General features: G+C 55.0%; 346 protein-coding genes, 1 tRNA gene, 1 other RNA gene and 1 pseudogene (2 of these 349 running past the window's edge). 196 read left to right on the forward strand and 153 right to left on the reverse strand.

Annotated elements, in window-relative coordinates:
• A protein-coding gene (locus CA54_RS25070) for a nuclear transport factor 2 family protein (protein WP_146373739.1) crosses the window boundary here: on the reverse strand, positions 1-327 show its 5' portion. Its footprint begins 75 nt before the window's first position; the window shows 327 of its 402 coding nt (coding positions 1-327); the start codon lies at positions 325-327; its stop codon lies beyond the left edge, outside the window.
• A gap of 410 nt (positions 328-737) precedes the next feature.
• On the reverse strand, positions 738-1967 hold the full coding sequence (locus CA54_RS25075) for a Gfo/Idh/MocA family protein (protein WP_146373740.1): 1230 nt from the start codon (positions 1965-1967) through the stop codon (positions 738-740).
• A gap of 364 nt (positions 1968-2331) precedes the next feature.
• On the opposite strand from CA54_RS25075, the gene CA54_RS25080 reads away from it, so the two are divergent.
• Positions 2332-2760, forward strand: coding sequence for an NUDIX hydrolase (locus CA54_RS25080; protein ID WP_146373741.1), 429 nt, complete (start codon positions 2332-2334; stop codon positions 2758-2760).
• 52 nt (positions 2761-2812) lie between these two features.
• On the opposite strand, the gene CA54_RS25085 is transcribed toward CA54_RS25080, so the two are convergent.
• The 3 genes from CA54_RS25085 to CA54_RS25095 all read right to left on the reverse strand — a co-directional run bounded on the left by CA54_RS25085 (position 2813) and on the right by CA54_RS25095 (position 7264).
• On the reverse strand, positions 2813-4840 hold the full coding sequence (locus tag CA54_RS25085) for a prolyl oligopeptidase family serine peptidase (RefSeq protein WP_146373742.1): 2028 nt from the start codon (positions 4838-4840) through the stop codon (positions 2813-2815).
• 164 nt (positions 4841-5004) lie between these two features.
• Positions 5005-5880, reverse strand: coding sequence for an alpha/beta hydrolase (locus CA54_RS25090; protein ID WP_146373743.1), 876 nt, complete (start codon positions 5878-5880; stop codon positions 5005-5007).
• A 67-nt stretch (positions 5881-5947) separates the two neighbouring features.
• Positions 5948-7264, reverse strand: a complete 1317-nt coding sequence (locus tag CA54_RS25095; protein ID WP_146373744.1) for a sulfatase-like hydrolase/transferase — start codon at positions 7262-7264, stop codon at positions 5948-5950.
• A gap of 95 nt (positions 7265-7359) precedes the next feature.
• On the opposite strand from CA54_RS25095, the gene CA54_RS25100 reads away from it, so the two are divergent.
• Together CA54_RS25100 and CA54_RS25105 are read left to right on the forward strand one after the other, a co-directional pair.
• On the forward strand, positions 7360-7695 hold the full coding sequence (locus CA54_RS25100; RefSeq protein WP_146373745.1) for a hypothetical protein: 336 nt from the start codon (positions 7360-7362) through the stop codon (positions 7693-7695).
• Between the two features lie 118 nt (positions 7696-7813).
• Entirely contained in the window at positions 7814-9574 is a 1761-nt protein-coding gene (locus tag CA54_RS25105) for a GGDEF domain-containing protein (RefSeq protein ID WP_146373746.1), read from the forward strand.
• On the opposite strand, the gene CA54_RS25110 is transcribed toward CA54_RS25105, so the two are convergent.
• Positions 9543-10910 carry a hypothetical protein gene (locus CA54_RS25110; RefSeq protein WP_146373747.1) on the reverse strand — a complete coding sequence of 456 codons (1368 nt, stop codon included), beginning with the start codon at positions 10908-10910 and terminating at the stop codon, positions 9543-9545. The two genes, CA54_RS25105 and CA54_RS25110, sit on opposite strands and share 32 nt — an antisense overlap.
• Before the next feature lie 99 nt (positions 10911-11009).
• Positions 11010-11804, reverse strand: a complete 795-nt coding sequence (locus CA54_RS25115) for an MIP family channel protein (RefSeq protein ID WP_146373748.1) — start codon at positions 11802-11804, stop codon at positions 11010-11012.
• 400 nt (positions 11805-12204) lie between these two features.
• Between CA54_RS25115 and CA54_RS25120 the strand changes: the two genes are divergently transcribed.
• From CA54_RS25120 to CA54_RS25160, 9 genes are all read left to right on the forward strand, one after another.
• Positions 12205-13047: a bestrophin gene (locus tag CA54_RS25120; RefSeq protein ID WP_146373749.1), complete on the forward strand. Its 843-nt coding sequence runs from the start codon at positions 12205-12207 to the stop codon at positions 13045-13047.
• Positions 13048-13280: 233 nt separating this feature from the next.
• The gene (locus CA54_RS25125) at positions 13281-15740 is read left to right on the forward strand and encodes a transporter substrate-binding protein (protein ID WP_146373750.1); all 2460 of its coding nucleotides are present in this window, start codon (positions 13281-13283) and stop codon (positions 15738-15740) included.
• A 219-nt stretch (positions 15741-15959) separates the two neighbouring features.
• Complete coding sequence (locus CA54_RS25130) at positions 15960-18410, forward strand: DUF1553 domain-containing protein (RefSeq protein ID WP_146373751.1); 2451 nt, start codon at positions 15960-15962, stop codon at positions 18408-18410.
• 66 nt (positions 18411-18476) lie between these two features.
• Entirely contained in the window at positions 18477-19817 is a 1341-nt protein-coding gene (locus CA54_RS25135; RefSeq protein ID WP_146373752.1) for a DUF1501 domain-containing protein, read from the forward strand.
• 100 nt (positions 19818-19917) lie between these two features.
• Complete coding sequence (locus tag CA54_RS25140; protein WP_197532818.1) at positions 19918-20253, forward strand: four helix bundle protein; 336 nt, start codon at positions 19918-19920, stop codon at positions 20251-20253.
• Positions 20250-22661, forward strand: coding sequence for a hypothetical protein (locus CA54_RS25145; RefSeq protein ID WP_146373754.1), 2412 nt, complete (start codon positions 20250-20252; stop codon positions 22659-22661). The genes CA54_RS25140 and CA54_RS25145 overlap by 4 nt, the downstream gene beginning before the upstream one ends.
• A gap of 97 nt (positions 22662-22758) precedes the next feature.
• A complete protein-coding gene (locus CA54_RS25150; protein WP_197532819.1) occupies positions 22759-25818 on the forward strand; it encodes a DUF1553 domain-containing protein in 3060 nt (1019 codons plus the stop codon).
• A complete protein-coding gene (locus tag CA54_RS25155) occupies positions 25808-27247 on the forward strand; it encodes a DUF1501 domain-containing protein (RefSeq protein ID WP_146373755.1) in 1440 nt (479 codons plus the stop codon). The genes CA54_RS25150 and CA54_RS25155 overlap by 11 nt, the downstream gene beginning before the upstream one ends.
• A gap of 70 nt (positions 27248-27317) precedes the next feature.
• Complete coding sequence (locus tag CA54_RS25160) at positions 27318-28301, forward strand: hypothetical protein (protein ID WP_146373756.1); 984 nt, start codon at positions 27318-27320, stop codon at positions 28299-28301.
• A gap of 333 nt (positions 28302-28634) precedes the next feature.
• On the opposite strand, the gene CA54_RS25165 is transcribed toward CA54_RS25160, so the two are convergent.
• The gene (locus CA54_RS25165; protein ID WP_146373757.1) at positions 28635-29024 is read right to left on the reverse strand and encodes a hypothetical protein; all 390 of its coding nucleotides are present in this window, start codon (positions 29022-29024) and stop codon (positions 28635-28637) included.
• A 212-nt stretch (positions 29025-29236) separates the two neighbouring features.
• Here CA54_RS25165 and CA54_RS25170 point away from each other — a divergent pair, with 212 nt between their 5' ends.
• From CA54_RS25170 to CA54_RS25180, 3 genes are all read left to right on the forward strand, one after another.
• Positions 29237-30373 (forward strand): ZIP family metal transporter, encoded by a 1137-nt coding sequence (locus CA54_RS25170; protein WP_197532820.1) that lies wholly within the window; start codon positions 29237-29239, stop codon positions 30371-30373.
• 409 nt (positions 30374-30782) lie between these two features.
• Positions 30783-31919, forward strand: coding sequence for a prenyltransferase/squalene oxidase repeat-containing protein (locus CA54_RS25175; RefSeq protein ID WP_231963192.1), 1137 nt, complete (start codon positions 30783-30785; stop codon positions 31917-31919).
• A gap of 24 nt (positions 31920-31943) precedes the next feature.
• Positions 31944-33188, forward strand: coding sequence for an NPCBM/NEW2 domain-containing protein (locus CA54_RS25180; RefSeq protein ID WP_146373758.1), 1245 nt, complete (start codon positions 31944-31946; stop codon positions 33186-33188).
• A gap of 22 nt (positions 33189-33210) precedes the next feature.
• On the opposite strand, the gene CA54_RS25185 is transcribed toward CA54_RS25180, so the two are convergent.
• A complete protein-coding gene (locus tag CA54_RS25185; protein WP_261343757.1) occupies positions 33211-33795 on the reverse strand; it encodes a sirohydrochlorin chelatase in 585 nt (194 codons plus the stop codon).
• Here CA54_RS25185 and CA54_RS25190 point away from each other — a divergent pair.
• The 3 genes from CA54_RS25190 to CA54_RS25200 all read left to right on the forward strand — a co-directional run bounded on the left by CA54_RS25190 (position 33786) and on the right by CA54_RS25200 (position 36456).
• Positions 33786-35429 (forward strand): serine/threonine-protein kinase, encoded by a 1644-nt coding sequence (locus CA54_RS25190; RefSeq protein ID WP_146373759.1) that lies wholly within the window; start codon positions 33786-33788, stop codon positions 35427-35429. The genes CA54_RS25185 and CA54_RS25190 overlap by 10 nt on opposite strands.
• Before the next feature lie 48 nt (positions 35430-35477).
• Positions 35478-36014 carry an adenine phosphoribosyltransferase gene (locus tag CA54_RS25195; protein ID WP_146373760.1) on the forward strand — a complete coding sequence of 179 codons (537 nt, stop codon included), beginning with the start codon at positions 35478-35480 and terminating at the stop codon, positions 36012-36014.
• A 94-nt stretch (positions 36015-36108) separates the two neighbouring features.
• The gene (locus CA54_RS25200) at positions 36109-36456 is read left to right on the forward strand and encodes an amidohydrolase (RefSeq protein WP_146373761.1); all 348 of its coding nucleotides are present in this window, start codon (positions 36109-36111) and stop codon (positions 36454-36456) included.
• A gap of 7 nt (positions 36457-36463) precedes the next feature.
• On the opposite strand, the gene CA54_RS25205 is transcribed toward CA54_RS25200, so the two are convergent.
• Positions 36464-39448 carry a PVC-type heme-binding CxxCH protein gene (locus CA54_RS25205; protein WP_146373762.1) on the reverse strand — a complete coding sequence of 995 codons (2985 nt, stop codon included), beginning with the start codon at positions 39446-39448 and terminating at the stop codon, positions 36464-36466.
• Between the two features lie 102 nt (positions 39449-39550).
• Positions 39551-40747 carry a THUMP domain-containing class I SAM-dependent RNA methyltransferase gene (locus CA54_RS25210; protein ID WP_146373763.1) on the reverse strand — a complete coding sequence of 399 codons (1197 nt, stop codon included), beginning with the start codon at positions 40745-40747 and terminating at the stop codon, positions 39551-39553.
• 176 nt (positions 40748-40923) lie between these two features.
• On the opposite strand from CA54_RS25210, the gene CA54_RS25215 reads away from it, so the two are divergent.
• The 3 genes from CA54_RS25215 (at position 40924) to CA54_RS25225 (ending at position 44001) form a co-directional block, all read left to right on the forward strand.
• Complete coding sequence (locus CA54_RS25215; RefSeq protein ID WP_146373764.1) at positions 40924-41295, forward strand: response regulator; 372 nt, start codon at positions 40924-40926, stop codon at positions 41293-41295.
• 111 nt (positions 41296-41406) lie between these two features.
• Positions 41407-41808 carry a BlaI/MecI/CopY family transcriptional regulator gene (locus tag CA54_RS25220; protein WP_146373765.1) on the forward strand — a complete coding sequence of 134 codons (402 nt, stop codon included), beginning with the start codon at positions 41407-41409 and terminating at the stop codon, positions 41806-41808.
• Between the two features lie 57 nt (positions 41809-41865).
• Entirely contained in the window at positions 41866-44001 is a 2136-nt protein-coding gene (locus CA54_RS25225; protein WP_146373766.1) for a M56 family metallopeptidase, read from the forward strand.
• 55 nt (positions 44002-44056) lie between these two features.
• On the opposite strand, the gene CA54_RS25230 is transcribed toward CA54_RS25225, so the two are convergent.
• Complete coding sequence (locus tag CA54_RS25230) at positions 44057-44593, reverse strand: hypothetical protein (protein WP_146373767.1); 537 nt, start codon at positions 44591-44593, stop codon at positions 44057-44059.
• A 39-nt stretch (positions 44594-44632) separates the two neighbouring features.
• Positions 44633-45049, reverse strand: coding sequence for a hypothetical protein (locus CA54_RS25235; protein ID WP_146373768.1), 417 nt, complete (start codon positions 45047-45049; stop codon positions 44633-44635).
• 263 nt (positions 45050-45312) lie between these two features.
• Here CA54_RS25235 and CA54_RS25240 point away from each other — a divergent pair, with 263 nt between their 5' ends.
• From CA54_RS25240 to CA54_RS25250, 3 genes are all read left to right on the forward strand, one after another.
• The gene (locus CA54_RS25240; RefSeq protein ID WP_146374195.1) at positions 45313-46140 is read left to right on the forward strand and encodes a transketolase; all 828 of its coding nucleotides are present in this window, start codon (positions 45313-45315) and stop codon (positions 46138-46140) included.
• A 65-nt stretch (positions 46141-46205) separates the two neighbouring features.
• Positions 46206-47159, forward strand: coding sequence for a transketolase family protein (locus tag CA54_RS25245; protein ID WP_146373769.1), 954 nt, complete (start codon positions 46206-46208; stop codon positions 47157-47159).
• A 176-nt stretch (positions 47160-47335) separates the two neighbouring features.
• Positions 47336-48304, forward strand: a complete 969-nt coding sequence (locus CA54_RS25250; protein ID WP_261343769.1) for a GNAT family N-acetyltransferase — start codon at positions 47336-47338, stop codon at positions 48302-48304.
• 23 nt (positions 48305-48327) lie between these two features.
• On the opposite strand, the gene CA54_RS25255 is transcribed toward CA54_RS25250, so the two are convergent.
• Complete coding sequence (locus CA54_RS25255; protein WP_146373771.1) at positions 48328-48819, reverse strand: SixA phosphatase family protein; 492 nt, start codon at positions 48817-48819, stop codon at positions 48328-48330.
• Positions 48820-49085: 266 nt separating this feature from the next.
• On the opposite strand from CA54_RS25255, the gene CA54_RS25260 reads away from it, so the two are divergent.
• Complete coding sequence (locus CA54_RS25260) at positions 49086-50240, forward strand: PQQ-binding-like beta-propeller repeat protein (RefSeq protein ID WP_231963195.1); 1155 nt, start codon at positions 49086-49088, stop codon at positions 50238-50240.
• 97 nt (positions 50241-50337) lie between these two features.
• Here CA54_RS25260 and CA54_RS25265 read toward each other — a convergent pair whose 3' ends face one another.
• The 3 genes from CA54_RS25265 to thrS all read right to left on the reverse strand — a co-directional run bounded on the left by CA54_RS25265 (position 50338) and on the right by thrS (position 55719).
• Positions 50338-50688, reverse strand: coding sequence for a hypothetical protein (locus CA54_RS25265; RefSeq protein ID WP_146373773.1), 351 nt, complete (start codon positions 50686-50688; stop codon positions 50338-50340).
• Positions 50689-51197: 509 nt separating this feature from the next.
• Positions 51198-53201 (reverse strand): sigma 54-interacting transcriptional regulator, encoded by a 2004-nt coding sequence (locus CA54_RS25270; protein ID WP_146373774.1) that lies wholly within the window; start codon positions 53199-53201, stop codon positions 51198-51200.
• A gap of 343 nt (positions 53202-53544) precedes the next feature.
• Positions 53545-55719 carry a threonine--tRNA ligase gene (gene thrS / locus CA54_RS25275; RefSeq protein ID WP_146374196.1) on the reverse strand — a complete coding sequence of 725 codons (2175 nt, stop codon included), beginning with the start codon at positions 55717-55719 and terminating at the stop codon, positions 53545-53547.
• 328 nt (positions 55720-56047) lie between these two features.
• On the opposite strand from thrS, the gene CA54_RS25280 reads away from it, so the two are divergent.
• Positions 56048-56121, forward strand: a tRNA-Val gene (locus tag CA54_RS25280).
• Between the two features lie 402 nt (positions 56122-56523).
• On the opposite strand, the gene CA54_RS25285 is transcribed toward CA54_RS25280, so the two are convergent.
• The 7 genes and pseudogenes from CA54_RS25285 to CA54_RS25315 form a co-directional block, all read right to left on the reverse strand.
• Positions 56524-57138, reverse strand: a complete 615-nt coding sequence (locus tag CA54_RS25285) for a phage integrase SAM-like domain-containing protein (protein ID WP_146373775.1) — start codon at positions 57136-57138, stop codon at positions 56524-56526.
• A 306-nt stretch (positions 57139-57444) separates the two neighbouring features.
• Positions 57445-57750: a TubC N-terminal docking domain-related protein gene (locus CA54_RS25290; protein WP_146373776.1), complete on the reverse strand. Its 306-nt coding sequence runs from the start codon at positions 57748-57750 to the stop codon at positions 57445-57447.
• Positions 57747-60158, reverse strand: coding sequence for a toprim domain-containing protein (locus CA54_RS25295; protein WP_231963197.1), 2412 nt, complete (start codon positions 60156-60158; stop codon positions 57747-57749). The genes CA54_RS25290 and CA54_RS25295 overlap by 4 nt, the downstream gene beginning before the upstream one ends.
• A 78-nt stretch (positions 60159-60236) precedes the next feature.
• Positions 60237-60476 (reverse strand): annotated as a pseudogene (locus CA54_RS30270) (hypothetical protein); the annotation flags it as partial.
• A complete protein-coding gene (locus CA54_RS25300) occupies positions 60442-60654 on the reverse strand; it encodes a helix-turn-helix domain-containing protein (protein WP_146373778.1) in 213 nt (70 codons plus the stop codon). The pseudogene CA54_RS30270 and the gene CA54_RS25300, both read right to left, overlap by 35 nt.
• Positions 60655-60828: 174 nt before the next feature.
• Positions 60829-61563 (reverse strand): hypothetical protein, encoded by a 735-nt coding sequence (locus CA54_RS25305; protein WP_146373779.1) that lies wholly within the window; start codon positions 61561-61563, stop codon positions 60829-60831.
• Between the two features lie 601 nt (positions 61564-62164).
• Entirely contained in the window at positions 62165-62557 is a 393-nt protein-coding gene (locus CA54_RS25315) for a hypothetical protein (RefSeq protein ID WP_146373781.1), read from the reverse strand.
• 268 nt (positions 62558-62825) lie between these two features.
• Here CA54_RS25315 and CA54_RS25320 point away from each other — a divergent pair.
• A protein-coding gene (locus CA54_RS25320; RefSeq protein ID WP_146373782.1) for an IS3 family transposase occupies positions 62826-64015 on the forward strand; the annotation gives its coding sequence in 2 pieces (ribosomal slippage) (positions 62826-63069 and positions 63069-64015; 1191 coding nt in all).
• Positions 64016-64249: 234 nt separating this feature from the next.
• Here the strand turns inward: CA54_RS25320 and CA54_RS25325 are convergent.
• The 3 genes from CA54_RS25325 to CA54_RS25335 form a co-directional block, all read right to left on the reverse strand.
• Positions 64250-65416, reverse strand: a complete 1167-nt coding sequence (locus tag CA54_RS25325; protein ID WP_146373783.1) for a glycosyltransferase family 4 protein — start codon at positions 65414-65416, stop codon at positions 64250-64252.
• Positions 65417-65430: 14 nt separating this feature from the next.
• Positions 65431-66435 carry a hypothetical protein gene (locus tag CA54_RS25330; protein ID WP_146373784.1) on the reverse strand — a complete coding sequence of 335 codons (1005 nt, stop codon included), beginning with the start codon at positions 66433-66435 and terminating at the stop codon, positions 65431-65433.
• A 137-nt stretch (positions 66436-66572) separates the two neighbouring features.
• Positions 66573-67289, reverse strand: coding sequence for a response regulator transcription factor (locus CA54_RS25335; protein WP_146373785.1), 717 nt, complete (start codon positions 67287-67289; stop codon positions 66573-66575).
• A 1610-nt stretch (positions 67290-68899) separates the two neighbouring features.
• On the opposite strand from CA54_RS25335, the gene CA54_RS25340 reads away from it, so the two are divergent.
• From CA54_RS25340 to CA54_RS25500, 33 genes are all read left to right on the forward strand, one after another.
• Positions 68900-69457 (forward strand): transcription termination/antitermination NusG family protein, encoded by a 558-nt coding sequence (locus CA54_RS25340; RefSeq protein WP_146373786.1) that lies wholly within the window; start codon positions 68900-68902, stop codon positions 69455-69457.
• Positions 69458-69638: 181 nt separating this feature from the next.
• Entirely contained in the window at positions 69639-70607 is a 969-nt protein-coding gene (locus tag CA54_RS25345) for an exosortase/archaeosortase family protein (protein ID WP_146373787.1), read from the forward strand.
• 131 nt (positions 70608-70738) lie between these two features.
• Positions 70739-73012, forward strand: a complete 2274-nt coding sequence (locus CA54_RS25350) for an exopolysaccharide transport family protein (protein ID WP_146373788.1) — start codon at positions 70739-70741, stop codon at positions 73010-73012.
• Positions 73013-73107: 95 nt separating this feature from the next.
• The gene (locus tag CA54_RS25355; protein WP_146373789.1) at positions 73108-74646 is read left to right on the forward strand and encodes an MraY family glycosyltransferase; all 1539 of its coding nucleotides are present in this window, start codon (positions 73108-73110) and stop codon (positions 74644-74646) included.
• A gap of 7 nt (positions 74647-74653) precedes the next feature.
• Positions 74654-75283: an exosortase-associated EpsI family protein gene (locus CA54_RS25360; protein ID WP_146373790.1), complete on the forward strand. Its 630-nt coding sequence runs from the start codon at positions 74654-74656 to the stop codon at positions 75281-75283.
• The gene (locus CA54_RS25365; RefSeq protein ID WP_197532822.1) at positions 75262-76263 is read left to right on the forward strand and encodes an ABC transporter permease; all 1002 of its coding nucleotides are present in this window, start codon (positions 75262-75264) and stop codon (positions 76261-76263) included. The genes CA54_RS25360 and CA54_RS25365 overlap by 22 nt, the downstream gene beginning before the upstream one ends.
• 47 nt (positions 76264-76310) lie before the next feature.
• Positions 76311-77582, forward strand: coding sequence for an ABC transporter ATP-binding protein (locus tag CA54_RS25370; protein ID WP_146373791.1), 1272 nt, complete (start codon positions 76311-76313; stop codon positions 77580-77582).
• A 150-nt stretch (positions 77583-77732) separates the two neighbouring features.
• Positions 77733-79016, forward strand: a complete 1284-nt coding sequence (locus CA54_RS25375; RefSeq protein WP_231963198.1) for a polysaccharide pyruvyl transferase family protein — start codon at positions 77733-77735, stop codon at positions 79014-79016.
• A 157-nt stretch (positions 79017-79173) separates the two neighbouring features.
• Positions 79174-80100, forward strand: coding sequence for a glycosyltransferase (locus CA54_RS25380; RefSeq protein WP_197532823.1), 927 nt, complete (start codon positions 79174-79176; stop codon positions 80098-80100).
• A gap of 275 nt (positions 80101-80375) precedes the next feature.
• Positions 80376-82235: a methyltransferase domain-containing protein gene (locus CA54_RS25385; RefSeq protein ID WP_197532824.1), complete on the forward strand. Its 1860-nt coding sequence runs from the start codon at positions 80376-80378 to the stop codon at positions 82233-82235.
• Between the two features lie 24 nt (positions 82236-82259).
• The gene (locus CA54_RS25390; RefSeq protein WP_197532825.1) at positions 82260-83261 is read left to right on the forward strand and encodes a glycosyltransferase family 2 protein; all 1002 of its coding nucleotides are present in this window, start codon (positions 82260-82262) and stop codon (positions 83259-83261) included.
• Positions 83258-84505 carry a glycosyltransferase family 4 protein gene (locus CA54_RS25395; RefSeq protein ID WP_146373796.1) on the forward strand — a complete coding sequence of 416 codons (1248 nt, stop codon included), beginning with the start codon at positions 83258-83260 and terminating at the stop codon, positions 84503-84505. The genes CA54_RS25390 and CA54_RS25395 overlap by 4 nt, the downstream gene beginning before the upstream one ends.
• An 85-nt stretch (positions 84506-84590) precedes the next feature.
• Positions 84591-85793: a glycosyltransferase gene (locus CA54_RS25400; RefSeq protein WP_197532826.1), complete on the forward strand. Its 1203-nt coding sequence runs from the start codon at positions 84591-84593 to the stop codon at positions 85791-85793.
• A 164-nt stretch (positions 85794-85957) separates the two neighbouring features.
• Positions 85958-86965, forward strand: coding sequence for a glycosyltransferase (locus CA54_RS25405; protein WP_390817447.1), 1008 nt, complete (start codon positions 85958-85960; stop codon positions 86963-86965).
• 50 nt (positions 86966-87015) lie between these two features.
• On the forward strand, positions 87016-88254 hold the full coding sequence (locus tag CA54_RS25410) for an O-antigen ligase family protein (RefSeq protein WP_146373799.1): 1239 nt from the start codon (positions 87016-87018) through the stop codon (positions 88252-88254).
• On the forward strand, positions 88251-89489 hold the full coding sequence (locus tag CA54_RS25415; RefSeq protein WP_146373800.1) for a glycosyltransferase: 1239 nt from the start codon (positions 88251-88253) through the stop codon (positions 89487-89489). The genes CA54_RS25410 and CA54_RS25415 overlap by 4 nt, the downstream gene beginning before the upstream one ends.
• Before the next feature lie 267 nt (positions 89490-89756).
• Complete coding sequence (locus CA54_RS25420; RefSeq protein ID WP_146373801.1) at positions 89757-91898, forward strand: bi-domain-containing oxidoreductase; 2142 nt, start codon at positions 89757-89759, stop codon at positions 91896-91898.
• Positions 91899-91963: 65 nt separating this feature from the next.
• Positions 91964-93271, forward strand: coding sequence for a glycosyltransferase family 4 protein (locus CA54_RS25425; protein WP_146373802.1), 1308 nt, complete (start codon positions 91964-91966; stop codon positions 93269-93271).
• A 24-nt stretch (positions 93272-93295) separates the two neighbouring features.
• Positions 93296-95314, forward strand: a complete 2019-nt coding sequence (locus tag CA54_RS25430; RefSeq protein WP_146373803.1) for a heparinase II/III family protein — start codon at positions 93296-93298, stop codon at positions 95312-95314.
• 106 nt (positions 95315-95420) lie between these two features.
• Entirely contained in the window at positions 95421-99848 is a 4428-nt protein-coding gene (locus tag CA54_RS25435) for a tetratricopeptide repeat protein (RefSeq protein WP_146373804.1), read from the forward strand.
• An 86-nt stretch (positions 99849-99934) separates the two neighbouring features.
• On the forward strand, positions 99935-100240 hold the full coding sequence (locus tag CA54_RS25440) for a transposase (RefSeq protein WP_146373805.1): 306 nt from the start codon (positions 99935-99937) through the stop codon (positions 100238-100240).
• A 305-nt stretch (positions 100241-100545) separates the two neighbouring features.
• Positions 100546-102321: an FHA domain-containing protein gene (locus tag CA54_RS25445; RefSeq protein ID WP_146373806.1), complete on the forward strand. Its 1776-nt coding sequence runs from the start codon at positions 100546-100548 to the stop codon at positions 102319-102321.
• A 267-nt stretch (positions 102322-102588) separates the two neighbouring features.
• Positions 102589-104118 (forward strand): LTA synthase family protein, encoded by a 1530-nt coding sequence (locus CA54_RS25450; RefSeq protein ID WP_197532828.1) that lies wholly within the window; start codon positions 102589-102591, stop codon positions 104116-104118.
• Between the two features lie 247 nt (positions 104119-104365).
• The gene (locus CA54_RS25455; RefSeq protein WP_197532829.1) at positions 104366-105271 is read left to right on the forward strand and encodes a phosphodiester glycosidase family protein; all 906 of its coding nucleotides are present in this window, start codon (positions 104366-104368) and stop codon (positions 105269-105271) included.
• Positions 105272-105440: 169 nt separating this feature from the next.
• A complete protein-coding gene (locus CA54_RS25460; protein ID WP_146373809.1) occupies positions 105441-106229 on the forward strand; it encodes a PEP-CTERM sorting domain-containing protein in 789 nt (262 codons plus the stop codon).
• A gap of 464 nt (positions 106230-106693) precedes the next feature.
• On the forward strand, positions 106694-107569 hold the full coding sequence (locus CA54_RS25465; RefSeq protein ID WP_146373810.1) for a PEP-CTERM sorting domain-containing protein: 876 nt from the start codon (positions 106694-106696) through the stop codon (positions 107567-107569).
• 245 nt (positions 107570-107814) lie between these two features.
• Positions 107815-108057: a hypothetical protein gene (locus CA54_RS25470; RefSeq protein ID WP_146373811.1), complete on the forward strand. Its 243-nt coding sequence runs from the start codon at positions 107815-107817 to the stop codon at positions 108055-108057.
• Positions 108058-108532: 475 nt separating this feature from the next.
• Positions 108533-108835 (forward strand): hypothetical protein, encoded by a 303-nt coding sequence (locus tag CA54_RS25475; RefSeq protein WP_146373812.1) that lies wholly within the window; start codon positions 108533-108535, stop codon positions 108833-108835.
• Between the two features lie 326 nt (positions 108836-109161).
• Entirely contained in the window at positions 109162-109695 is a 534-nt protein-coding gene (locus CA54_RS25480; RefSeq protein ID WP_197532830.1) for a PEP-CTERM sorting domain-containing protein, read from the forward strand.
• A gap of 299 nt (positions 109696-109994) precedes the next feature.
• A complete protein-coding gene (locus CA54_RS25485; protein WP_146373814.1) occupies positions 109995-110669 on the forward strand; it encodes a PEP-CTERM sorting domain-containing protein in 675 nt (224 codons plus the stop codon).
• Positions 110670-111064: 395 nt separating this feature from the next.
• Positions 111065-112207 carry a PEP-CTERM sorting domain-containing protein gene (locus CA54_RS25490; RefSeq protein WP_146373815.1) on the forward strand — a complete coding sequence of 381 codons (1143 nt, stop codon included), beginning with the start codon at positions 111065-111067 and terminating at the stop codon, positions 112205-112207.
• Positions 112208-112294: 87 nt separating this feature from the next.
• Positions 112295-113023 (forward strand): PEP-CTERM sorting domain-containing protein, encoded by a 729-nt coding sequence (locus CA54_RS25495; RefSeq protein ID WP_146373816.1) that lies wholly within the window; start codon positions 112295-112297, stop codon positions 113021-113023.
• Between the two features lie 353 nt (positions 113024-113376).
• Positions 113377-114189 (forward strand): PEP-CTERM sorting domain-containing protein, encoded by an 813-nt coding sequence (locus CA54_RS25500; RefSeq protein WP_146373817.1) that lies wholly within the window; start codon positions 113377-113379, stop codon positions 114187-114189.
• 460 nt (positions 114190-114649) lie between these two features.
• Here the strand turns inward: CA54_RS25500 and CA54_RS25505 are convergent, their stop codons facing one another.
• The gene (locus CA54_RS25505; RefSeq protein WP_146373818.1) at positions 114650-115072 is read right to left on the reverse strand and encodes a flotillin-like FloA family protein; all 423 of its coding nucleotides are present in this window, start codon (positions 115070-115072) and stop codon (positions 114650-114652) included.
• Between the two features lie 52 nt (positions 115073-115124).
• Complete coding sequence (locus CA54_RS25510) at positions 115125-116375, reverse strand: PQQ-like beta-propeller repeat protein (protein WP_146373819.1); 1251 nt, start codon at positions 116373-116375, stop codon at positions 115125-115127.
• A gap of 323 nt (positions 116376-116698) precedes the next feature.
• Between CA54_RS25510 and CA54_RS25515 the strand changes: the two genes are divergently transcribed.
• Complete coding sequence (locus tag CA54_RS25515; protein WP_146373820.1) at positions 116699-118354, forward strand: hypothetical protein; 1656 nt, start codon at positions 116699-116701, stop codon at positions 118352-118354.
• A 57-nt stretch (positions 118355-118411) separates the two neighbouring features.
• On the opposite strand, the gene CA54_RS25520 is transcribed toward CA54_RS25515, so the two are convergent.
• The 5 genes from CA54_RS25520 to CA54_RS25540 form a co-directional block, all read right to left on the reverse strand.
• A complete protein-coding gene (locus CA54_RS25520; RefSeq protein ID WP_146373821.1) occupies positions 118412-119404 on the reverse strand; it encodes an alpha/beta hydrolase in 993 nt (330 codons plus the stop codon).
• A gap of 75 nt (positions 119405-119479) precedes the next feature.
• Positions 119480-120385, reverse strand: coding sequence for an alpha/beta hydrolase (locus CA54_RS25525; RefSeq protein WP_197532831.1), 906 nt, complete (start codon positions 120383-120385; stop codon positions 119480-119482).
• Between the two features lie 93 nt (positions 120386-120478).
• Positions 120479-122608 (reverse strand): HEAT repeat domain-containing protein, encoded by a 2130-nt coding sequence (locus CA54_RS25530; protein ID WP_197532832.1) that lies wholly within the window; start codon positions 122606-122608, stop codon positions 120479-120481.
• A gap of 114 nt (positions 122609-122722) precedes the next feature.
• A complete protein-coding gene (locus CA54_RS25535; protein ID WP_146373824.1) occupies positions 122723-124009 on the reverse strand; it encodes a Gfo/Idh/MocA family protein in 1287 nt (428 codons plus the stop codon).
• 75 nt (positions 124010-124084) lie between these two features.
• Complete coding sequence (locus CA54_RS25540) at positions 124085-125089, reverse strand: 6-bladed beta-propeller (RefSeq protein ID WP_146373825.1); 1005 nt, start codon at positions 125087-125089, stop codon at positions 124085-124087.
• A 400-nt stretch (positions 125090-125489) separates the two neighbouring features.
• Here CA54_RS25540 and CA54_RS25545 point away from each other — a divergent pair, with 400 nt between their 5' ends.
• Complete coding sequence (locus CA54_RS25545; protein ID WP_146373826.1) at positions 125490-126485, forward strand: ROK family protein; 996 nt, start codon at positions 125490-125492, stop codon at positions 126483-126485.
• An 85-nt stretch (positions 126486-126570) separates the two neighbouring features.
• On the opposite strand, the gene CA54_RS25550 is transcribed toward CA54_RS25545, so the two are convergent.
• Positions 126571-129249 carry an efflux RND transporter permease subunit gene (locus CA54_RS25550; RefSeq protein WP_146373827.1) on the reverse strand — a complete coding sequence of 893 codons (2679 nt, stop codon included), beginning with the start codon at positions 129247-129249 and terminating at the stop codon, positions 126571-126573.
• A gap of 367 nt (positions 129250-129616) precedes the next feature.
• Between CA54_RS25550 and CA54_RS25555 the strand changes: the two genes are divergently transcribed.
• On the forward strand, positions 129617-131455 hold the full coding sequence (locus tag CA54_RS25555) for a beta-propeller fold lactonase family protein (RefSeq protein WP_146373828.1): 1839 nt from the start codon (positions 129617-129619) through the stop codon (positions 131453-131455).
• A gap of 74 nt (positions 131456-131529) precedes the next feature.
• On the opposite strand, the gene CA54_RS25560 is transcribed toward CA54_RS25555, so the two are convergent.
• Both CA54_RS25560 and CA54_RS25565 read right to left on the reverse strand, forming a co-directional pair.
• Complete coding sequence (locus tag CA54_RS25560) at positions 131530-132399, reverse strand: hypothetical protein (protein ID WP_146373829.1); 870 nt, start codon at positions 132397-132399, stop codon at positions 131530-131532.
• Between the two features lie 382 nt (positions 132400-132781).
• Entirely contained in the window at positions 132782-134248 is a 1467-nt protein-coding gene (locus CA54_RS25565) for a Gfo/Idh/MocA family protein (protein ID WP_146373830.1), read from the reverse strand.
• 551 nt (positions 134249-134799) lie between these two features.
• On the opposite strand from CA54_RS25565, the gene CA54_RS25570 reads away from it, so the two are divergent.
• The gene (locus CA54_RS25570) at positions 134800-135459 is read left to right on the forward strand and encodes a response regulator transcription factor (protein WP_197532833.1); all 660 of its coding nucleotides are present in this window, start codon (positions 134800-134802) and stop codon (positions 135457-135459) included.
• A gap of 123 nt (positions 135460-135582) precedes the next feature.
• Here the strand turns inward: CA54_RS25570 and CA54_RS25575 are convergent, their stop codons facing one another.
• Positions 135583-136479, reverse strand: a complete 897-nt coding sequence (locus tag CA54_RS25575; protein ID WP_146373831.1) for an extracellular catalytic domain type 1 short-chain-length polyhydroxyalkanoate depolymerase — start codon at positions 136477-136479, stop codon at positions 135583-135585.
• 181 nt (positions 136480-136660) lie between these two features.
• Here CA54_RS25575 and CA54_RS25580 point away from each other — a divergent pair, with 181 nt between their 5' ends.
• Together CA54_RS25580 and CA54_RS25585 are read left to right on the forward strand one after the other, a co-directional pair.
• Positions 136661-136930 (forward strand): hypothetical protein, encoded by a 270-nt coding sequence (locus CA54_RS25580; RefSeq protein ID WP_146373832.1) that lies wholly within the window; start codon positions 136661-136663, stop codon positions 136928-136930.
• 150 nt (positions 136931-137080) lie between these two features.
• Positions 137081-137677 (forward strand): DJ-1/PfpI family protein, encoded by a 597-nt coding sequence (locus CA54_RS25585; RefSeq protein ID WP_146373833.1) that lies wholly within the window; start codon positions 137081-137083, stop codon positions 137675-137677.
• An 11-nt stretch (positions 137678-137688) separates the two neighbouring features.
• Here CA54_RS25585 and CA54_RS25590 read toward each other — a convergent pair whose 3' ends face one another.
• The 6 genes from CA54_RS25590 to CA54_RS25615 form a co-directional block, all read right to left on the reverse strand.
• Positions 137689-138711: a hypothetical protein gene (locus tag CA54_RS25590; protein ID WP_146373834.1), complete on the reverse strand. Its 1023-nt coding sequence runs from the start codon at positions 138709-138711 to the stop codon at positions 137689-137691.
• A 254-nt stretch (positions 138712-138965) separates the two neighbouring features.
• Positions 138966-139697: a hypothetical protein gene (locus CA54_RS25595; protein ID WP_146373835.1), complete on the reverse strand. Its 732-nt coding sequence runs from the start codon at positions 139695-139697 to the stop codon at positions 138966-138968.
• 617 nt (positions 139698-140314) lie between these two features.
• On the reverse strand, positions 140315-141646 hold the full coding sequence (locus CA54_RS25600; protein WP_146373836.1) for a hypothetical protein: 1332 nt from the start codon (positions 141644-141646) through the stop codon (positions 140315-140317).
• Between the two features lie 77 nt (positions 141647-141723).
• Positions 141724-143046 (reverse strand): replication-associated recombination protein A, encoded by a 1323-nt coding sequence (locus tag CA54_RS25605; protein ID WP_146373837.1) that lies wholly within the window; start codon positions 143044-143046, stop codon positions 141724-141726.
• Positions 143047-143051: 5 nt separating this feature from the next.
• A non-coding RNA gene (gene ssrS, locus CA54_RS25610) (6S RNA) lies at positions 143052-143250 on the reverse strand.
• 137 nt (positions 143251-143387) lie between these two features.
• Positions 143388-144551, reverse strand: a complete 1164-nt coding sequence (locus CA54_RS25615) for a DUF4912 domain-containing protein (RefSeq protein ID WP_146373838.1) — start codon at positions 144549-144551, stop codon at positions 143388-143390.
• 1158 nt (positions 144552-145709) lie between these two features.
• Between CA54_RS25615 and CA54_RS25620 the strand changes: the two genes are divergently transcribed.
• From CA54_RS25620 to CA54_RS25665, 10 genes are all read left to right on the forward strand, one after another.
• Positions 145710-145958, forward strand: coding sequence for an AtpZ/AtpI family protein (locus tag CA54_RS25620; RefSeq protein ID WP_146373839.1), 249 nt, complete (start codon positions 145710-145712; stop codon positions 145956-145958).
• 462 nt (positions 145959-146420) lie between these two features.
• Positions 146421-147350, forward strand: coding sequence for a F0F1 ATP synthase subunit A (gene atpB / locus CA54_RS25625; RefSeq protein WP_146373840.1), 930 nt, complete (start codon positions 146421-146423; stop codon positions 147348-147350).
• A 79-nt stretch (positions 147351-147429) separates the two neighbouring features.
• Positions 147430-147726: an ATP synthase F0 subunit C gene (gene atpE, locus CA54_RS25630; protein WP_197532834.1), complete on the forward strand. Its 297-nt coding sequence runs from the start codon at positions 147430-147432 to the stop codon at positions 147724-147726.
• Between the two features lie 58 nt (positions 147727-147784).
• Entirely contained in the window at positions 147785-148471 is a 687-nt protein-coding gene (atpF, locus tag CA54_RS25635; RefSeq protein WP_146373841.1) for a F0F1 ATP synthase subunit B, read from the forward strand.
• Positions 148472-148614: 143 nt separating this feature from the next.
• Positions 148615-149256 carry an ATP synthase F1 subunit delta gene (gene atpH, locus CA54_RS25640; protein ID WP_146373842.1) on the forward strand — a complete coding sequence of 214 codons (642 nt, stop codon included), beginning with the start codon at positions 148615-148617 and terminating at the stop codon, positions 149254-149256.
• Entirely contained in the window at positions 149207-150748 is a 1542-nt protein-coding gene (gene atpA / locus CA54_RS25645; RefSeq protein WP_146373843.1) for a F0F1 ATP synthase subunit alpha, read from the forward strand. Before atpH ends, atpA begins: the two co-directional genes overlap by 50 nt.
• Positions 150749-150828: 80 nt before the next feature.
• Positions 150829-151719 (forward strand): ATP synthase F1 subunit gamma, encoded by an 891-nt coding sequence (atpG, locus tag CA54_RS25650; RefSeq protein ID WP_146373844.1) that lies wholly within the window; start codon positions 150829-150831, stop codon positions 151717-151719.
• A gap of 108 nt (positions 151720-151827) precedes the next feature.
• Positions 151828-153297: a F0F1 ATP synthase subunit beta gene (gene atpD / locus CA54_RS25655; RefSeq protein ID WP_146373845.1), complete on the forward strand. Its 1470-nt coding sequence runs from the start codon at positions 151828-151830 to the stop codon at positions 153295-153297.
• A gap of 167 nt (positions 153298-153464) precedes the next feature.
• Positions 153465-153872, forward strand: coding sequence for a F0F1 ATP synthase subunit epsilon (locus CA54_RS25660; RefSeq protein WP_146373846.1), 408 nt, complete (start codon positions 153465-153467; stop codon positions 153870-153872).
• Positions 153873-154374: 502 nt separating this feature from the next.
• The gene (locus CA54_RS25665; RefSeq protein WP_146373847.1) at positions 154375-155265 is read left to right on the forward strand and encodes an FHA domain-containing protein; all 891 of its coding nucleotides are present in this window, start codon (positions 154375-154377) and stop codon (positions 155263-155265) included.
• Between the two features lie 74 nt (positions 155266-155339).
• Here CA54_RS25665 and CA54_RS25670 read toward each other — a convergent pair whose 3' ends face one another.
• The gene (locus CA54_RS25670; RefSeq protein WP_146373848.1) at positions 155340-156293 is read right to left on the reverse strand and encodes a serine O-acetyltransferase; all 954 of its coding nucleotides are present in this window, start codon (positions 156291-156293) and stop codon (positions 155340-155342) included.
• A 489-nt stretch (positions 156294-156782) separates the two neighbouring features.
• Here CA54_RS25670 and CA54_RS25675 point away from each other — a divergent pair, with 489 nt between their 5' ends.
• From CA54_RS25675 to CA54_RS25685, 3 genes are all read left to right on the forward strand, one after another.
• Positions 156783-158066: an HD-GYP domain-containing protein gene (locus tag CA54_RS25675; RefSeq protein ID WP_146373849.1), complete on the forward strand. Its 1284-nt coding sequence runs from the start codon at positions 156783-156785 to the stop codon at positions 158064-158066.
• Between the two features lie 20 nt (positions 158067-158086).
• Positions 158087-158878, forward strand: coding sequence for a CPBP family intramembrane glutamic endopeptidase (locus tag CA54_RS25680; RefSeq protein ID WP_146373850.1), 792 nt, complete (start codon positions 158087-158089; stop codon positions 158876-158878).
• Between the two features lie 104 nt (positions 158879-158982).
• Positions 158983-159192: a hypothetical protein gene (locus tag CA54_RS25685; protein WP_145426537.1), complete on the forward strand. Its 210-nt coding sequence runs from the start codon at positions 158983-158985 to the stop codon at positions 159190-159192.
• 31 nt (positions 159193-159223) lie between these two features.
• Here CA54_RS25685 and CA54_RS25690 read toward each other — a convergent pair whose 3' ends face one another.
• Together CA54_RS25690 and CA54_RS25695 are read right to left on the reverse strand one after the other, a co-directional pair.
• Positions 159224-159988 (reverse strand): sugar phosphate isomerase/epimerase family protein, encoded by a 765-nt coding sequence (locus CA54_RS25690; RefSeq protein ID WP_197532835.1) that lies wholly within the window; start codon positions 159986-159988, stop codon positions 159224-159226.
• Between the two features lie 194 nt (positions 159989-160182).
• Positions 160183-161235: a beta-ketoacyl-ACP synthase III gene (locus CA54_RS25695; RefSeq protein WP_146373851.1), complete on the reverse strand. Its 1053-nt coding sequence runs from the start codon at positions 161233-161235 to the stop codon at positions 160183-160185.
• A 493-nt stretch (positions 161236-161728) separates the two neighbouring features.
• Here CA54_RS25695 and CA54_RS25700 point away from each other — a divergent pair, with 493 nt between their 5' ends.
• The 6 genes from CA54_RS25700 to lptB all read left to right on the forward strand — a co-directional run bounded on the left by CA54_RS25700 (position 161729) and on the right by lptB (position 170582).
• Complete coding sequence (locus CA54_RS25700; RefSeq protein ID WP_146373852.1) at positions 161729-162466, forward strand: NRDE family protein; 738 nt, start codon at positions 161729-161731, stop codon at positions 162464-162466.
• A gap of 216 nt (positions 162467-162682) precedes the next feature.
• Positions 162683-163684, forward strand: a complete 1002-nt coding sequence (locus tag CA54_RS25705) for an ROK family protein (RefSeq protein ID WP_146373853.1) — start codon at positions 162683-162685, stop codon at positions 163682-163684.
• Positions 163685-163853: 169 nt separating this feature from the next.
• Positions 163854-165656: a translation elongation factor 4 gene (gene lepA, locus CA54_RS25710; RefSeq protein WP_146373854.1), complete on the forward strand. Its 1803-nt coding sequence runs from the start codon at positions 163854-163856 to the stop codon at positions 165654-165656.
• Between the two features lie 83 nt (positions 165657-165739).
• Positions 165740-167374: a signal peptidase I gene (gene lepB / locus CA54_RS25715; RefSeq protein WP_146373855.1), complete on the forward strand. Its 1635-nt coding sequence runs from the start codon at positions 165740-165742 to the stop codon at positions 167372-167374.
• A gap of 245 nt (positions 167375-167619) precedes the next feature.
• Positions 167620-169638: a signal peptidase I gene (lepB, locus tag CA54_RS25720; protein ID WP_197532836.1), complete on the forward strand. Its 2019-nt coding sequence runs from the start codon at positions 167620-167622 to the stop codon at positions 169636-169638.
• A gap of 53 nt (positions 169639-169691) precedes the next feature.
• Positions 169692-170582 carry an LPS export ABC transporter ATP-binding protein gene (gene lptB / locus CA54_RS25725; protein WP_146373856.1) on the forward strand — a complete coding sequence of 297 codons (891 nt, stop codon included), beginning with the start codon at positions 169692-169694 and terminating at the stop codon, positions 170580-170582.
• A gap of 23 nt (positions 170583-170605) precedes the next feature.
• On the opposite strand, the gene CA54_RS25730 is transcribed toward lptB, so the two are convergent.
• Positions 170606-171781, reverse strand: coding sequence for a M20 family metallopeptidase (locus CA54_RS25730; protein ID WP_146373857.1), 1176 nt, complete (start codon positions 171779-171781; stop codon positions 170606-170608).
• Between the two features lie 247 nt (positions 171782-172028).
• Between CA54_RS25730 and CA54_RS25735 the strand changes: the two genes are divergently transcribed.
• A complete protein-coding gene (locus CA54_RS25735; RefSeq protein ID WP_146373858.1) occupies positions 172029-172913 on the forward strand; it encodes an SDR family oxidoreductase in 885 nt (294 codons plus the stop codon).
• A gap of 32 nt (positions 172914-172945) precedes the next feature.
• Positions 172946-175327, forward strand: a complete 2382-nt coding sequence (locus tag CA54_RS25740; RefSeq protein ID WP_197532837.1) for a penicillin acylase family protein — start codon at positions 172946-172948, stop codon at positions 175325-175327.
• Between the two features lie 99 nt (positions 175328-175426).
• Here the strand turns inward: CA54_RS25740 and CA54_RS25745 are convergent, their stop codons facing one another.
• The 5 genes from CA54_RS25745 to typA all read right to left on the reverse strand — a co-directional run bounded on the left by CA54_RS25745 (position 175427) and on the right by typA (position 180241).
• Positions 175427-175987, reverse strand: coding sequence for a DUF309 domain-containing protein (locus CA54_RS25745; protein WP_145377732.1), 561 nt, complete (start codon positions 175985-175987; stop codon positions 175427-175429).
• Between the two features lie 260 nt (positions 175988-176247).
• Positions 176248-176748, reverse strand: a complete 501-nt coding sequence (locus CA54_RS25750; RefSeq protein WP_146373860.1) for a SufE family protein — start codon at positions 176746-176748, stop codon at positions 176248-176250.
• Positions 176745-177221, reverse strand: a complete 477-nt coding sequence (locus tag CA54_RS25755) for a DUF1569 domain-containing protein (protein ID WP_146373861.1) — start codon at positions 177219-177221, stop codon at positions 176745-176747. The genes CA54_RS25750 and CA54_RS25755 overlap by 4 nt, the downstream gene beginning before the upstream one ends.
• 557 nt (positions 177222-177778) lie before the next feature.
• On the reverse strand, positions 177779-178396 hold the full coding sequence (gene rdgB, locus CA54_RS25760) for an RdgB/HAM1 family non-canonical purine NTP pyrophosphatase (protein WP_146373862.1): 618 nt from the start codon (positions 178394-178396) through the stop codon (positions 177779-177781).
• Between the two features lie 24 nt (positions 178397-178420).
• Positions 178421-180241 carry a translational GTPase TypA gene (typA, locus tag CA54_RS25765; RefSeq protein WP_146373863.1) on the reverse strand — a complete coding sequence of 607 codons (1821 nt, stop codon included), beginning with the start codon at positions 180239-180241 and terminating at the stop codon, positions 178421-178423.
• A 532-nt stretch (positions 180242-180773) separates the two neighbouring features.
• On the opposite strand from typA, the gene CA54_RS25770 reads away from it, so the two are divergent.
• Positions 180774-181502 carry a (5-formylfuran-3-yl)methyl phosphate synthase gene (locus tag CA54_RS25770; protein ID WP_146373864.1) on the forward strand — a complete coding sequence of 243 codons (729 nt, stop codon included), beginning with the start codon at positions 180774-180776 and terminating at the stop codon, positions 181500-181502.
• Here the strand turns inward: CA54_RS25770 and CA54_RS25775 are convergent.
• On the reverse strand, positions 181499-183472 hold the full coding sequence (locus tag CA54_RS25775) for a sigma-54 interaction domain-containing protein (RefSeq protein ID WP_146373865.1): 1974 nt from the start codon (positions 183470-183472) through the stop codon (positions 181499-181501). The two genes, CA54_RS25770 and CA54_RS25775, sit on opposite strands and share 4 nt — an antisense overlap.
• 10 nt (positions 183473-183482) lie before the next feature.
• Here CA54_RS25775 and CA54_RS25780 point away from each other — a divergent pair, with 10 nt between their 5' ends.
• From CA54_RS25780 to CA54_RS25795, 4 genes are all read left to right on the forward strand, one after another.
• Positions 183483-183665 (forward strand): hypothetical protein, encoded by a 183-nt coding sequence (locus CA54_RS25780; protein ID WP_146373866.1) that lies wholly within the window; start codon positions 183483-183485, stop codon positions 183663-183665.
• Between the two features lie 132 nt (positions 183666-183797).
• Positions 183798-184400, forward strand: a complete 603-nt coding sequence (locus tag CA54_RS25785; protein ID WP_197532838.1) for a class I SAM-dependent methyltransferase — start codon at positions 183798-183800, stop codon at positions 184398-184400.
• A gap of 81 nt (positions 184401-184481) precedes the next feature.
• Positions 184482-185156, forward strand: coding sequence for an HAD family hydrolase (locus tag CA54_RS25790; RefSeq protein WP_146373868.1), 675 nt, complete (start codon positions 184482-184484; stop codon positions 185154-185156).
• Between the two features lie 33 nt (positions 185157-185189).
• On the forward strand, positions 185190-185963 hold the full coding sequence (locus tag CA54_RS25795) for a glucose 1-dehydrogenase (protein ID WP_146373869.1): 774 nt from the start codon (positions 185190-185192) through the stop codon (positions 185961-185963).
• 27 nt (positions 185964-185990) lie between these two features.
• Here CA54_RS25795 and CA54_RS25800 read toward each other — a convergent pair whose 3' ends face one another.
• The 3 genes from CA54_RS25800 to CA54_RS25810 form a co-directional block, all read right to left on the reverse strand.
• Positions 185991-186818 carry a thiazole synthase gene (locus CA54_RS25800; RefSeq protein ID WP_146373870.1) on the reverse strand — a complete coding sequence of 276 codons (828 nt, stop codon included), beginning with the start codon at positions 186816-186818 and terminating at the stop codon, positions 185991-185993.
• Positions 186819-186940: 122 nt separating this feature from the next.
• On the reverse strand, positions 186941-187141 hold the full coding sequence (gene thiS, locus CA54_RS25805) for a sulfur carrier protein ThiS (protein ID WP_146373871.1): 201 nt from the start codon (positions 187139-187141) through the stop codon (positions 186941-186943).
• Between the two features lie 456 nt (positions 187142-187597).
• Positions 187598-188803 carry a TlpA family protein disulfide reductase gene (locus CA54_RS25810; protein ID WP_146373872.1) on the reverse strand — a complete coding sequence of 402 codons (1206 nt, stop codon included), beginning with the start codon at positions 188801-188803 and terminating at the stop codon, positions 187598-187600.
• 343 nt (positions 188804-189146) lie between these two features.
• On the opposite strand from CA54_RS25810, the gene CA54_RS25815 reads away from it, so the two are divergent.
• From CA54_RS25815 to CA54_RS25825, 3 genes are all read left to right on the forward strand, one after another.
• The gene (locus tag CA54_RS25815) at positions 189147-189746 is read left to right on the forward strand and encodes a phosphoesterase (protein WP_146373873.1); all 600 of its coding nucleotides are present in this window, start codon (positions 189147-189149) and stop codon (positions 189744-189746) included.
• 155 nt (positions 189747-189901) lie between these two features.
• Complete coding sequence (locus tag CA54_RS25820) at positions 189902-190375, forward strand: hypothetical protein (RefSeq protein WP_146373874.1); 474 nt, start codon at positions 189902-189904, stop codon at positions 190373-190375.
• Between the two features lie 129 nt (positions 190376-190504).
• Entirely contained in the window at positions 190505-191281 is a 777-nt protein-coding gene (locus CA54_RS25825) for a hypothetical protein (RefSeq protein ID WP_146373875.1), read from the forward strand.
• Positions 191282-191431: 150 nt separating this feature from the next.
• On the opposite strand, the gene CA54_RS25830 is transcribed toward CA54_RS25825, so the two are convergent.
• The 3 genes from CA54_RS25830 to CA54_RS25840 all read right to left on the reverse strand — a co-directional run bounded on the left by CA54_RS25830 (position 191432) and on the right by CA54_RS25840 (position 195026).
• The gene (locus tag CA54_RS25830) at positions 191432-191914 is read right to left on the reverse strand and encodes a thioredoxin family protein (RefSeq protein ID WP_197532839.1); all 483 of its coding nucleotides are present in this window, start codon (positions 191912-191914) and stop codon (positions 191432-191434) included.
• 362 nt (positions 191915-192276) lie between these two features.
• A complete protein-coding gene (locus CA54_RS25835) occupies positions 192277-193629 on the reverse strand; it encodes a sigma-54-dependent transcriptional regulator (RefSeq protein WP_146373877.1) in 1353 nt (450 codons plus the stop codon).
• A complete protein-coding gene (locus CA54_RS25840) occupies positions 193626-195026 on the reverse strand; it encodes a sensor histidine kinase (RefSeq protein ID WP_231963199.1) in 1401 nt (466 codons plus the stop codon). The genes CA54_RS25835 and CA54_RS25840 overlap by 4 nt, the downstream gene beginning before the upstream one ends.
• A gap of 190 nt (positions 195027-195216) precedes the next feature.
• Here CA54_RS25840 and glgA point away from each other — a divergent pair, with 190 nt between their 5' ends.
• From glgA to CA54_RS25865, 5 genes are all read left to right on the forward strand, one after another.
• Entirely contained in the window at positions 195217-196722 is a 1506-nt protein-coding gene (gene glgA / locus CA54_RS25845; RefSeq protein WP_146373878.1) for a glycogen synthase GlgA, read from the forward strand.
• Between the two features lie 97 nt (positions 196723-196819).
• A complete protein-coding gene (locus tag CA54_RS25850; RefSeq protein WP_146374202.1) occupies positions 196820-198118 on the forward strand; it encodes a Gfo/Idh/MocA family protein in 1299 nt (432 codons plus the stop codon).
• 55 nt (positions 198119-198173) lie between these two features.
• Positions 198174-199103 carry a ThuA domain-containing protein gene (locus CA54_RS25855; protein ID WP_197532840.1) on the forward strand — a complete coding sequence of 310 codons (930 nt, stop codon included), beginning with the start codon at positions 198174-198176 and terminating at the stop codon, positions 199101-199103.
• A gap of 87 nt (positions 199104-199190) precedes the next feature.
• The gene (locus CA54_RS25860; protein ID WP_146373880.1) at positions 199191-200393 is read left to right on the forward strand and encodes an aminotransferase class V-fold PLP-dependent enzyme; all 1203 of its coding nucleotides are present in this window, start codon (positions 199191-199193) and stop codon (positions 200391-200393) included.
• Positions 200394-200426: 33 nt separating this feature from the next.
• A complete protein-coding gene (locus tag CA54_RS25865; protein ID WP_146373881.1) occupies positions 200427-201107 on the forward strand; it encodes a hypothetical protein in 681 nt (226 codons plus the stop codon).
• Between the two features lie 124 nt (positions 201108-201231).
• On the opposite strand, the gene CA54_RS25870 is transcribed toward CA54_RS25865, so the two are convergent.
• Complete coding sequence (locus tag CA54_RS25870; RefSeq protein ID WP_146373882.1) at positions 201232-205065, reverse strand: hypothetical protein; 3834 nt, start codon at positions 205063-205065, stop codon at positions 201232-201234.
• Positions 205066-205280: 215 nt separating this feature from the next.
• Positions 205281-207410, reverse strand: a complete 2130-nt coding sequence (locus CA54_RS25875; protein WP_146373883.1) for a hypothetical protein — start codon at positions 207408-207410, stop codon at positions 205281-205283.
• 363 nt (positions 207411-207773) lie between these two features.
• Here CA54_RS25875 and asnB point away from each other — a divergent pair, with 363 nt between their 5' ends.
• Positions 207774-209687: an asparagine synthase (glutamine-hydrolyzing) gene (gene asnB, locus CA54_RS25880; protein ID WP_197532841.1), complete on the forward strand. Its 1914-nt coding sequence runs from the start codon at positions 207774-207776 to the stop codon at positions 209685-209687.
• A gap of 436 nt (positions 209688-210123) precedes the next feature.
• Positions 210124-211152 carry a ferrochelatase gene (locus CA54_RS25885; protein ID WP_146373885.1) on the forward strand — a complete coding sequence of 343 codons (1029 nt, stop codon included), beginning with the start codon at positions 210124-210126 and terminating at the stop codon, positions 211150-211152.
• On the opposite strand, the gene CA54_RS25890 is transcribed toward CA54_RS25885, so the two are convergent.
• From CA54_RS25890 to CA54_RS25900, 3 genes are all read right to left on the reverse strand, one after another.
• Positions 211149-211418, reverse strand: a complete 270-nt coding sequence (locus CA54_RS25890; RefSeq protein WP_146373886.1) for a DUF4190 domain-containing protein — start codon at positions 211416-211418, stop codon at positions 211149-211151. The two genes, CA54_RS25885 and CA54_RS25890, sit on opposite strands and share 4 nt — an antisense overlap.
• A gap of 184 nt (positions 211419-211602) precedes the next feature.
• The gene (locus CA54_RS25895) at positions 211603-212274 is read right to left on the reverse strand and encodes a hypothetical protein (RefSeq protein WP_146373887.1); all 672 of its coding nucleotides are present in this window, start codon (positions 212272-212274) and stop codon (positions 211603-211605) included.
• Between the two features lie 44 nt (positions 212275-212318).
• Entirely contained in the window at positions 212319-213662 is a 1344-nt protein-coding gene (locus tag CA54_RS25900) for a DUF1501 domain-containing protein (RefSeq protein WP_146373888.1), read from the reverse strand.
• Between the two features lie 125 nt (positions 213663-213787).
• Between CA54_RS25900 and CA54_RS25905 the strand changes: the two genes are divergently transcribed.
• Complete coding sequence (locus CA54_RS25905; protein WP_146373889.1) at positions 213788-214666, forward strand: sulfite exporter TauE/SafE family protein; 879 nt, start codon at positions 213788-213790, stop codon at positions 214664-214666.
• 208 nt (positions 214667-214874) lie between these two features.
• On the opposite strand, the gene CA54_RS25910 is transcribed toward CA54_RS25905, so the two are convergent.
• A complete protein-coding gene (locus tag CA54_RS25910; RefSeq protein WP_146373890.1) occupies positions 214875-215057 on the reverse strand; it encodes a hypothetical protein in 183 nt (60 codons plus the stop codon).
• A 186-nt stretch (positions 215058-215243) separates the two neighbouring features.
• Here CA54_RS25910 and CA54_RS25915 point away from each other — a divergent pair, with 186 nt between their 5' ends.
• From CA54_RS25915 to aroC, 15 genes are all read left to right on the forward strand, one after another.
• Positions 215244-216071 (forward strand): sugar phosphate isomerase/epimerase family protein, encoded by an 828-nt coding sequence (locus CA54_RS25915; protein WP_146373891.1) that lies wholly within the window; start codon positions 215244-215246, stop codon positions 216069-216071.
• 3 nt (positions 216072-216074) lie between these two features.
• The gene (locus CA54_RS25920; protein ID WP_146373892.1) at positions 216075-217070 is read left to right on the forward strand and encodes a sulfatase/phosphatase domain-containing protein; all 996 of its coding nucleotides are present in this window, start codon (positions 216075-216077) and stop codon (positions 217068-217070) included.
• A gap of 352 nt (positions 217071-217422) precedes the next feature.
• The gene (locus CA54_RS25925) at positions 217423-218478 is read left to right on the forward strand and encodes an AAA family ATPase (RefSeq protein ID WP_146373893.1); all 1056 of its coding nucleotides are present in this window, start codon (positions 217423-217425) and stop codon (positions 218476-218478) included.
• The gene (locus tag CA54_RS25930) at positions 218444-219355 is read left to right on the forward strand and encodes a DUF58 domain-containing protein (protein WP_197532842.1); all 912 of its coding nucleotides are present in this window, start codon (positions 218444-218446) and stop codon (positions 219353-219355) included. Before CA54_RS25925 ends, CA54_RS25930 begins: the two co-directional genes overlap by 35 nt.
• A gap of 104 nt (positions 219356-219459) precedes the next feature.
• Complete coding sequence (locus CA54_RS25935; RefSeq protein ID WP_146373894.1) at positions 219460-221781, forward strand: BatA domain-containing protein; 2322 nt, start codon at positions 219460-219462, stop codon at positions 221779-221781.
• Positions 221778-224228, forward strand: a complete 2451-nt coding sequence (locus CA54_RS25940) for a hypothetical protein (protein WP_146373895.1) — start codon at positions 221778-221780, stop codon at positions 224226-224228. Before CA54_RS25935 ends, CA54_RS25940 begins: the two co-directional genes overlap by 4 nt.
• A gap of 47 nt (positions 224229-224275) precedes the next feature.
• A complete protein-coding gene (locus CA54_RS25945; RefSeq protein ID WP_146373896.1) occupies positions 224276-226696 on the forward strand; it encodes a hypothetical protein in 2421 nt (806 codons plus the stop codon).
• A 121-nt stretch (positions 226697-226817) separates the two neighbouring features.
• Positions 226818-228596, forward strand: a complete 1779-nt coding sequence (locus CA54_RS29625) for a hypothetical protein (protein ID WP_197532843.1) — start codon at positions 226818-226820, stop codon at positions 228594-228596.
• A 25-nt stretch (positions 228597-228621) separates the two neighbouring features.
• Positions 228622-229677, forward strand: a complete 1056-nt coding sequence (locus CA54_RS25960; protein WP_146373898.1) for a hypothetical protein — start codon at positions 228622-228624, stop codon at positions 229675-229677.
• 86 nt (positions 229678-229763) lie between these two features.
• Positions 229764-230927: an NPCBM/NEW2 domain-containing protein gene (locus tag CA54_RS25965; protein WP_146373899.1), complete on the forward strand. Its 1164-nt coding sequence runs from the start codon at positions 229764-229766 to the stop codon at positions 230925-230927.
• A 65-nt stretch (positions 230928-230992) separates the two neighbouring features.
• On the forward strand, positions 230993-232747 hold the full coding sequence (locus CA54_RS25970) for a S1C family serine protease (RefSeq protein ID WP_146373900.1): 1755 nt from the start codon (positions 230993-230995) through the stop codon (positions 232745-232747).
• Positions 232744-233766, forward strand: a complete 1023-nt coding sequence (locus tag CA54_RS25975; RefSeq protein ID WP_146373901.1) for a S1C family serine protease — start codon at positions 232744-232746, stop codon at positions 233764-233766. Before CA54_RS25970 ends, CA54_RS25975 begins: the two co-directional genes overlap by 4 nt.
• A 101-nt stretch (positions 233767-233867) precedes the next feature.
• Positions 233868-235859: a PDZ domain-containing protein gene (locus tag CA54_RS25980; RefSeq protein ID WP_197532844.1), complete on the forward strand. Its 1992-nt coding sequence runs from the start codon at positions 233868-233870 to the stop codon at positions 235857-235859.
• A 162-nt stretch (positions 235860-236021) separates the two neighbouring features.
• On the forward strand, positions 236022-236912 hold the full coding sequence (locus CA54_RS25985) for a phosphoribosylaminoimidazolesuccinocarboxamide synthase (protein ID WP_146373903.1): 891 nt from the start codon (positions 236022-236024) through the stop codon (positions 236910-236912).
• Between the two features lie 325 nt (positions 236913-237237).
• Entirely contained in the window at positions 237238-238362 is a 1125-nt protein-coding gene (gene aroC, locus CA54_RS25990) for a chorismate synthase (protein ID WP_146373904.1), read from the forward strand.
• Between the two features lie 106 nt (positions 238363-238468).
• On the opposite strand, the gene CA54_RS25995 is transcribed toward aroC, so the two are convergent.
• The 8 genes from CA54_RS25995 to CA54_RS26030 form a co-directional block, all read right to left on the reverse strand.
• Complete coding sequence (locus CA54_RS25995; protein WP_146373905.1) at positions 238469-241648, reverse strand: DUF11 domain-containing protein; 3180 nt, start codon at positions 241646-241648, stop codon at positions 238469-238471.
• Positions 241649-241751: 103 nt separating this feature from the next.
• Positions 241752-243851: an FAD-dependent oxidoreductase gene (locus tag CA54_RS26000; RefSeq protein WP_146373906.1), complete on the reverse strand. Its 2100-nt coding sequence runs from the start codon at positions 243849-243851 to the stop codon at positions 241752-241754.
• Positions 243852-243893: 42 nt separating this feature from the next.
• Entirely contained in the window at positions 243894-245591 is a 1698-nt protein-coding gene (locus CA54_RS26005) for an FAD-dependent oxidoreductase (protein WP_146373907.1), read from the reverse strand.
• 315 nt (positions 245592-245906) lie between these two features.
• Positions 245907-247382, reverse strand: a complete 1476-nt coding sequence (locus tag CA54_RS26010; protein ID WP_146373908.1) for a trypsin-like peptidase domain-containing protein — start codon at positions 247380-247382, stop codon at positions 245907-245909.
• Between the two features lie 613 nt (positions 247383-247995).
• The gene (locus tag CA54_RS26015; RefSeq protein WP_197532845.1) at positions 247996-248442 is read right to left on the reverse strand and encodes a TraR/DksA family transcriptional regulator; all 447 of its coding nucleotides are present in this window, start codon (positions 248440-248442) and stop codon (positions 247996-247998) included.
• A 370-nt stretch (positions 248443-248812) separates the two neighbouring features.
• Positions 248813-250174, reverse strand: coding sequence for a neutral/alkaline non-lysosomal ceramidase N-terminal domain-containing protein (locus CA54_RS26020; RefSeq protein ID WP_146373910.1), 1362 nt, complete (start codon positions 250172-250174; stop codon positions 248813-248815).
• An 84-nt stretch (positions 250175-250258) separates the two neighbouring features.
• Complete coding sequence (locus tag CA54_RS26025) at positions 250259-251539, reverse strand: hypothetical protein (RefSeq protein ID WP_231963200.1); 1281 nt, start codon at positions 251537-251539, stop codon at positions 250259-250261.
• 240 nt (positions 251540-251779) lie between these two features.
• The gene (locus CA54_RS26030; RefSeq protein ID WP_146373911.1) at positions 251780-252337 is read right to left on the reverse strand and encodes a hypothetical protein; all 558 of its coding nucleotides are present in this window, start codon (positions 252335-252337) and stop codon (positions 251780-251782) included.
• Between the two features lie 346 nt (positions 252338-252683).
• Between CA54_RS26030 and CA54_RS26035 the strand changes: the two genes are divergently transcribed.
• The 15 genes from CA54_RS26035 to CA54_RS26105 all read left to right on the forward strand — a co-directional run bounded on the left by CA54_RS26035 (position 252684) and on the right by CA54_RS26105 (position 276472).
• Positions 252684-253781, forward strand: a complete 1098-nt coding sequence (locus CA54_RS26035; protein ID WP_146373912.1) for an EF-hand domain-containing protein — start codon at positions 252684-252686, stop codon at positions 253779-253781.
• 366 nt (positions 253782-254147) lie between these two features.
• Positions 254148-257843: a secretin N-terminal domain-containing protein gene (locus CA54_RS26040; protein WP_146373913.1), complete on the forward strand. Its 3696-nt coding sequence runs from the start codon at positions 254148-254150 to the stop codon at positions 257841-257843.
• 308 nt (positions 257844-258151) lie between these two features.
• The gene (locus CA54_RS26045) at positions 258152-259834 is read left to right on the forward strand and encodes a GspE/PulE family protein (protein WP_146373914.1); all 1683 of its coding nucleotides are present in this window, start codon (positions 258152-258154) and stop codon (positions 259832-259834) included.
• Between the two features lie 88 nt (positions 259835-259922).
• Complete coding sequence (locus CA54_RS26050; protein WP_146373915.1) at positions 259923-261134, forward strand: type II secretion system F family protein; 1212 nt, start codon at positions 259923-259925, stop codon at positions 261132-261134.
• A gap of 127 nt (positions 261135-261261) precedes the next feature.
• A complete protein-coding gene (gene gspG / locus CA54_RS26055) occupies positions 261262-261726 on the forward strand; it encodes a type II secretion system major pseudopilin GspG (RefSeq protein ID WP_146373916.1) in 465 nt (154 codons plus the stop codon).
• A 13-nt stretch (positions 261727-261739) separates the two neighbouring features.
• Positions 261740-262369: a prepilin-type N-terminal cleavage/methylation domain-containing protein gene (locus CA54_RS26060; RefSeq protein ID WP_146373917.1), complete on the forward strand. Its 630-nt coding sequence runs from the start codon at positions 261740-261742 to the stop codon at positions 262367-262369.
• Positions 262370-262372: 3 nt separating this feature from the next.
• Positions 262373-262837, forward strand: a complete 465-nt coding sequence (locus CA54_RS26065; RefSeq protein ID WP_197532846.1) for a prepilin-type N-terminal cleavage/methylation domain-containing protein — start codon at positions 262373-262375, stop codon at positions 262835-262837.
• Positions 262834-263739 (forward strand): type II secretion system protein GspJ, encoded by a 906-nt coding sequence (locus CA54_RS26070; RefSeq protein ID WP_146374204.1) that lies wholly within the window; start codon positions 262834-262836, stop codon positions 263737-263739. Before CA54_RS26065 ends, CA54_RS26070 begins: the two co-directional genes overlap by 4 nt.
• Positions 263729-265528, forward strand: coding sequence for a type II secretion system minor pseudopilin (locus tag CA54_RS26075; protein WP_197532847.1), 1800 nt, complete (start codon positions 263729-263731; stop codon positions 265526-265528). The genes CA54_RS26070 and CA54_RS26075 overlap by 11 nt, the downstream gene beginning before the upstream one ends.
• Before the next feature lie 230 nt (positions 265529-265758).
• Positions 265759-267348 (forward strand): type IV pilus biogenesis protein PilM, encoded by a 1590-nt coding sequence (pilM, locus tag CA54_RS26080; protein ID WP_146373920.1) that lies wholly within the window; start codon positions 265759-265761, stop codon positions 267346-267348.
• Positions 267345-268349, forward strand: coding sequence for a hypothetical protein (locus CA54_RS26085; protein ID WP_146373921.1), 1005 nt, complete (start codon positions 267345-267347; stop codon positions 268347-268349). Before pilM ends, CA54_RS26085 begins: the two co-directional genes overlap by 4 nt.
• Before the next feature lie 343 nt (positions 268350-268692).
• Entirely contained in the window at positions 268693-272487 is a 3795-nt protein-coding gene (locus CA54_RS26090; RefSeq protein ID WP_146373922.1) for a secretin N-terminal domain-containing protein, read from the forward strand.
• Positions 272488-272562: 75 nt separating this feature from the next.
• A complete protein-coding gene (locus CA54_RS26095) occupies positions 272563-273831 on the forward strand; it encodes a hypothetical protein (protein WP_146373923.1) in 1269 nt (422 codons plus the stop codon).
• A 130-nt stretch (positions 273832-273961) separates the two neighbouring features.
• Positions 273962-274693: a BON domain-containing protein gene (locus tag CA54_RS26100; RefSeq protein WP_146373924.1), complete on the forward strand. Its 732-nt coding sequence runs from the start codon at positions 273962-273964 to the stop codon at positions 274691-274693.
• A 105-nt stretch (positions 274694-274798) separates the two neighbouring features.
• Positions 274799-276472, forward strand: a complete 1674-nt coding sequence (locus tag CA54_RS26105) for a hypothetical protein (protein ID WP_146373925.1) — start codon at positions 274799-274801, stop codon at positions 276470-276472.
• Positions 276473-276615: 143 nt separating this feature from the next.
• Here CA54_RS26105 and CA54_RS26110 read toward each other — a convergent pair whose 3' ends face one another.
• A complete protein-coding gene (locus CA54_RS26110; RefSeq protein ID WP_146373926.1) occupies positions 276616-277428 on the reverse strand; it encodes a hypothetical protein in 813 nt (270 codons plus the stop codon).
• 122 nt (positions 277429-277550) lie between these two features.
• Complete coding sequence (locus tag CA54_RS26115) at positions 277551-278861, reverse strand: Gfo/Idh/MocA family oxidoreductase (RefSeq protein ID WP_146373927.1); 1311 nt, start codon at positions 278859-278861, stop codon at positions 277551-277553.
• A 297-nt stretch (positions 278862-279158) separates the two neighbouring features.
• On the opposite strand from CA54_RS26115, the gene CA54_RS26120 reads away from it, so the two are divergent.
• Positions 279159-279644, forward strand: a complete 486-nt coding sequence (locus CA54_RS26120; protein ID WP_146373928.1) for a DinB family protein — start codon at positions 279159-279161, stop codon at positions 279642-279644.
• 36 nt (positions 279645-279680) lie between these two features.
• Here CA54_RS26120 and CA54_RS26125 read toward each other — a convergent pair whose 3' ends face one another.
• The gene (locus CA54_RS26125) at positions 279681-280859 is read right to left on the reverse strand and encodes a sialidase family protein (RefSeq protein WP_146373929.1); all 1179 of its coding nucleotides are present in this window, start codon (positions 280857-280859) and stop codon (positions 279681-279683) included.
• A gap of 225 nt (positions 280860-281084) precedes the next feature.
• On the opposite strand from CA54_RS26125, the gene proC reads away from it, so the two are divergent.
• Together proC and CA54_RS26135 are read left to right on the forward strand one after the other, a co-directional pair.
• A complete protein-coding gene (proC, locus tag CA54_RS26130) occupies positions 281085-281900 on the forward strand; it encodes a pyrroline-5-carboxylate reductase (protein WP_146374205.1) in 816 nt (271 codons plus the stop codon).
• A gap of 21 nt (positions 281901-281921) precedes the next feature.
• Positions 281922-282770, forward strand: a complete 849-nt coding sequence (locus tag CA54_RS26135) for a 3-hydroxyacyl-CoA dehydrogenase family protein (protein ID WP_146373930.1) — start codon at positions 281922-281924, stop codon at positions 282768-282770.
• A gap of 615 nt (positions 282771-283385) precedes the next feature.
• On the opposite strand, the gene CA54_RS26140 is transcribed toward CA54_RS26135, so the two are convergent.
• Positions 283386-284675: a reverse transcriptase family protein gene (locus tag CA54_RS26140; protein WP_146373931.1), complete on the reverse strand. Its 1290-nt coding sequence runs from the start codon at positions 284673-284675 to the stop codon at positions 283386-283388.
• A 622-nt stretch (positions 284676-285297) separates the two neighbouring features.
• Here CA54_RS26140 and CA54_RS26145 point away from each other — a divergent pair.
• On the forward strand, positions 285298-285990 hold the full coding sequence (locus tag CA54_RS26145) for a site-2 protease family protein (RefSeq protein ID WP_197532848.1): 693 nt from the start codon (positions 285298-285300) through the stop codon (positions 285988-285990).
• A 3-nt stretch (positions 285991-285993) separates the two neighbouring features.
• Here the strand turns inward: CA54_RS26145 and CA54_RS26150 are convergent, their stop codons facing one another.
• Positions 285994-287346, reverse strand: a complete 1353-nt coding sequence (locus CA54_RS26150) for a glycerate kinase type-2 family protein (protein ID WP_146373933.1) — start codon at positions 287344-287346, stop codon at positions 285994-285996.
• A 21-nt stretch (positions 287347-287367) separates the two neighbouring features.
• Positions 287368-288447 (reverse strand): lipopolysaccharide heptosyltransferase II, encoded by a 1080-nt coding sequence (waaF, locus tag CA54_RS26155; protein ID WP_146373934.1) that lies wholly within the window; start codon positions 288445-288447, stop codon positions 287368-287370.
• Between the two features lie 181 nt (positions 288448-288628).
• Here waaF and CA54_RS26160 point away from each other — a divergent pair, with 181 nt between their 5' ends.
• A complete protein-coding gene (locus tag CA54_RS26160; RefSeq protein ID WP_146373935.1) occupies positions 288629-291511 on the forward strand; it encodes a tetratricopeptide repeat protein in 2883 nt (960 codons plus the stop codon).
• Positions 291512-291672: 161 nt separating this feature from the next.
• Positions 291673-293343 carry a TIGR03790 family protein gene (locus CA54_RS26165; protein WP_146373936.1) on the forward strand — a complete coding sequence of 557 codons (1671 nt, stop codon included), beginning with the start codon at positions 291673-291675 and terminating at the stop codon, positions 293341-293343.
• A gap of 1 nt (position 293344) precedes the next feature.
• Here CA54_RS26165 and CA54_RS26170 read toward each other — a convergent pair whose 3' ends face one another.
• The 7 genes from CA54_RS26170 to CA54_RS26200 all read right to left on the reverse strand — a co-directional run bounded on the left by CA54_RS26170 (position 293345) and on the right by CA54_RS26200 (position 300207).
• On the reverse strand, positions 293345-294376 hold the full coding sequence (locus CA54_RS26170; protein WP_146373937.1) for a bifunctional heptose 7-phosphate kinase/heptose 1-phosphate adenyltransferase: 1032 nt from the start codon (positions 294374-294376) through the stop codon (positions 293345-293347).
• Positions 294377-294441: 65 nt separating this feature from the next.
• Positions 294442-294753: a non-heme iron oxygenase ferredoxin subunit gene (locus tag CA54_RS26175; protein WP_146373938.1), complete on the reverse strand. Its 312-nt coding sequence runs from the start codon at positions 294751-294753 to the stop codon at positions 294442-294444.
• Between the two features lie 109 nt (positions 294754-294862).
• Positions 294863-296203: a Fe-S cluster assembly protein SufD gene (sufD, locus tag CA54_RS26180; RefSeq protein WP_146373939.1), complete on the reverse strand. Its 1341-nt coding sequence runs from the start codon at positions 296201-296203 to the stop codon at positions 294863-294865.
• A gap of 180 nt (positions 296204-296383) precedes the next feature.
• Positions 296384-297805 carry a Fe-S cluster assembly protein SufB gene (gene sufB / locus CA54_RS26185; RefSeq protein WP_146373940.1) on the reverse strand — a complete coding sequence of 474 codons (1422 nt, stop codon included), beginning with the start codon at positions 297803-297805 and terminating at the stop codon, positions 296384-296386.
• 135 nt (positions 297806-297940) lie between these two features.
• Positions 297941-298750, reverse strand: a complete 810-nt coding sequence (gene sufC, locus CA54_RS26190; RefSeq protein WP_146373941.1) for a Fe-S cluster assembly ATPase SufC — start codon at positions 298748-298750, stop codon at positions 297941-297943.
• Between the two features lie 96 nt (positions 298751-298846).
• Positions 298847-299398, reverse strand: coding sequence for an NADH-quinone oxidoreductase subunit B (locus tag CA54_RS26195; RefSeq protein ID WP_146373942.1), 552 nt, complete (start codon positions 299396-299398; stop codon positions 298847-298849).
• Positions 299399-299547: 149 nt separating this feature from the next.
• Positions 299548-300207, reverse strand: a complete 660-nt coding sequence (locus tag CA54_RS26200) for a helix-turn-helix transcriptional regulator (RefSeq protein ID WP_146373943.1) — start codon at positions 300205-300207, stop codon at positions 299548-299550.
• Positions 300208-300660: 453 nt separating this feature from the next.
• Between CA54_RS26200 and CA54_RS26205 the strand changes: the two genes are divergently transcribed.
• From CA54_RS26205 to CA54_RS26215, 3 genes are all read left to right on the forward strand, one after another.
• Positions 300661-302349: an alanine/glycine:cation symporter family protein gene (locus tag CA54_RS26205; protein WP_146373944.1), complete on the forward strand. Its 1689-nt coding sequence runs from the start codon at positions 300661-300663 to the stop codon at positions 302347-302349.
• A 124-nt stretch (positions 302350-302473) separates the two neighbouring features.
• Complete coding sequence (locus CA54_RS26210; protein ID WP_146373945.1) at positions 302474-302914, forward strand: universal stress protein; 441 nt, start codon at positions 302474-302476, stop codon at positions 302912-302914.
• A gap of 32 nt (positions 302915-302946) precedes the next feature.
• Complete coding sequence (locus tag CA54_RS26215; protein WP_146373946.1) at positions 302947-303273, forward strand: DUF971 domain-containing protein; 327 nt, start codon at positions 302947-302949, stop codon at positions 303271-303273.
• A 33-nt stretch (positions 303274-303306) separates the two neighbouring features.
• On the opposite strand, the gene CA54_RS26220 is transcribed toward CA54_RS26215, so the two are convergent.
• From CA54_RS26220 to coaD, 3 genes are all read right to left on the reverse strand, one after another.
• Positions 303307-304122, reverse strand: a complete 816-nt coding sequence (locus CA54_RS26220) for a 3-keto-disaccharide hydrolase (protein WP_146373947.1) — start codon at positions 304120-304122, stop codon at positions 303307-303309.
• 178 nt (positions 304123-304300) lie between these two features.
• A complete protein-coding gene (locus tag CA54_RS26225) occupies positions 304301-304879 on the reverse strand; it encodes a thioredoxin family protein (RefSeq protein ID WP_146373948.1) in 579 nt (192 codons plus the stop codon).
• 200 nt (positions 304880-305079) lie between these two features.
• Positions 305080-305607, reverse strand: a complete 528-nt coding sequence (gene coaD / locus CA54_RS26230; RefSeq protein WP_146373949.1) for a pantetheine-phosphate adenylyltransferase — start codon at positions 305605-305607, stop codon at positions 305080-305082.
• 477 nt (positions 305608-306084) lie between these two features.
• On the opposite strand from coaD, the gene CA54_RS26235 reads away from it, so the two are divergent.
• From CA54_RS26235 to CA54_RS26250, 4 genes are all read left to right on the forward strand, one after another.
• Complete coding sequence (locus CA54_RS26235) at positions 306085-306525, forward strand: Hsp20/alpha crystallin family protein (protein ID WP_146373950.1); 441 nt, start codon at positions 306085-306087, stop codon at positions 306523-306525.
• Positions 306526-306600: 75 nt separating this feature from the next.
• Positions 306601-307011, forward strand: a complete 411-nt coding sequence (locus CA54_RS26240; RefSeq protein ID WP_146373951.1) for an Hsp20/alpha crystallin family protein — start codon at positions 306601-306603, stop codon at positions 307009-307011.
• A 53-nt stretch (positions 307012-307064) separates the two neighbouring features.
• On the forward strand, positions 307065-307577 hold the full coding sequence (locus CA54_RS26245; protein ID WP_146373952.1) for an Hsp20/alpha crystallin family protein: 513 nt from the start codon (positions 307065-307067) through the stop codon (positions 307575-307577).
• Positions 307578-308133: 556 nt separating this feature from the next.
• Complete coding sequence (locus CA54_RS26250; RefSeq protein ID WP_197532849.1) at positions 308134-309366, forward strand: WD40 repeat domain-containing protein; 1233 nt, start codon at positions 308134-308136, stop codon at positions 309364-309366.
• A 129-nt stretch (positions 309367-309495) separates the two neighbouring features.
• Here CA54_RS26250 and CA54_RS26255 read toward each other — a convergent pair whose 3' ends face one another.
• From CA54_RS26255 to CA54_RS26265, 3 genes are all read right to left on the reverse strand, one after another.
• Positions 309496-311031 carry a hypothetical protein gene (locus CA54_RS26255; RefSeq protein WP_146373954.1) on the reverse strand — a complete coding sequence of 512 codons (1536 nt, stop codon included), beginning with the start codon at positions 311029-311031 and terminating at the stop codon, positions 309496-309498.
• A 63-nt stretch (positions 311032-311094) separates the two neighbouring features.
• The gene (locus tag CA54_RS26260; RefSeq protein ID WP_197532850.1) at positions 311095-312045 is read right to left on the reverse strand and encodes a universal stress protein; all 951 of its coding nucleotides are present in this window, start codon (positions 312043-312045) and stop codon (positions 311095-311097) included.
• A 246-nt stretch (positions 312046-312291) separates the two neighbouring features.
• Positions 312292-313809 (reverse strand): hypothetical protein, encoded by a 1518-nt coding sequence (locus tag CA54_RS26265; protein WP_146373956.1) that lies wholly within the window; start codon positions 313807-313809, stop codon positions 312292-312294.
• Between the two features lie 554 nt (positions 313810-314363).
• Here CA54_RS26265 and rph point away from each other — a divergent pair.
• Positions 314364-315095: a ribonuclease PH gene (gene rph, locus CA54_RS26270; RefSeq protein ID WP_146373957.1), complete on the forward strand. Its 732-nt coding sequence runs from the start codon at positions 314364-314366 to the stop codon at positions 315093-315095.
• A 364-nt stretch (positions 315096-315459) separates the two neighbouring features.
• Here the strand turns inward: rph and CA54_RS26275 are convergent, their stop codons facing one another.
• Both CA54_RS26275 and CA54_RS26280 read right to left on the reverse strand, forming a co-directional pair.
• Positions 315460-315651, reverse strand: coding sequence for a hypothetical protein (locus CA54_RS26275; RefSeq protein ID WP_146373958.1), 192 nt, complete (start codon positions 315649-315651; stop codon positions 315460-315462).
• Between the two features lie 471 nt (positions 315652-316122).
• Positions 316123-317103 carry a hypothetical protein gene (locus CA54_RS26280; protein ID WP_146373959.1) on the reverse strand — a complete coding sequence of 327 codons (981 nt, stop codon included), beginning with the start codon at positions 317101-317103 and terminating at the stop codon, positions 316123-316125.
• Here CA54_RS26280 and CA54_RS29630 point away from each other — a divergent pair.
• Complete coding sequence (locus CA54_RS29630) at positions 317102-317245, forward strand: hypothetical protein (RefSeq protein WP_197532851.1); 144 nt, start codon at positions 317102-317104, stop codon at positions 317243-317245. The two genes, CA54_RS26280 and CA54_RS29630, sit on opposite strands and share 2 nt — an antisense overlap.
• Before the next feature lie 309 nt (positions 317246-317554).
• The gene (locus CA54_RS26285) at positions 317555-318946 is read left to right on the forward strand and encodes a hypothetical protein (RefSeq protein WP_146373960.1); all 1392 of its coding nucleotides are present in this window, start codon (positions 317555-317557) and stop codon (positions 318944-318946) included.
• 42 nt (positions 318947-318988) lie between these two features.
• Here the strand turns inward: CA54_RS26285 and CA54_RS26290 are convergent, their stop codons facing one another.
• From CA54_RS26290 to CA54_RS26310, 5 genes are all read right to left on the reverse strand, one after another.
• Positions 318989-319351, reverse strand: coding sequence for a hypothetical protein (locus CA54_RS26290; protein WP_146373961.1), 363 nt, complete (start codon positions 319349-319351; stop codon positions 318989-318991).
• 112 nt (positions 319352-319463) lie between these two features.
• Positions 319464-320342, reverse strand: coding sequence for an HvfC/BufC N-terminal domain-containing protein (locus tag CA54_RS26295; protein WP_146373962.1), 879 nt, complete (start codon positions 320340-320342; stop codon positions 319464-319466).
• A gap of 180 nt (positions 320343-320522) precedes the next feature.
• Positions 320523-322034, reverse strand: a complete 1512-nt coding sequence (locus CA54_RS26300; RefSeq protein ID WP_146373963.1) for a glycosyltransferase — start codon at positions 322032-322034, stop codon at positions 320523-320525.
• A gap of 2 nt (positions 322035-322036) precedes the next feature.
• The gene (locus tag CA54_RS26305) at positions 322037-323776 is read right to left on the reverse strand and encodes a glycosyltransferase (protein WP_146373964.1); all 1740 of its coding nucleotides are present in this window, start codon (positions 323774-323776) and stop codon (positions 322037-322039) included.
• A 123-nt stretch (positions 323777-323899) separates the two neighbouring features.
• Positions 323900-324550 (reverse strand): DedA family protein, encoded by a 651-nt coding sequence (locus CA54_RS26310; RefSeq protein WP_197532852.1) that lies wholly within the window; start codon positions 324548-324550, stop codon positions 323900-323902.
• A gap of 163 nt (positions 324551-324713) precedes the next feature.
• On the opposite strand from CA54_RS26310, the gene CA54_RS26315 reads away from it, so the two are divergent.
• From CA54_RS26315 to CA54_RS26330, 4 genes are all read left to right on the forward strand, one after another.
• Positions 324714-325529, forward strand: coding sequence for a hypothetical protein (locus tag CA54_RS26315; protein WP_146373965.1), 816 nt, complete (start codon positions 324714-324716; stop codon positions 325527-325529).
• A 161-nt stretch (positions 325530-325690) separates the two neighbouring features.
• Positions 325691-326431, forward strand: a complete 741-nt coding sequence (gene ispD / locus CA54_RS26320) for a 2-C-methyl-D-erythritol 4-phosphate cytidylyltransferase (RefSeq protein ID WP_146373966.1) — start codon at positions 325691-325693, stop codon at positions 326429-326431.
• A gap of 384 nt (positions 326432-326815) precedes the next feature.
• Positions 326816-329437: a methyl-accepting chemotaxis protein gene (locus CA54_RS30110; RefSeq protein WP_146373967.1), complete on the forward strand. Its 2622-nt coding sequence runs from the start codon at positions 326816-326818 to the stop codon at positions 329435-329437.
• 189 nt (positions 329438-329626) lie between these two features.
• A complete protein-coding gene (locus tag CA54_RS26330; protein WP_146373968.1) occupies positions 329627-330724 on the forward strand; it encodes an ABC transporter ATP-binding protein in 1098 nt (365 codons plus the stop codon).
• Positions 330725-330745: 21 nt separating this feature from the next.
• On the opposite strand, the gene CA54_RS26335 is transcribed toward CA54_RS26330, so the two are convergent.
• Both CA54_RS26335 and CA54_RS26340 read right to left on the reverse strand, forming a co-directional pair.
• Entirely contained in the window at positions 330746-331672 is a 927-nt protein-coding gene (locus CA54_RS26335) for an aminotransferase class IV (protein WP_146373969.1), read from the reverse strand.
• Between the two features lie 197 nt (positions 331673-331869).
• Positions 331870-335544, reverse strand: coding sequence for a CRTAC1 family protein (locus CA54_RS26340; RefSeq protein WP_197532853.1), 3675 nt, complete (start codon positions 335542-335544; stop codon positions 331870-331872).
• A 415-nt stretch (positions 335545-335959) separates the two neighbouring features.
• On the opposite strand from CA54_RS26340, the gene CA54_RS26345 reads away from it, so the two are divergent.
• From CA54_RS26345 to CA54_RS26355, 3 genes are all read left to right on the forward strand, one after another.
• A complete protein-coding gene (locus CA54_RS26345) occupies positions 335960-336865 on the forward strand; it encodes a hypothetical protein (protein ID WP_146373971.1) in 906 nt (301 codons plus the stop codon).
• Positions 336866-337240: 375 nt separating this feature from the next.
• Positions 337241-337726: a transcription elongation factor GreA gene (gene greA, locus CA54_RS26350; RefSeq protein WP_146373972.1), complete on the forward strand. Its 486-nt coding sequence runs from the start codon at positions 337241-337243 to the stop codon at positions 337724-337726.
• A gap of 94 nt (positions 337727-337820) precedes the next feature.
• Positions 337821-338777 (forward strand): dihydrodipicolinate synthase family protein, encoded by a 957-nt coding sequence (locus CA54_RS26355; protein WP_146373973.1) that lies wholly within the window; start codon positions 337821-337823, stop codon positions 338775-338777.
• Between the two features lie 77 nt (positions 338778-338854).
• Here CA54_RS26355 and CA54_RS26360 read toward each other — a convergent pair whose 3' ends face one another.
• Positions 338855-340441, reverse strand: coding sequence for an aspartate:alanine exchanger family transporter (locus CA54_RS26360; protein WP_197532854.1), 1587 nt, complete (start codon positions 340439-340441; stop codon positions 338855-338857).
• A 428-nt stretch (positions 340442-340869) separates the two neighbouring features.
• Between CA54_RS26360 and CA54_RS26365 the strand changes: the two genes are divergently transcribed.
• Entirely contained in the window at positions 340870-343224 is a 2355-nt protein-coding gene (locus CA54_RS26365; protein WP_146373975.1) for a VIT domain-containing protein, read from the forward strand.
• 11 nt (positions 343225-343235) lie between these two features.
• On the opposite strand, the gene CA54_RS26370 is transcribed toward CA54_RS26365, so the two are convergent.
• The 4 genes from CA54_RS26370 to CA54_RS26385 form a co-directional block, all read right to left on the reverse strand.
• Complete coding sequence (locus tag CA54_RS26370) at positions 343236-343685, reverse strand: RrF2 family transcriptional regulator (protein ID WP_146373976.1); 450 nt, start codon at positions 343683-343685, stop codon at positions 343236-343238.
• 501 nt (positions 343686-344186) lie between these two features.
• Entirely contained in the window at positions 344187-345230 is a 1044-nt protein-coding gene (locus CA54_RS26375) for a substrate-binding domain-containing protein (RefSeq protein WP_146373977.1), read from the reverse strand.
• A 343-nt stretch (positions 345231-345573) separates the two neighbouring features.
• Positions 345574-347223, reverse strand: a complete 1650-nt coding sequence (locus tag CA54_RS26380; RefSeq protein WP_146373978.1) for a PPC domain-containing protein — start codon at positions 347221-347223, stop codon at positions 345574-345576.
• A gap of 151 nt (positions 347224-347374) precedes the next feature.
• The gene (locus tag CA54_RS26385) at positions 347375-349828 is read right to left on the reverse strand and encodes a DUF1549 domain-containing protein (RefSeq protein WP_146373979.1); all 2454 of its coding nucleotides are present in this window, start codon (positions 349826-349828) and stop codon (positions 347375-347377) included.
• Between the two features lie 382 nt (positions 349829-350210).
• On the opposite strand from CA54_RS26385, the gene CA54_RS26390 reads away from it, so the two are divergent.
• The 8 genes from CA54_RS26390 (at position 350211) to tsaD (ending at position 360132) form a co-directional block, all read left to right on the forward strand.
• A complete protein-coding gene (locus tag CA54_RS26390) occupies positions 350211-350531 on the forward strand; it encodes a MafI family immunity protein (protein ID WP_146373980.1) in 321 nt (106 codons plus the stop codon).
• Between the two features lie 240 nt (positions 350532-350771).
• Positions 350772-351746, forward strand: a complete 975-nt coding sequence (gene hemB, locus CA54_RS26395; protein ID WP_146374207.1) for a porphobilinogen synthase — start codon at positions 350772-350774, stop codon at positions 351744-351746.
• Positions 351747-352032: 286 nt separating this feature from the next.
• Positions 352033-352476 carry a hypothetical protein gene (locus CA54_RS26400; protein ID WP_146373981.1) on the forward strand — a complete coding sequence of 148 codons (444 nt, stop codon included), beginning with the start codon at positions 352033-352035 and terminating at the stop codon, positions 352474-352476.
• A 211-nt stretch (positions 352477-352687) separates the two neighbouring features.
• Positions 352688-353878, forward strand: a complete 1191-nt coding sequence (locus CA54_RS26405) for a M20/M25/M40 family metallo-hydrolase (RefSeq protein WP_146373982.1) — start codon at positions 352688-352690, stop codon at positions 353876-353878.
• A 357-nt stretch (positions 353879-354235) separates the two neighbouring features.
• The gene (locus tag CA54_RS26410; protein ID WP_146373983.1) at positions 354236-355132 is read left to right on the forward strand and encodes a polyprenyl synthetase family protein; all 897 of its coding nucleotides are present in this window, start codon (positions 354236-354238) and stop codon (positions 355130-355132) included.
• 111 nt (positions 355133-355243) lie between these two features.
• On the forward strand, positions 355244-357169 hold the full coding sequence (gene dxs, locus CA54_RS26415) for a 1-deoxy-D-xylulose-5-phosphate synthase (RefSeq protein WP_146373984.1): 1926 nt from the start codon (positions 355244-355246) through the stop codon (positions 357167-357169).
• A gap of 316 nt (positions 357170-357485) precedes the next feature.
• The gene (locus tag CA54_RS26420) at positions 357486-358952 is read left to right on the forward strand and encodes a S41 family peptidase (RefSeq protein ID WP_231963202.1); all 1467 of its coding nucleotides are present in this window, start codon (positions 357486-357488) and stop codon (positions 358950-358952) included.
• Positions 358953-359064: 112 nt separating this feature from the next.
• Positions 359065-360132 carry a tRNA (adenosine(37)-N6)-threonylcarbamoyltransferase complex transferase subunit TsaD gene (gene tsaD, locus CA54_RS26425; protein ID WP_231963203.1) on the forward strand — a complete coding sequence of 356 codons (1068 nt, stop codon included), beginning with the start codon at positions 359065-359067 and terminating at the stop codon, positions 360130-360132.
• A 38-nt stretch (positions 360133-360170) separates the two neighbouring features.
• Here tsaD and CA54_RS26430 read toward each other — a convergent pair whose 3' ends face one another.
• From CA54_RS26430 to CA54_RS26440, 3 genes are all read right to left on the reverse strand, one after another.
• Complete coding sequence (locus CA54_RS26430) at positions 360171-361571, reverse strand: tetratricopeptide repeat protein (RefSeq protein WP_146373985.1); 1401 nt, start codon at positions 361569-361571, stop codon at positions 360171-360173.
• A 74-nt stretch (positions 361572-361645) separates the two neighbouring features.
• Entirely contained in the window at positions 361646-364168 is a 2523-nt protein-coding gene (locus CA54_RS26435; protein ID WP_146373986.1) for a hypothetical protein, read from the reverse strand.
• 766 nt (positions 364169-364934) lie between these two features.
• Positions 364935-366275: an MFS transporter gene (locus CA54_RS26440; RefSeq protein ID WP_146373987.1), complete on the reverse strand. Its 1341-nt coding sequence runs from the start codon at positions 366273-366275 to the stop codon at positions 364935-364937.
• Between the two features lie 156 nt (positions 366276-366431).
• Here CA54_RS26440 and CA54_RS26445 point away from each other — a divergent pair, with 156 nt between their 5' ends.
• The 3 genes from CA54_RS26445 to CA54_RS26455 all read left to right on the forward strand — a co-directional run bounded on the left by CA54_RS26445 (position 366432) and on the right by CA54_RS26455 (position 369467).
• On the forward strand, positions 366432-366863 hold the full coding sequence (locus CA54_RS26445; RefSeq protein WP_197532855.1) for a dual specificity protein phosphatase family protein: 432 nt from the start codon (positions 366432-366434) through the stop codon (positions 366861-366863).
• A gap of 93 nt (positions 366864-366956) precedes the next feature.
• Entirely contained in the window at positions 366957-367442 is a 486-nt protein-coding gene (locus tag CA54_RS26450) for a DUF420 domain-containing protein (protein ID WP_146373989.1), read from the forward strand.
• Between the two features lie 168 nt (positions 367443-367610).
• On the forward strand, positions 367611-369467 hold the full coding sequence (locus CA54_RS26455; protein WP_146373990.1) for a sodium:solute symporter family protein: 1857 nt from the start codon (positions 367611-367613) through the stop codon (positions 369465-369467).
• A 321-nt stretch (positions 369468-369788) separates the two neighbouring features.
• Here CA54_RS26455 and CA54_RS26460 read toward each other — a convergent pair whose 3' ends face one another.
• Positions 369789-370115 (reverse strand): hypothetical protein, encoded by a 327-nt coding sequence (locus tag CA54_RS26460; RefSeq protein ID WP_146373991.1) that lies wholly within the window; start codon positions 370113-370115, stop codon positions 369789-369791.
• Positions 370116-370271: 156 nt separating this feature from the next.
• Between CA54_RS26460 and CA54_RS26465 the strand changes: the two genes are divergently transcribed.
• The 7 genes from CA54_RS26465 (at position 370272) to CA54_RS26495 (ending at position 379730) form a co-directional block, all read left to right on the forward strand.
• The gene (locus CA54_RS26465; RefSeq protein WP_197532856.1) at positions 370272-371390 is read left to right on the forward strand and encodes a zinc-binding dehydrogenase; all 1119 of its coding nucleotides are present in this window, start codon (positions 370272-370274) and stop codon (positions 371388-371390) included.
• Positions 371391-371544: 154 nt separating this feature from the next.
• Entirely contained in the window at positions 371545-371865 is a 321-nt protein-coding gene (locus CA54_RS26470) for a MazG nucleotide pyrophosphohydrolase domain-containing protein (protein ID WP_231963204.1), read from the forward strand.
• A gap of 301 nt (positions 371866-372166) precedes the next feature.
• Complete coding sequence (locus CA54_RS26475; RefSeq protein WP_146373993.1) at positions 372167-374464, forward strand: hypothetical protein; 2298 nt, start codon at positions 372167-372169, stop codon at positions 374462-374464.
• A gap of 67 nt (positions 374465-374531) precedes the next feature.
• Positions 374532-375458: an ABC transporter ATP-binding protein gene (locus CA54_RS26480; protein ID WP_146373994.1), complete on the forward strand. Its 927-nt coding sequence runs from the start codon at positions 374532-374534 to the stop codon at positions 375456-375458.
• 64 nt (positions 375459-375522) lie between these two features.
• Positions 375523-376521 carry a galactose-1-phosphate uridylyltransferase gene (gene galT / locus CA54_RS26485; RefSeq protein WP_146373995.1) on the forward strand — a complete coding sequence of 333 codons (999 nt, stop codon included), beginning with the start codon at positions 375523-375525 and terminating at the stop codon, positions 376519-376521.
• A gap of 427 nt (positions 376522-376948) precedes the next feature.
• Positions 376949-379129 carry an alpha-amylase/4-alpha-glucanotransferase domain-containing protein gene (locus tag CA54_RS26490; protein ID WP_146373996.1) on the forward strand — a complete coding sequence of 727 codons (2181 nt, stop codon included), beginning with the start codon at positions 376949-376951 and terminating at the stop codon, positions 379127-379129.
• Positions 379130-379169: 40 nt separating this feature from the next.
• Entirely contained in the window at positions 379170-379730 is a 561-nt protein-coding gene (locus CA54_RS26495) for a hypothetical protein (RefSeq protein ID WP_146373997.1), read from the forward strand.
• Between the two features lie 5 nt (positions 379731-379735).
• On the opposite strand, the gene bioD is transcribed toward CA54_RS26495, so the two are convergent.
• The gene (gene bioD / locus CA54_RS26500) at positions 379736-380428 is read right to left on the reverse strand and encodes a dethiobiotin synthase (RefSeq protein ID WP_146373998.1); all 693 of its coding nucleotides are present in this window, start codon (positions 380426-380428) and stop codon (positions 379736-379738) included.
• Between the two features lie 311 nt (positions 380429-380739).
• On the opposite strand from bioD, the gene CA54_RS26505 reads away from it, so the two are divergent.
• Complete coding sequence (locus tag CA54_RS26505; RefSeq protein ID WP_146373999.1) at positions 380740-381075, forward strand: hypothetical protein; 336 nt, start codon at positions 380740-380742, stop codon at positions 381073-381075.
• Between the two features lie 20 nt (positions 381076-381095).
• Here CA54_RS26505 and CA54_RS26510 read toward each other — a convergent pair whose 3' ends face one another.
• From CA54_RS26510 to hemQ, 9 genes are all read right to left on the reverse strand, one after another.
• Positions 381096-381701 carry a leucine-rich repeat domain-containing protein gene (locus CA54_RS26510; protein WP_197532857.1) on the reverse strand — a complete coding sequence of 202 codons (606 nt, stop codon included), beginning with the start codon at positions 381699-381701 and terminating at the stop codon, positions 381096-381098.
• 263 nt (positions 381702-381964) lie between these two features.
• Complete coding sequence (locus CA54_RS26515) at positions 381965-382462, reverse strand: Rid family hydrolase (RefSeq protein ID WP_197532858.1); 498 nt, start codon at positions 382460-382462, stop codon at positions 381965-381967.
• A gap of 37 nt (positions 382463-382499) precedes the next feature.
• Positions 382500-383633, reverse strand: coding sequence for an isochorismatase family protein (locus CA54_RS26520; protein ID WP_146374002.1), 1134 nt, complete (start codon positions 383631-383633; stop codon positions 382500-382502).
• On the reverse strand, positions 383633-385342 hold the full coding sequence (locus tag CA54_RS26525) for a DUF4962 domain-containing protein (protein WP_197532859.1): 1710 nt from the start codon (positions 385340-385342) through the stop codon (positions 383633-383635). Before CA54_RS26525 ends, CA54_RS26520 begins: the two co-directional genes overlap by 1 nt.
• A gap of 203 nt (positions 385343-385545) precedes the next feature.
• Positions 385546-387078 (reverse strand): N,N-dimethylformamidase beta subunit family domain-containing protein, encoded by a 1533-nt coding sequence (locus CA54_RS26530; protein WP_231963205.1) that lies wholly within the window; start codon positions 387076-387078, stop codon positions 385546-385548.
• A 75-nt stretch (positions 387079-387153) separates the two neighbouring features.
• Entirely contained in the window at positions 387154-390198 is a 3045-nt protein-coding gene (locus CA54_RS26535) for a PVC-type heme-binding CxxCH protein (protein ID WP_146374004.1), read from the reverse strand.
• Between the two features lie 68 nt (positions 390199-390266).
• Positions 390267-391052, reverse strand: coding sequence for an amidohydrolase family protein (locus CA54_RS26540; protein WP_146374005.1), 786 nt, complete (start codon positions 391050-391052; stop codon positions 390267-390269).
• Positions 391049-391969, reverse strand: coding sequence for an amidohydrolase family protein (locus tag CA54_RS26545; protein ID WP_231963206.1), 921 nt, complete (start codon positions 391967-391969; stop codon positions 391049-391051). The genes CA54_RS26540 and CA54_RS26545 overlap by 4 nt, the downstream gene beginning before the upstream one ends.
• A 96-nt stretch (positions 391970-392065) precedes the next feature.
• Positions 392066-392911, reverse strand: a complete 846-nt coding sequence (hemQ, locus tag CA54_RS26550; protein ID WP_197532860.1) for a hydrogen peroxide-dependent heme synthase — start codon at positions 392909-392911, stop codon at positions 392066-392068.
• 260 nt (positions 392912-393171) lie between these two features.
• Between hemQ and CA54_RS26555 the strand changes: the two genes are divergently transcribed.
• Entirely contained in the window at positions 393172-394827 is a 1656-nt protein-coding gene (locus CA54_RS26555) for a CocE/NonD family hydrolase (RefSeq protein WP_146374006.1), read from the forward strand.
• A gap of 76 nt (positions 394828-394903) precedes the next feature.
• Positions 394904-396388 carry a sugar ABC transporter ATP-binding protein gene (locus CA54_RS26560; RefSeq protein ID WP_146374007.1) on the forward strand — a complete coding sequence of 495 codons (1485 nt, stop codon included), beginning with the start codon at positions 394904-394906 and terminating at the stop codon, positions 396386-396388.
• 7 nt (positions 396389-396395) lie between these two features.
• On the opposite strand, the gene CA54_RS26565 is transcribed toward CA54_RS26560, so the two are convergent.
• From CA54_RS26565 to CA54_RS26605, 9 genes are all read right to left on the reverse strand, one after another.
• Positions 396396-397076 carry an HAD family hydrolase gene (locus CA54_RS26565; RefSeq protein WP_146374008.1) on the reverse strand — a complete coding sequence of 227 codons (681 nt, stop codon included), beginning with the start codon at positions 397074-397076 and terminating at the stop codon, positions 396396-396398.
• 66 nt (positions 397077-397142) lie between these two features.
• The gene (locus tag CA54_RS26570) at positions 397143-398660 is read right to left on the reverse strand and encodes a DUF1501 domain-containing protein (RefSeq protein ID WP_146374009.1); all 1518 of its coding nucleotides are present in this window, start codon (positions 398658-398660) and stop codon (positions 397143-397145) included.
• Between the two features lie 133 nt (positions 398661-398793).
• Positions 398794-399186, reverse strand: coding sequence for a hypothetical protein (locus CA54_RS26575; RefSeq protein WP_146374010.1), 393 nt, complete (start codon positions 399184-399186; stop codon positions 398794-398796).
• Between the two features lie 202 nt (positions 399187-399388).
• Positions 399389-400453, reverse strand: coding sequence for a DUF1559 domain-containing protein (locus CA54_RS26580; RefSeq protein ID WP_197532892.1), 1065 nt, complete (start codon positions 400451-400453; stop codon positions 399389-399391).
• Positions 400454-400902: 449 nt separating this feature from the next.
• Complete coding sequence (locus CA54_RS26585; protein ID WP_146374012.1) at positions 400903-402012, reverse strand: DUF1559 domain-containing protein; 1110 nt, start codon at positions 402010-402012, stop codon at positions 400903-400905.
• 107 nt (positions 402013-402119) lie between these two features.
• Positions 402120-402683 carry a hypothetical protein gene (locus CA54_RS26590; protein ID WP_146374013.1) on the reverse strand — a complete coding sequence of 188 codons (564 nt, stop codon included), beginning with the start codon at positions 402681-402683 and terminating at the stop codon, positions 402120-402122.
• 498 nt (positions 402684-403181) lie between these two features.
• The gene (locus CA54_RS26595; RefSeq protein ID WP_146374014.1) at positions 403182-403865 is read right to left on the reverse strand and encodes a response regulator transcription factor; all 684 of its coding nucleotides are present in this window, start codon (positions 403863-403865) and stop codon (positions 403182-403184) included.
• An 8-nt stretch (positions 403866-403873) separates the two neighbouring features.
• The gene (locus CA54_RS26600) at positions 403874-405484 is read right to left on the reverse strand and encodes a sensor histidine kinase (protein ID WP_146374015.1); all 1611 of its coding nucleotides are present in this window, start codon (positions 405482-405484) and stop codon (positions 403874-403876) included.
• 281 nt (positions 405485-405765) lie between these two features.
• Positions 405766-407088, reverse strand: coding sequence for a vWA domain-containing protein (locus CA54_RS26605; protein WP_146374016.1), 1323 nt, complete (start codon positions 407086-407088; stop codon positions 405766-405768).
• A gap of 329 nt (positions 407089-407417) precedes the next feature.
• Between CA54_RS26605 and CA54_RS26610 the strand changes: the two genes are divergently transcribed.
• From CA54_RS26610 to CA54_RS26625, 4 genes are all read left to right on the forward strand, one after another.
• Complete coding sequence (locus CA54_RS26610) at positions 407418-407807, forward strand: HesB/IscA family protein (RefSeq protein ID WP_146374017.1); 390 nt, start codon at positions 407418-407420, stop codon at positions 407805-407807.
• Positions 407804-408709 (forward strand): dihydrodipicolinate synthase family protein, encoded by a 906-nt coding sequence (locus tag CA54_RS26615; protein ID WP_146374018.1) that lies wholly within the window; start codon positions 407804-407806, stop codon positions 408707-408709. The genes CA54_RS26610 and CA54_RS26615 overlap by 4 nt, the downstream gene beginning before the upstream one ends.
• Before the next feature lie 17 nt (positions 408710-408726).
• On the forward strand, positions 408727-409377 hold the full coding sequence (locus tag CA54_RS26620) for a class I SAM-dependent methyltransferase (RefSeq protein ID WP_197532861.1): 651 nt from the start codon (positions 408727-408729) through the stop codon (positions 409375-409377).
• 124 nt (positions 409378-409501) lie between these two features.
• Positions 409502-410245, forward strand: coding sequence for a class I SAM-dependent methyltransferase (locus CA54_RS26625; RefSeq protein WP_146374020.1), 744 nt, complete (start codon positions 409502-409504; stop codon positions 410243-410245).
• 154 nt (positions 410246-410399) lie between these two features.
• Here CA54_RS26625 and CA54_RS26630 read toward each other — a convergent pair whose 3' ends face one another.
• Positions 410400-410891, reverse strand: a complete 492-nt coding sequence (locus CA54_RS26630; RefSeq protein ID WP_146374021.1) for a hypothetical protein — start codon at positions 410889-410891, stop codon at positions 410400-410402.
• A 152-nt stretch (positions 410892-411043) separates the two neighbouring features.
• Between CA54_RS26630 and CA54_RS26635 the strand changes: the two genes are divergently transcribed.
• From CA54_RS26635 to CA54_RS26645, 3 genes are all read left to right on the forward strand, one after another.
• Positions 411044-411889 carry a sugar phosphate isomerase/epimerase family protein gene (locus tag CA54_RS26635; protein WP_146374022.1) on the forward strand — a complete coding sequence of 282 codons (846 nt, stop codon included), beginning with the start codon at positions 411044-411046 and terminating at the stop codon, positions 411887-411889.
• Between the two features lie 169 nt (positions 411890-412058).
• Positions 412059-412955: a DUF1559 family PulG-like putative transporter gene (locus CA54_RS26640; protein ID WP_146374023.1), complete on the forward strand. Its 897-nt coding sequence runs from the start codon at positions 412059-412061 to the stop codon at positions 412953-412955.
• Between the two features lie 236 nt (positions 412956-413191).
• Positions 413192-415009: an ExeA family protein gene (locus tag CA54_RS26645; protein ID WP_197532862.1), complete on the forward strand. Its 1818-nt coding sequence runs from the start codon at positions 413192-413194 to the stop codon at positions 415007-415009.
• A 36-nt stretch (positions 415010-415045) separates the two neighbouring features.
• On the opposite strand, the gene CA54_RS26650 is transcribed toward CA54_RS26645, so the two are convergent.
• Positions 415046-416011: a hypothetical protein gene (locus CA54_RS26650; protein ID WP_146374025.1), complete on the reverse strand. Its 966-nt coding sequence runs from the start codon at positions 416009-416011 to the stop codon at positions 415046-415048.
• A gap of 607 nt (positions 416012-416618) precedes the next feature.
• On the opposite strand from CA54_RS26650, the gene glgB reads away from it, so the two are divergent.
• Positions 416619-418598 (forward strand): 1,4-alpha-glucan branching protein GlgB, encoded by a 1980-nt coding sequence (gene glgB, locus CA54_RS26655; RefSeq protein WP_231963208.1) that lies wholly within the window; start codon positions 416619-416621, stop codon positions 418596-418598.
• A gap of 52 nt (positions 418599-418650) precedes the next feature.
• Here the strand turns inward: glgB and tilS are convergent, their stop codons facing one another.
• On the reverse strand, positions 418651-419682 hold the full coding sequence (gene tilS / locus CA54_RS26660) for a tRNA lysidine(34) synthetase TilS (protein ID WP_146374026.1): 1032 nt from the start codon (positions 419680-419682) through the stop codon (positions 418651-418653).
• 338 nt (positions 419683-420020) lie between these two features.
• Between tilS and CA54_RS26665 the strand changes: the two genes are divergently transcribed.
• The 7 genes from CA54_RS26665 to CA54_RS26695 all read left to right on the forward strand — a co-directional run bounded on the left by CA54_RS26665 (position 420021) and on the right by CA54_RS26695 (position 429724).
• Complete coding sequence (locus tag CA54_RS26665; RefSeq protein WP_146374027.1) at positions 420021-420305, forward strand: hypothetical protein; 285 nt, start codon at positions 420021-420023, stop codon at positions 420303-420305.
• Positions 420306-420555: 250 nt separating this feature from the next.
• Positions 420556-422136, forward strand: a complete 1581-nt coding sequence (gene rny, locus CA54_RS26670) for a ribonuclease Y (protein ID WP_146374028.1) — start codon at positions 420556-420558, stop codon at positions 422134-422136.
• Between the two features lie 76 nt (positions 422137-422212).
• On the forward strand, positions 422213-423160 hold the full coding sequence (locus CA54_RS26675; protein ID WP_146374029.1) for an SMP-30/gluconolactonase/LRE family protein: 948 nt from the start codon (positions 422213-422215) through the stop codon (positions 423158-423160).
• A 51-nt stretch (positions 423161-423211) separates the two neighbouring features.
• Positions 423212-424102, forward strand: a complete 891-nt coding sequence (locus tag CA54_RS26680; RefSeq protein WP_146374030.1) for an alpha/beta hydrolase — start codon at positions 423212-423214, stop codon at positions 424100-424102.
• A gap of 140 nt (positions 424103-424242) precedes the next feature.
• Entirely contained in the window at positions 424243-425931 is a 1689-nt protein-coding gene (locus CA54_RS26685; protein WP_146374031.1) for a hypothetical protein, read from the forward strand.
• A gap of 312 nt (positions 425932-426243) precedes the next feature.
• Positions 426244-428850 (forward strand): PVC-type heme-binding CxxCH protein, encoded by a 2607-nt coding sequence (locus CA54_RS26690; protein ID WP_231963209.1) that lies wholly within the window; start codon positions 426244-426246, stop codon positions 428848-428850.
• 133 nt (positions 428851-428983) lie between these two features.
• Positions 428984-429724 carry a DUF2071 domain-containing protein gene (locus tag CA54_RS26695; RefSeq protein ID WP_146374032.1) on the forward strand — a complete coding sequence of 247 codons (741 nt, stop codon included), beginning with the start codon at positions 428984-428986 and terminating at the stop codon, positions 429722-429724.
• Here CA54_RS26695 and CA54_RS26700 read toward each other — a convergent pair.
• The 5 genes from CA54_RS26700 to CA54_RS26720 form a co-directional block, all read right to left on the reverse strand.
• Positions 429721-431367: a DUF4153 domain-containing protein gene (locus CA54_RS26700; RefSeq protein ID WP_146374033.1), complete on the reverse strand. Its 1647-nt coding sequence runs from the start codon at positions 431365-431367 to the stop codon at positions 429721-429723. The two genes, CA54_RS26695 and CA54_RS26700, sit on opposite strands and share 4 nt — an antisense overlap.
• 119 nt (positions 431368-431486) lie before the next feature.
• Positions 431487-432140: a 3-keto-disaccharide hydrolase gene (locus tag CA54_RS26705; protein ID WP_146374034.1), complete on the reverse strand. Its 654-nt coding sequence runs from the start codon at positions 432138-432140 to the stop codon at positions 431487-431489.
• 101 nt (positions 432141-432241) lie between these two features.
• A complete protein-coding gene (locus tag CA54_RS26710; RefSeq protein WP_146374035.1) occupies positions 432242-433702 on the reverse strand; it encodes a DUF1501 domain-containing protein in 1461 nt (486 codons plus the stop codon).
• Positions 433703-433726: 24 nt separating this feature from the next.
• On the reverse strand, positions 433727-437086 hold the full coding sequence (locus tag CA54_RS26715) for a DUF1553 domain-containing protein (RefSeq protein ID WP_146374036.1): 3360 nt from the start codon (positions 437084-437086) through the stop codon (positions 433727-433729).
• A gap of 233 nt (positions 437087-437319) precedes the next feature.
• Positions 437320-438633 (reverse strand): Gfo/Idh/MocA family protein, encoded by a 1314-nt coding sequence (locus CA54_RS26720; RefSeq protein WP_146374037.1) that lies wholly within the window; start codon positions 438631-438633, stop codon positions 437320-437322.
• 328 nt (positions 438634-438961) lie between these two features.
• On the opposite strand from CA54_RS26720, the gene CA54_RS26725 reads away from it, so the two are divergent.
• Complete coding sequence (locus CA54_RS26725; RefSeq protein ID WP_146374038.1) at positions 438962-440035, forward strand: DUF1559 domain-containing protein; 1074 nt, start codon at positions 438962-438964, stop codon at positions 440033-440035.
• A gap of 2 nt (positions 440036-440037) precedes the next feature.
• Complete coding sequence (locus CA54_RS26730) at positions 440038-440358, forward strand: hypothetical protein (RefSeq protein ID WP_231963210.1); 321 nt, start codon at positions 440038-440040, stop codon at positions 440356-440358.
• Positions 440359-440532: 174 nt separating this feature from the next.
• Here the strand turns inward: CA54_RS26730 and CA54_RS26735 are convergent, their stop codons facing one another.
• The 12 genes from CA54_RS26735 to trxA form a co-directional block, all read right to left on the reverse strand.
• Positions 440533-440955: a cupin domain-containing protein gene (locus CA54_RS26735; protein WP_197532863.1), complete on the reverse strand. Its 423-nt coding sequence runs from the start codon at positions 440953-440955 to the stop codon at positions 440533-440535.
• Positions 440956-441031: 76 nt separating this feature from the next.
• Complete coding sequence (locus CA54_RS26740; protein ID WP_146374040.1) at positions 441032-441814, reverse strand: SDR family NAD(P)-dependent oxidoreductase; 783 nt, start codon at positions 441812-441814, stop codon at positions 441032-441034.
• Positions 441815-441990: 176 nt separating this feature from the next.
• On the reverse strand, positions 441991-442545 hold the full coding sequence (locus CA54_RS26745; RefSeq protein ID WP_146374041.1) for a sulfotransferase: 555 nt from the start codon (positions 442543-442545) through the stop codon (positions 441991-441993).
• Between the two features lie 28 nt (positions 442546-442573).
• Complete coding sequence (locus CA54_RS26750) at positions 442574-443398, reverse strand: hypothetical protein (RefSeq protein ID WP_146374042.1); 825 nt, start codon at positions 443396-443398, stop codon at positions 442574-442576.
• Positions 443399-443403: 5 nt separating this feature from the next.
• Positions 443404-443595, reverse strand: coding sequence for a hypothetical protein (locus tag CA54_RS26755; RefSeq protein ID WP_145378046.1), 192 nt, complete (start codon positions 443593-443595; stop codon positions 443404-443406).
• Positions 443596-443627: 32 nt separating this feature from the next.
• Positions 443628-445646, reverse strand: coding sequence for an alkaline phosphatase family protein (locus CA54_RS26760; protein WP_146374043.1), 2019 nt, complete (start codon positions 445644-445646; stop codon positions 443628-443630).
• A complete protein-coding gene (locus CA54_RS26765; protein WP_146374044.1) occupies positions 445643-447781 on the reverse strand; it encodes an alkaline phosphatase family protein in 2139 nt (712 codons plus the stop codon). Before CA54_RS26765 ends, CA54_RS26760 begins: the two co-directional genes overlap by 4 nt.
• Before the next feature lie 285 nt (positions 447782-448066).
• Positions 448067-450211: a sulfatase-like hydrolase/transferase gene (locus CA54_RS26770; RefSeq protein ID WP_146374045.1), complete on the reverse strand. Its 2145-nt coding sequence runs from the start codon at positions 450209-450211 to the stop codon at positions 448067-448069.
• A 468-nt stretch (positions 450212-450679) separates the two neighbouring features.
• Entirely contained in the window at positions 450680-451465 is a 786-nt protein-coding gene (locus CA54_RS26775) for a creatininase family protein (protein WP_146374046.1), read from the reverse strand.
• Positions 451466-451603: 138 nt separating this feature from the next.
• Positions 451604-452170, reverse strand: coding sequence for a pyridoxamine 5'-phosphate oxidase family protein (locus tag CA54_RS26780; protein ID WP_146374047.1), 567 nt, complete (start codon positions 452168-452170; stop codon positions 451604-451606).
• 79 nt (positions 452171-452249) lie between these two features.
• A complete protein-coding gene (locus CA54_RS26785; protein WP_146374048.1) occupies positions 452250-452816 on the reverse strand; it encodes a carboxymuconolactone decarboxylase family protein in 567 nt (188 codons plus the stop codon).
• 122 nt (positions 452817-452938) lie between these two features.
• Entirely contained in the window at positions 452939-453274 is a 336-nt protein-coding gene (trxA, locus tag CA54_RS26790) for a thioredoxin (RefSeq protein WP_146374049.1), read from the reverse strand.
• 192 nt (positions 453275-453466) lie between these two features.
• Between trxA and CA54_RS26795 the strand changes: the two genes are divergently transcribed.
• Positions 453467-455101, forward strand: coding sequence for a sigma-54-dependent Fis family transcriptional regulator (locus tag CA54_RS26795; RefSeq protein ID WP_231963211.1), 1635 nt, complete (start codon positions 453467-453469; stop codon positions 455099-455101).
• 183 nt (positions 455102-455284) lie between these two features.
• Here the strand turns inward: CA54_RS26795 and CA54_RS26800 are convergent, their stop codons facing one another.
• The 3 genes from CA54_RS26800 to argJ form a co-directional block, all read right to left on the reverse strand.
• Entirely contained in the window at positions 455285-457273 is a 1989-nt protein-coding gene (locus CA54_RS26800) for a S9 family peptidase (RefSeq protein ID WP_146374050.1), read from the reverse strand.
• 52 nt (positions 457274-457325) lie between these two features.
• Positions 457326-460940 carry an efflux RND transporter permease subunit gene (locus CA54_RS26805; protein WP_146374051.1) on the reverse strand — a complete coding sequence of 1205 codons (3615 nt, stop codon included), beginning with the start codon at positions 460938-460940 and terminating at the stop codon, positions 457326-457328.
• A gap of 165 nt (positions 460941-461105) precedes the next feature.
• A protein-coding gene (gene argJ, locus CA54_RS26810; RefSeq protein WP_231963212.1) for a bifunctional glutamate N-acetyltransferase/amino-acid acetyltransferase ArgJ crosses the window boundary here: on the reverse strand, positions 461106-461373 show its 3' end. 929 nt of this gene lie beyond the right edge of the window; the window shows 268 of its 1197 coding nt (coding positions 930-1197); the start codon falls outside the window, past its right edge; it ends in the stop codon at positions 461106-461108.

Raw genomic sequence — 461373 nt, forward strand, 5'->3', positions numbered from 1 at the left:
GCGGATCATTACCTTGAATTCACAGATTTTTCCTTCCGCATTCCATGAAATGATGTCAACTCCGTTCACGAAGATGTTGTCAATCTCGGTTGTGAATTCTAAAAACGCAGCGGACTCCGAGACGGACTGCTTGACGTAAGTAAAAGTCTCATTGAAAAACACTTTGCTCGCGGCAGTCAGGTAAAGTAATGTCGCCGCCTTTCCACTCTGAGCGGTGTGCACGATCGGAGAGTAAAACACGACATCGTCGGCGAGAAGATCGGCGAGATCTTCGGTGTTTTTGCTATGTGAAATCATTATCCAAGATTCCAGGGCAGGTGGAAGCATGTCGGTGTGTTCCTCATAAAGAATTCCTGGGAATTCCCCTACCCTACCCCCTTCACATCACGCTGCCCACTCACTTTTGCATCACCAGCGGAGTTGTTGTGATTCATTCCGCCCCGCTATGGCCAATTCGCAGTATTCCATTTCGACTAGGTGTTACCCAAAAGTCGGTGGGCATCTTGGGCATGTTGATCTCCTTGAATTGCGCCCATAGCCCGTATTCCTCCACGTCCAACAAAAAGTAAAGTCAAGAAGACCAAGATGCCCAAGTATTTTTTGAGCCTGACTCTGAGCTTATTCATCCCTGCTAAAACAACGACTCCGGTCAGTCGGCCTAATCACACAGCGGGTTGCGCGTCGGGAAGTGGGCAAACCGCTCAATGATCATTCATTGAAATCAGATCCTTTAGAATCTACGTCTCCGCCCAATGTTGCACCTTGCCGCCCCGCAGCGCCAGGTTGGCCATGTGTGCTGCGCTTGCTGCGGAGACGCCTGCTTCGGCGGGGGCGTTGGGGGTCTTGCGGCTGCGGATGCATTCCAGCCAGTTGGTCAAATGCAGCAACCGGCCGTTGGGGGTTTCGTAAAAGTCCTTGCCGCGCGATCCGCTGCCGAGCACCAGTTCACGATATTTAATCTTGCGATTGTGCTCGGGGTGGATTTCATAACGGCCGCGGTCACAATACAGCGTCGCATCGGTCCCCATGTACTCCATCATGGCGGCATTGCGGGCGTTGACGAAAGTCCCTTCGAAATAGACCTGCAAGTCTTGCTGGGGATAACGCATTAACGTCTGCACTGTATCGGGTGTCTGCCAGACGTCTTTCGCCATGAAATGATCGCCAATGCTGGTTGCCATCTGCGGATGGTCCAAATCCAAGAACCAGTGCGCGACATCGACGTAGTGCACCATCAGATCGGTAAAGATCCCGCCGCCGAAATCCCAGAACCAACGCCAATGCCGAAAACGGTATTCATCGTACGGTTGCTCCGGCGCATTTCCCAAGAATCGTTTCCAGTCGACTGATTTGGGATCGATGCCATAGTTCTTCTTTTGCGCTCGCGGCGAATTGCGATTCCAGGTCAGGTGCACTTTGCGGATTTCTCCCAGTTCGCCGGAGCGGATGATCTTATTGGCTTCAATCAGGTGCGGCATGCTCCGTTGTTGCATGCCGACTTGCACGATGCGTTTGTGTTCATTTTGCGCCGCAATCACCGGCGGGCCTTCGGAGAGATCGTGTGTGAGCGGTTTTTCGACATAGACGTCTTTGCCTGCTCGACAGGCATCAATGGTAATCGGCACGTGCCAATGGTCGGGGGTGCCGATAACGACTGCATCGATGTCTTTACGAGCCAGCAGTTCGTGGTAATCCTTGGTCGTCGCCGCTTTGGGGTCGGCCATTGCGCGGCCTTTTTGTAGGTTGTCATCCCAAATGTCGCAGACGGCGACGATCTTCACACCGGGAATCTCGCCCAGCGTTCCCAGCAATTGTCGGCAGCGGCCGCCGGTGCCGATGGCTCCCACGTAAATGGTTTCGTTGGCAGCGTAGCCGCGCGCGGTCGCAGTATAACCGGCCGCCATCAAACCGGCCGAAGCGGCACCCACGTTCTGCATGAACTGTCGTCGCGGCTGCTGGTCGGCCATGGCTGTTCCTTTGTTGTGTTGATCAAAATGTTAGCGCGGATAAAAGCGAATCACGTTTCCAAGATCGCCCTGACGTGAAAGGCATCAGCAACAATTGCAAATTCCAAACTATCCTGGCCGACGACCAAATGCAATCGGCGCACGGCGATGAACAAGCGATTCGTATTTCATCAATCGATCCGATTGCAGGCCACCTTCATGCTGAGCGACAACGAAGTCGCGATCACAAAAACATCAGATTCGGTTTGCACAAAGTGTGCTATGAAACTTACAATTCAAACCGACGGAGCGAATACTCATCGGATGGCCAAGGTTTGCGATTGCGAATCAGGATGGCCGACTGAACACGCAAGGAGCACAATCGATGGCGTCACAATCTCAACAGGTGATCGAACAAGCCGGTGCCATTCCTTTTCGTAAGCGAAAAGGCAAGCTTGAGTTTTGCTTAATCACATCGGCCCGCAAACAAAAATGGGGTTTCCCCAAAGGGATGATCGACCCCGGCGAGACCTATCTAGAGACAGCGCTCAAAGAATCCCATGAAGAAGCGGGCCTACACGGCGAGATCATCGGCGACCCGGTCGGCAGCTATGAGTACAGCAAATGGGGCCTGGAGTTAAACGTGACCGTCGTGCTCATGCAAGTCAGCAGCGTGGATGACGAGTGGGACGAACAACACATCCGCCGCCGCCGCTGGGTCAGCGAAAGCAAAGCCCGCAACCTAATCGACCGCGCCGAGCTGTGCGCATTGTTGGGTGATGCCATCGAACGCATCTCGTCGCTCGAAGATTGACCCCAAATGCTGGGTGCATCGCGACACATCCGGCTGCGTTTCCATGACGGCCCTATTCTGCCGGCTTCAACCGCCACGACTCATCAAAGAAATCCGCCTGGACTACTTTCCCCGGGTATTGGCTATTGGGTGGGGTGCGGAGGTCGATAATGGCCCAGTCGGGGAGTTTGGGGACTTGCCGGGCGTTGTTGAGGTAATCGTATTCGCGGTACGTGAAGCCGCTGTTGAGCACGATGTACTTCTCGGGATTGAGCGGACTGGGGAAAATCAGCACCGGTACGTGCGATCCCGCTGGATAGGTGTGCTCTCCGACGGCCACTGATTTTTCATCCCAGCTGATCGGCAGCTTGTCGGCGATTTTCGCGAGCACAGCATTGCTACTCGGATCACCCCACAGGACTAGATTTGCGCTGGCGATGTCCTCGTCGCTGATCGCCGTATCTTTTTTCACACGGGCATGTCCACGGAATTGCAGTCGCCAATGTTTGACCGCGTGGTCGAATTCCTGTTGGACCCACTTATTGACATCCGGGTGGCTGCCCTGGCCGGTGGGAGTTACAAAAATGAATGAATCCAAAAAGGCATCGTCGATCGGCCCTTGCAGGTCATGTTTTTTGTGCAGGCCTTCCGTGACGCGTGTGCCGAGCTTCCAGGTCCCGTCCTCTTGTCGATAGAGCGAACAGTCCCAGGAACGGTCTGAACGAGGAGATGGGGCATCGATCAGTTGGTCGTCGATTTCGATTTCAACCGGCCGACGGATATCGAACGGGCACCAACCTGACGGCATGTGGAAACTGATGTCGTTGACATTTTTTGTTTTGACCTGCAGCGACTTATCGCCCAAGATCTTCGCATCGACACGGGCCTGTTGCCAATGCTCTCCCAATCCGTCGATCGTCACCCAATTCGTTTTGTTGTATTTGAGTGTGTAGGTGACAAAATGGATTTCGCGCGGTATCCACTCACGACCACGGGCAGCGAGTGCGGCGAGGCGGGTTTCGATTTCTCGCAAGGAATCGGGATGAATGCGGTGTTTCGTCTGCGGGCCGATGATGTGCACCAGATCGATATGCTCGGCTTTCAGGGCAGTCTGCATAATATCGGCGGCTTGTTTTTGGATATCCAATTCCCCGCTGTAAGCGATTGTCGGACATTGATACAGATTCACGGCATTGTCCGTGCAGTCGTAATAGTGCCACAACAGGCGTTCGTAGTCAGTCGGATTGAGAGTTTCTTTTTGAAAGAACTTCAAAAACTCCGGCGTTTCCGAAAATCCTGCTCCGGGATTGGCGGCGAACCACCGGTCGGGGTAGTGCACCGCAAATTGCCATGCAGCGGCGCCCCCCATCGAGAAACCTCGAGCGGCGATACGATCGTCGTCGACCCGATAATGCTTGCAGGCGTGGTCCAGTGCTTCCAGGACATCGATTTCGCCGGCGAATTTGAACGCATTGCTATACCGGCCGTAGGGATGCAGAACAATCGTATCGGCGGGTGAGATATTGCCGACGCGTTTCGAGCGTTGATTGATGAAATTGACTTCACTGAGCGTTTCGCCGCGACCATGAAACCACAAGTCCAGCCTCCGCGACTCACCATCGGGAAATCCGTAATTCTCAGGAATCACCAATCCATACGGCTGAGCGCTATGGTCGATCCGCGACCGATATCCACGGACGACCAGTCCGGTTTGCGTCGTCCAGGGGGCGTTGCCTTTGAGCAATTGCATCGCCCGTTCAGTTCCGGTGACCAACAATTCTTTGGCGGCCGCGATGTCGCCGGGGGCGAAGAATTCGTTGTAGGTCAGCGCATCGCTCACGGCACGGTGATAGATCTCGACATCGGGCAACAATTCGAGGGCGAGCGGATCTTTTTTCCCCTTGAGTTGTTCGATTAGCGAATTCAGTTCAGTGAGCCCCGCCTTCAAGTGCTGCCGGTCGTCGTCGGAGACCTCAATGCCGGGTCGCGGCACGGGGCGCACGGTCGTCGGGTCGTTGTCGCGCACGCCGTCGGCAAGAGCAGTACGCCCCAGGAGTACGGCCAAACAGAACAGGACTGACAAACGGAATAAGTGGTGCATCAGGGTGTCCATCTCTAGAATCAGGCGGGCAAAGCGTTGGGTTTGTTGCGCAAGGGATTCGTCTGTTGAAAAAGAGCGCGAGTGCTAACGGTGCGGCCGATAGACACACTGCTGGACAAGCCAGCTGTGGCGACCAACACCTCACGTAAGCCGATGAACCTTGATTATTTCACCGGATAATCCCGCCACAACCAGCGCAACGATTCCGGCAGGATGGCGCCACCGTGAATCCCGTTGTGGGCGCCGGTACCGTAGACGAATTTGTAGTCGTACTCTTTGAAGGCCAATGACTTGGCCAGCTGTTGGTTAGCGAGAGGCCAATTTCCGTGAATGTTGTCGAGATCTTTTTCGCCGTCCTGCATGAAGATGCGAATCGGTTTAGGATCGGTTTTGCGGATCTGGGCTTGGTAGTCGTGGCCACCACGGATATTGGTGAAGCTGCCGACATGGCTGAGCACTTTGCGGAATGCGTCGGGCCGCTCCCAAGCGACCGTCCAGGCACAAATGCCGCCGGAACTGATACCACCGATCGCTCGGCCGTTGGGATCATCCGTCAAATTGTAATCTTTGCCAACAGCGGGGAGGATTTCTTCCAGCAAGAATCGTGCGTATTGATCACTGAGCGTGTCGTATTCGAAGCTGCGGTTCGACTTAGGTTTTCCCTCCGGTTTCGCGGCCGGGAAGGTGCCGGGATTGAGAAAGATGCCGATCGTGACGGGCATTTCGCCTTTGTGAATCAAATTGTCGAATACGGTCGGGACGCGAAATTGCTGTTCGGTATTCACGTACCACTTGCCGTCCTGAAAGACCATTACACAGGCCGGCTTTTGCGGGTCGTATTGTTTTGGGACATAGATCCAATAGTCGCGGACGGTCCCGGGGAACACCTTATCGCTGGTCCAGGTCCCTTTGGTGACGGTTCCTTGCGGCACGCCCTCTTGGACCATTGAATCGGGTCCGAGTTTGTACTCCTCTTCAGCGGCGGCAGCCATGGAGGCTGTGATGAGACAAACGGCAGCAAGGGGGAGAAGTATTTTCATGATTGTGCGAGTTCCAATTGATGAATGTAACGACAGGTTGTTTTGGAGGTCGACTGATTTTAAGAGATTAAGGACGCTGCCACGGTACGCGACCGCCGCGTTGGATTTGTCGCCGTTGAGCGGCTGACAGACGTTGTCTGATCTTAGGACGCTGCTCGATCAGATTGTGTTGTTCCAGTGGATCGTCTTTGAGGTTGTAGAGTTCCAGCGGTTCATAGGGACTGTTTTGTAACAACTTCCAGTCGCCGCTGCGCACGGCATCGATTGTTTTCCCACCGTAAGTCCGGCCCCCTTCGCGGCGGGTAAAGAAGAGGTCGCGTTCAAATTGCGGCACGGACTCGCCCCGCAGGACCGGCAGAATGCTCAGTCCGTCGATTTCATGATCGATCTTCGCACCGGCGGCAGCGGCGACGGTAGGGAACAGATCCATGGTCAATGCAATATGATCCGAGCGGCTTCCCGGTGCAATTTCGCCCGGCCAGACGGCGCACATGGGGACGCGGAGGCCCCCTTCGTACATTTCCTGTTTGCTGCCCCGCAAAGCGCCGTTGCTGGCGCCGACCTTTAAATAGCCGCCGTTGTCGCTGGTGAAAATGAGCAGCGTATTCTCCAACGCACCGGTTTCCTTGAGTGCGGCAACGACTTGGCCAATGCCGTCGTCCAAATGTTCGATCAATGCCACGAGTGCCGCCCGTTGCTTATTGATTCCCGGTTCGCGGGCGAGCACTTTTTTTAACCAATCTTCGGGCGGCTGGACTGGCGTGTGCGGCGCATTGTAGGCGAGATAGAGAAAAAACGGTGCGTCACGTTGCTTACGGTCGCGAATGTAATCGACCGCCCAGGCAGTGAACAAATCGGTGGCGTGTCCACTGGGGTCGATCGTTTCGGTATTTCGTCGCATGTAGTTCTGATCGTGACGGCGGTGATGGTAATAGTCGTCCATCATGTCGCCCAGAAAACCGTGAAAGAAATCAAAGCCGCGCGCATTCGGATGGTTTTCCGGTTCCAGTCCCAAATGCCATTTGCCAATGATTGCCGAATGATATCCAGCCGGTTTGAGGATTTGCGGAAGCAAGACGGCGTCGGGGGCCAGATATCCCCAGCTATTTTCCGGATGCGTGCGAATCACACCGGGCACACCGACCAGTTCTTGATACCGCCCCGACAACAACGCCGCGCGTGTCGGCGAACAGACGGGGCAATTTGCGTAAAAATAATCCATCCGCATGCCGGCCCGCATCAGCTGATCGACATGGGGCGTTTGCATGTCAGTTGCACCGTAACTTGACAGGTCGCCGTAACCAAGATCATCAACCAGGATCACGACGATATTCGGGCGATTCGCCGCCTGTAGTGGCACATCGCACAAACAAAGACAACTCATCGCGAGGGTCGCTAAGAGTACAAGTCTCGACAAAATTGTCTTTTTTTTGCGCACCCCAGATTCTCCTTGCCTTGGTTTTTCATGCGGCCAATTCGATGTCTTACCTTAACACAGCCGCGGATCGTGTTGTAGTAACGCAACGCAATCTTGCTGGGGGGCGGATGAACATCGCTTTCCTCGGCAAAATGTTGCGAATCCGCAACACTGCCGTAGGGATATACCCACCGTGGTTGTGGTACTTCGTCATCAAATTACGTTCCCAGACACCCGCGTTTGTTGATGTAATCGGAATTGCCCCAAGGACAGATGAAACTCGCCCTCATCGAACCGATTCTTATGCTAAGTTTTTACTAGAGGCGGGTGCGGCGACGAATGCCGGACCAGAGCCTGAAAATCAAAATTTGAAACGGATTTTCATCCGCAATTATTAGCGGATGCCATAGAACACAGACGCGCAGCTCTCGCGCCTTTGGGCTACGAAGCTGCAAACCTTGTTCACAGGGACGTATCAAGTTTGACTCACTTTACAATCGGCCTGAGGGACACGTCGTGCCGTTAATCTCGTTTGTTAACTGGGATGCAATTCCCGGCGTTGCGCATGCTGCGTTTGGTGGCTGGGGCGTAACGGCGCTGGGGGTGATTTGCATCCTGCAATACGTCGTCTATCTGCAGCGGACACGTGCCAACCAGGATGAAACGGCATCCGCGTTCCACGAAATCCGTTCGGAACTGGATAACATCCAAAAAGATCACCGAATCACCCGCTTGGAAAACCGGCTGCTGCGGGAATTTGTGAGTGAGACCGATGTTGATCGCGCCATTCGGGTGCTGCTGAACAATCTGATCCCGAACACGGATCGTGGGTTCGCCGTATCGTTGGAGATCTCGGACAAGAATATTTCCGTCGGTCAAAGCCGCGGGTTGTCGCGTGAAGCGCGCAAAGCGTTAATCGTCGATCCTGAAATCCTGGCTCGCGCTGCGGGGGGTGAACCATTCATTCTTGAAGGGCAAGAATTTCGAACCAGCTGTCTGGCGGGAAGCTTGACGGTCGCGGATCGCCGCCATATCCACCGGCTATTCATCATCGGTATCGAATCAGAGGATGCATTATCCGGCCTAGTTATCGCCACACATATGTTTCACGCCGAAACGGCCGATCAACGGCATTTCGCGCTGTTGAAACAATTGGTCCAACGTATCAGCGAACTGCGTCGCGCCGCACTCGCACTCGAATCGCAACGGCACGAACTGACCCGCACGAACGATATTCTAGAACTCCGCGCAATCACTGACACCCGTTTTGAATCCCCCGTCGATATGATCCAGGAATTCATGACGGCTTTGAGGGGAAAAACGGCGGCCAACCGAGCGGTGTTGTATATTTCCACAACGGCCGAAGGAGTCTCTCGAAATTCATTCGTGCGTTGCGGCACTGTGCCCAATCCCAATGTCGAACGGCAATTGTGCCAAGCCGAGGATGCCATCGCTGCTCAGGCGCATTCCACGTTGACGACGCAGGTTTTCAACCGCACCGACCTCTTGCGACATGGCATCCGCAGCTTCTTGACGCACGCCCTGGCCGTTCCGCTGGTTCGTAAAGGCGCTACCGTGGGCGCGATCTGCTTGTCACGCGACTCGTCTGACAAATTTCACGACGCTGACCTCGAACTCGCCATGTGGGCGGCCGACTACTTAGCCGGCACGATTCTCAATGCACTACAGCATGCCCAGGTGGAACAAAGGGCGCGGACCGACGGTTTGACCGGCATGGCTAATCGCGCCAGCTTCGACGAAGCCATCAAAAACGAAGTTCGCTCAGCAAATGAGACGGATGGTTATTGTTCACTGCTACTGCTCGACATCGACCGGTTTAAGGTAATCAACGACAAATTTGGCCACCTGGTTGGTGACCACGTTTTGCGTTCGGCGGCACAAACAGTCCTCGCTTCGCTAGAGCGTCTGCGCACCCAGGACCGTGTTCTGGCTGCGCGGTATGGAGGTGAGGAATTCGCCGTACTGTTGCCGGGAGTCAATGAAACTGGCGCAGCGCGGATGGCTGAAGTGATCCGCACAGCGATCAGCGATCATACGTTCGTTTTCGCCGGTGCCACGATTCCCACCACGGTGAGTATCGGCGTCGCCACACTGCCCAAACACGCAGAGGACGTTAATCAATTGATCGCAGCCGCTGACGGCGCGCTGTACTACGCCAAGGAATCGGGCAGAGACCGCGTTGCCATCGCTCGCTCTACGGATCCGCGCCGCGACGATACACCTGTTACTCTGCCTGGGGCTTCGCAGTCTCTTTGACCAGTGCCTGTACGGTGTCGACAATCCGCGTTTCCAATCCCGATTTCCAGGAACTGGGTTGCTGGTAGGGAATCATGGAACTTGCCCCTTCATAGCCACCTTCCTCGAGCACGCGTTCCGAGGGGATGTAACACATCACATCGTTGGCGTAACCGGTAACCCACGTCTTGCCTTGGCCCAGCTCGTTTTTCAATCGCAGGGAATAATCAACCACAACTTCGCCGCCAAGCGCCACCCACGTCAATTCGGTCCCCAATTTCCACACTTGCACGGGATAGGGGTACGTTGCTGACAGCGACCCTTCTTGCTTCAGACGATCTAACAACCGCTGCGCACGGCGAACGGTATAGGCGCTTGTGCTTTTCAAATCCGCCTGAAGTTCTTCACTGGAAGGAATCTGTTGGAATTCCAGATCAACGCGACGGAACGCTGTCGAAAGTTCCGGTCCTACGGGCATCATTTTCCCATCGAACACTTCCTCTACGCCGGTGGCCAGCATGCGGCCGTATTTGACTCCCAGTTCTAATTTGCGTCGCGGCAACGGATTTTGGTCGGCGCCGCAACCCGCAAAAAACAGTGCCGTCGCACCGGGATGTCGCTCTTCTAAAAACTGGCTGGCTTCACCAGCGTAATCGCCCCACCACTGATAGAAACTCATCACTGTGCAATGGCAGGCATAACCAAACACGATACCGCGGATCTGCTTTCCATCGGGCGACGTGATGCGCAGCACCGGGACTTCGTGGTCGATGGGACCAACACCAATCGGCGGACGGCGGTTTACAGCAAATTCCGCTTTACCAATGTCGGTCTCCAAAACCGAGGGTTGCAAATCGACGATTGCTGCGGAAATCACGCGAATTAATTTTTCATTCAACACCAATTGGTATTTGCGAATTTTGTCCCACTCCGCATCCGGGATGTTCATCATGTAGCTCAGTTCGTCATCCAGCGCCGGCCCACAATGTGTGTGCGAACATGTCAGCATGATGTCCGCCCGAGTCAAACCGTGCTGCTCTTGCACAGCGTCGCAAACGATTTGGGCCATTTTTGCGGGGATCCCGATCAAATCGGTCGAAACCATCACCGCTGTCTTTCCCCCCGGAGACCGCAGTGCGATTGCGCGAGCGAACAGGTCGCTGACCTTGCCTTCAACCGGTTTGTTCCGTCCGCCATAACCGGAAAGAAACTGGGGTTCCTCGGGTGTAATCACCACCTTTGCGAATCCGGCGGACCACTGAGCAGGCGCATCCTTCTCAGCAGCCTGTAATTCTGACGTGAAAAAGAGCGCAATAAAAAACAGAACCAATGGAAAAATCAGACGGAAACATTTCATATAGAGCTTCGCTTTCTGCAAGACGAATGAGCAAGATCGTGATGCGGCGGGGAGTCATGATTTTTGTTTGTAATGAGAAGAACCACGAACAGGAACGCGTCAGACGACCGGCTCAGTGGGTGCGTGGTGTTTGGTAATGAAGGCATCGTAGACCCATCCGCCAATCACGCCTCCTACTAGTGGTCCGACGATCGGAACCCAGAAGAAGTAATCGTGCGCGGAGAAGACTCCGCTGCCCCAACCAGCTACAGCGGTAAACAACCGCGGGCCGAAATCGCGTGCTGGATTGATTGCGTACCCGCAATTGATTCCAAAGGTCATACCGATTAAAAACACGGCCATCCCGACAACGACCGGCGCGAAATTCATTTTTGGGGCGACGTTTTTCTCATCCGAGATGGCAAAGATCAATAACAATAAAAGCGCCGTCCCCACGACCTGATCGACAAAGCCGCCGGGGAAGTTGCTCAAGTATTCTTGTGGGTAGGTGGCCCAAATCCCAGCCGTGGCATGCTCGGCAGTCGGTCCCGGAATTTGTCGTACGCCGCCGTCAAAATGATCGATCGCTTCATGGTATGTGGCGAATATCAATGCCGAAGCGACAAAAGCGCCGGCGACCTGCGCCACCATATACGGCAGAACTTTATTCCAGGCAAAGCCCCGATGGCATGCCAAAGCCAGCGTCACCGCTGGGTTGAGATGCGCTCCAGAAACCCCGCCCGCCACATAGACCCCCATCGTGACTGCGAGTCCCCAACCGACGTTGATGGAAAAAAAGTCGCCGAATTGCGATCCGCCCAACGTCACCTGCGCGTTCACGCCCACGCCAAAGACGATCAAAATGAACGTCCCGATAAATTCTGCCGACAACTCACGCGTCAGGCCTTGTTGCATGTCCGTCTCCACTTCATGCGTTGAGAGATATTTTAATGAGCAACTGTGCTGTACCTAGTCGTTGTTCGAATTGACGATGCACTTTGAGCAGCTACTGACAACTGAGAGTCTCGCCTCGACATCAAGAATTTGGAACACCTGCGTTTTAACAACGAACGACAACCCATCTTTATCGTTCGCGCGGTTTTCATCAAGACACTTGCGACAACCCATGGCTTATTTGAGAGGACCGGTGAGGCGAGCGGTTCCATGAAACCCATGCCAACCGCACTGCATGCGCTTGTGATGTGGTTGAAATACGGAGCGGAGTTTCTATGCTGTGTAGGCAGAATTCGACATTCGTTTGCGAATTGCGTGCCTCACCATTGCCTACTGTTCCATTCAGTCTCCGAGGACGGTCATGTTACGTATGCTAGCGGGCTTGCCGGTGCTGAGCCAGGTCTGGCTCTACGCATTGTTGGTGGGGGCCTATAGCGGGTTGGCGGTGTGGAAGGAGCATTCACCGCTCAAAGACCAATGGGACCAACCGGCGCAAATCCATGAGGTATTCGGACTTGTCTTGGGATTGTTTTTGGTCTTTTGGACCAATCGTGCTTACGAACGTTGGTGGGAAGCCCGCACCTTGTGGGGACAGTTGGTCAATACCAGTCGCAATCATGCGGTCAAAATCAAGAACCTCCTCAAACTGCCGGCGAGCGACTTACGACTCTGCGAATCAATTATCATCGGCTTCCCTTATTCTCTGAAAGAACATCTGCGTGATGGTTGCGTTCTAAAACAGGTTCCCGGCTTTGCCTCCTCAGCTGACAATCCGGACCACGTCCCCACTTATTTAGTGTCGTTGTTGTATGACCGTTTTCGCAAATGGTATCAATTGGAGTTGATCACCGGCGATGAACTACGGATCTTGGACCTGGAAGCCAGCCAACTCTTGGAAATCTGCGGCGCTTGTGAACGGATCCGCAATACACTTATCGCCAACTCCTATCGCCGATTCATCCGGCAACTGGTGATTCTACATCTGATAGCGCTTCCCTGGGGTTTGGCGCAGGAGTTCGGCGATGCGACGGTGGTCATTGTAACGATCGCGGCTTATTTCATGATTGGCGTTACGGTCATCGCACATGCAATCGAAGAACCTTTCGGCCACGACGAAGACGACCTAGATTTGAATCTGTTATGCAATAAAATCGAGGGCGGGGTGCGAGAGATTTTTGCCAGGCAAATGCCGCTGAATTCGTAGAATTCCTAGTGCCAAGTCGAATTCAGCGTGGTCATTTCCGGATTATAACGGCTATACGGGTAAAAAATGGGAATGCCCGCCTACCCGATTGAGTGTTGCGGTGTATAGTCTTAGGTAAGCGAACGTCCCGCAAACACGTTTTTCTGGGAATTTCGTCCGACTTCACTGGGGACGCTTCAGGTAGCGGATCCCCGACGCCAACAAGCCGAGACCCCATCAGGGCGGACTTGAGGATGGATACGACCGGAAAAGAGAATCCTCCAGAAAACGACGCGGATGGTGATTCCCAAAGCGCTGAGGCTCCCAGCCCGGACGCTGGAGATACCAAACCAGGCACGAATCGTGATATGTATCAGTCGACAATCTCTTCGGGGATAGTCGGTGATGACGACGGCTCGATGCAAATCAATGCCACGCCCAACGACAAGGCGGCGATCGATCCGCAAGCCCGCGTGGGCACCTTTGTGGGCAAATACCGTATTACGAAAATCATCGGCAGCGGCGGCATGGGCGTTGTCTACGCTGCACATGACTCGATCATCAGTCGCGAAGTCGCCATCAAATTTCTCTCGGGCAAAGCAGCGGGTGACGACACCGCGCTGAAACGTTTCGTGCAAGAGGCACGGGCAGTGGGACAACTACAACATCCCAACGTGGTGGGGCTATTCGAAGTCGACCAAACGGACGGCATTTGGTATCTGGTGATGGAACTGGTGGACCGGGGGACCGCCTCGGACTTGCTCGATTCGGAAAAGACAATCTCGTGGCAACGGGCCACACGAATCATTGCCGATGCTTGTCGAGGCTTGGTCGCCGCCCACGAAAAAGGGTTGATTCACCGCGATATCAAACCGGATAACATTATGCTCACCGCCGACGGAACGGCGAAGATATCGGATTTTGGATTAGCGAAAATCGAAGACAGCGCCGCGCCGACGTTGACACAAATCAACCAAGTGCTGGGTACGCCGCATTATATGAGTCCCGAACAATGTCGCAGTTCCACCGTGGATGCGCGGAGCGACATTTATTCGTTGGGGGCGACCTATTATGACTTGCTGACCGGCGCGCCCCCCTATGCACATTCCACGGACGTGATGCAAATCATGTTCGCGCAGTGCAACGAACCGACTCCCGACCCGGGAGATCTTGCCAATAATTTGCCACCGCTGTGCCGCGGGATCATCGAACAGGCAATGGCTAAGGATCCCGCCGACCGTTATCAGTCCGCCCAGGAAATGCTAACGGACCTGCAAATTTTACTCGAGAGTTCGACTGATAGCCGCGAATCACTGGCTGTCGCGGAACGACTGTCCCAGCTCAGCGGCAGCCGATCCGCCCTCAGGTCTGGACTCCATGACCCGCCCGCTGGTGCCGGACGCCGCAAGTTTCTGATTGCCAGTATTATCAGCCTGCTCACGGTGGCTGTGTTATGTATTCCGTTTATTCTACTGCGGGGCAAACATACCGAGATTGATTCCAACGCAGCGCCGGGCGTTGTCCCGCCGGTGGTTCCCGAGGGACCGCCGATCAAAATCGGGATTCTGCACTCTCTGTCCGGAACAATGGCGCTCAGTGAAAGCGGTGTCGTCGACGCCATGTTGCTGGCTGTGGAGGAATTGAATAACAATGGTGGTGTACTAGGCCGCCCCGTAGAAGCGGTGGTCGCCGACGGAGAGTCGAACGATGCGGCTTTTAAAAAAGCGGCCGAACAGCTGATCAATAAAGATGAAGTCGTAACGATTTTTGGCTGTTGGACCTCCTCCAGTCGCAAACAGGTCAAATCAGTAGTTGAAGAACACAGCCACTTATTGATCTATCCCTTGCAATATGAAGGGTTGGAGCAATCGCCGAACATCATCTACACCGGCGCCGCCCCGAACCAGCAAATTCTCCCGGCGGTGCAATGGGCCTATGCGTTTCAGAAACGGCGGCGGTTCTTTATCGTGGGGTCTGATTATGTCTTCCCCCGCGCCGCCGGCGCAATCGTGACCGATGAGTTGCAGGAGATGGGACTCGAACCGGTCGGCGAAGCCTACGTTCCGCTGGGGCATTCGGAGTTTAGCGAGATCGCTTCGCAAATTGCCGAATCCAAGGCCGATGTTATTTTGAATATGATCAACGGTGAAAGCAACGTCCACTTCTTCCATGCATTGCGTATTGCGGGCATCCACTCGGAGGACGTGCCGACCATTTCGTTTAGCATCGCTGAACCGGAACTCCGCGCCCTCAACACCAGCGAGATGGAGGGGGACTTCGCCGCTTGGAACTATTTCCACTCGCTGGACACACCGGCGAATGAGGAATTCGTCGCCAAGTTCCAAAAGAAATACAACGCGACACGACTGATTTCCGATCCGATGGAGACCGGTTATTTCAGCATCTTCCTCTGGGCAAAAGCCGTGGAACAAGCAGGAACCACCGATGTCGCTGTAATCCGCGCTGCTATGCTCGAGCAAAGTCTGGCTGCTCCCGAAGGGGAAGTTCGCATCGACCCCGAAACCGGGCATACATGGCAGCCGTTTCTAATCGGCCAAGTCAATGACAAAGGCCGGTTCGAAATAGTCTGGAACTCCCCCAAAGCCATTGCTCCGGAACCCTTTCCGGACACCCGTACGCGGAAAGAATGGGAGCAATTCTTAGACGAACTGAAGACCGGGTGGAACGGCCAATGGTCGGCGCCGGCGGACTGATTTCATAAGATTTCGTCCAGTAGCCCTAAAAAACTTCCCCGCAGGGATACCGGTCCGCCTCGGCTGTCGAATGATTTCCCTTGGCGCAAGGCAGCAAAGCACTTACGTTACATACTAATAAACATTGATGTGTTCCTGCCTCTCAGCGGCAAATAGTTGGCGCTCGGTGCGTTTGACTAGCCCGTAGAGCATCTGCTTTGCCAAAGGGAAACGAACATCGTGCGCGGGATTGTCTTTTTGCTCAGTGTGATTGCCCTGGCCGCTGTGCCCGGCATTTTACACGCGGACCATTCGCCCGAGACTCTAGGGACGTTGTCCCATCTGGCAGTCGCCCCCCAACAGATCGTGCTTGAAGGGCCGCGTGCGCGCACGGTCCTGATTGTCGATGGAACCACAGCCAACGGCCAAAAAATCGACGTCACCCGCGATGCGCATTTTGCCGTGCTCGACGCTTCGGTTGCCAATGTCGCCCCCAACGGCGTGGTCCGCGGCATGGCGGATGGGCAAACGGAAGTCGTTGTAACCGTCGCCGAGAAAACGTTCCACGTCCCGGTCACGATACATGCCTCTCAAGTGCCGCAGCTGTTCCATTTCGAAAACGACATCGTCCCGCTGCTCACTCGCTACGGTTGCAATACGTCTGGTTGTCACGGCAAAGCAGAAGGGCAAAACGGCTTCAAACTTTCGGTGTTTGGATTTCAGCCCGAAGAAGACTTTGCAGCGCTGACGAAAGAAAACCGAGGTCGCCGCGTGAGCACGACCATGCCTGAGACCAGTTTGATGCTCACCAAAGCCAGCGGTGGCGTGCCGCACGGCGGCGGAATTCGTCTCCGCAAAGGCTCGGGCGATTATCGCACGCTCCGCAATTGGATCGACGCCGGCACGCCCTTTGGCAACGACGATGCGGCAACCGTTGCCAAAATCACCGTTTCTCCCATTGAGCGTCAATTGACCATGCAGGCGCAACAACAACTGCGTGTTGTAGCAACTTATACCGATGGCCACGAAGTCGACGTGACCGCTCACGCACAGTTTCAATCGAACAACGACGCGCTGGGCAAGGTCGACGAGTTTGGACTGGTGACCGCTGGTGACTCCCCCGGCGACGTAACCGTCATGGCCAGTTACATGGGCGCTGTTGATGTCTTCCGTTCGTTGATTCCTCGTAGCGAAACCATCACCGATTACCCCGCTGTCACTGAATCGAACTTCATCGATCCACTCATTAACGACAAGCTGCGGAAACTGAATATTGTACCGGCCGGTCCGGCGGATGATGCTACATATCTGCGGCGGGTCTATCTGGACGTCATCGGCACCTTGCCGACACCAGCTGAATCCCGCGAGTTTCTGTCCGATTCGCGTCCCAATCGCCGCGCACTTCTGGTGGACGCATTACTCGCGCGTCCCGAATACGCCGATTACCAGGCGCTGAAATGGTCGGACTTATTACGTGTTAATCGTTTGGCTTTGGGGCATAAGGGGGCTTATGCCTATTACCGTTGGATTCGCGATACCTTCCGCGACAACAAACCGATGGATGCCTTTGCCGCTGAATTAGTGACAGCCGCCGGTCCCATGACCGAAGCGCCGGCAGCGCACTTCTATAAGGTCGCCGGAGATGCGCACAAGCGGGCGGCGACATTTTCGCAAGTCTTTTTAGGTGTCCGTATTGAATGTGCACAGTGCCACCACCATCCGCAAGACCGCTGGAGTCAGACAGACTATTACGGCATGCACGCGTTCTTCACGCAGCCAACGTTTCAAGCTTCCAATCTGGGAGAACTGCTGACCAGCAGTGGGCAAGAAAAATCGGTGCATCCCCGCACCAACCAAGAAATCTTCGCCTATCCACTCGCCACGCCCTACCCCAAACAATCCACCACCGGAGACCGCCGCGAACGACTCGCTGATTGGCTGACCGACGCTGAGAACCCGTGGTTCGCCCGTAATATTGCGAATCGTGCCTGGGCGCATTTCCTGGGGCGAGGGTTGGTGGAACCGATCGATGATTTCCGTCTGACGAATCCTCCGTCAAATCCGCAATTGCTCGATGCTCTCGCACGCGAGTTTGTTGAGAACGGTTACGACTATCAGCACCTGATCCGCACCATCACCGCCTCAGCCGCCTATCAACGCGCATCGACGGTCAATAAAACCAACTGGCGGGATGAACAAAACTATTCACGATTCTTGTTCAAACGCATCGATGCCGAAGTCTTGTTGGATGCCGTGGTACAGGTCACCGGCGTGCCTGAAAAGTTTGCCGGAGTCGCTGCCGGTTATCGCGCGATTCAATTGTGGGACAGCCAAGTTCCGCACTATTTCCTCAAAACATTCGGTCGACCAGTGCGTGCAACCGCCTGCAGTTGCGAACGGACCGCGGCGCCGACCGTGGGGCAAGTGCTACACGTTTTGAACTCACCCGAGATCCAGGAAAAACTCTCCCACCAAGGGGGCCGTATCGCTGGTATGCTACGGAGCGGTACGGATGACGAGACGTTTATCAACGAATTGTCACTGGCCTGTTTCAGCCGCCCCCCGACTGAGGCGGAACAAGCCAAGTTGATGGAGCACTTGCAGGGCAAACAAGGCCCCGCGCGGCAACAGGCAGCTGAGGATATTGCTTGGAGCATGTTGAATTCGATGGAGTTTTTGTTCAACCATTGACTAATCAGTGGTGAATGGCCGGTGGCCAGAAATAATACAATACAGCGTTTGCTGGAGGCGTTTGGGATGGGTCGATCACGATTTTGCGATGGGGTTCGTCGGCGGGATATGTTGACGATCGGCGCCGCCGGGATGTTTGGCGCTGGCTTGTCGATGCCGCAGATGTTGCAGCTCCAAGCGGCCGCCGCAGAACAGGGAAAATCGACCGATGACATTTCGTTGATCATTCTGTTCCTGCAAGGTGGAATTAGCACAATCGACACCTGGGACATGAAGCCCAATGCGCCCGCCGAATTTCGCGGCGAATTCGATCCCATCGCGACCAGCGTGCCGGGCATTCAGCTCTGCGAACATCTGCCTCATCTCGCCCAGCAGATGGACAAATTTTCCCTCGTCCGCAGTTTCGCGCATCGCAACTCCAGCCATGGACATGCCGACCATTTCATTCTCACCGGCTACCACCCGACACCGGCGTTTGATTCCAAACTCAAGCCAAACAATGAAAAGCCCTCGCACGGCTCGGTGATTGCCAAGAAGCTCGGTCCCCGCGGCTCGGTTCCCGCTTATGTCGCTTTGCCCAAAATGCACAACAGTGGCGGCGGCGCGTTTTTGGGTTCCGATGCCGACCCGTTCACCGTAGCGGCCGATCCCAACACGCCGAACTTTGCCGTCCGCGATTTGGCGCCCCCGCTCACCGTCCCCGCCTCGCGATTAGGACACCGCCGCGATCTGCTGGCAACGGTGGATCGTTATCAATCCTCGGCCGAAGTTGCCGCCAATCAGTCCGCCCGCGCTTTAAGCACATTCCAACAACGAGCATTTGATTTGATGACCTCGCCGGAAACCAAACGTGCCTTCGACATCGGCGATGAATCTAAAAAACTCCGTGACGAATACGGTCGGCACACGCTGGGCCAATCTTGTCTGATGGCCAGACGGCTGGTTGAAGCGGGGGTGCGTTGCGTGCTGGTGCATCACAGCGATTGGGATACGCACAACGACAATTTCCATATGCTAAAAAACCGGTTGTTGCCCAAGCTCGATACGGGAATGTCGACGCTGTTTAGGGATCTGTCGGATCGTGGGATGTTAGAAAATACATTCGTGCTCGTCACAGGCGAATTCGGCCGCACGCCGCGGATTAATAAAGATGCCGGCCGCGACCACTGGGGCCCCAGCACCTCCCTGGCCATGGGTGGCGGAGGCATGACCAACGGCATCGTCGTCGGCGATTCCGGCCCCCGCGCCGAACGCCCCGTCACCAACCCCTACGGCCCCAAAGACCTCGCAGCCACAATCTATCACAGCCTGGGCATCTCCCCAGAGACGATCTTCCACACCCCCGAAGGCCGCCCCATGCCGATTGTTCCACACGGGGGGAAGGTGATTGGGGAGTTGTTTTCGTAGAGCTCGCTAGTGGCCGGTGGCGAGTGGCTAGTGGCCGGAAAGAAGGTGACGCATCACTGCTGTTCGGCATTATCGTGAATTGGTGGCTTGGCAGAAAGCTATGGACGTCGTAGAGGCTGTCTATCGCGCGACTTCGACTTTCCCGGCAGATGAACGATTTGGTCTCACACAACAATTGCGGCGAGCCGTAGTCTCGGTACCATCTAATATCGCTGAAGGACAAGGGAGAAAATCGACAAATGAGTTCATTCATTTTCTCTCGATTGCCAAGGGCTCACTCTGCGAAGTCGAAACACAACTGATCATTACTCAACGACTGGGATATCTACAAAACGAACTGCTGGATCAGCTACTCACCCAATCAGATGAAGTCGGCCGGATCATGAATGGCCTAACAAGATCCTTGGCAAAAAAAACGAAACCACAGATCCTATGACTTTTTTATTCCTCCTCCCCAATGCTCTAAAGCGGACCTTAAAAGTCTGGCCACTGACCACCGGCCACTGGCCACTAACCCTTCTTCTCACTGTCTACTGCCTACTGCCTACTCTTTTACAGGCCAATCCCCCCTCCGTCTCCTACATCTTCCCCGCGGGGGGACAACGCGGGACGTCGGTGGCGTTTCATGTGGGGGGGCATTATTTGCATGAAGTTTGTCCGTTTGAAATGTTGGGCCTGGGCGTGAAAGCGACGCCGCTTTTGCATCGTGCGCCGCATACGGCATGGTTTGAAGGGCCGCTGGTTCCCAAACCGTATTCTTCGAATAGTGAGGACTATCCAAAAGACCAAGCCGGGGCGGTCAGCATTGCCCCTGATGCGCCGTTGGGAGTTCGTCGCTATCGTGTTTGGACGTCGCAAGGGGTGATTCCCACGATGAAATATGTCATCGGCGATTTTCCAGAAATTGTCGAACAGGAAATCGACGGCCAACCACTGCCGACGCCTGTCGAACTTCCCGTCACCATCAACGGACGTATCTTTCCCCGCGAGGATGTCGATACCTGGACCTTTGCTGGAAAAGCAGGGCATGGTTATACCTGCGAAGTCATGGCAGCACGAATCGGCTCGCCGCTCGATTCCCGTTTAGAAATCATTGGCCTCGCAGGACGCCCTATCGCTGAAAATGTCGACGGCAAGGGGACCGACTCCTTTGTGCAATTCATTGCCCCCAGTGACGGCGAGTATCAAGTCAAAATCCACGACATCAATTTCGCCGGACTGCAACACTTCGTCTATCGTTTGACAATCAACGACGGCCCGGTGATCAACGACGTTTTTCCTTTGGGCGGGCGACGCGGCGAGTCATTATCAGTGGAACTCAACGGCATGAACATTGCCGCCCCCATGGCGACGTTGCAAATGCCCACCACAACCGATTCGACTTACACACATCAATTTGCGAGTGACGGCAAAACCACCAACCCGATCACTTTCGAATTGAGCGACCTCCCTGAATTCTTCGAACAGCCCAACGAATCTGCTACTGAACCGCCGGCGTTGCCCGCAGTCTTCAATGGTCGGATTCAAACTGCCGGCGAAATGGATCGTTGGACGTTTCGTGCTGGGCCAGGGCAGGAATTCCTCTTCGATGTGCGGGCCTCGCGATTGGGATCACGGCTCGATTCGGTGCTGACACTCGAAGCCAGCAACGGAACGGTGTTGGCGGAAAACGACAATCTCGCCACCGACCAGACCGACTCACAATTGCGCCATACGTTTCCCGCCGAGGGCATCTACACGGCGGTGATTCGCGAACGGACTCCGCGCCGCGGCGGGGCGGGGTTCGCCTATCGGTTACATGTCGCCCAACCGATGGAAACAGCGCCCGACTTCCAATTGCAACTCGCGGCCGATGCGCTGACCTTAAAGCGGGGCAGCGAATTGAAATTCAAAGTGTCCACAACCCGCAGCGGGGGTTGTGACGGGCCGATTGAATTATCGTTCGCTGATTTACCAGCGGGGGTGACGGTCTCCGAAACGACGATAGCCGCCAACAAGTCGGAAACGCAGGTCAAATACAAAGCGGACGACACGGCGAAAATTGATGCCTACCGCTTAACGGTCACCGGCACCTGCAAGGTTGGCCAGCAGACGATTCAACGACAAGCGGCGACGACCGAAGCCCCGGTGTTGGATCACCTGTTGCTCGCCGTGGCCATGCCGACACCCTTTAAAGTCATCGGCGCATTTGAAACCAATTACGTCTCACGCGGAGCGACTTATTTTCGGCACTACACACTCGACCGCGGCGGCTTCGAGGGACCGCTGACGATCAGCCTAGCGGACCGTCAGGTGCGGCATCTACAAGGGGTCACGGGACCGGAGATCATAGTGCCCGCCGGTGAAACGGAGTTCGACTACAACATCAAACTCGCCCCCTGGATGCAACCGGCGCGGACCGCTCGCATCGTCGTGATGGCTGTCGGCGTCGTCACCGACAGCGACGGGACCCAGCACAAGGTCTGCTATACCTCAAACATCGCCAATGATCAGATCATCATGATGGTCGCCACCGGTGAGTTGAGCGTCGATATCTCACCCAAGTCCGTACTTGCGGCGCGGGGACGGACAGCTCCGTTGACGGTCAAAATCGGCCGCGGCCAATCGATATCGGGTCCGATCACATTGCAATTGATTATCCCCGCTCATGTGCGCGGCATCACCGCCGATGATGTCACCGTACCGGCAGACACCGACGAGATTTCCCTGCCGATCCAATTTGGGGATAATGAGTTGGGGCCGTTCAATATACCACTACGGGTCCGCGCAACCGCATTGGTAGACGGCCAACCGTATACCGCTGAAGATCAGTTCGAGATACTAACCGATCGTACGCAGCAATAATCGATCCCGGTTGTGCTTGGCGATTTTCTAGAATATCCTGGTATTTAGCGTGTTCGAAACGGGTCGCGATCTCATTCACTTGTCATTCAGGCAGCCGATGAACAGTTTACACAGCCACGATGGCCGTATGATCCGCTCGCAAGACCTTGGTAAAATCGCAGTCGCAATGTGCCTGCTGATCCTGATGTTCGCCATCGTTCCGAACATTGCTCAAGCCGATGATGCGGCTCCGGCGGTTGACTTTGATCGGCAGATCGCCCCGCTACTCGCGAGCCGTTGTCTCGATTGCCATAACGGGACCGAATCAAAATCGGGCTTGAATCTGGCGCAATCCAAAACAGCAATGGCCGGTGGTGATTCCGGCGAGGTCATCGTTCCCGGCAGTCTGGAAGACAGTTTGCTGTGGGATTATATCTCGACCGATGAGATGCCGCCCAAAAAGCCGCTGACGGACAAGGAAAAAACGCTGATCAAAGCGTGGATTGAAGGGGGCGCGAAATGGGGCCGTGATCCGATCGATCCTTTTCGCTATACCACCACATCCCGCGCGGGTTACGACTGGTGGTGCCTGCAACCGATTAACAAACCCAAATTGGCCGACGCTGACGGCAGTCACCCGATCGATCAGTTCATCCACAATAAATTGGCGGAGAAAAACCTCGCTCCCGCGCCGCCGGCTGATCGTCGCACGTTGATTCGCCGGTTGTCCTTTGATCTGTTGGGACTGCCCCCATCGCCGGAAGAAGTCGACGCTTTCGTCGCTGATGACTCGCCGGACGCCTACGCGAAACTAGTCGAGCGGTTATTGAATTCCCCGCATTACGGCGAACGTTGGGCGCGGCATTGGTTGGACGTGGTGCGCTACGGTGAAAGCGCGGGGTTTGAACGGGACGCACTGCGCGACAATTTTTGGCCGTATCGCGATTGGGTCGTTCAAGCCCTCAATGCGGACATGCCCTACGATGAATTCACGCGTTTACAGTTGGCCGGCGATGTGCTGCGGCCCGACGATCCCACCGCCCTGGCCGCCACCGGATTTCTGGTCGCGGGTGCCTATGACGAGGTGGGACAAAAGCAACAAAGCGCCGCCATGCGGGCCGTTGTCCGGCAGGATGAATTGGAAGACATGGTCAGCGTCGTCAGCCAAACGTTTTTGGGACTGACCGTCAATTGCGCCCGCTGCCACGATCACAAGTTCGATCCGATCTCGCAAGCTGAATATTATCAAATGACCTCGGCACTAGCAGGGGTGCACCACGGCAAACGTGATTTCCAGCCTGAGGCCTTGTTCAACGATTACGCCGAGCGTTTGCAACAACTCGACACGCGACTGGCAGGAATCGATTTAGGGCGTGAACAACTCATGGCGCCACTTCGTCAAAAGATATTACAGCGTCGGCGAGAAGAATCGAATACCGTCGCCCCTCCGGAGCCGTTTGCGGAATGGAAATTCGATGGTAACTTGCGGGACAGCCGCGGTGGATTGCACGGGACAGCGCATGGCACTGCTGTCGTCACCGACGGCCGGTTAGTGCTTGACGGTGAGACCGCGTATGTAGAGACCGTCCCCTTGGCGACCCATCTTTCCGGAAAGACCTTGGAAGCATGGGTCTCTCTGGCTGATCTCGATCAACGCGGCGGCGGCATTCTGAGTGTGCAAACCCTCAACGGCAATTCATTCGATGCCATTGTTTACGGCGAGCGTCAATCGCGGCACTGGATGGCCGGAAGCAATAATTTCTCGCGTACCGTTAACTTCGCTGGAAAACAAGAAACCGCCGATCCTGAAAAACTGGTGCATGTAGCGATCGTATACCGGGAAGATGGAACGATTGTCGGTTACCGCAACGGCCGGCCCTATGGCAAGGCGTATCAAAAACCAGGTCCGGTACAATTTCTCCCTGAAGCCACGCAGGTCTTACTGGGATTGCGACACGGTGCACCCGGTGGAAACCGGATGTTCAAAGGTTCCATTGAATGCGCTCGATTGTACGACCGCGCACTGAATCACGCCGAAGTGGCTGCATCGGCCGGTGTTGAATACCTGGATGTCGAGGACGCTGAAATCCTAGCCGCCGCCACCCCGCAACTTCGCGTGGAGCTGGAGCAACTCAATTTTGAAGCAGCGAACCTCCGTAGTCAGTCCAAACGATATCGCAACAATAAAATCTATTCCAACGTCCCCAGAAAAGCGGATACGGTCCATGTGCTTCGTCGCGGCAATCCCGCAAAACCTGCTGAACTGGTCTCCGCCTCAGGGATCGCCTCGACCGGGACCGAATCGGCGGACTTTCAGCTCAAACCCGATGCGCCCGATGCAGACCGCCGCCGCAAGTTGGCCGAGTGGATCACCGATCCGCAGAACCCGCTCTTTGCCAGAGTGATCGTCAACCGGGTCTGGCATTACCATTTCGGCGCCGGGCTGGTGGAAACGCCCAACGATTTTGGCTTCAACGGCGCGCGGCCATCGCATCCCGAATTGATCGATTGGTTGGCGGCCGATTTGATCGAACATGGCTGGAGTTTGAAACATCTACACCGTCAGATTCTCATGTCCGAGACCTACCGGCAATCCTCACAACGCAACCCCACCGCCGCTGCGATCGATGGCAACAATCGCCTGCTGTGGCGAAAATCGCCGACGCGGCTGGAAGCTGAAGATGTCCGCGATGCAGTACTATCCATCGCCGGACAGCTCAATCCCCAAATCGGTGGCCCCGGTTACCATGACTTCACCACCTACGTCCACAACGCGCAATTCTACGATATGCGCGACCCCGTCGGCGCCAGTTTCAACCGACGTAGCTTATATCGCACCTGGGTTCGCTCGGGACGCAACCATTTTCTTGACGCATTTGATTGCCCCGACCCCTCCACCAAAACCCCTACCCGCGCCGTCACCACCACGCCGCTGCAAGCGCTGGCGATGATGAACAATTCGTTCGTGCTACGCATGTCGGACCAATTGGCGGCGCGATTGACCCATGAGTTTGGTGAGGCCCCAGCGGATCAAATTCGCGGAGCCACCCGTTTGGCTTTCGGTCGTTTGCCGGCGGATGAGGAAATCACCGTCGGTGCCGCTTTCATCCAAGAGCACGGCCTGCCTGCCTATTGCCGCGTTCTGTTTAATAGCAACGAGTTTCTCTATGTCGATTAATAACGCACAGCCCTCGCGACGCGATTTCTTTTCCTGGTCCGCTGCTGGCATTGGCGCCGTGGCGCTGACCGATCTGTTGGCCCGTGACGGCGCATTGGCCGATGAGTCAGGCAAACCGCCCGGACCGATTCAACATCATCCTGCGGCGGCGCGGCGGGTGATTCATATTGTGCTCAACGGCGGACTCAGCCAGGTCGATTCGTTCGACCACAAACCGGCCCTGGAACAATGGAACGGCAAACCGCTCGACAGCGAAGAACGCCCCGACGTCTTCTTCGGCAAGGTCGGCAACTTGCGAAAGAGCGATTGGCAATTCGCGCCGCGTGGTGAAAGCGGACTGTTGATCTCCAATCTGTTTCCGCATCTCGCCGAGATGGCGGACGAATTGACGGTCATCCGCTCGATGACAGCGGAAACCTCGAACCACACGCCCGCCACGTTTCAAGAACACACCGGCTTTCGCCTCAACGGCTTTCCGGTCATGGGAGCCTGGTTGTCGTATGGACTGGGCAGCGAATCGGACGACCTGCCCGGCTTTGTGGTGATCCCCGATACCCGCGGCGTTCCCGCCGGCGGCAGTATCAATTGGACCAACGGCTTTTTGCCAGTCCGTCATCAAGGAACCACGCTGCGCAGCACCGGCACCGCCATCGACGATCTGTTTCCCGCGCGGCCGGTCAGCGCCACGACCGAACAAGCCAGCCGCAAATTGTTAGAGACCTTAAACCGTCGGCATTTAGAGTCCCGCGATGGCAACGACGAACTGACTGCCCGCATGCGGAGTTACCAATTGGCGGCCAAGATGCAATTGGCCGTGCCGGAAGTCTCCGCCCTGGAATCGGAAAGTCAGCACACCCAAGAGATGTACGGCCTGGGGGGCAAAGAGACCAACGATTTTGGCCGTAGCTGTCTGCTCACGCGACGATTGCTGGAGCGGGGTGTGCGGTTTGTGCAACTCTTTTCCGGCGGCGCGTTCGGCAGTCCACGGATCAATTGGGACGGCCACGAAGACATGGTCCGCAACCACACCCGCGAAGCAACCCGCATCGACCAACCGGTCGCCGCCCTGCTCCGCGACCTCAGACAGCGGGGCCTGTTGGACGACACGCTCGTGCTCTTCACCAGCGAATTCGGCCGCACCCCCTTTACCCAATCCGACGCCGGCGTGCTCGGTAAAGGCCGCGACCACAACCAATACGGCTTCTCCGTCTGGATGGCCGGCGGCGGCCTCAAACACGGCATCGCCCACGGCGCCACCGACGAATTCGGCCTCCGCTCAGTAGAAAACATCGCCACCTGGCACGACTTCCACGCCACCGTGCTGCATCTGCTGGGCATCAATCACGAGCGCCTGACGTACTACAACAACGGCATCGACCGGCGGCTGACGGACGTGTCGGGGGAAGTGATTCGGGATGTTTTGGGTTAACAGATGCCGACGTAGCTAGTGGCATCCCGGGGTGAAGAGATTGGGCCCCGAACCTCGGAAAGCAAATGAGATGGACAGAACTCGGGAACTGATTTTGCAGCTCCGAAACGACTACGAGTATTATGTCACAAAGTCGACAGACGGGACTTATAGCTTCGAAACATGGGATGCGTGGAACTCGAAAGCTGGCGAGCTTCTACTTCAGATACCTAACTTTGCCGCGCTCCTTCGACTAGTGCGCTTGGTGCGACCTGAGACTGGAATAGACGATTTCAACATTTTGAGACAGTGCACCTCGGTTTGTGAATTGGGACTTGTGATTCATGCAGACACAGCATTGTCATTATTGGAGGAATGGAGTGAACTAGAGCATTTAAAGGTTTGGTCCTCCTCGGATTGCGAGAATCGACCGGTGGTGAGGATTCAGGATTTTTGTAAGTGCCACCGGATTGAGACGATTCAACTGAGCGGTGTCGACGTTGATGAGCTTGGGTTCAAGTGGATCTCAAATCAAACAGGTTTGAAGAGCATTAGCTTCACGAAGTCAGCGTATGGTGGGCTGCAATGGATCCCAACGGAAAACATGATTGAGAAGATTTCCTTTCAGGAGTTGGCGATTGGACCGGAGATTTCTGCACTTACCCGATGTAAAAACCTGAAAATTCTCTCCGTTTCTTCGTGTACTTTATCCGCAGCACCGGAAGATTTTGAGTTTTTAAGGGATTCCGGAATTAGTGAACTGGAGATGTCGTTTTCGAACGTACACGATTCACATTTGCCAGCCCTATCAGGAGCACCACACCTATCTTTGCTGTCAATTGAAAAGAGCAATGTGACAGCTTCTGGTCTAAGGCAGCTACCAGCATTTCCGGTATTGGAAAAGTTGTACATCGACATATCGATGTTGACAGAAGAAAGTGTGGGTTACATGTCGGAGTGTCCAAAACTGCAGGACATCAAGGTATTCGCATGGGATCGACCAGTTGAAAAACGCTTGATACAGTTGCTCCGCCGGAAGTGTAAGCAATGTGAAGTAATGGTTTATTGCAGCTAGAGATTGCTGTAAGCATGCGAACAATCTCTCTGCCGCCGAACATTTAGCGTATGCAATATTTCTACCAGAATTTCCACCACGCTTTGCGACGTCGATCACTAGATTTGAGCTTGGCGACATATTGCGAAATCTGTGCGTTTGCCTTTGCTAGGCCCGCTTGAGTTGGTGAATCAAGGAAGACGATGTTCGGAGTGGTCTCCAGGTTTTCAAATTGGGAGTGCCGTAGGGCCGGTTGTACCGGCCGCTTTTTGCCGGTGGCCAAGGCGTGCTTGGAGAATCTTTCAATCAGTTCCCGCGATCTTTTCGTCCGGCACAGCCGGACCGCTACTGTTTCTACGACGTGATTCCTTGACCTAGGGGAAAACCAATTTCTGCCAATGCTCGCCAAATGGTCACGGCGACGTCCCGGTCCGTCGTAATTGCGATCCGACGGAGAGTTGCTTTCGTTCCGGAATCGTTGTTGGGCTTCATCTCAGCTTGCAGCTCGAATTGTCCATCACGCTCGACCATTGTCATGTAATCAATTGAATTGAGCCGCGTTAGGCCTTTCCCTTGCGTTGTGATTAGCTTGTATCCCGCGTGATAGAAGGTCAGTTCTCCACGCACCGTTCCGAACAATAATCGACGCGGTCCGACAACTTGAAAAATGAGGTAGTGCCGCCCATCAAGTTCAGTGGTACGGCAATCTGTAATTTCAAGCGGTTGTTTGACGGAAAGTTTCATCGCTGAGTGTCTTGCTGCCGGGTACTACAGCCATCTTGTCAAGCAGTGTTCTTTACGGTCGCATGTTTTACCCAGACAGGCAAGGCATCCGGTACCGCCTTTCGCCCGCCCACCGCAACAATCACCCCACCATTGTTTTCGCAAATGCGTTGCAATAAACTGCTTACCACTCTTGACCAACAGTTTCGACCACATCTTCCACAGCTTTTACGATGTTTGCCCGTTCTCCGCTATTTTTATGCCTGCTCCTGATTGCCATCGGCGGCTTTGCGCATCCATGGGCGGCATCAGCGAGTGAGCAAACGGTTGCAACCAATACGGCTGAGCCGCCCGTCAACGCGGCTGATGGCACTCCGAGTCCGTTGAAAGCCGCTGCTTGGCATTACATTTTGCTGGTCATGTATTGCGGGATGATCGTTTGTGCCTCGTTATTCGGCGGTTGGTTGCCGTCGATGATTCATCTCTCGCATACCCGTATGCAATTGATTATCAGCTTTGTCGGTGGACTAATGTTGGGGATCGGGTTGTTGCACCTGTTGCCCCATTCGGCCCATGAATTGGGCTCTGTCAACCGCGCCGCCTTGTGGATGTTGGCCGGTGTGATGACCATGTTCATTTTGATTCGCACCTTTCACGTGCATCACCACGGTCCCGTCGAAATGCCGCCGGAATTGCAAAACCATCCCGCAACCGTCGCGCAGGCAGAGCATGCACATGATCATGATCACGACCACGATCACGACAATCATGGGCAAGAGGGCAAGACGAGCTATTATCAAAGCTGCGAACATACGCACCAACTCAGTTGGCTGGGCATTACGCTCGGCTTGGCTCTGCATACGCTGATCGACGGCATCGCGTTGGCCGCCAGCGTGCAGGCGGATTCGGAACGGATCAAGACGTTTTCGCTTTTGGGGGTCGGCACCTTCCTCGCAATACTGTTGCACAAACCGCTCGATGCTGTGTCGATCACCTCGCTGATGGCGGTCGGCGGTTGGTCGCCGCGTTGGCGAAACATCATCAACGGCGGCTTTGCCATGATGTGTCCATTGGGGGCGGTGCTGTTTTTGTTTGGCGTGCGTCAATTTGGCGATTCGCAACAACAGATCGTGGGGAGCGTGTTGGCATTTTCGGCCGGCGTGTTTGTCTGCATCGCCTTGAGCGACCTGTTGCCGGAGATGGAATTTCACTCCCACAACCGGGCACAACTTTCGCTCACATTGGCTGCCGGCATCGGCTTGGCCTGGGGACTGACGTTTTTGTCACCGGTACATTTGCACGCACCAACCGCCGCACCGGTTGCAGCCCCAACGGTCATGATCGGCGAGCCACAGCTATCGCAGCCATGATGCGCACCGCGCATGGCTGCCGGCCTGTCGTATTAAGATGGCAAGGATTCCCCGCGGAATTAGAAAACAAGGCCGCCACCGGTCGGCAAGCGATCGACCGATGCGACCTTGAAGATCGCCCGCGCAAAACGCGGACAATCATCGGGCGAGGCCCCGATATCTGTTCACAATCCCTTCCGAGCCGAATTATCATAGGGGAAAAGACGTGTTTGAGATTGTCTTACCCACCTTGATATAAGCAATGACGAGTTTCGCTCAAAAATATCACCGCGAATCTTAAAAAAATCACAAATTCTTCAATTTCCGTCATTTTGAGCCACAAACTTTGCGCGGCAATCGAATCGCATCTCGAAAGTCGGCAGACAATTGGCTTGTTTCGGGTCTAGAATTCCGGAATAAAACACTTAGAATGCAACTGTGTAAATCCGATGTGATCCTCATTCGCAAAAGCTGCTGCGCCATGACAAACAATCGACTTTTGTGGCTGACAGTGCTGGTCTGGCTCATGGCCACAGCAACAGCGCAGGCACAGTTGCCTGAACCGGCGCTGGCGAATCCCAAGTATCCGTCGGTCCCCACCCAGGTGGAAACGAGCGGACTGGAATACATTACACCGACCACGCAACGGGCCATTGACCGGGGGTTGCGGTTTTTGTCGAAAAAGCAATCCGCAGATGGATCCTATGGCAGCGGACCGCGTTATCGTCACAACGTGGCTGTCACGGCGCTATCCAGCATGGCGTTTCTCTCCGCCGGACACATGCCGCGCCGCGGGCCGTATGGAGAGCAAGTTGACAAGACGGTTGAGTTTCTCCTTCGCCACACCAAACCATCCGGATTTATTTTTGTCGAGGAGGGAGCGTCGCACGGTCCGATGTACGGCCATGGTTTTGCGACCCTCTACCTAGCCGAAGTGTACGGTACAACGCCTCGTAAGGAGATCCGTGAAAAGTTATCGCTGGCTGTGAATCTGATTGTGAATTCGCAAAACGACCAAGGGGGGTGGCGGTATGAGCCCAACAGCAAAGATGCCGACGTCTCGGTAACGGTCTGCCAGATTATGGCCCTCCGTGCGGCGCGTAATGCCGGCATTTTTGTCCCCAAGGACACGGTCGACCGTTGCATCAAATACGTCAAGGCCTGCCAAAACAACGACGGTGGGTTTCGGTATCAGTTGAATCACAACCGAGACAGCCTGTTTCCCCGTTCCGCCGCGGGCGTGGTCGCACTCTATAGTGCGGGGGAGTATGAAGGCGCCGAGATCAATCGTGGTATTCAATATCTGCACCGACATCTACCCCGTCCCGGGCGGGCACGCGGCGTCGAATATTATTTTTACGGCAATTATTACGGCGTCCAAGCCATGTGGCATGCCGGTGGCGACAATTGGAAACGATGGTATCCCGCTGTACGTGACGACTTGCTCATCAGTCAATCCGCTGACGGCAGTTGGGACAATAACTTGCAAAACCCCGAATACGGGACAGCAATGGCCCTATTGATCCTGCAGATGCCCAACAACTATTTACCAATTTTCCAACGTTGATCCTCTTCCAGTCCTTCCCCGCCCATGATGCGCCAACCTGGTTCGATCTATGCTGTTCACACCCTCTGCGGGTGGATCTTGCTTGCGACCGCGGTCATTCCGCTGCGCAGCGGTTTCGCAGAGGAGGCAGTCTCCGTTGAATCGGTCAGCGGTACAACCTACACCGGTTCGCTGAGCGAGGTGACGGCTGAGCACGTTATCGTCGCCGGAAAACCCGCTGAGACTATTCCGATTGCCGACGTCATTCGTATCGATTGGCCGGAGCGGCGTGTGGCGAGTTTGAGTGGCCAAGATCTCGTACTGCTGGCCAACGGCGACCGACTGGTCATGGACCCGGTGCAAACGGACAACGAAATCCTGCGTGCTAAGTGGCGCAAGTTTCCGGGATTGCCACTCTGTTCCATTCCACTGGAAATGGTCCAAGGCATCGCTTGGAAACTGCCGCAAGATCGTGTTTCACGCTCAGGAGTGATCACGCGTTTGCTGAACTATTCCACCAAGACGGACTTGCTCACCTTGCGAAACGGAAATTCCGTCGCCGGTGAATTCCTGGGGTTCAACGTGGACTCCTTAAAATTGGAAACCGCCGCCGGACCGCTCGACATCGAATTGGCATCACTGAATTCTCTTTCCTTCAACCCTGAGTTGATCGCCTTTCCCAAGTCGCAAGGAGTGCGGATGATCGTCACGCTGATCGACGGCAGCCGATTCACAGCGACGCAATTCCAATTCCTAGCCGACGCCGGTATGCAATTCACAATGGCCTTCGGCGGCCAAGCGACATTTGCCCTCGACCGCATCGCCTCGATGCAAGTCGTCGGAGGCCGTGCGGTCTACCTTTCGGATCTCAAACCGCGCGATTATACCTTTACCCCCTACCTGTCGCTTCGCTGGCCACTGCAGTCCGATCGCAACGCGACCGGTGAATCGCTGCGCGTGGGGGGCCGTGAATACGCCAAGGGCTTGGGAACGCACAGCCAAGCGGAAATCACCTATGCCCTGGATGGGAACTACAGTCAGTTCCAAGCCGTTGTGGGAATCGACGATCTTGCCGGGCGAGGAGGAAACGCGATTGCGGAGGTACTGGTCGATGAGAAATTGGTCTGGACCAGTGAACCACTCACATCCGGTGGCCCACCGCAACGGATTGAATCCCTTGATCTCTCCGGCGCTTTGGCACTGACACTACGCGTGCAATTCGGCCAACGCGGCGACGTGCAAGATCACGTCGATTGGTGTGACGCACTGTTGGTCAAACAACCCAAGTAGCGGTCATTGCACTTCCCGCCATCTATTCGACGGCGGCTTGCTGTCCCTCCTCCAAGCGTGCCAGTACGATTTCGGCCATCAGCGGATGCAGTCCCAGCGGAGGGCAGAGTTGAAACTGGGTGTTGGGGAATTCCTCTGTGAGTTGGCGGCGATGTTTCTGTAAATCCTCGACGACATGCACGCCCGCGGAGAGGAAATAAGGCATCATCAAGACTTCCGTCGCCCCGGCCGCGACACAGCTGCGGCCTCCTTGATCGATCGTCGGTTCGGTGAGCTCCAGATAGCTGACTTCAATGATCGCATAGCGACCAATGCGGCGAATTTCGTCCGCCAACAGGACAAGATCATGATTTGCGGCGTTCCGCCGGCTACCATGTGCGATCAACAGTACGGCTACGGACATTGGTGACTCCATCTCGATCTGCTTGACGTGGCGACAGAACGTTTGGAGAATCAACCTCGCCCTGTTATGAAAGATCCCCCGATCTATCGCAGTATGTTTTATGATTATCGAGGGGACGGGGTCTTTTCTCAAGTTCACATATCGACAAAACTTTCCATAGCCCTCGACATTCGTCGGCGAAGGAGCAATTCCGCGTGTCGTCACATCCCAGCCAAATCGGCCCGTACCTCATTACTCAAAAAATCGGCGCGGGTGGTATGGGGACTGTGTACCTCGGACATCATACCGATTCGCACAAGGTGGCGGCGGTCAAAGTCCTTCCCTCATCCATGGCGCGCGAAGCTGGATTCGTGGCACGATTCGAACGCGAAATCGAATCGCTCAGGCGGCTTTCGAATCCGCACATTATCGAGCTGTATGAAAGCGGGACTGATGACGACACTTATTATTATGCGATGGAATACGTCGACGGCGAAACGCTTGCCGATTTGATACGTCGCGAAAAACGCCTCCCTTGGCGGCAGGTGGTCGACATCGGCATCCAAACCTGCTCAGCTCTCAAATCTGCGCATGACGCGGGCATCATCCATCGAGACTTGAAGCCGTCCAATTTAATGCTCAACGACGACGGCGTTGTTAAATTGACCGATTTCGGTATCGCCCAGGTTTTCGCTACCAGTAAATTGACCGCCACCGGCGGGATTGTCGGCACTGCGGAATTCATGTCGCCCGAACAGGCCGATGGACGCCGCGCTAGCAAGCAAAGCGACCTGTACTCGTTAGGAGCAGTGCTCTACGCGCTGATCACCGGCCGTCCGCCGTTTTCCGGTTCCACGTCATCGGAAGTGATCCACAAACACAAATACGGACAGTTCGAACGTCCCTCGCTATTGGTGCCGGAAATCCCTAGTTGGTTGGAAGTCATCATCTGTCAGTTGTTGGAGAAGGAACCGGAGAAACGATTCCCCGACGCCTACGTTCTCGCGCGGCAATTGGAACAAGTCCGCAAGCGTGTTGAACTTTCGATGCGGGACACGATCACCAGTATGCCCTCGCAAGGCGATGTGGGTCCAACCATAGCCATTAGCCCCGAACCTGATTTCGGCGGCGCGACAATGATGAAGGACCTCGTAGGCCAAGAATTGGAACGTCTACATGGTGAGCACCCGATTTCCGCATTTTTCAATCGCACGCCGGTGCTCATACTGTCCTTAATCCTACTGATCGCTGGTGGGTTTTTTTGGTTTCGCGACACCCAACTCCCTGCCGCCGAGCGTTTCGAAGCAGCCCGTGAAATTTTGGATGGCGATGAAAGTGAACAGTGGCTGTCGGCCGGAAAGGAGATGCAAGCCTTAATCGCTGAAGACCCCGATACCTGGCAGGACGAAGTCGCCCCGTATCTGGACAAGGTGGAATTGTACCGTCTAAAAAACACACTGGGACGAAAGGCCCGGAAAACCCTGCGCAAAGGTCCTAATTCCGAGCCGGAACGGTTACTGTTATTGGCGCAGAACCATCGCGAACAAGGTGATTTGGCTGCTGCAGCGAAAGTCTTAACCGCACTGACAACACTCCTCAATGAAAACCCCGAATATGCCGATCTGAATCAAGTCGGCGAGCAACTCTTAGCTGAGATCTCCGCCGAACGGGAATCGATGGATAACACCCAGGCGATGTTGATCAGTGCCCTCGATCGCGCCGATCGTTTGCAGGAAGATGGAAATCTGGAGGGTGCCCGCCAAATATGGTCGAGCGTCCTTGAACTGTATGAAAACGAAGCTGCATTAAAGCCCCATACCGCTCGCGCCAGCGCCGGCCTCCAGGCCGAATCCCCCTAAAATCACTCCCTCCGTGCCACTTGCCTCACCTTGGAGATACCTCACACGATGGCCAAGAACTTGGACCTGAAATCTTATATTCGTAATATCCCCGATTTTCCCAAACCGGGAATCATGTTTCGCGACATTACCCCGCTGTTGGCCAACGCCGAGGCCTTTGGCGAATCGATCCGCCAATTCGCCGATCATTTTCGCGACGAAAAACCAACAGCGATCTTGGCGGCAGAAGCGCGGGGCTTTATTTTTGCCGCTCCCTTGGCGCTGGAATTGGGCGTGAGTTTCGTTCCCATTCGCAAACCGGGCAAACTCCCATTTGACACGCATGCGTTTCACTATGAATTAGAATACGGCAGCGACTCGCTGGAATTGCATACCGATGCCGTTGGCGCGGGTGACCGTGTGTTATTGGTCGATGACCTCTTGGCCACCGGCGGGACCATGCAGGCCTGTGCTGCCCTGACGAAACAGTGCGGCGCAGAGATTGCCGGCTTCGCCTTTTTGATCGAACTCGATTTTTTGAACGGTCGCGAAAACCTGTTACCACACAACGTGATGAGCCTGATTCACTACAACGGCGAAGATTAACGGCGCATTCTCAGTTCGGGAGTGGGTGCAAACTACGCGACCTGAACCACTCACACAAACAATTTTTATTTCGGCAAATCACAAGAGACGCGTTATGCCCGCATCCGTTGAAGCAGTTGAAAAATGCCAGGTCATCATGGCGCATGCTTGGATGGTCCGGACCTTCATCAAGCACAGTGAAGAAGTCGAGGATTTCCCCGAACTGATGGACATCGTCCGTGCGGTGTTCGACACCGCGCGTGCGCTGGAAACCCGCACCGATGATCCCACCGGTTATTTGAAGATGTTGCAAAAGAAAATCGGGAAACTGCGAACAGCCGCCGCCGAGTTCACTACCAACGCGCCGATCGCCTCGGGACACACGAACTTCAAACAAGCCGTGATCTCGATGAACGCCTGCATAACCGGGCTGGAACAGGTACTGGCCGATTCCGTTGGTTAGACTTCGATTATTCTCCAGACGTTTCTTGCTTTGCCGGTTGAGGCGGGTCGCTTTGCAAGTACGCCACGATGTCCCGCACCTGTTGGGCCGTAAAAGTGTCCAACAATTTCTCAGGCATCAATGATACTTCTTGTTGCACCATTTCGTCGATCTCGTCGCGTGCAATCACCGTACGTTGATCCTTGGCATCGACAATCGTAATCGTGGTCGGGGTCGAATCGGCGATCAATCCCGAAACACTTCGCCCGTCGATCGTGATGACGGTATACATGAAATACTCTTTGCGAATCATCGCACTGGGATCCACAATGTTCATCAGCATGAACCGGGTATTCTTGCGATCAAAGTCGGTCAGTTTGGGGCCAATGGCTTTCCCCTCGCCGTGCAACGTATGGCAGACCAAACAGGTCTTCACCACCAACTCCTTCCCCTTGAGCGGATCGCCCGCCTTGAGTTTGACCGAGACGGCTATCCCATGCACCTTGGCCGCTTTATCGCCGGGACTTTCCCCACCCACCACGCGGCCCCAATGTTTTTCGATCAATTGGTTGAGCGTCTCGTCTTTATGAAACGCGATTTTTTGTAGCTGATCGTTGGGAACCTCTTTGGCGGGAATCTTGCCCGTGTCGACCGCTTGCAATAATTCCCCAGCCCATGCCACACGGCTGCACAACAAACCCCGCGCTTGGCTTTTCAATGCGGCCGACATCGCTGGATACCGCTGAAGGACTGTGCGAGAAATCTCAGGAGATTGAAAACGTTGCAGGGCTTGCAGCACCCCTCCGCGGACTGCTGCCGGGGTCTGATCATTCAGCAGCGCCAACAGTTGAGCTGCATCCTCCTCGCGACCAACTTGTCCCAAAACCTGTAGCAACAACAGACGTGTTTTGACGTCGGTCGTGTTGTCGACAACTTGCCGCATCGCTTCGTCGCGGGCTTTTTTGCTTCCCAGTCGAATGGCAAACCGAATCAAAGTCGGATCAGGGGTCCCCTGCTCCCACAATTTGGCCAACGGCTGTTGCAGTGCTTTCGGAACCGTATCACGACGACTCCCTTGCAGGCCTTTTTCCATGCCGCGAATCAACATCGCGGTTTCTTCTTCACCCGGTGCCATCGCCAACAACCGCGCGCAGCATTCAAAGTCAGCTTCCTCTCCGGCGGCAGCATAGCGCTGCGCCAATCGTTCCACGATCATCTTCCGAACCAACGGTTGTTTCCACGCCTCCGGTTCGGCCAGTAGTTCGAGCACCAAATCTCGGTCCACTGCCGCTTTATCCTCCACCGCCCACCACAACAATAGCGGAATGTGCGGGTCGTCCAGATCGGCATTCTGCTTGAGCATCTCCCGCACGATCGGCAACGCCTGTTCGCCCGGCAACCGTTTGGCCGTGCAAGCCAATTGGCTCCGCACGGTCGGACTGGCATCGGTCGATGCCAGACTTAACAGACGAGAATGCAGCACCGGGGAAACCTGCTTGGTGTCTCCCAGCAGTCGAATTACCCAGGTGCGAATATCTTCGCTACGATGCTCCAGAAGTTTTTCCGCCAATGCGTCATTGAATCCCCCCGAAACATACAACATCCAAAACGCCCGCAGCGCCAAATTGTCATCCTCTGATTCCAGCACGAGCTTCTTCAGCGGTGCAATCACAGCCGGATCGCGCCGTGCTGCGAGAATGCGCCGTGCTTCGCGGCCGTACCAATCGTTTTTGTGGTGTAGCAATTCCACCAGTTCGAGGCTGGTTAATTTCGCCAGATCAAACGGCTGGACCGGTTGGGTACCATCGGCGACGAGTTGATAAATCCGTCCGTTCGTTTTATCCCAGTCGTCCCGCGGATCAACATGGTTCGCCCGTTCGTCATACCAGTCGGCAATAAACACAGAACCATCCGGCGCCACGGCGCAATCGATCGGCCGAAACCATGTGTCGTTGGCCAATAACAGATCACCGCCGAAATCATTTTTCAAAGTCGAACGATCGCGCTCAATCGTGTGCCAATAGATCGCGTTGGAAAGAACGTTGGCGGCAATGTATTGATTTTGAAACCGCTCGGGAAACGAATCCGCCTGATACACCACACCACCGATCGTGACATGCCCCCCCTTAAAGTTGCTGTGCGGGACATGATTGAAGAATCCGTAGGCGTGCGGGTTTTGTAACGGGCCATGTTTGCCGAAGGACTTAACGTAGTACCCCCCCTGCACCTGATGCAGCATGGCATGGTTGCCGTAATTCGTCCCGGCCAGCATGTTGCCGTGTTGATCAAAATCGGCCCCCCAGGTATTGCCCCCCCCTTCGGCGAACAATTCGAATTCCTTGGTCAGCGGATGGTACCGCCAGATTCCCTGTTGAAAGGTGATGCCGCGAATATTGGCCGTCACCGTGCTCCCCTGCGCGCCGTAAAGCCACCCATCCGGTCCCCAGGTGAGCGAATTGGCAAACGCGTGCGAGTCTTCCATACCAAAACCGGTTAGGCAAACTTCTGGATCACCATCGGGAACGTCGTCACCATCGCGATCGGGGTAGAACAGCAGATACGGACTTTGCAGCACGAACACCCCGCCATACCCCAAGGCCAAGCCGGTGGTCAGATTCAGGTCGTTGACAAAATCCTTAAACTTATCCGCCCGCCCGTCACCATCTGTGTCTTCGAGAATTGTAATCCGGTCCACCCCGCGCGGCCCGTTGGGGGGCGGCTCGGGAAGTTTGTCATAGACCGTCCGCAAATAGCGGTCGACCTTCAGCGCCTTCAAACCGGCGGGATGCGGATACTGCAGGTATTGAATGACCCACAACCGTCCTCGTTCGTCAAACGTCATCGACACCGGCTGGCGGACGTCTGGTTCGGAGGCGAATAACTTCACGGAAAAACCATCCGCGACCGTCATCCGTTTGACCGCCTCTTCCGGCGTAAACCCTTGCGCAAATGCAGCGGCGCAGACAGCATGACACAGTACTGTGGAAACGAGGGCGCGAAACACAACGTTCATATCGGAAAGCTTCTCTCTGAGGGCAATGGAACATCAATGGTTGTTGATCTATCCATTCTCCCCACGTCCCCACCCTTTTGCAACCGCTGACGAACCTCCGCCTTACTCGGAAGCGCCACTTGCCGAATCATCAGTTTTCTCGGCGGGCTTGTCGATCGTCTTCGCACGTGGCGGGCGGGGGCCGGGGTATTGGAAATACGTACAGGCAATCCGCCCGTTGTACAATTTCCGTCGGCGCCCCGCTTTCTTTTCGACCAATTCCTCAAAATTCGGGTGCGACGTCAGCACATAGATCGACCAAGTGTCGAGCGTAGCAAACACGGTCGCCATCTGCCGATACAACGCCTCCGCCTCTTCTTGCTCTCCCATCCGTTCGCCGTAAGGCGGATTTGTGATCAGGCAAGCATACTTGCGGGGACTGCTCGTATCGGCAAACGCTTTTTGCTGGAAATGGATGTCGTTCTCCATCCCCACCTGCCGCGCGTGATACCGCGCCTGGCTGAGTGCCTCTTTATCAATGTCGGTGCCGATGATCTGCAGTTCCTGATCGCGCCGCGCCAGATCGTTCGCTTCTTCCCGCGCTTGTTTCCAAAGTGCAGGATCAATGATCGGCCAACTGTCCGCTGCGAATTCCCGCTCTAGTCCCGGTGCGATGTTTTTTCCAATCAGCGCCGCTTCGATCGGAATCGTGCCCGTCCCGCAAAAGGGATCCAGCAGATGCCGGTCGGCATTCCAATAACTCAATTGAATCAATGCGGCGGATAACGTCTCGCGCAGTGGAGCGTGTCCGGTCAGTTTGCGATATCCCCGTTTGTGCAGCCCCACGCCGGACGTGTCGAGCGAAATCGTGGCCCGGTCGCGCAATAGCGCCACCTCGACGGCGAACTCCGGTCCCGTTTCCTCAAACCAAGCGCTGCCGTGTGACAACTTCAGTTTTTCGACAATCGCCTTTTTGACCAAACGTTGGCAATCGGGCACACTGTGCAGCTGCGATTTGATCGATTTTCCCCGCACAGGAAACGCGCCGTCAGCCGGAATCCAATCGGCCCAAGGAATGTCTTTGGTCCGATCGAACAACTCGCCAAAGTCGGTGGTTTCAAATTCGGCCAACTTAACCAGCACCCGCTCGGCACTTCGCAACCAAAGATTGCACCGGCAAATCGCCGCCGCATCTCCCTGAAAGCTGATGCGACCATCTTCGACCGTCTGGTCCGCATAGCCCAGCGATTTCAATTCGCGCGAAACAACAGCTTCCAAGCCAAAAGCTGCAGTGGCGATCAATTCCAACTGTTGAGTCATCAAATACCGTCACATCTAAAGCTAAAAAAAGGAACGTCCGCTGAAGTCCGAAAAAACTCATTTGAACCGGGTAATCTCATTTGAACCCAGAGTGGCCGCTTGTCTTGGGCGGGGACGATCCCCTATGATTCTTTGCCTGCCAACCACTTTAACATTCGACGAGGAAAACCGCGAAGATGCCCAAACGTGTTCTCGATGTCGGCCAATGCGTCCCAGACCACTCCTCCATTCGCCACTTGGTGGAAAGCAATTTCGACGCCCAAGTTGTGCAAGCCCACAACCACGAAGAAGCTCTCAGCGAACTCCGCGAGGGCGAGTTCGATTTGGTGCTCATCAACCGCAAATTGGACCGCGACTATAGCGACGGCATCGAGATTCTGAAAGCAATCAAGGCCGATGCGGCCCTCGCCGACGTGCCGGTGATGCTGATCACCAACTATGCCGACCACCAAGAACTGGCCCAAGCCGCCGGCGGAGAACCCAGTTTCGGCAAAGACGCGCTCTCCACGCCGATGGCCCGCGAAATGCTCGCCTCCTACCTGGACTGAGCAGCAGCTGAGCAGTATTTCCGCGGAACCGGGTTGACACTCTTCGACACATTGTAGTAGATTGCTCCTCTACAAGTTGTCGAAGAATCACCCATTCCGGATATTTGCCCGATGCCCCCCAATTCGCAACAACTCAGCGACGCCGAAAGCGAAGTCCTCAAGACGCTCTGGCGGCTCGGCCCCAGCACGGCACGGCAGATCAATGAGGATCTGCAACAGCAAGGACAGACCTGGGCGCACACGACCGTGCTCACGCTGCTGCAACGCCTGGAAGCGAAACAGTGCGTGCATATCGACAAGTCCTCCTTCGCGCACATCTTTCGTCCAGCAGTCACCCGGGACAAACTGTTGCGCGGCCGCGTTACGGATTTAATCGACAATTTCTGCGACGGCGCCGCCAGTCCCATGCTCCAGGCTCTCGTCAAAGGACATCGCTTCTCCGACGACGAAATTGCCCAATTTCGCGACTTGTTGGACAAATTAGAGCAACGCGGAAAACGCACCCAGGACTGAAGCTCCGCGTGCGTCTTCCAAAACCAGTTCATTCATCTCACGGCAAGGCGGTCTGACATGATGTGGTGGCTCACACAACATTTGATTATCGCGGCGTTACTAACGGTCGTCGTCTTCGCCATCACGCGTTGGCGACGGATTCGCCCCACCATTGCGCATGCGCTCTGGTTGTTGGTGCTCATAAAACTCCTCGTGCCGCCGCTGGTCGCGTGGCCCTGGACGCCGTTGCCGGCAGCGGTGGTCGAAACGCCCATTTATGAATTGCCAACCACGATAGCTGCAGTCGAAATCACCTCCACGCAAATGCCGGATGATTTCTTTGAGTCACACCCGTTACCAGTTGCTGCAACGGTCCCCACAATTTCCCTGACAACAATGGCGCTTGCCGTATGGTTAGCCGGAGCGTTCCTCGTTGTTTTCTGGCGATCACTGCAAGCGATACGACTCTACCGGATGGTCCGCCGCGGCAGCGCTGCTCCTGTCGCACTGCAGCAAGCATTGGCCGACGCCGCGGCGCAGTTGGGAATTGCACCACCGCCAATACAACTCGTACCCGGTTTAGCAGCGCCGGGGGTTTGGTGCACACTGCGGCCGATTTTGCTTTGGCCGAGCGACTTAGCACCGACGCTTTCGGCGCAAGCTATCCGTGGTGTGCTGCTGCACGAACTGGCGCATATTCGCCGCCGGGATCACCTGACCGCTTGGCTGGTGCTGCTGGGGGATATCATCTGGTGGTGGAATCCCTGTTTCTGGATCACTCGCCAACAACTCAACGAAAACGCCGAACTCGCCTGCGACGCATGGGTCACGACGACACTGCCCGAATCGCGGCGCGATTACGCCAACGCACTTATCGCCTACGCCACGCCCCCTTCAAGAACCTTATCCCCGCAGCCCGCACTCGGTCTGCATTCGACACTCAAGAAAACCTTTACCAGGAGATTGACGATGATCATGGAAGAAACCCGTCACCCCCGCCACATGTCGCGTTGGGGCATTTTCGCCATTGCTCTATTCGGCTTAGCGGTCTTGCCGGCGTGGTCGCGTGGGGAGGATGAGGAGGCCAAGCCGGTGGTGGAAAACACCAATGTCACACAGGCCTCGCATTCTGATTCGACAACTAAACCAATCGTGATTTACATCGACCGGCAAGGCAAAGTTGAAATGGACAGCGACGCCTTGGCTTATATGCTCGCATTAAAAGAACCCAATGCCCCGAAACCAACCCGGGAGCTTCATATTTCGGCGGATCTCTATGCAGAAAACAACGATGTGGTGAAGATCGTCCGGGATTTCCACAAATTGGGTTTCACGCGCGACCAAACGACGGTCCGCCGTAAAGGAGACATCATGAGATTTGGTAGAAATGGTGGACGACCAGTTGCTGCCGATGCGGGAATCAGCGTGCGGAGCTATCCCGTTGCGGACATTGTCGTCGGCTACAATACCCTGAATTTGACGCGTTATAACGGCGCTTCGTCACCTCCTTCGCGCAATCCGTTTCGCGGGCGCGGTAAAGTCGAGGTCGACTTCGAGCCGTTGATTGACGCGATTTATTGGAGGGATGGCGGTCAATGGGCAAAAGTCGACGATCAATGGGAAGAGCTTGGCGGCCCTGGTCGTATAACTATAGATGAAAAGACACAGTCATTGATTATTCGCGCAACGAATGAGCACCACGTCGTGATCGCGAACGTGTTGGCCGAGATACGACGACATCGCCTGGAGTCGATCGAGAATTATATCGAATTTCTTAGAGAGCCTGAAGCCCCAAAAATGCTTGTCAAGAACGAAAAGAAACCGCTCTTTTACTTGGTGAATTATGCCACTGTCGGGCTGCTCGTCCGTTCATCCTTGGAAGAATTTGACAATTTGCCTGAAAGGGACTGCCACCAAAAACCTGAGGGAACGCAGGGAGGCAGTCCGGATACGCTAACGGACGTTCATACCCTCATGAACTTGATTACGGAAGTATCAGGCATCGAGAATTGGGAAGTGGGAGGCGGTCAAGGTACGATCAAAGCATACCCAGCAAACCTGAGCGTAATTATCCGCCAGACGGAAGAGGTTCACGGGCAGGTCCAAGACTTGATGTCAGCAATGCGCAAGGCCAATCTAGGCCGCGCCATTGCCGATGGCGACAAACAAGCCATCCGCGAATTTACCGAAAACTATCAGGCAAAAAATAAATAGGCGCCAATCCCAAACCCCGTCGCGGTCACCACACCGCATCACGTGCCGCGGCGGGTTATTCGTCTTGGAAGACCTTGGTGTTCGGCAGTGCTTCGCGCAGCAGCTTGCGGCCTTCATAGGTGACCGCGGTGCCGCCGAGATAGACTTTTTGCAGGCCGGTCATTTTGGCCAGATGCTGCATCCCGGCGTCGGTCACTTGGGTGTGGGAGAGGTCCAGCTCCTCTAACGTGGTCAGGCCGCTGAGGGACTCCAACCCCTTGTCGCCAATCTGCGTCCCTCTCAGCGTCATTTGCCGGATGCGAGGCAACTCAGACAGGTTCTTCATACCGGCGTCGGTGACCGATGTTCCGGCCAGAATCAGCATTCGCAGATGCTTGACGTGTTTGATCGGTTCCAGACCGGCATCGTCGACACCCATGTGCGTGAAGTCGACTTTGGCAGCTCCCCCCTTCTGCACCGAAATGAGAGCTCCGGTCTCTTGCTGGATCACTGTTAAGGCGGTCTTTTCTTGCTCGGTCGGCCCGTTTTCACATCCGGTCAAACCGACTACGCAGCAGAGCACGAGCAACGCCGCCAGCACACGATGACTCATTTCCCACCTCGCGAACGTCGTCCTCAGTTTGACGCGGACTCAATCTCCGCGCAGAGATTTGACGTGGCCGGCGGAGGTTTGGAAGAACTTGCGGCGTCGCTGCTCGACTTCGGGCGTCTGATTTCTGGATTCTTCCAAATCCCGCAGATTCGCCGCGCAATAACGACAACCGACCGTTCGCAAATGAAAATCGATATAATCCTGTTCTTCCTGGTCCAAAGCTTCCAGCAAGAAACTCCCCAATTGCCGCCGCGAGGGACAACTGAGGCGATGTCGCCGCCAAATGTCGCCGACGGAGTGAAATCCGTCATCCCGCCGTCGCAAGAGCATTGCCGCCCGTTGTCGCAGCGATTCCGAACTCCGCAGCGCCGACTCGACGATCGACATCCGCTCGACGGGCAGGGATTCCTCGAGATACCCGAGAAGATCTTCATCGGCCAAGTCAATGGAGGGCATGGATTTACGTAACTCCATTTCTGAGAAATCTTGATAAATAAAGCATCGTCGTTCCTTCAGGATAATCACTCACCGGCGTGCTTGCCAGTGCGTTCCAGGCTAGTTAGGATATGAAGCCGCACGGCAGGTGTCGCAGGGGCGGCGGACTGAGTGCGCCCGGCTGCGTTCGCCAATAGCCGTGTCTATTCAGACGAATCAAACCGCGCAAAATAGTATTCACTTTCAGTTTTGAGGAATAAGGTGTGTCTGCTGAATCAAAAAGTATGTCGGTCGACGAATTAAAGGTCCAAGGCCGGACAATCCGCGAACTCATTATACGGATGACCACTGCCGCCGGTAGCGGACATCCATCGAGTAGCCTCTCTGCCGTGGAGGTGGTAACGGCACTTTTCTTCGGAGGGATCATGAAATATGACCCCAAAAAACCACATTGGGCAGGTCGCGACCGCTTTATCCTCAGTAAAGGACACGCCGTTCCCGTGCTCTACGCGGCAATGGCCGAAGCGGGCTATTTTACGCCCGAAGAAACCATGACGCTCCGCAAACTGGGCAGTAAGTTTGAAGGGCACCCCAACATGAAGCGGATGGACGGCATCGAAGCCAGTACCGGTTCGCTCGGACAGGGGCTTTCCATCGGCATCGGACACGCATTGGCCGGAAAAATGGACTCCGCTGACTACAATGTATTTGTCATGCTGGGCGATGGCGAATTGGGCGAAGGCCAAGTTTGGGAAGCGGCCGCCACAGCTCACAAATACAAACTGGGCAATCTGACCGCCATCGTCGATCAAAACGGCTATCAACAAACCGGTGCCACGAAGGATGTACTCAACATGTCCTCAGTCGCCGACAAATTCGCCGCATTTGGCTGGCATACACAGGAAATCGAGGGGAACGACCAAGAAGCGGCCCTCAAGGCACTCCAGGCCGCCCAAGCCGTGACCGACCAGCCAACCATGATTGTTTCCCAGACCCAAAAAGGATTCGGCATTTTGCCGTTGTTGGAGGCAGAAGGAGACGTCAATTACCACGGCAAGCCGTTGTCCCCGGAATTGGCCGAAAAAGCGATCGCGTTGCTAGAACAATCGTAGCGGCAACTGACGGATTTCCGATTCACACAACAAATATCCCATAGATTTTTCAAAAGAGCAGTTACATGTATTTTGGCGAGGCCAGCGGATACAAGTTGGGGCAAGCACCCCGTGACGCCTTCGGTGACGCACTCGTGGCGTTGGGCGCTGAGAATAAAGAAGTGGTCACGGTCGACGGTGATGTGGGAAACTCCACGCGGACCGAACCCTTTGCTTTGGCCCATCCGGACCGAGCATTTAATGTCGGGATTGCCGAAAGCAATATGGTCAGCGTGGCGGGAGGCTTAGCCGCCTGCGGAAAAATTCCGGTCGTGGCCAGTTTTGCCTGTTTTCTGCTGAGCAACGCCCACGATCAAATGCGGATGTCGGTTGCGTTTCCCGGTCTGAACGTCAAGTTCGTCGGCACGCACGCCGGGATTTCCATCGGTGAAGATGGCCCGTCCCAAATGGGCATTGAGGACGTCGCCCTAGCCTGTACGTTGGCGGGAGTCAAAGTGCTTGTGCCGGCTGACGGCCCTTCCAGCAAAGCTGCCACCGCCGCCACTTTGGCCGACAACGGTCCGACCTATCTGCGATTGGGACGCGGAAAAGTTGCGGAAGTTTATCCCGATGGCTGCGATTTCACGATCGGCAAAGCCAATCAGCTCCGGGACGGCAAAGACGTAACGATCATCGCCAATGGCCTGATGGTTGGTGCGGCTTTGGATGCGGCCCAGGAATTGGACGCTGCTGGTATCTCCGCCCGCGTGCTGGATATGCACACGGTGAAGCCGATCGACGAAGAAGCGGTTGCCAAAGCTGGCCGCGAAACGGGACGGATTGTGGTCGCTGAAGAACATCTGTCACACGGAGGACTGGGATCAGCCGTGGCAATGGCCGCCTCGACGCTGCACCCGGTGCCGATCTCCTACGTCAACGTGGGTGACCGTTACGCAGAGAGCGGCGACCCCATGGGACTGTTGCAGAAATACGGTCTGACTCCGCAAGCCATTGTCGAAGCAGCCAAATCTTTAAAATAAGTGCACCCGGCATTGTCCCTAGCAAAGACCGCTGAGAGACCACTAGGCCGGATGCAAACGATAAAAATGGGTTGTGAGGAGATGCGGTGACCACTAAAGTCACCGCAAACTGTTGTATCACCGATTGGATTCCGCCCGTTTCTGGCGTACGGAAACACGTGTGGGTCCGGCGCCCGATGGTTGGGAAAATCGCATTGATCGAATACCGGCCTTTTCGGAATTCCGATCCGCCTCGGCTCGTCAATCTGTGGAATGCGTGCGAGATGGGTCGCGGAGCAGTACACGGCATCACCTGCGACATATTGGACGCCCTGGTCTTCGCTGAGCCGTACTGGGATCGCCACGGGCTTATCGTGGCGATTGACGAGGGCGAGCTCATGGGATTCGTTCATGCCGGGTTTGGTCCCAATGAATCCGAATCCGCACTCGACTTCACCACCGGCGTCATCAGCATGGTGATGGTCCATCCCAGATATTACCGGCAAGGCATCGGCCGGGAACTGATGCGCCGGGCGGAAGAGTATCTGCGGACCAAAGGAGCGGTCCGCTTTCAGGCCGGCGAATCCCCGGAACGAAATCCGTTTTACCTCGGATTGTACGGCGGCAGCAATTCTCCTGGTTTTCTCGAGTCCGACCCCGCCGCTGCTCCCTTTCTGACAAAGCTAGGATACGAGCCGAAACGTCGGATTTTGGTGTATCATAAAGATATTCGCGAGAAAAACGATCCGTTCGATGTCCGCATGGTCGCCATTCGCCGGGCGATGGAATTGATCGTGACCAACCAGCCGGCCCACGCGACCTGGTGGTGGATGACCCGGCAAGGACGCTTCGATTCCATCCGCTTCATCTTGCGACCCAAACAAGGGGGTGACCCCGTTGCGGAACTCTCCTGTTGGGGACTTGACCTGATCGCAATGACTTGGCAGGAACGGGCCGTCGGTTTCACGCATTTGATCGTGTCCGACAATGAACGCAAAAAAGGATACGGCAAAACCGTCGTCGTCGAAGCCATTCGCCGCTTGCGGGAAGAAATGGTGACCAAAGTTGAATTGCAGGTTGAAGACGACAACGAAGTCATCATCTCGCTGGTGGAATCGAGCAAATTCCAACAAGCCGATGTCGGAATCATCTACGAAAAGCTCTAGACGGCCTCCTCTTGCCGCTGTCGTTACGGCAATTCTCTGGGCCGCTGAAGGGTCACCAACTGCCCTCCCGCTGCGATGCGGAAGTCAGTCCACCTCTCCACCGGCGATTCCACATGGGCGATTGCCGCAGTTGGCAGCCGCTCATACTGCCCGATCAATTGCTCAAGAAAATCCTCCGAGCCGGGATTGTGCCCCACCAACATGACACACGCGGCTCCCGGTTCAGTCTCCTGCAATAACTCGATCCAATTCTCCGGTTCTCCAAAATAGAGATCGCGATTCAATTCGAGCCGTTCGGTGATATCACAGCGCTTTGCAATTTCCTTAGCCGTTTTGCGAGCGCGTTTGGCCGTGGAACTGATAATCCGACCAGGAATCATCCCATACTCGAACAACCACTGCGCCATTCGCGGAGCGTCTCGCTTTCCTCGACGACTCAAGGGACGATCGTGGTCCGATAATTCCGGCGCATCCCAACTCGACTTAGCGTGCCGCACAATGAGTAACTGCTTCATCGCATTCCTCGATCCACTGTGGTACGCCTGTTATCGTCGTTCAATTTGGATACAATCGCCAAGGTATCCTGCCTTGCTTTGACATGCCCTGCCCAAGGCCGTGCCACCTGCCTACCGTATCTTACCGCGAGGTTCTTCGTCATATGAAGCGTAACAACACGTTTTTTATCAGCTGCGGGGTTTGGGTCTTTCTCGCGGTGACAACGCTCCATGCCGAAAATTGGCCGCAATTTCGTGGGCCCACGCGGCAAGGAATATCGACCGAAGTGGGACTCCCCGTCGAATGGAATGCGGAGACGGGCGAAAACGTCGCCTGGAAACAAATGGTTCCCGGCAAGGGGTGGTCGTCGCCGGTTGTTGTCAACGGGCGGATTTACCTCACCACGGCGGTGGCCGACAGCGACGGGGACAATCCGGACCATTCGCTACGTGTTCTTTGTCTCGATGCGAAAACCGGCGAAGAGATTTGGAATGTCGAGGCTTTTCAGCGACGCGCTGCGGACTCCGAACGGATCCACCCCAAAAACAGCCATGCGAGTCCCACACCGATTGTGGATGCAGGACAGGTTTTCGTACACTTCGGCACACACGGGACCGCTTGTCTGAATTTAGACGGCACGTTTGTTTGGAAAAACACCGATTTGGTCTACGAACCACAGCATGGTAGCGGCGGGTCACCGGCGCTTGTCGACGATGTGCTGGTCATCAGTTGCGATGGTCGAGACAAGCAGTACATCGCTTGTCTCGACCGCAAAGATGGTGAAATTCGCTGGAAGGTGAATCGCGAAACCTTTGATGCGGACAAGAAATTCGCATTCCATACACCCTTGGCCATCGACGTGAACGGTCGCAAGCAGGTTGTTTCCACGGGAGCAAATACCGTGAGCGGCTTCGACCTGCAGACGGGTGAGGCGATATGGACCGTGCGACACGACGGCTATTCGGTTGTGCCGCGGCCGGTCTTTGCGCACGGCTTGGTGTTTATTTGTACGAGCTTTCAGCGTTCATCGCTATTGGCGATTCGCCCCGATGGACAGAGCGACGTGACCAAGACGCATGTGGCTTGGAAATCGCGTGATACGGTTTCCCATAGCCCTTCCCCGATTATTGTGGGCGAGAACCTCTATATGGTCTCCGACCGGGGCGTGGCCTCCTGTCGCGACGCTCGTAGCGGTGATCTGCATTGGAAAAAGCGGGTCAATGGGAGCTATTCTGCATCACCGATCTTCGCCGACGGCCACCTGTACTTTCAAAGCGAACAAGGGGACGGTGTGGTCATCAAACCGGGGGAGACATTTGAGGTCGTAGCTCGCAATTCCATCGGTGAGCCGACGTTAGCCTCGTATGCGGTGAGCGAGGGAGCGCTGTTTATTCGTTCGGAAAACCGGCTTTTCCGCATTCAGCGCGACGATCTGAAATAAACCGTCACCGTGAAATGATCTTGGGCAAGATGCAAAAAAGACCTCAATGCGGGCTAGATGCCGCGTTGAGGTCTTTTTAATGCGTATCGGAGAAGCGTTATTCTTCTTCGTTCAAGCTTTCTTCTTTATCTTCGAAATCAAATTCGGAGAAGTCCAAATTCAGCGGCTCTTCTTCCTGCAAAGCACTCCCTTTGAGTTCCGGCTCGCGCGGTCCGTGCTCGTCGCAGTCTTCATCGTGCCACAGCGGCAAACCCAGATCGTAACGTGCGGATAACATCAGAACTTTTTCTTCAGAGCCGGGTTTGGCCGGTGTTGAAGTGATGGGGTCGAGGCCAATCTCCTCTAAATCATCAAATTCGACTGAATCTTCCGACGCAATTGTTTGCTCACTGACGTCACTGCCGAACGAAAATCCGGGTTCGAGATCAACTACGAACATCTGTTCCATTACTGACACTCCAACAAATCTGGCAATTGGATAAAAAATTAGGGGCAACCGCTTTGTGCTGCTTTTTGAATTTGCAGCACTTGAGCAACGTCAAAACCTAACTGTCGCCGACGCAAGGTGGCGACGTCAAAGTCAAAGGCACCTGCCTGAACCCTGCTACGCATTCCGTAGTCTCATCCCGGAAGAAGTCGTGGGCATCCAACACGTTCAACATCTAAGTGGCGTCGGATTGACTCCCGAGGGATGTACTGTTCTCTCGGAGTAAGCAAAGGGGGGATCTCAAGGTAGGGGGGCCGTCTCAGATCACTTGTGCCATTCTTCGGCCTTTTGGCCCAATTGTCAACGACATTTTTGGTTTTTTAACGATTCACATAAAAAAAACACGTTCTTCACACTAGCGCGACCTGCCGCGACAGTCAACAGCAACCATCATCCCGATTAGGTAAGCCAGCCCCCCATCGACTTTCCGAAATATGGCAATGTCATTCCCAGTTCTAAGAACCAATCAATCACACATCATTCGGTCGCGACACCGCATAACGTTTCAATTTGCGATCCAACGTGGATCGTTCAATCCCCAGAATTTGGGCGGCTTTCGACTTGTTCCACTTGGTCTCTTCCAACGTGGCAAGAATATGCTCCTGCTCCAATTTTTCGATAGAAATTTCCCGGTAATTCGCTGCCAATTCCGTTTCTGGAGGCGACTCTTCGTCAATTCCCAATCCGGAGAGGTGAATGTCATGATCGGCGATAAATTCGCCCGTCGAGAAGATAACGGCTCGTTCCACCGTATTTTGCAATTCCCGCACGTTTCCCGGCCAATCATAACCCGCTAGTTTTGCCAAGGCCTGTGGCGTAAACCCCCGCGCCGGCCGCCCGGTGCTTTTGACAAACCGTTCTAAAAAGTGATTGGCAAGTTCAGGGATGTCCGAGGGATGGTCCCGCAATGGCTCGACAATAATCTCAACCACGTGCAAACGAAAATATAGGTCGCGGCGGAAGCTCCCGTCCTTGACCGCCAACTCGAGATCACGGTTCGTGGCCGCCACGATCCGCACATCGACATTCACCGGCGTCCCGCCCCCCACACGCTCAAAGGGATGGCCTTCTAACACCCGCAAAAATTTTGCCTGAATTGCCTGACTCATCTCGCCCACTTCATCAAGCATTAACGTGCCTTTGTCCGCCTGCTCGAATTTGCCGACCTTTCGCCCCGTCGCTCCGGTAAACGACCCCCGCTCGTGACCGAATAGCTCGCTTTCCAACAAACTTTCGCTCAAAGCAGCGCAGTTCATGCAGACAAACGGCCCATTGCGGCGTTCGCTGCTGAAATGGATTGCGCGAGCCACCAATTCTTTCCCCACCCCGCTTTCGCCGCGAATCAAAGCCGTGGTGTCGGTCGGCGCAATCCGGGCAATCTTCAGGCTCAGGCGATGCATGGCCGGACTTTGTCCCACCAATTCGCTTTGAATCGCTAATTGCTCCCGCAAATGCTTGTTCTCGTCGCGAACCTTCTCCAGTCCCTCAGCAAGTGACTCTTGTCTGCGCAGGTTTTCCATGGCGACAGCGAATTGATCCGCGACCGCCAAGGTAAATTCCAAATCTTCGGGATCGAGCGGATCTTTGGCATTCGTCGTATAAAGATGGACCAAGCCGTACACTACCTGTCCGAGGCAAATTGGTGCGCAGATAACGCTTTGAGCATGGATTTGCCCCAAGCTGTCACGATTGATCAACCGGCTATCGTCGGCCACGTCACGTGCCAAAATCGCCTCGCGTTCGCGTAACACGATTCCTGACAGATAATCGGAAATGGTCTGGTAGGGCCGGTCATTTTGCGTTTGATAGGCGACGACGTTCAAAGCTCCTGGAGAATTCGCCGGATCAGTCCCTTCAGGGAGCAACAGGATGGCGCCGACGTCAGCCCGGGAACTTTCGAAAAGCCCGCTGAGCACCACTTCCGCCAAACGCCGGTAGTCTTTTGCCGACCCCATTTCCAACGCCAACCGATACAACTGCGCCAAGACCTGACTGGTGCGGTCGACGGCGATCGGGTCACGATCCGTAGTGATTCGGAATCGTGTTCGACGGCGACGGTGGATGATCGCCGGCTCCGTCATGGGCGGGGGGTGATCCAAAACATCCTCGAATGCCGTTCCGGTATCGTCCTCGACGCCGGAACTACTCTCTTCGTCCAATATCGGAAACGCGCGGGATAGGTCGTCTGTAAATGCTAATTTGCAGGCACCGATCTCGATCAGCTGCCCCGGTTCCAACGGACAATCCCCAGTGACGGCAGTCCCTTCAACGTAGGTGCCGTTTCGGCTTCCCAAGTCGCGCAGAACCCACGCACCTTCGCTGTGGTAAAGTTCACAATGGTTGCGGCTGCAGACCTCGTCCTGCAATGCGATCCGATTTGTGGCAGCCCGCCCCACAGTGATGACCTGACCGGGCATCAAGCGGTAGATGTCGCGCCACTTGTTGTCTTCGCGGACAACCAAGTAAGCTATCATAGTCACATTTTCACAATACGAGGTGACGCTGCGCAATTGGTAATTTGCGAAGCGATACTAAAGCGGCCCGCAGCCCTCGCTGGGTCGGTACTTTCCCGCGTTGAAATGGTAGTTCTCAGTCGGCGCGGTCTCAGTGGTTTTCGTTCAAATCGCTCACCGCTGAGAAAACAGCATACGCGATTGGTGTGATCACACCCTTTAGGATACTCAACACGATTCATTACCCGCAAGTGCCATGGAGGTCAAATCAGTCGACACACTGTTTACCCGTTCACCCCAAGTCAGCGTTACCTGGGTGTATCGGGCAAACAAATTCTTCACAACTCCTTGCGTTCAACGGCTACTAATACTCGTTCGCCGCTTCATCTTCGCCATCAAAAGCATCGAAAGTTGATTCTGCGACTTGGCGAATCCGCCGTTCGGCGACCTCTTCTCCCAGACGTGCGGCGGCTTCCTCGGGGGTCATGGAGCCTAAATCTCCGTCGATGCGGCAACGCAGCGCGACAGTATTGTTCTCCGCTTCTTTTTCACCGACAACCAACATATAGGGAATCAGGTCCAATTGAGCGTCGCGAATCTTGTGGCCGATTTTTTCGCTGCGGGTGTCGGTTTTGATGCGGAACCCGGCCGCGGTGAATTTTTTCTCGACTTCTCGCGCGTAGTCTAGAAAACGGTCGCTGATCGGCAATACGCGGATCTGTTCCGGTGCCAACCAAAGTGGAAATGCGCCGGCGAAATGCTCGATCAACATTCCCACGAAGCGCTCCATCGAACCAAACGGAGCACGGTGAATCATCACCGGACGATGCGGGCGATTGTCGGCACCGATGTATTCCAACTCGAACCGTTCCGGCAGATTGTAATCGAGTTGCACGGTGCCCAATTGCCATTCGCGGCCAATGCAATCGCGGACCATAAAGTCCGCCTTCGGCCCGTAAAACGCCGCTTCCCCCTCCTGTTCCGAAAAGGGCAGCCCCGCTTCTTGCAACACTTTGCGGAGACTTGCCTCAGCGCGTTGCCAGTTCTCTTCACTACCGACGTACTTATCGCTGTTGGGATCGCGAAGCGAAAGTTGCACGCGATAATTCTCCAGCCCAACGCTCCCCAAGACGTACTTCACCAGATCCAAAGTATTGCGAAATTCTTCTTCGACCTGTTCGGGAGTACAGAATTGATGCGCATCGTCCTGGGTCAAACCCCGCACGCGCAACATGCCGTTGAGCTCGCCCGATTGTTCATGACGGTACACAGTCCCAAATTCCGCTAACCGCACCGGCAGATCACGATAGCTCCGCGGCTGCGCCTTATAGATTTGTACGTGATGCGGGCAGTTCATCGGTTTGAGCAAATACCGCTCTTGTTGATGCTGCCAGTCTTGTAGAGTCCCCAGGCGATCATCAACCGGATACTTGGGATCGTAATCATCAAGATCACACCCCAATCGCCGGGCGGTTTCGATAAATTGGGCTTCGTCTTCGGCGGTGAGCGATTCGTTTTTGAGTCGTTCAGTCCAGACGTCGACCAGTTGTCCGGCATCATGCCCAAACATCGGCGGAAACTGTGATTCGCGATAATACGGAAAGTGCCCGCTGGTTTCGTACATCTCCACGCGACCGATGTGTGGGGAATAAACCGGTTCGTATCCCAATTTGACCAGTTCCGCTTTGATGAAATCTTCCAACAGCGCGCGAATGGTCGCTCCTTTAGGCATCCACAAGCAAAGCCCCTGGCCGACGGCATTGGAGATGGTGAACAGCCCCAACTTCTTGCCCAACACGCGGTGATCGCGGCGTTTGGCCTCTTCCATTTGCGCCAGATACGCCTTGAGTTCCTTTTTGTTGAACCAAGCAGTGCCATACAATCGCTGCAACTGTTTGTTCCCGGCGTCCCCTTTCCAGTAACTCCCAGCGACGGACATCAGTTTGAAGGCTTTGATTTTTCCCGCATGCGGAATGTGCGGACCGCGGCACAGGTCGACAAATTCCCCTTGCCGATAGAAACCTAGTTCCGGATGTTCAGCCAATCCGGTCTGGATGTGTTCCACCTTGAGCGCTTGCTGCAATCCGTCACAAAATTCGACCGCCTCGTCACGGGGGAGTGAAAACTGCTCAAACGGCTCGGCTTCCTTGATAATGGCCTTCATTTCTTCTTCGATACGCGGGAAATCATCCTCACTGATTTTGTGTTCCAGATCGAAGTCGTAATAAAAACCGTTCGACAAGGTCGGACCGAAGGCCAACGAGACGCCTGGATACAACCGCATCACCGCCCGCGCCATGACATGGGCCGCCGAATGCCGCATCACGGCCAGAGCTTCGGCGTCGCGATCGGTCAATAGCCGCAAATTGACGGTTCCCTCTTCGGGAAGTGCCCGGTTCAGGTCGACGATTGTGCCGTTGACCTCGGCAGCGATACAGGCTCCAGCCAAACGATCACCGATACTAGCGGCGACATCGTAGGCGGAACTCCCGGCGGGATACTCTTTTTTCGATCCATCAGGAAGTTGGACTTCGATCATGACTTTTTTTGATTTCTTCAACGGATTTCGCCCGCGGCTCCACCGAAACAAAGGGTGAATGCGACCGCATCAGGGCGTCGGAACACGCCTAATATAAGCGAATCCCCCAAGCGGTCAACTCGCCGAACGGGGTGCGAATCCCCTGAGAATCCTGGGAGGTGAGAAGGATTCGGCGCAGTTTTTTCCCTTCCCCCCTGCCCTGCAGCCCCTGTCCCGCATTAGATGCGCAATCGCGCCGCTTGGTCCGCCAAGAAAAAACTTGGCCCGGATTGACGGGTTTATGCTTGATATTTTCCGCCGCAGGACGTAAGTTCCCCTATCGGAATTGGGACGATTAGCTCAGTTGGCTAGAGCGCCACGTTGACATCGTGGAGGTCACTGGTTCAAGTCCAGTATCGTCCATCGGTGGAGTGCGCGCCGAGTCGCACTCACCCGCAAACCCCTGCAATTGCAGGGGTTTTTTATGCGCGAGCAATTTCGCTTGCGAGTCGTTACGACCCCAAACGGCACCCTGCTGCTGCGCATTTCGCAGCGCTTTTTCGAAGTGCTCTTCCGTGATTTGCAAGTAGTGCTTTTTAGCGACCGGTTGAGAGTTTCCGATCCATGCGCAGACCACATGCGAGGGGAATTGATCTTCCAATTCCGTCTGCCGACTGCTGCGCATATTGTGGAAGATCTTCGGCCAGGGTGTGAGTCCCGCGCGACGGACGATGCGGGCTAAGGGAATTCCGAAATTCTCGCTCGGGTCGCGATAGCCGGTGATGACAAACTCAACCCCGGGCGAAGCGAGTTCAAATGCTTCTTCTAAAAATGGTCGCAACTCCGGAAAGATCGGAATGATCCGGGATTCTCCCCCGGGTGGTGCTCTGTCTTCGGACAGGCGTCGATCACCTGTTCGATTTCTGCTTGGGTCACAAAGTACGCGCGGCTAGGATTGGCCAACATCGCTGACTTCAGATCAGCAAACGGATTCTCGGAAATTAATTTACGCCGAACCGCGGACGAGAAAATCTGTTTGGCAATTCCGCAGCGCTTTCGCACTGTCGTATCGGCTGCCAGCCCCTGCTCCAGCAAGTTCAGCCGCCAGTCATCCGCATCACCCGGTGTGATGCTACTGATTGCTTTATCCTCACCAAAGAACTCGAGTAGGTTTCTCCGTGTGTGCCCCCACACTGTAAGTGTTGCCGATTTGACGTCCGTACGTTTCGCGAAGTATTTATCAATCAGCGATTTCAGTGTCGTGCCTTCACCGGCGGCCACCAATCCGGCCGTCGCCAATTTGCTCCGCAGCACCGGTTCCAACGACGCCAGCCACTTCGCCGTTTCATTGTCGACAGCGTGTCCGGATATTTTGGCGGACAGAAGTTTTTCTACCCGCAGCCGAATCGCATCGGCATCGCGCTTGGTTAGTTTGCCCAAGCGAATACTACAGCGTTTGCCCCCGCATCGACAAATTGCAGCATGCGCCGGCCATTGGTCTTATCGGTGGAAATGCTTGCCATGTTCGTTACCTTCCGCTTTTGCTTGTTATCGAAAATCAAAGTCCGCTTCGGTGATACATCCTCACCAATTCCTAGACCCCGGAATTGTGTGACGACGTTTGCCAGAGAGTGAAAACATTGACAGATTTGCGTATTGGTTTACTGCTTGAATGGAATGCTTCGCACTGAGTTGCATGATATCGCATACCGTCGCAACTGCCTAGTTTCAGTGCTGTTTATGACACTAAGAATCGCTGATCCAATTAGCCAGACCTTTCCTTAACGATTCCAAAATGTCGGCCGAAAAATGCGGATCGCCTTCCAGTCGATCAAGTGTCGCTTGCCACACAGCAGTTGGGTCTGACAAGTCGATCGCTGGTGCATGGGCTTCATTCTGTACGATCGCTAGCAGCTCTTCCTTATGGGCCGACATACGCTCCAAAAGGCCCGGCGTTATTGCCGAACGGGGCGAGTAGCGGAGCAAGTCCCCATGGACGTCTAATCGGATACCGCGCTGGGCTAGGTCGTTTCTCAATTCGGAAGCGCTCATAGCTCCCCCCAGTCGTTAGCAGGTTGCGATTCGGGTTGGTTAGAGGGGTTAACCCTTTGCGGCACGGACTTTGCCTCTAAGTCGTCACGGTCCAGGCCTGACAATTCGCCCTGTTCACACTTTGTCTTTGTATCGGAACTGGATAAACCAGTCCCACTAAACCCATCAAACCCACTTTCAACATTCCGAACCCGCCAGCGCTTGACACCACCGCCCGCAGGTTTCGATTCAATGAATTGCCCTTGCCAAACGCGACCTGAGAGTCCGCGAACCCGGCGACCAAACGTGCGCCCGTTAAAGCGATCCCCACAAATCTCCGCTACTGCTTCAAACAACGCGTCATGGCTGGGGCTGTCGACGTCACGGCCGAACGTCATTCGCTCGATTTCTTTCGTGGTCAGCCCTTCACCCGAAGAGTCTGCTTGCTCGATACCCACGATCAGCTTGCCAAGCAATCCGGTCGTATCATCACAGGCAAGAGCCGTTTCCCGAGTAGCTAGCGGATTTTGACCCCCAGCCCAAATGATCGCTCCACGAATCACAGCAGAGAAATTCTCAAACGACCCCCAATCCCCGCCGGACTGTATCGGGCAGCCAGCGACGAAATAGGCACGCAGGATTGTCAATGCGGCGACCGCCAATCGGGGCCGTTCCGATTCGATCCATCCAAGCAAATCAGGATGCCGGAATCCCGAACGATCCTCCGGGTGTTCGAGAGATGATTGCAACCGGATCGGCAGACCCCGCCGGCCGATGTCCGATCCGAATGCCAAGTTGTTGCCCGTTGCGGACCAAACCGTCCGCATCGGTAAATCGCCAGTCATCTGAGATTGCCCAAGCACCCTGCCGGACCATACCAATGAAGTAATCGCGGCATCTAACGCGGCCCCACCTAATTGAACGTCGAGGTTGTCAAACAAGACGCTGGGAGTTGCCGCCAACGCTACTGCCGTGATGACTTTCCGCATTTCATTATCATCGCGGGTAAACGCATGGCGGCCCGCCCGATGACCGTAGGCGATCAGCGTTGCTGAATCAACCAACAATGACTTTCCCGCTCCACGTATGTTTGCCGTTATGGCAAACAGCGGGACACAACCGTCTATGCACGATCGGCCAATCATCGAAAGGACCATCGCAACCCAAGCCGATCGGTCTGCACCATCAAGCATCGGGAATTCCGCCAACACTTCGTGCAAATCCGACAATGCTTTCGCGGCATCAATCTGAGTCGGCAAGTGTGGCACCACAGGAAACTCTACAGTCGGCCGATAAATAAGACCGGTTCGCAAATCGTACCCCGGTGCCTGTAAAATCGAACCGTCAACACGAATCGTCGGCGACTCAATGATGCCGGATAGAGGACGTATTGCGCCACCATAATGCCCGCGTCGAAGAACGGCTTCGATCAACCAGCCCGACGGCCGTACGGGTTTGACTTCGATGTCGTCCTCGACTTCCTTCTCGATAAGCAAGCGACACGATTGTGTGATGCGTTCACGAACTAAACACGACGGCAAAGCACGAATAGCTAATCGTCCGTCTGAACCGAGGTCATCACTTTCTATTGCGTGAACCAACAGACCACCCCGCACAAATACCCGAACGCCATCTCGGTATCTTTGTTTGATCCATGGAGAATCCCAGCCGAGTTTACCGAGATGCAGGACGACTTGGGCGGCGACAGCTGCTTCGTCCATCGTGACAATGACCTCCGGCTGTGCTTCAACCCGGTCGTCGTCACCACATGGTTCCCACTTGGTCGCCGCATCAACCGCTTCGCGGACCAGATCCTCACCGTTTGACAACCGCAACACGTCGCGAACATCGTCGCCCTGCTTTTCTTTGACTTGACCTGGCAACCGCGCGACTGCGACAGATGTTGCAATGCCCGACAAATTGCTTGCTGTATAATTGGCACCGCGAACGCCCGACAAGTCCAAGTCAGGTACGATGATGATGTCCACACCCGAAAACAGGCGAGCGTACTTGTTCGCCAGCTTGTTTGTCGGCATCCCAGCAGCATGGAAACCAAGTCCAACCAACGCCGCAGCGTCTTTCACTCCTTCGACCAACAGCCAGGTTTGCCCGGCGACGGGTAACTGACCGGGAAAGAACATTCCGGCGTTGCCCTTGCCACATTTAAATTTTCCTTTGCTACCGGGCCACAGATCGAAGTACGAATGAACGATGCCAACCTCGCTATAGACGTTCACCCGAGCAACTCGGAACTTTTCTCGTCCCCGTTTCGCATCCTTCACGCCAAACCGCGTGAACGACTCAACCGGCATTCGCTTATCCCGACAAACTGTCGTGATAATGTCCACTTCCTTAGTCAGCTTTGTCTTGTCTTCATGTTGTCGATTCAAGCCGAGCCGTTCGGCAAGCCAACGAATTGCATCTGGCATAGTTGTGTCCATCAGCCAAGCTACCGTCGCGATGCCGTCACCCGGTTTGATCCGGGCCGACTTGTCACCAAAACACTGTCGACAGAATACTGCCCCAGTTTCGTTCACCTCCTTCGCCGCGTTGTAGCGATCATCACCGCCACACTTCGGACAGGAACGCCCACGTTCGGACAAGCAATCGACCGGCAGTCCTGCATCCTGCAAAAGGTCATTCCAATGCCCGCGGGCTGCAGCTTTAATTTCGGGAATCGAAATGCGACTATTTCTTGATGGGGCCTTAGTTCTACTCATCATTGTCGCCCCCTTTCCGCTGCACATCGATCCATCGGCGTAAGTCGTTGGGCGAGTAGCGTACGAGCCGTCCACAACGGACGTATGGCAGGCTAGGAGTTTCTTCAAACGTCATCGCCCACAACTTTCGAGGCGAGACGGCCAGCATTGTTGCGGCTTCTCTTGCGTTCACCAGCAGCACGTTACTTCTTGCTTGATTCTGCATAGGGCTTCCCTTTTTATTGATTGCTTGCCGCGAAGTGCGGCTTGCATGATCAAAAATCTAAGGGCAGTTCCGACATTTTCATTTTGTCGGAACGATTCGCTGTGAAAAGCGTCGTTTTGCCGCAGAAAGCAGCTAGAAGTTTTTCTCTCGGACAAATTCGAACCACTGTCGGAGCTAATTGTCAGAACGAGATTTCCTCTTTGCTACGCGGTCAAGAAGCGTATCAAACGACTTCTGCGTCATTCCTGCTTCTTTGGCGAAGTCACTTTTGTATGTGCCAGCGTCCCTTGCACTTACCCAATCGGCGGCCAGCTTGGCTTCCTGCTTTACGGTCTCGCCATTGGCTTTCTTTCGGCCGCGCCGTTTCGGTCTCGATCTCGTCTCGTCGCTGCCTAGTTGTCCGCCAGGAGTGCACGCATTCCCTTCGGCCGCTGATGGATCGCTTGAGGTTTGAATCTCGCCCTTCACCCATTCCAAGAACCGTTCGAATTGTTTCAAGCGCTGCTCGACTATGTTTTTTTCCGCTTTAGGATCGATGAGATCCAGGTTGAGGAACGTCCGCCAGATACCCAATGCCGGTTTTGGCAAGTCTCCGCCGTAAAATGGTTGCAAATCAACAATCGTTGCATGCAAATGACGCTTGTCCAGATTGCCTTTGTCTATACTGCCTGTTTCGCTGGGAGAATTGAAACGTTTCCAATTTTCCAATTCTCTTCGAACTGCATCCAACGCCGCAAGCCGCTCGTTTGCGGGAAGTTTGTCTGGGGGAATAACACCGTTTTCGAGGAGCCATCGTAGGTAGGTCAACGGCAACTGCAGATAGTTATTCGGCTCGAATCCCCCTTCCGCTCGGAGCCAGTCTGTGCATCGTTCCCACAACTCATTTTCGGAACGGTCCTCGCCGAACATCTTTCGCAGTAAGTGCCGAATAGCCGGCCAATCTCTTATGCGTTTGGGATCGCCTCCGGAAGCGCAAATTGCAATGTCGAGATCGGCGACTTTTCCCTTGGGGGACCGGCAATTGGAACACGTATCACGGTCGACATCGTACTTGGCTAGAGGCACGCCGCAATGCGCGCACGCCGGTGTTGCGGGTGAATCCGCCATTAATTCGCCTCCCGTTGAGAGGGCCGGTTTGCAACCCAGCGGCGCCGTCCCGATACAATTGAATTAGTTCCTCAAAAAATTCGGCGGCGTGCAACTCACATCGCAACAGCCGGTTTCCTATTAACTGTCATCTCCGTCATAAAATGGACGCGGATCCGACAGTTCCGGCCAAGGGGATACATTGCCTGCCAACTCTTCGATCTCGTATTTCAGCCGCGCACGCGCCTCAACCAGCATCGTGGACAGTCTCGCGTGCGAATGGGAGTCTGGTGGTACTTGTTCGAGGTAGTTGCAGATGCGGATGACAAATCGCGCCATCACAACCGCGCGGGGTACACCGCTGGCTCGAATCGGTTTGTATGCATCTTGAAGACGCTGTTCTGATCGAGAGCGGCCTAGGCGCTCAAGCGATTTTATACGGCTTTTCAGATTCATTCGCCAACATTTCCTCCAACTCGCCGACGCGTGCTACAAGTTCACATGACTCACGCAGTTTAGTTGACTGCTCCAATATTGTTCGGGCGGCGGAGAGACGCACCGAGTCTGATCCGGTGTCGAGTAATTCTACCAACGTCGTTGTTGCTTGAACGGTTGCTGCTGACAGCCGGCCAACCGTTTGGTCGAAAATCCGATTTCGCATTTCGGAGACGCGATTTCGAAAACTCACTTCTTGCAAACGACGATACACCGTACGGGCACTTAGTTGCGAAATACCGGCCGCTTCCTCGACGCTCGCCCCACGGGCCAACGCTGCTACAAGCAAGTCATCACGGTTTTCACTGACTTTCATTGCCATTTCCCGCCATTCCACAGTCAAAACAGATGTAATTCGACGCTCAATGATTCCGATTCAGATCGCTTTGTCAATATCTGATTCTTGATGGCCTGTTTTTAACTGAAACCTTGGCGAATTGCAGTTCTCTGCGTCGAGACCATACGGATGTCATATTAACAGTGTTCGAAGTCATCGCCTCATTGCTAACAGAAATTACCACGTATTGGACTTCCCCACGAATAGTGGGCGCTCAACTAAGAGCGTATACTGCTTGTGAGGAGGATGAAAGATGTCTAAGCGGAAACGGCGAAGTTACACGGAGGAGTTTAAGGCTGAGGCGGTGAAGCTGGTGACCGAACAAGGTTATTCGCTGGCTGCTGCAGCTCAGAATTTGGGGGTGTCTGCAAACTCGTTGTGGGCTTGGAAACGGAAGATCACAGCTACCGAGGAGGGAGAATCGATGACGGAGGACGAACGGTTGGAACTGGGGAGCTTGCGAGAGGAGGTCCGTCGCCTGCGGATGGAGCGTGACATCTTAAAAAAAGCGACGGCCTTCTTTGCGAACGAAAAGAACTAAGGTTTGAGTTCATCGAGGCACACTGCGAAGCATGGCCGATCACGTTGATGTGCGAAGTGTTGGCGGTTTTTCGTAACGGTTTTTATGCGTGGTGCAAGCGTGGCGCGAGTTCGAGACGCCAGCGGCATCGGGAATTGCTCAGCGAGATGAAAGCGATTCACGCCGACAAAGATACAAAGTGTTACGGTAGTCCGCGGATGCACCGGGAACTGGTCGCGCTGCGCCATTCGGTCAGTGAAAATACGGTGGCGAAGTTGATGTCCGACCACAGTCTGCGTGCTGCTTTGGCGCCGAAGTTCAAGGCGACGACGGACTCATATCATCCGCATCCGGTGGCGGAAAACACATTAAATAGAGCATTTGAGCAGGAATCTGCGGACCGCGTGTGGGTGGCGGACATCACGTATATTCGGACGGGTGAGGGCTGGTTGTACTTGGCGTGCGTGTTGGACACGTACTTGCGTAAGGTTGTGGGCTGGTCGATGAGCGCTCGGATCACGCAGGAGTTGGTGGTCGACGCGCTACGGATGGAGCTGGGCCGTCGTCGGCCGGACGGGGATGCGGCGTTGTTGCACCATTCGGATCGCGGCAGCCAGTACGCGAGCGGCGCGTATCAGGAATTGTTGAGAGAAGAGAACATCAGTTGCAGCATGAGCCGCAAGGGGAATTGTTGGGACAACGCGATGATGGAAAGTTTCTTTGCGAAGCTGAAGAAGCAGCGGGTTCGCCGAGAGGCTTACGCGACCAGGCCGCAGGTGCGTGCGAGCGTGTTTGATTACATCGAACGTTTTTACAATCGGCTGCGTCGTCATTCGGCGCTGGGTTATGTGAGCCCTGAGCAATTCGAGGCGGCGGCGTGGCGCTCCCTCGAACCTCACCATCAAAGGCATGGTCCGGAGTAGCCCTCATCTCCGCCGGTCGTCGTTCGCCGTTTGGGCGAGCGACCGACAACTGGCTCCGACGAAGGCAACTCCTCGCGGAACAAACTTTGAAACAGTTAACCTGTATTATCTAACCCGAAAGGCGCGCCAACTAATGTTGGGGAAGTTCAAACACCATTGGGGGAAGGTCACAGCCGCAAAGGCGATACGTTACCAAAACTGTTAACGATCTCGCAGGCAATTGGGTATCGTCATCTACGTTCTTGACTCATTAATAGTTAGTTCAACGTACTTGCTCAGTACCTTCGCGTATGCATCTTCCGAGAATTTCTCGACGGCATCCTTACGCCCGGCTCGAGTGAACCGGCCACATAATTGACGATCTTTCGACAGTCGTTCAAGTGATGTTGAAAGGGCATGAATATCGCCGGATGCGACCGATAGGCCGTTCTGTTCGTGTCGAACAATTTCCTTCAGCCCACCGACTGCCGTGGCAACCAGCGGAGTCTCGGTTGCCAAGGCCTCCACTGCTGTCCGCCCGAATGTCTCCGATTCGGACGGAATACAACACAGGTCACAGGTGTGATAGAAGCTAACCATGTCCTCAACGCTGCCCAGAAAAAAGACGCGGCCGCCCGCAGGACCGCTTTGAACTTCCTGTATCAACTCCCGAGCGAATTTTGATTCCGTGGGTCCAGTGACAGCAATGTGTACCATCGGATTGTCGTCCAGAAGACGCTCAACCGAACGAAATAGAAAACGATGCCCTTTCACCGGACGGATGGTCCCTGGTACCCCAATGATGAATCCCGCCTCTGGCAGTCCAAACATCCGCCGGCATTCTACTGAAGGCCTGCGAGTGACCAGGAATTGCCGTCCGACAGCGTTAGGAAGGATGATCGTGTTGCCGGCATCAGCTCCAAGAACTGTGTCGCGGCATATACAAGAATTTACGATCACACGTGCGGCAGAGCGTTGAATTATGGATCTGACAACGCTTTTCATCCAACCCGCCGGCCAACGTAACTCTCCATTCTCTTCTGCAAACATTTCCCGGATATGCCAGATGACTGGAATACCGGCCTGACGTGCCGCTCTGGCGGCAGCAAAGCTGACCAGAGTGTTGACATAAACGAGATCAGGACGTTTGTCTCGATAGTACGATAAGAACGCCCGAGACGCCTGGGTTTCGCTGTAAATATTATGAAGAAATCGCAGTACGCCACTGGTTCGCAACCAATTTCGATGGGGAACGACATGCACCGGAAAATTGGCGTCAGCCAATTGACGAACGAATGGTCCGTCAAACGCAAACGTGACATCAACATCCCAACCATTGGCGACAAACGCGTTCGCAATCATCTGGCAGCCGACACCAGAGCCACTGAGATTGGAACTGTATTGAGCAATCGAAATCTTCAATTAACCACAGCGATCTAAACGGGGCTCAAAACCGGGTCGAAGTTACGATACTTCGACAGCTTGCATTCGATTTCCCTAAAGTTCCTGACGGATTCTTCGATTGGCCTATTGCTTTGTTTAACAAGCCCTGTTGAAACGCGGGCACTTTCAATGTCAAGAAATGGGAATAATTCACTGTCGAATAATCTCTGTGGATCCGCAACCATGTCTTCATAGGCGAATGGCAAGCACCGCTGGTTGATTCCAGTTGTATCAAGTGCTGATCGATATTCGGTGGCGTTTAACTGATACAGATCCTCAAGTTCGTCCATATCCACTTCGACATCAGTTGTCCGGAGCTTCTCAGACGCATTAGCGAGGTACTGCTTTGTTTGGTGGGCAATCTTCAACGAAACGAACTGCCTAAAAACGTCACGACGATAGAGCAAGAGATACCGAGGTTCAGGTAGCGCCGCGTCGAATTCGGCCAGCGAAATATCATGAAGCGGAAATTGGCCAATAAGAATTTTACACCCACAATGCTCTCCGGGCAAACAATTGATAGACCTCCGCACATGAAGCAGCAGCGATTCTTTCGAGTTTTTTCTGGGGCGGAATCCGTAGTAGAAAACCGGATTAAGGAATTCATGAGCCATCGAAACATTCGGGATCGAACGCAGATAGTCCAAGACCATGTTTCCACCGGTCCGTTGTCTGGCCAGCAAGAATAGCGGTTGTTTTCCCTCGTCCCGATGAACAACGTAATTCCATCGCAAGCTCGCCTGATGACGTAGTCTAGCGGTCCGCTTCGACGCTTTGCGAAGCGATTTTTTTACTGTCTTCCAAAGGCCAACGGATGTCTGAGAATCTACTGGCATCACATTTTCACTTTTTTTATCATAAGACTGCTGCCGTTTGCAAAGCTCATGAGCTTCCGGACTACCGGTCGCAACACGATCAACTTGGATGAGGCGATGGGTGACGGGACGTTTGTACCGGTAAAAGAAGCTATGTCGCACGTCCGCGGGGAGTGTAAGCACCTCGTTGTGTTCATCTTCTACAGTGACGCCAACGACTCAAACAGAAAACGATGCGACGAGAACGTGAGGAAAACTTATTGATCGCGTAATCCAACCCCCGACTTTGCCGGTAAAAAAATTTCAGCAACGGCAACCCGTCAGTTGTCCAACTCGCTCTGAAGACGTACACCGTTGTTATAATTGGTGTCTCTAGCGGACAGTGATAAGTGGTTAGGCACAAGCCCTCCCACGAAGCTATCGCTGTGGCCATTCGTATCCCGCAACGTGAAGCGAATCAGATCGGTGATGGTTTTCGCATTGAGTTTGACCATCATACTCGACCGGCGGATCTCCACAGTCCGCACGCTGACCCCTAACGCGGCGGCGATCGACTTATTCGGTTCACCATCGCCAATCATTTGCAGCACTTCGAGTTCTTGTTCGGTGAGACTCTCCATGCGTTGGCGAATTTCTTCGGCATGCAGCCTGTTGTTGTTCCAGCGGTCGGCAACGGCGACAGCTTCCAGGACGGCGTCCCAAAACTCCTGTTCATTGACAGGTTTTTCGAGGAAATGGACGGCACCTGATCGCAACGTTTTGGCAGCTAAGGGAATACTGCCGTAGTGTGTTAGGAAGATGATTGGCACTTGGCAACCGCGATCCTTCAGGATGCGTTGAATCTGCAACCCGCTAACATCTGCAGTTCGGAGTTCCGAAACGATGACGCTAGGAATCTCGCAGTCGTAGTTTTCCAAGAATTCTAAACCCGAATGATAACATTGGCATCGAAATCCCATCCTCGCAACAAGTTTTGACAACGACTCAGTTGTTGTTTCGTCGTTGTCGACCAGAATCACAGTTGTCCTATCCCTCACGGTGCTGGCTCCTCAATGACGTTTTTCGCTGCAGCTGTTCGTAAAAAGCACCTTCCATTGTTGTACTTTCTTCTCAAAAACAGCTGCATGTTGCATAAGACTGTCGCACCCCTGCAGACTGAACTCGTTGAGAACAATCGCCTAAAGACGCTCAATTCGTGTCACACTGAATCACTTCATGTCTTGTCCAGGCAACTGTATCGTCACTGGCGGATGGCTTTGTCGCTTGACAGACAATGCCATCACAATGACTTGCGGAACCTCGCCGTACTCCTGCTTTCGATTGAAATGAAATTCCAATCAATTTCCATCATTAGGGGGCCCGCCGCATAGAAGAACGCTTTTCACCATGGTGGTCTTGTCGAGGGAGTGAATGCAATCATTTTTGGGCACAAAAACGGCAAAACCCGTACTATCCCCACTGAACTGCTGCTCATTTTGTCCTCAGCTAAGGAATCTCCACGGAGGCAAAGACTTGTCCTAAATTTCTTGAAACGCGCCACCTGAAGTTTCATTCGATCTTTCCGCCGTTGATAACGCAAAGCTTCCGCACAACCGGGGTTCATCACGAACATAGTACAATTCCCCTGCAACATTCCGGCTGATGACTTGCGGTGGTTCGCGATGATCTTTTCCTTTCACGAATCGTGTTTTTATAGGTGAGGATACGAATCAATGTTGATTCTACCGGCAGAGTCGAAACCAGAACGACTGTTAAACATTTACACATGTGCCTAGAAATGCTGACGTCGATACTTTGCTCTCCCTCTCAATACTCAATGCGAAATCGGCAGCCGTTTTCCGTCACGATAAATGAAGATGTGAACAATTTTCCCCAGAAATCATCGCCCAGGATTTTGATGTGCATTCGAAACCTACGAATCGAATTTGAGGCGAGACCGGATCGATTGCAACAACACTGCGTACGACTTGGGAGTGATTTCTCGCTGTTTTTCGCACAATTTAGCGATTTTAGGCGGTGCGGCCTGCGAAACGGAGATCACATCATCCTTTAACTCATCCTTGTATTTCGTACGTGTTGAAGCGTCCCATCAGATGGAAGTGCTCTGAGAGACTGGTAATCGCCCTACCTTCAGGTGCCACGCAACAATAGTTGATCATGGTAAGTGTAATGAGACTAAGTATTGCGTACTAAGAGGCGCGCGCGCCTCATGAAACGCCCGAGTCTTTGCGTAACCACGAAGCCATACTGCGGTTTCCTGCACATTCCCTGCGCAATTGCGAAGCCATCTTGCGCAAATCAATCTCTTTGAGCGAAGCCGTATTGCGCTCTTCCGCAAAACTTGATTTTGGTGTTAATTTTTGCTGGACGCTCGCTGAAACCGTGAATAGGCTCGCCTTCTAAGTTTGCATTAGCGGCGTTGGAAACTCCGCATATTTGAATGTGAACTTTGTTTTGGTCAGCGGAGTGGGTATGGCGAGTCGGGCCCTGGCGATGCACCACGCCACCTTGAGACTAGATTGAGACACAAACGAGATTCTCATGGCAGTCTCACGGAATACTTGAACGTTCCGTAATTCGCGTGAGAATGGATTCTGTTTGCGATGTGTCAGGAACATCATGACGAGACAACGCAAAAGGATGCCAAATGCCCATTCTGGCAGCAGAGACAAGTCTATTTCCTGACGACCTGCTCGAAAACACCTCGCAACCTGCAGCTGACCACAATTGGTGGGTGATCTATACACGCTCGAGACAAGAGAAGGCGCTGGCGAGACATCTCGTGGCTAATGAGATTTCGTTCTACTTGCCGCTCGTCTCCAAGAAGTCGTTGATCCGAAGCGGCCATGTCGATGTGCACGCGCCGTTGTTCGCGAATTACATATTCATGTACGGCTCGCGCGACGATCACTATAGCAGCCTCAAATCGAACCGCATTTCGCGAATTCTGCCTGTCCACGAGCCGGAACGGCTATGTGCCGATCTGCTCCGACTGAGGCGTCTAATCGAAACCGAGGCTCCCGTAACGCTTGAGAGCCGCCTGTCCGCGGGGCGCGCCGTCCGGGTTCGTTCCGGCGCTTTCGCCGGCACAGAAGGGACCGTGATTTCTCGTCGCGGTAAGACGCGCCTCGTTGTGGAAGTCAATTTTTTGCAACAAGGCGCCTCAATTGAAATCGATGATTTTCTTTTAGAGCCGCTCGACTAGTTGTCAATGAAACTGCTGTTAGTCGAGATGTAACAAGTGTCATTCAAGGATGAGATTCTCCATGGATTGGAGGAGCGAAACGTGAATCGGGCGCATCCGAGGAGAACGGAGTGCGCGCCGAGAACGCCCGCAATGACCGTCTCGCAGTCAAGCGTTTTCACAACATCGCGAAACTATCCGCATGACAAAACCTCAAAACAACACTCGGCCCCAACCTGCCGAACAAACTGTGTCTCATAAGAATAACGACTCGATCTCAGCACTGATGCTAGCGATGCCATCACGCGGCATTCTGATTGGCTCAGTGGCGCTGGCGGTTGTGTTTTTGTGGTCCTATTTTTCTTCGATTGCCCATTTGGCGCATCGGTGGAATAACGAAGCGGACTACACACACGGATTCTTGGTTCCATTCGTCTCGCTGTTTCTGCTCTGGCATCGTCGGTCGATGATGCCCGTGACTCCCTTTAGCGGTAGCTGGTGGGGTGTGCTGTTTTTACTCATGAGCGCATGCATGAGATTCGCCTCCATTTGGGGCGGCTATGCACTGCTTGACCCATTGTCACTATTGCCCTGTTTAGCTGGCGTTGTGTTGGTCTTGGGAGGCGGTAAGGCATTTCGCTGGGCATGGCCATCGATCGCATTTCTATTTTTCATGATTCCATTACCGGGAGCGGTCGCGGGTATGTTGAAAAACCCGCTCCAGCGGGTGGCAACAGACGTGAGTACGTTCCTCCTGCAGTCGTTCGGCATTCCCGCCATTTCCAGGGGTAATGTCATTTGGCTAAGCCATGGGAAGATTGGTGTGGTCGAAGCGTGTAGCGGACTTCGAATGCTGACGCTGTTTTTCGCCTTTACAATCGCAGCCGCATTGGTCGTGCGACGGCCGCTGTGGGAGAAGATATTCGTTGCGATGAGCGCCATTGTCATCGCGATTATCGCCAACGTGATTCGCATTACTGCGACCGCGATAATTCACGAGTACTTTGACGCTGAAATCGCCGACGTCGTGTTTCACGATCTGGCCGGTTGGCTCATGATGCCGTTGGCCATGGTGCTGTTAATCCTTGAACTGATCTGCCTTTCTAAAGCCTTTGTGCCGCGGGCAAAGGGCCCACTATCACCACTGCAGTCGAGACTAAAAGGGGCCTGAGGATAGTAACTTCACGTCTCAAACTGTCTCGTCGACGTCTCGATAGCTATGAACTTTAACACCGAGAATGGCCGTCGCCGTTCAATCCGTCAGTTGAACATTATTCGCGTTCACGTGTTGCCCCCCCACAAATGAGCACTGACCCCCTACCCAACGGCCAATCGCAGATGATTGTCCTCCCCCACGATCTTGACTGGGGAGATGATCAAGACGCTGGGAACCGCGATTCATCCGGCGGGGGGCTGACATCAGTGTTGCATGCCTTTCGACGGCGTTGGCTATTGGCAACGGCTTTGGGGATTTGCGGTGGGCTAATGGCTTCGTTCACGGCATGGCGACTCACCGCTCCGACGTATAGCACAGCATCACTGTTGCGGGTTGCGTCACAAGATGCGCCACTCGTATTCAAAACGGTCGACCAAGCGAGCGTCAGTAGCTTCGACATCTACAAGAGAACTCAGCGTGAATTGCTAAAAAGTGATTTTGTGTTAGCAGCTGCGCTTCGCAAAAAAGATGTTATGGAATCACGGGTCATCCAAAGTCAAATTGACCCGGCTGAATGGCTAAAAGCCAATCTTGGCGTGGGATTTCCCGGCGAAGCGGAAATCATGCAGGTGAGCCTGGCTTCACAAGAACCGAAAGGCCTCAACACGGTCGTCAATGCGGTGGTCAACGCATACCTAGAAGAGATCGTTCAAAAAGAGCGGGACTTGAAACGAGAGCGACTCAATAAGCTGGAATCAATTTACGAAGATGCCAATGAACAGGTACGACAAAAACGGAACGAGTTGAAACGCCTCGTTGAGATTCACGGAAGTGGCAGTTCCGACGCACTCAGTCTGAAACAACAAAACACGCTGCAACAATACGCAATTGTTCGCAATGAGTTGACCAAATTGCACTTCGAATCGATGCGGGCGAGAGGAGAGCTGGAAACGCTTAAGAAGCAGGTCATTGGGCCAGCCCTGCCCGATGCAGTGCCCAATGCTGAAATTGACGCATATATTGCAGCTGACGCTTCGGTGATGGTACTAGAAAACAAAGTCGCCAACTTGAATGCGATGATTGCCAAGATTAATGAAGAAATTAAAAGTGGCAGCAAAGAGTATCACATTGAAAGATTACAGGCCCAATTAAACACAGCTGAAGAATCTCTAAAATCACATCGCGCAGAATTGCGAAGCGAATTACTTGAGCATTGGAATGCCCGGCCTGAGTCAGTCAGCAACGATGGCAGCGACGAACTCCGCGCAAAAATCGCCATTCTCGCAGCACAGGAAAAGCAACTACAACAAGAAGTCAATGAACTGGAAAATGAGGCCAAGCAGTTTGGCAAGTCGTCCATCGACGTGGAAATGATGCGTTCGGAAATGTCCGCACTCGAGCAAGTGTTGAGCTCGATCGGAGAAGAAATTGAGCGGAGTAAAGTAGAACTTCGTGACCAGATCGATTCGACAGGCGGTTCCCGCGTGACGTTATTCAGCTCCGCCTATGCTCCACGCCGTGGAAAATCAATGACGCGGTATTCGATGGCCGGGTTGGCTGGAGTGGTAGGGATGGCCTTTCCGCTATTCGGCATCATATTTTGGGACACAAGGAAAAAGTGTATCAACTCGCCCGAGGAGATCTCGGGGCAAATGAGCCTGGAAGTCATCGGATCGCTCCCGCTGATTTCGCAACGAAAAATGCGGCGAGTCAATCACCAAAACCAACGAACGCATTGGATGGGGCGTCTGACGGAAGCAGTCGACTCAGTGGCCGCTGTGTTTATTCGCAAGGCGCGCCTCGAACAACACTCGGTGATTATGATTACCAGCGCCTTGGCGGGCGAAGGAAAAACAACGTTGGCAAGTCAATTGGCGGTTAGCTTAGCCGCATCGGGGCAACGCACTGTACTGGTCGATTGCGACCTGCGGCGGTCCGTGTTGCATCAATTGTTCGAGGCGAACCTACAGCCCGGTTTGAGCGAATGGCTATCCGGCCGCGCCGATGTCATTTCCGTGATACAGCCGACCGGAATTGAAAACCTTTCGCTTGTCGCCGCAGGACGAAGAAACGAATCAACACTCGGCCAGCTGGCAGGCGACGAGATCGAAAATGTTTTTCAAACGCTGCGAGCCGGATTCGATTTTATCGTCGTCGATGGCAGCCCGGTGCTACCCGTCGTCGACGCTCGATTGATTGGGCAGCATGTCGATTCGGTGGTGTTGTCCGTTTTGCGCGATGTGAGTTGCGCACCGAGGATTTCAGCAGCGTGTGAAATCCTCAGGTCATTCAAAATCCCGCTAATGGGCGCCGTCGTCCTGGGCTCCAGGGCGGAAGCCTATTATTCCGATACAAATCCGTTGGACACCGACGACCACTTTGCCGACGAAACGTCCGCGACCATTCCGGAATCCACTTAAAGGACAGACAGTTGTCCGTGCACGGAAATATGGATTCTGTTTTTTTCTAAGAAACCAGTTCTACGACCGGAGAATTCAGAACGTCTAATCACCTCATGGATGTCTTGCTCATCGCCCTTGCAGCTGGCTTAGTTAGTCTCGTGTTCACGCGAGCCATACGAAGCCTAGCCACCGTTGTCGGTCTCGTCGACCACCCGGATGGACACCGGAAATTGCAGTCGCAACCAATCGCCTTAGGGGGAGGCCTAGCGGTCTTTGCCTCATCTGTCTTGGTTCTCGCACTAGCAGCGTGGTGGCGACAAGATATTTTCGAAGCTTTCGTGAAACATGGAAACGAGCTTTGGGGGCTTCTATTCGCCGGAGCAACAATTGTTGTCTTAGGGTTGTTCGACGACCGTGTTGGCCTCCGCGGCCGCCAAAAATTGATTGGCCAGTTATTAGCCGCTTCGATCCTAGTCGCGTTTGGAATCACCTTCGAAAGAGTCAGTGTATTTGGTTGGACCGTTGAGTTTGGACTCTTGAGCGTTCCCTTCACAATCTTTTGGCTCTTAGGAGCAATCAATTCGGTCAATCTTTTAGACGGCGTCGATGGTCTCGCAACCATGGTCGGGATCATCATCACGACGTCGATCGCTCTCATGGCAGGCTTGGCCGGTCAGACTGCGGTCGTCTTGGTCGCAGCTGCTTTTGCGAGTGCTTTGCTAGGTTTCTTGCGATTCAATTTCCCACCGGCGACCGTCTATCTCGGCGATGCCGGTAGCATGTTAATCGGATTAGTGATTGGCACCTTGGCGTTTTCCGCCTCTTTAAAAGGCCCCGGAACAGTCTTTATCATCGCACCGCTTTCGCTTTGTGCCATTCCGATCTTCGACTCGGCGACGGCGATTTTACGTCGGAAATTGACCGGCCGCAGCATCTATGCCACGGATCGCGGACATCTGCACCACCGTCTGATGCAACAAATGCCTACCGGACGGGTCCTAGCATTGATCGGTCTTGCGTGCCTCGCGACATCCGTCGCTGCCTTGGCAAGTATCTTTTTCCGCAACGACGCCATCGCCATGGTCAGCTCATTGGCCCTAGTGGCAATTTTTGTTGTAACCCGCACGTTCGGTCATGCGGAGTTGTCCTTGCTGGCCAACCGACTCAGAAGTGTCGGCCGATCCCTGGTCGCCGTGAAACGCCCGCTGAAACGAAGCTGGGAATCGACCGTTCATATTCAAGGCAATCGCCCCTGGGATCTACTTTGGACAACGCTCACCGAGTCGGCCGAAAAACTCAATCTGTGTCAGATAAAATTAGAACTCCACCTGCCCGCTTTGGAAGAAGGCTACAGCGCCGCCTGGAGCTGTGATCGCAAAGCGGATAGCCCCGCCTGGCGGTTGGACCTCCCCCTGATGTTGGAAGGCCGGCCTGTTGGGGCACTATTACTCGGCGGCGAGTGCGACGACGGTGCGACAATTCGCAATATTGAACCGTTGATCGATCTACTCGCACCATTCGAAGAGCGACTTCGGATGATGATTAGTAACGATGAGGTGCCGGAGCCATTGTCATCAGTACCGGAGCGAGACTTCGAAGCCTCCATTCCAGTTGACCCCACTTCTAAACCAGTCCTGGAAACCAACACCTAAATAAACCATGAGCACAATCATTCGCATCTGGATCATCATTGGCATTCTCGCCAGCGTTCAAGGCGGTGTTACCTGGGTGAATCGAGGTTTCAAACCGGAAGTGGTTGAGGTCATTCCGGGCACGCTAGAGAAACTCCCGAAGACGATTGGCTCCTGGGTTGGGAAAAAAACCGAACTCGATCCGCTCATCTTCAAAAAACTCGGTGCCGCGGATGTCGTCAATCGAACCTACCAAAATGACGCTGCTGAAACTATCGCCGTTCAAGTGGCGGCGTGGAATGATATTGATGAATGGACACCACATCATCCCACGGTCTGCATCCCAGCGCAGGGTTGGAACATTTCCAACGCTCGTGATTTGAAATCCGAAGATCAGGATGGTCGCGCGGGGCAGGTACTCCAAGCGGACCGCGACACAGCACACATGACTGCGTTGTACTGGTACCAACTCGGTCCGAATATCTATTGCACACGCGACGACGCCCGCCAAGCCCGACGCCAATTGTGGGGCCAGAAATCATGGCCGCCGATTCTCAAGGTCCTCATGCAATCCTCGGAGCCGGACCCAGACCAAGCCTCTGCTCAACTCGAAGAACTCGCAAAACAAATTCAGGCATGGACCGTACAACTTCATTAGATATGACCGAACAAATTATCGACCCTCTGCTTGAAACTCAAAACGTGCGCGATAACGCCGAATTGGCTGATGATGCAATGGCGTCACCTGCGCCGATCGCGAACGCTGAGCATCAGGAGAGTCCACCCAATGCACCGATACCGATGCTCCGCATTCGGCCGACCAGCGGCTGGCGGGCTGTTGATCTTCGGGAGCTTTGGCGGTACCGCGAATTGCTGTTCTTCTTTACTTGGCGGGACATCAAGGTTCGCTACAAACAGACGATCCTCGGTGCTACCTGGGCGGTAATCCAGCCACTAATGACGACCGGAATCTTCAGTGTGCTATTCGCCTTGCTCATGGGAAAGGGGAACGAACCGACCGTTCCGGGAGTGCCTTATCCGCTCTCCACGTTTTGCGCGATGCTGCCTTGGCAACTTTTCGCGTTTTCCCTCACACAATCAGGAAATAGCTTAATTACCAGCCAAAACCTAATCACCAAAGTCTACTTCCCCCGACTGGTGATTCCGCTCTCCGCCGTCTTGTCCGGGCTCGTCGACTTTGCTGTTGCATTCGCCGTCCTCATTGCGGGGCTGTTGTGGTACCAAGTCCAAGTCGACTTCTCACTTCTGATGCTTCCCGTATTTGTGCTCATGGCACTGGGGGCGTCGGTAGCCGTGGGGCTTTGGTTGGCGGCCTTAACAGCCATCTATCGCGATTTTCGTTACATCATCCCATTTATCGTGCAGTTTGGAATGTTTGCCAGTCCGGTCGTTTATTCGACCGACAGCGTCAAATCGAAATTACCTGATTGGGCCTTCCAACTTTATTCGCTCAACCCAATGGTGGGCGTCATCGAAGGATTTCGCTGGTCCCTTCTGGGCACCGGTGATCCGCCAGGCCTGACCGTCGCCTTTTCCGCTTTGATGACCACGTTGCTATTTGTGAGCGGACTGTTGTATTTCCGCCGCATGGAACGCACCTTCGCCGACGTTGTTTAGAAGATTCCTACAAACAAACTCCCAACAGACCCGTTCAAAACACACACATGACAGCTGACGTCGCCATCGAGATTGAAAACCTGGGTAAGCAGTACCGCATCGGCGAACTGCAAACCTATCGCACGTTTCGCGAAAGCCTACAAGGTTGGGCGACCGCACCGTTTCGCCGTTTGGCCAACGGGCATAACAAAACGGTTAACGGGAACGGCAAAGCCAATCACGATGATACGATCTGGGCACTGAAAGACGTCTCTTTCTCGGTCAAGCAAGGCGAAGTACTCGGCATCATCGGCCACAACGGGGCGGGCAAATCGACGCTGCTCAAGATCCTCAGCCGCATCACCGAACCGACCACCGGCGAGGTCCGCATCCACGGCCGCGTCAACAGCCTGTTGGAAGTCGGTACCGGATTCCACCCAGAATTGACCGGCCGCGAAAACATTTTCTTAAACGGTTCCATCCTGGGTATGTCCCGCGCGGAAATCAAACGCAAGTTCGACGAGATCGTCGAATTCTCCGGCGTCGAGAAGTTCCTCGACACCCCAGTCAAACGCTACTCCAGCGGCATGCGCGTCCGCCTCGCCTTCGCCGTCGCAGCCCACCTTGAACCGGAGATTCTGATTATCGATGAGGTCTTGGCGGTGGGGGATGCTGCGTTTCAGAAGAAGTGCCTGGGAAAGATGAAAGACGTTTCTAACACCGGCCGCACGGTGTTGTTTGTTAGCCATCATATGGCGGCCGTTCGCCAATTATGTGATCGTGGCATAATTATCGATTCCGGAACCGTAACCGCAGATGAAACAATCAATTCCGTTGTCGATACATATTTACGCACCGTGAAGAGACGACACCTCGCTGACACCCAATCAAAGGTGCGAACTCGCACTGCGACTTCCACATCCAGCCTCAAGCAAATTGAGTGCATTGGTCAGGGTAGAGGTACCACGCTCACAACCGGCGCGCCTGCATCTCTGATATTTACACTCACCGCTCTAACGCCTTCGGTTAACCTCACCGCAACCATTTACGACTCATTTGGAACGCCGATAATCTCGATCACCACAAAACACAACGCAGAAGGCGACCGTAGCAATTCGGCGTTAACAAATTGTTTTGTCTGTGACATCGATGAACTGCCGTTAAGACCTGGCACATATCGTATCAACGTTGCGATCCATAATGGTGTTGAACTGACCGAACACATAGAAGGTGCTACCGTAATTGAAGTATACGAAGGATTAATGCGTGGACGCCGTATAGACCCATGCAGTGGCTATGGTTCTTTAGCTTTGCCCCATACTTGGCAACGCCCCTATTAGCCTCATACGCGCTCGACGGATACCTTTAAGACGCACCATACGTACCGTTGCGACAGGCCGCCCACCACAACTTAACATCTATCTTCACCCGCCTTTAGAACGCTAACGCCGCCGTTCCTCAGTCACCATCGCGATAATATTGACGCTTCATTGCAAAAACGACAACACTTCCAACAAATGAATATCCTCGTAGACAACGGTACTTACAATCTACATAACATGGGCGACATTGCTATGCTTAAAGTGGCAGTCAACCGCCTTAAAGAACTTTGGCCAGAAAGCATCGTCCGTGTTATCTCAAATGAACCAACCCGATTGAAGAATTACGTCGCTGCTGACACTGTTAGTCCACAATTTAGTCAATCATGGGCGAACGCACGTTTAATACCCATGAAACGGCGATGGACATCCATTTCTTTGCAACAGCGTGTTCATACGATCGAAGATGGATTTCGTCAGCATTTACCCAGAACGACAATTGCGCTTCTGAATGCAGCAAGGCCCTTGAACCACACTAAGTCACGAATGGCTTCGGAATTTGCGAAAATCGTCAAAGCGTCGGATCTTGTAATTGCCAGCGGTGGAGGATACCTAAACGACGCCTTCCAACAACATACTAGACAGATGTCACTTCTTTTTGATTTGGCGCAACACCTTGGAATTAGAACAGCTATGGTGGGTCAAGGGCTAGGACCACTCGAAAACCATGAACTTCGGGAGTTGGCCGAACGTATTTGGCCGAAAATGGACCTCATCGGATTAAGGGAACGACGTTTCGCCCCTGAACTTCTTAAACGCATTGGAGCAACTCATACAAATTCCCATTGGACAGGAGACGATGCGGTTGAGTTGGCATATGGCCAAAGGCGAAAACATGCGGGAGATTCAATTGGCATTAGCTTACGAATGGCTAAGTATTCGCAAATAAACACCAATGAAATAAAGGAACTTGGGCAAGTGATTCGTCGCAAACAAAACAAATGGAAAGTCGACATTCGCCCATTGCCAATTAGCTTCAGTCGCACGGAGGCCGATCTAAACCGCATTGAGGAGTTCCTAACAAAATTCTCACTTCGGTCCTCTAGAGTAAATATAGAACAAACCCCTGAGAACATTTGTAACCTTGCTGCTTCATGCAGGCTTGTCGTAACCGCGACCTATCATGCAGGAGTGTTCGCCTTATCTCAAGGCATTCCAATCGTAGGACTCGTTAAGTCGCAATATTATTCCAACAAGTTTGAAGGATTGGCAGATTGTTTTCCCGGTGGGTGCGCAATTGTTCGAATGGACGGCGATCGACTAGCGTCCAGGCTTGATCAGGTGATAGAAGAGCAGTGGAATGCTGCGGACGATTTACGCCCCGGTTTGCTCATTGCGGCGCAAAAACAAATCAACGCGGGTCAAGCTGCTTTTCGTCTGCTTAAATACAAATAGATCGCGTATGTACTTCTTGGACACTACGTTATCGATGTGCGCGTTCCGCCAGTTAATTCTTGGCATAAACTACGTATTGATGTTCTTTGGGTATTCCTAGTGTCTATTTGTAATTATGAGTAATTTCGTAACTCACATACCCCTGGTGTCAGTATTGATGCCTGTGTACAACCGCCAGGAATACGTTCGCAAAGCCGTCGAGAGCATTTTGACGCAGTCGTTTACCGATTTCGAATTCATTATCGTAAATGATGGTTCGACGGACTCTGCCACCGAAATCCTACACGAATTCGCGACACGCGATACGCGCATCGTGTTGATTGAACAAAGTAACAGCGGTTATGTGCGGGCATTGAATCGAGGCTTGGATGTGGCGCGAGGTCAGTTTGTCGCAAGGATGGACTCAGATGACATCTCACTGCCGGACCGACTCGCTAACCAGGTGCGCTATCTGCAGCGACATTCTGAAGTCGTTGCGGTAGGCGGTCAAGCGATTAAAATCGACCAACGAGGTGATTGTTTCGGGTCGTCAAATTGTCCCTTGTTGCACGACGAAATCGATACGCAACTACTTCAACACGTTGCCTTGGGCCACAAGATAACGCGAGGTACGTTGTTTCACCCTACTATCATGTTACGAAGCGTGGCAATTCAACAAGTCGGGAAGTATCGACCGGACTTTGAGCCGGCCGAGGATCGAGACTTGTGGTTGCGACTTAGCGAAATCGGGAAACTTGCGAACCTACCGCAATTCCTTTTGAAGTACCGCGTACATTCAGACATGGTTTCTCATGCACGCCGTTCAGAACAGAACGACAACGCATTACTTGCCATCGCAGACGCATACCGCCGTCGCGGACAAATGATGCCGTCGATACCAAAAGCCATGCCAACCCAGCAATCGAAGCCATCATATTTGTCCGATGAAGCCAGAGCGATGTCAGCGGCACGCAGCGGATTCTTTAGGACAGCTAACAAGTATGCACTTTGGGTTCTTTGGCGACGCCCTTGGCGGTTGAGGGCCTGGCAAGCCCTCGTGATGTCGTGTACGGGAAGAACTTCAGTCGATCGCTGGGGTGATTGAAAAGGAAGTCATTTTGCTACGCGAGATGGCTGTGTCGAGGACTCCTTGAGATTAACAACATGTCGCATACTGTTCTGAAACACCAGCTCTTTAGAAATGAACCGGAGGCAAGAACCTCGCAGTTGTTGTGTTGCCCGAAATGCCTTATTCGCCTTAACGCCTATGAGGCACATTACGCATGTTCCCATTGCAAAGGGCAGTACCCCATTCTAGACGGTATTGTTGATTTGAGAGAAAGCGACGCTGCGTACTTTTGTGAATTTGAACGAGGTGCAATGCACCATTTGTTAGAGGAATCACCAGATGCCTTGGAAAAGGCGATCGACGGTTTACTAAGACAAACAGAAGCCAATTCTCGGCTAGGTGAGTACATTGTTGGTGAAGGGCGAGCAGGGTGGAAATTTCTGCTACCAATTCGAGAAGCAGCCACGGTACTTGATCTTGGATGCGGATGGGGCGGGATCGCCCATAGTCTGGCAAAATCATGCGGTGACGTCATTGCGATGGATAGTACGATGGAGCGGATGCGATTTCTCAAACAGCGGGCAAATCGCGATGGTCTCAATAACCTAAACTGCGTTTGCAGCGGTGACGGCAATCAGCTCCCTTTCGCTAATGAAACATTTGACATCATCATTATCAATGGTGTACTTGAATGGGTTCCCAGCGGACGGAAAGGAGATCCGGGCGCAATCCAGAAGGCATTTCTCGGAGAAGTTCGTCGGGTTTTGCGTGACAACGGAACACTTTTTCTTGGTATCGAAAATCGCTACTCGTGGAAGACATGGTTTCGCCAGCCAGATGGACACACCGGACTCCGATATGTTCCATGGCTTCCTCGGCGACTGGCCGATTTGTATTCGCAATTTCACGGACGTGGTAGCTATCGGAACTATTTGTACGGTCGCGCTCAGTATCAAACACTTCTTGAAGAGGTGGGATTTCAAGAGTCAAGTTTCTATGTGCCCCTTCCCGGCTATGATCATCCAAGTAAAATGGTGCCACTGTCCGATAATGACCGACTAAGGCAAAGTGTCATTCGCCCCGAGAAGTCGTCTCTTAAACGCTTTCGTCAGTCCGTAAAGGCGTCTTTGACTGCACGGTTTCCCGATGCCTATGGAATCGTTACTAACAATCCAGGGGCACCGCCGTCGTTTCTCGATAGTTTTTGCGAATTTCTTGCGGAAAAGATTCCGAGGCACTTTTCAAATCGTCCGGAAGTCACTGACTACCGAATTAATGGCGAAATGGGAATGGTGACTGTGATTCTTGCAGACGGTGGGAATGGTGACCATGCTCGCTCGGTCCTAAAACTTCCATTGCATAGTCGTAGTGATCAAGACGTCAAGCGTGAGGCAGACAATCTGACTCTCATTCAGGAGCAACGCCATCCTTACGGGAAATTGCGATCTTCGATACCAAGCGCAGTCGGCTGCGATGACTATGAAGGTCAGACGTACGCCCTATTCAGTTACATTCGCGGACACGACGGTGATATTTATTCCCGGAAACGCGGACGCCGCGAATTGGCGATCGACGAAGCTTCTAAATTCGCAATGAAAATGCATGTTGAATCCAAGCACGCATTCGCTGAATCCACAAGCACTCCCTGTGAATTGGTCCACAATTGTGCCAAACAAGTACTCACCATTGCCGCAACTTCGGGACAGGCAAAGTCACTTGAACTATTGGTAGACAAACTCAGCGCACAGTTGTCGAATCGTCCGACAGACCTTGTATTGGGGCATGGAGATTTTAAGCTAGCCAACTGTATTTTCGATCCTGCGACAGGTTACCTCAACGGTGTTATTGATTGGGGGGCGGGGCTAAGGCCAGAACTTCCGTTATTTGACCTCTCCTTCCTAATCGTTGATGCGTGTTCGCAAATGGCCGGTAAATCTCTGCCAAATGAGCTTGAATCGTGGATTTCGGGAGAATGGTTGTACCCAGAGATGCACCGAATTCTTGCCAAATACGCAAAAACGCTCAATCTAACTTTTGACGATGAGGACATCCAAATTCTTGGAGCATACCAGTGGTTAAAGCGGATGACACCTCTTGCCGACGGATATGAATCGCGGCGGTTTGATTATCGCTATGTTGACTCGATGTTCCAAGCAATCTTGCCGGAGTGAATGGATGGATTTGTTTTGGTTACCATGAAACACTCCCCAACCATCACCGTTGTCATCGTCGCATACCACGGAAAGCGATGGCTCGCCGAGTGCGTGAGGACTCTTCTTGACGGCTGCCAGATGCCGATTTACCTCGTGCTCGTCGACAACGACGGAGAAAACGGGATTGATGCGTTGCCACTTGAAGACTTTCAGCACACAGTCTTAGAAACACCGTGTCCGATGGGGTTTGCTGAAGCGAATAATTTTGCATTGAACGAAATTGGCCTCGACTCTGAGTATGTCTGTTTTCTCAATCAGGATACACGAAGTGAGGCAGGATGGATTACTGCTTGCCTGGAATGCTTTGAACGGCATTCCAAGCTGGGAGCGGTGACGCCTCTGCTGATGACTTACGATGGGGAACAATCGGAGCCGAATGCTTTGGCTTGTGGTCGGCAATCGGTGGAGTTTTGTGAAGCGGAAGCGGCGAATGACTTCGGCGGACGATTTTTTGAAGTTCCTGAGATTCCTGCAACTGCGATGATCGTCCGGTCAGATGTACTCCGGCAAGTGGGGCCGTTTGATCCTATTTTTGGAAGCTATTACGAAGACTATGATCTCTGCCATCGAATTCGCGAAGCGGGTTATTCTGTCGGCATCTGCACGGCGGGACTTGTGGCACATTATTGCGGATCGGCGACGACAACAGAAAATTCAAACCGGCGGCGCATGCGGCAAATTATCCGGAACCGGGCGATCTACCGTTGTCGTACCACTGGTAACCATCGACTGGGTACAGTCGGTGGTCAATTCTTTCGGACTTTGCCGCATCACCTTTGCCGAGGACTTTTTCGTACTCCCTCGTCACAGCCCGTGTCGACTACGCTGGCAGCCCATTGGGACATGCTTTGTATCCTGCGACGATTGATGTCGGCCAAGAATGACCGAGCCGCTTGGAACGCATATTTGGATGAAATTGGTTGGCATAAAGATCGCATGCAGCAAACGAGTCCGCCAGAGTTTGAGAACACCCTCGCCCAGTGAAAATCCTCCACATCAACGCACACCTCAACTTCCAAGGTGGAATTGAGACGTACCTGCTGTCGCTCATGCCGCGGCTTGAAGAACTGGGGCACTCCCAAGTCGTTGCATTTTCCGAAGGCCATGCTGAACTGGCACCACACGCCCATCAGATTCAAGGTCTTAGTGATTTCGGTGCGAAGGCGGAGAAGGCTGGATATGCGAGGTTTAGTCGACTATTGGAGGCGGAGAGGCCAGATGTCGTTCATCTGCATAATATCCATAACATTGGGCCCATTCGAGCTTGCCTGGACACCGTCCCGACGGTTGTGACGGCTCACGACTATCGGTACATCTGCCCTGCTTCGAATTTCTATTTTCGGCGGACTGCTGAAGTTTGCCCGTCGAACTGCGGACCGCATTGTTTTTCCAATGCAGTTGTCAAACGTTGCCTCACTCCGCGGCCCGGAATTGCTTGGAACTATTATCGACGCGTGAAATGGATCGCAGCGAATTCGCATCGTTTTGCAAACGTGATTGCGCCCAGCGGGTATGCCGCTAGCCGGTATGTCCAGTCCGGTTTCTCGACCGATCAGGTCGACGTGTTACCCTATTTTTGTCCAATGCTTCCTGAAGCAACGCCGCGGTCATTGCCGGATCAACAGAACATCGTTTTTCTTGGCCGACTCAGCGAAAACAAGGGCGTTCGTTATTTCATCGAGGCTCTCGGGTTGCTACCGGAATCTGTACGCGGTCTGGTTGTCGGAAACTTGAATTCTGCTCGGACGGATGAACTTCAAAACTTGGCGACTCAATCCAATTGTCGTGGTCGCCTAGAAATGCGGGCCTGGGCGGGCCGTGACGAAATTCGCTCTATTATTAAGAATGCCAGCCTATTAGTGTTTCCCTCGATCTGGGCTGAGACTCTTGGAATCGTTGGGTTGGAGGCATTGGCGTGTGGTGTCCCTGCGGTGGCGAGCGATATTGGCGGAGTACGGGAGTGGCTGCACCACGGCGAAAACGGCTTGCTTGTTCCTCCCAAAGACAAGCATGCTTTTGCAGAGGCAATTCGGGAAATCCTTGATAATCCCCAGCGGGCTCAACAGATGGGCGAACGCGGTATCGCACTCGTGAAATCTAAGTTCAGTGTCGAACGGCACCTCGATGGACTCGTCGACATTTATACGGAAGCGTGCGGTAAAGAAAAGGACGAAGTCGCGAAATCAATGACCTCTGAACTCGAACACAGGGTTTCGGATGCAGTCTAGTCATTCAGTTAACCCCGTGCTCACACCGTCGTCCGCCGAACCTACAACGTGCGTGGTTGAAGGAAAGGAGCAATCGCGAGCAGAGATGCGTGTATTGTTTTACCTTCTCTTCCCAGGAAGTGGGATTGGCAGATATACGCATGAACTATTGACTCATCTTTCGACGCAAGATGACGTTGATGCTGAACTCGCCTGCCTCCCAACTTTTCATTGGCTGGCCGAAGCGGAATACAAGACTTGGACTGGGCTTCGAGAAATTGGGCACTCGATCGCATGGCGACGTCGACTGCGGTTTCTCACGGCTCAGTTTGCGAACCCACAACTACTTTGCCGGCGAATTGACGAACAGCGTGCTGACATTGTTCATTTTTCTAACATCAATCACTTTAGCTTCCCATTCTGGAGACGGGCGCTCGATGCTACGGGCGTGAAAGTCGTCGCGACCGTCCACGACGTGCGGCGACAGGCAGCTATGGTCAATCGCCGTTACGAAACCCACCAGCTGAAGAACTTCTATCGCAGAGCCGATGCCCTATTTGTTCACAGCCAAGCACAAGCCGACGATCTTGCCGAGTTTGCAGGCATCAACCTGGAAAAGTTACATGTCGTTCCACACGGTCCCTACGACTACGGACTCCCATCTGCGGCCCGCGACACATTGCGCAATAAATACGGCTTGCCTTTGGATAAACAGATCGCTCTCTTTTTCGGCAATATTCGTGACGAAAAGAATTTGACCGGTCTGCTAAAAGTACTTCCGGTTTTCCGTGAGAATCTTCATCTCGTCGTTGCCGGCCGTGCCGGAGCCAAAGGGCACTGCACGATTGCCAATTATCAAGCGCTCTCGCGATCACTCGAAATCTCGGATTCGGTGACCTTCATTGACGGCTACATCCCTGATTGCGACATACCGGACCTGTTCCAACTCTGCGACTGGGTCGCATTGCCCTACCGAGAGCATTTCACATCCCAAAGCGGCGTTCTCAATGTTGCGGCACAGTACAAACGTCCGGTACTCGTCTCCTCTGCCCCTACGTTTATAGAAACGCTCAATCAGTGCGATATTGGTGTCGTCACCGATGCGGATGATGCAGCACGATTGAAAATGGGTGTGGAAGAAATCATGAACCGCATCCAAAGTCGTTACGAACACGCGTTTGAAGAATACATCACCCAATTTGGATGGGAAGAAAACGCCGCTCGCACGATAGAAGTGTATTCAGCGCTGTGCGGCACTACTTCAGTAGGAACTTTCCCATCCACAAATCCGGAGTCGCAGCCCAACTGATGCGCATCGCCGTTGTCACACCAATCCCGACGCCCTATCGCGATCCATTTTGGAATGAAGTGGCCCGTCTTCCAGACGTTGATCTTGCCGTGTTCTATTGTTCTGCAGGAAAGTCGGATCGACCGTGGGATAACGAATGGGAGTGCAATTTCGAGTCGCACATTATGCCCGGGGTCAACCTGAGTCGCTGGCGAGGCAGTTCAAAATCAACGTTTTGGAATTCAGGTATTGTAAAACGACTACGTGCCGGCCGTTATGATGCAATCATTATTGGCGGATACAACCATGTCACAATGTGGGCCGCGATGCGTTTCGCGGCGAGACAAGGGATCCCATTTTTCCTCATGTGCGAGTCGCATTTGAAAAAAGAACGGCAATCCTGGAAACGTTGGATCAAACGCCCCGTCGTGCAATGGGTCGTTAAACACGCCGCCGGCGGGTTTCCAACGGGCACTCTCGCTGGCCGATACCTAGAGAGTTACGGAGCAAAACCGTCCACGCTGGCCCATGTGCCCAACGCGCCGGATGTTGAAATGATTGCGTCGAGGACGAGCGATCTTCGCTCGCGACGTGAACAGTTGCGACGTGAATACGGACTGGACGGTGGGCCTGTTGCCCTATTCGTTGGCCGGCTGATACCGATGAAACGTGTTGATTTGCTGATACGTGCTTTTCACGCCGCGCCCATTTCGCAATCCGCTAGTTTGGTCATCGTTGGCGACGGCCCGATGCGAAGTGAACTAGAAACGATGGTCGCAGACTTAGGGCTCACGTCGCGCGTCCGTTTCGTGGGATTTTTACAACCTCCAAACGTAGTGGAGTGGTATTCTCTGGCTGACTTGTTCGTCCTCCCATCCTCAGAACCTTGGGGGGTTGTTGTCTTAGAGGCTCTTGCATCAGGACTACCAGTCATTGTGACCGATGAAGTTGGCTGCCATCCCGACGTAGTGAACTCACCACTCGTAGGCGACATCGTACCGGCCGGCCAGCTCGAAGAGTTGACTTCGGCATTGCAACGCCGCCTATCACAGGCCAATGCGTATTCAACCGTGCAAAAAGAGTGGGGCCCTGTATTGCAATCACTTTGCTACAACCGTATCGCTCACAGCTTCGTCAAGAACATACGGACCGGCAATGATTGTCGGACGACTAGTGTGACGGTAGCACACTGACCGGTATGCGTGCACTTCCTAACATCCTGTTTGTAATCGCCGGCACGTTCTTGTTGCTTGCTCCACTTTCATCCGCGACTGCGTTGGAAGGCGGAACCGCGTTAAAAATATCGCGACTGGCGACGACACTGCTCATCGTCACGATCGGCGTTGTGTTTTATCGGTGCTTTTATCTTCGCCAGGCATTCGGCAGCTTTGTCGCGTTTGTGTTCCTATTTGTACTGGCTGCCTGTTGGAGCACATCGCCGACTTGGGGGCTGTTTCACAAAGGGTTGTTTGCGTTAACCGTGCTTTCCGGGGGATGCCTGGGATACTCGGTGCGTGATTTTGAAGACCTGAGAAAAGGTATGCGCTGGTTATCCATGGTTTCCGCGTTGGCCGCTTTTGCCGTCGCGTTTTTCTATTTAAGGGATCCGGCACAGGCAGTGCAAGGAGAACGATTGTCGCTGTGGGGTATGAATGCCAATACAATTGGGCAAACGGCGGCGCCGCTGTGGATGTTCTGCCTCTACCTTGGCTTGTACGAGCGATCACGATGGTGGAAAGCTGTCGGATTCGGTGTCTCACTTCTTTTGACGTTGATCATTTTGGGAACCGGAAGTCGAGCTGCCTGCGTAATGGCCGCCACGGGAGGATTCTTCTTGGCATTGTCGTTCATAAAACGACCAGCCGTATTCGCGTTGCTTACGGTTACGGCTTTCGTCGGGGTGGTCGTTTTCCAATCCTTCCGCCCAGAAGAAATTACCGGTGTCGGTCGCATGTCGGAGGATCTTTTCAAAGACACACGTTCCGGAGTCTGGTCATACGCAATCAAACAATTTTCTGAAAGCCCCGTGATCGGTCAAGGCTGGCTACATTGGGGAACTCACTCGGCAAATGTCATGAACATTTATCTGCACACAATTGCAGAGACCGGCGTTTTTGGTGGCGCAATTCTTTTTGCATCCTTGGCCATGGTCGCATTTCGCATGCTGAGAATGTTTACAATTGCTGCCCGATCCAATCTGGACAAAAGTACGCCTTTCCTCGCCTTAGCTTTTACAGCAGCACCGCTTGTCCACGGACTCGCGGAATCGGCTACGTTTCTCGGCACCAGCATCAATGCACTTATGCTGGGCTTCGGGATCGCACTAATTGACCGGATTCCGGAAATGGCTCAAAGTAAGCGCCCTTCTTTCCGTCAGATTGGTCGCCGACACAAGTCATCAACGAGATCCGGCCGCGGTGTTGTGGTCGTGCGACGTCGAGAATGCTCCAATCACCTTCTGCAGGCACAACTGAGTAAATGAAAATCCTTCACGTGATCCATAGCGTAGATCCGCGATCCGGCGGACCGAGCCATGCAATTCGCAGCTTGTTGAGTGCACAAATTGCGGCTGGGAAAGACGTATCGTTGCTTGCCACGACCACGCAATCGGCGGAGCCTTGGGAACCGCGTGAACGATATGTCGAAATAATGCTGGCGGATCCGAGTTTCTTCGGCGCAGAGGTCCACCTGGGGCGCGCCTACGGCCGCCGGCATCCGCTCAATCGGTTCGCATTTTCTCCGGATTGCAACCGATGGCTACACCGAACGTTGTCTGAGGCCAATACACGACCCGATTTGGTCCATATCCATGGCACATTCAGTCATCTGACGAATTCCGCTGCGAGGGCAGCTCGCAAATTTCGGGTTCCGTACATCGTTAGGCCAGCCGGCAACCTTGATCCGCAATGTTTCCGTATGGGTAGTCATTGGTTGAAACAGATCTTTACACAGTTCACGCTACGCACAGATCTCTGCCACGCCGCGTTTGTTCACGCCATGTCGGAGGACGAGGAGCAGGCAATTTTGTCCTGGCTACCTGAAAATCGTATCCACGTGATTCCCCATGGAATTGCAATTCCCGAAATCAATGACGATAACTCCCGCCAGGAACTGTACGCCCGTTTCCCAGAACTTAGGGGCAAACGCGTTTTACTTTTTCTCGGCCGCATTGCGGCAATCAAAAGACCGGAGGTTGCTGTAAGAGCGATGGCACAACTGCGATTGGACTTCCCAGATTCCGTATTGTTGATCGCGGGACATGACGCTGGTCACCTTTCAGAAACCCGCGACGCAGTCGAGAGTTGCGGCTTGACTGACGACATCGTCTTCTCTGGATTTCTATCCGGGAGACTGAAGCAGGCAGCCCTTACAGTCGCGGATGTATTCGTACTGCCTTCGATCCACGAGAATTTTGGAGTCGCAGTCGTTGAGGCAATGGCACATGGAACACCCGTTGTGGTGACCCCCGAGGTGGCGACGCATGTTTTCGTCGACAATTCAGGGGCGGGTCTCACAGTGCCAGGTAACGCAGACGCATTTGCCGAAGCTATAGCTCGCATTCTTTCTGCCAATCCAATGGAAATGGGACTTCGGGGCAGGCAATATGTTGAAAAGCACTTAACTTGGCCGGTCGTTGAAACGGAACTTACTAGCTTTTACAAAATGGCCATTAGACAAACTCGACGCCACATTTCCCCTGAGTTAAATCATGATTGATTTGCTCCACATGAGTACCCGCCTTGCGACCTACTATCAACGTATCGTTAGCGAGTGGCCAGCAAACAGCACGGGCATTCGGCGGCGCGCTCTCGAACGAGAAAGGCTGTGACCAGCCCCCATAGATGACACCAGTCACATGAATTAGTGTTCAACTGTTATCAAGGACTGTTCTGTTCGAATGCTTCCGCTACGCTCCCGGCAAATTAGATCGCGCTTCGGAAAGTTCACCAGTTCAATCGCAAGACTTAACAAATCTCACTGCAGATGCAACAACTCCTACAAAACATTAACAAAGGCCAACTAACCGTCACCGAAGTCCCCGCCCCCGTGGCGCGGCGGGGAGAGGTGTTGATCGCCAATGCTTGTTCGCTTGTTTCCGCAGGCACTGAACGGGCGGCAATTGGGTTGGGGAAGAAGTCTTTGCTGGGTAAGGCGCGGGCGCGGCCGGATCATGTGCGGCGGGTTTTGGAGAAGGTTTGTAATGAGGGCTTTAGCAGCACGGTTCGCCAGGTGCGGGCGAAGTTGGATGAGCCGATGAGTATGGGGTATAGCTCTGCTGGTGTGGTGATTGCTTGCGGCGAGGGTGTGCAGGCGTTTCGGCCGGGGGATCGTGTGGCTTCTAATGGTCCGCATGCGGAGATTGTGAGCGTTCCTGAGAATCTGTGTGCTCGGATTGTGGGGGAAACTGGCTTTGACCATGCGTCGTTTGCGGTGCTGGGGGCGATTGCTTTGCAAGGCGTGCGGCTTTCACGGCTTGTATTGGGCGAAACGGCGTTTGTCGTGGGACTGGGGTTGGTGGGACAGCTCACCGTTGCTTTACTGCGGGCAGCGGGTTGTCGCGTGATTGGGACCGACCCCGAGGCATCGAAATGCGAGCTGGCTAAACAGATGGGTTGTGAAATTGCCTTACCGAACGTCAGCGGCGAAGACGTTGAGGCGGCGACTGGTGGCCTTGGCGCGGATGCGGTATTGATCACGGCGTCCACGGCTTCGAACGGCCCGGTGAACCTAGCGGCGGCCGCTGTGCGGCAAAAAGGCCGGGTTGTGGCCGTTGGCGCAGTCGGTTTGGAATTGGATCGTCGGCCGTTTTATTTCAAGGAAGCTGAATTCGTCGTGTCGTGTTCGTATGGCCCGGGCCGTTATGACCCGGATTATGAGGATCGCAACCGCGATTATCCGGCTGCTTATGTGCGCTGGACCGAACAGCGGAATATGCAAGCAGTATTGGATCTGATGGGCAATGGTCGACTGGATGTCTCTTCGTTGATTTCCCATCGCTTTCCGATCGAACGCGCGGGCGACGCGTATGATCTCATCGAAAGTGGTGCGGAACCGTACGTCGGTATCCTTCTCGAATATCCTCAACACAAAAACAGTGAACCTCGGCGGCGGGTTGAATTGCGGTCGCCGTCGCGCAATGGCAAATTACCGATTGGCGTGCTGGGAGCGGGGAACTTTGCCCGCACGGTGCTGCTGCCGGCATTGCAGAAATGCAAACAATTGGAACCGGCTGTGCTTTGCTCCGCCGGTGGGGTTTCTGCTCAAAGTGCGGGCAAACGGTTTTGTTTTGCGACGGCGACGACAGATGCGGAAGCGATATTCGAAGACGAACGTCTGAAAGCGGTTCTGTGTATTACGCCGCACGACCAACACGCCGAGCAAGTCATCCGAGCAATCCGCTCAAATAAACATGTTTTCGTCGAAAAACCATTGTGTCTTACGGAGCAAGACCTACTCGACATCGAAGAGACTCTGGCGGATACCGTCGATGCTCCGCCAATCGTAGCAGTTGGATTCAACCGCCGTTTTGCCCCGGCTGTGACCCAAATCAAAGAGTTTTTCACCCATGTTGACGCGCCGCTAACCGTCAGTGTCCGGTTTAATGCCGGGCCGTTACCGGCTGATCATTGGAGTCAAGATGAAGAGACTGCCGGGGGACGAATCATCGGCGAAGCGTGCCACGCGATCGACTTGGCCACATTTTTAACCGGTTCACCTCCGGTACGTGTCTTCGCCGAAGCGATCGGTGGTCCGACGGCCCCACAGGTTCGCGATGATCAATGCTTTATCACACTGCGCCACGCCAATGGTTCGATTTCCAACGTGGCTTATTTGTCAGGCGGCGACCGGAGCTTTCCGAAGGAGCGGGTTGAGGTATTTGGCAGTGGCCAGATTGCCGTACTGGATGATTTCCGCTCAGTGACGACATGCAAGGGCGGACGCACACGCCGCCAAAAGTTCAGTGGCCAAGACAAAGGTCACGTCGCACAAATCCAAGCCTTCGCAGCTGCCATCTCGGGGACGGCCACTCCACCGATTCCGTGGGAAGACATTCGCGCGGTGTCGCTAGCGTCGATCCTGGCGGTGCAGAGTTTGCGTGAAGGGGTTCCGTTTGATGTTATTTGAAAAGGTTTAGCACTGTCTCTGCGAGAACAATTTGGATGCGTCTACAGGTGGAGGACTGAAGCGGAATGAAGATTCTGTTTTTCACCCATTATTTTCCGCCTGAGGTCAATGCGCCGGCGACGCGGACGTTTGAGCATTGTCGGTTATGGGCGGCGGCGGGGCATGATGTGACTGTTGTGACGTGCGCTCCGAATTGCCCCGACGGCGTCGTTTACGAAGGGTATCGCAACGCGCTTTGGCCACAATACGAAGAGGTCGACGGTATCCGGGTGGTGCGGGTTTGGACGTTGTTGGCGGCCAATGCGGGAACCTTGCGGCGGATTTTGAATTTCTTGTCCTACTTGTGCAGCGCGGTGTTTGTTTCCTTCCGACTTTCACGGCCAGACGTCGTCATTGCGACTTCGCCTCAGTTTTTCTGCGGGTGGGCGGGTGTGTTCGTCTCGTGGATCAAACGCCGACCGTTTGTCCTGGAAATTCGCGACATTTGGCCGGAATCCATCGCAGCCGTTGGAGCCCTAAAGAGCCGGCCGTTGTTACGTTTTCTTGAGTTTTTGGAACGACGTTTGTATCTCGCCGCCGACCATATTGTCGCTGTCGGGGACGGTTATCGCAAAAAGATTCTGGAGAAAGCGGCAGTCGGCGATCGTGTGTCTGTGATCACAAATGGCGTCGATCCTCGCCGTTTTGTTCCTGGCCCACCTGACGCACGGTTCTTGCATATCTGGGATTTAGAGGAGAAATTTGTCTGTTCGTACATTGGTACGATAGGTATGGCCCATGGCCTGGAGGTCGTGATCGATGCGGCAGACATGCTTCGACAAAATGGGCGGAGTGACGTCTGTTTTCTCCTGGTCGGTGACGGAGCGCGACGTGCAGAGCTTGAACAAGAGGTGCAACAGCGCGGCTTGCAACGCCAAGTGATTTTCGCGGGACGCCAGCCGCGTGAAGAGGTCCCGCGGATATTGGCAAGTTCAAATGCCTGTCTCATTCACCTGAAGGAATGCGACCTGTTTGAAACGGTGATCCCTTCAAAGATTTTTGAAACGATGGCGATGGGTCGCCCGATCATCATGGGGGTCAAAGGGCAAGCGCGAGAGATTGTTCTCGAGGCCGACGCTGGGCTGGCGATGCAGCCCGGGTCCGCGCAAGCACTGGTCAAATGCGTCGAGCAGATTTCAGGCGATCCAGAGCTGGCACAACAATTGGGCCATGCTGCGCGGGCCTTTGTCACCGAGCATTATTCACGCCCACAACTGGCGTCGCGGTTCCTGCGGCAATTACACGCTGTCACCGGTATTGAAGAAAAGGTGTCCGTCGAAGAGATTCCCACAGCAGCGCCAACGCCTGTCCAAACATCAGCGACACACGTCTGATTGTTGGTGACGCACATATAAAGTATGCCTCAAACTAGCTACCCACCACTAAGCTCAGAAATCATCGACTACCAGCGCATTGCTCCTATCGCCATGCGTGAAGGCCTGGAGGGACCGCCGGTCCTAGAGTTCATGCACGGAAGCCATCACCTGATCCGCAGTGCGGTACGTTGGTGCTATTTGTTACGCTACCATCGACCTCAGCAGTTCGGCAATCGGCTGCTCATGAAAGGCCGGCGATCGATGGCGCGCCTCAGGCAAAGTGGGGTCTCCGTCCATGAGGGAGAACAAACTCCCGCAATTCGGGATGACCTCGCCGGTTTGCAAAGCATGAGCCGGCATAAACAAAGTGGCCGACAAACAAGCGATTCCGCACAAAACGCCAACCGCGTTGCAGGGGACCGTTATCGTTTCCTCAACCTGGAAGCTGTGCTCCCCGATCCAATCGACTGGCGCCTGGAAAAGCATCCGCACCTATGCCATCTCTGGCGTTTTCATCTGCACTATCATGAGTTTTTGCTCGACTTGGCAACGCATTCACCAAATATGCCGTCCGATTGTGGAATGTTTCGCTGCTGGGAAATTGCCAAGCGTTGGATTGGAACCAATCAGCTGAGCGATGTGCGTGTTGTGGATGATGCGTGGCATCCCTTCTGCATTTCTCGCAGACTGCCGGTTTGGATCACGCTGTTTTGTACCAGTCCGCCACCACCAGAGGATCGGGATCTGATCCTGCGCAGCATGGCTGCCCAAGCACTGTACCTGGAACAGCATCTAGAGCGGGATCTGGGTGGTAATCACTTGCTGGAGAACGCTAAAGCATTGGCACTCTGCGGTGCCTTTTTTGAAGGTGAGGAAGCCGAACAGTGGCTCAGCAAGGCCGATGTCATCCTGCGGTACGAATTAGATTGTCAAATCTTGCCGCATGGAGAACATTTCGAGCGATCACCCATGTATCATGCGCAAATGCTCGAAGCGGTGCTCGACGTAAGAGAGGCAGTCAAAAGAGTTCGGCCCGCGTTGGCGCAGCGTTGCTCGAACGCGGCTGAAAAGATGGCTGATTTTTTGAGCGTAATCGTGCATCCCGACGGCGACATTCCGCTGTTGGCGGATTCATGCCTGGGCGAAACAGCCGCTTGTGAAAGTTTGATTGCACACGCAAATGAAAGCCATCAGACATCGCCGCTGAAGCAACAACACAAGACTGGCGCACGGAAGATCGGCGATTACTGGACGTGGCGTGACGAAGCCGACTACCTGTTATTTGATAGAGGTCCGGTCGGAGCCAACGACCTGCCGGCGCATGCACATGGCGACCTATTAAATCTCGAAGCGTCACTGAACGGTCATCGGGTTATCGTTGATAGCGGCGTGTTCAGTTATGGCGACGATGCCATGCGAAGGTATAGTCGCTCGACAGCAGCGCATAACGTCCTGCAGATCGACGATTGCGATCAATGCGACATGTGGTCAAAGTTTCGTATGGGCTATCGCGGCTGGCCGGGACATCTCACGTCGGGGACGCGCGATGGTATTGACTGGGCGCACGCCTCGCACAACGCGTATCGCAGATTGGGCGTCCCACGAATTGACCGCTGGGTCATTTGTCGGCAGGCCGGTGGATGGTTCGTGGTCGATCAAGCACACGGCACGAAGCGGCACACCTTAACCAACCGCTTGCACCTCCATGCCGACGTGATTGCCGTACAAGAATCCGAAAGCACGGTGCGACTGATTGTGAACTCCGACGAGTACATCCTGGCTTCACTCACACCGGGCAACTTGCGGATAACAGAAGGATGGTTTTGCCCGGAGTTTGGTAAACGTATCCCGGCCCCTGTGGTGGAGTGGTCGACGAACGCCGCGTTACCGGCGGTATCTGGATGGTCTTTGACGAAGTTTGGCTCAGAGATTCAAGCAGAGATGGAATCGACCGACAACGGCACAATTTTACTCAATGGAATCGACGCCGTCGCCAACGAAACTTGGTGCCTTGAGCTTCTGGACAGCACGGTCAACTGTCGGCAACTTGTTGATTCATGATGAACTGCCGTGGAATTCTCGCATCGATATATTTTTTTAATGTCCAACCTGCTCGTTCACAGGAACCTGAGATATATCTGACAATCCGCTCTCGAATGAAAATCGCATGACTACTGCAACCACTGAACAATCCGTAATCGCGGAACCGCGCGCGGTCAATACACGTTGGATTTTGATCGCTTTGGGACTGACCATCGTTTCGATCGGGGGACTATTTGGCCTGCATGCTTACCAAATGGGACGGCATGCCCATGCGTTTCTTCGCGAAGCAGAGCGATCGGAATCCGAAGATAAGTACGGTGAGGCGATCGGATTTCTGCAGCGCTATTTGGCAGTAGTCCCCAACGATGCGGCGGCGTTGACACGACTCGGCAACGCGATGAACGAGACGCGACAACTTAAGTCCGCTTTACTGACGTATGAGCGCGTGCTGCGTCTCGATCCAGCGAACGATGAAGTTCGGCGAAAATTGATCACAATCGCCGTGAACCCGCGCGTGGGCCGCTACCAAGATGCACGAGAGCATCTCGATGTGCTGGATCCAAACCGCAGCAGCGAGAAAGCGGAGGACCAAAAACCAGCGGAGGTCGATGGCGAACTGCGAGAGCTCAGGGCGATTTGCCAAGTGGGACTCGGAGACTATTCGGTGGCGGTCCGTTCGTTTAAAGAAGCAACCGCTGCTTCGCCCGAGCGATTAGCCGCGCATCAATATTTGGCGGAAGTATACGTCACTCACCTGAAGCGTCCAGGTGATGGCTTGGCTCAACTGGATGTGATGGTGGAAAAGAATCCAGAGAACTATGAGGCTTACGTTGCCCGTGGCCAATTTCTCATTCGTAATAAACAAGAACCCGCGATCCATACGCGACTACGCGATACGCGTTTCAAACTACCTGAAGACGCCCCACCGGCTGACGATGCCGACACAGAGGCAAAACCAACGGGAGCGGAATTGGTTCTTCAGGCGGCGATGCAGGACGCAGAACGAGCGGTTTCACTGGCTGCCGATAACGTTGATGTCATCCTGTTTGCAGCGAATGCCGCAGTTCTTTCCGGCCGCACCGACCAAGCCGGAATATTTGCTCAGGAAGCGTTAAAACTCGATGAAGCGAACGCACTCCCCTACTTAACATTGGCCCAAATCGAATCGCAACAACAAAATAGAGAAGGTGCCATCACTTGGCTAAAACGGGGGCAGAAATTGGCGAGGCATCCGGAAGACCTGCAATGGAATCTTGCTAGTTTTCTCATTGACATGGGCAAACTGGAAGAAGCCGCACAGACGATTGCCGAACTCCGAGATTCAACCTATCCCAAGCCACGCATCGACTATCTCGAAGCGCGTATTCTATTCGAGCAAAAAAAATGGCTGAAGGCCCAACAGCTATACAGCAATCTGCGCAACAGCCTCGCTGACTGGCCGGAGATGATCAAGGATGTCGATCTCAGGCTGGGGGATTGCTATGAACAACTCAGAAATTCAGACCAGCAATTGGCTGCTTATCGCCGCGCGCTCGATGCCGATCCCACTTGGGTTCCCGCGCGAGCCGGCCTCGCACGAGCCCTATTGCAAGTTGGACGTGTCGAAGAAAGTCTTGAGCAATACCGGAATATCTCACGTCTCCCCGGGGCTCCTCAGGAAATGCCGTTGCAGGTACTTCGCTTAATGATTCTTGCCAACCTGCGAAAAGAAACGGGGGAGCGCCAATGGCAGGAGGTTGAAGCGGCGATCAATCGGTTGGAAAAAAGCGATACAGAGGCACCTGATGGCATGTCTGTGCTAAAGGCCGAAGTTCTCTTCGCCCAAGGACAAAAGGACCAAGCCAAGGAAGCGTTACTTGCTGCAAGGGAGTCGGAAAAGGCTAAACTCCCAGCATGGGCCGCAGCGATCTCACTCGCGCAACGAGAACGGGATTGGACGACGGTGGAGACGTTGCTCTCAGAAGCTGTGGGGCGTTTTGGAGATTCGGTCGAACTGCGTCTGTTGCGGGCACAGTATGTAGCGATGCGGTTTGGAAAAGAATCATCCGAGCAGCTTAAGGAAATTGGAACCGCTCCCGCCGAGATGTCGCCGGACGATCGAAGCCGTCTGGAAAGTGGATTGGCACGCCTCGCATTGGCAATTCAGGATTTTGATTACTGCGAAGAATTATGCCAAAGCGTGGCGAAGCAAGATCCCAACAACCTCAACATCCGGTTGCTGTTGTTCGATCTTGCAATACGATCCAACCGCGAGGCTGTGATGGTACAGATGTTAGAAGAAATGAAACGAATTGAAGGGGAAGGCCCGCTCTGGCGGTACGGTGAGTCTGTGCGGTTGATGGTCAATGCCCGTAAACAAAAGCAACCAGAGTTATACACCGAGGCCCTCAAGCATCTGGAGATCGCACAAATTGCCCGGCCCGGTTGGTCCCGGGTACCATTATTGGCTGCCGAGATCTACGACGATCAAGGAAAACCGGACTCAGCGATTCCCGACTTCCTAAAAGCCATCGAACTGGGAGAACGCGCTCCGAATACAATCAGACGAACGGTTCAATTGCTACGCGAACGCGGCCGTTTTGTCGAAGCCGATCAGACAATTCGCCGTTTGCAGGAACAACAAAGCCCATTTTCATCGGAACTCACTCGAATGGCGGCTGAAGTGTCGCTGCAACTTGAGGAATTTGATCGGGCATTGGCATTCGCTGAAGAAACGGCCGCTTCGTCCGACAATCACCGCGATCACATGTGGTTGGGTCAAATTCTCGAAATCTTAGAACGGCATGAGGAAGCCGAAGCCGCTTTGCGGAAGGCAAAGTCCCTGAACTCTGCTGTTCCCGAAACGTGGATTGCCTTGATTCAGTTCCTGCAACGGCAAAAACGCACCGATGCCATCGAGCAGGAGCTCACCCAAATGGAATCGCGCTTGAAGCCGGAAGATGCGCCGATGGCTATGGCACGACTTTATGACTCACTGAATCGTCTGGAGGAAGCCGAGCAACGCTTCCAGGAAGCGGCCAAGCAATCCCCCGAAAATCCAGCGGTTTTACGCGCAATCGCCGATTTTTATGTCAGGCACGGCGCAGCGAAGAAATCTGAATCGTATTTACTCCAACTCACGACGGGTCCACTGGAAGTCAGCGAAGCTGATCGCGCGTGGGCGAATCGGAATCTCGCGATTTTGGTGGCGGGCGACGCGGGTTACCAGAATTACCAGCGTTCGGTCAAAATGCTTGACCAGAACTTGGAATCGGCATCCGCGTCGAAAGATGATCGCCGTGCCAAAGCTTACATTTTGTCAACGCAGCCGACCAAAGAAACACATCGCGAAGCGATCAAGATTTTGAACGAATTGTTGAAGGAGAGCACGCAGCCGAATCCCAACGACCAGTTACTGCTGGCAAACCTCTATTTGGCCGACGGGGACTGGGGCAAGGCCAACGGACTTCTCCGCAATTTGGCATCGTTGCAAGTGAAATCAATACGGTACAAAGAGCGCTACGCGCGCGTGCTACTGGCTCAACAAGAAATTAACGAAGCAGAGTTGTGGATTCGCCAACTCGAACGTCTTGCTCCCGATGAACCCGCAACGATTGAACTCAGATCAAAAGCTTTACTCTTTCGTGACAAGCATGACGACGTCGTGGCGGTTTTTCAGCGGTACGTCGAGCGGCTGGATCCCACATCGGACGAATTGCCGACTCGGTCCCTCTGGGTCGCGGCCCATCTAGAACGAATTGGCTGGGTGCAGAAAAATTCCGGCGAAGAAGCTGGTTCTAAGCGTTACTTTGAGGAATCCGAAAAACTTTTCCGCAAGTACTCCGCACTGCATCCCGAAGGACGTTTGAATTTGGCCGCATTCGAAGCGCGGCACGGCGACGTTGATTCTGCCTTGGATGTCGTGGAGCAAGTCCTAGAGACCGCACCGCCACAAGATTTGGCCAAAACATTCATGGAAATCGTTTCCCCAAATATGCCGTCGCCGGCACAACTGCAGCGTCTCGACAGCGTTCTTGACCGTGCCTTAGCGATACGAGAACGTCCGATGCCGCTAGTCATTGCCGCCGCGGGAATACGAAACCAAGAATCTCGCTATGACGAAGCTGTGGCCCTCTATCGCGAAGTCCTAGATACTGATGCCGACAATGTCACGGCCATGAACAATTTGGCCATGTTGCTGGCGCTCACTGGTGATGATGCCGATGAAGCAATCGCGATGTTGAACCGAGCCCTAAAAATCGCCGGCCCCAAAGCCCCACTGCTCGACTCACGCGCCACGGCCTACTTGGCGAAACACCAAGGCGACGCCGCACGAAAAGACTTGGAATCTGCAATCAACGAACAACCGACAGCCGCCCGGTATTTTCGATTGGCACAAGCCTACTTGCTAACTGGCAATATGGCAAAGGCGGAGACCGCTATTAAGGAAGCGAAAAAGCTTGGACTCAAAGAGGAAGCGCTCCATCCCCTGGAGCGGCCGGACTATGATCGCGTGATCGCGATGCTCGCCAGCGTGACCGCAAATAACACTCGTGCGGAGGCAGTTCAGTGAGGCCTCTGATTTCAAATGAGCTCGATTCCGAACGACAAGCAACGGACGACACGGGCCAACACTCTTCTCAAGACGAGGGACTCAACATGGCAAGGAATGCGAGCCCCAGCAAACGCGTCAGACATAGTTCCGCGGAGATTCAAGGAAAACTCCGGGAGACCGAACGGTTGTTGTCTGAAGGGGTATTACTCACAGAAGCCTGCGAATCCGTAGGGATTAGCCGAGCGACTTACTACCGCTGGCGACCTAAGCAGAGCAAGTCATCACAGGAGGAATTGCTCTCTTCGTCAATCGGCGGCAATAACACGCGCCCCAACTGCCTCAAATCGGAGAACGAGGCTCTGCGCCGGCTTGTGGTGGATCTATTGCTCGAGATGAAATCCGGCAACTGAGAGTAGCACCCTCAGGGCCAACTCCTCACGAGCTTTTCACATTTGCGTTATTTTGGTGGCCACATGTGATCTGAGTAGGAATCTGCGCTAATGCGCAAATAAATGCGGATAAGCGCAAACACCATAAACGAAGTCGCATATATATTGTGAACTCTACACATCTTGTGGAAAATAACAGCTGATTGTCCTTGGTATGCAATAGACATGGGCAACCCATGAATAAACGCGATGACGTGCTGAACTATTGAACTGCAAGATTCCGCGTTTCCACACGGTCGTTTTCGAGAACCGAAGAATTTCAAGGAATGATGTTCGTAAATCCCGATAACCAGAGTGCAGAAAACTCACCCTATCAATTGTCCGCTTCCGGTTCGATTGCGCACCTAGGATATGTGCCTGAGTCCGATGTGGTTCAATTCCGCGACGATTGTGGCGTCGTGGGTGGCCGCGGTGAATTAATGGTCAAGTCCTCAGAGGGGACGCTCCTACAGCGGATTGCTATCGATCGCCCTGGCATTCTAGTCGGCCGCGCGAACGGATGTGACATCCGCTTGCAACACCCCGACGTCCGCTATCGCCACGCCTATCTTCAGTGCGTCGACGATCGAATCCTCCTCTGCGACCTCGGCAAGCGCGTTCGTGGTCGTCGCACGCAGCGGAATGTCGTTTCCGAGCTTACTAAACACAACGATGTCGTCTCCGTCGGCCCCTATTCAATTCACCTTTCGCTCAACAACGACATTGAACGATCCAACCCCGCCCCACCCACAGTCGATCAAACAGACTCGTCGCGCCATTTTACCTGTGAACATCAACCGCTCACGATCCAGCTCGAACTCTTTGCGGGAGCCGCTAAGCCCACGACGTTCGATGTCAGACACGATCTGACGCTGATCGGAAAAGGACGAGCCTGCAAAGTACGATTGATCCATCGCAGTGTCTCCAAGGTGCATTGTAGTCTCGTGCGTACAAGATCAGGCCTCTGGGTCGTTGATTTATTAGGCCGTGGAGCCGGCACGTTAGTCGATGGTCGCCGCGTCAGATTTGCACAACTGCATAATGACAGTGTTTTGCAAGTCGGCAAATTCAGCGCTCGTATCTCGATCACCGAATCGGAGCCTTCGACAACCACCCCATCGAACGCCCCTCCGTTGTCTGCAGTTCAGTTTGCAGAGCCTCACCTGCAAGTGTCCGACAACGCCACTTCCGATCCCACAACAATCGGGCACAACGGAACATCATCCCTCACCCATTATGCGCCAACACAGCTACAAACTAGCCAACAAAGTCAGAACCTGGCTCACCCACACAATAATGGTCAAGCGAACCATGTGGAAAGCCAGTCGGACCACCGGCTGATCGAAATCGTCCGATCGATGCTCGCGGAGTTTGGTGCCACCCAGACTGATGTCGTCGAACGCATGCATGATTCGACGATCGAGATGCTTCAGGTCATCACCGCTTTACAAAGCAACCAAATCGACTCACTCCGTGAAGAACTGCAACGCGTCCACGAAATCAACGCTGAATTGCTTGGCCTGCAGAAGAAGTCCTGGCAGGCGATGGAATCGGCAATGCAACAACAGTCGGCGATTGAGCATACTGCCCCCGCCAAAGACGTCGCAGCCCTGTTGAAAACCGGCCGCGAGTTGTCGCAACGCATGGAATCGCTCCCCAGCCAAATCGCCGCCGCCGTCGCAGCAACAGCGCCGAAAGAACAAACAATTACGGTCAACCACCCAGAGCGAATCACCCAAGCGGAACCCACGGCCAAAGTCAGTAACACAAATACCTCGAACTCAAAGCCGCTTGAATCCACACCCGACAAAGCCCTGCATGAAGCCACACCGAAGACAAATACGAAAGTCGACGAGGAATCGGTGCCCCCCAGTGCCGAACAGGTGGCTGCTAAAAGTGATCTGGAAGAGAGTAACAACAGCGCAAAGCGAGTGCCAAACAATCCCACATCCCAAGCCAAAGTCGAACTCGGCCACGCCTGGGTCTGCGGCCGCATCGCCACGCTACAAAAAGAACGTGACAGCCGTTGGGAAAAAATCAAACGCGTCTTCGGCGGGGATTGACGGGTGAACCGGCCGATTTCATCACGAATGCTGTCGCCGATACATCACTGGCAATGCTCTTATTCTCTGCACTCAGTATTTATGGCGGTGAGCGCTAACGGAATTGTTGAGCAACTACGGTGAACAGCAAGGCGGAATGTACATCAATCCGTTCAGCTGGTGTGTCAGATTTTCATACCGATGGCCTCTATATTCAAGAACCAACGCTCGCCAATGGCAGGTAACGAACATCTGATTTGTAGCCCTTTAAGGAACGCCAGGACTTGGTTGGCGATTTCTTGTCTGTTGATCGTCCTCTGGGCATCCGAAAACTTTTTGCTACAGGCTTTGACGCTAATTTCAGACGCCCCTTCGCCCGAAAGTGCCCTAATAAGCCGACCGATAAAGCGAAGCCTAGTCCGTGCAACAATTAACCTGTTGTCTGCAAGTGTGATTGTTTTGCTAGCCCCACGATGGCTCCTGAGGCTTGTTATTGTCCTGGACGGAATTGCGAGCATTATTCTTTATGCGTACTTTGACTATTTTTCTTTCCCACTGTCCTGGACAGTGATGGTCAATCAATCGACAGAAGGAGCGACTTTCACTGATAGCCTACTGGCACTTATTCCACCTGGAATAGCTGTTGGCATTACCATTTGTATCGCCCTAAATCTCGCGCTAATTTCGTTACGGGACAGATACTTGAAACCAACGATATTAGCCCGACAATGGGGCATCCGTATTGGGATTTGTTATTTCACACTTGTTTTTGTTCTTGTCGCTTTCATCCGCCCAATGAGCGGTTTGGCAACGTGGCATTCGCTGAGCCACATCGGGAGCCTCTATGGCTACACGATTTCTTGGGGAGGGGAGTCTGCCTACCGTGATAACGAGAACTTGCTCCAAATGGCAAACGAAGCGGCAAAAGTCACAAGCGACAAGCTGGCAAATATCGAACCTGACATCGGGTTCAATGGGCATATTGTGATTATTCAGGTAGAAAGTTTGGATTACGCGATCCTTAACTCACAAGTTAATAACCGCTGGGTAATGCCAAGACTTAGACGTCTTCTTTCAGGTGGCATTTCATATGAGATTGAAGCCGTTCACCAAAGCGGATCGTCAGACGCGGATTTCGTGATGCTGACAGGTCGATTGCCCGTGGGAATCGTGGCTCCATATCGAGTAGACGGATTTGAATACAAGGATTGTTTGCCTCACCTCGCAAAAACACATGGTTATGAAACCGTCTCACTGCATGGGAATCGTGGCACGTTTTTCTCAAGACGGGCATGCTTTCAACAAATGGGATTTGATCGATTATTGTTTCAAGAAGAATTGGTGACCCTTGGGTTGCCAGAATCAGATTGGGGGATCGAGGACTCAAGGGTTTTTGAAATGTCTTCCGACCTCATTGAACAGTCGACTCAGCCACAGTTCCACTTTCTGGTAACACTTACAACCCACACTCCATTCTCATTTCTTCCAGCGAATGCACCTCAGTTATTTTCAGAGAGCACAAGTATGCTCCAGAAGTATTGCAACAACATGTATTACATGGACCGGATCTTATGTGATTATCTACAGAGATTGCCGGAGCAGACCACCGTTGTTATTTATGGAGATCACGATTCTCGGGTCAAGTACGAATCCAAAGGTGACACCACCCTTGAACGGGTACCATTCGCAATAATACGTGTAGGGGAACAAATTCAGCAAAACAGGTTGCAGGAGACGAATGTTGCGATCGGCTTGCTGGACTGTGCAACTTATGTGCGTCGTCAGTTTGGCGTCACTCCAGCACGGCGACCCCGGTGAGCTATACGTACAACAATGCGATTGACTAGCTGCCAATCAACGTGCTCGGCAAATGAGTCACAGGGGAGGATTCATGGCTAGAACGCTACAGGAACGAATACAGCAACCATGGGTCACGTCGGCAATTGCTTTTGGTTTCATCGTGCCTCCATCGCTCATGGTCACGGTGACTTGGCCAAGCATGATGACTCTGGTCGCATTTGGGATGTGGCCATTCGCTGCGATTTGGATCATGCAGCGAGGGAAAATGCGATCCTCGCGATTCCGCACATTCTGCTATGGCCTCTTGCTCTTTGGCGTGAGTCCCTTCGTGATCCTTGGAACGTTTCAGGCGTTTTACCGTTTCGGACCACGCCCTGTACCTGGCACCACGCCTCTCTTTCATGGCGTTGACTACATCCGCATAGTTCTCGACGAACCAACGCCGGCGGTCGTGCATATCCTAAAGGTTGACCTCAAGGCGGACGGCGTGGAAGTGTTTGTCACGCCACCTGAGTATGCAGATGGCGTCTTTGCGGTGGAGCCGCGTACGACCTCTCAGTTCTTAAGTGAATTCGGTCTTCAGGCAGCAATCAACGGTTCCCACTTTTCCCCGTTCGAGCGGCGAAATCCTCTGTCGTACATCCCGTACTGGAGCGATCCGAAAGACGTGCTGGGCGGAGCAGCTTCGCGATGGGCTCAATATGGCACTCCGAAACACTGGTGCCCTGTGCTGCACATCGATGAAAGCGGCCATGGCACGATTGCTCGGTCTTTAGAGCGTCCCTGGTACACAGCGACAGCCGGCACGAGACATTTCATTGTGGAGGGCGAGCCAAGTTCAGTGGATTCCGGCCCGTTCGATGCAATGACCGCAGCCGGCCTTGATGCGGAAGGTCGGACTCTGTTCCTCGTCGTCGTCGATGGGGATCAGCTGCCCTATAGCGAGGGGATTGACCAAATCGGGCTCGCATCACTCTTACTCGACCAGGGTGTCTACAACGCAATTCGACTCGATGGAGGCGGCTCTTCGACGATGCTTTCCCAGGGCACCTTCGGAATCCCCATTCGACTGAATCGACCGGTTCAGGGAGGCTTCCTCGGCATTGAGCGACCGGTCGGCAATCACATCGGTGTTTTTGCTAAGCCTCTTGCGTTCTCAGGTCCACCGTAAATCAAGCCACGCGTTTTTGCGCATTTGCGCAAATTTACGTGGATGAGTGCAAAGCATCGACGACAACGGATTTATTTGTTGACGAAACGAAACAACACAACACACAATGGCACCTGGGCCAATCGTCAGTGATTGGCCACCCAATATCAAGTACAAGGATTTTTTCATCATGAAACGATTACTTCTAGCCGGACTGCTGAGTTTTGGCTTGCTGTCCACTGCTCAGGCCGAAACGGTAAGGCCTTACGATTCATTTGGTGATCTTGGTTCGAACTTCTACACAATCACCCCTGGCGTAACTACAATCAGTCTGGGCGACGGGACGGGCCCCAATCCGGGTGGCGAGTTCACAGTTGACAAGATCAACGGTGATGCGACTTACAACCCCTACTGGTCAGGCTTCTGCGTCGAGTATTCTGAGCATTTTGCCTACAATGAAAACATGGAAGTCTACGGCATTTCAGACTATGCCGATGACGGCGGTCCACCTGCCAATAGTGTTGACTATCTATCCGATGAGACCAGGTGGCTTTTTGCCCAATTTTGGACCAAAGATTTGTTTGGCGTAAACGGTAGCGGCACAACACAACTTGATGGTTATTATGACAATCAAGCTAACAACGCAAAATATCTGCAACAAGCGATATGGATGCTGGAAGACGAGATAACTGTTAACGACCAAAACTGGTATTACAAGTCTGCGAAGGCAGCCGTGCTTGCGGGCACTGCCGAAGGTGTGGCCCGGTTCGATGACGTGAAAGTCTTAAACCTATATAGACAGAATCTAGACAGTCAAGGCAATCCAGTCAAAGCTCAGGACCAATTGGTCGTCATCGGCGATGGATTAGGTGAGAGCCCCGAAGTGCCCGAACCCTCTTCATTCGCTGGCCTGATCGGCATCTTTAGCGTCTCACTACTCGGCTACGGTTGGCGACGTAAACAGCAACAGGTTGCGTAAAGAAACAACTTGATCCATGGTTTTGAGGAAACCGTCGGCGTGAAAGCGTTGGCGGTTTTCTGTTGCACTGGCCGGTTTGCTGCCCCCAAAGACATAGCTTTTGTGCCGCCACACCCTCCTCTTTTATGGGGTAACCCCGAATGGTGGAATGAAATATTTTATTGTATCGCTCGGCAATTTCCATCAGGCCGTTATAGCGCGGTGACAACGTCTTTCTTCTGCTTGGGACGCTACGTTGCGCATCAGCGCAATTTATTGTGGGCTTGCGCAAACTTCAGACGTCGTAGCGACCAAGTGTTGACACACAACAGTCGCATTTCCACACTAAGGTCTGTAACACGGTTGATGACAACTTTTGTTGCTTGCCCATAGACGCATGCTTGATTTCAAGATTCGTCGTAGCAAGCAGTCAACACAGAGCTTTTCTTCTCTTTTCACTATTTAACTCAAGGGAGCTTCAACAAATGCGACGTTTTTCGATTCGTATACTCTTGGCAACTCTAGTAAGCGTTTTCGTTTTCGGGACTGCGAGTGCTGAAGAAATTAAAATCACTACGATCGAATCATATCCGCCGTCTGGTGACCAAGTCTGGTTTTATTCTGACATGAGAGGCAATGGAACCGCATCAACTGTTGATCTGTCTGGTGAAGGTGGTAATTTGGAAGGCGCCGCGCCATTGCCAATCGGGGCGGCTTTGTTAACTACTGGAGCGAGCAATGGCGACAAAGCAGAAATTGCCGTGACTGACAGTTGGGGTACTGCAGGAAGTCTGATAGGAGACGTCAATTTCTCGACAGGTTACTCGTACTACAAAGATTCATCTGGCGACTTGCTGAACGCGACGGCGGCACCCTCTATAAAGCTATCATTTTACAATGCAGCCTACGATGACGTATCTGGTCAAGATGGGTTCGTGACTTTAGTTTACGAACCTTACTGGAATCAGGTCAGCAACCCTGGCGCATCCGTCGCGCCCCCAACAGATACGTGGACGACGGTAAGTATCGATGCTAACTCTGGTCTATTTTGGAACACGGGGGGATTTGGTCAGACTAGTTCAGCTGGAGGACCGCCACTGCTAACTCTTGCTGACTGGTTGACGACTTTCGACAGTGCTTTTGCATCTGCTGAACTGTCGGCTGTCAGCATGGGTATCGGTACCTACAATCAGGGACAAACGGGGTATTTTGACAACGTCTCAATTACCAGTTCTCTAGCAAGTACAACCTACAACTTTGAACCTGTGCCAGAACCTTCCAGCATCGCCATGCTGTTAGGACTCGGCACATTCGGACTGGTCGGTTACCGTTGGCGGCGTAAACAGCAACAAGCGGTGTGAATCGACCCGGTCACGACAATTGAAACGCAAACCGTCGTCGCAATCGCGTCGGCGGTTTTTTGATGCGCTTAAGACACTTCTATCGCACGGCTGATGCACAAAACACAATGCCCTCCCCGATTATCGTGCGAAAACACGTTGGTCTGTGGGGTTTTTCGCGTACACACTTCTCGCTTTTTTCGTCTAGTAATATAGGCAGCCTCAACGCATCCCATTTTTGATCACGCTTAATCCGGATTGAAGTCTTGTCTCTGTTTGCTCAACAGTCACCGTCTGCTTTCAAGACTGCGCTCGATATATTCTCCGACGCAACAACCATCATCATGGCAGCTGCGGTGCTGTTGCTGCTTTTGACTGTCGTTGTAGCTTTGTCGCAAACCCTATCCGTAGATGGTGGCATGAGTGGCAATGGAAACGCGCTCGCAAAAGGCGGCGCAAACAAAATCACGATATTCCTTGGCGTGGTTGACACGCAACATTGTGATTGAATCAATTTGGCAGACAACCTCCCACCATCGGCGTAAAACGTCGGTGGTTTTTTCGTGAGCCATATTTGGCGTCGGCCGGCGCAACGCGGGCCGCTGAGTCGGCTATCAGTTTGTATCGCACCAGCGCGAAGGCTTTCCGTTGATGTCATCCACACGGCGCTTGCATATTGCAACCGGTGGGTAACTCTTCCCGTACTATCAATCAATCTTCCTCTATTCTATTGAGTCGTGTTTTCATTGCGCACCGATTGCGAAAACTGTATCCACACCCCAATAGCCGACCGGTGTGTTATGGACTAAAACCGTTGCTTCGTGAGGGATTTACAACGTTTTTCAGCACAATGGTTTTGGGTGTTACCCTCGATCGAAGCTGATTCTCTGGTTTTTTCTTGAACTGCCAATTCGCTGATGTACAGTGCCAATCATTCACCGATTCGAATGAGACGGAGTCTCGCCATTCACTTTGGGCTATGGTATGACAACACGCATTCACGTAGCGAAAGCCCTGACACCCAACGAACATTGGTCCGCTTGGTTTGACGAGAATCCGACACTCGCCTTTGCTGGTGAATCACTCAGCGAGGCCGTTGATGGCCTACTAGAAATCGCCCAACTGGATTCAGCGACTCTCAATGTTGATTTGTCACAATGCAACAAGGGCGAAGTTGTTTTTATACACGACGGAAAGACGTGCCAAGACTGTGACGGGACCGGGAGGTACATCGGGTTATACAAGGTCGCTAAGTGCGACGCCTGTGGCGGGAGCGGTTGGGTCTGAATCGGGGGTCGCTCTGCCCCCCATACTCGCTACTTCAACCAGGGAATGTGAACTGCCGAGATTGCTGAGCGATAGGAATTCTGTAAACATCGTCTGCCAATCCACAATTCATTTTAGCGCGCTGCCGTCACACTGGCCCTAGCGGTCCCAGTTTTCATGCAAGGCACCACTCTGCGCCAAACCGAAGGTTTATTGCGGGTGCCCGCAAATCGCCGCGGATGCCTCGTATCCTTGTTGACAGCCTGACTGATGACGATTCATACTGCGATGGCTCGCATTCGTCGGGTTGGATTCAAATCAAGGAATATCAGACCGAGGATGGAATTATGAAGCGATGGATTGGAATCTCGGTGGCGTGCGTTGCACTCGTGGTTGTCGCGGGAAAGCAGGTGCAAGCGGAGATCATAACTACATCTTTTACGGGAACAGTGATTAATCCACTGCCCTATGCAGGCACGACTGGAATAGGAACATTTTCCTATGATGATGCCGGCCTGACAGGCATTGGTCCTGAGATCGTTGCTGCCCCCTCGGGGTTGATGATAGACTTCACCATTTTCGGACAAACATTCACACAACTGGATGACATCCAATATAACGCCTTTCCCCAACTGACTTTGCTCGAAGGCGTTCCTGATTATTTGGATTTCGTAATTGATGAAATCTCGACGCCTATTGATGAACCGAATGTATTAGCCATAAGAGTTCAAAGCGATCTTACTCCTGATGGATTGGGCGGGTATACCGCAGACGTAAATTTGGTTATCACACCTGAACCCAGTACCTACGCTGGACTCCTCGGTATCATCGGCGTCTCGCTGCTCGCCTACGGTTGGCGACGCAGAAAGCAGGCTGTTTAAGTTTGAATTGCCCATGAAGTTCAACCGTCGGTGTGACAACATTGGCGTTTTTTTTGTGCTTCACGCCTGCCGATTCGCGGGCTGTTTTTGTGCGATGTGGTGACTCACATAGCGGTCGTGCCGCGATTGCTCTCCCAATGCCGTTCTGCGCTTTTACGCAAGAAAATGCGGACATGTGTAATCTGTCGTAGACGGCCCGTATTCTTGTTGACGGCTTGAAGAGACGCAGTCCATACTGCGAGTTGCTCGCCATTGTCCGGTTGAATTCGGTTCAGGGTAATGTCGCAGAGGTGAACGCGATGAAGCGAATGAAGAGAAATATTTACCGAAACCTATTGCTCGTTTCCGTTAGCATTTCAACACTGTTAGGGAGCGCCAAAGTAGCCAATGCCGAACTAATGATCGATGTCACTGGACTTGGCGGTGATGGATTCACGACGTGGACATTTTCTGGAACGTCAATCGCATCGTCGTCCGAGTCTATTCCAACAGGAACCAACAACATACCCGGCTTCTCAGACGTTGGACAGCTGAGTTCCGACGGAACTACATCTGGACTTCATGTGATTCTTGATGACGGTATTCAGAACCAGTTGTTCCCCGTATTGTCTGGATTAGCTACGGTGACAGTTGGGGCAGACACGCAGTCGATTACCCATGTCATCCTGGATGCTGATTCTGGTACCAATCCAGATGATATTGGCATTCGGGTTGATTCTTTGTTGAGTTATTTGGCAGGGGAAACATCATCTTGGACAGGATCGATTGTTGTTGGTGTTGACCTGAATGATCTGCGTACCGGTTCATTTACAAATGTTGGTTCAGCCCCGTTGTTTTCTAGTGGGCAAGGGGAATTAAAAATGAACGTCAATACTCCCGTCCCCGAACCCAGTACCTACGCCGGACTCCTCGGCATCACCGGCGTGTCTCTGCTCGCTTATGGCTGGCGACGCAAACGGCAACACGCTGTGTGAAACACATTGGCAATGAACTTGCAGCCGTCGGCGCGAAAATGCCGGCGGTTTTTTCGTAGCCGCATGTAGCCGCATGGATACATCATGATCTAATCGTCGTCTTTGCGCGTTTCCGCAGGATCATGTGGAGAGCCACAAAAGGCCTTCGCCAAAACGTGTGCAGTCTGCGCAAAAAGACTTGCTTGTGCCTGCAATTCGATTCGGCAGTTTCGAATCTTTTTGAATCAAATCGTTCACTCAGATTTTTTGAGAAAAATCGAGAAAAACTAAATTATTCGTGACCCATTTCGGCTGCCTTTTTCGCATTACTATCGGGGACTTGTCCCGTAACACATCGACGGACAACTGAACCAGCTGTCCATGGATCAAACAACCAGAGAAATAGGGGGTATGCAATGCGCAACTTCGTATCGGCCTGCTTGGCCGTGACGATTGGTTTAGGGGGTTCTGCCGTATTTGCCGAATTGACTACGTTCAACACCGTAACCAACACTTATATTGACGAAGGGCAAACCACCAACGTGACTTATGGCGTGTCGGTAGGCGGCACCGAACACTTTAGCTCAGGATCTTATCGCTACAACGACGGTCCTGGGATTTTTTCCGGCCCTACTGGAGGTTCAGTCTACCACACCGAGAACGTCTATGACCCCAATCGGACCATGTCTTCGCGGTCGGGCACCCTGAAGTACTACCAGGATGGCACTTACCAAACTAGCGTTTCTACTCAAAATCTCCGTGTGTACGAAGAGCGATATGGTAACGAGCATTATACGATTAAGACCTATAATCAAACGGGATCTACGCGAACGATCACCGTGCGAAACGTCGCGCCAACGATCACCAATTTCACGGTCAACGGTGCCACAGTGGGGTCTGTACCATATCTCAATATTTATGAAGGCCAGTCGGTATCAGCAAACATGACCGCGACTGACCCTGGGCTATACGATGATCTCCGATTTGTGGTGGATGTCGATAGTGCATCACAGGTGACACTGGGAACTGATTACGATACTGAATACCAGCGACAAATCGGAGGTCTTGTTGGAGATTTCACCCAAAGTGGCCCCGGATACGACATTTTCGAATTGAGGGGGGGCGTCTACGATGATGATACGGTGACGTGGGACAATGCTACGATTGATATTCGCGTCCACAATCTCAATCCAATCATCGACTTTATCTCATCGAGCGCAACCATCGAGGTGGGTGACTCATTTAGCTTTGGAGCATCTGCGCATGACCCTGGCGACGATCCGTTGCTATATCGCTGGGATCTGGATGGCGACGGCTACTACGATGATCTTATCGGCACCGGTATGACCGGCCTGTTCGATCTGGGTACTCACCAGTTTAGACTTCAAGTTACCGATGGAGACGGAGGTTACGCTTCCCGCGGACTGACGCTCAACGTCGTCGAGCCACCCTCTGAGGCCGCAGTCCCCGAACCTAGCACCTACGCCGGACTTCTCGGCATCACCTGCGTCTCCCTGCTCGCATACGGCTGGCGGAAGCGACGTATGGCCACCCCCTAAAAGATTGAAATCAAACAACCGCCTGTGCGAAACAGTTTCACGAATGAGTCTGCCCTGCAGTTTTTTAACAACAAGGAGACCGACGTCATGCTTCGATTGATCTCACGCAGTGCTTTGGTGTTAATGACGTTGGGGATTTGCCAAGGGGCGCCCTGTGATGCGGCCCCCATCGTGCCGGGGCAAACCACATTTTATGGCCGCGCCATTCAAGATGTGCGAATTCTTGGCGGGACCTTAATCAACCCGGGTCCCGAGTTTGTGATCGACGACCTGTTTGGAGACGGCTACATCACCATCGATCGCCAGGCCCAAGTCGGCAGTTCTATCAGTTTCACCGGAGTCGACAGCGTATTCACGGGATTTCGCCCAGAGTTGGGGCCGTATACGTTTGGTGCAGCAGGTTCGGTCGGCGTGGGGAGTTTTCACGGTACGATCGACAACATTGTCCAAAATCCTGCTGATCCCGGTTTCGCCGCTGGTGATCCTTCTAGCTTGATCAGCGGAGATCTAACTATTGACGTCCCTTCGTTTTATTTCCAACTCGCCGGTGGAGCTATCACGCTGGAAACCGGCGCTGAGTTTAGGTTTACGGCCGCGCTAGACGGCCTGCCGCCGCGGACGGCGACACTACTGGAGGGCCGTGTCCCGGTGAATGAAATCCCCGTCTATTTCGGGCAGGAATTGGTAGGCTACAGCTCCGACCGCCGCATCGAATTACGCGCGGTGCCCGAACCGTCGAGCATGGTGCTGCTGGGCATCGGCGGATTGGCCCTGGTCGGATACGGAGTACGAAGCAAACGGCAACAAGCTGCGTGAAACAAGTTGTTCATGAACATCCAACCGTCGGCGGTTGATTCGCACTCCTCGGCGCAAGAAAGTTCACGGCATACTGTTGGAATATTTTTTGCTGTCCCAACCCTCCTCGAATCAAACTTACCGTCTCCCGGGGTGAGTCGGAACTATGTAGCGTTAGCCTTTTCCCATCGTGCGATTGTCGCGAGTAACGCGACCACGCGGTTTTGCGCATCTGCGCAATTCTTTGTGGGCTTGCGCAAAATGCGGATATTGTAGCGATTGCTCGTTGATCGGACCGGAACCGTATTACATACTACGAGTCACCTTTCGTCTATTGTTTTTTGAACACTTCACGAGAACAAGGGAGGCTGTAGATGTTCAACAAGAGGCTGACGCATCGAAGTTTGATGCTGACCAAATTGTTTGCGATTTCCGTAGTGTTACCATCCGCTGCGCATGCAGAATTTTCCCAAGGCTTTGAAACCGACACCAGTGGTTGGTCCGACGGTGGTGGTGCTTATGGCGTTATAACCCGAGTAGCATCTGGAACGGGCGGCATTACCTCAGCGGATGGCGGATACCATGCGACTGTTGAGCAGACAACCTATGGAGTTTATACCGCGTTTGATGGATATCGCAGTACTTGGCCCGGAAACTGGACTACTTCGGTGGACATCTATCTCGACATCGGTTGGGCGGCGGGGGAAGGGTTTGACTATTCGGTTGCCGCGAATGGCTCAGATGGAGCCCATGAGCGTGATTTCATCTTTCACGTCACGAAGGACACGTCAACGGGCGATCTTTTGGTTGGTGCTAGCAACAACACCAATTTTGATCCTCGAGAAGACCTGGAAACCCTCAATCACGCGGTGATCGGTAGCAGCGGTTGGTACACCTTCGAACACTCTTTCCAGGATGTCGGTGGTGTGCTCTCAGTGGACTTGAATCTTTATGATGGCGGGGGGCTAATATGGACAGAAACGCGAAGTAATCCGGCCGATTTAATCCCGTCCATTGTTGGCGGAAATCGCTATGGATGGTTTACGAACGTAGACATTGCTGGCGGAATTGCAGTCGACAATACTGCCCTTGTGCCGGAACCCTCCAACATCGCAATGCTATTAGGGCTCAGTGCTTTCAGTCTGGCTGGTTACGGCTGGCGTCGTAAAAAGCAACAAGCGGCGTAAAGCGAGCCTGCCATTGTGAGGAATATGAAAACCGTTGGCGTGAAAGCGTCGGCGGTTTTTTTGTCAATCGCCTCCCTCCATTGCCGCAATCATTGCTGTGATGCCGGCTTTCACCTCTCGAGGGAGTTGCGGCCAGGCGCTAAGCATTCGATAGCAGTCGGCATCAACTGCAGCGCTTTTCGCAGCACCTGGAATTCCTGATTGACGTAACTGCTCAGCTGCACAATCGGTTAGGCGAAACCGCTCAAGTCCAGTATCGTCCACTCGGCTCAGCATGTACTCATTGGTACTGAGTCGCTAACCCCTGCCATGGCATTTTTTTTTATGCGCGGGCGGCGGTTTTGTGATCTTTTGTCGGTCATGATCCAATGTGATGTGCCTTACGCGCTGAAGACTAAAAAAATGAAGTTGTAACGTATGCTTCGGCTGTAGGGCTCGCCTTCACCATGCAAATCCACCTTCACGACCCGTCACGCAACCGCTGTTCGGTGTCTTCGGCGATCACGTCGTTCCATGTGATCTCTTGGCCGGTTTGTTGCGCGCGGATCATTGCCAACACCGCTCGTTCCACATCAGCTCCTTGCAACGCCGCTGTTTCTAGCTCTTGTGTTGATATCGCAACTCCGGCTTGCGTTGCCATGATTTTCCAGCGGACGATATCTTTGGCAGGCGAGCGACGCAACTTCATCCCGACCACCTGTATCAAGGAAATGTGGGCTCGAGCCAAAAATGCCTGTAACCACAAACTGCCGATCTGGAAGTAAAAGACGCCAGTCACGATGACCATGAGAAACATTACACCAATAAACGCAACAGCTAACCATTCTCCCAGTTTCTGCGCTGGAGCTGCATTCACCGCCATCCACATTTGTGACAGAATCATGCTCAAGTCCTTCCATAGGGTCCCATCGAAAAAGGCAAAGCAGTGGTTGGAATTACTTCGGTTTTCGCACGTCCACACAGACGATCTCGCGGCCGTCGCGTAGATAGAGCAATCCCGCGCAGAGGGCCGGGGCTTGGCGGGTTGGACCGAGTAGCGGTGTGCGGCCGATCTCTTGGTAGTGCTGTGGGGAGGCTTCTGCTACGACCAGCTCGCCCTTGATGGTCGAAATGAACAGCTTGCCGTCGCCGGCGATCAGGTTGCCTTTTCCAAAACGTGTTTGTCGCCACATCCGTTCGCCGGTCGCTGCATTAACGCAGGTCAAGTGGGTGACCGGCCCGGCGCTGCCGACGTTGTCGAAGCCGTAGAGATAACCATCAATCAGTATCGACGTTTGCCACTCATTGCGCAGCACGCTCTTGACGCCCTGTGAGGCCCAGACTTCGGTTGGACGGAATTGGTCGCCATCGGGCAACAGTTTCAAAAGCACGCTGCCGTGATTCTCTGCAGCGGAAATGAACACCTGCTCCTTGAATGACAACGGGGTGGCGATGTTGCAGTCGTAATCGGTCTTGTACGGATAGCGCCACAGGTCAGCGCCGTCTTGGGCAGCAATGCCAATCACCGAACTACCGGTGAACACGACCAGTTGCTCTCGTCCCCCGACGTTGAGTAAAGCCGGGGAGGAATACCCCGCCGTCTCCTCTGTCCCGGCTTTCCAGGCAGGTTTACCGGATTTTATGTCGTAGGTGACTACCGTTGCTTGCGGGGCACCGATCGTGACGATGACCCGCTCGGCGGTAACCAGCGGCGAACAGGCCATGCCGTAATCCGCTGGCTGTCCGCCATGTTCTTCAAGCGTGTTGTGCGACCAGAGGATGTCTCCGTTGGAAAATTTGAGAGCGGCGAGAATTCCTTCCCCAGTGAATGCAAACACCTGGTCGCCCACAATCGTCGGAGTCGCTCGCGGACCATCCCCCTGCCCGTTGCGATACTCGGGGGCGACGGAGGTCTTCCAGATCGGCTTGCCGGTCGCCGCATCGACGCAAATGACGCGTTGCTTGCCGTCGGTTTGCACCATCGTTATTAAACGGCCGCGGCTGATCGCCAATCCTGACATGCCCACGCCTCCGGGCACGCGCCAGACCTCTTTCGGCCCCTCGGCCGGCCATTTCTCCAGTAGATCCGTTTCTGCGGAGATGCCGTTGCGGTGCGGCCCGAGAACCTGTGGCCATTCCTCTTCAGCCTGAACGTCGGCAGTGAGGATGAGTAAAACCGCACAAACGCAGGACCATGTTTTCAGCATCGGGACTTCCTACTGTTATGTCCGCAGAAATGAGGCGAGAAGTCCGGTTCTCGCTTTACCGAGGATATTCTAACAACCAATGAGTCGTGCTGCAGGTGCTGTTTTGCTGCCGTGTCAGGAATAACTGAGGTGATGGTCTATGCCTTTAGCAACCGCCCGAATCTGATCTTCTGCGGCCTCCCTGATGAGTCGAGTTCCACACAGAACAAAGGGCGTTATAATGATGTGTCTCGCAAACGGGCTGTTAGGACCTCTCGAACAAGAAAACGGCGGCGGCTTTGTCTTGTCCGCATCTGTTCTCGATGGCAAGCGGACGATGATTTATGACCGAAGGGCAATCTCCTCAATCCGGTTTCGCAATTCCCTGGTGGCCGGTCATTGTGACTGTCATCGTCTGGGCCGTCACGGAAAGCCTGTATCTGTTTGGTTATCAACAGGCTCCTTTAGGTACCGTTTTTGACGGGTTCGTGGGGACGACTGATGACCAGAACATGTATTTCTCCTTCATTTGTCAAAGCGCCGACGGGCATTGGCTGTTCACCAACCGATTGACGCATCTCCCGCACCAACCGGCGCTGTTCAATTTGGAATGGCTCGTTGTGGGTAAGTTGATGGCTGGGCTGGGCGGGTCGCAGCGTTGGGCCTATTCGATTTGGCGGGCCATCGGCACAGTGGTGTTGATTTTCGGGTTTTGGGGACTGGCATGCGCAGCTCTCCGTTCGGAATTTCATCGCCGAGTCGCCCTGTTGCTGTGTGCATTTGGATGCGGATTCGGGTGGGTGTTTCTGATATTAGAAAAAGCCGGGCTCACCAGGAAATGGCCGGAGGTGATGCTCGACCTTTCGGACGCCATTTATCCGTTCGGGCAAATACTGATCAATCCCCACCTGTCCATCTCACACGGATTGTCGCTGCTCTTTCTTGCGGCGTTCATTGTCGGCGAGAAAACCGAACGACCGCGCTGGTATGGAGTTGCTGCGGCTATTGCGGTGCTACACGGGCTGATTCGCCCCTACGATTTGATTCTCCTGACCGGCGTGATTCCACTGTATTGCCTGTTGGAGTCTGTCGTCACGCGAGAATTCTCGTGGAGGAAGCTCAGCCTTCGGGCAGTGCCGTTGATCGCCATTGCCCCATTGGTTGGCTATTACGTTTGGTTGTTTCATTTTCACCCGGTCTTCAAATACTGGGCCGGCCAAGGGGCGGTCAAAGAGATGCCCTTGGCCGGGCACCTTTTGAGTTTTGGCGCCATTGGGTTACTCTGTGCCGCGCGCTTGTGTTGTTTTCGCCGCTATCCGCTCAACGGTCCGGCCGACCGGTTGCTCTGCGTTTGGATTGCCGGAGCACTGGTGTTGGTGCATGCCAACAAGCTGCCGCTGTTTAGCTTCTTGCCCTACAGCCCGGTGTTTGGCATCACCTTGGTTTCGCCGATGATTATTCTGGCGGTTCCCTTGAGTGACGCGATAATAAATCAATTGGCCAGCCGACGCGTTCAGGTATTGGTTGGTGTGTTCGTGGTCTTGATCGCCATCAATTCGATGGGGAGCGGGGTGTGGGTGTTGAAGACGGTCTATAACCTCCGGTCGTTTCCCGATCATTACATTACTACGACCGACGATCAGGCTTTTGATTGGTTAAACGTACACAGCCAGGAATCGGATGTTGTGTTGAGCATGCTGAATACGGGAAACCGCATGGCCAAACAGGTCTCCGCCCGTTTGGTGCTAGGCCATTGGTCTGTCACGCCGCACGTCCGCGAAATGTCTCGCGCGGCTGAGAGTTTTTACAAAGGCGAATTATCGTCGGCCAACTCCCAAGCATTCCTGGATGAATTGGGTGCCCAATGGATCTATGTGGGGCGGGACGAACAACAATTCGGCGTGGTCGCCTGGGAAACAATCCCGGGAGTTACCCTCAGATACGCCAATGAGAATGTGCAGATTTACTCCTACACCGGCGCAGCAATCGATTCAGAATGACGCTTTGGTTGGACCATCGTTCGTTTGACGGCGCCCTGCGCGACGTTTGGAAAACCCTTATTTCAAATGGCGGCGGATTTCCTGTGCCGCCATGCGCACGGCGGATTGGATGGCTGGAACTTGGCAGAGCGCGTTGGAGTTCCCAAAATCATGCGTTAAGCCGTTCACCCGCATGCACACTACGTCCACACCCGCTTCACCGAGCTTACGGGCATACGCTTCTCCTTCGTCGCGCAGCACATCGAATTCCGCCGTCTGAATCAACGTGGGCGGCAGTCCTTGGAGTTGATCCAGCGACGCGCGGAGCGGGGAAGCCCAGATACTGCCGCGTTCGGATTCGTCGGTCGTGTAATGGTCCCAAAACCATCGCATCATGGCGCGGGTTAGAAAATAGCCTTCGTGAAATTGAGCGTACGATGCGGTGTCGAAACGTACATCGGTGACCGGCCAGAATAATACCTGTTGGCGAATTGTCGGTCCCTCTTCCAATAGACAACGTAGGGCCACAGCCGCAGCCAAGTTGCCGCCAGCGCTGTTTCCCACCACCGATAATCGATTCCCATCCACGCCGATTTGGTCGCCATGCGCGGCGACCCACTGTGTGGCGGCATAGACCTGATTTAAGGCGACCGGATAACGTGCTTCGGGAGAACGTTCATAATCGACAAACACTGCAACCGCTCCCGACTGCGAGACAAGCTCACGTACAAATCGCTCGTGTGTCGCAAAGTCACCAATCACCCAACCACCGCCATGGAAAAACATGAACCCCGGCAACACGTCTTTGGCCTGCGATGGCCGGACAATCACCAGAGGAATCTCGTGCCCCTCGACCGTGATCGTTTTCTCCAACACATCCGCCGGTGGAAGATTGAACGGCACGGATGACTGAGCGTCCGTCATCATCTCCCGCGCTTCGGCGGGGCTGACGGTCTCCATGGCTGGTATGTCGCTGTGATTGAATTCGTCCAGAAGTTCTTTAGTCGTGCGTTCCATTACCGGCTGGCGATACTGCTGAGAATCAAAGGATGTGTCGGCGGTCGAAGTCATAGTAAAGTTTCCCGAGTCAGGTATATCAAATGATGTTATCCGCAGCAGATTTTGTGAACAGCCAGCGGCCGGCAATCACTGGTGCAGCAATTCCAGTCGCTCCAATTCGGCGCACAGGCGCAGCAGCGGGATTTCGTTGTGCCCTGCTCCGGGGATCTTGATGAACCGGCCATCGATGGCCGCCTCAGCCAATTCGCGTCCGTGCGATACGGGGACCATATCGTCCTCAGTGCCATGGAACACAACCACTGGCGCAGCCACGCGGGCAATCCGTTCAAGAGAGGGCCAACGATCGAGCAGAAGATACTGAAATGGAAACAAAGGGTATAGCCAAGCGACTGTGCGGGGCATTGAGACGAACGTCGCATTCAAAATCAACGCCCCGGGTTGTGGCGGGTTCGCATTTTCCGACGTCCACAACGAGAGTGCCGCTGCTCCCCCCAAGGACTCACCGAAAATGACAATTCGCCCCGGCTCATAATCCAACTCTTGGCAGGCGTAGTTCCAGACACGCATCGCATCGGATGTCAGTTTGTGCTCCGATGGCGAACCGGAGCTGTCGCCGTAGCCACGATAGTCGAAGATCAACACATCAAACCCGCAGCGGACAACCTCACGCAGATCGTTGATCCGTTCGTGCCGGTTTAATGAATTGCCGGGAAAATAGACGACCAGCGGTCTTTCAACGGCATCCTCGCCATCGGCTTGCCGCAGCAACCAACCGTTGAGCGTGTCGCCACCGGGCGTCTGAATCTGAACATCGCGGACCGCTTGCGGATCGAGCCCCACGGTCGTCACCCGCAGGTCGTCGGCCACGGTTGGTCGATAGATCAACTTGCGTTGTAAAACAACAAAGATGACCACGACCGCCAGATACGGAACGAGCACATACAGAACAATTGCGCGGCGTATCCGTTTCCACCACCCCACTGGGGGAAGCGGGGGTGATCCGGTGAGTTGTTGATCACCTGCGGCGTCCAAATAACGCTCCCGGTCGGGCCCACAAATTCTACTGACAACTCCGAACGCGCGCCGGACGATGAGGTGATCCCATCGCCGGCGGAGGCGATCGATCTACTTAGGCATCGGCAAAACAATCACAGCGTTTTCGGCAAAAGTGGCTTCGCCCTCTTTGCCGTTGATGCGGTATTTGATTGTCAATTCCTTTTTGGAACCGGGAGCCGGGTCGCCACCGAAGCTTTTATTGTAGCTTTGTTTGCTCAACAAAATCAGTGGCAAATCGCGGACCTGTTTTTGCAAATTCTTGGTGACATCCTTGTGCGTGTTGCCGGATCCATATTTGGCTTCAAGGATTTCCAGCTTGATCTTTTCCAATCCCGCTTGCGACAACAACTTTTGCACGTCGCCTCCTTTGTCCCCCAATTTCTGGGCGATGACCAACGTGGATTCATAAGCTTTGTCTTTGATCTCGGGATCGGCCAGAGAATCGATGGCTAGTTTGAGCGTTTCAGCATTCGGATACCGTGCCAGCACTTCCAATACCAACCTGCGTTCGGCCGACCTGCGAGAAGCCTCCAGCGCTTTGCCACACATTTCCGCGCGTTGCTCTTCAGGCAGATTGAACTGCCGCGCGATGCGGACATAACCCCGCAAGGCCCGCACGTGATATTTTTCCGCCGGAAGTGTTTTCGCCAAGTCGAGTAAGACCGGCGCCGCATCGGCGGTCATCCATTTGCCGAGCAACGCGCTACTGGACTCTTGTAGCGGAATACTGTTGCTTTTCGCTGCTTCGGCAATCGTCGCTAGCGCGTTCGTGCCGCCCATTTCAGCTAGGATTTCCAGCAGTGCAACTTTAGTCGGGACGGACTGAGTTTGTTTGACCGCTTCGGCCAGTTGAGCCGCACAGGCTTCCCGGTCCGGCATGCGAATGCTCGCCGCCTTCAATGCCCGCTGAGCCACGGGTGCATCTTTGGAATGCTTCGGCTTGGTCGCCCGTGCGATGAGGGCGGAAAGATTCTCTAGCTCGACCGTTTCACCCAACGCCGTCAAAGCAGCATGGCGCACGTCCGCATCCTCATGGTCCAAGGCTTTGAGCAGAGTTGGGACGGCGGCAATGCGGCGGGTTCCGACCACTTCCAACAGCAGCGGATAGCTTTTTCCTTCAGAAGCAGGCAGGAGCTCAACGACCTGTGCGTTCACGTTTTCCCCCGGAAGATCCGCCAAAGTAGTTTTCGCAGCTTGCGTCAGTTCCGCATTGCCTTCGATTGCGATGTCCAGGAGTGCCGAGAGGCAGGAGGCGTCCCCTACGCGGCCGAGCGCGTCAATGGCGGAGAGTCGCACGGCTTGGGGACCTTTCGCGGCTGCCTGCAAGATGGCGGGCAGAATCACGGTTTCGGGCCGGTCGGCCATCGCTTGAACAATCAAAGCCGCCCGCTGGGGTTTTGCACGCGCCAGTTCATCGGCCAGCGCTTGATCGACCTTATCTCCAGGAAATTCACGGGCCGTCCCCAAAGCCAACTGAAACTTCACTTTGTCCGGCGACTGAAATTGTTCAATCAACAGCGGAATTCCATCCTGCCCCCGGGCAAGAATTGCACCGCGCAAGCCTTCGATGATTCGTTGTTGCGGGACATCGGCGCTGCGGACTTCGTCGTAGATTTCCACAGCGACCGCCGCGTCTCCGTCAGCCAGCGATTGTTCGGCACACAGGACACATCCTTCGGCGATGGCTGAACGAATTTTTTTAGGACCGGCGGCCAATGATTTACGCAGCACTTGCGTAGCGTCGGAATTGCCGATGTGCCCCAATGCGACTGCCGCCGCGGAGGCTACCTCAACATCCTCATCCTGCAATCGCTTGGTTAACAACTCGACCGCTTGGGCATCTTGGCGGACGCCAATGGAGTTGAGCACGCCGACCAGTAGTTGTCCGTCGAGCGAATCGGTCGCATTTCGCAATGCTTCACCGGCGGTGTTGCCTGGAATCGCCTCTAGGGCAATTCGCGACCAAGACGCCAATTGCTCATTGGACAACAGTTCTGCCAAGTCAGGCACAGCGGCATCTGAGCCGTGGATGGCTAACAATTTGCAAGTGATCGCCTTCTCTGCGGGAGGCGCATCGGAACGGAGGACGGCGAGCAGTTCCTGCTCTTTTTCCGACGAGGCTTTGGCAGCATCATCGGCACGCAGTGAAGTGGTGGCAATGCCGACAACAACGGCGAACAAAATGAAGCCGCGTGTCATTTGTCGATTCATATACATAGTAGCGGTCCCAATATTTTTAAGGACGTTTTGATGGTGGGTCTCAACCGCAATGCGGGAATACGTGGTGTGTCTGACGTGCCAATAAGCCGGGGCCTACAGCCGCCATGGCTCGCGCAGTGCTTCGGATCGCAGACGGTTCGCCTGTTCGTCATCGATGAACGTGTGCGTTTCGTTGTCGTACTTGACTTGGCGGTCTAGAGACAGCGCGATATTGGCGGCATGACAGGCGATGTGCGCATTGCACGCCGCATCTGCGTTGCCTTTTGGTTTCGAGCGGGTTTTGACACAGTCGAGGAAATCGCGAACGTGGAAAGTCGCCGGATAGCCGCCGATTTCTTCAACGGTGCGTCCGGCCAACAACGCGGGCGAACTCAAGACGAGTTTGCCACTGTCGCCGGCTTCGACCCAGCCGTCCTCGCCTTCAAATCGCACCGGGCAGGAGCCGAGCGGGATCCAGCCGGTTTCCCGGAAAACCAACTCCACACCGTTTTCGTAGCGGGAGACCAATTGCCCGTCTTTTGGCGGATCGTACTCAACCGGTGGCGGGCAATCGTCGACTGCCCATTGGCAAAGGTCGACACAGTGCGAACCCCATTCGAGCACACCGCCGCCAACCAAGCCGCCTCCTTTTTCGAAATTAAAACCATCCAGCAATTTCGCATTGAACGGCCGCCAGGCTGCCGGACCGAGATACATGTTCCAATCTACGACTTCCTTGTCCGGCACCGGTTCAGCCGGCAGCCAACCGCTCATCATCGCTTGCATGCCTGCCGGATGGGCGTAGACCCGTTTGAGTTTCCCCAGCTTTCCCGTCCGTGCCAGTTCGCAGGCAAACGCGAAGTGCGGAAGGTTTCTCCGCTGTGTCCCCGCTTGAAACACCCGGCCAGTCCGCCGCATGGTGTCCTTGAGGATCAAACTTTGAGCAATGTTTTTGGTGCACGGCTTTTCGCAATACATGTCCTTGCCAGCTTTAGCCGCAGTCATCGCGGCGGTCGCATGCCAGTTCGGGCCGGTGGCGATCAGCACCGCATCGATATCTTTGCGGTCCAGCAATTCGCGAAAATCGCGATAGGTTTCACAATTTTGGTTGCCGTGATGGTCGTCGGCGATCTTCTTGACAGCCGTGCGGCGTGCTTCTTTGATATCGCAAACGGCGGCAAACTGCACGTCCGGTTGTTCCAGAAAGCAACTGAGATCGTAGGTACCACGATTTCCAATACCGATGCCCCCCACGACGACCCGTTCACTGGGAGCGACAGCGCCGTCCAGTCCCAATGCCGAACTGGGGATGACCATCGGTGCGATTGCGGCAGCACCGGCGGTCGCTAAAGTGGACTTCAAAAACCGACGGCGAGGTATCTTGGTTTCCGTAGTTGGCATCTCTTTATCTCCTAAAGGTTGTGATTGTTTTTTAGAATAACGCTGGTGAGGCCAAGTGTCGCATTGCAGTAAAAGTTAATTGACCCGCACGAGTTTCATTATCCGGCCTGAGGTATTCCAGTCCTGGACGTACAGGTTGCCATCTTTATCCCAGTAAGACCCGTGCGTCCCGCTGAAGAGGCCCTCGACCCAGTCCTTTTGCGGCACATTGAAGGACCTCCCTGCTTTGGCATCCGGATTGTGCCCCAACACGGCGATGATGGTGTTTGTCTTATCGAGAATCACCACTCGGCCGTGCAAATCGGGCACGGAAACGAAGTCCCCCTGAACAGCAACAGACGTCGGCATTCCCAAGCCGGTTACGACTTCATCGATGTAGTTTCCATCGAGATCGTAATGCAGCAAGCGTCCTTTGGGTTCATGGTTGCGATCGCAGATCAACAGACGAGGCGGATTGTAGCGGGTATCCAAGGTCATGCCGTGCGCTGTGTTGAATTGTTTGAGTTCGTTCCCCTTGGTGCCGAAGTGCATCAAGTATTTGCCGGTTTTGTCGAACTTAAAGATGTGGTTGCTGGCGTAACCGTCGGAGAGGATAATGTCGCCATTGGGAGCCACCGTGATCGCCGTGGGGCTAAACTTCTTCAGCGCCAGTCCCGATTCTTCGGGGAACGGCAGCTTCAGCACGATGTCGCCGGTCTGAGCGTTGAATTTGATCCCCTCGGCATCGACGTTGCGAGCGCCGTAAACGTATTCGACACCGTCTTCTTCGCGGATCTCCATATCGTGAATGTTGGAGTACTCATCACCCACAAAGCGGCGAATGACTTTGCCATCCGGCGTAAAGACAAACACACCAATCTGTGCGCTGGTGTAGATATTGCCCTCTTTATCGATGACGACTCCTCCGTGCGTCGGCCCCAGCACCGATTTGCCCTCTTCATCCAGCCCCCAGCCCGGGACGGTATCGAAGGTCATCGCCCCGGCCCCCATCCGCACCGGCGCGGTTTTCTCTTCCGCAAAGACGGGTCCAGCGATGAACAATGTGATCGCCACAGCGATGTAAGCCGAGAATTGTTTCATGAATAGGATTCCTAATTGTCGTCTTGTCGTGAGGGCATTTTCGGATCGGCAGCAAAGTTCGCCAGAAAACCGCAGCGACGCAGGCTAGTGCGCGTTCTGCCGTGGAGTATTTAGTATCCAGTGGGGAGCGATGAAATTCAACCAGCAGGGATTTTCGGCGGTCTGGGCCGTGTCGACTGCTCGGATGATTTCCTCAAAGAGACGACAAATCCCAAGCGGCCTGAGGGGCGTGGCTTGGTGTCTGACCTTAGAAACACCGGGTGAATATCAATGAAACATGTTGCAATCGTACTCTGGAGCTTTCAATGAGACAGGATGTCAGTTTCTTACCGACTTGTTCTCGCCAACCGGGTTTCTTACTGTATCGTTTTAGCCGATTCCGCCTGTTACGAGAGAGACCATGGCTACGAAAGAGGATGCGCGGCACTGGGTCGGATTTGACCTGGGCGGCACGAAGATGCTGGGTAAGGTGTTTGATTCGCAATTTCGTTCCCTTAGCCACGATCGCGCCAAGACCAAGGGAAACGAGGGGGTGGAATCCGGTCTGCTCCGTATTACGAAAACCATCCACAAAATGCTGGATCGGGCGGACCTGAAACCGAAAGATATTGCCGGCATCGGTTTCGGTTGTCCCGGTCCGCTGGATCTTGAGCGTGGAATTGCGCACAGTGCGCCGAATCTGGGCTGGGAGAATGTACCGCTTAAGGATCATCTGGAAGACGAATTCGGCTGCCCGGCTGTCATCATGAACGACGTCGACGCCGGTGTGTATGGCGAATACCGCTTCGGTGTCGCCGCCAAAAGCCGAGTCGTCGTCGGCGTTTTCCCTGGTACGGGAATCGGCGGCGGATGCGTTTATGAGGGAAGCATTATGCGAGGAGCGACCGGTTCCTGCATGGAAATCGGTCATGTGCAAGTGGCGCCCGAAGGGCCGCTGTGCGGCTGCGGACAACGCGGCTGTCTCGAAGCGGTCGCCAGCCGTTTGGTGATCGCTTCTCGAGCTGCCGCGGCCGCCTACCGCGGACAAGCTCCGCATCTGCTGGAGAATTTTGGCACCGATTTGACAAAAATCCGCAGCAAAGCATTGGCCGATTCCGTCGCATCCGGAGATACCGCCGTAGAAAACATCGTCCGCGACGCCGCACGACAAATCGGACGGGCTGTCGCCGGCGTAGTACACCTGCTGGGGCCTGACTTGGTAGTCCTAGGGGGTGGACTCGTCGAAGCGATGCCGAAGTTATTTGTCACCGAAGTCAATGAGACCGCCAAAAAACGCGTCCTCCCGGCTCTGATTAAAACGTTTGAAGTTGTGCCCGCCAAACTAGGCGACGACGCCGGCGTCATGGGCGCCGCCGCCTGGGCACAACACAAAGTGGATACCGATATGAGGGATTAGGCGCGAGGGATGAGGCCTGAGGCCGGGACAGGGCGACCCTCCTTATTCTTCCTCAAGCCTGCCCCCTCAAGCCTCAAGCCTCCTGCTAAGTGCGAGACTGAAACCATTTCCCGGCGGAGCTGTTCAACAGCGCGGGGAGAAAAACCAGGTCCCCCACGAGTGTTGCCGACAATAACGTAAGCATCAGCCAGGCAAACCGGCCTGTCGGCACGAAGCCGCTCAGCGCGAACACGACCATTCCCATTCCACAAATGACCGTGGTCTGAATCATCGCCCGCGCACAATGCCCGAAGCAAAGCCGTACCGCTTCGGCCCGGTCGTGGCCGCGCGTGGTTTCGATGCGAAACCACGTTAGAAAATGCAATGTGTCATCCACGGCAATTCCCAAAGCCACGCTGGCGGTCATCATCGTGCCGATACCGACGGGCAGGTTCCACCACCCCATCGCGCCAAACACGACGGCAGCGGGAAAGACGTTGGGTAACATGGCGATCAGGCCGGCGCGGATTTTGCCCAACACAAATATCATCGCCAGCGCCACCAATCCAAACGCGGTCAAGAAACTGCTGTAGAGGTCGTGCAACAATATGCGTTGCGACTTGGAGACGACCGGCATGACGCCCGTATATTCCGCCGAAATCGTCGGTCGCTGCCCCGCGTCCACCTCTGCCAACACAGGGTCGACCACCTGACGCAAATCGATCAGCGATTGGTGGTAATCCAATTCTTGCATCGCAGGAAGCCGCGCGCTGATTCGCCAACTTTGTCGTCCGTCCGTTTCGTAAAAATAGTTTCGTCGAATCAACTGTTGACGAATCTCTGCCTCCGCGACAGCCAGCGCCCGTGACTTCAACAGTTCGACCGATGGAACTTGAGAGGTGGGGAATGACGCCGGCGATTCATCCACTGCATACATCACCGGTTCTGTTGCGTCCGACGGCAATGCGCCATGGGCAAAAGCCTGCAACGCCGCAAGTGACGTTCGAGGCGGACGACTCAAGACCTCAACCACGCGTGCATCGGCGAACTTGGCACCTTCGCGAAATGTCGAATGATGCAGACTCACCGTCGTTAATGCCGTGACGGGCCGCGAAAACGCCAGCGCCGCCCGGTGTGATTCAGCTGTCGGTAATACAAGAGGCAACAATGCAGCCTCGGACAAATCGCGCCGAATCGGCAACTGCAAGCGTGCGGCCAGTGCCATGGCTTGTTGCTCGTCGGGCGCGTCTTGGGTGAGTTTTGGTGAGAACGTCGCTCCCGACAACGTCCCGGCAATGTGTGGGACGCGACCGATGGCCCGTCCCACGCGTCGCACCACATCAATCCGATCGCTGAAGGGTAATTCATTCCGATCATCAAAATGGAGAATGACTTCCACCGGGACGAGCGGGCCTAGATCCCGTTCCAAAACCTCATAATTCCGCGAAATTCGACTCTCCGGCGGAAACAGACTATCGAAGGCAATGGATGAGCGAATGTTTTGCAGTCCATAGCCAGCGACAAAAGTGCCGATGAGAAACAAAACACAAAGCGGCAGCGCATACCGTTGTATTCCGGCGGCATAGGCGTCGAGAATTCGGTCAAAACGGCGCAGACGCGGCAGTGGTGCTCCGTCGTCCCCCACCGTCATCGCCGGCGTGACCATCGCGGGCCATTTGACCAAGGCGCCCGGCAGCACGTACAGCAACAAGGCAATGGTCACCGAGACGCCTCCTGCGGCGAAGAGACCGAATTGGACAATCGGTTCAATGTCGCTGACGCACAACGACAGTAATCCCATGGCCGTCGTCACCACAGCCAGGATGCACGGACGACGCCCCGCTTGAAAGGCACGGTCGGCTGCGCCGGGAACCCCAAAGCGACGGACCGCATCGTAATAGTAATTGACCAAATGCACGCCGGCCGAGACGGTGAGCACCAACACCAACGTGGGCAACACAATCAGCAGGGCATTCATTCGCACACCCGACCAATGCATGCTGGCTAAAACCAGTCCCTGCCCAAACAGAGCCGTGCACAGCACGATCGCCGTATACCGCCAAGACCGCAAACACCACCAGCACAAGAGCGCTGAGACTATCGTCGAGGGAATACTCAATCGATTGGCGTCGAACGTCGCTTCAGCATCAAGGAACGCTCCTTCCACCGCCGGGCCCGCCAACAAGAATTGCGCTTCGTCAATCCCGGTCACCCGCTCCGCCTCACGCAAAATCACCGAAATCGACACCTCCCGTTCATAGAGTCCCTTTTCAGTCAATACGACAACCATGCAACTGAAATCGCCGTCCTGCCCCACCAACGAACCGCGCAGCCGTGATAATGCTGCTTCGCGCGACAGACTCAATGGCGGTTCCATCAATTCCTGTAGCGCGGTATAGCCGTTGACAGTTTCGTCGAAATAAGCGGCCTCTTCAGTCCGAGACGCGTCGCTGCGCAGCGCTGTGATCGCCGCTGCGACTTCCGCCAACCGTGGATCGTCGACTGCACACCCGGGCCAACTGAGCAGCACCGAGTTGCCACTTTCAAACTCATCGATGAACCGTTCCAACGCTTGCCGTTCCGGCAGCGAGTCGGGTAGCCACCGTGATGGCAACGTCAACATGCTATGCATGGTCTGCTGCGTGGCCATGCCAATGAACGGAACCAGGCAAAGCATCAAGATCGACGCCATGAGCCAACGACGTCGAAAACGTTTTTCGATAGCGGTGATGCCGTCCGCAGTACAATGCGCGGGCGCGAGCGGTGGGTTACCGAGGGGAGTCATAGGTCCTTCTCTCTCACAATATGCCAGCCTCTCCGGATGATCCGGCGAGGCGAATTCAACGGTGTCGTCAAACAGTTGTGGCTGTGAGAGAAAGTATCAAATATTTTTAAGCGGCGTTGATCAAGCAGGATTCAACCGCTGTACTGTCCAGAATGCGTTCCCGGCGGCATTCTGCAGATATTGTAGACAATCGTCGGCTGCCTGTCACCCGATGTTCTTGCCAGCGGCAATGATTGAATCCTCAAGTTTTTTTGCTGGCGATTGCCGCCACGCGGCGCGATATCCCATAATGGCCCTTACGACGGATGCGCCTCCGTAACCGCTGGCTCCTCGCGCCCGCCTTCACCACTGAGTAAGGAACTCCTGCATGCGACGTTTTGCGTTTGTTTTCGTGCTGCTTGGACTCACCGTGCCTCTCGACGCGCTCGCCAGCACGTCCAATAGCCTGATGGACATCTCCGCCGATGGCCGATTGTTGGCCTGCACAAATCGCGACAACGGCACATTGAGTCTTGTCGATCTGCAATCGAACAGGGTGATACGCGATATCCCCGTCGGACATCATCCCGAAGGAGTCAGCTTCCTGGGAGAGACGCACAATCTAGCAGTGGCGGTCTATGACGAGGATCAAGTCCTCTTCATCGACGGCCAAACGGGAAACATCGACGCCCGTATTGATGTGTTCGACGAACCATACGGCGTCGTCTCCAACCGTGACGGCAGCCGCGTTTACGTGACCTTAGAATATCCCGGCACCGTGTTGGAAATCGACGCAGCGACTCACACGGTGTTGCGCAGCTTGCCTGTAGGAAAGTTCCTCCGCGGCATTGCGATCGAACCGGGTGAGGAACGGCTGTTGGTCGCCGAATACCACACCGGTATTGTCAAAGCCATCGACTTGAAGTCCGGCGAAGTCGTCGACAGTTGGCAAGGTTCGCGGGATGATAACTTAGCGCGGCAACTGCAACCGCACCCCACTCGTCCCAAGGTCTACCTGCCGCACATACGCTCCAAAACCACCGTCACGCACGGTGCGGGTTCGATTTTCCCCTACGTCACCGTCATCGACTCCGCCCCCGGCGAGGGTCGCCGCCGCAAACCAATCGCCATGGATTCTTTCAAAGGAACCTTGGTCGTCGCCAACCCCTGGGAATTGGCGATTTCGCCCGACGGCCAACGGCTGTATGTCGTCTTTGCCGGAACGGACGATATGTACGTCTGCGATATCTTGGACGACAATTATCGCGAAATCAAATTTGTGAAAGTCAAAAACCTCGGCCGCAATCCCCGCGCGGTCCGCGTTGCGCCGGACAATCAATCGTTCTACGTTTACAACGCACTCGATTTTGCTGTCGTGAAATACGATGCACAAACTCTGCGCCCCATCGCGACCATCCCCGTCTGTGAAAACCCGCACGATGAACAAATCCTGTTGGGCAAGGTCCTGTTTTATTCCGCACAGCAACCGATGGTCGGCCGCCGTTGGATCTCCTGTGCCAGTTGCCATCCGGACGGGCACAGCGATGGACGGACTTGGCATAACCCCGAAGGACTACGCGATACGACCGCCCTGTTCGGCATGGCCTGGACGCATCCCATTCACTGGTCGGCGGATCGCGACGAGGTCCAGGACTTCGAACACACCATACGCAGCCAACTGATGCAAGGCCGCGGGCTGATCCGTGGTGACGTCAACCCGGCGTTGGAAACCCCCAATCGCGGACTCTCCGCCGAGTTGGATGCCATGGCTGCCTATTCCAATTCCCACAAATTCACCCTCAGCCCACACGCCAAAAAGGGCTTAAACGCTGCTGCGAAGCGAGGAAAGAAGCTGTTCTTCGCTGAAGAGACCCAATGCGCCACCTGTCATGTCGGACCATTCTTCACCGACTCTCGAATGGAAACACCGTTCCGGCTGCACGACGTGGGCACAGGCAACGACGACCCCTCAGAAATCATGGGCCCCAAATACGATACCCCGACGCTGCTGGGGATTTATCGCACCGCCCCCTATCTGCATCATGGCAAAGCCAAGACGCTCCGGGATGTGCTCACAACGCAAAACAAAAACGACCAACACGGTCAAACCAGCCATCTCACAGCGGATCAAATTGACGATCTCGTGGAGTTCCTCAAATGCCTCCCGTACGAAGATCCAGAACCGGCGGCGATCAAGGCAGGTTTGCGGCGCGTTGATGTCGACTGAAACTTAGAGCGCAGGGCGTTCTTAACGTGTGTTCGGAAATATCTAGCCAGCCATTAATTTGCCAAAACACACAATCACTTTGACGCTGGAGCCGTGAATTTCTGTGATTCCAGTTTGGCACGATTTTCGAACTCTCTGACCGGTATGTAGGTAATCGCAAATAAATCTGACAAGCGATTCCCATGAATGTCAGTACACTCTTCAATCATGTTCTTAAGATCGGCACCTTTGAACGCCTTCTCAAAAGATAGACTGTAATTCGGATGTTGGTCCAAGTGAGTAAGATCACACATCAATAAATGCTGGCCGTCGACAAGGATCTGTCCAATCCAAATGACGGCGGGCCCGCGCTCGCGAAGCGGCACTCGAAAAAACACATTGGCTCCAGTGGGATGCTGCTGAAAATACACTCCGGTATTTTGCGACCAATAATACTTTCTTTCGCGAAACATACTCACGTCATAGTAATTCAAGCTCATCAAGACAGGCTCTTCGTCGTAGCTATCCAGCATGTTGAGATACGCCACTTGGATGGCTTCAAGGTTGTCTCGAAACGACTTTGCAATTTCGTCAAACTCCTCTCGGTCGACGGCCTTGGAATCGACATAGACATCGACTTGCTGCGGGCCGGTGACGTCCCGCCAATACGACTTTCCATCTCCGCGCAGCGCAACGGTTGCTAACGCGCGGCCTTTGTGAAAGGAAGGGGTGTGCAGTGGAAGAACAACGTCACCGCCATCCTCCTTGACGTACACTATTGATGTATGGATTCTATTATGGCGATCACCGATCCCTCCAACCACATCTCCAAGCTTCTTTCGCACCTCTATCCGGCCCGTTCCCGCCGGAAAGCCGATCGTCGCCGGAAGCTCCGGCACAGGCGGCGAGCATCCCCAGCACGAGATGATGGCCAGTACCATTATTAATCGCTGAATAGCTGTCATCGATCGATGAATCCTTGATCATACATCCAACAGGATTCCGGATAAAAAAACATCGCAAAAGGCGTGGCGACCATCCTTTTAGCCACCAGTTCAGGCAATTCACTACATGCCGATGGTCTTATGCTACGAATGGAAATCCAAAATAATTTTGCCAATGCAGATTCCCGGCTTGTTTCCACCAAAGCAGAGAGTCTTTCCTCATTCCCTGGACTGTTTACGCTCGACACACACCGTTCATGAATCCCTAGAAATGCCTGTGGAGATAGAGTTGATCCACCAGTAATAATTTCTTCATCGGGATCAGCGATATCGACCCCAGGCCCGCGTCTCGTGAGAAACGCGGGCCTGTTTCGATTTCAAGCCATCATTTTAACGCAATGATTTACGCTTGTGCGGGAACTTCATATCCCTTGCGGTATTCGCGCGTCGTCAGGGCGTTTGCGGCGGCGTTGTCGATGAACGATTCCGTTTTCTTATCGACCATCAACTTCGGCCCCATGGCGAACTTCACCTGCGAAGGATCGACGTTGTTGTCCTTCAAGTGCGACTTGGTCCGCTCGAAGACATCGACCGCATATTCATTACCCGCCAAGCCGGCTGGGGCAGCCCCGAAATCGCTCGATTCACCCAGGCGATAGGAAATGTTCGCCAGGTGGCACAACGCGCTCGAGAGATGGCCTTCGTTGATCTCGCCATTGAGATCTTCAACACGACGGCTACGGACTGCATCGACAAAGTTATTGTAGTGATAGCTGTCGTCGCCTTCGCTGAAGCGTTTGATCTCATTACCATCTGGATCAAACACGACGGCTGAGGTATAGCTGCATTTCATGTAACCATTTTCGCAATGGAAAATATTGCCGACGTCATTGCCGCTCGCATTGCCACCGAGGTAATGCTTCGTTGGCAGTCCACGGGTTTCGAAGACCAACAGTTTGTCGCCGTATTCCATGATCGACATTTCGGTATTCGGCGTTTCGCCGTCGTCGACGTAACCAAACCGACCGCCGAACGAAATCACACTGTCAGCCAGCGTGTCGGCGCCGATGCCCCAACGGGCAACGTCCATTTGGTGGATCCCTTGGTTCCCCAAATCGCCATTGCCGTAATCCCATTGCCAATGCCAGTCGTAGTGCAGGCTTTTGCGGGGCACATCGGCCCGTAGCGGTGTCGGCCCCAACCAGAGATCGTAGTCCACCCCTTTGGGAACCGGCGTCTGCCCAACGTGGCCGATGCTTTTGCGCCGCTTGTAGCACAGCGCCCGAGCGACCTGAAGTTCACCGAGGCCGCCCTCTTGTAGAAACTTGATTCCTTCGATCACACCAGGATTCGAGCGAATTTGCGTCCCTGCTTGGCAGACACGGCCTTCTTTGCGAGCCACATCGACCATCACACGGCCTTCGCGAATGTTGTGGCTGACCGGTTTCTCTACATAGACATCCTTACCGGCCTGCATCGCCCAAATCGCAGCCAGCGAGTGCCAATGGTTGGGTGTTGCGATCGAGACCACATCGATCGAGTCGTCGTCCATCACGCGTCGCAGGTCTTGATAATAAGTCGGTTTCTTGCCGGTTTTCTTATGGACGTTTTCCACTCCCTTGGTGTGTCCCACCGTTTCGTCCGGATCACACACAGCGACAACATCGCAGTTCTCCACACCCGTAAAACCGTTAATATGGCTGCGGCCACGACCGTTGACACCCAACACAGCGACACGGACCGTTTCATTCGCGCTTTTGTTCGCCTTGGCTGCCTGCACAACAGGCTGTCCCATCAGGCCACCCGCCGTAGCGGCCGCTGTGGCCAACATCGTGTTTTCCAAGAAACGCCGTCGAGTTTGATTTGCCATTGTCGAATGACCCTTTGCAAGATTTCCAAAACAGGATGTAACTGATCGATACGACTTTACGTAGGCGTCGGAAGTGATGCGTTGAGCATGGTTGTGACCTTGTCGATTGCGACCACACGACTCACATACCAAGTTAGCAGTTGACAACAACTCGACGTCAGGGATTTCAAGTTATTCATGAAATCTCTCTGGGCTTATTGTACTAAACAGCCAATCTTTACAAAAGCCGACGGTCTGTTAGGCGTCGCTGAATTTTCACAGTTTTTTCCGATTGGGCTTGTTGTCTCATTCTCCCCCTGGGTATCATTTTAATGGGCAAAAATTAAGTGATACAAGTTGGAGTTCTCGGTAATTTTTCCGCAACAGGTTCACTTTTCGAAAGATTCTGATTAGCAATCAGTCATGACTCTTCACGAACGCGTTTTGAACGTGTTTTCTATCTGTAATAACACCAAAGTGATATGATAGTTGTGCGACATAGTCGCCCTTCAAGTTGCTTGCGTATTCGGCAGCTTGCGAAAACAGATACCCTTGGGGATGAGGAGTAAAGCATGGCTGTTGATCAAGCTGCGCCGCAACATGAGGAAGAATCGACCACCATGGATACTCAAGCGACCGTTTTCATAGTTGATGACGACCCTGCCGTGCGTGGTTCCATGTCATGGCTGCTGGAATCCGTCGACCTGCCTGTCGAAGTGTGCGCTTCGGCTCAAGAATTTCTCGATACTTATAACCCCGCAATCCCCGGTTGTCTTGTCCTTGATATTCGTCTGCCCGGCATGGGTGGAATGGAGTTACAGAAAGAACTCGCCGTACGAAACATCCACATTCCCATCATCATCGTCACCGGCCACGCCGAAGTTCCAATGGCTGTCCGGGCAATGAAAGCCGGTGCTGTGGACTTCATCGAAAAACCATTCAGCGATCAAGTCTTGCTGGATTGCATCCGCACCGCTCTGCAACGCGATTCTGAATCGCGTGGTGACGATATCCGCCGCGAAGAAATCGCCACCCGCATCCGCACACTGACCCCGCGGGAATTCGAGGTTAAGGAAAAGGTCGTCGAGGGCAACTCCAACAAAATGATCGCCGCTCAACTAGGTGTGAGTCGCAAAACCGTTGAAGCGCACCGCGCTGGCGTGATGAAAAAAATGCAAGCTCAATCGGTCGCCGACCTCGTCCGCATGGTCACCGAGTACCGGTCGCTCTAACGGGTGACTCAACCCGGGCAACCGCGATTGCAACAGCAATCGCGGCCAGCGTAGTTGGCATAAAACAGCCGGCAAGAAGCAGCAGTTTCAGCGAGACTCTCCACGACCGGCCCCATCCGCCGATCAGGCTTCTGGCAACCGATGCTTCTCAAAGAATTTCCAGAGCACGGCGTTGGCATCCAGGTTTTTGGTACTCTTGCCCAAAAATAGCAGCGGCGGTTTTTGCCCCGGCCACGTGTGCCCCCCCCCTTCGATTGTATACAATTCAATCACAGCCCCCGTATCACCGGGCGGAAACACTTCGCGCCACACCGACGTGCCGTCATCAACTAGAACCGGGAACTCCGTTCGCAGTGGCGCCGCGTCACAACGATTTGCCGCCTTCCAACAATCCAGAGTGTGCGCCACGGAAAAGAACTCGGTCCGTGATGGACTCCGTTTTCCGCGGCCCCCTTCCAGCGGCACGAAATAATCCTCTGTCCCGTGCATATGCAAAATCGGCACCGGACGCGCGGGTGAACAGCACTCCGTCCCCATGGTTCCCCCGATCGAAGCGATCGCCGCAATCCGCTCCGACAACTCCGCCGCCAACCGGTAACTGAGCATCCCCCCGTTGGACATGCCCGTCGCATAGACTCGGCTGACATCCACCGGCAGCCGAGCGGACAAATCATCCAACATGGCTGCCACGAAACCGATTTCATCCGCTGGCGGGTGATCGGGGGGATGATCGTTGCAACAAATCCCCGCATCCCACGACAACAAATGCGGCTGCGGCCCTGTTCCATTGGGATAGACGACAACAAACCCCGCCTCATCCGCAAAAGGATTCAACCCACAAAACCGCACCATCCCTTCCGCATTCGATCGCCCGCCATGAAAAGCCAGCACCACGGGAAGCGGCTCTGACGCAGAGACACCAGAAGGGACATGCACCAAATAACTCCGCTCGGTCCCGTCGACGTCAATTGTGTACAGCGTATCGTTTTCGTGTGAATTGTGCATAAAGTCTTTGTTCATTCATTTTCAATAGGTAGCAATTCATGATGATGCCTAATCGCGCATACAACTTCAACCTCGTACGCCGCCACCGGAAACGAATCACCTTCCGCCTATTTCCCCAGTGACACAGCAAGACTCGACGCTAAACAGAAAAGGTGGTATCGTCACTGCCACACATTTTGCAAAGGAGCCCCTGAATATGACTGAACCAGACGCAGCCGCCGCGCCGGATGGACCCACAAACGAAGAACTCAAACGCGCGCTAAAAGCCTTCAAAAAACGCCTCAAACTGACCCGCACCGATGACGAGGCCCGGCTAGGTTACGGCGGCATGACCAGCGGCCGCAAATCAGCGATCACCGGCATCACCCCGCCCAACCAATACCCCGCAGCCGTCTGGCAAGAGCTGGTCAAACGGGGCAAACTCAAACACATCGGCCAAGGACTGTACGAGTTGGTGCCTGTCTGATGGGTGGTGCCTAAGCTGAACGCGTAGGTCCGGCTAAGCCGGACGATAACAGCGAAGATGACAATAACTAGGTCACCACTGACAGCACATGTCTCCCCAAACAACGGCCGGTACAACCGGCCCTACGGGACTCAGCACGAATGAAAATCCATGACGACGCGCAATCTCGCCATCCTGATTTTTGACGATGTGGAAGTGCTCGATTTCTGTGGCCCCTTCGAAGTCTTTTCGGTGGCCGGGCATTTTGTCGATCCCGTCGCATTTGAAGTCTATACGGTGGCCGAACAGGCCGGTCCCGTCATTGCTCGCAACGGACTGAGTGTGAATCCGCATCACCAGTTAAACGACTGCCCGCCGCCGGATGTGCTGATCGTCCCCGGTGGACAGGGAACCCGCACGCAGATGCACAATCCCGTCCTGACCGATTGGATCAAACAGGTTGCCGGAAAATCGGAACTCCTGCTGTCGGTCTGCACGGGTGCCTTGATGCTAGCCAAAGCGGGCTTGCTCAACGGACTGGACGTAACCACCCACGCCAATTCGATCGAGGCATTGCGAGAACTCGTCCCCGATGCCACCGTCCATCCCGACCGACGTTTCATAGACAACGGCCGCGTAATCTGCTCCGCCGGAATCGCCGCCGGAATCGACATGAGCTTCCACGTCGTAGCGCGACTTTTGGGAACCGAAGTCGCAGAGAAAACATCACAGCACATGGAGTATCCCTGGGAACCACCGAGCCGGTAGCCCGTAGATCATTAATCGCCTTCGCCGAACCGTTTAATGGAAAACTTGCTCGTCTTTGAGTTATAGTCAATATCCCAACCATTCCACTGCAGTACAGCGGCTCCCAAAAAGAAAAGACACATCACCGTCACCAGCGCCGAAAGTCCGTAGCCACCGGCCGGTGTCTTCAAGAAGTCCTCTTCAATAACCTCGCCATGTTGCAATTGACTGAGGGAGGGGTCTGAAGGAACGAAGATCACTGGAATCGTCTTGGCGCCGGCCTGTGTCAGTTCTGCGTAGTAGGCTGGGTCGATCTCCGCGTTCCGGTTTCCCGTTTCACCCGCCTCGTTTGCACAGGTGTACTCGACACGTGTTGTGACTCCGTTGGGTGCAAGAAACAACCGATCAATGGTCGCGAACCCTTCGACCGCTTCGGTCTCCAGCAGCTTAGCGGCTCGCTGTTCCTCATAGGTCATCCAGGCAATGGAAGCCGAGACGAGAATCATCACCACTGCAAAGCTTGCAATATAAACGGCGCTCTTGCGAGCCTTACGAAGCTGAATGTCGCCGGCAACCGCCGGGCGCTGATCGGCGACCTTTGATTTTACCGTTGCGACCAAATCGTCAAAGTCCTCGATGGCTTCACTCACCGAGGCGACCTTCACCCCCGATTGATCGAACACATCCAACCGTTTTTGCTGGGACATCGACGTGGCATTCACCGTGACCCAGCCGATTTCACTCCACCGTTGCTGGCTGATCCCGCTGCTTTGCTCAATCTCAATCCCATTCTCACCGACGCGAACACGCCGCGGGCCACGGATGAGCGTCCACCCACCCGTGAACAGGCCGACAGCGATAATCATTGGAAAAGTGCTCATAGAATGCAGAGCGAGTTGATCAACCCGACCAAAGATCGCGAGCACGAACCCAAGCACGCTCAAAATTGCTGCCCCAACCCCACCGACCAACATCCACCGCCCGAGCACTTGCTTACTTGCCGATCGCCCATAAACAAAGATCGGCTCAGAGTGTTCCAATTCCTGCGATTCCATAATCGGTTTCCTGAGATTCCATAACCTGTCGTCGGTCAGAGCGTGGCCGGATCACCCGGTGATAGACTGATCGATCTATCACCAGCAGGCAACAAGTCAGCAGCCTAGCGCCCAGCCACTCGATTCTCACAGGTCACATCATACCAATAATTTTCGCGTTTTTCACACGTTTTTTTGGGGGGGCAACGGTGATTGCACACATGCGTGTTGATCATTGCAGGTGGGTCCGGCAGCGGCTCCGGTGCATGAGGTGGTCAGTCGCCGCCATCAAAATGCGCGGGACCTTTCCACAAAAATACACAGCCGCTCACGAAGCCGTATGTTGCTAAGGCACCGATGAACCAAAGGGCGAATGGATGTTGAAAACCGGACTGCGAGTAGACCGCATACGACGCGATGCCGGCAAAAATGATTGTCATCAATGGTGGAAGGCCCCATCCTGGAACCTGTCCTTCCAGGATTCGACCGAACCGATCAAGGACGCGTTCGATCGTTTCCTGTTTAATCTCCGTTGAGTTGTCAGGCTTCCAGCGACCGAACGGTCGATGGATCAGATAAGCGCGGATCGTGCCGTCTGGCAGAACACGCACCCATCGATTTTGCAGTCCGTGTGCAATTCCACCTGCGTAGAGATTTCCGCACCGGCATCGCTGACCATACTTGGCGAGCCCCGCGACCGAATGCACCATCTCATCCGGTATCTCTGTCGAGCGGAAATGGCTCGTATGCACACAGGTGCCGTTTTCACACGGCGGCGGATACGGACGCCACCGGCGCCAAATCCGGTCAAGCAGATCGCCAACCACTGCCACGCACAGCATGAACAGCACAGAAGCGGCACCCCCAATAATCAGACCGAGAACGCAGCCAACAGCTTTCCCAAGGATGCCATAATCTGAACCGAGACCAAGCCCGAAGAGGAATCCGCACATGGAGCACACTAGTGCGAGGAAAACAAACAGCAGGTCAATTGGTCTTACTTGCATGACTTGCTCGTGTTGAACATCTAGTTACGCACCCCAGACACTTCTGGCTGGGGCAATCCTGCGTACGCGACATCCGTGTTACCGCAAAGATCAGAACGACTGTTTTGCGTCAGGCCGCCGCCTGAATCACGCCGCTAACCAGAGCCGCCTTTCCTTCGTAGCAACACCAATGCCCCAATAGCAGAGAAAAGAAACAACGCTGCACAGTGCGTAGTCCAGTACGCCAATGCATTGCGACCCATTAACTCCCACAACCTGATTGCGGCTAAGGAAAGCCCCAAGACACAAGCCGTAAGAGACATTATCCCGCTTATTCGACCAATGCGATTACGAAATATGGCAACCAGAAGGACCGGAACGATAGCGCAGAACACAAACAATACGGCAACAGCCAAAGACGAAACGACCATGTATGGAGGCGCCAAAGCAAACGGCATTTGAATCATTGAACTGCCTCCATTGGATATTACTACCGTCGTAATCTAGCGGACCGGGTGGGCACGCGTAGTGAATCGGTCCGGCAGCCGCGTGACGGCCGCTGGGGTTGATGATAAAACGTCGCTTGTATCAGGCGGCTAGCTTTCACAGGGTCCCCGCGTTTAATCGTAAGCAGATTTTCAAAAATCAGGAATATTTCCATGCTTAACATCTTCGATCCACTGCTGATGACGCGTTCCGGACATTTTCCAAAACTCGGTGCATAACTCAAGGAACTCCAGGACGGCTGCGCGTTCACCCCGCTCCATGAGTGCCTTGGCTAGGGACATGTCCGGACCGAATGAGTTGAGCGTCGGGGAACCTTTAGTGTGGGCAGCGGCAATCAGATAATTTTTAGCCAAATCGACATCCCCCTCTTTTAAGGCACACCAACCCAACGCCAAGTTTCCATCAAAAACAGGCTGCCCCTGGCGAACTCCCTCAGGAAGTTCACTGAGATGTGCCGTCCGTAAAAGTTTTGTGGCATATTCACGAGCCACCTGAAATTCACCTGCTTTGATTGCTGCATTCGTCAAATCACAAAGCGAAAACAGTGTCATTGCAGATTCGATCAGAATTTTTTCTTTGCGATGTTTAGCATCGACTTCGACTTTAGCAACGCCATGAAACGGCACACCGCGCCGGATTTCATCTGCAGCCTGGAAATGCTCCAATGCTTTGTGCGCACTATCTCCCTGAGTATGCCCGCTGAGCTTCGGGCAATTCCCTAGCGAGTAGAGCTGTCCGAGCCGTTCCGTCCATTCTGGATTTGACGGGTCAAGAACTCGCCCCCTTTTCAGCAATTTTTCACTTAGAGTTTTGTCTCGAAGAGTAAAAAACTGGGATGCATTACCTAGAATCTTTAAGTTATTTCCGTGAGCTTCGACATGCCCTAGCCAGAGCTGCTTAGCCTTTTCGTAGTCGGCGGAATCTTCGACATCGATTAAAAAAGCATATGGCGACCCAGCCGTATTGCACTCGGGTGCGTTTTCAATAATCCAAAACACGCTCCGCAATCGAGCGAGCCGAATCAACTTTTTATTGCCGCGCATGTTTAAGTAACTGACCAGAAGAACGATCCTGATAGCAAGTTCGTTATCCGGGCAGGAAAGTTGATCTTCGAGTTTCCGGACATCTTTTTTGGAGATTCTGGTTCCTATTTTCCAAAGAGCGTCTTCAGCGGAATCGCGCGTTCGTTCCGATCCCTTACCGATTGCCTGAGACAGGAGAGGGATGCTTATCTGGAGAGGAACTGTCTTCTGCTGTAAATTTCGAATTGTGATCCAATGAACAGTCTCATCGTCGTTCTTGAGCGCGGCTCTCATTGCCGCGGCGTCCCACACGCAATCGCCGTTGATTTCATCATCCTTCCCATTCATCAGACTTGGACTTCTGACAAAGACACCGCACAGAGGGCAATTTCCTTGTAGGATCTGTCGATGTGATATCTCGCAGGGCCGGTTGTCTTCCATTGGTGCGCTCCTTTCTCTGACATTTCACTGCGTTTTGTGAAACTGGTACAGCCGCAGTCGTCCGCCACCAGCCAGACCTACCCCTCCGCACCCCCGCGCCGCTCCGCAATCTTCGCCAACCGACGACGGATCTCCGCTTCGAACCCACGGTCCACCGGCTCATAATACGTCCGGTCCACCCCCAAGTAATCCTGATCCACCCAGCCCGCTTCGGAGTTGTGGGCGTATTGATAACCTTCGCCGTGCCCCAATTGTTTCGCGCCGCCGTAGTGTGCATCCTTGAGGTGCTTGGGGACCGGGATGATGCGTTTTGTGCGGATGTCCTCCATCGCGGCGTTGACGGCGGCGTAGGAGGCGTTGGATTTGGGGGCGGTGGCGATGTAGGTCACAGCTTGCGCCAGGGGGATGCGGCATTCGGGCAGGCCGATGAATTCGGTTGCCTGTGCGGCGGCGTTGGCCAGTACCAGCGCTTGTGGATCGGCATTGCCGACATCTTCGGCGGCGGCGATGACGATGCGTCGTGCTAAAAAGCGCGGATCTTCACCCGCTTCGAGCATCCGTGCCAGCCAATAGATCGCCGCATCGGGATCGCTGCCCCGCATGCTTTTAATCAGCGCGCTGGCTGCGTCGTAATGTTCATCGCCGTCGGCGTCATATTGAATCGCCTTCTTCTGAATCGATTCCTGTGCGACAGCCAAGTCCAACGTCTGCCCACTGCCTGCGATCGACAAGGCGGCGATTTCCAAGGCGGTCAGCGCCCGTCGCACATCGCCATCGCAGATGTCGGCTAAAAAATCGAGTGCTTCGTCATCGGCTTGGATGCGGTGCTCGCCCAATCCTCGTTCAGAATCCTTTAGCGCCCGCTGTAGCACACTGCGAATCTCAGCGGCCGGGACCGATTTGAATTCAAAAATCTGGCTGCGGCTGACCAGCGGGGAGACCAGAGAGAAAAACGGATTCTGCGTCGTCGCCCCCACGAGGCTGACGACTCCTTCCTCGACATCGGGCAACAACACATCTTGTTGCGATTTGTTGAAGCGGTGCAATTCATCGATGAACAACACAGTCCGCTCGCCGGAACCTTCCAACCGCCTGCGGGCGGCATCCAGGGCGGCGCGTAACTCTTTGACACCGGAGGCGGCTGCGTTTAACTGCGCGAACTGCGATCGCGTGTTGGCGGCGATGAGTTGGGCCAGCGACGTTTTGCCGGTGCCCGGTGGTCCGTAGAAGATGACGGAGCTAATGCGGTCGGCCTGCAGCATCCGCCGCAGCAGTTTGCCCGGGCCGAGAAAATGCGCTTGGCCGATGAATTCGTCGAGCGAGCGAGGACGCATCCGTGCAGCGAGCGGTTTTGCCGACTCTCGGAACTCACGTTCCTGGTCGTCGAAGAGTCCCTTCAAAAAAATAAACCTCCACCGGATGCCGGTCGAGCTGATTTGTGTGAACCCGCAATACAATGGGGGGACCGACGACCGGGTTGTGTGAGCCGCGTTCCTGACTAGGTCAGGGGGAGCGGATATACACGCTGCCGACCAGAAATGGTCCCCTGCGGATATGTCATAGGGTCAACAAATAAGGGCCCGTATCGTACATGGCAGAGGTGCATCGAATCCTAAGGATCCAACAGTGTCGATCCTAGCATCGGCCGCGCGGGTTCTCAAGAAGAAAGCGCCTGCTCGTGACGTTTTTCCCAGATCCACCGCCGGCGATTTTCTCTACCGCTGTCCCCCCCAGTTGTTGCTCACATTTCGGTACCGTCAAAATGCCGCGCTTCGAGGTGTTTTGTGTTCCGCTCGACTGCCAGGACCACGGTTTGTTGCTTGACTCCGTTGGACGACGTGATGGTCGCCGGCACAACCTGCCGCCCTTCCGGCATACTCAACCGAATCGTGAACGAACCATCTTCGCGCAAGTCGACATTTTCCTCAGAAATGGTGAGCCGCGCACCGGGAGTCGCGCTGCCAAATACGACCAACTCAACCCCCATATCTAAATCGATGCTATCGTCGTCTCCGCCCCGCGCGCCGTTTGGTAAAAAGTCGGTTAGTGGATGCGAGCTCATCGGCCGGCGCATCTGCTGATCAAACATCTCCCGAATTCTTGTGTCGCCATTGCGCTTGCCGTTTTGCGAATGTCCGTTTTCGTATTGCTGGGCTGTCTTGCTCCAGTTTTCGTCCACAATCCCACAATCGCCGAGTGCGGGTGTGGTCACGACATTGGAACGCGCCAAACCGAAAAATCGCCCGCTGGCGGCGAGATAACCGATCTGCAATTGATATACCCCCGGCGGATTGGCCACTTCGATATACCAGTGATTGATCCCACCATGAATCGCGACATCTTTGACGTTTTTTTCCACACTGCGACGGTTCTCATCGGCCGAAACGTCCAGCACGCGAATTACCGGTTGCGCCGTATGCCATTCATGCGCCAAGCCCGCTTCAGCTCGTTGGATCGTTGCAGGACACAATTCCCACAAAGCATGCAACCAAAAGGCATCATGAGCGACCACAAATAACCGGTCCTGCAGGGCAACGTCTTGTCCGTTCTCGCTGGCAAGGTTTTTTGAGATCCCGGCCGTCAGCGGACCCTGATGATTGTGTCGCCCGTTGCCGTTGGAGCCATTCCTGTTTTTGGGGTTGCTCGTCTTGGTGCCGTTCATTCGCCCATGCGGCGAATTCCCGTTTGTCGAATTTCCATTGGCCGTTGCGGTCCGCCCCCGCTTGCCATTGAGCGATGATGAGCGGCTTGTGCTGCCGTTTTTGCGACGGTCCTTGCGAGCCAAACGGCTTAGCGCCTTGACCAACTCATCCTTCCGCATTGCGTGCCAGCCGGCCACGCCACGGGTTTTGGCCATTCCGGCCAGATCTTTACGGGTCTGTGACTTCAACTCATCGACGGTCATAATTCAACTCCGACTCAATTCCTTAAGGAGCGGCTTTTTACTCCGAGGAACGGCCGCAGCCATCCATGACTAAATCTTATGGGGCCAAGACCCCCGCATCCGAGCGCACGGTGTACAACACTGTTGTAACAACACTGCTGTGATCACACTGTGTAACGACACAATCCCCGTTGGTCACGGCGAATCGTCTCGCCGTTCTCACACAAATTGATTGCGAACAATCGCGATTATTCTCGGCGCCAGAAAAACTGCGGCGCACGCTTCGATCTGAGAAAAGAAAACTGTTGAAATGCCATACGCAAAGACCGGCGACGAACTGGAAACGTTGGCAGCCACGAGGAACACCTCGGAACTGCAACATGTTCACCGCCAATATCGATACAGCCAGCCCGCACTTCCCTTCTACCAACGCTACTCCCAACATTCAATGCCCATCCAGGCCATCCGGCCCTGGGGTTTGTACCTAGCCTGCTGTAAACCATTTACTGTATATAAGATACGACACACTCCCTTTGCTTGCTCTTGGAGCGCTAACCGTTGTTGAGCAATGAATGCCCCCACAAGACAGGCGACCCTGTCAACTCAACGAATCGCGCCACTCGACAGTTTTGTCCAGGTATTTCGCGGCCCCCATCACGGCCGCCTCAATGCCCTGGCCCTTCCTGCTTGAGACGCCACTACGAAGACGGAAACCGAGGCAAACAGGTTCAGTCATTCCTTGGGTTTCATTACTTCTTGGAAGATTCAATGCGCCACCGTGACAGTGCCGCCGTGTCGCAAACCCAACAATGATTGAAAGGCATCGACCGTCGCTACCCAGCGCCGATTTCGAGCGCTGTAGAATTTGATTCGCCACCGATTCCGAATCGATGAACGCGTTGGACAGTCCCAGAAATGAGAATGGGATTCTCGCGGCGCGCCCAAGTTTGAGAAAAATGAAAACAACGTAAGCAGGGACTTTGACATGGGTTGAGTGGCTGGCTAGACTGGCCCCTCTTGAACGCCGGGGAGCGGCCCCAATTGTTCAAAATTGATGCCGTGTGGACATGGTTTTTCGATGTCTACGCTTTCTGGAAACACCGCAGCGCGGACTCCCGTTTTTACGGAACGTTCGTAAGCGATCCTGTTTCCAACAAGCTTCGCAAATAAGGCGAGTTTGTGCCGCCCGACGACCAAAACAAACGCTCACCCGCAGCCATCGGTTACGAATGGGTTTCGCGAGTGACAACGGTATGCCTGGAAATGGTTCTGCCAGGAATTGGTGGGCAATGGCTGGATGAGAGGTGGGGGACGAATTACCTTACCTTGCTGGGGTTAGTGATTGGGGTCACGGTGGGGATCACACATCTGCTGGCGATGACAAAGCAGGCAGAGCGATCCAAAAAAGATAAAGATTCTCAAGATTGAATATTCGGGAACGGCCTGTTTTGAAACTTCAAACGCTCCAAAGGCTAGATCGACTTTTTCCGCGAACGCTCGCGGGAAGCTGTGTCGTATTGACGGTCGTTGTTGCGTTGGTGTTACCGGTTGTCGCCCTAGCGTTGCGAGCCCGCAACGGGAGCGATGGGGTTCTCGCCGCATGCATTGCAGCGGGCATTTGTTGGGTGGCATCAGTAGCGGCATTGGTCGTTGCTAAGATCACGACGGAAACTCAGTTGCGTTTGGCCGGTGTTTTTGCATCGATGGCTTTACGAACCGGGATCCCGTTGATTGCAGCGATCGTTTTGACATCCACAAGTCCTACATTGGCCCGCGGCGGCATATTTGGAGCCACAGTAGTATTCTATCTGCTAACGCTCATGCTTGAGACAGTGTTGTCGGTACGGTTAGTCAATTCCACGAGCGACATGTCCGGGGTTTCTTGAATTCATGGCTGATCCGGTCCTGCACATAAAAGACAGTTACTACTTCGAAGTGCCGCGCATGTTTTGGCGGCACGATTACGAAGATCTTAGCCAGGTCCCGAAATACCTGCGTGAAGCGCATCCGGACACGACTGTTGAGGAATTCAACGATGCCTTGCATGGCAAGATTTTGATTCCGCAACCGTTTGGGACCCCGGCCAACCATCACGACCCGGCTACCGGGTTTTGCATCTCGAAGTTCATGATCATTGAAGTGGTCGTGGCGATCATCTTGGTGCTGATCTTCACAAAGCTGGCGAAATTGATTTCCACCGGGGAACGTCCTCGCGGAATCTTTTGGAATATGTTCGAATCCGTCCTGCTCTATGTGCGGGACCATATCGCACGCCCTGCGATCGGACTACACGATGCGGACAAATTCGTGCCGCTGCTGTGGACGATTTTCTTTTTCGTGCTGTTTTGCAATCTCTTCGGCCTGCTTCCCTGGGCCGGATCTCCAACCGGAGCCTTCGGCGTCACGTTGACCTTGGCGTTTGTGATCTTCGGAGCGGGGCTGATTGCAGGAATGCAAAAGTTTGGTCCCGTCGGCTACTGGTTGAATCAGGTGCCCACCATGGACCTGCCTTGGTATGTCGCGCCGTTGAAGCTGTTGATTTTTGCGATTGAAGTATTGGGAATGTTCATCAAGCATGCTGTGCTCGGTATTCGACTCTTAGCGAATATGGTCGCAGGCCACTTGGTGTTATTAGGAATCATGGGGTTGATCGCAGCGGCAGCAGCAGCCCCGCTTGCCAACTGGAGCCTCGTGGCCACCATCGGCATTTTAGGCTCGACGATCTTTAGCCTCCTCGAGTTGTTCGTGTCGTTTCTACAAGCCTATATCTTTACCTTTCTGTCGGCATTATTTATCGGTGCCTCCGTTCACCACCACTAGTCGTGGGGGGATGGATGTATCCATTTGTCGGCAACCATAAATGCACTACCTAAATTGGGAGACGGAATCCGTGAGTAGAATGAAAACTGTGTTGGTTGGTATGGCCGCCTTCTTGGCAGCCACTCCCGTTATGGCCCAAGACGGCTCTGGCAGCGTTTTGATTGAGTTCTCAGGTGCTTTGGGGACCGGCCTCGTCGTAATTGGTGCCGCATTGGGCATCAGCAAATTGGCATCCGCCGCGCTGGAAAGCATGGCTCGCCAACCCGAAGTCGCAGGTAGCATTCAAACGGCGATGATTATTGCCGCAGCGTTGATCGAAGGTTTCACCTTCTACGCCATTTTCGTTTGCTCCGGTCAAAACCCCTGGGGAACCTAGTCGTTCTCCAAGGGATGTGCGTTAACCGTCTGTCACTTGCTGCGTATTGAGGAATCCCGTGTACGCAAAATTTTCAATTGCCGCACTGTTGGTCCTGGGACTGGCTCTTTCGCCTGGTTTCGTTTTCGCTGAGGATGACGCCAAGGCAGAAGATCATGCCGCTGCGCATGATCCTGAACACAAAGAGGGTCACGCCGGCGACCATGGACACGATGATCACCACTCAATCGGCACCAAAGGTGTCGATATGAGTCCGGCTGAATTCAAGTCGGACTTGGCGATTTTCACGTTTGTAGTCTTCGTGTTGTTGCTGTTCATATTGAAAAAGTTTGCCTGGGGCCCCATCGTCGCTGGTCTCGAAAAACGCGAAGGGGGCATCCAACAGCAGATCGACGATGCCAACGACGCGCACGAAAAGGCCAAAGCCTTGTTGGCAAAGCATGAATATCAGATGGATAAGGCACAAGACCAAGTCCGTGAAATCTTGGCGGAAGCCCGTCGCGATGCCGAGCACACTCGCGAGGAAATGATTGCGGCCGCACAAAGCGAAACCGAAGCCATGAAAAACCGCGCGGTGAACGACATTAATCAGGCGCGGGACCAAGCCTTGGATCAACTCTTTTCGCACATGGCGAAGAGCGTGGCTGAGGCGACCGAGCATGTGCTGGGACGCACGATCAGCGAGTCGGATGACAACAAGCTGATCGATGACGCCTTAGCGCAGTTCGCACCCAGTAAGAATTGAGCGTCGGCGACATTCACTAGTGGATCGGCTGCTAGTGGTATTCGCCAGATGGATTTACTTTTGAATTCGGTTACCACACCGGTGGCCGGTTACGGCACTGTCCGTGCCCGACATCGTCATGGTTTTGAAATATCAGTAACGACATGAACGACGCGACCTCCAAAATTCGAGTGGCCAGTGTACTGGAAGACCCCAGTGCCCGTGCCATCGCCAAAGTCTATTCCGGCGCCTTTTTGGGTGCCATCGGCGATGGCGATGCCGCCGGACATTTGGAGGAATTGGTGTCGTTCATCGAGGACGTCGTCGATGCCCATCCCAATTTCGCGACAATCCTGTTATCGCAGATGGTCAGCAAAGACGACAAAGTCTCGATTTTGGAACGCGTACTGCCGGGTCACGGTAGCGACATCCTATTGAATTTTCTCCGCGTCCTGGCTACGCATGACCGGCTCGATTTGTTGCCGCTCATCGCCCAGGAGGCGCAATTGCAATTCGAAACAACCAACGGCCAAGGGCGTGTGCAAATCACCTCCGCCAAGCCACTCTCGGATGCGCAATTGCAAAATATCACGCAGTCCTTAAAGACCAAATTATCTTTCGATCCCATTATCGAACCGCAAGTCGATCCCACGGTCCTGGGCGGGCTGGTGATTCAAATCGGTAATATCATCCACGACGGTTCCATTAAAACACAATTAAAATCACTGCGGGGCCGCTTGCAGCAGAGGAGTCTCCATGAAATTCAAAGCGGACGAGATCGCTTCAGTACTCCAGAAGGAAATTGAAGACTTCCGCGGCCAAATCGAGACCAGTGAGGTCGGCCGCGTGTTGGAAGTCGGCGACGGTATTGCGCGGGTCTATGGCTTGTCGAACGCCATGGCCGGTGAAATGGTCGAATTCCCTGGAGGAGTGCGTGGACAGGTCTTCAACCTTGAAGAAAATTCTGTCGGCGTCATCATCTTGGGAGATTACCTCAAAATTTCCGAAGGGGACGAAGTCCGCAGCACCGGTGCATTGCTGTCAGTCCCGGTCGGCGATGCGGTCATCGGCCGTGTGATCGACCCGTTGGGTAACCCCCTCGATGGCAAAGGTCCCATCGTGGCGACCGAATCTCGCCCCGTGGAACATTTGGCAGCCGGTGTTGCCGGTCGTCAACCGGTTAAGCAACCGCTGCAAACCGGGATCAAAGCCATCGACGCCATGACCCCGATCGGCCGCGGCCAACGCCAATTGATCATTGGCGACCGAAAAACGGGTAAAACCGCCGTCGCGCTCGATACGATCATTAACCAAAAAGGCGGCGACGTGATTTGCGTCTACGTCGCTTGCGGACAACGCGCAGCCTCCATCACCGGTGTTGTCGAGGCCCTCGAAGCCGCCGGCGCCATGGACTACTCGATCGTCATTAGCGCCACCGCTAGTGATCCCGCCCCGCTGCAATACATCGCTCCCTATGCCGGAGCTGCCATTGCCGAGCACTTCATGATGCAAGGCAAGCACACGTTGGTGGTCTACGATGACTTGTCGAAACAGGCCCAGGCCTATCGCCAGTTGTCGCTGCTCATGCGGCGTCCACCGGGACGCGAAGCCTATCCGGGCGACGTCTTCTACTGTCACAGCCGTTTGCTCGAACGAGCCGTGAAACTCAGCGACGAATTGGGCGGCGGTTCGATGACGGCTTTGCCGATCATTGAAACGCTGGAAGGTGAAGTCTCTGCCTACATTCCCACAAACGTGATTTCAATTACCGACGGCCAGATTTATCTGGAACCGGACTTGTTCTTCGCCGGTGTGCGTCCCGCTATTAACGTGGGTATCAGCGTCTCCCGTGTGGGTGGCAACGCGCAAACCAAAGCCATGAAAAAAGTCTCCGGCGGTTTACGTCTCGACTTGGCCGCCTTCCGCGAATTGGAAGCCTTCGCTCAGTTGGGGACGGAATTGGACAAAGCGACACAAGCGCAACTCGATCGCGGATACCGCATGGTCGAATTGCTCAAACAGCCGCAGTTCCGTCCGCTTGCCGTCCCCGACCAGGTGATGAGTATCTATGCGGGAACCAAGGGCTACTTTGACCAAGTCCCGGTGAATGACGTCCTCGCGGCGGAAGTTGAGATGCACCAGTTCATGGCCGAGCAAAAATCGGAAATTCGCGACAAAATTGCCGAGACCGGTGCCTTGGACAGCGAGACCGAAGAAGCCCTTAAAAGTGCGCTTGAGGAATTCAAAGTCCAATATGCCGCGGGCAAGTCCTCCGCCCCGGAGGCGGTCACGGCCTAATCGCGTCCGCACTAGACGTTTAAGAGATGAGCGTTGTTTTCCCCAGTTAGTTTTTGATTCGTTCTCGGTAAAATCGCAACATGGCTAAAGCTCGAGCAATTCTGAAACGGCTCAAAGCGGTCAAGAACATCCGCAAAATTACGCGGACGATGGAATTGATCGCGACCGCCCGCTTCAAACGGGCAATGGACCGCGCCACCGAGGCCGCCGCCTATACGCGCAAGATCTCAGAACTTGTTGCCGACTTGGCTGAGGCGGGAGGCGAGTTGGATCACCCTCTGCTCAAAGCTCACGAAACCCGAGAAAATCGTATCCTGCTCGTCCTCACTTCCAATCGTGGTTTGTGCGGCGGTTACAACGCGAGCGTGTTGCGAAATGTTCAACGTGAGATTGTTGCCAGTCGGGAAACCGACGAGCAACTGCAACTGGAAGTCTCCGGGAAACGTGGCTTGAATTTCATGAAATTCAAGAAATATGACGTCGATCGCTCGTATACGCATTTCGAAGACAAACCGACATTCGAAGAAGTTGACGAACTAGCCCAACGCTACATCGACGATTATTGCGCCGGAAAGCTGGATGCGTTGGACGTCGCCTATGTTCGCTTCGAAACCGCATCACGGCAAACGGCAATCGTCGAGACCCTACTTCCGCTTGGGAAAGTCACCGACGAATTGGCTGAACAGTCCGATGCCTCGGAACGTAAATCTTCCGTGCAATACGAATTCATGCCCTCTCCGCAAGAGATTCTCGAAGAGGTCCTCCCGGCGGCATTTAAGGCCAAGCTGCTCAAATGCTTCCTCGACAGTGCCGTCAGCGAGCAAATTGCACGTATGGTCGCCATGAAGGGTGCCACGGAAAACGCGGGCGAAATGATCAGCGACCTGTCACAGAATTACAACCGCGCCCGTCAATCACAAATCACCTCCGAACTCAGCGAAATCATCGGCGGTGCGGCGGCGTTGGAATAAGAAAACCAAGCGGGCTGCATTGCGGCCTGCACACGAATCAAACTGTTTTACATTGGCAAACTACGGGAGCCGACTCGGGTGTCCGGCCGCTCCAAGGAGATTTTCGACATGTCAACCACCGAAGCCCAGACCGATGAAAAAACCGCCGCTGGCGTCGGGCACGTCACGCAAATCATTGGGTCCACCTTTGATGCGGAATTCCCCGAAGACCAACTCCCCGAAATTTACAATGCTTTGAACGTCGACACCGAAATCAAAGGTATCCGTATCAAAGTCACCGGAGAAGTCCAACAGCATCTCGGCGGCGGACGGGTTCGCTGCGTTGCATTGGGTTCCACCGACGGCATGGTCCGCGGCATGGAAGCGATCGACACCGGTTCAGCCGTAACTGTTCCTGTCGGTAAAGCCACCTTGGGACGCGTCTTTAATCTGCTAGGCGAACCGATTGACGGCCGCGGCGAAGTCGAACACGAAGACCGCTGGCCCATCCACCGCCACGCTCCCAAGCTGGAAGACCTGAGTGCCAAAACCGAACTTTTCGAAACCGGTATTAAGGTGATCGACCTGCTGACTCCGTTTGTGCGGGGTGGTAAAGCGGGTCTGTTCGGTGGAGCCGGATTGGGCAAAACGGTGATCCTCACCGAATTGATTGCTCGGATCGCCAGCGAGCATGGTGGATACTCGGTGTTCGCCGGAGTGGGTGAGCGGACCCGCGAAGGGAACGACCTGTGGTTGGAAATGCAGGAAACCAAAATCGGGCAAACCGAACGGTCCGTTATCGAACAAACCTGTATGGTCTTCGGCCAAATGAACGAGCCCCCCGGTGCCCGTTTGCGAGTCGCCCTGTCGGCTTTGACTATGGCCGAATGGTTCCGTGACACAACCGGAACCGACACCCTGTTGTTTGTCGACAACATCTTCCGCTTCTCCCAAGCCGGTTCGGAAGTCTCAGCCTTGCTGGGTCGGATGCCCTCAGCTGTGGGTTACCAACCAACGCTGGGTACCGAATTGGGTGAACTGCAAGAACGGATTACCTCCACCAAACGGGGCGCTATTACCAGTGTGCAAGCGGTCTATGTCCCGGCGGATGACCCGACTGACCCTGCCCCGGCAACCGCGTTCTCTCACTTGGACGCCTTTATCTACCTGGAACGACGGATCTCGGAAAAAGGGATTTACCCGGCGGTCGACCCGCTGGCCTCCTCCAGCCGGATTTTGGATCCGCAATATGTCGGCGATCGTCATTACACCGTCGCACGCCGCGTCCAAACCATCCTCCAACGCTATCGCGAACTGCAGGACATCATCGCCATTTTGGGTGTTGACGAATTGAGCGAAGAAGACAAACTTGTCGTGGCCCGTGCCCGACGGATCGAACGCTTCCTGTCGCAGCCGTTCCTCGTGGCTGAGGTCTTCACCGGCAAAGCGGGTAAAATTACTCCGCTGCAAGAAACGATCGAAAGCTTCGAAGAAATCTGCGACGGCAAATGGGATCACCTCCCCGAACAAGCCTTCATGTATGTCGGCGGCGTCAAAGAAGCAGAAGAACAAGCCAAACGCATGGCCGAAGAATCCTAACGGCGGCGACGGCCGCCGGCGGGTTCGTGCTTCCGCACGAGGGGGTTGGGGCGTTCCCGTTGGTCACTGGATAAGTTGAAATACCAGACGAAAACTGTTTGAACTGATACTGACGGGTAGTATAGCTTTCGCTTTGCTATCACTTGAAAATCTAATGGAGCAGGCCCATGGCCGCTGATGGCCCGTTACGTCTTGTTGTCGTTACACCGGAGAAGACCGTTCTGGAACAGGACGTTGTTTCGCTACGGTTTGCGCTATATGACGGACAAATCGGCATTCTGCCGGGACGGGCGCCGTTGTTGGGACGGCTGGGTTATGGTGAGTTGCAATACACCGACCCCAGCGGCAACAGCCACAGCTACTTCATTGATGGCGGCTTTGTGCAAGTCAACGGCCCGGTTGTTTCTATCCTCACCAATCAATCCATCCCGGCCGAAAAAGTTGATGCGGATGCGGCGCAGAGCAAACTCGAAGAGCTAAACGCCAGTCGCCCGACGACGGATGAAGAATTCGCCTCCAAAGACCGCGACTTATTGCGAACCCGCCAAATGCTTGCCGTCGGCAAGCGTTTCTAAAAGTCGTGTGCTTGTGCTAATAGTCGTGGCAACTGCCATTCAGCGTCACGGGAGGGCGAAGCTCCTGCTGAGCCGCATCGTTGCGTTTTGAGTAAGATAAAATCTGGCAAAAGCCAGAGCACCGGAATGATTAGTGGTGACAAAGCGCTTGTGCGATGATGCCGCTGTCAACGCCGCTAAGGTTTGGCTGATCCACAAACTCAACGCTCTCCCCGCAGTCCTCGCTGATAACGCTGTTCGCGAGGGCCTATACTTTCTCTGGTGCATAAGACGCGAATGCGCGGCTTGATCGCCTCACGTGGCAAACTCTGCCAACCGAATTTACGCGACGGGTTTCACTCATGAGCCCCGAAAGCGGTGGCCGAAATAAGATATGCATCAGGACGCTGCCCCCCACTGAACATTGGCTGCATCGCCCACGCATCGAAGTCGGTCGTGGCGGCGCAAATGCCACCCTCCCCGCCTCCCTCCCTGCCGACATGAGGTTGACAGTATCGTGGTGATGAATCAATCAACCAAACGATTAACCTTTCCCGAAAATGCGGTCGTCACCGGCGACACATTTCTGACACTTCAAGTCAGTCGTGGAAAGACGAATTTCCCCCACCGCCCGGTCACCGTTCCACACTTCGCCATTGGCGCAGGCAGTGGATGCGACATGGTATTGGGCGACTCCAACGTTCCAGCGATCCATACAATTCTCCTCGTGGACGGGGGATGCGTGATCGCCGAAACCATCGCCCACTCGCCACTGTTGAAGGTCAACGGCAATGTGATCAAGACGGCGATTCTTGAAGATGGCGACGTGCTGACGATTGGTGGATTTCAATTTGCCATCCATCTCAATCACGAAGCCATCGCACAAACCTTAGAGTCGGATACGCAGACTCCCCTAGATCTACAGGATCTGGAAAGTGAATGCGAACTCGACGATGGGGAACTCTCCGCCGCCGAACTCGTAGACCGTTTGGAATCCGAAATGGCCATGGTCGATCAATTTGAACGCCAAATCCAAACCGGCCAAGCGGCGCTATTGCAATCAGCCATCAACCGCAACACGCACAGGGAATCAACTGCGGATCCCGTGCATTCCGCAATCGCACCGCGTCACATCATCCATAGCGGACATACATTGCGGGGACCACGTTCCCGTCGGCACAGTGAATCCGACGAACGCGTAGTCGACGAATTCGAACGGGTCCGTTTGGAGTTGGAAGACTTTTCCACCGACCTCGAACAACGCATTCACCAGGTCAATCACCGCGAAGACAATATCGATGCGGCGACCAAAGAACTGGCTGAGGCGCAAAACAAACTGGTCGCCCAACTCGGCCTGTTACTCGAACAGATTGCCGCACAACAACCGGCGGACGCCCCACGGGCCATTGCCTAATCCCCTTAGGCCCCGATTGGTTATCACGAAGTCAAACGACGCTCGCCCGCTGATTACAGCCGGCGAGCGTTTTTTTATGATGACTTTTTCAGCGAGGCATCACGGAACCGCAGGTCCGGTTTATTGATCGTTACGATCGTATGCGGCGGGATGCTCTCATACAGAGACACGCCGGCACCGATGACTGAATGCGCTCCGATCGTCGTATCACCACCCAAGACGGTCGCGCTGGCGTAGATCACGACCCCTTCTTCGATGGTCGGATGCCGCTTTGTGTCGCGAACCACATTCCCCTCGGAATCTTTGGGGAAACTCAGCGCGCCTAATGTCACGCCCTGGTAAATTTTAACATGCGAAGCGATTTCGCAAGTCTCGCCGATCACCACACCGGTTCCGTGATCGATGAAAAAACTCGGCCCAATCTTCGCGCCGGGATGCAAATCGATCCCCGTGCGGCTATGCGACCATTCCGAGAGTATCCGAGGAATCAACGGCACGCCTAAGCGATACAATTCGTGCGCCATGCGATGAATCGTAATCGCTTCCAAGCCAGGATAGCAGAAAATGATCTCGTCAAAACTCTTTGCCGCCGGATCACCGTCGTAGGCCGCTTCGACATCCAAGGCCATCGATTCCCGCATTTGCGGAATCCGCTCCAAAAAACTGATCGCGGTTCGCTGTCCTTCGGCTTCGAAATCAATCGTCGGATCAGTTCCGCCGCACTCCAGCCGCATATTCAGCGAAGCGTTGTGCCGCAATGCGCGAGCGATCTGTTCGGTCAACCTATCGTGCAGACCGTCGATCAAGTCGCCGATGTGGTACGTCACATTGCCGTGATGCAAATTCTGTCGGCGGCGGTAGCCCGGATAGATGACCTCTTTGACATCCTCGGCAATCGCCATCACTGCTTCGGTACTGGGCAACGGACAGTGACCAAGATGATTGATCCGATTGATGTCGTAGTAGCTGGCAATAATCCGGTCGGTCAGTTCCGGAAGTTCTTCTTTGCGGCTGAGGTCAGTCGCCATTGTCGATCTCCTGGGTCATCGTCATACGGAACGCGTCGGGGTTCAGTGACCACGGAACGTTGGGGATCCGTCCCGATTAGTCAAACTGTAACGATTTCGACGATTGTGCCGCTGGTTGCGCGAGTGGGATTGTAGGAAGCGGCACAATGCGAAATCAAGTAGTAATCAGCATCGACTGAAAAACCGTTGTAAGTTGAGTGGATATCAGAATCGACACGACCCGCCGTAGAAATGGCGCTCAGTGCTCTGATCGCGGCCATAGGCTAAAATCCCACACGTCTCGGCGGCCGCAAACCGCGGCACTCATCCCGGATAGACACCTCTGAAAGGGTTCTTCGATTCACGCGTCTCCTGCCGTTGAACACGATCGCGCATGCTTCACCCCCCATCTTACAGGGGCGGCCTCGACGCTGTCGATGATATCCCAGGGCCGGCACAGGATACAACGCTGACTCCGCGCGCCGTCCCACGCTAAACGAAGGACAGAACATGAATGCAATCCGCGACCGCGCCTCCTCACCCCATCCACAACCGTCGGAAGTCCGCTTAGACGCCAAGCATGATCGCGCGGCGCACAACCCACATTCCGACGACACGACAACAATTCGCCGTCGCTACGATCAACTCATGAGTCGTTTGCGGCGGATCGCCACCGATCCGTTGCAGCGCGTGCCGCAGAACGATTACTTGCCCGCATTGCATCGCGGAGCATTGACGCTCGCCAAGCGGGTTTATCATGACATTCGCCAATCCGCTGCTGAAGGCAGCGACACGCCCAGCGACCAAATCTCACCCACTGCGCTATTGAAAGTCGGCGAATCGTTACTAGACCGTCACGATCGGCAACAACAACTTCTTGCCGAACTCAAGGAGCTATCGTTGGAGTTGTGCGGGCTCATTGCAGAAATGCCTCGTGAACGGCCTCCCAAATATACAAAAATCGTCGAGTTAACCGACTGCATCATTGAACAGTCCGCTTCCAAAACCACGATCGAGGACATCCTCCCGCAACCCGGTCTCCCCATCACAGAGATCCTGGCAGGCGAACTACCGACAAGTCATACACGCGTCTACGTCGAAGCCGTAACCGCTGCGCAGCTCATCGCCTGGACGCCCAACGCGCACAAAGCCATGAAAACGCGCGAGCAATTGCAACACCTCATGATAGCCGCCTTGCTGCGGGATGTCGGCTGTCTGGTCATCGATCCCCATGTGATTCACAATCACGAACAGCTCAAGGAGACTCAACTCGGTTTGTATCGCCGGCATCCGCGATTGTCGGCGGCAATGATCGGTCGCATGCGACGCCCACCAATTTCCGTCGCCCGACTCGTCGCGCGGCATCACGAACGACTCAACGGGACCGGCTTCCCCGCGCAGTTGTCCGACCTGCAATTCAACGAAGCCTTGCGTCTCCTCACCGCTGCGACCGATTACGTTGCCATGTACCGCTCGACCGCCCCAGTGAATCATTTTGTCACGCACCCGGAGTCTCGTCGTCGCGAGATGGCCCAAGAGTTTTCGTCCCGCGCCATGCGAGGACAACTGGACCATGACTGGGTCGAACGCATTCTCGGCGGAAGTGAGCGGACGACCGAATTGGCCAAGCCCACAAAAACCGACACACCACCGCAGCATTCAACACAGTTGTCAACGCAGCATCAACTGCACTCCGACCACGTTCGCCTCGCGGCTCCGCATCATCAAACGCAACTGCCCAACGACGGTGCGTCAGTCCCCCAGCCCCAGTCGCTCGTATCGCAACCTCATTGAATTCACGCCGGAAGCCTCACATGTTTCGTTCAAAACCAATCAACGACGCGCCGCCCCCGGAAGAACCGGGCGCGCTGACCGATGACGACTATTGGACCAGTTCCCGACGCCCGCTCTCCTGTTTGATTTTTCTACTGCCGCTGTTGGGACTGTATGAAGTCGGCGTGCTCTGGTTGGGCGGCAGTGAGCCAGCGTCGTACCGCAACGGGGCCGATCATTGGATGCGCACCGCACTGCACGAAGTTGGACTGGTACAAGTCCACGTGTTGCCGGCGATTGTGATTGGACTGTTATTGGCTTGGCATCTGGGCGGCCGGTATGCCTGGAAGGTGAACCGCGAAACGTTGCTCGGCATGACCGCCGAATCGCTGTTGTTTGCGTTAATGCTGGTGGTCATCGGACAACTGCAAAGCTTAGCGTTTGCGGAAATCAACGAATCCACGCTGCCGGCATCCACCGCACTGGCCTCTGCCGGCCTATCCAAAGTGGTCAGTTTTGTCGGCGCGGGCGTGTACGAAGAAGTCTTGTTTCGCCTGTGGATGCTACCGCTGTGCTACGCCGTGTTTTACGTGCTATTTCGCTCAGCGCGCTGGGCGGCCGGGACGGCGATTCTGGTAACCAGTGTCCTCTTTTCACTAGCGCATTACGTCGGCCCTCACGGCGATGCGTTCTCCGCACTAACCTTCTCGTTTCGCGCCATGGCCGGCAGCTTCTTCGCCTTGCTGTTTTTACTGCGCGGCTTCGGCATCACCGTCGGTTGCCACGCCGCCTACGACCTACTCGTCGGCATCCTACTAGTCGACCACACCTAAAACTCAATGGACGTAGGGTGCGTCGCGACGCACCTTTCTCACGTAATACGGTCGATTCCCCAATCGAAACCAGCGCTGCATACTCATGCAGGTAAACCGCAACGATGGACGAATCCAAACTGCAGATCTATCAAAACGACGAGAACTCAGCGGCGGCTAAACTGCAAAGCATCAGAGACCGCATGGGAGAGAAGTATGCCGCCCGCATCGCGGCTGCCGGTCCGCTCCGCCGCGCGTTTTTGCATTGGCGAATGCAGCACGAGATCGAAGCCGAAATTGCGAAAGCGGCGCAGTCCATCGCCGCGCGATTATGATTTATGCGAGAAATCCATCGCCGGAATCCGCTCAAGCGGTCAATTGCTCAAACAACGCTTTGTAATACCGCATGACTTTCAGCGGATCGGTGGTTGCCGGGCTTTCGGAGAGACAGTAGCCGTCGTAATCTTGTTGCTTGAGCAACAAGAACAATTCCTGATAAGGATACTGTTGGTCAAACAAATCGTGAATGTGGAGCGTTCCACCGAGTTTGTGTTTGAGCAGGTCGAAGTTCATCTTGATCGAACCATTGACCGTCTCACCCGGATTGGCATTCCAACACACGACCACTTGCGGGTGATCGGCCGCGTCCATAATTTTGCGGATCACCGCCGGATCTTTCGTCCCGCGCCCGTGAACTTCGACACGAATTTCCTGGCCATGGTCGGCCGCAAATTTTCCGCACTCCCGCAATGCTTCTCCGATTCGGGCGATGGTCACTTGCGGGTCTTCCCCTTTGACCAAACGATTCGGACGGACCTTCACCCCCGTCCCGCCGATATCCGCTGACAGTTTCACGAACTCGTTGGTCAACTCGATGTTGCGCTGCACGATCCCATGGTCGGGATCGTGATATTCGCAAGCGGACCCAGGTCCCACGAATTCGACCGGTGAGTCATCAAACTTTTGCTTAACCTCAGCCCGCTGCGCTGGTGAGAGTTCGACCTCGACTCCATGCTTGTGAGTGGAACGCAATTCCACGCCCGCGAAACCGGTGTCGCCACAATTCTTGATAACTGTATCTAGGTCCCAATCCTTGCCCCACAGATACGTCACCATGCCCAGCTTCAACATTGTTGCTCCCCTCGAATTCCAATAGCCACCCCACCAAAACCGACTTCCTCTCCCTCTCGGAAAGGGACCGAGGTGAGAGGTTTCGCTTATCAATTGTTCGTCATCGCTGCAGGTCGTTGGGGCAATCTCTCAATCCTACATCGATAGGTGCATCGCGGCACACCCTACGAATGAGGGGAAAGCCGTCTCTCTGCCTACCAGCGTAGTAGCCCGGTGCCCCAGGAAAGTCCGGCGCCGAAACCGCTCATTAAGATCGTGTCGCCCCGATTGATACGGCCTGCTTGGAAAGCTTCGTCCAGGGCGATGGGAATCGACCCGCCTGAGGTGTTCCCCAATTTTTGTAGATTCACAAAGACTTTGTCGTCCGGGATGCCCAACTGTTCCATCGCATAATTGATGATCCGAATGTTCGCCTGATGCAAAATGAACAAGTCGACATCGTGCACGCTCATGCCGGTTTTTTCCAGCATCAGTTCGATCGTATCGGTGACCACCCGGACCGCCCACTTGAACACATTGCGACCATCCATTTTCAGGTAATGTTCGCTCTTGTCGATTTGTTCGTGGGTAATCGGTTGCCGCGATCCCCCCGCCGGACAATTCAACATCGGCCCGCCGCTACCATCGGCCCCGACTTGATAGCACATCAACCCTTGATGGGGATCTCCTTGGGCGAGCAAGACCGCCCCTGCACCGTCGCCGAATAAGGGCGCGGTCCGCTGATCGGTGGGATCAACAATCCGACTGTTACAATCGGCCCCGATCACCAAGGCAAGCTGGCTGTTACCGGTCGCGACGTATTGCGCGGCGGTGGTGAGTGCATACATGAAACCCGCACACGCTGCCTGCAAGTCCACAGCAGCCGCATCGAGTCCCAAAGCATCCTGCACCAAACAGGCCGTTGAGGGAAATGCAAAGTCGGGTGTAAAGGTACCGACCAAGACCAAATCAATATCTTGCGGATCGACACCCGCGCGGCGGATCGCCTTGCGTGCCGCCGCGATACACATGTCGCTGGTCGCAAGATTACTGGGTAGATACCGTCGTTCTAGAATCCCCGACCGTTGTTCAATCCACTCCGGATCGAAACCAGCACTCTCTCGCAGATCTTCATTGGTCACAATTTGATCGGGTACGTACGATCCGCACGAAACGACCTGCACGCCGAGCATCGAATTCGTACGGCGGCTGAACCGGTTGATCCGCGGCGATGACGCCTGCGGTGCGGGAGAGCTTTGTGAAGACATATACCAATTTTCCTTAGACGATGGGTGTTTTCCAAAACCTGCGGAATCGATATAACAACAGTTGGCGAGTTATCCTGACAACACACTCAATGTTGCATTCCGCAAACTGGTTTGAGCACCGATACGACTTCCGTCTTAGTGAACGTTCAATTTCGTGAGTGGTTCGCAATCTGCGTGCGCACACTGCGTGTTCGATGAATTCAAAACCAGTCGCTGCGACCACAAACCGGCCGCGCGGAAAATCGCAAAATGGAATGGCCCAAGAGGATTTCTCTGGCATCCATGCCTTTCGTAATCTGCTATTCGCAGTTGACGGTCCAATATTCGGGGCAAGCAATCATCCGTCGACGAGCTGTACTGGGCAGTGTAACTGGTTTTAAGTCTTGAAACCAGCGAGGTTTCACACCGACACCGACCCGGCCCTCTCATTCACCCCAAAACACGCATCTTGCCCGCGAGGGACATTTTTGAGTACGGACTGGGAAGAAAACTCATGTGTTTGCTCGGTGTCGCCTTCAAAACTATACCTCAACATCCAGTTTTTCTCATCGCCAACCGTGAAGAGAGTCCCCTGCGGCAGAGTACGGGACCGGCGATCATCAAGGAGCCGCCAGGAAAATCGAACTGGCTGGGCGGTACTGACTTGCAAGCCGGTGGGACTTGGTTGGGCGTCAATCAGCAGCAAATGATCGTGGCGGTCACAAACCGCCAAAAGCAGCAACTCCCTCAATCCCCGCGATCGCGCGGCTTATTATGCCGCGATTTGTTGGGATTTTCCGATATCGCAACGGCTATCGCACACGCTCGACAACAACTGCTCACAGGGAATTATGCCGGTTGCAATTTCCTGCTGGCTGCCCCCGATACGGCGGTGAGCATCGAGGCAGGCGATGAATTCCTCATCACACACTTACCGCCGGGGATTCACTTGATGGCCAATAGCGACCTCAACGACCCGCTGGACCCCCGCATTGGTCGCGTGCGCCTCCTGCTGGAAGGCATCGACAGTGAGCTCGCCGAAGACTGGATTCCTGCAGCAAAAAAGATCTGTGGACTGTCCGGTGAGGGCAGCGAACCGGCGATTTGCCGCACCGGTAGCGATTGGGGGACTGTTTCTTCGTCGATTATCGTACTTGCGGACGCCGCAGCTCAGTCAACATACCTGCATGCCGCCGGTCCCCCTTCATCGACTCCCTACAACGATTTTAGCAATATGTTCCAACAACTTTAGCTGCGACTGCCTGAGATTGAATCCCTGGACAGCGACGGTATATACTGTCCGGTCTACGAGTCTGGGCAAACCCCAGGAGTAAGATCATACAGCGGCAGCCAGTAGCTGCGGTACTCAGAGAGCGCCCGCCTCCCCCTTGCCTGTACCTCTACCGGCAAACGTTCCAGCAAACACTTACCGTCGCTCGGTTTCCAACGTTTTCGGTGGTACTTTTTGATGCGTCCAAACCCAGACCATGGGCCGTTTTATTTGGGAGTCGATGTTGGCGGAACCAACATTAAAGTGGGTGTCGTTGACTCCCAGGCGTATTCGTTGTCACACGTTAGTCGGCCCACGAAACCCAAACTTGGCCCTGAAGTCGGTCTGCAAACCATTTGTGAAGCTTCGCGAATGGCCATCGAACAAAGTCAGCTCGAAATCAGCGAGATTCATGCTGTCGGATTAGCAACGCCGGGCACCATGGATATTCCCAACGGATTGCTGCTCGATCCTCCCAATCTTCCCGGTTGGACGAATCTGCCGTTGCGGGATCAGTTGTCCGAGGAGTTGGGACTGCCAACCACACTGCAGAACGACGCCAACGCTGCTGCCTACGGGGAATTTTGGGGCGGCATGGCGCGGGACGCGTCGAGTTTGGTGTTTTTCACGCTTGGCACGGGAATCGGTTGCGGCATTATCATTGGTGACACAATTGTCGAAGGCGCGCATTCCCACGGAGCCGAATGCGGGCATATCATCATCGAAATGAACAACGGCCGGCTCTGCCCGACAGGTCAATTTGGCACGCTGGAAGCCTATGCCAGCGCCAAATCTGTGGTCAAACGCTGTCGCGAAGCGTTGGATGACGGACGTGAATCACCGATTACCGCCGAATTAGAAAAAGGCGAGAAACTCACGCCGCTACTGATCAGTCGCATGTGCGACAATGGAGATGAGTTGGCTGAGGAATTGATCATGCAAACCGCCCGCTATCTGGGTGTTGGTACGACGACGTTAATGCATACAATCAATCCGGAAATGGTCCTCTTCGGCGGCGCCATGACGTTCGGCCGTAACGAGACGGAACTGGGACGTAGGTTTCTGCAGGAAATTCGTAATGAAGTCAAGAAACGTGCTTTTCCGGTCCCGGCCGAAAAGACGCAGATTGAATACGCGAGTTTGGGCGGAGACGCGGGCTATATTGGAGCCGCCGGCTGCGCGAGGTTGAAGTTTCCCTAGCCCAATATTTCAATGCTGGTGTTCCTGCCTACTGCCGCGCCGGAGAATTTGCACCAGAAAACCGTAGAGCACACGGCCGCTTAACGCCATCGATTCGGACGTCAATCATACCACCACTGAGTTTATTCCATCACGCAAATCGTCTGTAGGATAGAGTTTTAAACCGCACATGGACACACAGTTCATCCGCAATTTTTCGATCGTCGCGCACATTGACCATGGTAAGAGTACGTTGGCGGATCAACTGCTACTCAAATCGGGGGCCATCACCCAGCGCGAGTTTAAAGAACAAATCCTCGACGACCTGTCGATCGAACGTGATCGTGGAATCACCGTCAAAGCGCGGACTGTTGCGATCAATTACACGTTCGAGGGTCAAGTGTATGAACTGAATTTGATCGATACACCGGGGCACGTCGATTTTCACTACGAAGTTTCCCGCTCACTCGCTGCCTGTGAGGGCGCCCTCCTGTTGGTCGACGCGTTTCAGGGCGTTCAGGCCCAGACCGTTGCCAACGCCTACGCTGCCATCGACGTTGATCTCTCCATCATTCCGGTTGTCAACAAAATTGACCTGCCGGTGACCCGTATTGACGAGGTCTTAGAAGAAATCGAAACCGTCTTGGGACTGGAACCAGACGACGCGTTGATGATCAGTGCCCGCGATGGAATCGGCGTGGATGCGGTGTTTGAAGCCATCATCAAACGCGTGCCGCCGCCGCAAGGCAAATCAGACGCTCCGCTGCAGGCGCTGGTGTTCGACAGCAAATACGACTCGTTTCGCGGCGTCATGACTTACGTCCGCATCATGGAAGGGACGATCGAAAAAGGCCAACGCATCAAGTTTATGCGTGAAGGGACCACCTACGACGTGTTGGACATTGGCCAATTCCGACCGGAGATGAGGGTCTGCGACAGTTTGGGACCGGGACAGGTCGGTTACATTCTCACCGGCATCAAAGACCTCGGGCAAGTCCATGTCGGCGACACCGTGACCGACGCGCGGCAGCCGGCCGAGAAATCCTTGCCCGGATATCAATTGCCGCAGCAAATGGTCTTCGCCGGACTGTATCCCACCGATTCCAGCGATTTCGAAAAACTCCGCGATTCTCTGCAAAAACTCAGCCTCAATGACTCCAGTTTTTCATATATGGCCGAAACGAGCGATGCGCTCGGTTTTGGTTTTCGCTGCGGGTTTTTAGGCCTGCTGCATATGGAGATCATCCAGCAACGACTGGAACGCGAAGCAGATGTCGATCTCATCCAAACTGCACCGAACGTGACCTACGAACTGTTGCTCCGCAATGGTGAGGTCAAAAAGATTGACAACCCGCAAGAGGTGCCCGATGCCGGTTCCATCCAGGAATTCCGCGAGCCGATTGCGCGGGTCAATTTCATTCTGCCCACCACGGGTATCGGCCCGATTATGCAACTGGCCGCTGATCGTCGCGGTACTTACATCAGCACCGAATATCTCGGCACCAATCGCGCGCTGATGATCTATGAACTTCCGTTGGCGGAAGTCATTTACGACATGCACGACAAACTCAAGTCGGCAACGCGCGGTTATGGCACATTGGACTACGACGTCATTGGTTTTCGCGCAGCTGATTTGGTCAAAGTCGATGTCCTGGTCAAAGGCAATCGCGTCGACGCTCTTTCCACAATCATGCACCGTGCCGATGCGGAGCGTCGCGGACGCAATTTGGTCAAGCGACTCAAGAAAGAAATCTCAAAACATCAATTTGAGATTGCCATCCAGGCCGCCATCGGTGGAAAAGTCATCGCCCGCGAAACCATTTCGGCGTTGCGCAAAAACGTCACCGCAAAATGCTATGGCGGCGACATCACCCGAAAGCGTAAACTGTGGGCCAAACAGCGCGAGGGTAAAAAACGGATGCGGCAATTCGGTCAGGTCGAAATCCCACAAAAAGCCTTCCTCTCCGTACTCGAAGCGGGCGAGGATCAGTAAAGTCGCCGCGGCGGGTTTCGGCACCAACGACTGCCCCGGCTACACCGGCGTGCAATTCGACGACGAGAACGGCACCCAGCGACATGCTTTCCACATCCGAAAATGTTGAGTCGCAGCCCAATGCGCGTAGCCACCGTGGTTACGGCGCCGTGCGACAGTGTGTGGAGTTTCTCGTCTGCCTCGGCATCGCCGTCTCACTGTGCAAAACCTTTGCCGTCGAGACCTACATGATCGAAACCGGGTCGATGGCGCCGGGATTTTATGGCTGGCATCGCGAGGTCACCTGCCCCCAATGCCGCTGGCATTTCGCCTTTGGTGTCGAGCAGGACCAAGGGGATGACGAAGCGATCTGTCCCAACTGCGACTTTCGCGAAATCCCTGTGCCCGCTGTTGAGGCCGATTCCGGTGACTCGCAAAACGTTGCCGGCGATCGCGTAATGGTCCACAAACACCTCTTCGATCTCCGCCCGCCGCGCCGCTGGGAAATCGCCATGTTTCGAAACCCCGGCCAGCCGACCGAAAACTACGTCAAACGCATCGTGGGACTCCCTGGTGAGACCATCCAACTCCGCGAGGGCGACGTCTATATCAACGGAGAGATCCAACGCAAAACACTCGCACAGCAACGCCAGATGCGGATTGCCGTTTACGACAACGATTATCAACCGCACGACACAGATCGCAACTGGCACCCACGCTGGCGCGCTCAGGCCGAGCAGAGCCCTTGGCTGGTAGACGGCGGAGACTTTGACATCTTTATCAAACACTCCCAGGCAACACTCAGCGATCAGTTGCACTGGATCGACTATCAGCATTGGATCCGCCAAGGAGGCTTGCGTACGACGACCGTACCACTTACTCAATGGCCACCTGAAGCCGACCCACCCAATCCCTTTTTCAGCAATGTGACTCATGATGCGGCAAAAAAACAGCTCGTCTGCCGCGGTGCCATGCCTCTTGCCGCACGAGAACATCTCGCGGGGCTGAGCAAAGATTTCGCATTTCAACAAGCGGTGGACCTGCTATTTGAACGATCGCATCGCGCTCCGATTTCCGACGGATACGGCTACAATCCCTCAGCTGGCGAAACCCCAGTTCGGGACCTGATGCTGGAATTGCAGTTGACCTACAGTGGAGGGACGGGCGAATTCACGGTGCGGATGTCCGATGGTCGAGAGATCATGGATTGCCGGTTGGATTTCGGCCGGAAAATGATCGAGCTGTTCTCCTCGCAAGAGACAACCCCGATTTTTAAGCATCCGCTGCCCGAGTCACTTCTCACCGGCACAGCCAAGTTGGAAATGTCGCTGATGGACCGGCAATGCTTGGTGGCGGTCGATAGTGTTCTGATCGGCCAATCTTGGACTTATCCCGCGGAATCGGCGCCCAGCCCCCCGCCTCAAAAGCCGGTGCAATTCGGCGCTGCGGGTATCAATTTGCGAGTGAGCGCCATCAAGCTGTTCCGAGACGTGCAATACCTCTCAAAATCAAACGAAGCGGCGTTCCTGCCGTACACATTGGGGGACGACGAATACTTCGCGCTGGGAGACAACAGCCCGATTTCCGAGGATAGCCGCGTCTGGCTGGCTCAGCCGACGGCACGAAAGCTCACGAGCCGGCATTTTATCGGCCGGCCGTTTCTCGTCCACTTGCCGTCAAAAACATGGCGATCCTCGATCAGCATTCCAGATTTCTCTCGAATTCGCTATATTCGCTAACAGTGACATCGTAGTAAGTTACGACAAATCAGCGGCGGAACATTCTCGTCCAAGATCGACCATTGAGTCGTGTTGCGTTAAGGTTTTGTCGGCAAGACCGAATTGTCATTGCCAACCAATATTTGCAAGTTGCCGAAGGTGCGGATTGAGGGAACGGACTGGGTTCCAGAAAGCAACTCCGCAACTCCGACGAATCGAATCAACGCCTAAGCGCGCATCGACAATAACAGCGAACGAAAATAGCCATGGGTCCACGTAAAAAAGCAGCCACCGCAAAACCGACCAAAGCATCTCCGCCTCCCAAGGTCGAACCGGCTAAGGATGCGGACGTCCAACCGACTGGCGGAAAACGACGGCAGGATGGATTTCGAGAAACGGTGGAATCGATCGTGATCGCCTTTGTGCTGGCGTTTCTATTTCGCACCTTTGAAGCAGAAGCCTTCGTCATCCCCACCGGTTCGATGGCTGAAACGCTCTACGGTCGGCATAAGGATGTCACGTGCGAAAAATGTGACACACTGTTCCGCGTGAGTGCCAGCGACGAAATCGAAGAAAACGGAATCATCGCCGTCGACTGGTCCACGGGCGAAACACCGAATATTGTCAACTACGCGCTCTGCCCCAACTGCCGCTATCCCAACAATGTCTTAGACAATCAGGCATTCGTTGGCGACCGCATTTTGGTCAATAAGTTTCCCTATGAATTCGGCGACCCGGAGCGCTTCGATGTCGTGGTTTTCAAATACCCCGAAGAACCCAAGACCAACTACATCAAACGACTGGTTGGATTGCCGGGGGAAACAATCAAGATCGATTGGGGGAATCTCTACGCTCGCAAATCGGATACAGAAGAGTTTCAGATTCTGCGGAAATCTCCGGAAAAACAAAAGAAGTTGCAAATCCCCGTGTTTGACAACGACAAGCCGGCTCAGCAACTTCTCGATGCGGGTTGGCCCGAGCGTTGGGCATCTGTTGCCACTGTGGACGGAAAATGGTCGGTCGTCAAAAATGGCTGGTCGGAAGACGCGATAAAACGCAGTTTTCAATTCTCGGCAGCGGCCCCACCGAGCGACGACTGGCAATGGTTGCGGTATCGGCACATCGTACCGTTCGCCGACGACTGGCGGCGCGTGTTGAGCGGCGAGCGCGTTGACGAACCGCAACCTCCGCCGCAATTGATCACTGATTTTTCGTCGTACAATTCGGGAATCTCCCAGGGCATCGCGCAGCGGACGACACCGACTGGCGATCTGTTTCCACAACCGCCGACTGATACGTGGGGCGTGCACTGGGTCGGCGACTTGACCCTCAATTGCGAAGTGAACCTGTTACAACCTCAGGGCGAATTGCTGTTGGAGTTGGTCGAAGGGGACCGTTGGTATCGCTGCCGCATCGACCTCACCACCGGCACAGCGGCGTTGGAATATGTCGACACCAGCTTTAATCTCGATCCCGTTCCGCTCAAAGGGGCGACCGACGCCAACACCCCGCTCAATCAAGCCGGATCGTATGACGTCGAATTCGCAAATGTCGACGATCGGTTGTTACTGTGGATCGACGGAGACCTGATTGATTTTGGTGAAGGTGGCGGAATCGTTCCGCCGATCACCTTGTCGCAGCGCAAACCGACGAACCGCGACTTGGCCCCGGTGGGCATCGCTGCTCGCGATGCTTCGCTGTCGATCTCACACTTGAACGTCTCCCGCGACGTCTATTACCTCAGTTGCTCTAAGGATAATCTCGGCAACGGCACACATGCACAGGTCGACTTTAGAGCACCGACCAGATTATCGGAGTTACGCACCTTTCTGGCCAATCCGGAAACAGCATTCTCAGGCAAAGGGCATAGCCAAGGCTATGTCGACATGCAGTCGAACGAATTCGAGTTAGGCGAAGACGAGTTCTTCGTACTGGGCGACAACAGTGCCCGCAGCAAGGACAGCCGACTGTGGGATTCTGGACGCATCCCCAATCGCATTGGTGACAACAACGAATCGCTACACAATCATGCAGTTCCCCGCGATTTGTTGATTGGCAAGGCATTTTTCATCTACTGGCCACACGGCATTCCGTTTTTGAACAATGGACACGGGATTCCCGTTTGGTATTACAACCAGCCCGAGGTTGTTGAAGTCGGGCCTGGTGATTATCGCCCTGTTCAGCCGTTGGGGCCCAACGGGCCGATGGAATTAGAGAAATCCAAGTACCCCAGCTTGTCGGTCCCCTTCTATCCGCAATGGCGACGTTGGCAGCGTATTGAGTAACCGGCGGTTTTCATATTTGATGATCTCACACGTCACGGAGGATGAGTGAACTCATGTCTATTTTGCAAGCACAAGGCCTGGCCAAGGTTTACGGTGGACGCCGCGTCGTCAACGGTGTCGACCTGAATGTCGAACGCGGGGAAATAGTAGGATTGCTCGGCCCCAACGGTGCCGGCAAGACCACCACCTTTCGCATGACCTGCGGCATGATCGCTCCCGCCGAAGGTCAGGTGCTACTCGACGGCGTCGACGTGACCAATTGGCCGATGTACAAACGGGCCCAATATGGCATGGGGTACCTGGCCCAGGAATCGAGTGTCTTCGTCAAGTTGACGGTCGAACAAAACATCATTGCCATTTTGGAAATGCTACACGTGAAGCGCCGCGAGCGCCGCAAAATCACGGATGAACTGTTGGAGCAATTTGGGCTAACACGTCTGCGCAAATCGGTTGCATCGCACCTCTCCGGGGGGGAACGTCGCCGCTTGGAAATTGCGCGCTGCTTGGCCAGTGAACCGGCGTTGATTCTGCTCGACGAACCATTCACCGGTATCGACCCGGTCACGATTCACAGCATCCAAGACATCATCCGCGAACTGCGCGACACCGGCATCGCCATTTTGCTGACCGACCACCGCGAACGGGAAACGCTCACGATCACCGATCGCGCTTATGTGATCTGTGCTGGTCAAGTGCTCGTCTCGGGCGACGCGGAAACCGTTTTGAAAAACGAATCCGCCCAGGAAATGTACTTCGGCAAACGCTTCGACGCCGATTCGATCATCAGCGGCAAAGAGGCCATGCTGGCCGAAGAACAGGCCAACCGCGAAGAAGCGGCTCACAGAAAACTTACCGCTGACAATGCTGCGGCCGCCGAAGCCCAAGCCGCTGCTGACGACGCGGCCGAGAAGGAAGCATCCGACGAGGACAAGAGCGCCGCCTGACACAAAGGAAAAACCGTCAACGGTCATTCACAAAACCCGACCACCGTTGCCGCATAGACCACCGCCACGCGGACCAGATCGTCGATGTTCACCCACTCGCTCGTCGTGTGCGCGCCCCCCGCCTCCGGCCCGTGCGTAATTGCTGCGATCCCTTTTTTCTGCCAGAAGCAACTCCCATCGTCGGCAAACGGCTTGGCCCCGATCGGCAGTTTCTCGCCCGTTACGTGCGCATAAACATTCTGAAACGTAGCTGCTAGGTCGCTTTGCTCATCGAGTTCGAACGCGTCACGAATCAGCAAAAACTCGGCATCGATCGTTGCCCCTGTCTTTGCGGCTACATCTGCAACCAGCGTTTGATAGTCGCGGCGAACTTCTTCCCAAGCATGCCCCGGCAACCATCGCAGCGTTCCCTGCAACTCGCAGGTTTGCGGATATTGGTTGTACATTTCGCCACAATTCAGCATCCCCACAAATGCGCTCGCGCAGCCCGCCATTGGATGACTGTTCTTTTCCAATTCCACGTTCCAGTCCAACAATCGTTGCGTCAGCTTTGCTCCGACTTCTAAAACGTTCGGTTCTTCGCGCGGGCGAAAGACTTCGTGCACCGGCTGTCCCGGGCGGCTGATTTTGATTTTTAGATGCGCATTTCCGCGACCGATCACCGGCAAGACGTCGTGCGTGTATTCGGGAATCAAGACGCCGTCCCCCACATACCCGTCGTCGATCAACTGATTCAACTGCCGGCAATCTCCCCACGGCGCTTCATGCAGATCGTGAGCGGTCAGCAAAACTCCGCCGCCATCCAAAACCTCCGAATCGCGCACGACACGCAGCGCTTCGACCATGGCGGCCACACCCGCTTTCATGTCGCTCGCTCCACTCCCGGTTAGGCGGTTTCCCTCGACAGCTGATGGAGCGAACGGCAAGTGCACCGTGTCCAAATGTCCGTTGAATTGCAAGGTCCGCCCCGGTTTCCCTGAGTCCCACCGCACCACGACCGCCGGCGATGTCGGCCACGCCGCCTGCGGACGCTCCACCTGGAAGTCCTCCTCCGCCAGAAAAGCAGCCAGTGCATCGGCCACGGCACCGGCGTCGCAGGTGGGGCTAGGAATATCAATCAATCGCCGAGCCGTCGCCAACAGGCGGTCGCGAGTCACCGTTTGACGAATGGCTTGCAACTTTTCGGCGGAAATCGGCATTTCTTCTCTCGTCTTTGTAATTCATCCAGATAAAACGTACGAATAATATCAGCACCGCCTGAACACCATAGCAGTCCGTCCCCAGTCGGCAAGAACATCGCCCTTTGCAGGATGAAAGGCCGGGCTGTTTTGTTGGCAAGGTCGACCCCGTTTCATCAGGCAGCTATGATAGTCGGTGATATTCATTTCTCTAGTTTCCGCCCACTCCGGTCGAGTGGATTCTCCTGCATCAGCCAAGGTCAATTGTATGACTATTCCTCCCTGTACAGACTCCATGCTCAAAGACGGCACGTTCGATGGAAAAACAATCATCGTTACCGGCGGTGGCACCGGCTTGGGACGTTCGATGGGCCAATACATCGCGCAACTGGGTGGAAACCTGGTTATCTGTGGTCGCCGGGCAGATGTGATTGCCGAATCGGCCGCCGAAATGGCCGAGGCCACCGGGGCGAAGGTTTTTGGACAAGCCTGCGACGTCCGCGACCCGGAACAGGTCGAGGCACTCATTGATGCGGCAATCGAGAAGTTTGGCGCGGTCGATGGTCTGATCAATAACGCGGCGGGCAATTTCATCTGCCCCACCGAACGGCTGTCCTACAACGCCTTCAACACGATTGTCGATATTGTATTACGCGGAACCAGCAACTGCACTTTGGCAATGGGAAAGCGTTGGATTGATGCCGGGCAACGAGGAAGCTTTTTAAACATCGTCACCACGTACGCCTGGACCGGATCGGGATATGTCGTCCCCTCGGCCGTTTCCAAGGCTGGAGTCTTGGCACTCACACGTTCGCTGGCATCGGAATGGGGCAAGTACGGCATTCGCTTAAACGCCGTCGCACCCGGCCCATTTCCCACCGAAGGGGCCTGGTCGCGATTGATGCCGGATGCTCTTAAGGAGACGTTTGACGCATCGCACCGCATCCCCGTTGGCCGCGTCGGTGAACATCAGGAATTGGCCAACCTGGCTGCCTATTTGATGTCCGACTTCAGCGCTTACATCAACGGCGATTGCATCACCATCGACGGCGGAGAATGGGTCCGCGCCGCTGGACAGTTCAACGGCCTCGAAGCGGTCTCGTCCGAACAATGGGACCAACTGCAAGCAGCTATGAAACCCAAGAAGGGTTAATCCCAGGCGCACCACAGATTAAGGAAGGCTCCATGCAATTCTCAACGGAAGATTTGCTACGTCGTTTGGGTTCCGGTGAAACGATTGAAGCGCTTTGCCGCGACCTCCAGATCGAAAGTGGCCAATTCCAAGAGTGGTGGACGAATGAAACCAGGCGGCGGTTATCGCCGAACTCCAACGCAATACCGGCGCCGATTTCCGCGACGACAAAGATCCACCGCGACGATCGTGGCATTCCGCACATTGTTGCCGAAAACGATGTGGATCTATTCGTAGGCTACGGCTACGCGATGGCGGCCGACCGGTTGTTTCAACTCGACAACCTTCGCCGTAAAAGTTCAGGGCGATTAGCGGAAGTTGTCGGTGAAGCCGCCGTTGATCTTGACCTGACCGCACGCACCATCGGCTTTCGTGCCATTGCGGAGGCACAATGGCAACAGCTTCCCAGCCAAACCCGGACCCTGCTTACCGCCTTTACCGCCGGGATCAATGCACATATCGAAGCCGTGGGAGATTTACTGCCGATTGAGTTTGCTCTGCTCGATTACCAGCCCGAGCCTTGGACCGAAGTCGATTCGCTGGCAATCGAAATCGAATTGCAGTGGTACCTCACCGGACGCTTCCGCGTGATTGCCATTCCGGAATTGGTCAAACGACAATTAGGCAACGGCCCGTTGTATCGCGACTTTCTGTTGGGTGAAGCGGACGACGAAGCCATGCTGCCCCCCGGCGCTTACCCGACCACAGCAGCGGGAGATGTGGAGCCGGTCGGTGTCGTGCAAGGGTCCCCCTTTGAAGCACATGGCAGCAACAATTGGGTTTTGGCCGGAAACAAAACCGTCTCAGGAAAACCGCTGTTGGCCAGTGACCCACATATTGCGTTTGCGGCAGTCTCTTGTTGGTACGAAGCGCATTTGTGCGGCGGTTCATTCAACGTGGCCGGCATGACCTATATTGGCATGCCGGCAATGATGTTCGGTCAAAACGAACACGTCGCCTGGGGTTGCACGAACAACCTCTGCTCGCAGCGGGACCTATATCAGGAACAAACCGATCCCGAGCATCCCGGCGCATTTCTCTACGATGGAAAATGGGAACCGGCGCAGGAATTGACAGAAACGATCGTTGTCAAAAATGCACAGCCGATCCACACGACAATCCAGTTTAGTCGCAACGGGCCAATCGTGAATGACATTCTGCCGGCTGCCGCCAGGAATACCGGTGCGGTCTCCTTGCGCTGGTTGGGACGGCATAGCAGTGGTTGGCTAACCGCATTGTTGCAAATGAACCAAGCGAAAAGCGTGGAAGGATTATTCGCCGCTTCGCAACCGTGGCATGTCCCGACATTCGCCGTCGTGGCGGCCGACGAACAGGGGCACATCGGCTTTAAAGCCACCGGGCGGATTCCTCAACGAAAACTCAACGAACGAGGATATCGTCCCGGCTGGGACCCAGACCACCAATGGACCGGCCTGATTCCGTTTGAGCAGATGCCGCATTGGTCCGATCCCGAGCGAGGTTGGATCTGCACCGCCAACAACCGCGTTGCTGATGACGACTTTCCCTACCCGCTGTACGGAACGTGGAGTAGTTGCCAGCGTGCGCGTCGCATCCGCCAAATGATCGAATCCAAACCGCAGCTCTCACGGGATGACATGGCTGCCATGCAGGTCGACTCGCTGTCGCTGCGGGCGGTCGAATGCGTTCCGTCGTTAGTCGCAATTCTCGAATCACACTCCACACCCCCATTAGCACAAGCCATCGACGCGCTGAGCGGATGGAATTGTCGCTGCGACCCGCACGAAGTCGCCCCCACTTTGTTCAACGCCTTTTTCGTCAATTGGTGCCAGACGGTCGCAAACGAACGCTTTGACGGAGAGGTTGCTGATTTTGTCGCCGGCGCAGCGGCCGGCATCGCATCGCGACTATTGGCCGCCGACAGCAACGGCTGGTTTCATCGCCGTAATCGGATTGACGCCGTCGTGGACACGTTCAAATTGACGATCGCCGAACTTACTGAACGGATGGGACCGGAATTGGCGACGTGGCGGTGGGAACGTTGGCACCGCATGCCGCTGCGGCATGTCCTCAGCCGGATCGGCGACTTGGGAGCGTTGCTCAATCATGGCGATGCCCCGGTGCCCGGTGATATGACGACTGTGGGCAACACCGGGTACAGCCCCGATGGCCGCGCAGTGACCGGCAGCGGCTATCGAATGATTGCCGACTTTAACCAATCGGCACCCGTGCTATTTGCACAAGACGCGCAAAGCCAATCAGGCCAACCGGGCAGCCCGCATTACGACGATCAACTCGCCGACTGGTTGGATAAAAAATACCACAGCCTGCATTTGTCGCCCGCAGCGGTGGAACAGGCGGCCTGCTCGACCCTGACTTTGAGTGTACAAAAATAGTCGCCAGCGCATATTGCCATGCATCAAAAAAAAGAAGCGACCGCGCGTCACTGTGACACACTGCCGCTCATTTTTTTCAGGACGCTCTGACTTCTTGTATTACGAAAACGGGAAGGGTTGTGGTTCGAGCAAAAACGGAAAGACCCGCAACGGCACCCCGGCCGGCAGATCGCTTTTGTAAACCAATTGGGCGGCGCGATCGGCTGCGTATTGCAATACGGTGAATTCCAGTCCGCAGAAATAATCCTCACCGACTTCGGCGGCCACATCGGCAAAAACTTCGCCGGCCGAGGCCGCGTGCCGACGGACACCATGCAGGCTGTTTTCGCGGACTTTAACGCCGGCGGCAGAAAGCTTGATCAACCCTTTGAGAAAACGACCGACCAGCGTATCAGGGCCGGTGGCTCGCCACAGACGCTCCCACTCCTCGTGGGCTTCCCAATAATATCCAATGTTAAACAGATCGATGGCCACCAGGTAATTGCGACTATCAGCCCAGCCCTCGGCCTTCAACGGTGGCGGGGGGGGACCTTTTTTACCATGGCTATGTCCGCGGGGATCACGAATGGGATGCGGGGTCACAGTTCCCGGTATATACGTATATCCCGGCAAATCTGCCGCGGGCAACATCCGCGGAATCGAAGTGTCAATTTGGGGCATCAATGGTTTCTCCGTCATATCAATTAATACAGCATCTGTGAGCATGCGGATAACCGCATGGGTTTTTTGTTCAGCTCAGTCGGCGGCCAATATGGATTGGCTGCGTCCTTTTATAAAACGACACTCAAACTGGCAGATGCCAATTTCTTGGCCTCACCTCTTTAGAAAACTCCTGAGAGGCAGCCAAGTCAAGAAAAAAATCACAAACTCTCGTTGGTCTTGTCCAGATATTTCCCGATGGGAAACAGCTATGACGCAACTCAGGTGGAAAAGTTCTTGCCGTCGGCCTGCTCCGCGACTTCTCGCTTGATCCTTCGCATTAGACCCGTAAAACCGCGACGGCGCGTCATTCCCAAAGTCTCCGCCAAGCCCAACTGGCCTAACAAATCCTCCGGAACGGTAGCCACATCCGTAGCTGGCGCGCCTGAGAGTCCTTCCACTAACATCGAGACGTAACCACGAACGGTGGGAGACCGCTCCGTGACATACGCCTCCAACTGAGCTTGGCCGTCCACGACGTCGACCCACAAATAAACCGGGGTTTGGCACTCTTTGACCAATCGTCGGGTATCTTCCCGCTCCGCCGCCCGCTCGGGCGATAACTCCGGCAGATCGAGGGACATTTCAATCAACGTCTGCAAAGATTCTTCAGGATCCAGGCCGTCGAACTCCTCTAATAATTCGCCTAACTTCAATCGTCCGAACCCCCGCACAATTTTGTCGTCTATTTCCGCACCACGGTGCACGGTCCATTTCGTCAATCGCCGAAAGGCACCACAAAACTCATATGCAACTCAGCATGCCGCAGCCCGAGCGACACCCATTCCTGCCGGGCCATTCTGCCAAAGACCGGATGGTGGACGTTCGGCGTTTCCGTTTCATAACGTGCGACTGCCTTTTTCAAATGCGACAATCCCTCCTCGACCGAAACGTCTCCCGGCGACAATGCTCCTGCATTGGCCGGTAGTTTGAAGCCTGCCCGCATCGGTTTTGTGATGAAACCGTTTTTGATAAACGGCGCCACCAACGTTCGCAAAAACCAAGGTGCCTGAAATGGAAAGCCGTCAAACGAACAATCCAAAGACACCGCTAAATGCTCTAGGATTTGTCCGAACGACCACTCACCCAACGTCTGGTATTCCCCCGCTGCCAGGCTTTCCGCATCCGTGACAATGTCGTTGAGATTGCCATAATGCAATTCGCGGCGACCGTTGGCTTGTAGAGTGGCCGTCATATTTGAGTATCGCTCCTGGTTTTACGTCACAGTCCGTTGATTTCGACTAATCTCGTAACAATCTGTCAAACGCCAAACACTATTGGAATTCTAATCCGGACGAACCATTTCCGTGCCGCGATCACAATAAAATCCGCGCGAGTCCTCTTGAGGGAGGTCTAATCTTAGTTGTTTTTCCAGGGGTATTTTCTTCGTGCTGGTTGGCAGCAACGGTGCGGTCTTAGGCGGGACGTTCATGTGAGGACTCGTGCACGTCAGTCAACCAAGCTTGTAAATTTTCCCGGCAATTGGCGAGCATACGTATACTCAAGCAACGCCACGCGAAGAACTCACAAAGTCGAAGCGATTCCGGCACTAGCACCGGTCCTCAGCAATGGGGTGAGTCCGGTCAGGACATTACTCCATTCTCCGCCTTAACACGAACTTTACAAGAGGAGTTTTGAGGTTACGAGGACGATTTCTTGGAAATGATAGGTAAGGTCCACGAACTTTGCCTACCATTCCTGGAATTGGTAATCCGCACCGTCACCGGCGGAAATGGCTAAGGTTTATTACGCTTAGCAATCACGACTGAAGAGTGCCACCAGTCGCGGGATGAACCGGGCAAAAGCCCGTGCACGATGACTGAGGCGTTGTTTGACGACCGCGTCCAATTCGCCGAACGTCCGATGATATTCGGGAATCATGAACAGCGGATCGTAACCAAAGCCATTGGTCCCGCGCGGACTGTCGATGATCCGTCCGCGACAGCTCGCTTCGGCGGTCAGGCGAATCTGCCCATCAGGATCGGACAAAGCGATGCTACACACATAACCGGCAGAGCGCTGAGCTGGCGGCACGTCGGCCAACTCCGTTAACAACTTGTCGTTGTTTTGTTGGTCGCTCGCATTTTCTCCCGCATAACGAGCCGAGTAAATCCCTGGACGGCCGTCCAAGGCATCGACCATCAACCCGCTATCTTCGGCCAACACCCACCGTGATAATTCCAACGCCGGTTCCCGGGCCTTCTTGGCGGCGTTTTCAGCAAACGACGCTCCATCCTCGACGACCTCCGCAAGATCAGCCACTTCGGCAACGCTGATGACATCGATACCGTGTGGCGCCAAAAGATCCTTGATCTCGCTGCTCTTCTTGAGATTTCGGCTGCCGAGAACAATCTGTGGTTTGTCAGTCATGGTGTTGTCGGGAACGGCGGCCGGTTAGGCCGTCTTGCTGCGTCCTTGTCGTTTACGGCCGTTCTCGGTGAGTACGATCTTACGCAGGCGAATGCAGCCCGGCGTAATTTCTACGAACTCATCTTCTTCAATGTATTCAAGCGCCATTTCCAATGACATTTTCCGCGGTGGCCGCAACAAGATTGCGTCGTCGGCGCCTGATGACCGGACATTGGACAGTTTCTTTTCGCGAATCGGATTGACGACCATGTCGCAATCGCGGGAGTTTTCTCCAATGACCATGCCTTCGTAACAATCATCGCCGGGCGATACGAACATGTCAGCCCGTTCCTGTAGTTTCCACAAGGCGTATCCGACGACTTTTCCGTTTTCCTGTGAAACCAACACGCCGTTGGGACGCCGTGGAATCTCCCCTTCGCAGCGTTTGAAGCTTTCAAAGCGGTGGTGCATGATGGCTTCGCCTTTGGTGGCGTTCAGCACGCGTGTCCGCAGTCCGATGAGTCCGCGTGCCGGGATCGAAAATCGCACGTGCGTCATTCCGGTCGATCCGCCCGACATCTCCTCCATTTGACCGCGACGGGCACCGACCATTTCCATCACCGAACCAACCACGTTGGCAGGCACGTCCACTTCCAGGCTTTCAAACGGTTCGTGCCATTTGCCGTCGATCTCTTTGCGAATCACCTGAGGCTTGCCAACCGACAATTCGTATCCTTCGCGCCGCATCTGCTCGATCAAAATCGAAAGGTGCAACAATCCCCGACCGGAGACCATAAAGGCGTCGTTCTGATCCGCTTCTTCGACGCGCAAGGCAACGTTTGATTCCAATTCCTTCATCAATCGCGCCCGCAAATGGCGGCTGGTGACGAATTTTCCTTCGCGTCCAGCCAACGGCGACGAATTGATAGTAAACAGCATCGAGAGCGTCGGCTCGTCGACGGCGACACGTTCCAGCGGGTTGGGATGTTCGGGATGACAAACGGTATCGCCGATTTCAGGATCGGGGAGACCGGTCAAAGCAACAATATCCCCAGCGGTCGCCGTTTCAGCATCGGTGCGACCGAGTTTGTCGAACAGTTGCAGGTTCACGACCTCACCGGCAACTTGGCTGCCGCCCCCTTTGAGGACGGCCACTTTGTCACCGTTTGAAACTTCGCCGCAATTGATACGGCCAATGGCGACGCGTCCCACGTACTCCGACCAAGCGATCGTGGTGACCATCATCTGAAACGGCGCTTCGGCGTCGACTTTGGGTCCCGGAATATTGTCGATCACCATGTCTAACACGGGGTGAATCGATTCGGTCTTCTCGTTGGGATCGTGCGTGGCGTAACCTTCGCGGGCACTGGCGTAAACGTAGGGGAAATCCAACGTTTCGTCGTCCGCCCCAAGCTCCACCAGCAAGTCGAACACCTGCGACAACACCTCGTCGGGCCGGCAGTCGGCACGGTCGATTTTGTTGATGACCACAACCGGCTTCAATCCACATTCCAAGGCTTTGCTGAGCACAAAACGTGTCTGCGGTCGCGGCCCCTCGAAGGAGTCGACCAACAGAATCGCCCCATCAGCCATCTTCAACACCCGCTCGACCTCGCCGCCAAAGTCAGCGTGTCCCGGGGTATCAATGATGTTGATCTTCACGCCTTCGTAGTTGATGGCGATGTTTTTGGCCAGAATCGTGATGCCCCGTTCGCGTTCCAAATCGTTGGAATCGAGAATGCAATCTTCCTGAAGTTGCGCATCACGAAATTGTCCGCTTTGGCGCAATAGAGCGTCGACGAGGGTTGTTTTCCCATGATCAACGTGCGCAATAATGGCGATGTTACGAAGGTCGGTGCGTCGCATGGGAATCGGATTTTCCACGTTAATTGTGAGTTCAATAAGAAACACGAAGCCGTTTCCGCGAATCGCTGGTCAAAACAAGCGAAAACCAGTCAAAAACTCCAGAAACGCTACGCAGCGGAATGATAAGTGGGGCGTGTAATCTTCAATGGAAATAGAAGGACCGAGAGAGCAATCCGCTCGATCCGAGCATCCGCATCGCGCTGGACGTTCCATCAAATGCGGAAAACACAACCGAAAGGCTTGCCCAAGGTGCCCTCCACCCATGGAAATTCGGCCGAATCACCGCCGTAGTTTAACAGCCAACCGACCATCCCTAAAGGGCAAGCCTGTTAAGAACGCGTGAGTTCGTTGCGAATCGGCAGAATTTCGATAAATTTGAGCCATCCTAGCAAACAGTACTTGAACAAATCGTCTCACGACCCCACGCCCACTGGACTGACGCAAAGTATTACCCTCAAGTCAATTACGGCACGACGACCAACCACAGCGTCCCACAACAGCCCCACTCCCTCCTGCAGAAAGCCACTCCAGTATGCCGCCGCAATTATTGGTCAGTGTTCGCAACGAAATTGAGGCAGAAGCGGCGCTTCAGGGCGGATGTGACATCCTAGATATCAAAGAACCGGCACGAGGCTCGCTGGGAATGGCCGATATCGAGGCGATTTCGGCGGTTGCCGATGTGATTCAGCAGCAGCAGGTCGATGTGGAGGTCAGCACGGCCTTGGGGGAGACCACAGATTGGTACGCGGCAGCCCCCCCTGCTCTGCCGGCCGGAATCAGCTATGCAAAACTAGGCACCGCCGGCTTGCGTCCGGATTTGGATTGGCAGCAGCGTTGGACCGGGGTGCGTCGCCAGTTCGAATTGGCCGCCAATCGGAATATCTCCTGGATCGCAGTTGCCTATATTGACTGGGAACTGGCTGACAGCCCCCCGCCGCTCGAGATCGTCGCTGCGGCTGCCGAAGCTGGCTGCGCCGGTGTATTGTTTGACACCTTCGCAAAAACAGGTCGCGGACTGTTCGATTGGCTTTCAAAGCCCCAGCTGCGAGCTTTGGTGAACGATATCCACTCAGCCGATCAACTGGTGGCGGTCGCGGGACAAATCGCGGCTGAGAACGTACCGACGCTGATCGACTTTGCCCCCGACATCATTGCCATCCGCTCCGCTGCCTGCGCCGAGGGACAACGCACGAATGCCATTCATGCAGAGGCCATTCGGTACTTCAAAACAGCAATGCACAACGCCGCAATCGCAAACTAATCCTCAGCATCCTCGGCTTCGCCCATTTCGAGCTGTCGCATCTTGCGGTACAGGTTCGAGCGATGCAGTCCCAACATGCGAGCCGCTTCGCTCATGTTGCCTTGCACCCGTTTCACAGCGCCGCGTATGAAGCGTTGTTGAAAGTGCTTGGTGGCATCAGCCAGCGTTCCATCCGAAGGGTCCTCTTCCTGCCCCATCGACGAACGATCGGGGCTGAGGATGAATGCTAAATCGGAGACTTCGACCTTCTCGCCCGGCGCTAAAAAAGCGACCCGCTCCATCAGATTGCGAAGTTCACGGATGTTGCCGGGCCAGGAGTGTGCCTGCAGTCGCCGTCGCGCATCGGCGCTGATCTTCAGCCGTTTGCGTCCCGCTTGCACGGAGAACTGTGACAGAAAATACTCCGCCAACAGGAGCACGTCCTCGGGACGATCGCGCAGTGGTGGCAGATCCAACGTCACCACCCCCAACCGATAATACAAATCCTCGCGAAACTTCTTGGTCCGCACTGCTTCGGAAAGGTTGGCGTTCGTGGCTGCCACCACGCGAACGTTGATCGGAATGGTTTGCGATCCGCCCACGCGGGTAATGACTTTTTGCTCCAGCACACGCAGCAACTTAGCTTGTCCGCCCAGGGTCATATCACCAATTTCGTCGAGAAACAGCGTTCCCCCCTCGGCCAATTCAAATTTGCCCTGCCGCGCTTCGTGTGCGTCGGTGAAGGCGCCTTTCTCATGGCCGAACAATTCGCTTTCCAGCAACGTCTCCGCCAAAGCGGCGCAGTTGACAGCGACAAACGGGTGATCGCGGCGCGGGCCGTGATAGTGCAGGGATTGGCTGACGACCTCTTTCCCGGTTCCACTCTCACCCAAAATGAGCACCGGCAATTCCGTGGCGGCCAGCCGCTGAATCGTATCTTTGAGCACGGTGATTGCCGGGCTTTCGCCCACAATTCGTACGCCTTCAGTCACCTGTTCGGTCAGTTGTTTTTGCGTTCTGACCAACTGCTCGCGGTCTTGCGTGGACTGCAGGGCCGTTGCCGCTTGTATACCCAGTTGCGTTAGACTTTCTTCGTCTTCCTCAGTGAACGCGCCGGCGAGTTTATTGATCACCTCAAAAGCGCCGATCCGCTCGCCGTCGCCGTTGAGCAACGGCACGCACAGCAGGTTTTCCGTTTTGTATCCGCTTTTGACATCGACCTTTTTGTCAAACCGCGCATCGCGATACGCATCGTCGACCTGTATGGACGTGCCGGTTTGAATGACTTCGCCGACGATTCCCGCACTATCGGAAAGCCGCAGCGTGCCCCCTTCGACTCCCAATGCGGGGCAGGCAATGACCTGCCGGTGATCCTGGTCCCAGATGAAGATGCTAGCGCGATCGGCTTCCAATAACCGTGTCGCCTCATTGGCGATCAGTTCTAACAGGGGAACGGTTTCTCGTTCGTGGCTGAGTTGCGAGGCGATTTTCAGGATCGCTTCCAGACGTTCACTCCGCCGCTGACTGGTCTGATAACGGCGAACAGCAGCAATGGCCGAACCAAGCCCCCAACCAAGCATCAACGCCGACCCGACTTGTTCAGGCTGGAGATCGCGGCCGGAAAAGAGCAACAACTCGCCCGAGAGGTCGGGCTGTGTAAAGGGAACACCAATCAGCGGCCAAAACTCGTCGCCATCGGGCGGCGCAATGAACATGGCCACCCCGCCGTCCAGCGCGTTGTCCAACTCATTAAACGGCAATTCGGTGAGATTGATATGGCCAAATTGCGCCGACAGTTCCCATTGTGGAGTTTTGCGGACCAGCCCCACCCACTGTGCCTGCAATTCGCTGGCCACATCGGGCAATTGGTTTTGCAGCAACTCGTCTTCATGGTTTGCCCGAAGAGCTGATTCCAACAAACGCAGCGTAAATTGCCACTCGGTACTGCCGGCATCTTTACGGTCAAACCAAGGAGTCTGTTGCAGCTTCATGGCGTTATTCGTGTCCAAGTTTGGGAACGAGCGGCATAAAAAGGATGTCACCGACCATGCGTCGACCTGTCATCGCAACGATACCGGTGTATCAATCCGATTGCAACAAGTCTCCCGTCCGATGGCCGGCGGACTGGTTTTTCCAGGGGAGTCCGCCGTCAAAGTTCCCCAAGGCTTGAGGAAACAGACCTGAGGAGCGGTGTGGCGTGCGGACCAGTCAGTGAAGTCGAATTGTGTGGCTTTGGTGTTTTTGGTAACGTTTCGGCCGGTTCTTCGAGAGCGACCGAGAAATGCTAACGATCACTTCATGGAAGGGGGAAATCGGATGGAACAGTCAGGTACTGTCAAAATGACCGGCAAGGAAAAGGATGCTCACTGGTACAGTGAAAAGTTCCGGGGCAATGCGCATAAGCCGGAGCACTACACGGCATTTCGATATTACTTCTTGTTCGCCGCTTTGGTGACACGATTGGCCCCAGATGGGGACGAATCGGTCCTCGATATTGGTTGCGGACCGGGGCATTTGGCGGGCTTGTTGCGCGACGTGGGCGTGACACGGTACTGCGGTTTTGACTTCAGTGAAGCCCGCATCGAATTTGCAAGGGCTACCTATCCCGATCGCGAGTTTCATGTCGCGGACATTTTTGAAACCGATTTATTCGAAACCGTCGACTACAATACCGTCGTTTGCACTGAAGTCTTGGAGCACATCGAACGCGATCACGAAGTCTTGAGCAAGATCAAGCCCGGCACCCGGTTCTTGGGTTCGGTTCCCAGTTATGACTCAGCTGCGCACGTCCGCTACTTTACCAGCAAGTCGGACGTGGAAGACCGTTACCGTGAGCATTTCGCCCGCCTGCGTATCGACACGCTCCCTCACGGAGTGAAGGGAGAACGGATCTACGTCATCGACGGCATCATCATGTAACAGCAACTCGATGAGACGACCAAACTGTGAGTGTCGCGTCTGCTCTGAAATAACGTACCCCACGATAGGCTTCTCTTACGCATGAGCGAATTTCCCGCAGTGATTTTTGACATGGACGGCGTCCTGGTTGATTCCTACAACGCGCACTATGAAAGTTGGCAACGCTTAGCGGCTGAACGGGGTTTTAAGTTCACCCGGGCGCAATTCTTGACCACTTTTGGACGCGTTAGCCGTGAGGTGATTGTCGAGTGCGGTCTGCTGGACGCCCCCACGCCCGAGGCGATCGCCGAGATCGATGATGCCAAGGAATTGCATTTTCGCGACATTCTGCGCGAGGACTTTCGGGCGATGGACGGAGCCCGCGAATTGATCGATGCCCTCGCTGCTGAGGGAATTCCGATAGCCGTGGGGTCGTCCGGTCCGCTGGAAAATGTCGATTTGGTGATTGACTTACTTAGCAAAAGAGATCACCTTAAAGCCGTGGTGACTGCCCGCGACGTGACGCGAGGCAAGCCGCATCCAGAGGTGTTTCTCAAAGCGGCTGCCGGTTTGGAAGTCGAACCACGCAATTGCGTCGTCATCGAGGACGCACAGGCAGGGATCGCCGCCGCACACGCCGCTTCAATGGTCTGCATCGCCTTGGTCAGTGCCGGGCATACGGACGAGGAATTGTCAGCCGCCGATCAGGTGGTGCATTCGTTGCGGGACCTTTCGCCGGCAAGCATTCGCGACACATTTCAACAACTGATCCCATGATGTTCTCAGACGAACAATCGAAAGCAACACGCCATGACCGAACCGACCAACAATCTATTTGATTTGACCGACAAGGTGGCCCTGATCACCGGTTCCAGCCGGGGTATCGGATTGGCAATGGCCAGTGGCTTGGCACAGTCCGGCGCCAAAGTAGTGCTCTGCGGCCGGAAACAAGAGGGGATCGACGAGGCGGTCAAAACCATTCGCGTCAACGGCGGCGAAGCGACCGGCATTCCCGCGCATATGGGCCGCGACGAAGATCTACAGGCATTGGTCAACCATGCGGTCGAGACGTTTGGTGGCGTCGATATTCTTGTCAACAACGCGGCGACGAATCCGGTCTTTGGCCCGTTGTTGGACAACGATGACGCCGCCTTTGACAAGATCATGGAGGTCAACGTCAAGGGGCCGCTGAATCTCGCCAAACTCGTGCACCCGATTATGGTCTCGCGCGGCGGCGGGTCGATCATCAATGTCAGCAGCATTGGCGGACTTCGCCCCGAACCGATGCTGGGGCTGTACAGCATGAGCAAAGCGGCCCTGATCAGTTTGACCAAAGTGATGGCGGCCGAATGGGGTGGCGATTCGGTCCGCGTCAATGTGCTCTGCCCGGGTCTGATTAAAACGCAGTTCAGCCAGGCGCTGTGGTCGAACGAAAAGATTCTCAACAGTGTCGTCGGCAAACTGCCGCTCAAGCGGATTGCCCAACCGGAGGAACTGGTGGGAATGACGGTTTACTTAGCGTCAGCGGCCTCGAGCTACTGCACCGGTTCGGTGATGACCGTCGACGGTGGGCACACGATTTAAACGCTCGGTTCGTTTGCGGCATGACAATTAGCGCCGCGCGAAATCCGCTTCCGGGCTGGAGGCGGTTGCATACAGTTTCCGTGGGATGCGTCCCGCGCGATACGACCAACGCCCGGCACGCGTTGCCTCTCGCATGGCATGCGCCATCATCAGTGGATCGTTGGCGCCGGCGATTGCCGTATTCAGTAAGACGCCGTCACAGCCCAGCTCCATGGCCCCGCTGACGTCGCTCGCGGCGCCGACACCGGCGTCGACGATCACCGGATAATCGGGGTCGCCATCTTTGAGGTACTCCAAGCAAATCCGAATGTTGTTGGGATTCAAAACCCCTTGCCCGCTGCCGATGGGGCTGCCGGCCGGCATGACCGAAGTCGCTCCCGCTTCCTTCAAACGCCGCGCGGTTATGGGATCGTCCGTCGTGTAGACGAGCACCTGAAACCCCTCGCTCACCAACTGCTCGGTGGCGGCCAAAGTCGCCATCGGATCGGGCAACAAGGTTTTTGCGTCGCCCAAGACTTCAAGCTTCACCCAATCTGCACCAGGATTTTCCAGGCCGGTGAGAATCTCCCGCCCCATCCGCGCGGTCCGCACAGCATCTTCGGCATTAAAGCACCCGGCGGTATTCGGCAGGATTGTATAGCGTTCTAGGTCGATGAAATCCAAAATGTTCCGGCCTTCGGCATCCACCAGCCGTTCGCGCCGCACAGCCACGGTGATCACGTCCGCCGCGCTGGCTTCCAGGCATTCCCGCATCAATTCAAAAGTGGCGTACTTCCCCGTCCCGACGATTAACCGCGACGTGAATTCGTGGGAGCCTAGGACGAGCGGAGAGTCGCTTAGAAGTTCGGTAGACATGTTTTGTTTCTAGTAGGCGGTGGGCAGTAGGCAGAAAAATGGGTGCCACTGGCGGCTTGTCCGCCAGTGGGGTTGCTAACAGGTAAGAAGTGTGATGTCAGCGTTTTATATCAACGACCGGTTCATCCTCCGCCGACGAGGGTGACGATTTCTAGTTGATCGTTCGGCTCTAGTGTGCAGGTTGCGTGATCGCCGCGCGGAATGAGCTGCAGGTTGCGTTCCACAGCCAGGTACTTCGGCTGTAATTCCAATTCGCGTAACAGGTCCGCAACCGAGATCCCAGCCGCGATTTCACGCGTTTCGCCATTGATGCTAATTTCCACTGTTGCAAATTCCCACGGGACTTTTCTACTTCAATCGATAATCAACGAACGGGGCTGCAAGGCCCGTTTTCGCTTGCGGCAGCGTTTGCAGATGGGCCGACAAGCGCAGTTTAGAGACCGATGCCTCAAAGCGTCAACCAATTCGCGATCCACGTCCTGCTTGGCCTCTCAGGACTCGTGACTCAACCTTCATGACGGCCCCGACACCCAGCCGCACTTTCCAACGATTCCGGAGGCCAAAGAGGACCATCCTCTCGGTGTCCCCTGGGAACCCTGTGGCTAATTGTTTTCAGAAGCTTGGTAGCGGACCAACCGCGCTGGGTAACAGATTTATCCGCGATCACCTCCTTTCTGACTGAGCACGATTATTTTTCCTTCGTCGCACAGAGCTTTCCATTGCTGTTTCATCTGAGGGTTTGGGAATTGTGAGCCTTACCAAATTCGGCGGAGCGAAATTTACGGTGACGAGGGTTTCTGCATCTCGTTCAGCAATCCGGCAACAGCAGCATCCAGTTGTTCTCCAACGAGATGCTTGTGGCGAATGATCCCTTTGTGATCAAGGACGATGATTGTCGGCCATTGGTTGATCGACCATTTTTCTGAAATGGGATGGCCGCTATCGCCTCCGTCCCACCAGTTCTGCCACCTGATCCCTTGCGATTTGACGGTCTTATCGATTTTTTCACGGTCTTTATCAGTGGCGACTCCGAGAAAAGCGAAGGTATCATCTTGATGCTTCGCGACGAGTTCATTGTGGTGTGGCAGCATTTTTATGCACGGTTTGCACCACGTGCCCCAAAAGCAAAGCACGACGACTTTTCCACGATAGCTGCTGAGTGTCATTCGCTTACCGTCAAGATCCTCACCGTCGATTTCGGGAGCGACTTTGCCGATCGCGAGTTTTGATATGGCGAAGTAATCCGGTTTAACGGCCTGTGCAAGGTTTTGTCCGCGGGACTTCACATCGGCAAATTCAGTCATCAGTCGTTCAAACAGCAGTTCTGCTTCGGCATTTGTTTTGGCGACATCAAGCTTCTTCAGATGCTTTAGCAGATCTATGTCGAGTTGACTTTCCATCGCTTCCGCGAATCGCGGATTCTGAAGCAATTGTGCATAGCGCACCAATCCCATTTTGAACTTGGCAAGTAACACGCAAGCGAGAGCCTGAGTCTGTCGTGAACTGCCGTGATCCACAAAGACGCGCGTCCAGGTCTCCGCGTCATGGGGCGGAAGATTGCCAGTCACGGCTACGGCGGCCTGAAAAAATCGCTCACTGTCGAGGTCGAGATGATCCTTCACCAAGAGAGCGGCGGCGCGCATTGCTGGCTCCGTCTTGCCACCATGAACAACGATCAGTACCAAGAGGTCGGCCGCAAGCTGGTCTTTCGAATTTCTTTCCGCCCAATCGACGAAGCGAATCGCGCCTGGAACGGGCTTAGGGCGCAGTGTTTCCTTGACGTTTGTGCGTTCCTCGGGAGTCTTGCTCTTTGCAAGCGTCTCCTCGAATCTCTGTTGCGAGATGGCATATTGATCGATCAGAGATTTGAGTTCCGATCGCGTGACGGGCGTATGGGTCTTGGGTTGGCCTGAGTCAGCGATTAACGGCCCTGCCGAGATGCCGATGATGATCATCGAGCACAGACACAAAATGCGTCGAAACATGGCGAACTCCTCAAATTGGGTTGCGAATAGAGAGCCCCAATCTCATCAAAAGGGGTCGCAACCGAGCGGAGCGCACTGAGCGTGAACCGATTGCACGGCGGCCATGTGATAATATATTAGCACAACTATTGGCCAAGTGACAAGAAGATTCATCCGACATTTCGAATGTGCATTTATTGCCAAACATGGGATCGATCCAGCAGATTTCGCATTATGGAAGTTCAGGCCGACTTCCGCTGTCACATCATTTCATGCAGTTCCTGGAATCACCGCTGCGGATTCGCTAATTTGTGTTTCGCACACAGCATACTTTTCGGCCTCATTCGTGAAGGAGTCACGCCGCATGACCAGTACAACTGTCGAACAAATTCTGGTGGTTCCCACGTCGTTGTTTCGCGAAATCGGATATTTCGAGGGACTCTCCACCAACGTTCAGCCGTATTTGGAAACGTTGCTCGACCCGATTCACACCAGCTATCAGCCGCGGGATGTGATGGAGGCGGACCCGGAATTTAAGCAGTTGATTCCGTACTGCATTTTCCAGCATGCGGGGGAGATTTTTTACTACACCCGCGGCGGCGGACAGGGAGAGAAGCGGTTGCACGCCAAACGCTCCATCGGTGTCGGCGGGCATGTTTCCTCTGTGGATGAAAACCAAGCGGATTCGCCTTACCTCGAAGGGATGCGGCGGGAGATTGACGAAGAGGTTCATGTCGAGTCATCCTATACGGATCGTTGTGTGGGCATGCTCAACGACGACAGCAACGATGTCGGCAAGGTTCACCTGGGAATCGTGCACGTTTTTGACCTCGAAGAACCAAAAATCCGCCCGCGTGAAAAAGACATGCTGGAAACCGGTTTCGCCCCGCCCGAACAATTGTTGGCGGAGATTGATCAATTCGAGACTTGGTCCCAAATCTGTCTTAAAGCTCTGTTTTCGTAGTTCCACCTGCTGGATCTCTGCAAAGTCACCCCATGCTTCACGCCAGCCAAACTCCTACACGCTGCGAAATCTCAACCGAGCAAATACGCTTGGTGTGCGAACTGACTGCCGACCGGTGGCAACACACGATATCGGTCTCCACAGGGGAGAAATGGGTGGACGTTTTGACCTCCCTCGAAGGTTCGCCAGAGGACGAATCGCCGGCCAGTCCGGTGTTTCAGGAGCTTTTGCTGGATGAGAAACACGCGCAGCTGACCGAAGTCCAACTGTTCGGCCGCTCCGGCAAATGCCTGTATGCCGTTGCTGTGGGTATGAATACCGAGACAAAAATTCTCGATTTCGATGTCTCGGCGCGGTTTGTGGGAGCCGAGTTGCCCGCGCGGGTCACCAGTTCCTACGCAGGAGGAGACTGGGCCGTTGCGGAGAAGTCACCTCCCATCGCGACCGAGGCACAATCCGGCTTGCGGCTAGCAATTCTTGACGTGCCGGGAATGCCGCCTTGCGAAGCCCATTGGTTCACAACAGCAGGCCTGAAAATAGGTTATGGGGACCTTTCCGGTGTTCCGACAACAACGGGTGGAACAACGATCCGCTGGCAATACCAGGTTTCCTGGGCCGCGCTCTCTTGATTTCAGGCGGCCGATGCTTCAAAATTCCCGCACGCGTGTTGAAAACCTAATATCGCGACACAGATTTCGACTGATCGCCGCCATTGGGCAGCGCCACATCAGTCCGACAGAACATATTGAAGGCAGACAATGACTATTGAAGCGGCCGAACAACTCAAACGGGAATTCACCGACAAGTACGTTGTTGTCGAGTCGGGCGTGCCGGAATTATTGCGGTTCGCGTCACGCACGGGAATCGTGAAAACGGTCAACATGAGTGGCCGAGCACTGGTCGAATTCGACGGTGGCGAGGACATCACCTGGTACGACATCGACCCCAGCTATCTGAAGGTTGTAGACAAGCCCGAACCCAAAAAAGCCGCTGCCCCTGCTAAAAAGGCCGCTCCGGCCGGGAAAGCCGCTGCTGCGAAACCGGCCGCCAAAAAGGGCATGAGCCCCTTGGAAATGGCTCGCGCCCAAGGCGCCGGCGGAAAAGATGCTGCCCCGGCGGGAGACAAACCGCTCTCGCCGCTGGAACGCGCACGCATGGAAGGTGCCGCTGGCGGGGGAAGCAAGACGGCCGAGAAAAAACCTGCTGCAAAACCCGCAGCCGCTGGAGGCGACAAACCGCTCTCCCCATTGGAACGTGCCCGCATGGAAGGGGCAGCTGGTTCGGGTGCAAAAGCCGCTCCCGCCAAAAAACCGGCCCCGACTGGCGACGGTGGGAAACCGCTCTCTCCGTTGGAACGGGCTCGGATGGAAGGTGCCGCCGGATCGAAATCCAGCGAACCAGTCGCTGAGGAAGCCCCAGCCGCTGAAGCAGAAGAAGTCAAAGCCCCCGCCGCCAAAGCCTCTACGACGGGTGCGGACGGCAAACCGCTCTCCAAAATCGAACTCGCCCGCCAACAAGGCGCGTTTAAGGGCTAGGTCGCCCCGATTGGCAAGCGGCGAGCGCATACGCATCCAATGCACGCAGCGCTCCACAGACACTCCCTTCGCCCTCCGGAAAAGTGGCCGGGGGGGTGGGCCCGCTAACCCAAACGGGTCCCCACGAATAGCACGTGACGCACGAAACAACTATTTCGTCGTCGTCGCTTTTTCGCCGGAGACCTGTCGCAACTCTTGGTGCACACGCAAGGCGTTCCGCAAGTTTTTCGCATAGCTGCCTGATTTTTGGTAGCCGACGATGTTGGCCAGCATATCGGCGTCGGAATTGACGACGATCGTCGCCGGGAGCGATTTTACCTTGAGGATTTTGGCAACCTTCTCGTCTTTTTCCAGATCCAGCTTCACAGCGATAAAGTTGTTGTTGATGAACTTCGCCATATTCGCTTCGTTCAGCGTCTCTCGTTCCAACTTGTGGCAGAAGAAACACCAATCGGCACCGAAGACCAACAGGATCGGTTTCCCGGTTTTGAGAGATAGCTTGTGCGCTGCCGTGAGGTTGGGTTGCCAATCCACTTTTTTGACCGCCGTCTTTTCAGCGGCTGTGACGGCTGTGGTCGCGGTAAAGCAGACGAGTAGTGCCAAACAGAATTTGGCCAGTGGGCGTCGATCCATGACAGTCATCCCCTGGGTAGGTCTCAACGAAGAGTAAATATCGGTAAACGCCCCTCGGCCCGCGCGGCATCTCATTTCGCGACAGTATTGGGGACATGCATTCCGGTTATGCACTCTATATCGGTGCGCACGGTGGCAAGGCTGTGTGCGAATCTTCACCAAGAGGGTGGGAAATGCGGAAACAGTGCGAAAAAGCTGGTGATCTTTGGAGAAATCACCTCTGTTGCCGCCGTTTTAGGAGGAAGCGGCGATCGCGTTCGCTTATCCCAATTTGTGGGGGTGCATGCGCAACTGTCCTCTAGCGGAGCAGGAAGTTGCGAGAGTAGGCGCGGGGCAGCGTTTGCCCGACGGAATGTGCAGGCCTAAACCTCAATCCCTAAATCCTCAATCTTACGATACAGACTCGATAGGCCCAGCCGCAGGCGTTTGGCGGCTTCGCGTTTGTCGGGGCATTGGCGTAGGACTCTGGAGATGTGGAGTCGTTCGTAGTGTTCGCGGGCTGAGCGGAGGTCGTCGGTCGCTGGCAATAGTTGGCCGACGCCCAAGAGATCCGGCGGCAGGTCCTGGGGGCGGATTTGGGTGCCTTCGCACATGATCACAGCTCGTTCGATGGCGTTGTCGAGTTGCCGGACATTGCCTTTCCAGCGGGCCGACATCAATAGCCGCATGGTTTCGCTGTCGACGCCGCTGACCCGTTTGCCCATTTTAGCCGTATGTTTGCCGAGAAACGAATCAACCAGTTCGGGGATATCGTCTAGGCGTTCGTGGAGCGGCGGGATTCGCATTTTTACGCCATTGAGCCGGTAGAACAAATCCTCCTGAAAGCGCCCCTCGGAAACTTCCTGGGCCAAGTCGCGCGTGGTGGATGCAACAATGCGGGCGGAGATGGATTGCGGTTCGACGCCGCCGAGCGGAACGACTTCCTGATGTTCGATCACGCGTAACAATTTGGCCTGCGTCCCTAAAGGGAGTTGGGCGACATCATCCAGAAAAACGGTCCCTTCGCCAGCGTGATGGAACACGCCTTGTTGATCGGACTCCGCTCCGGCAAAGGCTCCTTTGCGATGGCCGAAGAGTTGGCTTTCCAACAACTCGACCGGCATGGTTGCGCAGTTGGCGGCTAGGAAACGTTCCGAAGCATTGGGCCCGGCGCGATGGATGGCGCGGGCAAAGAGTTCCTTACCCGTACCGCTCTCTCCCTCCAACAACACGTTGGATCGCGTGACCGCAATTTTGCGAATCGACGCCTGGGCTTCGCGGATAGGGATGCTGCTGCCGACGATTTCGCCAAAGGAATCCTGCCGTGTCAATTCGCGGCGCAAGGCTTGATTCTCGACGTACAACTGTCGAAACCGAAACAGCCGGTCGATTTTGTGCCGCAAGTCCTCGAATAACACCGGTTTGACCAGGTAGTCTGCTGCTCCGGCGTGAAACGCCTCGACCGCGTTTTCGACGGTGGCGTAGGAGGTGATCACCAGTACAAACAGGTTGGGATCGAGTTGTTGCAACCGCCTGAGCAGCGCGATACCGTCGCCGTCGGGGAGCTGCACATCGCAGAGCGCAACTTGAAAGTCGCGTTGCTGCGCCAGAGCGAGTGCCTCGCCGACGTTGGCCGCCTCGGCAACGTCGAACCCTTCGCTGGTGAGAAACTCGCTGAGCGTCGTGCGAATCACGACCTCGTCTTCGACAATCAAAACTGCGGGTAATTTTTTCACGGTGTTGTCATTTCCGTTCTAACTGCTTCCGATTCCAGGACATCAGGATGAATGCGTACGACTTCGCAGGTCACATACACGACGAATGTCGTCCCAGCCGAGGAACTCTCGCGCAATTCGATCCGCCCTTCGCCGGCCTGCTCAATGATTCCGCGGCAAACAAATAGCCCCAAACCGGTGCCGGTCTCTTTGGTCGTAAAATACGGTTGAAAAATCCGCTGTTGGTTCTCTGCGGAAATCCCATGCCCGTCGTCGCTGATGGCGACTTCGATTGTGCCATCCTTGAGTTGTGTGGAGATTTCGATCGTCCCACCTTCATCGGTGGCATCCATCGCGTTGAGAATCAAATTCAACAGGATTTGCACCAATTGATCCCGCGCCGCTCGCAACAAGGGGATCCCCTCAGCATAGCGGGTGACGATCTTTTTTCCTTTTTTGCGTTTGTAATATTTAGCGATATTCAAAGCGGCATCAATGATTTCGTGAATATCGCATTTTGATTTTTGTGTGGTGGCCGGGCGGCTGAAATCGACTAACTCCCGCAATGTCCGTTGGATCCGTCGCAATTGATCATCGACCAGGCTCAGTTTTTCTCGGGTGTATTCATCGGTCGGACGACGATTGAGCATTTGCACCAACGAACTGATGGCGGCTAACGGGTTGCCGACTTCGTGCGCGATTCCCGCTGCCAACAGGCCGAAAGCGGCATGCTTCTCCTGCTGCACTAACTGGGCTTGCGACTCCTGGAGTTCCTGTGTCCGCTCGGCGATCCGCTGTTCCAATAACAATTGATTTTGCGTCAATTTGTCGTTCATTTGGCGGAGCCGTCCGCCGGCATTTTGCAACAATCCACCCAACGACGTTCCCGCCCAGGTCACCCACCCCATGAAGATCAACATCAACAACAACGTTTCCCCGGACCCTGCCACCAGATGCAAACCCCCATCGGGGCCGGGAACGCGATTGACCAAAACCAGCGTAGCAAAACTCAAACTGTGTAGCGTGAAGGTCGAATAGGTCAGCCAGCGAGAATAGCGCAGGGCGAATACCAACAACGACAAAAAGTAGTAATACCGGAAGGGACTTTCGGCCCCTTGATCGAAGTAGCACAGCAAGCCAATGAACACGGCTTCCATCACCGCCACGATCAACGGCGCTCTGCTGAGAAAGACTTTTCCGCGAATGCTCCAGACCGTGTCCAACAGCGCATACACGGCCCCCAGCGTGAGGATGGCGTTCATGACCGCATGATTGTGGATATCCCGTTCCAGCACGTTTACCAGCGCGTACCCCACACACAAACCGAACCAGCGAATGCGGACGGTGATGGTCTCGGCGGCTAGATCCCACCGGGGTGTCTCGTTGGATGTGCGGCTCAAGGCCTCGTCGTGACTCAAAACAGCTCCAGATTTTTTACAATCATTCAATCCTAATTATCATTATAGATGAGTCGCCATCGGTTGGTAGCGTCAAAAGAGGGTAGTTTTCGCCTCCGGCGAGGGGGCGGCAGAATAGTCGGCGCCGCGACGTTCTGGTAAACTCCCGCTCGCACGATGCCACCGTTTCACATGTCCGAGAAATTGATCGATGAATATCGTAATCGCTACGTCAGAGGCCGTTCCCTTTGCCAAAACGGGCGGATTGGCCGATGTCACCACGGCACTGGCCAAGGCCTTGCAGGAATTGGGGCATGATGTCTCGCTGTTCTTGCCCTATTATCAACAAAAACAATCCACCGGCGCCGCTGCGGAATTCCCGCTGACGTCGACAGGATTTGACTTGTCGATCCCGATTGGCGGAAAAACACGGGGCGGACGGGTGCTCCGCACAGAGTTGCCCGACTCAGACGTCGGAGTGTACCTCATCGATCAACCGCTGTACTTCGACCGCCCCGAACTGTACACCGAAAACAACGTCGACTATCAGGACAACTGTGAACGGTTCGTCTTCTTTTCTCGTGCGGTCCTGGAAGCAGCACGCATGCTCGATTTGCGACCCGATGTCGTGCATGCCAACGATTGGCAGACGGGACTGATTCCGGCGCTGCTGAAATTGGAATACTCCAAAACGGCGGAGTTCGCACAAACCGGCTCGGTGCTCACGATACACAACTTGGCCTTTCAAGGACAGTTTTGGCACTGGGATATGCTGCTGACCGGATTGGACTGGAAGCATTTCAATTGGAAGGAAATGGAATTCTACGGGCACCTGAATCTGCTGAAAACCGGCATCGCCTTTAGCGACTACATCACCACTGTCAGTCCCACGTACGCGCAGGAGATTCAAGGGGAAGCCAACGGCGCCGGGTTGGATTCGGTCCTCACGCATTGCGCCGACCGATTGGTGGGGATCCTCAACGGGGTAGATATGTCGCAATGGAATCCCAAAATCGATCCGCATCTTGCGCAGAATTACGATTCCGCAACCGCCGCAGACGGGAAACCCGCCTGCAAAGCTGCTTTGCAAGAACGAATGGGACTGCCGCAGCGGGCCGAGACACCGGTCTTGGGCATGGTGTCGCGGATGGCGGATCAAAAGGGATTCGACATCATCGCCGGCTGTATCGATGACATCTTGGCCCAGGATCTGCAACTGGTATTTTTAGGCACTGGCGATGCGAAATACGAGGACTATCTCACACAACTTGCCGCGAAGTATCCTGACAAGGTTGCCGTGACAGTCGGCTTTAACGAAGCTCTAGCGCACCAGATCGAAGCGGGCAGCGATATGTACCTGATGCCGAGTCGGTTTGAGCCGTGTGGGCTGAATCAGATGTATAGCTTAGTCTACGGCACGGTCCCGATTGTTCGGGCAGTGGGGGGGTTAGCCGATTCGGTTGTGGATGCGACGCCGGAGAATTTGCGGTCCGGGACTGCCAACGGGTTTTCGTTTGTGGACTATCGCCCGGAGGCGCTCGCATCGGCGCTGCAGCGCGCATTAGACGCCTACAAGGATCGACAACAATGGCGGCAATTGGTCACCAATGGGATGTCGGCCGATTGGTCTTGGCAAAACAGCGCCCGCCGCTATGTCGACGTCTATCGACAAGCAATCCAACGTCAGGGGCTCATGACTGCGACAACGGCTGAATAGTCGACAGGCCCCATCGATTCGGGTATCGTGATATATTGATTCGCCCCGAAAGGCCTCTACGGCCCTCGACACGATATTTCCCCAATTGAGGACTCCTATGAGACACCGCCAAACCTCGCGCCGCGATTTTCTGAAAACTTCTGCTCTGGGAACCGCCCTGTGGGTCAGCGGGACTCAAAGTCTGCGAGCTGCGAAGTCTCCGAACGAAAAACTCAACATCGGCGCCATCGGCGTCGGCGGTCGTGGCCGAGCGGATTTGAACGCTGTAGCCACCGAAAACATTGTCGCCTTGTGCGACGTCGACGACACACGGTTGGGACAAGCGGCCGAAGGTCATAAATCGGCCAAGACATATGCCGACTACCGGGAATTGTTGCAGCAAGACGATCTGGATGCCGTTGTGATCGGCACGCCGGACCATCACCACGCTCCGGCCGCTATTCGCGCGTTGCGGCGGGGTTTGCCGGTCTATTGCGAAAAACCACTGACGCACACCGTTCGCGAAGCCCGCTTGCTGACCGAAACCGCACGCAAAATGGGTGTCGCCACTCAAATGGGGACGCAAAATCACGAACATCCCGGCTACGTAAAGATGATCGATTTGGTGAAGCAAGGCACCATCGGCCCGGTCCGCGAAGCCCACGTCATCACCGACCGTCCCGGCCGGTGGTGGAAGCAAGGACAAACGGTCCCGCAAGACCAGCCGGCGGTTCCCAAGGACCTGCATTGGGATCTGTGGTTGGGACCGGCAGCGGAACGGGCATACAGTCCCGCCTACGTCCCCTTCGCTTGGCGGGGTTGGTGGGATTTTGGTTGTGGTGCGATCGGCGATATGGCCATCCATCTGATGGATCCGGTCTTCATGGCACTCAATTTGGGCGGACCGGTCAAGGTGACGTCGACGGGTCCAGCGGTATTGCCCGCCAGCGGTCCAACGGAAATGATCACCAAGTTTGAATTTGCCGCCCGGGGCGATCTGCCGCCCTGCACCGTCTATTGGTACGAAGGCGAAGCCCGGCCGACTGGTGAGGTCGCCGAACGCTTGCCGATGAACGGCAGCTTGCTGATCGGCGACGACGGACAAATCGCCTGCCCGCATGCGAAATATCCAACGTTGTTCACAGGGGATGAGACGAAAGATCTCACACCGGAGAATGCCGAGGAATTCTCCCAAACGCACCACCATCAACAATGGATCACCGCCTGCAAAACCGGCAGCCCGACCGGCAGCAACTTTGACTACGCCGGCCCCTTCACCGAAATCGTACTGTTGGGCAACGTGGCCTACCGCACCGGTGAAATGGTGCACTATGATCCGCAGAGCATGAAGATCACCAACAACGCGCAAGCGAACGATTTGTTGGACAAGGAATACCGCGTGGGTTGGGAAGTGTGATCCAGTAGGCAGTAGATTATTGCTTTTATTATCGAATACCTGGGGATGATTAATTATGTTCAATCGCCGTGAAATGTTGGCTGCTACGGTGGCTGCTGCTTCGACTTATGGGTTGGGATCGTTTCCCGCTGGCTGGGCGGATGACAAAACGGGCAAGCGCCGCAAAGTCCTGATGTACACCCGTAGTGAGGGTTACCAACATGCATCGGTCAGCCGTGACAAAGCGGAGTATGGACCGGCGGAATTGGTGTTGATGGATCTGGGCCAGAAACATGGTTTCGAAGTTTACGCCACCAAGGATGGCTCGGTTTTTACTCCCGAGAACATCGCCAAATACGACGCGTTTTTCTTCTACACGCAAGGGGACTTGAGCAAATCCAAAAGCCGCGACGATGCCCCGCCCGTTTCGGCGGAAGGCAAAGCGGCGTTTCTACAAGCGATCAAGGATGGCAAAGGCTTTGTTGCCACGCATAGCGCTTCCGACACGTATCATTCGCCGGAGCACTACGGCAAAAACCAGTTCGTCAACCAGCCAAATCGCGATCCGTATATCGAGATGATCGGCGGCGAATTCATCAAGCATGGTCCACAACAAGTTGCCAAAATGGTCATCGCCGATCCCAAATTCCCGGGACTGGAAGACCGCGGCCAATCGTTTGAGATACGTGATGAATGGTATAGCCTCAAGAATTTCGCTGATGACCTGCACGTGGTCTTAGTCCAGGAAACGGCAGGCATGAAGGGGAGCGATTACGACCGACCAAACTTCCCCGCCACCTGGGCACGGAAACATGGCAAAGGCCGCGTGTTTTATTCTTCGATGGGACACCGCGCCGACGTCTGGACGAATCCGATCTTTCAGAATTTGATCCTCGGCGCACTCTCCTGGGCCACCGGGAACGTCAATGCGGACATCACCCCGAATCTCCGCGAAGTCACGCCGCAATTCGCCACCATGCCTCCCGCACCGGCGAAAAAATCGTAACGCCGGCACAACTGTCGCTGCCGAGAATACAATCGCACTCCAAGCCGATGGTGACAGCCGTCGGCTTTTTTTTCATGAGGTCACTCAGTGGGCATTTATGAAGACTTTGGGGTCACCCCCGTCATCAACGCCACAGGCGCTGTCACGCGACTGGGAGGCGCCCCCATGCCGCAACCGGTGCTTGACGCGTTCGTCGCGGCCGCCGGTGATTGTGTGTCGTTGGAGGAACTGCAAGCGGCCGCTTCCCGGCGGATTGCCGCTGCCACCGGCGCAGAGGCGGGGATCGTTACGGCCGGCGCTGCAGCAGCGCTGACGTTGGGCAGCGCTGCCATGATCACCGGTGACGATTTGGGCAAAATGGAACGCCTGCCGCACTGTGATGATTTTGCCTGTGACGTTCTCATTGCCCGCGAACAGCGCAGCGGCTACGACCACGCTGTCCGTGCTTCGGGGGCGCGCTTGGTAGAAGTGGGCTTTAACGAAATCGTCGCCAACGCCGGTGTACGACGAACTGAGGTTTGGGAATACGAAGCGGCGATCACTCCGCAAACGGTGGGGATCATCTATAGTTTTTCGCCGACGTCACGGCCCGATTTGAGCGAACTGGCTGCGATGGCGCATCGCCACAAATTATCGGTACTCGTCGATGCTGCCGGTGAATTGCCGCCGCGGGCACATCTGACGGCGTTGATTGCTGCCGGCGCGGATTTGGTCGCCTTTAGCGGCGGCAAGGCGATTCGCGGCCCACAGTCGACGGGCATTCTGGCTGGACGCGGTGATTTGATTCGTGCAGCGGCGCTGCAGTTTCTCGACATGGACGACCATCCCGAATTGTGGGAACCGCCGCCGGAGTTGATCGACCGCGACAAACTTCCCGGCGTACCGCGGCATGGATTCGGCCGCGGGTACAAAGTCTCTAAAGAGGAAATCGTCGCCCTGCTCACCGCCCTGGAACTCTTCACCAGCGGTGCCTACGACCGATTGCTGGAAGATGACCACCGCCGCTTACAAATCATCGCCGACGCACTGGCCACCGCACCTTGCACCTGCCAGCTGCTTGCGAGCAGTTACGGCGAATCCGCACCGCAGTTGGAAATCGAAATCAACGAATCAGCGCTCGGCAAAACCGCCTTCGATGTTTGCCGCGAATTGCGCACTGGCAGCCCACGGGTCTATGTGGGGCATGGGAAACTGCGCGAGGGGGTGTTGGTGATTCAGCCGTTGCATTTGACAGATGAAACAGCAACGGCGGTTGGAGTGGCAATCGTAAAATGTCTGGGCAGAGATTAGATTTTCCGCAGAGTTCGCAGAGGGCCGCAGAGAATGATTTCAGCGCGTAATCTGTCCAAACTACCAGATATCGCGGGACTGCGGCGACTGTTTCAATCGCTCGCAATGCTAGATGCGATACTCAGTCCGGAATGGGAACATCGATATTATTCGTTCAATTGCCATTGGGCTCCAGAAGAGGAATTGGGTTCGATGCGCAACGGCTGTGGGGACGAACTCTTTGCATTATTCAACCAACACGGTTGTTTCATTAAGGGATTCTCACACGAAGCGATAATGACACCATCCCGCGACAATCCGCCTAAACTCTGGCCGGGATTATTCTCGAAGGTCCCACAGGAGTTCTCGGAATTCTTGAATGAACCTGCTATTGATATTGAAAATTCCACGTTCTGTTTCTGGAGACACAACGACACCGTGGAATGGCAACTTGGCGACTTGAAGTTCCCCGCTGGCAACGATCCCGATGGTTCGGGATATTTACTTACCCTTCTCGATGGTGCTCCCGAGACATACTGTGTGTGGGCGGAAGAATATTACCAAGAGACGTGGAATGACTCGTCCGACCTGACCCGCGACGCGGTAGCGGCGGTCTATGGCCATCAACCGTTATCAAATGAATTGGTTTCGGCGATCAATTCAAACTTGAGGCTCGAAGATTTGACTGATGACTTGCTCGTCATCGGATACCCAATTCAAAATAAGCCAGCGTAGGGTCAGTTTTACCGGGTGTTTTTCCTCTGCGATTCTTCGCGTTCGCTGCGGTAAAAATATGACAACGCGCAATTGGAGACAGATGTTCGCGTCGTCATGCACAGCATGACCTACGAGCTTCAGCTTATTTTTTCGAGTTTCGCTTCGCAGGTTTCACATTCGCATCTTTCGATAGGCTGCGGGTGTAGGCTCTTAGTCGCTGGCGATAGGTCAGTGGGACTTTTTTGCGGGCCTTGGCATCGAATTGTTCAATGCGTTGTTCGTTATTGGTGGTGCTCGATCGCTTCTTGATTTGCGTTTCTGGATTTAAGTCCTTGAGCATCTCCTCGAATTGCCGTCGTTCGGCAATCGCAGCGGGGGTGTCGCTCGGTTTTTCTTCCAGCCGCTGCAATTTGTTTTGCATCCGATCAGAGAATTCTTGTAACTGTTCTTCGGTCCAGCCGAGTTCTTCCAACAGTTTTTCGTCCACTTCGCCCCGCTCGATATCTCCTTGGATTTTATCGAGCACCAATTCGGTGGCCTTTTTGGTGTAATCCAAATTCGCCTGTTCGGCGGAGGCGGGTGGCTTGGATTCTTTTCCTTCGCCTTCGCCTTTTTCGGCGGCTTGTTTCCCGTCAGCATCGCCGTCCGCTTCGGCACCGGCGTTGGCCGCGTCTTCGTCCGATGCGTTGTCTCCCTGGGGCGCAGATGAGGCACCGCCGCCGGTGCTATCGGACGATGAATCGCCTGCTTTTCCTGGTTTGGAACCACTTTCTTGACCCGATTGTTCCGATTGACTGTCACCCTTCTCCCCCTCTGCCCCTTCACCCGGTTCAGAACCGGGTTGGCCTTGACTGTCGGAGGATTCACCCGGTTTGTCTCCCGGTTTGTCTCCCGGTTTGTCTCCCGACTTATCTCCTGAATCGCCCTCTGGACTCTCTCCCGATTCCCCTCCCGGTTGATCACCACCCTGTCCTTCGGGTTTATCGCTTGGTGGGGTCTCGGATGTTTCGGCTGGAGGTTCTTGAGATTTTTCACCCGGCTGGGGTTGGGATTCGTTAGGTTGCCCCTGTTTTTGCGGATCCTTATCGCTGTTCGGTTGCGGTTTTTCGGGGGCCTTGTCGTTCGGTGCGGTGGGCTCGCCTTTTTTCCCGGTGTTTCCGTTTTCGGCTTCGGGCACATGCTCTTTCTTCTCACCTTCGCCGTTGGGTTCTTCTCCTATGGCGTCCGATTTTTGTTCCGGTGGTGACTTCGTGCCTTCGCCAGGCTTGGCCTCCGGTTCATCATTTTTGTTCTTTGGCTCTGATGGTTTGGGCGTGGCCTTTTTGGCATCAGGGTCGTTGGGATCGCCTTTTTCATTAGCCTGGGGTTTGGCGTCGGGATCGCCCGGTTTGCGGCCGGCTTCGTTTTTGTCTCCCTCGCGGTCGAGTTTTTTCTGGGCCTCTTCGGCATCTTGATCGTCGACCGCTTTCCCTTTCCCGGTTTCTTCGCCGGTGGCGTCGGTTTTCCTGGCATTTTCGTCGTCGGCAGCAGGTTCTTCGGTCCCCTGGACGTTGTTATCTGGTTGGCCGGGGTCCTTTGCATCGGGCTCGTCGTCGGTTTGATTTCCGTCGCCCGAAGCCGTATCCGGTTTAGGCTGATCGGTCTTATTGCCCGGAGAGGAGTTGTTGGAATTCGGATCGTTCTCGGGTTGATTATTGTCGCCGGGATTCGAGTCAGTGTCGCCGTTTTCTCCACCAGGATCGCTTTGTTGTGGCTGTTCCCCTTTCGGCTTGCCTTGGTTCTGCTGGGAGTCGGAGTTTTGGTCCGGGTCACCCGTCTGCGTGGAATCCCCATCCTGCTGATTCGTTTGGTCGCCCTCAGACTGTTCGCCTGGTTGCGGCTGATTTTCACTCTCTTGTTTTTCGCCCTTCTCGTTGGGTTTTGGGTCCGGCTGCTTTTCTTGTTGTTCTTTTTCCTTTTGGCGATCAAGGATCCTTTTCAGGGCTTCTTCTTGGTCTTGTTGATTTTCCGGATCCAAGGAACGTTTCTGTTGCTGTTCCCCTTCTCCCGAGTCTCCGGAATCTCCAGATTGCGTTTCTGAGGATTGATCCCCTGAGTCCTCGCCGTCCGACGTGTCGTCTCCCCCCTTGCCCGATTCGGATGGCTTGTCCGAGGGTGTCCCGTCTTCGCTCTCTTCATCGCCCGGTTCGCCTTCTCCCGAATCACCCTCCTCCGGTTCCCCTTGTTTCGATGCGCCCTGGCCCTGTTCTCCCTCTTCGGGCTGCCCCTCTTCGTTGGGCTGGTCTTCTTGTTGTTGGTCTTGCTGTTGTTCCGCTTGCTCCTGCTGTTTTTGTTTTTCTTCTTCGAGTTGCTGTTGCGCTTCTTCCACGGTGACCGGCTCGATAATTTCGATGTTCAGTTTCGCGGTCTGCTTGGTGTTCGCCAATGGCGTGCGGTTGTCTTTAGCCTGCAGATAAAACGTCAACCGCTCACCGGGCGTGAGCTTGAGCGGCTCCAGTTTCCAATCATATCGGCCTTGCAGAGTCTTACGGGGGCTGTCTTCGTCCAGCAGTGGATCAGAGACGATCACGCTGCCATCTTTCATAGCGATCAGTCGGACCGAACGGAGGCGAAAATCGGGATCGGCGGCGCGAAATGCGAGCGGAATGATCCCATTGGCCGGCATCTGCAAGTCGCGTTGCGGCGCCAACAATTCCACCATCGGGGCGAGGTCGGGTTTGATGACGACGTTGTAGCGCGTTGGATCGGGATCGGAGCGGCCATCTTCGGTTTTGCATTCAATCCAATAATGGGGGGCGAAGGTACCGTCGTCGCGGATCACTAATTTCCAGTCCGCCGACAATTGCGTGCCGTCGGTGATCGTCATGCGGACTTCTTCACCGGTCGGCTGGTCGCCCTCGACGAAGACAACTTTCGCGGTCGACACGGGGATGGTGGCCTCAGCATTGATGCGTACCAGTGTCCCCTCATGTGCGCTGATGTGCCCTGTTGGTTCGGTGCGGTTTTCCATTTCCATATAGGAGGGGAATTCATAGGCAACCGAATTGACCGTTGCCGAGGGTGGTTTGACCACCGTGATTTGAAAATCCTCGGTTTCCGCGTCGCCGGCGACGATGCGGTAGGTCATGTTCTCCAGTAATCCGCGCCCGTTCTCGCCGGACAATTCAGCGACAAATGCAGTCAGCTCCGCGTCGGGTTGCTCCATCGGCACCGGTTCATCGACGTACTTGCGGTCACTCGTCGAATAATAGAGCGTCACGTGCTCGGGCATGCGGCCGCCGATATTGGCTTTTACCGTCACGTTTTCGCGAGCGACGACGGTGACGTTCCCCGGCTCGACATCCGTAATGCGTGTTTGCGTGGGTGGAGCCGTCGCCGAGGTCGGTAGCAGCGCCCGCTTCACTGAGGCGAGGATATCCTTGGGAGAGAGCAAGGCATACAAACAGCATGCGGTCACGATCACCAGCAACAGGTAGGAGACTCGCATCAATGGGCGACGGTCGACCGCCTGATCGACGTCGACATGCGACAATTCCAAGGCCGCATGTTTTTCGATGGCAATTCGCACATGTTCGGGAATCGGCTTGTTGGTATTTTGTAGATCGACCAGATTCACGAGCCCCCCTTTGAGCGACGGTGTGGACTGTTCGATCTGTCGGGCTGCGTAGAGCGAATTGATGCTCCGCATGTACGGAACGACAACCCGCCACACAAACCAGCCGACTCCCAGTGCCACTGCGGAGAGCAAGAGGCTCAGGCGGGCGAATCGGCTGAATCCGCCATCGATGAACCAATGGTCCAGGACGGTAAAGATCAGCAGATAGGCCAGTCCCAGAGTCCCAATCCAACCCAGCGTCGTGAGAATTTCTGTGGATTTGATCCCGGATTGCGTACGCGACAGGTGGAATCCGACATATTCGTCAAAATCGACGTATTGTTGGGGTTTGTCGACCGTTGAATGTTCTGTTGTCGCCATAGTTCACCCGGTTGAGATGTGCGAGCGTGGCCCAGGTCACATTACGGGAGCCCCGTGATGTGCCTCACAATATACTATATCGTACCTGATTGGACGACAATCAAGCCCAGAGAGTTCCCGCCGTCTCAATCGTTACCGGGAATCCTTAATATTGGCACCGGAAGGCCCATTCCGAAATCGGCCCAAATTGCTGCCAATCGCACTCATGCCTGCGCTCAATCCTGGCCGGGAATCCACAGTTTTGACTTTTCCTCACCCGACTGGGCACCGGGCGTCCAGACCTCTCCGCCAGCCGCAGCACTGCCATCGGGGGATTGAATGATGCCGCTCTCCCAGGGCGGTTGAATTCCGGTCGTTTCGACCAGTGTCTGCAGGACATTCTTCAAGTAGGGCAACTTGACGGATGTTTCTTCCCACAAACGCTTGAGGATTTGCGGGCCTCGGGGATCTTCGAGATCCCACAATCGCACCGTGGCTTCCCGCAGGTCCCACATGGCGACGGTCTCGATCGATTCGTTGCGGTTTCGATCGTAGTCCCGTCCTTTTTCGATCCATTCCAGCGCTTCTTCACGGTTGAATTTTGTGCGTGCCAAACCAACCAACTCAGAATAGACAGCACTGGTGTCGGCTTCACTGAGTAATTCGGGGCGGGTAAGTATTTCCGTGAAGACCTTGTACGACAGCGAGCAGAGTTTGGTCACAATGGCCCGCCGCAATACGTGGGTCAATTGCGTGTCGGTCAATCCAGAAATCGTCAGTCGCCGCAATTCGGCGAGAGTGAGTGTCGACAACACAGTCTCTTCACCGATCACCAACGGCGTCGGTTCGGAAACTTGCAGTCGTTCCCGCAATATTTGCGGGTCAAAAAAGTATTCTTGTTGATCGCAAATGGCTTCGAGCGAATTGATAGCCGCCGTCAATTCGAGCTTCGATTCGTCATCGCCGACAGTTTCCAGTGGTGTTTTTCCATCCAACGCAGACAACGGCAGATTCGGCCATACCTCTGCCAGAATGCGTTCCCAGCGTTCACGCGACAAGCGGTGCAATGCATGCAATGGGGTGGCCGGGGCAACGTACCAGTTGTGGTGCAGGTCATGGATTTCCGTCGGCATCGTGGCGACGATTTCCGTTTTCCCATCAAGCTCCAATTCGCCCTGAGCCGCTTCGGTCAATAGCGAGATCTGGGAATCGAGCTTAGCCTTGCCGTAGTATTCAAACAGCACTTGGGCCGGGTTGTCGGCATCGGCGTCGATCACGGTAATGTCGCCAATCAAGTTGGGTACATCCTCGACACTCATAGTCTCCAACTCATCCTGCGGTATTTGCGGGCGGTCGATGAGTTGTAGTTTGGCTGCGTAGTTCTCTTTCTCCTCGGGAGATGATTCGCCCGGAACGATGCAGGGAGTCTCTTGCCAATGGGTGAGCAATTTGGAGACGGACTTCACTTGAAACAGCGTCCGCGAAACCTCGATCCCTTCTTCGGGATCAAGCAACTCCAACATCTGGCAGAGGGTTTCGCAGGCGACCGCGTCGTCGAAATTCGTTTCCGTGCGGGCAGCTTCGCCGAAGGCTTCGATCGCTCCCGGTTCATCGCCGGACCAGGCCAAACAGAGAGCGGTGTTGTACCACAGACCGGAATTTTCCGGATCCTTGTTGGCGATCACCTCAAACGCAGCAGCGGCCAACTGATAGCAACCACAGCTCTCCAGCGCCGCCGCGGCTTGGTAGTCCTCTTTCAATTCTTCTGCGACATCGACCGATTTCATAAAGTAATCGGAACGGAACCAAAAAGGCAGCGACTGGTTGCCGTCAAATGCTGAGAGTTGTTCGACGACCGGCGCGGGATCGACTGACATTCTCAGCGACAAGGTCAAGTGCTGCCGGGCCGCCATGACTTTGTTGGATTCCATGAAATGCTGGGCCAACAAGGATCCCAAATTGGCGATGAGATTTCGTTGTTCGGCGGCTGACTGTTGCAGGGCGCGGTTCACGATGTCCTGGGAGGCCTGGTATCCGTCGGCCAAGACTGAGGTGATCGCCGAGAGCGCCAATAATTGTGGATTGTCCGGCAACGACTCGAGCGCTTCGGCGACGGCAGTTTTGGCCAGATCCAACTGATTGTCTTCCAGCAGGATGGTGGCCTCGGTCGTGCGGACCCAGACTTCGCCCGGATGCCCCGCCTTGAGTGACTTCCGCAACCGGCTGAGTGATTGCAGCGCCATGTGCAATTGGTTGTTTTGCCGCATGGACAAGATTTTTTGCATGTCCTCGACAATGTCGTTGCAGCAAAACTTAATTTTCTTGCCGCTGCCGCAAGGACAGAGTGCATAAGGGTCAATGGCCATGTGAGACATCCTTTTCGCCGGCGGTGACCGGCGTGTATTCCGTGCGGGATCGCTTTCCCGCGCTAACGACGGCATAAACGCTCAAACCAAGATCGTCGATCTCGATTCGCTAAGGTTTCAGAGAATCTGTGCTATGGATATTAGCAAAACCGTGCGCATTTGGCAGGCAACCTGAGTAATCGCTGGCAAAAATGACCTCGTCGTCAAATTGTCCCAAACTTTCCTACGTGTCACAGACAGCACAAATCGGAGATTGACTGCTTGCCGGAAAATCCGACTCGGACCAGTCGATAACGAATGAGCACAGGCAAGCGCCTGAATGCGCGCTGTCCCCGCCCCTCTAATCCCCTTGAGTACCCCCCGATGTGCGGAATCCTGGGAATCGTTGCCCAGCCGGGTGAACAGGTCGACATCGACCGCAGCGCATTGACAGCGATGCGGGACGAAATGTTGTCCCGCGGTCCCGACGGCGCGGGCATTTTTGAAAACCGCAATCTGGCATTTGCGCACCGCCGCTTGGCAATTCGCGATTTGACCGGCGGCCACCAACCCTGGGTCTCCGACGACGGCAACTGCGTGTTGGTTTACAACGGCGAAATCTACAACGACGACGCGTTACGAGATGAATTGACAGCTGCCGGGCATCGCTTCAAGTCGCGCTGTGACACCGAAGTGGTTATGGAGGCGTATCGTCGCTGGGGGACGCAGTGCGTGCAGCATCTTCGCGGGATGTTTGCCTTGGGAATCTATGATTTTCAGACGGACCGTTTGTTTTTAGCTCGCGACCGATTCGGCATCAAGCCGCTCTATTTTTCCATGGTCGGACGAGACTTGGTTTTCGCCAGCAGTGTCGCCGCGATTCTCCGGCACCCCCGCGTCTCGCCGATGCCCAATCTCAAGGTCGCCAGTCACTACCTCACGACATTTCGCGTGACATTGGGCCGCGAAACGATGTACGACGGCATCCAGCAATTACAGCCGGCAGAGTATTTGATTGCAGAAGAGGGACGGAAGGAGATTGTTCGGTATTGGCAGCCGCCACAAAAATCGAACGAGCCGATCGACTACGAGTCAGCCGCCGCGGAATTAGACACCACGCTGCAGGAATCAGTACGCTGCCACTTGGCGAGCGATGTGCCGGTGGGTGCATTTGTCAGCGGCGGCGTTGATTCCAATACCATCCTGTCAATGATGCAAACGTCGCAAACGAGCGGCCTCAAAGCATTTTGCGGGGGAGGCGATGAGGCTTCGCCTGATTTCACCTATGCCCGCCGCTGCGCCAGCCATTTCGATTGTGATTACGACGAAGTCCATGTGGACGCGGGGGACTACTTAGAGAGTTGGCAACATCTCGTCGCACAACAACGCCTGCCCCTCTCGACCCCCACGGACGTGATCATCTATCGTCTCGCCGAGCGTATGAAACAACATGTCGGTGTCGCCCTGGGGGGTGAAGGCGCCGATGAACTGCTCTGCGGCTATGCCGTGCAACATTGGTCGGGCCGTGATTTCACAGCAGGACAATCGCTGCAGGCGGGACGCTACAAAGGGACGCCGCTTGAGGCGGACCAGGCCCGTGAGTCGTTATTGCAGCAGTACGGACGATTGCAGTTTGGTTCAGAAGGGGACCATTATTTGGCGCTCAATAGCCTGATCCCCACCACGGTCAAACCGCAACTCCTGCAACCCTGGGCCTGGCAACTCGCCGAAGACGATCACTGTATGCGTGGCCATTACGACCGGATGTTCGGTGATCGTGATGGAGAACATTCGCACCGCAAACAAGCGGCGGTGATTCATCAGGTCAATCTGGAAGCCCTGCTCTCGCGGCTGGACCGTTCGACGATGGCGGCCGGCTTGGAGGCGCGTGTCCCGTACGCCGATCACGTCTTGGTGGACAAAATGTTCCGGCTGCCGATGCGCTACAAAATCGATGTTGCCGAACACGAACTCGCGCCGCATCTCTCCTCAGCGTCGCTGCAACAACGCGGAAGCCTACGCTCGAAACGCCTACTACGGACGATCGCGCAGCGCCGCTTGCCGTCGGAACTGGCCAGCCGCAAAAAAGCGAGTTTCCCCACGCCCGTGGCCAGCTGGTTCGCAGGAGCGTGGCAACCATGGGTGCAACAAACGCTCATGACCAGCCCCTTTGCGCGGAACCTGTTTCAGGCCGAACCGCTGGCCGAATTGGCCGCAAACCCGGCAGCAGCGGGAATGTGGTTGTGGCCGATTGTCAATCTCGCAGTGTGGGGCGATCAGGAATTCGCCGCTGCATAACGCGGGGGGCAATCCCCTAGACATTCCGCCGCCGCACCTTGGATTTTCCCGATCCATGGTTGAACAATCGCCCGACGGTCTATAATCGACTGTCCCCGCTCATAATCCGATGTCCATGGTGACACACATTGGAAAAAAAGCCTCACGTAAAGTCGCAAAGACGGCAAAGGGGGTACCTGGATGAATAAATTGATGAATGATGGCGGATTGTTGGGGATATCTTTCTAAAGTAAGTTTTCTTAAGTTCCATTCGACGTAACATACGTAGGTCGATGTCTCTTTGAATTGACGTTGCAAACTCCTTGGCGAACTTAGCGACTTCGCGTGAGGTTTTTAAACAACGTTAGACGGAATTCCCCGAGTTGCAGAAAAGCTGTGGGTGGATACGCCTTGAGCAACTGACAACGGTCAATACTTAGCAAGGAAACAGTCCCTCGTGACGGATGAATACCAAGCCATTTTAGTCGTGTCGTTCGGCGGTCCCGAGAAAATGGAGGATGTGATTCCGTTTCTCGAGAATGTGTTGCGGGGCCGCAATGTGCCGCGTGAACGTTTGCTGGAGGTCGCCGAGCATTACGCACATTTTGATGGGTACAGCCCGATCAACGACCAGTGCCGCGCTTTGATTGCCTCTCTGGATGAAGAATTGCAACGTCACGAAATTGAGTTGCCGATCTTTTGGGGCAATCGCAATTGGCATCCGATGTTGGCCGATACGATGCAAAAAATTGCCGATGCGGGAATCGAACGAGTGTTGGCCTATGTCACAGCGGGATACGGCGGGTACTCCGGCTGTCGGCAATATTTGGACGACATCGAACAAGCACGCCAAACCGTGGGAGAGGCAGCGCCAGTCGTCGATAAAATCCGGCTGTTTTATAACCATCCATTGTTCGTCGCAGCCAATGCCGAAAATCTGCGCGCCGCCTTAGCCGAGATTCCGGCCGCGGATCGTGACGTCTGCCCCATTGCATTCACCGCACACAGTATTCCGCAAACGATGGCTGATACATCGAATTATGTGCAGCAACTGGAGGAGAACTGCCGGTTGGTGGCGGAAGAATGCGGTGTTGATGCGGCGCGGTGGCAATTGGTCTATCAAAGCCGTAGCGGCCGGCCGCAAGACCCGTGGTTAGAGCCGGACATTTGCGATCATCTGCGCACACTCCATGCAGACGGCGCGAAACAAGTCGTCGTGATGCCGCTAGGGTTTTTGTCCGATCACATGGAAGTGATTTACGACCTGGATGACGAAGCGGCCGGTGTGTGTGCGGAGATCGGATTGAACATGGTGCGTGCCAAAACAGCGGGCACACATCCGTTGTTTGTCCAGATGATCCGCGAACTAATCGAGGAGCGGATCAATCCCCACAGCGAACGTCGCGCGGTGGGGCAATTCGGCCCAGCAGTCGATTTGTGCCCGGCAGATTGTTGTCCCCAACCGCAGCGGCGTCCGGCGAGTTAGCTGTTCGCAATCCCCGCGCCGATACCCAGCACCATCATCAAGACACCGCCTAAGATGCCGATGATCAAAAATACAGTGGCAATAATTCCACAGATCCGCCCCCCGACTGCGGAGCCTTCCGGTTCGACACCGGCGGCGCGGCATTTTTCCAAGTACGAATTCCCTTGCAACCAGGCCAGGGTTCCCAGCGGTGCGCATAGGACGAGTCCTAGAATTCCTAGAACCAGGATTGTCCCCGCGCCTTCTGGTTTTTGTGTTTCACTCACGATGCGCCTCCAATACGATCTGTCGTGTGGATTGAATAATACGGGAACGACCGTCCGCTGAATCCGATATGATCCCGTCACAGTGTCGCTGTGATGTCATTCGACCAAGTGTGAGTCAACAACGCAAGCACTTTTTCCGTGGAACAGGTGTTTGCTGCATAATATTACGCCAATGCATTCTGACTCAAACACGCCACCACTGCGTCATGCCGGCCCAGAGTTGACCAAACCAACCCAAGCAGACGTGCGTGGACCCGCTGATTGTATATCGCCAGAGGGTCTCTTCATCGTCGACCCATCGCGCCCGCCCCTTTTCAATCAATCGCTCGGCGCGTTCGCGCTGAATATTCAGTGCTGCCTCATCACCGGTTGATTCATCAAAGGGTAGGACCATATCAATTTGGGTGTCCAGTCGCTTGCGATGCGCCGCGATCAGCTTTGCTAACCTGACTTTGACGACCCGTTTGGTCCTATACAAACCGGATGGGTCTCCCTCGTCAAATCCGTCAGTCGTGACGAGCACGTCGCCGTTTTGCAAACGGGAGTAAATCCACGTCTGTTTGGTTGTGTTTCCGGCGACTTTGCCTTGTCCGCAGGAAACGAGAAAATCGCGTTCCTGTGAAAACCAAAATAAGACCAGAATATTGAAACGGGTATGCTTGTGGATACTCAATTCCCGCAAACCGCACTCCACGGCATCGGTTCTGGCTGCCACCAAATAGCTGTTGCCTTGCGGGAATTTTCCTTCGAGCGGTGGACTGTAGGCGATGAGTGGATGTTTCTCCCACATGGACACGCTAAACAGCAGCAACATCACACCGGATATCCACGCGAGCGCTATCCACGGATCAAACATTCTTTGCGAGCCCTTTTTGCTGTGATGTCATTACAGGTGCCAACCTAAAACAACTCCCGCACAGCCGCCCCGGTGCTCAACGGCAGCGGGCGACCTTGTGCGTCGTACATCAGTTGTTGTGGATTTAAGCCTAAAGCGTGATAGATCGTCGCCACGACATCGGGCGGGCTGGTGGGGCGTTGTGTGGGGTAAGCGCCGATTTTGTCCGAAGCGCCAACGATGTTTCCTCCGCGGACGCCGCCACCGGCAAATAACACCGAGCCGCAATGCCCCCAGTGATCGCGTCCGCCGTTGCTATTCACCTTCGGCGTGCGGCCGAATTCGCCCATCGTGACCACCAGCGTTTCGTCCAGCATGCCGCGCTGTGCAAGGTCGGCCAATAACGCCGCCAGTCCACGATCCAGCGTGGGAAGCAATTCATCCTTCAAACAGCCGAAGTTGTTTTTGTGCGTATCCCAACCATCGCATTTCGTCATGTGATTGAAGTGGACTCCCACGAACGACACGCCCCGTTCGACCATCCGTCGCGCTAACAGCAGACTTTGCCCGAAGCGGTCGCGGCCGTAGGCATCGCGCAAGGCGGCGGGTTCAGCTTCCAGGTCGGTGAGACTGCCCCCCGCGGATGTGCGGCTCATTTGGAAAGCGGTTTCGCGGCTGGTCAAGTATTCCCGGGTGCGCAGCGATTGGGGAGGTTGGCCGTCAAGAATCGCTAACAGTTGCTGACGTTGCTGGGAACGTGATGCGGAGACTCCTTGTGGAAGATCCAATCCCGGCAATGGTTGTCGGGGATCGTCGTTGATCGCCAGCGGATCGAATCGCGGCCCTAGAAATCCCGAGCGGCCGCCGCCGGAGACCAAGGCGGGCGCCATACGGACTTGGACTTCGGGAATCGCCACATAAGCCGGAATGTGCGGCGCGGTGTGTTTGAACTTAGCGACAACCGCTCCCATATGAGGATAATCGCTGCGGGACGGGGGCAAGACGGTATTGGCTCCCAATGGCACCGGCGAAATGCGACCGGTCAGCGTGTGGTAGATCATGTATGGATGATCGTGATTGGGAAAGGTCAGCGACCGCAGGACCGCCAATTTGTCCGCCTGCTGGGCCAAGCGGGGGAGGTGTTCGCACAATGTCAGGCCGGGCACGTTGCTGTCGATGCCGGTAAACGGCCCGCGCACCTCAGCAGGGGCTTGCGGTTTCAGGTCGCACATATCCTGATGCGGTGGCCCGCCGAGCAGATAGACCAGGATGCAGTTTTTCGCGCGGCCGGCCAAGGAAGTCACACCGGTCGACTCACCCCGCGCCAGGGCAGCGCCGCTGAATAGCGACATCGTCCCCGCTTGCAGCATCGCTCTGCGAGAAACGCGCGACGGATGAGAAATCGTCATAGCCGGACACCGGTGGTTTGCGAAATGGGCAGTCCCCCCTATGATCCTCAGAGAGCCGGCGCAGTTCAAGGAGGAATTGCGAAATTCGGCCGTCGCGAGTTGAAGCGTATTCTAGCGAGGCGGGGATGAGTTTTTCGATTTGGGATTTGGCCATCGTGACCACCGCGGCAGCGGCGATTGGAGGCGTGTCCGGTTTCTTTGGAGTCGGAGGCGCGTTTCTATTAGTGCCGGTGCTGAACATCGCATTGGGTATCCCGGTGGAACTGGCCGTGGGGGTGTGCGCGTGTCAGATTCTGGGATTGGCAACCACCTCGATCTTGGCGCGACGAATCGACGTCTCGCAATTGAAATTGCCTTTGATCCTCTCCGGAGGATTGTTCTGCGGTGTTTTAGCGGGCGCCCGTGGATTGCGCTGGGCCAATTCGTTGGGGCAAACGACGTGGTGGGGGCGCGATTTTGAGGTTTCCGCTGCGCTGGTCCTGTCGCTGTATTGTCTGTTACTGACTAGTTTAGGATTTTTGTGTCTGAAGTTGAGCCGCCGCACCGACCTCTCCCCGCGGACCGGGAACCGAGTCTTCTGGTTGTCGATTCCTCCCTATACGGAAATCGACAAATCCGGACCGGTCTCGATTGTGGGATTGACTTGGTTGGGATTGGTAATCGGCGGACTTTCGGGATTGCTAGGGATCAGCGGCGGATTGATCCTGTTACCCACCTTGACCTATCTCGTGGGGATGAGGACACACGAAGCGGTGGTTGCCTCGCTGGTGATCGTGTGGATCACGACCGCCCAAGCGACGGCGGTTCACGCGTGGAATGGAAATGTCGACCTGGCGCTGGCGGGTGCGTTGTTGTTGGGGGGAACGTTCGGCGCACGAATCGGGTCGGAAGTCGGACTGCGCGCGCGAGGCGCGCAGTTTCGTCGCTGGTTTGCCTACCTGTTGTTATTGACGGCGGCTTTGTGTGCATCGCGACTGGTGTGGATGTTCCGGGCGGACACCTAAACAGTCCGTTGAAAACGGGGGAGACTGGTTTTGCCGGTGCAACACCCAATGCAACTTTTCGATGTGTACGATTCTTGCGAAACATTGGCAGAGCCAGTGGCACCCTCGTGCTTAAAATTTACGATGCACTCGAACACCGTATTGTCAAAATACGTTCGTGCAATCGCCTTTTCGCGGTTCGAGAGGGCGCCTCGTTTGAAAGCCGGATTCAGGAACCGCGGCTGACCAACAGCCAGCAACACTCGGCAATTCGCGTGAAAACAGCTACCACGGCGACCATCGATGCTGTTTGAGGGGGACATTCTTCGTGGATCGAGTTCGCAGCGGCATCCTGCTCGGCGCGAACGCAGACCTCTTCCATGACAGCGGGGTCGGGAATGTCGAATACCATGTCGCAAATCCGGTCGCGAGAACTGCTAAATGTGCGAAGTATTCAGCACGGACACTATCATTTCCCGCAGGGTTCGCTACAAATCCGACGAATTCGAGGTGAAATTGGCTGAGTATTTGCGTTCTAGGAGCAGGGAATACATAATCGCCTCTCACATTGAACTCTGCGGAATTGGGATACAACTGCATGAAATTGTCGCTATCGGTCCGGATTGCTGAAGCGCCCTGTAAAACGAAACTAAACGTTCCTTTTGCTGACGTCGTGGGATTGGCCCGTGAATTGGGCTATCGCGCTGTCTGTTTGCGAGCCAGCGCCGGAGGGGTACAAAGCCCGCCTACGCAACTAGTGGCCATGCGCAAAGAGGTTCAGGACGCTGGGTTGACCGTTTCGATGGTCACGGCTGATTTTGATGTCCCGCTCAATAACGAGCAAGGACCCAACAGCCTCCGCGACATCAGGCCAAGCCTCGACGTGGCTGAGGCATTCGAGTGCGATCTCATTCGCGTCTGCATGAAAAAGCCCGAAGATATTCGGCACGCCCGGATCGCGGCCGACTTAGCGGCCGAGCGCGGCATCCGTTTGGCGCATCAATGTCATACCACATCGATCTTCGAGCAAGTCGAACCGATGCTGTCGGTGTTGCGCGAAATCGACCGTGAGAATTTCGGTTTGATCTACGAGCCGGCCAATCTGTTGCTCAACGGAGAACCATACGGGACAGAGACGCTGCAAAAATTGAAGCCGCACCTGTTCAACGTCTATGTGCAAAACCACAAATTGGATCCCAACGGTCCGGTGGAATTAGAAACTTGGTGTCGCGGGATGCAGCGGTTTCATCACATTCCGATTTGGGAAACCGGTGGGGTGGACTTTGCGGAGGTCATGGCGGGATTGCAGACAGTTGGCTATGACGGATATTTCACGGTCCACCAAGCCTATGCGGAAATCATGGGGCCTCGCGAAGCGGCGGTGGAAAGCTACAACTATCTCACCAGCATCGCCGATTTCAAATAGTCTATGAATGCCGTTATCGTCAGCTTTGAGCGTTTGCCGTTGGGATTGCTGGGTTGTTATGGCAGTCAGTGGGTTCAAACGCCGAGTTTCGATCAATTGGCGACTGAGTCGATCGTATTCGACCAGCATTTTGGGGAAAACTTTGATCCCCAAGCAGCTCAGCAGGCGTGGTGGACAGGACAATATCAATTTCCCCGCACCCACGACCAGCAGGCAACATCGACAACTATTTTTGAAACGTTTCGCAGCCGCGACATCGAAATGCAGTTGCTTGATTTCGATGCGAGCGAATCGGGCGATGACGGACTCCGCGCGGCGCAGACAATTTTCGACAATTGGAACGCCTCGAAAGATGCGCAGCACCTACTGTGGATACAATGCGCAGGTACGCAACTTGCGGCATCCACCGCGTGGGACGTGGGCGTCGAGCGGTGCGCCGCACAAGTGGTCGCCTGTGATGCTGTATTGCAAGCAATCCTCGCCCAGGTCGCTGGATTGGGTGGCGAGCCGCCGTTACTGATCGTAACGGCTGCCGCAGGGGAAATTCTTTTCACGCGCGATTCCGCAACCGATGCCGACCATGAGTCTCCGTTGCACGAAGAACGCGTCCACGTTCCGCTGATTGTCCACTTACCAGGCTCAGACCAACAGGGCAGCCGACGGCAGACGTTGACGCAAGCGGTCGATATCGCTCCCACCCTGGCCGATTGGTTCGACATTGAATTCGACGAGTCGGAACGTACAGGAAAAATCCTGCTGCCGTTGATCGATGGCCGTACCACGGCGCTGCGCGAGCGGGTCTATATGGGAGATGCGGCGACGCAGGCGGTCCGCGACGTCGATTTTTGTTTGATTCGCTCCGAGACGGCACCGCTGCAGTTGTTTCTTAAGCCGGAAGACCGCTACGAGCAGGCGGATGCTGCGCGGGAATATCCCGATGTTGTCGACGCGATGGAGTCGGCATTGGATGAATTCCTAACCGGTTTCGGGTCCGCGTAAGAGCGTTCCGTGAAAATTCTGGGGGACGGAAAACAAAATCCGACTTGCGTAAACCCATGCGCTATAATAGTTTTTGTTCTACCAGTCAGGGATGTACGGTCGAACGGACTCGAGGCTTGGGGAGAAGTGAAGATCTGATGAACCCACCAACGCTTGGCAATCCGCGCTGCCGACAGACCTGCGAACATCGTAATCCCGGTCGACTTTGTCAAGATTTCCGGTCGCTCCCACCTTACCGGCTGCGTAAGATGGTAAGAGGCGTGACGCAGTTTGTCATTCCGACGCTCGGGTTGTCCGTCCGACAATTTCGACAAACCTCAACACTTACCGACTTCGAAAGAACGGCGCAATAATGGCAGAACCCACCTCGGGCGGCGATGGATCCGCCGCGGTCGCCCAGATTCAGGCGGCCTACCAGCGAATACGCGAACAGATGTCGCAAGTCATCGTGGGGCAGGAGCATGTGATTGACCAACTGCTCATCGCCCTGTTCAGTCGCGGACACTGCATTTTGGAAGGTGTCCCCGGTCTGGCCAAGACATTGATGATCAGCACGCTGTCGCGTTGTTTGTCCATGAGTTTCAGCCGCATCCAATTCACCCCCGACTTGATGCCAGCCGACATCACCGGCACCGAAGTTTTGGAAGAAAACCGCTCGACCGGTAAACGGGAGTTCCGGTTTTTGGAAGGTCCGCTGTTTTACAACGTGGTCCTGGCTGACGAAATCAACCGGACGCCTCCCAAAACACAAGCGGCGTTGTTGGAAGCAATGCAGGAACGGCAAGTGACCGTTGGTCGCGTGCGGCATCAATTGAGCGATCCGTTTTTTGTGTTGGCAACGCAAAACCCGATTGAACAGGAAGGGACCTACGCGCTTCCCGAAGCGCAACAGGACCGGTTCATGTTTAAGGTGAATGTCGATTATCCGAACTTTCGCGATGAGTTTTCGATTGCCAAGCAAACGACCGCTCTGCAGACCGATAGCATTCAACCGGTGCTCAGCAGCGAAGAGATTATCGCACTACAAAAGGTTGTGCGTGAAGTCCCGGCCTCGGATCACGTGATCGAATATGCGTTGGCACTCGTCCGGCAAACGCGCGTTGGCGAAGAAGGTGTTCCGGATTTTGTGACCGACTGGCTCAGTTGGGGCGCGGGACCGCGGGCTGTGCAGTATCTGTTGTTGGGAGGCAAGGCTCGTGCGCTGCTTAATGACCGCAGCTACGTTGCCACCGAAGACATTGCCGCTTTGGCAAAGCCGGTCTTGCGGCATCGGATCGTGACAAACTTTTCGGCCGAGAGTGACGGAATCACCCCCGACCGTGTCATCGATCGGCTCCTTGAAGAAACTCCGTCTAAGGAAGGTGCACTGACGAGTGACCCAAGATTCCAGAAGATTTTTGCAGCCTGAGGCGATTTCGCGCATCGCCCGCCTCGATTTGCAAGCCCGCCACATCGTGGAAGGGTTTCTTTCGGGTTTGCACCGTAGCCCCTATTTCGGCCAATCGATCGAATTCGTGCAACATCGCGAATACGTCTCCGGAGACGATCCGCGCAACATCGACTGGAAAGTCTGGTCCAAAACCGACAAGTACTACATCAAGCAGTTCGAAGAAGACACGAATCTGCGGTGCACGCTGTTGGTCGATGCCAGCGAATCGATGCAATTCGGCAACGGGCCTTTGAATAAATACGAATACGCTTGCGCCGTCGCTGCCAGTTTGGCGTATTTGTTATTGAAGCAACAGGACTCGGTCGGCTTGGTGGCGTTTGACGGACAGATCCGCGCGCAGACTCCGATGCGGAGCTCCAATAAACACCTGCATGCGATCATCGCCGGCTTGGACGCCGGGGAACCTTCCCGCAAAACTGAGATGTACGACGTACTACGTCGTGTGGCGGACGAACGGTATCGCAAAGGGATGATCATTCTGATTTCCGATTTATTCGCCGACCGGGACAGTTTGTTTCGCGGCCTAAAGCTGCTCAGGCATCGCGGACATGACGTTATGGTGATTCATATTCTGGATGATGAGGAACTCGATTTTAACTTCACCGGCACGACACGTTTTGAAGGACTCGAAGAGACGGGTGACCTGGTCTGCGACCCCCGCTCGCTCCGCGAAGGTTACTTGCAAGCAATGGGAGATTTTCTTGATGACATTCGCCGCAGATGCGCTAAAAACGTGATTGACTACCAAACAATCCGCACCAGCGAGCACCTGGATGCGGCGCTGGCGCATTATTTAAATCATCGGTTGGGGATGGGGCAGTCGGTGCGGAATTAGGTAAAAGTGGCGAGTGGCCGGATAGAGTAGAACAGTAGGCAGAAAAAACGATACTTGGGTTGGTGTGTTCATTTGGTTCATTTGGTTTTTGAAGTGATTTGACGATGGAAGCTTGGCTTTCACAACATTTTATAAATTCTTCGCTGATCGCGGGCGGCGCCCTGTTGGTTGGTGTGCCGATCATCATCCATCTCATCAATCGCATGCGGTTTCGCCGCGTGAAGTTTGCGGCGATGGAGTTTCTGCTCAATAGTCAGAAGAAAAACCGGCGACGGGTGTTGCTGGAACAACTGTTACTGCTGCTGTTGCGAATCTGTGCGGTCGCGGCTGTGGTGGCATTGATTGCTCGGCCGATTCTCCCCAAAGACCTCCCCTTGTTCGGTGAACAGGAAACCCAACACGTGGTCCTTATCGACGACAGCGGTTCGATGCGTGACATGCTAGGGGAGACCACCGCGTTTGATGCTGCGAAAAAGATTGCCATAGAGATCGCCTCCGAGGGTGAGCGGCGTCCGGAAATCCACAAGCTCACACTGATTCTAGCTTCACAGCCGTCGCAACCGGTGTTCACGTTGCAAAACCTGGATTCCGAATTCCTGGCGGAGATGCAGTCCCGCTTAGAGACCATCCAATGTTCGCACCGACGATTTAATCTGGTCGACGCGGTCAAGGCAGCCCAAGAGATCCTGGTTGAACAAAAAGGCTCGGTGCTGAACTTCCATTTCATTTCTGATTTCCGCGATCCCGAATGGACCGAGGATGCCGCCTTGGCGACCGCCGTGCATGACATGGCTGCGGCGGGTATCTCGACCAATCTGGCCCGCACCGTGCCGGAACGACATGCGAATTTGGCCGTGACCGAATTGAGTGGACAATTACAGATTGCCGCCGCCGAAATTCCGCTCAGATTGCGTGTGAAAGTGGAAAGCTTTTCTGACCGCGTGGTGGAAAACGTGCGCGTGGCTTTGACCGTCGATGGGACCAAGCTGCCGCGGAATCTTGTGATTCCCAAGTTAGAGGCGGGTAAGACAGCGACGCAGGATTTTGACGTCACCTTTCTCACCGCCGGTCCACACGATGTCCGTGCACGTGTCATTGGAGCGGAGGACTCGTTAGAGGAGGACAACACGCGGTTCCTAGCGGTCGATGTTGCCGCCCAACACCGCGTGCTGGTGATCGACGGACATGTCAATCGTTCGTCGGCTGAGTATCTCGAGGATGCGTTAGAACCGGCTCCCGGGATTACCGGATTCGATGTGCTGTCCGAAGACGTGGAATATTTACGGCGGAATCCCCTCAATGGATTTCGCAATATCGTGTTGCTCAACGTGGGACAACTGCCGGCCGACTCGGTGCGTTTTTTGGAGGAGTACGTTGCTGCCGGTGGCGGACTGGCGTGGTTCATGGGGGATCAAGTGCGTCCCGCGTTTTATGACGATGTGCTTTACAACCAAGGCGAAGGACTCTTTCCGGTGCCGATTACTTTCATTAAGGACTTGCCTGAGGATCTGGGCGAATCGACGGACGACTTTCGGTTTGAGAAACACCCGCTATTCGCCAATTTCGAGGGGCAAGACAATCCCTTTTTGGCTGATGTCCGCGTCAATAAATATTTCGCCATCGATGAAGAGTTCGAGCCGGGACCGAACACCCGCATCATCGGCCGCTTCCGCGACGGAGCCCCGGCGTTTCTCGAACATCGTTTCGGCCGCGGTCGGATCATCACGTTTCTGTCGTCCGGCGGCCCGGACTGGACCAACTGGCCTAGAAATCCCAGCTATGTGATTTTTCAATTGGAACTACAAAAGTATCTTGCCGAATCGGCTGAGGCTGAAGCGAACTATATCACCGGCGAACCAATCACAATCCCCATCGACCCCACATTACACACGGGGGAAGCGGAGATCCGTCTCCCTTCGGCCGGTGGAGCGGATGTGATTCGACTGCGGGGCGGTGAGGCGCGGGCAGCGGATGACCAAACGGAGGACACAACCGCCCAGAACGGTTCCATCACCTATAGCGAAACCGATCTGCCTGGGATTTATGAAATTACGCGAACGCATCGGGACCAAACCACTGATGTGCGACGAAAGACGTATAACTTCCCCACCGGCGAAGAAAGCCCATTGGCGCTCGCGGCGACCGACGTGATGAAATCGCGGATCGGCAACGACGTCGAAGTTCACGTCCACGAAGTCGGCGCATCGGGTTGGATTGATGGTGAGGAGGCGGGGCAGGAAATGCGCAACTGGTTATTGCGAATTTTGCTGTTTGTTTTGTTGGCCGAACAACTGTTGGCCAAACGGCTCAGCTTTCACTCGACACAATCCGGTGTCGCACCCCTGCGAGGGAATCGCCCAACACCCACAAGCCGACCACAACGAACTGCCGCGGAACCCGCGCCAACGACGGGAGCCTCCGCATGAACGAATCCTTGCTCAACTGGTTCAACCAGGCGACCAACTATTGGAACCGTTTGGAATTCGGCCGCGAAAACAAATTTGCCTGGGTCGCCGCATTCGTCGCCGCCTTGTTGATCGCTGTGTGGATCTACCGTCGCGACGCGCTGGAAGTGGGGCGGATTACGAAAATCTGGTTGATGGCGTTACGACTCTCGGTGCTCGCCATTTTGCTCGTGATCGCGCTGCAACCGGAAATCCCAGACAACAAGATGTTGGTCAATCCTTCGCACGTGGCGGTGGTGATTGACACATCACTGTCGATGAGCATCCCCGACAAGGTCGTCCCCGACCCAGTGACGGCGCCGACAACCACAGTCCGACGCCCGCGTGAAGAACTCGTCAACGAATTATTCGCCAATTCCGATCTCATCGAAGACCTACGTGCCAAACACGATCTGACGATTTACACCTTTGATTCCAAATTGACCGAGCAACAACGGCTAGCACGGATTCCGGTAACACAACCCGACACAACAGTCACGGATCCCACGATTGGCGAGGGCGAAGTCGCGGAGCCTGTTTCGATTGACTGGCCGGCGATTTTGAAGCCGCGCGGGTTGGAAACGCGGATGGGTGAAGCGTTGCTCGAGGCGGTCCGTCGTGAAGCGGGGCCGACGCTTTCGGGATTGGTCATCGTGACCGATGGCGTTTCCAACACGGGTGTCGAACCGCCTAATGCGATCAAATCGGCCGCTGCTGCGGAAGTCAAACTGTTTTCTATCGGCGTCGGCAGCACGGAAAAACCGGTGAATCTGCAAGTGGCCGACGTACAAAGCCCCACCACCGTGCATGTGCGGGATGGCTTTTCTATTACGGCGCACATTCGTGGCGAAGGGTTGGATGGCAAGGATGTCCGCGTGGAGTTGCTGAGCAAACCCGAAGGTGCCGAAGGGGATCCGGTGTTGGTCGAGGAGTACGTGCAACCGCTTCCCGAGAATGGCCAACCGATCACGTTCACCTTCAATTACACTCCCAGCGATTCAGGTCGCCGCGAGTTTTTCATTCGTGCCCGTCCGGTCGAGCCGGTTGAGGAAATTATTGCCGAAGACAATGAATCGAAGGTGACGGTCGAAATCAACGAGCGCAAAGTGAAAGTCTTGCTCGCAGCCGGTGGCCCCATGCGGGACTATCGCTTCGTCCGCAACTTGTTGTTCCGCGATTCTTCGATTGATTTGCACGTCTGGCTGCAAACCGGTGAAGTCGGTATCAGCCAGGAATCGGACGAGTTGCTGTTTCAATTCCCCGAAACGCGTGAAGCTCTGTTTGCCTATGATGTGATCATCGCCTTTGACCCCGATTGGAGCAAGATTCCCCCACCGCAGATCGACAACCTGATGGATTGGGTGTTCGAACATGCGGGAGGACTCATGATTGTCGCTGGTGAGGTATATACGCCGGCCGTCGCCTCTCTAGAATCAGACGATCCACTCGCTAAGCTCAAGGATTTGTATCCGGTCGAATTGGAACCACGAGTGTTCAATTCTCCATTAGCTGGCGAAGAGTTCACCCAGGCTTGGCCCCTGAGCTTTACGCCCGAGGGACTGTCGGCCGGTTTCTTGCAATTGGACGACAATCCCGCCTCGTCGGCGAATCTGTGGAACGAATTTCCCGGTGTGTTTCGCACCTACATGACCCGCGGCCCGAAGGCCGGGGCAACCGTGTTCGCCTATTTTTCCGATCCCCGCTACGGCGAAGGAAACGATCGCCCGATTTTGCTGGCTTCCCAGTTTTATGGGGCGGGCCGCGTGCTGTATTTGGGCAGTCCTGAAATGTGGCGGCTGCGGGCGTCGGATGAAGATTTTTATGAACGCTTCTGGGTCCAAGCGGTCCGCGAAGTCGGCCAAGGTCGTCTGTTGCGGGGGACGACGCGCGGCGTATTGCTCCTGGAACGAGACCGTTATCCCCTGGGGAGCACGGTGCAGGTCAGTGCCCGTGTGTTGGACGCTCAACTCAACAAACTGACCGCAGACAGTGTGGCGCTGGAAGTCTTCGATCCCGATGGCAAACCGCTCACACCGGTCGTGCGGCTCAACGGCGAGCCATCGCTTCCCGGCTATTTCAAAGGGGGCTTTCCCGTGACGCGTGCTGGAACGTATCGCATGGAATTGCAAGTTCCCGAATCTAAGGAACAGATCGTCAAACGGATCGAAGTCAAATTCCCCAACCTCGAACGGCAGCGACCGCAACAAGACGTACAACTTCTGCGTTCGATGGCCCGCGATACGGGAGGAGAATACCTGCCCATCGCTGAGGCAGCCGAGCAGTTACCGCAATTGCTCAAAGATCAAAGCATCACCACCGTGCAAACCGGCTTCCCCGACCCACAATGGGACGAAGCTTGGGTGATGTATTTGCTCGTCGGTTTACTCGGCTTGGAATGGCTCACGCGAAAATTATTCAAACTGGCATAGTTACAACTTATTGCATCCTAAGAATTCATTGAATACTGCGTTGACTGATGGCTGACAAAACATCTCACGAACCACTAAGACCGGAAATCCCGGCCGTGCTGACGCGGCTACAGGGACGAATCCGCCGCTACGTCTTTTGGGAAGGCATGGCGACGGTGTTGGTGGTGCTGAGCCTGTTTTTCTGGGTCAGTTTAGCATTGGATTATGGGTTCTCCGTAATTTTCAAAATGGAATTCGCACGCGATTTTCGGGTTGTCATCGCCCTGATCGCCATTGGATTGGCGGCGGCAGCGCTGGTGACCCGCGTGTTGGCCCGCATGTTCCGCGACTTTCACTACGAGGCCTTGGCGCTGGTCCTGGAACGTCGTTTTCCACAACTGAATGACCGACTGATCACCAGTGTGCAATTGGCTAAACCCACGGCAGACCGTTCCCCGCTGACGGATGACATGCTGCACCGTGCGGTCGATGAAGTCGGCGACATGGCCGACGGGTTGCCGCTTCGGGATGTGTTTGATTTTGGTCCGCTAAAAAAAGTGATGGCCGCGGTCGTGCTGCTGGCGGCTTCGATCATAGGATTTGCGATTCTTTTTCCCGGCGCGTTTACAACGTGGTACCACCGCAACGTGGTATTCGCTGATGAATTTTGGCCCCGCGCTTCGGAGTTGGAGTTGGTCGTCTTGGCCACCCCCGGCGAACGGGTGCGTCCGTTCCGCGACGGCGTTTACAAACATCCCCGCGGTGCGGACTTAACGCTGCTGGCTAGCGTGCCGACGGGCAAAACCACCCCCGAGCGCGTCCGGATGAACTACCGTTTCAAAAACCGAGGCGGCGGGGGAGACGGCTACTTTTCCCAGTTGGGCGAATCCCAATTTCGCATGACCGTCAAAGGGCTACAGCACTCTTCGGAGCTAACGATCACCGGCGGTGACTACTACAATCGCCGCCCTTATGTGGTCGAAGTCGTTGATGCGCCTGTCGTGGATCGCATTGTGTTGGACAGCCTTTACCCTCCCTATACGCGATTGAATGAGGTGAACACCGATGGTACGGACTTTGTTCGCACGCCGATAGCCGTTCAAGCAACGCGGCATGCATTGCCGGTGGGGACCGATGTGATTTTCCGGACAGATAGCAACAAGCCGTTGACCGCAGCCCGCATCCAAACCGCATCATTCACGCTCGACCTCAATCCCGAACAAGCCACGCTGATGATTCCATCCACCACGGAACAAGCCGATCAAGTGGTCCCGATCGCGGCGGACCTTGCGAGCACATTTATTGACCCAGAGGGCCAACGCATCGCCATTCCGTTGATTATTACCGGAGAAGCAGCGCCGCAGTTATTGACGGCGGAGGGAGAAGTCCGCTGGCCATTGCCGCTTCCGGTTGAATCTTCGCTGCTGATCGAACTGACCGACCAAGATGAAGTTGTTAGCCAACAACCAACGCGTTTGAATCTGAGCGGCATTGTCGACGAGCCGCCGGTGGTGGAGACGCGTCCCAAGGGAATCCGCAACTCGATCACCCGCCAAGCCGTGATTCCCATCGAAGGCAAGATCACCGACGACTATGGAATCGCCGAAACGCGGTTTGAGTACACGGTGAACCAAGAGGCGGAATTCCGCCAACACCCCTTTAACTCCTCAGCCAATTTAGATCGCGAGTTCGATGTCGACGAATCGTTTGACGTGCTGGATCTGGATTTGGCATTGGGTCAAAAACTGACGTTGTCCGTAGTGGCGACCGATGGGGACAATTTGAATGGCCCACACGAAAAACGAAGTGAAGCGACGGTCTTTGAAATCGTCAGCCCCGAGGAATTGCTGTCTCTGATCAGTGCCCGGGAATTGAATCTGCGGAATCGTTTTGAACAGATTTTGCGAGAAGTTCAAGCGCGGCGAACCGACCTCAGCGCGCATCGGGCGAAACTGCTCGCCGCCGAACCGTTGCGGGGAACGACTCCGCCACCGGAACGAGTTGACGAAGTTCGCAAGCAACTCCGCGAACTGGACATTTCAGTCGAAACCGTCGCCCAGCGTTCTCTGTTGGATATTCGAAAAAACGCCAATGAAACGGCTTCTATCGAAGAAGCCTTCGCTGACATCCACGCGGAATTGATCAATAACCGGGTCAAAGCCCAACGGATGCTGGACCGTATCGAAGAAGGCATCTTAAAACCTCTTAACCTGCTGAACACAATCCACTATAATAACGTGGACGAGTCGTTGGGCCTGTTCAAGCTAGCATTGGACCGCCAACAAAGTCCTTACGAACCGTTGGATAAGTGCATCGCCGAGTTGGACAGCACGATCGCTCAGATTGAAAAGATCTTGGCGGCAATGCTCAAATTGGCGACAATCAATGAAGCCCGGGAACTGCTGCGGGCTATACTTGAAAAACAGGAAGAATTGAAAAAGCAAACCGAACAAGAACGAAAACGTAAGTTGATTGAAAGTCTGAAATAAAACTCTCTGTGTGCCGCGACGAACCTAATATTCCCGCCGCGGCCACTTTCACGTGATGGCGACACTTTACGCCCGATGGAAGTGTCGAACGCACCTGACGCATTAGAGCGGAGCAATTCCCATGCGATTTCGCCACTTCGTGCTGATCGTGGCGGCCATCGTCGCTTTCCAGGGAGCGTTCCTGGCCCAGGACGGTCAGTTGGACCGCCTCTACGCTCAAGAAGCCGCCCCAGAACCGGCCAACGACGAAACAACGCCCAACAACGCCGGTGGCAGTTTGGATTCGACCCAGCAAGCGATTTCTCGGCGCTACAAGCGCTTTGAGGAAACATTGCTGAAGATGGCCGAGTTGATGCGCAAGACCGACCCCGAGCGAGCCGAGTTGCTAAGGCGCGTGATCGGCAAAAGCAAAGAGCAATTCATCGCCATCCGCATGGATAAACTCGTCGAGCTTTTAGAAAAAGAAAGCTTCGGCAATGCGATCGAGCAACAAGACGACTTGGTGCTCGAATTGACCGCCCTATTGGACTTGCTGGGAAGCGAAGATCGGGCCAAAGAGATTGAAGAGGAAAAAAAGCGTCTGCAGGATTTAATCCGCAACGTCGACGCACTATTGGGCAAACAAAAAGGCCTCCGCGCCGATACCGAACGTGGCGCGGGCGAAAAAGGTCTGCAAAAACGCCAACACGACCTGGAAGAACGCACCCAAAAATTGGGCGAAAAAATAGATCGGCAAGATCAGAAAAAAGCTCAGGACTTACAGGGAGACCAGGAGCCCGGCGGAGAGAAGTCCGACAGCCAAAAATCGGATGCCGAAAAATCCGACGGTCAAAAGACTGACGGCAAGAAATCCGATGGCCAGAAGTCGGATGGGCAAAAGTCGGATGGGCAAAAGTCGGATGGGCAAAAGTCGGATGGGCAAAAGTCGGATGGGCAAAAGTCGGATGGGCAAAAGTCGGATGGTCAGAAGTCGGATGGTCAGAAGTCGGATGGTCAGAAGTCCGATGGTCAGAAGTCCGATGGTCAGAAGTCGGACGGTCAGAAGTCGGACGGTCAGAAGTCCGATGGACAACAAAAACAGCAACCTTCCACGCCTGGACGCCAGGAGGTCGAGCAGGCGCGGAAGGCCATGCAGGATGCTTTGGACAAACTCAAAGAGGGCCAACGCGACGACGCCTCGCAGGACCAGACGGATGCCATTGCCAAATTGCAGCAAGCCAAAGAGCGGCTTGAGGAAATTCTTCGCCAATTGCGGGAAGAAGAACGCGAGCGGATGTTGACGAAACTGGAGGACCGTTTCCAGCAAATGCTAGCGGTGCAGATCCTGATTTATGACAACACGGTCCCATTGGGAAAAATCCCCGAGGATCAACGCGAAACGCGGCACATTTCCAAGGCCAAGGAACTCGCCCGCAAAGAAGCGGGACTTGCGCTGGAAGCCGAAAAGGCGTTGACGCTTCTTAAAGACGAGGGATCCTCCGTCGCTTTCCCCGAAGCGGTCGAGCAAATGCGCGACGATATGCGAACCGTGATGACGCGGCTCGAAGCGGCTCAGGTGGGCGAACTGACGCAGGGCATTGAACAGGACATTATCGAAACACTGGAAGAATTGGTCGAAGCGCTTCAGAGAGAAATTGAGCAAGGCAAAGCCAAACCACAAGATCAACAGAAGAAGCAGCAACAAAAACGAAAAGAGGAGCTGCTGAATAAGCTGGCCGAACTCAAAATGCTACGCTCGCTGCAATTACGCATCAATCGCGGAACCAAACGACTGGGACGACTGTTCGACGGGGAACAGGCCGAACAGCAGGATATTCTCGACCAACTGAGGATTCTCGGCGAACGTCAACGCCGTGTCCAAAATGCGACGAATGACATCGCCACCGGAAAAAATCAATAGTTTTCTGTTTTCCTTGGAAATGCATATGAAATTACGAATCGCTACATATTGCATCACATTGACTGCCGCTTGGGCTCTCATGCCGCGCCCCGCTGTCGCATTCGAAACGGCAGGCGCTGCCGTCCTGGCCGCGCCTGCGGCTGAGGTGGTTCAACAACGCGTACATAATTGGCTGACCACAGTCAAAGACCTGCAGCCGGAAACGCAGCAGCAAATCGATGCCTTGTGGCAATTCGAAGGCGAACTCCCCGCGGAAAAATTATTGGAGCGGGTCATCGCCACTTTTAGTCTGGTCGACGCCCCCACGAAGGCGCTAGTCGAAGCCTGTCGCTTCCGGGATGTAAGCGTCCATCCTCCCGACGCGCAGTTGTTGGAGGCCGAGAACCTCGATTCGTTTTACACCAATAACCTGCGGTTGTACTACGGGCGTTACCTGACGCAGCGACGGATGTACGAAGAGGGCTTGGCTGTTTTCGACAACATTGCCGTCACAGAGGTTGTTGATCCGGCGACGTATTTGTTTTTCAAAGCAGTTTGCCAACATCATCTGCTAATGAAGCAAGACGGGCTGAAAACGATTGAGCAATTGACGGCGCGCACTGAGGGCGTCCCCTCGCGATACAGCACCGTAGCGACGCTGATGCAGTACGATCTGGAAGGGCTGAAAGAGAAATCGCTCGACGAAATCTCTCGCAAGATGCTCGACGTGGAGCGACGACTCGACTTGGGACGATCGGGGCAAAAAGTCCAAAAGGTCGAAGATGAAATCATCGCCGGCCTAGATGAGATCATCAAGAAAATTGAACAACAATCCGGCGGAGGCGGAGGTGGTGGTGGCCAGGGTGGCAATAGCAACAACCCTGCGAACGGTGCTGACGACAGCAGCGTGAAGGGGGCAACCGCACCGGGCACCGTCGATCCCAAGGACATTAAAAAAGGGGGCAAGTGGGGCGGCCTGGATGACAAGGCCCGCTCCCGGATCAAGCAACTGATTGGCCGCGATTTCCCGAACCATTACCGTCGCGCTGTTGAAGAGTATTTTCGCAACGCCGCCAAACGGACCGTCCCGACGAATAATTGATGTCCAGTCCCCTCCCCCATTGCCCCTGACCCTGATGCCTCTGTGATTGTACTTGCCCCTCATTCCACTTGCGTATTGAAGAGAATATGAGCGTTTGGTTCCTGGTTACGGCTGCAGCCTTGCTACAACAACCCCAGGTGGAATTGCAAACACTTGAGGGGGCTCCCCAGATCGGGACCTTGTCGCAACTGACCGCCGACGGGGCAGTCATCACGACCGGCGAGGGAGGAGCGACCGTTTCTGCGGATGACCTGTTGGAAATCCGTTTTCCGGGACGAAAATCGGTACTTCCCCCGCGGAATTCCATTCATGTCACATTGACCGATGGATCGCATTTCGCATGCAAGTCGTTCGCACTTGCCTCCCAAAGAGCACAGCCAACGATCGAAGGTCTCGAGCCGTTCAGCTTTTCCTCCCGCTCATTAGCGACGATCCGTTTATCGCCAGCCGACGGTGCGATTGCTGAGCTGTGGAGTGACATGCGAAAACGCGATTTCGAGACCGATGCGCTCATCATCCGTAAGGGCGATATTCTGGACTATTTGACCGGGGTCATTGGCGACATCGATGACAAGACCGTTAAATTTCTCATCGACAATGACGAATTGGAACTTCCCCGCGAAAAAGTTTTCGGACTCGTTTTTTATCACCGCACGCCGCGAAAGACGAGACCCGTCTGCGGTATCTCCCTGACAGATGGCGGATTGTTATTGGCCCGTTCAGTTGAACTTATGGAGTCAAACCTGAACGCGCGGCTCTCGGTCGGCGGCTCGCTGAAGTTGCCACTCAGCAAGATTGAAAGCCTGGATTTTAGCAACGGCAAAGTTGTTTATCTCGCCAACATGGAACCACGCGATGTTCAATACGTCCCCTATTTCGACATCACTTGGACCTACCGTCGCAACAGCAATCTGGACGGGGGACCGATTCGACTAGGCGGGCAGACCTATACCAAGGGACTTTCGATTCACAGCCGCACAACGCTGAAATATCGGCTACGCGGCGACTACCGGCGATTTCGCGCGGTGATGGGAATCGACCAAATTGTCGAAGGGCGCGGAAATGTGAAGGTGGTCATTTCGGCCGACGACAATGTCCTTTTGGAAACAACTGTGAAAGGGACCGACAAACCGCAACCGCTGGACTTGGACGTGAGCGGCGCGCGGGACCTGACGATTCTCGTCGATTTTGGCGAGGACCTGGATATCGCCGATCATCTCGACCTTGCGGACGCCCGGGTTACGAAATAACGTTGAAGAGAGAGAGGGGTGGCACGATCGCGTCGCCTGACAATTCATCCTACACGGAAACACAGATGCCCAAATTTTTAACCTCGCTGATTGCGGCCCTGTTGCTGATTGCGCAAATCCCGGCAGTCCCGGCCCCCGCCGTTGAGCCGGAAGTTGCGCAGGCGGAACAACAACGCATCGAGGTGATGGCCCGTGCCGCTTCGACGGTGGTTGCCGTTTTCGGAGCAGAGGGAGCCGGCGGCGGTTCAGGAGTCTTGATTTCGCCCGATGGATATGCCCTGACGAATTTCCACGTGGTGCAAGGCGCCGGCAATTTCATGAAGTGCGGCTTGGCCGATGGTGTCCTGTATGACGCGGTGATCGTCAGTATCGACCCCACGGGCGACGTGGCTTTGATCAAACTCTTGGGACGGGACGATTTCCCCGCCGCTCCGATGGGCAACAGCGATTTGCTCCACCAAGGGGATCCTGTGTTCGCCATGGGCAATCCCTTCCTGCTGGCAACCGACTTTCACCCGACGGCCACGTTTGGCATCGTTTCGGGAATTCACCGCTACCAATATCCCTCGGGTACGATTTTGGAGTACACCGACTGCATTCAAACCGACGCTTCGATCAATCCCGGCAACTCCGGCGGCCCGTTGTTCAACACCGCTGGGGAAGTGGTCGGGATCAACGGTCGTATTTCCCTAGATAAACGGGGCCGCGTCAATGTGGGGGCGGGCTACGCCATCTCCATCAATCAAATCAAACATTTCATGGACCACCTCCGCAGTGGACGCATCGTGGACCATGCTACGTTGGGCGCGATCGTCTCCACAAATCAGGATGGCGCGGTGATGGTCGACAACATCTTGGAGGATACACCCGTCTATCGCCGAGGTTTGCGATTGGATGACGAAATCGTTTCCTTTGCTGGGCGACCGATTCGTAGTGTGAATCAATTCAAAAACATCCTGGGAATTTACCCCAAAGGATGGAAGTTGCCGCTCGCGTTTCGTCGGGAAGTCGATGGCAATATCGAAACCCACGAAATCATCGTTCGCTTAGAGGCATTGCACCGCAGCAGTGAATTGACGCTCGACGATTCCCCCAAAAAACCGCGCGGCCCCCGTCTGCCCAAAACTGAACGCAAGGAACAACCTCCGGCCGTGTTAAAGACATCGCCGGAACTGGCAAAATACTATCAGAAAAAACCGGGGTTCCTGAATTACTATTTCAATGAACTCGAACGCAATCGCGCACTACGAGGGTTGGAGGATCTGGGCGATTTTTCCGAGGTGAGCAGTCGCTGGATCGTGACCGGCAAGACGGAAACCGGCGAAGATTTCCGCATTGTATTCGCCTCCACAGGAATGGGAATGCTGTTAGGCGAAAACGCCTACTTGCAGCCCTTGGGCGAGGATGCCGCGATCATCGATGAACCGCCGGGCAGCGGCGGTTTGTTGGCCGGATTGAACCACTATCGTCGCCTATTGACGATGGGAGCTGCCGGTTTTTCTGAATTCTTTTACGTCGGCAGCACCCCGCTGGATGGTGTGGGCGAGCGTGTTGATATTGTCGAAGCGGAATTGAACGCCGGACGTTCACTGTGGTATTTCCAAAAGGGCACGGGCGAACTGGTCGGGTTTGACTTTTGGATCCATGACGATGCAGATCCTTGCGAGGTCCGCTTCTCCGGTAGGCGAGAATTCCAGGGACGAATATTACCCGCGCGGTGGACGGTCAATCACGCCGACAAAACTTTCGTCACATTGAATATCGAAAACTGTGAGTTTCCAACGTCCGACGACGAATCAGTCAAGGAGGCGGGCCGATGAAACATCTCTTGCGTAGCAGTATTATGATTCTGCTGGTTTGTGGGAGCATGCCCCTCGCAAACGCCCAAGATGAGCTGTCCCCCATCCAGGAAGTGCAAACACGGCTGGTGAAAATCTTCGGTGCCGGCGGCATCGGCGGATTGCATTCCTATAGCACCGGTTTCATCATCTCGCCCGACGGTTATATCGCCACGGTCTGGAGCCACGTTTTGGATCCCGACGTGGTGACGGTCGTGCTGGGCAACGGACGTAAACTGGAAGGCCGCATCGTCGGGGCCGAGCCGCAATTGCATCTGGCAATTCTCAAAGTCGATGCTGAGGACCTCCCCTATTTTGATTTAGACGACGCTGCTTCAGCCGGAACCGGGCAGCGCGTCCTAGCCTTTGGTAATATGTACAAGGTGGCTACGGGCGATGAACCGGTCTCGGTGATGCAAGGCGTGATTGCCGCTAAGACGCGATTGCGTGCGCGGCGGGGCGCGTTTGAGGTCCCCTTTGACGGGCCTGTCTATGTCGTCGATGCCATCACCAACAATCCCGGTATGGGCGGCGGAGTGTTGACAACCCGCGACGGCCGGTTGCTGGCCATGATTGGCAAGGAACTGCGCAACGCTGAAACCAATACCTGGATCAATTATGCTATCCCGGTGGATGAGTTGGCTGATGTCGCGCATCAAATCAAATCCGGAACATTTCGCCGAAGTGATACCCCCAAAAGCCGGACCGCCCCACCGCAAAACTATCGCGCGATCGACTTTGGCATCGTGCTTATTCCAGACGTACTCAGCCGCACACCGGCCTATATTGACAGTCTCCTTCCCGGCAGCGATGCCGCCCAACAAGACCTACGCCCCGACGACCTGTTGCTGTTCATCAACGGTGAACTCATTCAGTCCTGCAAGGAATTGCAGGCCGAATTGGGCCGACTGGAAGAGGCGGATATTGTCCAATTGGTCGTCCGCCGCGGAGACAGTTTGGTCTCTGTGGAGTTAGAAGCCCCTGAAAAAGACGAACCATAGTCCAACGAATTCAAATTACACGGACGGTTTGTCCGCCCGTGCCAACGGCATTTATGCCACGAAAAGTTCGTGCCCCATCTTCAACAACTGAACCGCACATCATGCCGAATCAAAAACTACGGCTGACCATACTCACGCTATTGAGCATCGTCGTCGTGATCATAATTGCCCCAACGGCCAGAGCGCAGACGGATGGCAAATTGGCTGTCTTGGAAGAACGCGCGCTCAAACAAGCTGCGGCGATTGTTGCTCCGTCGACTGTGCGGATTGAAACCGTCGGAGGTTTAGAGCGAGTCGAAGAAATCCTGGCTGGAACGGGACCGACTACAGGTGTAGTTGTTTCGGCCGATGGGTACATCATTACCAGCTCCTTCAATTTTGCCGCCAAACCGTCGTCCATCTTGGTGACGTTGCCCGACGGTCGCCGCTTTGCCGCGCGACAGGTTGCGTCGGACAACCTCAAGATGCTGACCTTGATCAAGATCAACGCCGAGAATTTGACGCCAGCCCCTGCCGCACCGCGCGACAGCATCCGCGTAGGACAATGGGCCATCGCCCTGGGACGGACTTATGAAACCCCGTTTCCCAGCATGTCGGTGGGCATTGTCAGCGCGCTCAATCGAATCTGGGGCAAGGCGATTCAAACCGACGCCAAGGTTTCGCCCGTGAATTACGGCGGACCGTTGGTCGACATCGAAGGCCGCGTCCTGGGCGTGTTGGTTCCACTCTCGCCGCAAGGAAAATCCGACGCAGCGGGCGTTGAATGGTACGATGCGGGGATCGGCTTCGCGATTCCGATGTCCGACATCTATGCCGTGCTCGATCAACTCAAAGCCGAGAAAGACCTGCACAGTGGTTTGTTGGGCATTACGTTTGAAAGTAAGGATCTCTACAGCACGCCCCCGGTGGTCGACCACGTTTGGTACAACTCCCCCGCACAGAAGGCCGGAATCAAATCGGGTGACACGATCGTCGAGGTCAACAACGCGGCAACGACAAGGATTACCCAAGTTCGGCACGCATTGGGCAACGCCTATGCCGGAGATAAAATTGCATTGAGCGTCAATCGCGACGGCGAGACGATCAAGGTGGACTTCGAATTGGCCGCAAAATTAGAGCCCTACGAATCCGCTTTTTTGGGAATCTTGCCCGAGCGTCTTTCCACCATCGAGCCGGCTGAGGCCGCTGGTGTGGAAGTTCGCTACGTCTATGCCGACAGCCCGGCAGCCGCCGCGGGACTACAGCGCGGGGACCGCATCACAGAATTCAATGACGCACCACAAAGTACAGCCATCGAGTTACGCGACGCGCTGAGCCGCGCGCGGCCCGGCGATAAAGCAGTCCTCACCTATCTGCGCAAGGGGGAATCCCAAACCGCTGAGGTGGAGTTGCAAAAGATCTCAGCTGTGATCCCGGCAGAATTACCACGCTCGCCCATCCCATTGCCGGCGGAGAAAAACGAGGATTCTGAAAAAACAGGACGCTTGGCCGAAACGCTGGAAACGCACGCGCACGATTTGTGGGCCTTCGTTCCGGATGATTACAACCCTGACTACCAGTACGCGCTCTTGGTGTGGATCCATCCGTCGAGAAACACTATGGAAGCCGACATGCTCAAACGTTGGAAGCAGATTTGCCGCGAGCGCGGTGTGATCCTGCTGGCCCCTAAGGCAGGTACCGCTGAGACATGGACTCCCAACGAAATCGGCTTCATTAAGGCAGCCGTCGAATCGTTTGTCCATCGCTATTCCATTGACCAGGAGCGGATCGTATTACACGGTTTCGACTCGGGTGCAGTCCTGGCCCAGCAGTTGGCATTCAAAGAACGCGAACTGTTCCCAGCGATCTGTCTCGCCAGAGCCCCGCTGGCCGTCCAGCCACCTGAGAATCGTCCCGACTTCCCGTTGCAATGGGATTTCGTCTACGGTGCCGACGACCCGCAGAGTCGCAAAATTGAGGCATCGATTCAGGCGCTGGAGAAAATGCGGTATCCGGTCAGCCATCGCGCAGTTCCGGGATTGGGACAAGAATATCCACCGGAACCAGCCATCGAAGAGGTCGGTCGCTGGATCGACGCGCTGGACCGCATTTGACCCTAAACCGTGCCCAACGGTTGACCGAGATGCAATTTTTTCTCATGTGAGCCGTGCCGGTTTTCTTCGCACTTCGGCTTTGCTAAACTGCGGACCAGCGTGGAATTTTTGATTCCTCAAGTCTCCTGGTCCTGAACGCATTCTCGAAAAGCATACCATCCCATGAGTAATAATTCGCTGCTGCAAAGTTCCATTCCCGGTATGGAAGCCCACCGAGGCAAAGTTCGTGATGTGTACGAATTTGGCGATAAACTGTTGTTCGTTGCCACCGACCGCATTTCCGCCTTCGACTGGGTTCTGCCCACCGGCATCCCCGACAAAGGCCGTGTGCTGACCCAAATGAGCAAGGTATGGTTTGACCGCTTGGACGTGCGGAACCATCTGATCAGCATGGATATGGGGGACCTGGATCTGCCCGATGGCGTTGATGTCGAGTCACTGGACGGACGGAGCATGGTCGTGCTCAAGACCGAGGTGTTTCCGGTCGAATGTGTTGTCCGGGGCTACCTGTCAGGATCGGGCTGGAAGGAATACCAAGAAACCGGCCGTGTCTGCGGCATTCAACTTCCCGCGGGAATGAAGGAAAGCGATAAACTCGCCGAACCGATCTTCACTCCCGCCACCAAGGAGACCAGCGGACACGACATCAACATCTCATTTGAACAGATGTGCGAAATCATTCCGGCCGAGACATCGAAAAAGCTCCGTGATTTGAGCTTTCAGGTGTATCAATCAGGTGCGGACTATGCGGCGAAGGAAGGGATCATCATCGCCGATACGAAATTCGAGTTCGGTCATTTGGATGGGGAGATCATTCTCATCGACGAAGTCCTTACCCCCGACAGCTCACGGTTTTGGCCGGTGGATCAATACGAACCGGGCAAGTCGCAACCCTCCTTCGATAAACAATTCGTGCGGGACCACTTGGTCGAATGTGGCTGGGACCGCAACAGCGAACCCCCCGCCCTGCCCGATGACATTGTCGCCAAAACGCGTGCGAAATACGTCGAGGCCTACGAAATATTGGCCAAAGGCGAATTCCCCTGGAAATAATTCTGCACAGGAAGCTTTCCGGGAGGGCGAGGCTCCCGCCAAGCCGCATTTACCAAAACGCTAACCCTGGTTCTCAAAGACAGGGTGCTGCGGACGTCACCCTGCGGCGCTACGTGTCGTTGCCGAATATGGTACAATGCCGTATTCAAACATCCCCACAGGGTGCCACTGGCGGCTTGTCTGCCAGTGCGGTGACGAGGCGAGTCTACTTTCTACCTGGCAGCTAGCGACGTGCCGACTCCGGACAAACCGGCAGCGACATTCGCACGTCAGGCCAGTTGATTTCGCGTTGACGTATTCAGCCATATCACGATTCAGGGCGCACATGACGGGCAATTCCTTTGGACAGGCATTTCGGATCACCACCGCCGGCGAAAGCCACGGGCCAGGGAATGTCGTTATTATTGACGGCGTTCCGCCCGGGTTGGAGTTGTCGGTCGAGGACCTGATGGTCGATCTCGATCGCCGTCGTCCCGGACAAAGCAAAATCGTTACTCAGCGCAACGAAGCCGATCTGCCGGAAATCCTCGCGGGTGTCTTTGAAGGGCACACCACCGGCACCAGCTTGGCGATCCTCATCCGTAATACCGATCAGCGCAGCCGGGATTACAGTGACATCCAGGACAAATACCGTCCCGGCCACGCGGACTATACCTACGACGCGAAATACGGTTTTCGCGACTATCGCGGCGGAGGGCGTTCCAGCGCCCGCGAAACGACGGCCCGCGTCGCTGCCGGTGTTGTCGCCAAAAAATTAATCGCCGCTGCTTTCGGCGGACAGGTCGTCGGTTATGTTTCACAGGTTGGCGACATCCGCGCCGAGATTCCCGACCCGGCGGCGGTCACGCTCGATGCGGTCGAAAAACTTCCGGACGGGGAACCCAATATCGTCCGCTGTCCCGATATTGCGGCAGCAACAAAGATGATCGAGCTGATCGAATCGGTCCGCAAGGAAGGGGATTCAATCGGCGGCGCGGGGGAAATTGTCGCTTCGGGGGTTCCGGCCGGATTGGGAGAACCGGTGTTTGACAAAATCAAAGCCGATCTCGCCAAAGCGCTCTTCAGTTTGCCGGCCGTACTGGGAGTGGAATACGGTATCGGCTTTGGCTGCGTCACGATGCGGGGTAGCAAGAACAACGATCTGTTCACCGCAGGCCCAGCCGGTCACGAAGCTGAGATTACGACCTCGTCGAATCGTCATGGCGGAATGTTGGGGGGGATCACCAGTGGCCTGCCCATCGTGTTGCGTGCCGCGGTGAAACCGACCAGCAGTTTGCCGATTGCTCAATCGACCGTCACCCGTGACGGCCAACCGACCACGATTCAAACCAAGGGCCGCCACGACCCGTGTCTTTTACCACGGTTCATTCCCATGGCTGAGGCAATGGTCGCAATCGTACTCGCCGACCACTGGCTGCGCCACGCCGGGCAAAACTCACTCGACCTCTAGTGCCGTCAGGTGCGTCGCAACGCGCCTTTGTGTGTAGGACGGCTGTTTCACCCAACCAAACCGACTCGGCATAGATTCGCCCGCTTGTCGGCTGGTGACCAAGGTCCTAGTTTTGCTCACCGAAGATCACGGTGGCGGTTTCGCGACTCAGTGGCTTTTTCATTTGGTCGCTTTGCACTTGCACATGCAGACGCGTATCGCCGGGGGCTTTTGCCTCAAGCAATAGATCAACAGAGATATGCTGGTTGGGAGCCAAATCGGCAATCGGGCTGAAGTCGATTTGTTGCTTGGTTTGCTGGTGCTCCAACGGTCCTTTGATGTTGACCATCTCCATTTCCTCGGGCAACAACGTCGAGACTAGCACGCCTGTTGCCGCTTCGGTGCCGCGATTTTGGATTTCGATGCGGTAGGAAACACGCTCTCCAATCACCACTGGTTGATCGGCCTGGGAGATTTTGATGTCCAACAGGGCGAATCCACGGATCGCCGTCTCAGTGGTTGTTGATCCAATTTGTCCCGACTCGCCGAAGACGCGAATCACGCTTTCTTTGGTTCCCGGTGCTTCGGGCAGCAGCATGACGCTGACATCTTCGGATTCCTCTGCGGCAATCTGTTGGATATGCCAGGTCACGGTTTTCTTCTGAGGATCAAAATTGCCCCCTTGTGAGGCTTTGAGGAACTTCATGCCTTCGGGAATTTGTTCAACAACCACAAGATCGTTGACGGGCGATTTGGCTTTATTGCGGATTGAGTTGGTGAACGAAGTCGCGCGACGCAGCAAGCGGCTTTTCGGTCCCTCGCGACTGATTGAAATCCCTTGGTCCAGGATTTTCACTTCCGCCTCAGCTTTGATGGAGATATCCCCATCGGCTGTGACGATGGCTTGATTGACACCCGCACCAATTTCGGCGGCGGTGAGCGTCAATTGTACGTCGCGTGTTTGCCCACCTGCCAGATCGCCGATTTCGTATTCCAAATCTTTCCCGCCGGGATGCGTGAAGTGGCTCGGCAAAATGTCCCGCAGTACGACCTTTTTGGCAACCATCGTCCCCAAGTTGGTGACTTTGAATTGAAACACGACCGGTTTCCCCAGCGGCGCTTCTTTGGGCGCATTAATGGAGACCTTCAATTCCGGTTTTTGTACCACGGTCTGAGCGGCGACTTCCGCCACGAAATTAACGGTTGCGACGCTGCCAATCGGCCCTTCGGCAATCGGAATCACTCGGATCGAAATCTTGCGTTCCTGATTCGGCTGCAGCGTCCCAAACTTCCAGATCAGCTTTTTACCAACCAACTCGGCTTGGGGAATTGTGCCGGTCAATTTGGCGCCGCGGGGGATTTCATCTTCCACAGTCACGTGCCCCGCGGGACTTTGCCCCACGTTTTTAATCAGAATCGAATAGATAAACGGCTTGCCCAACACGGCTGTGGGGGGCGACTGTTTGTCGATGGTCAGTTGCGGCCGTTGCTCGCCTCGTGGTGAATCCGCGTCAATGGTCCCTTCGCCGATCACTTCCTCGTTCACGACATTCTCATCGGCCGCGGGCTGTGATTCGACGGCATCGGTATCGGTTGGTGAAACCTCCACTTTCGGTTCTTGCGCCGGCACTGTTTCTGTGGGTAACAATTCCGGTTCCGGTTCAGCGATCAATTCCGGCGTCGATTCTTCAGCGAGTTCTTCGGCCGGTTCTTCCAAAGTTTCAGTGAAAGTTTCTTCAACTTCAGGGATCAGGCCCGGCTCAGCAGCGGGAACGGTCACAGGTCCTTCGTCGCTGTCGGTCGCTTCCGTAGCGACTGGCTCGATTTCGTCGGTGAGCATTGCCTCAGGTTCAAGGACGTCCGTCTCAGGAAAACTCGGCAGCGGCGGCGTTTCGTTGTTAACCTCTTCCGCGGCCAATTCGCGTGCCTCAAACGGTTCTTCGGTGATGACGGCAGGTTCTTCCACGGCTGGAAGACTCTCGCTGAAATCGTCGGCCGACATCTCCTCCGGTTCAAAACTCGGCGGGTCTTCGGTGTATTCAAGGACCGTATCGCCAGCCGGTTCTTCCATTGCGGGCTCTTCGACAACAATTTCTTCGACAGTATCGTCTAGCGGAAGTTCAGTGAGTTCCGGCGACTCGGGAGAGGCCTCTGCAGCTTCGACCTCTTCCAACCCAGTTAAATCCGCTGGTTCGAATGGCTCAATCACCTCGACAGCGTTGTCATCCGCAAAATCATCAGCCAACGGAAGCAATTCTTCTGTGGGCTCTTCAAGTTCCGTTGCATCAAGCTGCACCTCGTCGAGCGGGGCATCCTCGTCCCCGGCAGTCGGCAGGCTGACATCGTCCGCAAACGGATCCGTTTCTTCGGATGCAAAATCGTACAACTCTGTTTCTACGGCCGGAACCGTTTCAACTACCGGTTCCTCAACTGAAGAGGTTTCAAACGGATCGATTTCGGTGATCGCTGTCTCGGTTTCAGCTTCAGTCGGCATAGCCAAAGGTTCGGTCGACTCGTCCACTAAAAAATCGTCACCCGTGGCCGGTAATTCCTCCGGCACGATTTCTACAATCTCTTCTTCGTTGGAGAATTCCTCGGTGGCAGATTCATCAGTGGCGGCTTCTTCTGTGGATGCCGCAGCGGCCGCATCAAAAATTCCGATGGAGCTCTCCACTTCGGTCTCGTCAAACGCGGGGATTTCTTCAAGCGGTTCCACAACATCGGTATCGGCTGCGACTTCCGCCTCAGGTGGATCGTCCCACAACTCAGGTACGGTATTTTCTGCTTCGACGATGGTCTCGGCGGCGGGTTCCCCTTGTCCCGACAACGGAAGCCCTTCCTCACCCAGTGGTCGCGGTTCGACTGCCTCATCATCCCCGAAAGGATTCACTACTGGAACCGCTGCCCCCGTTTGGGCAAGATGCGGATACTCTTCGGAATTATCGTTGAGGTGCCCGACATGCGAGACTGCATCATCGGTTTTCTCATGCGGAGCCGCCGGGGATTGAGAATACCCGAGGAAGTCGTTTTCAGAATCGCCTTCTGACGACCCTTCTACTTTTGTGTCCTCATTTTCCGCAACGTCTTGAGGCGAATTGGCCATGTCCTCGCGAGCATGATCGATGACCAATAGACAGAGTGCGACAACGCCGGTAATAACGGCGAGTTTCCACAAGGAACTTTGCATGGGATTCCTTTCCCGGTCGACAACGACGCTCTCGGAATAGAGAGCGGGGGGAATTTGAACGATGACTTTGAGCGCATCGCGACCCAGAATCCCGTCTTGGGGAACTCGACCACGATGCACGCTACGTTTCTTAGCAAATTCCCCCGAACCGTGAAAGGGGAGTTTGAGATAAGCGCGAGAAACCTACAGCGATTCACGGCATCTCGAAACAAACATGGGGCTTTCACTCATTTTTTTGATTCGTCTGCTTCTTCACGGGGATCAATTGCACGGCATCGATCACAACATATCCGTTGGTTCCCTGATTTGAGATGGTCACGCTTCCCGATTCCCCGGCTGCGAACTCGAAACGGCCGAGCGAATGAAATGCGCCGTTGCTGGGCGGCTTTCTCTGATTCAACGTCAGTGATTTTTCCCCGCCGGCACTTTTGACGACAACAGGGACGTTGCTGGCGCGGTTGGAATTGGGTGTATAGGCAATGCGGACTTCATACGTTCCGCTGCGGGGAATCATCGGGCGAAACACTGCCAACATTTTGCCGTTCCGTTGATCCTGGTCATGCCGATAAGCGGTTCCCACAAATTCGCTGACCGATCTGCTCGGATTCCAAACGCCTGTCACCTCAGCATCTAAGTCGTCGACGACGATTCCCGGTAGCGTACTGGCATCAATCGGCGGTTTACGTCGCGGACCGGTCCAGGCGAGAACCTGTCCATCGGCCAACAGTTTTTCTTTCAGCGCGTCGTAATCGATTTTCTGCACACTCACCTCTTGATCGATCGCCTGACAAGCCGCCGTTGCCGCCGACTGCCCCAAAACCATGAACACCGGTTCCATGCGAATCGATCCATAGGCGATGTGCGAAGCGGAGAGCGCGACCGGGGCCAATAGGTTGTCGCACTCGGCTTCCCGGGGTCGAATCGAACGATAGGAAATCGGATAGGGTGAAAATCCGCCGACTTGCACGTCCCCTTCATTGATCACCTTGCCGTCACGCACATAGCGCTGAATGTTGTGTGAATCCATGGTATAGGCGGCCAACCCGACCGCATCGTCGATGGTGCGCGTACCGATGCAATTTTTTTCGCTCATCACATAATCAGAAATCATGCGGCGGGCTTCACGGATGTAAAGTTGATGTGGCCAGTGATCGGTCTCCTTGAATTCATCCTTGGCCAATCCCCATGTTTGAAATTCCTGGCGAATTTCTGCGGGTACGCGAGGGTTGTTGGCCAGCGTCCACATCAGGCCTTGTTGATAGTCAAGATGCGCCTGAATGATCTCCGCCCGCTGCTGGTAGTCTCCATCGGGATAGTCGTAATTGGCGCCGATGTAGTCGGTCGAAATTGCGAAGTTGTTGTTCACATCGGTCTTGCGATTTGGCATCGGCGTCGGATGCCAAGGGACGCGATGATCGCCCGCTTCGAAATTGCGCAACAACAACTCATAATCCAACGGATCGTACCCGTCCGGCTTGGTCCATGGCACGCGGTTTTCCGGAATATCCGTGGTGCACATCCGGAAGCAATACGTCTGCACGCCACGATCCCCCGCCCCTTCCTGGCCGGGACCATCATCGCGAATTCCCGGCAACAAGCCACTGCTGGGGTCTCCCGGTTTGACGTAGGGATCGACCGGTTTGACGAATTGATGATGGACCGCATTGCGAGTCTGCACGCCATTGAGTGTCTCGCCGTAGGTCGCATTGCTTTCGCGTCCCACGTGATAGGAGACGCCGGCTACGGCCAACAGGTCTCCCTCATAAGTCGCATCGATGAATACGTCAGCGGCAACGCGCAGTCCGCTTTCCATCACGATGGTGTCAATGTGTGCGTCGGTTTTATGCACACCCTTTTGCAAATCCAGCCGCTCTTCGAAGAGCACGGGAATTTTGTATTCCGCCAGCCAATCATGAAATGTTTGCTCCGCGACGTGCGGCTCAAACGTCCACATTTCGGTTTCGTTTCCCTTGCGACGACTGCGAAACGATTCCCGCTTTTGCCAATTCCAGGACTCCGGCTGTGCGTAATGCGTCCCCAGTTTGCGATAGAATTCTCGTGACAATCCGCCAATGGCCGTCTTATTGCCGATGTCGGTCGCTCCCAGTCCGCCGGCGGTCAATCCGCCCAAATGCCGACCCGGTTCAATGAGCAACACCGACTTGCCCATCCGCGCCGCCTGCACCGCAGCAACCACACCCCCCGATGTCCCGCCGTAGACGACAACATCGTACTTCTCCATCGGCGCCTCCACCGGAGCGTTTGCCCCGATGAGCAATGTCGCAGCGAACAGCAATCCAACGATCCCAGTACCAATCTTCATTTCGCGTATCTTTCCGTGTATTTTTCCCGTGTTAATCGGTGGCTATTTTTTTGTTTTCGGCAGAGGCCATGTTAGTATTTGGCCATCGGCGAGTAGTTGTTTTTTTAATTTTGTATAGTCGACTTGCCCAACGGTTACATCGTCGTCGATGGCGATGCAGGCGGCGGTGGCTGCGGATTGGCTGGTGACCATCAATACCGGTTCCATGCGGATACTGCTGAAAGCGGTGTGGCTGGCGGAGAGTGCGAAGGTGACCAACAGGTTATTGCATTCCGCTGCTTTGGGGATGATCGCAGCATAGCCGATTTGGTACGGCCCAAAACCACCACGGCCGGTGGCGGTCTTGCCTTCGCGCGTCACGACGCCATCTTTGACGATCCGGCGAATTTCGTGCGTATCGGTCCCATACGATCCTAGTCCGATCGATTTTGGGGCAATCTTTCGTCCGAAGGTGTGATGCTCGGTCATCACAAAATTACTGACCATGCGACGGCCTTCGCGAATGTAGATCTGGTGCGGCCAACCGCCGTTGTCCGTAAATTCGTCCGGCGGCAAACCGAATCGCCGCATGTCGTTCCGGACTTTCTTTGGTACGCGGGGATCGTTTGCCAGAAAATGCAGTAGCCCGCGGTGATAGTTTTCGATCTGCTTGGCGATCACCACCCGCTCATCGTAGCTGGCTTCAGGCCAACCCCAATTCGCGCCGGGCAGGTTGCCGCCAAACGTGGCCGTATTGAAATCCCATTTGTCATGGGGAAGTGGATCGTGCTTGCTAAACCAGCGGAGGTCCATGTCGTCGCCATTGGCCAAACAAGCTTTGATGAACCGCGCCACTAACTCATAATGTTTTGCGTCGTATTCATGCGGTGGTTCGATTGGCAAGCGGTCGGCGGCGGTCGTCAGACAGAGCCGAAAACAATATGCCTGGATGCCGGGCGCCGGATCTCCCTGCACGCCCGGTTCACCAGCTTGCACCAACGGGAGCAGCCCGCTCGACGGATCGCCGGGAATGAGGTAGGGATCGAGCGGGAAATCGCGATCCCACGCCCCTTGCCCGCCCGCAACACGTCCATTGGCACCGGGCACTTTATGGTTCAAGCGCGGTTCGTACCCGGGGCTATAGTAGATGCCATTGAGTTTTTCGCCGTACTTGGCGTTCCCTTCCCGCTGCAGCGTATACTCCACACCGGCGGCGGCCATCAAGTCGCCTTCATAGGTCGTATCTAAGAAGACCTTCCCACCGATCGCGCTGCCATCCTCAAAGATTAGTTCGTCAATCCGTGCGCCATTTTTGCGTACCTCTTTGAGCCGCAAGTTGCGCAGCACCGTCACCCCGGCTTCTCGCGCCATGTCATCGAAAACGCGTTCGGCGACGTGCGGCTCAATCGAATAGGCTCCTCCGGTGGCGGGGCCTGAATGTCTCTTAAACGGTTGATCCCAGTTGAGTTCTTTTCCATAACGGGCAACCAGCCGGGTAAAATACTCACGGGTCACGCCGCCGATACTCCGTGGATCTCCGATGTCCACGGCGCTCAGACCGCCGGAGGTCATGCCGCCGAGATGTGCGCCCGGTTCGATCAAGGCGACAGACTTCCCCATCCGCGCCGCCTGCACCGCCGCGATCACGCCCCCCGATGTCCCGCCATAAACGACAACATCGTATTGAGCCAGCGGGGCTTCCGCAGCTGAGAGCGTTGTAGCCACCAGCAACAAACCGACAAACCAACCGCAGAGTTTCATGCTGCGAACTTTCCTCAAAGCGAATCGAGATTCTCTGCGAACGCGCTGTTACATTTCGCGTTTGCTTTCGATCGCATTGTATCAGCCGTATATGAAGCGCGGCTACCAAGAGCGCGGGATTGACGTGTGCGAGCGGCGTCGAATTCCCACAGTAGCGGCAGCAAGGGACGGGCGGCCGAAATGGGAAAGCCTGTCACGCAAACTTGGGTTTTGGCAGCGATCAGTTTGCTGAGCCTAGGACGTTTGCTGCGTCCTATTCATTAGCGGCGTCTTTTATCCTATGCGAGAAAGGTGCGTCGCGGCGCACCCTACGGGCTACGGATTCATCAACACCAGGTGGCTGGTGGATTTTCCGTTGGTTTGGCGGCGGACTTTTAGCAAAAGTGGTTTTGCCGTGCTTGTTTGCAGTGCCGTCTGAAAGGCATCCACCGAATCGACTGACTTTCGGGATACTTCTTCGATGACGTCATACAACTGCAGGTCAGCGGCGGCCAACGGGCCATCGGCATCGACGTTGAGTACTAGCAATCCAGCCGTCCCCGTGCCGAGGCCCAGTTGGTCGGCCAACGAATCGTCCAACGGTTGCAGCGACAATCCGAGGTCAACTTTGGGGGCTTCTTTGCCGGGGATCAAGGGAGTCGACATTTCGGCACTACGTTGTGAGCGGTCCAAGTCGATCACCTTCAACTCCGCACGCATCCGTTTGCCCTCGCGAAAAACGACAAGGTTCACTGAGGTGCCAATTTCCTTGAGGCTGATCAAATTGATCAAGTGATTCAGGTCATGCACGTCGACGTTATCCACGCTAAGGATCACATCCTCGCGTTGCAAATTAGCGTCGGAGGCGGGTGTGTTGGGATAGACGATCAACACGTGCGCGCCGCGGACACGGTCCAATTTCAGATTGCGGGCGACGTCGATATCGAAATCCTCGTTCAACCGGACACCGATGTAGGCGCGACGGACTTGTCCATACTCCAACAGATGCGTCACCACGCGGCGGACTAAGCTGCTGGGAATGCTAAAGCCGATCCCCTCGTTCCCGCCACTGCTGGAAGCAATCGCCGTATTGATCCCCACGATTTCGCCGCGGAGATTCACCAACGGGCCACCGCTATTTCCGGGATTGATGGCAGCGTCGGTTTGCAAAAAGTTTTGATTCAAAATGCGGGATTGTTTGCCAAGATTCAAGGACCGTCGCGACTTCGCGCTGACGATGCCGAACGTCACCGACTGGCTGAGTCCAAACGGGCTTCCCAAGGCTAAGACCATATGCCCGATATCCAAGACCTCGCTATTCCCCCAACGCGCGGCTTGCAGGTTGTCGGCTTCGATTTTCATCACGGCAATGTCAGACCGCTCATCGCTCCAGACTTGCAAAGGCTGCAATTCGCGGCCGTCGAACAGACGGATGTGAATTTCGTTGCGAGGCGTTCCACGAATTACGTGCAGGTTGGTGACCACAAATGTCCCACGCGCTTTGGTCGTGTCATTACGGATTATGACACCCGATCCGGTTTCCTCGACCGTCCGCCCGCTGACGTGCCGCACACATTGAATGTGCACCACGCTGGGCATTGTCAATCTGGAGACCTCGGCGATCCGTTCACTGCCTTGCAGGATCGGGCTGTCGGTTTGGCTCAGTTTTGCGTAGGTCTCATCCGCCGTCAGATAAATCGGCGATTTGGCCTGCAGCGAATTCGATGGTGTCCAACCGTTGAAGGAGGCACCCACAATGATGCCGCTCAACAGGCAACCGATGCTCGCGATGATACAGGTGGATCGTTTCATAATATCTCGTCCGAACTCTAACCGGAAAAGTGACCGCGTTGTTTTGAACTGTTCGTCGCTACGCTGCACGAGTCGCAAACGCCGTGACAAACAGTCATGCGCAACAGATCGAAAAGGTGTCTCACTTGGCGAACAATCATTCGCCGCTGTTAGACAAGCTGTATTCAAACGCCGATGTCGTACTTAAAGTCACATGCAGGATTCATAACAACTGCAGTATACATTCTGACGTGCGACGAACGAGAATAACAGAGGAATCTTGCGGAGACTACTAGGATCTAACCAACAATGGACGTTATGACCAAGGTATTCCGTGAGCGACCGTAACATATCCACGACCGGCAAAGTCGCCCGTTTCGCCAAAAATTCGCAGCAACTCACTGCCGTTTGAGTCACCACCCAATCAGCCCGTTCATCGCGCAGCCTCGTTAAGACTTCGCTAGATTCCATGCTCCACAACGGTTGGTAGATTCACGGTGATTCGCAAAACCCGCCCAATCGATAGTTGTCCGCGATGCAAAGTCAGGTTCGCGCAGAAATCTACGTCATCGCGTCCGGCTCTCTGCCAACGCGAGGGTGGAATCCCCACATAACGCAGGACCGGTTTGACGCATCACTTCAAATCCAAATCGCTAATCGTCAGGTCACGATCTTTGTTTGCACCTTCGAATTCGAACGCGGATTCCCAATCGGCGTCGAAATCGTCGTAATCGTTCCCGACCAATTCGCGTTTGCGTTGACACTCAATACACAATGGCGTGTAAGGCAATGCTTTGAGGCGTGCGACAGGAATCTTCGTTTCGCAATCCTCACACATCCCATAGCGTCCCAAGCGAATGAGCTTGATCGCGGTTTCGATTTGCGTCAATTCGCGACTCTCCAACGCAGCCAGTTGGGAATCGATTTCTTTTTTCGATCCCTCCGAAGCTTCGTCACAGATGTCGCCCGGCGACGTTGAGGGCCCAAGCGAACTGAGATCCTCGGCCAACTTTTCGCGGAGGTCATCCCGTTTCTGCATCAAACTTTCGTGCAATCTCAGTAGTGCGTCTTTGCGAGTCATCTCTAGTCTCTCCCAATGTGGAGAACAAGGTAGCGCGGATACGTTCCTACTATGCATACGTCCGGCCACCCCAAAACGTTAGTTTCACGTCCAAGGGGTATTTCTTCGCAAACTATAGCTCCGATTTATGCAGCAGTGGGGACCGACGTGAAACTATTTGAATCGTGTGCTATGTTGCGCCGGTGCGCCAGGCGGTACACCAACCAACGCGCGCACGTAAACACATTAAAGACAACGAGTTGCGGCCAACGCTCGCCGCGAGAATTCCGGAGCGTCGAAAACGGCAATCAAATCGGCACGATCGGAATCGCTAATACATAGTGAACAGGACACACCCAGAAAAAACGGCCCGATGTAGCGAAATTGAGCGTTAGCGAGAAACCTGTTTTACCAGCCGACGGATGCCCCCCATGACGGTGTTTTCTACCGACGGCGCAAAGGGAGTGGGCGTAAGTTGATGCACAATCCCTGTCCGCCCTTCATAGCCTCCTTCGAGCAGCACACGCTGCGAAGGTAAATACGCGAACACATCGGTGCAATATCCGGCGACCCAGACCATCGGCCCGGCGAATTCCAACTTCGAAGTGCGGGAGTAGTCCACAACCGTTTCGCCGCTGATGGCAACGAATAGCAATTGATCGCCAAACCGCGCCACGGTCAATGGACAGGGCTGTTCGGTCATCACCTTCCCGTGGGTATCGAGTTCGTTGAGCAGGTATTTTGCCTTGCGCTGCTTATAGGCATTTCCGGAGTTCGCTTCACGTTCGAGTTGCGCTCGCGGCGGCAACGGCTCTAATGCCAACTGCACCGTTTCATGCGCCACTTGCAAGGGGCCGTGCACTTCGATCGGTTCGGCTTGAATGGCGCGTTCCACAGCATCGGCGAGTTCCCGTCCGTGTTGTCGACAATACTCCAGCGCTTGAGGACCATGACGGGGATAGGGATTTTGATCTCCGCCGCACCCCATCAAGAACAATGCAATCGCCTCGGGATGCGCGGCTTCGACATCGTACTGAGCAAACCCCGCATAGTCGCCGCAATACTTATAAAAATCGAGCGTCGTATTGTGGCAAGCATAACCGAACATCACGGCCCGCAACTTGCCATCGGGCGCAACGACTTGCATGACCGGCACATCATCGTCGGTCACCCCGTCGTCATTCTGGCGGTTGACGAAGCCATCGTCGGTCGGAAATCGCCGGGATTTGCCAAAGCTTGCGGTCGATTGACTGACCAAAATTTTCGCCGGACTGAGGTCGTCGAGCGCCTGGCCCACAAGCGTTGTCAACTTGGGAACCAATTGCTGTTCGATGTAATCCACAATCGCCGCTTCGGACTCATCGGAGAGGCTATAAAACACGGGACGCTCGGCGGCGATTTCCGGTGCGCAGTGTGTATGCGACACATTGATGATCAGATTGGCTTGCGGAAGTTTATGTTGTTTTTCGATCGCCGCAGCCACCGGGCGCACGATTCCCCAATGCATAGAACCCAAGTCGCACGTCACCAACACCAACCGCGTCCCGTCGCCCGATTCAAAGGCCAACGCCTTGGCGTACAAATCGTGCACTTTTCCTTGGGCCGGTTTATCGCGACTACCATAGCCCGACAACCATGTCGGCGATTCGGGAGTAATCACGATTTTGGAAACGCCCACGTTCCACTCAGCCGCCTCGGCAGAGCAAGTTGTCGTGCCAAGTACCAACAATGCCAACATCAATGAACGACACATCGCGTCTTCCTTACAGTCTCGTGGCTGAAAGTTCCAATTGCTTTTTCATTCATCCAGTCCCCAGCGGCGAGCGGCCTGGATCCTCTAGGTTCCCAGTCGCGCTGTCGGATGGGAGAGCAGGTTGGGATGCGGGGCGTGTGGGTAATCGACCGGTTGATAACTGATCGCCAACTCGGGCGTCTGCAACCGTTGATGATCCTGGGCAAGCGACGTCAACGCCCGGTCAAGAATTCCGCTGGCCAGCAACGTCCGCTCAACAGGGTAACTGGGATGGCCGGTGTGCATCATCCGTTCGATCCCCTTGAGCAAATACGCAAAGTGCGGATGCCGCGGCTGCAACCGTTCTTCGAAATTCGTCGCCAACGGTTTGGCTTGCCCTTTGAGTTTGACCGCTGCGGAAATCCCACCTAGATATTCAGGTAACATGAACACCGTGCCGCGCAAACCATCGGTGTATTGAAACAAAAACAAGGCCGCGCGCTCACTGTCACGCAACTTGGGAGATGATTGTTTCGGTGTGACTTGGAAAGCAGCCTCCAGAACCTCTTTAGGCACCGTGCCGTCATCCACCGCCTGCCACATCGCCGGTCCCTGCAGACATTGCACCCACTCGACACCCACCCCGCCCCCGCGGCGGCGTTCAACCAACGACTGTAAGCAGTCCAAGGTATGGCTGCCGTAGATGTCATTTCCCGAATACCCGACAGCGACAGCGGCCTCGATATCGCAATCCATGGGAATCGGAATATCCGGCCGGCGATAACTGACCGGCAATGACGAGCCGGCCATAAAGGGGATTTTCATTTGCCGGGCGCGATCGTACATCCACTTCGCATCGTCCCATTGCGGCCCGAGATGTTTGTCGTTGAAGACCGGAACAACACGATCGTATTTTTCGAACGTATCGGTGATCTCTTTGAAGAATCGCCGACGCGGATAGAGGTGCTGCCCTTTGTCGTTCCACGGATAATCACCATGTTCGCCAATGCTAATCACGCCATCGACCGTGATTTCATCGCCGCCAGTGGTGACCGCTTGCTCGATCGTGTCGTAAATTGGAATGTTGTATTTTTCGGCCATGGGCCGCGCGAGATCATTGGCGGGGAATTGATCCACATACATTCCGGCAAGCTTCAATGCCGGTCCCGGACCGCCATCCTGCTTCCAACCTTCCAGGATTTTTCCGATCAGTACATCGGCGTGCAGCCCTTTGCTGTAGGCGGTGAGGACCGCGACGACCGACTTGGGGGGGCTAGCCTCGGCCGACGTAGCGGCGCGGGAACCGTAACTCAGACTCCCGACTACTGTTCCTGCGGCCAAAGCTTTGAGGCAATCGCGCCGCGTAATCCGTCCGTTGTAGCTCATCCCGATCCTCGCCGATAATTTTGCAGAAAGCTTAGGTCTCGCGTGACTTCTGAATCCGCCGGCAAATGTAGTCGGATTCGAAAGGTCCCTGCATTCTAAACAGCGAAGCGGCGGATTTGATACCGTCAATGCGAATTGGAAGCACCCTATGCGCATGCAAAGAGGCCGCCCGTTTTGACCCGGGCGGCCTCTATTTATGATGAACAGCTTGCGCTGGTTATAGTCGCAGTCAGTCGCGTTTTAAAAACGAATGTTGAATACCGGACGCTGCGGTGCGATGGTTCTGCTACGAAATCTACGCGGACGATATTCGTAGTAAACCGGGGCCGGCACCATGTGCAGGTCCTCTTGCAGGTGATGCAACGTAGAATTGATCCGGCGTAGCGTCCGTCGCAGGTGGCGAGTTTCCGCACGTCCTAAGGAGTACGCATCGCCGCGGTATCCGTGGCGGGCCCGGTATTTGGCGATACGGTCCATCTCGTCGACAAGTCCTTCGACGTGGTGGTAGATTTTATCCAGTTGAGCCAAGTCCAAGATTATGTGTCGCCGAGCAGACGTGTGGTGTGCAACAGTGTGAATGTGACGGGCCAGTCGTTGCATCTTGCGAGCATCGTTGGCTAAGTGGCGATAACTAGGCGTGAAACGGAAGTGGTGTTCAATCTCGTCTCCAAATTCGGCCGTTTCACGTTGCAGCTGGGCTGCCAAATCATCGATATGTAAATCGGAAGCAGCACTGGCTGTCCCCGTCATCAGGCCCAAGGTTGCAATTGCAAAGGCGAAAGTAAGAGTTGTTTTCATTTCAAAAGCCTCCTGGGCAAGTGGATATTTGTGGGATAAGTTTCGTTCGCATTCGAATAGGGATAAACGCACTTCGTGTGCCAAACCGTCCCGCAAACGAAAAAATTCACATAACCCACTACATAGATACACCTTACAACCCACGCAGGTTTTTGTAGGCTTGAAATTGTTTGAGCAGACCCCAGTCGAAATGTCCACTTTTTGACCCTGGAAGAGTCATATTGACGACACCCCGTCCACCGAGGCATTTGTGGAATTTGGGTTTGCAAGAACGTTACGCGTTCGGCAAAATCTAAGCTGTGCGTAGGAAACTTCTAATAATCGATTGACCGCCAAGGAATCTGTGATGCGCTTTGCATGGGGAGTGGTGATCGTCTTAGCCATGGCAGGTTCAGCCAGCCCGTGTCTAGCACAACGTGGTGGGCCATCCCCTGAACGGTTCTTTCGCTATCTCGACAACGATGGAGATGGCACGATTCGCGGCAGCGAATGGGATCGCATACCGCGGTTGCGGGGCATGCTGGAAGATATGGAGATCGACCCCGAACGTGGCGTGAAACTGGAGGAATTTGAAAGCCTCTCTGGCGAAATGATGCAACGCATGCGCGACCAAGGAGGGTTTCGTGGTCGCGGTCGGCGTGGTGATCGCGGTGGTGATCGCGAAGATGACCGTGGTGGAGATGAAAGACGTGATCGTGGCAGATTTGGCCGTGACTCTGAAGAATCAGACTCAGGCCGCGGGAGACGTGACTCTGGACGTCGCGGAAGTTCCCGTTTCGGCGGTTCATCACGCGATAGCGACTCGAATGACGACGGGGACTCGGAGCGTCGTGGTTTTGGGCGTCGTCGCTCAAATAACGGCGATTCCAACGATGAAAACAGATCATCCCGAGGCGGTCGACGCCAGGGAAGACAGGACCGCAACGAGACGAATCGCAGCAGAAGAAGCAGCAGTCGACAAGATTCCGGGGATGAGGAAAAACCGCGTGTCACGCTGACTCTTCCGGCCGAGTATGCCTCCAAAGACCAAAACCGCGACGGCCAACTGGGATTGTATGAATGGCCGCAAACGGATTTCTCGGCATTCGCCCGCTTAGACCACAATGGCGATGGTTTTTTAACGCCACGGGAATTGCAACGATCCGACCGTCCGTCCAGCAATGTCTCTGCCGTCAGCGTCGCCGCGCCATCGGCCCGCCCAAGCCGAACCGTTGCAAAGCCGGTCAGTGCATCAAGTTCGGACCAAGACGGTTCGAAATATCAAAAGGCAGCCGAATTTGCGTTTCGCGCGCTCGATCGCGACAAGGATGGTGTGGTCACAGCCGCGGAATGGAAACGGAGTCGCTCCACACGGCCGCTGTTTGAGAAGGGAGGCGTGGACATCTCACAAACCATGTCCCGCGAAGACTTTATCGCAAATTACGTCCGTTTGCGGTCCCAGTAAAACGACTTCCAACGCCTCCCGCAGATTGAGCCAGAAACCGCTATGTATCGCGGCCATAGTGCGGTTTTATCGGCTGAGCGCTGACGAATCGAAAAAAATTCGATGTTAGGGTGCCTATTCGCGGTTTTTGCCGACCGGATTACCTCGTTGCGGTGTTGAATCTTAGTGACGTTCGAGAATAATCGGAAAATGCGTCATAAGTTATTCCGAGGCAACGAAGTAGGACTCACGGCGATCTGCCCCTCTTGTGTCCGCTTTGACGCTCCCGGTAAAATTTTAGTAGCCAATTTCAGTAGTTCCGAGCAACACGCCAAAAGGCGACAGCCATCGTCCGACTCGCCCTTTGATCGAAGGCAATATATTTAGATGCGCGAATATTCAACACGACTAATGATCCTCTTGTTGCTGGCTATGTTCCAGGTACTGGCGTCGGAACCGGTCGAGGCTCAAGAGCGCGGGGGACGACGCGGGGGTGGATTCAATCGCGGCGGCGGTATGGGTCGTGGAGGCTTTGGCGGCGGTCGCAGTGGCTTACTCGGCGCACTGTCGCGGGAACAAGCCCAGACTGAAATCAACCTCACAGCCGAGCAATCCGAAAAGTTTGAAGCTCTCCGCGAAAAGATAAGCGAGCAGAGTCGGGAGCTGTTTTCCGGTATGCGAGACGCCGCGCCCGAAGAGCGACAAGAACTCTTTGAGAAAGCGCGGGCCGAAGGGCAAAAACTACAGGCTGAGGCTGATGCCGAGTTGAAGACCATTCTGACAGCTGACCAAGTTGCGCGGCTGCAACAAGTCTCCTGGCAAATGCAAGGGGCGCGGGCGCTGGACAACGAGGAAGTGAATTCCCAACTGAAATTGACGGCGGAGCAACTTGAGCAGATTTCCGCCATTGTCGAAGAGGCCAACGAATCGCGGCGCGGCTCATTTGGCGGTCGGCGGCGCGGCAACGGCGGGGACCGTCCCAGCCGGGAAGAACAGCGTGCTGAGTTGGACGCCAAGTTGGTGGCCGTCTTAACGCAGGAACAACAACAACAATGGACCGCTATGCTCGGCCCGACGGTCGACGGTTTGAACGAACCTCGCAGGCGCGGCCGCGACTCCGGGAGAAACCGATCCAATCGGGACCGATCCGAGGAGAAGCCGGACCAGAAGAAACGGGCTCAGACCGAAGCCGCGATTCCTTCGAATCTCGCGCCCACGGACGGAACAGTCGTGGCCGATCTCTCCGCTGCCCCGACGAAATCGGAAGTGACGGAATCGGCCCAGACCGAAGACGACGCAAATTTGCTGTCGTTTAATTTCCGCTACGCACCCTGGGAAATGGTACTGCGGCGGTTCGCCGAAGAAGCCCAATTGAATCTACAGATGGATGTCGTTCCGCCGGGGACGCTCAACTATTTTGACAAGGGGCGTTATACGCCGACCCAAGCGTTGGACGTGCTGAATGGATACTTGTTGCAAAAAGGGTATTTACTTGTCAGGCGAGATCGCTTTCTGGTAGTCGTCAACATCGATGACGGCATTCCACCGAATCTGGTGCCGCAAGTGACGGTCGAAGAGTTGCAAAACCGCGGAAACAACGAGCTGGTCTCGATCGTGGTCTCCTTACCGGGGACCGATACAGAGACGGTGTCTGAAGAAGTCACTGCCATGCTAGGACCGCAAGGTAAAGTGGTCCCGATGGCGAACCTGTCGCGGTTGGTCATCACCGATACCGGTGGAAATCTGCGACGCATCCACCGTTTGTTGGTAGGGGACAATGATGGCCCTAAGAAGTCCCAGAAGTTCCGGGCATTTCCATTGAAGTACGTCTCTGCCATCGATGCCGATAAGATTGTGCGGGATCTGTTTGGATTACCTGCACGGGGATCGGCCAATAACGTCAGTGCGACAAGTTCGTCGAACTCCGCGAGCGATCGTTACAGCCGATTTCGTGGCTCGCGGGATCGCGGGCGCGACGATCGTCGTGAATCCTCCCGAACGCCACCCGCGCCGCCTTCAACGACAGGCGATGCCGTCCGTTTGGCCATTGACGAACGAACCAATAGCCTCTTGGTCACCGCATCCCCTGAGAATTTGATGATCGTCGAAGAGGCGCTGCAATCGGTCGATGTCGGAGAAGGTCCGGGCGGCGTGGCCATCGGCGGCAGCTCGAACCGGCCTCAATTGGAAGTGTACGAAGTCCAATCGGCCGATCCGCGTGAAGTCACTAAAACACTCGATGCACTATTGCCGGGTGTTGTGGTGAATGAAGATGGCCGGGCGCGCCGCATTCATATTCTAGCAACGCCGGATGAACATCGACAAATACGCGCGATCATCGATCAACTCGATGGTGCGGGGAGCGGACAAGGCGTCACGGTGGTCAACCTGACCCAGCTAGACCCTTTGGCAGCAGCCGGAACGTTGCGGTCGTTGTTCGAGGGAGATGGCGGCAACGTCCCGACGATTGAACCGGATATTGCCGGTCGCCGGCTCTTGGTGCGTGGGACGACTGAGCAATTGGCGCAAATCAAAACGTTATTGGCCCAATTGGGCGAAGATGGGACGCGACAAGCCGGGGTTGGCTCACAGGATCGCGGACCGATCCGCACCATTTCACTGGGTGGCCGAGACAGCGGGGAATTGATCAAGCTGTTGCAACAGGTTTGGGGACAATCCAGCAAGAATCCGATTCGTGTGGTCGTTCCCTCCGCAGTCGCACCAACAATGCGTTCAGAATCCCCCGAGCAATCGAAACGCAAGCCGGCGCGACCGGTGGAGGCGGAACCGGCAGTATTGCGACAGGATAGCTCTGAGGCCGACGCTACGATTGATGAGGCGTTAGAAAACACAGTCACCTCATCTGAAAGTGATTTAGACAGTGATTTGGACGAGGACCTCGATGCGTTTCTCGACGAACTAGAAAAAGGCGTGGACGCCGAGCTCAATGATGCCGAGTTCAATGATGAAGTCGCTGTCGCTCCGACAGTGGAAGAATCAACAACGCAAACGGGCGCACCCATTGTGATCGCGCCCAACGGCGGCAATTTGATTATTGCATCGGAAGATGCCGAAGCCCTCAATCGCGTGGAAAATCTGATCGAGACCTTAGCCCGTGCAGCTCCTCGCAAACGGCAGTGGACGGTATTTTACCTCCGCTCATCAGATGCCTTAGAAACGGCCAGTACATTGGGTGAGTTGTTCCCGGCTGGCTCGGTGGCGGCTCCTACCTCTGGTGGGGGGACAAGTCTGGTGGGATCGCTTTCGTCGCTGGGTGGAAGCTTGATGGATATGTCCGGCCTTTCGTCCCTGGGAGCGGGTACCGAATCGTTGCGAATCATTCCCGAACCGCGGCTGAATGCTCTGTTTGTCAGTGGGCCGGCGGTGCAAATTGATGAAATTGAAAATGTCCTCAAAATTCTCGATGGGGGCGACTTGCCCGAATCGCTGCGGGAACGTTTGCCTCGACGGATTGCATTGGAACATGCCGACGTAAATGAAGTTGCCGCAATTGTCCGTGAAGTCTACAAGGACTATATGGAAGAACCGAATCGTGGCGGCCGAGGGGGCGGCGGCGGAAATCCGCTGGCCATGATGCTCGGCGGCGGCCAACAACAAGCTCCCGCTGCGGGAGTAGGAATCAAATTAACGCTGGGTGTGGATGCCCGGACCAATACATTGATTGTGGCAGCCAGCAATGCCTTGTTTGAGCAAATCGCAGAGATGGTGGAATCGATCGATCAATCGGCCGCCGATGCGCAGCAGACGGTGCGTGTGGTCTCCATCGATGCTGATAGTGCACCGTTGATTGAGCAATCATTGGGATCGCTGTTTGGAAAAATCAAAGTCAGTACAACCACTGGCAGCGCTCGTGCGTCCAAACCCGCGGAATCGACGAATAACTCGTCGTCAGGCTCTGCCGAAGAGCAGCGCAGCAAAGAAATTCGCCAATTTTTCGAGCGGCGCATGCGGGAACGCATGCAGGGCGGAGGCGACCGCGGACGAGGAGGTCGCGGGCGACGATCTGAAAGAAGCGGAGACAGGGGCGGTTTTTCCGGCGCACGTGGCCAACGAAGTCGTTAGAATATATTGTTCCGGCCGAAGAATTCCAAACAAATGTCGCCGTTCAGGAGATCTTATACCTGTGGGCTCCTTCGCCCATAGGGAGGTCCCTGTCTGCCGTCAAAATGCGTTCTCGTTCCTCAGTCGAAGTTGAAAGTCATTCATACCGTCATTCCTCCGCGATCTTGCCAGTGTATCGGTGTTCTCTGCTCCGCCGTAATTCAGGCTGGTGACCACGTCGCGGAATAGTTTCCCTAGACAATCAAATCGCGATGTCACGGCGGAAGTCCGCTCGATGTCGTCCAACAATCGGGGCTTGTGTTGCCACCATGGATATTGGAAACATTCTAGTCGGTCACGGATTGCTCAGCGACAGCCAACTCGAAACCGCCACGGTCCAGGGCGCCGGTCAACGCGTGGACCGCGTTGCCGTTGAGATGGGATTTGTCAGCGAAGAAGATGCGCTTAAAGCGTTCGGCGACGAGTTGGGCATGCGTTTTGTTGATCTAAAAAAGGTCGAGGTCGATCCCGAGTTCTTGGCCGGTTTTCCCGCACGCGAAATTTTTCGGCACACCGTACTGCCGTTGGAACGTGAAAATGGGCACGTGTTGGTCGCCACCAGCGATCCGTTTGACCTGGAAGCCATTGACGAATTCAGTTCGGCGTCGGGTTGTCGTATCGAACCGGTTTTGGCCCGTCATGCGGACTTGTTGGAGTTGATTAAGAGCAACCTGGGAGTCGGCGGCGATACCATCGGCCAGTTGGTCGCGCAGCGCAGCACCGAAGAAGTGGAGTTGCTGGAAGGCATCGAAGAGGACGACAGCGAACTCGCTCAAATGGCCCAACAGGCCTCGGTGATCAAGTTGGTCAATGACCTGCTCATCGATGCGCTGGATCAGCACGCCAGTGACGTGCATCTGGAACCGACCGAACGAGGATTCATCATCCGTTGCCGTGTGGACGGCATGTTGCGGGTGCAACCTGTTCCGCCGGAGATCAATCAATTTCAAGCCGCCATCATCAGCCGTTTGAAAATCATGGCGCGGATGAACATTGCCGAGAAACGTTTGCCGCAAGATGGTCGGATCAAGTTGCGGATTCGCGGCCGCGAAATCGACGTGCGGGTTTCCATCATCCCCATGATGCATGGCGAGGGGGTCGTGTTGCGGTTGTTGGACAAGCAGGCGATGACCTTTGACTTGGGTCACGTCGGTTTTCCAGAGGATTTACACGCGATCTTCAGAGACATGATCACATTGCCGTACGGGATTATTCTCGTCACAGGCCCGACCGGGAGTGGTAAAACCACGACGCTGTATTGTGGACTTAACGAGTTACGCAGTACGGCCACAAAAATTATTACGGTTGAGGACCCGGTGGAATATCACCTGCCCGGCGTGAATCAAATTCAAGTGCATGCCAAAATCGGCATGACGTTCGCTGCGGGCTTGCGAAGTATTTTGCGGCACGATCCGGATGTGATTCTCATCGGCGAAATCCGCGACGGCGAAACGGCCAACAGCGCAATTCAAGCGTCGTTGACGGGGCACGTCGTGTTCAGCACGCTGCACACCAACGATGCTGCCAGCGCCTTTACGCGTTTGGTCGACATGGGAGTCGAACCGTATTTGGTCGCGAGTACAGTCGAAGGTGTGTTGGCCCAACGTTTGATTCGCAAATTGTGCCCGTTGTGCAAAGTCGCCTATCGACCGGATCCGGAAGAGATCCCCAAGGATATGGCAGACGGGATGCCGGAGGAGATCTACAAGCCCGCCGGTTGCCGCGAATGTCGCGACACGGGGTATTCAGGTCGGACCGGTATTTTTGAATTGCTCCGCAGCGACGTCGGCGTGCGGCAATTGTGCGTGGAACGAGCCAGTGCCGATCAGATTCGGCATTATGCGATGCAAAACGGATTTAAAACATTACGACACAGTGGATGGCAACGCGTGTTCGACGGAACGACAAGTATTGAAGAAGTGAACCGGATTACCAAAGCCGACCCTGTGTGAGACAGGTAGCCTTGGCGATTCGCGGCGGCGGACAGCATACCGAGACGATTTCAAAGGCCTAGTGCCCTGTGCAGTTCCATGAGCAGTTATGCCTGAATTCCAGTACATTGCCCGAGAGTTGAGCGGAACGGAAGTGACGGGTGTCATTACCGCCGCGAGCGAACATGAGGCTGTCAGTTCGCTGTCTCAGCGTGCGCTGTTTCCCGTCCGGGTGGATGCGACCGAGGATGCGTCGAAACGCAAACGGGGTTGGGGCAACAAAGTTCGCAATCGGCATTTGGCGATGTTGTTTTCACAACTCGCGGACTTGTTGCATTCGGGCGTGCCGCTGCTGCGGTCACTTGAAATTTTGCAACAACAAAGCTCACAGGCCGCGCTCTCCGCAGTTCTGGGGGATATTCGCGAGCGGGTGGCGGATGGGACACCGTTGGCCGATGCCGTGACCGCGCATCCGGACGTGTTCAACGATCTAACGGCCAGTATGATCCGCGCAGGTGAAGAAGGGGGATTCTTAGAAGATGTGCTCAAACGGATCGCCCAGTTCACCGAACATCAAGAAGATCTGAAAAGCCGCGTGGTGGGGGCGATCGCGTATCCCGCTTTCTTGGCCGTAATGGGATCGATCATTGTTACGGGGATCATCGTCTATTTTGTTCCTAAATTCGAGCCGTTGTTTGAACGGCTGAAAGATCGCGGCGGACTCCCCTGGCCGACGACAGCGCTGATGGCGCTCAGCGACTTTCTGGGTGGCTACGGGTTGTGGATGCTGGGAGCGGTTGCGATCCTGGTTTGGTGGCTGAATCGTTATTTTAAAACCGCCTCGGGCCGACGGCGGATGGACTATTGGAAGCTGCATGTTGTCGGCGCCGGGCCGATCATTCGCAGTCTGGCGGTCTCGCGTTTTTGTCGTATTTTGGGAACGTTGCTGCACAACGGCGTGCCCATTTTGCGATCACTGCAAATTTCGAAAGACGCAACCGGCAATGTGATTCTGAGTGAGGCGGTCGGGTTGGCTGCGGAAAACATTTCTGCGGGAAAATCGTTGGCGCAACCACTCAAAAAGAGCGGGCAGTTTTCGACGGAGGTCGTGGAAATGATCGCCGTGGGCGAAGAGGCAAACAGCTTAGAAACCGTGCTTGTCGATATTGCCGACAACATGGAACGACGCACGAACCGGCAATTGGAGTTGTTCGTGCGGTTGTTGGAACCGGTGATGTTGTTGGCCATGGCTGTGGTGATTCTATTCGTGGTCATTGCATTATTACTGCCAGTCTTCAAAGGGGCGGGCGCGCTACAATAAACTACGATTTCGGTGAGCGGCAGCGGTGACGGATACAAATTGAGGCACCCTGCCACCCAGTAAAAACAATCGAACAAACCAGACAAACCAACCTATTGATAACAGCACAGGAAAAGGAACAGTGACGATGAATTCCCCCAAACAATCTACGGTCCAGCAACCACGCCGCGGCTTCACGTTGATCGAAGTCTTGTTGGTGTTGGCGATCTTAGGTGTGATCATGGCGCTGGTCGTCCCGCAACTGTTGGGCACGCAGCAACAAGCAAATATCGACGCCACAAAATTGAGCATCAAAGGTGTCGAACAGGGATTGCAGATGTATGCTCTGGATCATGACGGACAATTGCCGACCACCAGTGAAGGGCTGCAAGTCCTGATCGAAAATCCCGGCAACGACACAAAATGGAAGAAGCCCTATTTGGATGACACAACAATGTTGCCCAAAGACGCCTGGGGCAATCCGTTTCAATACGAGTTCCCCGGCCCCAACCACCCCAACAATTTAAAAGCCGACATTTGGTCGTTTGGCCCGGACAAACAGGACGGCACGGATGACGACATTGATAATTGGACGGTAAAATCCGAGAACTAGTGATCGGAATACCATGCTGACTACCCGTTACTACCAGGCATCCCGGAGGCATCGCGGCGGATTTACGTTGCTCGAAGTTTTACTCGTGCTGACGTTACTGATTGTGATTTCAGCGGTGATTTGGCCATCGCTGGGTCGCTTGTTCAGCCGTCAGGGAATGGAACGTGCCCAGAGCGACGTGCAGGTCCTGCTGGCCGCGGCGCGGGTCCGCGCTACCGAAGCGGGCGCCTCGTATCAATTTCGCTACGAAGTCGGCGGACGACGGTATGTATTGGTTCCGGCCGACGGAGCGGAATTGGTAGCGGTCGCCGATACGCCGGGAACCGACATCGCCACAGCCACTAGTGCCGCCTGGAAGCGATCGGGCGAACTTCCCGAAACGGTGACCTTTCAACTGCCAGCCGGACTAAACACCACCGTCGGCGGCGAACCGATCTCTGTGGAATTGTTGTCCGGGCTGCTCGACACCGATGCGTTGTCGCGGGCGGCTTGGGGACCGGCGATTTTGTTTCATCCCGACGGCACGGCATCGGACTCGATTTTTGTGATCGCTGATGATGTCAATGACGAGTCAACGACCATTACGGTGCGCGGCCTGACCGGGGCTTCGCATGCGTCGGCGACACTCGTGGAGGAACAATAAATCGTGCGATCCGCTTCCTCACAATTGTTGACGTCCATAGGCAACCGCGCACCACGCAGCGGCTTGACGTTGTTCGAGGTGTTGTTGTCGTTGGCGATTCTGGCTGCGGCCATGGCGGCGATCGCACAACTGGTTTCCAGCGGTGTCCAAGGTTCGGTACGCGCACGACTGCAATCCGAGGCAATTATTCGTTGCCAAAGCCAATTGGCGGAACTGATCGCCGTTGGGGATCCGCTGACAGCGGTAGCCGATCAGCCATTTGCCGATGATCCCGCCTGGACGTGGAGCATCAGCGCCGCGGAAACCGATCAACCCGGTTTGGTGCAACTCTTAATGACCGTCACCCACGACCCTGGGAATGGTTTCGGCGACGTTTCGTTTTCAATCCCGCGGTTCTATCGCGACCCGATTGCTGCAGCCAGCCTATCCGTCACAGAGCCTGAGGACGTTACGGGAGAGACGCTATGATCCGTTCTCCCCATACCAATAACTCGCCTGCGCGTTCGGCTTTCACTTTGTTTGAAGTGTTGGTCGCGCTGGCGTTGAGCACACTGTTGATCGCAGCGGCCTATGCGGCGCTCGAATTGTATTGGCGGCTCCGCACTGCTAGCGAAGACGAAGTGGAACAGGCACAAGTCGCACGGGCCGTGATGCAGCGGATCGAAGCGGATTTGTTAGCGACGACCTACCAAGCAACCGCAGCCGGGGACACCACCACACAGGCGGATTTGCCCTCCGACGATGAGGACGCGCCGCTGGTTGAGGTCATCGATCCGGCGGATGCCAACGACGGCGGCAATAGCGGACTGATCGGGGACGCGACGAGTGTCGTGTTAAGCGTGAGTTTGCCGCGATCACATGCCACGTATGCGGCGGTCTCGGACGGCCCCATCGGCTTGCCGACCAGCGACCTAAAATCGGTGACTTATCTGTTAGCCGGCCCGGGCATGAGCGCACTGGCCCAAGCGGTAGCGGACCGTTTCCCGGATTCCGATTCAGGCGGTTCAACCGTCGTCGGACTATCGCGCATCGAGGGGGATCGGCTGATGCTGGCGCAAGCCGATGCCGTTGCTGATGTCGAGACGATTGCCTCAGAAGCACAGTTGCTCGCACGAGAAATCAAATCGCTACAATTCCAATACACCGATGGCTTGGAGTGGTATGACAGCTGGGACAGCACGATTTACGGCTCGCTGCCCCGCGCAGTGCGGATCACGGTTAGTTTTGAAGAACTGGATACTGCAGCCATTTCGGGAGGAAACCAACCGGCGAAGTTGTACCAACTGGTCGTCGTCCTACCGCCATCCGACCCAATTTCCGGCGGTGCAGCGAGCGATTACGAACCGGAGGAGGAAGACGATGCGGAGTAATCACCTGAATCTCACGCGCTCTGCGCAGTCCACACCACACGGCAACCAACCAGCGGGCAGTGTGTTGTTGATCGTGTTGGTGGTGATCGTATTTTTGTCGCTCGGCGCGTATACGTTTTCGGAGATGATGTTAATCGAAGCGCAATCGGCAAATTTGTACGGTCGCCGGGTCCAAGCACGCGCCTTCGCCGATTCGGGTTTGGATTATGTCACATCGCTCTTAGACAACGACCTGCCGGTCGGCACCTTGAATACTTATAACGACGCGAGTCTATACCGCGATGTCGTCGTGCAACCCAGCGATACTCCTCGAACACAAGGACGGTTCTCGATCATTGCTGCTTCGGAAGCGGATCTCTCACGCAAATCGATTCGGTTTGGATTGATGGATGAGTCGGGAAAACTCAATATCAATGCGTTGTCGCAACATAGCACGAGTACCGCTCGCACGATGCTGATGGGGATCCCGGGCATGACCGACGAAATCGCTGATTCCATTTTGGACTGGACCGACCAGAACGATACACCGGGCGACTACGGTGCGGAAGAGGATTACTATCTGGCATTGCCGACCCCGTATGCAATAAAAAATGGTCCGTTGGAATCGCTCGATGAATTGTTGTTGGTGAAAGGCATGACGCCACAATTATTATATGGAGAAGATGCTGACCGGGACGGCATGCTGGATTCGGGCGAAGATGATGGTGACCTCTCGCATCCGCCGGATGATGCCAACGGCGAATTGGACTTGGGGTTTTCAGCGTACTTAACAGTCGATAGCCGTGAAGCGAATCTCCGCTCCGATGGCACACCGCGGATCAATATCGCCTCCGACAAGTTGGACGAGCTTTACGACCAATTGCTGGAAGAATTTGATGAGGAGACGGCAAAATTCGTCGTCGCCTATCGGTTGTTTGGCCCTGCGGTTGATCCCTCCTCACAGCGAGGTGGAGGATCCAGTGGGGGACGGACTGCATCGAATTCGAAGAGCATGAGCCCCGGCGTGGGAACCGGTTCCTCCGACGGAGCAGATACGGCACAGTCATTACAGCAAGACGATGTCGTGGGCACCGGACAGACTGGCGGACAAACCGCCGAACAAGGGGCGTCGACCGGGCAGTCCGGCGGATCGTCCTCGAAAAACGGCGCCGTTGCAGCCGGCAAAGCGATTTTTGGCGGACAGGGACAAGTGACCCGAGGCGGGATGGAACTCAGCGGCGGAGCAAAGTTTCCCGTGCGGTCGATCTTTGATCTGGTCGGAGTTTCGGTCAACGCACAAATTGATAAGACGCAAAAGACACTCGAAAGCCCCTGGGCGGATGATCCCGGCGAGATGCGGGACTATATCTCCGCGTTGGACGACACGGTGACAACCTTGTCCGAAGAGAATCTCGCTGGACGTATTAACATTAACGAAGCGTCGATTGAGGTGATGCGCGGCTTGCCGGAATTCACCGAGGAATTGGCCTATGACATCATCTCACGACGGAAGACCAGTTTGGACGGGCAGTCACTTTCGGCTTTGGCACAGGGCCGGGATTCGGTCGGCTGGCTGTATACCGAGAATGTCGTGGACCTGGAAACGCTGCGAAAAATCGCGCCGCTGCTGACCGGCGGCGGGGACGTTTATATGACGCAGATTATGGGCTATTTCGATGCCGGTCCTCCGCTGATTAGAATTGAGGCGGTGATCGATGCGTCCCAAAAACCGGCCAAAGTGATCAAAGTTCGCGAACTGACTCCACTGGGAATCGGTTATCCACGGGACCTGTTTGCGACGTCGGAATAGACGAATGTTAATGTTATAACGATCGCACGGCCGGTGGAGGCGGTCTTGCGGTTGGCGGAACGTTTCAGTTGTTGGACCATTGAAGTCATCGCCCTGTCGCAATGGCAGCTGTCGTCAGATTTTTTTGGGAAAGTGGTTGCCCGCGGCCGGCCGGGCGACGATGATGGAATGAGTCGCGGAGTGGTTTTATTCTGCCGACGATGCGCTCAGATTGAAAAGTCAGGGGAGCTATGCCCGATTTATTGGCGTTGGAATTTGAATCGAAGAAAATCCTGGGGATCGATGCGCAAGTCTCACCGACAGGCGTGCGAATCCGCAAATGCTTCGAACTAGAAATTCCTGAGTCGCTGGATCTCGCCACCAATACCACGGAGGCGGGGGAATGGCTCAAACAACAACTCAAAGACTTAAACGTGCAAGCCACTCAAGCGGTGGCTACGCTTCCACGTGAGATTGCCGTCGCGCGGCATATCACCATGCCGGATGTGCCGGATGAGGAATTGCCTGAGTTGGTGAAATACCAAGCGGGCCTGAAGTCGGCCTTGCCCTTGGATCAATTGGCGCTCGACTTTTTACCATTGCCCAAAGCGGAAGGCGCAGACGCTCGCGACGTATTGATTACCACCGTGCCAAAACAAGCGCTGCAGGAAATCAATGCCATCACCGAAGCGGCGGGTTTGCAGGTCACCAAAGCAGGACTCAGTCCGGTTTCGGCGGCCGAGGTGGCCTTGCGATCAGCCAATCACTCGACAGATACGGCAGCGGGATCGCTGGTGGTCACCCGGCACGGGCCGCGTGTGGAGATTTCTATCCTGAAAGGGGCGAACGTCGTCTTCTCGCATTTCACGCAAATTGCGAGTCCCACTACAGCAGATGCCAACCCGGCCATCATTGCGGCAATCGCCCGCTCGATGATGGGACTGACCGGTCCGATCACCAGCCAGGAAGTCGCACATGCGTGGTTGCTCGGCTCGCAAGAGGAATTCGGAGCTTTAGCGCCCGCCCTGGAAAAACGGCTCAATCCCAGCGTGCAGATTCTCGATCCGTTTGAGGCAACGGGAGTCATTGTCCGTACCGAACTGCCCCAAAACCGGTCGGCGTACTCGGCTTTGGTCGGTAGCTTGCTGGCTCAATCGCAACCGCTGGCAGCCACAGTCGACTATCTCGCACCGCGTCGTCCCCCGGTCAAACCCAACCATGCCCGACGCCGCGCGATTATTGGAACCGTGGTTGCAGCCTGTCTCGCTTTGGCGGTGGGCGGCACCATGTATTTTAAGATCAACAAGTTGAACAAAACGATCACCGCGATGCGAGCTGACAAACAACGGCTCGACGAACTTGCGGAACGCGGGGAACCGATTTTAGAAAAGGTGCAACTCCTGGATGAATGGACGGCCGACCGCGAACTTTGGTTGGACGAGATGACCGCGCTCAACAGATATTTGCCTCCCGCGGATCGAGCATTTTTTAATCAGATTCAATTCAACTTAGGGACCGGTAACAATCCTCCCAAGATTTCACTCGACGGATTCTCCCGCCAGCGCAGCGATGCTATTGAATTGGGTGAGCGGATTATTCGACATCAAGATCAGCGTTACGGATTGTTTCAAGATGGACAAAAGCCGGACGACAAAGATCCGTATCATCCGTGGAAGTTCGACATGGAACTGCTGTTGAATGATGATGCACCGGTGGTGAAATTGACGACCGCCAAACCGAAAGCCGATTCCAAGACTGAAGCGGTTACTCCCAAAACTCCCGCCGACGACCAACCAAGCGGTCCTGCTGCTGATGGAAAAACGGAGGAAACCGCATCATGAATCGCCGCGAGAAAATTTTAGCGATTGTCTTGCTTTCCGCCGTCGGCTTGTGGGGCGCCCGCTCCCTGATTTCCGATGTGCTCTTGGCTCCGATTAACAACCGGAAAGCTGAAATCACCGCCCTGCAATCGCAGATTGACAAACAAAACGACCAGGTGAACACCATCCTGGCAGCCACACGCAAATTGGCCAACCTGAAGCAACAAAGTTTGCCGCCCGACCATTACGAAGCGGCCGCGCTGTATAAGAACTGGTTGCTGGAGCAGGCGGAACAGGCACAGTTCAAAAACATCCACGTCGCGCGGACGCGTATTGTCCCCACTAAGGAGACGTACGCCATCATCGGCATGACGGTCACTGCTCAAGGCACCTTGAAGCAAGTCGCCGATTATTTGTTCGCGATCCAGCGAGCGGACTTATTGCAAAAGGTCCGCAAGGTCGACTTGCAATCTGACAAACACGAAGGAGAGCCGGCGCTTGAAGTGATGATCGTGATTGATGCCTTGGCCATCAATGACGCAACACCCCGCGAGACATTGTTTGAAGAAGGGCGTGCTGAGGCGGTTTCGGAACTGATGGATGGCAAAACGCGTGAACAGTATGCGTCGATCACGGATCGCAATCCGTTTGTCCGCGGCTATAACGGACCTCCGCCTCCCAAAGTGGCCGAAAAGCCGCCGGAAAAAGATCCAGAGCCGGTGAAGCCGGGTATCGATGCGGCGGAGCATGTCTATCTCGTCGGCACGGTGGCCAAAGGGGACCAATGGGACGCCCTGTTGTATGATCGCACGACCAACAGTCGTACATCATTGCTCGAAGGGAAAGGTTTTGAGGTAGCGGGGATCAAAGGGACTGTCCTAAAAATTGGCTCCGATTTTTTGACCATGCAAATCGACGACGCTGTTTGGCGATTGGAATTGGGACAGAACCTTCGGCAAATCGAAAAGGTCGAAGCCGCAGAAGCGAAACCAGAAACTCCGACGACCGCGTCCGTCGAGTAAATCCGCGTTGCCCGATCCCAAACTGCGATTCTTCGCATCTTGAAACCGGGCTGCTGCGCGTCTTGAAATCCAGTTTTTGCTCAACTGCTGATCCCGGCTTAGCAACAGGTCGCCGCGCACGCCTTTACGCGGCTGCAATTGTGCGAATTTGCCTCTCTCAAATTCGTCTCATTTCGGGAATTCGTGCTGGGGAACTATTGTTTCCTCACAAGCTTGGCAAACTTTGACGATAATAACGTTAATCCTGATTGTGAGGATTGTACGTCCGTCCGAAGCGCCATTGCTCAATCGGCATGTTTTCGATTTAGCGCAGCGGATATCACCATCAACCGGAGTCGTTTCCTTGATCTTCTCAAAACTCAAACTGCCGCTCGTTTGTGTGATCACCCTGGCAACAGCGTCATCGCTGCTGCCTTCCGGGGCTGTTTTTGCCGCGGAAAAAGAGAGGAAAAGTCCGCGGACGCGTGAGAGTGCGCTCGATGTTGCGCGCTCGTTCCAGAATGAAACGGTCACCGAATCCGAAGCTACGGTCCGCCTGTTCTACCTCAATGAGAAGTGGGAAAAGGTCCTCAGGGACGTGGCGAAATCGATGGATAAAACGTTGGTCGCCGATCAGGTGCCCCGTGGTTTTTATTCACGTCGCGATGGCAGTATGCACTCGCCCGAAACGGCGCTGAACATCCTCAATCGCGCGCTGACCAAAAAACATTTTCGCTTGGTGATCAAAGGTGAGTTTTTGGTGCTGCTGGACAAAAACTCCATCCGTAAAAAATACCGCCCCGCCACCGTGCCGGAGTATGATCCCGACACGGCCCAAGAAGCAGTCCCCCAACAAAAACCGGCACCCATCCTCCGAATCAATCATGAAGAACCAGTCGCACAGCCGCTGTTCGACGATCTACATCCTGAAGCGGCAGCCGAGCGAACCAACGACGAACCGCAGATTGAATCTGTCGCTATCCAACCGGGACGACGCCCAGCGGTGGGAATTGCCCGTGCGATATTCAAAGCTTTCAAACCGGCGGCGCGATTAGTGGACGCCGGTCCCGCGGGCTTACCCGGATTTGTAGTCACACACCGCGTGACGCAGGCGTCACGCACCGGCAAACCACTCAAAGCGACCGACCTACGACTTGCTGTGGGGATTGATTCCACGCAGAACGAACTGGTCGTAGAGGGTCCGTCGGACCAAGTAGAATCGATGTTGGATCTGGTCGATCAATTGGACGAACTCCGCCTGCGTCGGAATGAAACCGTCCGACTCGTGGCCGGCACCAGTGATATGGGGCAAGTCAAACGCTCGTTGCAGCCGGCACTGAAACGCTTGATTGCTCAAGTCGATCAAAATCCCGCCGATGATGCGAACAACAATCAACCGCCGCAAGACCCGCAAGAAGGCGGTGCCGCCGGGGAAGGTCAACCGGGCCTCTCCGACTTGGTAGGTGGCTTAAAAGGGGACGTCGCCGTGGAATCGGTTCCCGGGATGGGCATCCTGATCCTGCGTGGGAACAAGGCCGACACCGAAGCGGTCATGCGAATCATTGAAGAGATTCAGCGATTGGGCCAAGGCGCTGCTCCGGACATTCAAGTGCTCACCTTGCGGCATGTTCGTTCCAAGGCACTTGCCGATCTGTTGACACAATTGTACAAAGAACTACTCAGCGGCCGCGCAGAGACAGCACAAAAACTACAGCCAGCCATCATTCTGCCGGTGGTGACACCCAACTCGATTGTCATCCTGGCTCCAGCTGCCGACATGCAATCCATTCTTAAATTAGCCAACGAACTCGATCAACCGGTCGCACCGGGATCGCAGTTTCAAGTCTTCCGGTTGAAAAGCGCCGTGGCCTCGCAAGTGGTCGAGATCGTCAACGAATTCTACGCCGAACGCGGTGGACTTGGCCCGGAAATTAAAATCACAGCTGACCCGCGAACCAATGCGGTCTTCTTGTTCGCCGGGCCGCGCGATATGCAGGAAATTGGTTCGCTCATCGTTGAGATCGATAAGGAAGACTCCGATTCCATCAACCAAATGCGTTTGTTCCGCTTGGAGAACGCCGTTGCCGACGAATTAGCCGAAACGCTAAACACGGCCATTCAAAGCGCGCTCAGCCCGCAAACGACGGCTGGTGGAGGCCAAGGTGGTCAGATTGGCGGCCAAGCTGGCGGCGGAGAAGGGACGCAAGAGATTCGCGGCATCCGCTCGACAATTTTGCAGTTTCTCAAAGTGGAAGAAGGACACGAGGAACTCATTCGTTCGGGCATACTCAGCGACATCCGTATTACCGCCGATCCGCGGACGAACAACCTGATGGTCGTGGCTCCTGAAGCCAGCATGCCGCTGTTGGCGGCGTTGATCAAACGGCTCGATCAACCCTCGCCATCGGTTGCGGATATTAAAATGTTCAAAATGATTAATGCCGACTCGACGGCCGTGGTTCAGATTCTGGACACACTGTTCCAATCGCAGGATCAGGGCCAGGATCAACAAATTGGCATTCAACTGGCCGGAGCGGAAGGAGCGGACAGTAATTTGATTCCGCTGCAATTCACCGCCGATGCCCGTACCAATACGATCATCGCGCGCGGCGGCAGCGAGGCGTTGCGTGTGGCGGAAGCTGTGATTTTGCGGTTGGACGCCGACAAGATCCGCGAGCGGGAGACGAGTGTCTATCGCTTGAAAAACAAACGAGCCGAAGACGTGGCGAACGCCATCAACGAATTCCTGGCCGAACGGCAAGTGGTCGAAGAGGAACGGACAGAGCTGGGAAGTTTGTTTGCTCAAATCGAACGCGAAGTGATCGTCGTTCCGGAACCGATCAGCAATACATTAATCATCAGTGCCACGCCACGGTATTTCGAAGACATTAGCAGTCTAGTAGTGCAGTTGGACTCGCAACCGGAGGAAGTCATCATCCAAGCGTTGTTGGTCGAAGTCCAACTCGAAAACACAGATGAATTCGGGGTAGAACTCGGCTTGCAAGACTCACTGCTGTTTGATCGCAGCATCATTTCTCCGGAAGACATTACGACGATTACGGAGTCCTTTAGCGCGCCGGGTACTGGTGTGGTGACCGAAACCCAACGGATCATTTCACAGGCGAGCACCCCCGGATTTCCGTTCAATAATGGCAATCAATTGGGAAACAACACGATCAACCCCTCAGGTGTGGGAACACAAGGATTGAGCAACTTTGCGGTGGGACGCACCAACTCGGAGTTGGGATTTGGCGGCCTGGTGTTGTCAGCCAGTTCCGAAAGTATCAGTGTTTTGATTCGTGCCTTGTCAGAAGTCCGCAATGTTGAGGTGCTCAGTCGGCCGCAAATCCGCACGCTGGATAACCTGACGGCGGAAATCCAAGTCGGCCAGGACGTGCCCATCATTCAAGGTATCAATCAAACCGCGTTGGGTGCTGCCTATCCGATCGTCCAACAGGACCGGGCGGGTATTATCCTGAGTGTCAAGCCCCGGATTACTCCCGAGGGCAATGTGGTCATGGAAGTCCTTGCCGTTAAGAGTGCGTACGATCTGACGCCCGGTTCAGGCGTGCCGATCTTCACAGATGCGACCAACGGCAACGTGGTTGAATCGCCGGTGAAGACGATCACCCAAGCCAGTGCTGTGGTCTCCGCCAAATCGGGACAAACGATTGTTCTGGGTGGCATGATTACTAAAGACACGTCACACATCGAACGCAAAGTGCCGTTTTTGGGAGACCTGCCGTTGTTGGGCAACGCCTTCCGGTATGAATTCGATCAGAACCGCCGGAGCGAATTGTTGATCTTTCTAACACCGCGGATCATTCACGACGATTCGACCTCGGAATGGATCAAGCAGGTCGAGGCGGAACGGATTCACTTCTTCACCGAGGAAGCGGAGGCGATTCACGGTCCGCTCTACGCACTGCCTGAAGAAAGTGCGATCTGCGAACCGGAACTTGGCCCGACCCCGGACAATCAATTGCCGCCGGCCGTACTGCCTCCGCCCGCAGCTATTGATGAAGAAGGCATTCCGACGACACGTATGCCGAGCCGATCTGAAACGATGAAATATGAGGATGCCTACAGCGAGGCGCCGCAGATGTTGCAGGTGGACCAGGAGTTCTCAGAGGACGAAACGCTAGAATTCGCGAATTAACTGGCTGAAAACCGCTGGACCGGACGGGCCGATTGCCCAATTTCATTTTTCCATTCCACCGTTCAGGTGATCGAAATGACGCACTTCAAGCCGCTCTTTACCGCGATCGCTGTCTTGTTACTTTCAACGACTGGATGTGCCAGCCTCGGGTCCTTCTGGGAAAAACCGCCCGCGTATCCCTTGGCGACCAAAGAACGTCCGGCGACGCAAATCATCGCCATGTGGCGACCGTCGACCGGTACACACGACGGACGCCCCACGCGGGGATTTGCCGGGAACATCATGTTCTTTACCTCCAAGGATACCATGCCGGCGCTGGTCAACGGCACCGTCCGGGTTTACGTGTTTGATGATCAAGGAACGGCCGAAGAACAAGCCAAACCGATTCGCCAATATGACTTCCCCGCGCAAGTGTGGAATACATATGCCGAACTCAGCAAGATTGGGCCGGCCTATAATCTATTCATTCCTTATCCACGACCGGGCAATCATGAAGCAACCTGTACGCTCTCCATGCGGTTGATTCCCGACGACGGCGGACCAGCCTTATTCTCTGAAGAAGCGCATATCACGCTCGACGGGAATAGGAATCCCGACAAACTGATTTCCCGCACCTCAGGTCGTGACAAGAATAAACGTGCAGACAAAGAAGCTCCTATCGTGGAACAATCGTTCACCGTGACGAGCAAAACAATCGTTCCAAAACGCATCGAACAGGCCTCGGCCGAGTCGGTTCCTCCGGGGAACAACATCCAGTTTTCACTGGCACAACAAGATGCGGACAGTCACCGGGATGATGCGATCCAACGGGTGGATTTCGAATCGATCGCAGCAAGCAGCCAGGTCAGCCAGGAACGCGACGAGCGAGCACATTTTGTCCGCTCACGTGTCGCCGCACAACGGGCCAAACGTCGCAGTCAGGCCAAAAAGAAAACACCGGCATCACGAAATCGTCATCCTTTGTCCCAGGCAATGGACCCTGTCGATTTGCAATACGACGGCGCCGATGAATTCCTAAACAACGACGACTTCGCCGCCGTTGACGAAGAATATGAGAGTGATGAATTCGACGAGTTATTGCGAAATCGATCGCGCACCAGTCGTTCAAAGAAAAAGCAAAACCGGCATCCGTTGGACAACGACGTCATCGCGGTTGATATGTCGGGACTGCACCAGGTTTCCGCACCGCGTCATCACCGATCCGACCGCCGACAACGGCGAACGACTTCTCAGCAGCGACATCCACTGGCTGAATGGGACGATGAATTCGAATCGAGCCGTGGCGAGGACTTCTCGGGATTCGACGATGACGAAGCGGATGAGGTTTTTCCGTTGACTCAATAAGAATTGCCGTCTCGCAATCATTTTCGCATTGCCGAGCCACCAGGACGACGATATCATAGAATACGGATAGCCATGCTGATCCAGACAGGACTCGGCAGGACGATCACCAAGTGCTCCAGGGGAATTTCAGATGATGTCCATCTTGCGAAGCGGTGGCGGATTACTTTGCGCAGCGGTCCTCTTTTTGGCGGGCAACTGTGAAGTTCTGGCACAGGCGCAATCGCTATATAACAAACAAGGTCCGGTTCGCGGTCAAACGAATACCTTGCTGCCGCAAACCTCATCCGGTGCCACGGGAGGAGCCGGAAGCGGTTCGACGGCCTATGGTGCCCAGACGGCTGCGGCCTACAGTGGGACCTCGGTCTTGCAGCGGGGAAACTTTGCCGGATTGGAAGATTCCCAATCGTTTGTCGGCGTCGACCCCAATGCTTCGCAAGCCAATGGCAACGCTCGCAACCGAAATACCACCCGCAACCGGAACACCAATCGCGGTAATGCCAACCGTGGCAATGCCAATCGCGGGCTCGGCGGAAATCAGAACTACCAGCGCGGCAACCAAGGTTCAAATAATCGCCGCCGTGCAATCCGTCCTCAACAGCGGGTCAACTTTGCTTTTCCCGAGCGCCCTAAAACCGAAGTGGTCACCGCCTTGCGAAGCCAATTCGCGGCGCATGCTGAACGCTATCCGACTTTGGCCAACATTACCGTGCTGGAGGAAGATGGGCGTATCGAACTGTTCGGCGAAGTCGATTCACCGGAAAAGAGCCGCTTGGCAGCAATGATCGTGCGTATGGAACCGGGTGTGAAACAGGTCGTCAATCATTTGACCGTACAGTCGCCGCCAGGCCCCATGTTAGAGTAGACTGTTCGTGGGCCGGTGCTATTCGTTGTTCCGTGAGTGGACGACGGGACCGCCGCGTCGCGACGAATGGGAAATTGCCGATTGATTCGCCTGGGGAGCGCACGAATGCAACGTCGATTGTGGAAGTTGATCCCATTAACTATCGTCGCCCTGCTCTTCTCGGCATCACTGCACAATCTGCTCTCTGCGGAAGAAACGACCGAGACTGTTGCGCCGCCGCCCGAACAGCCCTTCGCCATTGTGGCTGTCGCCAGCATCGAACGGATGTTGCATGCGCTCGATTTTTCTTTTGAAGCAGCCGACCGCATGGCTGCCTCAGAGGCGATCGGCGGCTATATGGAAAAAGCCGGCGATCTCAAAGGCATGGATCATCTGCAAGGCTTAGGTGTGATGATCTTCCTCACGGGAATCACTCCCGATCCGGTGGGTTTTGTTCCTGTGGAGAACATCAACGATCTGCTCAAGACGGCCGAAATCGGCCCGTTCACCAGTAAGAAAATCGACGACGAAAATTACGAACTGAAACAAGATGGCGAATCCATCTTTTTAAAGAGGGTAGGTCGCTATGCATTCTTCAGCAATAAACAAACAGCGCTCGACCGCGAATTCCCCGACCCGGGACCAATGACCGCGTCTTTGGCCGCCGATTACGATGTGGCAGCGATGCTCAATTTGGCGAGTTTGCCGGATGACAAACGGGAAATCTTTGCCACGCTGCTCAAAGCAAGCGCTGATACCAACCTGCAGCGCCGCGACAACGAACCGGAATCGGCGCACCGGGTTCGCAAGGCGCTGGGCGAAAATAATGCGCGGTTGCTGGAACGGATCTTGCGCCAATCGCAGGACCTGACGGTGGGTTGGAGAATGTTGCCGCAACAGCGCAAAGCGGCTTTAGAAATCCGCGTCCGCGCCCGACCCGGCAGCGAGTTGGCAACGATTTATGAAGAACTGCAAACCGGCCGGTCGCAATTCACCAACTTCCTCAAAGGGGATGCCCCCCTGACCTTTGCCTCGACCTGGAAGTTGGACAAACCGGGGCAGGAAGCCTTTGGCGAGATCGTACAGGTGCTCGAAGATTCCATCCCGGCCACCGGTGAAGTCGACGCGGCCGATGATCCCGTGGCGCAGTTATTTCGCGCCGCCCGGGGCACGGTTGCAACTGGCCAATTGGACTTCGCGATGCGGTTTTTAGGTGAGCCGGGAGGCCCGTTTGTATTGGCCGGCGGACTGAAGGTCAAAGATGGCCGCGCGATGCGAGAAGGATTGTCCGAACTGTGCCTGTATTGGTTAGAGACCGGAGCGTTCTCCGACGTGGAAATTGATGCCGATGAGCACAACGGAATCCAGTTTCACCGGATGGACATTCGCGAGGGCGGCGGTGAAAGTGAACGTGTCTATGGAGGACCACCAAGCATGTATCTCGGCGTCGACGACACAACACTGTGGATGGCAATTGGGGGTGATACTGCGCTGCCGCGTTTATTTGAGCAAATTGACGCGTTGGCCGAACCGGTCGATCAACCCCTGCCAGCCGTGCCGTTGCAATTTGTGGTCAATATCGCCGATTGGACCAGTCTTCGAAACGAAGATGATGGCGGCGAAAATAACCGAGGCCGCCGGTTTTTCGAGCGGGTCAATGAAGCCTTCACGCAAGACAATGCCGCTTTGCGTATAGACATCAAGTCAATTCAAGATGGCGCGCGGCTGCGTTTGGAATTCGAAGAAGGCTTCATCCGCTTCTTCGGCATGTCCCTCGCTCGACGATTGATGCGAGACTGATGGCCCCCGTAGGGTGCGTCGCTACGAACCTTTCTCGCGTAGGACGACAGTCGTCTCTAATGCATCTCGCGCCCGCCTAGATATGGCGCAAATCGCAATAATGGCTGGCCTGTTTGAAGTCAGGCGGGAGACGACCCAACGATTTACGGCGACCGGTCTTCAAGTCTTTGCCAGGATTGAAATCCAAATAAGAATAATAACCCCAGGGAGCCAACCAACAAGACGCACGCGCCGACAAAAACAACGCCGTTTGGCCAAACCTTTTGAGGCGGCCAAGTCTCGAGGACAATCTCAGAAAAATACATCGCCGCAAGCAACATCAAAAACCAATTGACGCATTCAAATGCGCGGCCGCGCGGGAGGGACCAGCGGATAACGGCCACTAGGTAGCCGATGATTCCAGCAACAATAAATGCGGGAAAGATTGGCACGATCACATCGCGACTGATCTGCCAAACTCTCCGTGAAAGGTCAATCGCACCTAAGGGACCAGCAATCCAAGAGATTGCTGTAGCGGTGGCAAACACCAAAAACATGATGTGCCACAGGAGCCGTCCCCATTCAAACCAGAAGCGTGATCGCAAGATCCCGCGGAGTCCCAGGCGGCGCACATTAGTCACCGAGTCCCACCCGGCAACAATGATTGCGAGGTATGCAACCAGTCCCCACGTGGACCACGCAAAGATGTTGTAGGCAACCGCTGCCCAGGCCCCCAACCAATTTTGGAGAAGTGCGCTTCCTGCGAAAACGATGCCGCACAAGGCCAACAAAAACATCGTGGGCATAAATCCGGCGCCTTGAGACAATGCCCTTGCGGTCGACCAGATGAGATGTGCGGGAACCGGTCTGGCAATATGCAAGTAATACAGCGGTAGCTTGACCAACTCGATGAGGTCAGCCTTGAGACGGTAGCCTTCTGTCCCCTCGTCGCCGTTCGGTGGAGACGATCTCGGCATTTTGGTATCGCCTTCGAAGCAGACCCAAGAAAAGCCTGGGACATAGTCCCAGGCTTTGGTATTCGATCGTCTGGGCCAACTCGAAACCGGTGGAATGACCTACCGGTAAATTCGGGCTACACCTACGAAAACTGCGTTACGCCCGGCATGGCGATCGGGGCGACGTCCATGGAGACCCAGTCGTAGGTCGGCGGGGTGAGGTTTTCCTTGGAGTTCATCGCATCTTCCCAAGTGATGGTCTTGCCCGTATAGGCCGACATGCGGCCCATGATGGCCAACAGGGTGCTGCGGGTCATGTACTCGCCATTGTTGATCGGCGCGTTGTTGCGGATGCTGGAAAACAACTCTTCATGCTCCGTTTTGTACATGTTGTTGTTTTCGCCTTTGTACTTCCACAGCGGCTTGCCGGCGAGGTCGACCGTCTTGTGGCCAAACACGTTGCAAATGCCTTTGCTACCCATCACAAAGTCGGTGACGTTATTGTCGCAACCGTTTTGTTGACGACAGGAGGCAAAGCCTTTCACGCCGTTGGGGTACTCGTAGACGGTTGAAAAGTGATCGTAGACGTTGCCGTATTTGGGATCCGTCCGTGACAGGCGTCCGCCGATACCAGTTGCTTTGATTGGCGGCTCATCCCCCATAGCCCAGGCCATTTTGTCCAGACTGTGGATGTGTTGTTCGTTGATGTGGTCGCCCGACAACCACGTGAAGTACAACCAGTTGCGAAGTTGCCATTCCATGTCGCTCCAACCCGGTTGGCGATCATGATGCCACAATCCGCTCGTGTTGTAGGTGCACTGGATCGAAACCACATCGCCGATGCCGCCGGAGAGCACCTGATCGAGTGCGGCGCGTTTGCCGTAGTGATACCGCCAGCACAATCCGCTGACGACCGACAGATTCTTTTCTTTGGCCTGTTTGCAAGTTTCCATCACCGCACGAACACCCGGCGCATCGACAGCGACCGGCTTTTCGGCAAAGACATGCTTGCCCGCATCGATGGCCGCTTGCAGTTGTTGCGGGCGGAAGTGCGGCGGCGTGGTCAGCAACACCACATCGACGTCGGTCGCCAACAATTGCTTGTAGGCATCGAATCCGACGAACTTCATATCGTCGGCAACATCGACCTGTTCGGCAATTTTTTGTTTTTTCAACTCGGAAAGTTTGATTTCGATCTTATCAGCGAACGTATCGGCCATCGCCACCAACTTAGTGTTGGGGTCGGCGCTCAATGCGTCCTTAGCAGCTCCCGTGCCTCGGCCACCACAGCCGATCAAACCGACTTTCAAGATATTCGTTTCCCCGGCATAAGCGCCGGTGGGAAGCATCAGATTTGCGGCCAACGCGCCGGTCGTGACGGCGGCGGTCGAGGTTTTCAAAAAATTGCGGCGGGACGGCTGTGGGGAGCCGGTGCGGGAGGCGTGGTCACTCATTGAGTTTCTCTCCATTTGGATTTGCGGACGACCGGTTGCCGGGGCATCAGACCAGAGTCCGAAAGTGGCGGGCAAAAAACAGTGCTGATGGGGAATCAGCAAAGCTCATTGTATTTTACAGGAATTGTGCGGGGCTTTTCTACGGTAATCGTCCGATTTGCCTGCTATTGCTGCGACTTCTCCGAGACAGAGACTTGATCTGTCAGAGCGAGTCTCCAACAATACGCTGAGATTGCGTAGCAAACAGACCATTTCCCCGATATTCCCCTCAGTCTTTCAAAGATCGACTTTTAAAATATGAGCATTATTGACACGACGACGAAACTTTGGATTTTCAATCGCGAGCGAACGTTGGCCACTTTGGACACGATTGCTGAATTGGACGATCCGCAAGGGGCTTTGAGTTATCGTCCAGGCACGGGGCGGGCTCACATTGCGTGGCAACTGATGCATATTGGCGTCACCGAGCAAATTTTTGCCACGGAGCGGTTGAAAGGGACGCCGCCGAATTTCGCGGATTTGATTCCCCGCTTTCGCGGTGGAAGCACGCCCGATGATATCATCCCGACGCTGGATTCCATCCGCGAAGTTTTGTCCACCAGCCGAGAACAATTGCTTGAAACCGTCTCCGAAATCAGCGATGACGATCTGGGGACGATTCCCGAATCGTTTCAGGATCGAGGCTGGACGCTGGGGATGATCTTGCAAATTGTCTCATGGCACGAATGCCATCACCAAGGGCAAGCGCATCTGACTTTGAACCTCTACAAGGCGGAGCGATAACCTCGCTCGAACGAATTGCCGTCACAGACAGTTCGGTCAATCGGAGATGCTCCACCGCGCCTGTCGCAGCACCGCATTGGGCGAACCCTTCATCAGTTCGTACCACACGGTGAGCAGCGTTCCGTCGTCGAGTTCGACTGTGGAGGGATATCCCAAGTCGCCGCCGAGACCGTCTGCACTGATCGTCATCGGTTTCGACCACGTTTGACCGTTGTCGCTGCTGACGCGGGCTTGGTTGCCGTAGGGTTTGCGGCGATAACCATAGGTCATCAACAACCGGCCATCCTTCAATCGCAACAAATGCGAGGGCAGCCCCCATACGCCGATCGAATGGGGAACGGTCCAAGTTTTTCCGCCGTCACTCGATTCGCATTGCAGCGTCTCACGGTGATTGGTTTTGTTGTGGTTGCGAATTTGGACGATGATGGTTCCGTCGGCCGCTTCGACACCGTGCAGCTCGTGATAATTCTGCGGATCGTCGCCGGGGCGCGTGGGAATGTCGGAGAGGAATTTCCAAGACTTGCCGTCGTCGGTCGATTCGGCAACCGCCACACGGGCGTCCGGCTTGAGAACTTCTTTGCCCGGATACAACAACCTGCCGTCGGAGAGCAAAATCGGTCCGTGGGGGCTGTCGACCAGACAATTGGTGCGTGCCGAAAACGTCACGCCGTCGTCGTCAGAGCGGACCATCCATCGGCCGATATCCTTTTTGCGTTGCGCGTCGGAAATCCGATCATGGGCGGCTTGCCAACGGGCCAGCTTTTCAGCCGACATCGCACCGGGTCCTCCTGGCTTGGCGGCCAGCGCCCGCTTGAGAATCGGTTCATAGGCCAGCGAGGTGAATGTGGTGACCAGAATCGATCCGTCAGCGGTTTCCACAACGCCGGCGTCGCGATCATCGATCGGTCCGTCCAGGACCACGCGCGGCCAACTCCAGGTTTTGCCTCCATCATGCGAGCGCATCAATTCGACGCGTCCGAACGGGCAGACATGGTGTTCACGCCCCCCGGAATAGACCAACAACAATTCCCCGTCGGCTCGCCGCGCGAGCGTGGGCCAGCCATGATAATATTGCGGCGTCTTGCTGATCACCTCGTTGGACTTGACAACCGCTTTGGGAGCGGCGAATGCGGAATTGCTCAAGCCCCAAACCATGGCCCAGGCCAAAATGCCGACCGTTTGCAGCATGCGGCGTCGCGTGAACTCCCCTGTCATCGTCACGTTCCTTCAGCGAATGAGTTACTGTTCGTCAGTGGTGATCATCTCGTACTAACCACAGCCTATACGGACCATCACGGGATGAAAAGTCTGTCCCCCCTGATTGTTTACAAAACCGCTCCGGCAGCGATGGGATACCGCGCGTTGTCCGAAATTTGCGGGACGCGTATACTCAATGGAAATATAACGTTGGGCGACAATTTAGACCAAGGAATACAAAAAATGGGCGAGGCACAACCTCGAATTGGATTCATCGGCGCGGGGCGGATGGCGACTGCGTTGGCAGCTGGTTTAACGACGGCTAAAATCACTGCAGCCTCGGAAATCATCGCCAGCGACGTGCTAGCCGAGGGACGGCAGCGATTTTCCGATACGACCGGCGCAGCTGTCACCGAATCGAACGCCGATGTATTCGCCGCGGCGGAGATTGTTTTCGTGGCAGTCAAACCTCAGAGTTTGCCGAGTTTGCTCAACGAGATCCAGCCGTATATCAAACCGCAACATTTGTTGATTTCCATCGCCGCGGGCGTCGCGATGGAGACATTTCTTGAAGTGTTGGGAACTGATGCGCGGTTGGTGCGGGTGATGCCGAACACTCCCTGCCTGGTTGGCGCGTCGGCATCGGCCTTCTCACTGGGTGGGGCTGCTACGACCGAGGATGGCGCGTTGGTCCACCGGCTCTTGTCAGCGGTGGGCGTTGCAGTGGAGGTTCCAGAAAGCCTGCTAGATGCCGTGACCGGGCTTTCGGGAAGCGGTCCGGCGTACGGGTACTTGATGATTGAAGCCCTCAGCGACGGCGGAGTTCGCATGGGATTGCCCAGGGACATTGCGACAACGTTGGCGGCTCAGACGTTGTTGGGAGCGGCCAAAATGGTTCTGGAAACCGGCCAGCATCCCGGCGCGCTCAAGGATGCCGTTACCAGTCCAGGCGGGACCACAATCGCCGGATTGCATGCTTTGGAAAACGGCGGATTTCGCGGCACCGTTATCAATGCCGTCGAAGCGGCAACACGGCGGTCTCAGGAACTCGGGAAGTAATCTATCGGAGAGGGGAAACCCATGCAGGTTGAACATGTGGCCATTTTGGGCGCGGGGGCAATGGGCCGGGGCATTACCGAAGCGGCTGCCGTTCACGGCGTCCAAATCACTGTGATCGAACCGGTTCAGGAACAACGCACGTTAGCGGCCGCCCACATCAAAAAGTCAGTTGAAAAGGGGATCCGCCGCGGAAAAGTGTCGGCCAAGTCACCAGAGGAAGTCCTGAAGTGTATCCGATGGACCGATCAACTTGAGGCGGCTCATGAAGCGGATTTTGTCATCGAGGCCGCTGTGGAACGGGAAGAGATCAAAACCGAATTATTTCGGAAACTGGATGTCATCTGCGGCCCTGATACGATTTTAGCGTCCAATACGTCCAGCATTTCCATCACTCTTTTGGCCGCAGCGACAACGCGTCCCGAACAGGTCGTGGGGATGCATTTTTTCAATCCTGTGCCCGTGATGGCGCCGGTGGAAATCGTACGTGGACTGCAATCCAGTGCGGAGACGATCGCGACGACGAAGACACTGGCGGAAAAAATGGGCAAACAGGCCCTCGTGGTGGCCGACAGTCCGGGATTTGTGGTGAACCGGATCTTGATGCCGCTGATCAACGAAGCCATCTTCACGCTGCAGGAGGGAATCGCCGACGAACAGACAATTGATTCGCTAATGAAATTGGGTTGCAACCACCCCATGGGTCCGTTGGAATTGGCAGACTTAATCGGCTTAGATGTTTGTCTCGATATTTCAAAAGTTCTTTTCAAAGAACTGGGCGATCCTAAGTATCGGCCTTGTCCATTGCTAGCGAGGATGGTCGCTGCCGGGCATATCGGCCGTAAATCGGGGCGTGGGTTTTACCAGTACTAAACCCCCACCTGACGTTGCCGTCTAAACCATTATCGGCGAATAGGTGATGATGGCAATGAGCCTCGATCGGTGATTTTTTCGAAAAGAAAAAAAGGCATGCGTATTTTTTCGCACCCGTGCCAATCAAGTTCGTGTTCCCATTACGACTTACAACCCGATCACTCCTGTCGATTGCGCGGCTTTGTGTTGCGAACGTTTTTTGGAATTCTCAATTGTTAATTTCGGTAACTTGACTTTGCATCTGTATTCGATAAAACGGGATTCCTGAGAGGCGATCGTGTAACGGAGGCAGTTAAGTTCGGTGTCCTTATGGGACATGGTAGGACCCCCTCTCCTTTTGCCGTTTCTTTCTCGCGCGGCACACGCTGAACGTCACGACCGAGCACTGCATGCCGGTTGATGCACTGTTCCACACAGCATCACGCTGTGCGCTGATTGCGAAGGCTCGCTGTGCGCTAGACGCGAATTTGTGGGAACGGAGTCCCACTCACGCGGCATTCCCCACGACCCATCTGCCCATTGATGTCTTTGGGTGAAGCGAATTCTGAGCGGGGAATTTTCCGTCCTCTGCAGAATGGTGCGACGCTACCCTACGGGGACGCGGAAAGAATCGCCTTAGCTGCGCCAATCGATACGATCAAAGATGGCCTGCAGTTTGCGTGAACGACCGGGATGGATGCTCTGTACATGGCCGATGCGACCGCGCAGGTGTGCGGCAAAGTCTGCCCGTTGTTCACGGTTTTGCGTCGCAGCCCCGTGCCTGACGCAGTTCGTCAATATCGCTTTGAGACGGTCGTAATCTTTACGGCAAATATTTAACCGCTCATTGACAACCACTCCCGTGACGCGTTGCTGTTGATTGTTGCGAACGACTTTCCGCTTTCCCGCGTGAACGGTGAATCGTTCGGACCGTACAATCTTTGTGACCAGCGGAATAAACACATTCAGACTGTCGATCAGGTGTTGATCGCCCGAAAATGTGAGGTCGTCGGCATAGCGGGTGTAGGTGGCACCGAAAGCGCGGGCCATGCCGGCCAAGCGCAGGTCCAACGCATAACAAGACAAATTGGCCAAGGCGGGCGACGTCGGAGCGCCTTGTGGCAAATGTCGCGACAAATAAGGACGGACCACGTTCCGATCACCGCCCGGCGCCGGTAGGCCTTCGGGAGGCAACGCAGTTGTCAGCCGTCCCAACCAGATTGCCGCCTCGCGCGAAAATCCGACGCTACGAAATATTGCCACTACGCGTGAGAAGCTGACGTTGGCATAGAAATTCTCGAGGTCGAATTTCAATACCACGCGCTGCCCCACGTGCGGTTGGGCATTGGTACAAATCGACCGACCGGCAACGAAACCATGAGCTGCGCCGTGCAGTGGAATCCGGTCAAGGATTTCACGGAGGATTTTTTGTTGGATCGCTTTGAGGATCGGTTTGGGAGCCTCAACGAGCCGATACCCACCGCCCCGTTTTTTTAACCAACTGTAATGATAATGGGCCTGCGCAACATGCGCTGCGCGCCCGCCGTCGTCAAAGCGATGGATCAGCCATGCCAATCGACCGCAGGGCACCTCCAACCATTCAGCAATGTGGCTGGGCGTGCAAAGCTGGGGCAAGCCGAATTGGTAGAGACGTTCGGGGGTGCTATCCTTGCTGAGATCACGGTATTCGCCGTAACCTCCAAAACGCGCAAAGCGATAGGGGGATTCAGCGGATTCCTCACCCGCATCCTCAGTAGGATCAGCGGAGCGCTGGCCTTGCCGGCGACGCAAGGGGACCATGTAGATGTGTCCCAAACGGCCGCGACGGCGACGCAATTTCCCACGGCGCTGCTGTGCGTGATCCCGCCCCGTGGGAGGCGTGTTTTTCAATCCGAGCCAGCGGAGAATGGAATCGAAGAAGCTCATATGCAATTACGCCGCCGTTACTCGTGCCCGGTGCGGACGAATGGTTCTCCAACGTCCTCAAAATGACAAACCGATCGACGAATCACTGAGTGTTGCCCGTTGTTGGCAGCTGTCTCAGTCGATTCTCGACCCGTCGAGAAAGTTGCGACGGAGGCGAATGTATGGATTTTTTGTAGCACGTTGTGCGGGACGTACGTCCTTGGACGTGGCGTCTCTCTCCCAAATCGGAACTTCGCCTGCAAGGCCCCCAACCATAAAAACAATGACCGGCGGGCGGAACAACTGCTTCCTGTGGCGAATCGTGACTCACGTGACGATCCACGTGAGTCACGATTCACGATCGAATGTGAAACAATGTGGCTTCCGCGGGGTAGCCCCGCAGCAGACCGACATACCGGTCAAGGTAGGATCGGTCAAATCTTGTGCAACCCGCCGGTCACAATGAAATATCGTAACAGCCCCCCGATACGGGTCAATGCTCAACCTGAAAAACTGCAGTTCCGCGGCCAAACTGATGCAGCTCACATTGACGGGATCACCCTTGTGCGATGAAGTGAACCCCAGTACAAAACCCACGACGAACAAAGCGAAGTTCTTCCGAAGACGCGCTGAAAGGAATTCCATGCTGGGCAACGTCGAGCCAACACAATATGACCTACGGTTTACGATTTTCGGGATCCCGGTCCGCGTACATCCATTTTTTTGGCTGTTGGCCGCCTTTATCGTCTGGGACGCGGTCGGCGGTCAACTGGAATTGGTAGTTGTCGGGATCGCGTGCGTCTTCATCTCTGTGCTGATCCATGAACTGGGGCATGCCGCAGTTGCGATCAAGTATGGTTGGCCACCCCGCATCACGTTATATCACTTTGGCGGACTGGCGAGTTTTGAACCGACAGGCGGCCTCACGCCAAGACGCTCGATCATCATTTCCTTGGCCGGACCGCTGGCCGGCTTTGCACTGTATGGGCTCGTCTGGGGCATTGAGTTTTATTTAATACGAACCGGGAGCCCGCTACTACAGCGGCCAATGGTACTTGTCGCGATCTATTTCCTCAAATGGATCAACCTGTATTGGGGAATACTGAACCTGTTGCCGGTTTTTCCACTTGATGGCGGGCAAGTCAGCCGCGCACTTTTCACACAGTTCAGTCGCGGTAGCGGTATTTCGGCATCGCTCAAACTCTCGCTGATCACTGCCGGCGGAGTGGCGGCCTATTTCTTTTTGCACCAACGAATGTTTATCGGAATTATGATGGTGTCGTTGGCTGCCTCCAGCTACCAACAGCTGCAGGCCTATGGCAGACGCGGTTGGTGATCGTTACGAAATCACCGCCACGCGCAGATCCATCACGTTGGTATGCGTCGGACCGGTTTTGATCAATCCGCCACAGGCGTCAAAAAACGTATACGAGTCGTTGATTGCCAAAAAGCTGCGCGGGGCCAGATTATTTTCGATAGCTTTTTCCAATACGCCCGCATCGGCGAACGCGCCGGCCACATCGGTGGGGCCGTCTTCACCGTCCGTCCCGCCGGAAAGTATCGCGATCCGCGGCAACCCGTCGTGCCACAGCACCTCTAAAGCAGCCAACACCAACTGTTGATTGCGGCCCCCACGGCGCGGCTGATCGGTCGGCACAACATGCACGACCGGCTCTCCACCGCTGATCACGCAGACCGGCGGAGCGACCAACTGGTGGTCGTCGCGAATGGACCGGCACAAATTCGCCAATTCGACGCCACAGTCGTTCGCTTCCCCCGCATTGTCCGAACCGAGATCGTGTACGGCATAACCCAACTCCCGCGCCCGCGCTGCTGCAGCAGCAATGGCCATACGGTTATTGCCAATAACGTGATTCGTGACCGGCGATAAGGCAGCAGGGTGTGATGTTTTTTCCGTTTCGCTTCGTTTTAAGTAGTCCAACACGGCTTGCGGCACGTCGGGAGGACTGCCAGCGTATTTGTCTAAAACGGCGAGGGCCTCCTCGGCAGTGGATTGGTCTTCAACCGTTGGCCCGGAGGCGATGATGTCCAACGGATCGCCAATCACATCAGAAATCAGCAGTGCAATCGTTCGTCCCGCCCGGCTTTGCCTGAGCAAGCCGCCCCCTTTGATCCGCGATAACTGTTTGCGAACCGTGTTGAGTTCGTGAATCGTCGCGCCGGCGTGCATCAAAAAGCGGGTCACGTCTTGCTTGTCGGCCAGCGAAATCTCGGGCACCGGTGCCGGGAGCAATGCGCTTCCTCCACCGGAAATTAGTACCAAACAAAGATCGCGGGGCCCCAGTTGTTCGACAATCTCCAGAATTTGGTTCGCCCCGGCCACCCCCTCGGCGGTCGGTTCGTTGACTCCCGCCGGGCGCGCCGCATGCAGATGAATCTTGTGCAGCGGTCGTACACAATCGGCGGGCACATTGATCCAGCCGGTGACCTTCTCATCCAGGAGTTGCTGCCCCAAGACATTTTCGAGGGCCGCCGCCATTCCCGCTCCCGCTTTGCCGCCGCCGACGACGGCAATTTTTCCGATATCGGCCAGCGAGAATTGTTCATCACAAATCGTCAGTCGATCGCCTTTACGGCGGACGGCGGATTGCAGCAATCGTTCGGAACGCACGGCATCGACGCCGGACAACCAGATTTCGAGTGCTTGTCGGCCAAGAGGAGTTGGATCCATGAGCGGCGAACCTTGTCTCGTTTATGCGAGGCGCGCGGTCAAATCGTTGCGGCTCATGACCATTCTAACCGCATCGAGGACGCGCTGCGATGACAATTCGCGCAGACAAGCCATTTGCTCCGCACCGCGATGCGGGCAGATTTTTTGATAACTTCCCGCGCAAGAGACGCACGTGGAGACCAGCTGATGTTGCGGTCCCGGGGGACCGGAACGTATCGGGTCGGTGCAGGTAAAAATCCCCACCACCGGTGTTCCCAATTCGGCTGCCAAATGCATCGGTCCGGAGTCGTTCGACACAACCATGTCGACCGACTGCAACACGGCAGCCAACTCTTTGAGCGAGGTTTGTCCCGCCAGATTACGGACGTTGTTGGCGGTTCCTGTCTCAGCGACGATTCGGCTTTCAACTTCCGCTGCCAATGGAGCTTCATCGCCGCTGCCCAGCACTACGATACCGGCGACGTTTTCTAACATCGCCGCGCGGGCGACCTCCGCAAATTTTTCGGTTGGCCAACGCTTAGTGACCCAACGTGCCCCAGGGTGTATGGCGATCAACGGTCGCGGCAGGCCGTCCAGCAGTCGCGCCGCGGCGGAGACATCGGCGTCCGAGAGGGACAACTGCAATTGCCGGGAAGAATCGCCAACCCCAAAGGCTTCGGCCACGCGCCAATAACGCGCATGGGCCGGCATCAATCGTCCGGTGTCCGGGATTTTGACATTACAGGCTAACCCCGCCCCTTCGCGAGCCGTCTCCAATCCAATCCGAAACGGTGCCCGTGTGGCGGCGCACATCACGCCGGTCCTCAACAATCCTTGGAGATCAATGACAACATCAAACCGAGCAGCATGGAGTTGCCGAAGCAGCTTGCCCCAACTCAACAATCCCCCTTGCCGGTCAAAGGGAATCACTTGATGCAAATCCGGCTGGTCCACCAACACCCCGGAGAGTCCACGATTGACCACCCAACTGATTTCCGCTTGCGGAAATCGCGTGCGAAGCGGTGGCAGCAACGGCAACGATTGCACAATATCCCCCAAGGCGCTGGGTTTGATAATGCAAATTCGTCGTGCGTCCAACGACGCAAGTTGGGAGAGGGACATCCGTTTTCACTCTATTCCATGGGCAGAACTTGACGAGCGCGGATCATATCGCGTCCGTGCGATTTGCCGCAAGGTTCATTTTCGCTGTTGCCAGGCACCGCGATGTGATTTCCGGTCAAGTCGCGTATAATGCAGGGTGTCCGATAATCGCCCCGGCATTTTAAACAAGGTGAGAGACGGTATGCGCTACCTGTTGATTGGGATTGTCGTCGCCTGGGGAATCTCCCCTGTCAGCGTCAGAGCCGCAGAGGAAGTCTCCGCCGAGCGTCTGCATTTGCAAAAAGGACGCTATGCCGAGGCGTTAGAAGCCTACGACGCACTGCTCAAGACCGAAAAGCTCACCCCGCAAATCGCCATCGGCCGCAGCCAATGTTTTCAGGCCCAAGGAAAATGGCAGGATGCAACCACGACGCTCGAGTCTGCAACCAAGGAGTTCCCCGAGGATGCCGGCGCGTGGGCCCGGTTGGCGGAAGTGCAATTCCTGCAGGGCCGTTTTGAGCAAGCTGACGCTGCGGTCGACAAATCACTGAAAATCAATGACGACACCCCACTCGCCCGCATGATCCAGGCGGACTTGTTGGCCGAAACGGGAAAAATCGACGAAGCGGACGCCGCATATCGTTGGTTTGTGCAATATTACAACCGCGTGCAACCGACCGATGCTGAAACGTTGGTGCTCGTCGCCCGCGGAGCAGCGCAATACGCACGGTGGAACAGCGTGTCGCAGATTTTCAGTTTCGTTATCAACACCGTCTGCCCCGACGCTCTGGAAGCCGACACCAATGCTTGGCAAGCGTATCATTTCTCCGGCAGTTTGTTGTTGGAAAAATACAATCGCGGGCAAGCCGTGCCGGAATTTCGTAGCGCATTGGCGATCAATCCTCGCTCGGCGGATGTCTACGCCGAGATGGCCCGGGCGGCGGCGCAGGATTTCGAACTGGATGAAGCCCGTGAATTCGCCGACCGAGCATTACAAATCGCTCCGAACCACGTGGCTGCTCTGCAAGTCCGCTCGGAGGTGGAATTCAGCGAAGGCAAAACCGAAGCCGCCTTGGCAACGCTGCAAGAGGCACTGAAGGTCAATCCCCGCGATCAAGAAACGCTAGCACGGACAGCCGCCTGTTATCTGATGTTGGATGGCTTTCCCAGTGATGAATCGTTGGCAGCGCTGCTGGCTGCCTTTGACGCCGAAAAACCAGCCGATATGAAAGACGAAAGTCGATTCGGAAAATTGGTGGTCGACCTGGCGACGGTCAATCCTCGGCCGGGCAAGTTTTTTACGTTGCTAGGCGAACAGTTGGAATCGAAACGGAAGTTCGCGCTGTCGGAACGTTGCTACAAATTCGCCATGCAGCGCATGCCGATGCTGGCCGAACCGCAAACCGCGCTGGGCATGTTGTATATGCAAATCGGCCGCGTGGATGAGGCGGGCGTGATCCTCGACAAGGCCTTCGATCTCGACCCGTACCATGTCCGCGTGAGTAACATGCGCAAAGTCATCAAGGTGCTTTCGGGCTACGAAACGATCACCACGGATCACTTCGTGATTCGCGTCGACTCCGAATTCGATAAAGTCCTCGGCCGGTATATGGCGGAATACTTGGAAGAGGAATACGGCAAGTTGGTCAAACAGTTCGGCTACGAACCGCCGACGCGGACGCATTTTGAGGTCTACAACAAATCGCAAGGGCTTTCAGCACACCAATGGTTCAGTGCGCGAATGGTGGGATTACCGTGGATTCAAACGATCGGCGCGTCCACAGGATTGATCGTGGCGCTCGCCTCCCCCACGGCGGTCGAAGAACCGTTCAATTGGGCTCGCGTGTTGCGGCACGAATTTGTGCACATCCTCACGCTCCAACAAACGCATTTCAATATCCCGCACTGGTTCACGGAAGCATTGGCGGTCCGCAACGAAGGCTATCCACGATCGCAAACCTGGAACCTGATGCTGGCTCGCCGCGTCCCTCGCGACGAAATCATGACTCTGGAGACGATCAATCAGGCCTTCATTAAACCAGAGACTCCCGAAGACTGGCAGATGGCTTATTGCCAAAGCGAGATCTATGCTGAATACATGGTCAAGTTGGCCGGCGAGGAATCGCTGGGAAAAATGCTCAATGCCTATCGCGACAATCTCGACACAGCCGCCGCCATTCAACGTGTCTTTGGCATGGATCAGGCGGCGTTTGAAAAAGGTTACCGCGCGTATCTCGACCAGACCGTCGCCGCCATCCCTCGACCGGCATCCGCTGACAACGTGCAACCGAAAACATTAGCGGAATTAGAAAAAGCATTTCGCGCTGATCCAGATAACGCGACAGCACGCGGCGAATATGCCGCCGGACTGTTGGAAGCGGGACAATTCAAACAGGCGCGGAAATTCGCAAACTCCGCTCTGAAAAAGAATTCCGCCGAACCACAAGCCGCCATCGTGTTAGCGCAATTGGAAATCAAGGGGGCCAATCCTGCTCAAGCGATTGAATACCTGAATGAAGCCTTGGACGAAGAGAATCCGCATCCCGGTGTGGTCAAATGGTTGGGGCAACTGCAATTGAAAGCCCAAAACTACGCCGAGTCGGCTCGCGTTTACGAATTGATTCGCAAGGAGGATGCGGAGAATGTCGAGTGGGTTAAGATGCTGTCAGTCGCTTATTTGAACTTGGGCGACACAGAAAAACTCAAACCGCTGTTGAAGCAATTTGTGGAATTAGAATTCGACCAAATCGCCCCTCGAAAAAAATTGGCAGCGGTCTACCTCTCGGAAAAAAACTACGACGAGGCACTGCACTATGCCAAAACGGCTCTCTATATCGATGTGTTGGACGTGGAGGTACACCGCCTGCTTGGCGAAGCGTATGCTGGAAAAAAACAATACGACCGGGCCATCGAAGAATTCGAAGTCGCCCTAGAACTGAAACCCGAGGACGCCGATTTGACCTATAAGCTGGGTGAAGCCCAACACCAAGCGGGGGACAACCCAGCGGCGGAGAAAACATTGCGCGGATTGCTGCTCAAACATCCCAAACACACTGCCGCTCAAGAGTTACTTAAGAAATTGTAACCGGCCCCGTGCCTGCCACAGTGCAATCATCTATGCGTGAGCCATGTGATCAACGCTCGCGGGGCGATGTCCGATCCGCTGGGAACTTGCTATGATGGCCCACCGCGGCTTGCCCTGCTTCGTGATGGATTCGTTTTACATTCAGCCGGAAAGTTCAGCCGATGAGAATTGTTTTAGCCGCCCTAGTCTTGCTCCTCGTTCCGCAAGTGGTCCAAGCCGAACTGAAGCCGGCGGAGATCGCCATCGTAGCGATGCGAAATAGTCGGCAGTCTGTGGAATTGGCGGAGTATTACGCCGAGGCCCGCGGCATCCCGCTGGAACACATTTGCCTCATCGACAGCAAAGCAGGAGAAGAGGTGTCCCGCGAGGAGTGGGAAATGGGGATCCGCCCGCAAATTCGCGGCTGGATTGTCGAAAACAAATTAGCGTCCAAACTTCGCTGCTTAGTGACGGTCTGGGACGTTCCGCTCAAGATCGGCAAAGAGGATCCGCAATTTCCCATCACCGTTGATCGCGTGGCCTATTTGAAAGGCGAGCGTGAGAATCGCATTTTTCGATTGCGAAGCTTGATCGCGTCCATCAATGAACTTCTCCCCGGCCCCGACGGGCCGCCACCCATGCCGGCAGAATCTACTGACCTCAAGGTGCTCATTAAAGACTTCCAGACTGCATTTGGTGCAATCCGTGACCGCATGAAACCGGTAGCCGATACGCCCGAGGGGCGCGCGGCCAACACACAACTCTCCGCCATATTCACCGCAGGCGGCGGATTGGTGAACGTGGTGCGAAACATACAAACCCAAATTCAACAGCAACCCGACAACAACGCATTGAAAAATTCGATGACCAATTCCCTCGGTCGCATCGCCGGTTTGACCGAAGGCCGTGCCGCGCTGGAACGCTTGTCCGACGGCATTGAAAAAGACGAAGCGATGCTGTCCTTAGTCGAAAAAAGCGACGGCTTGCTGGGTTCGCTCTCCTGGATCGATGGACAGCTAGAACTGCTGAAGAAAAATGAGACCTATGCCAGTTTCGATAGCGAACTGTCACTGCTGTATTGGCCGTCGTACACATTGGGACGCTGGCAACAAAATGTGCTCAACTATCGCTTCGACAATTCCTACACCCGGCAAGTACGGGCGACCCTCATGGTTTCTCGGATCGAAGCTCCCACGTTTGAACTCTCCAAGAAACTGATCGACACAGCCATCGCGGTCGAAAAAACCGGGTTGGAGGGCAAGGTATATCTCGATTCCCGCGGTCGGGGCAAACTCGGTGAAACGGCTCCTCGCGGATCGATCAAAGATTTTGACTCTCAACTTTTGAATCTGGCAGGCTTTCTCCGCAAGGAAACCGACCTGACTGTCGTTTTGGATGAAGTCGAGGAAGTCTTTCAACCCGGGGATTGCCCGCTGGCAGCGCTCTACTGCGGCTGGTATTCGTTGGCCAACTACATCGACGCTTTCGAATGGCAGCCCGGAGCGGTCGGGTATCATCTTGCTAGCGCCGAAGCCACGACGCTCCGCAAACCGACCAGCAAGGTCTGGTGCAAACGCATGTTAGAGGATGGTGTCTGCGCAACGATTGGCCCGGTCCAAGAACCATATCTGGCTGCATTTCCCCGACCCAATGAATTCTTCCTGCTCCTGCTCTCCGGCAAGCATACGCTGGTCGAATGCTACTATCGCTGCAAGCCTTACAATTCCTGGGTCATGGTCTTGGTGGGGGATCCGCTGTACAACCCGTATAAGGCCAACCCGAAATTCGTGGGAAAGAAACTGCCGTTGGCTATCGAGAACCTGATCAACGGGCCAGCCGCTGAGATGCCGTAGGTCAGACGCGTTCTTGAAAACGCTTACGCAGAGTCTCAGGCGAAGCGGTGCCTGTCACGCCAATTTGCTGCACGGTGATCGATGCCACCAAACAGCCCAACTCGGCCGCTTCGACCGCAGTCGCTCCCGCTCCCAGCGACGAAACAATCCCCGCCGTCGTGCTGTCACCCGCCCCCACAATATCGATCTCGCCGGTCACCGGCACGGTCGGTATGTGCGTCGTCGTGTCCGCTTCGCAATACAGAATGCCCGCTTCACCCAACGTGGTATAAACGGGCCGCCCGGTGGTTTGAGATAATTTTTTGCCCGCTGCCGCAATCGCGTCGCGATCTTCTGCCCGACTGGATGAGACCCCGATCGATTTCAGCAATTCGGCGTTGTTTGGTTTCGTGGTGACATTGCGGTACATCCGAATTTGCGAACGGCTGTCGGCAAAAATTAACTTGTCCGGATGTTCGCTTCCCAGCCGGGAAATATGTTCCCGCACCGCATCGGTGACGACTCCGTTATTACGTTCGTCAACTTGATCCATCACGATGAGCGCATCGACATCGCTGAACACGGCATCGATGTGGGCGATTACCTGCTGGTTGATCTCACTGCCTTGCGGGACGCGATTTTTGATGTCGATCCGATTCAACTCAACCGCCGGTCCGTCGGATTGCGAGAGCATTGGCTTAGTATAAGTGGGTGTCATCCGCTCGTCACATTGCACGACGTGCGTGCTCTCGACGTTGATCCGATCCAAGCCGCGCAACAATTCATAGGCGCCGCCATCGCAGCCGACGACGGAAATGGCTTTGAGCGTCCCCACCCCCAGCGCAGCTAAATTGTTAAGGACTGTTCCCGCAGCGCCGGGATAACAACGGTCGCCGACGACCTGATAAGCATCGAGGCCGGTTTCCACGGATTTTTCCGTCAAACCGGCATCAAGATCTAAGTACCGGTCCAGAAACAAATCTCCCACTACGGCAATCGACAGCGTGGAGAACTTAGCGAGGACATCTTCAAATTTAGCGGGAGTCAGTTGCATGGGGGGCGTGCCGGGAATCTGTGCGGATCAAATATTCAATCCGACATTTAAGCAGACACGGCCCGCTATGTCACGCTCACCAACACCGCGCCGTCTTCAATTTTGACCTCGTAGGTCGGCACAGCTTCAAAGGCGGGCATGGAAAGTGCTGCGCCGGATGTGACATCGAAACGGGCGCCGTGTCGCGGACAGGTGATTTCGTTGCCTTCCAGCGGACCATCGGTCAGCGGCTGCCCATCGTGCGTGCAGACATCTTCGATGCAGTAATAGTTATCGCCGACGCGCAACACCAACACGGGGACGTCATCCACAATCGCCGCGATCCGCTCACCGGGAGCAATGTCGTCTACGGACGCCACACGCTGAAATTCCGACATACTGTTTTTTCCATTCGCACGAAATCGCGCTGAATAATCGCGCCTGATGAATATGTTCCACGACCCGCCGTCGCACACCGACAGTTTGCCTATATAGCAGTGAGCTCTTTTAGAGTCGTCCGATGCCCAGTTTTTTCTCTACGGCTTGGCTGAGCGTTTCGCGGACCATTTCCATCGGAATGCGGTCGTAGACGCCGTGGAAAAAGCCCTCGACAATCATATGCATCGCTTCGTGCTGGGTCATGCCGCGGCACATGCTGTAAAAAATTTGCTCTTCATCGACTCGACCAGCGGTGGCGCCATGCGTGCAACGCACGTCGTCCGCTTCTATTTCCAGGCCCGGAATCGCATCCGCGCGGCAGGTCGGCGTGAGCACCAAGCTATCGTTGCGCTGATAACCGTCGGTTTGTTGCGCTTCTTTTTCAACGCGAATCATACCCCGCCAAATCACCCTCGAACGATCGCGCAGCACATCTTTATACAGCAAGTCGCTGTGAGTGTGCGGCGCTTCGTGGGCCTGTTTGGTGTAGTAGGACAGTACCTGCCGATTGGTGGCAAAGGTCACGCCGTTGACTTCCGCACTGGCGCCGGTGCCTTTGAGGATCACGTCTTGGTGCACGTGAGCCAACTTCGATCCCAACGCCGCTACGGTCCATTGCAACGAACCGCTTTGTTCGACAAGTCCCCCTTGATGGGCGAAATGCCATGTCTTTTGATTCCAGTTTTGCAATTGCACGTACCGCAAGTTGGCACGGGCACCGACGATCAATTCCACGGCACCGATGTGCAATCCCGGAGCGTCGGTCGTCGCCGAAGCGGTCTCTTCCAACAGCGTGGCTGAGGCCCCTTCTTCGAGGATGATCAACGTGTGACTCAACTCAGCAGCACCGGCGGCCGACAAGCCGATCAAACTGTGCAGCGGTTCTTCTAAATTCACGTTGCGGGGGACGTATAAGACTGTTCCGCCCGTCCAAAATGCCGCGTGCAATGCGGAGAAGCGATCCGTTTCGGGATGTACCGCACGGGTCATCAGGTGTGGTTCGAGGATGTCGCGGTGTTCGTGTACCAAATCGGCAAGGCTACCGAAGATCACGCCCCGCTCGGCCAACGATGCATCGACGCGTTGGGCGGTCGTATTGCCGTCGACATGCGCGACGGCACCGGCATAGGTCGCTCGGTCGTGCATCAGCGTTTCAAGCTCAGCGGCTGTGTCGGCCGTGGGATGGACCGTGAATGCCGACGGATCAAATCCGCGAATGTCGACCCGTTTCCACTCTTCGGGATCGAGTTCCTCTTGCGACTTTTTGCTATACAGCTCAAATGCCCGGCGCCGCAATTCGGTGACCCAATCGGGTTCGTCGCGTGCATCTAAAAAACGGGCAAAGGCCGCTTCATCAAATCCGCCGTCGGTCTTCGCGGGAGATGTCATCGTGTCCACTGGTGAGTTCATGTCTCGTGTGCGCAATATGTGTGTGTTGTACGGGGATGTTTTCTATGAGCGCCGGTATGCCGTGCACTAACCCCCCGGCAAAGCCGGGGGCTGAAACGGTTGGTGCGTGTCAAATGGAATCCATCAGCCCCCGGATTTGCCGGGGGGTAACGGCAACATGGGTTGACCATCGACCCATAATTAGCCGACGGAGCCTTCCATCTGCAGTTCAATCAACCGGTTCATCTCCACGGCATATTCCATGGGCAACTCTTTAACGAGCGGCTCGATAAATCCGGTTACGATCATCGATGACGCCTCCGCCTCGGAAAGGCCGCGGCTCATCAGATAAAACAGTTGTTCGTCACTGATCTTCGACACACTCGCTTCGTGCTCGATCGTGACGTCGTCATCGTCGATTTCGATGTAGGGGTATGTATCGCTGCGGCTGATGTCGTCGAGAATCAACGCATCACAAATCACATTCGATTTTGAACCGTGTGCTCCCTTGGCCACCTTGGCCAAGCCACGATAACTCGAACGGCCGCCTCCTTTGGAGATACTCTTAGAAATAATCCGGCTGTACGTGTCCGGGGCACAGTGCACCATCTTCGCACCGGCGTCTTGGTGTTGGCCATCGTTGGCAAAGGCAATCGACAAGGTCTCGCCGCGGGCACCCGGTTCCATCAGGAAAATGGCCGGGTACTTCATCGTCAACCGCGAACCCAGGTTGCCATCGACCCACTCCATCAGCGAATCGCCATAAGCCATCGCTCGTTTGGTGACGAGGTTATAGACATTGTTCGACCAGTTTTGGATCGTCGTGTAGCGGAACCGGCCTCCTTTTTTGACGATGACTTCCACCACCGCCGAGTGTAGGCTTTCGCTGCTGTAGGTCGGAGCGGTACAGCCTTCGACATAATGCGCCGAGGCGCCTTCGTCGACAATGATCAACGTCCGCTCGAACTGGCCCATATTTTCCGAGTTGATGCGAAAATAGGCCTGCAACGGAAATTCGATGTGCACACCCGGCGGAACGTAGATAAACGATCCCCCCGACCAGACGGCCGAGTTCAGAGCGGCAAATTTATTGTCGTTGGGCGGAATGACCGTGCCGAAGTATTCGCGGAACAATTCCGGATGATCTCGCAAAGCAGAATCGGTATCGGTGAAGATCACCCCCTGCTTTTCCAGGTCTTCCTGCAGGCTGCCGTAGACGACTTCGGACTCGTATTGCGCTTTCACGCCGGCGAGATACTTCTTTTCTGCTTCCGGAATTCCCAGGCGATCGTAGGTCTTACGAATGTCATCGGGAACATCATCCCAACTGCCTTCGGGACGGTCCGATGCGCGGACATAGTAATAAATGTCCTGATAGTCCAACTGCGACAGATCGCCGCCCCATTCCGGCTGCGGCTTGTTGAAAAATGTCTCCAGCGCTTGCAGACGGAAATTGAGCATCCATTCCGGCTCTTTTTTCATCTCGGAGATTTGCCGGACGATTTCCGTATCTAAGCCTTTACGGCTTTTGAAGACGTAGGCCTCTTCCGAATCGTGAAATCCATATTGGTATTCACCGATGTCGGGCTTTGCTGTGGATTGTGTGTCGAGTTCGGTCGTCATGTCGTTATCGCTCCCAGCGTGATGTTAGCTTCACGCGGTTTTCTAAGCCCGTTTCAAAACCCGGTTACGCCGGTTTGCAAAGCTGTTACACACAGAATTGCAAAATCGCCTGAGAGTTTAGAAGCAACTTGATATTCAGCCAGCAACTTGTTCAGTGACTTCTTCGGCAGCCGCCTCAGGATGTCTCTCGCGGACACCGGCATAACCTTGATTGTGCAATTCGGCCGCCAACGATGCGTCGCCGGTTTCGACGATGCGTCCCGCTAGCATCACGTGCGTGAATTGCGGAGTGTTGAATTCCAATAAACGTTCGTGGTGCGTAATGATCAACACACCCATCTCGGTGCTGCCGGACAGTCGAGCCACGCCTTCGCTCACAACGCGAACGGCATCGCTGTCCAAACCGCTATCGGTTTCATCCAAAATCGCAAATTTGGGATTGAGCATCGCCAGTTGCAGAATCTCCATCCGTTTCTTTTCGCCGCCGGAGAAACCGTCGTTCAAATAGCGTCGGGCGAATTCCAGATCCATGCCCAACTCTTCCATTTTGCCTTTCAGTTCCTTACGGAACTCCCGCATCGGGATCAGATTTTCGCCTTCTTTGCGATCCGGATTCCGAACGTTGGTCACCGCATGCCGCAAAAAGTCGGCCACTTTGACGCCGGGGATTGTCACCGGATATTGAAATGCCAGAAACAAACCGAGTCGCGCTCGTTCGTTTGGATCCAAATCGACTAGGTTCACGCCGTCGATTTCAACCGTGCCTCCGGTGATTTCGTATTTGGGGTGCCCCATCAATGCGAACGCCAGTGTGCTTTTCCCCGAGCCGTTGGGGCCCATTAAAGCATGGACTTCGCCTTGGCGGATGTCGAGATTGACTCCCTTGAGAATGGGAGTGCCATCAACGCTGACCCGCAGATCTTCAATTTTCAGTAAACTGGTCATTCCGGATTCGCTAACTTGCCTTTCAGCATTATCGGTTTCAAAACTCCCTGGTGGTTAAAACCAAGGTTCGTCACTCGTGATTCGCGGCGCGGCGAATCAAACTTCCAGAACTTCTGGAATCGCCACTTGGCCACTGTGGTGCGGCACCGGCAATTCATCGATTGCCCCTTTGGCAATACGCTTGGCTTTGATTTTATCCTGCACCCGCATCAGGCCTTCCAACAAGGCCTCAGGACGCGGAGGGCACCCGGGGACATAGACGTCGACCGGTACAACCAAATCGACACCCTTGACCACGTGGTAACCATATTTGAAATAAGGGCCGCCCCCCACCGTGCATGCGCCCATGGCGATGACGTATTTGGGATCGGGCATTTGTTCGTAAAGTCGACGCACACGGCTGGCCATTTTGTGGGTCACCGTGCCGGCAACGATCATCAGGTCAGCTTGACGCGGAGTTGCGCGAAACGCACCCGCTCCAAACCGATCCAAGTCAAATCGGCTGGCTCCGGCGGCCATCATTTCGATAGCACAACACGCCAACCCAAACGTCATGGGCCAAATACTGGACTGCCGCGCCCAGTTCATCCCTTGTTCCAACGTAGTGACCACAACGTTTTCTTCAAAGCGTTCGTCGATCCAGGGCATTTGAGGTTGTCTACTTTCGAATGTCTACGGAACTAAAGTGGCTTGAACAATGCATTTGTGTCCAGCCAGGACAAGTCGGCTTCACTGTCAAACCGCCGACCGATTATGTCCACTTTAGCAACTCTATCCTCTATCGCAATCCATGGGGACTACCGAGAATCTGCTGCATCATTAACAGGGGGTGAAGCCATTTCAGCCGGCTCAAATTCGCAGCAGGAATGACCATCTAAAAAACACTGGGAAAGCCGCAGCGGCACTCCCAAAACCTTTTCGAAAACTTCTTCTTCCATCTCGCAAATCCCGCGATCGCTATCCGCCAATTCTTGATACGGACAGTTATTTTCACGGAGTACCGGTAACTCGGACGACTGATCAACTTCGACGTCATATCCGCGTTTCGCTAAGACCTCACCCAATTGTTGAAAGCGATCTCTCAACTGCGGACTGTTGACCGCATGTGCGTATTGCGAAACCATCGCGTCGCGAATCCGCGACTCGACTTTGGCACGGACCGCTTCGTCGGGGATGCACTGCAATTCCCGCCAAAGCACAAGCGCCAAATCACCGTAATTGTCCCCCAACTCACGTTGTCCCGCCTGCGTGACGCGATAAACGTGATGCGGACGACCGCGTCCTTCACGGACAAGATCACGGCCGACAAATCCCAAACTCTGTAGTCGAACCAGCCGGTGGCGAACGGCGGTCGCCGTCACCCCCAACTCTTTGCAAATCTCCTGCACGGTTCCGCAGCTGAGTCGCTGCAACCGTTCAAGGAACTCGCGATCCTGACTCTCAAGTGTTTTCTTCATAAGGATTTACAGCCGATCATTTGTGTCGCTCAGGCAGGAAATACACCTTCGCTACAACGTCATCTTATACATTTCAAGTAATTTTGACAACTAAAAATGCGAAAAAGAAATCCTCGGGGTTTGACGTGATGAATTGACCATGACATCGAGTGGTTCTCGCTCCCCGCCCAGCCGGGTAACACCTGCATTTTTCAAAGCGGGGACGTTGTGCATGAGATAGAAGAAGGCAGCTGCTCTCTCAAAACAATCCTGGCAAATTTGCGTTTGGCAACTCGACAATTGACACTGAGAACTCAACGGCATCAATCGGATGCAGTAACAGCTTGGCGTGTTGACTGGCACAATCACAGTTTCTTCATAACTATTGGCCTGTTATATTCGTTCGAGCGCAGTCCCCAGTCGGGCCTGCTTCCGGTCACCACTACTTGGAACCGAAGGGGAAACAAGTTCGACATGCGCAAAACCTTTTCCTGCGTCATCGTAGCCCTCGCCGCGGCAACGTTTTTTGCCTTCCCCCCACCTTCCTCCGCTCAAGAGACACCCTCATCGTCAGCCAGCGAATCAGCCGCTGATACCAATGAGGCGACCGACACATCGTCAGTCCAATCTAACTGGATCGCCAAGGTCGATGAGTTTTTTGGGAAGTATCTCGTGGCACCGGTCGCGACCTTTGCGTTTTACCCCGTGCCATATTACGACTTTTCAGCCGGGGAATGGCGACCTTATGTCGATCCGGCCACAGCCGACTTGCCCCAGGACCAACAGGTGCTGATCGGCACAAAATTGCCGGTGGTCGTTGTGTGGCTCGTCGTCGGGGCGATCTTTTTTACGATACGTATGGGCTTTATCAACATCCGCGGCTTCTGGCATGCGGTGCGGGTGGTGAAGGGAGACTACGACGATCCCAACGACGTGGGCGAGGTCTCGCACTTCCAGGCGCTCTCCTCCGCACTGTCGGCAACCGTAGGTTTGGGGAACATTGGCGGCGTGGCGATTGCTGTTGGCACCGGCGGACCGGGCGCTTTGGTCTGGATGCTTGTCGCCGGCGTGCTCGGGATGAGCAGCAAATTTGTGGAATGCACGCTGGCCCAATCGTACCGGCACGTCGATCCGGACGGCCAGGTTTCCGGCGGACCTATGCGGTATCTGGCCGATGGTTTGCGTGAAAAAGGCCTGGGAGCCCTCGGCAAATGCCTAGCAGTCATGTTTTCGATCTTCTGTATATTGGCCTCATTCGGCGGTGGCTGCGCGTTTCAGGTGGACCAGTCGTTGGGCGCCATCAAAACCAAGCTTCCCTGGCTGGACGGAAACGAATTCGTTTACGGGCTGGTCATGGCTGTTGCGGTTGGGGTTGTGATTATCGGCGGCATCCGCCGGATTGCCGCGACGGCGGAGAAAATCGTTCCGCTGATGTGCGGAATTTACATTCTGATTTCGCTGTATATTCTGTTCGTCAACTTCGACCGTATTCCCTGGGCGATCGAAGAGATCTTCCGCACAGCATTTCAAGCCGACGCCGCCAAGGGCGGAATCCTGGGGGTGCTTGTGATCGGCTTTAAACGGGCGGCATTTTCCAACGAAGCGGGGACCGGTTCGGCCGCCATTGCCCATGCCGCCGCAAAAACCGAAGAACCGGTTCGCGAAGGCGCAGTCGCGTCGCTGGGGCCGTTTATTGACACGGTCGTGGTCTGTATGATGACCGGTTTAGTGATCGTGATCACCCAAGTCTACGATCCAGCGAAACATCCGGATCTGCAAAAATATGTCATCGGCGACAATGGTGCAGCGCTAACATCCGAAGCGATGAAGCTCCAAGTCTGGTGGTTCCCCTATGTGCTCGCGGTGGCGGTTGTTTTGTTCGCGTATTCGACGATGATCAGTTGGTCTTACTATGGCGAACGTTGTGCGACATCGCTGCTGGGCCGGTGGGCCTCATTGCCTTACAAGATCGTCTTTTTGGTATTCGTTTTTCTCGGGGCAATTGTGTCGGCCAAAAACGTTTTGGATTTTAGCGACCTGATGATCCTCACGATGGCCTTCCCCAATGTGTTGGGCGTGGCACTGCTCAGCGGTAAGGTCCGTAAGGATCTTGACGACTATTGGCGGCGCTACAAGGCGGGCGAGTTTAAGAAACACAAATAACAGAGCCTGACCGAAAACAATCAAAATCAATTGCAGCGACCCTGCGACATCACGGTGTTGGGCGACGGATGTATTGACCCTGAAAACAACTCGCTGAATTCACAATATTAAGGATACGAAAACCATGTCATGGCTTCCCAAGCGTAAGGTCGTGATCCCGGTCGATTTTTCTGAGACTTCTCTGGACGCGATTGCCACTGCCGTGGAAATGGCCGCCAGTCCGAGCGATGTGCATGCCGTCCATGTGCTGATTCCGCTGGAAGGGCTTTCTCCCGGTGTGATCTGGGGCGAAGTCAACGATGAATCACGGGAAAAAGCTGTGCGGAAGACGTTCGCCACGTATGCTCACGAACATGGACTGGACGGCGTCCAATTCGACGTGAAATTTGGTGATCCCGGTTTTCTGATTACCGAGTTTGCAACGGATCTTGCAGCGGACTTGATCGTAATTTCGTCACATGGTTATGGTGGATTCAAACGGTTAGTATTGGGGTCGGTCGCCGAACGCGTTATTCGCCACGCGGATTGTCCCGTACTGGTTTTACGCCGCAGCGACGCGGAGTGAACGACAGTTTCCACTGAATAGGTTATGAAGAAATGCCCAGTGAATTGATGCCCCTCAACCTAAGCAGCCAAGATGGCAATCTGATCATTGTCTGGAACGACGGTGTCCGGATGGAGTACGCGGCAACGGTCTTGCGTAACAGTTGCCCCTGCGCGACATGCCGCGCACAACGGAACGCTCCCGCCCCAGACCCGCTGGGTCTGCCCGTGCTCTCGATCGAAGAAGCAGCACCGACAAAAGTGGCGGGCATGAAACCGTTGGGTAATTATGCGTACAACATCGCCTTCAGCGACGGACACGCAACGGGAATCTATTCGCTGGAACTGCTGCGGGATTTGGGAAGCGCCACGGTGGAATAAGTCGCGGCGAAATACAACATCGCCGGACAACCGCTAATTCAGCGGGCGTTTCCAAAAATTGCGGAAGCGGACTTCCGCCCCTTCGCTTTGCAAAGCGATAAAGCCTTTGGTCGGCATACAGCCCTTCACAACGCCAAAATCCTGGCCGTTGATTTCCAAAGAGATCGTGTCGCCGCGGCAGGTGACGACACACGTGTTCCATTCACTGGCCGGTTTCTCCAACATCTTGCCGGGAAGTTGTGGATCGCACGTCGCGTCTTTCATCGGAAACACGCTGCCGACTTTCGGTCGGTGAAACTGAATCTGAATCGACTTGGGCCAGATCTCGTCTTTGCCGACGCCATACACCAAGATGCCGCTATTGCCGTTTTCATCCTTAGGAAAACGCCACTCCAGTCCAAACTGACAATTCTCGTAGATTTCCTTAGAGCGTAAATAGCCGAACGGTTTTCCGGTGCAGAGCAAAACGTTATCAATTTTTTCGACCGTCTGTCCGTCCTTTTCCACCGTTACCTTTTCCTGGACAATCCGCCACACGTCTTCCAGTTTCGTTCCCTCTTCGGCGGAGTAGTGTTCCCAGGCTTCGAAGAACTTGGGCGAATCGAGCAAGTTCGGCGGTTGATCATTGTCAGGCTTGGCCGGTTGTTCTTTAGCTGGTTCTTCTTTGACCGGTTCTTCTTTGGCTGTCGCTGCCTTGACCGGTTGCTCTTCTTGCGCGGCAACCATCAACCCGGATAGCAGAACGCCCAACAGCGACGCAAAGAAAACCTCGGCCCGCAACCGCCCGGCAGGCTGGCGCTGGCTTGCGATTCTCCGTACGGGTTGCGGAAGTCCGAAATGCGATTTCATGAACACAATTGAATTTGAATCAAGACGGGATAATAGCAATCAATGAGATTTGTGGACGCATGGGGAAAAACCCTTGGCCCGTACCTCAATTCTAAGCCTCCCGCGCCGCGCATTCAATCGCCTAACCCGCATCCGGCAGTGAAACCCGAAAAAACCAATCCAGCTCGACTGCTTGGTTTTAGGCAGGAAAGTACGATGGTTCGTTGCCCGCTTTCCACTTAATATTGCAGCCAATGCTCGGTTTTTGCTCGCTTGGAATCGCTGAGTCGGCCAGCAGGGCATCGAGCGCTCCGCGCAAGTCTTCGCCGGTCACAGGGATCCCGCTATCGGGCCGGCTAGCGTCCAATTGTCCCCGATAGACCAGTTTGTGATCGGCATCGAACAAGAAGAAATCGGGCGTGCAAGCGGCACTGTAGGCCTTGGCGACCTCTTGGGATTCGTCGTAAAGATAGGGGAACGTATACCCCGCACTGGCTTTTTCGTCACGCATTTTCTCAGGACTGTCCCCGGGATGCGTTGAGACATCATTGGAACTGATCCCCACCATAGCGACACCTTTGCCTTGATATTCGCTACCCAACATCGCCAAACACTCCCGCACGTGAATCACAAACGGACAATGGTTGCAGATGAACGCAACCAACAACGGCTTGCCGGAGAAGTCTGATAACGAAACAGTATTTCCATCCGTGTCGGGAAGCGAAAATTCAGGAGCAGCAGTCTCTAACGGCATCATCTGTGACGGGGTCATAACCATGATTGAATTCTCCTCAATAAGTAATCTTGTTTCGCCAGCGCGAGCAATGTTTGTTTGAAATCGTTGGGGCTGAACAGCCGACTGCACAACGAACATGGGCAGGCAGCCTCACCCAAAACTGGGAGCGAAGTTTCTCTCGCCCGACAGTGAACCAGTTCTACAGTGAACCAGTTGTAGTACAACTCATCAACAGGGAACGGTCAACTCTTCGGGACCGATTGTCCAAATTTCTCCAATAACGGGGCGATGACCGGTTCGGGTACGAATTTGCGCAAGTTTTCCATATTCGGTTCGGCTCCCATTTTGGCGATTTGTTTGATCAGGGAACTGGAGACATGCGAGTAATTTTCGCTCGCCATTAAAAACATCGTCTCAATTTCCGGTGCCAACGCGCGATTGGCCAATGACATAGTGAACTCCGCTTCCATATCAGAAAGCGTCCGCACGCCGCGAAGCATAACCACGGCCTCGTGCTGCGCGGCGAAGTTCACGGTTAATCCCTCGAAAGCTTTGACGGTGATATTCTCGTGATCGGAGACTGACTGCTTGATCAGTTCCAACCGCTCTTCGACAGAAAAGAGGGTCTGTTTCTCGGGATTGATGCCGATCCCGACATACACATGATGAAAGATCCGCGCCCCGCGTTGGATGATGTCGACATGCCCCAATGTCACCGGATCAAAACTGCCTGCATAGACGGCATAGCGCGGTTGTGGCGACGAATTCATAACAGCACTTGACCCCATTGGTGATTTTTTAAAAAAACCGCAGACCGGCATCACGGTTGTTGAGATATGCCCAATTTCTGTGAACGTGTTTTACACAGACAGACTGCAACAAGATTCTCCATTCCACGTTCCCCAGGCATCATATCGCTGACCGTAGAGAGGGCAATGCCTGCCAACGTCGCGATGCGTTTGAAACAGTGGTCTGCCAATTTGACGGCCAATTTGACAGTAGATTCTCTCCGCGCGACTTACTGCCATATTGACAGGGGCGAGTCTTCCTGACAACATCGACTTAAGTCCTTTTATAAATAGAGATTAAACATGCCCAGCTAATCTTGGCCCTATAGATCACCCACGGCACGGGCTTCCGGTACGAGGTTTGCATTATGAACCAGGACCTAAGCCGCTGGTTTTGCCGAGGCGAATGATCAAAGCCAGTGCGGCGGAATTGTTTGTATGCACGAGGAGTGTTGAATCATGCCTGTTTTTCAGTGGCGTCAGAGTTGGGATCAATTTCGCGACTTAGAGCGCGAAATGGACCGGCTATTGGAAAGCATCAAACTACCGTTCCACAATCTGCGGCAGCAACACCAATTCCCAGCGGTGAACTTTTACGAGTTGGATGATAAATACCTGTTGGTTGCCGAAATGCCAGGGATCGTTGCGCAGGATGTGGAACTGACGGTCGCCGGAGGGATGTTAACGCTGGCAGGAAATCGGACCGCGCCGCCGGACGTGTCCGACGATGCGTTTCGCCGTCGCGAACGTCCGCATGGAGCGTGGCAACGTTCGTTGTCGATTCCGGAGCGGGTTCACGAAGATAAAGTGACGGCCGAATTTAGCGAAGGTGTGCTCTCGGTGCATTTGCCCAAGGCGGACGACGTCAAACCCCGGCAGATTCCCGTAGCAACCAGTTAAAACATGCAACGCCGACGGTCAGATTTGGCAATACGAATTTGATCCCGGACGGATAATGAATAGAGGCGCGATACCATGTCTCAAGAAATTCGCAAAACTAGCGAAGAACAAAATGAACAGCAGCCGTCCACGGGCGATACGGCGCCCCCATCACGCGCTGTGATCACGGCTCCGATTGATATCTACGAAACCGACGAGGGATTGGTTTTGATGGCGGACTTACCCGGCGTCACGACCGACACTTTGGAACTGCAGGTCCAGGACAATAAGCTGACCATCTTTGGCCGCGTTAGTCCGGTTGCCCCTGCAGGGGCGCGGTTACTGCATCGCGAATATGAACAAGGCGACTTTTTGCGCTCATTTATTCTGAGCGACGAAGTCGATTACGATGGCATTACTGCCAAGTTGAACAACGGCGTATTGGAAGTCAATTTGCCTCGCATGCCCCGCGCTGAACCGCGACGAATACAGGTGGACGGCGACTGACGAACACTGCGGACTACGGTCCGTGACGATCATTTCACAAGCAGGAGACGAACATGTCGAGCACATCCACGGATCCCTTCGAGCCGCGACAAACCGGTGATAAAGTCCGTCAAGAATTGGAAAAGTTGGTCGAAACGGTCTGGTCCGGCAGCGAGCGCGCATTGGGCGCACTGGGCTTGAGCGGATTGACCGGACATGAAATACATCCGCGATTGGACATTACCGAAACCGAAACCTCGATAGAGATTGTCGCCGACATCCCCGGCATCGATCCAGAGAACGTCAATATTTCTCTCGCCGGCAACATGTTGACACTTTCCGGAACCCATCCGCTGCGAGCCCCTTCAGATCATAATGTCGTGCACCGTCAAGAACGGCCGGCCGGCGAGTTTTCGCGTTCCGTCCCGCTCCCTTGCCCTGTCAATGCCGACGATGTCAGCGCCACGGCCAAGAACGGAGTCCTAGAGATCACCCTCAATAAACCAGAGGCCGAAAAGGTTCACCAGATTCAAATCCATGTGAAATCGCACGAAACAGACCCCGTCGGCAATACAGAACCCAGCTGATGTTCGCCAGCGAGATGGCGCACGGCGATTGCTGCCACACGGAAAATTGAATTCGGTTGGTAAAAGTCTACCGATTTTGCAGCATTAATCACCACTGCCGAAAACAGACTGCGCACTCCCCTGCCCCGGCGCGTTGATCGACCGCAAGGTCTGCCTGAATTGCCCAACAACGACAAACGGCATGTCGAATTCGGTAAAACAGCAAATCAAAAACCAATCAGCCGCCTGTTAGGCGTCTATGTGTCAGAATGGTGTGTAGCATTATTTTCCCCTGAAGAAAGCCGCCGGGATGGTCCCTGCGGCTTTTTTTGTGCGCGATGCGATTACGTATCGGGAAAGCCTCGACAGTTGAACCAACGATGCAATTCACTCAGCAGGCAACTACAATACAAAGGACGTCACACTCTATTCCTTTCCCTGTTCGTGTTGCCATTACGTCATGTTCAAACTGACACCAATTCGCATTTTCCTTTTGATAATCTGCTGCGTTTTGTGGGCGGGGCCTGGATCGTCGATCGCGGTCGCTCAAGATTTTCAAAAGGGCGATCAAGTCACCGTGACCGCCAAGACTGCCGAATTGAAGGCGGGCAAACGGGTCGTCGCTGTCGTTCGGCGGGGACAAAAGCAAACCGTCGAACAAGTGAATGGCAAGTGGCTATTGACTACGGTAACGATCGACGGAAAGGCCCAACAGGGTTGGATCAATGCCAAAGACGTGGCGCCCTTCAAGCCGACTCCAACCAAGCCAAATACGACAAAGCCTCCTGCAAAACAGCCGCCGACAATGCGCGCCCGTACCCCAAAGCTTAAGAAAACTATTCCGCCGAGAAACTCGTCAACGCCGCTGTTTAAACAAGTCGGGACGCTCCGCGGGCATACCGAAGATGTCAATTGCCTCACGTTCTCGGCTGATGGTCAATCGATCGTCACCGGCGGCAGAGACCGTAATATTATCGTGTGGGATGTTGGCGACCACAAACCACTGTCCATTTTGACCGGGCACAAACGCCGCATCCGCTGCCTGCAATTTTCTCCGGTGATGGATGTGATTCTTGCCAGCGGCGGGGGCGAAATCTCTCATGGCGAGTTGAAATTGTGGAACCTCAAGGAGCAAAAGCTGATCACTGACTTGCCTGTAGGTGATACAGAAGTTACATCGCTCGGATTTTCGCCGGACGGGACACGGTTGTTCACCGCTGGATGGAGTCAATCGGTTTCGGTATGGGACGTCATCACCACGCGCCGCCGCGGATCGGCGCGGACCTCCTTTGGCGAAATCGTGACCTACCTTGCGGTTTCTCCACTTGAGGAGATGATAGCCGTCGACGGAAAACAGGGGCTGGTGTATCTCCAAAACTCGGAGAGCCTACTGGAAACCGAACGTCCGACAACAGCCACGCAGCACGTCTTGTCGGACCACAAGAAAAACATCTCCTCCCTCTGCTTTTCAGGCGACGGACGTTTATTGGCTACGGGTAGCGAAGGCCAATTTGCCATTGTCTGGGATCCCAAAACCGGTGAACCCGTGCGAAACTTCGATACGCAAAACGGACCGATCACCGCGGTTGGACTTTCGTATGACGGCAAATGGTTGGCGACGGCAAATCGGCCAACGGATGCTCCACTAAAAATCTGGGACGTTGCCGCTGGACGGCTCGCGGGAGAGCTCGACGCCGGATCGGTACGTGCCGTGGCCTTTTCTCCAACCGATTCGCTGTTAGCAACCAGCGATGGCACAGAGGTGCGACTGTGGTCGCTGCGGCCGCCGGCGGTTTTAAGAGCGCGTTGATGTTTCCGCTTTGAATCACGACTTAACTCGCGACAAAGGGAACCGGTAGCACTCTCGACGGTCAACTAACGCACTGCTGGACGAGCCTGCAGAGGCACCCGACCCCGAGAATATTTTCTTAACCGACTGTCAAGGCGTTTTCGTGGTGACCGTTAATTCCTTACCGCCAAATTTTCCATACACGCCGCTACGTTGGGTCATTTTTCCGCTGCGGAGAGCATCAAACATTTCGCGGGTGATGCGGGCGCTGTGGGATTTCCCGCCCGCTTGGCGCAAGGTTAATTGGTCGGACGTGGCGGTGATTTCAAAAGTGATCGGGCCGGCTTTCCACTCGGTATCAATGGAAACTTGTCCCGGCAACGTCAATTGATACACGCGGCCGTACTCCTTCCATTTGTCGTCTTCGTTCAGAAAACCAAAGCTCGGATCGTAAGGAGTCGATCCTTTGGAGGAGGTGGAGACGAATAGCGAATCTCCCAGTGGGATTAAACCCGTGATGCGGTGGCCCCAGCGATTGAGTACGTGCCCCAATCGCGTCGCTTCCTGCTCGTAAGGATGGACTTGTGAATCGGTCAGCGGCGGATGCGTGAACATGCGGCGGCTGAATTTCCATTGGTGCGAGTTGCTGTCCAAACGCCACAACTCCGCCCAGGGCCAGACGCCGACATACAGGTCGCCACCATAGATCGCGGTCGTTTGCGCTTCGCGTGCCGAACTGGAAACCCCGGGCATGACCGGGGGTTGGTCCTGCAAATGCCGCACTTCTTGGCCATCGTATTCAAACAGGTTCCCGGTTGGGTACTGCCCCAGCAACAAGCGATCGTAATAGTTGATCATCGTATATACTTGATAACTAACGTCAGCAATCGGCTCAACGAGACATCTCCACTCTTGCCCATTGAAGCGGTAGACGCCGCCGGTATTTGTGGCTGCCAGCACATCGTCGCCCAACTGACCGTAGGAATAAATAAATTCGCGGGGCATCCGCATTGGAATTTTGGGAGCGGATGCGTAGTCGATCTCTGCCGACTGCGACGGACGCCAAGGGCAGGCGGCGATTTCATTCACTCCTTCACCGTAGACACGGACGAACAAATGGCCGCCAGCATAATAATACCGCGCGATTCCCACCTCTTTGCTGGTCAAATCGAGTATCGGCTTGCCGCCATACAACACGCGGGGCGAGACAACTTCCAGGACCTTGTCAGCGACATAGGTGGCAAAAGGGACATGTTTTTGGTCGGGCACCCAACGTGAACCGTCCCAGGCCATCAACTGCCGATCTTTTCCTCCGGAGGCGCTTTGTGCCTGCAACCTTCCATTGAAATCCGCCAGATAGACCCCCGCATCGGTCGTGGAACGGGGCAGCGGTTTGACATCATACTCAAGCGGTTGGCCCGGCGTTTTCACAAACAACTGCAGCCGACGACGATTGCCGCGACCGGTCGTGTTATACACGCCCTCAAACCCCGCTCCCCCAACGACCTTACCGTTGCGATTCTTGATCTCAAACAGCGACCCGTAATTCTGGCCGAGGTCCTCTCCCAGATTCACGACAATCGTCATCCGTAGCGCCGCGGGATCGTCCGCTGCGCGAACCGAGGCGGCGAACAGTGTCGAGAGAAAGACCACAAACCCAACAGCTGCGATAAAGATCTTTGTCATAATCAGGAAGCTTGGAAGGTGTTTTGTTATTGAGAAGAGTCTTGGCCATCCCGAGCAAACGCGTTACTCGGTTTCGACGGGACAGACAAAATCAGCCGGTTTCACGGCGAGAACTGAGCAAGGGAGTTCGGGCAGAATCCGCTCCGCGGTATTGCCAACAAGAAATCGCGTCAAACCAGCGCGGGCGACTGTCCCCATGACAACCAGATCGATGTTGTGCGTTTGGATCAATTCGATGATCGCGGATTCAGGAACGTCGTCGGACAAATGGACCTGTGGTGGTTTCACAAGACCCGCAACGTCGTCGTTTACCAATTGCTGTTTCAGTGTCTCCTCAGCCTTGGTGCGGACATCTTTCCGATACTGCTGGATTTCTTCAGGCAGGGTTTGCGAAAGACGTAGTGGACGTTCCAACGGATATTCCACGGCATGCAAAACATGCAATTCTGCCTCCTCGGCTTTGGCTAACCGCGCACCAATCTGTACCGCACGATCTCCCACGGGAGTCAAATCGGTGGCCACCAGAATCGATTTCGTATCCGTTTCCGATTCTGCTTTCGTCACCCAAACCGGGCACGGGCAATAGCGGAGTAGCTTCATAGCCGTGCTGCCCATCAACATCCGTTTGACGCTGGACAGATTCCGTGTGCCGACGATGACAATGTCATAGGGCCGGGCGAGCACTTCGGTGATGATCTCATGCCAAGCGGCACCGTACGCCAACCGGCAGTCGGCTTTGATCCCCTGTTGCTCCGCCTGCTCGACAAATTCCTTGAGCACGCCCAAGGCGGCATCGTCGACGTCGGAAAAATTACGAGGGTCTTGTTGAATGAGATGTTGCGTGTGCGCCGATAACTCCAGCGCGGATATAAATGTCAATTTTGCTCCGGTATGCTCGGCCAGCCAAAGGGCTTTATCGATCGCATGCCGGTTGGAGGTACTAATATCTGCGGCGACCAATCGGTCCGCCTTGGAAAGATCAATACCGACCAAAATATTCTGAACCTGGGTCATTCGCTCAACTTCCTTATGGAGTGGTTTCACCATGGTGGCGTGCTGCCGTTGGTATGGTAAAACAAACGCCCGACTAGGGGAAGCGCGCCAGCGGCACAGCGAGGATACATAGCGATCCCAAACGAACGCCCGCATGGGAATCGAGCGACTGCGAGCGACCCCGGCGCAAAAACAGCCGCGCAACATTGGAAGGTCGCGCGGCTGATCAAAATGCTAAGGACGGCCGGTTTCACACGGCGCTGGCTATTAGAACAGCCCAGCGATGAAGTCAATCAAGGCGCCCGATTGTACCACAGAGTCGGGGTTGGAATTGCCCCACATGGTGCGGACCACATCGAACATCATCAACAGTCCGGCAATCATCGTCAAACTGCCGATCCACAGTCCAATGTGTGTGGCCATGCCCCATTCTTGCTCAACGGGGCGGGAGAGTCGACCTGAGGGGACACCCAAACCGGCAGCACTTTCGCCAGTCAGCATATCATCGTCGAAATGCTCTTCGTCAGCGCCGATGAGGTCCACGGCATCGCTGGATCCGAGCACGTCGTCGTCCAGCCCGTCGTCACCGAAATCTAGTTCTTCACTATCTTCGAAAACAGCCGATTCGACACTTTCTTCGTCGTCGTCCAACGTGATCACGCTGGTTTCGCTGTCGGTGTCGAGCAAATTGGTGGAGAATTCGAAATCGCTCTCCTCATCGACAATCGCCGGAACGTCCAAGTGGGTATCGTGCCCTTCGCTGCTGTCATCGTCGATGACGGAAAACGCTTCGGTTCTGTCCGTTCCACCATCCAAGGAGATTCCGCTATCGTCCGGCCCCGCCAGGGAAATGCCGCTATCGCCGGCTAAGGACAATCCGCTATCGTCGGCAAGAGAAATACCGCTATCGCTGGCCAATGACAATCCGCTATCAGACTCCAGGGCGATGCCACTGTCGGAATCGAGTGCGATCCCGCTGTCTTCATCCAGGGACAGCCCGCTGTCCTGGGCCATCACCGAACTTCCTTCGGAGTCCTCTGGCGCGTCGCTGCCCAAGGTGACGTCGTATTCCGAAACCAAATTCGTGGGCGGGGCGATGAAATTCTCCGCTTGATTTTCCGACGTCTGAATCAATTGCACGTCGCTATCGCTACCACTGCCGCTGCCACTGCCTTCGTCGGAACTGGAACCGACGAGACTCACATCACTATCGCTGCCACTACCAAGCTTTTCGATCTCGACACTCGAACCGCCGACGAGTTTGACGTCGCTGTCGCTGCCCGCATCGAGGGAGGAATCGGCGGAGAGGCGGACGTCGCTGTCGGACTCGTTGATGGGGGAAAGCGAGATTTCCTCGCTGCTGCCTCCATCGGACATCAAGGCATCGTCAAACACCAATTTGACATCGCTGTCAGAACTCGAGGCGTCCCCTTCACGACGGCGGACAATGGTACTGTGTTCATCGTTGTGGCTGTCTTCGTCGTCGTCAAGCACCATGTCGGCTCCCGAATCGCCGAGCACGATGTCCGCGCCGGAGTCGCCATCGGCAAACGTGGCGCCGAAGTCGTCTTCGGAATCATCCGAGACATCGGAGAGATCAGCCTCTTTCGACGAGTCGACCTCCAAGCTTCGTTTGAGGTTCTCCACATCTTCTGGGCGAAACTTCCAAGACCCACGATCCGAAAACGCGCGAATCCCCCGTTTTTCACGTTTTTGGTTCAGTGCCTCGGGTTCAATTCCCAAAACCTCAGCGGCTTCTTCAAGACTCAAATACTTCTTTGCCATAGGTCGATTTCTCCGGAAGTTGCCTAATGCCCGAGTGTTCGCTCCGGCAAAATTCCCCACACTATCCGCAACGAAGCTGTAGGGGAACCGGACAAGCAATCAGTTAGGTGCGTACGAAACAGCCACGTGCGATTGTGAGAGTTGAGAGCAGGGTGTTGTTATCAGGTTGTTATTGGTTTTGCGATTCCGTACCGCCAACCACGCAAGGAAATGAATTCAAGCGAACCGTTCCTGTTTACTTCAACGAAAAACGATACGATTGTTATTCCCGCGCCAATCGATCCATCCCGCAGGTTTGAATACACAAACCGATGCCCGACAGGTTGTTATGTCGAGACAATTGCCTAGCAATATTTATTCTAAACGTCGTGGGACGCATTGCAAGTGGATTGCTACCGAGGATGCACAGATTTTTCAGTTTGCACAACCCGCGCAGAATGGGTGTGGACCGCTGACAGGATTGAATCTTGCCCTCCAACGCCCTAAAACGGGGCGGAATCCGCATTTTGCACCTCCACAGGACAAACTCTCCGAAAGACAGGATCACGACTCTGATGACACGTAATGACGGCCGTACGATTGACGCGCTGCGTCCCATCTCCATCAAACGGGGTTTCACCGGCTCCGCACCGGGCAGCATCTATATCCAAGCTGGACGGACCACAATCCTGTGTACCGCGAGCATTGATAATGCTCAGCCGCCTTGGATGAAGGACGAAGTCTCGGGCTGGGTGACAGCCGAATACAATATGCTGCCCGGCAGCACATCGCCCCGCAAACGGCGCGAACGCGGCAAAACCGACAGCCGTTCCACAGAAATCCAGCGGCTCATCGGACGTAGCCTCCGTGCAGCCGTCAATATGGAAGCCCTCGGACCGCGGACGATCACCGTCGATTGCGATGTCCTTGAGGCAGACGGCGGAACGCGAACGCTGGGAATTACCGGCGGCTGGTTGGCGTTGGCCGACGCAATTGCCAGCATCGCAGGCGATTTGCCCGATGCCGGGAAAGTCTTCCGTTCCAGCATTGCCGCCGTAAGCGTAGGTGTGCATGAGGAACGGGTGCTGTTGGATCTTGATTATTCCGAAGACAGCACGGCGGAGGTTGATTTGAATGTGGTCATGACAGGCGATGGGGACTTCGTGGAAATCCAAGGGACAGCCGAAGGCCGCACGTTCGGCCGCGAATTGTTGGACCAACAACTCGATGTCGCCGCCGCCGGCATCGCGCAGTTGACTACAATTCAACGCGAGACACTCGGCGACGCCTGGCCGCTGGCAAATTGACTCCCCCCTTCTTCCTCTTCGAAAAAACGAATACCGCCTAGTGAAATGCAGCACCTGATATCTGGGGCGCCCCTGACAAACCACTAGGCAAACGGCTCAACGGGTTGCAAGATGCCCATTGAGCCGTTTGCGATCTCTTTGCAATACCTCTTTCTTTTCGTAGAGCCGACTCGCATTGCCGGTCGTGAATATCTTACCCTTCACGTAACGTATTCCAATATTTAGCTGCGAACTAGATTCAAACCGTGTTGTCAATTCTATTGTGAAACAGACAAGGGGCCGCGCTATTGCGGCCCCTTGTTGGTTATCATGGCGCACTGTCCGCGGACAGTGTGCATCTTTCGCATTGAGTGATGAGCTGGTCCTAAAAGTGCAAAAGCTGGAGCAACATCAGCGACATTCCTCCGGTCAATCCTGCAGCAATGACGGACCGAACGCCCGACGTGATTCGAGCACGACGTTCTTCTTGCTCGACTTGGGCAACTTGTTCCCGTAGCTCATCGCCAATCCAACTGAGGACCGAAATACTTAGATCGGTCGCTGGATACGATTTCATCGGGTTCTCCCTATTCATTGTCGATGCCAGCCAACACGCTGCCGGCTGTCATCCACGATATCCGAAGTAGAAACCTTAAAGCTGACCTCCAAACCCTTTGCCGCAGTTGATAGCTCCTCGGAATTCCGAAGAGATGTTTAACACAGCCGGGTTTGGAAGGTGTTGCTAGTACACCATTTCGCCGAAATTGATGCTTTGACCAATCCGCAGCGAGCGCGAATTCCACAGGGTTTCGCGTCGAACTCGCAAACGGCAACACAATCATTTCAAGTGGTTGTGCCACTAGCGAACAGTACATGTATCGACCCGTTTTGAGACGCGACTGCGGCACTTTCGAGACGTTGGTCGGGAAAACCGGGGAATGGGGTGAAGGCACACAGATGTTACGCGTTGTTCCGATTGCGACCAGTCGCGCGCCTTTATCGACTCCCCACCTGCACAGCCGTCGAGCATTCGCGTTGCCATAACTCATCATTCGCAACTCATTCGTAATAAGAGGAGCATCTCCCATAACTGAATCTGTCGCGCAGCCTCTGACAAACTGTCGTCGGCGCCGTCTGACTGCACCTCGCAAAAATCGATGAATGCGAATGCATCCCAATCGCGCGGAGTTCGCAACTTATGACGTTGCTGTTCGGCAGCGGCGGATTTCTGTGCGGTCAAAATTCGGTCCGCGTGCTGAGCCAATTCGGGAAACAGCGGCGACTGGCCAATGCGGCGATACCAATACTTTGCATTTGAATAATCAGGTTCGCGGCGATGCATAATACCGTGCCAATGATCCCCCAACGCGGTGTCTTCCATGTTCTGTGAAACCGAATGACTTTCGTCGAGGTAATCGTGCACCTGTAACAACCCCGCCAACAAAGCCGATCCTGCCGGCGCAACTTCGTAAAGGCGTTTGCGGAGCCAATCGCGATCCGGTAACGGTTCAGCCGGGGCCAATGCTGGGAGTTCCAGTTGCCCTGCTGGTATGGTGGCTTCGCATTCACAACTGGCAATCGCAGCCGGATTCGTCTGCGCAATAGTCATGAACCAATCCCAAAGCGGCTCGTCGACGTCACGGAACGGACCGAATTTCGTCAGGGCGTCCTTGCGAATTAATGCCGCATGGAGCGTCGCTGCGGGTTGAATCAATGTTGCCAGTTGTGCGGGAAACTCCTCCCAAATCCACTTCGAAATCTCATCGTCGCGTCCAACCGGCAGCACGGCTTGCAGTTCCGCAGATCCCTGCATCCGCTCACCAAGTTGCTCCAGAACCGCCGGGAACTCCTCCGCCGCCTCGGCCACGAAAGCCAAGAACTCGCTTTGCGATGCCTCGACGAGGGCATTCAACTGTGGCCCACCTGTGAACTCAGCTCCAGCATCTACGATCTGAAATCGCGGCGCGAATGCATCCCAAGCCGCATTCTCTCGGTCGCCAAACACAAACACATCGATCGGGGCTGTCATGCAAAATCCCTTAACTCATGTCGAAAAACGCAAATTCCGGGGCGATGGCATCAAACAATGGACGCCACCGGGCCTGCTGGGGGTGGAATCGCAACGAGTTTACAAAAACCATCAATCCATGCGGATTTTCGTGAAAATGTAGGGAAAATCAAGCAATTATGACGGTGACATCCGTTACGACCCAAAACCAGTGAAATCCCAACAATTTGTCGAAGCGATCCCTCGTTCCCCTTGGCGAAATGCCACTCACTGCCGTATCCTTACGTTCAGTAGCTGTGAAACGGGACTGGGACTCCTGCGTACCGGCTACTGTGGGTCAATTACATTATTTCGGCGGTCGACCTCAGGACGAGTGTCTCATCGCCCTTACTGGGTTAGGACGCAGAACCGTATGCGTTACGGCAGGGGTTCCCCTGTCGTGACAAGTGTCGGCTCACTGCGCGGCTGAGGTATGGACGAGATCCTCACCGGTTACGACGTGAATGAACCAACGTGGTTCTACCTGTCGTTTCTACTGATCACCGCCGTATTCTTCAAGTTCGGGCGGATTTGGTCGCTGCGCAATATCGACTTGGTGTTGCTGCTGCTGATTTCGCCCGGCCTACTGATCCTGCACCGCGGTGATGACATCGGCGATGGCGCGTTGAAAGATTATGGGTTCGTGTGGATGTTCTCCATCACGGGCTTGCTACTCGTGCGCATGTTTTTCGACACCGCACTGACGCGCCGCCCGCAATTGGGGCAAAATCTGAATACGGCGGGGATGTCGTTTTTGTGTCTGGCGACGTTTTTGTTTTTGATGACAAAAGCCATGACTGAGGAGCCGGCCCCCTCGACGCTTCAATCGATTCACCGCGCTCAAAAAATCCTTGAACGGCAAGATACGTCATTGGCCGATGATCAAGAGCGCGATGCCGGACCGGCAGCCGACCTACTCAATACCGGTGCTGCTGTCGCCAAGGACGTGCTCGATGAAGGTACCGGCGACGGGGAACGTGTCGCCGCCGTGATCATGGCCATTGCCGCTCACTTGGCGGTCGTGCTCGGACTGCTGTTCTTAGCGCGGTTGCATTTTGGCAGCTTGGAACCGGGCTTGGCGATGGTCTGTTTGTATTTACTGCTCCCCTGCACCGCGTATGACGTGGGCAATGTGGTGCATGTCCTGCCACCGGCGCTGATCATATGGGCCTTGACCGCCTATCGTCGGCCGTTGATTTCAGGAGCTTTAATGGGGTTGGCGTGCGGAACGTTGATCTTTCCCATATTCTTACTGCCGATCTGGTTGGCCTTTTATGGACGTCGCGGTGCGTTGCGATTTATGGCCGCACTGGGGCTGATTGCCCTGTTACTGCTCGGTACGCTGGCGGTGACTTCGGTCGACATGAATTCGTTTATGGAAAAAGCCTGGGGACAATTGGGTGTGAGTCAAGGATTATTGACCAACCCCGTCGCCGACGGGTTTTGGGAAGCACGACTTTCCGCCTATCGGATTCCGGTGATGGTCACCTTCGGTGTGATGGTCGCTTCAATGACAATTTGGCCGCGGGCCAAAACCTTAGCGCACTTGATGTCCTATTCAGCGGCCATCGTTGTGGGGACTCAGTTCTGGTATCCCAACGAAGGCGGCATTTATGTGCTGTGGTATTTACCGCTGCTGCTGGCCGTCATGTTCCGTCCCGCGCTGCTGAAAGAAACGCCGCCGGAATTGAAACCGCTGCCGTGGTTTAAGAAATCGCGGCCAACGTCGCGCGACAATGCGACGCCAACAACCGCGCATTCCACCGCCAAAGGGAGCACGCAAGCACTGGCCACCGGCATGATCCGCCGCCCGTTCTTGCGCTAACAATGTGGCAACGAACGGTCTGTGCCGGCTGTCGCCAACGTCCTATTGCTGGACGTCATACCAGACTTCGCGATCGTATTGGACATCGGCGTTCGAGCCATTCCAAATACGAATGTTGTTGATGCGAAATCCACTGCGGATATGGCCCCGCGGGCCGGGACTGCGATAAGGCCGACGATAGGCCGACTTCGCTTTCGGAGCGATCCCGTATTGGTACCCCGGACTGTCGGCGTGACTGTAATAGGACTTGGCAAAGATCCAATCCTCAGCCTGCACACTGCTCGCGGTTGCAACTGTGAAAGCCACTGCCAAGCATCCGCCGCACAACCATTGTTTGATATTTTTCATCACCTTCACCCACTTGCCGACATGATGCCAGCAATCCACATCCGTCAATGTTGTCATCTTGAAACTGTCTATTCATCACAACACAATGTTGAGCAATGTCAATACGTTTCAATGTTGACGAATATGCGGGCGCAACGACAACCGCCGAAAGTCGCTGCCACAAGTGGAGTTAGGGCAATTCGACTCGCAGGAAGAACTGCTCCGCTGCCCATTGACGAAACCAGTCGCCCAGGTCCGCGGCGAATTGCTGAACGTCTTCTTCATAGAATTCCGCCGCTTGGGCGATCGCGTCGCCCACGGTTTCACCGGCCACGATGCATTGCAGCAACTCGTATTGCGCGCGATTCAAATCAAACCGCCGCACGATGTACTCGCGACGACTGATGGCCAAAAAGCTTGCCTGCGGATCAGGGATCGGTGTCGTCGCTTCGCGGCGCTTGGCGGAAAAGAACTGGCTCACCGGATGCGAGAACTGCATCAACCGCAAACAAGGCACGACCGCAAGCTTCGCATCGGGCCATTGAGCAGCAGGCACCTCGTGTAATTGTTCGGGCGAAAGTTTCGGATCCTCTTCGGCGCCCGGTCCGTCAAACACCTCGTTAAAAGCCCATTCCAAACGGGCCAAGTCGATCACAAATTCGGCCCATTGCGTGATCTGTCCTTCGTCGCGCGGAGATGTCTCGGCGAGGTAATTGGCAAAGTTTTCACCGAGGTGGCCCAGCGAGTAACTGCGTGAAGGGTAGGCGTTCAAATATCCAACCACGAACTGGTCAAACAAATCCTCCCCGACCGTAGCCTGCGTGACAGGAAATTCGCCCCGCATGCATTCCAGCAATCGCGCGAAGTAAGCCCCGGAATAGACCTCCATACGGTGAACCGCATCGAGTTTTTCCGAACGGGTCACAACGTGTTCGATCTCAGCAGCCGTGATCGCAATCTGCTCCTGCGCCGCAGCCGTTTCCACCCCAGCCGTCACCCCGCCGGGATACGAAATCACGGACTGCATCCAGCGTTGAATCGTGGCCAGGTCGTATTGGGGGGCGGACATGATCGTATTTTATAACGCTGTAAGGACAGATAAAATTGAGAGCATCAATCTTCGATGGTATCGAGTTAGACCGCGATACTGAAGACTAACGCAACCAACCTGTCATCGTTACCACAGCGGGGACTAATATTGCGAACAGTTTGATTCCACCGTCATTCCCCAAATCAATGCATACGCACGTTAAGTCGAGGGGCTGGCCGAAATCAATGGCGAGGTCGCCACCCGCAAGCCGCTTGCCTGTGCGGCTTCACCCAACCAACGGCCGAAAAGTGCGATATCATTGGGCGGTTCTGCTCCGGCGAGGTCATTGAGAAATGCGGTCCGGATCAAGCAGAACCGCGGTTCAACGGCAGCGACGCTGCGTGGTTTTAACCAGAGCGAAAACGGTCCAGGTGCCAAAGCATCGCGCCCTCGTTCGGGGCAAGCATAGGCGTCGTCCGCACCGCGAATTTCTCCAGAACCAATGACGATCCCCGCATGATTCACAATTCGCCCGGATAGCAACGCGACATCCGTATGAAGTTCAAAAAGGCCGATCGCTTCCCAGATTGATTCCTCACTGGGCAACAGATTGTCGGCAGTCATGACCACAAACTCCGCCGGTGAGTTGCGCGCCGCATCTAGAATCACAAAAGTTTCATTGGTGACGACTTGCTGAGCATTGAAGGGAAACCCAATCTCCTCGCGGGGAGTTGCGTGCGCGGCAGTGTGATGAATCCAATCGACCACCGGTGGATCAATCGGCTTACGACAAATCGCCCATTCTTTACCGCCGCGCTCTAAGGGAAAGGGGCGGACCTCGTAACGTTCAGGATGCGGTTGCGTAGCAATGTGTGTTTCCAAGACGTGTCGTTGGGATTGCACCGAACCGGGATGAGGTTGGCGACGATTGGTGTGCGATACGGCGTGCGTCCGCCAATGATAGAGGATCTCCGCCACATGTTGCGGCGAATGCCCACCACGGGCGAAACGAAAAACCGAATCCCAGTCATGGCAGTAGTTGCTACCGGGGTCGCTATACACCCCCAGATCAAGCGCCACCAAGCGGTCGAACGCGCAAAGATGCCAGATATAAGACCCCGCTTGGTTCAACACCGGGTCCCAAGCGGGACGCTGAAAGGGCGCAAAGGGACGACCGTCGGCGACGTGGTCTTCGTCGCTGTACAGAAACGCCGGCGCATCGTGGTCGGCAATAGCCTGTGCGAAAACCTGCACCGCGTCGGGAAATAGCAAGTCGTCCGCGTCGAGAGGAATCACGTAGTCTCCCGTCGCCGCTTCAAGGCAAACGCGCATACCGCCAATGATGCCACGGTTCTCAGCCAATTCAATCAGCCGCACGCGCGGGTCGGCAGCGACGTCGGCAATCACGCGCTGTAAGGTTTCGGGAATCGCGCCGTGCGACAGTACCACCCATTCAAACTCGCAGGAGGTCTGCGCGAAGAGAGCGGCGGCCGTTTCCTGAAACAGTTGCGGCGGGGTTTTTTCGTAAACGCCGGTCAGAAAAGAAAACTGTCCAGGGGCCGCATGTCCCTTCAAACGTGCTTGCCGCTGAGCCACGTGTGCTTCCAACCAACGTGGATAGACGAAACGCCGCTCGCTCAGTTTTTCGCGTACCCGACCAACCCAGCGACGCGCCGTCCGACGTGCGCGGTGAACCAATGGGGGACGCTGAAGGGAGTTGGAGAACGCCATGCTCACAGCGCCTCCCGTGCGTAGATTTTCACTTCATCGTTTTCCACAACCACCGGTTGATACGCGCGGCTGACATCACGGTCCAGCGCCGCCGAGTAATACCGCGATTCACCGGGCGGGAGTTGTTGTTCAATGGATGACGGTATTTCCACTGTGTGCGATTCGGATGACGTCGCTGATAAAAATGGAGAGTAGACCACCCGCCATTCGCTACAAGCCGCCTGGCTGGCAGCGGCGTAGCCGAGTTCATCCAGCGTCATCCGTGGTTGTTGCGTGTCGCTGATGAGTTCAGCCAGAAAACCAGCTGCGAACACACAGAAACGAGGCGAGACAGCATCGACGGTTCGCTGTTTCCACATCTGATGAAAATATCCCGGATCGTCCACCCTGCGGCCAACGTCGGGACAAGCGAAGGCATTTCCACAACCCCGATAATACCCCGCTCTCAACACTCGCTGCCGACTATCCAAGATCCGTCCGCCGACCATGCCGATATCGGGATGTCGTTCCATCAGTCCTAGCGGCTCCCAAGCCCACTCGTCACCGTCGATCGCTATAGTGTCATCCACGAATGCGACAAGACCGTCGGCGGCAGCGACCTGGGTGATGCGGTCTTGCAATATCACCGGATCGGCTGCGCGGGGTATGGCGATCGTTTCTTCACACGGATAGTCACCCGTAATAGCGGCGGACAGCGCGGGGGGACGATGTTGGTCAGCGGTTGTCACGACCAACAACAAAGGACGCGGGTCAACATGTCGGCGGCGAATCCACCAATCGGGGGTTCCGGAGAACAGTGGGCTGGGGATGATTTCATAGCGGTCCGCATCGCGGAGACTTTGCAGAGAGCGGGTGAGCATCGCACAGTGGGAAGCGGAGACGTCGTTTTTGCTATGCATGTTGGCCGACGTCGATCCGGCATGCATCCGCCAACTGTAGAGGATTTCCGGAATATGAACCGGTGCATGCCCCGCCATAGAAAACCGCAAAAAAGCATCCCAATCGGGGCAACTATTGGTGTTGCTGTCGCCGTAGACATCGAGTTCCAAGGCCAACCGGCGATCCATCACCCCCAGGTGCGCGGTGTAAGCGGAATTGAGAAACAGCACCGGGTCCCAGTCCGGTTTGAAATAGGGCAGCAGTCGGTTCTGGCCGCAGATGTGGTCTTCGTCGCTGAATAATAATGGCGGATAATCGTGTCGCTGGATGTGGTGCGTCACAATTTTTAGGCAGTCGGCATCCAACCGGTCATCGTGGTCGACCGCCACAATATACCGCCCGGTCGCTTGCTCTAGGCAATACCGCATGCCGGCGATGATGCCCTGGTTCGTTTCAGAACGGAACAACCGCACGCGCGGATCGCGGGCAAGCACATTGCTCAAAACCTCGAGCGTCTCGGGACGCGTTGTGCCGTTATCGAGTACGACCCACTCAAACGGTTGGTCGTCCGGCTGTTCCAAGACACTGGTCGCCAACGCGCGAAGAAACTCCGGCGGGGTATTCCAAACCGGAGTGATCAGTGACAGCAACCCCGGTTCAGTGGCGTGAGCATACTTGTCACGGCGTTGGTGGAGCCGCGCAGCGATCCAATTTTCATAGTTCGGGTCAGCAGGGGGAAACCATTTGGCCGCTGTTGCTAGAAAAGTCGCAGCCAGTGGGTTCATCAACAAGCGCCGCAGCGCGGGAATCCGCTTTGCGCGCATCACACATTGTCGAGCCCAATTGCCGATTGTCCGAGACACTGACGCATCCTTGCCGTCTGTGTTGAAATTCAATCAAAACCGAACGATTTTCCGGGAGGGTGAGGCTCCCGCCCAATCCGCGTCGCAAACCGGGCGGTACTGTTACACAAGGCCTCTCATGCGTCAAGCGGGATTTTGAGATGCCGCTGCCCGAGCGACGCGCATTCGGTGGCGAATGACATAGAAGCCGATCATCAACACCACTGCCACCAGGATTCCGGCGGTGATCAACGTTTTATGACCTTTCCACAGTTCAATGGCAGCATCGCCAAAGTAATAGCCGGTGAGCGTCAGGATGATGACCCACAACCCGGCTCCCAGTCCGGTAAAGAAGCAAAACCGCGCTAAATTCATGCGGGCCAGACCGGCTGGGATACTAATGAGTTGTCGTACTGCGGGTATTAAGCGACAAACAAAGGTCGTCATTTGACCATGTTTTGCGAAGTAGCCTTCGACCATCAACATCTTGTCCTGTGGAACAAAGAAATACTTGCCAAATTTCAGCAATAGCGTCCGCCCCAGCGAAACAGCCAGAAAGTAATTGATCAAAGCGCCGGCAATACTTCCGCCGATGCCCGCTGCGATACAGCCCCACAAATTGAGATCGCCTTGGGCAGCGGAGTACCCGGCGGGAATCATCACAATCTCGCTGGGAAAGGGGATGAACGAACTTTCGACCGTCATCAGGAGGAAGATGCCCCAATAACCAAGGTCTTCTAGTCCGCCGACCCACCCGACAACAATTTTCTGGATCAGTTCCGAAAGTTCGTGCACGCCACAGTTCCTCGCAACAAAATTCTCAAAGCAGTGTTGGAATAGGTTTGGTCAAGATTCGCGAATCTAGGGAGGATAGCTGAGAACTGTCAATGCGGGAATCCACATTCGTAATCGGTCCCGATTTGGCAGCCCGGGCTGGAACTTTTGTATCGCAGACACGATGATGCTTACAGGAGGCAGTTTTCAAAAACCATCGTTTCGGCGAACAGGGAGCGGTACGATCAAAGGACCAGGATTAAAAATTAGCCTCGACGTCCGTCGGCAATGGCAATGCCCGACGTGCGATTATCGGGCCAAAATGCCGGGAAACCGAGTCGCCGAACGTTGCCCGCATTGCACCGACGTGGTTTGGCTGCAGTTGGTGGAAAAACAACGGGTCTGGAAAGAATTCACCGTTCCGCACGCCACCGATATCGAAATCGACCTCGATGACGAAGAGGAAATCGTCGAGTCCTCAGCAGAGACAACGGCCCAAACCGCTGTCAGCGACGAGCCGGCGGTGGAAGCCCCCCCTGCGGTCGAGCCAACTGCCAGCGAAACGGCAAAAAGCGAAGCTGAGATCGTTGAGCAGCCCAGCACCGAGCCAGCTACTCCAGAATCCGTCGACACAGTTGAGCCGGTAATCGAAATCGAAGTCGTGACTGAGAAAATCACTGTCGAAGTTGTTGAGACAGTGCAATCCGCAACGGATGCGAAATCGGTCTCGCCAACGGAAACATCTGGCGAAACTGCGAAACCTCGCAAAAAACGCAGCCGCCGACGCCGACGACGTCGGGGAAATTCGTCGCCTGACGAGGCAACACAACCCACAGCTGAATCGGCATCCGCAGCACCACCGTCACAGGAACAGTCCCAGGAAAAAGAACCAACATCTCCCGAGACTCCCCCTGCCGCTGCCCCCCCCAAACCAAGCCAACCCGACGCTGCGCAGCCTGACTCGCCCCAAGAAGATGGTTTCGGATCTGGGGTTTTTTAAAGCCCGTTATGGACGCATTTCAAGACAATGTCCGTCGGAGGACGATCCCGTTAGAAGAATATTGCGTTCGCGGATAAGTTCGGCACATCGATCTTACAGCGAATAAATACTGAGAGATTTCCGACGAGATATTCGGATCGTTTGGCGAAAAGAGAAGTGTCATGGCAACATTCGCAGTCATCTTGCCGGCGGCCGGGCAAAGTTCCCGGTTTCAACATCAACAACGCAAAAAGCCGTTCGCCGATCTGAAGGGGCGCGCGGTTTGGCTGCGGTCCGCTGAGCATTTCACCAATCGTGACGACGTGCTGCAAACCATCGTCGTCGTCTCGCCGGATGACATGGAATGGTTCAAAGAAAAGTATACCGCGAATCTGGCATTCATGAATGTGGATATTGTTCCGGGGGGAGACAGCCGCGCCGCGTCCGTCAAAAATGGCCTGGCCATCGTCAAACCTGAGGTCGAGTACGTCGCTGTCCATGATGCGGCGCGACCACTGCTCACCAAACAGTGGGTGGATCAAGTCTTCGCCAAAGCCGCCGAAACCGGTGCTGCCCTGTTGGGCGTGCCGGTCGCCAGCACCTTGAAAAAAGTAGCCGACGAACGGATCGCGGAGACGGTGTCACGAGAATCGCTGTGGGAAGCGCAAACGCCGCAAGTCTTTCGGCGTGACTGGCTGGAGGCGGCCTATGCGAAACAGGGGACGCTGGAACCGACCGACGAAGCCCAGTTGGTAGAACAGCTCGGAAAGCCGATTTCGATGGTTGCCGGATCGTCGCTGAATTTTAAGATCACGACCGCCGACGACTTCCGCCTCGCTGCACTGGCGCTTGATGCACTTCCCAAGGCTGCTGGCCTGCGCGCGCTGCATCCGTTTGAAGATGAAGATCCGCGCCGTATTTGACGAAGCGGCGCCCGTTCCTTCCGGCGAACTTCAGGAAATCTGGAATACTAGCCACGATTTCTACGATGCGGGTACGGCACAATGCTCCGATTGCGCAAAGCAGTCTGAGGGGAAATGCTTAGATCGCATGTCGCTTAACTAGAGAAGTTCAAGTCGACTCAAGGCCAACGATCGTTCATCCGATTGACTATCTTAGTGTTCTACTGCTTAGGGGATTACCCGAAACAGATGACCGCGACGGTAAAGCCAATCGACATCCCAACGACGCAGTCATTGCGGAATCGCGAGTGAATAATTCCTCCTCGCTGGAATCCAGAGAATAGTTGATTCCAATCCGCGACGAAATCGAAGTGCTTCCTCCCATTCTCAACCACCGAGGGCCCGGTGGCGGAGACTTATCGCCAACAATTCGCTTTTTCTAATGGATCCGCATTGGCTCTTAACGCACCAGCCCTGAAAAGATCCTTCCAGGCGGTCGCGCCCCGTGCCGACTATTTGGCGGACCGTTTTTATAGCCAACTGTTTCTGGATTATCCCGAGCAAATCATTCGCTTTGGCAGTACCGATTTTGCCGACCAGCAACAGAAACTCATTGCAGCGCTCTCGGCAATCATTCGCCAACTCGACGATGAGACCGGACTGGTCGAATTCGTAACCCGGTTGGGCGAGCGACATGCCGCATATGATTTGTCCGAGCATGACTATTTGGCGGTCACAGAGACACTCATATCGGTGTTCGCTGAGGTCTTGGGTTCTGAATTTTGGAACAGCGAATACGAAGACGCATGGCGCGAGGCATTGGCAACAATCACTGAATTGATGCAACAAGGCGCGCGCACGCAACTGACTAAGCAGGCAGCGTCGGTAGCGGTAGCGGTTTCAGAAACAACCGTCGAGTACAACTCCAACGCCCTCACGACTGCTGAGAATGATACACAATTTTCTGATAAAGCAAATTCTCCGGCCCCCCTGCCCGGAACACCGGCGGTAACAACAGAATTCATCCCCCCCGAACCGGCACCGGCCGCGGGTCACCACACTGGAGATAGAAATACGATGATCAGCACGGCACAAACAGAGGGACGCATGGCAACGGAAGCACAAGCCGATGCGGGCCTAGACCAGCAACAGCTTTTAGAACTGGCTGCTAAAGTCGAAGCCATCAGTAAATCTCAAGCGGTGATTGAATTTGAGTTGGACGGCACGATCATCACGGCCAACGACAATTTCTTGAACACCCTTGGTTACTCCTTGGGCGAAATTCAAGGCCAGCACCACAGGATGTTCGTCGAAGACGGCTATGGTCATAGCAATGAATATCAACAATTCTGGGGCAAATTGAACCGTGGCGAATATGTGACCGACACGTTTAAACGCATTGGTAAAGGGGGCACTGTCGTTTGGATCCAAGCCTCGTACAATCCAATTCTCGATCCGAACGGCAAGCCGTACAAGGTCATCAAATTTGCCGTGGATGTCACCGAGCAAATTGAAATGGCCCGGATGAGATCCATGGTGGAGGAAATGCCAACCAACGTGATTTTGGCAAACTCGGATCTTGAGATCACGTATATGAATCCGGCGTCAATGAAAAAACTGTCGGAGCTGCAAGATTTCCTACCGGTCAAAGTCAAAGACATCATTGGGCAATCGGTCGACATCTTTCACAAAAACCCCTCCTATCAACGGGGAATTTTGAACAACCCCGATAATTTGCCCTACCGTGCAAACATCAACGTTGGCCCCGAGACTCTGGACCTGCTGGTGAGCGCCGTTCGGGACGTCAACGGTGATTATATCGGACCGATGGTGACCTGGGAGGTCATCACAGAAAAACTGCGGTTGGAACAAGAAGCGACGCGTGTCCAAAACATGATGGACAGCATTCCGATCAATGTCGCGCTGGCCAATCGCGATTATGAATTGGTGTACATCAATCCGGCGTCGATGAAAACGCTCAAGTCTGTCGAAAAGCTGCTGCCCATGCCGGTGGATCAGTTAATGGGACAGAAAATTGACATCTTCCACAAAGTGCCCGAACACCAACGTCGAATCGTGGATGATCCCAGCAATCTACCTCACCGGGCCAAAATCAAACTTGGCGAGGAAACATTGGATCTGTTGGTCTCCGCAATCTATGACAAGGACAACCAGTACATCGGCCCCATGATCACTTGGTCAATCATCACGGCCCAAGAAAATATGGGATCGAATGTCGCCGAAGTGGTCAAAGTCGTTTCCGCATCAGCATCGGAGTTGCAAGACGGTGCCAAGAACATGGCCGCCACTTCAGAGCAAACGGCACGACAATCGCAAGTTGTCGCCGCTGCCAGCGAAGAAGCGACGCGTAACGTAGAGACGGTCTCCTCTGCAGCCGAGCAATTGACAGCCTCGATCAGCGAGATCTCACGACACGTCCAAGATGCTTCAAAGATCTCCCATCAGGCCGTACAGGAAGCTGCTTCTGCCAATACGACGGTCCAAGAACTCGGCGAATCCAGCACCGAGATCGGCAAGGTGATCAAGGTTATCACGTCCATCGCCCAGCAGACGAATCTTTTGGCTCTCAACGCGACAATCGAAGCCGCGCGGGCCGGCGAGGCTGGCAAAGGCTTTGCTGTCGTCGCCAACGAAGTGAAAGAACTCGCACGGCAAACCGCAAAGGCTACTGAAGAAATCAGCCAGAAGATCGAAGCGATCCAAGGTTCCACAAACGTAGCCGTGAACGCAATCGGGACCATTGGCGAGATCATTGGCCAGATCAACGAGATCTCAACGACAATCGCCGGTGCGGTCGAAGAACAGACCGCTGCCACCAACGAAATTTCCCGGAATGTTTCGGAAGCAGCCCGCGGGACCGCCGAAGTGACGCAAAACATTGCTGGAGTTTCACAGGCCGCCGATGAGTCCGGTAAGGCTTCCGGAGACATGCTGGCCGCCGCTGATGGACTGGCTGCCGAAGCGGATCGCTTGCAGCAAATCGTCGAAGAGTTCCTCGCCGATTAATTGGACGCCTAGTGACCATCGCGTAGACACGCCAATGCCACTGACGGGCCGATTCCGTCAGTGGCATTGTCTATTGTGGAGGGATCGATCCGCTCCGTTTTCCTCACGCTGCCATTTGACCACCCATTGACACTCCTCTAAGATCGACGCCACCTAGCCTCCCCCCAATTAACGACGGTGCATTCCCCCGTGGCGGAAGTCGACCTGCAGCACGTTTCGAAGACCTACGACGGGAACATCCCCGCCGTGGTGGATGTGTCATTGACCGTTGCCGACCGAGAATTCCTGGTACTGGTTGGTCCCTCAGGCTGTGGGAAATCGACGTTATTGCGGATGATCGCCGGACTGGAAGAGGTCACAGACGGCACGATTTGCATTGGCGGAAGACCGGTGAACAACGTCCCGCCCAAAGACCGCGACGTGGCGATGGTTTTTCAAAACTACGCGCTCTACCCGCACATGACCGTCCAACAGAATTTGGCATTCGGTCTCAAACTCCGCAAGCTGCCCAAAATGCAAATCGCCGAGCGAATCCAACAGACCGCCGCCCTGTTAGGAATTGAGGAGTTAATGCAGCGCAAGCCGCGAGAACTTTCCGGAGGTCAACGGCAGCGCGTCGCTGTGGGGCGCGCCATCGTCCGACAGCCGGCGGTGTTTTTATTCGACGAACCGCTCAGCAATCTTGATGCACGTCGACGAACAGAAATGCGCCGCGAATTGGCAGATCTACACCGAAGGTTGGAGGCGACAATTGTCTATGTCACGCACGACCAAGTCGAAGCGATGACTTTGGGAGACCGCATCGTAGTGATGAACGAGGGCCAGGTCCAACAAATCGGCCCGCCGTTGGAATTATACGACCACCCCGCCAATCGTTTCGTCGCTGGATTCCTGGGAACGCCATCAATGAATTTTTGGGATGGCGAATTGCACGTCACTGCGGAAAGGGTTTCATTCCACAGCGGCGACATCACGCTGCCCTTACCGAGGAACACCACGGATCAATGGGCGGCCCTTGATCAGCAACCGGTGACTTTAGGCCTGAGACCCGAACACTTGAGCATCGTCAACAACGACATCAACACCGCGACATTCCCAGCCACCGTCGAAGACATCCAACCGCTCGGCGGCGAAAGCCTAATCTATCTAAAAGCCGGCAAGCAAGAATTCATTCTCCGCGACCAAACACATCAAGCCCCTCAGCGCAACCAAAAAGTCACCCTAAAACCCAACCTACCCAAAGCCCACCTCTTCACCCCCCAAGGAACCATCCACCCCACCCACTAACCACCGCCTACTGCCTACTGCCTACTGCCTACTGCCTACTAATTGCTGCCGCCCCTGCCCAACAATATCCATCCCCACCAACTCACTCCAAGCAGCAAGCAACTGCTGCGTGATCGGCCCCACGGCTCCATCTCCAACAACCAAGCCGTTGAATTTTGTAGCCGGCATAATGCAATACGGGGTGCTGGTAAAGAAAATTTCATCGGCGGTGTAGAGGTCGTAGGTTTGCAGATCCATTTCGCGAATGGGAATCCCGCTGGTTTTCGCCAATTCAAATATCGTCGAGCGGCTGATGCCGGCCAGGGCGTTGGCGGTTGTGGGTGTGCGGATCTCTCCCTCGCTGACAAGAAAAACATTCGCCCCTTTATTCTCCGCCACGTTGCCGTGAATATCTAACAAGATCCCCTGTGCCGCCGGGTCAACGAGTTTGACCTCTGCTTCGGCCAGGGTATAGGCCATGCGACTGCGGTTTTTGATGCGGGGGTCGAGTGCTTGCGCGGGGACCGCCCGACTCATAGCGGTGACCGCATGGCACCCAGTGGAGTAAAATTCGGCCCAATCACGCAGATCCAAAAACGACGTGAAGATCATGATCGTCGCCGGGGAAACCTGTTTGGTGGGATCGGCGCCGGCGACCGATATGCCCCGTGAAATATTGTGCACCAGCCAGCAATCATCCTCCGGCCCCAACAACGGAAGATTCGCCTCCAACACGTCGCGTGAAATTTGCAGCATTTCCGCCGGCGAATGGCCCGGGTCGATGCGGGTGACTTTCAGTGACTTGTACAACCGATCAATGTGTTGCTCCAACTTGAACGGCTGATGGCGAAAGGTTCGCGTCGATTCGGTGACCGTATCTCCCAACATGACGGCGCTGTCGAAGATCGAAATCTTGGCTTCGGACTCGGGAACCAATTCTCCGGAAATATAAATTTGACGAGCGGGCATCGTGGAGCCTCGTTGGGGTCGTGAGATTTCTGGTTCCCAAACACTGCTGGGGAACCCATTTCACCGAAGTTCCGCTTCGGAGGTATTACTCAATGCGGCGGGATATTTGTTGATCATCGAGCGAAGCGGAGCTTTGCAGTGGTTGCGTTCCCAAACGGAGTTTGGGAACGAGGGGAATGGGGGAATGCAGATTTAGCTTAACGCGGCGAGATGCCGGGTACGACTCGCCAAAACTGGTTCCAGTCCTGGACGCGGGTTTGGTATTTCAACAAGTAGGCGCGATTTGCCGGCGTTAAGGGATACCTCTCATCGTCCGGATAAGGATAGCCGCTCATGGCGTTAAACGGTAGCGGCGCGACGTCTTGTCCAAAAGCGGTATTCAGATTGGCATCCTTGTCCCAGCCGACGTTGTGCATCACAAAATCACGCTTCCAACCCAACGGTGGCGCGTTTGGGGGGAGCGCAAATTTCAATGTCATTTCATCCCCGCTACCGATGATTGCCATGCGGTCGTCGGTGGCGGTTAACAATTCGCTCACATCGCCGTACCGCGTAAAATGCCCGCGCATCGGGGGCCAAGAAAAATCTTTTTGGAGTCGCCCATAAAGATAACGATCCGGACCGTAACCGGTCGGATGTTCGATTTCCGAATACCCACGATAGTGCAAGTCGGCCGATTGCAGCGTTAGCTCTGTTGTCCGTATCTCCGCTGGCGGTTCATCCGTCGTGACGAACACAGCATCCCAATAGAATTCCATATTAGTGGCTAACCGCAGGCGAAAGTCGTCAGTCAAAAACGCGTCTGAAATATTGATGGCAATCGTTTTCGTTTTCCCGCCGGGGAATCCGGTATACGGCATCGTTTGCTGCCATGTTCCCTCTGCATCCGGAACCCACAAAGACGGGGATTGCGGCGAAGGCAATTGGTCATTGCGTGACAAGCGAATATTCAGCGACGTATCGGTCGGATAAACCCAGCCGGTCAAGTACAACATGATCTGCTTCGCCCCGCTAAGGTCCCCCAAATCAAGTTCCAGATAATGGTCTTCCACAAGCCCTTGCTTGATTCGCTGCTCAAACGGTTTGGCAAAGTGACCGTCGATAACACTCAAGTCGGACAGTAGATCGTGGCCCCGCTTGTCGTGAGCAGCGACCGGTGAGCGTGGGTTGCGGACAGTATGAATCTTGTGTTCAGCCATCGAAGCGGGACCGACTTTTTCGTTGGTGAAGACATCAACATCCGCGGGATGATCGATGGCAATCAAGCTGATGCGATCGAAATAGGCCGCCTCCCACAATTCCTCAGTGACCTGCAATTGATAACTGCCGTCGCGCGGCTGCAGTTGATCACCGTCTACCTTCAGATACTCCCACGCGCGCGACGGGGCATAAACGTCGTCGGCGAACTTCAAACCCAACGGCGCCGCCCAGCATAGGTCGGTGGCAAACACAAACTCTTCACCATTCCACGTGTACAGATACGGGCAAGATCCAAGCAATAATTTCTGGTCACAAATATGCGCATCCGCCTCGGGGGCCATAATGTTCTGTGGAAAACCGTTGGCCCACACAATCCGTACCCGTTCGACCTGCGGTTGCGGACCGAGGCCAAAGTGCGTGACCTGGCCGCTGACAATTTGCGGGATGTATTGATCACCGCGCCGCAACTCCAACAAACTGCCGATACCGTGATAATTCACCCGCCCCCCGGGATCGGGCGACGCCCCGCCCTTTTCCTGTTCAGCCAAGAGACGAATGTTCAACCAGTGGTTTTGGTTGCCCCCTTGGTTGTCATAAATGGCGATGCCCTGCGACGTGGCGATCAGCAAATCCAGATCACCGTCCGCATTGACATCATCCACACGGCATTGACGGATTTCGGTGAGTGGAGTTTCAATGATCTCCTCTTCCAATAAAAATTCGCCACTGCCCTCGCCGCGAAAGATCTCCAAGCCTTGCCGATTCCACGCCAACAAGTCGGACCGGCCATCGTTGTCGTAATCCCAAACCAACACACCGTCGGCCGCTGTTTGAGAGATCTGAGTCACTCCGATTTCCCGCACGACACCCGCGTCGAGCGTGGCTGTGCGAATCAAGGTCACCCCGCTAGTTCCGGCTGTCACAATGTCCCACGATCCATTCCCATCGGCGTCTAAGACGGCAAGGGCCACGGCCGGCGAAACTTGAGAAAACTCTTCCCCCAGTGATTCCCGCGAAAAACGTCCGTGACGATGATTCCGCAAGATCTCCACTGCGGGTGATTTTTCACCGGCCATAATCACATCGACATCAATGTCGCGATCCCAATCGACAGCCGCCATTGCCTGCGGAAGCGGGGTTTCCTCATCGACGCCCAGCGTCTGTAACAACTGAAACTTGAGCCCGCTTCGATTTTGCCAAACTTGGATTCCCGCGTCGCCTGCAAGGACCAAGTCCAATAGCGCGTCGTGATCGACATCAAACAGCACAGCTGCGGAAATATTCTTAGTTTGCGCGAATACCTGTGTCTGCTCGATACTCACCAGCGACCTTAGTTTCGTGGTGCTGTCCAGCACATTCTCAAAAATCACCGCGCCGGAAGTGCCATAGACCACCACATCGAGATCCGTATTGTGACAACGGACCGTTTCCGGTGTCGCATCAACGGTCACATCTTCATCGAGATCCGCCGTGAGTAGATGCTGCATGCCGGGCGGCACCGGTGTCTCACAGATTTTCGTCCAGGGTGCCGCTTGGGTACCACCTGCATAAACTTCGATGCGGTTTTCGAGCAGCACGATCAGATCGCTCCGCTCATCCAAATCGAAGTCCGCCACCACAAAATCGACGACAGCGGCCTGCAACGGCAATTGCGGCAGCGCGGGTGATTCGGCGAAATTGACAACGATCCGCGTTTCGTCGCCGGGGTCGTCCATGGCGGGCTGCGGCTTTGTCCAATTCGCGTAAAACTCAGGCGTGAAGTCCTGCAAGACGTACGCCAATGGATGGGGCGAAGCCCGCAATCCGTCGCGACGCGCGAAGGGGTGCGCCTTGATCACATTCGCCACGATGAACGCATGCTGATACAAATCGTCTGTGCGCCCGACGTCCGCTGCTCGCAGCGCATCGTCAATCTCGCGCAACAAATCCACACCCGCTTCAGTCGCCTGTGGGGCAATGGGTTCTACCAACGGGCGGGCCGAGCGCATGGTTTCCACAACGTCGGCCTGTTGGCTATCCGCTTGGCTTTGCAGGAGGTTCCACAACACGGCTAGATTGTCAGGGGCCAATTCAAACGCGCGTTGAAACGACGCCGTCGCTTGGCGGCGCACATCAGGCTTGGGGGAATCGCGCTGCAGTTGCCCCAATTCAAACCAGAGGGTCAGTTCCTGGGGCGAAGACTGCGTCGCCTGTTGCAACCGCCCGATAGCAGCCGCCGCATCGCCGCTTTGTGCCAACACCTTTGCCGCCAAGATTGAGGTCGCGACCGCATCGGGTTGTACGTTTTCTAGCTCTGCTACGGCGGCTCGGGCTGCGTCGGCAGTCGCTGGGTTGGTTTCCATGGCCAACAACAGCGCAATCACCGAATCCCGCGGCCCGAGCGGATCGTTCGGTAGAGCGGCGGATAGCTGCGACAGCGGCTCAATGGCGCTGGCGTATTTGTGGTTTTCGAGCAATCCCACTCCCCGCTCTTTGTCTTGCCACAACTCCAACCTGCCGGCATCGGTTAAAGCCTCGTTGACACCGGGCACGGCTGGTGGTTGGGCTATCTGGAGGGCGGCCGGCTGCTTGAAGAAGACCCACCAGCCAATGCCCAGCAAAATGACAAGGACTAAACCGCACAACAACACGGTGCGTAGGGGGTGAGACGAATCGTCGTTCTGTGTAGGCATAGAATTTTCAGCGTTGGAAACAATGGGGGGAACGTTCCCCGATTCTTGAACGTCTGCTGCCGGGACGCAAGCGATCCGCTTCGAATTCCACTGTAGGTTTGAGGGATTTTGGCAACACACCCTGTGGTTAAACGGCAACATGGATGCGAAGGGGAATCGGTAAAACCCTCACGAACCATACTGCGAGCGGCTGTAAACACTGAAAATCAGCTGTTCGACTCCGTTGGCATGCGGTTTGCAATTTGATACAGCGGATCGCTGTTCTTTGAGCGCTCCGTTCAGACACGCATTATGCTCCCATTGACTAAAACCAGTTTTGAAACCCAGTTGTGATCGTTCATGTAACGTGCCGATCTGCGTCAGCGGGACGCGTCGAAGGGTTTAGAAACAACTTTACAGATGAAGCGAATCAACCTTGAGTATTCACCAAATCACCGAATTCGCGGCAATGATCGCCGCGCAAAGTCGTTCGTTCATCGAATCACCGCAACCGCTCGGCGACGCGCAATTGCAGGTCTGTTGGCAGGCAACGCGAAGCCGACTGATCGACGAACTGCAGCGGATCGATGCCTGCATCGATGACGAAACGACTTCTGGAATCAATGCGCATCCAAGCGAACCATTGTGGGACCGTTTGGCACCGCTGATCGAGGAGGTGTTTGCGACGGAAATGTTGACGCGCGTCTGGAGCGGTGTGTTGGCTGCACGGGACCGGCTTTACCCAACATGCGGTTATGGCGCCTTGGCCCGCAACATTTTGGTCCTGCAATTGAAGGTCCGGCAACGGGCCTTGCGGTTATTGGTCGACGGCGCCGCAAACGATAAGGACGTCCGACGCATCGCCGCCACGGACCGTACGCGGCGCAAACTCGAACGCTGGAACGATTTGCTGCTGGCTGAGATGGTACTGCGCGACGAGGTCGTCGACTACGCGTGCGATGCGCGTCGTGCCCACGAGTTCGGTATTGATTATTTCCAAAATCAAACACACGCCACTTATCACGCGACTTGGACCCTGCTAATCGCCGGCATGCGTGCGGCATTTCCAGCGACCGACGGGGCAAACGCTGACACCGCTTCGCTCCCGGAAGATCTGTTTCGCGCCATCTTAGCCTGTCTACCGGTCGACGGATTTCTCGAGGATGGGCCCTCGTTGTCGCTGCGTTCGACACGCAACAAACGCATTCATCTGACGACCGATTGCCTACCATCGGACGCCATCACGGGAATGACTTCGAGGATTGTGAAACCGCGCGACTCAAAATTTTCCCGACCGGCGAATGGAATTAGCTTTTCTCAACTGCGGCGTCCCCAAGATTGAGTCGACGATCTTGACCGACGGGTGGCAGTGCCTTAATAATGGGGGTCCACCGGCGAAAACGCGTAGTTTTTCCCCCTTATTTTAACGGGGGCAAACATCGCTACACACCGGTTTTTTCACCGGCAGTAGACTGCCCTAGCATTTTCGTACGCGATTCGCCAAAATACCCGTTCGTCGCATCTGCGATTGAATTGACACAATTTGAAAATCCCGCTGCCCAAGGAACAATTGCTCCTTGGGCAGTTTGCTATCTATCACACATGTTTTTGCGCCGTGAACTCGCACAATGACTGCGAGTCGTGCGGCCTGGAGTCGGAGGCGGTGGCATCGCCGACCGCGCCGGCAAAATTTCGTATCTTGCAGTGAGTAATTGTTATGGAGAAACAACCGATTTCGCGTGAGGGTTTTGACAAAATCCGCGAGGATGTTCGGCGTATGGAAGAGGAAGAAATGCCTTTCATTGCCGAAAAAATCGCCGAAGCCCGCGCCGAAGGGGATTTGAGTGAAAACGCGGAGTACCATGCGCAGCGGGAAGCCCAAGGGCTCCTGCAGGCCAAGATCAATCAACTGCGCACAAAACTCGCCGATTCCTATATCGTTGATAAAAGCAAATTGCCCAAGGGGATCGTCACGTTCGGCTCGGTGGTGACAATCAAAGACCTTTCCGACGACATGGAAGAAAAGTACGAATTCGTCGGCCCCGGCGAAGACGACTATACCGGTGAGATTATGAAAATCCTCACTAGTAGTCCGTTGGCAACCGCGCTCATGGGGAAAAAACCGGGCGACAAAGTCGAAGTCCCGCTTCCCAAAGGGACAGCGGAATACGAAGTCGTCGCGATCGATGACGCTGACGACTAGGTTGCCCTGCCACTTCGTAGCAGAACACCGGCGCGCAAAGTCTGTCCCCCAATCTCCCACGGGTTCGTCTCATTGAAGAAGGAAACGTCGTTCCATGTCGCCCGATTTTCGTCCGTCTGAAATGATTCGACCGCAGCGGAAGCTGACCGGAATCTCCGCAATCTTGCTGCCGTTCACCGAAGCGGGCGAAGTCGACTGGACCGCGCTGCAAGCGCACATTCTCCGCACAGCGGAAACTGGATTGATGCCCGCGGTCAATATGGACACCGGGTTCCTAAATCTGATCGACGAACCGACGAAGCTCCGCGTACTGGAAATCACACGAGAAGTCCTGCACGGCGCGCCGTTTTGCGCCGGAGCTTACTCCGCCGATGAGCCAGGCGCTGCGTGGTGCGCGGATGAATACCTGCGGCAAATGGAGCTGATTCAGCAACACGGCGGCATGCCGGTGATTTTTCAATCCTATGGACTCACCGGCCAAGCCCCGGCGGAGATCGTCGCCGCCTATGAACAACTCGCCGCCAGTTGCGACCGTTTTCTGGCCTTCGAACTGACCGAGGATCTGCTGCCGTTCGGGAAGACTTACGATCTCGAAACCTATGCGGCGCTGTTAAAAATTCCCCAATGCGTGGGAGCCAAGCATTCCTCGTTTCGCCGTGAACCGGAATGGCAACGCCTCAAATTGCGCGACGAATTACGGCCTGACTTCAAAGTCTACACCGGCAACGATCTGGCAATCGATATGGTGATGTACGGCAGCGATTACCTGCTGGGCTTAAGCACATTTGGCCCCGATTATTTCGCCCGCCGCGACGCCTATTGGTTGGCGGGAGACGCGCGGTTTTATGAACTCAACGATTGGCTGCAGTATCTGGGAATGTTTGCCTTCCGTGATCCCAGCCCCGCTTACAAGCATTCGGCGGCACAATTTTTGAAATTGCGAGGTTGGATCCCCTGCGATAACACTTGCCCCGGCAGCCCAACCCGCCCTGATTCGGACGTGCCCGTTTTGGCCGAGATCATGCAAAAACTCGATGCCCTGATTGCGTAACGCCCTGACTGCCGTTCATTTCGGCTTCGGCAGCTTTTGGATCCATTGACCGGTCGACTGCTGAACTTCCTGTTCTCTTAAAGCTGAGAAATCAGCAGCGGCGCCAGAATCGTCATCAGGATCAGCGCCAGCGGATAGACGGCGGCGTAGCTGGTTGAAGGGATACTGGAATCGACCATCGACGTGACCGCGCCCAAACCGGGGGTCGACGTCATTGCTCCGCAGATCCCCCCTGCCGCTTCCAGTCGTCCGAGGCGGCATACATATTTAGCCAGCAGAACGCCCACTGCGAGGGGAACGATCACAATGATCACCGCCCCCAACGGCAAAACGACTCCGTATCGCTGGATCACGGAGAATAACTGGCCGCCAGCTTGCGCACCGGCCTGAGCGAGGAATAGCGACAACCCAATTTCTGAGAGCAGAAACCGAGCAGCGCGAGGCATCCATCCCGCAATCGGCCCGATGTGCCCCATGTGCCCTAACACCAATCCGACAAGCAACGGCCCTCCGGCCAATCCGAGGGAAACGGAAAGTGTGCCCAATTCAAAATTCACATGCCCAACAAAGATCCCCAAGGTCAATCCCAATAGAAGGCTGATCAGATCGGTCTCTTCCAATGTTCGCTCGCGATGCCCCGCGAATTCGACAAACTGTTCCAGTCCGCTCAACTCTCCCACAGCGGTCAAGGCATCGCCAGATTGTAGGATTTCCGAAGGACTGGGAACAAATTCAACGTCCTGCCGAGTGATCCGGGAAATGGTCACACCAAATTTCGATAGCAAATGCAGTTGTTTTAACGATTGGCCAATGACGTTTTTCGAAGTGACGACGACGCGGCGGTGTTGCCGTTCGACATCCAACACATATTCCACATCTTGGCACTCCTGCCCCAACACTTCCACGACTTCGGGGATGTGGCACTTGGCCCCCACGACGAGAATCCGCTGTCCCGTTTCCAATTGAAACGACGCAGGTGGGGGCTGCAGTTTATCATTCACCATAACTCGCGAGATTTGACAATTGGCCTTGGCAAAAATAGCGAGATCGCGTGATCGTTTGCCAGCAACGTTTGGATTGGTCACATCCACGAGCACGCGCGTAATGGAGCGGTCCAGCGGTGTGTTGCCATTGGTACCATGCGTGGAACTGGATCGATCGGACAGTAACCGCGGCAGGATGTTGATGAACAACACGACTCCCACAACGCCAAACGGATAGGCGATGCCGAAGCCCACGGCCACCTCTGTGTCCAACGGAAGTCGTTCGGAGGCAGCGGCGAGCGCCGGCGTACTGGTGAGTGCCCCAGCAAATAATCCCGCAGCCAGTCCCGGACTGAGCCCCAGCATTTCCGCGACGCCCCAGGCAATCAGGCCCGCTGAAATGATCATGCAGACAGCCAGTATGATTAGCGACCGTCCTCGCTGTAAAAACATGCCGAGAAAGCTCGGACCGGCACCGATCCCCAGGCAATAGACGAATAACACAATCCCCACGGTGCCCGCGGTCTGTGGGACAGCGTACCCCAAGTGCCCAGCCGCTAACGCGACGAACACGACGCCGGAGGTTCCCAGCGAAATCCCACGCCAGGTAATACGTCCCAGCATCAATCCGAGGCATATCACTCCGAATAAGGTGACTATCTCTTCTGTTGACTCACTCACAGTTGTCGGCTCCATCGTAGACGGTAGACCAAAGTCCGCAAATGACGTGCCGCGGTACGGCGTTCCGCCATGAGTTTTGGCCTACTTCAATATTCATCCCACAGATACACTGGTTTCAGCATGAAGAAACCGGCGCTCGTTTTCTCTAACTCATCAAACTGTTTTTACTGCCGCTCTCAGTGAAAACAGTATGTGCGCAGAATTTGAGCAGATGTCTAGTCGTCCTCAAAGAAACTTTGGAACTTAAATTCTTCGCAAACCTTGCTAAGTCCAGAAGGACGATCGAATCAATGCGAGGTTTGCCTGTCATTTCCGATGGCTTACTAGATTTTTGTGGAACTGTTTCATACGAATCATCGTCTCACTTCTCGAAGTTGCTGGTCACATCACTTCAGCACGTACTCCCAATCCGCTCACGGAGGTGAAGCATGTTGCGCTACCGTAGTCTCCCGTTTATCGCCAGCCTGATTTGTCTGTTCGCCTCAACCAGCGCAGATGCCCAAGTGATTGTGATTAATCCCGAACGCGATCGGATTGCCCGCCCCAGTCCGCGGCCGATTCGGCAGGACTACGAGATCAAATCGGTCGACATCCAAGCCGACATCCGCGATCAGGCGGCTGAGGTTCAGGTCTCGCAAGTTTTCGCCAACAAAAGCAGCCGCACCTTACAAGCGACTCTCTTTTTTCCGCTGCCCGATGAGGCAACGATCAGTGGATTGACGTTGATTGTCGACGGGAAAGAATTACCCGGGCGATTGTTACCCAAGGACGAAGCGCGGCGGATCTATGAAGATATCGTCCGCCGCAGCCAAGACCCCGCTTTGCTGGAATATATGGGGCGCGGATTGTTTCGCACGAGCGTGTTTCCCGTCCCGCCTAATGCCCAGCGCAAAGTCGAGATCCGCTATTCGCAATTGCTCAAAAAAAGCGATGGGCTGGTCGACTTCTCATTGCCCTTGGGCAACTCCAAGCACTCGACCAAACCAATCAAACAATTGAATCTCACAGTCCGCGTGCATGCGAACGAGGGCATCAAAACCATCTACAGCCCTTCGCACGATGTGAATATCGAGCGTCCCGAATCCAAGCGGGCGATTTGCAAAACCACGCTGTCCGACGTCGCCGCAGCGGACGATTTTCGTCTATTGTTCGGCACCGAGAGCGGGCCGGTCGGTATGAACGTGCTCAGTTATCGCCCCGACAAATCTCAGGACGGTTACTTTTTGCTATTGGCTGCGCCGGAAATCGCCGCCGCCGAGGCCCAAGCGGTCCCCAAGACGGTGGTGTTCGTGGTGGATCGATCCGGCAGCATGAGCGGACAAAAATTTGAACAGGTTCGCAAGGCTTTGCGATTCGTCCTGGATCGACTCGGCCCCGAGGACCTGTTCAATATTGTCGCCTACGATTCCAAAGTCGATGCCTTCCGACCGGAATTGCAGCGGGCGGACGAAGCGACGATTGCGCAAGCCCGTGGTTTTGTCGATGGGCTTTATGCCGGCGGCAGTACAAATATTGACGGGGCACTGCAAAAATCGCTGGAGATGCTCAGCGATGCTGACCGCCCAAACTATGTCTTGTTTTTGACCGATGGACTGCCGACGGTCGGCGAGCAAAACGATGTGAAAATCGCTGCACGAGCCCAAGCGGCCAACACCGTTCGCGCTCGGCTGTTCAATTTCGGCGTCGGATTCGACGTCAATAGCCGCCTGTTGGATCGACTGTCACGTGAACAGCGCGGACAATCGATTTATGTGCGTCCCAACGAAGACATCGAAGCCCAGGTCGCCACGCTGTACAACCGCATCGCCTCGCCAGTGCTGACCGATCTGGCTATTGAATTTTTATTCGAAGCAAAACCCGATCCGACAGCAGCACCCCCCATCGCCCGGACCTACCCGCAGGAGTTGAACGATTTGTTTCGCGGCGAACAACTCATCTGGGTCGGACGCTATCGCAAAAGCGGCGCAACCAAGGTCAAACTGACGGGCAAAGTCGGTGCGGAGCCACGCAGTTTTGAATTCGATGCCTCACTGGTGGAACACTCGGGAGACGAAACGAACGGCTTCGTCGAAAAGCTGTGGGCAGTGCGGCGGATCGGTGAAATACTGGACGACTTGGACCTCAATGGTCAGAACAAAGAACTGGTCGACGAACTGGTCGCCCTCTCCATCAAGCACGGCATATTGACCCCCTACACATCGTTTCTAGCAGATGAGGAAACCGACTTGATGCAGCATCGCCAGAATGCTCAGCGAGCAGAGGACAATATCGATTTGAAATTTCGCCGCAGAGTATCGGGAAGTGACGCCTTCTACGGTCGCCGCGGCAAGGCCGCGCTAAAAACAGCCAACCGGCTTCCTGAACTACAGCAGAGAGGTGGGATTGGCGGTGGCGGCGGGTTTGGTGGAGGCGGCGGGATTGGTGGCGGGATTGGTGGCGGGATTGGCGGCAATTTGCCGCGTTCTGCCGAGAGACGCGGAGCGGGACGAGCTTTGCCCACAGGTGACGCATCCGATAGCGAGTCGGCAGAGGCAGCGGAAACCGTCCGCAACATCGGTCAAAAGACGTTTTTCCAACGCGACGATCTGTGGCGGGATTCCACAGTCACGGCCGAACAGGAAAAACAAGCGAAGCGGATCGTGCAGTTTAGTAACGAATACTTCGATTTGGCAGCGACGCACGGCAAGGAACTGGGCAAATACCTGGCATTTCGAGAGCCGGTGTTGATCAACTTGCGAGGGAAAACCTACCGCATCGACCCGCCGCCTGATGATGCGAAATAACAATCAAACAATCAGCTGAGGTTAACGGTGTCGTTATTCGACGTATCGCACAGCGGTTTGCTGCCATTCGAGTCGGCTAAGACCTCAGCCAAGGTGGTGTTGGCAAAAGCCTGCTCGACCGTCTTAATGGCATTGTCCATGCGGCGATGCAGCGGGCAAAGCCGCGTCCCGTGACCCGGAAGATCCAGCGGGCAGGTTTCGATGCGACGAATGGGGTCGACGGCATTGACGACCTCCAACAGCGCCAACTCATCAGGTTTTTTTGCCAAGGTGAATCCACCGTTGGGGCCACGTTGCGAATGGACCAGTCCGGCACGATTCAAACTAGCCATCACCTTCGATAAGTAGGCGGCGGGAACCTTAGTCACCTTGGCTATTTGCACATTGGTTTGTGCAGATGGCGATTCATTCGCCAAGCAGACAATCGCCCGCAGTGCGTATTCAACCGTTTGCGATAACATCCCGTTTCATCCCTTTCAAGCGCCGGCCCAGCATGCCTAGTGCAAAATGCATCTCCGCCGATGAGGCATGGCCTCTTAGCATCTAACTGCGTTCAGGAGTTTGGGGGAAGTTGCCGCGAACTTGTTGTCCGTATCTCCCACTCAAGGAGATCCCCCCGCCTTTACACAATTGATCTTAGACAGTCCCCGGTAACATGAAAAGCCCGAGTGACGGGCTCGTTCGCAATGCAACACTTCCCCCTTGCTCCACAGCACCGTCCACCACCATTCTAAGCCAGCCAGGCTGACGGGCTTTCTGTATTGCAAACGATCTGCGTTTTTTGAATGCTGTGGAATACATTGAGCCACGGATTAACACGGATAAGAAAAGAAAAAAATAAAACAAGGCTATGCACCTCTCGTTCCTATCCAGAGCTGGCGACCGAGAAAATCCTCTTTTTATTTCTTATCTGTGTTTCATCTGTGGCTTAAGAACCTGCACATCATGATTCTCAAGCCGGACTAAAAGCCGAAATCGTATTCGTCGATATTCTCTGCTGTGAAGCGGATCGGGTCTGAAAGGATGATGGTTTGATCGTCGCGGGGACTGAAGCGGAGGTTGCCGTAGCCGGTGATCTCGTCCCCTTCTTTGAGTTCCTGTCCTTCAACAGCTGCCTTGGCGATGCGGACGGTCAGTTCGCCCAAGGCGTTGGGATCCCAGAGGAAGAAACTTTCCAGGACTCCCTCTTTCATATAGGGCCGCATTTTTCCGGGCGTCGAATTGCCCGTCAGAGCAACTTGGCCGATCTTGCCGGCGCGTTTGATGGCTTCAGCTGCTCCAGGAACGGAATTGGAATCAAAGGCGATGATCCCTTTCAGGTTCGGGTGCGCGTTCAGCAGCGTACCGACTTTTTGCGCCGCCTCGGTTTCGTTCTCTTTGGTGATGACGGTTTCGACCAATTTCAGCTTGGGATATTTTTCCGCCGCTCGCGCTTCGGCATAGCTACGCCAAGTATTTAAATTGGCAGCGTCGAGACTGGCGATCGCAATCGCCCACTCCCCTTCCTCGTTCATCTGCCGAGCAATCTCATCCATCAGCGATTCGCCAAGCACTTTGTCATCGACTTGGTTGACCATGTATTGCCGACCGCTATCAGGCGCGTCGCTGTCCCAGGTGAGGACCGTAATTCCCGCAGCCCGCGCTTTATCGACAAACGGCTTGATCCGTTTGGGTTGGTTGGGCGCAATGCAAATCGCATCGACGCCGTTGCGAATCCACGTATCGATGTAATTATTCTGCTCTTCGCCGCTGGGTGTGGCGGGTCCGTCATAGATCAGCTTGACCCCCAACTCATCGGCCGCCTTTTGCGCCCCTTTTTCGCAAGCCACAAAATAATCAATGCCCACTAACTTGGGCATCATGGCGATGACGATTTCGTCGGAGCTGTCTTTCGAGGCTGCGCCATCTTCACCCGACTGCCCACAACCGATTGAGAACAGGGCCCCCACAAAAAGCAGGGTAATAACATGGCAAAAACGCAGCGGCAATCGTGGAATGTTTTGCATGAGAAGTCGATGAATCCTGAAAGGATGTTTTCAAAAGAAGTTTTCGTGATTGTCTATCAGCACAGCGGGAAGGCGAAGCTCCTGCTGAGCCGCTTTTTCCACTTGGCGTGCAGCCACCCAATGGTTTTGGTAAGCGTCTTGGTCCATCGCGGCTCGGCGGGAGCCTCGCCCTCCCATGATGAAGACACGATCTGTGAGACGGGAAAGAGAACGACGTAACAAACGCCTGCTGCGATGTGCAACCAGCTATACTATTACGGATATCGCGTCGATCTTTCCACCGTGGCGCGCAGGACGATCGCGGAATCTCGCAAATGAAACGGGGCGTAGTTGGGCGGCTCGACTACTTCGTCTCGGCCGGTTTCAACACCGTCAGCCAAGGTGCTGCGGTCGTTGCCGTAAAACCGGTGATGGTCGCTTCGGCGGTGCGGCTGAGCGGTGTTTCCCCGGCCACCGTCCCCACGATACGAATCGGCCCGCTGACCGGTCCGGCGTCCGAAGTCAGTTGCAGCTTGACCGACTTGGCCGTATCCCCTTTTTTCTTCGAGACAACAGTCGTCGCTGTCACGCCGGCGGGAAGATCGACGGCAGTGATGCTGATTTCACCCCCGTAGCCATGCAATCGCCCCACAGTCACAGGAATTTCTAATGCTGTTCCCGGCGTGAGCGTAAAGGCATCGGCTGCGAGCTTCAGATTAAAGTCGGCCTGCGGAAGGATGCCAGTGAGACGATAGACGTAGCGAAATCCGCCATCACGGTTCAGGTCGCGAATCATCAAGCGATAATCCCCGTCGGCGGGAATCGTATGAGCCAAGACCGCATCGCGCTGGCTGCGGTTAATGTCATCGACCTGTGCCAATCGTTTGCCGGCAGCGTCAGTCAGGCGAATCAACGGGTCCAACGGAAAACCCAATGCCCACGATTCGGCACGGAATTCGACCCTTTGACCTTTCTTGGCGGTGAACTGATACCAATCCTCGTCCCGTTCTTCGGAGATGGAACCGGAAATCGTCATGGGCAGCTTGATGGGTTGCGGATGCTGCGCATCGTTCACGGCTGACTCGACCGTCACAGCATGCGGAACGGTCTTGATCAACGCGGTATTTCCTAATTCCGGATGAAACAGCGGAGCAACATCCTGTAAGCTACTGGACGAAGGCACGGTGTAAAAACGGACCGGTTGCGGAATGTTCCAACCCCGTAATTCGATCTCAGTGGGATGATTTTGCGAGGCGGCCAACGGAAACGCATGATCCACAAACGCCGCCGTCGTGAGCGTCAACCGATAAACATAACTGGCCGAAGCGGAAAAACTGATCGACTGGTTCGGTTTCGAAGGAAATGCGAACGAACGCACCAAGTACGTACCCGCCTCTTGCGCGGTGAACACCACCTGCGGGTCGAGGTTATATGTATCGTGGTTGAATGCCAACCGAAAACCATTGGGCGAGGTCACTTCTAAAATCGCATCCATCGGTGAACCAAGCACTTCATTGGCCGCCATCGAAGCGACCAGCGTCTGCCCAGCGGCAAGCTTCACGGCGAAGGTATCGACATCGCTACTCCCGTTGATCCGTCCATTGACGATAACAGTCGATGTTTCCAGCAATTGCGGTTCGCGGTAGTCGTTGTTCGGTTCTTTCTCATTCATTTCAGGCAGCGTGCCGACGACAAACGGCCGCAACGGCGATGCGCCTTCGTCGTTGTGCAAGCGGACCCAATAGACGCCCGGAACGGCGTCTGAATCGACGGTGATTTTGAGTTTGCCTTTGTCCTTCTCGGGCTCAACCGTAATTCCCGCGCGGTCGGTTAACACTTTCGGCGGCCAAGACGCGTTTTTACCGGCGGCTTCGACCGAGACCGTTGTTCCCCGCTGCGCACCGGCGGGGTGCAAATAGCTCAACTCCGGCTTGGCTGCGAACAAATCCGCAGCGGTCAAGCCGGTCAAAAACAGGACCAGGATGAACGATTGTCGCCAAAAACAAAGTCGCATACCGCTGTCTTTCAATAGAGCAATATTCATTTCGTGGCCGCAGAGTTAGGCGGCGTTCCAGCCAGCGTCCCATTCATAAGAACGCCCAAACGCCGTCACACGAAAGTGCCATCGGCACTAGAACCAGTCGTCGCCGTGACCAACGCAGTCATCAATCTTTAAACAGGAATTCGGGCGTGTTGAGCAAGGCCCAGGCCAAGTCCTCCACCGCTTTGCGACGGTCGTTTTCGCTGATCAGCTTCCCACCGAACTGCAATTCTTCTTCGTTCGGATTGCGACCATAGATCAGCAAGTAAAGGTCCGTCACAATCTCTTGCGGGGATTTCTCCGAGGCCGCTAACTTGGCCACCCGCCCGTCGTCACTGGTGACTTTCTCGTGCAAGCGGGGTGCATTCATGAGATGCAAGGTCTGCACCACGGTCGTGTCGGGTGTCCGTTCACAAGGGGGATCCTGGTTGGGATCGGGGCGGCCAAAAGCATCCAGAAACAGCGAACCGACACGATGCGACCAAATCTGATTGGCGCGCGAACCGGTAGGCATCGCTGAGAATGTCTCGGGGACATCGGTGATATCACACACCGCATCCAACAGTACCTCCGCTCGCAACCGTTTGCGGTAATACCGCGAATAGTTCCGCGTATCAGCCACGTTGCGTTCCCCGGGCATGGAACTCAAGCCGTACACATGCGACGTCGCGATGCTGCGGATCAAGTGTTTGATGTCGTAATCGTGTTCACGAAAGTCCTCGGCCAAGGCGGCAAGCAGCGCTGCATTTGTGGGAGGATTCGTGCCCCGCAGGTCGTCGACCGGTTCGACGATGCCGCGGCCCATCATGTCGGCCCAAATGCGATTCGCCATAACCTCGGCGAAGAAATGATTCTCATCCGAAGTGATCCAGCTGGCCAATGCCTCGCGGGGGTCTCCATCGGGGTCGATCTCCGGGGCTTCGCCAAACAACGGACGCGGCGGCATCACCGCTCCCGTGAGTGGATGCTTCACCGCCCCGCTCTCTTTAGCATAGATCAACTCTTCACTACCGGAAATCGGCGGCGACAAGCCGGTTCCTTTGTGTCCCACCTTGGCGAAGTAGGCGGCGAAACTGTAGAAATCGTCCTGCCCCCAGATTTCGAAGGGATGGTGATGGCATTTAGCACATTCCAGCCGGACCCCTAAAAACAACTGGCTGACAATCGTGGTCAATTCATCCGGCGAACGACGGTCGCGAAACATCGTGACCGCTCCATTGCGAAATGTGCCGCCTCGCGCGGTGAGCAGATCTTGGACAAATTCATCGTACGGTTTGTTTTTGATGAACGCATCGCGAATCCACGCATCGTAGTTCATCACTGCTTTGATGCCGACGCGATACGGATTGGGCCGCAGCAAGTCAGCCCATTTGTTGGCCCAATGATTGGCATATTCCGGCCGCGCCAACAGCCGGTCCACGACTGCGACGCGTTTGTCGGGTGACGAGTCATTCAGAAAGCTGCGAATTTCCTCCGGCGTCGGTACACAACCAATGATGTCCAAATAGGCCCGCCGCAAAAATTTGGCGTCCTCGGCCGGCGGCGACGGAGTGATTCCCAACCGCTGCAATTTATTCCAAACATGCTGGTCGATGAAATTGTTGCGCGGGAGTTGTGCATAGAATTCCGGCGGCACGTCGCCTTCAAGCGGAATCATAATGTCAGCAATGGCAATCTCGCCCATATACCGCGCCATGATGGCCGCTTCGCCGGGAATCGGCCCTGCTTTGACGAGGCCTTGTTCATCGACGCCGACCACAGCCCCCTCGTTGGATTGATATTGAGCCAAGCGCGTAACATCGCGGGTCGAGCCATCGGAATAATGTGCGGTGACAATCAACTGTTGCTGCTCTTCAGGCCGCATCTTGCGTTCGGTGGGGGTGACGGTCACGTTTTTCAACACGGGATCATCGACCGTCGAACGTGGCAAACCGGCCGCTACCCAACGGGCAAGCATGGCAAAATCATCCCCGTCAGGCTCCAACCGTTTGCCACCACCATGCGGTTCAATCGCCGCAGCCTTGCGCAACAGCAAGCTGGATTCTGGAGCGGCTAAGAACAAACGTCGGCCGCGCGCTTCAGCTTTTAACGCGTCGGAATCAAAATCGGCATCGAATCCCAGCAAGGAAAGTTGAAATCCGTTTTGGCCGCGTGCTTTGCCATGACAGGCGCCCGCATTGCATCCGGCGCGGGTGAAGATCGGGATGATATCGAGTTCTAAGGTCGGAGTCGGTTGCGCATCGGCGTTCACAACCTGCACGGCGACTTCCACTTTGTGTCCGTCTTTTTGGGCGACGATCTTGCCTGCGCCATCCTTCAAGCCGGTCACGATCCCCTGCTCGTTGACTTCCACAATTTCAGGAGTCAGCGAAAGAAACTCGACGTCACGCGTGAGGTCCTGTTGTTTGCCGCCGGTTTCGCCGGCCACAATCAACTGTTGGCGAACACCACGCCCACGCAGGACGACTTCACCGGGCGCGATCGACAAACCAGACAGTTCGTCACCGGCCGTTGCGGACAACGGAACCGTGGCTGTGAAAAGGATTAGTCCGGTGAATAGGAAGCAAAATCGTTGCATGGTGGGATCACCAATGGTTGGCTGCGGGGTGGGAATTCAGGAGGGAGGGTCGCTATGATGTCTTTCTAGCGTGGGCTCCATTTTAACAGCACTGGTGAGGCAAAAGGAAGAGAAACCACCGCAACGTGGCAAATTGGCCCCAAAACCGACTAGGATAAATGGTAGGTTTATGCTCCACACAAAACCCGAAAACAAAGTCCGCAAATGTGCCCACAGGTATCCCCAATGCCGTAGGATGCGTCGCGTCGCACCTTTCTCGCGTAGTACGACCGATACTCCTGCTAAAAAAGACCTCACGCAAAGCCGCCAAAGCAGCAAAGACGTTGAAATCATACCTGCAGGAAATAGCGCGACCGCTATGTGAAATTACGGAATAAGTGATATGAATTCGCTAGTCGACGAATCGATTACCGCAGTGGCAAACGAGGTTCAACATCAACTCAATAAACTTTTTGCGACAACAGGGACGCCTGAAGCTGAATCAACATTAGACCAAGCGGGTTTGAAGGACGGGGCGATGATTGTTCGAGATTATGTGGATCATGGCGAACAGGGAATCGCTTTTGAACACCTGATTTATATGATCACAGAACCCAACATCGAAATTACCGCTCAGGCATATCGGCAATTGGTAGAGGCAGGCATGATATTGGGATTTTCACCGGCTACCTGGGCAAAGGTTCGTTACAATTTATCCGGTTGACGACATGGTCTCAATCCAATCACGTAGGATGCGTCGCGACGCACCTTTCGATGTAGGACTTTTGACGCAGAAGGAAAACGTTTGTCGGTTTGGCCTTCCCAGGGACCTTTCAAAAGCCCAAATGCGGGTAGCGCAGCATTCGTTGATTGCCCAAGCGTGTCGCATGACTTGAAATCAATACATTAGAGAACAGGCCCGAACGTGTCTTCATCGTCTTCCTCAGGGTTTCCCGGCGTCCGCATGCGGCGGTTGCGTACTCATCCTAAATTGCGGGATCTCGTCCGCGAGACGCACCTTCGTCCAGAGGATTTTATTCTGCCATTGTTCGTGCGGCACGGCGAAAACCAGCGGGTGGATATCTCTTCCATGCCGGGGCATGCTCAACTCACCACCGACTTATTGGCTGACGAGGTCACCGAAATCGAGGCATTGGGAATCCCGGCGATCATTCTGTTTGGAATTCCCGCAAACAAAGATGCGGTCGGTAGCGACGCCTTTGATGATGGCGGCATTGTGCAACAGGCGGTGCGTGCGATTAAATCCGCCGGGTCGATGCTGTTGGTTATGACCGACGTCTGTTTCTGCGAATTCACCGAGCACGGCCATTGCGGCATCATCAATGAGAAAACCGGCCAGACGGATGTCGATAATGATGCGACTTTGGAAATCTTGGTGAAACAAGCGGTCAGCCACGCCCGAGCCGGTGCCGATGTCATCGCTCCCAGCGGCATGATGGACGGGATGATCGTCGCGCTGCGGCAAGGGCTGGACGAAGCTGGTTTTACACACTTGCCGATCCTCAGCTATGCAGCCAAGTATTCGTCGGGGTTCTATGGACCGTTTCGCGAAGCGGCCGAAAGTGCCCCAACGTTTGGCGACCGACGTACCTATCAAATGGACCCGGCCAATGGCGCCGAGGCACTTCGTGAAGTGCTCTTGGATGTCCAAGAGGGCGCGGACATGTTGATGGTCAAACCGGCGCTTAGTTATTTGGATGTGATCCAACGTGTGAAACAGGCGCACCCCAGCATTCCGCTAGCGGCATACAACGTCAGCGGCGAATTCGCGATGCTGAAAGCTGCTGCGGCCAATGGTTGGATTGATGAGCAGCGTGTCGCGATGGAGGTCTTAACTTCGATCAAGCGCGCGGGTGCCGACATGATCCTCACCTACCACGCCAAAGACGCCTGCCGCTGGTTAGCCAATCCTGGATAACGGTCCCCTATCCAGTCCTGATTAGGGCATAGTAGTTAATCCTATGTCGCAACCAGGGAACGCACCGTATCATTAATATACACAGACCATGCCCACTTGCATCGCGAACGACATGCAAGTCGCTATCCAAGTGGGAGAACTGAGTATACATGTCGGGAGATTCACGATTAGTGCTCATTCGCTCACTAGTGAATACCCGCAACCAGCCACTACACTCCCGCTCGCAACAAGGTTAATTGCACTAAAGGTATGGAATTAAGCAGGCACGAGATCACGAAGAAAGCGAATGATGGCTAAGAAAAAGAAGAAGTTGTCCGTTACTGATTTAGAAAACCTATTACAACAGCGTATGACGCAGCTGGAAACTCTGATCGAGAAGCGGCGGAATCTGCAAGATCAGATCGCCCAGTTGGATCGTGAAATCCACAGCGTCAACGGATCGGGTGCAGGGACCGGTCGCGTTTCCCGATCGAAAGTCGTTGCCAAGCCAAAACGCAAACGTCGCCGCGCACGCAACTCGGTCTCATTGACCTCCGTAGTCGCAACCGTGCTCGCTAAGCACAAAAAAGGGCTTCCGACCGCCGAGATCGAAACCGCTGTCTTAGCCACTGGCTACAAGACCACCAGTAAAAATTTTCGTCCCATGATTTATCAGACATTGGCGAAAATGAAGGAATCCAAGGATGTGATCTACGATGGCGACGCAAAGCTGTATAAGTTGACGAAATAGTCTTCCCAACGCCGGTTGATGTCTTGGTCTGAGGAAATCTGATTGATTGCGGGTGCCGCGCAATGAATCGATCCCAGCAACATTCAACCTCAGTTGTGGACACAAGCGGGCCGTGACCCGTTGATTCACGTGAAAAACGGTGGGACTCGCCCCGCCGTTTTTTTTATGACTCCACCCAATCGTTACTTAACCTGCAATGGATGCTCCAGCTATGTCATCTCCTTCATTTAAAATTGACAAGAAAAATGCCATCGATCTTGTGATGCAATTGATGGCTATTCCCGGAAAGAGCGGTGAAGAATCGCTTGCCGCCGATTTCATCATCGATCAACTGCGGGCAGCCGGAGTCCCCGCGCGTGCGATTACTGCTGACACCACGCACAAAAAAAGCCCGATCGGTGGAGAGCGCGGAAACTTGATCGTCAAACTCCCGGGAACCATCCGTGGTCCGCGACGGCTGCTTATGGCGCATATAGACACGGTTCCGCTCTGCGTCGGCGCGCGGCCGGTGCGTAAAGGGAACTTCGTGACCTCCCGCGATGCGAATACGGCTCTGGGGGCCGATGACCGCGCCGGCGCTACGGTAGTGTTGAACACAGCCATCGAATTGATCAAGCAAAAATTACCGCACCCTCCGTTGACGCTCCTGTGGCCTGTTCAAGAAGAAATCGGTTTATGGGGCGCCCGCAACGCGAGCCTATCCAAATTGGGGAACCCCAAACTCTGCTTCAACTGGGACGGCTACGCGGCGGAGATGGTCTGTATTGGGGCGACCGGTGATTTTCTGATCGAAATCCAGATCGAGGGGATCGCCAGCCATGCCGGCGTCCATCCCGAACAAGGGGTCAGTGCGGCGGTCATTGCCGCCAAAGCAATCGCTGATCTCGAGGCCGGCGGGTGGTTGGGCTTGGTGCAAAAAGGCAAGCAGGCCGGGACAAGCAATATCGGCGTGATAGAGGGAGGCGCCGCTACGAATGTGGTGATGCCCACATTATCAATTCGCGCCGAAGCCCGGAGTCACAATCCTAAATTTCGCTCCCGGATTGTCAAAGAGATCGAACAGGCATTTCGGCGTGCTTGCCGTTCCACCAAAAACGATTCCGGCAAAACCGGCCGCATCGAATTCCAGGCTGACCTCAAATACGAATCCTTCCGACTCGAGGAAGACACTCCCGTGGTCCAAGCCGCCTATACGGCTCTGGAATCGGTCGGACTGCAAGGTCAGCCCCGGATTGCCAATGGAGGATTGGACGCCAATTGGCTGACCGCGCGGGGATTGCCGACCGTCACCTTCGGCTGTGGACAGATGAATCCGCACACAGTCAACGAAACTTTAGACGTTGCTGCATTCTTGGATGCCTGCAAAGTGGCTTTGGCGGTGGCAACCGAAGCCCAAGCCTGACAGGGCAGTAATGGCCTGACTGTTGGTATGAGAAACGTCATTTAGTGACCTAAATCCCCAGTATTCTGCAGATCCCTCTTGCGTAGAATTCCTCGGACGCTTACTTTGTAATGCAAAGTCCAGTTAATTCCCCGTGCGAAATCCGGGTGTTAAGTTTGTGCGGATCCCGTAATCGGACTTCGTTCTAACTTGTTACCCGAAGTTTCCCGTCGACTCAGTTTGCGTCGGACACCCTAAACTGTACAATCACAGATGGTTATCTCAGCCATGATTGCGGCACGATTTAAGAATGAAAACGACCATCGGTGGAGTCCGGAAAGGATTCCTTGTGTCCTACACGGGAACGTGAACGCCCCTATGGCCAAATCGGCAGTTTTACTCCACGAGTCTTGGAACGCACTTCGAACCGACGTCGAAACTGCCCTGGAGCAGTACGTTGAGAGTGCGCCCGACTGTCCTGAGCAATTGGCGCAGGCTATGTGCTACAGTCTCATGGCTGGGGGAAAACGACTACGTCCGATTTTAGTATTGTTAGCCTGCGAAGCGTGTGGAGGCGATACGGCTGCGGCCATGCCGGCAGCCTGCGCAATCGAAATGGTGCACACCTACTCGCTGATTCACGATGACTTGCCCGCAATGGACGATGACGACCTACGGCGCGGTCGCCCGACCAATCACGTGGTGCATGGAGAAGCCACCGCGATTTTGGCTGGCGACGCATTGTTGACATTAGCGTTTGAAGTGCTGGCGCGTGACGTTAAACCCCCGCGAATCGCAGCCGCATGTTGTGCCGATTTGGCCTCCGCTGCCGGACGTGCGGGTATGGTGGGAGGCCAAATTGCCGACCTGGAAGCAGAGACTTTTGAAACACCGACATTGGAACAATTGGAACAAATCCACCGCCGCAAGACTGGCCGCTTGCTCACCAGTGCGCTCACGTTGGGCGGTCGCATTGCTCAGGCGGACGATAACGCATTCCAAGCTCTGACCAGCTACGGACAATGCCTCGGCTTGGCGTTTCAGATCACCGACGACCTGTTGGACATTGCCGGAGACGCAAAGACCTTAGGCAAAAGTACGGGCAAAGATGTTGCACAAGGAAAATTAACCTACCCGGCGCTCTTGGGTATCGAGGAAAGCCAAAACCGGGCCCGCAGCCTCATCAATCAGGCATGCCGCAATGTGGAAATGTTTGGTAATCGTGGTCAGCGATTGGATGCATTGGCCCGTTTTGTTTTAGAAAGAGACCACTAAAGCGATGCCTTTACCTAAATGGGTCGGATGCGAAGAACGATAAATCGGGCTCGATGCTCGTATCGGATTTTTCACTGATAAACTGGAAACCCCAGACGGACGATACACTTGATGAATGAATTGCTTTCTACGATTGATTCGCCGAAGGATTTGGCTAAATTCAGCGACGACCAATTGACACAATTGGCGGCTGAGATTCGGGAAGCATTGTGTACGGTCGTTTCTGATCGGACCGCTCACTTTGCCAGCAATTTGGGTGTCGTGGAACTGTGCATCGCCCTGCATCTAGTCTACGACTTTTCACAAGACCGGCTGATCTGGGATACCGGCCACCAAGTGTATCCACACAAATTAATCACCGGCCGCTATCACGAATTCCCCACCATGCGTCGCAAGGGAGGATTGATGGGATTTCCCAATCCCAATGAAAGCCCCTACGACCTGTTTATGACCGGGCATGCCGGCAGCAGCGTTTCCACCGTATTGGGTCTGAAAACCGGCGATGACTTGCTGGGGCATGACGAGCGCAAAGCGGTCGCGGTTATCGGCGATGGGGCGCTCCCCTCGGGGATTGTGTTCGAGGCGATGAACAATGCCGCCGAACTCAAAAAAGACATGCTGGTTATCCTCAACGACAACGAAATGGGCATCTGCCCCCGCGTGGGAGGATTGGGCAAAACACTGGACAAAGCGCGTACCACGCCGCTGTATGGCGAATTCAAAAAAGATGTTTCCTGGATCCTGAATCAGATTCCGTTAGTTGGCGGTTCGGTAGAAAAAGCACTCGTGCAAACCAGGGACGCCCTGAAAGCGTCGCTGCATGGTGGCATGCTGTTTGAGGAAATGGGTTTCCGGTATATCGGTCCAATCGACGGGCACGATTTGGCCACCTTGCGGGAATACCTCGAGATGGTCAAAAACCTCAATGGTCCCGTACTGCTGCATGTTTTCACGGAGAAAGGGCACGGCTTCAAACCGGCTGCCGAAGACCCCGTGATGTTTCACACGCCGCCTCCTTTTGAACGCAACGGCGACGATAGTGTGGTCTCGGTCAAAAAGAGCAGCAGCCGCGCCTATACCAATGTGGCCAGCGAAGCCATTCACGCCGTTATGCGTCGCGACAAACGTGTCTCGGTGTTGACGGCGGCGATGTGCGAAGGAAACAAACTGGGCAAGGTCCGCTCTGAATTTCCCGACCGATTTTTTGACACCGGCATTTGCGAAGGACATGCGGTGGCCTTCGCCGCCGGTATGGCCAAAGCCGGAGCGCGGCCGGTCGTTGATATCTACAGCACCTTTCTGCAACGCAGTTTCGATCAGATTTTTCAGGAAGTCGCCCTGCAAAACCTGCCGGTCACGTTTTGTCTTGACCGCGCCGGACTCTGCGGACCCGATGGCCCCACTCACCACGGGGTGTTTGATGTGGGGTATATGCGACTATTCCCCAACATGGTCGTGATGGCGCCCGGAGACGAGAAGGATGTCTCCGCCATGCTCGACTTTGCTTTGGATTACAACGGTCCCGTTTCAATTCGCTATCCAAAAACCGGTGCAGACCTTGTGGATCGCCCCTTTGTCCCGGTCGAACTCGGTCACTCCGAGATTCTGGAATGGGGAGAGGACGGCACGATTGTCGCCTTCGGAGCAACCTTAGCTGCTTCTATTCAAGCGGCGGCGCGACTGCGTAAAGAAGGACTCGAAATTGGCGTGGTGAATGCAAGATTTGCGAAACCCCTCGATACTGCGACAATCTTTCGCGCCATCGACGAGACGGGCTTTGTGCTGACCGTCGAAGAAGGCGTGCTTGCTGGCGGATTTGGCTCGGCGGTGCTGGAAGCAGCCAATGCCGAGGGACACCGCACCGACCACATTCACCGCTTGGGAATTTCCGATCAATTTGTCGAGCATGGTGACCGTGGCGAATTGTTGGCCGATTTGGGGCTGGACGCTGAGGGAATCTTCCAAGCCGCGCTACAGCAAATCGAACGCGCCGGTGTTACCAAGGATTGGGGAAACGGACTAGAGCACCCCGCTTGATAGCTCTTCCCCGCCGAATTCTCGTGCAAAACATCCTTGCAGGCGACCGGTGCATCCCGATCGGTTTCTCAGCCGGTCACACAGCGACCGACAGCTGCTGCGAGTCGATAATTCACGAGTGTCCCAAGCCGCCGATTGACGTGTTTTAGAACATAGACCGTCAAATCTTGCCTGATCTTCCGCGATTGCCTACAATCGTAGTGATGTCGAGGTGTGCCGCTTGCACAATTGTGTCGCGTCCATTTTCGATGATAACAACTAACCAAGCCATTGGGCGTGGGGAGTGCTCTTGCCATCCGATTCGGAGGTCCGGTGAATGCGTTGTCAGTCATTAATTGTCGCTTGGGTTTTGGTTTTGAGCACCATGGCACTTGTCGGCCCGGTCTCTGCAGACGAACCCGCGAAAGAAGCGGAAACTGCCAAAGAGATCAAGGACAAAGACTATGAGATGTTCAAATTGTTTGTCGACAGTTTTGAACAGATCGATCGAAATTATGTCAAAGAGGTCGACCGTCGCGAGTTGATGGAAGCGGCCATTCAGGGCATGCTCCGCAAGCTCGACCCGTATTCGAATTATATCAGCCCGGAAAACCTGCGGGCGTTTAGCGATTCGGTCGAACAGCAATTCGGCGGAATCGGTATTCAAGTCACACTCGACCCCACGACGCATCGTCTAACGGTTGCTGCCCCGCTTCCCGGTGCCCCGGCGCAAAAAGCTGGTGTCAGACCGGGTGACATCATCACAGACATCGAAACCGAATCGACCGAAAACTTTGACATCGAGGACGCCGTCAAACTCCTCCGCGGCCAGCCGGGTGAACCGGTCAAAATCAAAGTTCTGCATCGCGGCGAAACCGAACCGGTGGAAGTCACCATCGTCCGCGACATCATCCGCGTCGCCACCGTGCGGGGTATGAGCTACAAAGAAGATGGTAGCTGGAGCTATTTTGTCGATGAAGAACACAAGATCGCTTATCTACATCTGACGACCTTCAGCCGCAATTCCTACGAAGAGCTCAAAGAGACGATGGAAACCTTGTCTGAGGAGGGAATCAAAGGATTGATCTTGGATCTGCGTTTCAATCCCGGCGGGTTACTTTCGGTGGCCACGGAAATCTCCGACATGTTCGTCGAAGAGGGAAAAATCGTCAGCACCAAAGGCCGCAATACGCAGGAGCAGGTCTTTTCGGCGAAAAAGCAAGGGACATACAGCGACTTCCCCATGGTGATCTTGGTGAATCGCTATAGCGCTTCGGCGAGCGAAATTGTTTCCGCCTGTCTCCAAGACCACAAACGAGCGCTGATCATCGGCGAGCGAACGTGGGGCAAAGGGAGCGTACAAAACGTCATCAATCTCGACTATGACGATAGTGCGTTGAAACTGACAACGGCCAGTTACCATCGTCCCAGCGGCAAAAATATCCATCGTTTCCCCGGCGCCAAGGAAGAAGATGAATGGGGCGTGATGCCGGATGAGGACTATAAAATCCGCCTGGGAGACCGGGAAATCGGGAATTTGCATAGCCATCTCGCTGAGCGAGAACTATTCAAACCAAGCGATGATGAAGACAAAGGCGAAGAATCGAAAGAAACATTCGCTGACCGGCAACTCGAAGCGGCGGTCGCCTACTTAGCAGCCAAGATCGACGGTGTCGAACCACCGAAACCGACGACGCCTGCTAAAGAAAATGGTGACAACGACGAAGTCGCCAAAAAGGAAGATGCGAAAGTGCCCGAGACGAAAGAGGAGTCGAAGCCGGAACCGGAGTCCAAACCGAAATAGCCGGGAGAATCTTCGCCAGCGACTTTCCCAGCATGTTTCTCCAGCAACACTCGACCGCGGAGGCCCCATCAGGTTCTCCCGGTCGTTTTTTTAGCGCGGGTACTTAAGTGCAGTGACCGATAATTTGCCATCCGAGGAATCTCGTGCCGCTGGGCGGCGATTGATTTTGGCCATCGAGTCTTCGTGCGACGAGACGGCTGCTTCGGTCATCGATAGCGACTTGAACATTCTGGCCAATGTCGTTGCCTCCCAAACGGATCTGCACCAACGCTTCGGCGGGGTAGTTCCGGAAATCGCTTCGCGGGCGCATGTCGAAAACATTCTGCCAGTGATCGACGAGTCCTTGCGGCAAGCCAACGCCACGCTAAAGGACCTCTCAGCGATCGCTGCGGTGACACACCCCGGCCTGGTCGGCTCGCTGCTGATTGGATTGACTGCGGCAAAAACATTGGCTGCGGTCTTGGATATTCCGTTGGTGGCCGTCGATCATCTCCAGGCGCACATTTTTGCCTGCCGTCTGGCCGCCGGCCGTGATGTGTTTCCCGCGGTTGGACTGGTCGTCAGCGGGGGGCATACGAATTTGTATGACTGCCAAGCGGCGTTGGAAATGGAATTGTTAGGCTCCACCATCGACGACGCCGCCGGCGAAGCCTTTGACAAGGTGGCGGCGATGCTGGGGCTGGACTATCCCGGTGGCCCCTCGATCGAGCGTGCCGCACGCGACGGCAATCCGGCGGCGCACGATTTTCCGCGTTCGTTCATCAAACAAGATCGACTGGAATTCAGTTTCAGCGGGTTGAAGACAGCTGTGTTGTATCGCGTTGCGGGGCAACAGGCAAAAACCGTTGATCCCTCCTCGCTATCCCGGCAACAAATCGCTGATGTCGCTGCAAGCTTTCAAGAGGCGGTCGTCGATGTGCTGGCGGCAAAATGTGGACAAGCCTTGCAGCGGCTCGGCTATCGTACGCTCTGCGTAGGAGGCGGCGTCGCAGCCAACGGCCGACTGCGGGAAAAACTGACTGACGTCGCCTCACAATGCGGCGCGGAATTGATTATTCCGCCCATGGATTTGTGTACCGACAATGCGGCGATGGCGGCGATTGCCTGGGAATTGCTTGCCCGCGGCGAAACGGTGGCCTTAGATGTAGGTGTACAACCCGGTCTCGTTCGTAAGAAGTAGCCGGACCGTTTTTTTGTCGGCCTTGCGATACTGTTTCCTCAATTCCCGCCGCCGCTGTTGAGGAAACTAAACGTGAACACGTCAGTGACTTGCGAAAATGTGGGCGTCAGTCGCATGCGGACATAGCGGCGGTCTGCGGAAATGACGGCGGAGGCTGACAGCGAGGAGCCTTCGGGAATGACCGAAATCACCGGCTGATAGCCGACGCCCGCGCGGCGCGGGGCGCCGGGTTGTGTTAAGCGGCGCGTCCTTAGAAAGTCGTCGCGGGCTTGCCGACTTTGCGCCGACGATTGCACTATGCGGCTGCGATTGCGGACCGGAACCGGTGGATGCGCCATGTGAGGCACCGCAGACACGGTGACCGGTTGTGTACGACGTCCCTGCTTGAGTTGCACGCGCACCACCGTCTCCTCATCGGTCAGAGCAATCACCTGTGTCTTGGTTGTTTCCGCGTCGGTCCCCTTATATTGCGTCACTGTGAGCAAAGCGCGTTTGGCAACCACCCGGCCCCAAACATGTTGGATTTTGATGCGATAGGTTCCGGTGAGCGCCTGTGGATAAATAATCTGTTCGTAGGTCTCCTTTTGGCGCGGTCCCATGCCGTCGTGCAGGAGGACACCGCCTGCCGGAGACTGGGGGTGTTGCAACGAACAGAGCGTGCCATTGGGTTCCTCGATAATGAGATCCAAGTCCGCTTCCCCCTGCCAACGGAGAATGATCTCCAGATCGTGCGTTTTAGCAGCGGCCATTTTTTCAGCAACGGCTTTCGCCTCGGCGGTTTTACCCGCTCGATTGAGCTGTTGTTCCAAATCGAGCAGCGCGTTTTCTGCTTGGCGATGCAGCGGCTGGTGATCGGTGGTCCAAACGTGCGACAAAATACCCAACGCGGCCCATTGCACGGCGTCCGCATCATTAAGTTTTTTGGCCAATCGCAACCCGAGCGCGTACGGTTCAGGGCGAGCGGGATTCAGTGACGAGGCTTGCCGGTAGAGGTGCAACGCGCGGGGCAGTTGTTGAAACCGCACAAGATACGCGGCCGAAAGCATCATGCTGGATTGGTCGACGGTGCGAAAATCGGACCGTGATAGCATGGCGCGTTCGATGTCGTCGGTCGAACGTTCCGCCAATTGCATCTCCAAGGGAAGCACTTCATACATCCACGTGCGGCCCTGTCCGTGCCGAATGGCGGCCTCTAAAAAAGCGACTGCGCCGGCATGGTCCTTCAACTCGAAAATCGCTTTGAAGGGTGCGTGAAACTCGATGGGTTGCGGTGTATGCGTGGCAAAAAACTTGTCCCAAACCTCAATCGCATTGCCCTGCACGGGAATCGCGGGAAAGGGAATTGGCTTAAAATCTGCGGGATGTGGAGCCGAAGTTGGGTCGGTTAATGCCGAAGCGGAGCCGGGATTGGGATCCCGACTCCGCTTCTTTTTTGACAAGCTAGGTTGTTTGGCGAAACTCTCCGTAGAGGCTTTGGAGCCCTTAACGGCGTCTTTGCCTTTCTGACGGCCCTTTACGGTTTTTTTTTCTGGGCATCAACAGCTTTGTTGTCAAATTCGGCAGGTACGTCTTCCGCGGGGACGTTGAATTGTCCACCACCGAATCCGCCTCCACCGCCGCCGAAGCCGCCGCCACCGCCGCCGAATCCACCGCCACCGCCGCCGAATCCACCACCGCCACCGCCGAAGCCGCCACCACCGCCTTGCGGGGTTTGAATCGGAATCACCAAGTCGCCAACAGGATAGACGCGGATCTGGAGGATTTCCTCAGCGACCCGTTTTGTGGTGATCTTCATGACTTCGTCTTGGACGACATAGGTCAACTGCAACGGTTCCAGCATCAACTTCAACGCGTTGCGAAGTGAGATCCCGGCGAGAGTCAGGTTGATGGGCGAATCGGGAGAAATACCTTCATCGTTGAGGGCTACGTCATCGACCACGATCTGAATATTGTGCAAGTCCTTCAAGTACAGGACCACATCCGTCAACGGTTGGTCTTGGAAGTCGACTTCAGTATTCTCATCCAAGGCTTCGTAGATACGATCTTCGATCGGGCTGAATTTCTTCAAGTCGACCGAAGCCCATTTTTTACGGTTAATGGTCAAAGCTTCCCAAACTTCCGCCGGCGGATAAACGATCGGCGGTTCATCCGGGAACGGAACGTGCGACAGCTCCACCTGATACAGCGTCTCTAAGAAGCGGTCGTATCGCAAGTACTGCAATCGCAGTGCCTTGTCGAGTTGTCCGGCAGCTTCGGCAACGAACACAGCTTGCGCGGTCACGCCGGTGTATGGTTGCAATTCCCAGGCAGCCCGTGCGACAGCTTCGGCCTTTTCAAAAGCGTCGCGGTCGCCGCGATACCCTTCGTAGATCAACACGCTAACTTGGTCGATCAACTGCTTCATCGTGTCTTCGTCTTCAGCAAGCTGATCCAGCAGCCGCCGTTGTGCTTCGATTTGCGATTGACGCTGTAAGTCTTGACGCTGCGCCAATTCCCGCTGGTCTTTCAACGTGGAAAGCTGTTGAATAGCTGTCCGTAACCGAGCCCGCAATGATTCGCGTGCATTGATGTCCACATCGGTGGCACCGCTGACCGATCGCAATGTGCCTTTGAGCAACGAAATCGCCGCACCTGGATCAGTCCTTCGGGCATCGTTGGCATGTTCCAAGTCAGCATTGACCTGGCTTTTGAGCCGCTCTGTGCGGACCTCACGCAATTTCTCTTGTTGGGCCAGCAGGTCGACTTCACCTTGTTTCTTCCCGTCATCGACTGGAATTGCTGGAGCCGCGTCGTTTTGTTGTGCCACCTTCAACACGCGATGCCCTTTTTGAGCATTCGTTACTGTGGAAAAGATGATTTGCGCTTTCACATTCGCGGGGTCTAAACGTTTGATTTCACCAGCGAAGAGATCTGCTTGTTTCATTTGTCCGGTCGCGACAGCATGCTCACCGAGGTCGACCAAATTGGCGATGTGGTTTTCATGAGCTTCGCGGCTGACATTGAGCAAGTTGGTGCCTGCCAACGGGACCGACAGGCCATCATCACGATTTGCCTGCGACCACAACGCTGCCAGAAACGTATTGCCCGGTTGCTGCTCGATGTTGCCGACGGTCCAACGCATTTGTTGATCGCCGATCGTGACCATGATTTCCGGTGTTTGAGCGATGTCTCCTTTGCCGATCAAAATCGTTTCGCGATCGCTACGCAACGGCGGTAAAACGGACGGATAGACGCGAGCACCGACTGGAGTCATGCTGTAGTTCGTGGGATAGTAAACCGGAGCATTCGCGGCGGCGACCAGTGATTCGCCGACCTGTTGTGGGTAGAGATTCGAATCGACTTTTGTGGCATCTTCAATCACCACGACACCGCCTGTGTGCTGGGCGATGACACCCAACAAACGCAGGTCGGTCTGCGGTCCGATCGCGAAGCTATGCATGGCGATACGTTGTTCACGCATGTCACCAAGCATGCTTCGCATGACTTCGGTGCCGATCAAGTCGGCAATACTGAGTCCGTCACCGATATAAGTGATCGAGGCGGGACGGTCGCCGCTGACGGCTTCCATCGCGGTCCGCACGGCCAATCTCATGTCGGTGGCCCCCAGCGGAGTCCGCATGGACAAGCGATTCACAGCGCTGTCCATCTTCGCTCCCGTAGCAGGAATGAATTCTTTGGTGTAGCGTTTGGCTTTCACATCCACCGCAAACAGGCAGACGCGATCGTCAGCCGACATCGCTTGCAGCATGGCGGACAGAACCGCCAATCCGCGATCGCGATAGGCGCCGTTTTGACTCGCCGAGGTATCAAACAGAATGACGTGGTCGCGCGGCTGAGCCGGCGTCTGCTGAGCATCGACCTGCAATCCGAGAGCGAAATACGATTCGCCATCCGGAGCCGTGTAGGCCGTCATACTGGCCTGGTGGTCGGCCCGCAGATTGTCTGCTGCTGTTGCTTGCGAAAGGGAATAACTGCAAACGCAGACCAATGCGAATGCCGGCGCGAACCGAACGCTACTTCTCAACGTGGAGATCATTTTGCGACTCCGAGAACTCTGACACTGATACCTGGAACTGCCGCGAGGCGTGATTCCTGTAAATTGATTTCATCAAATGACGGGCGACGCTGATACTGCCAGTGGAAAACTCCACTCACATTCCAAACGCCGAATCCCACTCTCGGGAACATCGAATCGATTCACCCACGATGAACGACTCACCCGAAAGGAGATTACCTATTCTATAACGGGCAACCCGTCTTGCCCAAGAAAAAAACCGCAGAAACTTCCCAGTTTATCATAATTCCCGATTGTTACAAGCTTCTGGTCCCGCTGTCGAGTCGCAAACCCACTGAGATTTACGCTCACCGCTCTGCTGGTCATCGCGTCAGTAGTAACAACGCAACACCCAGGAAGAGATTTACTGTCATTGTCGGAAAAGTGTGAAAAAGTGGAAATTCATCGAGTCGGACGGCCCAAATTCGATGTCCCGGAGTGCACGCTATCCCAACAGCGCGTACACTTCGGCACGCTGGCAATACGATCCTTCGTAATTAACATCGGTGCAAAAAGGCTGTCGGTTATCGCAAAACTCCGCTCTTGAGACGAAAACCAGCGTTCCCAACCACCGCCGCCCCGCTAGAACGGGCCATCCGTACTTGGCGGACAAACGTGAGATTTTACCGGCGTTTTGCAATCCGACGCAGCAGGCCAGATGATTCCTACAATTGGCACAACCGGACCACGGCGACGAGTTTGATGCTCCGCGCGGCCGAACGAGGGAATCGGATCGTAGAGCCGACTACTACTCTGACGCTGCCGGCGGGTCCGCTTTCTCGTCGACTTCAACAACCGAGGCCAATACTCCTCGAATGCCGTGTGTCCGTTCTTGGTGAATCCAATAGACAGCGGCGACGATGGCGGTAATGCCACAAACTCCGGCCAAAAAGCCGAAGGCGGCTGACCAGCCGTATTCATCGGCAATTTTCCCGATACCCCAGCCCGAAACGATCGCGCCTAGATAACCGGCGCTATCGAGCAGCCCAGCCGTCGTCGAACTTCCTTGCTTACCCCCGAGGTCCATGGCGATGACCCCTGACAAGAACGAATAGGGTGCGATCAAGAAAAACGAAACCAATGACAATAGCACTAGTGCCACGTAGTACTTGTTCTGCATATTCGTAAACGCCAACACGCACAGCGCCACCGCCAATAAAACGATGGAGGGGAAGATCACACGCCCATGGCGTCCACCCATACGATCCGACAGCGTCCCTGCACTGAACGCTGCCACGGCCCCCACAAGTGGAAACACCATACTGCCGATCGCTGCTTGGCTATTTGTTGCACCAGTGACTTCGGTGAGAAAGGTCGGCGACCAGAAATTGAACGTCTCGCGAATCAACGTCAGCCCAAAATTGAGTGTTGCGCAGATCCAAAAGACCGGACTGGTCAGCAGAGGCCCGATCAATTTTACAAAGCTGGGAGGCACCGGGACATTGCCGGTGTCCCCGTAGACGTTGGCTGCGTTGGCATTGGGTTCTTGCAATCCGACTTCTTGCGGGCTGCCCTTGAGCGTGAATAACGAGATAACCGCGATCACCCCGACCGTCACCGCTGCAATAATAAACAGCCCTCGCCAACCAAAGCCCGCTTCTAGAAATAGGCCCAAATAGCCCCGCGCAAAGGCGTCCCCTAACAAATAACTCATGGAGAGCACACCCATGATCGTGGCGTACCGCCGCACTGGAAACCACCGCGAGGAGACTTTCACCAATGAGACCCAGCCACCGGACTGCACATAACGATTGATCGCCCAAATCACAGTGAAGGCAGCCAACCCGGTCGACAGTCCAAAGGCGACGGTGCATAACACCGAAGCGACCATCCCACCGATGAACAACAAACGTCCGCCAACAAAGTCGGCCAACAGGCCGTTGGTAATTTTTCCCAAGGCATAGAACAGAACACCGGTAGAGGCCACACCGCCAATTGCCGCCTTGTCGATGCCCGCGTCCTTGAATTCAGTCAAAATTAACGGGGTCGCCACCGAAAAATTTGACCGGCAGATATAATATCCTGCATACCCCGTGAACAGTGTGGCCATTGTGATGTACTGCCAACGGTTCAATTTCGTATCATCCATGTGGCAACTTCAACAGTCATTGAACGGGGAAGGAAATCAGTGAATCGCCCGCGCGGCAAGACAAAGTCGCACTACTGTCGCAGTCACTCGGCGGTAATGCAAGCGGACCCAGCGGGCAATCTGAGCAACTGTAAAGAATGTGTTAAGGAGAGTGTCATGAGAGAGGTCATTCCAGGCTGGCTGTGGATCGCCAACACCCGCGCCGCAAATGATATCAGTAGCGTATTGAGCGAGGGGGTGACTGCGGTCATCGATTTGGCGATTGAGGAACCGGTGATTGTTTATCCGCGCGACATCATTTATTGCCGCTTGCCGCTGATTGATGGTGAAGGCAATTCGCCGAAGCTCATCAATATGGCCATCGACTTGGCAGCGACATGCCTCACCGATCGCACCCGCCTGCTCATTCGATGCAGTGCGGGAATGAGCCGGTCTCCCATGATTGCGGCTGCGGCAATGGCGCGCGTGCGAAAAATTCCCCTGGAGGAGGCATTGACCGAAGTCGCCAAAGGGGCGCCGCACGATATTTCCCCCGGCATTTGGATGGAGGTCGAACAGGCGCTCCAACTCCGCACGTCCCTCAAATGACCAGATCGCGCAGTCTTGGCCATCCAGGGGGCTTGTGCTATCGTCTTGTAGCGCGAAACGGATTTTTCACCTTACTAATGGCAATGGTGGCCCATGGCGGATGGATTTCTCGGTTACCCGACTTCCTTGATGTTGGATTTTGTCGTTTGCGCGCTGGTCTTGATCGTGCCGCTACTGCTATTCAGCATTTATCTGGTCAAAATCAAACGCAACTATCTGCTGCATCGCAATATGCAGATACTGTTGGGTGTGACGCTACTCGCAGCAGTCGCCGCCTTTGAAATCGATATGCGGCTGCAAGGAGGCATCGAGGAGATCCTCAAGAAACGCGCCACTCCCCTCACAACAGCGCAGCACGAAATCTTTTGGAAGGTGATGTACGTGCATCTGTTTTTTGCCATCACCACCGTTCCCTTATGGGCCACCACGCTGATCCTGGCCTGGAAGCGTTTCCCCTCCCCGCCGGTCCCCTCGGAGCACAGCGGCCTGCACAAGCCGCTGGCGTGGTTCTCGACGATCGATATCACGATGACTTCGGTTACGGGCCTAGCGGTTTATTATTATGGCTTCATGGTTTGACGGGGATCGATGGACTCTCTGTGGGTTCCGTACTAAATCCGGCTGGCACGAGTCGCCGAGTCTTCCAGGCCCGCTGTTTCAGGCAGGTCTTGCTTTCTATCCAACGCCGATTGACGTACGCTGTTCGGGTAATCGTCAGTTCGACTCAATGCCCGTCAGGAATACCGCATGCCTGCAGCCGCTGCCGTCAATCTCGCCATTGTCGTCGCCTACCTCTTCGCGATGCTTGGGGTCGGTATGTGGCTGACGCGGTATGTGCGCAGCGAGGACGATTATTTCATTGCTGGGCGGTCGCTGAATCGTTGGGCGATTTGTGGGTCGGTGATGGCGACTAATGTGGCCGCTGTTTATCTCGTCGGGCCGGCGGGGCGGGCTTATTCCGGAGGAGCAGCGCTGCTGTTGATGGCTTGGACCGGCAATATGCTGGCGGCGATCAGTGCGGTCACGTTCTTGCCGCGATTTCGTCGGTTGGGAATCACCACGCTCTCGGAATTGCTCCAGCGGCGTTATGGCTCTGGAATTGCGATGGCCATCTCGTGCATGTGGATGTTGTTTTATGCCTTGTTCAGCGGCGTGACGATGCTGACCTGCGCCACGGTACTGACGGGTGCATTCGGCGGTGGCGAACATTTCGAAATGGTGCTCATTGGTGTCGCTGTCGTGGTGATCATGTATTGCCTATTCAGTGGGTTGTTGGCGGTTGTCTACACTGATTTGTTGCAGGCATTTTTGATCATCCTGGGAGCGGTGATCTTATTGCCCTTGGGGCTTAAGGCGGGGGGCGGGATCGAGGTGCTGTTTGATCCGGCGAAGATCGCCCCTGAAAAATGGCTGATGTGGCGACCTGCCGGACAGCCGGATGATTACCTGACGATGTTGATGCTGCTCGTGCTCGGTTTGCCGTATTGGTTCACGTCGCAATATATGCTGCAGCGGAGTTTTGCCGGGCGGAACGTCGAAGAAGCGAGCAAGGGACTGCTGTGGGCGGCGCTTCTCACCGGGCCATTGACGCTGTGTTATATCGTGCCGGTGATGGTGGCGGGGGTGAATCCGGAACTGCAACCGCCGACCGGTTCGGCCGACTCGGTTTTGCCGATGCTGGTGCAGAAACTGATGCCAATCGGGCTGGGAGGAATTTTTTTAGCGGCGCTCGTGGCAGCTTCCAACTCGACTGCTTCGAGTTACCTCAACAGTCTGGCGACCTTGTTCGAACGTGACCTGTATCGCCCCGCTAATCCGGATCGTTCGACGAAACACTATTTGCTAGTCGGCCGCGTCGTGACGATGTTGGCCGGCGGCATGGGATTGATCTATGCCGTGCTGTGCCACCGCTCGGAAATGAATCTTCTAGACTCCGCCTGGATGATTGGCAGTATTTTCCAACCGGCCATTTTTGTGGTCATCGCCGGTGCGCTCTTTTTCCGTCGCGGCACAACGGTCGGAGCCTGGGCCTGTCTGGTGATCGGCATCGGCTATGCGGCGGTCGGAGCGTTTGGTGGTTGGGCAGCGATTGGCGATGCGCTGCAGCTGAGTCATTGGCCCATCTTCGCCTGGGACCACACCAAGGCGCCGACCCGCGCGCTGGTCGGCATGCCGTTGAGCGCGGTCGTATTGATTCTAGGCAGCCTGTGCACATCCAAAAGGGCTTCGGATGAAAACCGGGCAGCGGAGCATGAGGTCTGGCTGAATCGCATGCGGTTTGCCCCCGGCGATTGGACGCCAAAGCGGCGTGCGGGGTTTGGCTTGGGGATGGTTTGCTTGGTGGGCATGATCGTAGCGGCCATTTTTGATCGCGACCTGCCAAAGCCGTGGAACGTACCCATTTTTCTGGGCTTGCTCAGTGGATTTGTCGCGGGCGTGTTATTGGCAGCGGGCCGGTTTTTGCCGGCCGAGGAAACCGAGATGCACACCCGCGCCGCGATCGAAGATTCCCGCTTCGCCCGTTACCTCGCCACCGGCTGGACCTGGGCAGCGGTGTATGCGGTGGCGATGGTGCTGGTGGTGGCTTTGTACGTGTTATTGTAGGGTGCGTCGCGACGCACCTTTCGATGTAGTACAAACGATTCCCATTATGATAAGGACTCACGCAAAAGGTTATTGCGGATTCAGCGGTAAGCAAATTGAATGGCTGCGCTGGCGGCGCCCCAGGTAAGTGACGAGCGCTTACCTTTTCCGGTATCGTTCCCGACCATATGACCTTTGCGATGTCGATTTGTTAGGGAGTCCCTCTCGTCCTACCTAGAAAGGTGCGTCGCGACGCACCCTACGGGCTAGCGAGCCGCATCGGCTTCGATGTCCTCAATTTTTGAAAGGATCGCATCACCAACCAAGGAAAGTCTGACCGGGTCAATCGATGCTCAAACCGCATTCCATAGTAGGTTTATTCTCCAGTTGTTCGCTTGGGCGGATATTTCGCATAAAAATTTGTTTGAACAGGAAAACTTCACACTCGTCGTCATCTCTCAGCCAAAGCTTGAGATAGGAGCGATACAGTGCGTTAACCGTTTCGTGTTCCCTAGAGTACTTCCCGACAGGATAGAAAACGGGATCGATTTTCTGGAAGCTCTCCCAACTAAGTTGTCCATTCTGTACTAACCAGGCGTACGGACCGACCGCCAACGGATAACTCGCGATCAAAATCAACCCGGCGATCGTCCAATAGATGTATTTCAATGCCACGGCTCCCTTATGAGTTCGTGACAACGGTAGCAACTTCGAATATTTGCGTCGATACGTTTTCAGTATCGTCGTGATTGCCAACGTGGCCATAACTACGTTAAATAAACGACTCCAGATCCTTATGCCATGCATTCCCCAGGAGCCAAAACGATGACCGCTACCGGACAAGTCGCTGCGTTTACCGGGGTGCGCAAGCCGTTTGCGTTGCGGGAATTCCCGGTCCCTGCACCGGCGGCTGGGGCGGTGCTTGTTAAGGTGCGGATGGCGAATGTTTGTGGTAGCGACCTGCATATTTGGCGGGGGGAATACGATGTCTCTCGCGGGCATACGGAACCGTTTTGCCTTTCCATTGGGCATGAAATGGCCGGGGAAGTCGCTGAATTGGGCGAGGGAGTCACGCATGACTCGGCGGGGCAGCCGCTCGCGGTCGGAGATCGTATCGTCTATCAATATTTCTGCCCCTGCGGCCGCTGTCGCAGTTGTTTGCGGCGCAGTACGCCGCGTTGCTCTGAGGCGCTGCGGAATCGCTACCCGCCGGATGAATACCCGCACTTCAATGCCGCCTATGGGCAATACTATTACCTGAATCCCGGCCAAGCGGTTTTCAAAGTCCCGGCGAATGTGTCGGACGATTTGGCCGGTCCGGCGAACTGCGCGCTGGCGCAAGTCATTGAAGCCTTTCGGCGGGGACACGTGGGTTTGGGCGATCATGTTGTGATTCAAGGGGCGGGGGGATTGGGAATCAACGCCGTCGCCGTTGCTCGTGAAATGGGCGTCGCGCAGATTCTTATCATCGATGGCATCGAATCTCGGTTAGAACTCGCCCACGCGTTTGGTGCGGACGAGACCATGTTGCTCGCCGACTATCCGCACCCCGATGACCGTGTACGGCGTGTGCGGGAATTGACCGATGGGTGGGGGGCGGATGCGGTGTTGGAGGTTTCGGGCCTGCCGGCGGTTGTTCCCGAAGGATTGGACATGCTGGCTCAAGGGGGCACGTATTTAGAGGTCGGCAATATCAATCAAGGCAAGCGGGTCGAGATCGATCCGTCGGTATTGGTGCATGGCGGCAAGTCGCTGTTGGGCATCATGTGGTATGATCCGGACTGCTTGAAAGCAGCGCTTGACCTATTGAGCACCAAGGCCGACGTCTATCCGTTTGAACAGATTCTGTCGCACCATTATCCTCTCAAAGATATCGACCAAGCCTTTGCCGACCAGGATAGCGGCAACGTACAGCGAGCAGCGTTGTTGCCCTGGGCGGACTGATATTAAGACCACCTAAGCCACTTCCCGCTGGGACTGCGAGCTTTTGCGACCTTCGTGGCTTGGCGTGAGGTTTTCTTTTTTTTGATGAGATTTTGTCCCACCTAGAGAGGGGCGTCACGGCGCACCCGACAATTGAAGATTACGGAACCGAATTGTGAATGAATCGACTGAGACATTGACGTTGGCGGAATTGCAGGAACTCATACAACGGATGTATTCCTCGAAGGATGAAGCGCGGGGGGTTGACGGGACCTTTATGTGGCTGATGGAGGAGGTGGGGGAGTTGGCGGCGGCGCTGCGTGAGGGAACTCCCGCGGAAACGGCGGCGGAATTCGCCGATGTGCTGGCTTGGCTGGCGACAATCGCCAATGTGGCCGGCATCGACCTGCAGCGTGCGGTCTTGGAGAAATATGGCCGTGGTTGTCCCGGTTGTGGGGCGATGGTTTGTGCCTGCGACACGGCGGAAAAGCCGTAACAGCCGCCTTTTGTGCCCCTTTTTTGCAAAAAAACGCGCCAGGCGCCCCCGGCTAGCCGATTTCGGTCGTAGAACCGTCGTCGGGACTTCCGCTTTGGTTTGTCAGATCGCTAGGATGAGGCCTGTTTGGCGGCGGACGCTCCTGGGAGACCGTTACGTCGATTCGGCATTTGGCGCCCAGCAGTCGCTTGTGCCGGTTTTGTCCGCCAAAACATCTCACTACAATACAAATCCCGCAATTCAGCGACGCTGCTGAGCGGCTGCATTTCTTGTTTCTCCTACTAATTACGGCATACCAAAATTGCGATTTCCGCCATTTCTAACGTCCCTGACCGCCGCCTCCGTTTTTTGTTGCCTGTTGCTAGGCAGTGCGAGCACGCGCGTCGTTGGTGCTGAAGAACCGTCGCCAGCGACGATCGATCAGATCGCTGTCGGCTTTGACGGTTATTACAAAGTCGGTGAGTGGAGTCCGCTGTTCGTCACGGTGACTGCAACGACGGATTGCTCAGCGCGATTGGTGGTCGGCGTGCCTGACATCGATGCCGACATGACGTTGCTCACGAGCGAAACAGTTGAGTTGGCCGCTGGAAAACCGTACCGCTTTGAAAGCCGCTTTAAAACAGGGCGTGCCAACGGGGAATTGCGGATCCGCGTCGAAACCGACGCAGGGCCGATCGCTTCGAAATTGCTGCGAGTCTCCGACGAATCCCACCAATTTCGCGAAGGGTTGCTCCCTGCGCAACAATTGTGGGTCGCCATCGGCGATCCAGCCGGACTTGAGACGCCGTCGGTTGAGGGTGCAATCGACAGTGAAATCACAGTGGAAGCCGGTAAACCGGTGATTGCTCATATTTCCGTTAAGAACTTGCCCTCGATTTGGCAGTCGTACACCGCGATCGACGCGTTGATTGTGGCAGCAGCGGCCACGTCCCCCGAGGAGCAGCCGTTTCCGGCGGTGATTACTGAAAGTCAAAGTGTGGCCATGGCGCGGTGGGTTCGCTGCGGGGGATATCTGGTATTTTCGCTCGGCCGAGATGTCGAAGCGTATGACAAAAGTCCGCTCGCCAAATGGATGCCTGTCAAAGTGATCGGCCAGGCGGAAACGCGTCTACTGGGCGATGTTGAATCAATTGCCGGGCAACGCGACCCGCTTCCACGCTTTCGCGGCGTCAAGACCGCGGTCATTAGTGAAGACGATGCGGACTTTGACGGCGTGGTCGTCAAACGGGGACGGAGCGGACCGACGTTGCTCCGCGTGCCGTATGGGTTGGGACGGATCGTCTTCTTCACGATCGATGTCAACCTACCCCCGATCAAAGGTTGGAAAGCGGCGACCGCGTTGCTGGAAAACCTGGTGAAAGGGGAGACCCGCTCCGATCTACAGTCGCAGCAAACAGCGTCGGGCCAACTCTCCAAACGAGGAATCACCGATCTTTCGTCACAGTTCTTGGCCACCCTACAAGACTGGGACAATGTCCCGCGGATTTCGGTTTGGACCGTGCTGGGCTTGATCGCGCTCTATGGGTTGCTGATCGGTCCGCTTGATTATTGGATTGTGCAAAAACTGTTCAAGAAGCCCGAATTGACTTGGGTCACGTTTCCGTTGTTCGTGGCGGTCGCTGGTGGTTTGGCAATCTGGATGAGCACAGCCTCACACAGCAAAACAGTACAGGTCAAACAAACCAGTTTCATCGATCTCGATACCTCTACAGAACAATTGCTGGTGCGAAGTTGGTTCGGTGTCTACAGCCCCGAGAACAAGCTCTATTCGATCGAGGCACAGCCCGAACCATTTGCCGTCGAGAAAAAGGCGCCGCGTCAGATCGAGCTGTCGTGGTTGGCCTTGGCCGAGGACGCAGTGGGGGGACTGAACCGACAAGGGGGACTTCACCTGACCGACCGCACGTATGATTACGGCACTGATGAGGTGACGATGAAAAACGTGCCGATCGGACATTGGTCCGCTAAAAGCTTCCTGGCCCAGTGGGATGCGACACGCTCGGGATTGGTGGACAACCAACTGGAGAGTTCCGGAATGGGACGCATGCGTGGTCGGATTTCACATACATTTCCGGTGCCGTTGCAGGATTGTGTCCTGGCCTACGGGGGACAGGCTTACCTCATTGATCAATTGGCTCCTTACCAACAATGGCGACCGAATGCCCCGCAGTCGCGAGAGCTCCGCTCGTTTCTGACCGGACTCGTCGCCAAGCAAAAGACGATGGATGACAAAAAAGCGTCGTTCGATGAATTTTTTGAAGAGCGGACGACTTACAATCCTGATGATCGCGATCTGGATAATGTGTCGCGGATGCTGACGTTCTACGAGACCGCCGGCGGCGCCGCCTATACCGGTTTGGCGCACGATGTTTCGCCCGAATTGGACTATTCCAAGCATCTACGACTCGGGCGGGCGGTCTTGCTGGCTCGCATTGATCTTTCACCGACAACGCTCCACGTCGACGGCGTCACCCCGGAAAACACCCAACAAGAGACGTTTGTCCGCATCATACTTCCAGTCAGAAAGACAGATGTTTCGGGCGGACGCCGTACGCTACCCACGACCGATGTCGCCCCTCCTCCCAGGCCAAAGCGTTAGCGATTGACTTGAGTTTCGACAATCGGGGCCATTGCCGCTGCCACCAAATTACTGCGAGAAGATTCACGTGATCAAGACCGTCAACCTCACGAAAAAATATGGCGACCTGATCGCCGTCAATCATCTCAACCTGGAACTCGACCAGGGGGACGTCTTTGGGTTCATTGGCCCCAACGGTTCGGGCAAGACGACGACCATGCGGATGATCGCCACGTTGCTCAATCCCGATTACGGCGAAGCCTACGTCTGCGGAAAATCGATCTATACCGACCCGGAGGAAATCCGCCGGCTCGTCGGTTTCATGCCGGACTTTTTCGGCGTCTACGACGACATGAAGGTCATCGAATACCTGGAGTTTTTCGCCGCAGCCTACCGTATTAACGGACCGGGGCGACGTAAGATTTGCGAAGAAAAACTCGAACTGGTCGACATGACCTACAAACGCGATGCGATGGTCAACCAGCTTTCCCGCGGACAGACCCAGCGTATCGGACTGGCCCGCGTTTTACTGCACGAGCCGGAAGTGTTGTTGCTCGACGAACCGGCCAGTGGTTTGGATCCCCGCGTGCGGATTGAAATCCGCAACCTGCTCAAACGCCTGGGGGAATTGAACAAGACGATTATCGTCTCCAGCCACATTCTGCCCGAATTGGCCGACGTTTGTAACAAAGTCGGCATCATCGAAAAAGGAGAACTGCTGGTCAACGGGTCGGTCACCGACTTAATGAAACAGGTCCGGTCGGCCATCTTGTTGAACATCTGTGTCGCCAAAGACACAGAGAAAGCCGCGTCGCTTATGGAACAACATAGCGAAGTGGACGAAGTCACTATGCGCGGCGACGTGATCGTGGTCCGCTTGCAGCCCGAGGTCCTGGACTACAGTTTTCTACCATCGCTATTGATCGAGGCGGGTTATAAACTGACGCTGTTCCGCGAAGAGGAACTGAACCTGGAAACGGCATTCATGGAACTGACCCGCGGACTCGTGCAGTAGCCGGATTTTGTGCTGCGGATGAACGTGTCATTGTCGCCTTTAACTTCTCCCTGCTGTTCGCTGTATGTCTGAAATTCGTAAAGATCCAATTGTCGACCGTTGGGTGATCGTGGCGACGGAGCGGGCGGCGAAGCCTGTCGAGTTGGTCCAACAGGCGCGGACGCAAGCCCTGCAGACATGTCCGTTTTGCGAAGGGCATGAAGACGAAACGACACCAGAGATTCTAGCCTATCGCCAAACGCCCGCAGCCACCAATGGCCGCGGTTGGCACGTGCGAGTGATCCCCAACAAATACCCGGCTGTCACCGCTCAAGGAAACTCTGCAACGGCGGGTAGCGGTTTTTATCATCAAGTGCGCGGCGTCGGTTCCCACGAGGTGGTCATTGAATGCCCCCAGCACGACACCAACCTTGCCGAACTCTCGACGAAGCAGGTCGGCGATGTGCTGACCGTTTATCGCGACCGTTTACGCGGCTTAGCCAGTGACGAGCGGCTTGCCTATGCGTTGGTCTTTAAGAATTACGGCGCACTGGCCGGGGCATCGATGGAGCATTGCCATTCGCAGATTCTGGCGACCCCCAATGTGCCGCTGCTTGTGGCGGAAGAATTGGCCGGCAGTGTCCAACACCACAGTCGTAGCGGCGTCTGTCCCTATTGCGCGCTATTGGCTGAGGAACTTGAAGTCGGGAGTCGTGTCGTCCTGGAAACCACACGGTTTGTGGTGATCTGCCCGTTTGCCTCACGGTTTCCGTTTGAGATGTGGGTACTGCCGCGGACGCACGCCAGCCACTTCGAGGAGCAAGACGAAACGGAGTTGACGGAGTTGGCGGCGATCTTGAAGTCGGCACTCCGCCGGCTGGGTGCTGTGTTGAATGACCCGGCCTATAACTATTACTTACACACCGCCCCACTCCGCACGACAACGATGCCGCACTTTCACTGGCATCTGGAAGTCTTCCCACGCCTGGCGCAGTTGGCGGGATTCGAACATGGCAGCGGTATGTTCATCAATCCGATCCGTCCCGAACATGCGGCTGAGTTGTTGCGAGCAGCACTGGATTAAGCAAACCAAGCATTAGGCCGATCCGACTGGCAACATAGGCAGTAACGGCAACTACGACGAAATTTTTCGTTTCTTCACAGTTCTCCGGGATACCAACGTCACAATTTTGTGAATTCGCCTCTCTACCCACAGATCACCTAAAGCTTCGGTGTTGACGGGTGTCTCAAAATGGCAAGAATTCGGGTATCTGTCGATTCTGCCCGCGCGCGTCGTTTGATTCGTTGATCTTTGTACGGAATATAGCGATGTCGCTTGTCGACAGGGTTCGGAACGCCGAGAATACTGCCCAGGTGCATAGTGCGAATTGTTCGTGAACCGACGGTTGGGCGTTCCCGGCTCGATGTCGTACTTGTGCTGATGTCACCCGCGATAGTTTCGCGGAACTCACTGTTTTCATTTGACGTTGCGTGAAATCGGAAATTCACTCATGAGTGGTCCACTTCGGCTCGTACTCGCCCTGCACAATCACCAGCCGATCGGCAATTTCGACGGTGTCTTCGAGGCGGCATTCAACGACAGTTATGCTCCCTTTCTTGAGGTCCTCCGCGACTATCCTGATCTGCCGATTGCGCTGCACACCTCCGGCAGTCTGCTGGAATGGTTGGTCGAAGCGCATCCTGAATACATCGACAACGTGCGGATGCTGGTCGAGCGAGGACAAGTCGAGATCCTGGGCGGACCGTTTTACGAACCAATTCTCGCCTGCATTCCTCGCCGCGACCGCATCGGACAGATTCGCGCTTACACGCAATATCTGGAAAACCTGTTTGGACAAACGGTCCGCGGCATGTGGGTCCCTGAACGGGTATGGGAACAATCCTTCGCCGGCGACCTGACCGAAGCGGGGATGGAATACACGCTGCTGGATGATTACCACTTCCGCGGCGCCGGACTAGAAGCGGACCAGTTGCACAACTTTTATCTCAGTGAAGATGAAGGCCGACTGCTGAAGATTTTCCCCGGCAGCGAACGTTTGCGGTACACGATTCCCTTTAGCGAACCCCATGAAACGATTGACTACCTGCGGCAAGTCGCCGAGCGGCATCCGGGGAGTGCGATTGTCTTCGGCGACGATGGCGAAAAATTCGGCACTTGGCCCGGTACAAAGGACCATGTCTACGAAAACGGTTGGCTGCGACGGTTCTTCGATGCGTTGCGGGAAAACGCCGATTGGCTCAAAGTCTCCACGTTGGCCGAAGTGGTCGACGAAGTGCCGCCTGCGGGCAGCATCTATTTGCCCGACGCCAGTTATCGCGAGATGACCGAATGGGCGCTGCCGACCGAACGACAAATTGTGTTGTCACGTATGACGCACGCCAAGGAATCAGATCCGGATTGGCCACAAATCAAACAGTTTCTCCGCGGCGGCTTTTGGCGCAACTTCCGTGTGAAGTATCCCGAGAGCAACGAAATGTACGCACGGATGCTGTTGGTCAGCAACCGCCTGGACGAACTGGCAGCCAGCCCCCAAGGGGAAGAGCGCCGCGATCTGCTGGCGCAAGCCCGCACATTTCTGTATCGCGCACAGTGCAACTGCAGCTATTGGCATGGGGCCTTTGGCGGATTGTATTTGCCGCACCTGCGCAACGCCGTCTATACCAATCTGATTGCCGCCGACAACGTGCTGGACAAAGTCGCCGGACGGACCGGTGCTTGGGTTACGATCGACGCCGATGACTACGATCTGAATGCACGCAAGGAAATCCGTATCGCCGGGGATAAGCTCATTGGCTTTGTCGCGCCGAACGATGGCGGACACCTGTACGAACTGGACATCCGCAGCATCCGCCACAATCTGTTGGCCACGCTTGATCGCCGTCCCGAACCGTACCACGACAAGGTTCGCGCCGCCGGAGACCAACAACATCAGCAGTCCGAAGTCGCCAGCATCCACGACATGGTTGCGTTCAAACAACCCGACCTGGACAAGAAAATCCAATACGACACGTGGACGCACAAAAGTTTGGTGGACCACTTCTTCCAACCGGGTCTGACCTGGGAACAGGCGCAAAACGGCGTCGGAGAAATGGGCGACTTCGTCTCCGGTGTTTATGAAACGATGTTGCGGCGGTCACCCGAACAAGTCCAAGCCCGCATGTGGCGTCTGGGACGCATGGGACAATACGAGGTCAAAATCACCAAAACGATTTCGCTCGACGTGCACGACGCCGGACAGTTGGACGTGCTTTACGAACTTGAGAACTTGCCGGCCGACCTCCCGATTCATTTCGGCGTCGAATTCAATTTCGCCGGCATGGCGGGTGGTGCTCCGGACCGTTTCTATTACGATGCAGACGGCGCGCAATTGGGGCAACTCGATTCGGTCCAGGACCTCCACGATTGCGGCCGCATAGGCCTGGTCGACGAATGGCTGGGCATGGATGTCACGCTAGAGACCTCGCAACCGAGTTCCCTGTGGGCCTTCCCGATCCAAACAATCAGCCAATCCGAATCCGGATTCGAAATGGTGCACCAAAGTTCGGCAGTCATTCCCCGCTGGGAAATCCTCAATCCCCCCGGCGGTTGCTGGAGCGTGAAGTTATCGATGAACGTCGACACCTCAGCAGCACAAGCGCGGATGTTGAAAGAAGCGGCACTGACCTCGTAGATCAGGCAGCCGGTTGACACGGGTTACATTTGATCGTCCAATGAATGAGGCGATTGAGCGATCCGACACGACGAATTACGTCGTCAGCCAACGCCTGATTTCACATGGAACAACCGCCATGTCGCCGCGAATCCATTGTCGCCTGATCGTCTATGGCCCGCTGTTGATCGGCATGTTCGGGATTCCGCTGTGCATGGTTTCGTCCGAATCCGTGTGGTGCCTAATCGTGTTGGGCGGGATCGCCGCGGTCTATGTGCAATTCTTTCGGGTATTCGTGCCTGCCAAGTGCCCTCTTTGCGGTAATCAGGCTTGGTGCCGCTTTGTTGTCAAAATCAAACTGCGAGGCGCAGCCCGGCCGTCATTTTTTCGCTACGACTGTACTGGTTGCGACTACTGCGGTCACCCAAAATGGATCAAGAGTTTTGCCGGCGGCATGGTGGGGGTGATCATGGGACTTTTTTTCTCGATCATGATACTCTTTTCGATTCCTATCGAAAGTGAAATCGAACTCACTATGTTTGGCTTCGTAATGATTACCCTCGGACCGATGTTGCTGGGATTGATTCTTGGAGGCAATGTTGGCGTGACGAATGACGATTGAAATCATTAAATAGCGGCCAGCGTGATCCAATCAATCTCCCCCAACCGCGCAATATCCTCCGCATGGTTGTGCCGTAGCGTCGCCAGCACCGGGACGTCCGTGAACCGGGCCAAATCGGCGGCGTTGGTTTGGACCGAAGCATCGTGATCTGAGGCCACTGCCTCGTTGAGTACGATGCCCGCAACGGTCAAACCGCGCTGGGCTGCCGCTTCGAGCGTGAGCAGTGTGTGATTGATCGTCCCCAATCCGAGCCGTGCCACGACTATTAGTGGGTATCCCAAGTCTTGGGCGATATCGGCGACCGTCTCTTGTTCAGCGATGGGCGACAACAGCCCCCCGGCCCCTTCGATCAGCAGAAAACCACACTGCGTGCTCCACCAGTCCGCTCCGCTGCGAAGCAATGGAGCGTCGACCGTTCGATTTTCCGCTCTGGCGGCCGACGGGGGAGCTAACGGGGCGTTGAATCGCTGCGGGCAAATCCGCTCATGAGGAAACTGCTTACCCGTAGCGGCATGCAGTTCCTCGATGTCAGCCCAAACAGACTGCCCCGCCGCATTCTGCCCTGCCCCACTGACGGCCGGTTTGTACGCGCCCACCACATGGCCCCCCGCAGCCAACTGGCGGGCGATGTGGCACGTCACATAGGTCTTACCGATGTCGGTGTCGGTACCGGCGATGAACAGGCCTGGCGGGGGCATAGGATTGTTTCAAGATAAAATAGCGGAACGCTGCCACGCGGGGTGCCGTTGGCTATGCCCGTGTTTCACAAGTATCGCACACGCTTGAACTCGCACTGGCTGAGCCAGTGGCACCCTCGTTGTTAACATTGTAGAAGGCGATAGTTTATCCCCAACGGCGGCGGATCGCTATTGGGCGTTTAAAGATGAAACGGTTCTGGGAACAATGCGAAATCCCGTCTATCAGCACCGCGGCGGTCGCGCTATAATCCGCCGCGCGCCGGGACTTTCCGACGACAAATCAGCTCTATATCGCTCCAAAGGTTAGCGTGATGATCAAAATTCTCCGCCGCGGATGTTTGCTGTCATTGACATGCGCGGCCATGGGGTGCAGTTCTGCGACAACACAGACGCCCGATCTGTTTCGCGGGCAATTGCCGCGGGAGCATGCGGCGACGCAGCGGCAGGGATTTGAGATGTACGATCCGCTCCCCAGTGATGCAGGCCCGTTCACCGATACCCGCCCCCGGGCCTATAACCAGCAACGCTCCATGCCGCGGCGCGCTAAGGATAACTATTATCCGCCAGGTGGCTACTTGCCCAGTAACGGAGCTGTGCCACAATCGTCGCGGCCGGATGATTTTTCCGGGACGGTGGACACCAACTGATGACCGTCTTCGTAGGACCGTTAACGGATGACGGCGCAATCAGGTCGGGCCGCCGCAAAATCCTCCGCTCCGGCGGACGTGACGCGCGTACCGTGCACGTGCAACAACTTCAGCTTGGGGATATCCAACAGCGGTGCCAAGCCCCAATCGCTGACTTCCCGGCAAAAATTCAGATAACAATCTTCTAAGTTGTTGAATTCGGCGATGTGTGTAAGGCCTACGTCGGTGACCTCAGTCGTACTGACATCCAACCGTCGCAGCTTTGGCAATTGCTTGAGGTCGTCCATTCCCGCGTCGGTGATCTGCGTGCGACCGAGATTCAATTCTTCCAGATTCTGAAGCGGAATCAATTCTGTCATTCCAGCGTCGGTAATTTCGGCGCCGTGGATACTCAACTGCTTGAGGCAGGTGAGGTGGTTGAGATGCCGCAACGTCTCATTGGTTAATCGCGTCCACTTAAAATCGATCGCTACAATGTCGTCGCCTTCACAAGCGTAGCTCACACGTGTCGGTGCGAAATGATTGGGACGAACGTCCCACAGTGATTCCAGCGCTTTCACAAGATGGCCGTCGTGCGCGTCGAGCGCCTCTAGAAACACATCCTCAGATCGGACCAACGTCTTCATGTTCCTCTCCCATTTTTGCATGAGCAAAACGGCGAATAATTGGTTTTGATTATACCTGTTTAGAACGAAAATCGCAAAATTATTACTACAGGGGAGGGGCAACACGACGACACATACAACCTATTCCCCCCAGGCCGAACTGCGAAAGTCGAGCGAATTCCCAAAGTCTTATAGCGGTGCGGAGAGGAATGAACGCACGTAAACCACACGATTCCAAGGCTTTATGCGTTTACAACATTGATAAGCTATAAGCATCGCTGCCTTCAAATAATCGCGACCGCTTCGAATTCAATTTCCAAGCCGGGAATCGCCAATTCGGTCGTGCCTACCGCTGTCGAAGCCGGGTATGGTTTGACGAGATAGTCCTGGCGGACCTTGCGGTAGATCGGCAGGTCGCGGAGTAGGTGCACGAAAAACGAACGGATGATAACCACGTTTTCGAATCCGGCGCCCGCCTCTTTTAAAATTAAGCCGATCCGGTCAAAGGTCTGTCGCATCTGGGTTTCCATATCGGCATCCAGATCCTTTGGCCCCTGCCCCGAGACGAACACCAACCGTTGGCCTGCGGCGAGGATGCCGGGTGTATATCCCACATCGGCCGAAGGCGCGCCGTCTGGGTAGAGTCCCGTCCGCTTGGCGGCTACGTCGGCTGCGGCTGCGGATTGCGGTGACAAGGCGGCCAATGACCCGCCGGTCAGGCCCAACACCGCTCCGCTCAAAAAGTCGCGACGAGGATTCTCAGATGGTTGTTGCTGCTGCACGGTCAATCTCCGCTAGGAATAGATGAGGTCTGTGTAATTATCTCTCGTCGAGCTGAATCCATGAGCATTGGGTAATGAACTGATTCAGCGATGCATAGGAAATGTGGGCATTGGTGGCATACCGCGGCGTATCGTTTGCCGGGAAGGTGGCCAAGGTCGCATCTCCCACTAAAAAGACGTTGAAGTCGCGCGAGAGGTTTTCGTAACCAGCGGTTGTCGAACAGAAACACATATCTGTAGCATAGCCGGTTAAAATCACATGCTGTACGCCCTGGGCTTTGAGAAAGTCCCGCAGCCCGGGGTAACCATCATTGTCGTAGTAGACCACGTCGTCCAGATCCACATCGACGGCGCTGCAGATGGGAATCGGGAGATCCCAGAAGCCCTCGTGGTTGTACTTCGCCGCCGCATCGATCCCGGGGAACTGCCGAAAATAGTCTTTGAATGCATGGTCACCGGAAATGGCGATTTCCGCGGGCAAGGGTTGGCCGCTGTAGTCGAAGTCCTGGAGAATCTTCCGTAAGGCAACCATTCCGGCGGCGTGTTCTTGGGCGGTCGGGCGATGCCGGATGCTGCGGTACACCGGCGTGTGCGCCGGGTGTTCGCCGCCGCGCATACTATAGAGCACTAAATTCACGCGGTCGCGTAATCGTTTTAGCAACGGATTGACGACCTCTGCGGTATGGCGGCCGGCGAGTTCGTTTTTCTCTACGGTACAAAAGTCAGCCACGCCAGCCGGCTCGGGCGTCTTCCAGCCTTGTCCATCGTCGATCCCCCAGGGATGGACCATGATCACAGCGGTCCGCTCCGCTAGAATTCGGTTAGGGACTTCGACAATGCCACGGGCGTTGTAGGAAAATCGCCAGGCCCGCAAAGACAAGTCCGCGCCGGGTTCATCGATCAAGATGGGTGCTTCGAACCGTCGGGACTCGATCACCGGTGCGACGTAATCGGGATAGTCGGCCAACAGTGGTTGCGGATTTTCCAACGGCGTCAATTGATTGCGGTAGGTCCGCGCTTTGGCCGGTTGCGTTTCCGACGCGTTGGCTTTGACGACGGTGGCCGGTGGATCGGCGGAGAGGCCGACTTGTCGTCCGGCACAAAAAGCGGCGACCAGCAACAGACCGCTCACGATGGATACTTTGTGAAAACCAGTCAGGGGAGTTCTCATTATTTTTGCTCCTGCAGCTGAGTCGGTGTTTTTTCAGGGGGCGGGGTCTGCGACGTGATTTCGATTTCCACAAGATCCTGATCGGGCTGCACGGTGACCGTCGGATAAACCATCGGCAGCGGATCGGCATATTTCATTCCAGCATAATGGGTTTTGGTCTCCACGAAACCCCGCTCGTCAAAGTTGCTGATTGTTCCGGTTGAAATTGTCACCGTCGTTCCGTCCGGCCAGGAGAACGTATTTCCTTCGCGCGCCGGTTTTCCGGCCAACCACCACGTAAGTGGTTTGGTCGCTTGGCGGCGAATCTTCAAGCGGCCGGGCCGGTGCAGCTCGATTTTCTGTTCACCGATCCCCGCGGCTTTCGGCCCTACGCAGCGGATCTTCGCCAGTCGACCGTCGTCGGCCACAAGCATTTCTTCGATTGGCTCTGCGGGTTTATTAACGTCGTTAGTCTCTAGCATATCGACCAACACCGGCCGCCCTCCGGCATGCACGATGAGGCCTCCTTTTTTGAAGCCCACAACGATATCCCCGGCGGTGTAGGAATCGCGCAGGTACGCTTCGTTCACCTCCGGTTCAGGAAACTCGAAGGATCGCGGTAGATTCGGTTCAACGACAGCCGGGATGGTTGGGTCGTACCACAGGTAGACGTATCCACCAAAACTGAACAGCAATTCCTCTTTTTTGGTCGGCGTGATATAGCGAGAACGTTGTAACCCGCCAAGTGATTCATCCCAGCCCGCTAGGTACTGATAGATCGGCCGTTGTTGCTCGCGGGCCAGAAAGACCAACACGGGGGACCAATAGTCGAGTTGCCCATACGATGGCCCAAACAGCACGTTGCGATTCGCTTCGTTGTACTGTGCTATTTGCTGTAACGGTTGCCTTCCGGCGATGGCAGCCAACGCCATGCGGCCCGGAGTAGAATCGGGAAATTCGCGAAACAAGTCCCGCCCGGTGACGCGACGTAGTGCATCCATAAAAAAGATGCGATAGTGGAGTGTGGAGGCCCAGAAATTTGATGTCTGGTCGCTTGTGCCGCTGGGCGTCAGTGCGTGCGGTAAGAGGTAATCGACGTGCTTTTGAATCATTTGCTCCAGCCACGCGTCGGCTGCGGGGACTTCGCCCAACAGTGCCAAGGCGACAATTCCTTGCGGAGCGGCATCGACGCTACCGTGGTGTTTGTTGTACCCCGCACCAGCCGCGACCGGATCTTGGAAAAACTTGAAATAGGCACCACACACGGCGGTCAGGCAGTCGCGGACCTCTTGTCGTTCCGCTGCGGTCAGTTGGTCGTAGAGCAGATCGTAGCCAACGGCGAGACTTTTCATCACGCGGAGCACAGCGTAGGCCTTGCTGGCATCGGGTTTGTTGTCGGCTTCATGTTTCCAAACCCGGCTGCCGGCCAGCAACCAAGCTTTGGCCGATTCGAAATAGGGATCGTCGTCCGGATCGGACAACACCGACGCAAAGGCCAGATGCTCGATGATCGCCATGTCGTGCATAGCAGCATAGAAGCGGTCGTATAGGTTTTCGTATTGGGGATCGTCGGCCAGCGTGGGAATCCACTCTGTGCGGGGAGGTTGTTGCCGACACCAATCAGCGGAGCGAGTCAAGTTAGCCCAGATTTTCGCGTGCATCCCCGAATCGCGCAGCTTGCGCAATCGCGGTAGATCGGCCGCGGTGAAATACAGACGTGGGTGCTGCATCGATTTGGGTTCAGCCGCCTGCGGGTAAGAGGTTATCGTCAAGCAGATTGTGATTGCGAGCAGGACAACCAGGGAGTTTCGCATATGGATGCAGCCCCTCAAGACAAAGTGGGCGATTGATAAACAACGGTAGCTTTGACGGGTTTGATCGTATCGCAAGGCTCGATGCCCTACCAGTTCTCCGACACCAAGCGCGGAGAACATCACTGTTTTCCATCAATTGCCCGCTGGAGCAGATTGTGCGTAATCTGTTGGACGCGGGGATCGGGACCGTGGGGGCGACTGAAATGCGACCAGGGCAGCGTGTGTCCCGGCGGTGAGCTGAGTCCTTGCGCCCAAAAAATGGTGGCGGCGTTGAATACGAAGTTGTCTTTGGGACCGGGATAGATCGTGGCTGTCCACTGTTGGGGGTTCTCGCCTCCTTGAAAAGCGGTTCCCGCGGCGACGATTTCCAAGCCGGGAATCTTGGCCGGCGCACCGTGGTATTCCCAACCGATCAATCCAGGAATTCGATCGCCCGCTTTGACGTTGGTTCCGGCGAAGATCCAATGCTCGGGTTTGGTAATCGTCCAGTCTCCCCCGCCATTCACCGGTTCGACATTTCGCGCCCCCATCAACAGGCCCTCGTCCGGGCCGTGTTCGGGAAACGGGCCGTGCAGTCGCTCGCGCAGGAGTGCGTAATCGTTCTTCGCCCCGTAGGGCCCTCCGCGAAAGATAATGCGATTCTCCCGCCCATCGCTGCTGGCGCGAAATGGCGTGACCCAACAGATGGAATTGCCCGAAAGAAACAATAAATCCACACCGGAATCTCGCATCTTCTCAACACTGCGAAACTGCCGAATGTCCCAGTATTCATCGTGCCCGACGCTGATAAAGGACTTGCATTTCAATCCATGTTCGGGGGTGAGCATGTCGCTGTTACAACAATATGTCACATCGTAGCCATGCTTTTCGAGCCAGTAGGCGAGTGGAAACTCCAAGGGCAAAAACTCGCCCGATCCGAATGTGAGCGGATCGTTGACTACGCCGTTGTATTGCGCTTCGCGGCCGTAGGGGCGATCGAAACTGACGTCGGCCCACGGGCCTTGGACGCCTTTGGGATGCGTGTAGATCGAATAATTGCTCGGCCATTGGTTGTACGCTTGCCAGGTATTGTCGGAACATTGAAACAGAATATCCGCCGGGCGATCGTCGCGAACAACAAAGACTACGTAACTTTGCCAATACGGCCGGTCCGCTTCGGGAGGCAAGGTGGTCAAGCGGCCCAGATAGACGCCGCTCAACCAATCGTCGGGAATCGTCAGTTGTGTTGTCGCCGCCCAACGGCATTCATGCAGGTTCTTTTCTCCCGGCGCCGGGACGGGCTGCGTTTGCCCCTCGAACGGGCCGAGCGTGGTCATTAACCTAGCACCACGTCCGCTGTAATAGCCCATCCGGAAGACTTCGATTTTGAAAGGCTGCGGCGGATCGCTGGAGACCATGATTTCGATCGACTCGCCCGCTTTGACGCTTTGTCGCGTGCAATACCCTTCGATCCAGGGCGTACGATGCCCCTGATTGTCGGGGCGCACGCGGGTCAATTGCCAATCGGTTGCGCCGGGGAGTTTGTTTTCCTCAACGATCAATGAGCGGCGCGATGCCGCCTCTGGTGTCTCCTGAGCGGAGGCCGGCAACGTCGTCAACAGCCCCGCGAATAGGCACGAAACGATCAGCATGGAAGACATCAGTTGACGCATGGAAGTCTGCTCCTGGGTGTTTCCGTTAGTTTTATAGACGTTGTGGACCGCGCGGAAGCCGAACTGCAGTTGCAGTTATTTCTTGGGTAGTCCGACTAAAAACTCCAACAAGTCGGCCATTTGTTGCGGCGAGATTTTTTTCTCCAGACCTTCGGGCATCAAGGAGACGCCGGAGCTGGTGATCTCGTCGATATTTTGCCGCAGGATGGTTTCCTGTTGCCCTTCGGCGCGGCGGAGGGTGATGCTGGTGGCGGTTTCGTTGGCGATGATGCCCGTGGTGGTCCGCCCATCATCGGTGACGACGATGTAATCCAAAAAGTTTGGCGAGACCTCGCGATTGGGATCGAGCACGTGCACCAAGATCTCTCCTGCCGTCCGGTTTTTGATGGTTGCCAAATTCATTCCCACATCATGCCCTTGGTCTCCCAGGCGATGACAGGTGGTGCACTGGTTGCGAAAAACCGCCTCGCCCCGTTTGCTGTCCGCCGGCAAGCTGAGAGCGGTTTGGTAGGCGGCAATCACTTCGTGCCGTGGACTGGGTTTGTCATTGGCGAATAACTTTTCGGCGCGAGCCTTGATCTTTGCATCACGATTTCTCAGCAGCAAACCACGGCGAATCGGCGGGATCTGCGCCAGCGGTATGTGGCCTTGCTCCAAAGCGTCCAGCAACGGGCCAATGCGTTCTGAGCGGGAGGAAAGCGCACCGACGACTTCATTGCGGACCGATGGAGTCAGCTGCGTAAAACGTTCCAGCAAAATGCCGGTGATTTGCGGATTGACAAAACCGGACAACGTCTGCACCGCTGCCATCTGCAGCGACAAAGGTTGCCGCGGGTCGATCAACTGCTCCAGCACCGGTTTGACTTGTTCGAACTCACCATAACCCAACAGCCGCACGGCCTGAATGCGTTGTTCGACCGTCGCATCATCGAGGACCGCAATTTTTTCCGCATCGTCGAACAGTCGCGCAATCAGTTCGCTGGCTGGTTCGTTTTTATCTTTCCTGTAGTCTCCCAATCCAGCACGCGCCCGTTTCAGGCCGCTGCCCAGCGACGCGACCGTGTTGAGAGAAACGGAATCGGCGGCCGAACCAGTTTCCTTCGACAATGCGGCCAATAGACGGCGGACCTCGTCGGGACGATTGCGGGCGCCGATGATTTCAGCGAGTTGTGCAATCAACGGCGTGCCATTGCCGGCAGCAAAATCAGGATCGGCTAGCAGGTCGACCAGTACGGTAATTTCCTGGCCGGATAGCGACGCCAGCACCGCTGCGCGCGTCCATGGGTCTTCGACATCGCGTCTCGCGATACGCTCTAATGCGGCAGTGATGCGGGGATCGGTTTCCGCTTCTCCTAATGACAGCGCCGTCTGAAAGCGGACGCGAGCGTCATCATCGTCGGCAACGGCCAAGACTTGTGTGAGTAGTTTCGGCGAAGTTTTCAATCGATTCTCTGCCAGCAGCACCGCTTGCTCGCGTACGCGGGGTGAAGCGTCGGTTAATCCTTGCATGAGGTCGTCTTCGGTCAGCGCCTCTAAACCGTTCAGTGACCACAGTGCGTGCAAGCGGGCGAGTGGTTTTGAGCTTTCTCTGAGCATGTTGCGAAGCGGGTCGATGGCAGCCTTTTCTTGACGTTCATAAATCAGCCGGTGCGCCGTTTCCCGCCACCAGGAATTGGGATTCTCCAACTCAGCCACCAACTGCGCCGTCGTCGCAGTCCCCAGTTGCGGCCGCCGGTTGATGTCGTGACCCGGCGGGTACTGGGGGGGAGCAAGGCGATAAATCCGTCCGCGATCGCGTCCACTCTCTAGGTCGAGATGAGCTTTGATATCGTCGGGAATCGACCAGGGATGCTCGATCGTTTCCCGATACATGTCGAGCACATGCAAGGTGCCATCGGGGGCATTGACGAAATTCACTGGCCGGAACCAGTTGTCGGTCGATGCTAAAAACTCGACGTCTTGATTGGCGCGCTGGGCAACAAACGTTGGGCCCGCTGCATTGAGACGGTAATGCATGACCAGATTGCCGGCGACTTCGGCGATGAAGGCGTTTCCGTAAAACTCCTCGGGATAGGCGGCTCCCCGGTAAATGGTGATACCGCTGGAGGAGGTCACAAACCCGGTGGCAACGCTTTCGCTGCGGGGGCTTTTGCGATTGGTATCAGCGGCCAGACGTTTTGCATTGATCACCCGCCACGGTTCAGGCGGGCTGATGCGAAATACCTCGACGGCATCGCCGGCAATCGCGGCATCGTTGACCGCCTGTTGGACGGCGAGAAACGGATTCCGTGCCAGATAACGCCGCTGCAACACAATGTGCTGCGCGGGATTGCGAATGTTGCAGATAAAACGGTTGCCGAAATCATCAAAGCTGTTGCCAAACCGCGCTCCGCCCGAAATCACCTCGAAGGCATCGTCTACGGGATCGAGTCGAAAATCATTGCGACGCAGTGGTATTGGTTGGGCCGATGGTTCGTCCCCCGGCCGAATATTGCCGCCATTGCTCGAACCGGCAGCGTAGATCTTGTGGTCCAACCCCCAGGCGAGATTGTTCATGACCGCTTGCACATTGAATTTGCGAAAACCAGTGAACACCTTACGACGAACATCGGCCTTACCATCGCCGTCGGTGTCCTTCAAGTACCACACATCCGGTGTCGCGGTGACGAACACGCCCCCTTTCCAAAATGCCAATCCAGTCGGCCAGGAGAGGTCTTCGGCGAAAATCACACTCTTGTCGAACCGACCGTCACCGTCGGTATCTTCCAAGGTTCGCACGCGGCCGATCGGCAATGACGTTTGTTCCTGCCAAGCGACATCTTTGTCGGTGCCGGTATACGGGTAGTCGCTCATCTCGACGACGTAGGCCTTCCCGTTTTCGTCGTATTGCATGGCGACGGGATCGGTGACGAGCGGTTCGGACGCCAGCAGTTCCAGGCGAAACCCGTTCAGCAAGCGAAAGGTTTTTAGCGCCTTATTCGCTGGCGTGGGTTGGATCCGTGGCAACACCTCGGCCAGTGCCGGCGGTTCATCGGCGTTTAGTAATAATCTGCTTCCGCACAATGACACGGCGGCCAACAGCAGGCCGCAGGTGATCAGTTTCGAACGTCGACGTGTCATCAGCAGTTTTCTCCAATCAAACGTGGGGAACGTCAGTCTCTCGTCACGGTGTTGCGAGCCGCCGTGTGTTATTCCGTTTTCGCCAGCAACCTGTGCGGATTGTCCTCGCAGATCGCCTTGAGTTGAAACCAACCCAATTCCGATTCTTTGAGTTTGAGCAGGGCGGCGTCAAAATTGAAAAAGGGAAAATGCGAGCCAAACAACACGCGACGCAACGGAACTTTTTTGAGCAGTTTTTCGATCCCACCCGCACCTTCCAGCATGGCGATTTCGAAATAAATATTTTCCGCCGCTGCCAGTTGGTCGATTTTTGTGAGCGGCAAACTGCGAAAGGTATTGAGCATGACCAACCGCAATTTCGGCAGTTTCTCCAAGAGCCCCACCAGCGGAGCGGGATCGACGTGCGGAACTTGCAGCAAGGGATGTTGCGTCCGTTCGTCTTCCATGCTGAGTGCCAATTGGACAATCAATCCCCGTTCCGTGGCTAGGTTCAACAATCGCGCGAACCGTGGGTCATCGAGTTTGTAACCGTGATAGTTGGGATGCAAACGGATCCCCGGCATTCGATAATCCTCAGCACAGCGCCGCAGATCCTCTTGCCAATCGGGCAGCGTGGGATTAACCGAACCGAATGGCAATAACAGTCCGTCACCGTTCGTACGGCAATCGTCTACAAGCCGTTGATTCACACCGGCGATATCGTGATGCAGCAATCCGTCAAAACTGCCGGCCCAGGCTTGTGTCACTCCTTGGCGTCGCAGCATGGCGACCAGCTGCCGCGTCTCATCGCCCGGCAACCGGCGGAACGGCCAGCGCGACAGGTTCACATTTGTATCGACCAGAGCGTTCTTCAATTCGCACGCCCCTTGGTTTTCAGGATGGGGGTCAGCAGTCGCTTAAGGTTGCCGCTGAGAATCAATTGCCGCTGCGCGTTGGTGAGGACCGCGCTGTAGATTTTTCCGAGTTGCGAAGCAAAACTCCGACCGCCGGCGTCGCTACCATAAATCACCCGCTCCGCCCCCAATTCACGGACCGCCATCTCTACCAGTCCCGCTGTGGGATCACTGCCAGCCGTACCGAGCGAAACATTGGGAAAGGGTCGTACCGCCCGAATCCCCTGCTCCCAATTGCCCCCCGCGTGTCCACAAATAAACTGTGCATCGGGATGCCGCGCCGCCAGCGCCGTCAGATCGTCCGGTGTCGATTCACCCGGGAGGTTCCCGGTGGTCTTGATCCAGGTGTGCTGAAACACGACGGCGTTCAGCTCAGTGGCCAATTCAATGATCGCATCCAGCGCCTCGTCATCGCACTTCCGCGCCACCCACAGTTTGATGCCCACCATCGGACCATTCTCGATGCAGCGCCGCATTTCGCTGAGGCTCATCTCGACATGGTTGGGGCTGACATAGGCATAGGCCAACGCTCGTTCCTCGGAGCCTTTGATGGCTGCCAAGACTTGATCGTTTTGCCGGCGAAGTTCTTCGGCCGATGGATCGGTCTGAAACGGCCACCCCATGTAGACGACCAGCCGTGATATGCCCAAACGGTCGGCGAATTTCAGCAGATTGGCCATCCGCTCCGTCGGCGTCTTCCCCTCAACCCCGGAAAGATGGCAATGATTGTCCCAGATCACCGGCGACTCAGAGGTTTCGTCGCCACGGACACGTTCACTCCACGACATCCCCAGCGCTGCTAGCGCCCCGAATGCCAAGCATTCCCGCCGCGTTACGCCACGGTGCATCTCGTTTGGGTGGGATTGTGACATAGGCATCGAACAACAATCATGCATTTCATAGAGACCAGAACATTGTCTCAATCAGGTCCACCGCAGCCCGTCATCTACCCAACGCCCAGTTAAAACGGGCTGTTACAACACCAAGTGCGTCATCGCTTCTTCGGGCGACATGATGTAGCTGATGTAAAACGGGCCGAATTCGGCGTACTTGGCTGAGGCTTCATCGAACCGCATGGTATAGACGATCTCTTTGATAAATTCCGGTGAGCGGCCCCACAGCGTGACGCCCCATTCGAAGTCGTCCAATCCGGTTGAAGCGGTGATAAGTTGTGTCACCTTACCAGCGAACATCATTCCACTGCGGCCATGCTCGGTCATCATCTCCATGCGACGGCTATAGGGGAGCGTGTACCAATTGGCGTGCGGGTCGCGGATTTTGTTCATCGGATAGAACGACATCACCGGCCAGGGCGGAATCTCCGGAAACAGTCGTTGCTTGCGCATGGCGACTTCGCGTTGCTCATAGGCTTTGAGCTTTGCCCCATATTCGGGACTGTCCGCCGCTGTTCCTTCGGCAACCAGTCGCTGACCATATTGTTCGAGCGTGGGAACGTATTCCGAAACTTCCGTGATGGAAACGAACGAATACGCTGCTTCCAGGGCCGTGCCGAACGTCGAGCTGCGGATCTGGTGTTGGATGGAATCGATCACCAACGGGTCGGGATCGAGGATCATCAAGCCCAGGTCCGCTTTGTGGCCGGAAACAATCGACGTGACCAACCGTTTTGGCGCCCCCTCGCGATCGGGATTGAGGATTTCCGCCAATTCGCGGCGGCCTTCGGCGCGTTCTTCTTCGTCAAAGTCTGCCAATACGTTTTGATCGACGATGTAATACAAATGCAGGCAATGCCAGCCATCGCTCATCAGGATGGTCGGTTCGGGTTGCGGAGCAGAACCAGGACGAGAAGGACGATTCACGGTGGTCTCAATCTATAGAAAAAGGAACGTTGGTTTTACAGAGGTTGAACGTGGGCCCGTTTGATTGTGCGGCGGTCTCCCAATCTCGCACCGACGGCAAAGCGTTTATTTTAGGTCGCTCACCGCAGGTCGGCAACCAAGCCGGCGGTGAACTGTTACACGCGGCCGATATCCGTCATACTAACAAGCAGCATTTCACATGAGAAACCTGAGCCAATCCTACCGCCCAATTGAATTGAGCATGAATCGAGGAAGCAGCCATGCGACGCACATTTGTCTTAGCTTTGACCGCAGCGATTTTGGGAATAACCGCCGCTTGCGGCGCAGCTGAGGAACCGCCAAAGTTGCAAAAATCGTTGCACATGGTGCCAATGCGCGACGGAACCCGCCTGTCGACGGTCGTCTATCGACCCGCCGACCAAAAAGGGCCGCTGCCGGTTATCTTTATTCGCGGCCCCTACGGAAAACTGCCGCAACAAGCCGCGGCGGGAATGTGCGCACGCGGGTACGTGGTCGTGTCGCAAGACGTACGAGGTCGTTTTGATTCCGAAGGCAATGATGCCATCGTGTTTCACAACGGTGGTTGGAGCGAACGACGGGATGGGCATGATTCGATCAACTGGATCACCGAACAAGAATGGAGCGATGACAATATCGCCTCCTGGGGCGGCTCGGCTTTGGGGATCACGCAAAACATGCAGGCGGTCGATGCGCCTCCAGCTCTCAAAGCACAATGGGTCATGGTGGCATTCTCCGACATGTATTCACAAGGTTCCTATCAGGGAGGCGCGCTCCGCCAATCGCTGATGAAAACCTGGCTGAAGAAACATAAGTTCGACCCGCGATCATTGGAGACATTCTTAGCGCACCCCAAGTACGACAAATTTTGGGAAGAGGTCAATCCTGAAGCCCGCGCCGCGGACGTGCATGCCCCGGGAATCTATTTCGGCGGCTGGTATGACATTTTCCTGCAAGGGACTTTGAACTCGTTTGAATCGATTCACAACCATGGCGGCGACGGCGCGCGCGGCAACTGCCGCTTGATCGTAGGTCCCTACGCGCATGGAGGCTTTACGGAACTGACCTACCCGGATAACTCTGCCATCCCCAATGCCCCCCAGGCGGGCGATGCGTTGCGGTATTTTGATCACTTGACGAAGGGAATCGACAACGGCGTTGAGAACGATCAGCCGGTGCACTACTACGTGATGGGCGATCCCGAAGATAACACCGCCCCGGGGAATTTCTGGCGTTCCGCCGACAATTGGCCACCGCCTTCGCAACTGACACCATTTTACTTCCATCAGAACCACCAACTCTCGCAAGCCCCCCCGACGACCGACGGTAGTTTGGAGTACCAATACGATCCGGAGAATCCCGTCCCGACGGTCGGCGGCCAAAACCTGTTCCTGGATCGGGGCCCTAAAGACCAGCGAAAAATTGAAAGCCGCGACGACGTGTTGCTGTTCACCACCGACACGCTCACCGAACCGGTAGAAGTCAGCGGACGGATTCGGGCCACCCTGTTTGTGTCCTCTGACTGTCCCGACACCGATTTCACAGTCAAGCTGTCGGATGTTTATCCCGATGGACGCTCAATGCTGGTGACCGACGGCATCCTGCGTGCGCGGCATCGCATCGGTTTTGATCGTGAGGATTTTCTCAAACCGGGCGAGGTTTATGAACTGACCGTGGATCTGTGGAGCACCTCGCTGATCTTCAATCGCGGACACAAAATCCGGATCGCGGTCTCTTCATCGAATCACCCCCGCTTTGACACCAATCCCAATACCGGCAGCTCCATCCGTGCCGATGACAAAACCCGCGTCGCCACGAACAAACTGTACCTCTCACCAACACGCGCCTCTCACGTGACCCTGCCGATTTTTACCGCACCCGCAACGACTGGAAAATAGAGTCGACCTCGGAAAACTCCAAAGGATCCGGAATGGTATCTCGGAAAATACTCTTGCTCAAAAACTGGCTGACCTCATGACCGCACCGTTATTACACATGACCGGCATCTCCAAACGGTTTGGAGCGACGCAGGCGCTGAGCGATGTGACCATTGATGTCCGTGCGGGGCGGGTGACGGCCTTGATTGGCGAGAATGGCGCCGGCAAAAGCACATTGATGAAGGTGCTCAGCGGCGCGCATCGCACGGACTCCGGAACAATGACTTTGGCCGGCAAACCGTATGCTCCGCAGGGACCGCACGATGCGCGACTGGCGGGGGTGAGCATGATCTACCAGGAACTCAACCTGGCGCCCGAATTGAGCATCGAAGACAACATCATGCTCGGCCAAGAGCGGAAGCGGCGCGGTCTGCTCGATCGTCCCGCACAACGACGCATGGTGCGTGATGCGTTGGAGTTGTTGGGACATGCGGATTTGCGGCCTGATATTCCGGTTCACAGTCTTTCGATTGCGATGCAACAACTTGTCGAAATCGCGCGGGCCTTGGTCATCGACGCCAAGGTGATTGTCTTTGATGAACCGACTAGTTCGCTCACGCGGCACGACGTGGAACATCTGTTCGGCGTGATTCGCAAACTCAAAGCGTCGGGGATTGGTGTTGTTTATATCAGCCATTTTCTTGAAGAAATTCGCGAGGTCTGCGACGACTATGCAGTCCTGCGTGATGGCCGTTCGGTGGGACAAGGATCCCTGTCCGGCACAACGGATGACGATATTGTTTCGCTGATGGTGGGACGCAGCGTGGAGGAATTATTCCCCTCCGTGCCGCACGAACCGGGCGAGGTCATTTTGTCACTCGACAATTTGAGCGGAAAGGTAAGTCCCCAGGAGGTATCGCTGCAGTTGCGGCGGGGGGAGATTCTGGGAATCGCGGGACTGGTGGGAGCGGGGCGGACGGAGTTGTTGCGGTGTTTGTTTGGACTGGATGCGGTCACCAGCGGCAAGATAAATATTGGCGGTGTAACGCCCTCGCACTCTCCGGCAGCGCGGATCCGCGCGGGATTGGGACTTGTTTCTGAGGATCGCAAAGTCGAGGGATTGGCGCAAAGCCGCTCGATCGCCGACAATGCGACCTACAGTCGACTACAATCATACAGCCGCTTTGGCTGGTTGAACCTGTCCCGCCGCCGCGAAGCGATGCAGCACTGGATGAAGCGATTGAACATCAAAGCCCGCTCGCAAGATCAAGCAGTGCAGGATCTGTCAGGTGGCAACCAACAAAAAGTCGCCATCGCCCGCGTACTACACCAGAACGCCGACGTATTGTTGCTGGACGAACCAACCCGCGGCATCGATGTCGGCACCAAAGCGGAGATCTACCGCCTGATGGGCGAAGCCGCCGCAGCAGGCAAAGCGGTGATTTTTGTCAGTTCCTACCTCACCGAATTGCTAGCCGTGTGCGACCGCGTCGGCGTGATGTCCCGCGGCCGGCTGCGCGAAATCCGTAACGTGGCCGATTGGACCGAAGAAGACGTGATGAGCCAAGCGGTCAGCGGGTGATCGTGCGTTACGCCGTAACCAACAATTCCAAAAACGGCGCCGCGTCCGCGAAATCTTGCACCAACAAATCGGGTTTTGCCTCGCGTAGTGCATCCACATCGTGCGTGCCGGTGGCTACGGCGATGGCTTGAGCGCCGATCGCTCGCGCGCAGCGGATGTCGAGCGGCGTATCGCCGATGACGAAGATTCGGTCCGGTGTGATGCGGTTGTCGAAACGAGTGTGCACTTCGGCCAGTGCCAAGCGGGCCACATCATCGCGATCGGTATGGTCGGCGCCGAACCCACCAAACGTGAAATGGTCATTGAGCCCGTAGTGCCCTAATTTGTGCTGCGCTGCCGGGTGGGAATTGCCGGTTAACAGCCCCAACGTCACGTCGTCCCGGGCGGCGAGCGTGGCCAACAATTCCGGAATGCCGGGCAAGACGCGTCCCTTGCACTCGGCCAATGAAATCGGCAGATGTTCTAAATAGGCGGCGAGGTAGACCTCCCAATTTTCATCGCTCCGCTCGACGTCGTGCAGTTCGAACAGTTCCTCGACAATCGCACGATCCGTGCGGCCGGTCGTGACGACTTCGGTCTTTGAGGCATCGCAATTGTACACGGTCAGCATCGCCGTCCGCAGGGCAGCAAGGCCTGCTCCGGCAGAATGGATCAACGTGCCATCGATATCGAACAAACAAACGTACATACCTCTCCCTGACACGAAATAAAAACGGCCAACGGCCCAAATCACAAACGAATGGCCGCTGCGGGATCACCCAAACATTTCCGGCACGTAATCGGCCGATTCGGGGACCAAGGGGATTTGGCGGTTGCCGCGGTTGGTCAGCGTGGCGTGCGGATCGATGCCCAGTGCGTGGTAGATCGTGGCGAGCAAGTCCTTGGGGCCGACGGGCCGGTCAATCGGATCACCGGCGTGCCGGTCGGTCGCACCGACGACATTCCCCCGCGCGATTCCACCACCGGCAAACATTACCGAATAGGCGCGTGACCAGTGATCACGCCCCCCTCCTCGGCCGGTGCTCAATTTGGGTGTGCGGCCATGCTCGCTGAGGCAAACCACCAACGTGTCGTCCAACATGCCCCGCTGTTCCAGATCCAAAATCAGTCCGGAATACGCACGGTCAAATGGCGGTAAAAGTTGATCCAACATCCGTGGGTAGTGATTCCAGTGTGTATCCCAGGCGTCGCCGGCCAAACCGTACTCGTCCCAAAACACGCTGACCAACTTGGTGCCGGCTTCCAACATCCGTCGTCCGGCGAGGCAAGATTGGCCGAACAATGTCATGCCGTACAGGTCGCGCGTCGCTTGCGGTTCGCTGCGGACATCCAACGCACTGGAAACTTCGCGCGACGTGATCAACGAAAACGCCATATCCTGGTATTGCGACATGGCCAACGCATTGCTGCCCATGTCGATTTGATTGCGCGAGGCGTCGAATTGCTCCAAGAGAGTGCGACGGCGATTCAGCCGATCCAGTTTCACCTCGGGCAACGGTTTCGTGGTGGCCAGTTTGAAATGGCTCTCCAAATCGCAACCGACATAGGGATCGTGACAATCGATTTTTCGATCCGCCAACGTCTTGACCACCGACCGCGTTGCCTTGCCTGTATATTCGGTGTAGATCGGGTTGTAGCTGGCGCCGAGATACGAGGCATAAGGGCCCGCGCGGGCGACTTCGCCGACGCGTTGACTGCTAAAGGGAAACGGCAGCGCTAAGTTATCGGGAATGCCCGTTGCCTGGCCCTGCTTTTTTTGCCGCTCGAAATATTCGACGACCGAGCCAACGTAGGGATGGTGCCGTTGATCGTATGGGCTGAGTTCCATCGCCGTTTCGATCGAAGGAATCCCCGTCGTGGCGAATGCGACGCCGTGTACGGGATGGGCGTGTGTTACCGACCGGACGACCGTCACGCGGTCCATGATTTTGGCCATCTCCGGCAGATGCTCGCAGACGTCGAGACCCGGCACGACAGACGGGATCGGCTTCATCGTCCCGCGAATTTCGACCGGGGCGTGGGGCTTCATGTCCACGGTCTCTAGCTGGCTGGGCGCCCCGTAAAGGTACAGGAATAGGCAACGTTTGGCGGACCCGAATCCAATGCCCTGCGGTGTGGTAGACGCCGCAGCTAGTTTTTGCGAGGCGAGCAGTTGCGGCAACGAGAGCCCCGCCGCTGCGAGACCGCCGGCATGCAACAATTCCCGTCGCGTGATGTTTGAAGGCTTGCGTTGGCCCAAAATCGAAATCGGTGATCCGAGAACCCGCAGCATCGACCACTCCTGGAGAGGCTAAATTGCCGAACTACCTACGGATCAATGATACCGGTCGACATCGGCTGTCACAAGAGGGGTGTTGCCATCCACAATTGGCCGTTGGTGCGAAAATGGCGAACATTGCGGCAAGTCAGTTCGACGTCATGTTGATGTTATATTCGTTATCACCGGAATTCACCGTAAATTTCAATTCGCTTTCTGAAGCGTATCTGGCCGGCACGTTTTTGATTCCCAAGCTGGGATCGAAACTGACCCGCGCAGTACACGGCCCGACTTTCACGCCTTCGAGGTCGACGAAGTACATCGCTTTGTAGAATCCTTCAGCATCAGACCTAGCGATCGATGTGTGAGTTTCATCCGTCTCGAAGCGGATCAGCATGTTGGGGAGCGGTTTCCCATTCCAGGTAATTTTTCCGTGCACAGTTCCCAATTCAGATGTTGCCCGCGCACTGTTGCCACATCCAATGATTGTCGCAAGGATCGAGGCAAACAGTCCAACCAACAAGAGCGCCTGACGTGCCATGCTCTGCTCATCCTTTTATTCGAGTCACCACCCGCAGCATCGATGCGGAATCGCACGCTCGATTCCGCGGTCACTGCCAATACGAAACATCCGAAAAACACGGTGGTTCTCAATGAAAACCACCGTGGTTAAAAAGTCGAGGCCGCCAAACGTCCAATGCTCAGCAGGTCCTTGGGAACTTGCAACAATTGCTCCCCGGAACCTACTCGAAACTAACGATTTCCCCACCGGCTATCGTTGAAAATTGGCGATATTGCGTGAGGTCGATGCTATCGTTGACAAATTGAACCGAACCATCGGCCAACAGGAAAAAACCGCCTCCGGTATGCGAACTTCGAAAGTTACTCATCCAGTGCGGTCCACCATTGAGGCTCGACCGACAATCCAACAAGCCAGCCACAATGATCTCCGATGTGGTCACGGGATTCTTGTTCAGCCTCTCCACCGTACTGCAGAACACGCTCGCGGTATGCAGTCCAACCGTGGTTGTGTAACCATCATTTGAAGGTTCCGGGCTGACCCAAAAAACATCGGCTTTGCGATTCACCCCCGGATTGAGCGGCGATTGCGCAGTGGTTGGGTCCGTGCAGCCAACTCCGACACACAGGGGAAACGTTTCCCCGCCGGCACCTTCCCCCATCATGAATGTGTTTGAGGTACCGTCCGTAATTTTTGCGATCCGTGTGGACTGGTCTAGGTTGAACATGCCTCGTTCAGAGCTAGGAATATTGCCATGGGTCGCCGGACCATAAACCGGATGCCCTCCCTCATAACAAATGGCGTCGTTGATTCCTTTGGATAACATGTAGTGCGTCACGCCACCTGTCCCTAGCCCCGGCAGCGCGAACTCAAGAACCGGATCAAATGCCGTATTCTCGGTTGGTACAGACGGGCAGATCAAACTGTTGATTGGTGTCGCCTGCACACCTGCCGGTTGATCGGTCCATTGCAATGAGTAATCGTAGAGATTCTCAAGGTTTCCCTGGTCGAAATACGGAAGCGAGGCAGTCAAGGCTCCACTAAACACGTTGCCATCCAGATCAGAAATGCCCCCGATAGGAAACATCAAAAACACATCGTGGTAGTTGTGCATCGCCAATCCGAGTTGCTTCAGATTGTTGCGGCACTGTGTCCGGCGGGCCGCTTCGCGCGCCTGCTGGACTGCCGGCAGCAACAGCGCAATGAGAATCGCAATAATGGCAATGACCACCAACAATTCGATCAACGTAAACGCGTGTCGCTTTTGTGCGGAAAAACTTAGTCTCATGATTGAACCTTTCGGTACGAGAAAAAGAGACAGAGAAGGACACGGCTTCAACAGCCATTTAGGCTGCAGGCGTGAATGCCAGTTCCTGAAAGCTCTAACGTTTGCGGACAATCTTTTTGGCGGTCTGTTAGCAACTAGAACAGAGCCTATCCGGTTTGTCAATTTTTTTTCGGAACATGGTCGGTACTTTCTTTCCGCCACAGATGCTGGGCGAAATGTACGCCGAGAACTATCCGCGACACTTGCCTCCAAGTAGTGCCTCATATCGTTGGCAGAATTTGAAGCTGTTCGATTCAACGGACGGCCAAAGCAATGAGTATCGATGGCTGGGCGATGGCGTAATGGCGAGCAGTGAGGCGCTAGGAATGGAATCGATGATTCAATGAAAAAAGGGTGCGGAGATGGATAATCTCCGCACCCTTCGTATCTACAATGTCGTCAACTGTGGTCTAGAACTGACCGTTAACTTCACCACCCTGACGGGTAATCAGTGCGGCTGTTACAAGCGGGCTGAGGCTTGCATTGAGGAACTGCACAGAACCATCGGCCAGCAAAGCAAACGTGCCACCGGTGTGCCACGAGTACGCTCCCGCACCCAGACGGTTGGAGCAGTTGATGATACAGGGACCACCACCGTCACCCGAAGCGATGTCGGTACCGTCTGCATTGGAACCTTTAATCCAGTTCTCATGCCACGGATCACCCCAACCACCACCACCGAACAATGATTGACCGATAGCTTCGGGATCACCACTCGAAACGGGCACAAGGGTCCGACCGCGGTAGAACAGGTTTTTGCTGGCCTGTTCGACAAGCATAATGGTGTTGGTTGTTCCATCGGTGATGTTCCGGATTTTCAAACCATCAGCACCAGCTGTCGGTTGTCCAAATACGCCATAGATCGCAGGAGTATCGACGAGGATGACATTCTGTTCCATGATGGAATCGCGATCGGCCGAATAGCGTACACCGCCATTGGCAGGGGTCACGGAGAAATCATAGAACCCCGAGCGATAACCCGAGACGATTTCGTAGTCAGAACGACCACTTCGCATGGTCCAGTCACTGGCAATCGGAACACCAAGACCGACGTCGGTCCCGGCGGGAACACTCGCTTCGACAATCGTGTTGCCATCGGGTGTTGTCGGGCAAATGAATCCCGGAATCACCGTCGCGTATGCCGCAGCTTCAGCACCACCGGCGAGGACGTTGGCAAAAGGACTCAAGCCATTGTTGACCACTTTGTAGATATTGCCACGATCGATGTAGGGCAAGAGTGGTTGCTGCCAACTGTGGCTGGTCAAGGACTCGATCGCCGCACCCGTACCACCGGTCGTGATGACCAATTCCGGGCATTCGAATTGACCATACACATCATGATAGTTGTGAAACGCCAAGCCAAGCTGTTTCATGTTATTGCGGCACTGCGTCCGACGAGCCGCTTCACGCGCTTGCTGGACTGCCGGAAGCAGCAGCGCGATCAAGATCGCGATAATCGCGATAACGACGAGCAGCTCAATGAGCGTAAACCCGCGTTTGGACTTACGAGAACGAGACATAATCAAACCTCCATCTAGGAAACAAGGAACGAGAACGAACACGATTTACCGGCAGGGACGCGCCGGTCAATAACTAAAATATTTAAGAATAGTGAGACCGGACCGGCTCACTCAGAAGTCAGTTCAATCGTACCGAGATCGATACTTCCTTCGTCTCCGGTGACCGTCACCGAAATCTCGGAAGTCTCAGGATCTTTGTACTTCTCTTTCAGATCTCCACCCCGGAATGAACCATTCATGAGCGACCGCTTACCAACTTCAACCGTGATTTTGTACGTGCCGGCAGGGACACCATCGCTGCCATCATAAGTGCCAATTTCGAATGTTGACCCATCGGGAGCACTCCAGGAAGAGGGCAAGGGAATATCCTTAGGTAATTTCTCCTGGGTGGCAGCATCCGGATGCAGAATGATACGCCCCTGCTGCGGATAAACAAGAGGCTTTCCATCGACCATAATCTTGCCCGTCAAAGGCACGACCGGGACTTTGTTGCGTACGTCGACAAACCCCTCTTCTTTGCATCCGCTTGCCAATCCAACTAAGCAAAGGAGAGAGAGCAGTCCCAAATGTTTGCTGAAGCTGCGAGTCATGTTCATTGAGTGAGTTAACCGCAAATAGACCTTCTTGCCGGAGCTGGACAAAATGGTTTGTTTGCCTTCAAATCTGGTCATAGACTGTAGTATTTCCACAAAAAGTTAAGCAATCACGTGCCTGTAGCGTCCCCGCAATGTCGTTGACCGTCACGTTTCTACAACACGTAAAGAATTTCTGAGAATAGCAGTATCAAGATTTCGTGACGACAAAAAATGACTAGATCAGCCAGTTTACCCGTCACGCCAGAATACAGAATGAATCGATAGGAACGTGGACCGACAAAATATTTGTCAGCCTTGCCACAATGCCGATGAGCTAGAAGGGCACACGGCCAGCCGATTTTTTATACCGCTGGAAGTGTGAAGGCCCGTTGAAAATTGTTGAAAATTTAATTTGCTTCGTGGTATTTATAACTAGACCAAAGCAAACACCCCTTGTCAAACGTATTTCCCGGCCTTGTAAGGACTTTTCTTAGTAGTTCGAACTAAAGCCCACCTTTAGCGATCGTGGCGGGTAGATGGCACTTCTAAGCGATTTTTAAGCCATTTTTGACACGATTTCGGTGCCCGCCCAGCTCACCCGTCGTACCGGTAGCCCACGCCATGAACCGTCCGGATAAGCACGGGGCGATTGGGGTCAATTTCGATCCGTTTCCGCAGCCGCGAGACGTGTTGGTCCAACGTCCGGCTATTGGGAAAATAGTCCTCACCCCACACCCGATCAAAAATTGTGGCGCGGTCCAGGACTTCGCCGCGATGATCGTGCAGCAGTTGCAACAGCCGCACGTCCCGCAGGCTCAACTCAATCACCTGCTCGCCGCGTCGACCGCGCAATTCGGAGGTATTGATGTCTAGGTCTAGCATTTGAAAACAGCCGCCATTCTCTGTTTGCGACCGGCGATGGCAGCGGCGGGTGATCGAGCGGATGCGAGCCACCAATTCCTTCACACCAAACGGTTTGACGATGAAATCATCGGCTCCCAACTCCAGCCCGACGACTTTGTCGACCTCCTCGGACTTGGCACTGATGAACACTATCGGCACCTCCGCATCCGCGTCGCGCAACTTGCGGCAGACGTCGAAGCCATTCACTTCCGGCATCATCACGTCCAGAAAGACAAAGTCAGGACGATGCTCATGAAACAGCGTCAGCGCCGTTTGCCCGTCACTTGCCTGAAGCACTTGATACCCTTCATCGGCCAAGACCTCAACCACGGCGCGGCGAATCAATGTGTCGTCCTCGGCGACTAATACTTTCATCGGCGGCCTCAACTCTCATTGCGTGGAGTGTGTAATGTTACGCGAAACCGCGCGCCCCGGTCCGCTGCTTCCCATTCGACATCGCCGCCGTGATCGCGGGCCAAATCGCGGGCGATCGATAACCCAATTCCTGTTCCCGGTGAGTCTTCCAAAGCATGTGAAACACGATGAAACGGCTCAAAGATCCGCTCACGCTGCCCCGCAGCAATGCCCGGTCCGCGATCCTCGACAACAATTGTCGTGCGGTCGCCTTCTTGGCTGCTGGTAATTTTCAGTAGTTTTCCCGCAGCGGCGTATTTTTCGACGTTGCTGAATAAATTCACCAGAATCTGTTCCAGCACATCAACATCGACCAGCACACGTTGCGGCGCATTAGCATCGAATTCCACAACAATCTGTTTGTCGCGCAGCGGCGGAGCAAATCGTTCCAAACAAGCGGTAATCAGGTCGTCGATATTGGCCGCCGAATGTCGAATCGAAATGCCGCTTCGCTGTTGCCGCGCGAATGTCAGCACGTTGGTGATCAACCGACTGAGGCGTTGGCTTTCACTGAGAATCACCCCCAGTCGGCTGGTCGCAGATCCGGTCTCTGCGGGAGGCATCCCTTCCAAATCCCGTTCCAACAAATCAGCATACATACGGATATTGGTCAGCGGAGTTTTCAGTTCGTGCGAAACCTGATTGACGAAATTGACGCGTTGGGTCGCTTCGGCCATTTCACGAGCGTATTCGCGGTAAAACACAACCGGCATCAACAACAGTGCCACGCCGCCTGCAATCAGACCGGCCAGAATGTTGAAATACTGCGACCCCGGTTGCGCCGTCGCCAGCCACGATTCGGCCACCAAGTATTGCAACCGCCATGAACTGAGCGGACTGCTGATGGAAAGATCGACAAACGGGAGTTGATCCTCGGGCGGTTCGTAACGGCCCCACTGATAGACGACGCTGCCGTCGGAATCCACCAGCCGAATACGTGCTTTCTCGTCAAGCCGATTGAGTTCGCCCGATATTCCTCCCGTTTGAGGAAGAATGTCGATGAGGTCCGCCATCCACCGAGCGCGTTCGAGGAGTACACCCACGATTTCGCCCGATTCACGACGATGCCAGAAAATAAGATTCACGCCGCGCCCCCAATAGAGCGCGTACCAACCGTGCGTCCGTTGAATCCCCCCTTCTCGACCGCTCGATTCTCCGGGCGCGTCGTTTTGCGCATTGGCCAAGCGCACAAAATCGCGGTCGTTGATCACCGGCGTGATCTGCACCAAAAACTGCCGTTCCGCGGTGTTCAGCGACGAACCGGGCAAAGGATGCCTGATCCGGCCTTCCGCATCGAGCACAAAGATTTGCTCCACGCGCGGTTCACGCCGAAGTCGTTCGCGAATGCCGCCGGGCGTCAGCGAGACTCCGCGGGCCAGGTCGAGCAACTCGCGTTCACGGTCCTCAAAATACGTGGCGATGACGCCGTCGGTCTCGTGAAGCTGCTGCCGAAAGATCTCCTGAAATCGCTGGCGAATGTGCGCCTCTTCGTCGCTCGCCAAACGCCACCCCAGAACCGCTAACAATGCCAGAGGCACCGTAGAGATGAGGATCAGCAGCAAAACTTGACGACGGGCCACACACGCCTCGAGTTCCAGAGTTAGGGTGAAGCGCTATTGTCACGCCTATGAGGAGAACACGTTAATGAAATAGCCCTCGTTGCGTGAGTCGCGACACACCATTCTACATAGTAAGAGAGCTATATATACATATATACCCTAATGCAGTGCCGTCAAAACGATCGTCTCCCGGCAATTCAACGCCTCAACCAAGACAACGACAGGATTCGGCAGCCCGGACGCGAGCGCGATCCGGGTGCCTGCCTTATCCCTCTATAAAGGCCTCATGCCACTTCATACTCTTAATACTTCTGTTGCGTTTGATCTTTATATTGAAAACGCCGCATCTGCTTACGATTGGCCTTCCAGTCCTTTTCATCCAATTTTTTGGATTGTTCTTTATTGGTGGCACAGCGAAACATCAGCAGTTCCGACCCAAGCAGTTCGCCATTTTCGCCCAGGTAAACGCTGTTATTGATCAACACTTGTCGCGCACCTTCGATGTCTCCTTTGTCGCGCAGTTGCGTCGCGAATCCGTTGGCCCGGTTGGCGACTTGCAAGACAGCCTGCTCCATTACGTCGCGGTTGAGCGATTTCTCAACGTCGGCAACGTTTTCAGAAAATTTCACACTGACCTCACTCGATAGACGGTCGGTTGTATTGGTCTGCATGTTGGCGTAGGACACGTTCACGGCTGCCACTTTGAGCGTCTCCTCTGGTTTAGCAGCGGGGATCTCGACTTCCAGCAAGATATATTTTTCCTGTTCGCTGTAAATCTGATTCATGCCGACCACGACTGTTTGGCCATTGATCTCCGCATCACCGTTGAGCATGCGGACCGGACGGACGCCGTTTTCGCAGGTGATGGTGATCGCAACTTCCTGGGCCACGACCGACAGCACGTCGTCAAATTCATAGTTGAAGATCTTCACCAAATCGGCAGCGTCTTTGATAAAGATATGATTGCCGTCGCTATTTTGTGCCAACTGCACCATCAGGTCTTCATTGTAATGCAGCCCGAGTCCCATGGTGCTGACGGCAATTCCCTCTTTTCCGAGCGACCGCCCCAATTCACCCAATTCGCTCGGCGATTTGGGGCCGACGTTGGCCAGTCCATCGGACAAGAGGATGATGCGATTCACCCGTTCGCTGTCCAAAAACTTCCGAAGTTCGCCCGCCCCTTTGCTCACGCCGGCGAACAATGCCGTCGACCCGCTCGCACCGATCGATTTGATCTTCTCGATGATTTGTTTTTTATCGCTCAATTTCGTGGCCGGGACCAAAACGTTCACGGTCGCATCGTAGGTGATTACCGAAACAATATCGTTCTCGTTGAGTCGTTCAATCGCGCTGATCGCCGCTTCACGCGCCCGTTTGATTTTTTCGCCCTTCATCGATCCCGACTTGTCCAACACCAACGCCACATTCACGCTAGGACGTTTTTTGTCGCTTTGGAATTTGAATCCGGTCAGCCCCACCTTGAGATAGGCGGTCTGTTTTTTTCCAGCAAGCAACGTCGGCTGCGCCATCGAGACATCAAGTTTAACTTGGCCCGCTTGGACCGTTGAACCAATTAGAGTCGCCGCCGCCACGAAGGCGGCCAACTTGCGAGTGCACTGGGACATGACAATTGCTCCTAGTTTGAGTGATACGTGCGCGAACATTTCTTCGGCAGCCGGTTCCATCCGTTTCCCGACCCATGCACGCATTATTCACGAATCTCCCCCGTAGGTGGTCTGATGGGTGTCACAACTTTGTAACAAATTTGTAACACCCTTTTATTCGTGGAATGAGTCGCGACATGACTGTAGATACTACCTCATAAGGGGGAGTTGTATTTCGCATTGGGTGACAGGTAACATCGACAAACGCCAATCGCAGGTGTTGGTTTTCGGGGTCGATCAAAATCGGGAATTGTTGTGGGGTCAAGCAACTTGAGACTGTGGAAGGTAGTATGGGAATAATTTCAAAACTGCTATCGTTGTTTGGCAGCAATGCGCGACAGCAATCGAACATCGCTGACAATATTCAGCAAGGAGCGATTGTGGCGTTTACCGATATCGCCTTAGCAAAAGTGCGGGAATCTCAGAAAGCCGATGGTAGGCCATTTTTGCGGGTGATGATCAACCAAGGCGGCCCCGGCGTGTACATGTATGACATGGACTTCGACGATCAAGTGAACGTCGCAGAGGACATACTTGACCTTTCTCACGGAATTCAAGTCATCGTCGATCGCCGCAGCGCCATTTTTCTCGATGCGACGACCATTGACTGGCAACGTACTCCTCAGGGAGCTGAGGGATTTCACTTTGATAACCCAAACGCCGTGCAATCGGATGGATGACCGTGACCAAACCACAACCCCAGGGCGTACTGCCCGTGTTTCAAACGCCGTTTCACGAAGACGAATCACTCGATTTCGACACGCTCGCCCGCGAAATCGAGTGGCTATTTAATAATGGTGCCGACGGGATCGTGATGGCGATGGTCTCTGAAGTGTTGCGATTATCCGATGCGGAGCGGCGGGAGTTGGCTGCGCGCGTTTGCCGTTGTGCTGAGGGCCGCGGTACGGTCGTGATCAGCGTCGGGGCGGAGAGCAGTTTGCTGGCCCAGGAATCCGCGCGGCATGCCGAGAGTGTCGGCGCGACGGCGGTGATGGCGATTCCGCCGATTTCGGTGGCGCTGGATGACAGTGAATTGCGGCGGTATTACGAGCGAATTTTGAACGCGATTTCGATCCCCGTCATTGTGCAGGATGCGAGCGGATATGTCGGACGACCGATGTCGATTGATATGCAAGCCGGGCTGTTCGCCGAATACGGGGACCGCGTGATGTACAAACCCGAAGCCAACCCCATCGGTCCGCGGTTGACGGCGCTCAATGAAGCAACAGGCGGCAAGGCTAAGGTCTTTGAAGGGACCGGCGGGATTGCTCTCGTCGAAAGTTACGCACGCGGAATCGCAGGGACAATGCCGGGGGCGGATTTGATTCGAGTACTCACCGCATTGTGGCGCGCCTTAAACGCCGACGACTTCAAAACCATCAACCGCTTGCATCCGCCGCTCTGTTCAATGATTTCCCTACAGACCAGCCTCGATGCATTTTTAGCGATCGAAAAATACCTGTTGGTCAAACAGGGGGTTTTTAAAAACACGGTCACCCGTGGCCCGGTTGGTTATCGGTTGGATGCGGCAACGCGCGTGGAAGTCGATCGGTTGTATGAGTTGTTGATGGCTGGTTTATGAGGTTGGAGACGTGTGCAATGATTGCTGATTTGCCCGAAATCGCCGGGGGTTGGCGGGTTGAGCGAATCCATGTCGGACAGCATGATTTTAAAATCTGCCGCCCCACCGACCCCGATGCGCTATTGGATGGGGCGACCGATGAGAACATTCCCTACTGGGCGTATTTGTGGCCAACGTCATACGATTTGGCTGCTTGGATCTTAAGTACTGACTGGCAACCGCCCGGTGAGGTGCTGGAGCTCGGTTGCGGTATCGGCCTGGTTGGACTCGCCGGATTAGCGGCAGGTTGGCAGGTCACGCTCAGCGACTACGAACCATTCGCCGTGCAAGTCGCACTAGCCAACGCGCGGCTGAATGGTTTTACCAACGCGCCGGGCAGCGTACTCGATTGGCGCGAAGAACCACCGCAACAATATGCGGCCATTGTCGGTTGCGATGTGACGTATGAGCGCACCGACCATGAACCGCTGCTCAATTTCCTCGACACCGCATTACTCCCCGACGGCACCGCCTGGCTCGCCGACTGCAACCGCGCCGCGACGGAGGAGTTCCTGACCACCGCGAGGGAGCGTGGGTATGACATTCGCCGCAACGAATTACCGGCCGTCGATTTCTCCAACCGGCCGAAATCCACATCCGTCCTGCGGCGGCTGACGCGCCGCGGGTAACCGGTCCTTTGTCCGAACGTCGCATTGTGAAAGTCGGGAATTTTTTATATTTGTGAGACTTTTGCCGGTTACCTGCCCAAAACGTATCTGTGTAGATGGAGCGTGCCTTCTGGGCTTTGAATTCATGCCACAACAATCCAATACAAATTCGCTGTTGTACCGTGATGACCTCGCCGAAATCCATGTTGATGGCTACGGGTTTCATTGGACGGGCGCGGCAGATTCTATTCTTGAGTGGTTCTCTCAATATGGCATTTGCAGCGGAAAAGTGGTTGACTTGGGCTGCGGTGGAGGCCAATGGCTCGCCCATTTGGATGAACATGGTTACGAAACCTATGGAATCGACGTGTCCGAAAGCATGATTCGGATTGCTAGCAGGAATGCTCCCAACTCTGAATTGCAGTGTGGTTCATTCGCTGATGTTGCGATTCCAAAATGCGATGCGGTGACATCGTTAGGCGAACCATTAAACTATTTGAACAGTCGGCGTGCGATGCAACGCACGCTACGAAAGGTATTCGCCGCACTCAGGCCCGGCGGGGTTTTTATATTCGACGTACGGCACCCCGCAAAGGGGGCAGTTGCACCGCAGTCCCCTCATCGAATCTCGGAGGATTGGTGTTGCCTAGCCCACATCGAAGAAGACTTTCGGAAAAATCTACTAACGCGACATATCACGACCTTCCGGCGTCAAAAGGATGGCAAGTACCATCGCGACACCGAAGTACATCGCCTGAAAGTGTTCTCTCGCTCGGATGTGTCCGCGTGGCTGCGGGCAACCGGATTTCGGGTACGAACGAAAACTGCCTACGGCACCTATCAATTAAGCAAACGGCAATCAATCTTCATCTGCCGAAAGCCTGAATAGAGTGTAGTTGGGCAGACTCCCACCTGCGGCATTCACAGGTTTGGCCGAAGGCCAACGGGCTGGTTGGGAAAGGATCCCACTTATCCCTATCCCGTCGCTGCGGAGGATAGCCTTCAGGCGGGAGCCCCACGTACTTACTTTCCGAAACGTCACCCTACCAAGAATACCCCCGTTCCATCCTCCATTCACCATCAACGATCTTCAAACCGAAAAATACATATGTCTGGTTCGCTTCTTCTTCGAAATCGACGCGTACCGTCCAAAAACCACTCTTGCCTTTGCGTGCCATCGATATTTTGCATTTTGGGGGATCGATTCTCTTGTATCCAGCACAAAATTCTTCAAACGTCCTTGGCTCTCCGATTCTCTTGGACGGCCCGTAAAATAACTTCCGTGCGGCGTCATAATTGTCCGCTTCGACAAGTTCCAAGAACTTCCTTACCGAATCATCCGACAGGTTGCCCTTTTGATCCTCTGGCAGCGGAAAAAAAGGGAAGTATTCATAAACGCCCCAGCTGACTATGGCAGACAGCGCCACCAGACCAAACACGGCCAAAGACGCCGGCAGGAGATACCTAGAAACGTCCCGCCGGGGCGTCTGGTTTGATTCCGCTGCAGAGGTATTTCCATGGTTCTGTGCTGTCATCGTATTTCCTCGACGGTTTAGTTGTGGGTAACCCCAAACGATTCTTGCAGGGGCAAGCTGCATACGTTCGCCAAACTGGAACCCCTCCGCCCAAAACAGTACGATACCCCTCACTACGTTTGAAACTGTAAACGACAGAGGAGATGACTGCGATGGAGAAATGGCCAATTGGTGTGTTCGCTTCGGTCGATGCCGGGCTGGGGGTGCATCTGGATGTTGCGCAAGAACTCGGTGTGCCGACCGTACAGGTGCATGCGCCGCATCAGGCGACGCGGACGGAAAAGACCGCACAGGAGTTCCTTGCCAAATGCAACGATGCGGGGATCACGATTACGGCTGTGTTTGGCGGATTTGATGGCGAAAGTTATGCCGACATCCCCACGACCGTTCGCACTGTCGGTTTGGTGCCCGAAGATACGCGGGCGGCGCGCGTGCAGGAGATGAAAGAGATCTCCGACTTCGCCAAGTTGTTGGGGTGCGACACGGTGGCTTTGCATATCGGCTTTGTGCCGGATGCTGCTTCGGAGAGTTATCAAGACTTGCTGACCGTCACCCGCGACTTGCTGGATCATGTTGCTAACAACGGCCAACAGTTGAATCTTGAAACGGGACAAGAGTCGGCCGAGCATTTGCTGGCCTTCATCTCCGATGTGCAGCGGGACAACCTGTTTATCAATTTCGATCCGGCCAACATGATCCTGTATGGCAGCGGCGAACCGATTGATGCGCTGAAAAAAGTCGGCCATCTGGTGCGGAGCGTACATTGCAAGGATGGGACTTGGGCGGCCGATGGCCAGCGCGGCAAGGAATGGGGGGCCGAAGTGCCGCTCGGCGCGGGGGACGTTGGTATGGAAACCTATCTGCGGACGCTGCTGGAAATCGGCTACGACGGGCCGTTGACCATCGAACGGGAAATCGCCCACGACCCCAAACAGCAAAAAATCGACATCGGAGCGGCAGTCTCACTGCTGCAGGAACTGCGTGCCAAGATTCTCTGAGCGATTGGCTGCGGTAAGAATTGGCGTGTGGAGTGGCAAGAATTTCGAGTCACTCAAACAAATTTCGGTCGGCGGAGTATCCTTACCCACGAGGAGTACTCCGCCGTTCGTCATTTGAGGTAGCGGCCACCCCGTTCCCCCTGCGTCTCGTCTATCAGGTAACATCGCGATGAAGACCTGCCCGAATTGCACCGCTGCGGTTCCCGAATTGGCCAGTTTTTGCGCAAGTTGCGGTTCTGAATTCCACGGAGCGGATGCGGTGCCGCTCGAACCCGCACCCCCGCCTCCCGTGGTCCCGCAGAGCCCTTGGAAGTGGGTCGTGGGGATTGGCCTACTTTTTGTGTTGCTGGTCGGCTGTTTCGTAGCGATACAAACAATTCTGATCTATCGGCAAGCGGCAAATTCCAGAACGGTTGCTGCCGTACCAACCCAAACTACCTGGAACGAAAGAAATCTCAAGCAGATTGGCTTGGCACTGCACAATTATCACGACGTTTACAACGTGATGCCTGCCGGTGGAATTTTTGACGAACAGGGAACGGAGTTCCATAGTTGGCAAACTGCGCTGCTACCGTTTCTCGGGTACAGCGCAAAGTACGAGAACGTTCACTTCGATTTGCCATGGAACGACGTGGAAAACCAGTGGGCGTTTGATGAAGTCATCCGAGAATATGTCAATCCATCCATCCCGATGACTCACACCGGCAACGGCTATGCGCTCAGCCATTTGGCCGGGAATTCGCAGGTCTTTCCGGACAATCAAGGGCTGGCGTTCAAAGAAATCGTGGATGGAACCTCGAATACAGTGATCGCCGGTGAGGTGGTGGACGGTTTCGCACCGTGGGGATATCCTCGAAATGTCCGCAATCCCGCGGATGGGCTGCAGGGGGACAGCCTTACGTTTGGTAGCCTGGGCAAAAGTGATGGAGTCATGTTCCTCAAAGCGGATGGCTCGACAGTGTTTTTGAACCAGGATATCGATCCCAGTGTGCTCAAGGCGCTTAGCACGCCTGCAGGCGGGGAAGAAACTCCTGAAATGCCCAGGATGCGCAATTCGCCACCGTAAACGGTGTTGCCCACCGGCTATTTGCAGAAAACCTCTCTCACATTTTGAGACGAGGACCTTGGCTTAAAGTAGCCCCCCGTCACGGTTCGATGAGATTGATATCAGATGCTCACAATCTGGATCGATCGACGCACGTCATAGGTCGACTGCCGGTTTTCCTACGAATCGGTCCACTGAGATTGTCGGGGTCTGCATTTATGTCCATTACCCCCCGCTGCGTCTCAAGGACCGAGGCCATGTACGAATCACATTTTCAATTCCAACGACGTCCGTTTTCGGCAACTCCCGATTCCGACTGTCTGTTTATCACGGACAACATCCGCGAGACCATTGCGGAGTTTGTGATCAGTATGCAACGGGGACAGGGGATTGGCGTTTTGACCGGAGCCGCCGGGATGGGCAAGACCTTGCTCTGTGGTCGGCTCGCCGAGGAATTGTCCGAGCAATTTCAAGTGGCGCTGCTCAAGAATGCGAACTTCGCCACCCGCCGGTCCTTGCTGCAAAGCGTGCTCTTTGAATTGGGCCAGTCCTACACCGGCATGGCCGAGCAGGAATTGCGGCTGGAATTGGAAAAATATTGCGAGTCCGCATTAGCTGATAGCGATGGCGTCGCTTTGATCATCGACGAAGCGCACTTGATGTCGCAACGTCTGCTAGAAGAAGTCCGTTGTATCACCAACTTAACGACCGGTGGAATTCCGCTGGTTCGCGTGGTACTGAGCGGACAACCGGCGCTTGAAGAGACCTTGGCGAAACCGGGCATGGCGGCGCTCAACCAACGCATTGCTTCGCAACATCATTTGGAATCGTTGTCCCGTTTCGAATCGCGGCAATACATCGAGTACCGCACGAACTGGGGCGGCGCGAATCCGCAGCAGATCTTTACCGACGACGCAATGGCCGCCATCGCCCATGCGGCCGACGGCGTGCCCCGCGCATTGAATCAACTTTGCGACCATACGCTGTTATTGGCGTTTGTCTCGAACCAGCCCTGTGCCGATGCGGCGCTGGTCGATGAGGCCTTGGAAGACCTGCGGCAATTACCGCTGCATTGGAACGAACGAACACGTGTCGCTGGACCGTTGGATGCCTTGAAACAGAAGTCCACCGATTTGGACGAATTCACTGACGCGGATGAAGACGTCGAACCGTTTGACTTCGAAGCGTTTTCCAACGACGGAATGGAGAGCATCGAAATCGGCGGCATGGACGAAAGCCCGGCCGAAAACGAAGTCCCGCACGAAGAAGTCAGCCTGCCGGTGGAAGAAGAGGAACAAATTGCCTATGCGATAGCCAATGACGACGAAGAGATCGCCATTGAAGCGGTGATTGTGGAAGCGGATGACGTTATCGAGATGGACGCACTGGAAGTGGAGATCGAAAACGAGGAGGAGGTTCCTATGGAGACTGTTGCCATTTCATCGCATGAATCGTCTAAAAATTCTGCCGCCATTGCGGGGGTTGTGCCGTTGGTGGACGATCACCAAAGCGGAGCGGTGATGTTCGAAGAGGAACTGGTTGTCGATCGATACGCAGCACTCGATGCCGAGCGCCGTGAACGGCCACCTTTGACAGCAGTGAGTCACTCCGAAGAGCCACAACCGGAAATCCCCATGGAAACCCCGGTTGTTGAGGAATTGGCAGTTGTCGAAGAATTAGCGACTGCCGAGCCAGTAGCCGCAGACATGCAAGATGCGTCCACCGATTCTTGTGAGCTTGAGGATGAAAACGAGACGGAGCAGCAAGCCGAAGGACCGTCGGTCGATGCACTCAACGCAGCCATTTTGAACAAAAGTCTGAAATCGCACCGAAACGTCATCAATCAAATCAATGAGCTGGACTTTGGTGAAGTCGCCGCCTCAGAGGAACCAGATTTTGACGTTGTGGAATTGGAACCGGCAAAGCCATCGCAAACATTGCGTCATGACCGGCAACCAACTGCGAATGATAAATCAGCGGCGAATGAAACCGAAGAGGGCGCCGTACCGCGTCCGAACCTGCGGCGGCTGTTTACTAAACTTCGCCGTGTGCAACACGAACGCTCGGGACGGTAGTGGCACGCCCGACATCCTCGGGCGGATTTCAAGACCTCAATTGGCGAAGCGACTGATGGAGTGAAATTCATTGCGTAGCCAGATGCGGAAGTCCGCATCGATCTCGTCCATCGAATCAACGCCCAGCACCTTTTGTAACGTTGCCTGCCCATGGGGGTCGTCGCCGACCGCCGTGCGAAATTCGCGGTAATACTCTTTCAACAAGCCACGCTGTTGAAGGTACAGGCATAGGTAGCGGACGTGGGCGTACTGCAACCCCTCGCCCTCTTGGCGAAATGTCCGCGCACGGATCAATTTCTCAATCGGTTTGAGCTGTCCCGACAGCAAGGCTTGTTTGAGCGAATTGAGTCGCCAATTGTGATGACCCAACAACGTTCTGCCATCCTCACTGAATTCTCCTTGCTCGTGCAGCGATGCTAAGCCTTCGTCGAACCATTCCGGACCGGTGGGAAAATCAAAACCAAACAGAGCATGCGTTAATTCGTGCGCCAATGTGCCGTTGCCGCTCGAGAGATCCAACATGATCCGCCGTTGATCTCTGCGAAAATAACCGTGGTAGTGCGTGGCATCATAATCATCCAACTCGCGGGCAGCCAGGCGATAGTTCCGGACTGTGGTCAACATGACGATGGTGATCGGCTGATTGGGACTCGTTTCAAAATAGCTGCTTTGCAAGGCATGGACGATCGGCGTAATTGTAGTCTCATAATGCCTCCGCAAATCAGCCTCAGGCATATCCCCGGCGATCACATAGGGAGATTCGACCGCAACACGGTACTGCTCGCCTAAGCGGAGAATGAGCGCCGCGGCAGTCTTGTTGCAGGCCTCCACTAACGCGGGATGATCGCCCTGCCCCAAATCGAATTGTGGCGGTGTTAGATCAATAGCCGTGGCGGCCATAACTTCCCGCGCATTGTGGGGGAATTCAAATGTGACCCAGTAACTCCCGGCGATTAATATCACCGGGCCAATGACCAGGACCAAGAAACGATTAGTGCTCACGATGAGTCTCTCAACTGTTGCAGATTCGAAACGGAGTGCGGCAGACCTGTTTCGCAAAGTGTACGTCAGAATTGAAGAGAATTCAGAGTATCACTTGAGGGATATCCAGGAATTCCTCACAATTGCAGGTGCCGTCTGCGGAAAACGCGTTGCAAACGGGCAACGTCACGTGTTTGCCATAATCGCTGGATTGCTCAAGGTGACTCGTTGCGAGGCAACAATTCCGAGGAATGCGAACAGCACTTTGGACTTGACACAAAAGTGCCTGAGTAGACAGTACGGCAATTTAGGTAATCGCAAGAGGAGGGACCTAAGTACATGACCAAGTATCTGTTACGGCGTTTTTCATCAAGAACGAGCCGTCTGACAGGAAATCACGATCAGCCCTCAAGTGCAGGCCCTTTGGCGGACGAAATCCACTTAGGAGTCTTGTTTTAATCCTCATAACCGACATGATGGTCGCATTCGGGTCGCTTTGCCGATTCTGAGTCGTTGAGGTCACTGCGTGGGTTTGGAAATCGCAGGACGTGCGCAACTTCGCGTTGGTTACCGAATCAATGGGTCTAGTTTTTCTGGGCCTTGCCTATTTTTTGAAGTGCAGAAAATCATGGACGATCTTTCACCGAAACCGATGTCACAACGCCCCTCCGTCCCTTGGCGGAATTCCAACAATCGCGTTCGCAGTTGCGGTCCGTTATTTACTGAAACCGATATTCAAAATATGCGCAATGGCATGCACGCTTCTATCTATCAATTCCAGGGTGCCCATCTCGACGAAGTCGACGGGATTACCGGGACCCGATTCGCCGTCTGGGCGCCGAACGCCCTCGAAGTCTCCGTTCTCACCGACGCCAACCATTGGTCGCACGGTCGCAATGCGTTGCGTCCTTCGGACGAAGGGATTTGGAACGGCTTTGTCCCCGACTTGGCGCATGGCGACGCCTATAAATTTGGAATCAAAGAACAATCCGGCGTCGTCACCGAACGTAGCGACCCGTTTGCGTTTTTCCAGGAGTTGCGGCCCAAAACCGCGTCGATCGTCTATGACATGAGCGACTTTGTCTGGCAGGACCAGGCGTGGATGTCGCGACGGGAAATGACCGACTGGATGGCGCAACCCATTTCCATGTATGAGGTCCATTTGGGATCGTGGAAAAAGCCCACCGATGGTCGGGAGTTTTTTAACTACCGCGAATTGGCGCACATGCTGGTCGATTATTGCCGTGAAATGGGATTTACCCATTTGCAGCTTATGCCAGTCAGCGAACATCCGTTCGACGGCTCTTGGGGTTATCAGGCAACTGGTTATTTCGCACCAACCAGTCGATTCGGCACGCCGCACGACTTCGCCTATTTTGTGGACTACTGCCATCAGGCGAACATCAGTGTGTTGATCGATTGGGTCCCTGCGCACTTCCCGATCGATGGCCACGCGCTGGCGCGCTTTGACGGCACGGCGTTGTATGAACATGCTGACCCCCGCCAGGGGTTCCATCCCGATTGGGGCACGGCGGTCTTCAATTATGGCCGCAACGAGGTGCGCAACTTCTTGCTCTCCAGCGCGCGGTTTTGGCTGGAAAAATATCACGTCGACGGCATCCGGGTCGACGCTGTTGCCTCGATGTTGTACTTGGATTATTCACGCAACGCCGGCGAATGGGTCCCCAACGAATTTGGTGGTCGCGAAAACCTAGAAGCGGTGCGGTTCCTCAAAGATTTCAACGTGATGGCCCACGGCGATTTCCCGGGAATCTTGACTGTGGCCGAAGAATCGACGGCTTGGGGCGGCGTTTCGCATCCTGTCTACAACGGCGGACTCGGCTTCAGTATGAAGTGGGATATGGGTTGGATGAACGACTCGTTGCGCTACATGCAACTCGATCCGATTCATCGTGCACACCATCAAAACGACCTTTCCTTCCGCATGGTGTACGCCTTTACGGAGAACTTCGTGCTGCCGTTATCGCACGACGAAGTCGTCCACGGAAAACGTTCGCTGCTCTCGCAAATGCCGGGCGACCATTGGCAACAGTTCGCCAACCTGCGGATGCTCTACGGTTACCAATACACCATGTCCGGCAAAAAGTTGCTCTTCATGGGCGGGGAATTGGGGCAATGGCACGAATGGGACCATGACGGCGAAATCGACTGGAACCTGCAAGGCCACAAATACCACGATGGCCTACGGCGCTATATCGGTGACTTGAACGAACTGTATCGCAGCCAAGGCGCGTTACACGAACTCGACTTCTCCGGAGAAGGGTTTGACTGGATTCAGTGTGATGACTCCGCGAATAGTGTCTTCGCCTTTTTGCGCAAAGGCCAGGACAAGGATGATTTCCTGGTCGTCATCAGCAACTTCACCCCCGTACCGCGGCAGAAATACCGCATCGGTATTCCTCGCCCCGGGTTTTATTCTGAAGTGCTCAACAGCGATGCCGGAATCTACGGGGGAACGAACGTCGGCAACCTCGGCGGCGTCTATAGCGAACCGGTCCCCAGCCACGGTCACAAACAGAGCATCGAAGTGCATTTGCCGCCGCTGGGCATCGTGGCGATGAAACCGATGTCAATGCCCAACGCCTAACCCGCAGACTCCTCTCCACCCCTCCGGTTCCGCCGGGGGGTTGGGGGAGGGATCACGTGAAGTGGGACTGTCGCCTCAAGACGACCAATTCCCCGCGACGCTCGGCAACAATTCCGCCCGGTAAGTTCGCCGTTCCTCCGTTTTGCAACAGTGTTGCCAAGCGGTCGTAGTGCGAAAAATTCATCCGCTGCCGCGGCCAATGCTGTTGTTTCCACAACATCGCAAAGCATTCGCGAATAACGTGCCGCGTTTGTTCGTTGAGCGGTTGCCACCGCAACCGAACGATGTCCGCATTGACGTCGAGCAAGGCGCCGCGCAATTGTTGATGCACGATCTGTTCCAGAGCATCTTGCAGGTCGCCGGCCTGCTGGCTCAATTTGCTCAATGCATCCCGGATATTGGGATTGAACGACGTTTCCAAAAGCGGCAGTAACTCGTGTCGAATTCGATTGCGCGTGAATGCCACATCGACGTTCGACGGGTCGTCACGGTAGTCCTGGCCTACGGTCCGTAAATAATCAACCGCCTGCGCACGAGTGACCGTGAGCATCGGGCGCAACAATGCGATCTCCGGTTGACCGTCCGACAATGGAACGAGCGCGCGCCGCTCCGGCATCCCCCGCAAACCGGCAACGCCGGTGCCTCGCAACAGATGATGCAGAATCGTCTCGACCTGATCATCGCGTGTGTGAGCAACAAGAACTTGCGTAAATTGGTTGTCGAGTGCCGTCTGCTTGAAGAAGGCATAGCGGGCATTGCGGGCGGATTCCTCGATCCCCTGCCCCGATTCAGCAGCGAGTTGGCCGACATCCGACGCCCCCAAGTGAAAGGGGATGTCAAGCCGTTCACATGTCTGTTGCAACCAACGGGCGACGTCGTCGGAGACGGCTGGTTGCAAGTTATGGTTGAAATGGGCCACCGCCAAGCGGCCGGAGTGGGCTTGGTTCAGGTCCAACATGCCCCGTAACAGCGCCATGCTGTCCGCTCCACCGGAGACCGCCAACAATGCGTCACCGGCGTCCCAAACCGTCTTCACCGCTTGACTGAGCGAACCGAGGAAGGGGTGTTGGTGGGGGTCTGACATGTTTGAATCGTGTGAAAGTGCGGAGTCCGCCGGGATGATCTTGGAATCACCGACAATACCAACCCAATTGTCGTTTCTCGGTTGAATATCGGTTTTGCTTTGGTAGTATGGACTTACGATTATTCATCGTCCAGAGGTCGGGCGTAAAAAATTGATGCCCAGCGTCTCCGGGGGATGGACAACTTCGTTGTCTTCGATGAATCTTTCACAATTCGACACCCTGAGGGTGGCGACGTTGGTGAGAAACGGGGAATCACAACGGCAGCCGTTTAACGGTTTTATCTCAGTCTGAATGTGTTAAGCGTGGTATCCAGTAACCTACTGCGGACTGCAGGGCGATGCTTCATAAAATTCTACTGGCGTTGATTTCGATCATCCGGCTTTGGGGCCGGATTGGGACGACACCCGCGCGGGCGGCTTACGCCGCATTGCGCGAGGACGTGACGCTGCGGAATTTTTGGTTGAATCTCGCTACCGAGAATCCGTGGTTACGTTCCATCTTGTCCAGCCGCAGGATGCGGGCTTATGTTCCGGTGTTGTCGCGGATTCCGCGCGAACATTACGGATGGCATCCGCCGCTCCCGGCAAGAGAGATCACGTTTTTGCATCCCAGATTGAAGTAACGACCGGCCTGCGGTTCGCTGCTGCGTTCGACCAATTCTTCATCAAACGGAACTCGATCTTTTCATGGCGATTTTGGCCATTGAAAATCGCGTGTCCGTCGCTTCGCTCCCCTGTAATTTGTCATATGACCGTGGCATCGGTGCGTATCGATACCCGGTCGACAACTCAGTTTAACACGGGACGCCCCGCCACTTGCTTTGGCGAGCGCCGGGATTTTCGTGATTACAAAAATAATGAAGGAATCGGTCTATGGGGAACGCAATTACTGCGGTGTTGGCGGTATCCGAAACGGTCACCGCCATCTCCGCCGCCCTGGCTTTGATTGTTGGTCTGGGAATCGGACTGGTCATTGAACGGATCAGCCGTGGAGCTGCCTACCAACGTCGCGATGAGATCATCGAACAAGCGCGGCAGGAAGCGGAGAACGTCAAGAAGTCGCAGGAGCTGGAAGCCAAGGAAGAGCTGATTGGCCGCCGCGAAGCTGTGGAGAAAGAACTGAACTCGGCGCGCGAAGAACAACGCGAACAAGAACGCCGACTCGACCGCCGCGAAACCACGCTCGGCGAACTGCAGCAAGACATCAACAAAAAGGAACGCATGATCGAGGGAGTCCAGACCAAACTCGCCGATCGCCAAAAGCAAATGGACGCGCGTGAGGCGGAGTTGGAACAAGTCCTCCGTGAGGAACGGGACCAACTGTTCCAAATCAGCGGACTGTCTCCCGAAGCGGCCCAAGACAAGCTGCTGACGCAACTGCGTGTGGAACTCAAAAACGAAACCGGCGCGGTGATCCTGAAACACAACCAGGAACTCAAGGAAACGTGCGACAAATTAGCCCGCGAAGCGGTCGGCATGGCAGTCCAACGTTGCGCCGCCAGTCACGCCTCGGAAACAACAGTCTCGACGGTCGATATCCCCAACGACGATATGAAGGGCCGCATTATCGGCCGTGAAGGACGCAATATTCGCGCCTTCGAAAAAATCACGGGTGTGGATGTCATTGTCGACGACACCCCCGGCGTGGTGATCGTCTCCGCATTCGATACCGTGCGGCGGGAAATCGCCCGTTTATCGCTGACTAAGCTCATTCAAGACGGTCGGATTCATCCTTCGCGGATTGAGGAAATCGTCAACGAAACCGAAAAGGAAATGGATGAACACATCCGCACCTTGGGGAATGAGGCCATTCAAGAAGCGGGGATCGTCGACGTCCATGAAAAACTCATCATGCTGATGGGCCGTTTGAACTTCCGCGTCAGCTACAGCCAAAACGTCCGTCGACACTCGATCGAAGTCGCCTATCTGACCGGGCTGTTGGCGGAATCCTTGGGCCTGGACGGAACCTTGGCTCGCCGTTGTGGATTCTTTCACGACATTGGCAAGGCGGCCGACCACGAAATGGAGGGGGGACACCCCGCCGTGGGAGCCGAGTTGCTCAAACGTTACGGAGAAGGGCCCGAGGTGGTGCATGCGGCATTTGGACATCACGACGACATTCGCGTGGATCATATCTACACAGTGCTTGTCGCTTCGGCCGATGCGATTTCCGCAGCCCGTCCCGGGGCACGCCGCGAGACCTTAGAAAAATATGTGCGACGGTTGGAAGAACTGGAAGCCTTGGCTTGCGGTTTTCCCGGCGTTGATCACGCCTATGCGGTCCAAGCAGGTCGCGAAGTCCGCTGTGTCGTCGACGCCAAGCAGGTCAATGACCGCGAAGCCGCCAAGATGTGTCGCGACATCGCCAAAGGCATTGAACAAGCACTCACGTATCCCGGTGAAATCAAAGTCACCGTGCTACGGGAAACGCGGACAATTCAATACGCGAAGTAGTTGGCATATGCCGTGAAAAAGTGATTCCCACAGATAGCCATCACGAACTAGAACTAGTTTCCAGGAGATACGGCTGATGCGTTCCCTATTCCCTTTGACCATCGTCGGTTTGCTGTGCGGCGGATTTTCCGGAGTCGCGACTGCTGAGGAAAATCATCCCTTGCCGCCTACTGTCGCTGACGGCGACGAACTGGTGGAAGAATACGGCGACGATCGTTTTTTCGAAGGCCCGACTTGGGACCCTCAGACGCAGCGGTTGTACTTCACCGCTTTTCGCGACAATGACACGCAAATCCTACGTCTGGACGGTCCCGGCAAGGTGCATGTCTGGCTGGATGACACCAAGGGAGTCAACGGGACTTGCTTAGCTCGCGATGGCCGATTGCTGGGTGCACAGGCTTATGGCAACAAGCTGATGAGTTACCAAATCGCCCGTGAAGCTCCCAGCGACACAAAGATCCTTGTGGATGATCCGACGCTCAATCAACCGAACGACGTCGCCGCTTCGCCAAAAAAAGGGGGCGGGATCTATTACACCGACCCCGATTTCAAAAACCGCCTCACCAGCGCGGTCTATCACCTTTCGACGACTGGCAAGGTGACGCAGGTTTTGAATGATATGCAGGTTCCCAATGGCTGTTTGGTCTCCAACGACGGGAAAACGTTGTATGTTGGCGACAGTTACCTGAAACATTGGCGGGCTTACCCAATTCAAGCGGACGGTTCGGTCGGTCCGGGAAGCGTATTTTTTGATCCCGATACCGAGCGCAACGACTCTCCAGACGGCATGACGATCGACGAGCAGGGGAACTTGTACCTCAGCGGCCGCGGCGGCGTTTGGGTCTGCGATAAGTGGGGCAAATCGCTCGGTTTGATCCCGGTTCCCGAATTCTGCTCCAACGTCGCCTTTGGTGGTGAAGATGGCAAAACGCTGTATCTGACCTGCTCGAAGAAACTATACAGCCTCAAGATGAACACCCGCGGACCTAAGTCCGCCGGCAAAGGCAAATCCAAAAAACACTAACCCAAACCGACCGCTCGCGGTCACCAGCAGCGTCTGATTTGGAGAACAACCATGCCACGTCAAAACTTGCTGATCTATCTTTTGGGAACGGCCGTTTGCCTCACGGTCACGTGCATGACGCGCACGGGTCTTTCCGAGGAACCGTTGGAGTTTGAATATCACGAGGATGTGATCTACGGCGTCGGTGGTGGCGAACAATTGATCTTGGATTGGGCGCGCCCGAAGAAATTCGACAAGCCGCTGACAGCGATCATCTATATCCACGGAGGCGGATGGACCTTTGGCAACAAGAACGGCCATCGCGACGAAATTCAAAAGGCGGCCCGTGAAGGTTATTTTTCCGCGACGATTGGTTATCGCTTGGCCCCAGCGCATCGTTTTCCCGCCCAAGTCGAGGACTGCAAATGCGCGATTCGTTTTTTGCGAGCCAATGCCGATGAACTGGGCCTAGACCGCAACAAAATCGGCGCCATCGGTTTTTCCGCCGGTGCACACTTGGTGATGATGCTCGCCACCATGGATGACGGGGACGGATTGGAAGGCAAAGGGGGCTGGTTCGATTGGTCTAGTAAAATCCAAGTGGGTGTTAGTTTTTTCGGGCCGACGAATCTGCAGTCCGAATTTCCTACGGGTTCGAATAAACTCGTCGTGCAATTCCTCAACGGAACCGCAGCACAGCAACCCGAAGCGTATCGCCTCGCCTCGCCGATCACGTATGTCAACGCCGGCGATCCCCCGCTGTTGATGTATCAAGGGACCAAGGACACTCTCGTCCCCCACGACCAAGCGATACAAATGGTCGAGGCCTTGACCGCGGTTGAGGTCCCTGGACGCGTGGAGTTTTTAATCGGCCAAGGGCACGGTTGGCGTGGCCCCGAAGCGAAGCGCACGTTTCAAGAGGCGATTGAATTCATCGATGAGCAGACCAACAAAACCGAATAACAGATCGCTGCCGTAAGAGCGCTGCTGCGCAATAACACATTGCGTGGTTGATTCGCTACCCGATAGGAATAGCTTGTTGGCGGTCGGCCGTTTTCGTCGGGCCGTGCGGTCTCTCGACACGTCAATGGGCGGAGAACATCATGCCGGACTCATCACGTACTGACGCGCCAACAGTGACTTCGGCGGACCGCCGCTTGGTCGCCGCACATCCCACTTCCATGCCGCTGGATTTGGTCGTTCGCGATCCCGATACGATCGCCGAATTAACGAGTCTGGCTGCGGGGGATCCGCGGGAGCAGTTCGCCCTTTCGGCGCTACGAATCGGCGTGCTAGCGTTGCGGCAGGCGCGGGGGCAAATCGACACCGAACAAATCCGCCGCGAAAGCGAACGCATGCTGTCGGGCCTGGACAAACAACTCAGCGAACATGGCCGCGACGTCCACACCAAAATGGCCGCGATGCTCAAGGAGTATTTCGATCCTGAGGACGGACGGCTGCAGGAACGGGTCAATCGACTGATTCGCAAAGATGGCGAATTGGAAGAACTGCTCCGCCGGCAAATTGGCGGCGAAGATTCAGAACTTTGCAAAACGCTCGACAGCCATTTCGGGCAAAGCAGCCCGTTGATGAGTCTGCTCAGCCCCGAGGAATCGCAAGGCTTGTTGGCGGCATTTCGCGAGACCTTTGAAAAGCAGCTGACTACGCAGCGCGAACGGGTGCTGAATGAGTTTTCACTCGATAACGGCGAAGGGGCACTGGCGCGGCTGGTGAAGGAACTCAACGAAAATCATGGCAAACTGAGCGGCGACCTGCAGAAAAAAATCGATGTCGTGGTCGGTGAGTTTTCACTCGATGAGGAAAACTCAGCCCTGAGCCGGTTGGTCCGCAATGTAGACCGCGCGCAGCGAACAATCACTAGTGAGTTTTCGCTCAACGACGAAAACTCGGCCCTGTCACAACTAAAATCGATCCTGGACAGCACCAAGGACACGATCAACAGCAACCTGACGTTGGACGATGAAAAATCGTCATTGGCCCGCCTGAAAGGCGAAATCCTCAAGGTGCTGGAAACGCATTCCGAAGCGAATCAGAAATTCCGCGAAGAGGTCAAGCTATCACTCAACGAGATGGTCACCCGTCGCGAAGAAGCAGCACGGTCCACGACGCACGGCCTCGACTTCGAAGATGCGGTCTACACGTTTATACAACAGGAGTCACAACGGACGGGTGACATTGCCTCCCACACCGGCAATACGACGGGGCTGATTAAGAACTGCAAAGTAGGGGACTGCATGATCGAACTCGGCCCGGAAAATGCCGCCGCCGGGGCGAAGATCGTTGTCGAAGCCAAACAGAAAAAAGAATACAACGTCGCCAAGGCGCTGGAAGAGATTGAGACGGCCCGCAAGAACCGCGCAGCTCAGACCGGTCTGTTCGTATTTTCCAAAAAGTCCGCTCCCGACGGCATGGAACCCTTTGCGCGCTACCGTAACGACGTGCTCGTCGTCTGGGATCCTGAACAACCCGACAATGATCTGTATTTAAAAACAGGCTTAACACTGGCCCGCGCGCTCTGCGTCCGTTCCGGGCAACACAGCGAAGCGAAAGCCGCTGACTTCCAAGCCATCGACGTCGCCGTGCTCGAGATCGAAAAGCGGACCGGCAACCTCGGTAAGATCGAATCCTCCGCTCAATCGATCAGCAAACAGAGCGACACGATCCTCAAAACGGTTGAACTCTCACGACGTTCGATCGAACGGCAATTGGAAATCTTGCGGGACAAACTCGGCGACCTCAAACGCCAAGAGGCCGCTGGAGAAAACACGTAGCACGAGTTTTGAATTCTCTGAAAGAAAACCTCGCGCAGAGACGCAAAGGCGCAAAGAAATCAACAGGTAAGCATTTCGGTCCACCCGGACTTTTCTTGACATCTCGTGCGCACGCAATTCACTTGTCTTACGGCTTGCAACGGGCGAACAGCCTTCTTCTCTCTGCGCCTCCGCGTCTCTGCGCGAGTCTGTTTTCAAAACAATCCCACTGCTAAATACAACACCCGCCGCTTGCCCTTTTTTGTTCGACCCACGATAATCGTGGTAGCTAAAAAACTTTCTAACTACGGCTCCACAAACGAGAACTGTGATATGTTGAAGATGCGCACCATGTTCCTACTGGCGTTGATCGGACTCTGTGCCGGCAACGGGTTTGCTGAAGAATCCGGTCCTTTGAAACTTAATAAGGGGGACCACGTTGTCCTCATCGGGAATACGCTGGCAGAGCGGATGCAGCATTTCGGCCACTTTGAGTCGCTGTTGCATAGCCGGTTTCCGCAGCATGAATTGGTGGTCCGTAATCTAGGTTGGTCGGCCGATGAACTCACCTTGCGGCCGCGCTCTAAAGATTTTCAGGATCATGGCCACAACCTCGAAGACCACAAACCCAACGTGGTGATCGCTTGCTTTGGTTTCAACGAATCCTTTACCGGCCCTGAGGGGTTGCCGAAGTTTGTCGCCGACCTGGAAGACTTCATCAAGACCACCACGACCACCAAGTACAACGGCAAAGCGCCGCCGCAATTGGTCCTGTTCTCACCCATCGCCCAAGAAGACACCGGCCGACCGGGCGTGACCGATGGCAAAGCCAACAACGAAAACATCAAAGCCTATACAGAGGCAATTGCGGAAGTCGCGAAGCGAAACAACGTGATCTTCGTCGATCTGTTTACACCGTCGCAAAAACTGATGCACGATGCCGACCAGAAACTGACCATCAACGGCGTTCACCTAAACGATTACGGTTACAGCCAATTGGCACCGGTAATGGAAACAGCGTTGTTCGGGCCGCGGCCCGCCTCAGCCGGGCAAGCCGACTTGAACAAAGTCCGGGCGGAGGTCAACGAGAAGAACCGTCAGTTTTGGTACGACCACCGCGCGGTCAATGGGTTCTATATTTACGGCGGCCGCAAAGAACCGTTCGGCGTCGTGAATTTTCCGGATGAATTCAAAAAGCTCCGCAAAATGATCGCTCTGCGTGACCGGCGGGTGTGGGATGTGGCGCAAGGAAAATCGGTACCGGATAAAATCGACGACACCGTTGCCGGCGAAATCAAAAAGGTGCCCACAAACTTCGAACGCGAAATCGTAATCACCAAGCCGGAAGATACGCTCAAGACGTTTACGTTGCCCGACGGGTATGAAGCGAACCTCTTCGCATCCGACGATCAGTTTCCCGAGTTGCAAAACCCCGTGCAATTCACCTTCGACGCCCGCGGGCGGTTGTGGGTCTGCACGATGAATTCCTATCCGATGTACCTGCCCGGGACGCCGGTGGACGATAAGATTCTGATTCTCGAAGACACCGATGGCGACGGCCGCGCCGATAAGAGCACCGTTTTTGCCGACGGCCTCCATGTTCCTACCGGCATCGAATTGGGAGACGGCGGCGTCTATGTGGCGCAGCAACCCAACTTGATGTTCCTCAAAGATACCGATGGCGACGATGTGGCTGACGAGCGGTCGATCGTGCTGCACGGCTTCGATACGGCGGATTCGCACCACTCGCTCAGTGCCTTCACCTGGGGACCGGGCGGGGGTTTGTATTTTCAGGAAGGAACTTTCCACCACACACAAGTCGAAACCCCCTACGGTCCGGTTCGCTGCAAAAATGCGGGCGTGTATCGCTATGAACCCAAGACCGAAAAGCTCGACGTCTTCGTCTCTTATGGGTTTGCCAATCCTTGGGGGCATACGTTCGATGGTTGGGGACAAAATTTCGTCGCCGATGCTTCGGGTGGAGCCAACTACTACGGCACCGCTTTCTCGGGCCAGGTCGACTATCCGCACAAACACGGAAAAATGAAACAGTTTTTCACCAAACAATGGCGGCCGACGTCGGGGTGTGAATTTGTCTCCAGCGGTAATTTTCCGGACGACGCTCAAGGGAACTACCTGCTGAATAACTGCATCGGTTTTCACGGTGTTTTGCAATATCGCATGAAAGATGACGGTTCGGGATTCGCCGCCGACCCGGTGCAGCCGTTGTTGCAATCGTCCGATCAAAACTTTCGCCCGGTCGATTTGCAATTCGGTCCCGACGGCGCGCTGTATCTCGTCGATTGGTTCAATCCGTTGATTGGCCACATGCAGCATTCGCTCCGCGATCCCAATCGCGACAAAAACCATGGACGCATCTGGCGGATTCGTCACAAAGATCGCCCGCTGGTCACGCCGGCCAAAATCGCCGGACAACCGATTCCTGCATTGCTGGATCTGCTCAAGACCTACGAAGACCGCACCCGATATCGGGTTCGCCGTGAACTACGTGAACGCGATACCGCGGAAGTCATGGCGGCACTGGATGCCTGGATCGCCGGGCTGGATCAAGCGGATGAGAATTACCAGCACAATCTGTTAGAAGCGTTGTGGGTCCACCAGCATCACGACGTCGTCGATGAAGACTTCTTGAAACAATTGCTGCGTTCCCCCGACTATCGCGTCCGCGCCGCTGCGACGCGAGTGTTGTGTTATTGGCGGGACCGCGTGAACAAGCCATTGGCATTACTGCAGGTACAAGTCAACGACGAACATCCTCGCGTGCGTCTCGAAGCCGTGCGTGCTTTGAGCTTTTTCGATTCCGCTGAAGCACAAGCGGTTTTGTATGAAGCCCTGACTCATCCGGATGACGACTACTTGAAGTACACATTTAAAGAGACTTTGGACACCTTGGATCGCCGCCTGGGCAACCAAAAATAGTTTGGCGACTCAACGCCCGGTTTGAAGCTCCGGGCGTTGGGTGCCCCAAAAAACGGCGATCATTTTCTGTTAACTTCCTGGCGGAACGGCGGTCGTCTACCCGTACCGTTTGAGAATACAGAAAGCAGTCCCCATGAAAATCCCCGTGGTTCGTGGCGTGATTGACCGGCGGATTCTGGTCAATTACCGCATCAAGCTCGATGTGTTGGCCACTCTCCTACCATCACCGTTTCGGCCGAAACCGGTTAAGGGCTACGGCATCGCCGGGATCTGTCTGATCCGACTCAAGCAGCTTCGCCCGCGCTTTCTGCCGCCACTGGTTGGCATCTCCTCGGAAAATGCCGCTCACCGCATTGCTGTGGAGTGGGAAGAGGAGGGGCAATTGCGCGAGGGGGTCTACATCCCTCGCCGCGATACGTCCTCGCGCTTTAATACCCTGGCCGGTGGCACGATCTTTCCCGGCCTGCACCATCATGCACAGTTCCAGGTTCAAGAAAACGGGGGCCACTACAAGGTCCAACTCGACAGCGATGATGACGATACACACGTCGCTGTCGAAGGCACGATTACAGAAGCATTCCCTGACACGTCGATCTTTGAATCGATCGCTGAGGTGTCGGACTTTTTCGAGGCGGGTTCACTCGGCTACTCAACAACACGCAAGTCCAACGAGTTTGATGGCTTGGAATTGCTCACTTTCAATTGGCACGTCCAACCGCTGGAGATCACCAATGTGAAATCCAGTTTCTTTGAAGATCCGACTCTCTTCCCACCCGGCTCAGTGGAGTTCGACTGTGCACTATTGATGACCGGTATCGAGCATGAATGGCACGGGCGGCCGTTGATGAAATCAATCGCGGTCCCGGCCAGTTAAAACCATTGATACGCGTATTTGTGGAATCGATCGAGTGCTGCTTGGCGGACTTGGGGATCGGTATACTGCTGCCATGCTTCCTGGTTCCGGCGAAATTCCTCCAGCGCGATTTCATCCGCAATCTGATACGTCGTCCATCCCAAAGCAGAGCGGCGTGTCGCTGTTGATTCCGCTTCGCTTTGGTGCAAAGCCAGTAACGCGCGCACGCCTTCCCGGATGATTTCGTTGTCGCTGTTGAGCAACGGTTGCAGCTGCAAAATCCCTTCGGAATTGATGGGATGTACGCTGATTTGAACCGACGGCGCCGGATCACCATCGAGAATCCTGCGGACGTTGTAGCCGACAACAAGCGTGTCCAGCGGCGTTAAGGCGAGCAGGTACAGCGCAATGGCCAGCGTCCACAAGTGACGTCGGGCCAGCCAAAACAAATTGCGATTGCGGGCGATTTTCCAGATCACTAACAGGAATCCCACCACAACCGCCGTCATACCAAACAACCCTACAATCCGCATCCGCGACATGCCGTTGAAGCCGATGTAAATGAACAGCCGGTTATAGACCGATGCCGCCAGAAGCATGTTTTCGATCGACCACAGCCAGGCCAGTCGCCGTAACGAACCAACGCGTCGTTCTCGCAGAATATCTCCGCGAAAGACGAGTGAAAGCATGATCGTCGCCAATGCAAGCGCCGCCGTCAGCCACGCGGCCCCTTCGTGGGCATAACCTGAATAGTGAAATCCAGGTGGGAATTCGTGAAACCACATGCTCTGAAATTCAAAGACCAAATAGACGCCGAACAGCACCACGACGGTGACTAATGTGTTTCGCAGCGCGGGATAGAGATCGGCATCGATGGCTTCGGGGGGTTCGTCAGTCGGAGTTTCGCCGGTTGACGAAAAGACTTGCGAATCCACTATGACCGGCCGCAGCAATCCCAAAGCGATCCACAAAACCGCCGCCCAAAATCCGATTTGGAGCGGATCGGGCGAGTACTGCTCGACCCATACCTGCACGGACTTGAACAGTTGCGTCATTCCCTGCCCGAACCAAACATTCAAGTCGGGATTCGCCAGCACAAATATCCAGCTGAATACCAAGAAGGCAAGTAATGGAAGGACAATGCTGACCCAGCCGGCACGTGGAATGATCGGGCCGAGGCGATTCAATTGTCGACCAAAACGAACGATTCCGTAAAATCCGGCTTGCGCCGTTTGCAGCGCAAAAAAGAGCATTTCGAGTACATAAGGACAAAGCCCCACCAACGTCATCGCAAAGGCCACAATCAACGCGAACCCGACGGCCACCAGCGCGTTGGATCCGCACCACAGCATCTTAGCTGCCAAGGCGAGCATCATGAACGATACAATCCAAAACGCCGGTCCGCCGCTGCGTCGGTTGGAGCTCACCCACAATAGAACTGGAGCAATCAGGAACAAAGCCGCATAGCCGGCGAAGCCTTGGCCGTGATAAATCGTGACATCGCACAAGACGATCAGCAGAAAGACACCGATCAACTCGACCCAGCGAAGCGACGATTGCTTCGTTCCAGGCGCGCGCTCCGCTGGAGTCGTAACGGGATCATCGTGAAACGTTTCGATGACGAGCGCATCATCGGGTTGCGCCGGTTCCTGTTGACCGTTCATGACCACCCTTTGAGTGCATTATGGGACGTCGTGCCGTATGACGTCCTATGCGCCAGCAGGCTATGCGTTAAACGGGGAACAGGAGACCGGCATCACCTTCCGGCGTCAGAACGTCAAAATTAGTCCAATTCCTTGATGCGGATGTTCCGCCAAGCGACTTCGTACGGTCCTTTGTCCTTGCCGATGCCGTGCACCTGCAGGCCGATAAAGCCTTTGGGGTACGTTTTGTAGATCGACTCATTAGTTAGGTCGGCAATCGGTTTGCCGTTGATCCAAGTCTGAATCCGCGGGCCGCTGGCAACGACGCGGTATTTATTCCACTCACCGTCCTTAAAATGTTTGTGCGGTTTTCGGATATCATCCGGTATCAACCAACCAAGCTTGGTCCCTTCGGCGTAGATGTAACCCGCTTCGTCGCCATTGGCGCCGCTGGCTTCAATTTCCACCTGCGGACCATTCACGCGACCGGTGGGGGTCTTTTTGGTTTGGGAGCGGATTTGGACGCCGGAATTCAACTTGTCGTGCACCTTGACTTCGAATTCTAGCTCGAAGTCACCGTAGTCTTTGTCACTGCACAAAAACGAATTTGGACTGCCCGTATTGGTTTTTCCGACGATCGTTTTATCTTCGACACGATAGGTGGCGGTGCCATTGCGTTGTGTCCAGCCATCGAGCGTCTTGCCGTCGAACAGCTCCACCCATTCCCCGGCGAATGCGGGAACGGCGGCGAGGGAGACGAACAGTGCGGCGGCGAATCTTAGCGGCAATTTCATTGAGGTCATCCTTTGGTAAATGAGTAAATCTGCTCTGATACAGAATACCCACCAGGATGAATTTGTCCAAGGCGCCGGCAGTACTCAATGCGTGCTGAGCATCAAACCCGCACCGGACCATGGAACAATTCACCCTCGACGCGGGCATCGGTCACGCGGGCATCGGTCAGTGTTTCGTCGCTGCCGTGATGCTCATACGTCAGTCGTGTATGATCCAGCCCCAATTGATGCAATAGTGTCGCATGCAAATCCGAGACTCCCACCGGGTCGACGACCGAACGATAACCGATGTCGTCGGTCGCGCCGTGCACATGCCCCGCTTTAAAACCGCCGCCGGCGAGAATCAGGCTAAATGCATTGCGATTGTGGTCGCGGCCTTTGCCGTTTTGCGACACAGGTAAGCGGCCGAATTCTCCCGACCAAACGACAATCGTGCTCTCCAGCAGTCCTCGTTGCTTGAGGTCCTTGATCAGGGCAGCAGAGGGCAAATCGCACTTGGCGCAGATGGCCTCATTATCGGTCTTAGAATTATCGTGCGCATCCCAAGGCTGCGAATTGGGTTTGACCGGCGGCAAGATTTGCACAAAACGAACACCCGACTCGACCAACCGGCGGGCCATCAAACACCGCAGCCCGTACCCGGCAGTTTCGGGTTCATCCAGGCCGTACATCTTGCGCGTCGCCGGTGTCTCCCGTGACAGGTCCAACGTTTCCGCAGCTGCCAGTTGCATGCGCGCGGCGAGTTCGTAATTTTGGATCCGCGCTTCCAGCGAGGATTCGTAGGCAAAGTCCTGCTGATGCCTTCGATTCAATTTGGCCAACAGGTCCAAATTTTCGCGCTGTACCGCCGGGGGAATCGGTTGGCTGGGATTGAGATTCAGTACCGGCGTCCCCGCGGTGCTGACTTCGGTGCCGCGATACAGCGCGGGCATCCAACCGTTTTGCCACAACAACGTGCCGCTCGTGTTATACCCCTCGGGGTCGCGAAGCACGACGTAGGCGGGCAAGTTTTGGTTTTCTGTACCGAGTCCGTAACTGACCCACGAACCGAGGGCGGGACGACCTTGGAAGATCTTACCGGTGTTCAGCGCCACCAGTGATTCCGTGTGATTGTTATGCAGATTATACATCGACCGCACGAGGCAAATCTCATCCGCCACCGAACCGAGGTGCGGCAGGATTTCGGCCATCTCGATACCGCTCTCGCCGTATTTGCGAAACTTCAGCGGACTGCCTAACAGCGTGTTTCCCTCGCTGCCGGGTTGAAACATCTCGACTTTTTCGACGTGCACCTTGCCGCTGTGCTTGGTGAGATCCGGCTTGGGGTCAAACAGATCCATCTGCCCCGGGCCGCCGTTTTGCATCAGCATGATCACCGCTTTGGCGGGAGCCTCAAAATGCCCCGACTGGGGAGCCAGTCCATTGTCGACAGGCGCGGCTGCGGCGGATTGTTCCATACCGTCAAGATACGAGCACGCAATCGAACCAAATCCCAACGCGCCGATTTTCAACATTTGCCGCCGGGACAAGCGTGATGCAGTTTCGATAGGTCGCTGTGCCATGGTTGAACCCCGTCGTCTAATTCCTCAGCGGACGTACAAATACTCGTTGGTGTTGAACAGAACCTTGCAAAGCTGCGCCAAAGCCAATTGGTCCACCTTCTCGGCTGTTTTTTCATCCGTACGGAACCGTTCTGCCTGCCGGTGCAGCAATTCCGTGCACCAGCGGATCTCCTCATCCGTGGGGAGTCGGCCCAATGCGATGCGATAGGCGGCCGTGATTTGCTCCGCTGGGGTTTTGTGCGCGGCGAGTCGCTCTGCGAAGAACGCGGCTTGCTCCAGTACGAAATCATCGTGTAATAACGTCAGCGCTTGCGTGACGACCGCCGACGGTTCGCGCTGTGTGCAATTGCGAGCCACGATCGGTTGGTCAAAAATCCGCAGCATGGTTAGGTGATAGTTGCGCCGTGCCAACACATAGATGCTGCGGCGCCATTGATAGGTGGGCGTGGGCAACCCCGCTTTTTTGATGACCACCATGCCATCGGGACGGACATCGACCGGGATAAACTCGCCAAACAAGCTGCGGTCCAACTTGCCACTGCTGACCAAGATTGCGTCGCGGACATATTCCGAATCCAACCGCCGCAAATTCATCCGCCACAGCAGAGCGTTTTCCGGATCCGTCTTTTCCGCAGCCACCATCTCCGACGTGAGAACCGCTGCCTGTCGATACGCATGGGACATCACCATCTGTTTGATGATCGGTTTGGCCCGCCAACCATTTCGTAAGAACTCGGACGTCAGCCAGTCCAGCAATTCCGGGTGGGAAGGCGCCGCCCCAGCAACACCGAAATTGTCGCTGGTCGCCACAATGCCCCGCCCGAAAACCTGCTGCCAAAATCGATTGACGATCACCCGCGCGACGTATTGCCCCGCCAGTTTGTCCCCGTTAGTCAGTTGACGGGCCAATGCCAATCGGCGCCCGCTGGAATTCCCGGCCGCGGCAACCGTATTTGATTCCTCCGTGCTCGGTGTTTCCAGAATACTTAACAATCCAGGCTGCACCTCCAAACCGGGCCGCAGATAGTTTCCGCGGCGGAGCACATACGTCGGCGGCGGGGGGTACGTCTCGTGCACGTGTTGTATCGTTCCGTAGGCGCGCTTGCTGCTTTGCTGTTTGGCAATTTGCTGGGCGATCGATGCGCATTGCTGTCTGTGTTCGTCGCTTAGCGCCGCCTTGATTTCTTCAGTCGTTACGTTCAACTGGGTTTCATATTGAACGGCGAGTTGCTTTTGCGAGTCGCTACGTTTATCAGCCGGTGTGGCGACGGCGGTTTTCGCATCCTCCCGAATGGTAGCGGGCAACGCGGCGAGTTTTTTGTCATAAACGTTTTGTCGGACCTGCGCAAGAATCGCTGCGTCCTGCTGCGTTAGCTTGGCAATTTCGGCGTCGGCCTGTTGATTGATACTGTCGATCTCGGTTTTCACCGCATCGGGAACATCCGCGCGCGCTTTACCGGTCGAGACAACCCAGTGCCGCACATTGAACGCTGGCGCAAAAACCGCTTGCAGACGATAATAATCGGCTTGCGGTAATGCGTCGTATTTGTGGTCGTGGCACTTTGCGCACTGCAATGTTAGAGCCAACAGACTGTTGGCGACCAGTTCCGATGTGCGTTGTACGACATGATGCCGCACATCGGGCGTATTGAGTTCGTTTTGGTCGGTGTCGTCGTTGGCGGAGAGCAAAAACCCAGTGGCAATCAAGCATTCCAGCATCTCTGGTGTAAATGCGTCGGCGGATTTCCAGTCGTACAATTCATCCCCTGCCAACTGCTCGACCAAAAACCGGTCAAACGGTTTGTCGGCATTGAAGGCGCGAATCACGTAATCGCGGTACCGCCACTTTCCATTGAGCGGCTTGATGATTGCCGCATCGTTGTCGCTGCCGAACATATCCACATACCCGACAACATCCAGCCAATGCCGTCCCCACCGTTCGCCGAAATGTTCCGAATTCAAAAGTCCGTCCACCAAACGCTCATAGACATCAGGGCGCTTGTCTGAAATAAACGCATCGATCTCCTCTGGTGTGGGTGGCAGACCGATCAGGTCAAAGTAGACGCGGCGAATCAACGTCGTGCGATTTGCCGGTGGTGAGAGTTGCAGGTTTTGTTCTTCAAGTTTCGCGACGACGAAGCGGTCGATGTCGTTTTCGATACGATCGGTTGCGACAACCGACCGCGGTTTTTCGACCTTCAACAGCTGGTAGGCCCAGTGCTGACGTTGTTCGGCGGTGATGTTCGTTGCGTCAGCCGTTAAGACGATCTTTTCTGTTGACGGCGCATCGGCTTCGATCCAATCGCGCAGCATGCGAACCTCGTCGGCTGAGAGCGGGTTCTCCCCGTCGGGCGGCATCTTGCCGGTTTTTATCATGGCGACAATTTCGCTGCGATCGGGAAAGCCGCGAACGATGACCGGTCCCGCTTGCCCGCCACGAAGCATGTCCGAGACTGTCCGCAAATCCAATTCCGCTTCCCGCACATCGCCGCCGTGGCAATCTTGGCAATGCGACGCCAGAATCGGTCGGATGTCCCGTTCGAACTGCGGGATCGGACGAAAATCGGTCTTGAGCGCGTATTTCTTTGACAGATACTGCCCCGTTTCGTACTGCTGTGTCGCCGTCAATGCCCGGTCATAGACCAGTACCTCAGCGATGTCCCCTTCGAAGTAAGAATCGGTCGCATCGACTTGGCCGAAGTGTTGCCCAAGGGCCAACGAGACCAGCGGTTGGAATCCGAGAAAATGCGTACCGTTGAACACCCCCCGCTGTTCGCGACGGCCATTGACGTGCAGCGCAAACGCTTGTTCGCCGGTATAGGCCGCTTCGATCAATGTGGGGTGATCATTCCAAGCTGCGCTTTGCCCCTCACCTTCGTCGCCATTGTGAATGCCGATCCGGAGTTTCTTGCGGCCTTGTTGATAACCGACCCACAGGCCCGCGCGTTTGGGGAAATCTCCCGTGGCCACGTCACGGGAATTGAGATCGATCAACCGCTGCGCCATGTGCGAGGAATTCGCTCCGCCGCGCATGACGATCAGAATATGAAACGGCCGGTCGCCGGTTGCGAGTCCTGCAAACTTCTCGGCAACCAATAGATCATCGCCATCAAAGTGAACTGCGGGATGTCCGTCCCAGGCATCTTTGCTGAAAGTCGGTCGCCGCTCTGCGATTTCCTGGACGACATAATTCCCATGCCCGCTTTTGTCGGTCCATTTCGAAATCGCCCCATCAGGCAGCGCATCGCTGTCGATTTCACTCGCGTCCAACCACAGGATCAATCCCTCCTGTGGCGGCGCCGCTTGCGCATTGCCCGACTCCACAAATCCCGCCATGACAGCGAGTAGAATCGCCAGCTGTTTGAGGAGTGTTCGCGAGTTCACGAAGATCGCCCCTATGAAAGGTCGGCCAATTCCAGGATCGATCGTCGCATTGAGATCGCCGCGGAACCGCTCGACCGTCAAAGTGATTTTATGCCGACCGCGTTCATCGTGTGTACGGTCGTGATACTTCCATTCTAATTCCGTTTTGAAAACTCGTCCAGGAGGACTGACTCGCCAAGCTGTTTTGGGGAATTCAGCATCACCACACTAACAATCTCATGATGCAGCCGGTTTTAGCTTTTCGGTTCGATGATTTGGATTTCCGAATCGCTTAACAACGCCGTCACCGGTGTGCCGCGGCCCGCTTCGAAGTGTACGTAGTTCTTTTCCGCCACAACCGATGCCGCTTCGATTACTCTTACAACGTCTCGTTGGCTGGCGGCTGTCGGGTAGGAATCACCGATGGCTTCCAGCGATTCGCCCAAGATGCGTCGACGAATCACGGCCAACATCCCGGCAGCAATGGAGGCTTTCCCGTAACCAAAAATTTCCAACTCTCCGCCAATATGATGAATCCGCCCGCCGAACGAGGGGTTCCGTGTGCGTGATCCGTCGCCGATGATGGCTTCGCGGTAACCGCGATCTTGTTGATCGACATAGCCCCGGCCGTAGATACCGTACAGTTCGATCTCCTGATTGACCGCCCCTTCAAACTCCGCCGGGTTGATCCAATTGTTGTTGTAATCGCCCCGCATGCCGTTGTCATACGTTACTGCCACGTCAACGCTGTCCCAGGTTTTGATCGCATGTTGCCGTTTGAATGTCGAGGGGTCGACGCCGCGACGGCGGGCGATCTCTTTGTGGTGTTCATCCCAATTGAGCAGTAGGTTCTTTTGCCCTGTGGCAAACACCGTGACCGGTTTGACGCCCAAGTAATGGTGGACGACATCCAACCAATGGCAACCGACATAAGCGAACGGATTGCTTTGTTCGGCCCAGGCAAAAATGTCTGTACTGACCTCCAGTGGTTCCTCGAGCACCGTCCGCACGCGGTTGATCGGGCCGTATTGCTCGGGGGCTTTGGACATCATCTCCCGCACGAACGGGTCGTACCGTTTGTGCATATCGACAGCAACAATACGACCGGTCTCGCGGGCCTTGGCGATGATTTCATCCGCTTCGCTGGTCGTCAAACAGAGCGGCTTTTCGGTAATCACATCGCAACCGGCATCCAGCGCATCTAAAATGGGCTCCGCATGCACATGATCGGGCGTGGCAACGAACAGCACATCCGGTTTGTGCGTGGCCAGTATGTCTTTCCAGACGGCGTCTCCATAACAGGCATCAATTTTGCCGTCCGGAAAGTCCTCGGAAAACCATTGGACAATCCGTCCCGCGGTGCCGCTCTTTTCGCTCCGCGTCCCGACCGCACACACGCGAATCTCCACATCAGCCACGTCCGCTGCCATGTGGCTCATGCCAATGCTGTTGAGCGCGCCGGCCATTCCCCCCCGCATAAAGTCCTTGAAGGTCTGGCCAATAATATCATCAAAAAACATCCCGCCACCAATAATGGCAACGTCGATCGTCCGTTTGCTCGCAGTCATGTCGGAAATATCCTGAACGGTAAGGCAGCGGTCATAGAATCGGTCGTGCGCGCTAATCGCAGGCGCGCCAGCGAGTTTTTTTGTAGCAGACCGAGGACAGCCCGGTCCAGTCAACGGCCAGTTTCACGCCCACCCGTTCAGCCTGTGTTTGTGACGAATTGCTTAAATTCACAGGATTTCCGCGTCAAAACGGCCTAAACCGGCGCTAGGCGAGCCAACTTATTTTGATTAATCAAAATTTATAGTTGCCTTATTGGAATTATTTGTTATGCTCATCCTTCCTCGCGATTTCCCCCCCAACAAAATACTACACCCGTAGGATAAAGCTATGTCAGCCACACATCGGCGACGCGGATTTACGCTCATTGAATTGCTGGTTGTGATTGCGATCATTGCCATACTCGTCAGCTTATTATTGCCCGCTGTGCAACAGGCCCGTGAAGCCGCGCGGCGGACGCGTTGCAGGAACAATCTCAAACAACAGGGATTGGCACTGCACAATTACCACGATGCCCACTCCGCATTTCCCGCCGGTTATTACTCGTACGGAACCAGCAACGGTTCAGGTCCCTCTTGGGCGAACATCGATCCGCTCACCTGGGATGCAGCACCGGGTTGGGCGTGGGGGACCATGCTGTTGCCCTACCTTGACCAGGCCCCGCTGTATCAGACATTGGACTTGAATCGCCCTTGTTGGGATGCTGCCAACGCGACCGCAATTCAAACCACGCTTCCGGTTTTCTTATGTCCTTCTGCCAGCGGAGCGACGGAGCCCTTTACAGTACGAGACGCAGCTGCAGACCCGTTGTTGGTGGATGGAGCAGAGGTGCAATTGGGACGATCACATTATGTCGCCAGCCATGGACAGGAGTCCTGTTGGGGTGAGTGCGGTGCTGCTCCCGCGGGCGTGGTGTTTTCCAACATCTACACCTCAACAACTCAAACAGTGTCGATCAATGGAGACGCGTCGCAGGTCGCAGACGGGCCGTTTTATCGCAACTCCGCCACGCGTATCAAACATGTCACCGACGGCATGACCAACACGGTCTTCCTCGGCGAACATTCGTCGAACCTCAGCGAAAAAACCTGGGTTGGCGTTGTACCCGGTGCGTTTACGCATCCGAATTTCACCTCACCTGAAAACGGTCCCGACGCAGCGGCGACGCTTGTGCTGGTCCACGCCGGTCCTTCAGGCGGCGAACTGGATATCACCGGCTTTCCCATCATCCACCCCATTAATTTTCCCACCTATCACGTGGGGCAAATGTACTCCGAACATACCGGCGGCGGGTTTGTCTGCCTGGGGGATGGTTCAGTCCGTTTTGTTTCCGAAAACATCGACCTATTTGTCTGGGCCGAGCTGGCTAGCATCGGCGAAGGCGAAATCATAGGGGAATACTAATCATGCGACTTCGTCTTCACCAGAGATGGGCCATTACGATTCTTGCCGCGGCATTCTGCACACAACTCAGCGGTTGCGGTTACCCGCAGGTTAGCCCCAAAGCCTACGAAATCAGTAAAGCCTTGTACTCGGTCTGCAACCAGAAGAGCACCGAGCGGCTGCCTGCCATCAGCGAACTGATTGAAGATGCTCTCGCCGACGGATCGCTTCAGGAAACCGAAGGTGTTTGGCTCAACGACATCGTCACAGCGGGCCAAAACGGAGATTGGGAATCCGCCGCGCGGGAGTCCCGCCGTATTATGGATGATCAGGTCGGCCGTTAGTTGCGTCGTTTCAGGCGGTGAAAAGCCTCACGCTAAGGCGCAAAGCTAGCGAAGGAGTTGGGTGGGGAGGCCGTGTTCTTGGCGTCGCACAGCTGCTTTTTATGAGATTCACTCATTGTGCGTGGCTCGGCGGGAGCCTCGCCATCCCTTGTCGCTGGTTCTGTAAATTGAGGATTAGGGATTGGGGGGTGATGTGCAGATCAGGACAACCAACATTTCGGTGCCGGTGTTTTCGATGCCGTGCAGACACCACGGCGGCAGGTAGACGAAATCGCCTTTTTTCACCGGGCGCGAACCGCTGCCGAATGTCATTGTCCCGGCGCCTTCCATGATTACGTAGGTCTCTTCCGTCTCGTGTGACCCGGGTTCCAGAATCGCGTGTGGCGGAATGTAGAATACGACCAAGCCCATATTCTTTGCCGGGGCGTTGGGATTGACGGGATGCACGACTCGTACGGCGGGGGCGACGCAGTTGGGATAGACGACCGGCACCCCTTCTTGAACGGTGACGATCATCGGCTCAGGCGGCGTCTCCGGCTTGGGGATCTTGGGAGGTTCCGTACCTTGGTAGCCGACAAATTGTGTGAACTTGGCCATGACTGGAATCCTATTAGAGAGGGTGAATTGCAACTGAAGAAAGGGGCTGGATCCGTAGGCTGAGCAATAACGTCCATTAAAAGTCGCGGGTGTAGCCGGCAGTCCAACCGCCATCGACGGTGAGAATGTGACCGGTGATGTAACTACTTTCCGGAGCGGCCAAAAACAGTGCCGCATGGGCGATTTCTTCCGTGGTCCCCGGCCGCGCCAGCGGGATGTGTGCCAACAGCTGTTGTACGGAATCACGAAACGAGCCGTCCTCGCCATAAAACAATTGGCGGGTCCCCTGGGTCATAATCGATCCCGGTGCGATGCCATTGACCAGAATGCCGTATTGCCCCAGTTCGATCGCCATGGCTTTGGTGAGATTGATGACCCCCGCCTTGGCGGCGACAAAGGCGCATTGCAATCGCAGTGGTACCAAACCGGCGATCGAGGCGATGTTGATAATCTTGCCACTCCCCTGCCCCCGCATAACGCGCGCCGCCGCTTGGCTGACAGCGAACAGCCCGTTCAGATCGACGTTGAGCAACCGATCCCATTCTTCGCGGGGAAATTCATCGATCGTTACGCGGTGAGCCATGGTATTGACGCCGGCGTTATTGACGACAATATCCAGCCGCCCCCATTCGTCGACGGTCCCGGCGATCACCTCAGCAATCTGCGCCTCATTGGTGACATCCAATTGCCGCGCGAGACAACCATCATGCCCGGCTGCGGTTTCGGTCACGGTCGCGAGGTCGACATCCGTAAACACAACCCGCGCCCCATTAGCGGCCAGCGCCTCAGCAATTGATTTTCCAATCCCTTGCGCCGCTCCGGTCACGAGGGCGACTTGGTCCTGCAGGTTCACTTTCATCGAGCAGCCAATCGACAGAGGCCATGTTAGGTACGATTCGTCAACCCCGGTGACCGGGGCGAAAGGTGAATCAAAAGTATACCAAAGCACGCGCTGCTTCGCTGCACCCTGCCTCTCAACGCACACGTACAATCTCGGAAAGACGATCAACAAGAGCATGCTGGCGGAACATACCCTTAGTCTTGCCGCTGCCGATAAAGCGACGGATCGACGACGTTCGCCATGGCTTCCAGATCGAGTTGCAGTTCCAAGAAATCGGCAACGCTGCGGGCGGCATCAAGTGGTGCGTCGACGACTGAGCGAAATTCCAATTCCATCGATCGAATATGATTTTGCTGCAGCAACCATTTGGCCAGATCTTGGAGATGCCGCTCAAAGTGCAGACGGATGTCCATTCCCGCTTGCTGAGGAGCCGTGTCCGCCAGCATTTTGTCTTGGGAGCGAAGAATCTCATCCATGTTCCGACGCATAAAGACCACGCGGTATTCCAAGTCGCTCGGCAAATTGTACAGTAGCAACGAGACGACCTTGAGCGCCATCCCGTCCGCTTCGGCCAGCCATGCGTTCTCTTTGGCCAAAGCCTTCACGCGGCGATCTTCGTAATAACCGCGGAGGTTGTGCGTATCCGCTTCCCGGACATTGTCCGTTTGCAGACGCAGGCCCCCCGCTTGCAGCATTTGCATCATCAATGAGGTGCCCGAACGCGGGAGTCCGGAAACGATGGTGATCATGAGACGCCTCGAAAAGTGAATAACCGATTCAAAAGCTGACCTTCATCACCCGTCCGATCAACAGGCCGAAAATCATCGTCAGGAGCAGGAACGCAATCACCCAAGGAATTTCGTAGCCAGCCACAAAAAGTTGCCGGTGGGGATATTGCACGGAAACCTGTTTGATAGGTCCCACGTTTTCAATGGGAGGTTCAGCCGGGTGAAATAGTTCGTCCCAAAATCCACTGCTGACGCGCTGGTCGGATACTTTAAGCAAACGGTTGCCAACGACAATCTGCTTGCGGACGGATTCTTGATCGGTCTGGACCTCAATCCACTGGGAGCCATCTGCCTCAGCCCGCAAACGCCAATTCGCCTGGCTCAAGGCGGGGACGCGCATACTTTCGGTTTCGACCAGCAGTCCCGCTGAGGGAATGAACTGGATGTCTGCACTCATCAAGGGAAAATCGTCGGTGAAATCAACCTGCACAAGAATCGATTCGTCGACAGCAAACGGGCGATATTCATACCAGCAGGAGAGCTGAATCAATACCAGCAACGCGGGGACGAGGGTCACGCCGATTGGCTTGAGCAGCTCCCCTAGGTAACTCAGATTGGCAACCGCAAGTCGTCCAAAGGCGGTCACACTGACGATCATATCATGCCGAAAGATCAGCAACTCCAACGCGCGAGCCAACATCCGCCCTTTTTTACGCTTCAATGCCTGCTGGTTGGAGAAGACTTTGAAAGCCCAAACGAAAACGATCGATGTGACGAACGAAATCGCCAGCATTGCCGGCCAAGGATTCTCCCCGCGAAACGGAGAGATGAGTAAATCGCCAAGCGTGTTGCAGATAAAATTGACATAGGTCATGGTTGCTAATCGATGTATCCCAGTCCCTGCAATCGTTTTCGCACTTCTTCCTCGGACTCAACCTGTTCTGTTTCGGCGGCTGCTTTTTCCAGGATGTTGATGATGAATTCATCAACGCTCGAGCAACCCACTGCCTGGGAGGCTTTCTTCAGACTCTCGTAAAGTCCCGGTTCAATTTTCACTTTTGGACCGAACATGTTTGCCTTTTCTGAAATATCAACACTGGGAATTAAAGTATGTTTTGCCCCGACATCTCCGTCGGAACGGGGACTCCAAAGGCCGACAGAATGGTGGGAGCCAAGTCGGTTAGATTGGGATCCTGTTTCTGGATCGCCCGGTTGCACAGTAAGACTCCCGGTACAATTTGTGAATTCACACAATGATCCCCGCTCCAGGCATCGGTATTGTCCAACAGATGCTCGCGAGGAAACGAGCCCAAGACCGTGTCCCATGATGCGCGGTAATAATTGCTATAAGCTACGATAAGATCCGGCGCGTCCTGAAGATAGGGACCGCTATAAATCTCCTCGGCTCGAAAGACGTTTGCAATGACTTGCTCGCCGTTTTCGGGATCGCGGACTTCCTTCAATCGAGCAATCAATTCGCTCTTGAGTTCTTCCGCCTCACTCCCTTGAGCCACGGTTCCTTGGGTTTCGCGGCCGGCGAGATTGAGGTAAAGCCCGTTGATCCCTAATCCATACGCGCGTGTGTTCGGCCAATCGACATCGAGGAGATAACTGTTGGCACCGCGGCTATTGGGGTTTTTGGCACCGACGTAGCCATTGTCCATCAGCCACGAATTCAAATTGAATTGCCGACGAAATGAGGTAAATCCGTGATCCGACATGACCATCAACAGGGTGTTTTCGTCCGCCTTCTCCATGGCTTGGCCGATTGCGCGGTCGAGTTTGCCATATAGCTCGGGAATGAAATCGCCATGCTGGTCGGCGAGCTCTTGCGAGTAGGCGGGATGCTTGCGGTCGCGGGTCCGCCAAAAGACGTGGGAATTCAAGTCGAGCGACGAAAAGTAAAAGAAGAGAAACCCGTCCTCGAAGCGTTCTAGTTCGTGCTCAAAAAACCGGAGCCGTTCCTCGATCACGAATGTCGATTGCTGGCGGTATTCTTCCGGAGTCAAAATACCGGCCGACAGCGCGCTGGTATCCTCGATCATGCCTTGCGTATAGAAGTACCCCATCTCCCGCACGAGCCGCTGAGCGTAATCGGGCGGAGTCGAAATCGGCATGGAGGAATCAGAGGGATCGATATTCACCGGCGAGACATACAAACCGAATCCGTCCTGAGCTTTCTTAAGCAGAACACGGCAGATTCCCGAGACTTCCACCAAGTGCGGTAGCATCGGGAATTTGACCACGATCCAATCACTCCATTCGCCTTCCCGGAGCAGTACCTCCGATTCGGGAAAAACGATTTTCGCCAACGGCCGCTGAGGGTCCAAGTAGACTTGAAACGGAACTTCCGAACTCGTCTCCTCGGCCAGGAATGAATTCACCGGCCCCTTTAAAGAGCATTCCACAACGTGGTCTCGTACGGCCACCTTTTGGATGTTTCCGCCCGGCACATCATGCGTCCGTTGCCGCGAATGATCCGTGAAATAGGTGAACGTGCCATACCCACCTTGTAGATCGGGGGTCCCCATGCCCGAGAGTGTGGTCGCATCGGTATCCGTGGCCGGAAAATTAGCGGGCACGCGAAAAATAGTACAAGGGACACCCGAATCCTGCAGGTCGTTCCAAAACGTCTTTCCGTGGCGACGGTTTTCGATTCTCCCTGGAGAGAGCGGGACCTGCCAACCTCCCAACGAAAGCATGCCCGAAGCTGGCTCTGCCTGAGCGGTTGAGTGAAACGGCAGCATAGTCTTTGGGTCACGGGCAATGAAATCGAAAATCCCATGTCCACCGGGATTCGTCCCCGAAATGAAATTCGACCAAGCCACGGGGCTTTGCGGGGGATCGCAGGTTTGCAAGTTCCCAAAGGAACCCGCTTCCATCAAACGTTGACAATTCGGCATCCGTCCCTCGGCGACGAATTGCTCCAACAACTTCGGGTCCATGCCATCCACGCCGAGCACAATCATTCGCTCGACGGGAGCATCGGTCCCTGCCCCACCTGTGGATTCACCACGGCGTGTCGATTTGCCGCAACCGGCGACCAACGCCGCCGAAGCCGCGGCTTGAAGAAAACGACGCCGGGAAACAGCTGCTGCGGTTTGTTCGGATGGTGTTGTCATGCGGTCACCTCTACGGAAGAGACGTTAGATTCTGCAGTGTCGACTGCTGGCAACGGCGGCTTGCCGTTCCTTGTCAACGCTTTACCATCCATGTATAGCGGCACCGGGACGCCGAACAAATTAAGAATCGTCGGTGCCAAGTCTGTAATCGCGGGATTCTCGTCGCTGAATTGTTGGTTGGAGAGAAACACACCGGGGACCAGTTGCGGATCGACACAATGGTCGCCGCTCCAATAACGCGTGTTGTCGTAAAACATCGGGCCATCGCTGCCCCCGACTGCAGTCTCCCACGAGACACGATATCCTTTCTCAAAGCCCACAATCAGATCCGGACCGTTATCGACATACGATCCCGAATAGACCTTTCGGCTGTCGTAGACTTCACGTATCGCACGGCATTGTTTTTCATCATCCATCATGTGCCGCAAAGCATCGGCAATTTCCGTACGCAACTCCGCCGCCTGTTCGGCTGGGACACATCCCTTCGACTCCCGCCCCACTCGATTCAGATAGATCCCATTGAGCCCCAAGGAATAGGCACGGGTCCGCGACCAGTCGACGCCGGCAAAGTAATCACCCTGTGTCGCCGCTTCGTCCATCACAAGATAGCCCTTTTCGCGCAACCAATAGTTGAGATTCATAGCGCGGCTAAAATCGCAGAAACCGTGGTCGGAGAGGACCATCAAGACGGTGTCTTCATCGATCGAATCTCGCACCCGCCCGACCAGACCGTCCATTCGTTCGTACATATCATCGAGGACGTGTGCGTGACGCTCGGAATCTTTGTCGGCATTCGCTGGATGGTCTTTGCGATTGTGGCGATAAAACATGTGCTGAATTCGATCGGATCCGTCAAACACACACATGCACAATCCACGGCGCGTCCGCTTGAGCGCGTCGAAGAACATCGTCTCGCGTTCGGCATGAATGTCGTAGGCCTGATCCAGAAACGCCTGCTCGTCGATGGCACCGGAATTCAAAGCCCACATATCTTCGGCCAAACCGAGGGTGGCAAACGAAGAGTGCAATTTGCCGAGATACAGCGAATAGAACAGCGGTGCGGAGATCGGCATCGCCGGACGTTCCGGATCGATGTTGATCGGTGTGACATACAACCGAAATTGCGGCGCGGCTGATTCCAAGCGAAACCGACAAATCCCGTGCACTCTCTTCAGCCACCCACAACGAAACGTTAGGTGGACCCATTCAGAATATTCCCCGGGTCGCAGATGAATGGTCTGGCCCGATATCGTGGCGTCGACTCCATCGTCTTTGGGACGCCGCTGGATGATCAAGGGAAGCGTCAATTCCGACGGTTGACGCCCCGCCTCATTCGGAGGTCCACTGAGACTTGTTTCGATCCGGTTGTTCGCCTCAGTCACATGAATCCAGACGCCGCCGGTCGAGTCTTTGCACTCCGCCTCGTTTGACGAATACATGGTGAACGTGCCTTGCGTGCCCCGTAAATCGGGAGTGCACATCGCCGAGAGCGTCAGGCCAAAAAACTTCTCGGGCGGAAAGGTTATCGGCACGCGAAGGATCGTGCTGAAAATCCCGTATTTGCCAAGCACGCGCCAAAAGGGTTGGTTCTTACGCAGCAGCCGAATTCCCGATCCTCCCAGACCAATCTTGGACAGCAGGCTCGTCTTGCCCGTGGCTGTCACTTTGGCTGAGGATAATTCGGGCAGATAGCTGCGTAGGTCACGGTTCAAGAAGTCAAAAATATTGTGCTTGCCCGGATTGACGCCGGTCATGAACGACGACCAAGCCACGGGAGAAATGGGCGGCAAGGTCGTTCCCAGTTCGGAGAACGTTCCTTCCTCCTTGAGGGCTTTGAAATTGGGGAGCCGGTCTTCGTCGATCAACCGCCGCACACGCTCAGGGTCCAACCCGTCCAGCCCGACCACAACGACCCGCGCGACACCGCCGGTCACGCCGCTGCGGATCCGGCGCACCCATTGCGTTACAAAACGGATCGGCCATGTCGCCAGCGAGATCAACAACAGACCAATCGCGGCGAACAGAACCAAAAATGAACTCAGAAATGTGAAGCCGGCACCGGGACCGATATACGCCAAATTTGGCGCAAGGGGAGGCGCGGCTGTGGCAATCATTTCGTAGAACGTTGGAATCATCGGCTCGCACCATCACTCTTCATGAGACTCAACAGGATCCGCGAAGCCTCGATAATCATCAACAATTCCTGATCATTGCCACGCTCCGAATCGCCGACAAGTCGCTGGGGCCTGCGCAGCAAGTCTATATCTTGTATACCTTTACTGCCACGCAAACACAAGGACGCCTCACCACTCAGGGCAAAGCGAGACCGCTAATTAGAATACGCCCTCAGAACGGCCTTCGTTGGGTCTGTTTTGATTGTCCGTCACACTGAATGCCAACGGTTTAGCTGCCCAAACTGGCTAACGACTCCCTTTACGCAACGCTGCTTCGATCTGTCGGATTTGTTGCGTGGGACGTGGATCGTTGGGACGGATTTTCTGAGCTTCGCGCAACAGAAGAATGCCGTCTTCGTATTGTTGATTTTGGACCAGCAACAGCCCCAGATTGAATCGCGTTTCGAACGACTTCGGGTTCAGGGTGATAGCCCGCATGCCGACTTGTATACCTTTGGTAGGCTGCCCCGTTTGCGCGAGGGCCATCATCAGATTCTCATGCGCAGCGACATTGCGGGGATCAATTTCGATCGCCTTCTCGAGGTAACCAACAGCCTCCTTCGGTCGCTGTAACCTCACCAGCAAATGCCCTAAATAAACGTTCGCCGCTACCATATCCGGCGCGAGACGTAATGCTTCACGAAACTCTGAAATGGCCTCGTCATATTTCTGCAGTCGTCCCAACACATTCGCCAATTCCAAATGCCCCGCGGGGTCATCCGGGTTGGCTTTGAGGAATTCACGGAAATTCGCTTCCACCTGTTCGAACTGGCCCTGGGCTGCCAGAACGCTGCCGAGCTTAAAATACGCGCTGACAAAGTCAGGCCGCCGTGCCAGCACGGATCGATAGACCGTCACGGCCTCCTCGTGGCGGCCCGCCTCAGCCAGAAGATCGCCGAGACTTAAGTCGGCCTCCGGATAGTCCTCCGTGGCATCCGCAATCTCCTGAAGCAGGACCATGGCCTCTTCCTGCTGACCCTCGGCGACGATGTGTTTAGCTTCTTCGAACTTTGAGACATAGGGCACCATGTCTTTGACATCGATGAGCGATTGGTCGGTGGTCACGACGGCATCCTGCTCAGAAGATGTACCGCCAGCCACATACCCTAATGATCTTAAATTCGCCACATCCTGTTCCGACAGTTCCACTTCTCCAGCTTGGGTACGTTGGAACGATTCAAGCATGTTGGTCAAGAGGGTTTGCAATCTGTTGGCTTCTTCACCAACGGTATCGACAAGATTATTGAGTTCTTCAGGATCCTCTTCCAGATTGTAGAGTTCGGGCCGCGTGGATTGGATGTACTTCCATTGCTCAGAAATCACCGCTCGTGGCGGACACCAACGATTCATGTAGTACGGCATTTCCGACTCGGCATAACAATCTTGCGATTCGATCGACTCCCCCTTCAATGCCGGAAGCAAGCTCCGTCCGCTCATATGTTTGGGTGCCGGGATCTGTAACACGTCGAGCAGTGTGGGCATGATATCAACGAGCGACACAACTTCCCCGACACGCGTCCCCGGTTTTACAAACTGAGGTCCGGCAAACGCAAACGGAACATGCACGGTCGTGTTGTAGACCAGCATGCCATGCTCATATTCCCCATGATCATCGAGCCCTTCCCCATGATCGCCGGCGACGACGACTAACGTATTTGATTCCAGGCCGTTCTCTTTCAAAAAGGCATTCACCCGGTCGAACTGCTGAACTTCCCAAGCCACTCCGGCATCGTACGGTTTTTCCGCAAATCGATCCTGGTAAACTTCAGTAAAGGGGTCATACGGACCGTGCGCGTCATACAGATGAATCCAACAAAAGAACGGCTCAGCGGTGCGTAGCCCCAACCACTCCAGCGCTAAGTCCACAACTTCTTCACCATCACGACGTGCAACACCATAGCTCCGCGTTCGAGACAACATCTTGGCTGGGGCATCGTCATAGGTATCGAATCCGCGATTCAGACCGAATTGTGCACCCAAGACCGGGGCAGCGGCGATAAAGGCGCCGGTCTGATAGCCATTCTCTTTGAGGATTTCTGGCAGCAGTGGAATCTCGCTCGCCAAAGCGCCCGCCCCATTCACACGCAAGCCATGTTCTGGCGGATAGAGGCCCGTTAACATCGTCGTGTGCGACGGCAAGGTAATCGGCGCCGGCGCATATGCCTGCTCAAACAACACACCCCGCTTGGCAAAGTCATCGAAGGCGGTCGTCAGCCCCTGCTCATATCCGTAGGCTCCCAGATGGTCCGCCCGCGTCGTGTCGAATGTGACAAGAATGATATTCGGGCGAGGAGTTTTCCAATACCACCGAAGTGTGCCCGCCCCCACCAGAACGAGGAGCGCGCAAGCGACAATCCACATTCGACGAGAGAGAAATGATTTGCCCCTCATAGCGTAAACCTCAGTCTATTTCAGCGAATATCTCTCGTGGGGCACTCGACGGCGCAGACGCTTGGCCACCTAGCGGGTCGCAACAAGAATGCGACCGTCGGGAGTATAAATGAATCATCGGAAAGCTAAAGTATAAGTGATCCAGGGGGGAAAATCCTAGTCCCGAACCAACGGAACTATTTCCCAGGCTCACACGATTGAACCTACGAAAGTTCTTGTTGATTTCGCAAACTTTTTGCTGTGTCTGCTCCACAACTTTGCAAATTCCACAGCAGAGACAACTTCCCCCTCCGTGTAGTCAACGCCCCAGAGACGTTCTGTCCTAAGTACGCGACAGATTCGCTCCAACTGTGCAATGACGCTGAGCCCCGACCAGCACAATCGGTAACGACGACTTATTCCGTGGCTTTGGCAAAATCGAACCACGCACTGCCGACCGGCTTGCGTGTACTCCTCACGGATGCTCGCCTAAAACGGAAACTGTTGATCCGTTTCCGAGTCAGCCAGTTCAACCAGAAACCCGGACAGTCGCTCAACGACGCCTTCGACAAGTCGCCGCCCTTTGTCGGCGGTCGCGGGGTGCGGATTTCCCGAACCGGTGTTGGATGTCAACAAATCCCAGCGACGAGTGATGCTGACCCATCCACGGTTGACCGCCTCAAAGCGCGTGGGATTGACCGCACCGTCATCAGCCTCGATCGTTCCCGTGCTAGGATCGGTGGCGACCAAATCGGCGAAGTAGGCCAAACCGATCGCCGTTTCCATCTCCCCGGCGTGGTCACCAGCCTCGGCAAAGATCTCTTTTTGCAAATCAGCTGAGATCCCGCGAAACCAGTCACACAAGAACAAATGCGCTGGCGTCTGACCGTGTAATTCCCGCAACAGCGGTTTGAATTCATTGCCGCCATGACTGTTGAGAATCACGATCTTGTGCACGCCGTGATTGACGAGCGATTCAACCAAATCAGTGATGACCAGCCCCAAAGTCGAGGGATTGAGATTCATCGACAAGTGAAACGCGGATTGGTTGGTTTCGGTGCCGTAGGGAATCGCCGGCAGCATCACAACGCGCGCACCACGCTGAAAAGCTGCCTCACAGGCCAAACCGCCAATGACTTCCGATTCCAGCGTGTCGGTTCCGTAAGGCAGGTGCAAATTGTGCGGCTCCGTTGCTCCCATCGGCAACACTGCGACATCGTAATGGTGATTTTTGACGTAGCCGTAATTGACTTCAGAAAGAATCCACGGTCGCATAGTCCGCCTCGCGCGTTTGTTGGTTGCCGGATGCAAAACGGCATTTCGCAAGGCACCCGTTGCCCCTGCGTTACGCCGCTCGTGGTGTTTTACCCAATCGCACAGTCGGCTGACAATCCACGAAGCGAAACCGGGCCGCTAGCTCACTGCTGTTTGCTCAAGCATTGCCAATTCGTCCAAGGTATAGCGCGGTGTAATGTGCTGCGGACAATTCCAATCGAAGGCCTCAATCATGTAGACAACCACGCGTTCGATCCGAGCACGATAGGTCGGGCCTTCGACCTGCGACAACAATTCCGGGTTCTCCTCAGCGTCGACCACGTTGGCCCGTGCCATGATTTTAAGGCGGCGGCGATTGGCATAGTCCATAAAAAACAGCGAGACACGGTCATCGTGAGCCAGGTTGCCGGTGGAAATGTACTGCCGATTGCCGCGAAAATCGGCGAAGGCCAGTGTGCGGTCATCGAGGACTTTGAGAAACCCCCGCGGCCCACCGCGAAATTGCATGTACGGCCAACCATCGTCGCCGACCGTTGCCATATAAAACCCGTCGCGCTGGTGAATGAATTCCGCTTCGCGCTCGCTCAATCGATCATCAACAACATCCATCTCCTCCATCCGTGCCGCTTGAGAACGGGCCCCGTAGCGAGTCTGCGCTTGCTTGACCGATTCGGTAAATGTCAATTCCGTGTACTTACGTGACATGGAACATGGCTTTCTAGGTTGAAGTGAAAACACAAGGCCGACCGCGCAATACAGATCGCGCGGCTGGCCTGCTTGACGTCTATGCTGCCTGTATCGCGTCGGCCGTTTCGCCGAGCAAGGCGACTTCAGGGAAGTCGATGTCGATCTGTCCGGCTTTACCCAGGAAGTTGGTCCAGGTGTTCAATGCCACATGGGCAATGATCTCGACAATCTCGTCGTCGCCATATCCAGCGTCACGGACCGCTTGCAGTTCTGCCGCTGTCACTTCGCCGCGACTCTCCAAGACCTGCCGCGCGAATTGCACAGCAGCGTCCGCCTTGGCGTCGGCCGATCCGCCTTGCCGGGCTGCCAGGATTTCGTCTTCGCTCAACCCGGCTTTGCCGCCCAGCGTGGAATGCGCTGAGACGCAGTATTGGCACGTGTTGGCCTCAGCCATGGCCAAGGCAATCCGCTCGCGGGTCTTGAGGCTTAACCGTCCCCGTCCCAGGTGCGTATGAAAATCCAAAAAGCCAGCCAACGTCGCTGGGGAATTCGCCAGCACCCGCATAAAGTTCGGCACGCCGCCTAATTGTTTTTGCACGCCTTGCAAAAGCTCTGCGGAATCGTGATTGGTTTGTTGCGGATCAACGAGTTGAAAACGGGCCATGATCTTTTTCCTTTGCGAATGATTCGCAGAGAGTGAAATGGGACGTCGAGATTCGTCAGACTATGAGGCCGGACGAATCCTCCGCCCCGAATTGAGAAACCGTCGTGCTACAGCGGACGCTCTTAAACGCCCAATGCTTGTTCGTAACGCTTTTGCGGCTGAACGCCGACAATCCGTTCGACCACTTCGCCTCCCTTGAAGACGAGCACGGTCGGGATGGAATTGATGCCATACAGACTGGCGGTCTGCGAACTTTCGTCGACGTGCAGTTTTCCCACGACCGCTTGACCAACATGGTCCGCCGCCAGGTTTTCGATGACCGGAGTCAGCATCCGGCAGGGGGCACACCAATCGGCCCAAAAATCGACAAGGACGGGAACGTCACTCGACAAGACTTCCGCAGCGAAATTGTCGTCGGTGAAAGCGTGCGGGGCTTGTGTTGTTTGTGAGTTTGACATTGTGTTTGCTCCTCAAGTTAAGTTCTGTGATCTGTTTCCGATTGAGACAACACACAAAGCACGTCGCGTGCCAAACGAAACAACAAAGCCGTAACTCATTTACTGAAAGCACCTTGCAAATATTTGTTACCGCCACCAAAAACAATGACATTTCATGGATCACGATATTCCATTGCATCTCCCTGATATTTCATGCACAATACCCGCATGCAAGACCCCAGTTGTCCCGATCATGATTTGGATTCGCTCAAATGCCTGTTGCTCGAATTAGCGCGGCAACGGAGCGTGGAGGATCTGTTGCCGTTGATCGTTACACGGTTGTGCGATTTGAATGGGGCAGCCTTAGCGCGGATTTGGACGATTAACCCGGGAGACATTTGCGACACCTGCCCAATGCGGCAGGAATGTCCGGACCAGACCCGTTGCTTGCATCTGGTGGCCAGCGCCGGCCGTTCACTCGACGGCACGGAGGACTGGTCGGGACTCAACGGCGGGTATCGGCGGTTTCCGCTGGGAGTTCGCAAGGTGGGACGGATCGCCGTGACGGGCGAGCAGTTAGAACTGACGATTCTCAAACCCGATGGCGAGTGGATCGCTGATCCCCAATGGGCGGTGCGGGAGAACATTCGCGGGATCATTGGCCACCCACTGAGTTTCCAACAGGAAATTCTTGGAGTGCTGTTTGTCTTCTTGCGACAACCTCCCTCGGAAGAAGCAGTCACGTGGCTGCGGATGATCGCCGACCACGCCGGCGCAGCCATTGCCAACGCGCGGGCGTTTGAGCAGATCGAACATTTGCGATCGCAACTGGAATTGGAAAACGAATACCTCCGAGATGAGGTCAAAGCAGCCACCGGCAGCCCCGGCGGCGTCATCGGCCAAAGCCCCGGCTTGCGGAAGATTCTCGAACAGGTCGCACTGGTCGCAGCGACCGAAGCCACGGTGTTGATCACGGGGGAATCGGGCGTCGGCAAGGAACTGATCGCCCGCGCGATTCACGAACAAAGTCCACGCAGTCGCGGGCCGATGATCAAAGTCAATTGCGCATCGATCCCCCGAGACCTTTTTGAAAGCGAATTCTTCGGCCACATTGAGGGGGCCTTCACCGGAGCGGTGCGCGATCGCATGGGGCGTTTTGAATTGGCCGATGGGGGGACATTATTTCTCGATGAGGTCGGCGAGATCCCGCTGGAGATGCAAAGCAAACTGCTTCGCGTTTTGCAGGAAGGGACCTACGAACGGATCGGCGAAGAACAGACGCGGCACGCAGACGTCCGCATTATCGCCGCGACGAATCGTGATCTGCAGCAAGAAGTGGCCGCGAAACGATTTCGGCAAGACCTGTATTACCGCCTCAGCGTATTCCCCATCGACGTGATTCCTCTCCGCCAACGAAAGGAAGACATCCCCGAATTAGCAGCCACCTTTCTCGAGACACAAAGCCGCAAGCTGGGCCTGGCTGTGCCGCCACTGAAAAAGAAACATATTCGCGATTTACAGGCCTATGATTGGCCCGGCAATGTGCGGGAATTGCAAAATGTGATCGAGCGTGCGGTAATCCGCGCGCGAACCGGACTGCTGCGTTTCGACCTCCCAACTACGGCGACAACGCTATCGCCGGTCGACGTTGATAGCGCGACTGAAACGCACGAACCGCTGACGGACCGGGAGATGAAACAACTCGAGCGCAGCAACCTGCGGGCAGTTTTGGAATTGACCGGAGGCAAGATCTACGGCACCGGCGGAGCGGCGGAGTATTTGGGCGTGCACCCGGCGACGTTGTCGTCACGGCTAAAAGCTTTGGACGTCAAACGGCCTTCGCGTTGATTACGACTGCACTGCCAAGACATGCGCACATGAATTCAGCAGCACTCCAATTTCTTTTCTCTGTGATCTCGGTGAGCTCTGTGGCTCAAATCTTTTCCTCAATACGTGGGTGACGTATTGGTTCTTTGGGATGATCGTTCGTACTACATCGAAAGGTGCGTCGCAACGCACCCTACTGTTGTGTTATTTGCCGAGTAGGTGTTTTTTGAGGAACATCACGACGACCTGTTGGTACAGGTCGACGTTCTCTTTTTTGCGGTAACCGTGCCCTTCGTTGAGGGCGTTCATGTACCAGACTTTGGTCCCCTGCTCTCTGAGGCGTTTGACGATTTGTTCGGCTTCGGTGACCGGCACACGGGGATCGTTTTGGCCTTGGATGACGAGTAACGGCGTTGTCATTTTGTCGACGTGGTTTGTCGGCGAGATACTCTCCAGAAAGGCCCGCATGTCGGGATCGCGTTCGTCGCCATATTCCACGCGGCGCAGGTCGCGACGATAGTCCTTGGTGTTTTTCAAAAACGTCACGAAGTTGCTAATGCCCACGATGTCGATAGCCGCTTTCAGTCGCTCGCTGTAATGCACCACGCTGGCGAGCACCATGTATCCGCCATAACTGCCGCCGAACACGGCCACCCGCTCTTTATCCATGTCGGGACGCGTGCCGATCCAATCGAGCAGCGCGCCGATATCTTTGACCGAGTCTTCGCGGAGTTTGCCGTTATCCAACCGCAGATACTCTTTGCCGTATCCATCCGAGCCGCGGACATTGGGAGCAACGACGGCGATCCCCAGCTTGTCTGCCCAGAGTTGAAATGTACCGGAAAACCGCGGCCGAAACTGCGATTCCGGTCCGCCGTGGATCACGATCACGACAGGAAAAGGCCCCTCGCCGCGAGGACGATAATAAAACGCCGGGATTTCGCGCTGCCGACCGTCGACTTTGTCGAAGGTGGGATAGGTAATTAATTTTGGTTCGATGAACTGCTTTGTATCCAATCCACCCACTTCACTGAACGTCCACCGCACCAATTCACCATGTTCGAGCGGTTTTTCGTCGAGCGCCAGCACGTAGACATCACTGGGTGAAGTGGGCGAACTGATGGTCAACGCTAATTGAGCATTGTCGGGACTGAAGGCAATGGAATTGAAGATGCCTTGTGGGATCGACTCAACGGGCGTATAGGTTTTGTCGGCCGGATTAAACAAGTACAACTGACTGATCCCGCCGGCATTGATCGTAAAGGCACCACGCGTGCGGTCTTGGCTGAGGGCGAATTGTTCGACGTCCCAAGGGATATCGCCGGTAATGATCTCGACCGAGAGATCCTCAAGATTCAGGTAAGCCAATTGTGCGAAGTCGGAGGCGCGATCGGTGATGAAAAAGATCCCCTGCCCGTCGGCGTCAAAACTGTTGGCAAACTCGACGAGATTCCGCGACGGGTGTTCGGCCGATCCAACCAGCAATCGTTGCTTGCCTGTTTCACGATCTAACAGATGCACGCGCGAGTCGGTCACGCTGACATACTGTTGAATCAACAACTGCCGGCCATCTTGGGTGAAGTCAGCGGGGATCCAGGCAGTGTTATCAGGAGCTTCCCACAGCATCTCGCTTTTTTCGTCGGCCAGAGTGGTCAGCCACACATCGTTGGTGCGGCCGTTGCGGCGTGTGCTTTGATAGGCGACGGCCGTTCCATCGGGCGTCCAGAGGACATACCGATGCCGCGACTTGCCGTCGCTGATCATGCGGTAATCGCCCGAATCGGGACTCAGCAGGAAGATTTGTGCCGCTTCGTTGCCGCCGGCGTCCATCGTAAAATTGAGCAATTCACCGCCCGGCTGACGGCTCACGCCACCAATTGGTTCTTGGAAAAAAGTAATCTGCGTCCGGGCGCCGGCCGGTTGGTCGACCCGATGGATTTGCGAGACTTCGCCGAAACGGGTCGTGATGAATAGGCTTTTGCCGTCACGGGACCAGGCGCGCAAATAGGCGGAACGGATGTTTTGATATCGGTTCAAATCCGTCACGATTTCAGGCGGGACCGGCGGAATATCCTCGAGCACGACGTTGCCGTTATTGGCGGTCGTTTGGGATTCTTGGCCACTTGCCACCGAGTAGGGAGCAACGATTCCCACAAGGACTGCCAACAACAGACCGATTCTTTTGACTTGCATGGGCACGTTTTCCTCATCCGTAAGTAGTTTGCATGCAGTGATTCTGGCGGAATTATACGTCAGCTTCAACGGCTGGTTCCGGTTCGGGCTGCTCGGCGATTTTTTCAAGGTCTCGATTCGAATCAGAGTCGATCGCAACGCCGGGTGCTGCCAAGACGCGTTTACGCCGGTTGGGAAAATCGACGATGTATTGCTTCATACCCAAGGTCAACGTGAACACCGTCGGCACCAGGATTAGGGTGAAGATTGTCGAGACCAACAACCCGCCGAGTACGACGCTTCCCAGTCCTCGATACAGTTCGCTTCCTTCGCCGGGAAACAGCACCAGCGGCAACAAGCCCAACACGGTCGTCATCGTCGTAATGAAAATTGGCCGGATCCGGTTGCGCACGCTTTCAGGAATGGCTTCTTTGGGCGACATGCCTTCGACGCGCATATGATGCAGTGATTGATGCACGATTAAAATTGCGTTGTTGACAACCGTACCGATCAGAATGATGAAGCCCAGCATCGTCAGTACGTCCAGCGGTTGCAAGATGAACACGTTGAGAAAGCGCAGTCCCAATAATCCACCGACCGCTCCCAGCGGCACGGTCAGGATGATGACGAAGGGATACAACCAGGATTCGAAGAGCGCCGCCATCAGCAGGTAAGTAATCGCCAGCGCCAGCGCGAGGTTCCACTTAAGCGCCTCCCAGGTTTCTTCCAATTTGTCGGCCGTTCCGGAGATGTTAATCATGTATTCGCCATCGACGGCAATGTCGCTCAGGATCGGATTGACGATTTCTTGTTCGATCCGTTCCCGGGCTTCCTCCAAAGGAATTTCCGGCGGCGGAGATACCTGGATGGTGATCGCACGTAGGCGTTCGCGGCGATTGATCTGTTCGGGGCCGCTTTGCAAGGTGATATCAGCCAGCGCCCCCAACGGGACCAAATGCCCGGTTGGTGTGGCGATGGGTAGCGACGCCAAATCGTGAGTGTGCGCCTCGGTCGAGTTGCTCCCCATGATCGTTACGTCAATTTTTTCACCACCGACGAAATAGTCCCCGGCATAGGCTCCGTCGACGAGGGAATTGACCGTATAGCCTAGCTCCTGTGCCGTGACACCCATTTCGGCCGCTTCCACGAGTCTCGGCTCGAGGTGGATTTCCGGGCTGGATAAGTCAAGACTCGGCCGCGGCAAGGCTTGAGCCTCGGGCATGATCTGTTTGACTTGCCCCAGCACTTTTTGCCCCATCGCCACGAGTTCTTTCAGATCGGGGCCGGTGATTTCGACATCGATCGTTCGTCCACCGGTGATGCCCCGCTCGAACAAGCTAGACTGCTTGGCGACGCCGATGGTGCCGGGGAATTTCGATCCGACCTCTTTGAGCAGCGGAATCAACTCGTGAACTCGCTTGGGATCCGCTGAACGAGCCCCCATAAACACCCGCCGACCCCGCACGACATAGAAATAGTAATTGATGCCGGGATATTCGCTGTTCTTGTCGTTCATCCCATCTTCGTCAAGATCCCAGTAAGGTCGCAACTCATCTTCGATCTGCGTCCCCATTTCCAACAGCTGATCCATGTTGTACCCGGGCGGGGGGGAGATAAACATGAAGACGAAATTGCGATTTCCGCCAGGCAAATATTCGACTTTGGGCCAAAATTGGTAACTCAACGCGATGGATACGCCCAACAACAGCAACACCACAGCCACGGAGCGAATCTTGCTATGCTGAATCCAACGGTTGATGCCCACGACCATCTCGATAAACAGCACGCCGAATTTGCCGAGGATTCCAGAAACCTTGCGAACCGAACTCGCTGCGGCGCGCGCCTTTGCTCGCTGGGCTTTGCGACGGTTACCGTTTTGGTTGTTGTTCGTGGAATCCTGTTTGTGCCTCTTCTCTCCGCCCACGCGGAATAATCGTGAGGCCGCTGTAGGAATCACGGTGACGGAAACGATTAATGATAACCCCACAGCGAAACTGATTGCCAAAGCGATGTCGCGGAACAGTTGTCCGGACATTTCTTCGACAAACACGACCGGCAGGAAGACAGCGATCGTGGTCAATGTCGAAGCGACGACGGCACCCCAAACCTCTTGCGTCCCGCGAGCGGCGGCGGTCATGGCCGATTCACCGAGTTGGAAGCGGCGGTGAATGTTTTCCAATACCACGACAGCATTATCGACCAACATCCCCACGGCAAAGGACATCCCGGCCAGACTGATGACATTGAGCGACCGGCCTGCAATCCCCAGTAGTAAAAACGTGCCCACGATACTGATGGGAATCGCCAAGCCCACAATCAGCGCGCCGCGGGCATACCAAAATCCCGCGCCAACGATCAGGGCCAAGCACAGTAGCGAATACCAGGGGGAAATGAAGGCGGCGGCCATAGCGGTTGCCACGATCACCGGCATTAACAACATGGTCCGTAAGCCGCGATGCAAGAACAGCATCAACACGATCATCGTCAGCGCACCACCGATGAAAATGTTTTGCTGAACGCGACTGATGGCTGCGTTGATATAGGTCGTTTCGTCGTAATATTGATACAACTCCAACTTGCGGTGACTGAGCACGCCCGCATTCAATTCTTCAGTCGCTTCACGAAGTCCTTTCATGACCTCCAAAACATTGGCCCCGGTTTGGCGCTGGACCCCTAAGCCGTTACTAGAAATGCCGTATCGCCGCGAAATACTGGTCGGTTTCTTGTAGCCGACAGCCACGTCGGCCACGTCGCGAATATAAACCGGCGTGCCGCCGCGTACGGCCAGCAATTGATTGCCCACCTGCTCAGGGCTGCGAAACTGCCCGAGCGTGCGCACCACCCAGCGGCGCTTGCCCTCCCACAGATCGCCGCCCGACGAATCTTGGTTTTGCGTTTGCAATACCCGGCGCACGTCACCAATCGTTAGCTGCCGCGCCGCTAACCGTGCGGGATCAACGATTACTTGTAATTCCTCTTCCATTCCGCCATATACATAGACGTCAGCGACACCGGGAACGCGCTCCATCCGGGACTCGATCACATTTTCGGCAAAGCGGCGCAACTTCTGCAAATCAATCTCGGCCGGCAGCACCTCTTTGAGTTCGGGATGTTCTTCACCGATCTGCTCATACAAATTATTCAATCGAAAGACGGCCAATCCCGGGTTCGCAGCGCGGACCACCGGTTGCAGGGCCTCTTTCAAATCAGGATGGGCCTCCGCGAATGTGGCGATCTGTTCCTTAGTCGGTGGCCGTGCCGTGAGCACAAATCGGGCGATCGCGCGGTCTGAAACGTTCCGCGTGCTGATCATCGGCTCCAACGCATCGATGGGATACTCGCGCACCTGTTGCAAACGCGTGTTGACCTTGAGCATCGCTTCATCGATGTCCATCCCGATAATGAATTCCAGCGTAATCCGCCCCTCGGAATCCATGCACTCGGAGGACATCTTGATCAGCCCCTCGACCGACTTGAGCTGCTCCTCCTGTTCCTGCACAATCTCGCGTTCGATCTCTTGCGGAGAAGCGCCGGGCCATCGGGTTTCGATCCGCAGCACGGGGGTTTCAACTTCCGGCGTCAACTGCTTGGGCATCGTGACCATCGCAATGATGCCAAACAGCGAAACTAACAGCACACCCACGGCAACTTTGACCGGATTTCGTAAAAGTGCTTCGAGAAATTGCATAAAGCTCGCGCAACCGCAACTGGAGGGGGGGGAGGGACATTGTGCGGCAGTGAGAAGGCAGTCCCCACTGCCAGCGAGGACGTCCCTAGATTGTATCACGTCCGCTAAGCAATGTCAGCCACAGGCAGCGCAAGGCAGCTATTTCGACCTCAAGCCTCGCCCCCCCTACGTCGTGTACTCCGAATTGAGCCGCACATACTCCGCCGTGAGATCACTCGTCCAGTACCGCACGGCGGACTCGCCGCTGCCACAGATTAAATCGATGTGGATCTCTCGATTGTCACGCATCGACTGCGACACGGCCGCTTCGTCGTATGAGACGGGCGAACCTTGTTCGTAGAGCAGCGTGTCATTGAGCCGCAGCGTGATCTCTTCCTCGCGCAAGGTGACACCGGCGTAACCGACGGCGGAAACGATGCGGCCCCAGTTGGGA

The sequence above is a fragment of the Symmachiella macrocystis genome (assembly GCF_007860075.1).
GTDB lineage: Bacteria > Planctomycetota > Planctomycetia > Planctomycetales > Planctomycetaceae > Symmachiella > Symmachiella macrocystis.

Excerpts from the sequence above, each read along its gene's own strand:
- CA54_RS25075 (WP_146373740.1), bottom strand. The coding sequence starts at position 1,967 with ATGGCCGACCAGCAGCCGCGACGACAGTTCATGCAGAACGTGGGTGCC.
- CA54_RS25080 (WP_146373741.1), top strand. The coding sequence starts at position 2,332 with ATGGCGTCACAATCTCAACAGGTGATCGAACAAGCCGGTGCCATTCCT.
- CA54_RS25085 (WP_146373742.1), bottom strand. The coding sequence starts at position 4,840 with ATGCACCACTTATTCCGTTTGTCAGTCCTGTTCTGTTTGGCCGTACTC.
- CA54_RS25090 (WP_146373743.1), bottom strand. The coding sequence starts at position 5,880 with ATGAAAATACTTCTCCCCCTTGCTGCCGTTTGTCTCATCACAGCCTCC.
- CA54_RS25095 (WP_146373744.1), bottom strand. The coding sequence starts at position 7,264 with ATGAGTTGTCTTTGTTTGTGCGATGTGCCACTACAGGCGGCGAATCGC.
- CA54_RS25100 (WP_146373745.1), top strand. The coding sequence starts at position 7,360 with ATGTCTTACCTTAACACAGCCGCGGATCGTGTTGTAGTAACGCAACGC.
- CA54_RS25110 (WP_146373747.1), bottom strand. The coding sequence starts at position 10,910 with ATGAAATGTTTCCGTCTGATTTTTCCATTGGTTCTGTTTTTTATTGCG.
- CA54_RS25115 (WP_146373748.1), bottom strand. The coding sequence starts at position 11,804 with ATGCAACAAGGCCTGACGCGTGAGTTGTCGGCAGAATTTATCGGGACG.
- CA54_RS25120 (WP_146373749.1), top strand. The coding sequence starts at position 12,205 with ATGTTACGTATGCTAGCGGGCTTGCCGGTGCTGAGCCAGGTCTGGCTC.
- CA54_RS25125 (WP_146373750.1), top strand. The coding sequence starts at position 13,281 with ATGGATACGACCGGAAAAGAGAATCCTCCAGAAAACGACGCGGATGGT.
- CA54_RS25135 (WP_146373752.1), top strand. The coding sequence starts at position 18,477 with ATGGGTCGATCACGATTTTGCGATGGGGTTCGTCGGCGGGATATGTTG.
- CA54_RS25140 (WP_197532818.1), top strand. The coding sequence starts at position 19,918 with ATGGACGTCGTAGAGGCTGTCTATCGCGCGACTTCGACTTTCCCGGCA.
- CA54_RS25145 (WP_146373754.1), top strand. The coding sequence starts at position 20,250 with ATGACTTTTTTATTCCTCCTCCCCAATGCTCTAAAGCGGACCTTAAAA.
- CA54_RS25150 (WP_197532819.1), top strand. The coding sequence starts at position 22,759 with ATGAACAGTTTACACAGCCACGATGGCCGTATGATCCGCTCGCAAGAC.
- CA54_RS25155 (WP_146373755.1), top strand. The coding sequence starts at position 25,808 with ATGTCGATTAATAACGCACAGCCCTCGCGACGCGATTTCTTTTCCTGG.
- CA54_RS25160 (WP_146373756.1), top strand. The coding sequence starts at position 27,318 with ATGGACAGAACTCGGGAACTGATTTTGCAGCTCCGAAACGACTACGAG.
- CA54_RS25165 (WP_146373757.1), bottom strand. The coding sequence starts at position 29,024 with ATGAAACTTTCCGTCAAACAACCGCTTGAAATTACAGATTGCCGTACC.
- CA54_RS25170 (WP_197532820.1), top strand. The coding sequence starts at position 29,237 with ATGTTTGCCCGTTCTCCGCTATTTTTATGCCTGCTCCTGATTGCCATC.
- CA54_RS25175 (WP_231963192.1), top strand. The coding sequence starts at position 30,783 with ATGCAACTGTGTAAATCCGATGTGATCCTCATTCGCAAAAGCTGCTGC.
- CA54_RS25180 (WP_146373758.1), top strand. The coding sequence starts at position 31,944 with ATGATGCGCCAACCTGGTTCGATCTATGCTGTTCACACCCTCTGCGGG.
- CA54_RS25195 (WP_146373760.1), top strand. The coding sequence starts at position 35,478 with ATGGCCAAGAACTTGGACCTGAAATCTTATATTCGTAATATCCCCGAT.
- CA54_RS25200 (WP_146373761.1), top strand. The coding sequence starts at position 36,109 with ATGCCCGCATCCGTTGAAGCAGTTGAAAAATGCCAGGTCATCATGGCG.
- CA54_RS25205 (WP_146373762.1), bottom strand. The coding sequence starts at position 39,448 with ATGAACGTTGTGTTTCGCGCCCTCGTTTCCACAGTACTGTGTCATGCT.
- CA54_RS25210 (WP_146373763.1), bottom strand. The coding sequence starts at position 40,747 with ATGACTCAACAGTTGGAATTGATCGCCACTGCAGCTTTTGGCTTGGAA.
- CA54_RS25215 (WP_146373764.1), top strand. The coding sequence starts at position 40,924 with ATGCCCAAACGTGTTCTCGATGTCGGCCAATGCGTCCCAGACCACTCC.
- CA54_RS25220 (WP_146373765.1), top strand. The coding sequence starts at position 41,407 with ATGCCCCCCAATTCGCAACAACTCAGCGACGCCGAAAGCGAAGTCCTC.
- CA54_RS25225 (WP_146373766.1), top strand. The coding sequence starts at position 41,866 with ATGATGTGGTGGCTCACACAACATTTGATTATCGCGGCGTTACTAACG.
- CA54_RS25230 (WP_146373767.1), bottom strand. The coding sequence starts at position 44,593 with ATGAGTCATCGTGTGCTGGCGGCGTTGCTCGTGCTCTGCTGCGTAGTC.
- CA54_RS25235 (WP_146373768.1), bottom strand. The coding sequence starts at position 45,049 with ATGCCCTCCATTGACTTGGCCGATGAAGATCTTCTCGGGTATCTCGAG.
- CA54_RS25240 (WP_146374195.1), top strand. The coding sequence starts at position 45,313 with ATGTCGGTCGACGAATTAAAGGTCCAAGGCCGGACAATCCGCGAACTC.
- CA54_RS25245 (WP_146373769.1), top strand. The coding sequence starts at position 46,206 with ATGTATTTTGGCGAGGCCAGCGGATACAAGTTGGGGCAAGCACCCCGT.
- CA54_RS25250 (WP_261343769.1), top strand. The coding sequence starts at position 47,336 with ATGGTTGGGAAAATCGCATTGATCGAATACCGGCCTTTTCGGAATTCC.
- CA54_RS25255 (WP_146373771.1), bottom strand. The coding sequence starts at position 48,819 with ATGAAGCAGTTACTCATTGTGCGGCACGCTAAGTCGAGTTGGGATGCG.
- CA54_RS25265 (WP_146373773.1), bottom strand. The coding sequence starts at position 50,688 with ATGGAACAGATGTTCGTAGTTGATCTCGAACCCGGATTTTCGTTCGGC.
- CA54_RS25270 (WP_146373774.1), bottom strand. The coding sequence starts at position 53,201 with ATGATAGCTTACTTGGTTGTCCGCGAAGACAACAAGTGGCGCGACATC.
- thrS (WP_146374196.1), bottom strand. The coding sequence starts at position 55,719 with ATGATCGAAGTCCAACTTCCTGATGGATCGAAAAAAGAGTATCCCGCC.
- CA54_RS25290 (WP_146373776.1), bottom strand. The coding sequence starts at position 57,750 with ATGAGCGCTTCCGAATTGAGAAACGACCTAGCCCAGCGCGGTATCCGA.
- CA54_RS25295 (WP_231963197.1), bottom strand. The coding sequence starts at position 60,158 with ATGCCAGATGCAATTCGTTGGCTTGCCGAACGGCTCGGCTTGAATCGA.
- CA54_RS25300 (WP_146373778.1), bottom strand. The coding sequence starts at position 60,654 with ATGCAGAATCAAGCAAGAAGTAACGTGCTGCTGGTGAACGCAAGAGAA.
- CA54_RS25305 (WP_146373779.1), bottom strand. The coding sequence starts at position 61,563 with ATGTTCGGCGAGGACCGTTCCGAAAATGAGTTGTGGGAACGATGCACA.
- CA54_RS25315 (WP_146373781.1), bottom strand. The coding sequence starts at position 62,557 with ATGGCAATGAAAGTCAGTGAAAACCGTGATGACTTGCTTGTAGCAGCG.
- CA54_RS25340 (WP_146373786.1), top strand. The coding sequence starts at position 68,900 with ATGCCCATTCTGGCAGCAGAGACAAGTCTATTTCCTGACGACCTGCTC.
- CA54_RS25345 (WP_146373787.1), top strand. The coding sequence starts at position 69,639 with ATGACAAAACCTCAAAACAACACTCGGCCCCAACCTGCCGAACAAACT.
- CA54_RS25350 (WP_146373788.1), top strand. The coding sequence starts at position 70,739 with ATGAGCACTGACCCCCTACCCAACGGCCAATCGCAGATGATTGTCCTC.
- CA54_RS25355 (WP_146373789.1), top strand. The coding sequence starts at position 73,108 with ATGGATGTCTTGCTCATCGCCCTTGCAGCTGGCTTAGTTAGTCTCGTG.
- CA54_RS25360 (WP_146373790.1), top strand. The coding sequence starts at position 74,654 with ATGAGCACAATCATTCGCATCTGGATCATCATTGGCATTCTCGCCAGC.
- CA54_RS25365 (WP_197532822.1), top strand. The coding sequence starts at position 75,262 with ATGGACCGTACAACTTCATTAGATATGACCGAACAAATTATCGACCCT.
- CA54_RS25370 (WP_146373791.1), top strand. The coding sequence starts at position 76,311 with ATGACAGCTGACGTCGCCATCGAGATTGAAAACCTGGGTAAGCAGTAC.
- CA54_RS25380 (WP_197532823.1), top strand. The coding sequence starts at position 79,174 with ATGCCTGTGTACAACCGCCAGGAATACGTTCGCAAAGCCGTCGAGAGC.
- CA54_RS25385 (WP_197532824.1), top strand. The coding sequence starts at position 80,376 with ATGCACCATTTGTTAGAGGAATCACCAGATGCCTTGGAAAAGGCGATC.
- CA54_RS25390 (WP_197532825.1), top strand. The coding sequence starts at position 82,260 with ATGAAACACTCCCCAACCATCACCGTTGTCATCGTCGCATACCACGGA.
- CA54_RS25400 (WP_197532826.1), top strand. The coding sequence starts at position 84,591 with ATGCGTGTATTGTTTTACCTTCTCTTCCCAGGAAGTGGGATTGGCAGA.
- CA54_RS25405 (WP_390817447.1), top strand. The coding sequence starts at position 85,958 with ATGCCCGGGGTCAACCTGAGTCGCTGGCGAGGCAGTTCAAAATCAACG.
- CA54_RS25415 (WP_146373800.1), top strand. The coding sequence starts at position 88,251 with ATGAAAATCCTTCACGTGATCCATAGCGTAGATCCGCGATCCGGCGGA.
- CA54_RS25420 (WP_146373801.1), top strand. The coding sequence starts at position 89,757 with ATGCAACAACTCCTACAAAACATTAACAAAGGCCAACTAACCGTCACC.
- CA54_RS25425 (WP_146373802.1), top strand. The coding sequence starts at position 91,964 with ATGAAGATTCTGTTTTTCACCCATTATTTTCCGCCTGAGGTCAATGCG.
- CA54_RS25430 (WP_146373803.1), top strand. The coding sequence starts at position 93,296 with ATGCCTCAAACTAGCTACCCACCACTAAGCTCAGAAATCATCGACTAC.
- CA54_RS25435 (WP_146373804.1), top strand. The coding sequence starts at position 95,421 with ATGACTACTGCAACCACTGAACAATCCGTAATCGCGGAACCGCGCGCG.
- CA54_RS25440 (WP_146373805.1), top strand. The coding sequence starts at position 99,935 with ATGGCAAGGAATGCGAGCCCCAGCAAACGCGTCAGACATAGTTCCGCG.
- CA54_RS25445 (WP_146373806.1), top strand. The coding sequence starts at position 100,546 with ATGATGTTCGTAAATCCCGATAACCAGAGTGCAGAAAACTCACCCTAT.
- CA54_RS25455 (WP_197532829.1), top strand. The coding sequence starts at position 104,366 with ATGCGATCCTCGCGATTCCGCACATTCTGCTATGGCCTCTTGCTCTTT.
- CA54_RS25460 (WP_146373809.1), top strand. The coding sequence starts at position 105,441 with ATGAAACGATTACTTCTAGCCGGACTGCTGAGTTTTGGCTTGCTGTCC.
- CA54_RS25465 (WP_146373810.1), top strand. The coding sequence starts at position 106,694 with ATGCGACGTTTTTCGATTCGTATACTCTTGGCAACTCTAGTAAGCGTT.
- CA54_RS25475 (WP_146373812.1), top strand. The coding sequence starts at position 108,533 with ATGACAACACGCATTCACGTAGCGAAAGCCCTGACACCCAACGAACAT.
- CA54_RS25480 (WP_197532830.1), top strand. The coding sequence starts at position 109,162 with ATGAAGCGATGGATTGGAATCTCGGTGGCGTGCGTTGCACTCGTGGTT.
- CA54_RS25485 (WP_146373814.1), top strand. The coding sequence starts at position 109,995 with ATGAAGCGAATGAAGAGAAATATTTACCGAAACCTATTGCTCGTTTCC.
- CA54_RS25490 (WP_146373815.1), top strand. The coding sequence starts at position 111,065 with ATGCGCAACTTCGTATCGGCCTGCTTGGCCGTGACGATTGGTTTAGGG.
- CA54_RS25495 (WP_146373816.1), top strand. The coding sequence starts at position 112,295 with ATGCTTCGATTGATCTCACGCAGTGCTTTGGTGTTAATGACGTTGGGG.
- CA54_RS25500 (WP_146373817.1), top strand. The coding sequence starts at position 113,377 with ATGTTCAACAAGAGGCTGACGCATCGAAGTTTGATGCTGACCAAATTG.
- CA54_RS25505 (WP_146373818.1), bottom strand. The coding sequence starts at position 115,072 with ATGATTCTGTCACAAATGTGGATGGCGGTGAATGCAGCTCCAGCGCAG.
- CA54_RS25510 (WP_146373819.1), bottom strand. The coding sequence starts at position 116,375 with ATGCTGAAAACATGGTCCTGCGTTTGTGCGGTTTTACTCATCCTCACT.
- CA54_RS25515 (WP_146373820.1), top strand. The coding sequence starts at position 116,699 with ATGACCGAAGGGCAATCTCCTCAATCCGGTTTCGCAATTCCCTGGTGG.
- CA54_RS25520 (WP_146373821.1), bottom strand. The coding sequence starts at position 119,404 with ATGACTTCGACCGCCGACACATCCTTTGATTCTCAGCAGTATCGCCAG.
- CA54_RS25530 (WP_197532832.1), bottom strand. The coding sequence starts at position 122,608 with ATGACACGCGGCTTCATTTTGTTCGCCGTTGTTGTCGGCATTGCCACC.
- CA54_RS25535 (WP_146373824.1), bottom strand. The coding sequence starts at position 124,009 with ATGCCAACTACGGAAACCAAGATACCTCGCCGTCGGTTTTTGAAGTCC.
- CA54_RS25540 (WP_146373825.1), bottom strand. The coding sequence starts at position 125,089 with ATGAAACAATTCTCGGCTTACATCGCTGTGGCGATCACATTGTTCATC.
- CA54_RS25545 (WP_146373826.1), top strand. The coding sequence starts at position 125,490 with ATGGCTACGAAAGAGGATGCGCGGCACTGGGTCGGATTTGACCTGGGC.
- CA54_RS25550 (WP_146373827.1), bottom strand. The coding sequence starts at position 129,249 with ATGACTCCCCTCGGTAACCCACCGCTCGCGCCCGCGCATTGTACTGCG.
- CA54_RS25555 (WP_146373828.1), top strand. The coding sequence starts at position 129,617 with ATGCGACGTTTTGCGTTTGTTTTCGTGCTGCTTGGACTCACCGTGCCT.
- CA54_RS25560 (WP_146373829.1), bottom strand. The coding sequence starts at position 132,399 with ATGACAGCTATTCAGCGATTAATAATGGTACTGGCCATCATCTCGTGC.
- CA54_RS25565 (WP_146373830.1), bottom strand. The coding sequence starts at position 134,248 with ATGGCAAATCAAACTCGACGGCGTTTCTTGGAAAACACGATGTTGGCC.
- CA54_RS25570 (WP_197532833.1), top strand. The coding sequence starts at position 134,800 with ATGGCTGTTGATCAAGCTGCGCCGCAACATGAGGAAGAATCGACCACC.
- CA54_RS25575 (WP_146373831.1), bottom strand. The coding sequence starts at position 136,479 with ATGAACAAAGACTTTATGCACAATTCACACGAAAACGATACGCTGTAC.
- CA54_RS25580 (WP_146373832.1), top strand. The coding sequence starts at position 136,661 with ATGACTGAACCAGACGCAGCCGCCGCGCCGGATGGACCCACAAACGAA.
- CA54_RS25585 (WP_146373833.1), top strand. The coding sequence starts at position 137,081 with ATGACGACGCGCAATCTCGCCATCCTGATTTTTGACGATGTGGAAGTG.
- CA54_RS25590 (WP_146373834.1), bottom strand. The coding sequence starts at position 138,711 with ATGGAATCGCAGGAATTGGAACACTCTGAGCCGATCTTTGTTTATGGG.
- CA54_RS25595 (WP_146373835.1), bottom strand. The coding sequence starts at position 139,697 with ATGCAAGTAAGACCAATTGACCTGCTGTTTGTTTTCCTCGCACTAGTG.
- CA54_RS25600 (WP_146373836.1), bottom strand. The coding sequence starts at position 141,646 with ATGGAAGACAACCGGCCCTGCGAGATATCACATCGACAGATCCTACAA.
- CA54_RS25615 (WP_146373838.1), bottom strand. The coding sequence starts at position 144,551 with ATGACCGTCGATGAGTTGAAGTCACAGACCCGTAAAGATCTGGCCGGA.
- atpB (WP_146373840.1), top strand. The coding sequence starts at position 146,421 with ATGGCTGATCCGGTCCTGCACATAAAAGACAGTTACTACTTCGAAGTG.
- atpE (WP_197532834.1), top strand. The coding sequence starts at position 147,430 with ATGAAAACTGTGTTGGTTGGTATGGCCGCCTTCTTGGCAGCCACTCCC.
- atpH (WP_146373842.1), top strand. The coding sequence starts at position 148,615 with ATGAACGACGCGACCTCCAAAATTCGAGTGGCCAGTGTACTGGAAGAC.
- atpA (WP_146373843.1), top strand. The coding sequence starts at position 149,207 with ATGAAATTCAAAGCGGACGAGATCGCTTCAGTACTCCAGAAGGAAATT.
- atpG (WP_146373844.1), top strand. The coding sequence starts at position 150,829 with ATGGCTAAAGCTCGAGCAATTCTGAAACGGCTCAAAGCGGTCAAGAAC.
- atpD (WP_146373845.1), top strand. The coding sequence starts at position 151,828 with ATGTCAACCACCGAAGCCCAGACCGATGAAAAAACCGCCGCTGGCGTC.
- CA54_RS25660 (WP_146373846.1), top strand. The coding sequence starts at position 153,465 with ATGGCCGCTGATGGCCCGTTACGTCTTGTTGTCGTTACACCGGAGAAG.
- CA54_RS25665 (WP_146373847.1), top strand. The coding sequence starts at position 154,375 with ATGAATCAATCAACCAAACGATTAACCTTTCCCGAAAATGCGGTCGTC.
- CA54_RS25670 (WP_146373848.1), bottom strand. The coding sequence starts at position 156,293 with ATGGCGACTGACCTCAGCCGCAAAGAAGAACTTCCGGAACTGACCGAC.
- CA54_RS25675 (WP_146373849.1), top strand. The coding sequence starts at position 156,783 with ATGAATGCAATCCGCGACCGCGCCTCCTCACCCCATCCACAACCGTCG.
- CA54_RS25680 (WP_146373850.1), top strand. The coding sequence starts at position 158,087 with ATGTTTCGTTCAAAACCAATCAACGACGCGCCGCCCCCGGAAGAACCG.
- CA54_RS25685 (WP_145426537.1), top strand. The coding sequence starts at position 158,983 with ATGGACGAATCCAAACTGCAGATCTATCAAAACGACGAGAACTCAGCG.
- CA54_RS25690 (WP_197532835.1), bottom strand. The coding sequence starts at position 159,988 with ATGTTGAAGCTGGGCATGGTGACGTATCTGTGGGGCAAGGATTGGGAC.
- CA54_RS25695 (WP_146373851.1), bottom strand. The coding sequence starts at position 161,235 with ATGTCTTCACAAAGCTCTCCCGCACCGCAGGCGTCATCGCCGCGGATC.
- CA54_RS25700 (WP_146373852.1), top strand. The coding sequence starts at position 161,729 with ATGTGTTTGCTCGGTGTCGCCTTCAAAACTATACCTCAACATCCAGTT.
- CA54_RS25705 (WP_146373853.1), top strand. The coding sequence starts at position 162,683 with ATGCGTCCAAACCCAGACCATGGGCCGTTTTATTTGGGAGTCGATGTT.
- lepA (WP_146373854.1), top strand. The coding sequence starts at position 163,854 with ATGGACACACAGTTCATCCGCAATTTTTCGATCGTCGCGCACATTGAC.
- lepB (WP_146373855.1), top strand. The coding sequence starts at position 165,740 with ATGCTTTCCACATCCGAAAATGTTGAGTCGCAGCCCAATGCGCGTAGC.
- lepB (WP_197532836.1), top strand. The coding sequence starts at position 167,620 with ATGGGTCCACGTAAAAAAGCAGCCACCGCAAAACCGACCAAAGCATCT.
- lptB (WP_146373856.1), top strand. The coding sequence starts at position 169,692 with ATGTCTATTTTGCAAGCACAAGGCCTGGCCAAGGTTTACGGTGGACGC.
- CA54_RS25730 (WP_146373857.1), bottom strand. The coding sequence starts at position 171,781 with ATGCCGATTTCCGCCGAAAAGTTGCAAGCCATTCGTCAAACGGTGACT.
- CA54_RS25735 (WP_146373858.1), top strand. The coding sequence starts at position 172,029 with ATGACTATTCCTCCCTGTACAGACTCCATGCTCAAAGACGGCACGTTC.
- CA54_RS25740 (WP_197532837.1), top strand. The coding sequence starts at position 172,946 with ATGCAATTCTCAACGGAAGATTTGCTACGTCGTTTGGGTTCCGGTGAA.
- CA54_RS25745 (WP_145377732.1), bottom strand. The coding sequence starts at position 175,987 with ATGCCCCAAATTGACACTTCGATTCCGCGGATGTTGCCCGCGGCAGAT.
- CA54_RS25755 (WP_146373861.1), bottom strand. The coding sequence starts at position 177,221 with ATGACGGCCACTCTACAAGCCAACGGTCGCCGCGAATTGCATTATGGC.
- rdgB (WP_146373862.1), bottom strand. The coding sequence starts at position 178,396 with ATGACTGACAAACCACAGATTGTTCTCGGCAGCCGAAATCTCAAGAAG.
- typA (WP_146373863.1), bottom strand. The coding sequence starts at position 180,241 with ATGCGACGCACCGACCTTCGTAACATCGCCATTATTGCGCACGTTGAT.
- CA54_RS25770 (WP_146373864.1), top strand. The coding sequence starts at position 180,774 with ATGCCGCCGCAATTATTGGTCAGTGTTCGCAACGAAATTGAGGCAGAA.
- CA54_RS25775 (WP_146373865.1), bottom strand. The coding sequence starts at position 183,472 with ATGAAGCTGCAACAGACTCCTTGGTTTGACCGTAAAGATGCCGGCAGT.
- CA54_RS25785 (WP_197532838.1), top strand. The coding sequence starts at position 183,798 with ATGGAACAGTCAGGTACTGTCAAAATGACCGGCAAGGAAAAGGATGCT.
- CA54_RS25790 (WP_146373868.1), top strand. The coding sequence starts at position 184,482 with ATGAGCGAATTTCCCGCAGTGATTTTTGACATGGACGGCGTCCTGGTT.
- CA54_RS25795 (WP_146373869.1), top strand. The coding sequence starts at position 185,190 with ATGACCGAACCGACCAACAATCTATTTGATTTGACCGACAAGGTGGCC.
- CA54_RS25800 (WP_146373870.1), bottom strand. The coding sequence starts at position 186,818 with ATGTCTACCGAACTTCTAAGCGACTCTCCGCTCGTCCTAGGCTCCCAC.
- CA54_RS25810 (WP_146373872.1), bottom strand. The coding sequence starts at position 188,803 with ATGTTTCGACGCATTTTGTGTCTGTGCTCGATGATCATCATCGGCATC.
- CA54_RS25815 (WP_146373873.1), top strand. The coding sequence starts at position 189,147 with ATGACCAGTACAACTGTCGAACAAATTCTGGTGGTTCCCACGTCGTTG.
- CA54_RS25825 (WP_146373875.1), top strand. The coding sequence starts at position 190,505 with ATGACTATTGAAGCGGCCGAACAACTCAAACGGGAATTCACCGACAAG.
- CA54_RS25830 (WP_197532839.1), bottom strand. The coding sequence starts at position 191,914 with ATGGATCGACGCCCACTGGCCAAATTCTGTTTGGCACTACTCGTCTGC.
- glgA (WP_146373878.1), top strand. The coding sequence starts at position 195,217 with ATGAATATCGTAATCGCTACGTCAGAGGCCGTTCCCTTTGCCAAAACG.
- CA54_RS25850 (WP_146374202.1), top strand. The coding sequence starts at position 196,820 with ATGAGACACCGCCAAACCTCGCGCCGCGATTTTCTGAAAACTTCTGCT.
- CA54_RS25855 (WP_197532840.1), top strand. The coding sequence starts at position 198,174 with ATGTTCAATCGCCGTGAAATGTTGGCTGCTACGGTGGCTGCTGCTTCG.
- CA54_RS25865 (WP_146373881.1), top strand. The coding sequence starts at position 200,427 with ATGATTTCAGCGCGTAATCTGTCCAAACTACCAGATATCGCGGGACTG.
- CA54_RS25870 (WP_146373882.1), bottom strand. The coding sequence starts at position 205,065 with ATGGCGACAACAGAACATTCAACGGTCGACAAACCCCAACAATACGTC.
- CA54_RS25875 (WP_146373883.1), bottom strand. The coding sequence starts at position 207,410 with ATGGCCATTGACCCTTATGCACTCTGTCCTTGCGGCAGCGGCAAGAAA.
- asnB (WP_197532841.1), top strand. The coding sequence starts at position 207,774 with ATGTGCGGAATCCTGGGAATCGTTGCCCAGCCGGGTGAACAGGTCGAC.
- CA54_RS25895 (WP_146373887.1), bottom strand. The coding sequence starts at position 212,274 with ATGTTTGATCCGTGGATAGCGCTCGCGTGGATATCCGGTGTGATGTTG.
- CA54_RS25900 (WP_146373888.1), bottom strand. The coding sequence starts at position 213,662 with ATGACGATTTCTCATCCGTCGCGCGTTTCTCGCAGAGCGATGCTGCAA.
- CA54_RS25905 (WP_146373889.1), top strand. The coding sequence starts at position 213,788 with ATGAGTTTTTCGATTTGGGATTTGGCCATCGTGACCACCGCGGCAGCG.
- CA54_RS25910 (WP_146373890.1), bottom strand. The coding sequence starts at position 215,057 with ATGGTATTCGACATTCCCGACCCCGCTGTCATGGAAGAGGTCTGCGTT.
- CA54_RS25915 (WP_146373891.1), top strand. The coding sequence starts at position 215,244 with ATGAAATTGTCGCTATCGGTCCGGATTGCTGAAGCGCCCTGTAAAACG.
- CA54_RS25920 (WP_146373892.1), top strand. The coding sequence starts at position 216,075 with ATGAATGCCGTTATCGTCAGCTTTGAGCGTTTGCCGTTGGGATTGCTG.
- CA54_RS25925 (WP_146373893.1), top strand. The coding sequence starts at position 217,423 with ATGGCAGAACCCACCTCGGGCGGCGATGGATCCGCCGCGGTCGCCCAG.
- CA54_RS25935 (WP_146373894.1), top strand. The coding sequence starts at position 219,460 with ATGGAAGCTTGGCTTTCACAACATTTTATAAATTCTTCGCTGATCGCG.
- CA54_RS25940 (WP_146373895.1), top strand. The coding sequence starts at position 221,778 with ATGAACGAATCCTTGCTCAACTGGTTCAACCAGGCGACCAACTATTGG.
- CA54_RS25945 (WP_146373896.1), top strand. The coding sequence starts at position 224,276 with ATGGCTGACAAAACATCTCACGAACCACTAAGACCGGAAATCCCGGCC.
- CA54_RS29625 (WP_197532843.1), top strand. The coding sequence starts at position 226,818 with ATGCGATTTCGCCACTTCGTGCTGATCGTGGCGGCCATCGTCGCTTTC.
- CA54_RS25960 (WP_146373898.1), top strand. The coding sequence starts at position 228,622 with ATGAAATTACGAATCGCTACATATTGCATCACATTGACTGCCGCTTGG.
- CA54_RS25965 (WP_146373899.1), top strand. The coding sequence starts at position 229,764 with ATGAGCGTTTGGTTCCTGGTTACGGCTGCAGCCTTGCTACAACAACCC.
- CA54_RS25970 (WP_146373900.1), top strand. The coding sequence starts at position 230,993 with ATGCCCAAATTTTTAACCTCGCTGATTGCGGCCCTGTTGCTGATTGCG.
- CA54_RS25975 (WP_146373901.1), top strand. The coding sequence starts at position 232,744 with ATGAAACATCTCTTGCGTAGCAGTATTATGATTCTGCTGGTTTGTGGG.
- CA54_RS25980 (WP_197532844.1), top strand. The coding sequence starts at position 233,868 with ATGCCGAATCAAAAACTACGGCTGACCATACTCACGCTATTGAGCATC.
- CA54_RS25985 (WP_146373903.1), top strand. The coding sequence starts at position 236,022 with ATGAGTAATAATTCGCTGCTGCAAAGTTCCATTCCCGGTATGGAAGCC.
- aroC (WP_146373904.1), top strand. The coding sequence starts at position 237,238 with ATGACGGGCAATTCCTTTGGACAGGCATTTCGGATCACCACCGCCGGC.
- CA54_RS26000 (WP_146373906.1), bottom strand. The coding sequence starts at position 243,851 with ATGAAGATTGGTACTGGGATCGTTGGATTGCTGTTCGCTGCGACATTG.
- CA54_RS26005 (WP_146373907.1), bottom strand. The coding sequence starts at position 245,591 with ATGAAACTCTGCGGTTGGTTTGTCGGTTTGTTGCTGGTGGCTACAACG.
- CA54_RS26010 (WP_146373908.1), bottom strand. The coding sequence starts at position 247,382 with ATGAAACGATCCACCTGTATCATCGCGAGCATCGGTTGCCTGTTGAGC.
- CA54_RS26015 (WP_197532845.1), bottom strand. The coding sequence starts at position 248,442 with ATGACTCGCAAAGACGCACTACTGAGATTGCACGAAAGTTTGATGCAG.
- CA54_RS26020 (WP_146373910.1), bottom strand. The coding sequence starts at position 250,174 with ATGTGTCGTTCATTGATGTTGGCATTGTTGGTACTTGGCACGACAACT.
- CA54_RS26025 (WP_231963200.1), bottom strand. The coding sequence starts at position 251,539 with ATGAGCTACAACGGACGGATTACGCGGCGCGATTGCCTCAAAGCTTTG.
- CA54_RS26030 (WP_146373911.1), bottom strand. The coding sequence starts at position 252,337 with ATGAAAACAACTCTTACTTTCGCCTTTGCAATTGCAACCTTGGGCCTG.
- CA54_RS26035 (WP_146373912.1), top strand. The coding sequence starts at position 252,684 with ATGCGCTTTGCATGGGGAGTGGTGATCGTCTTAGCCATGGCAGGTTCA.
- CA54_RS26040 (WP_146373913.1), top strand. The coding sequence starts at position 254,148 with ATGCGCGAATATTCAACACGACTAATGATCCTCTTGTTGCTGGCTATG.
- CA54_RS26045 (WP_146373914.1), top strand. The coding sequence starts at position 258,152 with ATGGATATTGGAAACATTCTAGTCGGTCACGGATTGCTCAGCGACAGC.
- CA54_RS26050 (WP_146373915.1), top strand. The coding sequence starts at position 259,923 with ATGCCTGAATTCCAGTACATTGCCCGAGAGTTGAGCGGAACGGAAGTG.
- gspG (WP_146373916.1), top strand. The coding sequence starts at position 261,262 with ATGAATTCCCCCAAACAATCTACGGTCCAGCAACCACGCCGCGGCTTC.
- CA54_RS26060 (WP_146373917.1), top strand. The coding sequence starts at position 261,740 with ATGCTGACTACCCGTTACTACCAGGCATCCCGGAGGCATCGCGGCGGA.
- CA54_RS26070 (WP_146374204.1), top strand. The coding sequence starts at position 262,834 with ATGATCCGTTCTCCCCATACCAATAACTCGCCTGCGCGTTCGGCTTTC.
- CA54_RS26075 (WP_197532847.1), top strand. The coding sequence starts at position 263,729 with ATGCGGAGTAATCACCTGAATCTCACGCGCTCTGCGCAGTCCACACCA.
- pilM (WP_146373920.1), top strand. The coding sequence starts at position 265,759 with ATGCCCGATTTATTGGCGTTGGAATTTGAATCGAAGAAAATCCTGGGG.
- CA54_RS26085 (WP_146373921.1), top strand. The coding sequence starts at position 267,345 with ATGAATCGCCGCGAGAAAATTTTAGCGATTGTCTTGCTTTCCGCCGTC.
- CA54_RS26095 (WP_146373923.1), top strand. The coding sequence starts at position 272,563 with ATGACGCACTTCAAGCCGCTCTTTACCGCGATCGCTGTCTTGTTACTT.
- CA54_RS26100 (WP_146373924.1), top strand. The coding sequence starts at position 273,962 with ATGATGTCCATCTTGCGAAGCGGTGGCGGATTACTTTGCGCAGCGGTC.
- CA54_RS26105 (WP_146373925.1), top strand. The coding sequence starts at position 274,799 with ATGCAACGTCGATTGTGGAAGTTGATCCCATTAACTATCGTCGCCCTG.
- CA54_RS26110 (WP_146373926.1), bottom strand. The coding sequence starts at position 277,428 with ATGCCGAGATCGTCTCCACCGAACGGCGACGAGGGGACAGAAGGCTAC.
- CA54_RS26115 (WP_146373927.1), bottom strand. The coding sequence starts at position 278,861 with ATGAGTGACCACGCCTCCCGCACCGGCTCCCCACAGCCGTCCCGCCGC.
- CA54_RS26120 (WP_146373928.1), top strand. The coding sequence starts at position 279,159 with ATGAGCATTATTGACACGACGACGAAACTTTGGATTTTCAATCGCGAG.
- CA54_RS26125 (WP_146373929.1), bottom strand. The coding sequence starts at position 280,859 with ATGACAGGGGAGTTCACGCGACGCCGCATGCTGCAAACGGTCGGCATT.
- proC (WP_146374205.1), top strand. The coding sequence starts at position 281,085 with ATGGGCGAGGCACAACCTCGAATTGGATTCATCGGCGCGGGGCGGATG.
- CA54_RS26135 (WP_146373930.1), top strand. The coding sequence starts at position 281,922 with ATGCAGGTTGAACATGTGGCCATTTTGGGCGCGGGGGCAATGGGCCGG.
- CA54_RS26140 (WP_146373931.1), bottom strand. The coding sequence starts at position 284,675 with ATGAGCTTCTTCGATTCCATTCTCCGCTGGCTCGGATTGAAAAACACG.
- CA54_RS26145 (WP_197532848.1), top strand. The coding sequence starts at position 285,298 with ATGCTGGGCAACGTCGAGCCAACACAATATGACCTACGGTTTACGATT.
- CA54_RS26150 (WP_146373933.1), bottom strand. The coding sequence starts at position 287,346 with ATGGATCCAACTCCTCTTGGCCGACAAGCACTCGAAATCTGGTTGTCC.
- waaF (WP_146373934.1), bottom strand. The coding sequence starts at position 288,447 with ATGTCCCTCTCCCAACTTGCGTCGTTGGACGCACGACGAATTTGCATT.
- CA54_RS26160 (WP_146373935.1), top strand. The coding sequence starts at position 288,629 with ATGCGCTACCTGTTGATTGGGATTGTCGTCGCCTGGGGAATCTCCCCT.
- CA54_RS26165 (WP_146373936.1), top strand. The coding sequence starts at position 291,673 with ATGAGAATTGTTTTAGCCGCCCTAGTCTTGCTCCTCGTTCCGCAAGTG.
- CA54_RS26170 (WP_146373937.1), bottom strand. The coding sequence starts at position 294,376 with ATGCAACTGACTCCCGCTAAATTTGAAGATGTCCTCGCTAAGTTCTCC.
- CA54_RS26175 (WP_146373938.1), bottom strand. The coding sequence starts at position 294,753 with ATGTCGGAATTTCAGCGTGTGGCGTCCGTAGACGACATTGCTCCCGGT.
- sufD (WP_146373939.1), bottom strand. The coding sequence starts at position 296,203 with ATGAACTCACCAGTGGACACGATGACATCTCCCGCGAAGACCGACGGC.
- sufB (WP_146373940.1), bottom strand. The coding sequence starts at position 297,805 with ATGACGACCGAACTCGACACACAATCCACAGCAAAGCCCGACATCGGT.
- sufC (WP_146373941.1), bottom strand. The coding sequence starts at position 298,750 with ATGACCAGTTTACTGAAAATTGAAGATCTGCGGGTCAGCGTTGATGGC.
- CA54_RS26195 (WP_146373942.1), bottom strand. The coding sequence starts at position 299,398 with ATGCCCTGGATCGACGAACGCTTTGAAGAAAACGTTGTGGTCACTACG.
- CA54_RS26200 (WP_146373943.1), bottom strand. The coding sequence starts at position 300,207 with ATGAAGAAAACACTTGAGAGTCAGGATCGCGAGTTCCTTGAACGGTTG.
- CA54_RS26205 (WP_146373944.1), top strand. The coding sequence starts at position 300,661 with ATGCGCAAAACCTTTTCCTGCGTCATCGTAGCCCTCGCCGCGGCAACG.
- CA54_RS26210 (WP_146373945.1), top strand. The coding sequence starts at position 302,474 with ATGTCATGGCTTCCCAAGCGTAAGGTCGTGATCCCGGTCGATTTTTCT.
- CA54_RS26215 (WP_146373946.1), top strand. The coding sequence starts at position 302,947 with ATGCCCAGTGAATTGATGCCCCTCAACCTAAGCAGCCAAGATGGCAAT.
- CA54_RS26220 (WP_146373947.1), bottom strand. The coding sequence starts at position 304,122 with ATGAAATCGCATTTCGGACTTCCGCAACCCGTACGGAGAATCGCAAGC.
- CA54_RS26225 (WP_146373948.1), bottom strand. The coding sequence starts at position 304,879 with ATGGTTATGACCCCGTCACAGATGATGCCGTTAGAGACTGCTGCTCCT.
- coaD (WP_146373949.1), bottom strand. The coding sequence starts at position 305,607 with ATGAATTCGTCGCCACAACCGCGCTATGCCGTCTATGCAGGCAGTTTT.
- CA54_RS26235 (WP_146373950.1), top strand. The coding sequence starts at position 306,085 with ATGCCTGTTTTTCAGTGGCGTCAGAGTTGGGATCAATTTCGCGACTTA.
- CA54_RS26240 (WP_146373951.1), top strand. The coding sequence starts at position 306,601 with ATGTCTCAAGAAATTCGCAAAACTAGCGAAGAACAAAATGAACAGCAG.
- CA54_RS26245 (WP_146373952.1), top strand. The coding sequence starts at position 307,065 with ATGTCGAGCACATCCACGGATCCCTTCGAGCCGCGACAAACCGGTGAT.
- CA54_RS26255 (WP_146373954.1), bottom strand. The coding sequence starts at position 311,031 with ATGACAAAGATCTTTATCGCAGCTGTTGGGTTTGTGGTCTTTCTCTCG.
- CA54_RS26260 (WP_197532850.1), bottom strand. The coding sequence starts at position 312,045 with ATGACCCAGGTTCAGAATATTTTGGTCGGTATTGATCTTTCCAAGGCG.
- CA54_RS26265 (WP_146373956.1), bottom strand. The coding sequence starts at position 313,809 with ATGGCAAAGAAGTATTTGAGTCTTGAAGAAGCCGCTGAGGTTTTGGGA.
- rph (WP_146373957.1), top strand. The coding sequence starts at position 314,364 with ATGACACGTAATGACGGCCGTACGATTGACGCGCTGCGTCCCATCTCC.
- CA54_RS26275 (WP_146373958.1), bottom strand. The coding sequence starts at position 315,651 with ATGAAATCGTATCCAGCGACCGATCTAAGTATTTCGGTCCTCAGTTGG.
- CA54_RS29630 (WP_197532851.1), top strand. The coding sequence starts at position 317,102 with ATGCAAAATCCCTTAACTCATGTCGAAAAACGCAAATTCCGGGGCGAT.
- CA54_RS26280 (WP_146373959.1), bottom strand. The coding sequence starts at position 317,103 with ATGACAGCCCCGATCGATGTGTTTGTGTTTGGCGACCGAGAGAATGCG.
- CA54_RS26285 (WP_146373960.1), top strand. The coding sequence starts at position 317,555 with ATGGACGAGATCCTCACCGGTTACGACGTGAATGAACCAACGTGGTTC.
- CA54_RS26290 (WP_146373961.1), bottom strand. The coding sequence starts at position 319,351 with ATGACAACATTGACGGATGTGGATTGCTGGCATCATGTCGGCAAGTGG.
- CA54_RS26295 (WP_146373962.1), bottom strand. The coding sequence starts at position 320,342 with ATGTCCGCCCCCCAATACGACCTGGCCACGATTCAACGCTGGATGCAG.
- CA54_RS26300 (WP_146373963.1), bottom strand. The coding sequence starts at position 322,034 with ATGGCGTTCTCCAACTCCCTTCAGCGTCCCCCATTGGTTCACCGCGCA.
- CA54_RS26315 (WP_146373965.1), top strand. The coding sequence starts at position 324,714 with ATGATGCTTACAGGAGGCAGTTTTCAAAAACCATCGTTTCGGCGAACA.
- ispD (WP_146373966.1), top strand. The coding sequence starts at position 325,691 with ATGGCAACATTCGCAGTCATCTTGCCGGCGGCCGGGCAAAGTTCCCGG.
- CA54_RS26335 (WP_146373969.1), bottom strand. The coding sequence starts at position 331,672 with ATGCCCGCTCGTCAAATTTATATTTCCGGAGAATTGGTTCCCGAGTCC.
- CA54_RS26340 (WP_197532853.1), bottom strand. The coding sequence starts at position 335,544 with ATGCCTACACAGAACGACGATTCGTCTCACCCCCTACGCACCGTGTTG.
- greA (WP_146373972.1), top strand. The coding sequence starts at position 337,241 with ATGGAGAAACAACCGATTTCGCGTGAGGGTTTTGACAAAATCCGCGAG.
- CA54_RS26355 (WP_146373973.1), top strand. The coding sequence starts at position 337,821 with ATGTCGCCCGATTTTCGTCCGTCTGAAATGATTCGACCGCAGCGGAAG.
- CA54_RS26365 (WP_146373975.1), top strand. The coding sequence starts at position 340,870 with ATGTTGCGCTACCGTAGTCTCCCGTTTATCGCCAGCCTGATTTGTCTG.
- CA54_RS26370 (WP_146373976.1), bottom strand. The coding sequence starts at position 343,685 with ATGTTATCGCAAACGGTTGAATACGCACTGCGGGCGATTGTCTGCTTG.
- CA54_RS26375 (WP_146373977.1), bottom strand. The coding sequence starts at position 345,230 with ATGCAAAACATTCCACGATTGCCGCTGCGTTTTTGCCATGTTATTACC.
- CA54_RS26380 (WP_146373978.1), bottom strand. The coding sequence starts at position 347,223 with ATGCGACTTTGTTTTTGGCGACAATCGTTCATCCTGGTCCTGTTTTTG.
- CA54_RS26385 (WP_146373979.1), bottom strand. The coding sequence starts at position 349,828 with ATGCAACGATTTTGCTTCCTATTCACCGGACTAATCCTTTTCACAGCC.
- CA54_RS26390 (WP_146373980.1), top strand. The coding sequence starts at position 350,211 with ATGAATTCGCTAGTCGACGAATCGATTACCGCAGTGGCAAACGAGGTT.
- hemB (WP_146374207.1), top strand. The coding sequence starts at position 350,772 with ATGCGGCGGTTGCGTACTCATCCTAAATTGCGGGATCTCGTCCGCGAG.
- CA54_RS26400 (WP_146373981.1), top strand. The coding sequence starts at position 352,033 with ATGATGGCTAAGAAAAAGAAGAAGTTGTCCGTTACTGATTTAGAAAAC.
- CA54_RS26405 (WP_146373982.1), top strand. The coding sequence starts at position 352,688 with ATGTCATCTCCTTCATTTAAAATTGACAAGAAAAATGCCATCGATCTT.
- CA54_RS26410 (WP_146373983.1), top strand. The coding sequence starts at position 354,236 with ATGGCCAAATCGGCAGTTTTACTCCACGAGTCTTGGAACGCACTTCGA.
- dxs (WP_146373984.1), top strand. The coding sequence starts at position 355,244 with ATGAATGAATTGCTTTCTACGATTGATTCGCCGAAGGATTTGGCTAAA.
- CA54_RS26420 (WP_231963202.1), top strand. The coding sequence starts at position 357,486 with ATGCGTTGTCAGTCATTAATTGTCGCTTGGGTTTTGGTTTTGAGCACC.
- CA54_RS26435 (WP_146373986.1), bottom strand. The coding sequence starts at position 364,168 with ATGATCTCCACGTTGAGAAGTAGCGTTCGGTTCGCGCCGGCATTCGCA.
- CA54_RS26440 (WP_146373987.1), bottom strand. The coding sequence starts at position 366,275 with ATGGATGATACGAAATTGAACCGTTGGCAGTACATCACAATGGCCACA.
- CA54_RS26445 (WP_197532855.1), top strand. The coding sequence starts at position 366,432 with ATGAGAGAGGTCATTCCAGGCTGGCTGTGGATCGCCAACACCCGCGCC.
- CA54_RS26450 (WP_146373989.1), top strand. The coding sequence starts at position 366,957 with ATGGCGGATGGATTTCTCGGTTACCCGACTTCCTTGATGTTGGATTTT.
- CA54_RS26455 (WP_146373990.1), top strand. The coding sequence starts at position 367,611 with ATGCCTGCAGCCGCTGCCGTCAATCTCGCCATTGTCGTCGCCTACCTC.
- CA54_RS26465 (WP_197532856.1), top strand. The coding sequence starts at position 370,272 with ATGACCGCTACCGGACAAGTCGCTGCGTTTACCGGGGTGCGCAAGCCG.
- galT (WP_146373995.1), top strand. The coding sequence starts at position 375,523 with ATGTCTGAAATTCGTAAAGATCCAATTGTCGACCGTTGGGTGATCGTG.
- CA54_RS26490 (WP_146373996.1), top strand. The coding sequence starts at position 376,949 with ATGAGTGGTCCACTTCGGCTCGTACTCGCCCTGCACAATCACCAGCCG.
- CA54_RS26495 (WP_146373997.1), top strand. The coding sequence starts at position 379,170 with ATGAATGAGGCGATTGAGCGATCCGACACGACGAATTACGTCGTCAGC.
- bioD (WP_146373998.1), bottom strand. The coding sequence starts at position 380,428 with ATGCCCCCGCCAGGCCTGTTCATCGCCGGTACCGACACCGACATCGGT.
- CA54_RS26505 (WP_146373999.1), top strand. The coding sequence starts at position 380,740 with ATGATCAAAATTCTCCGCCGCGGATGTTTGCTGTCATTGACATGCGCG.
- CA54_RS26510 (WP_197532857.1), bottom strand. The coding sequence starts at position 381,701 with ATGAAGACGTTGGTCCGATCTGAGGATGTGTTTCTAGAGGCGCTCGAC.
- CA54_RS26520 (WP_146374002.1), bottom strand. The coding sequence starts at position 383,633 with ATGAGAACTCCCCTGACTGGTTTTCACAAAGTATCCATCGTGAGCGGT.
- CA54_RS26525 (WP_197532859.1), bottom strand. The coding sequence starts at position 385,342 with ATGCAGCACCCACGTCTGTATTTCACCGCGGCCGATCTACCGCGATTG.
- CA54_RS26530 (WP_231963205.1), bottom strand. The coding sequence starts at position 387,078 with ATGCGTCAACTGATGTCTTCCATGCTGATCGTTTCGTGCCTATTCGCG.
- CA54_RS26535 (WP_146374004.1), bottom strand. The coding sequence starts at position 390,198 with ATGACACGTCGACGTTCGAAACTGATCACCTGCGGCCTGCTGTTGGCC.
- CA54_RS26545 (WP_231963206.1), bottom strand. The coding sequence starts at position 391,969 with ATGCCTATGTCACAATCCCACCCAAACGAGATGCACCGTGGCGTAACG.
- CA54_RS26555 (WP_146374006.1), top strand. The coding sequence starts at position 393,172 with ATGCGACGCACATTTGTCTTAGCTTTGACCGCAGCGATTTTGGGAATA.
- CA54_RS26560 (WP_146374007.1), top strand. The coding sequence starts at position 394,904 with ATGACCGCACCGTTATTACACATGACCGGCATCTCCAAACGGTTTGGA.
- CA54_RS26565 (WP_146374008.1), bottom strand. The coding sequence starts at position 397,076 with ATGTACGTTTGTTTGTTCGATATCGATGGCACGTTGATCCATTCTGCC.
- CA54_RS26570 (WP_146374009.1), bottom strand. The coding sequence starts at position 398,660 with ATGCTGCGGGTTCTCGGATCACCGATTTCGATTTTGGGCCAACGCAAG.
- CA54_RS26575 (WP_146374010.1), bottom strand. The coding sequence starts at position 399,186 with ATGGCACGTCAGGCGCTCTTGTTGGTTGGACTGTTTGCCTCGATCCTT.
- CA54_RS26580 (WP_197532892.1), bottom strand. The coding sequence starts at position 400,453 with ATGAGACTAAGTTTTTCCGCACAAAAGCGACACGCGTTTACGTTGATC.
- CA54_RS26585 (WP_146374012.1), bottom strand. The coding sequence starts at position 402,012 with ATGTCTCGTTCTCGTAAGTCCAAACGCGGGTTTACGCTCATTGAGCTG.
- CA54_RS26590 (WP_146374013.1), bottom strand. The coding sequence starts at position 402,683 with ATGACCAGATTTGAAGGCAAACAAACCATTTTGTCCAGCTCCGGCAAG.
- CA54_RS26595 (WP_146374014.1), bottom strand. The coding sequence starts at position 403,865 with ATGAAAGTATTAGTCGCCGAGGACGACACATTGATTCGCCGCGCCGTG.
- CA54_RS26605 (WP_146374016.1), bottom strand. The coding sequence starts at position 407,088 with ATGTCCCAGTGCACTCGCAAGTTGGCCGCCTTCGTGGCGGCGGCGACT.
- CA54_RS26610 (WP_146374017.1), top strand. The coding sequence starts at position 407,418 with ATGGGAATAATTTCAAAACTGCTATCGTTGTTTGGCAGCAATGCGCGA.
- CA54_RS26615 (WP_146374018.1), top strand. The coding sequence starts at position 407,804 with ATGACCGTGACCAAACCACAACCCCAGGGCGTACTGCCCGTGTTTCAA.
- CA54_RS26620 (WP_197532861.1), top strand. The coding sequence starts at position 408,727 with ATGATTGCTGATTTGCCCGAAATCGCCGGGGGTTGGCGGGTTGAGCGA.
- CA54_RS26625 (WP_146374020.1), top strand. The coding sequence starts at position 409,502 with ATGCCACAACAATCCAATACAAATTCGCTGTTGTACCGTGATGACCTC.
- CA54_RS26630 (WP_146374021.1), bottom strand. The coding sequence starts at position 410,891 with ATGACAGCACAGAACCATGGAAATACCTCTGCAGCGGAATCAAACCAG.
- CA54_RS26635 (WP_146374022.1), top strand. The coding sequence starts at position 411,044 with ATGGAGAAATGGCCAATTGGTGTGTTCGCTTCGGTCGATGCCGGGCTG.
- CA54_RS26640 (WP_146374023.1), top strand. The coding sequence starts at position 412,059 with ATGAAGACCTGCCCGAATTGCACCGCTGCGGTTCCCGAATTGGCCAGT.
- CA54_RS26645 (WP_197532862.1), top strand. The coding sequence starts at position 413,192 with ATGTACGAATCACATTTTCAATTCCAACGACGTCCGTTTTCGGCAACT.
- glgB (WP_231963208.1), top strand. The coding sequence starts at position 416,619 with ATGGACGATCTTTCACCGAAACCGATGTCACAACGCCCCTCCGTCCCT.
- tilS (WP_146374026.1), bottom strand. The coding sequence starts at position 419,682 with ATGTCAGACCCCCACCAACACCCCTTCCTCGGTTCGCTCAGTCAAGCG.
- CA54_RS26665 (WP_146374027.1), top strand. The coding sequence starts at position 420,021 with ATGCTTCATAAAATTCTACTGGCGTTGATTTCGATCATCCGGCTTTGG.
- rny (WP_146374028.1), top strand. The coding sequence starts at position 420,556 with ATGGGGAACGCAATTACTGCGGTGTTGGCGGTATCCGAAACGGTCACC.
- CA54_RS26675 (WP_146374029.1), top strand. The coding sequence starts at position 422,213 with ATGCGTTCCCTATTCCCTTTGACCATCGTCGGTTTGCTGTGCGGCGGA.
- CA54_RS26680 (WP_146374030.1), top strand. The coding sequence starts at position 423,212 with ATGCCACGTCAAAACTTGCTGATCTATCTTTTGGGAACGGCCGTTTGC.
- CA54_RS26685 (WP_146374031.1), top strand. The coding sequence starts at position 424,243 with ATGCCGGACTCATCACGTACTGACGCGCCAACAGTGACTTCGGCGGAC.
- CA54_RS26690 (WP_231963209.1), top strand. The coding sequence starts at position 426,244 with ATGTTGAAGATGCGCACCATGTTCCTACTGGCGTTGATCGGACTCTGT.
- CA54_RS26695 (WP_146374032.1), top strand. The coding sequence starts at position 428,984 with ATGAAAATCCCCGTGGTTCGTGGCGTGATTGACCGGCGGATTCTGGTC.
- CA54_RS26700 (WP_146374033.1), bottom strand. The coding sequence starts at position 431,367 with ATGAACGGTCAACAGGAACCGGCGCAACCCGATGATGCGCTCGTCATC.
- CA54_RS26705 (WP_146374034.1), bottom strand. The coding sequence starts at position 432,140 with ATGAAATTGCCGCTAAGATTCGCCGCCGCACTGTTCGTCTCCCTCGCC.
- CA54_RS26710 (WP_146374035.1), bottom strand. The coding sequence starts at position 433,702 with ATGGCACAGCGACCTATCGAAACTGCATCACGCTTGTCCCGGCGGCAA.
- CA54_RS26720 (WP_146374037.1), bottom strand. The coding sequence starts at position 438,633 with ATGACTGCGAGCAAACGGACGATCGACGTTGCCATTATTGGTGGCGGG.
- CA54_RS26725 (WP_146374038.1), top strand. The coding sequence starts at position 438,962 with ATGTCAGCCACACATCGGCGACGCGGATTTACGCTCATTGAATTGCTG.
- CA54_RS26730 (WP_231963210.1), top strand. The coding sequence starts at position 440,038 with ATGCGACTTCGTCTTCACCAGAGATGGGCCATTACGATTCTTGCCGCG.
- CA54_RS26735 (WP_197532863.1), bottom strand. The coding sequence starts at position 440,955 with ATGGCCAAGTTCACACAATTTGTCGGCTACCAAGGTACGGAACCTCCC.
- CA54_RS26740 (WP_146374040.1), bottom strand. The coding sequence starts at position 441,814 with ATGAAAGTGAACCTGCAGGACCAAGTCGCCCTCGTGACCGGAGCGGCG.
- CA54_RS26745 (WP_146374041.1), bottom strand. The coding sequence starts at position 442,545 with ATGATCACCATCGTTTCCGGACTCCCGCGTTCGGGCACCTCATTGATG.
- CA54_RS26750 (WP_146374042.1), bottom strand. The coding sequence starts at position 443,398 with ATGACCTATGTCAATTTTATCTGCAACACGCTTGGCGATTTACTCATC.
- CA54_RS26755 (WP_145378046.1), bottom strand. The coding sequence starts at position 443,595 with ATGTTCGGTCCAAAAGTGAAAATTGAACCGGGACTTTACGAGAGTCTG.
- CA54_RS26760 (WP_146374043.1), bottom strand. The coding sequence starts at position 445,646 with ATGACAACACCATCCGAACAAACCGCAGCAGCTGTTTCCCGGCGTCGT.
- CA54_RS26765 (WP_146374044.1), bottom strand. The coding sequence starts at position 447,781 with ATGATTCCAACGTTCTACGAAATGATTGCCACAGCCGCGCCTCCCCTT.
- CA54_RS26770 (WP_146374045.1), bottom strand. The coding sequence starts at position 450,211 with ATGAGGGGCAAATCATTTCTCTCTCGTCGAATGTGGATTGTCGCTTGC.
- CA54_RS26775 (WP_146374046.1), bottom strand. The coding sequence starts at position 451,465 with ATGCGACCGTGGATTCTTTCTGAAGTCAATTACGGCTACGTCAAAAAT.
- CA54_RS26780 (WP_146374047.1), bottom strand. The coding sequence starts at position 452,170 with ATGTCACGTAAGTACACGGAATTGACATTTACCGAATCGGTCAAGCAA.
- CA54_RS26785 (WP_146374048.1), bottom strand. The coding sequence starts at position 452,816 with ATGGCCCGTTTTCAACTCGTTGATCCGCAACAAACCAATCACGATTCC.
- trxA (WP_146374049.1), bottom strand. The coding sequence starts at position 453,274 with ATGTCAAACTCACAAACAACACAAGCCCCGCACGCTTTCACCGACGAC.
- CA54_RS26795 (WP_231963211.1), top strand. The coding sequence starts at position 453,467 with ATGCACAATACCCGCATGCAAGACCCCAGTTGTCCCGATCATGATTTG.
- CA54_RS26800 (WP_146374050.1), bottom strand. The coding sequence starts at position 457,273 with ATGCAAGTCAAAAGAATCGGTCTGTTGTTGGCAGTCCTTGTGGGAATC.
- CA54_RS26805 (WP_146374051.1), bottom strand. The coding sequence starts at position 460,940 with ATGCAATTTCTCGAAGCACTTTTACGAAATCCGGTCAAAGTTGCCGTG.